The 461,373-nt window shown below is 41.4% G+C and carries 456 protein-coding genes, 2 tRNA genes, 1 other RNA gene, 3 pseudogenes, 5 riboswitches and 5 other annotated features (1 of these 472 only partly in view); of the genes and pseudogenes, 390 read left to right on the top strand and 72 right to left on the bottom strand.

The features are described 5' to 3' along the window. From ACFX4H_RS00005 to ACFX4H_RS00055, 11 genes are all read left to right on the top strand, one after another. Positions 1-500, top strand: a 500-nt coding sequence (locus ACFX4H_RS00005) for a Smr/MutS family protein (RefSeq protein ID WP_377433379.1), incomplete at its 5' end; no start/stop codon positions are given. A 65-nt stretch (positions 501-565) separates the two neighbouring features. Next, entirely contained in the window at positions 566-973 is a 408-nt protein-coding gene (locus ACFX4H_RS00010) for a DUF350 domain-containing protein (RefSeq protein ID WP_034309012.1), read from the top strand. A 210-nt stretch (positions 974-1,183) separates the two neighbouring features. Then, positions 1,184-1,942, top strand: a complete 759-nt coding sequence (locus ACFX4H_RS00015; protein ID WP_241634808.1) for a GNAT family N-acetyltransferase — start codon at positions 1,184-1,186, stop codon at positions 1,940-1,942. A gap of 400 nt (positions 1,943-2,342) precedes the next feature. Continuing rightward, on the top strand, positions 2,343-4,043 hold the full coding sequence (locus ACFX4H_RS00020; protein WP_063590480.1) for a long-chain-fatty-acid--CoA ligase: 1,701 nt from the start codon (positions 2,343-2,345) through the stop codon (positions 4,041-4,043). Positions 4,044-4,245: 202 nt separating this feature from the next. Beyond that, positions 4,246-4,833 carry a fatty acid metabolism transcriptional regulator FadR gene (locus tag ACFX4H_RS00025; RefSeq protein WP_053535880.1) on the top strand — a complete coding sequence of 196 codons (588 nt, stop codon included), beginning with the start codon at positions 4,246-4,248 and terminating at the stop codon, positions 4,831-4,833. Positions 4,834-4,958: 125 nt separating this feature from the next. After that, a complete protein-coding gene (locus tag ACFX4H_RS00030; RefSeq protein ID WP_034309002.1) occupies positions 4,959-5,732 on the top strand; it encodes an enoyl-CoA hydratase in 774 nt (257 codons plus the stop codon). 122 nt (positions 5,733-5,854) lie between these two features. Continuing rightward, positions 5,855-6,628: an electron transfer flavoprotein subunit beta/FixA family protein gene (locus tag ACFX4H_RS00035; protein WP_057276670.1), complete on the top strand. Its 774-nt coding sequence runs from the start codon at positions 5,855-5,857 to the stop codon at positions 6,626-6,628. A 69-nt stretch (positions 6,629-6,697) separates the two neighbouring features. Further along, entirely contained in the window at positions 6,698-7,675 is a 978-nt protein-coding gene (locus tag ACFX4H_RS00040; RefSeq protein WP_034308997.1) for an electron transfer flavoprotein subunit alpha/FixB family protein, read from the top strand. A 201-nt stretch (positions 7,676-7,876) separates the two neighbouring features. Further along, the gene (trxA, locus tag ACFX4H_RS00045) at positions 7,877-8,197 is read left to right on the top strand and encodes a thioredoxin (RefSeq protein WP_328113193.1); all 321 of its coding nucleotides are present in this window, start codon (positions 7,877-7,879) and stop codon (positions 8,195-8,197) included. A 103-nt stretch (positions 8,198-8,300) separates the two neighbouring features. Continuing rightward, complete coding sequence (gene uvrC, locus ACFX4H_RS00050; RefSeq protein WP_053535876.1) at positions 8,301-10,073, top strand: excinuclease ABC subunit UvrC; 1,773 nt, start codon at positions 8,301-8,303, stop codon at positions 10,071-10,073. A 61-nt stretch (positions 10,074-10,134) separates the two neighbouring features. Further along, positions 10,135-10,311, top strand: a riboswitch (Lysine riboswitch). A gap of 89 nt (positions 10,312-10,400) precedes the next feature. Then, positions 10,401-11,633: an aspartate kinase gene (locus ACFX4H_RS00055; RefSeq protein WP_241634805.1), complete on the top strand. Its 1,233-nt coding sequence runs from the start codon at positions 10,401-10,403 to the stop codon at positions 11,631-11,633. 63 nt (positions 11,634-11,696) lie between these two features. Here the strand turns inward: ACFX4H_RS00055 and ACFX4H_RS00060 are convergent, their stop codons facing one another. Continuing rightward, positions 11,697-12,167 carry a YslB family protein gene (locus tag ACFX4H_RS00060; RefSeq protein ID WP_052137307.1) on the bottom strand — a complete coding sequence of 157 codons (471 nt, stop codon included), beginning with the start codon at positions 12,165-12,167 and terminating at the stop codon, positions 11,697-11,699. Between the two features lie 384 nt (positions 12,168-12,551). Here ACFX4H_RS00060 and ACFX4H_RS00065 point away from each other — a divergent pair, with 384 nt between their 5' ends. From ACFX4H_RS00065 to yihA, 42 genes and pseudogenes are all read left to right on the top strand, one after another. Beyond that, a complete protein-coding gene (locus ACFX4H_RS00065; RefSeq protein WP_034308986.1) occupies positions 12,552-13,160 on the top strand; it encodes a succinate dehydrogenase cytochrome b558 subunit in 609 nt (202 codons plus the stop codon). A gap of 70 nt (positions 13,161-13,230) precedes the next feature. Beyond that, positions 13,231-14,982 (top strand): succinate dehydrogenase flavoprotein subunit, encoded by a 1,752-nt coding sequence (gene sdhA, locus ACFX4H_RS00070; RefSeq protein ID WP_034311432.1) that lies wholly within the window; start codon positions 13,231-13,233, stop codon positions 14,980-14,982. Between the two features lie 17 nt (positions 14,983-14,999). Continuing rightward, entirely contained in the window at positions 15,000-15,773 is a 774-nt protein-coding gene (gene sdhB, locus ACFX4H_RS00075) for a succinate dehydrogenase iron-sulfur subunit (RefSeq protein WP_034308984.1), read from the top strand. Between the two features lie 264 nt (positions 15,774-16,037). After that, positions 16,038-16,502, top strand: coding sequence for an acyl-CoA thioesterase (locus tag ACFX4H_RS00080; RefSeq protein ID WP_063590482.1), 465 nt, complete (start codon positions 16,038-16,040; stop codon positions 16,500-16,502). Between the two features lie 122 nt (positions 16,503-16,624). Further along, positions 16,625-16,849 carry a helix-turn-helix domain-containing protein gene (locus ACFX4H_RS00085; RefSeq protein ID WP_028392149.1) on the top strand — a complete coding sequence of 75 codons (225 nt, stop codon included), beginning with the start codon at positions 16,625-16,627 and terminating at the stop codon, positions 16,847-16,849. Positions 16,850-17,070: 221 nt separating this feature from the next. Next, a complete protein-coding gene (locus tag ACFX4H_RS00090) occupies positions 17,071-17,514 on the top strand; it encodes a MarR family winged helix-turn-helix transcriptional regulator (protein ID WP_034308979.1) in 444 nt (147 codons plus the stop codon). A gap of 10 nt (positions 17,515-17,524) precedes the next feature. After that, positions 17,525-18,328: a glutamate racemase gene (gene racE, locus ACFX4H_RS00095; protein ID WP_048689031.1), complete on the top strand. Its 804-nt coding sequence runs from the start codon at positions 17,525-17,527 to the stop codon at positions 18,326-18,328. 336 nt (positions 18,329-18,664) lie between these two features. Continuing rightward, positions 18,665-19,744: a GerMN domain-containing protein gene (locus tag ACFX4H_RS00100; protein WP_034308974.1), complete on the top strand. Its 1,080-nt coding sequence runs from the start codon at positions 18,665-18,667 to the stop codon at positions 19,742-19,744. A 178-nt stretch (positions 19,745-19,922) separates the two neighbouring features. Beyond that, complete coding sequence (locus ACFX4H_RS00105) at positions 19,923-21,005, top strand: GerAB/ArcD/ProY family transporter (RefSeq protein WP_249598618.1); 1,083 nt, start codon at positions 19,923-19,925, stop codon at positions 21,003-21,005. Beyond that, complete coding sequence (locus ACFX4H_RS00110; protein ID WP_377433384.1) at positions 21,002-22,477, top strand: spore germination protein; 1,476 nt, start codon at positions 21,002-21,004, stop codon at positions 22,475-22,477. The genes ACFX4H_RS00105 and ACFX4H_RS00110 overlap by 4 nt, the downstream gene beginning before the upstream one ends. After that, positions 22,474-23,595, top strand: a complete 1,122-nt coding sequence (locus tag ACFX4H_RS00115; protein ID WP_283866164.1) for a Ger(x)C family spore germination protein — start codon at positions 22,474-22,476, stop codon at positions 23,593-23,595. The genes ACFX4H_RS00110 and ACFX4H_RS00115 overlap by 4 nt, the downstream gene beginning before the upstream one ends. A 214-nt stretch (positions 23,596-23,809) precedes the next feature. After that, positions 23,810-24,421, top strand: a complete 612-nt coding sequence (locus ACFX4H_RS00120; RefSeq protein WP_323603335.1) for an XTP/dITP diphosphatase — start codon at positions 23,810-23,812, stop codon at positions 24,419-24,421. Positions 24,422-24,423: 2 nt separating this feature from the next. Beyond that, complete coding sequence (locus ACFX4H_RS00125) at positions 24,424-24,936, top strand: metallophosphoesterase family protein (RefSeq protein WP_377433388.1); 513 nt, start codon at positions 24,424-24,426, stop codon at positions 24,934-24,936. 173 nt (positions 24,937-25,109) lie between these two features. After that, positions 25,110-25,183 (top strand) — tRNA-Arg (locus ACFX4H_RS00130). A gap of 133 nt (positions 25,184-25,316) precedes the next feature. Further along, positions 25,317-25,583 (top strand): hypothetical protein, encoded by a 267-nt coding sequence (locus tag ACFX4H_RS00135; protein ID WP_377433391.1) that lies wholly within the window; start codon positions 25,317-25,319, stop codon positions 25,581-25,583. A 279-nt stretch (positions 25,584-25,862) separates the two neighbouring features. Further along, positions 25,863-26,354: a ferritin-like domain-containing protein gene (locus tag ACFX4H_RS00140; RefSeq protein ID WP_283866160.1), complete on the top strand. Its 492-nt coding sequence runs from the start codon at positions 25,863-25,865 to the stop codon at positions 26,352-26,354. A 433-nt stretch (positions 26,355-26,787) separates the two neighbouring features. Continuing rightward, positions 26,788-27,204 (top strand): annotated as a pseudogene (locus ACFX4H_RS00145) (cupin domain-containing protein); the annotation flags it as partial. Between the two features lie 539 nt (positions 27,205-27,743). Then, positions 27,744-28,454 (top strand): DUF421 domain-containing protein, encoded by a 711-nt coding sequence (locus ACFX4H_RS00150; RefSeq protein WP_377433394.1) that lies wholly within the window; start codon positions 27,744-27,746, stop codon positions 28,452-28,454. 354 nt (positions 28,455-28,808) lie between these two features. Next, on the top strand, positions 28,809-29,165 hold the full coding sequence (locus ACFX4H_RS00155; RefSeq protein ID WP_237752075.1) for a recombinase family protein: 357 nt from the start codon (positions 28,809-28,811) through the stop codon (positions 29,163-29,165). A 7-nt stretch (positions 29,166-29,172) separates the two neighbouring features. Further along, a complete protein-coding gene (locus ACFX4H_RS00160) occupies positions 29,173-29,394 on the top strand; it encodes a hypothetical protein (RefSeq protein ID WP_237752074.1) in 222 nt (73 codons plus the stop codon). Between the two features lie 228 nt (positions 29,395-29,622). Continuing rightward, positions 29,623-29,696: transfer RNA gene (locus ACFX4H_RS00165), tRNA-Arg, on the top strand. Positions 29,697-29,857: 161 nt separating this feature from the next. Continuing rightward, positions 29,858-30,058 carry a hypothetical protein gene (locus ACFX4H_RS00170; protein WP_034308956.1) on the top strand — a complete coding sequence of 67 codons (201 nt, stop codon included), beginning with the start codon at positions 29,858-29,860 and terminating at the stop codon, positions 30,056-30,058. Between the two features lie 1,067 nt (positions 30,059-31,125). Beyond that, on the top strand, positions 31,126-31,881 hold the full coding sequence (locus tag ACFX4H_RS00175) for a DUF2087 domain-containing protein (protein ID WP_063590486.1): 756 nt from the start codon (positions 31,126-31,128) through the stop codon (positions 31,879-31,881). A gap of 18 nt (positions 31,882-31,899) precedes the next feature. Further along, positions 31,900-32,262, top strand: coding sequence for a GIY-YIG nuclease family protein (locus tag ACFX4H_RS00180; protein WP_034308954.1), 363 nt, complete (start codon positions 31,900-31,902; stop codon positions 32,260-32,262). 139 nt (positions 32,263-32,401) lie between these two features. Beyond that, a complete protein-coding gene (locus tag ACFX4H_RS00185) occupies positions 32,402-32,680 on the top strand; it encodes a 2TM domain-containing protein (RefSeq protein ID WP_034308952.1) in 279 nt (92 codons plus the stop codon). 183 nt (positions 32,681-32,863) lie between these two features. Beyond that, entirely contained in the window at positions 32,864-33,037 is a 174-nt protein-coding gene (locus ACFX4H_RS00190) for a hypothetical protein (protein ID WP_164468799.1), read from the top strand. A 43-nt stretch (positions 33,038-33,080) separates the two neighbouring features. Then, on the top strand, positions 33,081-33,434 hold the full coding sequence (locus ACFX4H_RS00195; RefSeq protein ID WP_063590487.1) for a YidH family protein: 354 nt from the start codon (positions 33,081-33,083) through the stop codon (positions 33,432-33,434). 556 nt (positions 33,435-33,990) lie between these two features. Next, the gene (locus tag ACFX4H_RS00200; protein WP_053535861.1) at positions 33,991-34,266 is read left to right on the top strand and encodes a GNAT family N-acetyltransferase; all 276 of its coding nucleotides are present in this window, start codon (positions 33,991-33,993) and stop codon (positions 34,264-34,266) included. Between the two features lie 147 nt (positions 34,267-34,413). Beyond that, on the top strand, positions 34,414-34,926 hold the full coding sequence (locus tag ACFX4H_RS00205) for a M15 family metallopeptidase (protein WP_063575543.1): 513 nt from the start codon (positions 34,414-34,416) through the stop codon (positions 34,924-34,926). A gap of 280 nt (positions 34,927-35,206) precedes the next feature. After that, positions 35,207-35,465, top strand: a binding site (T-box leader). 117 nt (positions 35,466-35,582) lie between these two features. Further along, positions 35,583-37,298 (top strand): acetolactate synthase large subunit, encoded by a 1,716-nt coding sequence (ilvB, locus tag ACFX4H_RS00210; protein WP_034308944.1) that lies wholly within the window; start codon positions 35,583-35,585, stop codon positions 37,296-37,298. A gap of 3 nt (positions 37,299-37,301) precedes the next feature. Beyond that, complete coding sequence (ilvN, locus tag ACFX4H_RS00215) at positions 37,302-37,814, top strand: acetolactate synthase small subunit (RefSeq protein WP_034308941.1); 513 nt, start codon at positions 37,302-37,304, stop codon at positions 37,812-37,814. Between the two features lie 66 nt (positions 37,815-37,880). Continuing rightward, positions 37,881-38,909: a ketol-acid reductoisomerase gene (ilvC, locus tag ACFX4H_RS00220; RefSeq protein ID WP_063590489.1), complete on the top strand. Its 1,029-nt coding sequence runs from the start codon at positions 37,881-37,883 to the stop codon at positions 38,907-38,909. Next, positions 38,896-40,431 carry a 2-isopropylmalate synthase gene (locus ACFX4H_RS00225; RefSeq protein WP_034308937.1) on the top strand — a complete coding sequence of 512 codons (1,536 nt, stop codon included), beginning with the start codon at positions 38,896-38,898 and terminating at the stop codon, positions 40,429-40,431. Before ilvC ends, ACFX4H_RS00225 begins: the two co-directional genes overlap by 14 nt. Positions 40,432-40,446: 15 nt before the next feature. After that, positions 40,447-41,559 carry a 3-isopropylmalate dehydrogenase gene (gene leuB, locus ACFX4H_RS00230; protein ID WP_283866154.1) on the top strand — a complete coding sequence of 371 codons (1,113 nt, stop codon included), beginning with the start codon at positions 40,447-40,449 and terminating at the stop codon, positions 41,557-41,559. 71 nt (positions 41,560-41,630) lie between these two features. Next, on the top strand, positions 41,631-43,040 hold the full coding sequence (leuC, locus tag ACFX4H_RS00235; protein WP_095390711.1) for a 3-isopropylmalate dehydratase large subunit: 1,410 nt from the start codon (positions 41,631-41,633) through the stop codon (positions 43,038-43,040). Between the two features lie 28 nt (positions 43,041-43,068). Next, entirely contained in the window at positions 43,069-43,668 is a 600-nt protein-coding gene (leuD, locus tag ACFX4H_RS00240; RefSeq protein ID WP_241634785.1) for a 3-isopropylmalate dehydratase small subunit, read from the top strand. A 156-nt stretch (positions 43,669-43,824) separates the two neighbouring features. Then, positions 43,825-44,859 (top strand): tetratricopeptide repeat protein, encoded by a 1,035-nt coding sequence (locus ACFX4H_RS00245; protein WP_377433399.1) that lies wholly within the window; start codon positions 43,825-43,827, stop codon positions 44,857-44,859. A 184-nt stretch (positions 44,860-45,043) separates the two neighbouring features. Next, the gene (gene tig / locus ACFX4H_RS00250; protein WP_034308928.1) at positions 45,044-46,336 is read left to right on the top strand and encodes a trigger factor; all 1,293 of its coding nucleotides are present in this window, start codon (positions 45,044-45,046) and stop codon (positions 46,334-46,336) included. A 430-nt stretch (positions 46,337-46,766) separates the two neighbouring features. Continuing rightward, positions 46,767-48,035 carry an ATP-dependent protease ATP-binding subunit ClpX gene (gene clpX / locus ACFX4H_RS00255; protein WP_034308926.1) on the top strand — a complete coding sequence of 423 codons (1,269 nt, stop codon included), beginning with the start codon at positions 46,767-46,769 and terminating at the stop codon, positions 48,033-48,035. A 617-nt stretch (positions 48,036-48,652) separates the two neighbouring features. Then, positions 48,653-50,323, top strand: a complete 1,671-nt coding sequence (lonB, locus tag ACFX4H_RS00260; RefSeq protein ID WP_034308923.1) for an ATP-dependent protease LonB — start codon at positions 48,653-48,655, stop codon at positions 50,321-50,323. A 256-nt stretch (positions 50,324-50,579) separates the two neighbouring features. After that, entirely contained in the window at positions 50,580-52,901 is a 2,322-nt protein-coding gene (gene lon, locus ACFX4H_RS00265; RefSeq protein ID WP_063590492.1) for an endopeptidase La, read from the top strand. Then, complete coding sequence (yihA, locus tag ACFX4H_RS00270; RefSeq protein ID WP_034308918.1) at positions 52,898-53,479, top strand: ribosome biogenesis GTP-binding protein YihA/YsxC; 582 nt, start codon at positions 52,898-52,900, stop codon at positions 53,477-53,479. The genes lon and yihA overlap by 4 nt, the downstream gene beginning before the upstream one ends. Before the next feature lie 56 nt (positions 53,480-53,535). On the opposite strand, the gene ACFX4H_RS00275 is transcribed toward yihA, so the two are convergent. Continuing rightward, positions 53,536-54,018: a LiaI-LiaF-like domain-containing protein gene (locus ACFX4H_RS00275; protein WP_377433402.1), complete on the bottom strand. Its 483-nt coding sequence runs from the start codon at positions 54,016-54,018 to the stop codon at positions 53,536-53,538. A 252-nt stretch (positions 54,019-54,270) separates the two neighbouring features. Between ACFX4H_RS00275 and hemA the strand changes: the two genes are divergently transcribed. The 8 genes from hemA to ysxE all read left to right on the top strand — a co-directional run bounded on the left by hemA (position 54,271) and on the right by ysxE (position 63,493). Continuing rightward, positions 54,271-55,617 (top strand): glutamyl-tRNA reductase, encoded by a 1,347-nt coding sequence (hemA, locus tag ACFX4H_RS00280; RefSeq protein ID WP_034308915.1) that lies wholly within the window; start codon positions 54,271-54,273, stop codon positions 55,615-55,617. A gap of 10 nt (positions 55,618-55,627) precedes the next feature. Then, on the top strand, positions 55,628-56,458 hold the full coding sequence (locus tag ACFX4H_RS00285; RefSeq protein WP_034308913.1) for a cytochrome C assembly family protein: 831 nt from the start codon (positions 55,628-55,630) through the stop codon (positions 56,456-56,458). A 9-nt stretch (positions 56,459-56,467) separates the two neighbouring features. After that, positions 56,468-57,400 carry a hydroxymethylbilane synthase gene (gene hemC, locus ACFX4H_RS00290; protein WP_202311226.1) on the top strand — a complete coding sequence of 311 codons (933 nt, stop codon included), beginning with the start codon at positions 56,468-56,470 and terminating at the stop codon, positions 57,398-57,400. Beyond that, positions 57,400-58,197, top strand: a complete 798-nt coding sequence (locus tag ACFX4H_RS00295; RefSeq protein WP_377433406.1) for a uroporphyrinogen-III synthase — start codon at positions 57,400-57,402, stop codon at positions 58,195-58,197. The genes hemC and ACFX4H_RS00295 overlap by 1 nt, the downstream gene beginning before the upstream one ends. Then, positions 58,194-59,186 (top strand): porphobilinogen synthase, encoded by a 993-nt coding sequence (hemB, locus tag ACFX4H_RS00300; RefSeq protein ID WP_072273336.1) that lies wholly within the window; start codon positions 58,194-58,196, stop codon positions 59,184-59,186. Before ACFX4H_RS00295 ends, hemB begins: the two co-directional genes overlap by 4 nt. Positions 59,187-59,226: 40 nt before the next feature. Continuing rightward, positions 59,227-60,516: a glutamate-1-semialdehyde 2,1-aminomutase gene (gene hemL / locus ACFX4H_RS00305; protein WP_249598630.1), complete on the top strand. Its 1,290-nt coding sequence runs from the start codon at positions 59,227-59,229 to the stop codon at positions 60,514-60,516. A gap of 410 nt (positions 60,517-60,926) precedes the next feature. After that, positions 60,927-62,327, top strand: a complete 1,401-nt coding sequence (spoVID, locus tag ACFX4H_RS00310; RefSeq protein ID WP_377433410.1) for a stage VI sporulation protein D — start codon at positions 60,927-60,929, stop codon at positions 62,325-62,327. A 95-nt stretch (positions 62,328-62,422) separates the two neighbouring features. Continuing rightward, entirely contained in the window at positions 62,423-63,493 is a 1,071-nt protein-coding gene (gene ysxE, locus ACFX4H_RS00315) for a spore coat protein YsxE (RefSeq protein ID WP_328138581.1), read from the top strand. 56 nt (positions 63,494-63,549) lie between these two features. Here ysxE and ACFX4H_RS00320 read toward each other — a convergent pair whose 3' ends face one another. After that, a complete protein-coding gene (locus ACFX4H_RS00320; RefSeq protein WP_034308896.1) occupies positions 63,550-63,741 on the bottom strand; it encodes a hypothetical protein in 192 nt (63 codons plus the stop codon). Positions 63,742-63,967: 226 nt separating this feature from the next. Further along, positions 63,968-64,196 (top strand) — a binding site (T-box leader). Between the two features lie 42 nt (positions 64,197-64,238). Between ACFX4H_RS00320 and ACFX4H_RS00325 the strand changes: the two genes are divergently transcribed. Continuing rightward, a complete protein-coding gene (locus tag ACFX4H_RS00325) occupies positions 64,239-66,890 on the top strand; it encodes a valine--tRNA ligase (protein WP_377433413.1) in 2,652 nt (883 codons plus the stop codon). Positions 66,891-66,943: 53 nt separating this feature from the next. Here the strand turns inward: ACFX4H_RS00325 and ACFX4H_RS00330 are convergent, their stop codons facing one another. Together ACFX4H_RS00330 and ACFX4H_RS00335 are read right to left on the bottom strand one after the other, a co-directional pair. Then, positions 66,944-67,789, bottom strand: a complete 846-nt coding sequence (locus ACFX4H_RS00330; protein WP_377433416.1) for an ATP-grasp domain-containing protein — start codon at positions 67,787-67,789, stop codon at positions 66,944-66,946. Beyond that, positions 67,758-68,699, bottom strand: a complete 942-nt coding sequence (locus ACFX4H_RS00335) for an ATP-grasp domain-containing protein (RefSeq protein WP_377433419.1) — start codon at positions 68,697-68,699, stop codon at positions 67,758-67,760. The genes ACFX4H_RS00330 and ACFX4H_RS00335 overlap by 32 nt, the downstream gene beginning before the upstream one ends. 98 nt (positions 68,700-68,797) lie before the next feature. Between ACFX4H_RS00335 and ACFX4H_RS00340 the strand changes: the two genes are divergently transcribed. After that, positions 68,798-70,087 (top strand): bifunctional folylpolyglutamate synthase/dihydrofolate synthase, encoded by a 1,290-nt coding sequence (locus tag ACFX4H_RS00340; RefSeq protein WP_377433422.1) that lies wholly within the window; start codon positions 68,798-68,800, stop codon positions 70,085-70,087. Positions 70,088-70,102: 15 nt separating this feature from the next. On the opposite strand, the pseudogene ACFX4H_RS00345 reads toward ACFX4H_RS00340, so the two are convergent. After that, positions 70,103-70,414 (bottom strand): annotated as a pseudogene (locus ACFX4H_RS00345) (transposase); the annotation flags it as partial. Positions 70,415-70,926: 512 nt separating this feature from the next. Between ACFX4H_RS00345 and ACFX4H_RS00350 the strand changes: the two are divergent. From ACFX4H_RS00350 to minD, 9 genes are all read left to right on the top strand, one after another. Then, positions 70,927-71,676 (top strand): prepilin peptidase, encoded by a 750-nt coding sequence (locus ACFX4H_RS00350; RefSeq protein ID WP_377434684.1) that lies wholly within the window; start codon positions 70,927-70,929, stop codon positions 71,674-71,676. Positions 71,677-71,983: 307 nt separating this feature from the next. Then, on the top strand, positions 71,984-72,943 hold the full coding sequence (locus tag ACFX4H_RS00355) for a hypothetical protein (protein ID WP_328138576.1): 960 nt from the start codon (positions 71,984-71,986) through the stop codon (positions 72,941-72,943). A gap of 187 nt (positions 72,944-73,130) precedes the next feature. Beyond that, a complete protein-coding gene (locus ACFX4H_RS00360; RefSeq protein ID WP_098186765.1) occupies positions 73,131-73,700 on the top strand; it encodes a Maf family protein in 570 nt (189 codons plus the stop codon). A 59-nt stretch (positions 73,701-73,759) separates the two neighbouring features. Further along, positions 73,760-74,434: a RadC family protein gene (radC, locus tag ACFX4H_RS00365; RefSeq protein ID WP_053537324.1), complete on the top strand. Its 675-nt coding sequence runs from the start codon at positions 73,760-73,762 to the stop codon at positions 74,432-74,434. Between the two features lie 148 nt (positions 74,435-74,582). Then, positions 74,583-75,602: a rod shape-determining protein gene (locus ACFX4H_RS00370; protein WP_034308871.1), complete on the top strand. Its 1,020-nt coding sequence runs from the start codon at positions 74,583-74,585 to the stop codon at positions 75,600-75,602. 136 nt (positions 75,603-75,738) lie between these two features. Next, positions 75,739-76,611, top strand: a complete 873-nt coding sequence (mreC, locus tag ACFX4H_RS00375; protein WP_034308869.1) for a rod shape-determining protein MreC — start codon at positions 75,739-75,741, stop codon at positions 76,609-76,611. Beyond that, complete coding sequence (gene mreD, locus ACFX4H_RS00380) at positions 76,608-77,126, top strand: rod shape-determining protein MreD (RefSeq protein ID WP_034308867.1); 519 nt, start codon at positions 76,608-76,610, stop codon at positions 77,124-77,126. The genes mreC and mreD overlap by 4 nt, the downstream gene beginning before the upstream one ends. A gap of 117 nt (positions 77,127-77,243) precedes the next feature. After that, positions 77,244-77,927, top strand: a complete 684-nt coding sequence (gene minC / locus ACFX4H_RS00385; protein WP_034308864.1) for a septum site-determining protein MinC — start codon at positions 77,244-77,246, stop codon at positions 77,925-77,927. A 2-nt stretch (positions 77,928-77,929) separates the two neighbouring features. Beyond that, the gene (gene minD / locus ACFX4H_RS00390; RefSeq protein ID WP_034308862.1) at positions 77,930-78,733 is read left to right on the top strand and encodes a septum site-determining protein MinD; all 804 of its coding nucleotides are present in this window, start codon (positions 77,930-77,932) and stop codon (positions 78,731-78,733) included. Between the two features lie 130 nt (positions 78,734-78,863). On the opposite strand, the gene ACFX4H_RS00395 is transcribed toward minD, so the two are convergent. Next, positions 78,864-79,307 (bottom strand): S1 domain-containing RNA-binding protein, encoded by a 444-nt coding sequence (locus ACFX4H_RS00395; protein ID WP_283866142.1) that lies wholly within the window; start codon positions 79,305-79,307, stop codon positions 78,864-78,866. Positions 79,308-79,564: 257 nt separating this feature from the next. Here ACFX4H_RS00395 and ACFX4H_RS00400 point away from each other — a divergent pair, with 257 nt between their 5' ends. The 11 genes from ACFX4H_RS00400 to ACFX4H_RS00450 all read left to right on the top strand — a co-directional run bounded on the left by ACFX4H_RS00400 (position 79,565) and on the right by ACFX4H_RS00450 (position 89,047). Beyond that, positions 79,565-80,314 carry a M23 family metallopeptidase gene (locus ACFX4H_RS00400; RefSeq protein WP_063590508.1) on the top strand — a complete coding sequence of 250 codons (750 nt, stop codon included), beginning with the start codon at positions 79,565-79,567 and terminating at the stop codon, positions 80,312-80,314. Next, positions 80,307-81,173, top strand: a complete 867-nt coding sequence (locus tag ACFX4H_RS00405; RefSeq protein WP_283866141.1) for a M50 family metallopeptidase — start codon at positions 80,307-80,309, stop codon at positions 81,171-81,173. Before ACFX4H_RS00400 ends, ACFX4H_RS00405 begins: the two co-directional genes overlap by 8 nt. A 42-nt stretch (positions 81,174-81,215) precedes the next feature. Further along, positions 81,216-82,688 (top strand): Rne/Rng family ribonuclease, encoded by a 1,473-nt coding sequence (locus ACFX4H_RS00410; RefSeq protein WP_283867963.1) that lies wholly within the window; start codon positions 81,216-81,218, stop codon positions 82,686-82,688. A 75-nt stretch (positions 82,689-82,763) separates the two neighbouring features. Beyond that, positions 82,764-82,847: a sequence feature (ribosomal protein L21 leader region), on the top strand. 13 nt (positions 82,848-82,860) lie between these two features. Further along, positions 82,861-83,169 (top strand): 50S ribosomal protein L21, encoded by a 309-nt coding sequence (gene rplU / locus ACFX4H_RS00415; RefSeq protein ID WP_034308849.1) that lies wholly within the window; start codon positions 82,861-82,863, stop codon positions 83,167-83,169. A gap of 13 nt (positions 83,170-83,182) precedes the next feature. Continuing rightward, a complete protein-coding gene (locus ACFX4H_RS00420; RefSeq protein WP_063590509.1) occupies positions 83,183-83,515 on the top strand; it encodes a ribosomal-processing cysteine protease Prp in 333 nt (110 codons plus the stop codon). A gap of 12 nt (positions 83,516-83,527) precedes the next feature. Beyond that, on the top strand, positions 83,528-83,818 hold the full coding sequence (rpmA, locus tag ACFX4H_RS00425; protein WP_048688955.1) for a 50S ribosomal protein L27: 291 nt from the start codon (positions 83,528-83,530) through the stop codon (positions 83,816-83,818). Between the two features lie 537 nt (positions 83,819-84,355). Further along, positions 84,356-84,895: a Spo0B domain-containing protein gene (locus ACFX4H_RS00430; RefSeq protein ID WP_377433426.1), complete on the top strand. Its 540-nt coding sequence runs from the start codon at positions 84,356-84,358 to the stop codon at positions 84,893-84,895. Between the two features lie 48 nt (positions 84,896-84,943). After that, positions 84,944-86,233 carry a GTPase ObgE gene (obgE, locus tag ACFX4H_RS00435; RefSeq protein ID WP_048688961.1) on the top strand — a complete coding sequence of 430 codons (1,290 nt, stop codon included), beginning with the start codon at positions 84,944-84,946 and terminating at the stop codon, positions 86,231-86,233. Between the two features lie 40 nt (positions 86,234-86,273). After that, positions 86,274-86,723, top strand: a complete 450-nt coding sequence (locus tag ACFX4H_RS00440) for an ACT domain-containing protein (protein WP_034308837.1) — start codon at positions 86,274-86,276, stop codon at positions 86,721-86,723. 394 nt (positions 86,724-87,117) lie between these two features. Beyond that, positions 87,118-87,993 (top strand): prephenate dehydratase, encoded by an 876-nt coding sequence (gene pheA / locus ACFX4H_RS00445; RefSeq protein WP_191928849.1) that lies wholly within the window; start codon positions 87,118-87,120, stop codon positions 87,991-87,993. A 361-nt stretch (positions 87,994-88,354) separates the two neighbouring features. Then, positions 88,355-89,047, top strand: a complete 693-nt coding sequence (locus ACFX4H_RS00450) for a DUF6944 family repetitive protein (protein WP_328138574.1) — start codon at positions 88,355-88,357, stop codon at positions 89,045-89,047. 60 nt (positions 89,048-89,107) lie between these two features. Here ACFX4H_RS00450 and ACFX4H_RS00455 read toward each other — a convergent pair whose 3' ends face one another. Together ACFX4H_RS00455 and ACFX4H_RS00460 are read right to left on the bottom strand one after the other, a co-directional pair. After that, complete coding sequence (locus tag ACFX4H_RS00455) at positions 89,108-89,638, bottom strand: transcription repressor NadR (RefSeq protein WP_034308830.1); 531 nt, start codon at positions 89,636-89,638, stop codon at positions 89,108-89,110. A 49-nt stretch (positions 89,639-89,687) separates the two neighbouring features. Continuing rightward, a complete protein-coding gene (locus tag ACFX4H_RS00460; RefSeq protein WP_241634750.1) occupies positions 89,688-90,815 on the bottom strand; it encodes an IscS subfamily cysteine desulfurase in 1,128 nt (375 codons plus the stop codon). A 103-nt stretch (positions 90,816-90,918) separates the two neighbouring features. Between ACFX4H_RS00460 and nadB the strand changes: the two genes are divergently transcribed. Genes nadB through nadA form a run of 3 tightly spaced genes read left to right on the top strand, consistent with a single transcriptional unit; the run spans position 90,919 to position 94,437 of the window. Beyond that, positions 90,919-92,502, top strand: a complete 1,584-nt coding sequence (gene nadB, locus ACFX4H_RS00465; RefSeq protein WP_377433430.1) for an L-aspartate oxidase — start codon at positions 90,919-90,921, stop codon at positions 92,500-92,502. After that, positions 92,483-93,334, top strand: coding sequence for a carboxylating nicotinate-nucleotide diphosphorylase (nadC, locus tag ACFX4H_RS00470; RefSeq protein ID WP_377433433.1), 852 nt, complete (start codon positions 92,483-92,485; stop codon positions 93,332-93,334). The genes nadB and nadC overlap by 20 nt, the downstream gene beginning before the upstream one ends. After that, a complete protein-coding gene (gene nadA, locus ACFX4H_RS00475; protein ID WP_377433435.1) occupies positions 93,331-94,437 on the top strand; it encodes a quinolinate synthase NadA in 1,107 nt (368 codons plus the stop codon). The genes nadC and nadA overlap by 4 nt, the downstream gene beginning before the upstream one ends. A gap of 391 nt (positions 94,438-94,828) precedes the next feature. Here nadA and ypfJ read toward each other — a convergent pair whose 3' ends face one another. After that, a complete protein-coding gene (gene ypfJ / locus ACFX4H_RS00480) occupies positions 94,829-95,674 on the bottom strand; it encodes a KPN_02809 family neutral zinc metallopeptidase (protein ID WP_063590517.1) in 846 nt (281 codons plus the stop codon). 346 nt (positions 95,675-96,020) lie between these two features. Between ypfJ and safA the strand changes: the two genes are divergently transcribed. The 10 genes from safA to yajC all read left to right on the top strand — a co-directional run bounded on the left by safA (position 96,021) and on the right by yajC (position 105,622). Beyond that, positions 96,021-98,645 carry a SafA/ExsA family spore coat assembly protein gene (gene safA / locus ACFX4H_RS26800; RefSeq protein ID WP_483878262.1) on the top strand — a complete coding sequence of 875 codons (2,625 nt, stop codon included), beginning with the start codon at positions 96,021-96,023 and terminating at the stop codon, positions 98,643-98,645. Then, positions 98,635-99,582: a phosphotransferase gene (locus ACFX4H_RS00490; RefSeq protein ID WP_249599222.1), complete on the top strand. Its 948-nt coding sequence runs from the start codon at positions 98,635-98,637 to the stop codon at positions 99,580-99,582. The genes safA and ACFX4H_RS00490 overlap by 11 nt, the downstream gene beginning before the upstream one ends. 102 nt (positions 99,583-99,684) lie before the next feature. Beyond that, entirely contained in the window at positions 99,685-100,284 is a 600-nt protein-coding gene (locus ACFX4H_RS00495; RefSeq protein ID WP_249599223.1) for a YhcN/YlaJ family sporulation lipoprotein, read from the top strand. A gap of 100 nt (positions 100,285-100,384) precedes the next feature. Continuing rightward, positions 100,385-100,894: a BofC C-terminal domain-containing protein gene (locus ACFX4H_RS00500; RefSeq protein ID WP_373689759.1), complete on the top strand. Its 510-nt coding sequence runs from the start codon at positions 100,385-100,387 to the stop codon at positions 100,892-100,894. A gap of 332 nt (positions 100,895-101,226) precedes the next feature. Beyond that, the gene (ruvA, locus tag ACFX4H_RS00505) at positions 101,227-101,838 is read left to right on the top strand and encodes a Holliday junction branch migration protein RuvA (protein WP_377433440.1); all 612 of its coding nucleotides are present in this window, start codon (positions 101,227-101,229) and stop codon (positions 101,836-101,838) included. A gap of 11 nt (positions 101,839-101,849) precedes the next feature. Continuing rightward, positions 101,850-102,848, top strand: a complete 999-nt coding sequence (ruvB, locus tag ACFX4H_RS00510) for a Holliday junction branch migration DNA helicase RuvB (RefSeq protein ID WP_034308811.1) — start codon at positions 101,850-101,852, stop codon at positions 102,846-102,848. Then, complete coding sequence (locus ACFX4H_RS00515; RefSeq protein WP_034308809.1) at positions 102,845-103,051, top strand: DUF2905 domain-containing protein; 207 nt, start codon at positions 102,845-102,847, stop codon at positions 103,049-103,051. The genes ruvB and ACFX4H_RS00515 overlap by 4 nt, the downstream gene beginning before the upstream one ends. 38 nt (positions 103,052-103,089) lie before the next feature. Then, positions 103,090-104,118, top strand: a complete 1,029-nt coding sequence (gene queA, locus ACFX4H_RS00520; protein ID WP_249599224.1) for a tRNA preQ1(34) S-adenosylmethionine ribosyltransferase-isomerase QueA — start codon at positions 103,090-103,092, stop codon at positions 104,116-104,118. Between the two features lie 36 nt (positions 104,119-104,154). Continuing rightward, positions 104,155-105,294, top strand: a complete 1,140-nt coding sequence (gene tgt / locus ACFX4H_RS00525) for a tRNA guanosine(34) transglycosylase Tgt (protein ID WP_034308807.1) — start codon at positions 104,155-104,157, stop codon at positions 105,292-105,294. Positions 105,295-105,337: 43 nt separating this feature from the next. After that, positions 105,338-105,622, top strand: a complete 285-nt coding sequence (gene yajC / locus ACFX4H_RS00530; protein WP_034308805.1) for a preprotein translocase subunit YajC — start codon at positions 105,338-105,340, stop codon at positions 105,620-105,622. A 46-nt stretch (positions 105,623-105,668) separates the two neighbouring features. On the opposite strand, the gene ACFX4H_RS00535 is transcribed toward yajC, so the two are convergent. Continuing rightward, the gene (locus ACFX4H_RS00535; protein WP_377433443.1) at positions 105,669-106,040 is read right to left on the bottom strand and encodes a TIGR04086 family membrane protein; all 372 of its coding nucleotides are present in this window, start codon (positions 106,038-106,040) and stop codon (positions 105,669-105,671) included. Between the two features lie 193 nt (positions 106,041-106,233). Here ACFX4H_RS00535 and ACFX4H_RS00540 point away from each other — a divergent pair, with 193 nt between their 5' ends. After that, complete coding sequence (locus tag ACFX4H_RS00540; protein WP_034311402.1) at positions 106,234-106,890, top strand: DUF421 domain-containing protein; 657 nt, start codon at positions 106,234-106,236, stop codon at positions 106,888-106,890. A gap of 28 nt (positions 106,891-106,918) precedes the next feature. Here the strand turns inward: ACFX4H_RS00540 and spoVB are convergent, their stop codons facing one another. Next, complete coding sequence (spoVB, locus tag ACFX4H_RS00545) at positions 106,919-108,481, bottom strand: stage V sporulation protein B (protein ID WP_377433446.1); 1,563 nt, start codon at positions 108,479-108,481, stop codon at positions 106,919-106,921. 170 nt (positions 108,482-108,651) lie between these two features. On the opposite strand from spoVB, the gene ACFX4H_RS00550 reads away from it, so the two are divergent. From ACFX4H_RS00550 to dtd, 6 genes are all read left to right on the top strand, one after another. Then, complete coding sequence (locus ACFX4H_RS00550) at positions 108,652-108,957, top strand: post-transcriptional regulator (RefSeq protein WP_034308797.1); 306 nt, start codon at positions 108,652-108,654, stop codon at positions 108,955-108,957. Positions 108,958-109,153: 196 nt separating this feature from the next. Next, positions 109,154-111,415: a protein translocase subunit SecDF gene (gene secDF / locus ACFX4H_RS00555; protein ID WP_249599226.1), complete on the top strand. Its 2,262-nt coding sequence runs from the start codon at positions 109,154-109,156 to the stop codon at positions 111,413-111,415. A 145-nt stretch (positions 111,416-111,560) separates the two neighbouring features. Continuing rightward, entirely contained in the window at positions 111,561-113,936 is a 2,376-nt protein-coding gene (gene recJ, locus ACFX4H_RS00560) for a single-stranded-DNA-specific exonuclease RecJ (protein WP_034308791.1), read from the top strand. Further along, the gene (locus ACFX4H_RS00565) at positions 113,927-114,439 is read left to right on the top strand and encodes an adenine phosphoribosyltransferase (protein ID WP_034308789.1); all 513 of its coding nucleotides are present in this window, start codon (positions 113,927-113,929) and stop codon (positions 114,437-114,439) included. Before recJ ends, ACFX4H_RS00565 begins: the two co-directional genes overlap by 10 nt. Positions 114,440-114,757: 318 nt before the next feature. Beyond that, positions 114,758-116,956, top strand: a complete 2,199-nt coding sequence (locus ACFX4H_RS00570; protein ID WP_034308787.1) for a RelA/SpoT family protein — start codon at positions 114,758-114,760, stop codon at positions 116,954-116,956. 15 nt (positions 116,957-116,971) lie between these two features. After that, positions 116,972-117,415 (top strand): D-aminoacyl-tRNA deacylase, encoded by a 444-nt coding sequence (gene dtd / locus ACFX4H_RS00575; protein WP_053535817.1) that lies wholly within the window; start codon positions 116,972-116,974, stop codon positions 117,413-117,415. Positions 117,416-117,479: 64 nt separating this feature from the next. Here the strand turns inward: dtd and ACFX4H_RS00580 are convergent, their stop codons facing one another. Further along, positions 117,480-119,249 carry an N-acetylmuramoyl-L-alanine amidase family protein gene (locus ACFX4H_RS00580; protein ID WP_377433449.1) on the bottom strand — a complete coding sequence of 590 codons (1,770 nt, stop codon included), beginning with the start codon at positions 119,247-119,249 and terminating at the stop codon, positions 117,480-117,482. A gap of 129 nt (positions 119,250-119,378) precedes the next feature. Here ACFX4H_RS00580 and ACFX4H_RS00585 point away from each other — a divergent pair, with 129 nt between their 5' ends. The 4 genes from ACFX4H_RS00585 (at position 119,379) to ssrS (ending at position 123,293) form a co-directional block, all read left to right on the top strand. Continuing rightward, a complete protein-coding gene (locus ACFX4H_RS00585) occupies positions 119,379-119,552 on the top strand; it encodes a hypothetical protein (RefSeq protein WP_034308777.1) in 174 nt (57 codons plus the stop codon). A gap of 79 nt (positions 119,553-119,631) precedes the next feature. Then, positions 119,632-119,867, top strand: a binding site (T-box leader). 100 nt (positions 119,868-119,967) lie between these two features. After that, positions 119,968-121,239: a histidine--tRNA ligase gene (hisS, locus tag ACFX4H_RS00590; RefSeq protein WP_377433452.1), complete on the top strand. Its 1,272-nt coding sequence runs from the start codon at positions 119,968-119,970 to the stop codon at positions 121,237-121,239. Positions 121,240-121,251: 12 nt separating this feature from the next. Next, positions 121,252-123,021 carry an aspartate--tRNA ligase gene (gene aspS, locus ACFX4H_RS00595; RefSeq protein WP_048683760.1) on the top strand — a complete coding sequence of 590 codons (1,770 nt, stop codon included), beginning with the start codon at positions 121,252-121,254 and terminating at the stop codon, positions 123,019-123,021. 86 nt (positions 123,022-123,107) lie between these two features. Beyond that, a non-coding RNA gene (ssrS, locus tag ACFX4H_RS00600) (6S RNA) lies at positions 123,108-123,293 on the top strand. A gap of 85 nt (positions 123,294-123,378) precedes the next feature. Here ssrS and ACFX4H_RS00605 read toward each other — a convergent pair. Further along, complete coding sequence (locus tag ACFX4H_RS00605) at positions 123,379-123,819, bottom strand: hypothetical protein (RefSeq protein ID WP_377433454.1); 441 nt, start codon at positions 123,817-123,819, stop codon at positions 123,379-123,381. A gap of 173 nt (positions 123,820-123,992) precedes the next feature. Here ACFX4H_RS00605 and ACFX4H_RS00610 point away from each other — a divergent pair, with 173 nt between their 5' ends. Next, the gene (locus ACFX4H_RS00610) at positions 123,993-124,934 is read left to right on the top strand and encodes an NERD domain-containing protein (RefSeq protein WP_377433456.1); all 942 of its coding nucleotides are present in this window, start codon (positions 123,993-123,995) and stop codon (positions 124,932-124,934) included. Here ACFX4H_RS00610 and ACFX4H_RS00615 read toward each other — a convergent pair. Next, positions 124,912-125,172: a hypothetical protein gene (locus ACFX4H_RS00615; RefSeq protein WP_377433458.1), complete on the bottom strand. Its 261-nt coding sequence runs from the start codon at positions 125,170-125,172 to the stop codon at positions 124,912-124,914. The two genes, ACFX4H_RS00610 and ACFX4H_RS00615, sit on opposite strands and share 23 nt — an antisense overlap. Before the next feature lie 84 nt (positions 125,173-125,256). On the opposite strand from ACFX4H_RS00615, the gene ACFX4H_RS00620 reads away from it, so the two are divergent. From ACFX4H_RS00620 to ACFX4H_RS00675, 12 genes are all read left to right on the top strand, one after another. Then, entirely contained in the window at positions 125,257-126,405 is a 1,149-nt protein-coding gene (locus ACFX4H_RS00620) for a M20 family metallopeptidase (protein WP_377433461.1), read from the top strand. A 111-nt stretch (positions 126,406-126,516) separates the two neighbouring features. Further along, positions 126,517-127,278 carry a tRNA threonylcarbamoyladenosine dehydratase gene (locus ACFX4H_RS00625; protein WP_034308767.1) on the top strand — a complete coding sequence of 254 codons (762 nt, stop codon included), beginning with the start codon at positions 126,517-126,519 and terminating at the stop codon, positions 127,276-127,278. 190 nt (positions 127,279-127,468) lie between these two features. Then, positions 127,469-128,656, top strand: a complete 1,188-nt coding sequence (locus ACFX4H_RS00630; RefSeq protein WP_377433464.1) for an ABC transporter substrate-binding protein — start codon at positions 127,469-127,471, stop codon at positions 128,654-128,656. Between the two features lie 76 nt (positions 128,657-128,732). Further along, positions 128,733-129,611 (top strand): branched-chain amino acid ABC transporter permease, encoded by an 879-nt coding sequence (locus tag ACFX4H_RS00635; RefSeq protein ID WP_034308761.1) that lies wholly within the window; start codon positions 128,733-128,735, stop codon positions 129,609-129,611. A gap of 13 nt (positions 129,612-129,624) precedes the next feature. Next, positions 129,625-130,596 carry a branched-chain amino acid ABC transporter permease gene (locus ACFX4H_RS00640; protein ID WP_034308758.1) on the top strand — a complete coding sequence of 324 codons (972 nt, stop codon included), beginning with the start codon at positions 129,625-129,627 and terminating at the stop codon, positions 130,594-130,596. Then, on the top strand, positions 130,571-131,350 hold the full coding sequence (locus ACFX4H_RS00645) for an ABC transporter ATP-binding protein (RefSeq protein WP_063575577.1): 780 nt from the start codon (positions 130,571-130,573) through the stop codon (positions 131,348-131,350). The genes ACFX4H_RS00640 and ACFX4H_RS00645 overlap by 26 nt, the downstream gene beginning before the upstream one ends. Then, positions 131,350-132,057 carry an ABC transporter ATP-binding protein gene (locus tag ACFX4H_RS00650; RefSeq protein ID WP_034308755.1) on the top strand — a complete coding sequence of 236 codons (708 nt, stop codon included), beginning with the start codon at positions 131,350-131,352 and terminating at the stop codon, positions 132,055-132,057. The genes ACFX4H_RS00645 and ACFX4H_RS00650 overlap by 1 nt, the downstream gene beginning before the upstream one ends. A gap of 548 nt (positions 132,058-132,605) precedes the next feature. Further along, complete coding sequence (locus ACFX4H_RS00655) at positions 132,606-133,784, top strand: ABC transporter substrate-binding protein (protein ID WP_034308753.1); 1,179 nt, start codon at positions 132,606-132,608, stop codon at positions 133,782-133,784. 162 nt (positions 133,785-133,946) lie between these two features. Continuing rightward, complete coding sequence (locus ACFX4H_RS00660; RefSeq protein ID WP_034308751.1) at positions 133,947-134,825, top strand: branched-chain amino acid ABC transporter permease; 879 nt, start codon at positions 133,947-133,949, stop codon at positions 134,823-134,825. 13 nt (positions 134,826-134,838) lie between these two features. Continuing rightward, positions 134,839-135,804 (top strand): branched-chain amino acid ABC transporter permease, encoded by a 966-nt coding sequence (locus tag ACFX4H_RS00665; protein WP_377433467.1) that lies wholly within the window; start codon positions 134,839-134,841, stop codon positions 135,802-135,804. Beyond that, positions 135,776-136,558, top strand: a complete 783-nt coding sequence (locus tag ACFX4H_RS00670; protein WP_034308746.1) for an ABC transporter ATP-binding protein — start codon at positions 135,776-135,778, stop codon at positions 136,556-136,558. The genes ACFX4H_RS00665 and ACFX4H_RS00670 overlap by 29 nt, the downstream gene beginning before the upstream one ends. Then, positions 136,558-137,265, top strand: coding sequence for an ABC transporter ATP-binding protein (locus tag ACFX4H_RS00675; RefSeq protein ID WP_034308744.1), 708 nt, complete (start codon positions 136,558-136,560; stop codon positions 137,263-137,265). Before ACFX4H_RS00670 ends, ACFX4H_RS00675 begins: the two co-directional genes overlap by 1 nt. Positions 137,266-137,616: 351 nt before the next feature. Here ACFX4H_RS00675 and ACFX4H_RS00680 read toward each other — a convergent pair whose 3' ends face one another. Together ACFX4H_RS00680 and ACFX4H_RS00685 are read right to left on the bottom strand one after the other, a co-directional pair. Further along, positions 137,617-137,751 carry a hypothetical protein gene (locus ACFX4H_RS00680; RefSeq protein ID WP_377433469.1) on the bottom strand — a complete coding sequence of 45 codons (135 nt, stop codon included), beginning with the start codon at positions 137,749-137,751 and terminating at the stop codon, positions 137,617-137,619. A gap of 694 nt (positions 137,752-138,445) precedes the next feature. Further along, complete coding sequence (locus ACFX4H_RS00685; RefSeq protein ID WP_377433471.1) at positions 138,446-140,479, bottom strand: serine hydrolase domain-containing protein; 2,034 nt, start codon at positions 140,477-140,479, stop codon at positions 138,446-138,448. Positions 140,480-141,037: 558 nt separating this feature from the next. Here ACFX4H_RS00685 and ACFX4H_RS00690 point away from each other — a divergent pair. Further along, a complete protein-coding gene (locus tag ACFX4H_RS00690) occupies positions 141,038-142,207 on the top strand; it encodes a serine hydrolase domain-containing protein (protein WP_377433474.1) in 1,170 nt (389 codons plus the stop codon). A gap of 330 nt (positions 142,208-142,537) precedes the next feature. Then, the gene (locus tag ACFX4H_RS00695) at positions 142,538-144,421 is read left to right on the top strand and encodes a S8 family serine peptidase (protein ID WP_377433476.1); all 1,884 of its coding nucleotides are present in this window, start codon (positions 142,538-142,540) and stop codon (positions 144,419-144,421) included. A 292-nt stretch (positions 144,422-144,713) separates the two neighbouring features. Here the strand turns inward: ACFX4H_RS00695 and ACFX4H_RS00700 are convergent, their stop codons facing one another. Together ACFX4H_RS00700 and ACFX4H_RS00705 are read right to left on the bottom strand one after the other, a co-directional pair. After that, positions 144,714-144,932 (bottom strand): helix-turn-helix domain-containing protein, encoded by a 219-nt coding sequence (locus ACFX4H_RS00700; protein WP_377433478.1) that lies wholly within the window; start codon positions 144,930-144,932, stop codon positions 144,714-144,716. After that, positions 144,892-145,101 carry a hypothetical protein gene (locus ACFX4H_RS00705; RefSeq protein ID WP_377434769.1) on the bottom strand — a complete coding sequence of 70 codons (210 nt, stop codon included), beginning with the start codon at positions 145,099-145,101 and terminating at the stop codon, positions 144,892-144,894. Before ACFX4H_RS00705 ends, ACFX4H_RS00700 begins: the two co-directional genes overlap by 41 nt. 806 nt (positions 145,102-145,907) lie before the next feature. On the opposite strand from ACFX4H_RS00705, the gene galU (ACFX4H_RS00710) reads away from it, so the two are divergent. From galU (ACFX4H_RS00710) to ACFX4H_RS00720, 3 genes are all read left to right on the top strand, one after another. Continuing rightward, positions 145,908-146,792 (top strand): UTP--glucose-1-phosphate uridylyltransferase GalU, encoded by an 885-nt coding sequence (galU, locus tag ACFX4H_RS00710; RefSeq protein ID WP_241634714.1) that lies wholly within the window; start codon positions 145,908-145,910, stop codon positions 146,790-146,792. A 142-nt stretch (positions 146,793-146,934) separates the two neighbouring features. Next, on the top strand, positions 146,935-147,531 hold the full coding sequence (locus tag ACFX4H_RS00715; protein WP_323603116.1) for a serine O-acetyltransferase: 597 nt from the start codon (positions 146,935-146,937) through the stop codon (positions 147,529-147,531). 149 nt (positions 147,532-147,680) lie between these two features. Beyond that, positions 147,681-150,647 carry a CDP-glycerol glycerophosphotransferase family protein gene (locus tag ACFX4H_RS00720; protein WP_377433481.1) on the top strand — a complete coding sequence of 989 codons (2,967 nt, stop codon included), beginning with the start codon at positions 147,681-147,683 and terminating at the stop codon, positions 150,645-150,647. 93 nt (positions 150,648-150,740) lie between these two features. On the opposite strand, the gene ACFX4H_RS00725 is transcribed toward ACFX4H_RS00720, so the two are convergent. Further along, a complete protein-coding gene (locus ACFX4H_RS00725) occupies positions 150,741-151,943 on the bottom strand; it encodes a glycoside hydrolase family protein (protein ID WP_377433483.1) in 1,203 nt (400 codons plus the stop codon). Between the two features lie 608 nt (positions 151,944-152,551). Here ACFX4H_RS00725 and ACFX4H_RS00730 point away from each other — a divergent pair. The 3 genes from ACFX4H_RS00730 to ACFX4H_RS00740 are packed head-to-tail and all read left to right on the top strand — an operon-like array spanning position 152,552 to position 157,256. After that, complete coding sequence (locus ACFX4H_RS00730) at positions 152,552-154,417, top strand: BglG family transcription antiterminator (protein WP_377433485.1); 1,866 nt, start codon at positions 152,552-152,554, stop codon at positions 154,415-154,417. A gap of 17 nt (positions 154,418-154,434) precedes the next feature. Further along, positions 154,435-155,313 (top strand): ketose-bisphosphate aldolase, encoded by an 879-nt coding sequence (locus tag ACFX4H_RS00735; protein ID WP_377433487.1) that lies wholly within the window; start codon positions 154,435-154,437, stop codon positions 155,311-155,313. 14 nt (positions 155,314-155,327) lie between these two features. Then, positions 155,328-157,256, top strand: a complete 1,929-nt coding sequence (locus ACFX4H_RS00740; RefSeq protein ID WP_377433489.1) for a PTS fructose transporter subunit IIABC — start codon at positions 155,328-155,330, stop codon at positions 157,254-157,256. 336 nt (positions 157,257-157,592) lie between these two features. On the opposite strand, the gene ACFX4H_RS00745 is transcribed toward ACFX4H_RS00740, so the two are convergent. From ACFX4H_RS00745 to ACFX4H_RS00755, 3 genes are all read right to left on the bottom strand, one after another. Further along, positions 157,593-157,784: a hypothetical protein gene (locus ACFX4H_RS00745; RefSeq protein WP_095678497.1), complete on the bottom strand. Its 192-nt coding sequence runs from the start codon at positions 157,782-157,784 to the stop codon at positions 157,593-157,595. Between the two features lie 510 nt (positions 157,785-158,294). Then, positions 158,295-159,575, bottom strand: a complete 1,281-nt coding sequence (locus ACFX4H_RS00750; RefSeq protein ID WP_377433492.1) for a hypothetical protein — start codon at positions 159,573-159,575, stop codon at positions 158,295-158,297. A gap of 924 nt (positions 159,576-160,499) precedes the next feature. Next, on the bottom strand, positions 160,500-160,796 hold the full coding sequence (locus ACFX4H_RS00755; RefSeq protein WP_377433494.1) for a helix-turn-helix domain-containing protein: 297 nt from the start codon (positions 160,794-160,796) through the stop codon (positions 160,500-160,502). Between the two features lie 475 nt (positions 160,797-161,271). Here ACFX4H_RS00755 and ACFX4H_RS00760 point away from each other — a divergent pair, with 475 nt between their 5' ends. The 30 genes from ACFX4H_RS00760 to ACFX4H_RS00905 all read left to right on the top strand — a co-directional run bounded on the left by ACFX4H_RS00760 (position 161,272) and on the right by ACFX4H_RS00905 (position 193,116). Beyond that, positions 161,272-161,952: a YveK family protein gene (locus tag ACFX4H_RS00760; protein WP_377433497.1), complete on the top strand. Its 681-nt coding sequence runs from the start codon at positions 161,272-161,274 to the stop codon at positions 161,950-161,952. Positions 161,953-161,985: 33 nt separating this feature from the next. Further along, positions 161,986-162,663, top strand: a complete 678-nt coding sequence (locus ACFX4H_RS00765) for a CpsD/CapB family tyrosine-protein kinase (RefSeq protein WP_377433500.1) — start codon at positions 161,986-161,988, stop codon at positions 162,661-162,663. Between the two features lie 139 nt (positions 162,664-162,802). Further along, the gene (locus tag ACFX4H_RS00770) at positions 162,803-163,567 is read left to right on the top strand and encodes a tyrosine-protein phosphatase (protein WP_377433503.1); all 765 of its coding nucleotides are present in this window, start codon (positions 162,803-162,805) and stop codon (positions 163,565-163,567) included. 304 nt (positions 163,568-163,871) lie between these two features. Continuing rightward, on the top strand, positions 163,872-165,692 hold the full coding sequence (locus ACFX4H_RS00775) for a polysaccharide biosynthesis protein (protein WP_377433505.1): 1,821 nt from the start codon (positions 163,872-163,874) through the stop codon (positions 165,690-165,692). Between the two features lie 22 nt (positions 165,693-165,714). Further along, positions 165,715-166,608 carry a UTP--glucose-1-phosphate uridylyltransferase GalU gene (gene galU / locus ACFX4H_RS00780; RefSeq protein ID WP_377433508.1) on the top strand — a complete coding sequence of 298 codons (894 nt, stop codon included), beginning with the start codon at positions 165,715-165,717 and terminating at the stop codon, positions 166,606-166,608. Positions 166,609-166,827: 219 nt separating this feature from the next. Further along, a complete protein-coding gene (locus ACFX4H_RS00785) occupies positions 166,828-167,463 on the top strand; it encodes a sugar transferase (RefSeq protein WP_377433510.1) in 636 nt (211 codons plus the stop codon). Continuing rightward, positions 167,460-168,317 carry an NAD-dependent epimerase/dehydratase family protein gene (locus ACFX4H_RS00790; RefSeq protein WP_377433513.1) on the top strand — a complete coding sequence of 286 codons (858 nt, stop codon included), beginning with the start codon at positions 167,460-167,462 and terminating at the stop codon, positions 168,315-168,317. Before ACFX4H_RS00785 ends, ACFX4H_RS00790 begins: the two co-directional genes overlap by 4 nt. A 20-nt stretch (positions 168,318-168,337) precedes the next feature. Then, the gene (locus ACFX4H_RS00795) at positions 168,338-168,580 is read left to right on the top strand and encodes a hypothetical protein (RefSeq protein ID WP_377433515.1); all 243 of its coding nucleotides are present in this window, start codon (positions 168,338-168,340) and stop codon (positions 168,578-168,580) included. Beyond that, entirely contained in the window at positions 168,580-169,587 is a 1,008-nt protein-coding gene (locus ACFX4H_RS00800; RefSeq protein WP_377433518.1) for a glycosyltransferase family 4 protein, read from the top strand. Before ACFX4H_RS00795 ends, ACFX4H_RS00800 begins: the two co-directional genes overlap by 1 nt. After that, positions 169,580-170,611, top strand: a complete 1,032-nt coding sequence (locus tag ACFX4H_RS00805; protein WP_377433520.1) for a polysaccharide biosynthesis protein — start codon at positions 169,580-169,582, stop codon at positions 170,609-170,611. Before ACFX4H_RS00800 ends, ACFX4H_RS00805 begins: the two co-directional genes overlap by 8 nt. A gap of 87 nt (positions 170,612-170,698) precedes the next feature. Beyond that, the gene (locus ACFX4H_RS00810; protein WP_377433522.1) at positions 170,699-171,808 is read left to right on the top strand and encodes a capsular polysaccharide biosynthesis protein CapF; all 1,110 of its coding nucleotides are present in this window, start codon (positions 170,699-170,701) and stop codon (positions 171,806-171,808) included. A 3-nt stretch (positions 171,809-171,811) separates the two neighbouring features. After that, on the top strand, positions 171,812-172,939 hold the full coding sequence (gene wecB, locus ACFX4H_RS00815; RefSeq protein WP_377433525.1) for a non-hydrolyzing UDP-N-acetylglucosamine 2-epimerase: 1,128 nt from the start codon (positions 171,812-171,814) through the stop codon (positions 172,937-172,939). A gap of 5 nt (positions 172,940-172,944) precedes the next feature. Beyond that, the gene (locus ACFX4H_RS00820) at positions 172,945-174,021 is read left to right on the top strand and encodes a glycosyltransferase (protein WP_377433527.1); all 1,077 of its coding nucleotides are present in this window, start codon (positions 172,945-172,947) and stop codon (positions 174,019-174,021) included. An 84-nt stretch (positions 174,022-174,105) separates the two neighbouring features. Next, positions 174,106-175,326, top strand: coding sequence for a glycosyltransferase (locus tag ACFX4H_RS00825; protein ID WP_377433530.1), 1,221 nt, complete (start codon positions 174,106-174,108; stop codon positions 175,324-175,326). 177 nt (positions 175,327-175,503) lie between these two features. Next, on the top strand, positions 175,504-176,592 hold the full coding sequence (locus ACFX4H_RS00830) for an EpsG family protein (RefSeq protein WP_377433532.1): 1,089 nt from the start codon (positions 175,504-175,506) through the stop codon (positions 176,590-176,592). Between the two features lie 70 nt (positions 176,593-176,662). Continuing rightward, complete coding sequence (locus tag ACFX4H_RS00835; RefSeq protein WP_377434687.1) at positions 176,663-177,976, top strand: flippase; 1,314 nt, start codon at positions 176,663-176,665, stop codon at positions 177,974-177,976. Positions 177,977-178,271: 295 nt separating this feature from the next. Beyond that, a complete protein-coding gene (locus tag ACFX4H_RS00840) occupies positions 178,272-178,886 on the top strand; it encodes a CatB-related O-acetyltransferase (protein WP_377433534.1) in 615 nt (204 codons plus the stop codon). Further along, positions 178,883-180,049 (top strand): glycosyltransferase family 2 protein, encoded by a 1,167-nt coding sequence (locus tag ACFX4H_RS00845; protein WP_377433536.1) that lies wholly within the window; start codon positions 178,883-178,885, stop codon positions 180,047-180,049. Before ACFX4H_RS00840 ends, ACFX4H_RS00845 begins: the two co-directional genes overlap by 4 nt. 70 nt (positions 180,050-180,119) lie before the next feature. After that, positions 180,120-181,436 (top strand): UDP-glucose dehydrogenase family protein, encoded by a 1,317-nt coding sequence (locus ACFX4H_RS00850; protein WP_377433539.1) that lies wholly within the window; start codon positions 180,120-180,122, stop codon positions 181,434-181,436. Between the two features lie 589 nt (positions 181,437-182,025). Next, a complete protein-coding gene (locus ACFX4H_RS00855; RefSeq protein WP_377433542.1) occupies positions 182,026-183,489 on the top strand; it encodes a hypothetical protein in 1,464 nt (487 codons plus the stop codon). A gap of 176 nt (positions 183,490-183,665) precedes the next feature. Then, positions 183,666-184,799, top strand: coding sequence for a nucleotidyltransferase domain-containing protein (locus tag ACFX4H_RS00860; RefSeq protein WP_377433545.1), 1,134 nt, complete (start codon positions 183,666-183,668; stop codon positions 184,797-184,799). Between the two features lie 721 nt (positions 184,800-185,520). Further along, the gene (locus ACFX4H_RS00865; RefSeq protein WP_377433547.1) at positions 185,521-187,461 is read left to right on the top strand and encodes a lasso peptide isopeptide bond-forming cyclase; all 1,941 of its coding nucleotides are present in this window, start codon (positions 185,521-185,523) and stop codon (positions 187,459-187,461) included. 15 nt (positions 187,462-187,476) lie between these two features. Further along, complete coding sequence (locus ACFX4H_RS00870) at positions 187,477-187,608, top strand: paeninodin family lasso peptide (protein WP_141489635.1); 132 nt, start codon at positions 187,477-187,479, stop codon at positions 187,606-187,608. Between the two features lie 125 nt (positions 187,609-187,733). Beyond that, positions 187,734-188,669 (top strand): HPr kinase/phosphorylase, encoded by a 936-nt coding sequence (locus ACFX4H_RS00875; RefSeq protein WP_364277462.1) that lies wholly within the window; start codon positions 187,734-187,736, stop codon positions 188,667-188,669. Continuing rightward, positions 188,666-188,950: a lasso peptide biosynthesis PqqD family chaperone gene (locus tag ACFX4H_RS00880; protein ID WP_377433549.1), complete on the top strand. Its 285-nt coding sequence runs from the start codon at positions 188,666-188,668 to the stop codon at positions 188,948-188,950. Before ACFX4H_RS00875 ends, ACFX4H_RS00880 begins: the two co-directional genes overlap by 4 nt. 31 nt (positions 188,951-188,981) lie before the next feature. Continuing rightward, entirely contained in the window at positions 188,982-189,464 is a 483-nt protein-coding gene (locus tag ACFX4H_RS00885; protein WP_377433551.1) for a lasso peptide biosynthesis B2 protein, read from the top strand. 204 nt (positions 189,465-189,668) lie between these two features. After that, complete coding sequence (locus ACFX4H_RS00890) at positions 189,669-191,468, top strand: ABC transporter ATP-binding protein (protein ID WP_377433553.1); 1,800 nt, start codon at positions 189,669-189,671, stop codon at positions 191,466-191,468. A gap of 389 nt (positions 191,469-191,857) precedes the next feature. Beyond that, positions 191,858-191,941: riboswitch (cyclic di-GMP riboswitch) on the top strand. 18 nt (positions 191,942-191,959) lie between these two features. Beyond that, positions 191,960-192,085, top strand: a complete 126-nt coding sequence (locus ACFX4H_RS00895; RefSeq protein WP_373368751.1) for an anti-repressor SinI family protein — start codon at positions 191,960-191,962, stop codon at positions 192,083-192,085. A gap of 491 nt (positions 192,086-192,576) precedes the next feature. Beyond that, positions 192,577-192,714 (top strand): hypothetical protein, encoded by a 138-nt coding sequence (locus tag ACFX4H_RS00900; RefSeq protein ID WP_268565092.1) that lies wholly within the window; start codon positions 192,577-192,579, stop codon positions 192,712-192,714. Positions 192,715-192,984: 270 nt separating this feature from the next. Further along, positions 192,985-193,116 (top strand): YwzD family small protein, encoded by a 132-nt coding sequence (locus ACFX4H_RS00905; RefSeq protein ID WP_301291993.1) that lies wholly within the window; start codon positions 192,985-192,987, stop codon positions 193,114-193,116. Between the two features lie 1,072 nt (positions 193,117-194,188). Here ACFX4H_RS00905 and tagU read toward each other — a convergent pair. After that, positions 194,189-195,118 (bottom strand): polyisoprenyl-teichoic acid--peptidoglycan teichoic acid transferase TagU, encoded by a 930-nt coding sequence (gene tagU, locus ACFX4H_RS00910; protein WP_377433557.1) that lies wholly within the window; start codon positions 195,116-195,118, stop codon positions 194,189-194,191. Positions 195,119-195,273: 155 nt separating this feature from the next. Between tagU and ACFX4H_RS00915 the strand changes: the two genes are divergently transcribed. The 5 genes from ACFX4H_RS00915 to ACFX4H_RS00935 all read left to right on the top strand — a co-directional run bounded on the left by ACFX4H_RS00915 (position 195,274) and on the right by ACFX4H_RS00935 (position 198,281). Continuing rightward, complete coding sequence (locus ACFX4H_RS00915) at positions 195,274-196,065, top strand: hypothetical protein (RefSeq protein WP_377433559.1); 792 nt, start codon at positions 195,274-195,276, stop codon at positions 196,063-196,065. A gap of 3 nt (positions 196,066-196,068) precedes the next feature. Beyond that, positions 196,069-196,446, top strand: coding sequence for a GntR family transcriptional regulator (locus ACFX4H_RS00920; protein WP_034311366.1), 378 nt, complete (start codon positions 196,069-196,071; stop codon positions 196,444-196,446). Continuing rightward, positions 196,443-197,135, top strand: a complete 693-nt coding sequence (locus ACFX4H_RS00925) for an ABC transporter ATP-binding protein (protein WP_377433562.1) — start codon at positions 196,443-196,445, stop codon at positions 197,133-197,135. The genes ACFX4H_RS00920 and ACFX4H_RS00925 overlap by 4 nt, the downstream gene beginning before the upstream one ends. Positions 197,136-197,374: 239 nt before the next feature. Then, on the top strand, positions 197,375-197,584 hold the full coding sequence (locus ACFX4H_RS00930) for a hypothetical protein (protein WP_053535772.1): 210 nt from the start codon (positions 197,375-197,377) through the stop codon (positions 197,582-197,584). Between the two features lie 142 nt (positions 197,585-197,726). Beyond that, entirely contained in the window at positions 197,727-198,281 is a 555-nt protein-coding gene (locus tag ACFX4H_RS00935) for a hypothetical protein (RefSeq protein WP_377433564.1), read from the top strand. Positions 198,282-198,596: 315 nt separating this feature from the next. Here ACFX4H_RS00935 and ACFX4H_RS00940 read toward each other — a convergent pair whose 3' ends face one another. After that, the gene (locus tag ACFX4H_RS00940; protein WP_283780692.1) at positions 198,597-199,868 is read right to left on the bottom strand and encodes a replication-associated recombination protein A; all 1,272 of its coding nucleotides are present in this window, start codon (positions 199,866-199,868) and stop codon (positions 198,597-198,599) included. 324 nt (positions 199,869-200,192) lie between these two features. Between ACFX4H_RS00940 and cymR the strand changes: the two genes are divergently transcribed. From cymR to ACFX4H_RS01050, 22 genes are all read left to right on the top strand, one after another. After that, complete coding sequence (gene cymR, locus ACFX4H_RS00945) at positions 200,193-200,612, top strand: cysteine metabolism transcriptional regulator CymR (protein WP_034308657.1); 420 nt, start codon at positions 200,193-200,195, stop codon at positions 200,610-200,612. Between the two features lie 67 nt (positions 200,613-200,679). Then, entirely contained in the window at positions 200,680-201,825 is a 1,146-nt protein-coding gene (locus tag ACFX4H_RS00950; RefSeq protein WP_377433566.1) for a cysteine desulfurase family protein, read from the top strand. A gap of 29 nt (positions 201,826-201,854) precedes the next feature. Then, the gene (mnmA, locus tag ACFX4H_RS00955) at positions 201,855-202,970 is read left to right on the top strand and encodes a tRNA 2-thiouridine(34) synthase MnmA (RefSeq protein WP_377433568.1); all 1,116 of its coding nucleotides are present in this window, start codon (positions 201,855-201,857) and stop codon (positions 202,968-202,970) included. A gap of 121 nt (positions 202,971-203,091) precedes the next feature. Continuing rightward, positions 203,092-203,757: a tetratricopeptide repeat protein gene (locus tag ACFX4H_RS00960; RefSeq protein ID WP_377433569.1), complete on the top strand. Its 666-nt coding sequence runs from the start codon at positions 203,092-203,094 to the stop codon at positions 203,755-203,757. A gap of 36 nt (positions 203,758-203,793) precedes the next feature. Further along, complete coding sequence (recD2, locus tag ACFX4H_RS00965; protein ID WP_249598452.1) at positions 203,794-206,199, top strand: SF1B family DNA helicase RecD2; 2,406 nt, start codon at positions 203,794-203,796, stop codon at positions 206,197-206,199. 82 nt (positions 206,200-206,281) lie between these two features. Beyond that, complete coding sequence (locus ACFX4H_RS00970; protein WP_372464783.1) at positions 206,282-206,851, top strand: LemA family protein; 570 nt, start codon at positions 206,282-206,284, stop codon at positions 206,849-206,851. Then, positions 206,851-207,621 carry a TPM domain-containing protein gene (locus tag ACFX4H_RS00975; protein ID WP_377433571.1) on the top strand — a complete coding sequence of 257 codons (771 nt, stop codon included), beginning with the start codon at positions 206,851-206,853 and terminating at the stop codon, positions 207,619-207,621. The genes ACFX4H_RS00970 and ACFX4H_RS00975 overlap by 1 nt, the downstream gene beginning before the upstream one ends. A gap of 139 nt (positions 207,622-207,760) precedes the next feature. Then, a complete protein-coding gene (locus ACFX4H_RS00980; RefSeq protein ID WP_377433572.1) occupies positions 207,761-208,219 on the top strand; it encodes a PRC-barrel domain-containing protein in 459 nt (152 codons plus the stop codon). Beyond that, positions 208,209-208,424 (top strand): hypothetical protein, encoded by a 216-nt coding sequence (locus tag ACFX4H_RS00985; RefSeq protein ID WP_034311361.1) that lies wholly within the window; start codon positions 208,209-208,211, stop codon positions 208,422-208,424. The genes ACFX4H_RS00980 and ACFX4H_RS00985 overlap by 11 nt, the downstream gene beginning before the upstream one ends. Positions 208,425-208,650: 226 nt before the next feature. Further along, entirely contained in the window at positions 208,651-209,727 is a 1,077-nt protein-coding gene (locus ACFX4H_RS00990) for an AI-2E family transporter (protein WP_054400170.1), read from the top strand. Positions 209,728-210,037: 310 nt separating this feature from the next. Continuing rightward, positions 210,038-212,674 carry an alanine--tRNA ligase gene (gene alaS / locus ACFX4H_RS00995; protein WP_278089571.1) on the top strand — a complete coding sequence of 879 codons (2,637 nt, stop codon included), beginning with the start codon at positions 210,038-210,040 and terminating at the stop codon, positions 212,672-212,674. Positions 212,675-212,739: 65 nt separating this feature from the next. Then, the gene (locus ACFX4H_RS01000) at positions 212,740-213,009 is read left to right on the top strand and encodes an IreB family regulatory phosphoprotein (protein WP_034311358.1); all 270 of its coding nucleotides are present in this window, start codon (positions 212,740-212,742) and stop codon (positions 213,007-213,009) included. After that, complete coding sequence (ruvX, locus tag ACFX4H_RS01005) at positions 213,009-213,434, top strand: Holliday junction resolvase RuvX (protein ID WP_034308633.1); 426 nt, start codon at positions 213,009-213,011, stop codon at positions 213,432-213,434. Before ACFX4H_RS01000 ends, ruvX begins: the two co-directional genes overlap by 1 nt. Positions 213,435-213,445: 11 nt before the next feature. Beyond that, positions 213,446-213,736 (top strand): DUF1292 domain-containing protein, encoded by a 291-nt coding sequence (locus ACFX4H_RS01010; RefSeq protein WP_034308630.1) that lies wholly within the window; start codon positions 213,446-213,448, stop codon positions 213,734-213,736. Positions 213,737-215,215: 1,479 nt separating this feature from the next. Then, on the top strand, positions 215,216-216,352 hold the full coding sequence (gene mltG, locus ACFX4H_RS01015) for an endolytic transglycosylase MltG (RefSeq protein ID WP_370021597.1): 1,137 nt from the start codon (positions 215,216-215,218) through the stop codon (positions 216,350-216,352). Positions 216,353-216,609: 257 nt separating this feature from the next. Further along, positions 216,610-217,275, top strand: a complete 666-nt coding sequence (locus ACFX4H_RS01020; RefSeq protein WP_377433576.1) for an O-methyltransferase — start codon at positions 216,610-216,612, stop codon at positions 217,273-217,275. After that, a complete protein-coding gene (locus tag ACFX4H_RS01025) occupies positions 217,262-218,191 on the top strand; it encodes a peptidase U32 family protein (RefSeq protein WP_095389834.1) in 930 nt (309 codons plus the stop codon). Before ACFX4H_RS01020 ends, ACFX4H_RS01025 begins: the two co-directional genes overlap by 14 nt. Before the next feature lie 32 nt (positions 218,192-218,223). Beyond that, positions 218,224-219,495 (top strand): peptidase U32 family protein, encoded by a 1,272-nt coding sequence (locus tag ACFX4H_RS01030; protein ID WP_377433579.1) that lies wholly within the window; start codon positions 218,224-218,226, stop codon positions 219,493-219,495. 1 nt (position 219,496) lies between these two features. Then, a complete protein-coding gene (udk, locus tag ACFX4H_RS01035; RefSeq protein WP_034308619.1) occupies positions 219,497-220,135 on the top strand; it encodes a uridine kinase in 639 nt (212 codons plus the stop codon). A gap of 301 nt (positions 220,136-220,436) precedes the next feature. Beyond that, on the top strand, positions 220,437-220,913 hold the full coding sequence (gene greA / locus ACFX4H_RS01040) for a transcription elongation factor GreA (protein WP_034308617.1): 477 nt from the start codon (positions 220,437-220,439) through the stop codon (positions 220,911-220,913). A gap of 348 nt (positions 220,914-221,261) precedes the next feature. Continuing rightward, positions 221,262-223,013, top strand: coding sequence for a peptidoglycan D,D-transpeptidase FtsI family protein (locus ACFX4H_RS01045; protein ID WP_377433581.1), 1,752 nt, complete (start codon positions 221,262-221,264; stop codon positions 223,011-223,013). Positions 223,014-223,101: 88 nt separating this feature from the next. Continuing rightward, on the top strand, positions 223,102-223,809 hold the full coding sequence (locus tag ACFX4H_RS01050) for a YrrS family protein (protein WP_063590579.1): 708 nt from the start codon (positions 223,102-223,104) through the stop codon (positions 223,807-223,809). Between the two features lie 70 nt (positions 223,810-223,879). Here the strand turns inward: ACFX4H_RS01050 and ACFX4H_RS01055 are convergent, their stop codons facing one another. Beyond that, a complete protein-coding gene (locus ACFX4H_RS01055; protein ID WP_048682770.1) occupies positions 223,880-224,092 on the bottom strand; it encodes a DUF2536 family protein in 213 nt (70 codons plus the stop codon). A 154-nt stretch (positions 224,093-224,246) separates the two neighbouring features. On the opposite strand from ACFX4H_RS01055, the gene ACFX4H_RS01060 reads away from it, so the two are divergent. The 6 genes from ACFX4H_RS01060 (at position 224,247) to ACFX4H_RS01085 (ending at position 228,929) form a co-directional block, all read left to right on the top strand. Beyond that, a complete protein-coding gene (locus ACFX4H_RS01060; RefSeq protein WP_034308611.1) occupies positions 224,247-224,885 on the top strand; it encodes a class I SAM-dependent DNA methyltransferase in 639 nt (212 codons plus the stop codon). Between the two features lie 16 nt (positions 224,886-224,901). After that, positions 224,902-225,597: a 5'-methylthioadenosine/S-adenosylhomocysteine nucleosidase gene (mtnN, locus tag ACFX4H_RS01065; protein WP_328137296.1), complete on the top strand. Its 696-nt coding sequence runs from the start codon at positions 224,902-224,904 to the stop codon at positions 225,595-225,597. A gap of 94 nt (positions 225,598-225,691) precedes the next feature. Next, positions 225,692-226,615 (top strand): PLP-dependent cysteine synthase family protein, encoded by a 924-nt coding sequence (locus ACFX4H_RS01070; protein ID WP_249598443.1) that lies wholly within the window; start codon positions 225,692-225,694, stop codon positions 226,613-226,615. 1 nt (position 226,616) lies between these two features. After that, positions 226,617-227,753, top strand: coding sequence for a bifunctional cystathionine gamma-lyase/homocysteine desulfhydrase (locus ACFX4H_RS01075; protein WP_034308604.1), 1,137 nt, complete (start codon positions 226,617-226,619; stop codon positions 227,751-227,753). A 116-nt stretch (positions 227,754-227,869) separates the two neighbouring features. Beyond that, positions 227,870-228,136 (top strand): YrhC family protein, encoded by a 267-nt coding sequence (locus ACFX4H_RS01080; protein WP_034308601.1) that lies wholly within the window; start codon positions 227,870-227,872, stop codon positions 228,134-228,136. 652 nt (positions 228,137-228,788) lie between these two features. Further along, the gene (locus tag ACFX4H_RS01085) at positions 228,789-228,929 is read left to right on the top strand and encodes a YrzI family small protein (protein ID WP_377433585.1); all 141 of its coding nucleotides are present in this window, start codon (positions 228,789-228,791) and stop codon (positions 228,927-228,929) included. A 321-nt stretch (positions 228,930-229,250) separates the two neighbouring features. Here the strand turns inward: ACFX4H_RS01085 and ACFX4H_RS01090 are convergent, their stop codons facing one another. Next, positions 229,251-229,439: a hypothetical protein gene (locus tag ACFX4H_RS01090; RefSeq protein ID WP_057278866.1), complete on the bottom strand. Its 189-nt coding sequence runs from the start codon at positions 229,437-229,439 to the stop codon at positions 229,251-229,253. 189 nt (positions 229,440-229,628) lie between these two features. Here ACFX4H_RS01090 and sigK point away from each other — a divergent pair, with 189 nt between their 5' ends. After that, the gene (gene sigK / locus ACFX4H_RS01095) at positions 229,629-230,351 is read left to right on the top strand and encodes an RNA polymerase sporulation sigma factor SigK (RefSeq protein ID WP_048682796.1); all 723 of its coding nucleotides are present in this window, start codon (positions 229,629-229,631) and stop codon (positions 230,349-230,351) included. A gap of 653 nt (positions 230,352-231,004) precedes the next feature. Beyond that, positions 231,005-232,795, top strand: coding sequence for a M3 family oligoendopeptidase (locus ACFX4H_RS01100; protein ID WP_063590582.1), 1,791 nt, complete (start codon positions 231,005-231,007; stop codon positions 232,793-232,795). A gap of 66 nt (positions 232,796-232,861) precedes the next feature. Here ACFX4H_RS01100 and pssA read toward each other — a convergent pair whose 3' ends face one another. Continuing rightward, positions 232,862-233,401: a CDP-diacylglycerol--serine O-phosphatidyltransferase gene (gene pssA, locus ACFX4H_RS01105; RefSeq protein ID WP_034308587.1), complete on the bottom strand. Its 540-nt coding sequence runs from the start codon at positions 233,399-233,401 to the stop codon at positions 232,862-232,864. Between the two features lie 145 nt (positions 233,402-233,546). On the opposite strand from pssA, the gene ACFX4H_RS01110 reads away from it, so the two are divergent. Continuing rightward, positions 233,547-234,332 (top strand): phosphatidylserine decarboxylase, encoded by a 786-nt coding sequence (locus ACFX4H_RS01110; RefSeq protein ID WP_063590583.1) that lies wholly within the window; start codon positions 233,547-233,549, stop codon positions 234,330-234,332. Positions 234,333-234,384: 52 nt separating this feature from the next. Here the strand turns inward: ACFX4H_RS01110 and ACFX4H_RS01115 are convergent, their stop codons facing one another. Next, a complete protein-coding gene (locus ACFX4H_RS01115) occupies positions 234,385-234,525 on the bottom strand; it encodes a sporulation histidine kinase inhibitor Sda (RefSeq protein WP_063592506.1) in 141 nt (46 codons plus the stop codon). A 466-nt stretch (positions 234,526-234,991) separates the two neighbouring features. Between ACFX4H_RS01115 and ACFX4H_RS01120 the strand changes: the two genes are divergently transcribed. Genes ACFX4H_RS01120 through ACFX4H_RS01155 form a run of 8 tightly spaced genes read left to right on the top strand, consistent with a single transcriptional unit; the run spans position 234,992 to position 240,005 of the window. After that, entirely contained in the window at positions 234,992-235,513 is a 522-nt protein-coding gene (locus ACFX4H_RS01120) for a YqeG family HAD IIIA-type phosphatase (RefSeq protein ID WP_034308582.1), read from the top strand. Then, the gene (gene yqeH / locus ACFX4H_RS01125; protein ID WP_222619913.1) at positions 235,510-236,619 is read left to right on the top strand and encodes a ribosome biogenesis GTPase YqeH; all 1,110 of its coding nucleotides are present in this window, start codon (positions 235,510-235,512) and stop codon (positions 236,617-236,619) included. Before ACFX4H_RS01120 ends, yqeH begins: the two co-directional genes overlap by 4 nt. A gap of 20 nt (positions 236,620-236,639) precedes the next feature. Next, positions 236,640-237,482: a shikimate dehydrogenase gene (gene aroE / locus ACFX4H_RS01130; RefSeq protein WP_034308576.1), complete on the top strand. Its 843-nt coding sequence runs from the start codon at positions 236,640-236,642 to the stop codon at positions 237,480-237,482. Continuing rightward, positions 237,476-237,766 (top strand): ribosome assembly RNA-binding protein YhbY, encoded by a 291-nt coding sequence (gene yhbY / locus ACFX4H_RS01135; RefSeq protein WP_034308574.1) that lies wholly within the window; start codon positions 237,476-237,478, stop codon positions 237,764-237,766. Before aroE ends, yhbY begins: the two co-directional genes overlap by 7 nt. Positions 237,767-237,777: 11 nt before the next feature. Continuing rightward, on the top strand, positions 237,778-238,347 hold the full coding sequence (locus ACFX4H_RS01140) for a nicotinate-nucleotide adenylyltransferase (protein WP_034308571.1): 570 nt from the start codon (positions 237,778-237,780) through the stop codon (positions 238,345-238,347). After that, positions 238,337-238,909, top strand: a complete 573-nt coding sequence (gene yqeK, locus ACFX4H_RS01145) for a bis(5'-nucleosyl)-tetraphosphatase (symmetrical) YqeK (protein ID WP_054400178.1) — start codon at positions 238,337-238,339, stop codon at positions 238,907-238,909. Before ACFX4H_RS01140 ends, yqeK begins: the two co-directional genes overlap by 11 nt. Next, a complete protein-coding gene (rsfS, locus tag ACFX4H_RS01150) occupies positions 238,909-239,265 on the top strand; it encodes a ribosome silencing factor (RefSeq protein WP_034308569.1) in 357 nt (118 codons plus the stop codon). The genes yqeK and rsfS overlap by 1 nt, the downstream gene beginning before the upstream one ends. After that, positions 239,262-240,005, top strand: coding sequence for a class I SAM-dependent DNA methyltransferase (locus tag ACFX4H_RS01155; protein WP_057278859.1), 744 nt, complete (start codon positions 239,262-239,264; stop codon positions 240,003-240,005). The genes rsfS and ACFX4H_RS01155 overlap by 4 nt, the downstream gene beginning before the upstream one ends. A gap of 98 nt (positions 240,006-240,103) precedes the next feature. Here ACFX4H_RS01155 and comER read toward each other — a convergent pair whose 3' ends face one another. Beyond that, positions 240,104-240,934 carry a late competence protein ComER gene (gene comER / locus ACFX4H_RS01160; protein ID WP_377433589.1) on the bottom strand — a complete coding sequence of 277 codons (831 nt, stop codon included), beginning with the start codon at positions 240,932-240,934 and terminating at the stop codon, positions 240,104-240,106. A gap of 110 nt (positions 240,935-241,044) precedes the next feature. Between comER and ACFX4H_RS01165 the strand changes: the two genes are divergently transcribed. The 3 genes from ACFX4H_RS01165 (at position 241,045) to ACFX4H_RS01175 (ending at position 244,634) form a co-directional block, all read left to right on the top strand. Continuing rightward, on the top strand, positions 241,045-241,680 hold the full coding sequence (locus ACFX4H_RS01165) for a helix-hairpin-helix domain-containing protein (RefSeq protein WP_377433592.1): 636 nt from the start codon (positions 241,045-241,047) through the stop codon (positions 241,678-241,680). A 68-nt stretch (positions 241,681-241,748) separates the two neighbouring features. Then, positions 241,749-242,309 carry a ComE operon protein 2 gene (locus ACFX4H_RS01170; RefSeq protein WP_095678550.1) on the top strand — a complete coding sequence of 187 codons (561 nt, stop codon included), beginning with the start codon at positions 241,749-241,751 and terminating at the stop codon, positions 242,307-242,309. An 18-nt stretch (positions 242,310-242,327) separates the two neighbouring features. Then, positions 242,328-244,634, top strand: coding sequence for a DNA internalization-related competence protein ComEC/Rec2 (locus ACFX4H_RS01175; RefSeq protein WP_377433595.1), 2,307 nt, complete (start codon positions 242,328-242,330; stop codon positions 244,632-244,634). Between the two features lie 76 nt (positions 244,635-244,710). Here ACFX4H_RS01175 and ACFX4H_RS01180 read toward each other — a convergent pair whose 3' ends face one another. Next, a complete protein-coding gene (locus ACFX4H_RS01180) occupies positions 244,711-244,845 on the bottom strand; it encodes a YqzM family protein (RefSeq protein ID WP_034308559.1) in 135 nt (44 codons plus the stop codon). Positions 244,846-245,184: 339 nt separating this feature from the next. On the opposite strand from ACFX4H_RS01180, the gene holA reads away from it, so the two are divergent. Beyond that, positions 245,185-246,198 (top strand): DNA polymerase III subunit delta, encoded by a 1,014-nt coding sequence (gene holA, locus ACFX4H_RS01185; RefSeq protein ID WP_377433599.1) that lies wholly within the window; start codon positions 245,185-245,187, stop codon positions 246,196-246,198. An 89-nt stretch (positions 246,199-246,287) separates the two neighbouring features. On the opposite strand, the gene rpsT is transcribed toward holA, so the two are convergent. Next, positions 246,288-246,554, bottom strand: coding sequence for a 30S ribosomal protein S20 (gene rpsT, locus ACFX4H_RS01190; RefSeq protein ID WP_034308554.1), 267 nt, complete (start codon positions 246,552-246,554; stop codon positions 246,288-246,290). 274 nt (positions 246,555-246,828) lie between these two features. Here rpsT and gpr point away from each other — a divergent pair, with 274 nt between their 5' ends. The 13 genes from gpr to deoC all read left to right on the top strand — a co-directional run bounded on the left by gpr (position 246,829) and on the right by deoC (position 261,995). Continuing rightward, the gene (gene gpr / locus ACFX4H_RS01195; protein WP_063590593.1) at positions 246,829-247,947 is read left to right on the top strand and encodes a GPR endopeptidase; all 1,119 of its coding nucleotides are present in this window, start codon (positions 246,829-246,831) and stop codon (positions 247,945-247,947) included. A gap of 86 nt (positions 247,948-248,033) precedes the next feature. Then, positions 248,034-249,233, top strand: coding sequence for a stage II sporulation protein P (gene spoIIP, locus ACFX4H_RS01200; protein WP_328137306.1), 1,200 nt, complete (start codon positions 248,034-248,036; stop codon positions 249,231-249,233). Positions 249,234-249,254: 21 nt separating this feature from the next. Further along, a complete protein-coding gene (locus ACFX4H_RS01205) occupies positions 249,255-249,578 on the top strand; it encodes a YqxA family protein (RefSeq protein WP_063590594.1) in 324 nt (107 codons plus the stop codon). Positions 249,579-249,753: 175 nt separating this feature from the next. Next, complete coding sequence (gene lepA / locus ACFX4H_RS01210) at positions 249,754-251,589, top strand: translation elongation factor 4 (protein WP_034308543.1); 1,836 nt, start codon at positions 249,754-249,756, stop codon at positions 251,587-251,589. An 89-nt stretch (positions 251,590-251,678) separates the two neighbouring features. Next, positions 251,679-252,830, top strand: a complete 1,152-nt coding sequence (hemW, locus tag ACFX4H_RS01215; RefSeq protein ID WP_034308541.1) for a radical SAM family heme chaperone HemW — start codon at positions 251,679-251,681, stop codon at positions 252,828-252,830. A gap of 124 nt (positions 252,831-252,954) precedes the next feature. After that, the gene (gene hrcA / locus ACFX4H_RS01220; RefSeq protein ID WP_377433603.1) at positions 252,955-253,983 is read left to right on the top strand and encodes a heat-inducible transcriptional repressor HrcA; all 1,029 of its coding nucleotides are present in this window, start codon (positions 252,955-252,957) and stop codon (positions 253,981-253,983) included. A 99-nt stretch (positions 253,984-254,082) separates the two neighbouring features. After that, positions 254,083-254,676, top strand: a complete 594-nt coding sequence (gene grpE / locus ACFX4H_RS01225) for a nucleotide exchange factor GrpE (RefSeq protein ID WP_214773472.1) — start codon at positions 254,083-254,085, stop codon at positions 254,674-254,676. 37 nt (positions 254,677-254,713) lie between these two features. After that, complete coding sequence (dnaK, locus tag ACFX4H_RS01230) at positions 254,714-256,546, top strand: molecular chaperone DnaK (RefSeq protein ID WP_034308533.1); 1,833 nt, start codon at positions 254,714-254,716, stop codon at positions 256,544-256,546. A gap of 287 nt (positions 256,547-256,833) precedes the next feature. Continuing rightward, positions 256,834-257,949: a molecular chaperone DnaJ gene (gene dnaJ, locus ACFX4H_RS01235; protein WP_063590596.1), complete on the top strand. Its 1,116-nt coding sequence runs from the start codon at positions 256,834-256,836 to the stop codon at positions 257,947-257,949. Positions 257,950-257,987: 38 nt separating this feature from the next. Then, positions 257,988-258,929 carry a 50S ribosomal protein L11 methyltransferase gene (gene prmA / locus ACFX4H_RS01240; protein ID WP_034308530.1) on the top strand — a complete coding sequence of 314 codons (942 nt, stop codon included), beginning with the start codon at positions 257,988-257,990 and terminating at the stop codon, positions 258,927-258,929. 138 nt (positions 258,930-259,067) lie between these two features. Beyond that, the gene (locus ACFX4H_RS01245; RefSeq protein WP_034308528.1) at positions 259,068-259,820 is read left to right on the top strand and encodes a 16S rRNA (uracil(1498)-N(3))-methyltransferase; all 753 of its coding nucleotides are present in this window, start codon (positions 259,068-259,070) and stop codon (positions 259,818-259,820) included. A gap of 6 nt (positions 259,821-259,826) precedes the next feature. Beyond that, on the top strand, positions 259,827-261,164 hold the full coding sequence (gene mtaB, locus ACFX4H_RS01250; protein ID WP_034308527.1) for a tRNA (N(6)-L-threonylcarbamoyladenosine(37)-C(2))-methylthiotransferase MtaB: 1,338 nt from the start codon (positions 259,827-259,829) through the stop codon (positions 261,162-261,164). A 159-nt stretch (positions 261,165-261,323) separates the two neighbouring features. After that, entirely contained in the window at positions 261,324-261,995 is a 672-nt protein-coding gene (deoC, locus tag ACFX4H_RS01255) for a deoxyribose-phosphate aldolase (RefSeq protein WP_063590598.1), read from the top strand. A 197-nt stretch (positions 261,996-262,192) separates the two neighbouring features. Here the strand turns inward: deoC and ACFX4H_RS01260 are convergent, their stop codons facing one another. Continuing rightward, positions 262,193-263,125 carry a Na/Pi symporter gene (locus tag ACFX4H_RS01260; RefSeq protein ID WP_328137310.1) on the bottom strand — a complete coding sequence of 311 codons (933 nt, stop codon included), beginning with the start codon at positions 263,123-263,125 and terminating at the stop codon, positions 262,193-262,195. Positions 263,126-263,361: 236 nt separating this feature from the next. Between ACFX4H_RS01260 and rpsU the strand changes: the two genes are divergently transcribed. From rpsU to ACFX4H_RS01395, 27 genes are all read left to right on the top strand, one after another. Continuing rightward, a complete protein-coding gene (gene rpsU, locus ACFX4H_RS01265; RefSeq protein WP_028391853.1) occupies positions 263,362-263,535 on the top strand; it encodes a 30S ribosomal protein S21 in 174 nt (57 codons plus the stop codon). Between the two features lie 14 nt (positions 263,536-263,549). Then, positions 263,550-263,993, top strand: a complete 444-nt coding sequence (locus ACFX4H_RS01270; protein ID WP_034308521.1) for a GatB/YqeY domain-containing protein — start codon at positions 263,550-263,552, stop codon at positions 263,991-263,993. Between the two features lie 300 nt (positions 263,994-264,293). Continuing rightward, the gene (locus ACFX4H_RS01275; protein WP_377434690.1) at positions 264,294-265,613 is read left to right on the top strand and encodes an NfeD family protein; all 1,320 of its coding nucleotides are present in this window, start codon (positions 264,294-264,296) and stop codon (positions 265,611-265,613) included. A 56-nt stretch (positions 265,614-265,669) separates the two neighbouring features. Then, positions 265,670-266,653, top strand: a complete 984-nt coding sequence (gene floA / locus ACFX4H_RS01280; RefSeq protein WP_370023731.1) for a flotillin-like protein FloA — start codon at positions 265,670-265,672, stop codon at positions 266,651-266,653. Between the two features lie 22 nt (positions 266,654-266,675). Further along, positions 266,676-267,170, top strand: coding sequence for a hypothetical protein (locus tag ACFX4H_RS01285; RefSeq protein ID WP_034308513.1), 495 nt, complete (start codon positions 266,676-266,678; stop codon positions 267,168-267,170). 128 nt (positions 267,171-267,298) lie between these two features. Next, positions 267,299-267,583 (top strand): sporulation protein YqfC, encoded by a 285-nt coding sequence (gene yqfC, locus ACFX4H_RS01290; protein WP_034308511.1) that lies wholly within the window; start codon positions 267,299-267,301, stop codon positions 267,581-267,583. Positions 267,584-267,598: 15 nt separating this feature from the next. Then, positions 267,599-268,786 carry a sporulation protein YqfD gene (yqfD, locus tag ACFX4H_RS01295; RefSeq protein ID WP_377433608.1) on the top strand — a complete coding sequence of 396 codons (1,188 nt, stop codon included), beginning with the start codon at positions 267,599-267,601 and terminating at the stop codon, positions 268,784-268,786. Positions 268,787-268,789: 3 nt separating this feature from the next. Next, positions 268,790-269,752: a PhoH family protein gene (locus ACFX4H_RS01300; protein WP_377433611.1), complete on the top strand. Its 963-nt coding sequence runs from the start codon at positions 268,790-268,792 to the stop codon at positions 269,750-269,752. 189 nt (positions 269,753-269,941) lie between these two features. Continuing rightward, positions 269,942-272,107 (top strand): HD family phosphohydrolase, encoded by a 2,166-nt coding sequence (locus ACFX4H_RS01305; protein WP_377433613.1) that lies wholly within the window; start codon positions 269,942-269,944, stop codon positions 272,105-272,107. Beyond that, positions 272,104-272,580, top strand: a complete 477-nt coding sequence (gene ybeY / locus ACFX4H_RS01310; RefSeq protein ID WP_063590605.1) for an rRNA maturation RNase YbeY — start codon at positions 272,104-272,106, stop codon at positions 272,578-272,580. Before ACFX4H_RS01305 ends, ybeY begins: the two co-directional genes overlap by 4 nt. Next, positions 272,558-272,935: a diacylglycerol kinase family protein gene (locus tag ACFX4H_RS01315; protein WP_034308499.1), complete on the top strand. Its 378-nt coding sequence runs from the start codon at positions 272,558-272,560 to the stop codon at positions 272,933-272,935. The genes ybeY and ACFX4H_RS01315 overlap by 23 nt, the downstream gene beginning before the upstream one ends. A gap of 39 nt (positions 272,936-272,974) precedes the next feature. Further along, positions 272,975-273,373 (top strand): cytidine deaminase, encoded by a 399-nt coding sequence (locus ACFX4H_RS01320; protein WP_377433616.1) that lies wholly within the window; start codon positions 272,975-272,977, stop codon positions 273,371-273,373. Next, positions 273,366-274,295, top strand: a complete 930-nt coding sequence (gene era / locus ACFX4H_RS01325; RefSeq protein ID WP_034308493.1) for a GTPase Era — start codon at positions 273,366-273,368, stop codon at positions 274,293-274,295. The genes ACFX4H_RS01320 and era overlap by 8 nt, the downstream gene beginning before the upstream one ends. Before the next feature lie 99 nt (positions 274,296-274,394). Continuing rightward, positions 274,395-274,538, top strand: coding sequence for a YqzL family protein (locus tag ACFX4H_RS01330; protein WP_065310843.1), 144 nt, complete (start codon positions 274,395-274,397; stop codon positions 274,536-274,538). Between the two features lie 33 nt (positions 274,539-274,571). After that, positions 274,572-275,324 carry a DNA repair protein RecO gene (gene recO / locus ACFX4H_RS01335; protein ID WP_249598429.1) on the top strand — a complete coding sequence of 251 codons (753 nt, stop codon included), beginning with the start codon at positions 274,572-274,574 and terminating at the stop codon, positions 275,322-275,324. 58 nt (positions 275,325-275,382) lie between these two features. Beyond that, positions 275,383-275,559 (top strand) — a binding site (T-box leader). Between the two features lie 95 nt (positions 275,560-275,654). After that, entirely contained in the window at positions 275,655-276,551 is an 897-nt protein-coding gene (gene glyQ, locus ACFX4H_RS01340; protein WP_377433619.1) for a glycine--tRNA ligase subunit alpha, read from the top strand. Beyond that, entirely contained in the window at positions 276,538-278,607 is a 2,070-nt protein-coding gene (gene glyS / locus ACFX4H_RS01345) for a glycine--tRNA ligase subunit beta (protein WP_377433621.1), read from the top strand. Before glyQ ends, glyS begins: the two co-directional genes overlap by 14 nt. Positions 278,608-278,768: 161 nt before the next feature. Further along, positions 278,769-279,407, top strand: a complete 639-nt coding sequence (gene ccpN, locus ACFX4H_RS01350) for a transcriptional regulator CcpN (RefSeq protein WP_034308483.1) — start codon at positions 278,769-278,771, stop codon at positions 279,405-279,407. A gap of 28 nt (positions 279,408-279,435) precedes the next feature. Further along, a complete protein-coding gene (locus ACFX4H_RS01355; protein WP_034311346.1) occupies positions 279,436-280,245 on the top strand; it encodes a pyruvate, water dikinase regulatory protein in 810 nt (269 codons plus the stop codon). Between the two features lie 512 nt (positions 280,246-280,757). Beyond that, positions 280,758-281,213 carry a YaiI/YqxD family protein gene (locus ACFX4H_RS01360; protein ID WP_034311344.1) on the top strand — a complete coding sequence of 152 codons (456 nt, stop codon included), beginning with the start codon at positions 280,758-280,760 and terminating at the stop codon, positions 281,211-281,213. Between the two features lie 51 nt (positions 281,214-281,264). After that, the gene (gene dnaG / locus ACFX4H_RS01365; RefSeq protein ID WP_241635516.1) at positions 281,265-283,070 is read left to right on the top strand and encodes a DNA primase; all 1,806 of its coding nucleotides are present in this window, start codon (positions 281,265-281,267) and stop codon (positions 283,068-283,070) included. A 35-nt stretch (positions 283,071-283,105) separates the two neighbouring features. After that, positions 283,106-284,239: an RNA polymerase sigma factor RpoD gene (rpoD, locus tag ACFX4H_RS01370; protein WP_034308477.1), complete on the top strand. Its 1,134-nt coding sequence runs from the start codon at positions 283,106-283,108 to the stop codon at positions 284,237-284,239. 178 nt (positions 284,240-284,417) lie between these two features. Beyond that, positions 284,418-284,765, top strand: a complete 348-nt coding sequence (locus tag ACFX4H_RS01375; protein WP_377433623.1) for a hypothetical protein — start codon at positions 284,418-284,420, stop codon at positions 284,763-284,765. Beyond that, on the top strand, positions 284,766-284,948 hold the full coding sequence (locus ACFX4H_RS01380) for a hypothetical protein (RefSeq protein ID WP_377433625.1): 183 nt from the start codon (positions 284,766-284,768) through the stop codon (positions 284,946-284,948). It begins immediately after the preceding gene. Positions 284,949-285,183: 235 nt separating this feature from the next. After that, positions 285,184-285,552 carry a cytochrome c550 gene (gene cccA, locus ACFX4H_RS01385; protein ID WP_034308472.1) on the top strand — a complete coding sequence of 123 codons (369 nt, stop codon included), beginning with the start codon at positions 285,184-285,186 and terminating at the stop codon, positions 285,550-285,552. Between the two features lie 217 nt (positions 285,553-285,769). Continuing rightward, positions 285,770-286,477 (top strand): tRNA (adenine(22)-N(1))-methyltransferase, encoded by a 708-nt coding sequence (locus ACFX4H_RS01390; protein WP_098865778.1) that lies wholly within the window; start codon positions 285,770-285,772, stop codon positions 286,475-286,477. After that, positions 286,474-287,592: a Nif3-like dinuclear metal center hexameric protein gene (locus ACFX4H_RS01395; RefSeq protein ID WP_377433629.1), complete on the top strand. Its 1,119-nt coding sequence runs from the start codon at positions 286,474-286,476 to the stop codon at positions 287,590-287,592. Before ACFX4H_RS01390 ends, ACFX4H_RS01395 begins: the two co-directional genes overlap by 4 nt. 45 nt (positions 287,593-287,637) lie before the next feature. Here the strand turns inward: ACFX4H_RS01395 and ACFX4H_RS01400 are convergent, their stop codons facing one another. Continuing rightward, positions 287,638-288,582, bottom strand: a complete 945-nt coding sequence (locus ACFX4H_RS01400; protein WP_377433631.1) for a 4-hydroxy-3-methylbut-2-enyl diphosphate reductase — start codon at positions 288,580-288,582, stop codon at positions 287,638-287,640. Between the two features lie 127 nt (positions 288,583-288,709). Continuing rightward, positions 288,710-289,396 carry a VrrA/YqfQ family protein gene (gene vrrA, locus ACFX4H_RS01405; RefSeq protein ID WP_096337724.1) on the bottom strand — a complete coding sequence of 229 codons (687 nt, stop codon included), beginning with the start codon at positions 289,394-289,396 and terminating at the stop codon, positions 288,710-288,712. Between the two features lie 423 nt (positions 289,397-289,819). Between vrrA and ACFX4H_RS01410 the strand changes: the two genes are divergently transcribed. Together ACFX4H_RS01410 and ACFX4H_RS01415 are read left to right on the top strand one after the other, a co-directional pair. Further along, positions 289,820-291,133 (top strand): DEAD/DEAH box helicase, encoded by a 1,314-nt coding sequence (locus ACFX4H_RS01410; RefSeq protein ID WP_063590613.1) that lies wholly within the window; start codon positions 289,820-289,822, stop codon positions 291,131-291,133. 12 nt (positions 291,134-291,145) lie between these two features. Beyond that, positions 291,146-292,039 (top strand): deoxyribonuclease IV, encoded by an 894-nt coding sequence (locus ACFX4H_RS01415; RefSeq protein WP_241634581.1) that lies wholly within the window; start codon positions 291,146-291,148, stop codon positions 292,037-292,039. 100 nt (positions 292,040-292,139) lie between these two features. Here ACFX4H_RS01415 and ACFX4H_RS01420 read toward each other — a convergent pair whose 3' ends face one another. After that, positions 292,140-292,400, bottom strand: coding sequence for a DUF2624 family protein (locus tag ACFX4H_RS01420; protein WP_048677987.1), 261 nt, complete (start codon positions 292,398-292,400; stop codon positions 292,140-292,142). A 211-nt stretch (positions 292,401-292,611) separates the two neighbouring features. Between ACFX4H_RS01420 and ACFX4H_RS01425 the strand changes: the two genes are divergently transcribed. The 3 genes from ACFX4H_RS01425 to ACFX4H_RS01435 are packed head-to-tail and all read left to right on the top strand — an operon-like array spanning position 292,612 to position 294,672. After that, on the top strand, positions 292,612-293,376 hold the full coding sequence (locus tag ACFX4H_RS01425) for a metal ABC transporter ATP-binding protein (protein ID WP_053535720.1): 765 nt from the start codon (positions 292,612-292,614) through the stop codon (positions 293,374-293,376). 21 nt (positions 293,377-293,397) lie between these two features. Continuing rightward, the gene (locus ACFX4H_RS01430; protein ID WP_034308452.1) at positions 293,398-294,231 is read left to right on the top strand and encodes a metal ABC transporter permease; all 834 of its coding nucleotides are present in this window, start codon (positions 293,398-293,400) and stop codon (positions 294,229-294,231) included. A gap of 15 nt (positions 294,232-294,246) precedes the next feature. Beyond that, positions 294,247-294,672 (top strand): Fur family transcriptional regulator, encoded by a 426-nt coding sequence (locus tag ACFX4H_RS01435; RefSeq protein WP_034308449.1) that lies wholly within the window; start codon positions 294,247-294,249, stop codon positions 294,670-294,672. Between the two features lie 37 nt (positions 294,673-294,709). Here ACFX4H_RS01435 and ACFX4H_RS01440 read toward each other — a convergent pair whose 3' ends face one another. Next, complete coding sequence (locus tag ACFX4H_RS01440) at positions 294,710-295,294, bottom strand: 5' nucleotidase, NT5C type (protein ID WP_328137317.1); 585 nt, start codon at positions 295,292-295,294, stop codon at positions 294,710-294,712. 168 nt (positions 295,295-295,462) lie between these two features. Between ACFX4H_RS01440 and ACFX4H_RS01445 the strand changes: the two genes are divergently transcribed. Next, positions 295,463-295,933, top strand: a complete 471-nt coding sequence (locus ACFX4H_RS01445) for a DUF308 domain-containing protein (protein ID WP_241634579.1) — start codon at positions 295,463-295,465, stop codon at positions 295,931-295,933. Between the two features lie 94 nt (positions 295,934-296,027). On the opposite strand, the gene ispG is transcribed toward ACFX4H_RS01445, so the two are convergent. The 4 genes from ispG to ACFX4H_RS01465 all read right to left on the bottom strand — a co-directional run bounded on the left by ispG (position 296,028) and on the right by ACFX4H_RS01465 (position 298,883). Further along, positions 296,028-297,140 carry a flavodoxin-dependent (E)-4-hydroxy-3-methylbut-2-enyl-diphosphate synthase gene (gene ispG, locus ACFX4H_RS01450; RefSeq protein WP_187050875.1) on the bottom strand — a complete coding sequence of 371 codons (1,113 nt, stop codon included), beginning with the start codon at positions 297,138-297,140 and terminating at the stop codon, positions 296,028-296,030. A 212-nt stretch (positions 297,141-297,352) separates the two neighbouring features. Beyond that, positions 297,353-297,685: a type IV pilus assembly protein FimV gene (locus tag ACFX4H_RS01455; protein ID WP_057278832.1), complete on the bottom strand. Its 333-nt coding sequence runs from the start codon at positions 297,683-297,685 to the stop codon at positions 297,353-297,355. Positions 297,686-297,798: 113 nt separating this feature from the next. Beyond that, positions 297,799-297,942 (bottom strand): anti-repressor SinI family protein, encoded by a 144-nt coding sequence (locus tag ACFX4H_RS01460; protein ID WP_082162761.1) that lies wholly within the window; start codon positions 297,940-297,942, stop codon positions 297,799-297,801. Between the two features lie 173 nt (positions 297,943-298,115). Then, positions 298,116-298,883: a DUF1189 domain-containing protein gene (locus tag ACFX4H_RS01465; protein WP_063590616.1), complete on the bottom strand. Its 768-nt coding sequence runs from the start codon at positions 298,881-298,883 to the stop codon at positions 298,116-298,118. A gap of 162 nt (positions 298,884-299,045) precedes the next feature. Between ACFX4H_RS01465 and ACFX4H_RS01470 the strand changes: the two genes are divergently transcribed. The 9 genes from ACFX4H_RS01470 to phoU all read left to right on the top strand — a co-directional run bounded on the left by ACFX4H_RS01470 (position 299,046) and on the right by phoU (position 309,280). Then, positions 299,046-299,531, top strand: a complete 486-nt coding sequence (locus ACFX4H_RS01470) for a DUF456 domain-containing protein (protein ID WP_048677991.1) — start codon at positions 299,046-299,048, stop codon at positions 299,529-299,531. Positions 299,532-299,674: 143 nt separating this feature from the next. Then, positions 299,675-300,283: a superoxide dismutase SodA gene (gene sodA / locus ACFX4H_RS01475; RefSeq protein WP_034308436.1), complete on the top strand. Its 609-nt coding sequence runs from the start codon at positions 299,675-299,677 to the stop codon at positions 300,281-300,283. 799 nt (positions 300,284-301,082) lie between these two features. Beyond that, positions 301,083-302,303 (top strand): MFS transporter, encoded by a 1,221-nt coding sequence (locus tag ACFX4H_RS01480; protein ID WP_063594170.1) that lies wholly within the window; start codon positions 301,083-301,085, stop codon positions 302,301-302,303. 193 nt (positions 302,304-302,496) lie between these two features. Continuing rightward, positions 302,497-304,665 (top strand): peptidoglycan D,D-transpeptidase FtsI family protein, encoded by a 2,169-nt coding sequence (locus tag ACFX4H_RS01485; RefSeq protein WP_377433635.1) that lies wholly within the window; start codon positions 302,497-302,499, stop codon positions 304,663-304,665. Positions 304,666-304,875: 210 nt separating this feature from the next. Continuing rightward, a complete protein-coding gene (locus ACFX4H_RS01490) occupies positions 304,876-305,844 on the top strand; it encodes a PstS family phosphate ABC transporter substrate-binding protein (RefSeq protein WP_377433637.1) in 969 nt (322 codons plus the stop codon). Positions 305,845-305,982: 138 nt separating this feature from the next. Continuing rightward, positions 305,983-306,882 (top strand): phosphate ABC transporter permease subunit PstC, encoded by a 900-nt coding sequence (pstC, locus tag ACFX4H_RS01495; RefSeq protein WP_052137399.1) that lies wholly within the window; start codon positions 305,983-305,985, stop codon positions 306,880-306,882. A gap of 3 nt (positions 306,883-306,885) precedes the next feature. Continuing rightward, positions 306,886-307,764 (top strand): phosphate ABC transporter permease PstA, encoded by an 879-nt coding sequence (gene pstA, locus ACFX4H_RS01500; RefSeq protein WP_034308427.1) that lies wholly within the window; start codon positions 306,886-306,888, stop codon positions 307,762-307,764. A 15-nt stretch (positions 307,765-307,779) separates the two neighbouring features. Beyond that, complete coding sequence (gene pstB, locus ACFX4H_RS01505; protein ID WP_376708006.1) at positions 307,780-308,607, top strand: phosphate ABC transporter ATP-binding protein PstB; 828 nt, start codon at positions 307,780-307,782, stop codon at positions 308,605-308,607. A 19-nt stretch (positions 308,608-308,626) separates the two neighbouring features. Further along, positions 308,627-309,280, top strand: a complete 654-nt coding sequence (phoU, locus tag ACFX4H_RS01510) for a phosphate signaling complex protein PhoU (RefSeq protein WP_034308425.1) — start codon at positions 308,627-308,629, stop codon at positions 309,278-309,280. A gap of 68 nt (positions 309,281-309,348) precedes the next feature. Here phoU and ACFX4H_RS01515 read toward each other — a convergent pair whose 3' ends face one another. Then, entirely contained in the window at positions 309,349-309,654 is a 306-nt protein-coding gene (locus tag ACFX4H_RS01515; protein ID WP_377433640.1) for a hypothetical protein, read from the bottom strand. A gap of 129 nt (positions 309,655-309,783) precedes the next feature. Continuing rightward, complete coding sequence (locus ACFX4H_RS01520) at positions 309,784-310,164, bottom strand: hypothetical protein (RefSeq protein ID WP_377433643.1); 381 nt, start codon at positions 310,162-310,164, stop codon at positions 309,784-309,786. Positions 310,165-310,591: 427 nt separating this feature from the next. Between ACFX4H_RS01520 and ACFX4H_RS01525 the strand changes: the two genes are divergently transcribed. From ACFX4H_RS01525 to ACFX4H_RS01545, 5 genes are all read left to right on the top strand, one after another. Next, positions 310,592-311,200 (top strand): hypothetical protein, encoded by a 609-nt coding sequence (locus ACFX4H_RS01525; RefSeq protein WP_034308418.1) that lies wholly within the window; start codon positions 310,592-310,594, stop codon positions 311,198-311,200. A gap of 117 nt (positions 311,201-311,317) precedes the next feature. Next, positions 311,318-311,467 carry a 50S ribosomal protein L33 gene (rpmG, locus tag ACFX4H_RS01530; RefSeq protein WP_028391797.1) on the top strand — a complete coding sequence of 50 codons (150 nt, stop codon included), beginning with the start codon at positions 311,318-311,320 and terminating at the stop codon, positions 311,465-311,467. 181 nt (positions 311,468-311,648) lie between these two features. Then, positions 311,649-312,221, top strand: a complete 573-nt coding sequence (locus ACFX4H_RS01535; RefSeq protein ID WP_063590626.1) for a 5-formyltetrahydrofolate cyclo-ligase — start codon at positions 311,649-311,651, stop codon at positions 312,219-312,221. Positions 312,222-312,297: 76 nt separating this feature from the next. Further along, complete coding sequence (locus ACFX4H_RS01540) at positions 312,298-312,486, top strand: hypothetical protein (RefSeq protein ID WP_034308414.1); 189 nt, start codon at positions 312,298-312,300, stop codon at positions 312,484-312,486. A gap of 165 nt (positions 312,487-312,651) precedes the next feature. Continuing rightward, the gene (locus tag ACFX4H_RS01545) at positions 312,652-314,190 is read left to right on the top strand and encodes a rhomboid family intramembrane serine protease (protein WP_063590627.1); all 1,539 of its coding nucleotides are present in this window, start codon (positions 312,652-312,654) and stop codon (positions 314,188-314,190) included. Here the strand turns inward: ACFX4H_RS01545 and ACFX4H_RS01550 are convergent. Then, positions 314,185-315,042, bottom strand: a complete 858-nt coding sequence (locus ACFX4H_RS01550) for a hypothetical protein (protein WP_249597661.1) — start codon at positions 315,040-315,042, stop codon at positions 314,185-314,187. The two genes, ACFX4H_RS01545 and ACFX4H_RS01550, sit on opposite strands and share 6 nt — an antisense overlap. A gap of 213 nt (positions 315,043-315,255) precedes the next feature. On the opposite strand from ACFX4H_RS01550, the gene ACFX4H_RS01555 reads away from it, so the two are divergent. The 5 genes from ACFX4H_RS01555 to ACFX4H_RS01575 all read left to right on the top strand — a co-directional run bounded on the left by ACFX4H_RS01555 (position 315,256) and on the right by ACFX4H_RS01575 (position 321,107). Next, positions 315,256-315,465, top strand: a complete 210-nt coding sequence (locus ACFX4H_RS01555; protein WP_377433647.1) for a YqgQ family protein — start codon at positions 315,256-315,258, stop codon at positions 315,463-315,465. Positions 315,466-315,479: 14 nt separating this feature from the next. After that, entirely contained in the window at positions 315,480-316,451 is a 972-nt protein-coding gene (locus ACFX4H_RS01560; protein WP_063575677.1) for an ROK family glucokinase, read from the top strand. A gap of 148 nt (positions 316,452-316,599) precedes the next feature. Continuing rightward, entirely contained in the window at positions 316,600-318,453 is a 1,854-nt protein-coding gene (locus ACFX4H_RS01565; protein ID WP_249597660.1) for an LTA synthase family protein, read from the top strand. A 142-nt stretch (positions 318,454-318,595) separates the two neighbouring features. Next, the gene (locus tag ACFX4H_RS01570) at positions 318,596-319,762 is read left to right on the top strand and encodes a M14 family metallopeptidase (RefSeq protein WP_241634561.1); all 1,167 of its coding nucleotides are present in this window, start codon (positions 318,596-318,598) and stop codon (positions 319,760-319,762) included. A 172-nt stretch (positions 319,763-319,934) separates the two neighbouring features. Then, complete coding sequence (locus tag ACFX4H_RS01575) at positions 319,935-321,107, top strand: YqgU-like beta propeller domain-containing protein (protein WP_377433651.1); 1,173 nt, start codon at positions 319,935-319,937, stop codon at positions 321,105-321,107. Between the two features lie 41 nt (positions 321,108-321,148). Here the strand turns inward: ACFX4H_RS01575 and ACFX4H_RS01580 are convergent, their stop codons facing one another. Continuing rightward, a complete protein-coding gene (locus ACFX4H_RS01580) occupies positions 321,149-321,322 on the bottom strand; it encodes a DUF2759 domain-containing protein (RefSeq protein WP_034308396.1) in 174 nt (57 codons plus the stop codon). A gap of 233 nt (positions 321,323-321,555) precedes the next feature. Here ACFX4H_RS01580 and ACFX4H_RS01585 point away from each other — a divergent pair, with 233 nt between their 5' ends. Together ACFX4H_RS01585 and ACFX4H_RS01590 are read left to right on the top strand one after the other, a co-directional pair. After that, the gene (locus tag ACFX4H_RS01585; protein ID WP_057278817.1) at positions 321,556-322,182 is read left to right on the top strand and encodes an MBL fold metallo-hydrolase; all 627 of its coding nucleotides are present in this window, start codon (positions 321,556-321,558) and stop codon (positions 322,180-322,182) included. A 280-nt stretch (positions 322,183-322,462) separates the two neighbouring features. Further along, entirely contained in the window at positions 322,463-323,584 is a 1,122-nt protein-coding gene (locus ACFX4H_RS01590; RefSeq protein WP_377433653.1) for a class I SAM-dependent methyltransferase, read from the top strand. Positions 323,585-323,636: 52 nt separating this feature from the next. Here the strand turns inward: ACFX4H_RS01590 and ACFX4H_RS01595 are convergent, their stop codons facing one another. Both ACFX4H_RS01595 and ACFX4H_RS01600 read right to left on the bottom strand, forming a co-directional pair. Further along, positions 323,637-323,879: a DUF2626 domain-containing protein gene (locus tag ACFX4H_RS01595; protein ID WP_034308393.1), complete on the bottom strand. Its 243-nt coding sequence runs from the start codon at positions 323,877-323,879 to the stop codon at positions 323,637-323,639. An 85-nt stretch (positions 323,880-323,964) separates the two neighbouring features. After that, positions 323,965-324,666 carry a helix-turn-helix transcriptional regulator gene (locus tag ACFX4H_RS01600; RefSeq protein ID WP_034308391.1) on the bottom strand — a complete coding sequence of 234 codons (702 nt, stop codon included), beginning with the start codon at positions 324,664-324,666 and terminating at the stop codon, positions 323,965-323,967. 215 nt (positions 324,667-324,881) lie between these two features. On the opposite strand from ACFX4H_RS01600, the gene ACFX4H_RS01605 reads away from it, so the two are divergent. From ACFX4H_RS01605 to ACFX4H_RS01645, 9 genes are all read left to right on the top strand, one after another. Further along, positions 324,882-325,262 (top strand): Spx/MgsR family RNA polymerase-binding regulatory protein, encoded by a 381-nt coding sequence (locus ACFX4H_RS01605; RefSeq protein ID WP_034308388.1) that lies wholly within the window; start codon positions 324,882-324,884, stop codon positions 325,260-325,262. A 95-nt stretch (positions 325,263-325,357) separates the two neighbouring features. Further along, positions 325,358-326,443: a competence type IV pilus ATPase ComGA gene (gene comGA / locus ACFX4H_RS01610; RefSeq protein WP_371748447.1), complete on the top strand. Its 1,086-nt coding sequence runs from the start codon at positions 325,358-325,360 to the stop codon at positions 326,441-326,443. Next, entirely contained in the window at positions 326,427-327,461 is a 1,035-nt protein-coding gene (gene comGB, locus ACFX4H_RS01615) for a competence type IV pilus assembly protein ComGB (RefSeq protein WP_034308386.1), read from the top strand. The genes comGA and comGB overlap by 17 nt, the downstream gene beginning before the upstream one ends. Positions 327,462-327,537: 76 nt before the next feature. Continuing rightward, entirely contained in the window at positions 327,538-327,849 is a 312-nt protein-coding gene (gene comGC, locus ACFX4H_RS01620) for a competence type IV pilus major pilin ComGC (RefSeq protein WP_034308384.1), read from the top strand. 7 nt (positions 327,850-327,856) lie between these two features. Then, a complete protein-coding gene (gene comGD, locus ACFX4H_RS01625) occupies positions 327,857-328,300 on the top strand; it encodes a competence type IV pilus minor pilin ComGD (RefSeq protein WP_249597656.1) in 444 nt (147 codons plus the stop codon). Continuing rightward, complete coding sequence (locus ACFX4H_RS01630) at positions 328,287-328,625, top strand: hypothetical protein (protein ID WP_377433657.1); 339 nt, start codon at positions 328,287-328,289, stop codon at positions 328,623-328,625. The genes comGD and ACFX4H_RS01630 overlap by 14 nt, the downstream gene beginning before the upstream one ends. Continuing rightward, the gene (comGF, locus tag ACFX4H_RS01635; RefSeq protein ID WP_082201156.1) at positions 328,573-329,052 is read left to right on the top strand and encodes a competence type IV pilus minor pilin ComGF; all 480 of its coding nucleotides are present in this window, start codon (positions 328,573-328,575) and stop codon (positions 329,050-329,052) included. The genes ACFX4H_RS01630 and comGF overlap by 53 nt, the downstream gene beginning before the upstream one ends. After that, complete coding sequence (comGG, locus tag ACFX4H_RS01640) at positions 329,045-329,431, top strand: competence type IV pilus minor pilin ComGG (protein ID WP_053535692.1); 387 nt, start codon at positions 329,045-329,047, stop codon at positions 329,429-329,431. Before comGF ends, comGG begins: the two co-directional genes overlap by 8 nt. Positions 329,432-329,546: 115 nt before the next feature. Then, positions 329,547-329,732, top strand: coding sequence for a YqzE family protein (locus ACFX4H_RS01645; RefSeq protein ID WP_057278811.1), 186 nt, complete (start codon positions 329,547-329,549; stop codon positions 329,730-329,732). 43 nt (positions 329,733-329,775) lie between these two features. On the opposite strand, the gene ACFX4H_RS01650 is transcribed toward ACFX4H_RS01645, so the two are convergent. Further along, positions 329,776-330,573, bottom strand: coding sequence for a YqhG family protein (locus ACFX4H_RS01650; RefSeq protein WP_034308370.1), 798 nt, complete (start codon positions 330,571-330,573; stop codon positions 329,776-329,778). Continuing rightward, on the bottom strand, positions 330,551-332,239 hold the full coding sequence (locus ACFX4H_RS01655; protein ID WP_034308367.1) for a DEAD/DEAH box helicase: 1,689 nt from the start codon (positions 332,237-332,239) through the stop codon (positions 330,551-330,553). The genes ACFX4H_RS01650 and ACFX4H_RS01655 overlap by 23 nt, the downstream gene beginning before the upstream one ends. Positions 332,240-332,615: 376 nt before the next feature. Then, positions 332,616-332,703, top strand: a riboswitch (glycine riboswitch). A gap of 3 nt (positions 332,704-332,706) precedes the next feature. Continuing rightward, positions 332,707-332,790, top strand: a riboswitch (glycine riboswitch). A 141-nt stretch (positions 332,791-332,931) separates the two neighbouring features. Between ACFX4H_RS01655 and gcvT the strand changes: the two genes are divergently transcribed. The 3 genes from gcvT to gcvPB are packed head-to-tail and all read left to right on the top strand — an operon-like array spanning position 332,932 to position 336,852. Continuing rightward, positions 332,932-334,038 (top strand): glycine cleavage system aminomethyltransferase GcvT, encoded by a 1,107-nt coding sequence (gcvT, locus tag ACFX4H_RS01660; RefSeq protein WP_249597655.1) that lies wholly within the window; start codon positions 332,932-332,934, stop codon positions 334,036-334,038. Between the two features lie 17 nt (positions 334,039-334,055). Continuing rightward, positions 334,056-335,402 carry an aminomethyl-transferring glycine dehydrogenase subunit GcvPA gene (gene gcvPA / locus ACFX4H_RS01665; RefSeq protein ID WP_249597654.1) on the top strand — a complete coding sequence of 449 codons (1,347 nt, stop codon included), beginning with the start codon at positions 334,056-334,058 and terminating at the stop codon, positions 335,400-335,402. Then, positions 335,395-336,852 (top strand): aminomethyl-transferring glycine dehydrogenase subunit GcvPB, encoded by a 1,458-nt coding sequence (gene gcvPB / locus ACFX4H_RS01670; protein ID WP_057278806.1) that lies wholly within the window; start codon positions 335,395-335,397, stop codon positions 336,850-336,852. Before gcvPA ends, gcvPB begins: the two co-directional genes overlap by 8 nt. Positions 336,853-336,991: 139 nt before the next feature. On the opposite strand, the gene ACFX4H_RS01675 is transcribed toward gcvPB, so the two are convergent. Beyond that, complete coding sequence (locus ACFX4H_RS01675; protein WP_034308355.1) at positions 336,992-337,375, bottom strand: rhodanese-like domain-containing protein; 384 nt, start codon at positions 337,373-337,375, stop codon at positions 336,992-336,994. A 201-nt stretch (positions 337,376-337,576) separates the two neighbouring features. Between ACFX4H_RS01675 and ACFX4H_RS01680 the strand changes: the two genes are divergently transcribed. Next, a complete protein-coding gene (locus ACFX4H_RS01680; RefSeq protein ID WP_048688324.1) occupies positions 337,577-338,413 on the top strand; it encodes a lipoate--protein ligase family protein in 837 nt (278 codons plus the stop codon). Positions 338,414-338,800: 387 nt separating this feature from the next. Then, complete coding sequence (locus ACFX4H_RS01685) at positions 338,801-341,371, top strand: vitamin B12-dependent ribonucleotide reductase (RefSeq protein ID WP_048688328.1); 2,571 nt, start codon at positions 338,801-338,803, stop codon at positions 341,369-341,371. A 151-nt stretch (positions 341,372-341,522) separates the two neighbouring features. Here the strand turns inward: ACFX4H_RS01685 and ACFX4H_RS01690 are convergent, their stop codons facing one another. Then, positions 341,523-341,708 carry a hypothetical protein gene (locus ACFX4H_RS01690; RefSeq protein WP_063590638.1) on the bottom strand — a complete coding sequence of 62 codons (186 nt, stop codon included), beginning with the start codon at positions 341,706-341,708 and terminating at the stop codon, positions 341,523-341,525. A gap of 137 nt (positions 341,709-341,845) precedes the next feature. On the opposite strand from ACFX4H_RS01690, the gene splB reads away from it, so the two are divergent. Together splB and ACFX4H_RS01700 are read left to right on the top strand one after the other, a co-directional pair. Then, a complete protein-coding gene (splB, locus tag ACFX4H_RS01695; protein ID WP_034308346.1) occupies positions 341,846-342,871 on the top strand; it encodes a spore photoproduct lyase in 1,026 nt (341 codons plus the stop codon). Between the two features lie 85 nt (positions 342,872-342,956). Beyond that, positions 342,957-343,838 (top strand): patatin-like phospholipase family protein, encoded by an 882-nt coding sequence (locus ACFX4H_RS01700; RefSeq protein ID WP_377433660.1) that lies wholly within the window; start codon positions 342,957-342,959, stop codon positions 343,836-343,838. A gap of 22 nt (positions 343,839-343,860) precedes the next feature. Here the strand turns inward: ACFX4H_RS01700 and ACFX4H_RS01705 are convergent, their stop codons facing one another. Further along, complete coding sequence (locus ACFX4H_RS01705) at positions 343,861-344,235, bottom strand: SA1362 family protein (RefSeq protein WP_048677789.1); 375 nt, start codon at positions 344,233-344,235, stop codon at positions 343,861-343,863. 137 nt (positions 344,236-344,372) lie between these two features. Then, entirely contained in the window at positions 344,373-345,323 is a 951-nt protein-coding gene (locus ACFX4H_RS01710; protein ID WP_377433662.1) for a DUF1385 domain-containing protein, read from the bottom strand. A gap of 335 nt (positions 345,324-345,658) precedes the next feature. Here ACFX4H_RS01710 and ACFX4H_RS01715 point away from each other — a divergent pair, with 335 nt between their 5' ends. The 27 genes from ACFX4H_RS01715 (at position 345,659) to ACFX4H_RS01845 (ending at position 370,410) form a co-directional block, all read left to right on the top strand. Next, positions 345,659-346,171 (top strand): YqhR family membrane protein, encoded by a 513-nt coding sequence (locus ACFX4H_RS01715; protein ID WP_034308336.1) that lies wholly within the window; start codon positions 345,659-345,661, stop codon positions 346,169-346,171. Between the two features lie 94 nt (positions 346,172-346,265). Then, entirely contained in the window at positions 346,266-346,715 is a 450-nt protein-coding gene (gene aroQ / locus ACFX4H_RS01720; RefSeq protein WP_328137409.1) for a type II 3-dehydroquinate dehydratase, read from the top strand. Beyond that, complete coding sequence (locus ACFX4H_RS01725; protein ID WP_063590642.1) at positions 346,712-347,773, top strand: M24 family metallopeptidase; 1,062 nt, start codon at positions 346,712-346,714, stop codon at positions 347,771-347,773. The genes aroQ and ACFX4H_RS01725 overlap by 4 nt, the downstream gene beginning before the upstream one ends. A gap of 26 nt (positions 347,774-347,799) precedes the next feature. Next, positions 347,800-348,357, top strand: a complete 558-nt coding sequence (gene efp / locus ACFX4H_RS01730; RefSeq protein ID WP_034308328.1) for an elongation factor P — start codon at positions 347,800-347,802, stop codon at positions 348,355-348,357. Positions 348,358-349,078: 721 nt separating this feature from the next. After that, on the top strand, positions 349,079-350,011 hold the full coding sequence (spoIIIAA, locus tag ACFX4H_RS01735) for a stage III sporulation protein AA (RefSeq protein ID WP_328137327.1): 933 nt from the start codon (positions 349,079-349,081) through the stop codon (positions 350,009-350,011). Continuing rightward, complete coding sequence (spoIIIAB, locus tag ACFX4H_RS01740; RefSeq protein WP_034308322.1) at positions 350,004-350,519, top strand: stage III sporulation protein SpoIIIAB; 516 nt, start codon at positions 350,004-350,006, stop codon at positions 350,517-350,519. The genes spoIIIAA and spoIIIAB overlap by 8 nt, the downstream gene beginning before the upstream one ends. A 21-nt stretch (positions 350,520-350,540) precedes the next feature. Continuing rightward, positions 350,541-350,744, top strand: coding sequence for a stage III sporulation protein AC (gene spoIIIAC, locus ACFX4H_RS01745; RefSeq protein WP_034308319.1), 204 nt, complete (start codon positions 350,541-350,543; stop codon positions 350,742-350,744). Positions 350,745-350,767: 23 nt separating this feature from the next. Continuing rightward, positions 350,768-351,148: a stage III sporulation protein AD gene (gene spoIIIAD / locus ACFX4H_RS01750; protein WP_237752113.1), complete on the top strand. Its 381-nt coding sequence runs from the start codon at positions 350,768-350,770 to the stop codon at positions 351,146-351,148. 30 nt (positions 351,149-351,178) lie between these two features. Next, entirely contained in the window at positions 351,179-352,387 is a 1,209-nt protein-coding gene (gene spoIIIAE, locus ACFX4H_RS01755; RefSeq protein WP_034308314.1) for a stage III sporulation protein AE, read from the top strand. Between the two features lie 16 nt (positions 352,388-352,403). Further along, positions 352,404-353,012, top strand: a complete 609-nt coding sequence (gene spoIIIAF / locus ACFX4H_RS01760; RefSeq protein WP_034308312.1) for a stage III sporulation protein AF — start codon at positions 352,404-352,406, stop codon at positions 353,010-353,012. A gap of 7 nt (positions 353,013-353,019) precedes the next feature. Beyond that, positions 353,020-353,691 carry a stage III sporulation protein AG gene (gene spoIIIAG, locus ACFX4H_RS01765; protein ID WP_048681803.1) on the top strand — a complete coding sequence of 224 codons (672 nt, stop codon included), beginning with the start codon at positions 353,020-353,022 and terminating at the stop codon, positions 353,689-353,691. A gap of 14 nt (positions 353,692-353,705) precedes the next feature. Beyond that, the gene (locus ACFX4H_RS01770) at positions 353,706-354,299 is read left to right on the top strand and encodes a SpoIIIAH-like family protein (RefSeq protein WP_377433665.1); all 594 of its coding nucleotides are present in this window, start codon (positions 353,706-353,708) and stop codon (positions 354,297-354,299) included. A gap of 623 nt (positions 354,300-354,922) precedes the next feature. Then, positions 354,923-355,423, top strand: a complete 501-nt coding sequence (gene accB / locus ACFX4H_RS01775) for an acetyl-CoA carboxylase biotin carboxyl carrier protein (protein WP_034308306.1) — start codon at positions 354,923-354,925, stop codon at positions 355,421-355,423. Between the two features lie 14 nt (positions 355,424-355,437). Then, on the top strand, positions 355,438-356,790 hold the full coding sequence (gene accC, locus ACFX4H_RS01780) for an acetyl-CoA carboxylase biotin carboxylase subunit (protein ID WP_034308301.1): 1,353 nt from the start codon (positions 355,438-355,440) through the stop codon (positions 356,788-356,790). 37 nt (positions 356,791-356,827) lie between these two features. Beyond that, positions 356,828-357,232 carry an Asp23/Gls24 family envelope stress response protein gene (locus ACFX4H_RS01785; RefSeq protein ID WP_222620245.1) on the top strand — a complete coding sequence of 135 codons (405 nt, stop codon included), beginning with the start codon at positions 356,828-356,830 and terminating at the stop codon, positions 357,230-357,232. A gap of 449 nt (positions 357,233-357,681) precedes the next feature. Next, positions 357,682-358,074, top strand: a complete 393-nt coding sequence (gene nusB / locus ACFX4H_RS01790; RefSeq protein WP_063590645.1) for a transcription antitermination factor NusB — start codon at positions 357,682-357,684, stop codon at positions 358,072-358,074. Between the two features lie 69 nt (positions 358,075-358,143). Then, positions 358,144-359,019 (top strand): bifunctional methylenetetrahydrofolate dehydrogenase/methenyltetrahydrofolate cyclohydrolase FolD, encoded by an 876-nt coding sequence (folD, locus tag ACFX4H_RS01795; protein ID WP_377433668.1) that lies wholly within the window; start codon positions 358,144-358,146, stop codon positions 359,017-359,019. Positions 359,020-359,160: 141 nt separating this feature from the next. Continuing rightward, positions 359,161-360,513 (top strand): exodeoxyribonuclease VII large subunit, encoded by a 1,353-nt coding sequence (gene xseA, locus ACFX4H_RS01800; protein ID WP_377433671.1) that lies wholly within the window; start codon positions 359,161-359,163, stop codon positions 360,511-360,513. Continuing rightward, positions 360,510-360,743: an exodeoxyribonuclease VII small subunit gene (locus tag ACFX4H_RS01805; RefSeq protein ID WP_034308286.1), complete on the top strand. Its 234-nt coding sequence runs from the start codon at positions 360,510-360,512 to the stop codon at positions 360,741-360,743. The genes xseA and ACFX4H_RS01805 overlap by 4 nt, the downstream gene beginning before the upstream one ends. Before the next feature lies 1 nt (position 360,744). Beyond that, positions 360,745-361,638 carry a polyprenyl synthetase family protein gene (locus tag ACFX4H_RS01810; protein ID WP_057278792.1) on the top strand — a complete coding sequence of 298 codons (894 nt, stop codon included), beginning with the start codon at positions 360,745-360,747 and terminating at the stop codon, positions 361,636-361,638. A 249-nt stretch (positions 361,639-361,887) separates the two neighbouring features. Next, complete coding sequence (gene dxs, locus ACFX4H_RS01815) at positions 361,888-363,780, top strand: 1-deoxy-D-xylulose-5-phosphate synthase (RefSeq protein ID WP_377433674.1); 1,893 nt, start codon at positions 361,888-361,890, stop codon at positions 363,778-363,780. Between the two features lie 4 nt (positions 363,781-363,784). Next, a complete protein-coding gene (locus ACFX4H_RS01820) occupies positions 363,785-364,612 on the top strand; it encodes a TlyA family RNA methyltransferase (RefSeq protein ID WP_063590650.1) in 828 nt (275 codons plus the stop codon). Positions 364,613-364,931: 319 nt separating this feature from the next. Then, on the top strand, positions 364,932-365,381 hold the full coding sequence (gene ahrC / locus ACFX4H_RS01825) for a transcriptional regulator AhrC/ArgR (RefSeq protein WP_034308279.1): 450 nt from the start codon (positions 364,932-364,934) through the stop codon (positions 365,379-365,381). A 22-nt stretch (positions 365,382-365,403) separates the two neighbouring features. Further along, positions 365,404-367,119 (top strand): DNA repair protein RecN, encoded by a 1,716-nt coding sequence (recN, locus tag ACFX4H_RS01830; protein WP_377433677.1) that lies wholly within the window; start codon positions 365,404-365,406, stop codon positions 367,117-367,119. 161 nt (positions 367,120-367,280) lie between these two features. Beyond that, positions 367,281-368,573 (top strand): SpoIVB peptidase, encoded by a 1,293-nt coding sequence (gene spoIVB, locus ACFX4H_RS01835; protein WP_377433680.1) that lies wholly within the window; start codon positions 367,281-367,283, stop codon positions 368,571-368,573. Positions 368,574-368,902: 329 nt separating this feature from the next. Beyond that, the gene (locus tag ACFX4H_RS01840) at positions 368,903-369,259 is read left to right on the top strand and encodes a sporulation initiation factor Spo0A C-terminal domain-containing protein (protein ID WP_377433683.1); all 357 of its coding nucleotides are present in this window, start codon (positions 368,903-368,905) and stop codon (positions 369,257-369,259) included. Between the two features lie 416 nt (positions 369,260-369,675). Continuing rightward, complete coding sequence (locus ACFX4H_RS01845) at positions 369,676-370,410, top strand: glycerophosphodiester phosphodiesterase (protein ID WP_377433686.1); 735 nt, start codon at positions 369,676-369,678, stop codon at positions 370,408-370,410. A 39-nt stretch (positions 370,411-370,449) separates the two neighbouring features. Here ACFX4H_RS01845 and ACFX4H_RS01850 read toward each other — a convergent pair whose 3' ends face one another. Continuing rightward, complete coding sequence (locus ACFX4H_RS01850; RefSeq protein WP_034308264.1) at positions 370,450-370,686, bottom strand: DUF2627 domain-containing protein; 237 nt, start codon at positions 370,684-370,686, stop codon at positions 370,450-370,452. Positions 370,687-370,892: 206 nt separating this feature from the next. Between ACFX4H_RS01850 and ACFX4H_RS01855 the strand changes: the two genes are divergently transcribed. From ACFX4H_RS01855 to ACFX4H_RS01925, 15 genes are all read left to right on the top strand, one after another. Next, positions 370,893-372,950, top strand: coding sequence for a sigma-54 interaction domain-containing protein (locus ACFX4H_RS01855; protein ID WP_034308262.1), 2,058 nt, complete (start codon positions 370,893-370,895; stop codon positions 372,948-372,950). Between the two features lie 369 nt (positions 372,951-373,319). Beyond that, positions 373,320-374,417: a branched-chain amino acid dehydrogenase gene (bcd, locus tag ACFX4H_RS01860; protein ID WP_034308260.1), complete on the top strand. Its 1,098-nt coding sequence runs from the start codon at positions 373,320-373,322 to the stop codon at positions 374,415-374,417. 131 nt (positions 374,418-374,548) lie between these two features. Continuing rightward, on the top strand, positions 374,549-375,970 hold the full coding sequence (gene lpdA, locus ACFX4H_RS01865; protein WP_034308256.1) for a dihydrolipoyl dehydrogenase: 1,422 nt from the start codon (positions 374,549-374,551) through the stop codon (positions 375,968-375,970). Between the two features lie 24 nt (positions 375,971-375,994). Next, the gene (locus ACFX4H_RS01870; protein ID WP_034308253.1) at positions 375,995-376,990 is read left to right on the top strand and encodes a thiamine pyrophosphate-dependent dehydrogenase E1 component subunit alpha; all 996 of its coding nucleotides are present in this window, start codon (positions 375,995-375,997) and stop codon (positions 376,988-376,990) included. 12 nt (positions 376,991-377,002) lie between these two features. Beyond that, entirely contained in the window at positions 377,003-377,986 is a 984-nt protein-coding gene (locus ACFX4H_RS01875) for an alpha-ketoacid dehydrogenase subunit beta (RefSeq protein WP_101222514.1), read from the top strand. 26 nt (positions 377,987-378,012) lie between these two features. Next, a complete protein-coding gene (locus ACFX4H_RS01880; protein WP_377433689.1) occupies positions 378,013-379,296 on the top strand; it encodes a dihydrolipoamide acetyltransferase family protein in 1,284 nt (427 codons plus the stop codon). 319 nt (positions 379,297-379,615) lie between these two features. After that, entirely contained in the window at positions 379,616-381,517 is a 1,902-nt protein-coding gene (locus tag ACFX4H_RS01885) for a methylmalonyl-CoA mutase family protein (protein WP_377433691.1), read from the top strand. A gap of 1 nt (position 381,518) precedes the next feature. Continuing rightward, positions 381,519-383,711: a methylmalonyl-CoA mutase gene (gene scpA, locus ACFX4H_RS01890; RefSeq protein ID WP_377433693.1), complete on the top strand. Its 2,193-nt coding sequence runs from the start codon at positions 381,519-381,521 to the stop codon at positions 383,709-383,711. After that, positions 383,711-384,844, top strand: coding sequence for a methylmalonyl Co-A mutase-associated GTPase MeaB (meaB, locus tag ACFX4H_RS01895; protein ID WP_377433696.1), 1,134 nt, complete (start codon positions 383,711-383,713; stop codon positions 384,842-384,844). The genes scpA and meaB overlap by 1 nt, the downstream gene beginning before the upstream one ends. Positions 384,845-385,048: 204 nt before the next feature. Further along, a complete protein-coding gene (locus tag ACFX4H_RS01900) occupies positions 385,049-385,486 on the top strand; it encodes a BrxA/BrxB family bacilliredoxin (protein ID WP_034308239.1) in 438 nt (145 codons plus the stop codon). A gap of 832 nt (positions 385,487-386,318) precedes the next feature. Further along, on the top strand, positions 386,319-387,122 hold the full coding sequence (locus ACFX4H_RS01905; RefSeq protein ID WP_241635512.1) for a transporter substrate-binding domain-containing protein: 804 nt from the start codon (positions 386,319-386,321) through the stop codon (positions 387,120-387,122). 131 nt (positions 387,123-387,253) lie between these two features. Next, a complete protein-coding gene (locus ACFX4H_RS01910; RefSeq protein ID WP_034311315.1) occupies positions 387,254-387,913 on the top strand; it encodes an amino acid ABC transporter permease in 660 nt (219 codons plus the stop codon). Then, positions 387,906-388,628 carry an amino acid ABC transporter ATP-binding protein gene (locus ACFX4H_RS01915; protein WP_048678537.1) on the top strand — a complete coding sequence of 241 codons (723 nt, stop codon included), beginning with the start codon at positions 387,906-387,908 and terminating at the stop codon, positions 388,626-388,628. Before ACFX4H_RS01910 ends, ACFX4H_RS01915 begins: the two co-directional genes overlap by 8 nt. A gap of 190 nt (positions 388,629-388,818) precedes the next feature. Beyond that, positions 388,819-389,808: an aromatic acid exporter family protein gene (locus ACFX4H_RS01920; RefSeq protein ID WP_034308233.1), complete on the top strand. Its 990-nt coding sequence runs from the start codon at positions 388,819-388,821 to the stop codon at positions 389,806-389,808. Positions 389,809-389,838: 30 nt separating this feature from the next. Beyond that, entirely contained in the window at positions 389,839-390,354 is a 516-nt protein-coding gene (locus ACFX4H_RS01925) for a L,D-transpeptidase (RefSeq protein ID WP_241634520.1), read from the top strand. A 37-nt stretch (positions 390,355-390,391) separates the two neighbouring features. Here the strand turns inward: ACFX4H_RS01925 and prli42 are convergent, their stop codons facing one another. Next, the gene (gene prli42, locus ACFX4H_RS01930) at positions 390,392-390,487 is read right to left on the bottom strand and encodes a stressosome-associated protein Prli42 (RefSeq protein WP_149917150.1); all 96 of its coding nucleotides are present in this window, start codon (positions 390,485-390,487) and stop codon (positions 390,392-390,394) included. 167 nt (positions 390,488-390,654) lie between these two features. On the opposite strand from prli42, the gene mce reads away from it, so the two are divergent. From mce to gndA, 5 genes are all read left to right on the top strand, one after another. Continuing rightward, on the top strand, positions 390,655-391,080 hold the full coding sequence (mce, locus tag ACFX4H_RS01935) for a methylmalonyl-CoA epimerase (protein WP_034308227.1): 426 nt from the start codon (positions 390,655-390,657) through the stop codon (positions 391,078-391,080). Beyond that, entirely contained in the window at positions 391,077-392,627 is a 1,551-nt protein-coding gene (locus tag ACFX4H_RS01940) for an acyl-CoA carboxylase subunit beta (protein ID WP_063590658.1), read from the top strand. The genes mce and ACFX4H_RS01940 overlap by 4 nt, the downstream gene beginning before the upstream one ends. Positions 392,628-392,814: 187 nt before the next feature. Then, positions 392,815-393,936, top strand: a complete 1,122-nt coding sequence (locus tag ACFX4H_RS01945) for a tripeptidase T (RefSeq protein ID WP_034308225.1) — start codon at positions 392,815-392,817, stop codon at positions 393,934-393,936. A gap of 173 nt (positions 393,937-394,109) precedes the next feature. Next, positions 394,110-395,384, top strand: a complete 1,275-nt coding sequence (locus ACFX4H_RS01950; RefSeq protein WP_241634518.1) for a DNA polymerase IV — start codon at positions 394,110-394,112, stop codon at positions 395,382-395,384. Between the two features lie 41 nt (positions 395,385-395,425). Beyond that, positions 395,426-396,838, top strand: coding sequence for an NADP-dependent phosphogluconate dehydrogenase (gene gndA, locus ACFX4H_RS01955; RefSeq protein ID WP_034308220.1), 1,413 nt, complete (start codon positions 395,426-395,428; stop codon positions 396,836-396,838). An 89-nt stretch (positions 396,839-396,927) separates the two neighbouring features. Here the strand turns inward: gndA and ACFX4H_RS01960 are convergent, their stop codons facing one another. Both ACFX4H_RS01960 and zwf read right to left on the bottom strand, forming a co-directional pair. Beyond that, on the bottom strand, positions 396,928-397,101 hold the full coding sequence (locus ACFX4H_RS01960) for a hypothetical protein (RefSeq protein ID WP_034308217.1): 174 nt from the start codon (positions 397,099-397,101) through the stop codon (positions 396,928-396,930). Positions 397,102-397,603: 502 nt separating this feature from the next. Further along, entirely contained in the window at positions 397,604-399,100 is a 1,497-nt protein-coding gene (zwf, locus tag ACFX4H_RS01965) for a glucose-6-phosphate dehydrogenase (RefSeq protein WP_034308214.1), read from the bottom strand. 229 nt (positions 399,101-399,329) lie between these two features. On the opposite strand from zwf, the gene rnz reads away from it, so the two are divergent. The 5 genes from rnz to ACFX4H_RS01990 all read left to right on the top strand — a co-directional run bounded on the left by rnz (position 399,330) and on the right by ACFX4H_RS01990 (position 404,188). Further along, positions 399,330-400,256, top strand: a complete 927-nt coding sequence (gene rnz / locus ACFX4H_RS01970; protein ID WP_377433701.1) for a ribonuclease Z — start codon at positions 399,330-399,332, stop codon at positions 400,254-400,256. A gap of 78 nt (positions 400,257-400,334) precedes the next feature. Next, a complete protein-coding gene (locus tag ACFX4H_RS01975) occupies positions 400,335-401,153 on the top strand; it encodes a squalene/phytoene synthase family protein (RefSeq protein WP_057278773.1) in 819 nt (272 codons plus the stop codon). A 206-nt stretch (positions 401,154-401,359) separates the two neighbouring features. Further along, positions 401,360-402,355 carry an ABC transporter substrate-binding protein gene (locus tag ACFX4H_RS01980; RefSeq protein ID WP_377433704.1) on the top strand — a complete coding sequence of 332 codons (996 nt, stop codon included), beginning with the start codon at positions 401,360-401,362 and terminating at the stop codon, positions 402,353-402,355. A gap of 32 nt (positions 402,356-402,387) precedes the next feature. Next, positions 402,388-403,419 (top strand): ABC transporter permease, encoded by a 1,032-nt coding sequence (locus tag ACFX4H_RS01985; RefSeq protein WP_057278771.1) that lies wholly within the window; start codon positions 402,388-402,390, stop codon positions 403,417-403,419. Further along, positions 403,394-404,188, top strand: a complete 795-nt coding sequence (locus tag ACFX4H_RS01990; RefSeq protein WP_048678506.1) for an ABC transporter ATP-binding protein — start codon at positions 403,394-403,396, stop codon at positions 404,186-404,188. Before ACFX4H_RS01985 ends, ACFX4H_RS01990 begins: the two co-directional genes overlap by 26 nt. A 156-nt stretch (positions 404,189-404,344) precedes the next feature. Here the strand turns inward: ACFX4H_RS01990 and ACFX4H_RS01995 are convergent, their stop codons facing one another. Then, positions 404,345-404,896 (bottom strand): MerR family transcriptional regulator, encoded by a 552-nt coding sequence (locus tag ACFX4H_RS01995; RefSeq protein ID WP_052137288.1) that lies wholly within the window; start codon positions 404,894-404,896, stop codon positions 404,345-404,347. A gap of 281 nt (positions 404,897-405,177) precedes the next feature. Here ACFX4H_RS01995 and ACFX4H_RS02000 point away from each other — a divergent pair, with 281 nt between their 5' ends. Next, positions 405,178-405,609 carry a VOC family protein gene (locus ACFX4H_RS02000; RefSeq protein WP_241634509.1) on the top strand — a complete coding sequence of 144 codons (432 nt, stop codon included), beginning with the start codon at positions 405,178-405,180 and terminating at the stop codon, positions 405,607-405,609. Positions 405,610-405,726: 117 nt separating this feature from the next. Here the strand turns inward: ACFX4H_RS02000 and proC are convergent, their stop codons facing one another. Then, positions 405,727-406,572, bottom strand: a complete 846-nt coding sequence (proC, locus tag ACFX4H_RS02005; protein ID WP_249597639.1) for a pyrroline-5-carboxylate reductase — start codon at positions 406,570-406,572, stop codon at positions 405,727-405,729. A gap of 736 nt (positions 406,573-407,308) precedes the next feature. On the opposite strand from proC, the gene ACFX4H_RS02010 reads away from it, so the two are divergent. The 3 genes from ACFX4H_RS02010 (at position 407,309) to ACFX4H_RS02020 (ending at position 409,768) form a co-directional block, all read left to right on the top strand. Beyond that, positions 407,309-408,277, top strand: a complete 969-nt coding sequence (locus ACFX4H_RS02010) for an MBL fold metallo-hydrolase (RefSeq protein WP_377433708.1) — start codon at positions 407,309-407,311, stop codon at positions 408,275-408,277. A 22-nt stretch (positions 408,278-408,299) separates the two neighbouring features. Next, the gene (locus tag ACFX4H_RS02015) at positions 408,300-409,091 is read left to right on the top strand and encodes an SDR family NAD(P)-dependent oxidoreductase (RefSeq protein WP_034308192.1); all 792 of its coding nucleotides are present in this window, start codon (positions 408,300-408,302) and stop codon (positions 409,089-409,091) included. A 149-nt stretch (positions 409,092-409,240) separates the two neighbouring features. Further along, positions 409,241-409,768, top strand: a complete 528-nt coding sequence (locus ACFX4H_RS02020; protein WP_034308189.1) for a DUF3221 domain-containing protein — start codon at positions 409,241-409,243, stop codon at positions 409,766-409,768. Positions 409,769-409,819: 51 nt separating this feature from the next. Here the strand turns inward: ACFX4H_RS02020 and ACFX4H_RS02025 are convergent, their stop codons facing one another. Beyond that, a complete protein-coding gene (locus ACFX4H_RS02025) occupies positions 409,820-410,479 on the bottom strand; it encodes a C40 family peptidase (protein ID WP_377433709.1) in 660 nt (219 codons plus the stop codon). Between the two features lie 414 nt (positions 410,480-410,893). On the opposite strand from ACFX4H_RS02025, the gene ACFX4H_RS02030 reads away from it, so the two are divergent. The 3 genes from ACFX4H_RS02030 (at position 410,894) to ACFX4H_RS02040 (ending at position 413,055) form a co-directional block, all read left to right on the top strand. Next, complete coding sequence (locus tag ACFX4H_RS02030; RefSeq protein ID WP_377433712.1) at positions 410,894-412,153, top strand: Y-family DNA polymerase; 1,260 nt, start codon at positions 410,894-410,896, stop codon at positions 412,151-412,153. 26 nt (positions 412,154-412,179) lie between these two features. Beyond that, positions 412,180-412,512 carry a YolD-like family protein gene (locus ACFX4H_RS02035; protein WP_034308183.1) on the top strand — a complete coding sequence of 111 codons (333 nt, stop codon included), beginning with the start codon at positions 412,180-412,182 and terminating at the stop codon, positions 412,510-412,512. A gap of 219 nt (positions 412,513-412,731) precedes the next feature. Continuing rightward, the gene (locus ACFX4H_RS02040; protein WP_034308178.1) at positions 412,732-413,055 is read left to right on the top strand and encodes an iron-sulfur cluster biosynthesis family protein; all 324 of its coding nucleotides are present in this window, start codon (positions 412,732-412,734) and stop codon (positions 413,053-413,055) included. A gap of 43 nt (positions 413,056-413,098) precedes the next feature. Here the strand turns inward: ACFX4H_RS02040 and ACFX4H_RS02045 are convergent, their stop codons facing one another. Beyond that, positions 413,099-414,001 carry an alpha/beta hydrolase gene (locus tag ACFX4H_RS02045; RefSeq protein ID WP_377433714.1) on the bottom strand — a complete coding sequence of 301 codons (903 nt, stop codon included), beginning with the start codon at positions 413,999-414,001 and terminating at the stop codon, positions 413,099-413,101. 129 nt (positions 414,002-414,130) lie between these two features. Between ACFX4H_RS02045 and ACFX4H_RS02050 the strand changes: the two genes are divergently transcribed. Both ACFX4H_RS02050 and ACFX4H_RS02055 read left to right on the top strand, forming a co-directional pair. Beyond that, entirely contained in the window at positions 414,131-414,391 is a 261-nt protein-coding gene (locus ACFX4H_RS02050; RefSeq protein ID WP_034308173.1) for a YqkE family protein, read from the top strand. A gap of 162 nt (positions 414,392-414,553) precedes the next feature. Beyond that, positions 414,554-414,991 (top strand): MarR family winged helix-turn-helix transcriptional regulator, encoded by a 438-nt coding sequence (locus ACFX4H_RS02055; RefSeq protein WP_241634495.1) that lies wholly within the window; start codon positions 414,554-414,556, stop codon positions 414,989-414,991. A gap of 44 nt (positions 414,992-415,035) precedes the next feature. Here ACFX4H_RS02055 and ACFX4H_RS02060 read toward each other — a convergent pair whose 3' ends face one another. The 3 genes from ACFX4H_RS02060 to mciZ all read right to left on the bottom strand — a co-directional run bounded on the left by ACFX4H_RS02060 (position 415,036) and on the right by mciZ (position 416,827). Then, the gene (locus ACFX4H_RS02060) at positions 415,036-415,461 is read right to left on the bottom strand and encodes an Ohr family peroxiredoxin (RefSeq protein ID WP_053535641.1); all 426 of its coding nucleotides are present in this window, start codon (positions 415,459-415,461) and stop codon (positions 415,036-415,038) included. Positions 415,462-415,700: 239 nt separating this feature from the next. Then, a complete protein-coding gene (locus ACFX4H_RS02065) occupies positions 415,701-416,609 on the bottom strand; it encodes an aldo/keto reductase (RefSeq protein WP_241634493.1) in 909 nt (302 codons plus the stop codon). A 56-nt stretch (positions 416,610-416,665) separates the two neighbouring features. Next, a complete protein-coding gene (mciZ, locus tag ACFX4H_RS02070; protein WP_072273199.1) occupies positions 416,666-416,827 on the bottom strand; it encodes a Z-ring formation inhibitor MciZ in 162 nt (53 codons plus the stop codon). 75 nt (positions 416,828-416,902) lie between these two features. Here mciZ and ACFX4H_RS02075 point away from each other — a divergent pair, with 75 nt between their 5' ends. Further along, positions 416,903-417,454, top strand: coding sequence for an NUDIX hydrolase (locus tag ACFX4H_RS02075; RefSeq protein WP_034308163.1), 552 nt, complete (start codon positions 416,903-416,905; stop codon positions 417,452-417,454). Beyond that, a complete protein-coding gene (locus ACFX4H_RS02080; protein ID WP_241634491.1) occupies positions 417,455-418,636 on the top strand; it encodes an endonuclease Q family protein in 1,182 nt (393 codons plus the stop codon). Between the two features lie 35 nt (positions 418,637-418,671). Here the strand turns inward: ACFX4H_RS02080 and ACFX4H_RS02085 are convergent, their stop codons facing one another. Then, positions 418,672-419,235: a GNAT family N-acetyltransferase gene (locus ACFX4H_RS02085; RefSeq protein WP_054400247.1), complete on the bottom strand. Its 564-nt coding sequence runs from the start codon at positions 419,233-419,235 to the stop codon at positions 418,672-418,674. A gap of 139 nt (positions 419,236-419,374) precedes the next feature. Here ACFX4H_RS02085 and spoIIM point away from each other — a divergent pair, with 139 nt between their 5' ends. From spoIIM to ACFX4H_RS02145, 12 genes are all read left to right on the top strand, one after another. Then, complete coding sequence (gene spoIIM, locus ACFX4H_RS02090; RefSeq protein WP_034308157.1) at positions 419,375-420,022, top strand: stage II sporulation protein M; 648 nt, start codon at positions 419,375-419,377, stop codon at positions 420,020-420,022. A gap of 119 nt (positions 420,023-420,141) precedes the next feature. Further along, a complete protein-coding gene (fur, locus tag ACFX4H_RS02095) occupies positions 420,142-420,591 on the top strand; it encodes a ferric iron uptake transcriptional regulator (protein ID WP_034311309.1) in 450 nt (149 codons plus the stop codon). Positions 420,592-420,757: 166 nt separating this feature from the next. Then, the gene (locus ACFX4H_RS02100; RefSeq protein WP_034308153.1) at positions 420,758-420,985 is read left to right on the top strand and encodes a YqzK family protein; all 228 of its coding nucleotides are present in this window, start codon (positions 420,758-420,760) and stop codon (positions 420,983-420,985) included. A 5-nt stretch (positions 420,986-420,990) separates the two neighbouring features. After that, complete coding sequence (gene xerD, locus ACFX4H_RS02105) at positions 420,991-421,884, top strand: site-specific tyrosine recombinase XerD (RefSeq protein WP_034308151.1); 894 nt, start codon at positions 420,991-420,993, stop codon at positions 421,882-421,884. Positions 421,885-422,179: 295 nt separating this feature from the next. Then, positions 422,180-423,382, top strand: a complete 1,203-nt coding sequence (deoB, locus tag ACFX4H_RS02110) for a phosphopentomutase (protein ID WP_034308148.1) — start codon at positions 422,180-422,182, stop codon at positions 423,380-423,382. Continuing rightward, positions 423,383-424,195, top strand: a complete 813-nt coding sequence (locus tag ACFX4H_RS02115) for a purine-nucleoside phosphorylase (RefSeq protein ID WP_377433719.1) — start codon at positions 423,383-423,385, stop codon at positions 424,193-424,195. It abuts the gene before it with no gap. A gap of 66 nt (positions 424,196-424,261) precedes the next feature. Next, complete coding sequence (locus ACFX4H_RS02120; protein WP_377433721.1) at positions 424,262-425,566, top strand: pyrimidine-nucleoside phosphorylase; 1,305 nt, start codon at positions 424,262-424,264, stop codon at positions 425,564-425,566. Positions 425,567-425,771: 205 nt separating this feature from the next. After that, positions 425,772-426,938, top strand: a complete 1,167-nt coding sequence (locus ACFX4H_RS02125; protein WP_034308145.1) for a D-alanyl-D-alanine carboxypeptidase family protein — start codon at positions 425,772-425,774, stop codon at positions 426,936-426,938. Positions 426,939-427,069: 131 nt separating this feature from the next. Further along, positions 427,070-427,420: an anti-sigma F factor antagonist gene (spoIIAA, locus tag ACFX4H_RS02130; RefSeq protein ID WP_034308142.1), complete on the top strand. Its 351-nt coding sequence runs from the start codon at positions 427,070-427,072 to the stop codon at positions 427,418-427,420. A 1-nt stretch (position 427,421) separates the two neighbouring features. Next, positions 427,422-427,862, top strand: coding sequence for an anti-sigma F factor (spoIIAB, locus tag ACFX4H_RS02135; RefSeq protein WP_034308139.1), 441 nt, complete (start codon positions 427,422-427,424; stop codon positions 427,860-427,862). Between the two features lie 13 nt (positions 427,863-427,875). Beyond that, positions 427,876-428,643, top strand: coding sequence for an RNA polymerase sporulation sigma factor SigF (gene sigF, locus ACFX4H_RS02140; protein ID WP_034308137.1), 768 nt, complete (start codon positions 427,876-427,878; stop codon positions 428,641-428,643). Between the two features lie 281 nt (positions 428,644-428,924). Next, complete coding sequence (locus ACFX4H_RS02145; protein ID WP_034311306.1) at positions 428,925-430,214, top strand: NCS2 family permease; 1,290 nt, start codon at positions 428,925-428,927, stop codon at positions 430,212-430,214. Between the two features lie 151 nt (positions 430,215-430,365). Here the strand turns inward: ACFX4H_RS02145 and ACFX4H_RS02150 are convergent. After that, a pseudogene (locus ACFX4H_RS02150) lies at positions 430,366-430,554 on the bottom strand (transposase); the annotation flags it as partial. Then, positions 430,554-430,679: a hypothetical protein gene (locus tag ACFX4H_RS02155; RefSeq protein ID WP_255256748.1), complete on the bottom strand. Its 126-nt coding sequence runs from the start codon at positions 430,677-430,679 to the stop codon at positions 430,554-430,556. The gene ACFX4H_RS02155 and the pseudogene ACFX4H_RS02150, both read right to left, overlap by 1 nt. Before the next feature lie 410 nt (positions 430,680-431,089). Here ACFX4H_RS02155 and ACFX4H_RS02160 point away from each other — a divergent pair, with 410 nt between their 5' ends. From ACFX4H_RS02160 to lysA, 5 genes are all read left to right on the top strand, one after another. Next, positions 431,090-431,707: a stage V sporulation protein AA gene (locus ACFX4H_RS02160; protein ID WP_377433725.1), complete on the top strand. Its 618-nt coding sequence runs from the start codon at positions 431,090-431,092 to the stop codon at positions 431,705-431,707. After that, positions 431,697-432,119 carry a stage V sporulation protein AB gene (locus tag ACFX4H_RS02165; RefSeq protein ID WP_034308131.1) on the top strand — a complete coding sequence of 141 codons (423 nt, stop codon included), beginning with the start codon at positions 431,697-431,699 and terminating at the stop codon, positions 432,117-432,119. Before ACFX4H_RS02160 ends, ACFX4H_RS02165 begins: the two co-directional genes overlap by 11 nt. Before the next feature lie 43 nt (positions 432,120-432,162). Then, complete coding sequence (spoVAEA, locus tag ACFX4H_RS02170; protein WP_095389705.1) at positions 432,163-432,768, top strand: stage V sporulation protein SpoVABEA; 606 nt, start codon at positions 432,163-432,165, stop codon at positions 432,766-432,768. Further along, a complete protein-coding gene (locus ACFX4H_RS02175; RefSeq protein ID WP_377434695.1) occupies positions 432,749-434,215 on the top strand; it encodes a spore germination protein in 1,467 nt (488 codons plus the stop codon). Before spoVAEA ends, ACFX4H_RS02175 begins: the two co-directional genes overlap by 20 nt. A 271-nt stretch (positions 434,216-434,486) precedes the next feature. Continuing rightward, positions 434,487-435,815 carry a diaminopimelate decarboxylase gene (gene lysA, locus ACFX4H_RS02180; protein ID WP_241634480.1) on the top strand — a complete coding sequence of 443 codons (1,329 nt, stop codon included), beginning with the start codon at positions 434,487-434,489 and terminating at the stop codon, positions 435,813-435,815. A 335-nt stretch (positions 435,816-436,150) separates the two neighbouring features. Here lysA and ACFX4H_RS02185 read toward each other — a convergent pair whose 3' ends face one another. Further along, positions 436,151-437,011 carry a DUF1002 domain-containing protein gene (locus ACFX4H_RS02185; RefSeq protein ID WP_034311302.1) on the bottom strand — a complete coding sequence of 287 codons (861 nt, stop codon included), beginning with the start codon at positions 437,009-437,011 and terminating at the stop codon, positions 436,151-436,153. A 586-nt stretch (positions 437,012-437,597) separates the two neighbouring features. Between ACFX4H_RS02185 and ACFX4H_RS02190 the strand changes: the two genes are divergently transcribed. Next, positions 437,598-437,942, top strand: coding sequence for a GNAT family N-acetyltransferase (locus ACFX4H_RS02190; RefSeq protein ID WP_034308124.1), 345 nt, complete (start codon positions 437,598-437,600; stop codon positions 437,940-437,942). A gap of 28 nt (positions 437,943-437,970) precedes the next feature. On the opposite strand, the gene ACFX4H_RS02195 is transcribed toward ACFX4H_RS02190, so the two are convergent. Then, positions 437,971-438,507 carry a DUF309 domain-containing protein gene (locus ACFX4H_RS02195; protein ID WP_048680145.1) on the bottom strand — a complete coding sequence of 179 codons (537 nt, stop codon included), beginning with the start codon at positions 438,505-438,507 and terminating at the stop codon, positions 437,971-437,973. A gap of 165 nt (positions 438,508-438,672) precedes the next feature. Then, positions 438,673-438,765: a YjcZ family sporulation protein gene (locus ACFX4H_RS02200; RefSeq protein WP_072273196.1), complete on the bottom strand. Its 93-nt coding sequence runs from the start codon at positions 438,763-438,765 to the stop codon at positions 438,673-438,675. A gap of 214 nt (positions 438,766-438,979) precedes the next feature. Here ACFX4H_RS02200 and ACFX4H_RS02205 point away from each other — a divergent pair, with 214 nt between their 5' ends. The 18 genes from ACFX4H_RS02205 (at position 438,980) to ACFX4H_RS02290 (ending at position 456,966) form a co-directional block, all read left to right on the top strand. Next, positions 438,980-439,747, top strand: coding sequence for a segregation/condensation protein A (locus ACFX4H_RS02205; protein WP_063590677.1), 768 nt, complete (start codon positions 438,980-438,982; stop codon positions 439,745-439,747). After that, positions 439,734-440,315 (top strand): SMC-Scp complex subunit ScpB, encoded by a 582-nt coding sequence (gene scpB, locus ACFX4H_RS02210; protein ID WP_034308120.1) that lies wholly within the window; start codon positions 439,734-439,736, stop codon positions 440,313-440,315. Before ACFX4H_RS02205 ends, scpB begins: the two co-directional genes overlap by 14 nt. 55 nt (positions 440,316-440,370) lie before the next feature. After that, on the top strand, positions 440,371-440,787 hold the full coding sequence (locus ACFX4H_RS02215) for a hypothetical protein (RefSeq protein ID WP_034308118.1): 417 nt from the start codon (positions 440,371-440,373) through the stop codon (positions 440,785-440,787). Positions 440,788-440,809: 22 nt separating this feature from the next. Continuing rightward, positions 440,810-441,298, top strand: a complete 489-nt coding sequence (locus ACFX4H_RS02220) for a YpuI family protein (protein ID WP_034308117.1) — start codon at positions 440,810-440,812, stop codon at positions 441,296-441,298. Positions 441,299-441,419: 121 nt separating this feature from the next. Further along, positions 441,420-442,295, top strand: coding sequence for a superoxide dismutase (locus ACFX4H_RS02225; protein ID WP_377433730.1), 876 nt, complete (start codon positions 441,420-441,422; stop codon positions 442,293-442,295). 441 nt (positions 442,296-442,736) lie between these two features. Next, positions 442,737-443,300, top strand: a complete 564-nt coding sequence (ahpC, locus tag ACFX4H_RS02230) for an alkyl hydroperoxide reductase subunit C (RefSeq protein ID WP_034308115.1) — start codon at positions 442,737-442,739, stop codon at positions 443,298-443,300. Between the two features lie 178 nt (positions 443,301-443,478). Then, positions 443,479-445,125 (top strand): FAD-dependent oxidoreductase, encoded by a 1,647-nt coding sequence (locus ACFX4H_RS02235; protein WP_377433733.1) that lies wholly within the window; start codon positions 443,479-443,481, stop codon positions 445,123-445,125. 157 nt (positions 445,126-445,282) lie between these two features. Further along, positions 445,283-446,443 (top strand): D-alanyl-D-alanine carboxypeptidase family protein, encoded by a 1,161-nt coding sequence (locus tag ACFX4H_RS02240; protein WP_034308112.1) that lies wholly within the window; start codon positions 445,283-445,285, stop codon positions 446,441-446,443. Further along, on the top strand, positions 446,436-447,029 hold the full coding sequence (locus tag ACFX4H_RS02245; RefSeq protein ID WP_034308110.1) for a nucleoside recognition domain-containing protein: 594 nt from the start codon (positions 446,436-446,438) through the stop codon (positions 447,027-447,029). Before ACFX4H_RS02240 ends, ACFX4H_RS02245 begins: the two co-directional genes overlap by 8 nt. Before the next feature lie 13 nt (positions 447,030-447,042). After that, the gene (locus tag ACFX4H_RS02250; protein ID WP_376708005.1) at positions 447,043-447,570 is read left to right on the top strand and encodes a spore maturation protein; all 528 of its coding nucleotides are present in this window, start codon (positions 447,043-447,045) and stop codon (positions 447,568-447,570) included. Positions 447,571-447,873: 303 nt separating this feature from the next. After that, positions 447,874-448,614: a 23S rRNA pseudouridine(2605) synthase RluB gene (gene rluB / locus ACFX4H_RS02255; RefSeq protein WP_034308106.1), complete on the top strand. Its 741-nt coding sequence runs from the start codon at positions 447,874-447,876 to the stop codon at positions 448,612-448,614. Positions 448,615-448,823: 209 nt separating this feature from the next. Then, complete coding sequence (gene resA / locus ACFX4H_RS02260; protein WP_053535624.1) at positions 448,824-449,354, top strand: thiol-disulfide oxidoreductase ResA; 531 nt, start codon at positions 448,824-448,826, stop codon at positions 449,352-449,354. A gap of 18 nt (positions 449,355-449,372) precedes the next feature. Next, on the top strand, positions 449,373-451,022 hold the full coding sequence (gene resB / locus ACFX4H_RS02265; RefSeq protein ID WP_377433736.1) for a cytochrome c biogenesis protein ResB: 1,650 nt from the start codon (positions 449,373-449,375) through the stop codon (positions 451,020-451,022). After that, positions 451,015-452,193 carry a c-type cytochrome biogenesis protein CcsB gene (gene ccsB / locus ACFX4H_RS02270; RefSeq protein WP_377433739.1) on the top strand — a complete coding sequence of 393 codons (1,179 nt, stop codon included), beginning with the start codon at positions 451,015-451,017 and terminating at the stop codon, positions 452,191-452,193. The genes resB and ccsB overlap by 8 nt, the downstream gene beginning before the upstream one ends. Positions 452,194-452,487: 294 nt before the next feature. Further along, positions 452,488-453,204 (top strand): response regulator, encoded by a 717-nt coding sequence (locus ACFX4H_RS02275; RefSeq protein WP_034308096.1) that lies wholly within the window; start codon positions 452,488-452,490, stop codon positions 453,202-453,204. Further along, on the top strand, positions 453,201-454,994 hold the full coding sequence (locus tag ACFX4H_RS02280) for an ATP-binding protein (RefSeq protein WP_377434698.1): 1,794 nt from the start codon (positions 453,201-453,203) through the stop codon (positions 454,992-454,994). Before ACFX4H_RS02275 ends, ACFX4H_RS02280 begins: the two co-directional genes overlap by 4 nt. 216 nt (positions 454,995-455,210) lie before the next feature. Further along, a complete protein-coding gene (gene sigX, locus ACFX4H_RS02285) occupies positions 455,211-455,771 on the top strand; it encodes an RNA polymerase sigma factor SigX (protein ID WP_034311299.1) in 561 nt (186 codons plus the stop codon). Beyond that, the gene (locus ACFX4H_RS02290) at positions 455,737-456,966 is read left to right on the top strand and encodes a hypothetical protein (RefSeq protein ID WP_377433742.1); all 1,230 of its coding nucleotides are present in this window, start codon (positions 455,737-455,739) and stop codon (positions 456,964-456,966) included. The genes sigX and ACFX4H_RS02290 overlap by 35 nt, the downstream gene beginning before the upstream one ends. 47 nt (positions 456,967-457,013) lie before the next feature. Here the strand turns inward: ACFX4H_RS02290 and serA are convergent, their stop codons facing one another. Next, a complete protein-coding gene (gene serA, locus ACFX4H_RS02295; protein WP_057276271.1) occupies positions 457,014-458,588 on the bottom strand; it encodes a phosphoglycerate dehydrogenase in 1,575 nt (524 codons plus the stop codon). A 320-nt stretch (positions 458,589-458,908) separates the two neighbouring features. Further along, positions 458,909-459,045: riboswitch (FMN riboswitch) on the top strand. A 164-nt stretch (positions 459,046-459,209) separates the two neighbouring features. Here serA and ACFX4H_RS02300 point away from each other — a divergent pair. Next, positions 459,210-459,791 carry an ECF transporter S component gene (locus tag ACFX4H_RS02300; protein ID WP_034308089.1) on the top strand — a complete coding sequence of 194 codons (582 nt, stop codon included), beginning with the start codon at positions 459,210-459,212 and terminating at the stop codon, positions 459,789-459,791. A 139-nt stretch (positions 459,792-459,930) separates the two neighbouring features. Here ACFX4H_RS02300 and ACFX4H_RS02305 read toward each other — a convergent pair whose 3' ends face one another. Beyond that, positions 459,931-460,179, bottom strand: a complete 249-nt coding sequence (locus ACFX4H_RS02305) for a ferredoxin (protein ID WP_034308087.1) — start codon at positions 460,177-460,179, stop codon at positions 459,931-459,933. Between the two features lie 290 nt (positions 460,180-460,469). Here ACFX4H_RS02305 and ACFX4H_RS02310 point away from each other — a divergent pair, with 290 nt between their 5' ends. Further along, positions 460,470-461,373: the 5' portion of a YpbB family protein gene (locus ACFX4H_RS02310; protein WP_249597624.1), read on the top strand. Its footprint extends 161 nt past the window's final position; the window shows 904 of its 1,065 coding nt (coding positions 1-904); its start codon is at positions 460,470-460,472; its stop codon lies beyond the right edge, outside the window.

Raw genomic sequence — 461,373 nt, forward strand, 5'->3', positions numbered from 1 at the left:
AAGCAGCGCCTAAAGTGAAAAAAACAACAAATAAAGCTGCGAGGCCGCTGGATAAAAGCTTAAAACCTGGAGATGAAGTAAAGGTCGTAAGCTTTGGTCAAAAAGGTCACTTGATTGAGAAGGTCTCAAATAATGAATGGCAGGTTCAGATCGGCATCATGAAAATGAAAGTGAAGGAGTCTGACCTGGAATTCATCAAGAGCACAAAAGTAAAAGAAACAAAGCCGCTTACCACGATCAAAGGCCGCGATTATCACGTTAGCGTCGAACTTGACCTTCGTGGAGAACGCTTTGAAAATGCCATATCAAGAGTGGAAAAATACGTTGATGATGCTCTTTTGGCCGGTTATTCGAGTGTCTCCATCATTCATGGTAAAGGGACGGGTGCTCTTCGGTCCGGGGTACAGGAATACCTGAAAAATCACCGCTCTGTCAAAAGGATTCGCTTTGGCGAAGCCGGTGAAGGCGGAACAGGTGTTACGGTGGTGGAATTTAAATAAAGGAAAGCGGTCATTCCGGCAATTCAGCCAAGCCGGGTGGCTAGTTACCATTCGGGAGTTGGACCATGGAGAATATGTGGGAAAATGAATATGTATATATAGCTGCTCGTTACAGTGTCGTTATTCTGTGCATGATTGTTTTTTTAGCCATTTTTGAACTTGTCACAAAGTACAAGAACTGGGAGGAGATCAAACAGGGAAACCTTTCTGTCGCGTTGGCAACAGGTGGTAAAATTTTTGGGATCGCCTATGTATTCCAACAGTCCATTCTCCATCAGAATTCGCTTCTTACCATGATTGGCTGGGGCGTCTACGGTTTTGTCCTGCTGTTGATCGGTTATTTCATTTTTGAATTTATGACTCCTGGATTTAAAATAGATGAAGAAATACAAAAAGATAATCGGGCAGTTGGATTCCTATCGATGATCATATCAATCGCATTATCTTTTGTCATCGGCGCCGGAATTTCTTAATGCCCTTCATGAGAGGGAGTAAGCTGTGGAGAAACTTGCAAAAGTCTTAATTGTTTGTTGCGGAATCTTTTTTCTGTTTGGAATCATTTATATGACATTGTTCAACTGAAGCGGCCAGTGTGCCGCTTCTTTTATTTGGTTCTATTAAAAAAAATGGGGGGCCATGTATAATAATAATGGTCAAATAGACTTTTGAAGAGAAGGTGGAATATGGATCAGTCCAAATGGATACAGAAGATTGAAGAATTATCGCTGAATGCTTTACCCGCCATGCAAACGCAAATCTATGATGGATGGGTTATCCGATTTGCGGATGGATATACGAAAAGGGCGAATTCCATCACCCCCATCTATCCATCGAATGAAAATGTGAAAAAGAAAATTTCGAATTGTGAACAATTATATTTTGCAAGGAATGATAAGGCCGTGTACAAAGTGACTCCACAGGCAAACCCTATCAACTTGGATCGTGTGCTGGAAGAGTCTGGGTATGCCCTTGAAGGAACAACAAGTGTCCAGGTATTGAATTTGGCAGATACAGAGTCACCGAATGAAACCAATGTCATAAAGTATGATCATTTACATGATGAATGGTTTCACGATTTCTGCCTGCTAAGTAATATTGATGATCATGATCAAACCATCCTGAAAAAGATGTTAGGGAATATCATTCCAAAAACATGCTTTATGCTGTTGACTGATGAAGGTGGAACCGTTACAGCAAGTGGACTGGGTGTTTTGGAAGACGAATACATAGGCCTGTACAATATCATTACCCATGAAAACTTTCGAAACCAAGGCAATGGTGCAATTCTCGTTCGTAATCTATTGAATTGGGGTAAAGAAAATGGAGCAAAAAATGCTTATCTTCAGGTGATAGAAACGAACGCACCTGCTTTAAGCTTATACGGAAAATTGGGGTTTGAAGAAAAGTATAAGTATTGGTATAGAATTAAAACCAAGAAGTAGAACGCCTCTTTTCAGTGGACGACAAAAGGGATCGGAATGCTCTCCCCGATCTGTGATCTTAAAGGAAATTTGCATATCCTTTATGTTTTTTTCTTGAGGGGTTGTAAAATTTGAGCGTTGATTTCCACTCCAGGCACTCGCTTTCCGCGGGCGGTCGGCCCTCGGCACGCAGTCGGCAAAAGGGAGCGGATTTCTGACTGAAAGGAGTATAGCCAACTCCTTTTTTTGTTTCCCTTTATATATGTCCCATTCCGACATTCCCTGTAGTTGGAATGGGACATATATACTATTCAGCTTTTCATCGTAAGGCCTTTATACTCTGAAATTCGGCAATTGTAAGAAAATCCCGATTGTATTATAATGATTAAGAGTATTGAGAATATTCAGAAGGAGGGGGCAAATGAGCAATAAGCCATGGCAAGCTATTTATCCGGAACAGATACCCGCTGTTTTGTCGTACGAAGATAAACCTCTTTATTCTTTTTTGAAGGAATCAGCCGAAGAATTCCCTGATAAAGTATCGATTCATTTCCAGGGAAAAGAATTAACTTTCCGGGAAGTACATGAATCTGCTTTAAAGTTTGCAGCCTATTTAAAAAGTATCGGACTTCAAAAAGGCGAACGCGTTGCCGTCATGCTTCCTAACTGCCCTCAGGGTGTCATAAGCTTTTTTGGGATATTGATGGCCGGAGGAGTCGTGGTTCAAACGAACCCAACCTATACTGAACGTGAATTAGAATATCAAATGAAAGATTCCGGAGCGAAAATGATTTTAGTGATGGATATTTTATTTCCCCGTGTTTCTGCAGTGGCATCAAGAACGGATATAGAACATATAATTGTAACCGCTATCAAGGAATATTTACCTTTCCCGAAAAATCTTATCTATCCTTTTATTCAAAAAAAGCAATACGGCATTGTCATCAATGTGGAGCATGAAGGGAATCATCATTTATTTTCCGAAATCATGAAACGAAAGATCACTGAAGAAGTCGACACTGTGCCGATCGATGTCAATAATGACCTTGCCCTTTTGCAATATACAGGTGGGACAACTGGCTTTCCCAAAGGGGTCATGCTTACTCATAAGAACTTGCTGGCAAATACGAAAATGTGCAATGCATGGCTTTATAAAAATAAGCGCGGTGAGGAAAGGATCCTTGCGATTCTGCCTTTCTTCCATGTGTACGGTATGACTACGGTCTTGGTTCTTTCCGTCATGGAAGGGAACACCATGATCATCATGCCGAAGTTTGATGTCGAAGCGACGCTTAAAACCATCCAAAAACAGAAACCGACCATGTTTCCAGGAGCGCCAACGATGTATATCGGCCTCTTGAACCATCCGGATATCGCTAAATATGATCTTTCTTCCATCAATGCCTGTATTAGCGGTTCTGCATCATTGCCCTTAGAGGTTCAAGAGCAGTTTGAGAAAATTACCGGCGGGAAGCTTGTTGAAGGCTATGGACTTTCAGAAACCTCACCTGTGACACATGCTAACTTCATTTGGGATCAGCCGCGTGTAAAAGGAAGCGTTGGACTGCCGTGGCCGGACACTGACTCGGCGATTCTGTCCCTGGAATCCAATGAAGAGCTTCCTCCGAATGAAATAGGCGAGATTGCCATAAAAGGACCACAGGTAATGAAAGGTTATTGGAACCGTCCGGATGAAACGGAAAAAACCTTTAAAAATGGCTGGCTGCTTACTGGCGATCTGGGTTATATGGATGAGCAGGGGTTCTTTTATGTCGTCGAGAGGAAAAAGGATACAATCATTGCAGGCGGTTTCAATATATATCCACGTGAGGTGGAAGAGGTGCTATACGAGCATGAGGCCATACAGGAAGTAGTTGTGGCAGGCATCCCTGACCCTTATCGAGGAGAGACCGTCAAGGCCTATGTCGTCCTGAAAAAAAATGCCAGGGTCACTGAAGAGGAATTGAATGAATTTGCCAGAAAGAACCTGGCTTCGTATAAGGTGCCGCGAAGCTATGAATTCAGGGATGAACTTCCTAAAACGACGATAGGGAAGATCCTGAGAAGAGTCCTTATCGAGGAAGAAAAGAAAAAATTATCCGAGGAAAGAAAAGAAGCTTAAACAAGCACCCCCTTTAAACGGAGCAGCGGAAGAGGGCTCCGTTTTGCAGAACAGCTGGACAAGCTATGGATGGTGGCTGTACAATGAACAGAAGTGAAATGTCAGGAGCCTTATATAAGGTTTTGCTTGACAGTAAAGGGTCGTCATTTTATGATAGAAATATGAATGATGGTTCATTCATTTTTCTGAAAGGGGACATCCAGTGAAAAGCAACAGACCAAAGTATAATCAAATTATTGATGCGGCCGTTATTGTCATTGCCCAAAACGGTTACTATCAAGCCCAAGTATCCAAAATCGCCAAACAGGCAGGCGTAGCGGATGGCACCATTTATCTTTATTTTAAAAATAAAGAAGATATCCTAATATCATTATTCCATGAAAAGATGGGCTATTTTGTGGAACAGATCGAAGAAGAGATAAAAGGAAAGACCACTGCTTCGGAAAAACTGCATGTGCTCATCCAAAAACATTTTCAAAACCTTTCAGAAGACGTGAATTTAGCAATTGTCACTCAGTTGGAATTAAGACAGTCGAATAAAGAATTGCGCCTTAGGATTAATGATGTGTTAAGAGGGTATTTAAATTTAATCGATCAGATCATTATAGAAGGAAAAGAGAACGGCGAATTCCTGCCTGATTTAAATAATTTACTTGCCAGGCAGATGATTTTTGGAACGATTGATGAAACTGTGACGACTTGGGTCATGAATGAGCAAAAGTATTCGCTTCCTGACCTTGCACCAGACGTTCACCGCCTGCTGATTGGCGGCTGTGGCCTGAAAAGTTAACGATTTAAATAGAGGATGGCTAGCCATCCTCGAAAGAATCGGTTAATTCAACTTCCAGCTTTAACTGGAAGTGATACATAGAGAATTATCAAAAAAGTTTGACTATCATGCCTGGAGGGATTGATATGGAATATCTTAAGCTTTCTGTCGAAAATCATGTGGCTTTTATAACGATTGATCATGCACCAGCAAATGCACTTTCTTCGGCTATCATCGGAGAGCTTTCACAGGCATTCGATCAAATTGGGAAAGACGAGGCCGTACGGGTTGTCCTTCTTCATGGTGAAGGAAGATTCTTCTCTGCAGGAGCGGACATTAAAGAGTTTACGGAAGTGAAAAACGGGAAAGCTTTCGAGAAGCTGACCAAGAATGGTCAATCTGTATTTGAGAAAATCGAATCTTTTCCAAAACCGGTCATTGCAGCCATCCATGGAGCGGCGCTTGGCGGAGGATTGGAGCTGGCTATGGCCTGCCACATCCGCTTAGTCACCGAAAGGGCTAAACTTGGTTTGCCTGAGCTGCAGTTGGGCTTAATCCCCGGATTTGCTGGGACCCAACGTCTTCCTCGTTACGTAGGCATGGCAAAGGCAGCTGAAATGCTGTTTACAAGTGAACCGATTTCAGGCACAGAAGCTGTGCAATGCGGATTGGCGAATCATGCCTTCACGGATGAAGAACTGATTCCAAAAGCTAAGGATCTAGCCAATAAAATTGCCAAGAAGAGCCCACTGGCATTAAAGTCGGCCATTGAGTTATTGAATTATTCCAAGCATGATTCCTACCATAAAGGTGTGGAAAGGGAAGCTGCCCTCTTTGGCCAGGCTTTCGATACTGCCGATGCACAAGAAGGAATCGCCGCTTTTATTGAAAAAAGGGAAGCTGTATTCAAAGGGAAATGATGTTTCGGTTTAAATAACTATTTTTATATATCATGCAGGATTTTGGTGAAACCTGTAGAACATTACTATATATCAATAAAATTCATAATCTTCAAAACTCAAATTATTCGGGAGGTATTATCGTGAACATTTATGTACTGCTGAAAAGAACATTTGATACAGAAGAAAAAATTACACTATCCAACGGGAAAATCAATGAGGATGGGGCAGAATTCATCATTAATCCATACGATGAGTATGCAGTTGAAGAAGCAATCCAGGTGCGTGATGCACAAGGCGGCGAAGTAACGGTTATTTCTGTCGGAACAGAAGAGGCAGAAAAGCAATTACGCACAGCGCTGGCAATGGGTGCTGACAAAGCTGTATTGATAAATATAGAAGACGACATAGAAAATGGCGACCAATTCACGACTGCCAAAATTATTGGCGAATACTTAAAAGATAAAAATGCGGATCTAATCATTGCAGGGAACGTTGCAATCGATGGCGGCTCTGGTCAAGTGGGACCACGCGTTGCCGAAATTTTGGGAATTCCTTATATTACAACCATTACTAAATTGGACATAGAAAATGGAAATGTAAGCGTTATCCGTGATGTCGAAGGGGACTCTGAAACGATCGAAGCCTCTCTTCCATTATTGGTGACAGCGCAACAAGGGCTAAATGAGCCACGTTATCCTTCATTGCCAGGAATCATGAAGGCAAAGAAAAAACCGCTTGAAGAATTGGAATTGGATGACCTGGATTTGGAAGAGGACGATGTTGAGGCCAAAACAAAAACGATTGAAATTTACCTTCCTGCTAAAAAAGAAGCTGGAAAAGTTTTGGACGGGGAAATCAGTGCTCAAGTTACCGAGCTTGTTCAGTTATTACGCAGTGAAGCAAAAGTGATTTAATCGAAACGGTACATCTCAAAACAACAACACACGACAAAAAGAAAAATAGAGCACAGGAGGTTTTTATAAATGGCTAGAAAGTTTCTTGTATTGGGCGAAGTTCGTGATGGTTCACTAAGAAATGTATCATTTGAAGCTATCGGTGCGGCTAAGCTTGCAGCGGATGGCGGGGAAATCGTTGGTGTTTTAGTTGGTGACAGTGTTCAGAATTTCGGTGATGAATTGATCCAGTATGGTGCAGACCGGGTTATTGCAGTCGAAAATGATCAATTGAAACAATATACTTCAGATGGATATGCGCAAAGCTTGCTTGCCGTCATCGAGCAGGAAAAGCCGGAAGGAATTTTCTTTGGACATACAGCCTTAGGAAAAGACCTTGCACCTAAATTGGCTGGAAAACTTGAATCAGGATTGATTTCCGACGTTACATCCATTGAAGAAGAAGGTGGAAATATCGTTTTCACCCGCCCGATATATTCTGGTAAAGCATTTGAAAAGAAAATTGTTACAGCTGGCGTGATTTTCGCGACAATCCGTCCGAACAATATCGAACCATTAGCGAAAGATGAGTCCCGCTCTGGTGATGTTTCTACATTAAGTGTGGATATTAAGGACTTACGGACAATCATTAAGGATGTTGTTAGAAAAGCCAGTGAAGGGGTCGACCTTTCAGAAGCGAAAGTAATCATCGCGGGCGGCCGTGGCGTGAAAAGTGAAGATGGTTTTGAACCATTAAAGGAACTGGCACAGGTTCTTGGAGGAGCGGTAGGAGCTTCCCGGGGAGCATGTGATGCAGACTATTGCGATTACTCATTACAAATCGGACAAACGGGTAAAGTCGTAACACCTGACCTTTATATCGCCTGCGGAATTTCCGGTGCGATCCAGCATTTAGCGGGAATGTCCAACTCCAAGGTTATTGTTGCCATCAATAAAGACCCGGAAGCTAACATATTCAATGTAGCTGATTATGGAATTGTCGGAGATCTTTTCGAAGTCGTTCCATTACTTACGGAAGAATTCAAAAAACTTAAAGTTAACGCGTAATAGAAATAATACAGATGAGGGGCAAGACATTCGGCATAAGCCGATACATGTCTTGCCCCTTTGTTTGCGCTAATGGGGAGGTTTTTTTGCCTGCATAGTTACTTTTTTTTTGGACATCCTACCACTGAAGCAAAATATTAGCATCGTTTTGAGCAACAGTGGTATACTGTTTTTAGTTATTTGAGTAAATTTGAGGAGGAAATATATATGGCTATTGTAAATGCAACTGACCAAACTTTCACAACAGATACTAGCGAAGGTGTCGTTCTTGTAGACTTTTGGGCTCCATGGTGTGGACCTTGTAAAATGATCGCTCCTGTTCTTCAAGAGCTTGATACTGAAATTGGCGATACAGCAAAAATCGTAAAAGTGGATGTAGATGAAAACCAAGAAACAGCTGGAAAATTCGGTGTGATGAGCATCCCGACATTAATCGTCCTTAAAGACGGTGAAGTGGTCGATAAGGTTGTTGGTTTCCAACCTAAAGAAGCACTTGCTGAACTTATTGCAAAACACGCGTAATAGTAAGATAGCTAAAAAAAGCTTCAAGTCTGCGGACTTGAAGCTTTTTTCGCTATCTTGATATATAATGATTGTAAAAAAGGGAGAACAGGAGGCTGAATGCATGAATCAACAAATAAAGAATAAACTTGCCCTTCTTCCCGATCAACCAGGTTGTTATTTAATGAAAGATCGTCAGGGAACGATCATATATGTAGGCAAAGCGAAGGTGTTGAAAAATCGTGTCCGTTCTTATTTTACGGGATCTCACGATGGTAAAACATTTCGACTCGTGAACGAGATTGAGGATTTCGAATACATTGTCACCTCTTCCAATATCGAGGCTCTTATTTTAGAGTTGAACTTAATCAAAAAACATGACCCAAAATATAATGTCATGCTAAAGGATGATAAGACGTATCCTTTCATCAAGCTGACTGCGGAACGCCACCCGCGTCTAATCATTACGCGAAAAGTCAAAAAAGACAAAGGGAAATATTTCGGTCCTTATCCGAATGCATTTGCAGCTAACGAAACGAAAAAATTGCTCGACCGCATCTATCCCCTAAGAAAATGCAATACGTTACCGGATCGCGTTTGTCTCTACTATCACCTTGGTCAGTGCCTGGCCCCATGTGTATATGATGTAGAGGAACAGGAATATAAAAAAATGGTCGATGATATCAACCGGTTCTTGAACGGCGGGCATACTGAAATAAAAAAAGAACTGACTGAAAAAATGCTGGAGGCATCGGAAGAACTCGATTTCGAGAGGGCCAAGGAGTTTCGTGACAAGATTGCCCATATCGATATTACGATGGAGAAGCAGAAAATGATGACGACCGATTTCATCGACAGGGATGTATTTGGCTTTGCCTATGATAAAGGCTGGATGTGCGTTCAGGTATTTTTTGTCCGGCAGGGTAAATTGATAGAAAGGGATGTTTCGCTTTTTCCGGTCTACGATGAACCCGAACAGGAACTTCTTACATTCCTCGGTCAGTTTTACGAGATTACGAACCACTTTAAACCAAAGGAAATCTTGCTGCCTGAATCTGTGGATGCCGAAATGGCGGAAGGGCTGCTTGGTGTCAAAACGATTCACCCGAAACGGGGAGCGAAAAAAGACATGCTTAAATTGGCGAATAAAAATGCCTCCATCGCCCTTCAGGAAAAATTCTCTTTGATTGAGAGGGATGAAGAAAGAACGATCAATGCGGTGGAAAACCTTGGGAAACAATTGGGTATTTACACCCCGCATCGAATTGAAGCTTTCGATAACTCCAATATTCAGGGAAGTGACCCCGTTTCCGCTTTAGTCGTGTTCATTGATGGGAAGCCGGAAAAAAGAGAGTACCGAAAATATAAGATCAAGACGGTCCAGGGACCTGATGATTATGAATCGATGCGGGAAGTGGTCAGAAGAAGGTATTCACGAGTATTGAAAGAAGGGCTGCCGCTTCCGGACTTGATCATCATTGATGGCGGAAAGGGACATGTCGAAGCGGTACGGGATATTCTGGAAAATGAATTAGGCTTGGATATTCCACTTTCAGGCCTCATTAAGGATGAAAAGCATAGGACCTCGCAATTGATGATCGGAAATCCGCTTGAACTTGTACCTCTTGATTCAAGGAGCCAGGAATTTTACCTATTGCAAAGAATTCAGGATGAAGTGCATCGGTTCGCGATTACGTTTCATCGCCAGCTACGCGGGAAAAATGCGGTTCACTCCCAGCTTGATGATATTCCAGGAGTCGGGGAAAAGCGAAGGAAGCAATTATTAAGGCATTTTGGATCATTGAAGAAAATCAAAGAGGCGACGGCCGAGGAAATCATGGAAGCTGGCATGCCAAAAGGGGTAGCCGAGGGAATCGTTAGAAAATTACAAGAATAATCTTGCTACTGATAAATCTCTATGCTATGATTAAAAGGAATTTTTAACTAGACAACTTAAAAGTGCTGATAGAGGTGCGGAATTCAAGAGTAAAAACCTGGAGAAGTATGAGCTTCCATGAAAGGTTTTGAAAGGGGACGCCGCCGAAGGAAGACAAGACTCATACCTTGTCCTCCTGGTCCGACATTTAAGAAATGGCGGATTGTCAGGGTTTATACCCTGGAGAGCTATCTCACTGTGATTACAGTATTAAGATATGTGACCACAGCAATGAGATATTTCTCATTGCTTTTTTTATTGCCTAAAAAGTAGAGAGGGTGCATGAGGATGGCATTAATCGTTCAAAAATTCGGCGGAACATCCGTCGGTAGCGTAGAAAAAATCAAAAATGTTGCCAATCGGGTAATCGAGGAAGCGGAGAAAGGAAATGAGGTTGTCGTCGTTGTTTCAGCTATGGGGAAAACAACGGACCAATTGGTTTCCATGGCGTGTGATATTTCCGGATCCCCGAGCAAGAGGGAAATGGATATGCTATTGACGACTGGGGAACAGGTAACGATTTCCCTGTTAACGATGGCATTGATTGAAGAAGGACATGAAGCCATTTCGTATACCGGCTGGCAGGCTGGCATGCAAACGGAATCCGTTCATGGGAATGCCCGGATTTTAAACATCGATGCCACGAGGATCCAAGCCCAGCTTGAGGAGAAGAAAATAGTGGTCGTAGCCGGTTTCCAGGGTAACGATGCAAATGGGGAAATCACTACCTTAGGGCGAGGCGGTTCCGATACGACGGCAGTTGCCATCGCAGCAGCGCTTAATGCGGATAGATGCGATATTTATACAGATGTAACGGGTGTATTCACAACGGACCCACGCTACATAAAAGGCGCGCGAAAACTCCAATCCATTTCTTACGATGAAATGCTGGAACTTGCCAACCTGGGGGCGGGCGTCCTTCACCCAAGGGCTGTCGAATATGCAAAAAATTATCAAATTCCGCTTGAAGTCCGTTCAAGCATGGAGAGAGAATCAGGTACGATCATTGAGGAGGAAGCAACTATGGAAGAAAACTTAATTGTACGCGGCATTGCTTTTGAAGACAGTATTACGAGGGTCACAATATATGGTTTGCCCCAATCACTTGGTGCATTATCCACGATCTTCACGACGCTTGCGAAAAACCGGATCAATGTGGACATCATCATTCAAAGCATGACTGCCGAGGATACGACGAATCTATCTTTTTCCACAAAAAGTGAAGATACGGAAGCGGCCTTGATCGTGCTGGAAAATAATAAAGATCAATTGGGATTCGACCGGGTCGAAACGGAGAGCGGATTGGCCAAAGTGTCCATCGTCGGTTCTGGTATGGTATCCAATCCGGGAGTGGCTGCCGAAATGTTTGAAGTGATGGCCAATACAGGCATCCAGGTGAAAATGGTCAGCACATCGGAAATTAAAGTTTCGACCGTCGTCAATGAAAAGGAAATGGTGAAGGCGGTTGAATCCCTTCATGAAGCATTTAAACTTGGTCAGCATGCAAATGTGCTAGCTTAAGTGTCAGGAGTCCAATAAAAAACAGACTTCCGGTAAAAAGGGTAAGTCTGTTTTCAGGGCTCATTAGATTGGATCTCTGGGATCCCATTGGATGGTGAATATCACTTTTTTTGCGCGGCGTTTGATTTCTTCCGTTGATTCGCTGAGGAATTTTTTTTGCAGTGTAAACTGCTCGGCAAGGAAACCGGCTTCAAGTTGGAAGTGACAATCAGGGTGTAAATCCAAGCGGCGGCTGATTATTTTACCTGTCAGGGATAATTCCATCTGGTGTTTCGTATACTTCAAGATTTCCAGATTGCCCCATCCAGCGCTTTGGAAAAATTCAATCACTTCCTGATCGCCATTCAATGGGAATTTTCTTGCTAATTGTTTACCTGCCCAATAGAGGATTTGATTAGAGTCTTTTCCAAGAATATCGTTCAATAGAACTTCTCTGATTAATTCGTATCCGAAAGCTGGAACTAGGAATTCCTCAGTTTGAATTTCTTCCGTTTGAATCTCTTCTTCTATCGCAGCAGCAATATTTTTTTTCATAATTTATCGCCTCTTTCTGTAAATCTATTATAAACGTATTTCTTTTGCAAATTATACTGTTTTTTATTTATTTAAATCACATTTGGAAAAAAATGAGAAATTATACCGAGATATTAATAGTTAAATTAGAAATTTATTCAAAATATCATCTTGACAAACAAAAAATACCCAATATAATCCAATAAAATCTATTCTGAAAAAGAGATTTCTTGTATCCGTTTTCTTGACGCACATAGAAGTCAGGAGTAAAATGGACATGTCACATAATTGTAAAGGAAGTATAGAGGAGTTTTTTTGACTCTATACTGTATTTTCACGCGGAGATAAAAGGTAGCCACCAGTTTATCTTTGCATGATTTTTCACAAATTAAGGGGGGGCACTTAGTGGCAAAAAATCGTGAGTTTGGGAATCGCAGGCTTCATTCACTTCTAGGAGTAATTCCAATTGGTCTATTCCTAATTTTTCATTTATCTGTAAACTTTATGGCAACAAAAGGAGAAGAAACTTTTAATGGGGCAGTTCATTTAATTGAGTATACGCCCGTGAAGATTTTGGTAGAATGGGTCGTCATCTATCTACCGCTCATTTTCCATGCTGTGTACGGAATCTATATTGCCTTTACAGCAAAAAACAATTTAGGCAGATTTAGTTTCTTCCGTAACTGGATGTTCATGCTACAACGCCTAACTGGAATCATAACGTTGATTTTCCTTGTTTGGCATATATGGGCAACTAGAATCCAAGCAGCTATGGGTGCTGAAGTTAACTTTGACATGATGGCAGAGATTTTCTCTAGTCCATTCATGATTGTGTTCTATATTGTTGGTATTATCTCGGCAATCTTCCACTTTGCTAATGGATTATGGTCATTTGCTGTGAGCTGGGGTCTTACAGTTTCACCAAGATCGCAAAGAATCATGACTTACTTTACATTGATCGTTTTCGTTCTTCTTTCTTATATCGGAATCAGCGCAATTTTCGCATTCGTATAAGAAGATAGAGTTCATTTATAAGAATTAGGAAAAACATAGCTTGGCTAATGGAAATAAGGGAGTGACAGAATTGGGTAAAGGTAAAATAGTTATCGTTGGTGGAGGTCTAGCTGGATTAATGGCTACGATCAAAGCAGCAGAGCTGGGACAACAGGTTGATTTATTTTCTTTAGTGCCTGTTAAACGCTCTCACTCAGTTTGTGCCCAAGGCGGAATCAACGGGGCAGTAAATACAAAAGGTGAAGGGGATTCTCCATATATCCACTTCGACGATACAGTTTATGGCGGGGATTTCTTGGCTAACCAACCGCCGGTTAAAGCGATGTGCGAAGCAGCACCATCAATCATTCATATGTTTGACCGTATGGGTGTTATGTTCAACCGTACTCCGGAAGGTCTTCTTGATTTCCGTCGTTTCGGTGGTACTCAACATAGCCGTACAGCATTCGCTGGTGCAACAACTGGTCAGCAATTACTTTACGCATTGGACGAGCAGGTTCGCCGTTATGAAGTTGAAGGCCTTGTAACGAAATATGAAGGCTGGGAATTCCTTGGAGCTGTTATCGATGATGAGCAAACAGCACGCGGTATCGTAGCACAAAACCTGACTTCAATGGAAATCAAATCATTCCCTGGAGACGCAGTCATCATGGCGAGCGGCGGCCCTGGAATCATTTTCGGTAAATCAACGAACTCAATGATCAATACAGGTTCAGCAGCATCAATCGTTTATCAGCAAGGTGTTAATTATGCTAATGGTGAGTTCATTCAAATTCACCCGACAGCAATCCCTGGCGATGACAAACTTCGTCTAATGAGTGAATCCGCTCGTGGTGAAGGTGGACGTATCTGGACATATAAAGACGGGAAACCTTGGTATTTCCTTGAAGAAAAATACCCTGCTTATGGTAATCTAGTACCTCGTGATATCGCGACTCGTGAAATCTTCGACGTATGTATGAACATGAAGCTTGGCATTAATGGTGAAAACATGGTTTACCTGGATCTATCACATAAAGATCCTAAATTACTTGATATTAAACTTGGCGGAATCATTGAAATCTACGAGAAATTCATGGGTGAAGATCCTCGTAAAGTTCCAATGAAAATTTTCCCTGCCGTTCACTATTCCATGGGCGGACTTTGGGTGGATTATGACCAAATGACTAACATCAAAGGTTTATTCGCTGCAGGTGAGTGCGATTATTCACAACATGGCGGTAACCGTCTTGGTGCCAACTCACTTCTTTCTGCAATCTATGGTGGTTCAGTCGCTGGACCGAATGCCGTTAAATATATTGAAGGCCTTGCTAAAACTTCAGAATCCATTCCTTCTTCATTGTATGAAGGGTACGAAAAACAAGAACAAGAGAAATGGAATGAAGTCATGTCTCTTGATGGTAACGAAAATGCGTACATCCTTCACAAAGAACTTGGTGAGTGGATGACTCAGCATGTTACTGTAGTTCGTTACAATGACAAGCTTAAAGAAACGGATAACAAGATTCTTGAGCTGATGGAACGTTACAAGAAAATTAACATCAATGACACGGCAAAATGGAGTAACCAAGGAGCTGCATTCACTAGACAGCTGCAAAACATGATGCAATTGGCCCGTGTAATCACAATTGGTGCGTTAAACCGTGATGAAAGCCGCGGAGCGCATTACAAACCTGATTTCCCAGAACGTAATGATGAGGAATTCATGAAAACTACTATGGCAACATTCAAAGGCTTGGATCAAGCACCTGAATTCCATTATGAAGATATTGATGTATCACTGATCGCACCGCGTAAACGTGACTACACTACGAAACACTAAAGAGGGGGAGCAAAAAAATGGTTGAAACTAAATCTGAGACTAAAACAGTCCGTTTTATAATCACTCGTCAAGATACACCGGATTCAGCTCCTTATGATGAGGAATTCGAATTAGCGTACCGTCCGAATATGAACGTAATTTCCGCCCTAATGGAAATTCGTCGTAATCCAGTAACGGTACAAGGTAAGCACACTACAGCAATCGCATGGGACATGAACTGTCTTGAAGAGGTATGTGGTGCTTGTTCAATGGTTATCAATGGTAAACCAAGACAATCATGTACAGCTCTTATCGATCAATTGGAGCAGCCGGTTCGTCTAGCACCAATGCGTACATTCCCTGTTGTTCGTGACCTGCAAGTCGATCGCAGCCGTATGTTCGACTCATTGAAAAAGGTAAAAGCATGGATTCCAATCGATGGAACGTACAACCTTGGACCAGGACCGCGTATGCCAGAAAAGAAACGTCAATGGGCTTACGAGTTATCTAAATGTATGACTTGCGGTGTATGTTTGGAAGCTTGTCCGAACGTAAACAGCAATTCAGACTTCATTGGGCCACAACCATTATCGCAAGTTCGTTTATTCAATGCACATCCAACTGGTGCAATGAACAAAGCTGAACGTTTAAATACGATCATGGGTGATGGAGGACTTGCAAACTGCGGTAACTCACAAAACTGTGTGCAGTCTTGCCCTAAAGGCATTCCATTAACGACTTCGATTGCTGCGTTGAACCGTGATACTACGATCCAACAATTCCGTAACTTCTTCGGCAGTGATGAAGTTTAATCATGAACATGAAAGAACCTGTATCTTATGATATGGGTTCTTTTTTTCATTGTTTTACATACACAGACTTGGTTGGGAATCGAGAGAATCATAAACGATTGATAACTGGGGTTGTAGTGTAAATCTGGCACCAGGCCAACTGTGAAGGATTTGTGAAGTGAGCTTGATAATTTACCCTGCTTTCAATAGAAAATCCTTTTCATTATCGTTGTTTTCTTATAAAATGAGTGAATAGTCATTCAATTCAGAAAGGGTGTGCACAAGTTGGGCAAAATATCATATATCGATAATATAACGGAGTGGATCAATGATTTTTCTTTTAAACATGAGATTAAGATCCGCTTTTCGGAAACTGATATGTTTGGGCACTTGAATAACACGATTCCTTTTACTTATTTTGAGGAAGCTCGGATTGAGTATTTCAACAGTATGGGGTTCATGAAGGATTGGACCTCGGCTGAATGCGGTGAGATGCCGGTTGTTGCCAATTTACAGTGTGATTACCTTAAGCAGATGTTTTTCAATGATCAATTGACAATCCATGTGAAAGCTGACCATATCGGAAATTCTTCAGTGGAGCTACACTATATGGGGACTAAACAAGATGGTTCAATTTGTTTAACGGGCAGGGGGACGATTGTGCAAGTGTCCAAGGCCACCGGGAAGCCGGTACCATGGACGGAAGACATGAAGCGTTCGATGTTGTATACTGTGCTGGAACATTCCTGAAAATATTTCCATTTAGACAAGTAAAAGAGTCACTCCATTGCCCCAGCCGACATACTATATCTTGACTAAATAGACACCCACTCCGGGTTTTATGCTGGTGAAGGCAAGGAGGGTAACATTACTTGAAGGAGAACGAATTCACTCATAAGCCATTACTCACCAAAAGAGAAAAAGAAGTATTTGAGTTACTAGTACAAGACAAAACAACAAAAGAAATCGCAGGTGAATTGTTTATTAGCGAAAAAACAGTTCGAAACCATATTTCGAATGCGATGCAGAAGCTTGGAGTTAAAGGACGTTCGCAGGCAGTCATAGAACTCCTTCGTATGGGAGAACTTAAGCTTTAATGTGTTAACTCTTAATACGTAAGCCTTATAAATAATTTCTCTCCCGTTCATTGGCAGCATATAAGGAAGGGCAAAACAATTTGGTTGTTTTGACTTCTTTGGATGCTGCTTATTTTTATGGTGGGGTTTCATTATGATTCCAGTCAATCAATCTTGAAAATCATTTCACTTTCATCCAAAATGGTAGTATGATAAGTTTCATGAAGTGGGGAGCTGTGTTTATGGATGAAGAGAAGCAGGCGGCATATGTAGCCGATATCGAGAAGGAATTGCGCTATGTATCGTCATGGCTTAAGCAAAGGGGAAGAGAAATTCTCCATGATTATAAAATAACCATTCCTCAATTCGTGGCTTTGCAATGGCTTTTTGAATCAGGGGACATGACGATTGGCGAATTGTCCACGAAGATGTTTCTCGCTTTCAGTACAACGACGGACCTGATTGACCGCATGGAGAAACATCAGCTTGTCCAGCGTGTCAGGGATGAAAAGGATCGGCGTGTGGTTCGAATTCACCTTCTTGAAGAAGGCGAACGGATAATCGAAGAAGTGATTAATAAACGGAGGCAGTACTTGAGTGGCGTGTTAGTCAATTTTAACGAATCTGACATCATGTCCCTCAAAGGGATTCTAGTAAAACTACATCAAGAAATGAAAGAAAAATGAGGCGAGTTTTTTGAAACAACCGATAGGCATCATTGATTCAGGAGTAGGCGGCTTGACAGTAGCTAAAGAAGTCATGCGTCAGCTTCCAAATGAAAATATAATTTACTTAGGTGATACAGCAAGATGCCCATATGGGCCGAGGACAAAAAAAGATGTCCAAACCTTCACATGGCAAATGACGAGATTTTTGATGAAGAAGGATATAAAAATGCTGATCATCGCTTGCAATACAGCAACTGCAGCTGTATTGGATGAAATCAGGGCTATACTTCCGATTCCTGTGTTGGGTGTCATACACCCAGGGGCAAGGGCGGCATTGAAAGTTTCTGATTCCTTGCATATCGGAGTTATCGGTACGGAAGGCACGGTAAAAAGCAAAGCTTATGACGATGCACTTGCTTCCATCAATTCCGATGTGAAAGTAGATAGTTTAGCATGCCCGAAATTTGTCCCAATCGTAGAAAGCGGGGAGTTTCAAGGGGGGATCGTCAATCGGGTCGTGGCACAAACCTTGAACCCGTTGAAGAAAACGAAAATCGATACACTGATCCTTGGCTGTACCCATTATCCACTGCTGGGGCCTGTAATCTCTTCCTATATGGGGGATGAAGTACAAGTCATTTCCTCTGGAGAAGAGACGGCCCGGGAGGCAAGTGTCATTTTGGATTACTATAAATTAATCAATAAAAGCAAGCTCCGTCCAGTTCATCGCTTTTATACAACCGGTTCAAGAGATATGTTTGGTTCCATCGCGTCGAGCTGGCTCGGTATTCATGCCAATACCATCGAAACAATTAAAATCGATCACTTATAAGACTTCCATTTGGAAGTTTCAGACTGCAGACAAACTTAATGAAAATGGAGTTTGTCTGCAGTTTTTTTATGGTTTGTACATTTGCCTGTTGATTGGAACGTGAGGGACTCGCTTTCCCTGCAGGTGGATGAAAGGATCCTATCCAGCATTCAGATTATACTTGGGGGTGGGAGTCGATTGTTCCATTCAGGAAGTCTCCCAAATCCTAATGAAGCTGAAAAAGATGCATCAGTACGGGCAAATTGCCCAGCTCCATTATCGTAGGGAAAAATAATTGGTCTATTTTCCCCTAGGGCTCGTATAAATAGGAGTACAAACTGTCCTAGGAGTGATTTTATGTCCAATAAATCAAAAGTAACAATGGCTGTGACCATTCTGGCATCTTCTTTTTGGCTTTCAGGCTGCGGATTATTTGGCGGTGAAGAGAAAAAGGAAATTGATCCCCCGAAGGATGTTTCATTAGTCGAGGATGAATCTTCATTAAAAGAAACAGAAACGAATGGTGAGGAAAAGCCAGCGACTGAGGGAGAAGAAGGCGCTGTAGAATCGAAAACGGTGAAGACGGAGTTATATTTAATTGATAAAAGCGGGTATGTGGTTCCACAGACATTGGAACTTCCTAAATCGGAAGCTGTCGCTAAACAAGCCCTTGATTACCTTGTCAATAACGGACCAGTCACGGATAAACTTCCAAATGGGTTCAGGGCCGTCATTCCTGCCGATACCCAAATAAGCGTGAACATTAAAGACGGGGTGGCTGTGGCGGACTTTTCGCCGGAATTCAAAAACTATCAGAAAGAGGATGAACTTAAAATCCTTCAAGCCATCACATGGACCCTGACGCAATTCGACTCGGTCGATAAAATCCAAATGAGAATCAATGGGGAAGATATTTCCGAAATGCCGGTCAATGGCACACCGATAGATGAAAATATCTCAAGGTCTTCAGGAATCAATATCGATACGAGTGATGTAGTCGACATTTCCAATACCAAAGCACTCACCGTTTATTATGTAGGCGGTGATGAGGAGTACACTTATTATGTTCCCGTGACGCGCAGGATCAGCGAAACGGTGACTGATAATGTAACAGCAGTCATTCAGGAATTAACGAAGAGTCCTTCGGGTTCTAGCCTGCAAACAGGGTTCATGAGTGATGTAGCTTTACTTGACGAGCCAAAAGTGGCAGAAGGTAAGGTCAGCCTGAATTTTAACGAAAATATCCTTGGAAGCTTTAAAGAGAAAAAGGTATCACAAGAGGTCCTTGATGCCTTGGTCCTTTCCTTGACGGAACAGAAAGGAATTGAAAGCGTTGAAGTGCAAGTGCAGGGCAGCGCAGATGTTCTTAATGAAGAAGGTAAGAAATTATCCGAACCAGTCGTCCGTCCAGAGAAAGTCAACACAGGCAGTTTTTAAATATATGTAGAAATAAAACAATGAGGCAGCTTGCAGCTGCCTCTTATTTTTTTGCCTCCGCCTTTGAATGACCACGCTGTTAGAGAGTTGAAAGCTTACCGCCCCGAAAAAGTTTTTACATAAATAAATTTTTAAAAGGGGAAATTACTTTTAAACATGTAATTAATGGGGAGGTATTATGGATCAAAAGGTCATTCAGGCTTTACACATCTATGTTTTAATCATCATGAATACAGGGTTCATGGTACATGTCCTGCTCCTTCCCAATATCTTATCCGCATCTCAACGCGACGGATGGATAAGTGTCATAATAAGTGTTGTTCCATGTATCGTTTGGACACTATTTATTTTTTATATTTATAAAAAACTAGATAAAGAAGATATAATCTCTTTTCTGAAAAAATGGTCTACACCTTTTGTTACATATATTTTCACGATAGCATTTGGCTTGTACTTTATAATTAACGCCTTCATAACCGTCAAATTTACATTGATTTGGGCAAAAGCTAATTATACTCATGACATACCAAACATCGTAGTCGTCAGCCTATTCACTTTTATTTGTATTTTTGCAAGCTATAAAGGAATACGCACCATAAGTACTTTGGCTCTCCTATTTCTTCCGGTCGTCACTATTTTGGGGATATTTGTGGGGCTGGGGAACACGAGTAATAAGAATTACGAATTATTGTTCCCGATATTTGAAAGCGGGTATCGCCATACACTAAATGGAATGCTGTATACGAGTGCAGGATATTTAGAAATCATCGTTTTTTTATTTTTAACTCCTTACTTGAAAAACAAGCTAAAAGCCAAGTGGCTTTTACTGGTTGGTATTATCCTCATCATGCTGACGTTAGGCCCCCTCATGGGAGCAATGGCGGAATTTGGTTCTGTGGAAGCGGTGAAAATGAGGAATCCGGCATACGAACAGTGGAAGTTGCTAAGATTTGGCTATTATATTACCCGACTCGATTTCCTTTCCATTTTCCAATGGCTTTCAGGTGCCATGATCCGAATAAGTTTATGTTTATTTATAGGCTATAAGTTAATCTCGAATTCAAAACATCAGAAGTGGATACTGCTTTCACTATATTTGTTAATTGTTATAGGAACGCTAATCCATTGGGATGCTACTTCATTTTTTAATCTTATATACAAATATTTCTTTCCAATAAGCAGTCTGTTTCTTTTTAGTGCTGCAATTATACTGTTATTTATTATTTTTAAAAAGGGAAAAGGAAAAGGTGAAACATTATGAAGAAGGGAAATTTGAATGGTACTCCTTCTTACATTGACCAAATCCGAAAATGGTTCGAACATTCTTCCGATGTTGTTTTAAGAACAAAAACTTTTGATAATGAAGGTCGTTATTTGTTGGGGTTTTTATATGCGCCAAACTTAGTGGATATGCCATTCATCAATGAAGTGATTCTGCCTACAATATCTAAAGCGGTTCAAGAAAATGGCGAATTAACAATTGATCAATTAAGCAATATCATGGAGATCAGTACGCTTAAAAAGGGCTCCGATTTAAAAGACGGAGTAGAAAGCATTCTTTTTTCAGGAGACCTGATCATTATTAATGAATCTTCCAACGAAATTTACCATACCCCATTAGCTAATTCCCCTAAGCGCAGTCCGGAAGAATCCAATATAGAATCTTCCATTCGGGGACCAAGGGATGGATTCGTTGAGAATATAGCGGATAACATGTCTTTAATTCGCCAGAGGTTAAAAACGGCATCACTTAAATGTATAGAATATACAATCGGGAAAAGAAGTAAAACTAAAATATTGCTGCTATATATTGATGACATTATCAATCCCTCGATTCTTTTGGATGTTAAAAAACGATTAGATTCATTAAAGGCTGATATCATAGTCAGCAGTTACCAAGTTGAAGAACTCTTATATGATACTCAATTTTCCATTTTCCCCTTATTGGAGTATGTCGGTCGACCGGACTATGTTGTTGAATCCTTGAATCAAGGGCGCTTTGCCATCCTGGTAGACGGGAATCCCACAAGCTTGATCGGACCAACGAGTATTAATCAGTTACTTTATGCTGCCGATGACGCACATGCAAGCTTTTTTTACATTAGTTTTATGCGTATCATTCGTGTAGTCTCATTATTTGTAACGGTTACGTTACCGGGATTTTTTATAGCTTTGGTTACCTATCAATTCGATCAAATTCCCTTTTCGCTTCTTGCGACGATTTCAATCACGAGACAGGGATTACCCATACCTGCTTCTTTGGAGGCATTCGTAATGATCATATTGTTTGAACTATTTAAGGAAGCTGGTCTTCGCCTGCCAAAAGCAGTTGGTCCGACGGTTTCTGTATTGGGTGGATTGATTATAGGTGATGCAGCGATTCGGGCAGGGCTGACTTCACCCTCCATGCTCGTAATAATTGCTGTTACAGTTCTCTCAAGCTATACCCTAATCAATCAGAATATCGCTGGGAATATCGTTCTTATAAGGTTATTCATATTTGCATGTTCAGCATTTCTAGGCTTGTTCGGATTCTTCATGGGAATATTTCTTATCTTGATTGTTGTGGTTTCCTTGGAAAGTTTCGGACAGCCTTTTGTGAATCCATTTTCCAAACCAAATAAATCGGACATGTTAAAAGTCTTATTCAAGCTTCCGTATGGGATGTTAAGGCAGCGGAATCAAGCTCTACAATCCAGTGATAATGAATCGCAAAAGGAGTCGGACAAATGAGAAAGCTAATTGCAGTCATGGTAATTGGCTGTCAACTTTTATTGACGACAGGCTGCTGGGGAATGAAGGAAATTCAAGCTCAAACATATGGATCCGCTCTAGGGATCGATTATAAAGAGGGTGAATTCATCTTATACTTTCAAGCATTGAATTTTGCGGATATAGCAAAACAAGAGGGAGCCACAGCATTACAAGAAAAAACTGGTGTTGTCATTGGGAAAGGTAAAGGGGAAAGTATCGAAGAAGCATTTACTGAATTGGAACAAAATGCAGCATTGCCACTTTATATCGGGCATGTTAACTCCTTCATTTTAAGTGAGGATGTAATCAATAAGAAAATGAAGGATTTCATTGAATATGTAGGGAAAGAGCCCTTATTGCGATACAATTCATGGCTGTTTGTTACAAACGAGGATATTAAAAAGGTGTTTAACGGTGATAGTTTCTTTAATCTTCCTAACTTATTCACGATCATTCAAAGGCCAGAGACCGTTATTAATGAAAACTATTTCATTTCCCCGTTAAAATTCAGTGAACTGGTTTCGAAATTTTATCAACCGGTTGGTTCCATTTTAATTCCCTCTATGGTAATAAATGAGCATCATTACACAGACAGGGGGAAAGAAAAAAAGATACCAACGTTGAATGGCGGCTATGTTTTATCAAAACAACAGTATAAAGGGTTCGTAAGTAAACAAGATTTGACTGGTATGAAATGGGTTGAAAATAAGGCGACAGTCATGTTTTTTTCCCTGAATAAACAAAAGGTAAGTGTTGAAATCATGGACCCCAAAACAAACATCAAAGTATTGGAGCAACAAAAGAAACCCTTATATGATTTAGAAGTTAAAGCAAATGGGATATTGAAACAAAATTTAGACAACCTGGATATGGGAAAAATCGAAAAAAAGGTAGAAATAAAAATTAAGCAAGATATTTTGAAGACATTGGAGACGGGGGGAAAAATCAATACAGACCTTTTTAACATAAGTGAAAAGGCATACAGATACCATGTCAATAAGTGGGATAATAAAATTATTAATTCCTTCGATAAGACTTCAATAAATGATATAAAAGTTAATATCCATATTGAACATAGTGAAAATTACAAACGTTAGTTTATAAGTTTCAGGTTTTTGCAGGTGAGGGAGTTGTGTTAGACTTAACTTATCTGGAAAATTCAGCGGCTGTTGTTAATCATGATAGGCAGAGTTGAATCCGTCTGTTGGCACTGGAGAAGAAGCGGCTTTTACATATGACGAATGACAGCAAATTCTTTCTAAGCCCAAAAGAGCTCCCGTGCCGATAAAATGAAAAAGGGTGAAATGAAAAATGAAGACAGTAATCATTGCAACGAAAAATAAAGGGAAAGCCAAGGAGTTCGAAAGCTTATTTTCTGCTAAAGGTTATGAAGTCAAAACACTTCTCGATGTACCGGATGCCCCGGATGTGGAGGAAACAGGCACGACCTTTGAAGAAAATGCGATCCTGAAGGCAGAGGCCATTGCCCATCAGCTAGGCCACTTTGTCATTGCTGATGACTCCGGATTGATTGTAGATGCATTGGAGGGCCGTCCAGGCGTTTATTCTGCCCGTTATGCTGGAGAGGCCAAAAGTGATGAAGCAAACACGGAAAAAGTCCTCCGCGAACTGGAAGGCGTGCCAAAAGAGGCTAGGACGGCGAGATTTTATTGCGCCTTGGCACTAGCGTCACCCAACCAGGAAACGATTACGGTATCGGGAACGATGGAAGGCTTGATCACGGAACAGCCTTCAGGAACGAATGGATTTGGTTATGATCCCATCTTTTTTGTAGAGGAACAGGGCAAAACAAACGCTGAATTGACAAAAGAGGAAAAAAACCAAATCAGCCACCGTGCCAACGCGTTGAGGGCTCTAGATGAAAGACTTGATCATTTTCTAAAAAGGGAAGAAGGAATGTGACGATGAAAGTGCTAATAATGAGTGACAGTCATGGCTTAACTCATGAAATCAGCATGATTGCCGACCGTCATAAACAAGAGGTCGCCGCCATGATCCATTGCGGTGATTCAGAGTTGGAAAGAAATGATTCTCACATGGCGGAGTTTTTGGCCGTTGGCGGGAATTGCGACTATGATTCGGCATATCCGGATGATATTGTGGAGAATATCTCAGGCAAGCGTTTCTTCGTTACGCATGGACACCTCTATAACATAAATATGACCTTGATGAACCTATCTTATAAAAGTGAGGAGACAGGGGCGGATATTATTTGCTTTGGTCACTCCCATGCTCCAGGTTCAGAGTGGATTGACGGCAAGCTCTTCATCAACCCGGGAAGCATACGGCAGCCGCGGGGACGAAAAGAGAAAACCTATGCCATTTTGGAGATTAGAAATGACCAACTTGAAATCATCTATTATGACCTTGAAGGAAAAATCGTTGAGGATTTAAGAAATGCTTATCAAATGGAATGACTTCATGTATAATGAACAGGAAGCGTTTTTCCCCGCTTCCTGGTTCTTAAAAAAAGAAAAAAACTTTTTTTGAAAAACCGTTGACTTTCTTTTGATATCCTACTATAATAAGAAGTGTCCTAAGGGAACAGTTAAGGTAATACATAAGTTTTACCGCAACTTATATCATAAACGTCTCAGTAGCTCAGCTGGATAGAGCAACGCCCTTCTAAGGCGTCGGTCGGGAGTTCGAATCTCTCCTGGGACACTAATTAAGCGGCTTTAAAGCCCGATGCGTAAAACCTTCAATATCGTTTAGTGAAACGGTCAGTATAACGGTCATGTAAGAAATTACACCGATTATTGACTTGTATTACTTACGATATAGGAGGTTTTTTGTTGTGACCAAAAGAAAAGGAATCTTAGATGTTAAAGTTGATGTAAAGAAACTACTTGATGAACTACCTACACCCCGCTCTAACGCTCCCGAAATAGAAGATAAACAACTTATATTATCAAGTGACACTATGTTTATTACAAACGCTCTTGACGTTATTACAAGGCAAATGAAGGTAAGTGGTAAAAGAAGTCGGACAATTAGTGATTACATTCTTCATGTAAAACATTTTCAATCAATAACAAAGGTGCAATTTGTTTCGGAAATTTAACGCAAGCTAATAAACCTCGCCTTTTATATTGTCTGCTACAGATTGAGATATAACGTGTCTAATGCTTCGAGTTTGTGGCGTTAACTCTTCACGAGTGTTATTAGACTAAGACAGAATTAAACAATGTAGCTGAAGTCAATGGGGGTGCAAACTAATTATAATACCTTTTATGACCTCCTATATAACTAACTACCCTCTCTATGTCCTTGTCCTTGCACACCCACCTATTTACAAAGCATATGATAAGTTGACTATTTAAAATCGGGAGGACAATCAATAATGTATTCAAATGAAGATTTCTATAATTATAATCCATATTATAATGGATATTTTCGTCAAACGAATGACACCCAATTAGCAAGCGATATTCAGAAAGCAATTAATGCGGAGTTTAGTGCTATTGCTTGTTATGAAAAGTTAGCCAATATTGCACCTACACAGGATGAAAGGAACAAAATACTTGAGATTCAAAAAGATGAAAGACGTCATCTTGAAGAGTTCAGCGGAATTTACGCAAATTTAACAGGTAGGCAGCCCACTTATAAAATCACTGAAGATTGTCCAGAAAAGTATAGAGCAGGAATCGAATTTGCCTTTAAAGATGAACAAGAAGCCGTTGATTTTTATTTAGATATAGCAGATAAGGCGCAGGATACTTTTATTAAAGAAAGATTTCGACGTGCAGCAGCAGACGAACAAAATCACGCTGTATGGTTTTTGTTTTTTTTTTTCACAAAATCCAAAGTTAACGCACACCGATCGGCAAGTTGAAAATTACGGTGCTAAAGGGGCATTAAGTGCTTCAACATTGTCCTTACCTCAAATGCTGACTTATGCCCTTCAGGACGAATATTTGGCACAAGCAAGATATGATAATATTTTAGCAACCTTTGGATATATTCGTACATTTGCACAAATAAAAGAAGCGGAAATGAGACATATAAATGCATTATTGCCCCTTTTTGAACGTTATCAAGTGCCTTTACCTGAAAATATATCGCAGTCATTCGTTTCAACTCCAGAAAACATTAAGGCAGCATATGCTGCTGGCGTTCAAGGGGAAATAGACAATATCTCTATGTATGAAAGGTTCTTAACATTTGATATTCCTACTGATGTGAGAAATATCTTTACACAATTACGTAACGCATCACTTAATCATCTCGCAGCCTTTGAAAGAGGTCTTGAAAGAACTTTTCATGGCAGAAATAAAATTGAGTTAAAAGATTATGGACCGAAACCATTTGTAGTGAATATCAATGAGGCTACGAAGCAAAACACTACCTATCGTACCGCTTTATGGACAGGAAAACATTTGCAAGTTACATTGATGAGTCTTAACGTTGGTGAAGATATTGGTTTAGAAATTCACCCTAACCTTGACCAATTCTTACGTATTGAAGAAGGTCAAGGGATTGTTCAAATGGGCAAGAGAAAGGATGATTTAGACTTTGTAAGAAACGTTTATGATGATTCTGCCATTATGATACCTGCAGGAACATGGCACAATGTAACCAATACAGGTAATGCCCCTTTAAAACTTTACTCGATATATGCTCCTCCACAACATCCATTGGGTACGGTTCATGTAACTAAAGAAGATGCAATAACTGCGGAAGAAGGCTACGGTCATGGCAATGGAGATACAACAGTTATTTCTGGCAAGACTCCAGATGAATGGATACGGTACACTGAATTTTTGGTTAAAGAAGGATTAGAGGATGTTAAAAGAGGAATAAATGCCACACACATTCTTCAAGAATTTATTCTAATGGGAGTTCTTGTAGGGAAAGGGTATTCTCCTGAAAGAGCATATGAAACAGTAGAAGAATGGGAACGTACAGGAGAATCCAAACTTCTTCAGCAAAGCAAAAATATGTAGAAATAGAGTGAAAACTATCATGCTGCAAGCTGGGGACAGTTCCTTTAGCCATTTTAAAGACCACGGGTAGAATCAGAATTATCATGGTGAACCGATCACAAATAGAAATTGTTATTAATTATGAATATATCGAATTGTTAATATGAAATATACTAATGTTGAGGACAGGGAAACCTGTCTTTTTCTTATATATCGAGAAAGCGGTAAATACAATGTGAAATAAATAAAAAAATCAAGGATATAATATGACTAACAATAGATAAAATCGGGGTGGCAAAATGCCTGAACATATCGAAGTAATTTTGAGGTCAATTACTTCTTTCAGTTTATTACTAATTGGAACAAAAATATTAGGTAAACAAACGATATCTCAAATGACAATGTTTGATTTTGTTGCAACAATTTCGCTAGGAGCTATTTCAGCGAATTTAGCCTTCAATACTTCTATTAAGGTACATCATACAATTATTGCATTTACTATATATATAGCAATTATTTTTCTGATGGCACTTATTTCATTAAAAAATAGTAAAGGAAGAAAATTTCTGGCTGGAGATCCCACAATTGTGATGCAAAATGGAAAAATATTAGAAGGAAACATGAATAAAATGCGATATACATTGGATTATTTAAATCAACAACTAAGGGAAAGGGATATTTTTAACATTGAAGAGGTTCTATTTGCCACAGTTGAAACAAATGGAACGTTAACAGTACTAAAAAAGCCGCAATTTAGGAACGTTACAAAACAGGATTTGATGATTGCAGTAATGCCTGAACAGAAGTTACCTATTGAACTTATTATGGATGGAGAAATAATTAAAGAGAATTTAGAAAAAAATAATATAACGTTTTCATGGTTAGAATCAGAGTTAATAAAACGTAATTTATTAAAACATGATGTTGTTTATGCAGTACTGGCTGCCAATGGTAATTTGTATGTTGATACATTTAGGGATCATATTCATTCCCCTATTGATAAAGAATAATTATTTCTTTAAAAGTATTCACAAGTATATTATCGTTGGATTTTTGTTGTGTTTTTATTATCTGTTAAGAATTTCCATTATTACAGTTTATGACAACTCAGAGATAAGTCTTATAGGACTAACGGGTGCTTTACTTCAATAAGGAGTAAAGCCTTTTTGGTGTACTGGTTAGGTAACCGGTTGAAGGAGAATGCTTTTCCTATTACCGATAGACTACAATTTAACGGTAATTAACAGGTGCATAACAAAATCCAGTCATATCAATGGTTACAAGATGCTCATTTATTACCGTTTGACCATTACCGTAATTGTCGTTGAAATGTGATTATAAATAACGGTAATGGAGTGGTTTAAATGAAAACAGTTGGATACATACGAGTAAATAGTGAAGGGCAAAACATTGCACGTCAAAAGAAGTCCTTGAAAGAAGCGGGTTGTACAGACTTTTTTATTGAGAAGATAAGCGATGCTTCAATGGATCGTCCAGAACTTCAAAGAATGTTAGAGGAACTTGAAGAAGGAGATATAGTCATCATTCATGAAATTAGTCGCTTATCTCGTTCAACAAAAGACTTATTAACAATCGTTGAAATGATTCAAAGAAAAGGAGCGGGACTAAGGCCAATTACAGATAAGTGGCTAGACCTCTCTGACGATAATCCTATGAGTGAGCTTCTATTTACTATTTTTTTCAGGATTGGCACAGTTTGAACGGAAAATGATAAAGCAACGCCAAAAGGAAGGTATTGAGATTGCGAAAAGTGAAGGGAAGTTTAAAGGGCGAAAAACAAAGTTAGTTGAAGGTGGAAAAGAGGAACAAAGAATGAAGGCAATCATTGAAGCTTATAAACAAGGTAAGTCTATAAATGATATTCGTACTACCTTTAAGGTAGGAACAGGCACAATTTACAGATTGTTGGAGAGGGAAGGAATTAAGTAAGAAAGAAGGACTTTTGTGTCTTTTGTGCTATGGGGGTACATATCACCAAATGGAGAGAAGAATTGGTTGAATTAGTTGGTAACTCTATCATCCCCGCAATCATTAATATTTTTTAATTAATAAATATGTATTGAAATCTTTAATTCAATTGATTATAATAAAAAAATGAAATGACGGTCTAAGTTCGAAAAGTGACCGTTATACTGAACTGAAGAAAAACAGCGATACGTCTCAGTAGCTCAGCTGGATAGAGCAACGCCCTTCTAAGGCGTCGGTCGGGAGTTCGAATCTCTCCTGGGACACTAACTTAAAAAGCCAAAACCTTCTAAAGGTTTTGGCTTTTTTACTTTTTTTGGGTGTTTGCTAACGAGGGTCATTTTTAACCATGAAATTTTTTATTTCATATTTATCGCAGGTGGATGACCATTTGTGTCGAACTTGTAATAAATAAGGAGATGTTTAAATGAATAAAGATAGATTATTCAAGTTCATTCAAACTTCCACTCGGGGCAATTTCTTCTCAGTCGAAATAACCGAAGATGGAACAGAAGTGGTCCAATTAGCCAAAGAGTTAGAAAAAGAAGGAAGAATCAAGTTGAGGGAATGTAAACGAAAAGAAAAAGGTGTTTATCTGGAAGGAATACTTAAGTTTGTACCTAGCTAATACTTAATGAGCTCTGCGAAGGATTTTTATAAAGGATTTCATAAAACATCCTTCGCTACAAAATGGGAATCGGAGACCGAACAGTGAGGTAAAGGGTTAAAAAAATTCATGAACGGTCGAATATTGTGTGGTTTAGGTCGATAAACTGCTCAGGTCTTTATGGTCTTAACTGTAATCCTCACTGGATTTAAGAAATTTGCACAGCGCTACTGCCGAATAACTGGCAGCCGAGACACCAAAAGTGCTTGCTTTGATGCGATTTGGCAGACAGTCAGCGGAAAGGGAGCGGATTTCTGAAATCAACTCCAACTTTCTCAAATAAAAAACTGTAGGCAAAAAGATTTCTATCTGAATTTTTAAGGGTGTGCGAGACTCCTGCGGGAATAGCGAGTCCAAGGGAGACCCACAGGCGTAAGTGCGCCGAGGGCGGACCGCCCGCGGAAAGCGAGTGATTGGAGGCAACGTTCAATTTGTACAGGCTAAAAAAACTGTAGGTAAAATCGACTTAGATAGAATTTTGTCTACAGTTTGAGGCATCCATACTTGGATGTCTTTTTTTCGATATCAAATTCTATTTATGGTTCGGAGATTTTTTTAATGATTTCACGGTTTTTGATTATTGCCGTATTCAATTTTTCGACGGGTGAACTTTTTTCATCAGCTTCACTCAGCTGCATCGATTGTTTTTGTATAAGTGATTCAATCGTGAGACCTTGAATTTTTCGGATACATGTTGTGATGCCTTGTGCAAATCGGTGTTATGGATCGATGTAATCGCCTCGTTTTCCTCTTTCGATAAGATATCCTCCTCTAAAGCTTATTCACGTTTATAAAGCATATTATTGGGGAAATTCCGCTTATTACTCTTGATACTATATCGGCATAGTGCCATGGAAACCGTAAAATGGAAGGTGAAAACCCTTGTCAGCTTTATGTTATGAAGCCCCTCTGACTAACAAGGCCATAATTTGCTGGAGTTATAAAAAACAGAAAAAACATTGACATAATACAAACAAATCAATAATATGTTTATTATATTATAAACTTTATAGGGAAGTGTTTGTTTAATGAAGGACGCGGAAATGTTTTGGAGCGCATCTCAGGATGAGCTTAAACAAGGGTACATCGAAGGTGAGAATCAATATGTTTGTTTGCTGTGTGGAAATGCAGTTGAAAAGGGGATAGTATACCCGAAAGATGGAGTTCTTTATGAAGCGAAGAGGTATATGCGCATTCATATTGAACATGCACACAGCTCGGTTTTTGAATACTTGATTGATCTCGATAAAAAACTTACAGGTCTCACCGACCATCAAAACCGTCTCCTTCGCCTTTTTTACCAAGGGAAAAATGATGCTGAGGTTCAGGAGGAAATGGGAATTGGCAGTCCTTCCACGATTCGGAACCATCGTTTTGTGTTGAAAGAGAAAGAGCGTCAGGCAAAGTTGTTTTTAGCCCTGATGGAACTATTGAAAGATAAAGATGAACACGCGCCGGCATTTATCCCGCTTCATCAAAAAGCAAGGATGGTCGATGATCGTTATAACGTTACTGAGGATGAAAAGGTGACTGTACTGAAAAAATACTTCCCTAAAGGCAGTCAGGATGCATTAAAGTCTTTTCCGCCAAAGGAAAAACAAAGGCTGATCATTCTCCAAGAAATTATGAACCGTTTTGAAAATGAGCGGAAATACGAAGAAAAGGAAATCAATCAAATATTGGGTGCGATTTATCATGATCATGTTCTTTTGAGAAGATACTTAATAGAATATGGATTCTTGGATAGAAAGCCTGATGGGAGCCAATATTGGCTGAAGAAATGATGACTGGGGGCAAGAAAGATGGATCGTAAAAAAGAATTGAAGCAATTATATAAAGAAACGAAGGTTGAAGCAGGGGTATACCAAATCAGAAATACGGTAAATAATAAAGTCTTTATCGGAAGCACCAGGAATTTAAAGACGTTGAAGGGGAAACAATTTGAATTGGAAGTCGGGACAAACACCAATAAAGTCCTGCAAAGTGAGTGGAACCAATATGGGAAAGATGCTTTTTCTTTTGAGGTACTGGAGGTATTGAAGCCAAAAGAAACAGGATTTTTTGATGCTAAACGGGAATTGAAAAAACTTGAAGAAAAGTGGATGGAAAAAATACAGCCTTACGAAGAACGGGGATACAATGGAATGAAACCCGCTGACTTGTAATTGGCCTTTAGGGATTCTCCTTGATTCCCGGCTCCCGATTTACCTTTGATGCATTTCATTCTTATTTCTTTATGAAAAATAAGGTATTATGGAAGCAGATGGTAATATACTTTAGTGTTTATGATTAGGGGGTGCTGGGATGGAAAATGGAGATGGATATCTACGGGCGAAAAAAAGGGTTGAAAACCTTAAGGCATTCTACATTCATCTAATGGTGTATGTATTGGTGAATGTCATGTTGATTGCAATTAACCTTTTGACGGATCCTGGTTATTGGTGGTTCCTTTATCCCCTCGGTGGGTGGGGGATTGGTGTTCTGATACATGGAATTACCATTCTTGCACAAGGAAACTTCGGGTCAGAGTGGGAAGAAAGAAAAATAAAAGAATATATGGAAAAGGATAAAAAGAACGGCTGAATTTGGGCGTGTTCAAAACAGGGGGTCATTTATGGCTCTTTTTTTGTGGGAAAAAATAATCGGTGGATCTCACTTGTTGTAAGTTTTTAAATGGTTTAAGCTAGTAATGAGGGACCTGTCTATGAAAAAGGGGAAACCCGTGGAGGACCTTCACTAAATAATAATTAATCTTAGGAGTTGCGAATGAAAAAAATAGGATGGACCATAACGGGAATAGGGGCAATCATGGCGCTGGGGGCCTTGCTTTATCCTTTGAATGTTATTGATAAAACTCTATGTATATATTTATTGCTCGGCGGTGCAGGGCTAATGTTTGCCGGGTCGATGTTCAGGGCCTTTTCGCTCCTGAAAAGATGACTGATGTTACCATTTGATAAAAACCCTCGATTAAGGTGATGACATGGAGAAAAACCAATTGAAATACGCCCAGCAGCATCTGGCTAATGAACGCACCTTCTTGGCATGGATAAGAACGGTGATTGCAATAGTGGGAGTTGGCTTTCTTGCGACAAGCCTGCATTTTACGATTGGTGTGCATCGGGATGCCCGGATTGACTTGATCAGCATCGTGCTGGGGATGTTTGCGTGTGCATTGGGACTTGTGATTACCGTTCTGGCGACAATCGGTTATCTTCAGAAGAAACGGCAAATCAATGAAGGGACGTTCCGGTCTTCAAGTGCGCACGTAATTCTAATCGCTGTCTTTATGGTCATATTGTTATCGATGATCATTTTATATTTTGTTTTCATTTAAAACTGTCCTAACCTGATTAGGGCGGTTTTTTTAGTTTCTGCTATTATATACTTATTCTTACATCGATACGGAAAGATTTCTTCCATTAATTTAATGCCATCAAAAAACGAAAGCTTGAAAAACACTGTATTTCAGGTTATGAAAGAATCATTCAGAATTAGACTAATTCGAAGAAAACGAGTTTGTTGTAATGTTATGGCTGTTACAATTTGGGCGTGGATTTCCGATCCAGACACTCGCTTTCCACGGGCGGCCCAGGTGAGCCTGCGGAGTCTCGCACTTTCGTTATGAATGCATTTTTGTGCACGTTAAACATGGTGAAATTTGAAACCGGAAGGGTATATAAGCGTAGGGAAAAGAACGATCAAGTTTTGTCTTTTGCCTCCTTTTAAAATATAAACCATCATCGGTTTGTAAATAAACTTCACATGGGTAATTCCTAACTTTATAATCCTTGAAAGTACTTGCTTTATTCAATTTCAATCACGTTTTAAATATTTGTTTAATTTCCTTTTTGTGAGATATGATAAAGAGGAATTAAAAGGAGGTCATCGTGATGGTGGATATCAAAAAAGGTGAAAGTTCTTTTTTTGTCGAAGAATCTGGTGAGAAACTAGCGGAAATTACATTCTTTAAATCAGGTGATGATGAGATCACGGTCGATCATACCGTTGTTTCTGACAAGCTTCGCGGGCAAAAGGTAGGAAATGCCCTTGTTGAAAAGATCATAGGATTCGCAAGGGAGGAAAACCTGAAAATTGTTCCGGTATGTTCGTTCGTTCAAAAACAATTTGAAAAAAATGCAGAATACGAGGATGTATTGGCTAAATGAACCGGAGGGCTGACTTAGGGGATGATTAATATCACCTATGTTCAGCCCTTTTTCATTTTTCAGATAATCTTTACACCCCCAATAAAATAATGGTAAAGCCTTTCCTCCTGCAGTTATGTTCGCATTTAATATAGGGGAGGTGCTAGGATGGCCATCAAATTACAAACCCTATTGAATCATGCAAAGGAAAATATGGGAAGCGGTATGAACCCGGTCGTGAACGAAACGATACTCGAAGTGGTGAAATTAGCTTATGAAGCGGGGATATTTGTTCAAATAACGGCTGGTTATCGAAGTTTCCGAGAACAACATGAACTGTATGAACGAGGCAGAACCAATAAATCCAAGCCAATCGTGACTTATGCCAGAGGGGGGCAATCCTTGCATAACTATGGCCTTGCAGTCGATTTTGTCATCCTTAGTGATGACGGCAAGCGGGCACTGTGGACAGAGGGAGAGAAGTGGACAAGGGTGGCAGCCATAGCAAAATCCCTGGGATTTGTTTGGGGAGGGGATTTTGAATTGTTCCGTGATTTTCCGCACCTTGGAATGTCAGGCGGTTTATCAACGAGAGATCTTCAAAAGGGATGGCGGCCGAATCTTATATCACGAGTGGCGTCCGCAATCAGTGAAAATGAGGCTGAAAGGGAAAATGGATGATTCTTTTTTTAGGGATCCGATACTTGTGACTGACATCATGTGGATGATGCGTGACATTAATCATTTAATTGGGATATCCGATGTTTTTAAAAATTAAAAATTGAAAAAACTTTTTTTATAAAATGTGGCCATGATAGGTATGTAAGCGGATACAACAAATCTTTCAATTTAGAATTATCAAAAAATTTAAAAAAACCTGTTGACTACTACCTGAAATACACGTAAGATAATCACAAATACAAGACATCAAACATAAGCGTTTCGAAAAATATGAATAATGCGAAAAGCATTGAAGAGGATAAGTAGTCTTTTAAAAAGGCAGTCACAGAGAGCCGGGTAGCTGAGAGCCGGTATTGTCCCAAAAGATGAACTCACCTTGGAGTTTCAGCTTGAACGTCTGACTAGTAGAGCTGAACGGGTGCGTACCAGTACCCGTTACCAAAACAGAGAATAGTGTAGTCTATTCAAAGTGCGCATGGAGTTTCATGCGAAAAAGGGTGGTACCGTGGAGTGGCTCATCAAGCCTTTTCACCCCTTTAACTTGCCGAGTGCAAGTACATTTGGGGTGAAAAGGCTTTTTTGTATGCTTAAAAAGCTGAAAATTCTGAATTTTGAGAAATCATTCAATTAGGAAAGCGAAGGAGGTTTTTTACGAAATGACACAAAAGTCAGTTGTTGCTGATCGGAAAAGTGGAAAGACACATTATAGTGGTGCCGAATTTCTGTTGGAAGCGTTGAAAAAGGAAAATGTTGATGTAATCTTTGGTTATCCAGGAGGTTCTGTATTGCCGATTTATGACAAACTATACAGTTCAGAACTTTTTCATATTTTGACAAGGCACGAACAAGGTGCGATTCATGCAGCGGAAGGATACGCCAGGATTACCGGCAAGCCGGGGGTGGTCATCGTCACATCCGGTCCAGGGGCAACGAACATCGTCACTGGTTTGGCCGATGCAATGATCGACTCTTTACCGCTAGTTGTAATTTCAGGTCAGGTAGCTACCAGTGTAATCGGCTCGGATGCTTTCCAGGAAGCGGATGTACTGGGGATTACTACCCCGATCACAAAACATAACTATCAGGTAAGGAAGCCGGAAGACCTTCCGCGCATCATTAAAGAAGCGTTTTATATCGCTTCCAGCGGCCGGCCCGGTCCAGTATTGATCGATATACCTAAGGACATGGCCATTTTGGAAGGTGTATCGACGGATGAGGAGCCAGAAATGAATCTCCCTGGCTATCAGCCGACGACCAAGCCGAATTACTTACAGATCAGAAAGCTTGTTGAAGCCGTAAGCGGGGCGAAAAGACCGGTCATTCTTGCAGGGGCAGGTGTCCTGCATGCAAAGGCCTCCCATCTATTAAAGGAGTATGTCGAGCAGCAAGGCATCCCCGTCGTCCACACTTTATTGGGACTTGGGGGCTTTCCGGCGGATCATCCACTCTTTATCGGTATGGGTGGTATGCATGGCTGCTATGCAGCAAACATGGCGTTAGCGAAATGTGATCTATTAATCAATATCGGTGCAAGGTTCGATGATCGATTGACTGGGAATCTAGCGAAATTCGCACAGCACGCAACGGTTGCCCATATCGATATTGATCCAGCCGAAATCGGTAAAAATGTTCCGACAAAAATTCCAGTTGTCGGAAGTGCTAAAGAAGCACTCTCGGAATTGATTGCGCAAAATGGCAAGAAACCGGAAATTGATGAATGGACAACACAGCTTACTGCATGGAATGAAGAGTTCCCATTGCGCTATACCCATGAAGAAGGCGTATTGAAACCTCAGCGGGTCATCCAGATGCTTCATGAAAAAACGAATGGGGAGGCCATTGTTACGACCGATGTTGGACAGCATCAAATGTGGGCAGCACAATACTATCCATTTAACAAACCGAATTCATGGGTCACTTCCGGTGGATTGGGGACGATGGGCTTTGGCTTACCTTCGGCTCTCGGAGCGCAGCTGGCGAATCCGAAAGCGACGGTGCTTTCCATATCGGGGGATGGTGGATTCCAGATGTGCCTGCAGGAACTCTCGGTCATTGCCGAAATGAATCTGCCAATCAAAATCATCATCGTCAATAACGGTGCACTAGGGATGGTAAGACAGTGGCAGGAACTCTTTCATGATAACCGTTTTTCACACAGTATTTTTCAATCGCATCCGGATTTCGTGAAATTGGCCGATGCCTATGGAATTCCGGGATATAAGGTGACGACGGAGGAAGAAGCAAGCAACTGCCTGGATGTAGCGTTAAAGACTGATGGTCCAGTGTTGATTGATTTCCGGGTCAAACAAAACGAAAATGTCTTTCCGATGGTAGCACAAGGAAAAGGGCTAGATGAAATGGAAGGAGTTTAATCAATGAAGGGAATTCTTAGCCTCACCGTGAATAACCGGCCAGGCGTCCTTAATCGGATTACGAACCTGTTCACGAAAAGAAATTATAACATTGAAGGCATGACTGTCGGACCTTCCGAACAGGATGGCATTTCAAGGATGACCTTTGTGGTTGATGTCGATGACGAAACTGTCATTGAACAGATCACCAAGCAGCTGAATAAGCAGATCGATGTTTTGAAAGTATATGATATTACGAATCAATCGATTGTGGCGAGGGAACTTGCACTCATTAAAATATTGGTGACTACACAAACCCGAGCCGAGATTTATTCAGTCATCGAACCCTTCCGAGCTTCAGTTATTGATGTCAGTAAAGATAGCGTGACCGTCCAAATCACAGGAGAATCGGATAAAATCGAAGCTTTCATTGAACTGATCAAGCCATATGGCATCAAGGAATTGGCAAGGACAGGGACTGCCGCCATCCCGCGTGGAATGCAAATTGCACACGCTAAGAGTGCGACAATCGTATAAAACAAAAACAAAAACAAAAACAAAAACAAAAACAAAAACAATGATGAAAAGGGAGATGTAATTATTATGGCAAAAGTATATTATAACGCAGAGGCAAACGAGAATTTCTTCAACAATAAAAAGGTAGCGGTCATCGGATATGGTTCACAAGGACACGCACACGCTCAAAACCTACGTGACAGCGGTGTAGATGTAATCATCGGAATCAGGAAAGGTAAATCCTTCGATAAAGCGGTGGAAGACGGCTTTAATGTTTTCACAGTGAAGGAAGCAGCTGAACAGGCAGACGTGATCATGAACCTATTACCGGATGAAACTCAGCCGAAAGTATATCAAGAAGAAATCAAACCGGTATTGCGTGCAGGTCAAGCGTTAATGTTCGCACACGGATTCAACGTACATTTCAATCAAATCGTTCCTCCGGCAGACGTAGATGTTTTATTAGTCGCTCCAAAAGGTCCGGGACATCTTGTTCGCCGTACATATGAACAAGGGGCAGGGGTGCCGGCATTGTTCGCCATCTATCAAAATGTTACGGGTGAAGCAAGAGAATTGGCACTTGCGTACGCTCGGGGAATCGGTTCTTTAAGAGCTGGCGGTTTGGAAACCACTTTCCAGGAAGAAACGGAAACGGATCTATTTGGAGAGCAAGCTGTACTTTGCGGCGGATTGACTGCCCTTGTGAAAGCTGGATTCGAAACCTTGACAGAAGCTGGATATCAACCGGAAGTAGCATATTTCGAGTGTTTGCATGAACTTAAGTTAATCATCGACCTTATGTATGAAGGCGGTATGGAAAACATGCGCTATTCCATCTCTGACACAGCTCAATGGGGAGATTTCGTTTCTGGACCACGCGTTGTGACGGAAACTACGAAAGAGGCAATGAAAGCGATCTTGAAAGACATCCAAGACGGTGAGTTCGCTAAAGGATGGATCTTGGAAAACCAAGCGAATCGTCCAGTCTTCAATGCGATCAATAATCGTGAAAACCAACATCAAATCGAAGTGGTTGGCCGTGAATTAAGAAAAATGATGCCATTCGTAAAACCTCAACAAAAAGAGAAAGAAGTGGTAGCCGTTGCGAAAAATTAATATATTTGAAACCACACTTCGTGATGGGGAGCAATCCGCAGGTGTAAATTTGAATTTTACCGAAAAACTTGAAATTGCTTATCAGCTTGAAAGATTGGGTGTTGATATTATCGAAGCCGGTTTTCCGGCAGCATCCAAAGGGGATTTCAACTCCGTACAGGAAATCGCACGCAAAATCAAAAACAGCTCTGTCACAGGGCTGGCGCGTGCTGTAAAAGGAGATATCGATGCAGCTTGGGATTCATTAAGGGGCGGCGCAGAACCAAGATTGCATACGTTCATCGCCACTTCGCCCATTCATCGTGAATATAAGTTGAAAATGTCTAAGCAGCAAGTGATTGAAAGGTCGGTTGAAATGGTTAAGTACGGAGCAGCGCGTTTTCCGATCGTACAATGGTCTGCAGAAGATGCAAGCCGCACGGAACTTGACTATTTGGCTGAAATCGTTGAAGCGGTCATTCAGGCTGGTGCCAAGGTCATTAACATCCCGGATACAGTAGGGTATGCAGCTCCAATCGAATATGGCAACATTTTCAGATACCTTCGTGAACATGTTCCTTCTATTGAAAAAGTTAGTTTATCTGCACACTGTCATGACGATCTTGGAATGGCGACGGCCAATTCATTGGCGGCCATCGAAGGCGGGGCTACGCAAGTCGAAGGCACAATCAACGGAATTGGTGAACGTGCCGGAAACGTGGCACTTGAAGAAGTGGCCATGGCACTTTACATCCGTAAAGATTTCTATCAAGCGGAAACGGGTCTTGTATTGAATGAAATTAAAAGGACCAGTGATTTGGTCAGCCGCCTTACGGGAATGCAAGTTCCTGCTAATAAAGCCATTATTGGTGCCAATGCTTACGCACATGAATCAGGCATTCACCAGGATGGCGTGTTAAAAGAAAAAACGACATATGAAATCATATCACCTGAACTCGTCGGGGTTTCGTCCAATTCACTCGTTTTAGGAAAGCATTCAGGACGCCATGCTTTCAAAGAAAGATTACAAGAGTTGAATTTTACGGTAACGGATGAGGAAATGAACTCATTATTCGTCCAGTTCAAGGAATTGGCCGATAATAAAAAGACCATGACTGATGAAGATATCGTTGCGCTGGTACTTGAAGAGAAAGCGACGGATATCAGTTTCTATGACATGATTTCCTTACAGATTTCACATGGCACCCATCAGACGGCGACTGCAACGGTCACACTGAAAAAAGGCGATAATGAAGAGATTCAGGAAGCGGCTACAGGTGCAGGAAGTGTAGAAGCCCTATATAACACGCTAGAAAGATGTTTGGGCAAAGAGATCAATTTGCTGGACTATCGAATTCAATCGGTGGGCGGCGGAATGGATGCCCTCGCACAAGTTTTTGTGAAAATTGATTATAACGGTGTGGAAACAAGCGGCAGGGGTCTTGATCAGGACGTCTTGGAAGCATCCGCCAAAGCGTATTTGAACGCTGTTAACCGTGTGATCATCATGAAGGAACTGGAAGAAAAAGCAGTATTACAATAGGAAGGGGAGATTTCGATGAAAAGGAATATTGCGGTGCTTCAAGGAGATGGCATCGGGAAAGAAGTAACAAGAGGCGCTGTAGAAATCCTCGAAGCCGTTGCCCAAAGATATGGACACGATTTTGAATTTCAATATGGTGAGATTGGCGGAGGGGCCATCGATAGCACAGGTTCACCCCTGCCGGATGAAACAGTGGAGATTTGTAAAAACAGCGATGCGGTATTATTAGGGGCCGTTGGAGGACCTAAGTGGGATGACCAGCCTGCGCACCTAAGACCGGAACGAGGTTTGTTGAAAATCCGAAAAGATTTGAATCTTTATGCTAACATCCGTCCAATCAGCTATTATTCCAGCTTGTCGGAATCTTCTCCTCTTAAGAAGGAATTCATTGAAGATGTGGATTTCGTGATTGTCAGGGAACTAACTGGCGGCCTTTATTTCGGAAAGCCAAGTGAGCGCGTTGAAAAAGAAGGGAAAGAAGCGGTCGTCGATACACTTTTCTATCAGAAAAGCGAAATGAAGCGCATCATCGAACTTGCTTTTTCATTAGCATCGGAGCGCAAGAAAAAAGTAACTTCCGTGGATAAAGCGAATGTTCTTGAATCCAGCAGGATGTGGCGTGAGACGGCTGAAGAAATTGCCAAGGACTATCCGGATGTAATCCTTGAACATATGCTTGTTGATAATGCAGCCATGCAATTGATCAAAAACCCGAAACAATTTGATATTATCGTGACGGAGAATATGTTCGGTGATATTTTAAGCGATGAAGCGTCGGTATTGACTGGCTCGCTTGGAATGCTTCCTTCCGCCTCCATATCAACTAATGGTCCTAATCTATATGAACCGATTCATGGCTCTGCCCCGGATATCGCAGGCAAAAACCTGGCTAATCCGATTGGGACGATTTTATCGGCGGCTTCCATGCTGCGTCTATCCTTTGGTTTGGAAGATGAGGCGAAAGCAGTTGAACAGGCGGTGGAATCGGTCCTTGAATATGGCTTGAGAACAGGCGATATCGCAAATGGCCAACCGACAATTACGTCTACCTCAGAGATGATTGCAGAAATAAAAGCAAACCTTTTAGACCAGGAAGCCATTTCCAACATCATGGGAGCTTATGCATAAACTTCTTTCACGGCCTAACATTAGGCCGTGTTTTTTAAAAAAAATACAAGATTGATCGAGGTGGGATAGTGATGGGTAAGTCGATAATAGAGAAAATATGGGATCGCCATATTGTAAATGAAGAGGAGAATAAACCGGATTTAATTTATATAGACCTTCAATATATTCATGAAGTGACCTCTCCGCAAGCATTTGAAGGATTGAGATTAAAAGGACGGAAAGTCAGGAGACCCGATCGTACTTTCGCGACAATGGATCATAATGTGCCAACCGTTAATCGCTATTTCATCGAGGATGATATTGCGAGGAAACAACTAGAGGCGCTTGAGCAAAACTGTAAGGAGTTCGGTATCCGTCTTGCTGATTTAGACAGTCCGGATCAAGGTATCGTTCACGTTATCGGGCCTGAATTAGGGCTTACACAGCCAGGGATGACGATTGTCTGCGGAGACAGTCATACTTCCACGCATGGTGCGTTTGGCTCGATTGCATTTGGAATCGGTACGAGTGAGGTCGAGCATGTTTTGGCCACACAAACCCTATGGCAAACAAAACCCAAAACATTGAAGCTTGAGGTTAATGGCAAGCTTGGTCATGGCGTGATGGCGAAAGATGTCATTTTATATGTAATTTCCAAATTCGGCGTCGATTTCGGTACGGGACATATCATTGAGTATTGCGGGGAAGTTTTCCGGGATATGTCAATGGAAGAAAGGATGACGGTCTGCAATATGTCGATTGAAGGCGGGGCAAGAGCAGGGCTGGTAGCTCCTGATGAAACAACGTTCTCTTATTTGAAAGGCCGTAAATATTTGCCTAAAGGAGAAGAGTTCGAGCAATGTGTTCAGGACTGGAAGTCACTTTCCAGTGATGAGGATGCTGTTTATGACCAAGAAATCATTCTTGATGGCAGCCTGATTTCACCAATGGTCAGCTGGGGGACAAATCCTGGAATGGCTAGTGGCGTGGACGGAAAAGTACCTACCTTCGCAGAAGATATCATGGATCCTAAGGAACTGAATCGAGCCATTGAGTATATGGGCCTTGAGGAAGGGATGCCGATCACGGAAATTCCCGTACAACATGTATTCATAGGATCGTGTACCAATTCACGCATTGAGGACTTAAGGCAAGCCGCAGGAATGATCGATGGCCAAACTGTTCAAAAAGGGGTTCGGGCGATGGTCGTTCCCGGTTCACAAAGCGTCAAAAGGCAAGCGGAGGATGAAGGGTTGGATGAAATTTTCAAATCTGCAGGCTTCGAATGGCGCGAATCGGGCTGCAGCATGTGCCTGAGCATGAACCCTGACGTGGTTCCGGCCGGCGAGCATTGTGCCTCCACAAGCAATCGGAACTTCGAAGGCAGGCAAGGAGCTGGAGCAAGAACACACCTGGTTAGTCCGGCTATGGCTGCCGCGGCCGCCATTCATGGGAAATTTGTCGATATTAGGAATTTGAAAAGAACTGAACAAGTCCAATAAGGATACGAATTAACCGGAGGTGCAGAAAATGGAACCCATTACTATATATAAAGGAAGAGCGGCGGCACTTGACCGTAAAAACGTGGATACGGACCAAATCATTCCAAAGCAATTTTTAAAAAGGATTGAGCGCAGCGGATTTGGCGAATTTTTATTCTATAACTGGCGTTTTGATGAAAATGGGAAGAAACGTCCTGATTTTGAATTGAATCAGCCCCATAATCAAAACACGTCCATATTAATAGCAGGTGAAAATTTTGGCTGCGGTTCGTCCCGTGAGCATGCCCCTTGGTCTTTGAAAGACTACGGGTTCGATATCATCATCGCTCCGTCTTATGCTGATATCTTTAAAAGTAATTGCATGAAAAATGGCATGGTCCCCATCGCTTTGACCCAGACTGAAGTAAACTATTTAATGGAGAGAGTGTCGGCACCTGATTATGAGCTGACTATCGACCTTCCCAATCAGACATTGAAAGATGGTCAAGGGTTTGAAACGAGCTTTGAAATTCATCCATATTGGAAGGAAATGCTCGTCAAAGGCTGGGATGAAATTTCGATAACGCTTCAATATGATAAAGAGATTTCTGCCTATGAATCTCAAAAAAAGGCTGTATCGAGTATATAATAGAAAAAATCATTTCCCGTTATCCTTTCTTATTTGAAAGGATACGGGATTTTTTTTATCGGGGAAAGAAGGTATCCGCCCATATAAATTTTTGTGTTTCCAGCTATTACATGCTAAACTGTTTCTCAAAAAGCGAACGGTGAGGCGGAAAATAGGATGGATGATGAGAACAACCAAAAGAAGGTCGGAGAAACAAAGATTATCGCCTTTCCAAATCTCGGTGAGAGGCTGATTGTAAAAGGGCTGGATGAGCTTGGTAACAGAAACTTTAAAGCGGCTGCGCAGCTTTTCAGCCAAGCCAGGGAGTATGAGCCCGAAAATGATGAAGTTTGCATGGGACTGGTGGTCTCACTAGTTGAACTTGAGTATTATCAGGAGGCAAAAGAGTTGTGTATAGAGATGCTGAATAAAGGCATCGGCGACTATTTTCAACTGATCAATATTTATTTGATGGTACTGCTGCAATTAGGCGAGCATCAGGAAATGGTCACGACGATCGAACTGCTATTTGAAGAAAGCCAAATTCCCTTTGATAAAGAGGAACATTTCGAAAAGATGCTTCAGTTCAGTAAAAGGGCCCTTGAGGATAAAAAAGAAGAGAAAGAAAGGCAAAATCAACAGCTTTCAGAGGAAATGCAGGAGGATGAACTTTTTGAAGGGAAAACGGATAATGAAATGCTTATGGTCATTTCAAAACTCACGAATATCAATATTCGACCATTTATCCCTCAAATCGAAGAATTTCTACAAAAAGATGAGGGACATCCTTTCTTCAAAACGATGCTCCTTAACATCCTTATCGACCAGGAGTATAACGAGGAAATGACGGTGAGGAAATTCAATCAATCGAAGTCGGTCATCCCAAGGGAATTGAAAAGTTTGAAGGAGACGGACTTCTATAAGATGGTGACCGGACTGGCCGAAGAGGAAATCAGTCAGGATAATCCGAGCTTATATGAAATGGTCCATAGTTTGATTGAACGTCATTCCTTTTTATTGTTTCCTTTTGAACCAGGACCTGAAAGCTTGCCTGCATGGGCAGCTGCCTACCATGCCTTGGCGGAAGAGTACATGACCGGGGAAGTTTCCGTGAGGGACTTAGCGGATCTTTACGAGGCAGATGAGGAAAGCGTTGCGGATATTCTTTCCTATATAAAAGAAATTGAAGAAATTTCTTATCCTATTATTTAAGCTATTGCTGTTGTAACAGATTAATCCTGTGGTATAATGTAGTGGTTGTAATGTATAATTCGTCTAATTTTGACGATTTCCCCATTATTTTGGGGGTATATTTGAAGGATGACTTGTTAACACTTGCAAAGCATAATCATCCAATGCTTATTATTGAAGTATATAGATTTTTGGAGGGAAACACATGTCTGTAAAATGGGAAAAACAAGAAGGTAATCAAGGCGTACTAACAATTGAAGTTGACGCTGCAAAAGTAAACGAAGGTTTAGACGCAGCTTTCAAAAAAGTAGTGAAACAAGTAAATGTACCTGGCTTCCGTAAAGGTAAAATGCCACGTCAAATGTTCGAAAAAAAATTCGGCGTAGAATCACTTTACCAAGATGCGCTTGATATCATTCTTCCAGATGCTTACGCAAATGCTGTCGAAGAAGCTGGAATTCAGCCTGTAGATCGTCCAGAAATCGACATCGAGAAAATGGAAAAAGGCGAAAACCTGATCTTCACTGCAACTGTAACAGTTAAGCCTGAAGTTAAATTGGGAGATTACAAAGGTGTTGAAGTTGAAAAATTCAATACTGAAGTAACTGACGAAGATGTTGAAAACGAATTGAAAACTTTACAAGAACGTCAAGCTGAACTTGTCGTTAAAGAAGAAGGACAAGTCGCTGAAGGTGATACGGTTGTTCTTGACTTTGAAGGATTCGTTGACGGTGAAGCATTCGAAGGCGGAGCTTCAGAAAACCATTCATTGGAAATCGGTTCAAACTCTTTCATTCCAGGATTCGAAGAGCAACTTGTCGGTCTTGAAACTGGCGCTGAAAAAGATATCGAAGTTACATTCCCTGAAGAATACCACGCTGCTGAACTTGCAGGTAAACCAGCAGTATTCAAAGTGAAAATTCACGAAATCAAAACGAAACAACTTCCTGAGTTGGATGATGAGTTCGCGAAAGATGTCGACGACGAAGTGGAAACTTTGGCTGAACTTAAAGAAAAAACAAAACATAAATTAGAGCATGATAAAAAACATGAAGAAGAAAACTTCATCCAAAACACTGTAATTGGTAAAGCTGTTGAAGGTGCAGAAATCGACGTTCCTGAAGCAATGATTTCAAACGAAGTTGACCGCATGATGAATGAGTTCTCTCAACGCATCCAATCTCAAGGTCTTAATTTGGAACTTTACTACCAATTCTCAGGTCAAGACGAAGAAGCTTTAAAAGCGCAAATGAAAGAAGAAGCTGAAGGACAAGTTCGTACGAGCCTTACTCTTGAAGCAATCGCAGAAGTTGAAAAACTTGAAGCGACTGACGAAGATGTAGAAGCTGAACTTGCACAAATGGCTACTATGTACAATATGGAAGTTGACGCGATCAAACAAGCTCTTGGAAACTTAGAAGGAATCAAAGGCGATCTTAAAATTAAGAAAGCAATTGACTTCTTGGTAGAAAACAGCAAAACAGTTGACGCAAAATAATTTTTATAAATAAGTAGATTTAAATATTTCCTTTAAAAAAACAAGGCGCGAGTAATCGTGCCTTGTTTTATACATATTGAGAATTAGTGTAAATTTAAAATATCGGTTAATTCCTGATTGATTTTTTTTGGATTTCGGTGTAGATTAGTTCTAATACCGCATATACATATTTATACAGCAAATCCTGCTTTTAAAAATCCGAAGTTTTGGGCATGCTGGTAAAGGGCAAATACATATTGATTGATTATTGTACTTATTTAACAACTCGGACCGTGAGCATTTTTGTTACTAAACTTCCAAGAACATGATAAAATGCAAAACATACTAGGGATTTTGGAATGTTTAAGCAGATGTGTGCCTAGTTTTTTTCTTTACGATTAGGTACCGCTATGTAATAGAGTTGGAAGAGTATTTAAAGGGGTGAACGTACATGTTTAAATTTAATGATGAAAAAGGACAGTTAAAATGTTCTTTTTGCGGTAAAACACAAGAACAAGTCCGTAAACTGGTTGCTGGTCCAGGTGTCTATATTTGTGACGAGTGTATAGAACTTTGTACGGAGATCGTCGAGGAAGAGCTGGGAACTGATGAAGAAGTAGAATTCAGAGATGTTCCTAAACCTATGGAAATCCGCGAAATTCTTGACGAATATGTGATTGGACAAGAACAGGCAAAGAAATCTTTGGCTGTAGCTGTTTATAACCATTATAAACGTATCAATTCCAATAGCAAAGTCGACGATGTTGAGCTTTCTAAAAGTAACATCGCCCTAATCGGACCGACGGGAAGCGGGAAAACCCTTCTTGCGCAAACATTGGCACGTTTACTCAATGTTCCTTTTGCCATTGCTGATGCCACTTCCTTGACGGAAGCTGGATATGTTGGGGAAGATGTTGAAAACATCCTTCTCAAATTAATCCAAGCAGCGGATTATGATGTGGAAAAAGCGGAAAAAGGCATCATTTATATTGATGAAATCGATAAAGTTGCCCGTAAATCGGAAAATCCTTCCATTACACGTGACGTGTCTGGTGAAGGTGTGCAACAAGCTTTATTGAAAATTCTTGAAGGAACGGTTGCAAGCGTTCCGCCTCAAGGTGGACGTAAACATCCACATCAGGAATTCATCCAAATCGATACGACCAATATTTTGTTCATCTGCGGCGGTGCCTTTGACGGCATCGAACCGATCATCAAACGCCGTCTTGGGCAAAAAGTCATTGGTTTTGGCTCTGACGTGAAAAAGGATGATATTGCAGAAAAAGAATTGCTTTCCAAAGTCCTTCCTGAAGACTTGCTTCGTTTCGGATTAATTCCGGAATTCATCGGACGTCTTCCGGTAATTGCGACTCTTGAGCAATTGGATGAAGCGGCTTTGATTGAAATCCTTACACAGCCGAAAAATGCCCTTGTTAAACAATATCAAAAATTACTTGAGCTTGATGATGTTGAATTGGAATTCGAACAGGAAGCGCTAAGTGAAATTGCTAAAAAGGCAATTGAACGCAAAACTGGTGCACGTGGTCTGCGCTCCATCATCGAAGGCATCATCCTTGAAGTGATGTTCGATCTACCTTCACGTGATGATGTTGCAAAATGTGTAATCACAGGCAGCACGATTTCGAAAAATGAATCTCCGAAGCTCGTCCTTAAAGACGGTACAACCATAAAAGGACAAGAAAAGAAAACATCTGCTTGATTTATAAGGAAAAGAAAGACTGCCAGTTAATGCTGGCAGTCTTTTTGTTTTTGGCTCTTTTCGTAAAGATTGTTGTTTTTAAAACGAAACTATTTTAGGTTGATTGGAGCGGAAGTGCGAGACTCCTGCGGGAGCTGCGGGACAGGTGAGACCCCACAGGCGTTTACGCCGAGGAAGCTCACCGCCCGCCCCGCGGAAAGCGAGCACCTGGAGGGGAAATCAACCACACTGCACTACTTCGTAAATAGCAACAAAGTATGCGAAAACAGCCTTGTTTTTAGACCAAAGTTGATTGTAACGGAAGGTACGAGACTCCTGCGGGAATACGCGTCCGAGGGAGACCCCGCAGGCGCAGACCGCCCGCGGAAAGCGAGTGCCTGCAGTGGAAATCAACGTTAAAACCTCAAAACAGTAGGGTAAAACCAGATAATTTCGAGTTGTTTACAGTCTGAGACTGCCAGTTCATCCTGGCAGTCTTTTTCTTTTCCCTTTTTTCTAAATTGTTGTATTTAGGATAAAAACGCCAATTTTTCAACACGAATTTCTTGGATAATTTCGCCCTTCCAAAGGAGATACTAACAGAAATGACAAACTAGGAGAGTGCAGGAGGGAATAAGATGAATTGGACAGGATTGGCGTTGTTTATCCAGCTGTTTTTTGGGATTATTATTGGATTGTATTTTTTGAACTTATTGAAAGGCCAGCGGACACAAAAAGTTTCCATTGACCGTGATTCACGTAAGGAGATGGACCAATTACGGAAGATGAGATCGATTTCGTTAACAGAACCATTGGCAGAAAAAGTTAGACCAAGCACATTTAATGAAATCATCGGTCAAGAAGATGGGATTAAATCTTTAAAAGCTGCTTTATGTGGGCCGAATCCCCAGCATGTGATAATTTACGGTCCTCCTGGGGTAGGGAAAACGGCAGCTGCCAGACTTGTTTTGGAAGAGGCGAAGAAAAATGGCAAGTCCCCTTTTAAGAATTCGGCCGTTTTTGTTGAATTGGACGCCACCACAGCCAGGTTCGATGAACGAGGGATTGCCGATCCGCTCATCGGTTCTGTGCACGATCCAATCTACCAAGGAGCCGGGGCAATGGGACAGGCAGGAATTCCGCAGCCAAAGCAGGGTGCAGTCAGCAATGCACATGGAGGCGTACTGTTCATAGATGAAATAGGGGAGCTTCATCCGATACAGATGAATAAACTTTTAAAGGTATTGGAAGATCGTAAGGTTTTTCTGGAAAGTGCCTATTATCAAGAGGAAAATCAAAATATTCCCACTCACATCCATGATATTTTTAAAAATGGACTGCCGGCTGACTTTCGGTTGATTGGTGCTACAACAAGAACGCCAAATGAAATCGCGCCTGCGATACGTTCAAGATGCATAGAAGTGTTTTTCCGTGAACTGGACCGGGAAGAAATAATCGCCGTGGCTAAGAATGCCTCAGATAAAGTGGGGATCACCATCAGTGATAAAGGCTTGGAATCGATTTCGGATTATGCCCGAAATGGCAGGGAAGCTGTCAACATGATTCAGACTCTTGCAGGAATCTCAATTAATGAAAACAGGACTTTCATCAGGGAAGAAGATATAGATTGGATGGCCCATAGCAGCCAGCTGACCCAAAGAATGGACAGGAAAATAGAATCGAAATCCAAAATAGGCCTTGTCAACGGTCTTGCAGTCTATGGTCCAAACAGCGGGGCATTGCTGGAAATAGAGGTTACGGTAATGGCTGCCTCTGATGAAAAAGGTTCGATAAACATTACCGGTATCGTTGAGGAAGAAAGTATCGGCGGCGGGAGTGGCAAATCGGTTCGACGCAAGAGCATGGCGAAAGGTTCGATTGAAAATGTCATTACGGTATTACGTTCGATGGGAGTGCCTGCCAATCAATTCGATATCCATGTGAACTTTCCGGGCGGAAGTCCAGTGGATGGCCCTTCTGCAGGAATTGCAATGGCCACAGGCATATACTCGGCCATATATAAAATCCCTGTTGACCACACTGTGGCGATGACTGGGGAAATAAGCATTCATGCCGGCGTTAAACCGATCGGCGGTGTCATTCCGAAAATCAAGGCGGCTAAACTTGCCGGGGCAAAAAAGGTAATCATCCCAGCCGAAAACATGCAGCCGCTTCTATCTGAAATCAAGGATATAGAGATCATTCCTGTTTCGAATGTGAAAGAAGTGCTGGATCAGGCACTGAAGAAAGAATTGATGTCGGAACAAATCCTCACAACCTTGGACCTATCAAAAAAAGAAAGTGTATAAAGGACATGCCCCGGCTAAAAATAGAACCGGGGCATTTTAAGGACAAAATTGGCGTTCCCGGCCACCATGCCGTAAAAAAATAAACACGCATTCAGACGTGCTTTTTTATCTAATATTGGAGATAATAATAGCAGTCGAAACGTGTTAAGGTAAACGAATAGACACTTCTATATAAATAGGATAGAATTGTTAAAAGGTTGAGAACATGGGTAAATAGTTTACAACGACGATACTAATTAGATGGAGGTGTCAGGAAATGACTGATAAAGAAATCATCGTCCCCCTCCTGCCGCTTAGAGGACTGCTTGTATATCCAACGATGGTACTTCATTTAGATGTAGGCCGAGATAAATCGGTACAAGCCCTTGAGAAAGCAATGGTGGAAGACCATCTTATATTTTTAACGACACAACAAGATGTTTCGTTGGACGAACCAGGTGAAGAAGATTTATTTACAATGGGAACTTTAACAAAGGTAAAACAGATGTTGAAGCTTCCGAATGGTACAATCCGGGTGTTGGTGGAAGGGTTGAACCGCGCAGAAGTCATGGAATTTTACGATTATGAGACACATTATGGTGCCAAGATTAAAATATATGAAGACAGTGATGAAAAGGATGCTGAACATCAAGCATTAATGCGCACACTACTGGATTATTTTGAACAATACATAAAAATGTCCAAGAAAATAACCGGTGAAACGTTTTCGTCCACTTCGGATATTGAAGAGCCTGGGCGATTAGCGGATATAATCGCTTCCCATTTGCCTTTGAAATTGAAGGAGAAGCAAGAAGTGCTTGAGACCATTGATATGAAAGAGCGTCTTAGCCGTGTAATCGAGATCATCAATAACGAAAAAGAAGTTCTTTTTCTCGAGAAAAAGATCGGCCAGCGTGTTAAACGTTCGATGGAACGGACTCAAAAGGAATATTATTTACGAGAGCAAATGAAAGCGATCCAAAAGGAATTGGGCGATAAAGAAGGAAAAACAGGGGAAATTGAAGTCCTGAACGAAAAGATAGAAGAAGCGGAAATGCCTGAACATATCAAAGAAACGGCATTAAAGGAATTGGACCGTTATGAAAAAGTTCCTTCGAGCTCAGCAGAAAGCTCTGTGATCCGCAATTATATCGAATGGCTGATCTCTCTTCCTTGGACCAAAGCGACCAAAGATGACTTGAATATTCATAAAGCCGAAAAAATCCTGAACCGGGACCACCATGGTTTGGAAAAGGTGAAGGAGCGTGTGCTTGAGTATTTGGCCGTGCAGCAATTGACCAAATCATTGAAGGGACCGATCCTTTGCTTGGTGGGACCGCCAGGAGTCGGGAAAACGAGCTTGGCTAAATCGATCGCTTCATCCCTGAATAGGAATTTCGTCCGTATATCTTTAGGTGGGGTGCGCGATGAATCAGAAATCCGCGGACATCGCCGCACATATGTAGGGGCAATGCCGGGACGGATCATTCAAGGCATGAAAAAAGCTGGAACGATAAATCCGGTCTTTTTACTGGACGAAGTGGATAAGATGTCCAATGACTTTAGGGGAGATCCATCTGCAGCGATGCTTGAGGTGCTCGATCCAGAGCAAAATCATAATTTCAGTGATCATTATATTGAAGAAACCTACGATCTTTCCAAAGTCATGTTCGTCGCAACGGCAAATAATTTGGGATCGATTCCTGGTCCGCTTCGTGATCGTATGGAAATCATTTCGATTGCAGGTTATACTGAGATAGAGAAACTTCATATAGCCAAGGATCACTTGCTGCCTAGACAGCTTGAAAACCATGGTTTATTGAAGACACAATTGCAAGTCCGTGAGGAAGCACTTACAAAAATCATCCGTTACTATACTCGGGAAGCCGGTGTTCGGAGTCTGGAACGACAGCTTGCAGGCATCTGTCGGAAGACTGCAAAAATCATCGTGTCCGGAGATAAAAAGCGGGTCGTCATCGCTGAAAAGAATGTCGAGGAGTTTTTAGGGAAAACCATGTTCCATTATGGACAGGCGGAGGTCGAGAACCAAGTTGGTGTAGCTAATGGTTTAGCATACACGTCGGTAGGTGGCGATACGCTGCAAATCGAGGTTTCCTTATCACCAGGTAAAGGGAAGCTGATCCTGACAGGAAAGCTTGGCGATGTAATGAAAGAGTCAGCCCAGGCTGCTTTCAGTTATGTCCGTTCAAAAACCGAGAAACTTCAGATTGATGCGAACTTCCATGAAAAATATGATATTCATATTCATGTCCCCGAAGGTGCGGTTCCAAAAGATGGCCCTTCTGCAGGCATCACGATTGCAACAGCGTTAATATCGGCCCTTACAAATAGGCCGATCAGAAAAGAGGTAGGCATGACAGGCGAAATTACATTACGCGGACGGGTTCTTCCGATCGGCGGGCTTAAAGAAAAATCTTTAGCGGCCCATCGCGCAGGACTTACGAAAATCATCATCCCGCAAAATAACGAAAAGGATATTGATGATATCCCGGAAAGTGTCCGTAAAGCATTAACATTTGTTCCAGTTTCACACGTCGATGAAGTCCTTGAGCATGCATTGGTAGGTGTGAATGAATGAAAGTAACAAGTTCAGATATTGTCATCAGTGCTGTGAAGCCTGAACAATATCCCAATACTCCAATACCGGAATTTGCCTTGGCAGGCCGTTCCAATGTTGGGAAGTCCAGTTTCATCAACAAAATGATCAATCGAAAAAACTTGGCGCGCACTTCCTCTAAACCGGGTAAAACGCAGACCTTGAATTTTTATATCATAAATGAAGCACTCCATTTTGTGGATGTACCGGGTTATGGTTATGCAAAAGTATCCAAGACGGAGCGTGATGCTTGGGGGAAGATGATTGAAACGTACTTCACTTCCCGTGACCAGCTCCGCGCTGCGCTTCTGATCGTCGATTTGCGTCATCCGCCGACAAAGGATGATATCGCAATGTATGAATTCCTGAAGCATTATGACCTGCCCCGGATTGTCATTGCCACCAAAGCGGATAAAATTCCAAAAGGCAAATGGCAGAAACACTTGAAAATCACGCGCCAAACGTTAAATATGGAAAAAGAAGATGAATTGCTTCTATTCTCTGGTGAAACAGGCGAAGGTAAGGAACAAGCATGGGGCGTCCTTAAGAAATATATGTAAAAGAAAAGGGTATTCCGCATCTGGAATACCCTTTTTCATTATGTAATCGAAAATATTCACTTTTTTCGAACCAAAAAATAAATGCCGATCGCCATCAAGGCAAAGGGCCAAAACCTTTCGATGTTCGCGGTGGTTGTTTCGACAATCCCGAAAGACGTTGTGATTTTATCATAGAATAAGAATGTGACCGAGACGATGAATATGACCATCCCATGAAACATTCCAGAATTTGTTTTACGTGCCCGGAGAATAAATCCCAGTGAGATGATTAAAATAAAGATACCTATATCATCCGGCCACATCTCCAGATTCTCGGCGATGTGGAAGTGGGCCCCGAACCCAAGTAAGATGACGCCCGGCAGGATGGACTCATATTCATTACCGCTATATGCCTGAATCAGGAAGGCGGTACCGACAATACATAATAAAGTGGGCCAGCTGAAAAAGCCCGGAAAGATTTCGATTTGGGAATGTTCAAGAAAAAAATAGAGCCCGAAACCGATTAAAACGATTCCTGGGAAAATACGATGCGTTTTCATTTTATCCTCCTATGCAATTCGATTACTTGAAGTTTTTTGCCATTTTTGATATGGTACTTTTGTACACAATGTCGAAATATGTATGTAACTTTACAAATCCCGCTTAGACACCTTTTGTAGCATTGAGGCGTTTTCGCGTCTTTTCATGGTAGCATATGTTTTCATAAACTGTTCATATTATTTGCGTGAATCCATTTTAGTACATGGTATAATTAATTTACATGAAAAATTTTGGGGGTGCAAAACAAAAGGATGCATATTCTAGCGGTTGGTATAAATTACAAAACTGCCCCTGTAGAAATTCGGGAAAAACTATCGTTTAACGAAGCCGAACTTGCCGAGGCAATGAAAGCTCTTAAAAATAAAAAAAGCATCTTGGAAAATATTATTATTTCAACATGTAACAGGACGGAAATCTATGCGGTCGGGGACCAGCTCCATACAAGCAGGTATTATATCAAGGAATTTCTTTCGGAATGGTTTAACATCGATAAAGAAGAATTTTCTAAATATCTGTTCATTTATGAAGGCGATGGGGCTGTCGAGCATTTATTTTCAGTTACCTGCGGTTTGAATTCCATGATACTGGGAGAAACTCAGATTTTGGGACAAGTACGGTCAAGCTATTTGTTAGGGCAGAAGGAAGATACGATCGGTACCGTTTTTAACCATCTCTTCAAGCAAGCCCTTACATTAGCTAAAAAAGCTCATTCGGAAACCGAAATCAATACCAATGCCGTTTCTGTCAGCTATGCGGCAGTCGAGCTAGCAAAAAAAATCTTTGGAGGCCTGAACGGCAAGAATGTCTTGATTCTTGGGGCCGGTAAGATGGGTGAGCTGGCCATTCAAAATCTGCATAGCAATGGCGCCGACAGTATTACGGTCATTAACCGCACCTTTCAGAAAGCGGTCGACCTGGCTGAGAGATTCAATGGTACGGCCAAACAGCTGCAAGAGCTTCAATGCGCTTTAGTGGATACCGATATCCTGATTACTTCCACTGGTGCAAAAGATCTTCTTGTAACAAAAGAAATGATGTCATTCGTCAATAAGCTTCGTAAGGGCCGTCCTATTTTCATGGTCGATATCGCAGTGCCGCGTGACCTCGATCCAACATTGGCCGAGCTGGAAAATGTCTTCTTGTATGACATTGACGATCTCGAAGGGATTGTGCAAGCCAATATCGAAGAACGTAAAAAAGCTGCCGAGAAAATAGAAATGATGATCGAATCAGAAATCGTGGACTTCAACCAGTGGATTAATTTACTTGGTGTGGTTCCCGTCATTTCTTCTTTACGGGAAAAATCCCTATCGATACAAAAGGAAACGATGGAAAGCATCGAAAGAAAGCTTCCGCATTTGAGCGAACGTGACAAAAAAGTCCTGAACAAGCATACGAAAAGCATCATCAACCAAATGCTGAAAGATCCGATACTTTATGCAAAAGAGCTGGCAGATGAGCCGAATGCAAAAGAGCAATTAAATAATTTCGTAAAAATCTTCCATTTAGAGGAATTGATTGAAGACCAGCTGGTTGCGGATGAAAAAGAACGGAACAGCTCCAAGTCATCCCTATTGAATCCAGTTCCTGTCCAGTAATGAGGTAGATATGGAATTACTAATGACAAGATTGCATGAAGCCACTGTTTTGCTGTATGCCATCAGTATGCTTTTATACTTTATTGATTTCCTTAATAATAACCAGAAGGCGAACAGGGTCGCCTTCTGGTTGCTTTCTATTGTTTGGGTGCTGCAAACAATTTTTTTGTTTCTGTATGTGTTGAAAACGGGAAGGTTCCCGGTATTGACGATTTTTGAAGGCTTATATTTTTATGCATGGGTCCTCATATCGCTATCATTGATCATTAACCGATTGCTAAGAGTCGATTTTACGGTCTTTTTTACGAATGTATTAGGTTTCATGGTTATGGCCATCCATACCTTTGCACCTGTTCAGATAGAATCTCAAGTGCTTGCACAGCGCCTGGTTTCAGAGCTATTGCTCATACATATCACTTTTGCGATCCTATCATATGGGGCATTCACGCTTTCTTTCGTTTTTTCAGTTTTATACTTGATTCAATATGATTTATTGAAACGGAAGAAGTGGGGAAAACGCCTGCTTCGACTCGGCGATTTAACAAAGCTCGAGCATATGTCCTATGTCCTCGCAGTTATAGGTGTTCCTTTATTGGTGGTCTCCCTCATCCTGGGGATTCAATGGGCTTATATAAAAGTCCCTGGGGTATCCTGGCTGGACATGAAGATCATCGGCTCATTTATTTTGCTTATTGCTTACAGTGTGTTTTTATACTTGAAAATTCGGAAACAAATGTATGGAAGGACGCTAGCCTTTCTGAATATTGGATCTTTCATGATTGTGTTAATTAACTTTTTCCTTTTCGGAAGCCTTTCAACATTCCACTTTTGGAATACATAGGAGGAAACTATGAGAAAAATAATTGTCGGTTCAAGACGTAGTAAATTAGCGATCACCCAAACGAACTGGGTTATCGATCAACTTAAAGGACTTGGGGTCCCATACGAGTTCGAGGTGAAGGAAATTGTCACAAAGGGTGACCAAATCCTTGATGTAACACTTTCCAAGGTCGGCGGAAAGGGCTTATTCGTTAAAGAAATCGAACAAGCGATGCTGGATAAAGAAATTGATATGGCCGTACATAGTATGAAGGATATGCCGGCAGTGCTGCCTCCAGGTTTGACGATCGGCTGCATACCACCGAGGGAGGACCATCGGGATGCCTTGATTTCAAAGAACCATGAAACCCTTTCCGAACTGAAGCCCGGTTCCATCATAGGTACAAGCAGCTTGCGGCGTGGCGCGCAAATTTTGGCTAGAAGGCCGGACCTTGAAATTAAATGGATTCGCGGAAATATCGATACCCGTCTGAATAAGCTGAAAACGGAAGATTATGATGCTATCATTTTAGCGGCAGCCGGACTATCAAGAATGGGTTGGGAGCAGGACATCGTAACGGAATTTTTAGATGAAGATATTTGCATTCCGGCAGTTGGACAAGGAGCTCTTTCCATTGAATGCCGTGAAGACGACAAAGAACTGCTGGCGGAACTTGCGAAATTGACCTGTGAAACAACGAAAAGGACGGTTGAAGCGGAACGTGCCTTTTTGGATAAAATGGAAGGCGGATGCCAGGTGCCGATTGCTGGATTTGCGGTGGCAAAAGATAATGGATCCGTTTCCTTGACGGCTTTGGTCGCTGCCCCGGATGGAAAGGTGATATATAAAGAAATGGTTGAAGGTGCTGATCCCGAGGCGGTTGGGCATGCCGCTGCCAAACAGATTAGCGAAATGGGCGGTAAAGAACTGATCGATCGCGTTAAAGAAGAGCTTGATCAGTAATGAACCCAGTTCAACCTCTTAAGGATTATCAGGTATTGATCACCAGAGGGAAAGGACAGGCAGATGGTTTAAAAGAGTCGATCGAAAAAAATGGCGGAACGCCGCTTCTTGTGCCATTGCTTGAGTTCACTCTTCCAGATTATATGGAAGATGTGCAACAGCGGTTTGAAGAGCTGCTCACATATGACTGGATCATTCTGACCAGTCAAAATGGAGTGGATTTCTTCTTTAAGCTTCTAGGAAACCAGCCTTTGAAGCTTCCGAAAATAGCCGTAATCGGCTCCAAAACAGAAGCGGCCCTGAAACGGCATGGATATAAGGCGGATTTCGTTCCAGCTCAGTTTGTTGCCGAAGGGTTCGTGGCGGAGTTCAATACCCTGCTTGATCCGGGTACCCGCGTGTTGCTGGCAAAAGGAAATCTCGCAAGGGCGGTTATTGCGGAGGCGATCAATGAAGCTGGAGCAATCTGTGATGAAGTGATAATTTATCATACAGTTCTTCCCCGAAGCAGTGAAAAAAAACTGGTGCAGCTTATAAAGAACCATGAAATCGACATCATGACCTTTACGAGTTCATCGACGGTCAATCATTTTTTACAGATCATGAAAAGCCATGAATTGGATACATACATAGACCGGATCATCATCGCCTGCATCGGGCCGATTGCCGCTAAAACGGCTGAAAAACATGGGCTATCCGTCGATGTCTGTCCAGATGTTTATACGACGGATGCCATGGTTGCGGAGTTAATACGCTTCATCTTGAAAAGAAATAAAAAGGGAGGAACTTTCAAATGAAAAACATTCCATTCAATCGCCACCGCCGCTTGCGTGCAAGTGCTGGCATGAGGGCTTTAGTCCGTGAAACACAATTGCATAAAGAGGATTTGATTTATCCGATCTTCGTCATCGACGGGGAAAATGTGAAAAATGAAATCAACTCCATGCCAGGTATCTATCAGCTATCCATGGATAATCTGGGTGCCGAAATGGATGAAGTAGTGAGTCTGGGCATTAAATCAGTCATTTTATTCGGTGTCCCTTTTGATCATGATAAAGACGAACAGGGAACAGGGGCATTTCATCACAATGGACTTGTGCAAGAAGCAACGCGGTTTATTAAAAAACAATATCCTGAAGTTATTGTCATAGCGGATACCTGCCTTTGCGAGTATACAAGCCATGGCCATTGCGGGGTCGTTGAAGGGGAAAAAATCCTTAATGACGCTTCTCTTGACCTTCTTGCCAAAACGGCAATCAGCCAGGCTGAGGCCGGAGCAGACATCATTGCGCCTTCCAATATGATGGACGGTTTCGTTGCGGCCATCCGTGCAGGTCTGGATGAAGCGGGTTATGAAGATATTCCGATCATGTCCTATGCGGTGAAATATGCTTCGGCTTTTTACGGTCCATTCCGTGATGCTGCGAATGGTGCGCCGCAATTTGGCGACAGGAAAACTTACCAAATGGATCCCGCCAATCGCCTGGAAGCATTTCGTGAAGCTGAATCCGATGTTGCTGAAGGTGCGGACTTCCTAATCGTGAAACCAGCCCTTTCCTACATGGACATCATCAGGGACGTTAAGAATAACTTTAATCTTCCGATCGTTTCCTATAATGTCAGCGGTGAATATTCAATGGTCAAAGCTGCTGCCCAAAACGGCTGGATTGATGAAAAAGCGATAGTGATGGAAATGCTGACAGGCTTGAAACGCGCAGGTTCCGACTTGATCATCACGTATTTTTCAAAAGAGGTAGCACGCTGGATTAACGAAGATAATCAATGATAAAAAAATATAACCTGTAATGGAAAAAGGGGATTGAATCATGCGGTCATATGAAAAATCGAAAAAAGCTTTTGCCGAAGCAAAAAATTTGATGCCAGGCGGCGTGAACAGCCCGGTACGTGCCTTCAAATCTGTGGACATGGATCCCATTTTCATGGAGCGTGGAAAAGGCTCGAAAATGTATGATATCGATGGAAATGAATATATCGACTATGTTCTTTCATGGGGACCGCTCATCCTGGGTCACACGAATGACCGTGTCGTGGAATCATTGAAAAAAGTAGCGGAGTCAGGTACAAGCTTTGGAACCTCTACACTGATTGAGAATGAACTGGCCAAGCTGGTCATGGAACGGGTGCCTTCGATTGAAATGATCCGGATGGTATCATCAGGAACCGAAGCGACGATGAGTGCGCTAAGGCTGGCACGAGGCGTTACAGGCCGTGATAAAATCCTGAAATTCGAAGGTTCCTATCATGGCCATGGCGATTCATTGCTGATCAAAGCGGGTTCCGGCGTTGCAACATTAGGTTTACCGGATAGCCCTGGTGTACCGGAAGGCATTGCAAAAAATACGATTACCGTAGCATATAATGATCTTGCTGCAACCAAATATGCGTTTGAACAATTTGGCGAAGACATCGCCTGTATCATCGTAGAACCTGTTGCAGGGAATATGGGCGTGGTTCCGCCACAACCTGGTTTCCTCGAAGGCTTACGTGAAGTGACGACCCAATACGGGGCTCTATTGATCTTTGACGAAGTCATGACAGGGTTCCGTGTCGGCTATAATTGTGCACAAGGCTATTTTGGCATCGTACCTGACCTGACTTGCCTTGGGAAAGTAATTGGCGGCGGCTTGCCTGTCGGAGCATTCGGAGGCAAGCGCGAATTCATGGAACAAATTGCCCCGAGTGGGACAATCTATCAAGCGGGAACATTGTCCGGTAACCCTCTTGCCATGACGGCCGGCTTTGAGACGCTGAGCCAATTGACTCCAGAGTCTTATGATGAGTTCACCCGAAAAGGGGATATGCTCGAAAAAGGAATTGGAGCGGCAGCGGATAAGTACGGTGTTCCCCATACATTCAACCGTGCCGGCTCCATGATTGGACTTTTCTTTACTAATGAAGATGTCGTAAACTATGATACAGCAAAAACATCCGATTTAGAGTTCTTTGCTTCCTACTATAGGGAAATGGCGAATCAAGGCATCTACTTGCCGCCGTCACAGTTTGAAGGGTTATTCCTTTCCACTGCACATAGTGATGAAGATATCGAAAAAACCATTGCTGCGGCAGAACAGGCTTTTGCCAAATTAAAAAAATGATTCAAGGCTTCATGAGCTACCGCGATATTCGATAATGATAAATTTGAACTGGCTGCCATTTTTCCAAAAACTTTTGGAGAAAGGCAGCCAGTTTTTTTGAATTCAATCCGTATGTGTAAGAACCGAATTTAACGTTCACGGCCGAATTATTTGGAGGTAGATCTAAATAATTGGTAGAAAGCAGAATTAATAGGCTGTTGAGAATTAATATGGCGGTATAACCGAGCGGGTTTTTCAATCTGATTGTATTCCCGCTTGATTTAGCTTGAAAATTGAACCCCCTTCTATTAAAAGGTTCAGGGAATATCTAAGAAGCGCTGCAAATGAAATTAAGGAATAAACAGCTTCCTTCCTTCATAGATTGATATTGGTATAGGTACCGTTTCATGAAGCTGAAAGGAGGAGTTGTCTTGTCGCAAGAAAATGAATCGTATTTACGATTTTCTTTAGAGGAATCCGTTTGGTTTCAGAAGGGACAGGAAGTGGCTGAGCTATATTCGATTTCCCTTGATCCAAATGTGTCGATTCAAGAAAGTGATCAATATGTTTTTATACGAGGCTCGTTGGATTTAAGCGGTGAATACAAAGACTCGCAAAATGGTGAAGAAGAGGAGTTTTCGCAGACCTTTTTGCCAAAAGCGGTTCAAAAGGTTGAGAGGCATCCCAATGGACTTAATGAGTTCACACACCGTTTTCCGGTTGATATAACGATTCCGAATAATCGGATTGCCTCTTTGGATGAGGTTGATGTCTCGATTCAAAGCTTTGATTATGCCATGCCAGAGCATAACTGCTTGAAATTGCAGGCGGACCTTTTGATAACCGGAATCTATAATGATTCATATGTGGAAGAACGGTTTGATACTGAGCAGGAAGTTGGGGAAACGGAGGATCAGGAAGAAACGGATGGGGAAAATGAGTCATACATTCCTTATGCAGCCGCAGTGCCGCCAATCCCGGATTTTCAGCCCGTTTTCCGTGATGAGGAGGAAGAAGAGTTATACGCGCCTTTTTCTGCAGAGTCAAAACGGGTTTCTGAAGCAAACGAAGAAGAAGAAGAGGAACCGATTTATTTAAGCGATCAGCATAATGCTCCCGTTTTTGAAATCCCGGTTTCACCATATCCTGAAGAGGAGGAATGGGAAACGGAAGTGCATAGACAGGAAGAAGCTCAAGCTGTAGAGGAAGAAGTAATTGGTGATCCGCCTGAATCCCCGGAAAAGGTACCTTTCATGGGAGAGGCAAAATTGGAGGAAGAACCAAGCAGGCAGGATTCCTTGGAGATTCCTAGAGTGACATTTATAGAAGAAGTAGAAGAAGAGCCAAGTCAAGCAACCAATCATGAAAGTAGCCCAGTTTTAAATGTAGAAACCGAGGATGTCATCCGGCAGGAAGACGATGCCGTTACAGCGGGTCCTATCCTTAATGAGAATGTGAAGGTGGAGCAGGAAGAGGAATCCAATTCGTCCATAAGCGATCTATTCAAAAAGAGGGAAAGACCTGCGCCTCCGGCTAAGGAGGGTAAGAGTTTCAAAGGCAGGAAACAAGCAGCGGAACGTGATGAAAAAGAAACGGCCGATCATGATGAAAAGCAGCTTTCCATCATGGATTTATTCGGACGGAAACAAGAAGAAGAACTGGTAAGGATGAAGGTTTGCATTGTTCAGCAAGGGGAAACGCTTGATGACTTGGCTCAGCGATATGATGTTACGGTTCAATCGATCCTTTTCAGCAATGAATTGGAGTCAAATCAGAACGTCCATGAAGGGCAAGTCATTTATATACCGAAGGCGGTTGCGTATAAGAATTGACCGGGACAGAGAGCAGGGCATATGCTCTGCTCCTGTTCTTTAAATGCTAGAGGAAGCGGATTGTTTAGTTTTTTTAGAGAAAGTGAGTGAGTCTCGTGAGGGAAAACGAGAATCAGCAGCCTGCCAATCGGGATCGGGACACGGAGACCGTATTGAAGGAATATGCCCTGTATGTACAATATATTGAGGACTTTGGGCGTGTAAAAAAAGTATACAGTGATCGCGGTACATTTGCCTTGAAATCCATGTTACCGCATAACGGCATTGATTTTATCAAAAATGTTCAAAAACTGTACCATCGCGGCTATAATCGAATCGTTCCCATTTATCAAACGATGGATCAGCGTTACGCCGTTCTTCATAATGGACGTTTGTATTACTTGATGCCCTGGCTCAATGATGAAAGGGACGGGGAGCGCGATGAAAAGCATAAGCAATTGTTCAGGGAGCTTGCTCGGATGCATACACTTTCCGTTAAGGAAATACAAGTGGATATTGAGGAACGGGAAGCCCATTATGAGCGGACGCTTGATGCCTGGAATAACGAAAAGGAATTTATAGAAGAGTATATTGTCAGCTGTGAAAAGAAGTGGTATATGTCTCCATTCGAACTGACGGTTTGTTCTTTCTACACTGATATTTCACAGGCTCTGAAGTACTCGATCAAGAAGTTTGAAACCTGGTATGAAAAAACGAAGGATAGTGAAAAGGTTCGAACCGTGGTAACGCACGGAAAGGTTTCTTTGAAGCATTTCGTTTATGATGAACGGGGATATGGCTACTTCATCAATTTTGAGAATTCGAATACGGCTCCGCCGCATTTCGATTTACTGCCATTTCTCGTTAAATCGGCCAGGACCTATCCTGTCCAATGCGATGACTGTGTTGACTGGCTATATAACTATTTTCGTTATTTTCCGTTAAAAGAAGAAGAATTATTGCTCATGCAAAGTTATCTGGCATTCCCTGGATCAGCTTTGGAATTAGTGAAGGGTTATTCCGATGGCAGGGGCCATCGTTCAGAGCTTGATAATGTCACACAACTTCAGAGGCAATTTTGGCTTTTGAAAAATATTGAATATATGGTGATGAGAATCGAAGAAATTGAACAGAAGAAAAAGGCCGCTGCCGAGGCTGCCAACGAAGAACAATCACCCCCAAGCTAAATATACATGATTGGATCATCTCCAGTCATGTATATTTTTTTGCTGTAAGGGAATAATTAAATCCATTCGAAATACAAAGACATGGCAAGGAAAATAAACGCGATAAGCAGGAGCATATCGAAAAAAGTCGGGAAAATCAGCGTACGTAATCCTTGGAATACGATAAAGGGGACGATGAACTGCTGGCAGACACCGCGGAATTTTTTCACCCAAGGCGGTAAAGTATAGGGAGTATATCTTCGCTTCATATTATTACCTTCCTTTTTAGGACTTCTTATATTCTATGGGTGGGCAGTGAAAAAGGTGAAACAGCCGTCACATTCACTGTTCCTGGAGGATAAAATAAAGAAAATGAACTTGAATGCATCAAATGGGATGATTCCTGAGAAAGTAAGCGAAAAGATGATTGACTGGAGCCCCATGTTTTTTGTACTATATACTATATGCATTCAATGTTTTTACATATGAATATAAATCAATGCAAAGACCGGAAATAGTAAGATGAAATGCACTTTTCAGAGAGGAAACCAAATTGGTGCGAGGTTTCCAGGAAGCAGCATCCGAAGTCGTCCGCGAGCAGTCTTCGTGAACTTCTTAGTAGCGAAGGCCGGTGAAGAGCCGTTATCCGATTTGAGAGCCGAAAGGGATTTTTTTCTTTTTCGGAAAAAAGGTGGCACCGCGAACAACTTCCTTCGTCCTTTTGTGATGATGGAAGTTTTTTTTATGCCCAAAAGGAGGAAATGATATGGAAGAGAACCAAATTTCAATGCCGACTAAATATGATCCGCAGACGATAGAGAAAGGCCGCTACAAATGGTGGCTTGATGGAAAGTTTTTCGAAACGACGGGTGACGATAAAAAAGAACCATACACGATCGTCATCCCGCCGCCTAACGTTACAGGTAAGCTGCATCTTGGCCACGCTTGGGATACAACTCTTCAAGATATACTGACACGCATGAAAAGGATGCAAGGCTATGATGTTTTATGGTTACCAGGCATGGACCATGCGGGTATTGCCACTCAAGCGAAAGTAGAACAGAAACTTCGTGCTGATGGCGTGAGCCGTTATGACCTTGGGCGTGAAAAATTCGTGGAAGAGACATGGAAATGGAAAGAGGAATATGCGAGCCATATCCGTGAACAATGGTCAAAGCTAGGTCTTGGACTTGATTATACCCGTGAACGCTTCACCTTGGATGAAGGTCTTTCAAAAGCAGTGCGCGAAGTGTTCGTTTCGCTTTATAACAAGGGCTTGATTTATCGCGGCGAATACATCATCAACTGGGATCCATCAACGAAAACGGCGTTATCCGATATCGAGGTCATTTACAAAGATGTGCAGGGCGCATTTTACCATATGAAATATCCATTGGTTGACGGATCGGGTGAAATTGAAATTGCCACCACCCGTCCAGAAACGATGCTTGGCGATACTGCTGTTGCTGTACACCCTGAAGATGACCGTTATAAACACTTGATCGGCAAAAAGGTCCGCTTGCCAATTACTGGCAGGGAAATCCCGATTGTCGGTGATGATTATGTCGATATGGAATTCGGTTCAGGCGCTGTCAAAATTACTCCTGCTCATGATCCGAATGACTTCGAAATCGGGAACCGTCACGACTTGGAGCGCATCCTTGTCATGCATGAAGATGGCTCGATGAATGAAAAGGCCGGTAAATATGAAGGCATGGACCGTTTTGAATGCCGTAAGCAAATCGTCAAGGACCTTCAGGAAGAAGGAGTACTCTTCAAAATCGAAGATCACCTTCACTCAGTAGGCCATTCAGAGAGAAGCGGTGCTGTTGTTGAACCATATCTTTCGACGCAATGGTTCGTTAAGATGCAGCCGCTGGCTGATGCTTCCGTTGAGCTTCAAAAAGGAACCGATGAGGAAAAAGTTCATTTCGTACCGGACCGTTTCGAGAAAACGTACCTGCATTGGATGGAAAATATCCGCGACTGGTGCATTTCCCGTCAGCTTTGGTGGGGTCACCGCATTCCCGCCTGGTACCATAAAGAAACAGGTGAAGTGTATGTAGGTCATGAAGAGCCGGCGGACGCTGAAAACTGGGAACAAGATACAGATGTCCTTGATACATGGTTCAGCTCGGCATTATGGCCGTTCTCGACTATGGGCTGGCCAGACAAGGACAGTGTCGATTTCCAACGTTACTATCCAACCGGGGCACTTGTGACAGGCTATGATATCATTTTCTTCTGGGTATCGCGGATGATTTTCCAAGCTCTTGAGTTCACAGGTGAACGACCATTTGAAGATGTGCTGATCCACGGTCTGGTTCGTGACGAACAGGGGCGCAAGATGAGTAAATCGCTAGGCAATGGTGTCGATCCGATGGATGTCATCGATCAATACGGTGCCGATTCCCTGCGTTACTTCTTATCTACGGGCAGCTCTCCAGGCCAGGACCTTCGTTATAGTACGGAAAAAGTCGAAGCAGTTTGGAATTTCTCCAATAAGATTTGGAACGCATCCCGTTTTGCTTTGATGAACATGAATGGCATGACGTATGACGAAATCGATTTAAGAGGTGAGAAGTCTGTAGCCGATAAATGGATCTTGACGCGTTTGAATGAAACGATTTCCAACGTAACCAGACTTGCGGACCGTTATGAGTTTGGTGAAGTGGGCCGTGTGCTATACAACTTCATTTGGGATGACTTCTGTGACTGGTATATTGAAATGGCGAAGCTTCCGCTATATGGAGAAGACGAAGCGGCTAAGAAAACGACGCGCTCGATCTTGGCGTATGTACTGGATAACACAATGAGATTGTTACACCCGTTCATGCCATTCATTACCGAAGAAATCTGGCAGAACCTACCTCACCAAGGTGAGTCCATCACTGTTGCCGCTTGGCCGGAAGTGAATGAAGAGTTGACAGATACAGCTGCAGCCGAGGAAATGAAGCTGCTTGTTGAAATCATCCGCTCCGTCCGTAATATCCGTGCTGAGGTGAACACACCGTTAAGCAAAAAAATCAATTTGATTTTAAAAGCGAAAGATGAGGCCATCTTAGCGACATTACAGAAAAACAGCAGCTATATCGAGCGTTTCTGTAATCCTGAACAATTGACGATCGGAATCGAAGTCGAAGAGCCTGCTCAAGCCATGACAGCTGTCGTAACTGGCGTAGAACTAATCCTTCCGCTTACAGGACTGATCAATATTGACGAAGAAGTGAAACGTCTTGAAAAAGAACTCGACAAACTTAATAAAGAAGTTGAGCGTGTACAGAAAAAATTAGGCAACGAAGGCTTCGTTAAAAAGGCGCCGGCAAGCGTCATCGAAGAAGAACGTGCCAAGGAAAAAGACTATAGCGAAAAACGCGACTCTGTAATCCACAGGATCAGCGAACTGAAACAACTGTAAAACAAAAGGATGAACCAGCTTGAAGCCGGTTCATCCTTTTTCTGTTTACATATTTAAGAAGAGGATATGCTTTCTTTTATGAATGTAAGGTACTCCCATACGATATTCATATCACTTAGTGCACTTAATGTCCGGCTCCCGACGACATCCTCAATTTCGTTCAGCATGAGGCTGCCATCTTCGGCAAATATGAAATCGATACCGACCAGGCCGAAATCAAATGAACTCATCACTCTTTCAACAAGGGCTAATTCAGATGCAGTCAGCTCATATAGCGAAGCCGATCCCCCCAGCGTATAATTTGCCTTGAAACTGGAAGCGGATTCCCTGAGTACAGCAGCCTTCACTTTATTACCAACCACAAAAACGCGAATATCCCTACCGAATAAGCCAGGTTTTTGAACTATCCAATTCCCATCATTCAGCTGGGCAAGATCATCGGCATGCTCGATTAGAAATACTTGTTTCCCGCCGCGGCCGCTTGTTTCTTTAGCAATGAAAGGGAGCTCCATGTCATCGGCACTCGGCCTTCCGTTACAATATACGGTATCGGCCATTGGAATCCCCAGCGAGGACAAATATTGATGCGTCTTTGCTTTGTCATTCGCGATTTCCGATACGAAGGAGGAGTTAAAGCAAGCAATTCCCAATCGCTCTAGTTGCTTAGTGAAAAAAGGATCAATGGTCCGGACGATGGCAAAGTCTGGCAATGAAATTGGCAGCATCTCATGTTCCACATACAACTTGTTGAAACGATGTCCGATCCTAAGGTCTTCCCGAAAGTGAAAGTGTAAATCAAGATCAAGTTTACTGGCTTCGTCAAGCATCCAATCTATGTATCCTTTATTTTTCAAGGAATCCTCACGGTTATAAATCAACCAGCCTGCTTGTTTTTTCATCAGATGCACTTCCTTTTCCTAATTCTTTCAAGATATAATCGAACATGCTATCGGCGATGTTGATGCCTGTACATTCAAAAATATTCAGTAAATGCGAATTCGAATTCACTTCGCACAAAAGCGGACCTTCTTCACCAAAAAGCAAATCGACGCCAGCGAAGTCGGCACCGAGAATTTGCGCACATCGAATGGCAAGTTGTGCTTCTTCACTGGTGGGTATATATGGTGCAGCCTGACCCCCGGCAGTCATATTAGCTCGGAAGTCCTGTTCGGAATGACGTTGCATCGCTGCTATGACTTGATTGCCCACGACATTCACGCGAATATCCCGACCTTTACTGTGCTCGATGAATTCCTGGATGATGAATGGTTTGTGGCCAAGATCACGGACCGTCTTCAGTAACTCATCCTCTGATTGGATTAAATATACTTGTTCCCCAAAAGAACCGTATGCTTCCTTAACGATTAGAGGATAACCGAGTTCATTGCCGATTTGGATAAAAGCATCCATATTGACCCTTTCAATCCCTTCGTACGTAAAAGGGGGAAATATGGTTTTCGGCATCGGTATGCCATGCCCTGTTAAGGCTTGATGTGTTTTTGCTTTGCTGTCGCATATATCGATTGCTGCACTGCTGTTATATACGGGGATGCCGAGCAATTCCAAATGGCGCGCCAAATGAATGTCTTTATCCATGAACAGAACAAAATCCGGCAGCTTATCAAAGGTTCCTTTAAGCAGCGGCACTCCTTTTTCGATTATGGGCATGAGATCTGAATTGCGGATAAGGGTTGCCATGATATCTTTCCTTTCAGCCGCCTCTTTAATGAACAAAGCTAAACTGGAAAACTTATCATGCTGTAAATAGCCGTTGACGACAATCCAGCAGTGGAAATCTGTAGTTTTCATGGTAAAACACTACCTTTCATCTAGGTTAATCGTACATATATTGATAAAATAATCTTAACGCATAAGAGCGGTATAAAGAAAGAGGAGGCTCCACGATAATGGTTACAACCATGAAAGAAATCAATCAATTTTTTGAACGGCGCCAAGTTCGGTTGGGCATGAATTTTGGCCTGTCACGGATGGAAACATTGTTAACTGAATTAGGCGACCCGCACAAGGAGCTAAGATATATTCACATTGCGGGGTCCAACGGGAAAGGATCGACACTGCAATATATTAAAGAAATTCTGCTTGCCCAAGGGATTCGGGTCGCTTCCTTCACTTCTCCTTATTTAATCCGGATGAATGAACAGCTGAAGGTGAATGAGGATGAAATCAGTGATCAGGATTTCATCGATGTCTTCCGGAAGCTTTGGCCGATCATCCATGAGATGGACAGCAAGGGGATTGGTCCCACCCAGTTCGAAATTTTGACTGCAATGGCATTCTCTTATTTTAGCAAAAAGGAAGTCGATTTGGTTTTGATGGAAACCGGTTTGGGAGGCAGGCTTGATACAACCAATGTCATCCAGCCGTTTCTTTCGATCATTACCTCGATCTCTTTGGAACATACGAACATCCTGGGTAACACACTTGGGGAAATTGCTTTTGAGAAGGCAGGCATCATAAAAAGCGGGGCGCCGGTCATCAGCGGAGTCACAGCCGGGGAACCAGCAAAAGTAATTGAAGAAAAAGCGTCAGCTTTAGGCGTACCTTATTACCAATTAGGTAAAGACTTTCGTGTTAGCAATATGAAGCGAAGTGAACGTGGGCAAAGTTTCTCATTTTCGCTTGCCGACAGGTCGATCGAAAATGTGGAAATGCAGATGCTGGGCCGTCATCAAATGGAGAATGCGGCACTGGCCATTGCTGCTGTCACGGTGGGAATGGAAAATATCGATGAAAAAAGCATCCTTAAAGGAATAGGGGCAGCGAAATGGGATGGACGCTTTGAAAAAATATCGGATGAGCCATTGGTGATCATTGATGGTGCACATAATCCTGCCGGTATCGACGTACTGAAGGAAACGCTAAAAGTGCATTACCCTGACTATAAGTACCGATTCGTATTCAGCTCATTTAAAGATAAAAACTATTCCGAGATGCTTCATGGACTGGAAACGGGGGCAATGGAAATCATCATTACCGAATTCGGCCATGAACGGGCGGCGGATGCGAAAATGCTTTATGAAAAATGCATTCATCCAAATAAAAGTATAAATAAGGATTGGCAGGCGGCGATAACGGAAGGCAGAAGGAAAACGGGGGATAAAGAGATCCTTGTCATTACAGGATCCCTTCATTTCCTTTCACTTGTGAGGGAGTTCCTAATCAGAGAAGATGCCTAAAGAATGTGCATTACCGTAATGAGGCACTTTATCATGGAAACCAAAGCCTAAGAACCAACGGTAAGCCATATTTGTTTCAACTTCTTCAATTGCTTTATGCATTGAACGAATACCGAGGGTAAATCGAATGAAAGTCAGTTTGGCTAATATAACTGGATCAATACTTGGGCTTCCTATCTCTGAATATATATCTTTCACCAAATCATAAATAAAAGTGAAGTCAATGGCAGCCTCAATTTTACGAACCAAATGATTCGCCGGCACCAGTTGATCTAAAGTAATCATTTCAAGTTGGCCTCGCTGAATAGAATAATGTTTCGAAAGCATCATCTTCACCTGGCAAAAGGGGTTCTATCTATAAGTTAAAACAAAGTTGATTGGAGCGGGTGTTCGAGACTCCTGCGGGAAAAGCGAGTCCAGGGGAGACCCTGCAGGCGCAAAGGCGCCGAGGGCGGACCGCCCGCGGAAAGCGAGTGCCTGGAGTGGAAATTAACGTTCAAATTGCACAAACCCCTAAAAAACTGAAGAGAAACTCTATTTTCATCGAGTTTGTCTTCAGTCTGAGAAAAGGATCTTTTCAAAGGTCCTTTTCTCTTGTTAAAGAGCCTCTTGGAAAGAAAAAACTCCAATAGAGTGATTGATAACAAATCACCCAGTTTATTTGTTAAAATATGTTTATACATTGCATTCCATATGAATGTTGAATAGTAGGATCTGCTTAATTAAATGACGGGAGGAATGAGCATGAAGAACCCAATGGTTAATTACATAGCGGAAGGGACTTTTATATCAGGGTTTCAAAGAAAGGCAATCGAATCCTCATGCACTTTGTATAAATGATGGCTATCCATATCTATCTCTTCGTATTGGGCTTAATTTTAGGCTCATTCTTTAACGTTGTCGGTTTAAGTGTTCCAGCTGGTCATTCATTCGCGAATCGTCGCTCCGCCTGCCCTTCTTGCGGGCGTACATTGACATTCTTCGAGTTGATGCCGGTTATTTCTTATATGTTGCAAGTCGGTAAATGCCGGGGCTGTAAAGCAAGGATATCCCCCCTTTATCCGGCCGTGGAAATGCTGACCGGTGTTTTGTTTGCCTCTGCTCCGATATTCCTTGGCTGGTCGGGCGAACTGTTGGTTGGCTGGATATTGATTTCATTATTTATGATCATCTTCGTGACTGATGTCGCCTATATGCTCATACCCGATAAAATACTGCTTTTCTTTATAGTGATTTTTATTGTTTTAAGAGTCTCATTGCCACTGACGCCCTGGTGGGATTCAATTGTCGGGGCAGCGGTTGGTTTTAGCCTGCTGTTATCAATCGCGGTCGTGAGTAAGGGTGGCATGGGTGGCGGTGATATCAAGCTGTTTGCAGTGATTGGCTTCGTATTGGGAATGAAGATGGTGCTGTTATCTTTGCTTTTTGCGTGCTTTTATGGGGCATTGCTTGGCATCATCGGGTTGCTGACCGGAATCTTAAAAAAGAAAACCCTTATTCCTTTCGGACCGTATATCGTTTTTGGGACATTGACTGCTTATTTTTGGGGCGATTCGCTACTACATTGGTATGTAACATTTTTAAGATGAGCTTAAAGGGCCATCCTGATCCAAGAGGAATTTGTCAAAAATCACCTGGAAAATAGCTCAGTAGGGAACCATCCCCATTTGACGGCAAGAGATTATGAAATGATAGAGGGAGGTATGTAATTGGTGAGAGGTGATATGGAATGGTTCATGAAGCAATAGTACCAGTACCTGGAATTCCTTTTTGGTTACCCATATATGAATAGGGAAATTTGACGAAACCTATTAATGACAAGACGACAAAAGTCTTGTTATTTTTTTTTCCCTCTATGATAGGATGAAAAAAATGATCTGGAGGGGAGGAAAAAAATTGGGCAAGCCGGAAGAAAACAAGGGTGTAACGATTAAAATAAATGGGGAAGAAAAAGTATTTGCCGATAAAAAAATTGAAAGTCAAGAGGCGGCGAGTAAGGAGCAGGAACAAACTGATGAGAGTTTCGAATGGATACTCCCTGAGGATTCAAATGAAAGCAAGATCGTATTGGTACCCACACCGCCAAAGAAGAAAATGCCGAAGCTCATCGGTTTTGGTACCGGGTCACTGAAAAGCTCGGATAAAAGACCGATCAAGACATTCATGATTGCAGTCATTTGTGCTGTGTTTTTTGGGTCGATTCTTGGCTTGATCGCCGTTAAAACGATTACAAAGGAAAAAGCCGAAGTATCTTCGGTCGAGACCCCGATTCCAACTGAAGCCACAGTTGAAGATAAAAAAGCGGCAGTGACTGAACCGGGAAACCAGCTGAAGACATTCCTTGTACAGGGTGGAGTATTCAGCAGCGAGGATGCGGCAAGGCAAATTCAAAAGAAAATCATTGAAAAGCAGGTTCCTGCTGAAATCTTCAAATTGGAAGAAAGCTATTATCTATTTCTGGGATCGGCAGAGAGTCTAGCTGCAAGTAAAGAACTGGCCTTGTTCTTAAAGTCATATGATGTGGATGTATATTGGAAGGAAATCAATTTTGAAGCGGCCGGGACAAGCCAAGAAGATGAAAAAACCCTCGACAAGATGAAGGCAGTATATGCTTCGTTGGCAGAAACATCCGCAACAAAGCTTCGCGGAAAGGCAGGGACGGTAAACAGGGAAACCCTGAAAAAAAACATGGATGAACTGAAGGCGGGGAAATTATCGCCGGCGTTTTCAAAGATGAACGATGACCTGACTGCTGCGGCAAAGTCGATTGATGAATATGAGACTTCCAAAAATGAAGAAAAGCTATTCCAGGCTCAAGAAAGTCTTCTGAATTTTTTATTGAATTACCAAAAGTAAAGAAAAAAGGGGGGCTGCCTAATGAGACAAGCCTCCCAATATGAAACCATCTGTGACACCTTTTTTATTTTCCGGGAAATACTTACAGGGATTTGTCGATTCCTAGTAAACAATAATTGTGGATTGCACCATTATTTGATAGGATAGATATGTATCTCCCTATGTAAAGAAAGGTGACTTTTATATTATGCAGCCATTGATTTTAGCTTCCTCATCACCACGTCGTAAAGAACTTCTTCAATTTCTTCAAATCCCCTTTGAAAGCATGAATTCCAATGTTGATGAAAGTATTGATGAAAACATGTGTCCTGATGCAGCGGTGAAAGAACTGGCATCCCGTAAAGCGGAAGCCATCGCAGCAAAATTTCAGGAAAGCTGGGTAATCGGCTCGGATACCGTTGTTGTCCTTGATGGTAAGATTTTGGGTAAGCCAGTAAGCAGGGCGGATGGAAAAAGAATGCTGGAAATGTTATCAGGACGGACACATGAAGTATACACAGGTGTCGCCATCCTGTTCGGAAAGCATCGCAGAGTATTCGCAGAAAAAACGGAAGTGACATTTTGGGAGCTGCCAGAAGCTGAAATCGAACGATATCTGGATAGCGGGGAACCTTTTGATAAAGCTGGCGGCTATGGGATTCAAGGATACGGATCTCTTCTTGTCAAACAAATCAAAGGGGACTATTTCTCAGTCGTCGGGCTTCCGGTCTCAAGACTGGCCCGGGAACTTAAAGCGATGCAGGAAGAGTTAGGATAATCTGATTTCCCCTGGCATCTTCCCTTTTCTAAGGAAGGGTTGATCTTTTGAGCGAAAAAATGTTAATACGGGATTACCCAAAAGAAGAGAGGCCGCGCGAAAGGTTTCTCCAGGACGGGCCGCAAAGTCTTTCCAATCAGGAATTGCTTGCTTTGCTATTGAGGACAGGATCAAGGGAAGAATCAGTCCTGCAACTATCCGGCAGGCTCATCAATTCCTTCAAGGGCCTGCGCCTGCTAAAAGAAGCCTCAGTGGAAGAACTGACCGTGATTAAAGGGATTGGTGAAGCAAAAGCGATACAAATCCTGGCCTCTGTCGAACTTGGCAGGAGAATTAACAATTTGAATGACCAAGACCGTTATGTGATTCGATCTCCTGAAGATGGAGCTAATTATTGCATGGAGGAAATGCGGTTTTTATCACAGGAACATTTCGTCTGTCTCTATTTAAATACCAAAAATCAAGTGCTACAAAAAACTACGGTATTCATCGGGAGCCTCAATGCCTCGATCGTGCATCCGCGCGAGGTCTTTAAAGAGGCTTTCAAAAGGTCAGCTGCCTCTATCATTTGTCTTCATAACCACCCCTCCGGAGACCCCTCTCCCAGCAGAGAAGATATTGAAGTGACGAAAAGGTTAGTCGAATGTGGTAAAATAATCGGGATTGAAGTATTGGACCATATCATCATCGGGGAACATAAATATGTTAGCTTGAAGGAAAAAGGTTATTTATGACACTATCAAATTTTTTGACGATACGATATAATATTGTTTATGATTTTTAAAAGAGGAAACTTTTTCAAAACTCTTATTGTCAAAAAACGACAAATTATTATTTGAACTTATAAAAAGGCATTTTTGTTTACGAAAGGGAGATACCATAATGTTTGGAATTGGAGCAAGAGATATAGGGATTGATTTAGGAACGGCGAATACGCTTGTCTATGTGAAGGGAAAAGGCATCGCAGTACGTGAACCATCGGTTGTAGCGGTGCAAACAGATACAAAGCAAATCGTTGCAGTCGGAAACGATGCCAAAAACATGATCGGTCGTACGCCTGGTAACGTGGTTGCCCTGCGCCCGATGAAGGATGGAGTAATTGCCGATTATGAAACGACGGCTACCATGATGAAGTACTATATGAAGGAAGCTCAAAAGAAGGGCGTATTCGGCAACAAGCCATATGTCATGATTTGTGTGCCTTCTGGTATTACGGCAGTTGAGCAGCGTGCAGTCATCGATGCAGCAAGACAAGCTGGAGCCCGTGACGCATATCCTATCGAAGAACCTTTTGCAGCAGCGATCGGGGCGGACCTTCCCGTTTGGGAGCCTACAGGCAGCATGGTCGTCGATATCGGCGGAGGGACGACGGAAGTGGCCATCATTTCCCTTGGCGGAATCGTTACAAGCCAATCGATCCGTATTGCCGGTGACGAAATGGATGATGCCATAATCGTCTACATCCGTAAGAACTACAATTTGATGATCGGTGAGCGTACTGCTGAAGCGATCAAAATGGAAATTGGTTCTGCTGGAGACACGGAAGGCGTCGAAAACATGGAAATTCGCGGCCGTGACCTATTGACTGGATTACCAAAAACGATCGAAATTACAGCTGAGGAAATATCCAAAGCATTAAGCGACACCGTTTCTGCAATTGTGGATTCCGTGAAAAACACTTTAGAGAAAACACCACCTGAATTAGCCGCTGACATCATGGACAGAGGCATTGTACTGACAGGCGGGGGTGCTTTGCTGCGCAATTTGGATAAAGTCATCAGTGAAGAAACGCAAATGCCGGTGATCATCGCTGAAAATCCGCTGGATTGTGTTGCGATCGGAACGGGAAAAGCGCTGGACCACATTCATTTATTCAAGACTAAATCAAGAGATTCGCGATAAGCATCACTTCTCAAATAGGGCCGGCTCAACAAAAGGTGCAATTTTGAGCCGGTTTTCTTATGTTTTGCTGTTTCATTGAATCCATAGTGTAATTTTAAAAACCATAGAGTAAATTTTAGATAGAGGTGTAATCACCATGCCACAGTTTTTTAATAAAAAGCTCCTTCTCTTGCTCGTTAGTATTATCGTTCTCGTGGCATTGATCGGTTTTTCATTAAGGGAGAGAGAAGAGTTGACCTGGCCGGAGCAATTCCTGAAAGATACGACAGGCTGGGTCGGAAATGTGTTTAATAAGCCAGTATCGGGTATAACAGGTTTTGTAGGGGGCTTAAAAGACCTTCAACATACATACGATGAAAACAAAAAATTGAAAGCCCGCTTGGATGAATATGTATTATTGAAAACCCAAGTCCAAGATTTAAAGGAAGAAAATGAAGAACTTCGCGACAACCTCAAAAAAGAAGATGACCTGCGGAAGTATTCGCCCACACAGGCGACGGTCATCGGCCGTAATCCCGACCGCTGGCATGAAATGCTGACGATCAATAAAGGGAAGCGTAATGGGGTAGAAAAAAACATGGCTGTCATCACTTCCAATGGGTTAGTCGGTAAGGTGAAATCGGCGACGGATTTCACGGCCTCGGTTCAACTTTTAAGTTCGATCGATAAAGCCAACCGTGTCTCAGCCATCGTTCAGGGTGATGATAAAGCATATGGCTTGATTGAAGGGTTCGATGATAAGAAGAACCTTTTGCTGATGAAACGGATTCCTTACGATAAAAAGATCAAGAAGAATTCATTGGTCATCACATCCGGTTATGGAGGAATCTTTCCGAAAGGTCTGCTGATCGGGAAAGTTGTCGATGTCAAAGTAGATCAATATGGATTGAACCAGACTGCATATATCGAACCTTCGACGGATTTTTATGATATTAATAATGTCATGGTCGTTCAGCGTGAAGTGGACGGTGTACCGAAAGAAAGTGAAGGGGAGGATGAAGCTGAGTGAGATATTTCATCCTTTCTTTCATAGCCTTGGTTTTTTTTGTTTTTGAAAGCATCTTCGCCCAGATGTTCGCTGGAGATGCATTCGGGGCCGATAAAATCCTCGTGCCCCATTTCATGATGATATTCGTTTTTTTCCTGACCATGTATGGGTCCAGGAAAATGGGTATGCTTTATGGGGCGATTCTTGGGTTGACTTATGATGTCGTATATACGGAAATCCTTGGAATTTACATGTTCCTGCTGCCTTTTCTTGCCTATCTGATATCGAAAAGTATGAAAATCCTGCAAAATAATATTTTGGTTGCCTGCCTTACTGCGCTTTTATTCACGGCAGTTTTAGAGGTTGTCATCTTTCAGATGAATATCATCCTATCATTTGCAGATATGGGATTTGGTGAATTTGCGGAACGGAGATTGATTCCGACATTATTATTGAATCTCGCATTCATTATCATCAGCTGCTATCCTTTAAAAAGAATGATTGAAATGCTTGATTTGCAAGGAGAAACGGAATAACGTTCCTGTGTCTTTAAGAAGCAGGTGGGAAATGTATTTTCTCTTTTCCGTGTACGTAGAAAAAGGAAATTTGTTTTCCTATGTCGAATTATATTTCATTGAGGTGAAACAAACGTCATGAATAAAAGAATTCAGCAAAATGTCATGATTAAGGGAACAAAAGACGGGTTTATGCTTCATCTCGATGATTCTTGCTCATTTTCCGAATTATTGAAAGAGTTAGAAGTGAAGCTTTCGGCAAACTATCAGTTTCAAGAAAATGACCCGTCCATTTCCGTAAAAGTACATACAGGGAACCGCTATCTTGATGAACAACAAGAAGAAAAGATTAAAGAGGTCATCCATAAAAAGAAGAAGCTTTTCGTGGTTGAGATGATTTCGAATGTCCTGACGAAGGATGAAGCGAAACGATGGAAAGAAGAAAACCAAGTGACGACCGTGACAAAGGTGATAAGGTCGGGACAGGTTTTTGAAGTTCCCGGTGACTTACTGTTAATTGGGGATGTCAATCCCGACGGAACGGTTCGTGCGGGTGGCAACATATATATCATGGGACAGCTAAAGGGAATAGCCCATGCCGGATATAAAGGGAATAATGAGGCCATCATAGCTGCCTCTGTCATGAAGCCTGCCCAGCTGCGCATTGCCGGACAAGTGAACTTATCTCCTGATCAATATTCAAAATGGGGACATGACCTGGAATGTGCCTTCATGGATGAAGAAGAAAATATCATTATAGAAAAACTGCAAGTTTTAAAGAAATATAGACCTAATTTAAATAGATTAGAAGGGGGTCTCTAATCGTGGGAGAGGCAATAGTTATAACATCCGGTAAGGGTGGTGTCGGGAAAACGACCACCTCCGCCAATTTAGGAACATCTTTAGCTCTTCTAGGCAAGAAGGTTTGCTTGATTGATACGGATATTGGTCTTCGGAATTTGGATGTGATCATGGGATTGGAGAATCGCATCATCTATGATTTGGTCGATGTGGTCGAAGGGCGCTGCAAGATACACCAGGCGCTCATTAAGGATAAACATTTCGAGGATTTGCTTTATTTGCTTCCAGCTCCGCAAAATAGTGATAAAACAGTGGTGAATGAAGAGCAGATGAGGAAACTCATAAGCGATATGAAGCCTGACTATGATTATGTCATCATTGATTGCCCTGCAGGCATCGAACAGGGGTTCAGGAATGCCATAGCTGGGGCAGACAAGGCGATTATCGTAACGACGGCAGAGAGACCGGCTGTAAGGGATGCTGACCGTATTATTGGCCTGCTTGAAAAAGAAGAGCATATTGAACCGCCTCAATTGATCATCAACCGGATTCGCGGCCATTTGCTTCATGAGGATGAAGAAATGGATATCGATGGAGTTGCCGATTTTCTTAAGATTGATTTGATCGGCGTCATTCCTGATGATGACCAGGTCATCGTGGCAGCGAATAAAAAGGAACCCATTGCCTACAATCCGGACAATAGAGTCTCGCTTGCCTATCGGAACATTGCCAGAAGGATCCTTGGTGAATCTGTGCCCTTGACTCCAATTGGCAGCGAACCAAAGGGCTTCATGTCCAAGTTGAAAAAATTCTTTAGCGTGCGGTAAATCTATATTCTTTTTGTCAAGAAGCGGGGAGCATTTGATGCCCTCGCTTTTTTTTGCACGGAACTTCATGAAAATAAAAAAGGCAAGCCGTATCCCGGCTTGCCTGTTCTATATGCTAAAATGCAGCGGGTTATCCGCGTCTTCCGCCTCTGCCGCCGCGTTTTGATTCAGTGCTGCGTTTAAGAGTCGATAAATTTTCTTCGCTAGTCTTTAAAAAGCGCACCATTTTATCTTCGAAATTTTCCTTTGGTTGGAAATTACCTTTTGGACGAAAATCTTTAGAACGGCTATCCCCTTGGCGTGGTGGGCGTTTGGTATAAGAAGAGGTTTGCCCTTCGGGTCTATCTATAGCCTTTTTGATGGACAAGGCAGTTTTTCCGTCTTTCTCACTAATCACTTTTACTTCAATTTGGTCGCCTACTTTAAGATGGTCATTTACGTCTTTTACATAGCTATCTGCTACCTCACTGATATGCACAAGACCTGTTGAGCCTCCTGGTAATTCTACGAATGCTCCAAAATTAGTGATACCTGTTACTTTACCTTGTACTTTGCTGCCTATTTCGATTGACATAAAAAAATGTTCCCCCTCAATAATGTTAAAACCACTTTATTATAACAAATTTCAGGGAACAATATCAATCTCAATTATTAGATTTTCTGAATCGATACAGAAATCACCTTGGAAATTCATTAGTTTCCTGATGATTTTTCATTGGGAAAAATTTTTCAGGATGTGCAGAAAGAATATCTTTTCTCCGTCATAGTCTGGACAAGTTGCTCATACGTTGTAATATAGCGCTTTGACATGAGCAGGGAGGGGAATCTGGAATGGATGATCGCAGGAAAGATATCCGAAATCGTATTGCCAAGAGACGCAAGTTTAATGATAAGCCGGCAGGAAGCAGCAGTTGGACGGAAATCAACAATGAGGAACCATATGGGATTGATTCATATAACGGGTATTCCGAGAAAGATCATCCGCTCTTCAAGAAAGAATATTTTTTCTTTAAAATCCTTGCCAGTGTATGCCTGTTCCTGATAGTAGCGGTGATGTTCAAACACCCTTCAGTGCGGCTTGACCCTGCCAGGAGTTTTGTCATGGAGAACATGAACAAGGAATTTCAGTTCGCTTCAATTTCCAACTGGTATGAAAGTGCATTTGGTAAACCAATCGCTTTTTTACCGAATGATGCCGATACGGAAACTGTTGATTCGAATGAAGAATATGCAATGCCAGCTTCTGCGAAGATTACCCAAAACTTCGAGACGAACGGTGAGGGAATCATATTGGAAACGAGCAAAGGCTCAAAGGTCGAGGCCGTTAATGAAGGGGTCGTCATTTTTGCCGGTGAAAAGGAGGGGATCGGAAAGACGGTAGTCATTCAGCATGCCAATAAAACTGAATCTTGGTATGGGCAGCTGAAAGAAATTGATGTGAAATTGTATGAGTTCGTTAAAAAGGGCAATGAAGTCGGACAGGTTACACTAAGTGAAGATGGATCGAAGGGCAGATTTTATTTAGCGATAAAAGAAAATGATGCTTTCGTCGATCCTAAAAAGGTGATTTCCTTTGAGTGAATATGCGAAGTTACTGTTTAAAATCAGGGTGCACCCGACACTGTGGTTTGTCATTGGCATCGCCATCCTCACAGCCCATTTCGTTGAAATGATGATGCTGCTGCTCATCGTCTTCATTCATGAAATGGGGCATGCTGTCTGTGCCCAGCACTTCAAATGGCGGATAAAGTCAATCCAGCTGCTTCCTTTTGGCGGGGCTGTCGAGACTGAGGAGTATGGAAACAAGAGTTTGAAGGAGGATTTGGCGGTGGTGCTTGCCGGTCCGCTTCAACATGTTTGGCTCATTGGTGCAGCTTTTTTGCTCTATTTCTTTTCTATTATCCCATATGAGCTGTATCAGCCCTTTTTGTATATGAATCTCATGCTGCTGATTTTTAATCTGCTGCCAATTTGGCCCTTGGACGGGGGACGCTTGCTATTCATCGGCATTTCCCTATACTGCACCTTTTTGGAAGCGCAGAAACATACCCTTCACTTTTCTGCAGTATTCGCTGTCCTGGCTTTTTTGACTTGGATCATATTGGATCCGCTCAATTTGAACATCTGGCTCATCATCTTTTTCATAAGTCTCTCACTCGTCATGGAATGGCGGCAGAGGTATTACGCGTTCATCCGCTTTCTTTTGCAGCGCCATTACGGGCATACGAATGATTTGGCGAAACTGAAGCCGATATCGGTGGATTCACAAGAACCGATTTATAAAGTGCTGGAACTGTTTCAACGCGGCTGTAAACACCCCGTCATCATCATGAAAAACGGGAAAGAGAGCGGCTCGTTGGATGAAACGGAAATCCTTCACGCCTATTTTTCGGAGAAAATGACGAACGGGAAAATCGGCGACCTATTATATTCTTATTAAATATGTTATCCTTTCTTCAAATTGAGGAGAGGATTTTTTTTGATGAAAAAAATGATCGCGAACCTAGCTTCACGCGAAAAAAGAGTGGCCGTCCTTGAGAATGGTGTTTTACGTAAACTTGAAATCATGCCGCCTCAAAAGCGCAGTACGGTCGGTAATATTTATCTTGGGAAGGTGACAAAGGTGCTGCCGGGAATGGATGCCGCCTTCATTGATTATGGTGCAGAGAAGAATGGTTTTTTACACCGTGACGAGATTCCCTCCTTCCAGCTTACAAAAAAAAGTGATGGGAAAGCACCCATCGGTCAATTTATCCGTCAGGGAGAAAAGCTGCTAGTTCAGGTGACCCGGGATGAAACGGGAACAAAAGGAGCTAAATTGACGGGGCTGATCGAGTTTTCAACGGAGTCCCTCGTTTACATACATGGAATAGATTATGTTGGTGTTTCAAAGAAATTCAAAAACGACGATCTTCAGAAGCAATGGCGGGAAACGGCCATGCAGCATAAAAATCCTGATGAGGGACTGATTGTCCGCACCTCGATGGAGAACGAAAGTGAATCGGTCTTCCTTGACAGGTTAACTGGATTGCGGGAGCTCCATAAAGGGCTTGAAGTCAAGGCTGCGTCCCTAAAGGCCCCGTCCCTTCTCTATGAAAGGGACGCATACCTTGATATGATCATTTCCGAAATGTCGGGAACGGCGAACGGGGAACTTGCCATCGATGACTTCGAGGCCTATCGCGAGTTGAAAAAGTGGATACAGGAAAACCGTAAGGAGTGGGAAATATCCCATGTAGCGGGTACCAAGAATATTTTTTCCGAATGGAATGTGGAAGCGCAAGTTGAGAAAATGGCCAAGAAAATCGTTTGGCTTGATAATGGCGGATATTTAATTTTTGAAGAAACGGAAGCTTTCACCGTAATCGATGTCAATTCAGGTAAGTTCACCGGCAAGGTGGCGAAGGAAGCAACATTGTTTGCGGTCAATCAGGCTGCGGCGAAAGAGGTCGCCCGTCAACTGAGATTGAGGAATATCAGCGGAATCATCCTGATAGATTTCATCAATATGGACCAGTCCCGGCATAAGCAGGAAATCATCGAAATCGTCAAAAAGGAAGCGGTGAGAGATGAGAAGCGAATCCAGGTCATCGGTTTTACGGAACTGGGCATTTTACAAATGACGAGAAAGCGAACCTCCCCGTCTTTAAGTGAAATGACGACGGTGCCTTGCCCTGTGTGCAGTGGAAGCGGTAAAATCGAGAGCCCGGAAACGGTGGCCTTCCGGTTGGAACGTGAACTGCTGGAACACAGGAAGACGGATGATGAAGCGGTATGGGTGGAGGTCAGTAAAGCGGTGGCGGACGTGCTCCTTGGTGAAAAGGAATCATATCGGCCGGCATTGGAGGAATTGATCGCTAAAAAGATATTCCTGTCTTTTATCCCAGGTTTGACGAATGCCTATTCCATCAAGCGGTTCGGAAGCATTCAGGAAATCGGGCGGGCTTTCGAGTGAAGAGCGGGAATTGTTATAAATATATTGACAGCCTTTCCTGTTTCATGGTAGGATTTTAATGTTATGTTTGTAGCACCCGTGCTACAACCGCTCAACATCAGGTTTTAAGCTTTTGCCTTTTTGGTAAAACGCCTGTGATTGGCGAGTCTGAGACATTTAAGGAGGTGCAAGTATGTACGCAATTATCGAAACTGGCGGTAAACAAATTAAAGTAGCAGCTGGCGAAGCGGTTTACATTGAAAAATTAAACGCAGAAGCAGGCGAAACTGTTACATTTGACAAAGTTTTATTCGTAGGTGGCGAAGACGTGAAAGTCGGTGCTCCACTAGTTGAAGGCGCTACTGTAACAGGTACTGTCGAAAAACAAGGTAAGCAAAAGAAAATCACTGTTTTCAAATACAAAGCGAAGAAAAACAATCGTAAAAAACAAGGTCATCGTCAACCATACACTAAAGTTGTTATCGAAGCAATCAACGCGTAAGGGCTGATTCTAGATGATCAAAGTTGTATTTGATGCTCCGCAGGAACGGATTGCTTCGTTCACCTTAAGCGGACATGCTGATTTTGCTAAAAAAGGTTCTGATATCGTTTGTGCAGGTGTATCGGCTGTTTCCTTCGGGGCAGTCAATGCCATCATGTCCTTAACGGACGTAGAGCCTGAGATTGAGCAAGGGCGAGAAGGCGGCTATCTTCGCTGCGCTATTCCGGGGAATCTTTCGCCGGAATCGGAAGAGAAGGTTCAGCTGCTTTTGAACGGAATGCTCATATCGCTGCAAACCATCGAACGTGATTATGGTAAATACATGAAAATTATCCTCAACCAATAGGAGGTGGAACAAATGTTAAGATTAGATCTTCAGTTCTTCGCTTCGAAAAAAGGAGTAGGTTCTACAAAGAACGGACGTGACTCAATCTCCAAGCGTCTTGGCGCTAAACGTGCAGATGGTCAATTCGTATCTGGTGGTTCTATCCTTTACCGTCAACGCGGAACAAAAATCTATCCTGGTGAGAACGTAGGCCGTGGTGGAGACGATACTCTATACGCTAAAGTAGACGGTGTTGTTAAATTCGAACGTTTCGGACGTGACCGTAAAAAAGTAAGCGTATATCCAGTTGCACAAGAAGCATAATTGGCATCTTTGAACAGAGGCTGACTCAAAAGGGTCTGATTCCTTCTACAAGACACTATATACCGCGTCATTATTAATAATGGTATGCTATATAGTGATGAAGGGGTCCGGCCCTTTATTTATACTATAGGAACGAACCAGCATTTTGCAGGAGACTTTAGTCATTAGTATAAGGAAACAACCTCTGACTTACAAAAGGCTCGCCAATAGGCGGGCTTTCTTAAACTTTCAGGGGGGAAATCCAAGATTATTCATCCATCCGATTTGGTTAAACCAAATAGACACTCCAATTCAACTATAATATCTCCAATTGGTGCATAAATAAGGCCCATTCTCTTTTTTAGTTCAAATGGCTCTACCATCGTCCAAAGAACTCAGGGTGTGCGGCTGTATTTTTTGGACGGGGGCTTTCATGTGAAGGCATGTGAATCGAGCTTCATTTCCTGTTTGTTGTTTTTTTGATATACTGTACAAATGGAAGTATTCAACATGATAGAGCTGAAAAAAGTTTCTTTATCATAATTGAAGGTGTTAATAATGGATAAAAATTGGACGACTATTGAAACTCTGCGTCAAACCAGGCATGACTGGCTGAATAAAATTCAAATCATCAAAGGGAATCTGGAGTTGAACAGAATTGATCGTGTCAAGGGCATCATTGATGAAATCATTGTTGAAACCCAGAATGAAGCACGACTTTCCAGTTTGAATTTGCCCAAGTTCACCGAGATGCTGTTGACGTCGAATTGGAATAATGGATCATTTTATTGTGAATATGAAATCATTGATGTTTTTGAAGGCTCAACCGAGATGGATGGGCTGATGTATCGCTGGACAAACGATTTCTTCAAGATTCTGGATAAAAGCCTGGATCCGTTTTTTGAAAATATACTGGCTGTTTCTATGTGTAAAGAAGAAGTGAGCGATATGCACTGTACATTTCATATGCAAGGCAGGTTCATTGATCAATCCCCAGTGATCGAGTTTTTGGAAACTTCATTAACGGCCGAGCAATCAATTGAAATTCTTGAATGTAATGAGGATGAAATATTTTTTAAGATGGATATTAACTTTTAGAGAAGTATACAGCAAGAATTGACTTGCAGAAAACAAGGAAGTGATAGCATGTTTGTCGATCAAACGAAAGTCTATGTAAAAGGCGGAGACGGTGGTAACGGGATAGTTGCTTATCGTCGTGAGAAATTCATACCTAAAGGCGGACCAGCTGGCGGAGATGGCGGTAATGGGGCCAATGTCGTATTTGAAGTGGAAGAGGGCTTGCGTACATTAATGGATTTCCGTTACCAACGTCACTTTAAGGCACCTCGCGGAGAACATGGCATGTCCAAAAACATGCATGGTGCGGCTGCAAAAGATATGGTCATCAAGGTTCCACCTGGCACCGTTGTCATCGATGATAAAACGAAGGAAGTCATTGCTGATTTAGTTGAGCATGGACAACGCGCCGTTATCGCCAAAGGTGGCCGCGGAGGCCGGGGAAATTCCCGTTTTGCCACGCCTGCCAATCCTGCACCTGAAATCGCGGAGAATGGCGAACCCGGCCAAGAACGCGATATCGTCATGGAATTGAAACTGTTGGCTGATGTCGGTTTGGTTGGTTTCCCAAGTGTAGGGAAATCCACTTTGCTTTCTGTCGTATCCGCAGCAAGGCCTAAAATTGCCGAATATCATTTTACAACGATCGTACCGAACCTCGGAATGGTGGAAACGGAAGATCACCGCAGCTTCGTCATGGCCGATTTACCTGGTCTGATCGAAGGCGCTTCAGAAGGAGTGGGACTTGGACATCAATTCCTGCGCCATATTGAAAGAACGAGGGTAATCGTTCATGTAATCGATATGTCGGGTCTTGAAGGCCGGGATCCATATGAAGACTACCAAACAATCAATAAAGAATTGGAAGAGTATAACCTGCGCTTGACTGAACGTCCGCAAATCATTGTAGCAAGTAAAATGGATATGCCGGACTCAGAAGATAACTTAGCTGCTTTCAAAGAAAAGCTGGAAGAAGACTATCCTGTCTTCCCGATTTCTGCCGTGACGCGTGAAGGGATCCGTGAGCTTCTTTATGCAATCGCTGATAAAATCGAAGAGACCCCTGAGTTCCCTCTTGAACATGAAGAAGAGAATACTGGAATCCACCGGGTTCTATATAAACATACATCACAGTCGGATGAATTTAACATTGAACGCGAACCCGATGGCAGCTTTGCCGTATCAGGATTCAAGATCGAGCGTCTATTCAAAATGACTGACTTCACCCGTGAAGAGTCCATACGTCGTTTCGCCAGACAGCTTCGTTCATTCGGAGTCGACGAAGGCCTTCGCCAAAAAGGTGCGACAAATGGCGATATCGTCCGTATCCTTGAATATGAATTTGAATTTGTTGATTGATTGGAGACCATGATGGCAGGCAAAAGGAGGCGTGCGGAGTTTGAATAAGTCCGATCAGAAATTTTTCCTCGTTCGAGAGGATGTCCTTCCCGAAGCGATGAAAAAAACGCTGGATGCAAAAGAAATGATTGAACGGGGAAAAGCGGAATCAGTTTGGGAAGCGGTACAGCGAGTGGACCTAAGCAGGAGTGCTTTTTACAAATACCGTGACACGGTTTTTCCGTTTCATACAGTTGTTAAGGAAAAGCTGATTACACTGTTCTTCTATCTTGAAGATCGTTCTGGTACTCTATCGGAGCTTTTACGGCTCGTCGCCTCATCCGGTTGCAACATCATGACCATCCACCAAACGATTCCTTTACAGGGACGTGCAAATGTCACCCTATCCCTGAATACGGGTGGGATGACGATGGATATTAATGAACTGCTCACTAAACTGCGTAAAATGGAGTTCGTCGAAAAAGTCGAAATCATTGGTAACGGCGCATGAAAACAGCCTGTACATTACACATGTACAGGCTGTCAGTTTGTAGACAAAAGGTTCCCAAACCTTTTCCAACTGATACTGAACAAAAAAGTTTGCCTATTCGTTTCATGCGGTGCAGACCGTAATGGATTTCTGTTGGGGACGATAGTATCTCCGCGAAATAATCCGGAAGCTTTCATTAAAATGCAATAGTAAATCTGTTCAAACAGGTGACCGTCCGCGGAAAGCGAGGTCAACGTTTAAAAACATAAAATAGCCTGAAGACAAACTCATTTATTATCGGGTTTGTCTTCAGGCTGTTTTCATTTGTAAGAGGAAATTAACGATTAACTATTGTAAAAAATCAGAAAATGGCATAACATAAACAATAGATTTTCCGTGAAAAGGAGTTTATAATATGACAGCGAAAATTGCATTTCTTGGACCAAAAGCAACGTTCACGGATTTAGCTGTATCGCGACTATTTCCTAATGATATAAAAATACCGATGAACACGATTCCGGACTGCCTTGATGCTGTTCGGGACGGGGAAGTGAATCACGCGCTCGTGCCGATCGAGAATGCTTTAGAGGGTTCGGTAAATATAACGATGGATTACTTAGTCCATGAAGTCACATTGCCGATGAAAGGCGAAGTGACGATTCCAATCCAACAGCATTATATGGTGCACCCGGATCATGCATATCCTGGTTTCAAACCTGACATGGTTTATTCGCATTCCCATGCCATCGCTCAATGCCGCAAATTCCTACATAATGAGCTAAGGGGCATTCCGTATGAGTATGTCACATCCACAGCAGCCGCTGCGAAGATGGTGATGGAGAATCCCGATATCAATATTGCGGCGATTGCGAATGATATGGCTGCGGAGGAGTACGGTTTGACGATTGCCAAACAAAATATTCACGATTACGAACATAATCACACCAAGTTTATCGTCGTATCCAACAGTGAAGTCGACTATGAAGGGCATTTGACCGTTGAAGGGGACAAGAAAACGACCTTGATGATTCAGCTGCCTGCCGACCACTCAGGGCAGCTGCACCAAGTCCTTTCCGCTTTTTCCTGGAGGAAACTTAACCTTTCCAAGATTGAATCAAGACCAATGAAAACAGGATTGGGCAATTACTTCTTCATCATCGACATCGAAATGTCCCTTGACGATGTCCTCATTCCAGGAGCGATCTCTGAGCTCGAGGCCTTAGGATGTACGGTATCGATCATGGGAAGCTATTCATGCTTTAAAGTCCAAACTGGTGTACCGCAACGATGAATGTTAAAAGCTGAGTACGATGAATAAGAAGGGTGCCCCGGAATTATTTCCGGGGCATTTTTTGTGTTCGTTAATATTTGTATTTCCCTTGTGTACAAGTTCCTAAAATGGTGGGCTGTCATTTGATGAAATATATAGCAATAGGCAGGTTTATTGGATTTTGGGAAGATGGCGAAGTTTTTCATGATAAAAAGTGCCTATGATTCTGGATGGAAAACAAACACCGATTGTGCTGAAAGCAAATACAATAAGTAAATCTCGGTGGGCCACATGTGGAACTGACAATACATATTTTGAAAACTAATTCAGTGGATGCACCTTTTTTATCAAAAATGCAGAGAGAGGGTTGTGGTCAGCAGAGATGGATAATCAATTCAAAGAAACTTTCGGTTCTTGGATTCAAGCGATAGGAACTGTCATTTCTGCTATAGCGGGTACACCCTCCCATGTCTTGGACGAAGAATTTCGTAAGAACTTGGATTTGATTGGAAATGAACTTCAAGCAACAGGAAATGCCTTATTGGCCGACGCGGAAGAAACCTGGTCCCTGGATAAATTCGGGAATATAATACAGGCAATCGGGAATTCGACTGTTATCTTAGGCCTAGTCATTGACTTTGATGAAATAACGAAACAGGAATTAATCATCAAAGGCAATCTGATTCAAGCGTTGGGAGGAGGAACCGCTTTGGCGGGGGCATACGAAAATCCGGATGAACCGGAACAGGCCTTCAATGCTACGGGAAATTTGTTGCAGGCGATTGGGAATTCGATGCAAGCGATGGGTGGAATTGCCGAACTTAAAAATAGCATTCTAGAAAAAGACCAAGATAAGGATCAAGAACAAGAAGAACAAGATAAGGAGCAGGAACAGCAAAAATATCAATATCCTAATTTGGAAGAGAAGCCATCTGATGCAGAATTAATCCAAGTGATGGGGGGATGGGTACAGGCGGTCGGTTCCGTCATTAGCCTTATAGGGCAGTTGAGAAGTAACGAAGATGAAAACTCCGGGAATGGAAGCTCAAATGAAAGCAATTCCAATGATGAGTGAGCATGAGAGTCCATAAAAAAAATCCTCAAAAGCCCTATCTTTTGAGGATTTTTCGTTCATTCAATCGACTAAAATGCCAGCATCCCTCAAAGCGCACTCCGCTTCGTCGAGCAGTTCTTCAGATGATGCGCTCAGTGTATGGAGATGGATGCCGCTCGTTAGTTCCGATAAAAACGATGCATTCGTTGCCGTCACCCTTGAAAGGAATTGCTGGACCTCCTTACGGCTGCTGACCATGATGGAAGCGGTTAGGTCGCCGTATACGGGGTGCTCGATTTTGACATCTTTCACCGTGATGCCGATATCCACTAGTAAATATAGTTCTTCCTGGGTCCGGGAAGGATCGTGCTGGCAAGCAATGATCCTTTCCGGCTTCTGCGCGCTCCCCGTTTGCAGGTACAGATAGCCTTGGCTTGTGGCAATGATAGGTTCATTCCGCGCTTTCAGGAGGGTTATGTCACCAACGATAACCTGCCGGCTTACATTCGTTATTTGCGAAAGCTCGCTGCCCGTTACAGGCTCCGTGCTTGTTTGCAATAAATGTAAGAGTTTCGTCCGTCTTTCTTCCCCAAGTAATTTCTTTCTTTCCATAAACATTCACCTCTTTAATTACAAACATTCTAACACAGATTGGAGGGTTTTATCGAATGGAAGCAATTCCTTCGATGCAGTCCGCCAACTTGTGAATGTCGTCGGCCGTCGTGTTTTTGCCAAAGGAAAAGCGGACGAATTGATGTGCTTCATCTTCGCTTTTTCCAATGGCCATCATCGTTTTTGAAGGATCCTGTTTACCGATTTGGCAGGCGCTTCCCGTCGAAACGGCGAATCCTTTCTGGTTTAATTCCAGCATGATGTACTGTCCTTGCAATCCAGCGAAGGTCAGCGCCAGTATGTGAGGCAATTGCTCGTATTTTGCTTCGATGATTTGAAAATCGATTTTCCTTTCCGTCAGCCGTTGAATCAATTGCGTCCTAAGTGCGGAAATCCGTTTTCGTTCATCATCCATGATGTCGCCCAATTTCTTAGCAGCGGTCACGAAGGAAGCTATCGCGGGGACGTCCACTGTTCCTGGTCTGAAACCATATTCATGTGTGATATTCGGTACCGAAGCCTTCAACTGATGGATGGCCGGGAAAATGACGGCCCCAGTCCCTTTTGGACCATAAACTTTATGACTGGAAACGGATAGTCCATCACATGAGGCGGCTATCTTGCCAAGCGGTAATTTAGCAAATGATTGGACGCAATCCACATGAAAAAAAGCCTGGTGTTTTCGAACGATTTCACTTATTTGCTCAATGGGTTGAATGACCCCGATTTCCGAATTCACATGTTGGACAATGACTAAGCATGTTCTCTCCGACATGCATTCCTGCAGATGTTCAATATCAACACGGCCATCTTTCAAATGCCGTAAATAAGTAACCTCGAAGCCATCTTGTTCAAGCTTTTCGACGAAATTGGCAAGAGATGCATGTTCAGTCCGGCTTACAATCAAGTGGTTCTGCCAGGATGGTTTCGAAGCGATGAAAGTATCTATCGCAAGCATGTTGCTTTCTGATCCGCCGCTCGTAAAGATGATTCCTTCCTTTTTTATGTTCAGCATTTCTGCGAGTTGCTGCCGTGACATATCCAATAAACGTGCCGCTTCAGAGCCAATATCATGCAAACTGCTCGCATTCCCGAAAAACTTCCGGGATGCTTGGCTGAATACGTCAAGAGCCTCCTCATCAATCGGAGTTGTAGCGGCGTAATCCAAATAAATCAAGAAATCACTTCCATCCTTTAATCTTAAAAAACTCTTGATAATAGTTTAATAATATGTAAATATAGTTGTCAAGACACCTGTCATAAACAGGAGGAATGAAATAATGGTAAAAGCGGATATCATCGTGATAGGCAGTGGGATTGCTGCCTTGAAAACGGCATTGGAAGCAAGTGAACATAAGCATGTGATACTCATCACAAAATCAAATATCCGTCATGGTAATTCTTATTTAGCCCAGGGCGGGATTGCTGCTGCAATATCTGATCGTGATCGAGTATCCTTTCATAAAAAAGATACGCTGGCGGCTGGTCAGCGATATAACAAGGTGAAGGCAGTGGAAAAACTCGTTGAAGAGGCACCTTCGGTTATAGCTGAACTTATTGCTTCGGGTATGCGATTTGACCGAGATGATGACGGAACTTTATTGCTCGGCATGGAGGGGGCCCACAGTGAACGAAGAATCCTCCATAGTCACGGGGATGCTACCGGAAAGTACATGATGGAACATCTTATAGGCTGCTTGAAAAAATCATCGGTTACTGTGATGGAGAATGTTGCTGCAGTGGAGTTGATCATCGGGAAAGATGATTCTTGCATAGGCGTCAAAACACTTGATAAGGCAGGGGAACTTGTTGCCTATCACGCGGAACGGACGGTTTTGGCAACAGGCGGCTGTGGTTCCCTATACCATTTCACTTCAAATTCACAAACGGTTTCAGGTGATGGGATCGCACTTGCATTCAAGGCCGGTGCAAAAGTGCGTGACATGGAATTCATACAATTCCATCCGACCCTGCTTTTTGTGAATGGCAAAGTGAAAGGGCTGGTTTCAGAAGCGGTTCGCGGGGATGGTGCGAGATTAGTGACGGAAATGGGAAAGCCGATCATGGAGGATGTCCATAGCTTGAAGGATCTAGCACCAAGGCATATTGTTGCACAGACGATTTTTACTTATTTGCAGCGCGGTGAAAAGGTATTTTTGGATATTTCGATGATCAAGGATTTTAAAAATCGTTTTCCGACAGTGAGCTCATTATGCGAAAAAAGCGGGCTGGACCTTCAATTGGGGAAAATCCCGGTTGCACCTGGAAACCATTTTCTAATGGGAGGGATTGATGTGGATGAATCGGGGCAAACCTCTGTACCCTCTTTGTATGCAGTTGGTGAAGTGGCATGCACTGGTGTACATGGTGCAAACCGATTGGCAAGCAACTCCCTTCTCGAAGGATTGGTTTTTGGAAATACGCTTGGCCGTTTCCTTGCTAAAGTGCCGGCAAGGTCGATACCGCAAGAAAAAGAGCAGTCCAAGAGTTCCAGTCAAATTTCCTTTCTACCTGAACTCACGACATTGCAGGAAAAATTAATGAACGAAGCGGGAATCGTTCGAAATGAAGCGGGTTTAACTCGACTGAAGGATTATCTTGAGACATTTAATATCGAAAAATTGCTGCAAATGGAAGTGACGGCATTACCGATACAGGAAATAACGAAAATCAATGCCATCATCGTGGCGTGGCTGATTGCCGAATCCGCATTGACCAGAACCGAAAGCAGGGGCGGTCATTTCCGCAGTGACTATCCTAACGAAGATGACACCCAATGGCTTGAAAATTCGGTTATCCTTGCTTGCACGGATGTAAAAAACCGAGTGAAAGGGAGACGACTATATGAATATATTGAAGCTTAAGCAGATGCTGCAACAATTTTTAATGGAAGATATAGGGGAATGCGATGTAACGAGTGATACGATTTTTGATCAAGGTGAACAAGGTACTTTGACATTCATCGCAAAAGAAGGCGGGGTCTTCAGTGGAGGGGACGTCATCAAGACGGGATTTGCATTGCTGGATGAGCAAATCGAGGTTTTCCTTTTTGTTCAAGATGGCGAAGTTTTCGAAGAAGGACAGCAGCTTGCAAAAATGACCGGCGATATGGCCTCCCTTTTAAAAGGGGAACGGGTCGTTTTAAATTTGGTGCAGCGTATGTCCGGAATTGCGACACAGGCTCAAAAAGCTGCCATGATATTAGCGGGGACGAAGACGAGAGCTTGTGATACGAGAAAAACCACACCGGGCCTGCGGATGCTGGAAAAATATGCGGTCCGTTCCGGCGGGGCATTCAATCACCGATATGGTCTGTATGATGCAGTCATGATAAAGGACAACCATATTTCTTTCGCTGGGTCCATAACGAAAGCGGTTCAAACGGTAAAATCCAAACTGGGACATACCACTAAAGTGGAAGTGGAAACGGAATCACCACAGCAGGTGCTTGAAGCAGTGGAAGCCGGTGCGGATATCATCATGTTCGATAACCGGAGCCCCGAAGAAATCAAGAAACTGATCAAATTGGTTCCCGCCCACATCATTACTGAAGCTTCTGGAGGAATCCATTTAGACAATCTAGCCTCATATCGGGAAACAGGGGTAGATTATATTTCGTTGGGCAGCTTGACGCACAGTGTCAGGGCACTTGATATCAGCGCAAAGGTCAAAGAGCAGGAGGGGATATTGAAATGAACATATTGGAGATGGCTAAAACAGCAGGAAATACATTGCCTGAAAAGTATAAAACGATGACAAAGGAAGAGATGGAGAATCGGGTCCATGACATCAAGAAACGACTGGGGAACCGTCTTTATATCCCAGGTCATCATTATCAACGGGAGGAAGTCATTCAATTTTCGGATTCAACGGGGGATTCACTTCAATTGGCCCAGCTTTCCGCGCAAAATCGTGAAGCGGATTATATTGTGTTTTGCGGCGTGCATTTCATGGCTGAAACAGCGGATATTTTGACGGAAGAAGGGCAGACGGTTATCCTTCCTGATATGCGTGCAGGCTGCTCCATGGCGGATATGGCCGATATTGAACAAACGGAACGGGCGTGGACAAAGCTTCAGGATCTTTTTGGCGATACGATCCTTCCGCTAACTTATGTGAATTCAACTGCGGCCATCAAAGCTTTTGTAGGGAAAAATGGCGGGGCGACGGTGACGTCTTCCAATGCACAAGGGATGGTCTCGTGGGCCCTCTCGCAAAAAGAAAGAATCCTTTTTCTTCCCGATCAGCATCTTGGGAGGAATACCGCCTTTGACCTTGGAATCCCATTGAATGAAATGGCTGTCTGGGACCCGCATAAGGATGAATTGATCTATGAAGGGGAACTGGAAGATCTGAAGGTACTTCTTTGGAAAGGACATTGTTCAGTCCATGAAAATTTCACTACGGCGAATATTGAAACGCTTAGAGCGGAGCAACCTGAAATGAATATCATCGTTCATCCCGAATGCCGCCGTGAGGTAGTCGCCCTGTCAGATTACGCGGGTTCGACATCGTACATCATAAACATGATTGAAAAAGCCGAACCAGATAGTTCTTGGGCAATAGGCACGGAAATGAACCTTGTCAAGCGTCTTATCGCCAATAATCCTGACAAGAACATCATCTCATTAAATCCGAATATGTGTCCATGTCTTACAATGAACCGGATTGATCTGCCTCACCTGCTATGGGCGCTTGAATCCATTGAAGAAGGTATCATCATCAATCCGATAAAAGTGGAGAAGAACATTGCGGATAATGCCATCCTAGCATTAAACAGAATGCTGGAGCGCGTTTGAGTCAGTGCAAAAGACTTTGAATCATGAGAAATAGAGGGGTGGAACACCCGTTCAGTCGGTCAGCCTAATGAGGATTGAATGGTCTTATCCCGAATGCAATTTTATCATGGGATTATTGCCATGATTTTAAAACAAGACAGTAATCCACGTGTATTGTTACTGTTTTAACTGAAACTCACAGGTTTGCGACTCTCCTGCCGAATAACTGGCTAGCCGAGGCACTTGCGTCGAGGAGGCTTGGCAGACAGTCGGCGGAAAGGGAGCGGATTTCTGAAATCGAATATAATTTTCACCATGAAAAAGGAGACAAACTCGCTTTTCTTCGAATTTGTCTCAGTCTGAAAGGGGGTTAAACTCCCCCTTTTTTTATGTTTTGAAACAAGTAGAACTTTTAAAGGTTATTCGCTTTAAAAGTATTGCCTTCATTCATATCACCGGATTTAAATCCTTTATTGAACCACCGTTTTCTTTGTTCGGATGTACCGTGCGTGAAGCTGTCTGGAACCACGTACCCCTGTGCCTTTTTTTGGATACGGTCATCTCCCACACCACTTGCTGCATTCAAGGCTTCCTCAAGATCGCCTTCTTCAAGCAAATTCTCTCCTTGGACATGATGTGCCCAAACTCCAGCCAAATAATCGGCCTGTAATTCAAGACGGACAGAATACCTATTATATTCAGTCTCGCTGACCTTTGACCGATCGGGCATTTCCTTCTCCGTTGTCCCTAAAAGTGTCTGAACATGATGTCCGACCTCGTGGGCAATGACATAGGCCATGGCGAAATCCCCGGGTGCCTGGAATTCTCGCTTCAACTCTTGATAAAAGCTTAGATCAATATATAGTTTCATGTCACCAGGACAATAAAATGGCCCTACCGAAGAAGCTGCCATCCCGCATGCCGATTCGACACTGCCTGAATACATGACAAGTGTAGGTTCCCTATATTCCAGTCCATTTTTACGGAATTCTTTTGTCCAGACCTGTTCCGTTTCTGCAAGGACGACAGATACGAACTGCGCAAGCTCCTTCTCTTCATCCGTTTCGACATAAGAGCTGCCATTGTTCGGTTCAGTAGAATTCAAGCTGCCCAGCAAATCACTTGGATTACCGCCAAGGAGCGTCACGATCAAGACAATTACCAATCCGACCCCACCGCCGATTCCTGCCATGCCTTTTCCGGTCATCCCTCTTTTGTCCTCGACATTCGAGCTGCCCTGTCTACCTTTCCATTTCATTATTATTCCCCCTAGGAATGTAAGATAAGTACCTGAAGACAAAGCCTTAGGCCATTTACTTTCTTATACCCGTATTTCCCTAAGTTTAGACAGAAGCTTGAAAGAAGCATTTCAGAACATAACTAAAAAACCATTGCCTCCTCTCTAGGATGAATGCAATGGAATCTCCTTTTTTAAGATGTCATATCATTTATTTCTTCTCCAAAAAAGTAGCTTCCATGTCCCTAAATCATTGAACCAATCATAAAAGTCATTTTTCACGCATAAGTTTTCATGATAAAAATAATAGCATTTCACCCACTGCTTCATAGAATATATGGACATATGCACAGGAGGGGTTAACAGCGTGAAAATTCATATAGTCCAAAAAGGCGATACACTTTGGAAACTGGCCAAAAAATACGGCGTCAGTTTTGAAGAACTTAAAAAAGTTAACGCGCAATTGAGCAACCCGGACATGATGATGCCCGGAATGAAAATTAAAATTCCAGGGACATCCGGAGCTGTAATAAAAGAAACGGGTAAACCAAACGTGAATATTCAGCCGGGAATGAAAGAATCCCAAATTCAACCGTATCAGCCTCAGCAAGCACCAATGAAAGAGCAGCAAATCATGCAAAAGCCGGCTGTAAAAGAACAGCCGAAATTTCAACAGCCCGTAAAAGAGCAGCCAAAATTTCAACAACCGGTAAAAGAACAGCCGAAATTTCAACAACCGGTGAAAGAACAGCCAAAATTTCAACAGCCCGTTAAAGAGCAACCGAAATTTCAACAGCCTGTAAAAGAGCAACCAATCGTTCAAAAACCAAAAAAAGAGCAGCAAATCATTCAGCCAAAGCCTATCATTAAAGAAAAGCAAAAAGTCGTTCCAAAAGAAATGCCGGTGCCTATGCCGGTAATTCCGGAGATCGATGTCAATAATTATTATATGGTCAACATGACTAATATGAGTGTGCAAAAGCCTCCTGCACCACCGCCTTTACCAAAGAAAAAAGAAGAGCCTGCAGTCACTAAAAAGAAGAAGAAAAAGCCAGCTGTACAGTCAGCTCAGGATGAGCCGGTGGATGATTGTATTCCAGTAACGCCAATCTTGCCTGGAAGCGGCTATTGCATTCAACCGCCACCGTGGGCGCATATGCACATGCAAGGCATGCAAGCCCCATACCAAGGCGTTCAAGGGTATCAGGGGGCTCCGGAAATGCATGGTTATCAAATGATGGAAGAGAGCTCTGATATTTGGGGAGAATCTCCTGACATGGAAATGATGGATCATGGATTTGTCCAAGGGGCGAGCATGAATGCACCAAGCCAGCAATATTATCCATATCAAGCCTCCGCACCGGTTCCGCACCATTATTATGGAGGGATGAATCAACAACCTCAAGCAGGTTCATATATGCAACAAGATTATGAGTCACCAGGCGAATCACCTTCCTACAATCAAAACTTCCCTCAGTTTTCACAGACTGCCGGTGAGGAAGAGAAAGATTGCGGCTGTAATAAGGGGCTACTTGGAACTTATGGTCCGGAAGTGAAGGGACAGTATCAAGGGAACCAAGGGATGGATGCCAATGCACATAACCATCCGGATTATCACCAATATCAATCCGTTCAATCACATCAACAGGCCCCATACCCAGGGATGTCACCTAACGAGTCTCAGATGGGAATGGATATGCAATATCAATTTGATGATGAGTCAGAAGAATCAGATGGATTCATGATGATGAGCGGCCAAAACGGAGGCCAGCCAGGCATGATGATGGGCGGCCAAAACGGAGGCCAGCCAGGCATGATGATGGGCGGCCAAAACGGAGGTCAGCCACCAGGCATGATGATGGGCGGCCAAAACGGAGGTCAGCCACCAGGCATGATGATGGGCGGCCAAAACGGAGGCCAGCCAGGCATGATGATGGGCGGCCAAAACGGAGGTCAGCCAGGCATGATGATGGGCGGCCAAAACGGAGGCCAGCCACCAGGCATGATGATGGGCGACCAAAACGGAGGTCAGCCAGGCATGATGATGGGCGGCCAAAACGGAGGTCAGCCGGACATGATGATGGGCGGCCAAAACGGAGGCCAGCCAGGCATGATGATGGGCGGCCAAAACGGAGGCCAGCCAGGCATGATGATGGGCGGCCAAAACGGAGGTCAGCCGGACATGATGATGGGCGGCCAAAACGGAGGTCAGCCGGACATGATGATGGGCGGTCAAAACGGAGGCCAGCCGGACATGATGATGGGCGGTCAAAACGGAGGCCAGCCAGGCATAAAGGAGATGCAAATAGGAGGTCCTCCAGGGATGATGGGCAGCCAAAACGGAGGCCAGCCAGGCATGATGATGGGTGGCCAAAACGGAGGTCAGCCACCAGGCATGATGATGGGTGGCCAAAACGGAGGTCAGCCACCAGGCATGATGATGGGCGGCCAAAACGGAGGTCAGCCACCAGGCATGATGATGGGCGGCCAAAACGGAGGTCAGCCACCAGGCATGATGATGGGCGGCCAAAACGGAGGTCAGCCAGGCATGATGTTGGGTGGTCAAAACGGAGGTCAACCAGGAATGATGGGTAGCCAAAATGGAGGCCAGCCGTGGATGATGGGCGGTCAAAACGGAGGTCAGCCAGGCATGATGTTGGGTGGTCAAAACGGAGGTCAACCAGGAATGATGGGTAGCCAAAATGGAGGCCAGCCGTGGATGATGGGCGGTCAAAACGGAGGTCAGCCAGGCATGATGGGCGGCCAAAATGGAGGCCAGCCGTGGATGATGGACGGCCAGAACGGAGGTCAACCAGGGATGATGCCGGGACAATTTGGCGGTCAGCCGGACATGATGCGCGGACAGCTTGGGGGGCAACCTGAAGCTATGTTACCTGGACAAATGGGAGGCCAGCCAGGCCAATTCGGGGGCGTGCGTGCACCTGAAACATTTGGGATACCGACATATGTAGATGAAAGCGATGACTACTAATCATCAAGGAGACAGTGTTTTTAACACTCGTCTCCTCTCTTATTTAAATCGTAAGCCAAAGAATGTCCACCATATCCAAAGCAGTGTCTATTTAATAACTTTTGAAAAAGGTCATTCAATGATCCTTAAAGGGTTTGACAGTTTTGAAAAATGGGATCGACAAAGAGAACTGACTTCTTTATTAAAACAAAAGGGATTTCATCAAACGTATTATATTCATCAGAATTTAATGCCCTTTCAATTTAAAGGGAAGTGGTATGGCAGTATGGACTATTTTCCGCCGAACAAGAAAAAATTCAGGTTTTCCAATGATAAGGACCGCTTAGAAGGCATTCAGTTACTGGAAAGCTTCCATGATGTGTCGGAAAATCTCTCCATTAACGCGCCTGTGTTCAATCAATCAAAAAAGTGGAAAGAACGCTTATCACTTTTTAAAAAGAACTTTTCTTATGTTCGCCAATATGTTTCCGAAGATATTATCAAGGAATGGATTAGATGGGGGGAATGGTCGCTAGAGGGGTTTGATAAATATCAGTCTTTATGGGATAAGGAAAAGAAAGTCATCATTCATGGTGATTGTGCCCACCATAATTTCTTGCGGAGAGCGGACGGTATTTTGACTTTAATCGATTTTGATTTAATGGCAAATGCCCCGAGGTGCATTGATTATTTACAGTACGCAAATCGAATTTCGCCACATTTGGAAGATGCGGCCAACGAGCTGTGGGAAGTGCCGCAATTGCAAAGGTATCAGTCAGACCTAGCCTTTTTATATGCTTTAACTTACCCTACCGATATCTTCCGTGAATGGAATCGTCTTAATAAAAGTTCTTCCCAGCTTCATTCGGTCTGGAAAATGACAGTGGAAGGTTATTCGGAGCGGATGGAGATGAATGAAAAATTGGCGAAAAGGATTTCTTCCCTTATTAGGAATTAAAACGGGTTTTTGGCCGTATCTTACAGAGTACATTTCCCGTTCGACACCCATGCTAATTATGAGCGGAATATAGCTCATTCTATTGCAATGGGAGGGTTATTGGTGCAGAAAATAAAATGGGCACAGCCGCTTTGTACGGTATTGGCCGCCGTCAGTTTGGTTGGATGTGCTAATAATGATACAGCGGAAAATGAAAATATCACGAATGATACAGGGTACCATGAAAAAGATGCATTGGTGCGAAACATCAATTATGAGAATATGGTGCATGGTTTATACAATAAAGATGATGCGTACAGTAAGAGTGACCGTAACTACCATGGACATGAAAGTAAGCCGCTAAAGGCAAAATCATCTTATTATAATTCTTATGAAGGCACTTTAGCCGACAGAGTAAATGGTGTCGCCAATAAAGTGGAGCCGGTTAGCGATGCCAGGACAATCATCATGCAAGATGAAATGCTGGTAGCCTTGCTGCTTGATGACTACAGCCAAGCAAATGATGTTAAACAGAGAATCAAGAAGGAGATCGGACCGCTTACCAATGGCCGTACCCTATATGTAACCACCGATGAAGGTGTCTATTTCAGGACGATGACACTTGATAACAATCTTCGGGATGGAGATACGAGGGAAATGATCATTTTGGATGCCAATGACATGTTTGATAACCTAAACATCCACGAAAATCACTTAAAATAATTTGTGGGCTGACCCGACTTGGAGTCAGCTTTTTTTGATTTTTTTCTGGTTAATAATCCTTATTTAGGTCAAACTACATAAAAAGTAAACGCCTTAAGAGGTGAGTATATTGTTTAATCAACTTAGAATCCAATTTTTCATGGCACTTTTCATATTGCCATTTTGCTTAACCGTTTTTGCGGAAGAAACCGTTCAAAAGGAAAATGATCCAATTGAAAGGAAGGTCATTCTTCAGCGTATGTATTTGGATGGCGAGTTAAGTGAAGAGAAATTGACAGAAACAATTTGGTCGATGGAGGACTTTTGGGCAAAATATGAAGGATGGCAAGTAGTCGATCAAAATGAAGAGCAGATTGTCATGAAGAAAATTGAGAATGACATATCTCCGCTGTTAAAAGCGAATGGTTACCTTGGGATGAGGGAAGATGGTACATTATCCATTTTTATCGGCAGGCCTGAGCACGCCAAGATCATTCATACATTCTACCAAATAGACGTTGGTAAACTTGAAGCATACAAGCAGGAGGAACTGCAAAAAGGGATTCCAATCATGAATAAAGACCAATATAAACAGCTCATTAAAGAATATGAGCCATATTCGGTAAACTAGGGTGGGATGATATCCCACCCTTCAGACTGTAGATTGACTCGATAATGATGGAGAGTTGTCTACAGTTTTTTTGGTGTTTACCATTACCGTTGATTTCCATTGCGGGCACTCGCTTTCCGCGGGCGGTCCACCCTTTGTGTTTTTGCGCCTGTCGGGTCTCCCTTGGACGCTAGTCTTGCACGCCTGTTTCAATAAAATTTGTTTTAAGCAGTGAGGTGACACCCGGAATTCCTCGTGAATAGACTTTGCCGATTATGAAATAACTTTTAATGAACAACACCCCCTTTTTATGATAAAATGAGAGGTACAGCAAAATCAGGGAGAGAATTAATTTGTATGATTATATAAAAGGCAAGGTCGATTATATCGGACCTGAATACATAGTTGTGGAAAATGGGGGGATCGGATATCAAGTGATGACGCCGAATCCTTTTATTTTTTCCGCTCAATACCAGAAAGAAATCCAAGTTTTCCTGTATCATTATGTTCGTGAGGATATGGTGGCATTATACGGATTTCAGACTCGTCAAGAAAAGGCATTATTCACAAAATTATTGAATGTAACCGGAATCGGGCCGAAGGGTGCCCTAGCCATATTGGCATCAGGCCAGGTTGATCAGGTGGTACAGGCGATCGAAAATGAAGATGAATCATTTTTGGTGAAATTCCCGGGAGTCGGAAAGAAAACGGCACGGCAAATGATTCTCGACTTAAAAGGGAAACTGGAGAACATTATACCGGATGCGTTTCCAAGCTTGTTTAACGAAGGCGTCACGGCTGCAATCAGTCCAAATGGTTATGAGGAATTGGATGAAGCCATTCTTGCATTGAAGGCTCTTGGTTATTCTGAAAAGGAAGTCCAAAAGGTAGCCAAGAAATTGCAGGCTGAAGATATGACGACCGAGCAATATATTAAGAAAGCATTGCAAATGATGTTAAGATAAGGAGTGGCGCAATGGAGGAGAGAATATTCAATCAGGAAGCCGATCTGAACGAACTGTCCTTTGAACAAAGCCTGCGGCCGCAAAACTTAAAGCAATATATCGGACAGGATAAAGTGAAAGCGAATTTGAGTGTATACATCGAGGCGGCAAGGATGCGTGAAGAAACGCTCGATCATGTACTTTTATATGGACCGCCTGGTCTTGGCAAGACGACGCTTGCCGTCATCATCGCCAACGAAATGGGTGTGAATATCCGCACGACTTCCGGTCCCGCCATTGAGCGGCCGGGAGATCTGGCGGCCATTTTGAGTGCACTTGAACCAGGTGATGTATTGTTCATTGATGAGATTCACCGTCTCCCTCGTGTCGTTGAGGAAGTGTTATATCCGGCTATGGAGGACTTCTGTCTGGATATTGTGGTCGGTAAGGGGCCGGAAGCCCGTTCGATCCGGATCGACTTGCCGCCGTTCACCCTTGTAGGGGCCACGACACGGGCAGGCTCGCTGTCTGCACCGCTCAGGGACCGTTTTGGCGTATTGAGCCGTCTTGAATATTATACCGAAAACCATTTGACTGATATCATCATCCGTACAGCAAGAATCATGGATACGGAAATGGACGATCAAGCAGCGGCAGAGCTTGCAAGAAGGTCAAGGGGCACACCAAGAATAGCCAATCGGCTTTTACGGAGGGTCAGGGATTTCGCCCAGGTACGCGGTGATGGGACGATAACGGCGGAGCTTGCCGATTATGCGCTTGAATTAATGCAGGTCGACCGTTTAGGACTCGATCATATTGACCATAAATTACTTAAAGGGATCATTGAAAAATTCCGTGGCGGGCCCGTGGGCTTGGAAACAATTGCGGCAACGATTGGCGAAGAGGCACATACGATCGAAGATGTGTATGAACCATATCTGCTGCAAGTCGGTTTTCTTCAGCGCACCCCAAGAGGCCGGATGGCAACACAGCTTGTTTATGAGCATTTCGGCATGGAGATGCCTGAATGATGAATATACCAAAGATGGTCATGATTCTGGGTGTGATTATTTTCGTGATTGGTTTTGCGATGAAATATATCCATCTCGGCAGGCTGCCGGGAGATATTTTTCTGAAAAAGGGGAATACGACTTTTTACTTTCCTATCGTTACATCAATCATCGTCAGTGTTGTGTTGTCCGCGATTTTTTATTTGATCGGCCGTTTTAAATAATGATTACAGCTTGATAGACACGTAAGGAAGTGGAACAGATGAAATTGGATATGTTTGATTTTCATTTACCGGAGGAACTGATTGCCCAAGTTCCTTTGGAGGATAGGGAAGCAAGTAGATTGATGGTACTGGACAAAGAAACCGGTAAGCTCCAGCATGATGTATTCAGCCATATCACGGAATATATCAAACCGGGAGATTGCCTGGTGTTGAATGATACAAAAGTGCTTCCGGCCCGACTATACGGCAGTAAAGAAGGGACAGGTGCAAAGATCGAAGTATTGCTGCTTAAGCAAGAGCATGATGATGTCTGGGAAACGCTTGTGAAGCCGGCCAAGCGGATTAAGGAAGGCTCGACGATCGTTTTCGGCGATGGTAAGCTGAGTGCCGTCTGTACAGGTGTACTCGAGCATGGCGGCCGTATCCTTGAATTTAAATATGATGGCATATTTTATGAAATACTGGAGAAGCTGGGCGAAATGCCGTTACCTCCATACATCAAGGAACAACTTGATGATCAGGACCGCTATCAAACCGTTTATGCGCGGGAAAGGGGATCTGCAGCTGCACCTACCGCTGGCCTGCATTTTACGGAGGATTTGCTTGAGAAACTTAAAGGGATGGGTGTCCACATCGCCTTCATCACGCTGCATGTCGGGCTTGGTACATTCCGTCCGGTAAGCGTCGACGATATTGACAGCCATGAAATGCATTCGGAATTTTATCAAATGACGGAAGGCACTGCCAGATTACTGAATGAAGTGAAGGAAAAAGGCGGGAAAATCATTACGGTCGGCACTACTTCCACAAGGACATTGGAAACGATTGCGTCCCGCAATGATGGGGTTTTCAAGGAAGAGAATGGCTGGACGAGCATCTTCATTTATCCTGGTTATGAGTTCAAAGGGATCGATGCGATGATAACGAACTTCCATTTGCCTAAATCGACTTTAATCATGCTTATTTCTGCACTTGCAGGCAGGGAGCATGTCCTTCATGCCTATGAAACGGCTGTGGAAGAAAAATACAGGTTCTTTAGTTTTGGAGATGCAATGTTAATTAAGTAATATAAGAGTGAGAAGCTCTTGAAGGGAGTTATTGCGTTGACTGCAATACGATATGAGTTAATCAAAACATGTAAACAGACAGGTGCACGGCTAGGCCGGGTCCATACGCCGCATGGTTCTTTTGAAACGCCGGCATTTATGCCGGTTGGAACGATGGCTACTGTCAAAACGATGTCCCCGGAAGATTTGAAACAAATGGGGGCAGGAATCATCCTGAGCAATACGTACCACCTATGGCTGCGTCCGGGGCATGAAATCATCAAGGAAGCTGGCGGATTGCATAAGTTCATGAACTGGGATCGGGCGATTTTGACCGACTCAGGCGGCTTTCAAGTCTTCAGTTTAAGCGAGTTTCGCAAAATTGAAGAAGAGGGTGTGCATTTCAGGAACCATCTGAATGGCGATAAATTATTTTTATCTCCGGAAAAAGCGATGGAAATACAAAATGCGCTTGGCTCCGATATCATGATGGCCTTTGATGAATGTCCGCCATTTCCGGCGACTGAAGAATATATGAAGAAGTCGGTTGAACGGACATCGCGCTGGGCGGAACGCTGTTTGAATGCACATGAGCGTCCAAATGACCAAGGGCTGTTCGGAATCGTTCAAGGCGGGGAGTTTGAAAATCTTCGCAAACAAAGTGCAAAAGACCTTGTCTCCCTTGACTTCCCGGGTTATGCTATTGGAGGACTATCCGTAGGGGAACCGAAGGACATCATGAATCGCGTCCTTGAGTTTACAACTCCGCTGCTGCCATCTGACAAACCGCGTTATCTTATGGGGGTCGGTTCACCGGACTCATTGATCGATGGTGCACTCCGCGGTGTTGATATGTTTGACTGTGTACTGCCGACGCGAATCGCGCGTAATGGTACGCTAATGACGAGCAATGGGCGGCTGGTTGTGAAAAATGCGAAGTATGCACGCGATTTCGGTCCAATCGATGAAAATTGCGATTGCCATGTTTGCAAGAATTATAGCCGGGCATATATCCGCCACTTGATTAAATGTGAAGAAACCTTTGGAATTCGCCTTACGACTTACCATAATCTTCATTTTCTGTTAAACTTGATGGAACAGGTCAGACAAGCTATTCGAGAAGATCGTCTTGGAGACTTTAGGGAAGAGTTTTTTGAGCAGTATGGTTTCAATGAACCAAATGCGAGAAACTTCTAATTCCATAAATATTTTAATGAACGAAAGGAGTGAATATACTTAAATGGGTTCTTTAACACAAATACTTCCGTTGATTTTAATGTTCGTATTGTTCTATTTCTTATTGATCCGTCCGCAGCAAAAACGCCAAAAGGCTACGCAAAACATGCAAAGCAGTTTGAAAAAAGGTGATAAAGTTGCTACTATCGGCGGCATGCACGGAACAATCGATGCAATCGATGAACAGCAAATCGTCATTAAATCACCAGACGGTACAAAACTGACTTTTGACCGTGCAGCAATCCGTGAAATTACGGAAAGCGCACCGAATAAAGAAACATCCCTATAAGACAAACGAAAACCGGGCCATATGCCCGGTTTTTTGCTGTCTTTTTTTAATCGGAACGTGAGTCGGAACTCATGTTGACCCCAAGAACGCCACCCATCATGGCCGTAATCACAAAACAGCCATAGTATATCCATTGCTTGATGGTGAAAAGGGCATCGTGACCTAAATATTGAAAAAGGAACACGACCAACAGATAAAGCAGCCCAGTGCTTCCGCCCAAGAATAGTCCTTGCTTTTTCCCTTTGCCTCCTGATATGAATCCACCAATGAACAGCGAAAAAAAGGACACGATCATGACCACGTATGTCAGGGATGATTCCGTCAGTGAAGTAAAACGTAGAAGGATGGAAACGATTAAACTAGCAATCATCGCTATGGCAAAGATGGAGCCTACGCCATAAATTACGGCGACACTCATTTTTTTAGTTTCGATGGGTATTCCTCCTTTTTAAAAGGCTGATACGTATAGCCTGTTTATGTGTTTGTACAAGCATATTCCCGATATCGAACCTTTAGACCAGGTTTAAGAAGCTTCCCGTAAAATTAGAAAAGATTATGGAGTAATTTTTCAGTTCCCAAGCCATGCTATGGATGAAGGAAGTGTTGTTGAATTGGATATCTATCTAGGGATTATTTTTCGAACGACGGTAATCTATCTGGTCATCTGGTTCCTTTTTCGAATGATGGGTAAGCGGGAAGTTGGGGAACTGAGCGTTCTTGATTTAGTTGTATCCATCATGATAGGGGACATTGCTGTGCTATCCTTTGAAGATTTGGAAAAACCGTTTATCCGACAGACTATCCCGATGTTTGTTCTCGCGTTCCTCCAAATCACATTGGCATTTGCCTCATTGAAAAGTGTCAAATTACGCAATTTCATGGACGGTAAGCCACAGATCATCATTAATCAGGGGAAAATAGATGAAAAAGCGATGCGCAAACAACGATATAATTTTGATGACTTATTGACGCAACTTCGTGAACAAGGAATTATTGATATAAACGAAGTGCAATTTGCCATCCTTGAAACTTCAGGAAAGCTCTCAGTGATTAAAAAAAGCGACGAAGAAGGGGTGGAAAATCAGGTACCATTCCCGCTGATTGTCGATGGGGAGATACAGGAAAAAAATCTTGATAAAATTGGTAAAAACCATTTTTGGCTTCTGAATCAGTTAAAAGAACATGGAGAAACTAAGGTTAAAGAGATTTCGATTTGCGGGTACATAGATGGCCAAATTTACATCGATAAAAATGAAACGAAGAAATGAACCGAAGCCTTGAATGCTTCGGTTCATTTTATTTCCAAGCCAATTTTGACAAATAGCGGCCCACTACAGGAATCCTGATCAGATCGGCCTTTTTTATGCTGCCGGTCATGAGCAGGAAAAATGTGAACAGCAGGATAACGACGGTTACGGAAAGCAAAAGCCGTATGCCAATAGGCTGTGAGGAGAGCGGGAATTGATAAAGATAATAACCGCCCCATCCTGAAATTAAAGCAAGGACCAGAGCTGAGATATAGCTTCGGAAATGAAGCGTGAAAGGGACGACCTTCAGCACGGTTGAAAAATGCAGGAAAGTAACGAGCATCGTACCGACAGCTATCCCGATTGCGGCTCCCATGATCCCGAAACTTTCCTTTGAAGCAAGAAGCCAGATCACACCGATTTTAAGGATGTTCCCAGCCAGGCTGTTGAACATTGCAGCCTTTGCAAGGTCCAGTGCTTGCAGCATGGATTGCAGCGGATATTGAAAGTAATAAAGGATGAAAAAAGGCGCCAGGAATTTAATGAAAACGGCAGCATGCGAAGATCCATACATGACCTGTAAGATAGGTTCGGCAAAGATGAACAGAATGACGATAGCTAAACAGCCTGTGATGAAGGTGATTTTCAGGGCTTGTTGAAGCCTGTGTTCAACGAGTAAAAAGTTTCCGGTCGTACGGGCTTCGCTCACTGCCGGGACAAGTGCCGTCGCCAATGATGATGTAACGAAGGAAGGAAGCATGAGTAAAGGCAGAGCATATCCAGTCAACTCCCCGTATTGACTGGTGGCTGCGGCCGCGGTGACTCCGGCAAGTGCCAAACTCTGGGCGACCACTATCGGTTCGAAAAACCACGATACCGATCCAATCATCCTGCTTCCGGTGGTAGGAAGGGCAATCCCCATCAATTCGGTGAACGTTCCTTTTCCGGATTTGACATTATTGAAGAAACCCTTTCTGAACTTAAAATGTTTCTTTATTTTAAAGCTGGTCAATAAGTAAATGAGAGAGACGAGCTCACCGATAATCGATGCAAGCATTGCCCCGGCTGCCGCATATTCGATTCCATATGGCAAAAAGGCCTTGGTCAGGACGGCTATGAAAGTGATTCGGGCCACCTGTTCGATAACTTGTGAGAAAGCGAAGGGCTTCATATTTTGCTTGCCTTGGAAATAACCGCGCAGTACGGATGAAATGGCAATGATCGGGACGATTGGGGCAATCGCCATGAGCGGCCATAACGTCCGTCCGTCCGTGAATAGGTATTCTGATAGAACCGGTGCGAAAAGCAGCATCGCAGGAGTGAAAATCATCGATAGAGTAAAGGTGCATGCCAAAGAGACGACAAGGATTTTCTTGATTTTCCGTTCATCACCCCTGGCATTGGCTTCGGCCACGTATTTTGAAATGGCGATTGGCAGGCCCAACTGGGTTATGTTCACGACGAGAAAGAGTGTCGGTAAAGCCATCATATATAAACCAACGCCTTCTTCGCCGATGAAGCGGGCGATGACAATACGGTTAATGAAACCAAGAACCCTTGTAATCAGGCTTGCGATTAATAAAATCAGCGTCCCTTTTAAAAATTTGGACATTGAACTCCCTCCCTGCCTTCTCAAAAAAGCGGTTATGCTATACAATTATCTATATGCTTGTACTTGGACAAAGCATGACAAAAGTGTTTGTTTGCGTTCTAACAAATGATAAGAAACCCTTCTAAGAAACTGCGCATTCATTTGAGAATCATTTTACTGGAGGCAAAGTGATGGCAAAAAAGAATCATCCCTATCAAAGGTATTATCTAAAGGTGCGTCCATTTTTGAAGAGTAAGCGTGAGGAATTCCAAATGGTCGGATTGAATGCCGTAACAGAGGAAGACATATGGGGAACCTTAACCAAAAATAAATGGAAGCGCCCGCAGGAAAACATTCACCTTCATGAACTTGTCGCAGATATCGTGACATTTTCGAGCAACCAGTTCATGACCTTCCAAATGGTCGAAGCTTATAAATCACCAAACCTATTCGAGCCGCTTTCCGAAGAGGAACTGAAGGAGCTTTTGAAAGAATAACGCAAAGATATACTTAAATTGACAGCTGTTTGTATATGTCTCATAATAGATATGGTTATGCTTTTTTTGGAAAAAGTATGGAAAGCTGTGTCTTTTTTCTCAAGAAGCATAGGGTATGCAGTTATCATTTAAACAATAAATGACGGTTTTATTAACTTCAGGAACAGGCGTATTATAGAAAGGGGCCTACTACATAATGGTAAAAAGAAGCAGGATCGTTGCGTTTTTTCTAATCGCACTTTTGATTTTCGCAGCGATGGGTACGACTTCAAAAGGAATCCTAAAGGATATCAAGCTGGGTCTTGATCTTCAAGGCGGGTTTGAAGTGTTATATGAAGTAAAACCGCTGTCAGGGGAAAAGATCACCCCGGAAGTTTTACGGGCTACAGTAAGCTCACTTGAGCGGCGTGTCAATGTGTTGGGTGTTAGCGAACCAAACATTCAAATAGAAGGGAAAGACCGGATCCGCGTTCAATTGGCTGGTGTCAAAGACCAAAACAATGCTCGGGAAATCCTTTCGACACAAGCTAAATTATCCTTCCGTGATTACAACGATAAGGAAATGATGACCGGTGCCGACCTGAAAGAAGGCGGCGCGAAACAAACGTTCCAAGATAATAAACCGGTTGTCGAAGTCACGCTGAAAGACGTGAATAAGTTTAAAGAAATCACTCAAAAAATTTCCTCGATGGAAAGTCCGACCAATGTACTGGCAATCTGGCTGGATTTCGAGGAAGGAAAAGATTCCATTAAGGATACAGCTTCACAAGACAATATGATTTCAGCTCCAGCTGTAAGTGAAGTTTTCAATACGAAGAAGGTGTATATTACCGGTCAATTCACAGTGGATGAAGCGAAAGAGCTTGCAGACCTTCTGGATGCAGGTGCCCTGCCTGTAGATTTGAAAGAAAAGTACTCCACTTCAGTAGGTGCCCAATTCGGTGCGGGTGCACTGAATGATACCATTTTTGCAGGAATCATCGGAATTGCACTTGTTTTCATCTTTATGCTTGTGTATTACCGCTTCCCGGGATTCATTGCAGTCGTCACCTTAAGCATCTACCTTTTCTTGACGCTATTAGTGTTTGATTGGATGAATGCGGTTCTTACGCTGCCAGGTATTGCGGCATTGGTTCTCGGAGTCGGGATGGCTGTCGATGCCAATATCATAACTTATGAGCGAATCAGGGATGAATTGAAACTTGGCAGATCGGTTAAGGCAGCATATAAAGAAGGTACCAAGAATTCACTTGCTACAATCACGGATGCCAACTTAACGACCCTGCTGGCTGCGGCCGTACTGTTCTATTATGGTACAAGCTCGGTTAAAGGGTTTGCCACCACTTTGATCATTTCGATCTTAATGAGTTTCATTACAGCCGTTTATGGTACACGCCTCTTTATGAGCCTGTGGGTGAATAGCGGGTTCCTGGACAAACGTACAGGATGGTTTGGCGTGAAGAAGAAAAATATTCACGATTTATCCGAGAAAATGGATTTAATGTCATTGCCAACACGCTTTGATAAAATCGATTTCGTGAAACATCGGAAAGTTTTTTACGGCATTTCAATCGGTGTCACCATTATCGGGATCATCTTCCTGCTCGTCTTCAGATTGAATCTTGGGATTGATTTCACGAGCGGCACCCGAATCGAGATTGCGTCCAAAGATGTCTTGACGACTCAGCAAGTCAATGACGAAATGGAAAAGGTCGGTATCGACGAAGATGATATCAAGGATGTCAGGCTCGCTGGACAAGACAATAAAAATGCTGTCGTTCGGACAGTCGGTGTCCTTGATAAGCAAGAGATTGCTGAATTGAAGGACCATTTCAAGAAAAATCACGGAGCAGAACCGAATGTCAGCACCGTATCACCGACAGTAGGAAAAGAGCTTGCGAAAAATGCCATGTTTGCGTTAGCGATTGCCTCAATCGGAATCATATTGTATGTATCGATACGATTTGAATGGCGAATGGCTGTACCAGCCGTGGTTGCGCTTATACATGATGCATTCTTCATCATCACGATTTTCAGCTTGCTCCGGCTCGAAGTGGATATCACCTTCATTGCTGCGGTTCTGACGATCGTCGGTTATTCGATCAATGATACGATCGTAACCTTTGACCGTATTCGTGAAAACCTGCGCTTCAGCCGTAAAGTAAAAACCGTCGAAGAACTTGAGAACATTGTGAACGTCAGTATCAGGCAAACGCTGACGAGATCCATTAATACGGTTCTGACCGTTCTCATTACGGTCATCGCGTTGATGATCTTCGGCAGTGAAGCTATCCGTAACTTCTCCATTGCCCTGTTTATCGGATTAATATGCGGCGTGTATTCATCGCTATTGATCGCTTCCCAATTCTGGCTTGATTTGAAAATCAGGGAATTGAAGAAGAAAGGTCCGCTGAATACCGCAAAAGAAAAGAAACAAAGTCTTGAAGGACAAGTTTAATAGGTGAAAGGGGGCTGGCGTGATGCCAGCCTTCTTTTTGTTGAACTAGCTTATTGAATAGGGAATTACAGCCAATTATGAGTTTAAAATAAAATTGAAACTGGTATATTCGTTTTGTATAATGAGTAGGTTGAGGGGTGAATAAATGTTAAAGCCAAAAACCCGGTGGAACTTGCGAACTGCCGATGAAAACAAAGTTGCTGTACTAGCTGAAGAGCTTCATATCACACCTTTGGTTGCAGCCCTGCTTGTGAATCGAGGCCTGGATACGATTGAAAGTGCCCGATCGTTTTTATTTGTAAAAAATCAAACTTTTCATGACCCATTTTTATTGAAGGATATGGATAAAGCAGTATATAGAATAAAAGAAGCGATTCAAAATGGAGAAAAAATACGTATATTCGGTGATTATGATGCGGATGGCGTGACATCGACCACCGTGATGATGACCGCGCTGACGAGATTGGGGGCCGATGTTGATTTTTATATCCCGAATCGGTTTACAGAAGGATATGGTCCGAATCCGATGGCATTCCGCCTTGCAGCCGAGCAAGGTGTGAAGGTATTAATAACCGTAGATACCGGAATTTCCGCAGTCGCTGAAGCGAAACTTGCCGCCGAGCTGGGCATGGATTATATTTTGACCGATCACCATGAACCGGGACCGCAATTGCCTGAGGCATTGGCAATCATCCATCCTAAACTTGAGGACAGTACCTATCCATTTAAAGACCTGGCCGGAGTAGGGGTTGCATTTAAGCTTGCACACGCCTTGCTTGGGGAATTGCCTGAAGATTTGCTAGAAATTGCGGCAATCGGGACGATAGCGGATTTAGTGCCTTTACAAGGGGAAAACCGCGTCATTGCTGCGAAAGGCATCGAGCAGTTACGATTGACTCGCCGCCCGGGACTTGTTGCGTTAATGAAAGTGGCGAATGTTCAGCAGGAAGCATTGAATGAAGAATCGATCGGCTTTGCAATGGCACCGAGGATCAATGCTGTCGGCCGCCTTGGAGATGCCGATCCCGCTGTTGATTTATTGATGTCCGCAAGTCTCGAAGAAGCAATGGAACTTGCTAATGAAATCAATGATATCAATAAAGAGCGGCAGGAAATGGTTGCAGCAATGGCTGAGGAAGCGATTGCTGAAGTCGAGGAAAACTTCCCGCCGGAGTCCAATGGCGTGCTCATCATCGGCAGGGAAGGCTGGAATGCCGGAGTTGTGGGGATTGTGGCCTCTAAACTTGTTGAACGCTTTTACCGGCCGACGATTGTATTGAGCTATGATCGGGATAAGGGATTAGCTAAAGGTTCTGCTCGGAGCATCGTAGGTTTCGATCTTTTTCAAAGTCTTTCCCAATGCCGTGAAATGCTGCCTCATTTCGGTGGACATCCTATGGCAGCTGGAATGACGTTGAAAATAGAAGATGTTCAGGAGCTTAGGGACCGCATGAACTTGATTGCGAAGGAAGAACTGAATGAAGAGGACTTCACACCGATTACAAACTTGGACGGTGCTACGACTTTAGCTGAAGTTTCCATTCAAACGATTCAGGAAATGAGCTTGCTTGCACCATTTGGGGTTACGAATCCAAAGCCGAAGATTTTGATAGATTCCGTACAACTATCAAGTGTCCGTAAAATTGGTGCCAACCAAAATCACTTGAAGGTTCAGCTGGAAGATGGTGAAAAACACAAACTTGACGGTGTGGGCTTCGGTCTCGGTCATTTTGTCGATGAAATAGCTCCGCACGCTGAAGTTTCGGTGATTGGAGAGCTCTCCATCAATGAGTGGAATAATATGAAAAAGCCCCAGATCTTTGTCCAGGATGTCTCGGTGGACCATTGGCAGTTATTCGATTACCGCGGCAAGGGACAGGCAGAGAAGTGGCTTGCCGACATTCCTGCACAAAACCGGAAGATCGTCATTTTCTCGGAAGATATTTATAGCAGATATCCATTTTTGCAAAACCATCCAGATCTCGTTCATATCGAGAATGAACTGGATGCTGAGCAGCTCGACTGCTTCGAAGGGCATTTGGTGCTCATGGACATGCCGCCGTCCAGGGAATATTTGAAACGGGTGATTGCCAAAAAGAACCCTTCCCGTATCTACGCTCATTTTTCCCATGAACAGGACCATTTCTTAAGTACGATGCCGACAAGGGATCATTTTAAATGGTTTTATGCCTTCCTTGCCAAGAAGGGTCCGCTTGATGTGAAAAGATATGGTGATGACCTGGCCAAATATCGCGGCTGGTCAAGAGATACAGTGGATTTCATTTCTAAGGTGTTTTTTGAGCTTGATTTTGTTACAATAGAAAATGGGTTAATTATGCTCACAACCAATGCGAAAAAACGCGATCTCAGTGAATCTGAATCGTATACAAGAAAGAAAGAGCAATTTGAGCTTGAACAAGAGCTTGTTTATTCTTCCTATCAGCAATTATTCGATTGGTTCAATCATTATTTAGTTCATGAGGCAACAGACCTTGAGGAGGAAACAAAGCAATGGATTTAAAGCAATATGTAACAATTGTGCAAGACTGGCCAAAACCGGGTATCGTCTTCAAAGATATTACAACATTAATGGATAACGGCGCAGCTTATAAATACGCAACAGACCAAATCGTCGAGTATGCTCGCGATAAAAATATCGACTTGGTGGTCGGGCCGGAAGCACGCGGATTCATTATCGGATGTCCAGTCGCATACTCATTGGAAGTGGGCTTTGCACCAGTGAGAAAAGAAGGAAAACTTCCACGTGAAACGATAAAAGTCGAATATGGTTTAGAATACGGCAAGGATGTATTGACAATCCATAAAGATGCCATTAAACCGGGACAGCGTGTCCTGATTACGGACGATTTGCTTGCTACCGGGGGAACAATCGAAGCGACGATCAAGTTGGTTGAACAGCTTGGCGGAATTGTAGCAGGGATTGCCTTCCTTATTGAATTGACTGACTTGGATGGAAAAGATAAATTAGACGGCTATGATGTCTTGACATTAATGAGCTTTTAATAAAGGAGAGCACTCTGACCAGGGTGCTCTCTTTCTGTTTTTCCCATTTTAGCTGGATTTTGTCGAATTTCCAGTGAAAAAATGCACTATTCTTAATAAAATACACGTTTAACTCTTTACATCCTTGCCTTTTTTTTCGATAATAGTAATAATAAAGAGTTTTTCTGCTAATAAGTTTATTTGCACTTTTATCCGTTTAAGCGGATTTATTTTTTTTCGCAAAAATTGTCACGTTTTGCAGAATAAAGGGAAGTGCTACCAATCATACTCAATCCGGATCATATCCGGTGGCAGTTAAAGTGGGGTTAAGGTGATTAAATGGCTAATGATCAAATATTGACTGCCGAGCAGGTTGTAGAACGGGCCAGCTTATATCTTCAGCCGGAAGAAGCTGAATTTATTCATAGAGCGTTTAAGTATGCAGAGTATGCTCACCGAGAACAATTCCGTAAATCGGGAGAGCCGTATATTATTCATCCGATTCAAGTGGCGGGCATTCTGGCTGATCTTGAAATGGACCCTGCAACCATTGCGGCAGGTTTTTTACATGATGTTGTTGAAGACACGGAGATCACTTTGAAGGATATTGAAGAAAATTTCAGTCCTGAAGTCGCCATGCTTGTGGATGGCGTGACCAAGTTAGGGAAAATCAAATACAAATCACAGCAGGAGCAACAGGCGGAAAACCATCGGAAAATGTTCGTGGCGATGGCCCAGGATATACGGGTCATCTTGATCAAGCTTGCGGACAGACTGCATAATATGCGGACATTGAAGCATCTGCCGCAGGAAAAGCAGAGAAGGATATCGAACGAGACGTTGGAAATCTTCGCACCGCTTGCCCATCGTCTTGGTATCAGCACGATTAAATGGGAACTGGAAGATACTGCACTAAGGTATTTGAATCCTCAGCAGTATTACCGAATCGTCAACCTGATGAAGAAAAAGCGTGCAGAACGTGAAAACTATCTGGAAGAAGTCATTGATGAAGTGCGTAAAAATGTTGAGGAAGTCAACATTAAGGCTGACCTATCCGGCAGGCCGAAACATATATACAGCATTTATCGCAAAATGGCTTTGCAGAATAAACAGTTCAGCGAAATTTATGACTTGCTTGCCGTTCGGATCGTCGTCAATAGCATAAAAGATTGCTATGCCGTTTTAGGGATCATCCATACATGCTGGAAACCGATGCCTGGCCGATTCAAAGACTATATCGCGATGCCGAAGCCGAATATGTATCAATCGCTCCATACGACGGTGATAGGACCGAAAGGCGATCCGCTGGAAGTGCAGATCCGTACTTCCGATATGCATCGCATTGCCGAGTTCGGGGTTGCTGCGCACTGGGCTTATAAAGAGGGAAAAGATGTCGGTGAACAGCCTTCACTGGAAGAAAAATTGACATGGTTCCGGGAAATTCTTGAATTCCAGGATGATGCGACTAATGCCGAGGAATTCATGGAATCCCTTAAAATAGATCTTTTTTCTGATATGGTATTCATTTTCACTCCAAAAGGCGATGTCATCGAACTGCCATCAGGATCCAACCCGATTGATTTCGCTTACCGGATTCATTCGGAAATCGGGAACAAAACGATTGGTGCCAAAGTGAACGGGAAAATGGTACCGCTGGATTATAAACTGAAAACTGGCGATATCATAGAAATCTTAACATCGAAGCATTCATATGGCCCAAGTCAGGATTGGCTTAAACTAACGCAAACATCTCAAGCGAAAAATAAGATCCGCCAATTTTTCAAGAAGCAGCGCCGGGAAGAAAATATCGAAAAAGGCAAAGAGCTTGTTGAAAAGGAAATCAAGGATATGGAGTTCGACCTGAAGGAAATCCTGGCTGCCGAAAATATCAGGCGTGTTGCGGATAAATTCAACTTCCTGAATGAAGAGGATATGTATGCAGCAGTCGGATATAACGGAATAACAGCCCTTCAGGTAGCTAACCGCCTTACCGAAAAATGGCGCAAGCAGAAAATGGTCGAGCAAGAAGCGGATATTTCTGAAGCGGTAGCCGATCTGAAAACCTTCTCGAATACATCTAAAAAACGTGACTCGGGCGTACAGGTACCAGGGATTGATAACTTGCTTATCCGCTTATCACGCTGTTGCAACCCAGTACCAGGGGACGAAATCGTTGGTTATATAACCAAAGGCCGTGGAGTTTCAGTTCATAGGCAAGATTGCCCGAACCTGGATAGCGGGGATGCCGATCATCGCCTTGTACCGGTTGAATGGGAAAGTACGATTAACGAACGCAAGGAATACATCGTGGAAATTGAAATCAGCGGCTATGACCGTCGCGGCTTATTGAATGAAGTCCTTCAAGCCGTCAATGAAACCAAGACCAACATTTCAGCGGTCTCGGGTAAATCCGACAGGAATAAGGTGGCGACCATTCACATGTCGATTTATATTCATAACATTGCCCATTTGCAAAAGGTTGTCGACCGTATTAAACAAATTTCAGATGTTTATTCCGTTAGAAGGATCATGAACTAAGGAGTTTTTATTGCCATGCGTGTTGTTTTACAACGTTCCAAAGCGGCAAAAGTAGTTGTCGCAGACCAAATAATCGGACAAATCGACAGCGGTCTCGTCCTATTGGTTGGTGTCACCCATGGAGATACGATCGATGACGCCGCCTATTTGGCCGAAAAGATTGTCAATCTAAGAATATTTGAAGATGAAAATGAAAAGATGAACCACTCACTATTGGATGTGGGAGGTTCGATTTTATCCGTTTCACAATTCACCTTATACGGCGATTGCCGTAAAGGCCGTCGACCGAACTTCATGGACGCCGCCCGTCCTGAAGAGGCGAATGAATTATATGAAGCATTTAACGAGGAACTCCGCAAAAAAGGCGTCCATACGGAAACAGGTCAATTTGGTGCCATGATGGATGTTCAGCTTACTAATGACGGTCCCGTCACATTAATACTCGAAAGCAAAAAATGACCTGCTGCGGCAGGTTTTTTTTGTAGAAAAGCCAGCTTCGATACGAAGCTGGCTTTTCTGGTCCTTATTTAAAATACCGTGCCAAGCCATTATAGATGGCCGATGTGATTTTTTCTTGATACTCATTCGATGTTAATGTCAATTCTTCCACTGGATTACTTAAATAACCTAGTTCAATGAGTGTAGCTACCCGTTTATTTTCACGGGTCACATGATAATTCCCGTATCGTGATCCGCGATTGGGCACCTGCATGGTTGAACCGAGTGAATTGGCAAGAGTAGCCGCCAATGCACGCTGGTAGTCATGATAGTAGTATGTGGTTATCCCGCTGGTGATCTGGTCCTTGGTGCTATCATAATGGAGGCTGATGAAAGCATCCGCGTTATGTATATGAGAAGTGCTGACCCGGGAAGGAAGTGAAACATAGGTATTTCCGCTTCTGGTCAGGATCACTTTAGCTCCTGCCGCCTGAAGTTTGTCCCGAAGCAACTCTGCCGTACGAGTCGTCAGGTTTTTCTCAAGTGTTCCACCGACACCGATTGTACCGCTATCCCTGCCGCCATGGCCGGGATCGATCACAATCGTTCTATCCTTTAAGTATTTCTCAACGCCAGGTCGTTGGATCTGCTCGGCATTCCCTTCGATCGTCACGATCCATCCGGCCACATAAGCTGTTTTTCCGCCCTTTAGTTTAATGGAATACCAATCGCCTTCCATACCTGATGCCGTGAACGTTTCACCTGCATTAACCTGCTCTACAATCCCCGAGTTGCCATCCGGCTCATTTCTAAGGATCGTACCATCATGAATGATGGTAATCTTGTTTCCTTTTACATCAACCTTTTTTTCCTTCGCCGTTTGCTCAACATTCTCTTTTTCCAGATACCAACTCACGACCCAGCCCTTTTTCGAACCGGAGAGCTTGATCTGTGTCATATTTCCCTTTGTTTGGAGCACAGCGTAAGTCTCATCCTTGTTCACCGAACCGATGACCTTGCTTGAGAGCGAGGCTTCATTCCTGACAGTTAAACCTGTGGCGGTCACCCTTGCAGTAGCGCCTGCCGTGTCCTTTTTCATATCAACATGATCTTCGCTTACTTGTATGTAAAGTTCAGCTACCCAACCGCGGGTTCCTTGGAAATCAATTTCGGCCCATTCATTTTCAACCCTGTAGACGGTCACTGACGTATTTTTATTCAGTTTTCCGAGAGCGGCACTGCTTGTAGACGGTTCCGAACGGACATTGAGCCGGTCCACCAAAGTTACTCCGGTTTTTACGGATTGATTCGTTCCTTTTTCCTTAGTTGAATCTTTCTTCGCTGCTTTTTCTGATGCGGAGGGAAGCGTAATGTAGTCAGCAGAGACCCAGCCTTCGATATCCGCCGTTTTGACCTTTATCCAATTCTCATTCTTTTCAATGATGTCAACAAAAGTTCCTTTACTCAAGGACTCAACCGTTTGAAATGTAGTGCCGGGACCTGTTCGGACACGGACGGAGCTGCCTGATATCATCCCTTGTCCGGATTTCTTTTTGACCTGATTGGTATCAGACCCTGTTTGTCTCTCCACTAACCAATTGGCAACCCAGCCCGTTTTGCCGGTGCCAATCCGGATTTCAATCCAGTCGCCATCTTCATTCAGAATGGGATACGATTCCCCTTTTGACAGTTTTTTTACGATAGGGAAACTGAGACCTGCACCTTCACGGACATTGACCACTTGGGTCGTCACGATATTTTCCCCATCATCTTTTCCAAAAGCGTGATGGACGGGGAAAATCGCTGAGAATATCAGCATCAGTGTCAGGCCGAATAAACCCGATTTCTTCTTCATAAGTTGTCTCTCCCTTTTAATGTCTATATGTATGTATTCTCGTTCAATGAAAATTTCCCTCTTTCCCTGTGCAAAAAACATTTTTTTTAGGAAAGAATAGAGTTTATATAACTGTAGGAGGGAAACCACATGAAATTCAGCGAAAAAGATCAAACGAGCTTAAGCGGAGGCAACCAAGTACTGGGTGTCGATTTTCACGATTTCATCCAAAAGGAACAAAGCGCAAACCTTGTTGAATTGGCATCCGAATTCGGGGTCAATGTCCGGACGATCAAAAATTTGAAAAAACGATTGAACCAGTAAAATGCGACAAAAATCCTCAGTCTGCCTTGACATTTGATGTTAACGTCCGTATGATTATAAAATATCAGACTTATTACTGCAATAACCAATGATGGAGAAGAGTAATTAAGAAACACATGAAAAGAGAGGAAATGCCGAGGCTGAAAGCATTCCACATGATGACTTAATGAAAGAACCCTCCGTAGGCTTCACTCCGAACGGATTTACTTAATAGGAGATGGACGTAAAACAGGCGTTAACTGTTTTGAGCGGGGGCACTTTTTTTGTGCTTCAACTAGGGTGGCACCACGGGATATCCAAACTCTCGTCCCTTGTAACATTTACGTTACAAGGGGCGGGAGTTTTTTGTTTGGAAAAAAATCAGTATAGCGTGCCGGATAAGAAAGGCCGCTTTGCTTTAAAGGAGGAAACACATATGTCTATTCAGATTCCTAGAGGTACCCAGGATTTATTGCCTGGCCAAACGGAAATTTGGCAGTATATCGAGAACACAGCGCGTGATATTTGTCACCGTTACCAATATAAAGAGATCCGCACACCGATTTTTGAGCACACGGAATTATTTTTACGTGGTGTAGGGGATACAACCGATATCGTTCAAAAAGAGATGTATTCATTTCAAGATCGCGGTGAAAGGAACTTAACCCTTCGTCCGGAAGGCACCGCATCGGTTGTAAGATCATATATCGAGAACAAAATGTTCGGGTGGGCCAATCAACCGGTCAAGCTTTATTATATAGGGCCGATGTTCCGTTACGAACGTCCGCAAGCAGGTCGATTCCGCCAGTTCGTTCAATTCGGCATCGAAGCTTTAGGAAGTAAGGATCCCGGAATCGATGCAGAGGTTCTGTCACTTGCGATGAACCTGTACAAGGAACTTGGTTTGAAAAAGCTGAAGCTAGTCATCAACAGCCTTGGTGATAAGGAAAGCCGCACAGCGCATCGCAATGCGTTAATCAAACATTTCGAACCAAGCATCGGCGAGTTTTGCGGCGATTGTCAAAACCGCCTCGAAAAAAATCCTTTGCGTATCCTGGATTGCAAAAAGGATCACGATCATGAATTGATGAACACGGCTCCTTCCATCATTGAATATTTAAATGATGAATCCCGTACTTATTTCGAAAAGGTGAAACAGCACTTAACCGATTTGGAAATCGATTTCGTCGAAGATCCGACTCTAGTGAGGGGCTTGGATTACTATAATCATACCGCATTTGAAATCATGAGTGATGCAGAAGGCTTTGGCGCCATCACTACACTTTGCGGCGGCGGCCGTTATAACGGGCTGGCTGAAGAACTTGGCGGACCGGAAACACCGGGAATCGGCTTTGCACTTAGCATTGAACGCCTGATTGCTGCCCTCCAAGCAGAAAACATCGAGCTTCCGATCAAAAAGGGAATTGACTGCTATCTTGTCTCACTAGGCGAAACAGCCAAGGATTATACCGTCAAACTTGCCCATCAATTGCGGAATGCCGGTTTTACCGTCGAAAAAGACTATCAAGACCGTAAAGTGAAAGCACAATTCAAATCAGCCGACCGCCTCGAAGCAAGATATGTGGCGACACTTGGGGATGATGAATTGGCAAATAATAAAATCAATGTAAAGTTCATGGAAACCGGTGAACAAGTCCAAATGGATCTTGCAACATTCGTTGAACAATTCAAAAAGCTACAGGCTTAAGGGGGAAATACCATGTTTGGCAGAACATACTTCAATGGTGAAGTGACAGAAGCAGCTATTGGTGAAAAAGTAACATTAAAAGGATGGGTACAAAAACGCCGGGATTTGGGCGGGGTCATCTTTATCGACCTACGTGACAGAAGCGGAGTCGTCCAAGTCGTTTTCAATCCGGACATTTCGGCAGACGCGCTTGCCACAGCCGAAAAAATCCGTAATGAATACGTCCTTGATATCCAAGGGACCGTCATCAAACGTGACGAGGCCAACTTCAATCCGAACGTAACAACAGGTACCGTCGAAGTTCAAGCCGAAAACGTTACAATTTTAAACGAAGCAAAGACCCCTCCATTCATCATTGATGAAAGAACGGATGTATCAGAAGACATCCGCTTGAAATATCGTTATCTGGACCTGCGTCGTCCGGCAATGTTCGAAACATTGAAAATGCGCAACAAAACAACAAAAGCGATCCGTGATTACTTGGACGGTGAAGGCTTCCTTGATATCGAAACACCTATCTTAACAAAAAGTACACCTGAAGGAGCACGTGATTATTTAGTGCCTAGCCGCGTACACGAAGGGGAGTTCTATGCACTTCCGCAATCACCGCAAATCTTCAAGCAGCTATTGATGGTATCCGGTTTCGAACGTTATTATCAAATTGCCCGCTGTTTCCGTGATGAAGACTTACGTGCTGACAGACAGCCTGAATTCACGCAAATCGATATTGAAACAAGCTTCATGAGCCAAGAAGATATCATTAACACGGCAGAAAACATGATGGCTAAAGTGATGAAAGACGTAAAAGGATTGGATGTAACACTGCCATTCCCTCGAATGACTTACAACGAAGCGATGAGCCGTTACGGTTCCGACAAACCGGATACACGTTTCGGAATGGAACTTAAAGATGTTTCCGAAATCGTCAAAGACAGTGATTTCAAAGTGTTCACCGGTGCTGTTGCAAGCGGCGGTCAAGTTAAGGCGATCGTCGTTAAGGACGGAAATGCGGATTATTCCCGTAAAGACATTGATGGCTTGGCTGAATTTGCAGCGATCTACGGTGCTAAAGGCCTTGCATGGCTAAAAGTTGAAGAAGACGGTGTAAAAGGGCCAATCGCCAAATTCTTCGCAGAAGATCAAGAGCAATTAGTATCTGAATTGGAAGCTGAAGTGGGCGATTTAATCCTATTCGTGGCGGATAAGAAAGGCATAGTCGCAGATGCACTTGGAGCACTTCGCATCAAGCTTGGTAAAGAAAGAGGCTTGATCGATCAAAGCAAATTCAACTTCCTATGGGTGACGGACTGGCCATTACTTGAATATGACGAAGAAGAAGGACGCTACTATGCAGCACACCATCCATTCACAATGCCATTCCGTGAAGACATGGACAAACTGGAATCAGACCCAGCAAGCGTCCGTGCACAAGCATATGACCTTGTCTTGAACGGCTACGAACTTGGCGGTGGATCACTGCGGATATTCGAACGCGACGTTCAGGAAAAAATGTTCAAAGTTCTTGGATTCTCCGAAGAAGAAGCAAACGCACAATTCGGCTTCCTAATGGATGCATTCGAATACGGAACGCCACCACATGGCGGAATCGCCCTTGGACTGGACCGCATGGTCATGCTGCTTGCAGGCCGCACGAACCTTCGCGACACCATCGCGTTCCCGAAAACAGCAAGCGCAAGCGACCTGCTCGTTGACGCACCGAGTACCGTAAGTGACAAGCAATTGGCCGAACTTAACCTAAGGCTTGCTGCACTTAAAAAATAATTCATTTGGGAAAAATATGAAAAAATACCTATGTGTTTTTCCTTGAAATAGAGTTAAGCATTATGCTATGATGTTTTCAATAAGTAAGAGTCCTGATGTGTTCGTTCTTTAACCTATAAGTTTTGACCGAACACTTATAGTTACCGGGAGCACTAGTTTCCTGGCCGCGTAAAAGCCTCCCTCGAAGAGGACTTACAAACGCGAGGAACCGAGCACCCACCTGCGGAGAGCGGGTTCAAAACAAAGGCGTAAACGGCACAATTGGGACTCTTACACCTTACAAAGCAACTCATGTTAAATAACATGGGTTTTTTTGTGCATTAAAATAGTTAACTTACGAGTAAACTTTGCACAAACTCACGAGTAAATGGCGAACTCACGAGTAAATAGCGTAAATTCACGAGTAAACAGCGCAAACTCACGAGTAAATAGCGTAAATTCACGAGTAAATGGTGCAAACTCACGAGTAAACAGCGGAAATTCACGAGTAAATGGTGCAAACTCACGAGTAAATAGCGTAAATTCACGAGTAAATGGTGCAAACTCACGAGTAAATGGCGGAAATTCACGAGTAAAAGAGCCAAATTCACGAGTAAACGGTGCAAACTCACGAGTAAACGGCGCAAACTCACGAGTAAATGGCAAACTCACGAGTAAACAGCGGAAACTCACGAGTAAATGGTGCAAACTCACGAGTAAATAGCGGAAACTCACGAGTAAATGGTGCAAACTCACGAGTAAATAGCGTAAAATCACGAGTAAATGGCGCAAACTCACGAGTAAATAGCATAAATTCAAGAGTAAATACCGCGAACTCACGAGTAAGCTACAAATCTCATGAATTAAATAGAGTAAACTTACGGTAAAACGTCTGATTTCAGATCCTAGCAGGAAAATAGGACATTAATAAAGAAGCTTAAGGAGAAGGAGTTGATGTATGGATGTTAAAACCGTGTGAGAGGCCTATGAAAATGCTCAAACTGGAGGCATTAAGCAGGAGGCTATCATCAAATCATCCAAAACAGGAAAGAATAAAGAACGATTTCCGGAAAATCCGTACAGGATTTAACGGGGAGCAGAGTATCGGAAAGGAGTTGAAGAATCTCCCGAAAGAATATCGAGTATTTCATGATTTGAGGTTAGACCACGATGGAAGCCGTTATTTTCAAATGGATTTCCTAATAATCACCAGGAATTACTGTATCATCATTGAAGTGAAAAACTTTGCGGGAACGCTCTATTTTGACCGCACCTATCCCCAATTGATTCGTTCAAAAGATGGACAGGAACAGGCATATCTCGATCCGCTAATCCAGGTCGACGTGCAAAAATCCCGATTAAATGATTGGCTTACTTTTCACAAATTCCCCTCGCTGCCGATTGAAACGTTAATTGCCAACGCAAACTCGAATACGATCATCAGGACTACCCCAGGTTTTACCCCCATTTTCAAAAAAATCACGGGAAAAGAAACCCTCATCACCAAAATCAATACCCTTGAAAAAAAGTATCCTTCTGAGCAATTAACCCAAAGGCAGAGCACTAGACTTTCGAACACGATTCTGCAAAAAAACACTCCACTTAATCCTGATATACTCAATTTATATCAAATCGATGAGCAAGATCTGCTAAAAAGCGTTCAATGTCCTGAATGCGCTGCTCTCCATATGCACTATCACTGGGGCAAATGGTCATGCAGTCAATGTTCTTACGCCTCCAAAGATGCCCACATTCAAACTCTTCGCGATTTTGCTCTCCTCATAAAACCCAATATAACAAATAAACAAGCACGGCTCTTTTTACAAATAGATTCAATTGATATTATGCAGCGGATGCTGTCTTCACTGGAATTGCCTTATTCGGGGCAATTTAAAAATAGAGCTTATAAACTTAATGGATTAATTCACGAGTAAACGGCGCAAACTCACGATTAAAAGAGCCAAACTCACGAGTAAATGCCGCAAACTCACGAGTAAACAGCGCAAACTCACGAGTAAAAGAGCCAAATTCACGAGTAAATGGCGGAAATTCACGAGTAAAAGAGCCAAACTCACGAGTAAATGCCGCAAACTCGCGAGTAAATGGCTTAAACTCACGAATAAAGACCCCATACTCAAAGAAAACAACTAAAAACCAGCGAATTAACTTCAAATCTTCCCATTTAAGTAACACTCCGCAATATAAATTCGTAATTTATAGTAAGGTTGAGCAATAATCAGCCAAGGATAGAAAGTAGTGAGGGCTTTGAAAGATTTATTGTATGCAAAGAGGATGGAAATGCTTCAATTAGTGGAGCGGCTAGTGAATATAGATAGTGGTTCTCATACAAAAAAGGGTATTGATGAAATTGGTTCGATTTTGAAAACGAAATTTGAAAGCCTGGATTTTATTGTGGATACCGTTGAGCAGCAGAATTATGGCAACCAGCTGCTCATCCAGCATCGTGATGCGCATCAACCGCATATTCTGGTCGTTGCCCATATGGATACGGTTTTTCCGGAGGGGACAGCGCAAAAACGTCCTTTTAAAGTGAAGGGAAATCGGGCATACGGTCCTGGTGTGGCGGATATGAAGTCTAGTTTGGTTGAGCTTTTTTATGCGATCCTTTGCCTGAAACAGACGGGGCAGACAGGCTATAAGCATGTCCAGATCATTCTTAATAGTGATGAGGAGATCGGGTCTCCGTCCTCCGCTTCACTCATATCGGAAAAAGCGGCCAATAAGAAGTTTGCGCTAATTCTTGAACCGGCAAGGACGGACGGTTCGCTTGTAACGGCAAGAAGGGGCTGCGGTCAGTTTAAAGTGGATATTGCGGGGGTGGCCGCCCATTCAGGGATCGAGCCGGAAAAGGGACGAAGTGCAATTGAAGAATTGGCCCATAAGATCATCGCCTTACATCGAATGAATGATCAGCAGAAAGGAATCAGCGTGAATGTCGGTAAAATTGAAGGGGGCTCCGCTGTCAATATGATTGCTTCCCATGCGGCTGCCTTTGTGGATGTGCGGATTTCGGAAAAAAGGCAGGAAGCCATCATCCTCGAGCAACTGAAAAAAATATGTGCGGAAACCTATATTCCAGGAACGAAAACGACATTAAGCGGGAAAATGGACCGCTCTCCCATGGAAAAGAATGAGAAAACGAACGTGCTTTTAGAGACGATCCGCCAGGCTGGGAAGGAAATCGGCATCGAAATCAAGGATACGGCCACGGGTGGAGGTTCGGATGCTTCCATCACTTCTGATTTGGGAATCGCGACAGTGGATGGACTCGGGCCCATTGGAGGGAATGCACATAGTGAAGAGGAGTATTTGGAAATTCCCAGCCTTACGGAAAGGACACTCCTATTGGCAACAGTCATTCAAAAATTATCAAAAATGACCTAGCACACTAATTCCGATTAGACTGCTCATATTTCGCTTGTCATTAATGATGTTTATGATATATTGTTAATTGGAAAGCTAAATAAGAACAGAATTTATTGGAGTTGAATATATATGCTGCATCAGTTTTCACGTAATGAATTGGCAATTGGCAAGGAAGGAATCGATATTCTGAAAAACACGACCGTTGCTGTCCTGGGTGTTGGAGGAGTTGGTTCATTTTCAGCCGAAGCATTGGCACGTTCCGGGGTAGGCCGTATTATTCTTGTGGATAAAGACGATGTCGACATTACAAATGTAAATAGGCAGATCCATGCTCTATTATCAACAGTCGGTCAACCGAAAGCGGAATTGATGAAAAATCGCATTCAAGATATTAATCCCGACTGCGAAGTGATCGCTCTTAAAATGTTCTATACAGAAGAGACGTTTGAAGAATTCTTCAGTTATGGCTTGGACTATGTCATTGATGCATCGGATACGGTCATTTACAAGATACATGTGATGAAGGAGTGCCTCAAACGGAATATCAAGGTGATTTCAAGCATGGGGGCCGCTAATAAGATGGACCCGACGCGGTTTCAAATTGCCGATATCTCCAAAACGCATACCGATCCGCTTGCCAAGGTCATTCGTACTAGATTGCGTAAAGAGGGCATAACAAAGGGAATTCCCGTTGTCTTTTCCGACGAGAGCCCTATTGTCATTCGGGAGGATGTGCGGAAAGAAGTCGGCAATGATGAGGCAAAAATCCGTAAAGCCCAAATGCCTCCGTCTTCGAATGCTTTCGTACCATCCGTTGCGGGCTTAATTGCAGCAAGCTGGGTGATCAATGATATATTGAAAGACATTGAAGTTCGCCGTGTAAATGATTAATAAAAATCAACTGACTCTATAAAGGGTCAGTTTTTTTTGTGGTGAATAGAAGATATTCCTTTAAATAACTTTTTTATCCATATCATATAGACGGGGTCGAAAGAATGAGATACACTATATTTTCAGAATATTATTTTTATTCAGATATTCTATTTGTTTAAAAGAACATATTAAAACAAGGGGGTTTCAAATGAAGAAGAAAAAGCTAGCAGGAGTGTTTCTATCACTTTCTTTGGTTGCAGGGACGCTGGCAGGTTGCAGCGGCGACTCGAAAACCAGCAGTTCAGGCGGGGGTTCATCAAAATCGGGTGACACCATTAAAATTGGGGCCAACCTTGAATTGTCCGGAGGTACGGCATCATTCGGCCAATCGGCTGCCGATGGTTTGAAACTGGCCATCGATGAGATTAATAAAGAGGGCATCGACGGTAAAAAATTGGAAATCGTGAAGGTTGATAATAAATCAGATGCAGCAGAAGCTACAAGCGGTTCGATCAAGTTAGTCAGCCAGGACAAGGTAGTGGCTGTAGTCGGATCTGCGACAAGCACGAATACATTGGCACAGGTTCAAGTCGCACAGGATAATAAAGTTCCTCTACTCACACCAACTGCAACAAATCCCGACATTACCAATAAAGCTGGAAAATTAAATGATTATGTGTTCAGAACTTGCTTTATCGATCCATTCCAAGGTACGGTGGCAGCCAATTTCGCATCTGACGAAATAGGGGCAAAGACGGCTGCGATCTATGTGGATAGCGCAAGCGATTATTCTAAAGGATTGGCCGCAGCTTTTAAAGAAGCATTCACTGCCAAGGGCGGTAAGATCGTGGCGGAAGAAGCTTATGTAACGAAAGATACTGATTTCCGTTCTACATTGACACGTATCAAATCGGCAAAACCTGAGTTCGTTTTCCTTCCTGGTTATTATGAGGAAGTCGGATTGATCCTAAAACAGGCACGTGAAGACGGCATAGACCTTCCATTCATGGGCGGGGACGGCTGGGATTCCCCGAAGGTCGTTGAAATTGCCGGAGCGGAAGCTTTAAAAAATACTTATATCACGAATCACTATTCCCCAGAAGATGAAGATGCAAAAATCCAGGATTTCGTTGCAGCCTTCAAAAAGGAATACAATAAAACACCGGATGCCTTTGCTGCACTTGGCTATGACACTGGGTACTACCTGGCAGACGCCATCAAGAGATCTGGAGATGCTTCCCCTGAAAAAATCAGACAAGCGTTGGAAGATGTAAAAGATCTTCAATTAGTTTCCGGAACGCTGAACCTTGATGAAAATCATGATCCGATCAAATCGGCGACCATCTTGGAATATGTGGATGGCAAACAAACATTCAAGACAAAAATCAATCCATAATACCTTACGTGGATAGGGGGCAAGTCCCCCCTATTCTATATTCACTTAAAAAACACCTTAACGGGGAGAGTGCAATATGGAACTGATTCAGCAATTGGTAAATGGCATTTCACTCGGAAGCATTTATGCTTTGATCGCGCTTGGTTATACGATGGTGTATGGAATCGTCAAACTCATAAACTTCGCTCATGGAGACGTATTCATGGTCGGTTCATTTGTGGGCTTTTACGCCATTACCGTAATGGACTTATCCTTCATACCGGCTTTATTGATTTCAATGGCCACATGTGCCATCTTTGGCGTTTTAATTGAACGCATTGCTTATAAACCCCTTCGTAATGCAACACGGATTGCGGCCTTGATAACGGCCATCGGTGTTTCCCTTCTGATAGAAAATGGGCTGATTTACATCCGGGGCGCCCAGCCGGAAGCCTATCCAAATAATGTCCTTCCGATGGATAAACTCGATATATTCGGAGTTTCCATCAGCAGTCAATCGATATTGATCTTATCCGTATCCATCATATTAATGATCATCCTGCAATTCGTTGTCCATAAAACCAAAATCGGCAAAGCGATGCGTGCCGTTTCTTTCGATTCCGAGGCGGCCAAGCTGATGGGAATCAATGTGAACAATACGATTTCCGCTACGTTCGCCATAGGTTCGGCCCTGGCAGGGGCGGCTGGTGTCATTTTTGGCATCTACTATATTAAAATCGAACCGTTGATGGGTGTCCTTCCTGGCCTTAAAGCATTTGTTGCAGCCGTCTTGGGCGGCATCGGCATCATTCCGGGAGCGATGGTCGGCGGTCTTCTGCTTGGAGTGATCGAGGCTTTGGTCAGTGCCGCCGGTTACTCATTATGGCGCGATGGTGTGGCTTTCGTCGTACTTATCTTGATTTTGATTTTCTTGCCGCAGGGACTATTCGGTAAAAATAAAAGAGAAAAAGTATAGGGGAGACATGGCGATGACTACTTTAAAGAATTCAAAGGGTTTTTGGCTCTCGATCGTGCTCGCACTTATTTTTTTCGGAATCATGCAGTACACCATTTCAAACGGTATCCTCAATCCATTTTATATCAACACGCTCATGTTCATCGGCATCAATATCATGCTGGCGACGAGCCTTCATTTAATCATTGGAATAACCGGGCAGTTCTCGATCGGGCATGCAGGTTTCTTAGCGGTTGGGGCCTATGCTTCGGCAGTCATGACAATGAAGCTGGAACTTCCTTTCATCATAGCTGTATTGACTGGGGGCGTCATCGCCGCTGTTGCGGGTATGGTGATCGGGATACCCAGCTTGCGCCTGAAGGGGGATTACCTGGCGATAGCCACCCTTGGTTTTGGGGAAATTGTCCGGATCGTCCTTTTGAATATTGAATATGTAGGCGGTGCAAGCGGGATGCAGGTATCCCACCTGACTACTTGGCCATGGGTTTTTGCCTGTGTCATGATCACCGTCTTAGTCATCAGGAATTTCACCAATTCGACTCACGGGCGTGCATGCATATCCGTAAGGGAAGATGAAACGGCGGCTGATGCGATGGGAATCAATACGACCTATTATAAAGTGGCTGCCTTCGTCATCGGAGCTTTTTTTGCCGGAATTGCCGGATCGCTCTATGCCCATAATTTTTATATTATCCAGCCATCGAATTTCGGTTTCCTGAAATCCTTCGATATACTGATTTTCGTCGTACTTGGCGGTCTTGGAAGTCTTTCAGGTTCGGTTTTGGCCGCCATTTTACTGACGATCGTGACGACATTCCTTCAGGATTATCCGGAAACGCGGATGATCATCTACAGTCTTGTCCTGATCCTGATGATGATTTTCCGCCCGCAGGGGTTAATGGGAACAAAAGAAATCACATCATTGTTCACACATAAAAAAACGAAAGGGGGCCCAAAGGATGGAAGCCACAATACCGTTGCTTAAGGTAGATTCGGTGGGTATCCGCTTTGGCGGATTGAAAGCGGTGTCCGATGTGAACGTGGAATTATTTCCAGGGGAACTTGTAGGCCTGATCGGGCCGAATGGAGCTGGGAAAACGACCTTCTTCAATTTATTGACGGGTGTGTATGTCCCTACAGAAGGAACGATCGCCTTGAACGGGGAAAATCTAAATAAGCAGCAGCCTTATAAAATTACCCGAAAAGGGATCTCGAGGACCTTTCAAAACATTCGTCTCTTCAGTGAGTTATCCGTGATCGATAATGTGAAGGTTGCTTACCACTCGCTTGCCAAGCATGGAATTCCAAGCTCCATATTCCGGTTGCCCGGACATTTTTCAGGGGAAAAGGAAATGGATGAAAAGGCGCTCGAATTTTTGCGGATTTTCAATCTTGACCATTTTAAGGACGAAAAAGCGAAGAATCTTCCATACGGACAGCAAAGGCGGCTGGAAATCGCCCGTGCCCTTGCCGCCAATCCGAAACTTCTTTTACTGGATGAACCGGCAGCCGGGATGAATCCCCATGAAACGAAAGAATTAATGAACCTCATTGCTTTTATCCGGAAGGAGTTCAACCTTACCGTTTTGCTCATCGAACATGATATGTCACTGGTCATGGGTGTATGCGAACGGATTTATGTCCTTGATCATGGACAGCTCATCGCTCACGGAAAGCCGGAAGAAATCCGCAACGATCCAAAGGTTATCGAGGCATATCTAGGGGAGGAGGTTTCCTGATGCTGAAAATAGAGGACATCAATGTTTATTACGGCAATATTCAAGCGCTAAAAGGGGTTTCCATGGAGATAAATGAAGGGGAAATCGTGACTTTGATCGGGGCGAACGGAGCGGGAAAAAGCACGCTGCTCAAAACGATTTCCGGTCTGTTAAAACCAAAGCAAGGAAAAGTTCTGTTCGAAGGCGATTCGATTGGGGGAAAAGCGGCACAGGCCATCGTGAAACTGGGCATATCCCATGTGCCTGAAGGACGACGTGTCTTCGCCAACATGACGGTGGCCGAAAACCTGGAGCTTGGAGCTTATTTGCGGAAAGACAAGGATGGCATCCATAAGGATATGGAAAAGGTATACGAGCTATTTCCGAGGCTGCTGGAAAGAATCAAACAGCAGGCTGGCACGCTTTCAGGCGGCGAACAGCAGATGCTTGCAATGGGCAGGGCCTTAATGGCGAAACCGCGATTATTACTGCTCGATGAACCTTCGATGGGCCTTGCACCGCTTCTGGTGAAGCAAATATTCAACATCATCCAGGAAATCAGTGAGTCCGGCACAACGATCCTTTTGGTCGAGCAAAACGCCAACCTCGCCTTATCCATTGCAGATCGGGCGTATGTCGTTGAAACGGGCCGAATCGTCCTGTCGGGCAATGCCGAGGAACTAACATCAAGTGAAGAAATTAAAATGGCCTATTTAGGAGGCCACTGAACCGCCATTTGGCGGTTTTTTTGTTTGTTGATCGGGTTATGCAAAATATGCAAAAAGATAAAAAAGCACAGGGTTTCATGCATGATTTTATACATCCAATATAGTATTATTCAATTTTGATATAGGAATTAAGACTAAAAAAACACGAAAAAACTGGGTTTAATTCCCTATCAATATACTTGTATTTTGGTAAAAATGTAATTAATAGGATGAGTAAAATTAGAGAATGAATAAAATTTTTTGATCTGTAAATAAGGAATTTATAATATCAATATAATTTAATTATCCGTTTTTTCTGATTATATCGCCTATTGTCGCAATATTTAAAATATATAAAGATAAAAATGATAAGGCACTACCTGTGAAGAATATCCTAATTACCGAAATCTTCTCGCAATTATTGTATAGACGGAATGAAAATTATGCGGTAAACTATTTTTCGAAATATTAATTTAATTTGAAACATTTCATCTAATCAATTTTTTTCTGAAGGATCATGAATAAATATTCATGCATCAGAGCTTGATTACAAAATGGGGGGATTATTTATGAAAAAGAAAAAATTAGCAAGTGCATTCCTTTCTCTATCACTTGCTGCAGGAGTGCTAGCGGGTTGTTCCGGCTCTGGTTCATCTGAAAAATCAAGCGGGGATGGAGATACGATCAAAATCGGTGTCAACCTTGAATTATCAGGCGGTGTAGCTTCATATGGACAATCGATTGCAGAAGGTCTGGAGCTTGCAACTGCAGAAATCAATAAAGAAGGTATTGACGGTAAAAAAATCAAACTAATTAAAGTCGATAATAAATCTGAAGCGTCCGAAGCGACAAGCGGGGCGATCAAGCTGACATCGCAAGATCAGGTAGCAGCGATCGTGGGCGCAGCAACAAGCACGAACTCGATTGCACAAGTACAGATTGCCCAAGATAATAAAGTGCCGGTCATTTCACCTTCTGGTACAAGCCCTGAAATCACTTTCAGCAAGGATAAATTGAATGATTTCGTTTTCAGGACAAGCTTCATCGATCCGTTCCAAGGGACGGTAGCTGCAAACTTTGCCGCTAAAGAAATCAAAGCGAAAAGTGCAGCCATCTATATTGACAGCTCAAGTGATTATTCAAAAGGGTTAGCCGCAGCCTTTAAAGAACAATTCGAAAAGAATGGCGGAAAAGTTGTTGCTGAGGAAGCTTACATTGCGAAGGATACTGATTTCCGTTCCACATTGACTCGTTTGAAATCGGCAAAACCTGATTTCATTTTCCTTCCTGGTTACTATGAGGAAGCTGGTCTGATCGTGAAGCAGGCACGGGAAACTGGACTTGACGTTCCATTCATGGGCGGCGACGGCTGGGATTCTCCTAAGCTAGTTGAAATTGCCGGTGCAAAAGCTCTAAATAATACGTTCATCACGAACCACTATTCTTCAGGTGATCCTGATGAGAAAATTCAGAATTTTGTGTCAGCATTTAAAGCGAAATACAAAGATAAGTCCCCGGATGCATTCAATGCCCTAGGATATGACACAGGATACTTCCTTGCAGACGCGATTAAACGTGCTGGTTCAGCGGATTCGGAAAAAATCAAAGAAGCGCTGGAAAAAACGGCTGACCTTGAGCTTGTTACGGGTACATTCACATTGGATGAAAAACATAATCCAATCAAATCTGCCACCATCCTTGAATTTAAAGAAGGAAAACAAGTATTCAACACAAAAATCAATCCTTAATTTCGGAGAACAACTCCAACCCTTTCGCCGGCCCTTCCTTAATAAGAAGGTGCTGGCGAATTCTCATTTTTCAAGCATGCCAGGGTGCTGAGCATCCCCTTAGCGGAATGAAAGAGTCTGGACTAATCACTCATAAAATTAGATTTTCAAGGAGAGTCGAACATGGAATTGATACAACAGTTAATTAACGGGGTTTCATTAGGAAGTATTTATGCCCTTATCGCTCTCGGATATACGATGGTTTACGGGATTGTTAAATTGATAAACTTCGCACATGGCGATGTATTCATGGTCGGCTCATTCGTTGGGTTTTACTCAATAACGGTCCTGGATCTGTCATTCGTGCCCGCCCTATTAATCTCGATGACGGTCTGTGCTCTGTTTGGAGTATTGATCGAACGTATCGCGTACAAGCCATTGCGTAACGCAACACGTATCGCGGCACTTATCACTGCCATCGGTGTTTCCCTTTTGATCGAATACGGATTCATCTACGTCCGCGGTGCACAGCCGGAAGCTTATCCGAATGATGTATTGCCGACAGACAAGTTCAATATTTTTGGAGTTTCCATCAATAGTCAATCGATTTTGATTTTTGGAGTGGCTGTAGTCTTGATGATCATCCTTCAAATCATCGTTCATAAATCGAAAATTGGAAAAGCGATGCGTGCCGTTTCCTACGATGCGGATGCAGCTAAGCTGATGGGTATAAATGTCGATAACACGATTTCTGCCACCTTTGCAATCGGTTCCGCATTGGCTGGGGCAGCGGGCGTCATTTTCGGTATTTACTATATTAAGATCGAGCCGCTCATGGGTGTGCTTCCGGGATTGAAGGCATTCGTTGCCGCCGTACTTGGAGGGATCGGGATTATACCGGGCGCGATGGTCGGTGGCCTATTGCTAGGAGTCATCGAAGCTTTGGTCAGTGCCGCCGGTTACTCATTATGGCGTGATGCTGTAGCCTTCGTCGTACTGATTCTTATCTTGATTTTCATGCCACAAGGCTTATTCGGTAAAAACAAAAAAGAAAAAGTATAGGGGAGACAAAGCAATGACTACAATTAAGCGAGCAAAAGGTTTTTGGCTCTCGATTTCACTATCATTGATCTTTTTCGCCGTAGTTCAAGTGTTAATCGGCGGCGGATCGCTAAATCCTTTTTATCAAAATACGCTCATGTTCATCGGGATCAACATCATTCTGGCGGCGAGCCTGCACTTGATCATTGGGATAACCGGGCAGTTCTCCATCGGGCATGCCGGATTCCTGGCAGTCGGTGCCTATGCTTCAGCCGTCATGACGATGAAGCTGGAAATGCCATTTTATACGGCATTGATAGTCGGCGGTTTGGCGTCAGCGCTGGCAGGATTGATCATCGGAATTCCTAGCTTACGCTTAAAAGGTGACTATCTGGCGATTGCGACCCTTGGTTTTGGGGAAATCGTCCGGATCATGCTTTTGAATATCGATTATGTCGGCGGGGCGAGCGGCATGCAGGTTTCCCATTTGACCACTTGGCCGTGGGTATTCGCATCCGTCATCGTAACGATCATCGTCATCCGAAACTTTACTAGCTCGACCCATGGAAGAGCCTGCATATCGATCCGCGAGGACGAAACGGCTGCCGATTCGATGGGAATCAACACGACCTATTATAAAGTTGTCGCCTTTGCGATCGGTGCTTTTTTTGCCGGTATCGCTGGGGGGCTTTACGCTCATAACTTCTATATCATCCAGCCGTCGAACTTTGGATTTCTGAAATCATTTGATATTTTGATCCTTGTCGTACTTGGTGGTCTTGGAAGTCTTTCCGGTGCCGTATTGGCCGCGATATTACTGACGGTAGTCACGACTTTCCTGCAGGATTATCCGGAAACACGAATGATCATCTACAGTCTTGTGCTTATCGTGATGATGCTCTATCGCCCGCAAGGTTTAATGGGTACCAAAGAAATAACATCCATGTTCAAACGTAAAGGAGGAAGCAGCCATGAAAAAAATAAAAACACCGCTGCTTAAAGTCGATTCGGTCGGCATCCAGTTCGGAGGGCTTAAAGCCGTTTCTGATGTTAACGTCGAATTATATCCAGGAGAACTAATTGGCTTGATCGGGCCGAACGGCGCTGGAAAAACCACTTTCTTTAACTTGCTGACAGGAGTTTACGTCCCGACGGAGGGCACCATTTCTTTGGAAGGTGAGAACTTAAGAAAACTGCCTCCATATAAAATCACGCAAAAAGGGATCAGCCGGACATTCCAGAACATTCGCTTATTCAGCGAACTATCGGTGATCGACAATGTAAAAGTGGCCTATCATTCGCTTTCGAAGCATGGCATCTTAAGTTCGATCTTCCGCATGCCGATCCATTTTAAAGGCGAAAAGGAAATGGATGAAAAAGCGATTGAGTTCCTGAAGATCTTCAACCTTGATCAATATAAGGATGAAAAGGCAAAGAACCTGCCATATGGTAAACAAAGACGTTTGGAGATCGCCCGTGCCCTTGCCGCCAACCCGAAACTGCTTTTGCTCGATGAACCGGCAGCGGGGATGAACCCCCAGGAAACGCACGAACTCATGAACCTGATTGCCCTCATCCGTGAGAAATTCGATTTGACCGTATTATTGATAGAACATGATATGCCGCTCGTCATGGGTGTTTGCGAACGCATATATGTACTAGATCACGGACAACTGATCGCTCAAGGAAAGCCAGAGGAAATCCGTAACAATCCAAAAGTCATCGAGGCCTATCTGGGCGAGGAGGTTTCATAATGTTAAAAATCGAGGACATCAACGTCTATTACGGAAACATTCAAGCCTTGAAAGGAATCTCGCTTTCTATTAACGAAGGCGAAATCGTAACCCTGATCGGGGCGAACGGAGCCGGGAAAAGCACGTTGCTGAAGAGCATTTCCGGCCTATTAAAACCAAAACAAGGGAAGATCATATACGAAGGGGATTCCATCGGAGGGAAGGCAGCACAATCCATCGTGAAAATGGGCATTTCCCATGTCCCTGAAGGCAGGCGGGTCTTTGCTAACATGACCGTCGAAGAAAACCTTCAGCTAGGTGCTTATCTGCGCAAGGATAAGGCAGGCATCAAGCAGGACATGGAGAAAGTCTATGAATTATTCCCGCGTTTGCTGGAGCGTCTGAAACAGCAATCCGGAACCCTTTCCGGCGGGGAACAGCAAATGCTCGCGATGGGCAGGGCACTCATGGCCAAGCCCCGGCTTCTGTTACTGGACGAGCCATCGATGGGACTTGCTCCATTATTGGTGAAGCAAATCTTTCATATCATCGAAGAAATCAACAAAACAGGTACGACGATTCTGCTGGTCGAACAAAATGCCAACTTAGCACTATCCATCGCGGACAGAGCCTATGTTGTCGAAACCGGCCGAATCGTCCTATCAGGCAAATCAGAGGAACTGACCGCAAGCGAAGAAATCAAGAATGCCTATTTAGGCGGACATTAAACCTGTTATAGACTGCAGACGAACTCGAGGGAAAAGCGAGTTTGGCTGCAGTTTTTTTAAAAAAAAAAGGTTCCAGTTGATTTCAGAAATCCGCTCCCTTTCCGCCGACTGTCTGCCAAGCCTCCTCGCCTAGCGGCTGCGGTGTCTCGGCTAGCCAGTAATTCGGCAGGAGTGTCGCAAATTTCTTCCATCCAATAAGGAATACAGTAAAAAAACATGAAGAATAATCTAGTCTTGTTTTAAAATCATGGTTTAGGATTAGACCAATCGGAACTCCCAGACTGACTGGAGATATATTCGAGGAAAAGCGAGTTTGCTTGCAAGTTTTTTTAAAAAAAGTTCCAGTTGATTTCAGAAATCCGCTCCCTTTCCGCCGACTGTCTGCCAAGCCTCCTCGCCTAGCGGCTGCGGTGTCTCGGCTAGCCAGTAATTCGGCAGGAGTGTCGCAAATTTCTTCCATCCAATAAGGATTACAGTAAAAAACATGAAGAATAATCTAGTCTTGGTTTTAACAGTAAGATAGAACTCCTTTAGTCTACACCTTTTTTGAGGAGTTGTAGAACGCGGCCGTTGATTTCCACTCCAGGCACTCGCTTTCCGCGGGCGGTCCGTGAGCCTCCTCGACGCTTCGCGCCTGCGGGGTCTCCCCTGGACTCGCATTTCCCGCAGGAGTCTCGTACCTTCCGTTTCAATCAACTTTGTTTTAACAGTAAAATAGACCTCCTTTTGTCTACACTTTTTTTGAGGGTGTGTAAAACTTGAACCGTTGATTTCCACTCCAGGCACTCGCTTTCCGCGGGCGGCCCGCCCTCGACCTTCGAGCCTGCGGGGTCTGGAGTCTCGCATCTCGTAGATAGAACCCCATGACCATCAAGCTAAGGTTTTTAATAACGAAAAGTTTACCCCTCCACAGTTATTTATGAGATTTTGGCTCATTTTTTCGTTTTTGGGAACCATTAATTTCTTAAGTTGATGGTAAGCATGATTCCCCCTATATAACAAAGAAGGAACCTATCATATTTCATGATAGGTTCCTTCTTTAAATGCAATAACATTATCTATAGAATCGTTTCCGTTTTCATAAAGGTCTTACAAAGTCGAATCTTTTATATTATTTTAGCTGGAGTTGGTTTTTCATCAGCATTCAATTTTTTCATGATTCAATCTATGAATAAAATATCTACTGCTGTTTGTTAGGTAGTGCATGATAGCCAAAGGCTAAATCCAGCAAAGCACTTGCTTCTTGACGCAGTAATAAATCCTTCGGACGGAAGGTTAAGGAACCGTCAGCATTAATGGAAGTATCAGGGTCTAGAATTCCTTGGGAGGCAAGTGCCTGAATCGATTGAATTGCCCAGTCATCCGCAGCATCAAGTAATGTAACTTTAATAGCTTTGTCAGGTTGAATCGGTTTCATGTCATGAATTTGCTTTAAGTTTTGAATCATGGTTGCTGCGACCTGTCGGGTAATCGGAGTTCCACGGTCATACCCTGGAACTCCTTTCATAACTTTTTCCCTTGCCTCCTTGGAGTCGTCTGGAAAACCGTTCCATCCATAAGCAAGTAACAACGTATCCGCAAACTCTCCTTGTGTCATGATGTCCATCGGTTTGAATAGATTACCTGTTTTAGCACCCATAATATTTAGAGCATGAAGATTATCAATGTGACTTCTATAGTTACTCTTTTGTGGAACGTCATCAAAAGGTGGTTTGTTGTTAAATCTCTGGGCATCTGCTACAAAATCAAGGCTTTTAGGAGAGTTGTAGTGAAAATATGCGATTTCTCCAGCTGAATTCTTTTTGAAAGCAACTTTGCTGCCTTCCGAATCTTCAAATAACAACGGATGAATCATTTTGAGAACTTGTTTTCCAAATCCACTCTCCATGACCAAGTTCCCATTTTCATAAGTGAAATGAGTGCGAAGTGCAGCGAAACGCGTATTTTGGAATAAGCCGAAGTATTTATGAGCTTCTTTTTCCTCTAACGGGAGATAACTTGTTTTTCCTTCATTCTTCTTAGCAGGGAAATAGTGATCCATGAGAGTTTCATATATGTCTACACTCATCATTGAATCATTATTGTAAGACATGAAGAATGCTGTTTTTTGTTCAGGCACTAAAATCAGCAGTGATTGATGTCCAGGCATGCTTCCCCCTTTTATTACAACGTGTTGTCCGTTAGCAAATTCATTAAAAGGCGTTTCAAATCCAATTGTCGCAACAGGAATCGTCTTATCATCAAAAACTTGATAGGCATGCATCATATCCAAGCTTTTTTTACTTACAATTTCCTTGTCTTTAAACTTTCCTTTCTGTAGTTGCATAATCATGTATTTTGACATGTCTTCTGCAGTAGATAAAATGCCTCCTTGTGGTGTATCCCTTAAACCGCTCCCGCTTGCTGGAATCGGATCGCCAGTGGGACCATAAGGTGTGGCCATTTTTTCGAGAAGATCAGGCGTAAAGCTCATGCTTGTAGATTTCATATCTAATGGTTTGAAAATATTCTTTTCCATATATTTCGAGAAAGGGGTGTTGGTAGCATTCTCCACTGCAAACCCTGCGAGCGCAAATCCGACGTTGTCATACGTATAAACCTCTCCTGGTGGCCGTACCACAGTTGGCATATGTTTAGCGAAAAATTCTTTCATCGGTATACTATTATTATTATTAATATATTCAGGTCCAGTTATGTTTGTAAGATCGGGAAAATCCACCCCGCTGGTATAAGTGAGCATATCAAACAGGGTAAGAGGTTTCCCAGTTTGATTAGGCATTTTTAATCCACCAAAATATTTTTGTACGTCTTGATCTAGTTTAAGCCTTCCTTTATCGACTTGCTGCATCACAGCCAAAGCAGTAAAAGTTTTCGTGACTGAACCGATTTGAAAGACCGTGTCCTTAGTGACTGGGATTTTCTTTTCTTTATCGGCATATCCATACCCTTTATTGGCAACGACCTTTCCATCATGAACGACGACAAAACTAGAACCGTTCACATTGAACTTCTTCATTTTTTCTTCAAATAACGGATCAGCAAAAGATTCTATTTCTTTTTTATTATTAGGTCCTTTCGTCATTTGGATATTAGCCGTGGATTCCGATGGTTTTGATTTTCCTGCTTCTAACGATTGTTGGGAACATGCAGAAATCATGGTTGAAGAAGTAAGAAGAATTGCAACGATCCCCAGTTTGTTAATTGCTTTTTTCATTTTTGTTAGCTCCTTTATTTGATTGGAATTTTTGTTAGCACAACGAGTTAGGGGCTCGTTAGCGTATGAACAAAGTGTAGCAAGCGGCGAGTCATAGTCGATAGTGAACCTTTGTCATATTCATAAAGAACAACAAAAATTGAGTGGGAAACGGCTGTATTAATAGCTATGTCATAGAAACCATGACATTTTGACACTACCGTATGTGACAGAAAAACACCTAGAATCAAAGAGCAGTTTTTAACGCACTAACAATAAAGGAGGAGGGGGATTTTCATTGTGCATGATAAAAATATAAAGAGGCGTGAAGGGGGAAACAGGTATGACCTATTCATGAAAAACAAACCAGTAACAAGAGTGTTAAGGAAAAGAAGTAATTTCCAGGGTTAACATGCATATGGGAAAAGAGGCATTTACTTAGGACAGAATGGCGTTGGTAAAAATAATAATTACGAATTCAATTTTGACATTTGTCATTGGCGGAGATAATAGCTGTGTGGTTAATACGAAACAGCAAACAACTAACCATACAAGATAAATAGAGATGAGGAATACCTTATGAAAACACGTAGTAAAATTACATTTGCAAGTCTTGCCCTTTTAATAGCTGGAAGTTCCCTGCTATACACATCGCCAACCTCAATTGCAAAAGTAGAGCCCACTCAAAATGTATCCAGTACGTTACAAACAAGCACTCAACGAGATCATAATTCCGTCAAGCAAGCAATGCGGGATACATTGCAACTTGGATACCCTGGGATACTTGCTAAAACTTCTGAGGGAGGAAAAACGTGGGGGTATGCCACTGGGGTAGCGGATCTTAGCACCAAGAAACCAATGAAAACAGATTTTCGCTTTCGCATTGGCAGTGTGACGAAGACGTTCACCGGAACGGTTGTACTTCAATTAGCTGGAGAGAACCGCCTGAACCTAGACGACTCCATCGAAAAATGGTTGCCTGGTGTCATTCAAGGAAATGGATATGATGCTAAACAGATAACTATCCGTCAGATGTTGAACCATACAAGTGGTATCGCTGAATACACAAGGTCAAAAGACGCTGATTTTATGGATACAAAAAAATCGTATACGGCTGAAGAACTAGTGAAGATGGGGATTTCTCTGCCCCCAGACTTTGTCCCAGGAAAGGGCTGGTCTTATTCAAACACAGGATACGTATTACTGGGTATTCTTATTGAAAAAGTAACCGGAAACAGCTACGCGGAAGAGATTGAAAATCGGATTATTGAACCGCTTGAATTGTCGGATACATTCCTGCCTGGCAATTCAAGCGTTATTCCAGGCACCAAGCATGCTCGGGGATATTCCCAACCAGACGAAGCAAGTGAGATAAAAGACGTTACCTATTATAACCCAAGTATGGGTAGCTCGGCTGGAGATATGATTTCTACTGCTGACGACTTAAATAAATTCTTCTCTTCCTTGCTCCGTGGCAAATTACTGAAGGAACAGCAACTAAAACAAATGCTTACTACAGTTCCTACAGGAATAGCAGGAATTGATGGATATGGTCTTGGAATCTTTGAAACTAAGCTTCCAAACGGTGCCTCGATATGGGGACATGGAGGTAACATTCTAGGGTTTTCTACTCTTGCTGGAGGTACACTTGGAGGCAAGCATACGTTGGTCATCAGTTTGAACAGTTTGGGTAGAGATAACGGTCCTGATCCTTTTAAAAATATTTTACTTGCTGAATTTAGCAAGTAGGCAAAAAGGAAAGTCATGCAAATTTTGTCATAGTTAATATACCTTTCTGGTTAAGAAAACAACTTACTTTTAAAAAGAATTAAGGTGGTAAATGGTATTAAGCTAATAAAACAAAATCCTCCGTAACATGAAAAAAACGTTATTCTTTCTCTAGAATCATAGGAAAGGATAGCGTTTTTTTGTTGTGCAAATAAGTTAATTTAACTAGATAAAAAGGGTTAGTAAAACTGAATCGGACGGTATACAATCTAGTTAGGAATAATAGTAGAATTGGTTCATGATATAACCTCATCGATAGCTATTCTTAATCATATTTTTTGGAGTGATTGTATGCACAAACTTATTCAGGCCATATTGCCGGTATTATTACTATTTATGATTCTGCCAATCTACCAGCCAGATGCTGCATCTGCGGAAGAGACGCCGCAATCTGATGGTGTCATCGTCAAGTACAAAGAGACGAGCGATGAGCCGATCAACGAGTTGATAGAAAAGGTGGAGGTTCCTAAAGGGGAATCAACCGATAACCTGATCGAGGAACTTGAAGAACAGAAGGATGTGGAATATGCAGAACCAAACTATCTGTTCAAGAAGATGGAAAGTCCGAACGATCCAGCCTACATAGACCAGTGGCACCATAAAAAGCTTGGTACGAGTGCAGCGTGGACAAAATCAACGGGATCGAAGGAATTGATCGTGGCGATCATTGACGACGGCATCGATCGCAACCACGAAGATTTAAAAGGGAGGATCGTCAATGCCTATGATACGATACGCAATCGGAAGCATATCATCCCAAAAGGGGAGCATGGAACGCATATCGCTGGCATCATTGCCGGTTCTGCGAACAACGGCATAGGCGGAACGGGTGTTGCCCCGAACGTAAAACTAATGCCGATCAACGTCTTTGATGGGGAGTATGCCGATACGGCCGATATCATTGACGCGATACATTATGCCGTTCAGCAAAAGGCAAACATCATCAATATGAGTTTAGGCGACACCAGTTATTCGGAGTCCTTGAACAAGGCCGTCCAGGAAGCCTATAAAAAAGGCGTATTGATCGTCGCGGCTGCCGGGAATGAAGGGGATATGGGCAAAAATGTACAGCGTGTGTACCCAGCTGCATTCAGCCACGTCATTTCCGTTGCTGCCACGAACTCAAGTGACAAGCGTCTCAGTTATTCCAACTACCATTCAACAGTCGATATTGCGGCCCCTGGGGATGATATCCTTTCAACCTTGCCAAATGGTAAATACGGCTGGATGAGCGGAACATCGATGGCGACGCCAATGGTGGCGGGTGTAGCGGCATTGATTTGGTCCCACGAGCCCAAGCTCAACAAAACGGAGGTTGAATACCGTCTCTATGATTCAGCCGTGGACCTAGGTACAAAAGGGAAAGACATTTACTATGGAAACGGGCGGGTCAATGCCAAAAAAGCACTGGAAATGAAGACGCTGACCAAACCGTCCGTGACTGCGATATCCGATAAGGACACCAAGATCAATGGGAAAATCCCGGCTGATTTCAAAACGGGGACCGTCTCCATTTATACCGATAAAAAACAACTCGCCACAGTGAAAATCAACGGCGAAAAAACGTTTACAGCGACCATCGCAAAACAAACAGCCGGCACGACCATCTTTACTAGGCTCATCGATAAATCGGGAAATAAAAGTATACCCGTTTCATTTAAAGTGGCAGATAAAACGGCTCCTGCAAGACCGTCCGTAAATACGGTAGGTGACAATACCGTAAAAGTAACCGGCAAAGCGGAAGCTAGCTCTTCCGTCACCGTTAAAACCGGCAGAACGGTTCTAGGCAAAGCAAATTCCAACAGCGCAGGGAATTTCACCGTAACGATGTCAAAAAAACAAAAAGCCGGAAAAGTCCTATCCGTTACAGCAACCGATAAAGCAGGCAATACAAGCTCGATCAAAACCGTGACCGTCGCAGACAAAACGGCACCAAGTAAACCGACGGTCAACACAGTCACGACAAAAACGACAATAGTAACCGGAAAGGCAGAGGCTAACTCCACAGTGTACATCAGAGCATCAAAAAAAGTGATCGGCTCTGCAACAGCAACGACCAAAGGTACATTCTCGGTTAGAATCCCCAAGCAAAAAGCCGGAAAGAAACTATATATTCATGCCAAAGACAAAGCGAAAAACGTAAGCGAATCAAGAAAAGTAACAGTTAAAAAGTGATGGAAAAACAGGAGCAGCCCCCAATCATCTAATTGGGGGCTGTTCTTGTATCAATTGAAGGGGGGAACGATACCGTTTTGGGCAAAAAAATAAGCAATAGCCAAAACAAAGATAAGCGGTCGAGGAAAATGAATGTAATGAAGGTGCCGCTTCAGCTTTGCAGAAATTCAATAAATCAGATCTCATCTAAATTGCCATCATCGTTTAAAAAGAAAAATACAAATAAGGTGATGCCATTACGTAGCACCTCTGCTTTTAAAAAATTATAGTAGCCATACAAAATCCAAACCATTCATTCTTTCTTTGATTGTAACCAGTCTAAAAAGTCATCCCTGAAAACCCTCTTGGACCTTTTTAAACGAATTAAAGGAAAATCGGGATTTCCCATGTATTCATCAGCAGTTCTTTCACTAACATTTAAATAAGCTGCCAAATGCTCTACAGTTAATAATTCTGGCAGTTGTGAAATCTCATCCGTTTCGTTCGTTATTATTTCTTCCCTTTTTTTCAAAATTTGCGTAATTTATATGCCCTTCTCCCATGCAAACTGCTACTTTCTTAGAACACTTGGGACACGTCAGTGTATCAATTCTATCTTCCATTACAGAAAAACGAGAAACTACGCCAAACAGTGTGGAACAACTTTCACATAAATAAGTATATACACCTTCCACTTTCAAATGTATCACTCCTTAGACTTATCATTTGTTAAACTAACAAATTTTATAAGGAGCTAATCTGATATTTGGTAGGCTTAAACGCTTGGTCTATATTCCCTATATAATATCACGGAGAAATGCTTGAATCATTGGAAGATAAACGGGCTAATCCTTGCTTCAATGTAAAGTGCACACATGCAATTAATAATAATCATATATTCACTCATATTCCAAGGGAATTAAAATCACATTTAGGTCAATTATTAAAACAATGTTACTAATTGTAAAAAGTGTGTTAAAATAAATTTTATGTTTAAAAAGACACTTGTTTTTTTATAAAGTTGTAACAATAAGTACATCGTACTAGAGGCTGATGATGCTTAATAAGGGACGGTAAAAAATCGCATTATCATATAGTTAAAGACTCTAAAAATTTTGCAGATTATATTATCTACTCAAGTTTCTCACCTTGAAAACTTAAACTCTACAGAACTTTATCAAGGCTCTAGCTATAGGGTAACATTTGTGACGAAGTCAACGAACTCGATTTTGCTGTTCATTGGAGCAGTTGTTCGAGCTACTTTAAGATGCCTTGAAGTACGAATAAATAAACACTGAAACTAATGAAAAGTTGAGTTACCTATCTCAAATTCGAGATATTTTTCCATTTCTTAGAAATACTGGGGATATTTTCGGGAACTAAAACAAGATTCATATACAACCATATTCGAGCTTATATAACGGTTGAACAACATATGGTTCTTTTCCAAGCAAAAGATAAAAAACATTACGATTTTACTTATAGACAAGAGAGGGAGAACCAAAAGATGAGAGTTAAAAAAGCTATTATTCCAGCTGCAGGTCTCGGAACAAGATTTTTACCTGCAACCAAAGCCATTCCAAAAGAGATGTTGCCAATTGTAGATAAGCCTACCATTCAATATGTAGTGGAAGAGGCAATAGCATCTGGAATTGAAGATATCATTATTGTAACTGGAAAAGGAAAGCGGTCTATTGAAGATCATTTTGATTACGCTGTGGAATTGGAACAGAATCTTTTAGAAAAAGGGAAAAATGACTTGCTTGAAAAGGTACAAGCGTCTTCCAAGGTAAATATTCATTATATAAGACAAAAAGAACCACGTGGTCTTGGGCATGCAGTATGGTGTGCTCGTAAATTTATTGGAAATGAACCATTTGCAGTCCTATTAGGAGATGACATTGTCCAGGCTGAAACACCTTGTTTGGAACAACTTATAAATGAGTATGAAAGAACTTCTTCATCTGTAATTGGTGTACAAACAGTACCTGAAAATCAGACACATCGTTATGGAATTGTTGATCCTCTAATGAAAGAAGGTAATTGTTACCAAGTTCTGAACTTTGTAGAAAAGCCTTCACCAGGTACAGCACCATCTAACCTAGCAATCATGGGACGATATATATTAACACCTGAAATCTTCATGTTATTAGAACAACAAGAGGTTGGAGCTGGTGGAGAAATCCAGTTAACCGATGCAATACAACAATTAAACCAAATCCAAAGAGTTTTCGCTTACGATTTCGAAGGTACAAGATATGATGTTGGAGAGAAATTAGGATTTATTCAAACTACCATAGAATTTGCATTGCAAAATGAAGAGTTAAAGAAAGAACTTCTTGGATATATAAAAGGCATTTTAGAAAAAGAAGAGCTGTTACAGGTTAACTAATTTAATTTATATTTCTCTGTCCGCACGGAGACTTTCTAGAGGTATCAGGCTAGTTACTACTGGCTTTTTCTTCGTGTGGGAATTAGAGAAAAAACGTAAAGAGTAAAGTGAAAAAGTAACCTATCATCAAGGAGAGAGCAATTTGGCAATTAAGAATCGTGACGATTATTACATTTATCTAGAATCTGATTTAGTAGCAAGAAAGTTGAAAAAGTGGAAGTACAGCTATAAAGTAATGCATCCTGAACTTTATTTCCAACGTCTGCTTAGAAAATCAGAGTATTTAAAGACTAAGAAATTAAACAGTTCATTTTCCATGTGGAGATATAACAGGTCATTGAGAAAACTTAAAAAGGTAGGATCTATGCTAGGAATATCAATACATCCAGTGTCCTTCGGTCCAGGGTTAAAGATACCTCACAGTGGTTCTGTAATTGTTAATAAGAAGGCTCGAATCGGTAAGAATTGTGAAATTCATTCTGGAGTTAATATTGGAGTTCATAAAGGTCAGGTTCCTAAAATCGGAAATAATGTGTACATAGGACCTGGCGCAAAGATATTTGGGGGTATCAGAATCGGCAACAATGTTGCAATTGGTGCTAATTCAGTAGTAACCAAAGACGTACCTGATAATGTCACAGTTGTAGGTATTCCAGCTAAAATTATTTCTAGAAATACAGAAACTCAAGTTGTAAGAGCATATGACAAAGTGAAAAAGAAATACATGAATAAAAAATAAAATTTTAGCTATCTCTTCATATGAGCCAATGTTAATCAAATCAGAAAATTCAATCAACATCAGTGCTTCCCTTTACAATTAGAGCTAATCATACAAAAGATAATAAGTGTATGGCTATGGGGAAAATAAGGAGGAGTAGGAGTATCAAAATGCGTGAGAGAAAAGAAAATGAACTGGCATTTAATAATGTCACCTGGGATGGGGTAAATCTACAAATTACTTTTGCTAAAGAAATTTTAGATAATATGGATACATTTCAACTTCAAATTCAAAGTCGGTATAGTAATAAGAAAAGAATTGTATCTTACAAGCGTAAAGTATTATTAAAGGAGCACATAATTATAATTCCTTTAAAGGAACTTGAAGGGTTAGACAAGGGACGTTGGGACTTCTTTATTGAAGTTGAAAGCAATAAAGATGTTCGTAAGAAGAGAATAGGCCTATATGCTGCACGTGCAGCATCTGAATTAATGCGCTATTTAAAGCCCATTATTAATAATGGAACACAGGCTTTTATTCCTTATCTAACAGAAAAAAATGGTTTATCTATCCACAGCGCTAATATGCTGCAACTGGAAGACATTGGTTATAATGTTATACGTCTTTCTAAACAAGTATTGAGTGTAAAAGAAACAGATACAAAAGTATTCCTCAACTTTTCTGAGACTTTAAATAATAACATAAAAGATATGAGACTTGTTATGAAAAGTGGGGACAATGTTTTTGTTCTTCCCATGAATATAGATACTGATGGAAAAACTCTTATAGTCAGTAAAAAAGACCTTCATTCGGTTTCACTAAAAGGAAAATGGAACTTATATTTACAAATGACCAAAGGCCATATACTAGAACGCTATGGTATAAATGTTCAAGTGAAATACCAAGATGATGAAATGAAGTTTCTTGTAAGAAAACAAGTAAAACAAATGCCCACGATTATTCAACATATTAAAGGGCAAGTGGATGCAGAAAATCTAAGGATTGAGGATGGATATATAACATTTGATATATCGTCAAAAGAATTGAAGCATGCAAATAAGGTTGAATTTTATCTAAAGAAAAGACAAGAGCCTGAAATAATAACACTTGATGTAAAAAGGACCGTATCCGGGGGGAAAGAACAGATCATCATTCCGGCTTCACAGTTGAAAGAAAAGATTGCTGTTATAAGCCGTTGGGATTTGTATATGGAACTCTCCCATGATCACGTGAAAGTGAACAGACGGATAGGAAACTACAACGTTATGCCTTTGTCAGAGAAAGATAAGCGTGCAGGTTATTTAATGCTAAATGAAGCCGTAGGTATATCACCATATCTGACAAAAGATAACGAGTTCTCATTATATTTTTGTACTGAAGAACAGTATATGAATTCAAAGTATCCTGCAAAAACAAAACTTCATGAAGTATCTATGAATAAGGAAGGATTACTACAACTTACTGCCTCTATTCATGTAAAAGAAACAAATGATTTTGTAGTAGACCATGTAACACTAAGGTTACGACAGGATAAGAGCCAGGTAATTGAGGTCCCTTGTGCTAAAGAGGTGTCACAGGACAAGAATAGTAGAAAGGTCAAAGCAGAATTAAATATTAGTCAGTTAGAATTAGAGCAATTTTATTGGGATTTTTTCATTACAATTACTCTAGGTAATGGTGATAAACGCCATGTACGTCTTAACAATGATAATTATTTAATTAGTAAAAAATTGAAACATGGTATGTTTCGATATACGATAAATACCCCGGATGAATATATGATTTATCCCTATATTACTATGAATGATTGTCTGAGTTTAACCTATCGACAAATAGGTGAATTTGAGTCTTTCAAGCATAAGATTAACGAGTATACGGCCTTTTTCCTATACATTCTTTTGGGTTGGTACTTTGCATGGAAGCCAATTTGGCTTATTCATGAAAAATATTCCGAAACGGCTCAAGATAATAGTTTCTATTTCTTCAAATATTGTTATGAAAATCATTATAATAAAAAGATATACTATGTGATTAAAAAGGGATCTGCTGATGAAAAAAATTTAGCCCCCTATAAAAAGCGCATCGTTTATTTTATGAGTGTCAAACACCTCCTCCTATTACTTGGATCAAAGCTAATTGTATCTTCGGAGACAAAAGGTCACGGGTATGCATGGAGGGTTTCCCAAGGAGCTATCCGGGAATTTTTAAATGAGAAGAAATATGTGTTTTTACAACATGGAGTACTAGGTTTGAAAAGAGTCGATAATACATTTAAAGCAAATTCATCGAACGGTGCAGACCTATTTGTAGTATCCTCTGATTTTGAAAAAGAAATCGTAAAAAGCTATTTTGGATACAATGAAGAAAACGTCATTGTTACAGGCCTGTCAAGATGGGATGCATTAGAGGATAAATCGCTTCAAAATACAAAAAAAGAGATTTTCTTAATGCCTACATGGAGAAATTGGCTTGAAGAGGTAGAGGATGATAAATTTGTTTTATCAGATTATTATCATGAATATAACAGTTTAATACAATCAGAAAAGCTCTCTCAATTGTTAAAGGAAAATGATATCACATTAAACTTCTATGTCCATCCAAAATTTATGCCATACGTTGCAAATTTCACTAGTTCTCATGAGCATATTAATGTTATACAATTTGGCGAGGCAAAAATTAATGATTTAATTATGCGTTCAAGTTTATTGATTACAGATTACTCTAGTGTAGCTTGGGAGACATATTATCAAAAGAAACCCGTTCTCTTCTTTCATTTTGATTTGGATAAGTATATAGAGAATCAGGGTAGCTACATGGATTTAAGAAATGATGTTTTTGGAGAGGTTGCTTACAACTCTTCAGAGTTAGTTGATAAATTAAGAGTTTATATAAACAATGGGTTTAAAGAAAAAGAAGAATTCAGTTCAATTAGAAACAATTATTTTAAACATGTTGATCACGATAACAGCTCAAGGATTTATAAGTATATCAGTGAACGTGAAAAATCACTTGTTAAATCGGATGGAATTCTAAAAGTCTTGAAAAGAAGTTACCTTCTTAAATATGTTTGGAGAAAGTACAAGCAAAATCCAATTGTTGGCCGGATTGGCATGAGCATGTTAAATATATTAAGGTAAAAACTTGAAATGCCGTTAGTTTAAATATTAACGGTAAAAGTAAAAGCCCCTAGGATTTAAACTAGGGGCTTTTATCTATGGATTAGGTACCGGCTAATCAGCTGCAGTATTTGTTTCTAATGATTTTGAGGGTGAATTAATAAAGGAATTTGAAGAAGCATTCACGCTCTTTCTGAATTCTATAGTTTTCCCATATAGAACTATTGGGGAACCTAATGTATCTACGAAGTCATTATTGTGTATTTCAAACTTAGCAATCACTAATGCCCCTTTTGAGCTTTTATCCTTACCATTCTTCGTATAGTAATAGTTACCTAGACTATCAATCTGAATTCCTTGTGCACATTCTATGAATTGATTTTCTTTTATAAGAATGTCTTTCCAATTATGTCCTCGTACAGCTGCATATGTCATTTTTTCAAAGGTATTGTCTATAATTTGAATGTTTGTGTATGGTCTATTATGGGACGCTGAATGACTGCCTACGCCAACCCCCCACGGATTCATATTTCTTACGTGCGAATTCCCAAAATAGTTATGTTCTATCCTAACGTTTTTAGTTACAGTAAAGTCAACACTCCCAAATCGTCGAAATGCTTTATCAGATATCATCCCATCAATCTGAATGGCTTCTGTGTAATCATCATTACTCGAACGAGATCCTAAAAACTTACTATTTCGTATGAGAACATTTTTATTGCCTGCTAAATCTATTGCATGGCCACCTACTATATTCTTTAACACGGTATCCCGGATAAGGATATTATGACCATGGGCAAAACCAAACACAGAAGGAGTTCGTAGTTTTATATCCGCTCCCCCAGCGTCCCAAATCCCGCCATCTATAATAATGTTGGAATTTCCATTATAACCATGGTAAGCAGCTTTAAAATCTCCATTCAACAACATAATGTCATTATTTGAGTCAGTTTTTTGCAAAATTGTTTTAGATGGAATTTTAAGCCATGTATTACTATAAATGTGTAATGATTTTTTCAGTGTGTATTTTCCTTTAGGCAATAATACTTTAATAGGTGTATCCGAATCTCTTGCAGTGTTCAATGCTTTTTGAATCTGTTTACTCGCATCACTTCCGTGTGGGATTGATACTGGGATTGTTTTATAGTCTTTTTGCAAAAGGTGCAATATCTCTTCCGTAAAAGGTTTCTGAATTGTAGATTGCTCGATTGTCTTTTCTGAAGACCTATCCGGGGTGGGAGGTGCAAAAGGATTCCATAATTTGAACAGCACTACGGAGCCTACAATAATAACTAAGATGACTGATATTTTCTTCAATTTTTTCAACCTTCATTCTTTGGGTATGCTACCGATAATTCCTTGCATCATGCAGTCTTGGAGAGGTATGGTTTATTGGCTTTCACTAATGGAATAAAATTTATTGAGCAATTTGCTTACACCAGCCTTACGATCCTTACGAAAATCTTCTTATGACGCTGAAGCTAGGCGTAATTCATCTCTTTCTATATGTAAACCACGTGAATTCATTTTTCCTCATTAGACGAATTCTTCTTGTGTGTATTGAGTTGCCTTGGCTGAAAGCGATCAGGATATAGTAAATTGAATATCATTGGAATCCAATAGGTGTTTTACGGTCCAACCAACTTTTTTATGTAAAATCTTTTCTACATCTATATTAGAAGGAGATATGACAGACACGCCATGCTAATCTACAGAAATATATAAAGTTTTGAGACGTTGGTTTCACGTCAGTGTATACGGTATCGTTTTATTTCCAAATTGCATAGAGTTCTTCGACCATCTTTCCTTCGTTGGTCTATTATAACATCATCCTAGTATTAAACACTTCCTAACTATTAGGAAAATGTATAGGCTTGGTAAAAGTGAAACGCTTACATTAATATAATTGTGAGGAGGAAATACTAATGAAAAAACGTTACACTAAGTTATTGGAATATTTAGAACAATCTAACGATGACTTTGTAAGTGGAAGCGAACTTGCTAATCTATTTAATGTAACGACAAGAACAATTAGAAATGACATTAGGGAAATAAATGAAACATTTTTAGATAAAGTAATAATTACTGGTAGTACTCAAAAAGGATATAAATTAGTTGGGGATTTATCAAATATTCAGCAAAATGAAGATGATTACGAAGAGCGAGCTTTTCATATTATAAAAACACTTTTATCTGAAACTGGTTTTATAACTTATGATGAACTGGCAAAAAAACTTTATTTTTCTACTCAAACAATTAGGAAAGACGTACAAAGATTATTTCAAATAATCCAAGCCGAAAAATGGAACATTGAGGTTGAAGCAATTATCTTCCAAGGAGTAAGGCTTAAGGGAAGTGAAGTAGAAAAACGACTATTACTAAAAAAATTAGTAACAACAAATTGTTTAAAGAGAATGTCGCTTGATGAAGCGCTGCAATACTATTTTGGTGATTGGTTTAGTCAGTCCGCAATTCAATTAGTATATTCTTGTATTGAAGAAGAAGTCACTAAGTATAATTTGTTACTAAGCTCTGAAGAACTATTCGCAATATGTGTGAACATAATGATTAGTTTAAAACGAGTAGGCCTTCATCAAAAAATTGCTGAAAAAGACATGAGGTTAGATAATACGTGCTTTGAAGAATTAAAAATAGCAAAGTTAATCCTTAGTCGTTTAGCTAAGGAAATGGATGTACCGTTTGACGAATATGAATATCAGTATTTATGCTACTTGTTAATTTCTTTGCAAATATTACCAAAGAAAAATGAAGTAACTTTGCATGAACACTCAGATGAAATAGAGGAAAAAGTAAAAGCGGTTATAAAAAATGTTGGAGATCGATATGGCTTTTCAAGTCGAAAGAATGAAAAGTTATTTAATCGCCTATTGGTACATATTACAAAGTCATTATATCCATTAAAATATTACTTTCCTTTAGAGAATCCATTTATTTCTCAAATTAAGATGGAATATATGAGTGCTTATAATATTGCAGTGGTTTTAGCGAAAGAATTACAAATTTGCTTAAATATAAAGATACCAGAAAATGAAATCGGTTACTTGACACTTCATATTATGAATATTATTGAAAATTCCCAAGAAACAAGGAAAAGAATTGCAATTATTTATGGGAAAAACCCGTTAGTAGGTAAGCTAATAGAAAGAAAAATAAATTTATACTTCCCAAATATTAAAATTGATGGTTTATTTGCAAATCATGAAATCCATTTAATTCCTGAAGAGATAGAAACCATAGTAACTACTAGTGTAATCCTTGAGGCGCAACACCTAAATGTAAAAAATTGTATTCTCGTTAGTGAAATGATTACAAATGAAGATATGAAGACTATTTCTAGTCAATTAAATCGTGGCTTACTAAAGTACTATTTATCTCCGAATGATATTTATTTCTTAGATGAAGAGAATCAAATAGATTTATTAAAAACCCTTACGCAGTTTGGAGATATTCAACATCTGTATACAAGCATTAATGAGAGAGAAAAGATGTCGAGTACTAATATTGGTAACTTAGTGGCCATGCCGCATCCATTTGATTGTGGAAATAACAAAAAATTACGAGTGTTAGTAGCAATAAATAAACAAAAAATTTTGTGGGGAGACAAAATGGCTCAAATTATCTTTCTATTTATCCCTCCAAAAAATCAAAAGGTAAATAATACAAAGTTTTTTGAAGAGATTCATGATGTGTTTAAGCAAACAAACATGACAGAAAAATTATTAAATGTAAACAATTATGATGAGTTTTTGGAAGTTTGGTCTTCCAAATAATATTAGGAGGAATAGAAATGTTAATGAATATGAAAGATTTACTTTTAGTAGCTTATGAGAATAAATTTGCAGTTGGGTCATTTAATGTAGCAAATAGCGAATTTGTCAAAGTTGTAGTAAGTGCTGCAGAGAAGCAAAAATCTCCTGCCATACTTCAAATTCACCCGAATGAAATAAATTTAGTGACTGATGAATTTGTGGCCTATGTACGAGAAGCTGCGTCAAAGTCTAAAGTTCCTTTTGTTATTCATTTAGACCACGGGGCAACAATCGAAGATATTACTCGATCTATTAGAAATGGCTATACGTCAGTAATGATGGATGCGTCACATTTACCATTTGAAGAAAATATGGCATTAACAAAAAAAGCAGTAGAACTTGCTCATATGGTAGGTGTGTCTGTAGAGGGGGAACTAGGTACTATTGGAAGTAATGAGGGCAGTTCAGAAGGCGGAGCAGATGAGATTTTATATACGAATCCCGATGAAGCAGCCATTTTTGTTGAAACAACAGGAATTGATACGCTTGCTGTTGCTGTAGGAACTTCACATGGCTTATACCCAGAAACGAAAGATCACTCTATTAAAATTGATCGATTAAAGAAGATTCATGAAAAAGTAAACATACCTTTAGTTCTACACGGTGGATCAGACAATCCAGATGAAGAAATAAGACAAGCTGTGAAACATGGTATTGCCAAAATCAATTTATCAACAGATATGAAGAGAGCGTTTTATAACCAATTAAGAGCTACGCTTGATGAAAATCCAAATGCTTACGAACCAGATATATTAATGCCTGAAGCAACCAAGGCAGCTATCGAATTAGTAAAGAAGAAAATGGATCTATTTGGTTCAACTGGAAAAGCATCACTCTATAAATTAGGAGAAATTTAAGAGGAGGGATAAATATGATGACTTCTAGTGTCCTAAGGCCAGAAAACATAATATTAGATTTAGTTGCTGAAACGAAAGAGGACTTAATTAATGAGCTTGCAGAAAAATTAAATACAAACGGCCACTTACATGATCTTGAACAATTTAAACAGGATATTTGGGCACGAGAAGATCAGGTTCCAACAGAAGTGGGGTTTGGTATTGCTATTCCACATGCAAAATCTGCTGGAGTTAAATCGCCCGCTATTATTATGGGAAGATCTTTAAGTGGAATTAAGTATAGTTCTGAGAAATGCAATTTATTTTTCATGATAGCAGCCGGCAAGGATTCTTCAACTGAGCACTTAAAGACTTTATCTAAAATCTCCACTTTTCTAATGGATGAAACCTTTAGAGCTAAGCTTATTCTTGCCAAAGATAGTCATGAAGTTGTCCAGCTATTTGCAAATGCTGAAGAAAAAATGGTACAAGTAGATGCGAATGATAAGAAGTATTTTGGTAAGAAATTGGTCGGAGTAACTGGATGCCCTACTGGAATAGCACATACATTTATGGCTGCAGAAGCATTAAAAAATGCTGCTGAGGAGCTTGGCGTTCAAATAAAAGTTCAAACCAATGGATCGACGGGAATACAGAACAGATTAACTCAAGAAGATATTGATGAAGCAGATGGCATAATCGTTGCTGCGGATGTTAAAGTGGACATGGATGTCTTCGGTGATCGTAAGGTCATTAAAACGTCTGTTAAAAATGGGATACATCATGCTAAGGATTTGATTGAAGATGCTATTTCTGGAAAAGGAACGGTTTTAAATCAGGGGAACAATAAGTTAAAGGAAGCAAAAGAAAAAACAAGATTAAAACAACCTAAAATATACAGCCATATAATGAATGGGGTATCTTTTATGATTCCATTTGTTGTTGCTGGCGGTATATTAATCGCAATCTCCTTTATGTTTGGCATTCATGCTTCAGACCCGACTAGTTCAGAATATAATGCATTCGCCGCTTTTCTAGGTACAGCAGGTGGCAGCGCAGCCTTTGCACTAATGGTTCCAGTACTAGCAGGATATATTGCGTATAGTATTGCAGATCGTCCAGGTTTAGCACCAGGTATGATTGGTGGTATGATGGCAACCCTAGGTGGTTCAGGATTTTTAGGTGGTATGATTGCTGGTTTTATTGCTGGTTATACAATCTTAGGATTGAAAAAATTATTAAAAGGCATTCCAGATTCATTACAAAGTCTTTCACCGGTACTTATACTTCCTTTAGTAGCTACGTTTGTAACAGCCTTTATTATGCACTTTGTAATAAATAATCCGATGGCGTGGATTAATGAGTCGTTACAAGGTTGGTTAAATGGTTTAACTGGTTCGAATGCAATTTTATTAGGAGCACTTTTGGCAGGAATGATGGCATCTGATATGGGCGGCCCTATCAATAAAACAGCATCAGCATTTGGCTTAGCGATGTTTGCAAATCATATTTACGAACCATCTGCTGCACTAATGGTTGGAGGGATGGTACCTCCATTAGGGATTGCATTAGCAACAACACTATTTAAAAATAAATTTTCACTTGAAGAACGCAACGCAGGAAAAGCCGCTTATATCATGGGGGCATCTTTTATTACTGAGGCAGCCATTCCGTTTGCAGCAAGTGATCCATTAAGAATAATTCCAGCAAATATTGTTGGTTCAGCAATTGGTGGAGGGATTTGTATGGCATTAGGAATTTCTTTACAGGCACCTCATGGCGGAATCTTTGTAATTCCTATCGCTGCAAACAGTCCATTGTTATACATTGTATGTATTTTAATTGGTTCGATTATTACAGCTTGTATAATTGGAGTATTAAAAAAACCTCTTAACAGAACACAAGATAATACTAGTGAGAAGTCAGGAAATAAAACAGTAGCAATTGAAATTAAAGCAGTGTAATTTATACGAGTGAAAATTACATTGGTACTGTACGAAGCTACGGAAGAGTCTTTGCACAAAACTAATGAAGGAATCCCTTGAAAATTCCCAAGGGATTCTTTCATTAGATAAGAATATTGTTTATGTAATTTAAATAAGCTAATGCTGCCTCTGAATCACGAGTTTCACCCGAGTGCAATCCTGAATTCTGACCAAGGCTTCCCATGTACTAATTTAACGGATGTGATAATAAAATAGCCTATTAATGTTGCGGGCAAACGGTATTTTTTTGGACAAAAAAAGAAGCAATAGCCAATATTGCTTCTTTGATTACATATATCGACTTCACGAAATACTTTAAATTTCACCCTCTTCAAGCCTCCTATTATACTCAACTTTACTGATCAATCCCTTTGCATTACAGGTAAGGCAATCTGTATAAATATCGTAGGCACCTGTACCTGCACAAACATGACATTTAATATGAGTTTCCGGTATATCCTTATGCATGAATGAAAAAACTTTTCCAATATACTGCAGAATAATCATTCCCAAAACTCCTTTTTTTTCTATCATACAACGAAAAAGAGAGATGGAAACAGGAAATACAATAACATTACTTAAAACAAATAAAATCATAACATAGTTTACATGGGGTTAAAAAAGTGCTTGATGGGGAAACGTGGTGTGTTGACAACATTTATTAACCTTGTGGTCTCTGGCGCTCTAAATCCTTCGGAAAATGCTCTATCTGTTCTACAAGGTTATTTCTGTGTTTACATTAAAAAGAACACCCATAAAGATGTCTCATTTGAAACTATTATTCAGTATTCCTTGAATATTTTAGTGGACATGAATCTATATTTTAACAAAAAGAATGGGCCAAACGGAATACTGGGAGGATTTTTATGATGGTAAAGTTATTAGTGTGTAGGGGGATTTTTTCATTAAGTATTAAATAAGTAAAGGAAAAAATTTATCACCTTTAGCAATGTGAATATTTTATATAATTAATAAAAGGTATTATTAACCGTACCATCATACTGAAATATTAGTTCTTTATCCAGAAATACTGAAAAATGGTTGTAATATTGTCACATATATTTGGATGTTTGCCATAGATGTCGAATTGTTTTTTATCCACACTTCCAAAATATTAGCACTTTTCTTTTGGTAGCTACATAACACAATCTCTAATTCATTGGGTTTAATTAATTGTATAGAGACACTATCATCGAAATTTATTCGTTGTCGCATATCTATACTATATTTTTCATAAGAATTTCCGGAAATATTTACATTAATACTTGAGGCTAACCTTCTATAAATGCCAAAATCACTTAAAGACACATTTTCGTTTTTAGTAATAAGTGTACTCGAAGCTTGTTTGATTAATCGGTTTGAAGGATCAATATTTCTAACAACGCCATTATTTTGGTGTCGTTCATTCTCAGTTGTGATATATCCCATGATCACATCAGAAGTATCATTAACTGGCATTCCGATGCTAACCACGTTAAATGTCTTCGCTGATTGAATAGTCCCCCCCCATCTAATTACACTTAACTTATTAGGATTTTCATCAATCGCTTGAGATCTTATATTTGATATAGAAACCGCGGTATATACTCCTGTATTGTCAAACCAAATATCTCCACCAATGTTTTTTTCATAATACCCGCCGTCAATTGTTAATAAATTAGCACTACAAAAATGATAAGCAAAGCCAGTTAAACCTTCGATACATACGTCTCTAAAAGTTACATTGTATAGTGATGGATAGGGTGAAGGAGTATTTTTAAATTGCTTAAAAAAATTTTCTCTCTGTTCCACTAGAACCGAACTAAATACAGTATCGAAAGCGCCTGCACATTCAATTGCATTCCCTTTTCCACCCACTATGCTATCACCATTAAATCTATAGGACTGTAAATAACTATCCACAGATGAAGCAATTGTATCAACCCCTCTGTAAATGCATCCTAAAGAAAATACCCGAATGATTTTTTTGCTATTGAATATCTTCAGCCCAGCTCCAGATACACCTTCGAATTTAACCATGTTAAAATTAAGATCACCAATGACATCTTTATTTGAAGAGAAGAGGAATCCATTGTTTGTTTTCGTAAAACCACCACCACTCCCAAAGAATTGGAGGGACCAACGGTCATTCGACTTATCTATAAACAATGGGTTTTGATTTGTAACATCGAACATTCTTGACAAGGCGACAGATTTTTTGTTAGCGATAGCATGAATTATAGCTGATTGCACCTTTTCATAATCATTACCTTTGAACTCATCAGGACTAATAGTACCCTTCTCAATTAAATTATCCATATTATTAAGCCTCCCAAAAATTTCAGCAATATATATTCTCTACTGAGTATACCCAGTGTTGTCTTAGGTGCCGTCGCCTGTCCTTATTTGTCAGTCACCAATAAAAAAAGAATAATTGAAATGTTGCTTAAAATATTTTCATTTTTCTCGATTATGTTAGAACTAACGGCGGGTTGGTATTTAATACATTGGGTATTTAAGATGTCGATATGCATTTTATGAATTCATTTAAAATGCAACTGGAAATTCCCAAATAGCTTATAAAAAGTCTGAATTTTCAATTTTTTTAATTATATTTATTATATTTACAAGTAGCTGGAATGGTGAAAAAAGTTGTTAATTAGATATTAAGGTTTTTAAGTATTTGCTAATACAAGATAATAGTTCGGGTTTTCTATAGAATTTAAGTAATCGGAATTTGGTAATTGTCAGAGAGAAAAGAAAAGAAAAGAATGGGAAATAGAGGAAAGAGAAGAAATAATAATAGGTTATAACATTAAATTTACAAAAAACAAATGTGTTTTTCGCTAATAATAGCTAAATTAAAAATCTTTCATTACTTTACTGTTTTTAAGTATACGAAAAGTCACTCAAAATGTGTCTTTTAGCTATAAAAATAAGTTTAAGTCTCTGAGAGAAGCTTCTGACTTATAATACCTTGTTGATTCAAAAAAATGACTTAATAGTGTCAATGTTCTAATGTATATATAAATGGAGAATAGTTAAAGATGTATTTTATTGGAGGGATGAAACTAAAGAATCCTAGAAAGTCGAGCGGATTGAAAAGAAGATAAAGAAAGAGAATATGAGATTGGCCCGACATATTTACTAATAATAAAATCATCATCATGAAGTAAGTGAGATCCTTATCAATAGTTATAGAGCCAAGAAAAAGTTTTTATATTCTCCAAGTAATAAGGGCAGTTATTTTCTATCTTCGATAAATTGGCGCATTTCCTCTTTTGATATACCTAAACCCACAATATCCTGCATGATTTTTTTCCATTCAGCATCTAAACTATCTGCCTGTTCATTCAACAGAGCATCCACTTTAATACTAAGGATTTTAGCGATTTTTCCCAAAACTAATATAGTAGGGTTTGTTTGAAGGTTTCTTTCCAGTGAGCTTATATAGGATTTGGCAACGCCGGATTTTGCAGAGAGTTCACTAATTGACATTTTCCTTTCTTCCCTAAGCAACTTAACTCGGTAACCTATCATTTTGACCACACCCTAACCATTAATATAAAATTATATACTGATTTAAACTATCACTTTCAGTTTACACATTTTCCTTTCATTTTTAATGATAACTAGGCACTAAAATACTTGACACAATTATATGTATAAACGGATTTTTCTGTTGTGGTAGGCATTTAGTTAGGTGCGTTTCTAGAAAATATTGTTAAATTACAAATAAAGAAACAAATTATGGGAATGAGTGTATAATTAGGTTTAATAAAATTTCAGGTGAAAATATTCTGGAAAATGAGTTGTTTAGGCGTGATAAATGCAATATTTCAAAAATGACAATTATTTCATTTGTATTACCGTTTTCTTTTTTATAAAATTAATTTGGTATTTGAAAAGTATTCATTCATTGTAAGTTTTATGAAAAATTCCTTGAAAATACATAATAATAGGTAATATTATGGTATAATGCAATAGGTCATTTTTAACATATCAGGAGGATGAAATGGAAGAAACTATTAGTATTAATGATATTTTTAAAACATTAAAGAAACGTTGGAAGCTAATCATACTGCTGACATTAATTGCCGCTTTGATTAGTGGATCAATTTCTTATTTCTTATTAACACCCATTTACCAATCTTCAACACAGATACTCGTTAATCAGAAACAATCGGAAAACCAATTGGACTCTATACAAATCCAATCCAATATCGATATGATTAATACATACAGTGTGATCATAAAAAGTCCAGCCATTTTGGAGAAGGTTATTGAAGAGCTAGAACTAGACCAAAGCGTAGATCAACTTAGTGAAAAAATTACGATTAACAGTCAAGAAAATTCGCAAGTATTTTCATTAACGGTTAAAGATAGTAATCCGGCCAAGGCAGTAGAGATTGCCAATACGGTTTCTTCAATTTTTCAAAAGGAAATCAAAAATATTATGAAAGTCGACAACGTTAGCATACTTGCTAAGGCAGAAGTTAAGGAAAATCCTAATCCTATAAAACCTTCTCCATTATTGAATATCGCTATTGCGGTCGTCGTAGGATTGATGGCTGGAGTAGGCTTGGCATTCCTACTAGAGTATATGGATAATACGATTAGAGACGAGAAGGATATTGAGACACTCCTTGACTTGCCATTACTTGGATCTATTCAAAAAATATCGCAACATAAATAACCATTCAGTGACATTAAGAAAGGAAGTGGGATTTTGAGAAGTAAAGATGAAAAGCAAGTGAATTTAATTGCACAGACTAATCCTAAATCGCCTATTACTGAACAATATCGATTAATTAGGACAAACATCCAATTCTCTTCCGTTGATAAAGAAATCAAAACGATTGTGGTTACTTCATCGGAGCCTAATGATGGGAAATCGACAACAGCTGCCAACCTAGCGATTGTGCTTGCTCAAGAAGAAAAAAAAGTATTACTTGTGGATGCGGACTTAAGAAAACCATCGGTTCATTATGCTTTTAACCTTAGTAATATACATGGACTTACAAGCGTATTGACTAAGAAAATGGACTTAAGAAAAACTATCTTGAATTCAAATGTTTCAAATTTAGACATTTTAACAAGTGGGCCAATACCACCTAATCCTTCAGAGATATTAAATTCTAAAGCGATAGAAACAGAGATTGATGAACTTAAAGGAATGTATGATTATATCATTTTTGATACACCTCCGGTTCTGGTAGTGCCTGATTCCCAGATTGTAGCCAATAAATGTGATGGCGTGATTATGGTAGTGGCGAGCGGCAAGACAAACAAACAAAGTGCAGTGAAAGCAAAGGAGCTTTTAGTGAAAGCTAATACATCCTTGCTTGGAGTCGTTTTGAATGGCGTTGAAACGGATAACAGCAATTATTATTATTATCAATCTTAATGAAATAAAACATTTTTCGACAAAATAACACCCTGTTTGATGGCAGTTTTATATGCTACTATTAATCAGGGTAATAGTTCCTATTTTTAAATAGTTAGGTCTTTTCACCTATTTGTTTTATAAAGGAAGTGTATGAAATTTGATCGACATACATTGTCACATTCTCCCAGGAGTGGATGATGGATCTGCGAATATAAAGGAAAGCTTGAATATGGCAAGAAAAGCGGCAGAAGCAGGAATCACCCATATTTTTGCCACGCCACATCACTTAAATGAGAAATATGTAAATATTAAAAGTGACATCATTGACCGTGCAGTTAGGTTAAATAAGAGTTTTCAACTAGAAAATATTCCACTTACCATTCATCTCGGGCAAGAAGTAAGAATACACCGTGATTTATTTTCTTCACTTGAAAAGGAAGAAATTCTAACACTGGACGATAACGGTACGTATTTACTGTTAGAGCTTCCATCGGGAAGGGTTCCTACATACACACAAGAAGTAATATATGAGCTGCTGCTTAAAGGAATCACACCGATTATCGTACATCCGGAGAGAAATAAGGAATTGATTGAAAATCATAAACTATTATTTGAATTGGTCCAGGAAGGCGCGTTAACTCAACTTACCTCTGGCAGTATCATCGGGAACTTCGGTAAAAGTATTCAATCATTTTCAAAAAAGATAATCGAACATAATCTGGCCCATTTTATTGCAACAGATGCTCATAATATAGGCTCTAGAGGGTTCACGTTACAACAAGCCTATGAAACGATCACAAAGGGATTTGGAATACAACGTACATTTTATTTCAAAGAAAACGCTGAACAGTTATTAAAGGACCAATGCCCTGCAATTGAAAAACCATTGCCATTCAAAAAGAGAATTTTGGGAATCTTTTAAAAGGATAAATTATTAGGAAGATTTACATATTATAAAAAATTTTGCCTTCATATAAAATTTCCTACGTTATATATCTACTGGATGTAAATTATAGATTTATAAATTACCTTCGTACAGATTAGTAACCCGTTCAACGACAAATAACCCTAAGGTCATAAGGACATAAAAAAAAGGCAAACAAAAAGAAACTTTCACATGATTTTCATTTTTATATAAAAATGAAAATCATGTGAAATAAAATACAATTCGTAAAAACTGTAATTAATAGAGAGTAAATCACACAATATTAAAGGGGGAAATGTGGTTGGCCTACCGAAAACGATTAACACTTCTGGCCCTATTAGACTCATTAATAGTATTATCGGCCATTTATGTAAGTTATTTATTCTTGTATCCCTATTTGGAAATATTTAAATTACCAACACTCTTAGTCACATCGGTTTCTCTATTAATCAGCCATCATTTTTTTGCTTCTATTTATAAACTGTATAAGAAGGCCTGGGAGTATGCAAGTATTGGAGAGTTACTGTCCATTGTTAAAGCCGTAAGCCTATCGGTTATCACTGTTATCGCCATCCAGTTAATGGTTTTTCAAGATGTTTATGTAAGGGCTATGGCATTGACGTGGATGATGCATGTCATTCTTATTGGCGGTTCCCGTTTTTCGTGGAGAATGTTGCGTGACCGTTTGATAAATAATCAAAAGGAAACCAGAAACACCATGGTAATCGGGGCGGGATCTGCCGGAACCATGGTTGTACGTCAACTTCTTAATAATCATGATACGGAACTTAAACCAGTAGCATTCATTGATGATGATCCGAAAAAGGATAAACTAGACATATTAGGAATACCCGTTGTGGGTAACTCCAGCCATATCCCCGAAATGGTGGAAAAATATCATATAGATAATATTGTCATTGCGATTCCTTCATTAAGTAAGAAAGAATTGAAGGTCATCTTTGATGAATGTGTGAAAACGAATGCAAAAACACAAATCATGCCGATGATTGAAGATATTATGCTAGGGAAAGTAGCTGTTAATCAGTTTAAAGAAGTGGAAGTGGAAGATCTTTTAGGAAGAGAACCTGTTGAATTGGATATAACCAGTATATCAGAATATGTAACGGGCAAGACAATCCTGGTTACTGGGGCTGGGGGCTCAATTGGTTCAGAGATTTGCCGTCAAATATGCAGATTCTCACCTGGTAAACTTATTCTCCTAGGCCATGGAGAAAATAGTATTTATCAGATTGATATGGAACTGAAAAAGCTATATGCAGATCAAATTGAGATCATACCTGTAATTGCAGATATTCAAGATCGAGACAGAGTTTTTGAAGTGATGGAAACCTACCGACCAGATGTTGTTTACCATGCGGCTGCACACAAACATGTTCCACTAATGGAATACAACCCTCGTGAAGCAATTAAGAATAATGTTTTTGGTACAAAGAATGTTGCAGAAGCGTCAGATACTTTTGGTGTAGGCGCGTTTGTAATGATTTCTTCTGATAAAGCCGTTAACCCAACAAACGTAATGGGATCAACCAAGCGCATTGCTGAAATGATCATCCAGCAGTTAGCAAAAAATAGCACAACAAAATTTGTTGCCGTTCGCTTCGGAAATGTTTTAGGCAGCAGAGGAAGTGTCATTCCTTTATTTAAAAAGCAAATCCAGGCAGGTGGACCAGTAACGGTCACACATCCCGATATGACAAGGTATTTTATGACTATACCTGAAGCCTCCAGATTAGTCATTCAAGCAAGTTCCTTGGCTAGAGGTGGAGAAATCTTTGTTCTTGATATGGGTGAGCCAGTTAAGATTGTAGAATTAGCCACAAATCTTATACAGTTATCAGGTTATTCTATAGACGAAATTGGAATCGAATTTTCAGGAATCCGTCCTGGTGAAAAAATGTATGAGGAACTATTAGGGGAAAAAGAGGTTCATAGTGAAGCTGTGTTTCCTAAAATTTTTATAGGGAAAGCGGTACTGGAACAGGAAGAGGAAATACAATATCTTTTAAACTCCTATGATGATTTTTCCATAACAGAACTTAAAGATTTCGTTATAAATTTAGCAAATCGAAGAAAGAACAAAGCTTTATCGGCAGTGAAATAGCCATAAGTAGGAGGACTAATAAGTGAAGAAAATCACAAAAGCAATCATTCCTGCAGCGGGTTTGGGTACACGGTTTTTGCCTGCTACTAAAGCGATGCCTAAGGAGATGCTGCCAATCGTTGATAAACCAACGATTCAGTACATAGTAGAGGAAGCTGTTGCTTCAGGAATAGAAGATATAATAATTGTTACTGGAAAAGGTAAACGTGCGATTGAAGATCATTTTGATTACGCTCCTGAACTTGAACAGAATCTTATGGAAAAAGGAAAAGGAGAGTTGCTCAATAAGGTACAATATTCCACTAACCTTGCTAATATCCATTACATTAGACAGAAAGAACCAAAAGGATTAGGTCACGCTGTATGGTGTGCACGTAAATTCATTGGGGACGAGCCATTTGCCGTACTTTTAGGTGATGATATTGTACAGAGCGAAACTCCTTGCTTAAAGCAGTTGATAAATCAGTTTGAGGAAACAAACAACTCAATTATCGGAGTTCAAACTGTATCTAAGGAAGAAACCAATCGCTATGGGATAATAGACCCAGCTTTTCAAGATGGACGACTATATCAAGTTGAAAACTTTGTAGAAAAACCAGCACTAGGAACAGCTCCTTCCAATTTGGCAATAATGGGAAGATATGTCCTTACTCCTGAAATCTTCAATATGCTTGATCAGCAGGAAGCTGGTGCAGGTGGAGAAATTCAATTAACTGATGCAATTCAACAGTTAAACAAAATACAGCAAGTTTTTGCTTATGATTTTGAAGGAAAACGATATGATGTTGGAGAAAAGTTCGGGTTTGTGAAAACAACGATAGAGTTTGCACTACAGAACGAAGAAATAAAAGATGAGTTAGTAGAGTATTTAGAACAAATGATTAAGGATATTTCTTCGGAAAAGATTCATGCATAGGTATTATTATCGTTTTTTATAACTAAAGATCACAGATTATAACCAAGGAACGGGTAGTTAGGCACGTCAATTGTTTAGCTACCATCTTCTTTGAATATTTTGATGTTGAGTATGAGGGTAAGATGAAATTATATTTAGTTGATTAGTAGTTAATTGTATCAAGTTTAAAAGGACACTTGAGTGCTAATTTAATAAATCTCAATCAAGGAGTGTTACTGCATGTATTTAAAGATAAAAAGACTGATTGACATCATTCTTTCTATAATGGGGCTTATTATTTTATCACCAATATTCTTGATTCTTATTATAGCTATTAAACTTGACTCCAAAGGACCGGTGTTATTTAAACAAAAGCGTGTCGGCATTTATAAGACTCATTTTAATATTTTGAAATTCCGTACAATGAGAATTGATACACCCAAAGATACTCCAACGCATTTATTACAAAATCCTGAGCAATACATTACGAAGGTGGGGAGGTTCATGAGAAAAACTTCTTTGGATGAACTACCGCAGATTTGGAATATTTTTGTTGGACAGATGAGTATTATTGGGCCAAGACCTGCGCTTTGGAATCAATATAGCCTTATAGAAGAAAGAGATAAATACGGTGCTAATGATGTACCACCTGGATTGACTGGTTGGGCGCAGATTAATGGTAGGGATGAGCTACCTATTCAAATAAAGGCGAAGCTGGATGGGACATACGTTAAAAAGTTAAGTTTTTGGATGGATGTTAAGTGCTTCTTTGGTACCATCGTGAGTGTTGTTAAGAGTGATGGTGTTATCGAAGGTGGAACAGGAAGAATAGGAAAAAAGGAAGTAGAGAGTACTAAGGAGACTACATCAAAATGAAAAAAATATTGATAACAGGATCAAATAGCTATATAGGAACAAGTCTTGAGAAATGGCTTAGAAACTATCCTGATAAATATTCAATAGAATTCATTAGTTTAAGAAACGATTTATGGAAGAAGCACGATTTTTCGGAATATGATGCTGTACTGCATATGGCTGGAATAGCACATGTCTCGTCGGATCCAAAGATGGAAGAGATGTATTATAAAGTGAATCGTGATCTCACAATTGAAACTGCCGAAAAGTCTAAAGTTGAAGGAGTAAAGCAGTTCATATTTATGAGCAGTATTATTGTGTATGGCAATAGCAGCAGTAATAAACGGATAATTAATAAAAACACAGTTCCTACGCCAAGTAACTTCTATGGTAATAGCAAACTGCAAGCAGAAGAAGGTATTAAACCTTTAGAAAATAAAAAATTCAAAGTAGCTATCCTGAGGCCACCCATGATTTACGGAAGAGGTTCTAAAGGCAATTACCCCAAATTGGCAAAAGTAGCTCAAAAGTTACCCGTTTTTCCAGACATCGATAATCAGCGAAGTATGCTTCATATAGATAATCTTTGTGAATTTATCAGATTTGTAGTTGATAATGAAGAAAGTGGATTGTTCTTCCCGCAAAATAATGCGTATGTTAAAACGAGTGAGATGGTAAAAATGATAGCTGATGTGCACGGTAAGAAAATCATACTTACAAAGTTGTTCAATCCAATACTGCAGGTTTTAGGTCATAAGTCAGAACTTTTTAATAAAGTATTTGGTAACTTAGTTTATGACCAAAGTATGAGTGACTATAAAGAGAATTACCAAATAGGGGATTTTCGGAAAACCATTGAGTTGACGGAAAAATAAAGTTGATGGGTGGTAAGAACGTGAAAAAACACATTTTAGTTATCTCGCAATATTTCTACCCTGAGCAATTTCGTATTAATGATATTTGTACTGAATGGGTTAAAAAGGGTTATAAAGTAACAGTTATAACAGGAATTCCAAACTACCCTCACGGTAATTATTATGATGGGTATGGGCTGTATAAGAAAAGAAAAGAAAAGAAATATATAACGGAATTGAGATTATTAGACTTCCGCTTATACCTAGGGGAAATACTTCGATAATGCTTGCTTTGAATTATTTATCTTTTGTATTTTCTGGCTTCTTGTGGAATTTTTTTACAAAAATTAAAGCTGATTATGTCTTCATATTTGAAGTATCACCGATGACACAAGCCTTGCCTGGTGTATGGTATGCGAAAAAGGAAAATATACCATGTTATCTTTATGTCCAAGATCTTTGGCCTGATAATGTTGAAATAATAACCGGGACAACTAATAAATATTTTATTGGTGCTATTGGAAAAATGGTTGATTATATCTATGCACGGTGTACTAAGATTTTTACAACTTCAAATAGTTTTGTAGATTCAATAGAAAAACGTAATGTCCCGAGAGAACTAATAGAATATTGGCCACAATATGCTGAAGACTTTTATAGGCCATTAAAGAAAAAGCGTATCGAAGAAATTCCAAATGATGATGCTTTTAATTTAATATTTGCTGGTAATATTGGTAACGCACAAGGTTTAGATATTTTACCAAAAGTAGCTGTTTTGATAAAAGCGAAACAGTTAAATAGAAAAATTCGTTTTAACATTGTCGGAGATGGTAGGTATAAAGAAACCTTAGTTAAAATTGTGGAATCTAATAATGTCGGTGAAATGTTTAATTTTATTCCTAAACAACCGGCAAATAGGATTCCAGAATTTATGGCAGCTTGCAATTCTGCTTTTTTGTGCTTAACAAATAATCCTTTATTTGAAATGACAATCCCAGCAAAACTTCAATCCTATATGGCATGTGGAATTCCAATTATAGCTTCTGCTGATGGTGAAACAAGTCAAATAATCAAAGAATCAAATGCAGGTTTATCTAGTCCTGCTGGTGATATACAAAAGCTTTCTGAGATTATTATTGAAATTTCTTCTAAATCTAGCAAAGAATTAAACGAAATTGGCCTTAACGCTAAAAGCTACTATGATAAAAACTTTAATAAAGAAGAATTGTTGAACAAAATGGATAAATACTTTAGAGAAAACTTGAAATTGGAGGGAAAGCAAATTGTTTAAGAATAAGACATTGCTAATTACAGGTGGTACAGGATCGTTTGGAAATGCTGTTATGGAAAGATTTTTAGATAGTGATATTAAAGAAATTCGAATATTTTCACGAGATGAAAAAAAGCAAGATGATATGCGTAAGCTATATAAAAATGAAAAACTGAAATTTTATATTGGAGACGTTAGAGATCTTGCAAGTGTTAAAAATGCAATGCACGGAGTAGATTATGTTTTTCATGCCGCTGCTCTTAAACAAGTTCCATCTTGCGAATTTTTCCCATTAGAAGCTGTAAAAACTAATATTTTAGGGACAGATAATGTTTTAACAGCAGCTATAGATTATGGAGTCAAAAAGGTAATTTGCCTTTCGACTGATAAAGCAGCCTATCCAATTAATGCAATGGGTATTTCAAAAGCCATGATGGAAAAAGTTTTCGTTGCTAAAGCAAAAACTGTCGATCCAGAAAGAACACTTATTTGTGGAACTAGGTATGGAAATGTAATGGCCTCTCGTGGATCTGTCATACCATTATTTATTGAACAAATCAAAAGTGGTCAGCCTCTGACCATTACCGACCCTAATATGACTAGGTATCTCATGAGTCTTGAAGAAGCAGTCGAGCTAGTTATTTTTGCGTTCCAAAATGCAGTTGCTGGTGACATTATGGTACAAAAAGCACCTGCAAGTTATATTGGAGATTTAGCACAAGCTATTAAAGAATTATTTAAGGCAGATAATGAGATTAAGGTTATAGGTACAAGGCATGGAGAAAAATTATATGAAACCCTTCTTACGAGAGAAGAATATGTAGTTGCAGAGGATTTAGGTGGTTTCTTCCGGGTTTCAGCAGATAAAAGAGATTTAAATTATGATAAATATTTTGCTGAAGGAGATAAAAAGTTATCTACTGAAGAAGAATATAACTCTCATAATACACAAATCTTAAGTATAGAACAGATTAAAGAAAAACTTCTTGAATTAGAGTATGTTCAAAATGAACTAAAGGATATGAAGGTACTTTCTTCAAAATAATAAAAATACATGAAGCAATTGCCTTATCCGTATGCAGGCATGAGCTTCATCTATTATATTTAGGTACTTAGAAAGGTTGGTTTTATAGTGAAAATACTCGTTACAGGAGCAAATGGATTTGTAGGGCAAAATTTAATTGCGGAATTAAAAAATAAAGGCTATGAAGATATTTTTAAGGTTACGAGAGAAACTGAACCGTCTTTATTGGATACTTATACAAAAGAATGCGATTTTGTTTTTCATTTGGCGGGAGTAAACCGTCCTGACGATGAAAAAGAATTTATGCTAGGTAATTTCCATTTTACGCTTGAATTACTAGAGCTATTAAAAAAACATAATAATAAATCTCCTGTGCTCATTACTTCGTCGATACAGGCTGAAAAAGATAATCCATATGGCAGAAGCAAAAAAGCCGGTGAGGATGTCCTGTTTGAATATAGTCATCAAACAGGAGCGGAGGTATTTGTATACAGACTCCCTAATTTATTTGGAAAGTGGAGTAAACCTAACTACAATACGGTTGTAGCAACATATTGTTATAATATCGCTAGAAATATAGATATTCAAATTAACAATCGAGATGCAGAATTAACGCTCTGTTATATTGATGATTTACTAGAAGAGTTTATTAACGCTTTAGAAGGAAATCCGACTAAAAAGGATCAATATTGCTTTGTGAAAACAACACATACTATTAAATTATGGGATTTAGCTGAACGTATAAAAAGCTTTAAAGAAAGTAGAGCAGCGTTAAGTATTCCTAATATGGAAGATGCCTTAACCAAGAAGCTTTACAGTACATATTTAAGCTTTTTACCGGAAGACAATTTTTCTTATGATTTAAAAATGAATTGTGATAACAGAGGTTCTTTTACAGAGTTTATTAGAACTCCTGAAAGAGGGCAAGTGTCGGTAAATGTATCAAAACCTGGCATTACCAAAGGAAACCACTGGCATCATACTAAAAATGAAAAATTTTTAGTTGTAAGTGGAGAAGGCCTTATTAGATTTAGAAAGATAGATTCAGAAGAAATTATTGAATATAGAGTAAGCGGCGAAAAGTTACAAGTTGTAGATATTCCTACTGGTTATACACATTCCATTGTAAATGTAGGAGAAAGCGATCTAGTAACCGTAATGTGGGTTAATGAATGTTTTGATCAAGAGAAACCAGATACATATTTCGTGGAGGTATAATTAATGAAGAAATTAAAAGTCATGACAGTCGTTGGCACAAGGCCTGAGATTATAAGATTATCTGCTGTTATTAATAAATTGGAAGAGTCAGATGCTGTAGAACATATACTTGTTCATACGGGTCAAAATTATGATTATGAATTAAATGAAGTATTTTTTAATGATTTTAAACTTAAAAAACCTAATTATTTCCTTGATGCGGCAAACGGAACAGCAGTAGAAACTATAGGGAATATTTTGATTAGAATTGATCCTATTATGGAAGAAGTAAAACCAGATGCCATATTGGTACTAGGGGATACTAATAGCTGCTTATGTGCTATTGCAGCTAAGAGACGACATATTCCTATTTTCCATATGGAAGCAGGAAACAGATGTTTTGATCAAAGAGTACCAGAAGAAACTAATAGAAAAATTGTCGATCATACAGCTGATATTAATTTAACTTATAGTGACATTGCTAGAGAATATTTGTTAAGAGAGGGACTACCTGCCGATAGAATAATAAAAACTGGAAGTCCAATGTTTGAAGTCCTCAATTCAAGAAAAGGTGACATTGAAGAATCAGATGTTTTAGAGAGATTAAACCTTGATGAGGGAAATTATTTTGTAGTGTCAGCTCATAGGGAAGAAAATATTAATTCGGAAACTAATTTCATGAATTTAGTAGATAGTTTAAATGCCGTTGCAGAAAAATACAAAATGCCTGTAATTGTAAGTACCCATCCTAGGACTAGAAATATGATTAATGCTAAAGGGATTGAATTTAACTCTTTAGTGAAAACGATGAAACCATTAGGTTTTAATGATTATGTGAAGCTTCAAACAAAAGCTAAGGCAGTTCTTAGTGATAGTGGTACAATTAGTGAGGAATCTTCTATTCTTGGATTTAAAGCACTGAATATAAGACAAGCTCATGAGAGACCTGAAGCAATGGAAGAAGCATCTGTAATGATGGTTGGATTACAGAAGGAAAGAATAATACAAGGTTTAGAAATATTAGATACACAAGAAAAACATACACTAAGGCCTGTTGGAGATTATAGTATGCCTAATGTATCAGAAAAGGTTCTTAGAATAATTTTGTCCTATACGGATTATGTGAATAGGGTTGTTTGGGGGAAGGTTTAAAATAAATGAATATTATGGTTTTTGATGTCCCTGCTATAAATGGAGGAGCACTCTCTGTTTTAAATGATTTTTATCAAGAAGTCGCTGAGTATGAGGATACAAATATTAATTGGATTTTTGTGGTTAGTACACCAAGATTAAGAGAAACAGAGAATATTAAAGTAATAAGGTTTCCCTGGATAAAAAAAAGCTGGGGACACCGGCTTTTTTTTGATCAATTTATTGCTCCGAAATTAGTGAAGCAATACAAAGTAGATAAGATCTTTTCTCTTCAAAACGTTATAATACCCCATGTGAATTGTGAACAGAATCTTTATGTACATCAATCTTTACCTTTTGTTGATTATAAATATTCTTTCAGAGATAATAAACTATTTTGGGTATATCAAAATATAATTGGTAGAAATATTATTAATTCTATTAAAAAAGCTAAGAGAGTTATTGTTCAAACTAAATGGATGAAACAAGCATGTATGGAAAAAGCTCAAGTTGATAGTGGGAAAATTAATGTTGTTCCTCCTACAATTAATTTAGAAATCAAGGAGCGGTTTAATCCAAATGATGAGTCACTTTCAACCTTTTTTTATCCCGCCAATGGTTCAGAATATAAAAACCATCAAGTAATTCTTGAAGCGTGTAAAGAATTAAGTAAAATAGGTGAGTTAAAATATAAAGTTATTTTCACACTTAATGGAAATGAAAATCCTTACGTAGCTGATTTATATTCCCAAGTTCAAAAGGAACAACTCCCAATTTATTTTGAAGGTTCTAAAACTAGGGAAGAGGTTTTTGATTTATTTACAAAGTCAATATTAATATTCCCATCATTTATAGAGACTTATGGATTGCCATTAAAAGAAGCTAGAATGCATGAAGGAATCATTCTAGCTTCGGACACACCTTTTGCTCGGGAAGTATTAAAAGGGTATGCAAATGTGAAATTTTTTGAAACATTTGATTCAAAAAAGCTTAGTCTTTTAATGTATCAGTATTTTAGTATGAAAGAACTATATAAATTTCAAACTGAAGATAATCATCATGAAATTGAACATAATAGAAAATTAATTACATTTCTAACTTAATATAATAAATTTATTTATCAGGATAAGTATGTATAGGTATAAGAATTAATTCAAATGCTAAAAGACGGATTTTGTAGGTGAACTATGAAAATTTTATACTTCGGAAGTGTTTCGGATGATGAATGGTTTGATGAAGTTTCAAGCAAAAAAAACATACCATCACAAGTTGCACAATATATGTTTGAAAAAGCTCTAATAAGTGGCTTTTCAGAAAACGAAAATATTGATTTGCAATTATATTATTTATATCAAGAACAATATTACCCCAAAGGAGGATATTTAAGATTTAAAAAGAGAATAAAAAAATTTAACAACAAATATCTGGTGAGGTATTTATCTAATTTTAATCTCCCATTAATTAAAGAGATTTATTGTTTTTTTCAAGGGTTATTTTTGACTATGAAGTGGGGATTTGAAAATTTAAACAATGATCAAAAAATAATTTTAACTCCTTTTAACTATACACCTTTATCCTTAGGGGTTTACATCGCCTCGAAAATATTACGAATAAAGCGTATTAATATTTTCACAGATCTCTCAAGCGATATCATGAATACAAAAAGGCAAAAGGACATGCCGAGGTTTAAAAAATACCTTTTACCTTTGTACATTAAATTAGTTGAATTTGTCGAACATAATTATGATGGATATGTATTATTCACTGAACCAATGAATGACAAAGTAAATCCGTCAAGTAAACCTTATTTAGTAATGGAAGGAATTTTCAATAATGATTTAGATTTATCAAAGGTAACTAAGAGTAGGTCTATAATGTATGCTGGAACCCTTGCTTTTGAATATGGAGTAAAAAATATTCTAGATGCATTTGAAGAAATTAAAGATAACGAATTAGAGTTATGGCTTTTTGGTGATGGGGATATGAGAGAATATATAGAAAAGTTAGTCCTTAGAGACAAAAGAGTTAAATATTTTGGCTTTAAGCCCCGAGCAGTAGTTTTTGAATATGAAAAAAAAGCTTCTTTGTTAATAAATGCAAGAAACCCTGAAGATGAATATACCATGTACTCCTTTCCATCAAAAACCTTCGAATATATGGTATCGGGTACTCCATTTTTAACAACTAATATAAAATGTATTCCTAAAAAGTATTTAAAATATCTATATATAATAGATAAAAGTGATTTTCATTCTATTAAAAAAGGTATAGAAGAAATTTTAGCAAAACCAGATTGCGAATTAAATGAAATGGGTAAGTGTGCTAGAAATTTTGTTTTAGAAAACAAGAATAGTTCAGTTCAATCAAAAAAAATAGTTGACTTCCTAATTGGAATAATAAATAGATAGTTTAGTCAATAAATAATAGGTGAGTTAAGAATATTTAGACATCTATCAAACGAGATATAGTCACATATGTTTAGATTCTTAAAAGCAGGTATTTATATAAAGACTATTTAATATTCGTTAACTAGTATGTAGATTTTTTTAAGTAATCTTATAGAAATAATTTAAAGGGTGGGAGTCTTGGGGTTTTATATTTGGTTAACTATAATTTGTTTTATTCTAGCTTATGTATCGACTCTACTATATAAAAATAAAAGGGTTGATAAAAAACTAATAAACATTATTGACTTTGCACCTTATCTTATATTAATCATTATCACAGGGTTTCGATATAACGTTGGGACTGATTACATTGGATATGCACAAAATTTTCTTATTCTACACACACATGATATTCCAAGAGTTGAATTTACCTTTAAGTTAATTGTTAAAGCAGCATATTTATTAGGACTAAATCAACAATTTGTATTCTTAGTATATGCGACAATAACTTATATTTTTATTTTTCTTAGTATTAAGTATTTTGATCAAAAAGGTGAATATAGACATTTTATTATACTACTTATTCTGCAGTATGTTTTATTTAATGGTTTCAATACAATTCGGCAGATGGTAGCAGTGTCTATATTTTTTTATTCATTAAGGTTTATAGTAAATAGACAATTTTTGAAATATCTTATATTCATTCTTATCGCATTTTTGTTCCATAAAGCTTCCATTATATGCTTAGTTTTTTACTTTCTCTTGAAAATTGAAATTAGAAAAATATTTCTGATTTTAATCTTTTCACCAGCATTCTTATTAACAGATGTAGCTAATAAATTAATTTCTTACTTTATTAGTTTAAGTGGAAATAGCTGGTATGAAATATACTTAACTCAGTTTAATAACCATACAGAGATTGCAGGGGGGAAAGTGCTATTTTTATTTTACATTTTAGCGATCTTTTTTACTTTTACTTCAAAAAGGGTGCTGTATAAATCTGAGGAATTAATTATTATAAAACTTTTTATTTGGTATTTAATATTAATGTTTATTTGTTTAACATCAGTTATAGCTACTAGAATTTTATACTTCCCTATGGTATCGATAATATTAGTTATACCATTTCTTACCAAGTATTTTAAAGGCAAACAGGGTTTGTTATTTATAAGATATTCACTATTACTATTCATATGTTTATTATGGATCACTTCTTTAACAGGATATAAAGATTTATTTGAAGAAAATAATATACTAGATTATTCATTTAAAATTTTTATGAATTAAAATTGTTATAAAATTAATCGTGCTAAAAGCATTATATCTAAACAGATAAGAGGTCATAAAATTGGCTTTAATGAACTGGTACAAAAAGTGTAAAAATAACATTGTAACTAATGAAACTTCTTCTAGAATCATTAAAAATTCCGGATGGTTAGTAAGCGATAAAGTGTTAACTATGGCAATCGGGGTTTTTGTAACAGCTGTAGTTGCTAGATATTTTGGACCTGAGCAATATGGTCAATTTAACTATGCCTTGGCTTTTGTATCTTTATTTACTGCTATTTCTACTTTGGGACTTGAGACATTAACAGTTAAATCGATTGTAGATAAAAAAGTTAATGAGGGAGTCATCTTATGTACTAGTTTGTTACTTCGAGTTGTAGGTGGCATAGTGTTAACAATAATGGCTGTCATAATAATTAATATTATTGAACCTGGAAACACAAACCTCCAAATGTTAGTACTTATTATGTCATTTACAATGATTGTTAAGTCGTTTGAAGTAATTGAATACTGGATTCAGGCCTCACAAAAGTCGAAAATTTCATCCTTAATACGCATGTCAGTGTATGTTGTAATGTCTGTTCTGAAAGTTATTCTAGTGGTTAAGGGAGGTAATTTAGCACATTACGCATTGATTTATACTTTAGATGCAGTAATAGTTAGCATTGCACTCATAATAGCGTACTTTCAGTTTAGAGAGGAAAAGTCTGCGTGGAAGTATAGTTTCAGCTATACAAAAGATATTTTATCACAGAGTTGGTATCTTATTCTTTCTGGTCTGATGATTACTATTTATATGAGAATCGATCAGGTGATGCTGGGTAGTATGATGTCTTCAAAATTAGAGGTTGGTATCTATTCTGCAGCAGTACGAATAGCTGAAATGTGGTATTTTATTCCAATAGCTATTATTACTTCTTTTAGACCAGTTATTATGAAAAATAGAAATATTAACGAAGAAAAGTACTTGAAATCTTTACAGCTTTTATACACTATTATTGCATGGACTGGAATTGGATTTGGTATAGTAACTCTTATCTTATCAAAGACATTAGTAAGTGTTCTCTATGGAGTAGATTATTTAGAAGCGGCAAGTATTTTATCTATTAGTGTTTGGGCTGGAACATTTGCATTGCTTGGATCTGTTCGAAGTATTTGGTTAATTTCTGAAGGGCTTCAGAAATATACTCTTATATTCATGGGAGGGGGGGCAATTGTTAACATAATACTTAACTATTTATTTATTCCCTATATGGGTGGAAAAGGTGCTGCAGTTGCTACTTTAATCGCACAGGCAATGGTAGCATTTTTTATACCATTATTATTTAAAGAAACTAGAAATGCTTCATTTATGATTTTAAAAGCATTTAAATTAAAATTATAAAAAGCTTTCTTTTTCAAAAAGTTCAAATGGGAACCGCCTTTAAATATATTATAATAAAAATAACACATATTAAAACTAACAGTTTTTATTAGATGTATAGTTTTAAAGATAATAGTTAAAACTAGATTTTATTAAAAAATCCCTTTCATAGAGAAATAAGTTAAAGTTTTTAAAGAAATTATAAAAAAATAGAGTGGTGAGTATAACGGGTATTATAGGAAAGAAAATAATTAAATTTATATTAGCAAAGTATATAGCAAATAGAACTGAATCTATCATAAATAAGGGGTGTGGCTTGAATTTTAAGACTATCCTTGAAGGAAAGAATGTAATTAATAATAACGCACAAATTTCTAATAGTAAAATAGGATATGGTTCTTATATTGGAAGTGAATCAAATTTAAATAACACCTTAATTGGTAGGTATTGTTCAATAGGAGAAACTGTTAAAGTTATTGCAGGGCGTCATCCAACTAAAACATTTGTATCTACACATCCAGCTTTTTTTTCTACTAGTAAGCAAGCAGGGTTTACCTACGTTGAAAAAACTTCATTTGAAGAACATAAATATCCCGACCAGGATAAAACTTTCTCTGTAATAATTGGAAATGATGTTTGGATAGGCGCCGATGTAAAAATTCTTGAAGGTGTGAATATTGGTGATGGAGTGGTGATTGCAACTGGGGCAGTTGTAATTAATGATTTGGAACCTTATTCAATTTATGGTGGAGTTCCTGCAAAAAAAATTGGAGAAAGATTTTCTGAATTTGAAAAAAGGTTTCTATTAAAATATAAATGGTGGGATAAAGATAAAGAGTGGATTGAAAAAAATGCTCTATCTTTTTCTGATATAGATACATTTATAAACATACATGCTAAAGAATATGAGAATAGTGAAGGTATGAAATGAAAAATATAGCAATAGTTGTAGTGGCGTATAATAGAGTAAAATCATTAAAAAGATTATTAATATCACTTAAAAGTGCTAGTTATAATGGTGTAAATGTTCCATTAATAATAAGTATTGACAAGAGTGAAAGCAATGAAGTAGCTGAATTTGCACACGCCTTTGAGTGGCCATTTGGTGAAAAAGAGGTTATCGAACACCCTGAAAATTTAGGTTTACGAAAACATGTTTTATTTTGTGGCAATTTAACTAAAAATTATGATGCAGTTATAGTTTTAGAGGATGACATTTATGTATCAAAATACTTTTATAATTATGTTTACCAAACCATTGAAAAATATGATTCGTGTGATTTTATAGCAGGAATTTCATTATATACTCATTTATGGAATGTAGGTGCAAACAGACCTTTTACTCCCTTGAATAATGGATTTGATGCATACTTTTTACAATATGCTCAGTCGTGGGGCCAGGCTTGGACTAAAAGAATGTGGTCGCAGTTCTATGAGTGGTATTTAAAAAGCGAAAGTAGTTGGAATGAAAAAGTAAATTTACCTAATAATGTTCTGAAGTGGCCGGATTCTTCATGGTTAAAATATTATATAAGTTATACAACTAAAACAAATCGTTATTTTGTTTATCCATATATTTCATTAACAACTAATTTCACGGATGCAGGAACTCATAATAAGGTATCAAATACTAGTTTTCAAGTACCGTTACTATCATATGAAATAGAACAATATAAACTTCCTGATTTTACTGCTAATTCTTTGAAATATGACGTTTATTTTGAACAAGAAAGCATGGTGGTAGATTTTGGAATCCCAAAGGGAGATATTTGTATTGATTTGTATGGATATAAAAATAATGAAAATAATCAAAGATATTGGCTTACCACTAAGCTATTAGATTATAAGATAATAAAAGAATATGCTCTTCAACTAAAACCACATGAACTTAATGTTATTAATAACTTGGTTGGAAAGGGAATTTACCTTTATGATACTTCGTATAGTAGTAAAAAACAAAACAGTAAAAAGATAAATTTGCAAAATGTTTCCCTAATTAGATATGATGTACGTGCATTAGATACTAGAAGTCTCATAAGTTTATTAAAGTACGAATTAAAAGCTGCTATTCAGAAGAGACTAAGGATAAAGTAATAAAAATGAGTGTACTACGATTTGCCAGAGGATTGTATATGAATTACTAAAAATATTGGGAGTGTATATTATGAGAGTTTCTGTTGCTGGTATTGGATATGTTGGTCTAGTTACAGCCATATGCCTAGCTGAAAAAGGTAATCTAGTAACCTGTGTAGATATAGATAAAGAAAAAATAGAATTATTGAATAGAGGTGTATCTCCTATTTATGAACCACAACTTGAAGAATTGATGTGGAAAAATAGAGAGAAGATTAGGTATGTAAGTGACTATAAAGAAGCATATAGCGATGCTGACGTAATAATTATAGCCGTTGGTACACCAGAAAAAAAAGATGGGTCTGTTGATCTTCAATATATTTATGGTGTAGCAAAAGAAGTGGCAAGTGCAGTGATTAAAGATTGTGTTGTGGCTATAAAATCAACAGTACCAGTCGGAACAAATGATAAAGTTGAAAGAATAATAAAAGAAAACCTTAAATATAAGGTTAATATTGATGTTGTTGCAAATCCTGAGTTCTTATCACAAGGAACAGCCGTTAAGGATACTATAAATGCTACAAGAATCGTTTTGGGTTCAGATTCCAAAAATGCAGAGAACATCATGCGTGAGGTTTATAGAGATTTTGAAATTCCTTTCGTAATTACTGATCGAAAAAGTGCAGAAATGATTAAGTATGCATCTAACGACTTTTTAGCCTTAAAAATTTCCTATATAAATGAAATTGCTAATTTATGTGAAATTGTCGGTGCAAATATAGAAGACGTAACCAAAGGTATGGGAATGGATCCGAGAATTGGTAACCACTTTTTAAGTGCAGGTATCGGTTATGGCGGTTCATGCTTCCCAAAAGATACTCAAGCACTACATTGGCTAGCGAGATATAACGACTATGAGATTAAAACAGTTAAGGCTACAATTGAAGTAAATGAAAATCAGAAAATAAAATTGGTTAAGAAAGCTAGAAAGTATGTTAATAGTTTCAATGGGCTAAATGTTGCAGTGCTTGGGCTTACTTTTAAACCTGGAACAGATGATTTAAGAGAAGCACCATCTCTTGATAATATTCCTATACTCCTCAATGAAGGTGCAAAAATTAATGTTTGGGATCCTGTCGGTATGGATAACTTCAAGAAAATTTACCCAAATGAAGTTACCTATAGTACTTCAATAGAAGAGACTATAACAAATGCTGATATATGTTTGATTTTTACCGAATGGAAAGATATCAAAGAGTTTGATTTAGAAAAATATAAAAAGTTTATGAGAAGACCTTTGGTTATTGATGGTAGAAATTGTTATAGCATTGTAGATGCACAAAATTCGGGGATAATATATGATTCTATTGGTAGAAAATCAACAGAGAAAGCAATATCTAGAGTATAAAGTTACTTTTTCTAAAAATAATTAAAGTTATCAAAACGGTCATTCGTATGGATGGCCCATTTTGTTCTTATGGAAAGGTATTGCAGAGAGAGGAAGCCCACTGATTTTTTTTCAATAAATACATTTTATATGAATCCTTTTATCTAATAAGTGAATAATTTAATAGTAATCAAAAATCACAAACAACTTCTGTCTAACTAAAGAATGTTTATCTGTTATTTTGGTTGTCTCAGCACCATAAAAAATGCAGTCTGTTTACATTTATCCCTTAAATAAGAACCGTCGAAACAGATTGTACAGTTTATACAATCTGTTGAGTATACGCAGAATCCATTATCCTATAGGAACTCAACCTAGAAGAGAAAGTTAGGGGAGGGGTTATTCAAGTTACACCTATAAACTGGTGAAATTTACTTTTTTGGTATTTTAAGAAAATAGGTCAGAGTTAATAGCAAAAAAACGTGATTAAAAACAAATTATTGTTATTTATTGCCTATGTACTTGGGTAGTAGTATAAAAAAATCATAATCTTATGTATTTAATACTAAGAATAAGAAATAAATCTTACTATTCAAGGGAGGGATTCACAGTGAAACGGAGAAACTTAATACGAAATATTCTCCTCTTTATTTTTTCTTTCATTTTTGGTTATACGTTTAAAAAAGAAGGAGAAAGTATCTTATTACAAAGAATAAATTCATCCATGGATGAAGATATGAATGGAAAGGTGAGTGATGATCTTAAGAGTATAAAGGGAAAGTTGGAGGAAACATTTGCAAAAGTTACAGACAATGCTATAAGTCCAGACGATTTTCAGGGAAGTGATTATCAAAAGGTTCAAGCGGCTATTATATATGCAATTAAAAACAAGAAGTCTATAAGATTATCTAGAATGTACGATATAACAAATATTAATCCATTATTTATAGATAAACAAGATGATCGCTGGTCTTTATATTTTTATGGTGTAGGAGGTGGTTTTAAAAAAACAAACACAGGATTCTTTTTTTCTACTAACTGTAATTATATAGGTGATTTAAATTATAATTGTGTGAAATTTGAAAGTATTTCAGGATCTGGTGCAAAAATTTTTAATGGCAATAAGATTATCAGAGTATTTTCTTTAGCTTGTGTCTATAGAAATATTGATACAGTAGCATCAGCTAAAGAAAGTTATCTTCAGTCTTACCGTTTCAATGGAGATAGTATAGTAGGCGGAAAAGGGAATGCAATTGAATGTGCTGGAGCATTTGATATGGTATTCACTTCTATCATGGTAGAACATAGAGAAAATTTTTTTAGACAATTTAAAGATACATCATCCGACTATCCATCATTATATAATGTTACATTTAGAGATGTAAGTGTAGAAGGTTTGAGTGGAATTGCTTACTTTTTCTGTAATGTAAATCTATTAACAATAGATGGTGGTTATTATGAAAAAAATGGTCTTGGTGATATTTACTTTGACCCAAAAGGTATTTATACGCTTGTCTCTATTTCTAATATTCGCTCCCAGACCGAAATAGGGAATCCAAACAAATTGAGCCTTATTAGATGGGGAGGTACGGTTCAAGAGGCAAAAGTATTTAATGTTATAGGTGTCTCATTGCCTGTAAATGATACTACTGCCATAAAATCTGGTTTTATAACTACCGAGAATGAACGTCAGCAAGGTGAAGGTACTGTAAGAAATATAGACCCAAACAAGAGACTAATAAGATATAGAAGTTCAAAAGATTATACAAATGAGGAAGGGGTGGCTACAACAAACCTGGGTATGTTTAAAAGGATAAAAAGGGACTATAAAAGTGATGTAAATCCAAATTCATATATCATGCTTACCGTTAAATTTCCTGAGTTAATTTACACTGATGACACTGTTACTGTTCAGATGAATAAACCGGATGGACAGGAAATAATACTATGTAGTTATAATAAAAACAAAAATAATAGTAGTATTGAAGTATGGGTGAAGAATAATTCAAATTCTGTAGGGTCAATAACCCTACATGTTAATGTTCTTAAACCTTACTTTAGTGTGAGCGGGTAGGACAATTGGAGATATAGTTATACACTCTTAAAGAAGATAAATTATATGTTTTTGAAACCTAAATGAAAGACAATTGAAATGAGGAATTTTAATCTAACTTTTTTATCAAACTATTATTTTGTAGTAATTTTTGTGTGAACCGGTAATAACAATAAACAATTTGAGGGAGAAAAATAGTGAATAATAATTTCAGTCTGGATCTAACTGAGATCCCTAGGGAATTAAAGCTGATTTTAGATATAATAAAAGGTAGTAATGATGAAAGTATAAATAGTATTACAGATATTAACTGGGGGGAATTTCTTGAATTAGCAAAACATCATAGAGTGTATCCTCTAGTTTTCTCACAAATAAAAAAAAAATATCAAGATTTAGTTCCTTTAAGCATTTTTCAGTCCTTACAACAAGAATACAAAAAAAATACATTTCAAATGCTGCAATTAAGTGGAGAAATGGAACTAGTGAGTACATTGTTTAATAAAAATAAGATTCGACTTCTCTTTTTAAAAGGACCAGTTATTGCTCAAGAACTCTTTGGGGATATTTCTCTTCGAACATCAAAGGACTTAGATATTTTAATCTCAATATCTGATCTTAAAAAAGCTGAAAGACTTCTTTTGAATTGCGGTTACCAGAAAGAGGAGAAAAATTATCTTCTAAACGAATGGAAATGGCGTACCCACCATATTTCATATTACAATCCTAAAAAGCAAATACAAATCGAAATTCATTGGAGACTAAACCCATTTCCATCCAATGAACCATCCTTTAATAATTTATGGAGAAGTAGAAGGGTTAGTGGACTTACTACCGCTCCAATTTATTATTTGGGTAAAGAAGATTTATTTTTATATCTTATTACTCATGGAGCGCGTCACGGATGGTTTCGGCTGCGATGGTTGATTGATATTAATCAAATGGTGTTAAAAGGTCTTAATACTAAAAAGATAAACTCATCTTTGAAAAAATACAAATATCATTTTCAGGTAGGACAAGCACTCTTATTATCTTCTCAACTATTAGGCACTCCAATTACAGAAGAATTTGAAAAATTAACAAAAGTCAATAACTCAAAAAAATTAGCACAAGAATCAATATATTTTATTAGTGAAAAGAGTCAGTTCAAATATCCACAAGATTATATGAATTCATTTAAGACAGAATGGCAAAAATTTATCTCTATTGTTATGTTAATTTATCCTAGATATATAGATGCATTGACATTGAAATTACCCAGGCCATTACATTTTTTATATTTCCCTTTAAGGCCGTTTATATGGATTTGGAGAAAAAGGAGGAAATTCAACTAAAACTAGAGGTGAAAATTATAGAGTTAGTTTATTATTGCTTTTACTAATAACATTACAAATTATTTTGTAGGATCTACTTGCTCAGTGGCCTGGGTTCAATTAGATTCTACTATCCGTCATTCTCATATTCCAGAATAATTTAAGAAGTAATTAACACTATTATACTAGTAATTGTAATACTTACAATTAAGATAGTAATTAAGCAGGGGAATTTTAATTATTTTTTACATCGGAATGATGAAAGACTGGGAATTCTTTTTTAGATTAGAGGTTGGTATAAAGATATTGACACAGCCACCAAGAGGTGGTAATTTTAGGTTAAGTTATTCGTTATAAAGAACATAAAGTTCTTTTTTAAGTTCGTACAGCTATAGCTTTTCTTTTAATACTATAGAACTATTAATTAATACTAATTTTTAGCAATCGAAATTATAAGCATATCATTTCAATAATGACAATAAAAAATAATTCTAATTATAGAGAAAGAAATATAAAATCTACCAATGAACTAAGTCGTTGGCCATGCTTATATATGTTTGATGAATTGAAAGGATGAAGATAATGCCTCTATTTCTAATGAAAGAAATATGGACACCCTTAAAACTAGTTGGGGTGAAATTTTATAAATCAGATGATAGAAGTGTTTTCATCAAAGTTTTTAACCATCATCGAAGGAAGCTAATGTAATTTTCATTACATAACAAAACAACAGGGGGAAAACATGAGTGCTATAGCCGGTATTTATCATTTTAATGAAGAGCCTATGAATCTTCAACATTGCCATAATTTGATGACGGCTTTACAAAAGTACCCTGCTGATTCAATCCAAATGTGGCATTCAGAAAGGATCTTTCTTGGTTGTCATGCTCAATGGATCACGCCTGAATCTGTTGGTGAGCAGCTCCCGCTTTATGATTTTGAAAGGCAATGTACCATTACTGCCGATGCTATTATTGATAATCGTGATGAGTTATTCCAGAGGTTACAGGTTAAGCCACGCAATCAAAAGGGCATGACGGATAGTGAACTGATTCTTCTTTCCTATTATAAGTGGGGGGAAGATGCCCCAAAGTTCTTGGTAGGGGACTTTGCTTTTGTCATTTGGGATGAAAAGAAACATAAGCTGTTTGGTGCAAGGGATTTTTCAGGAAGCAGAACTCTTTATTATCATCAAAACTCTCAGAAATTTGCCTTTTGCACGACTATGGAACCACTTCTGTCATTACCTTTTATTGGAAAAAAGTTGAATGAACAGTGGCTTGCTGAGTATTTGGCTGTATCAGGAATGATTGATGCAGTAGATTCATCATTAACGCCGTATACAACGATAAATCAAATACCACCATCACATAGCTTAACGATAGAGAATAATAGGGTTACTTTAAAGAGATATTCCTATTTGACTCAGAGTGATAAGTTAAAACTTAAATCTAATGAAGATTACATCGAAGCATTCCAAAGTGTCTTCCAGGAAGCTGTAACATCCAGATTAAGGACACATCGGAAGGTTGGCGCCCAGTTGAGTGGTGGGTTGGATTCTGGGGCTGTTGTTGGCTTTGCTGTGAATCAATTGAAGCGGAAAAGCACTGCATTACATACATATAGTTATATTCCTCCCGAAGATTTTAAAGATTTTACTCCTAAATACTTATTGGCTGACGAACGCCCTTTCATCAAATCGACGGTGGGACATGTTGGCGGCATTATAGATCATTATTGTGACTTTAAGGGCAAAGACTCCTATTCTGAAATGGAAGACTTCCTTGACATCATGGAGATGCCATATAAGTTTTTTGAAAATTCTTTCTGGTTGAAAGGAATGTTTGAAAAAGCTCATGAGGATGACATAGGTGTTTTGCTGAATGGAGATCGAGGGAACTTTTCTATTTCCTGGGGATTCCCCTTGGAGTATTACTCCCTCCTATTAAAAAGATTAAAGTGGGTTCGCCTTTATCAAGAGTTGGAACAATACAGGAGAAAGGTTGGCGGATCTAGATTGCGAAGGGCTAAAACTATTGCAAGAATCGGCTTTCCAATCATTGATCGTCTCTTTCCGGAAGGTGCTCCATATAAAATCCCTTCCTTAATCAATCCAAGATTTGCAGAAGAAATAGGCGTTTATGACAAATTTAAAGAATTTGGCATGGATGAAACAGGCTGGTATTCGAATTCTGATATTTTTAATGAAAGAAAAAAGCACTTTGAAGATATCTTTCAGTGGAATGCAGGCAATACGCTTTCCACAAAGCTCTCCTTACGATACAAGTTGTGGAAACGAGATCCGACGAATGATATCCGTGTCATTCGCTTTTGTTTATCACTCCCGGAAGATCAATATGTACAGAATGGGATGGATCGTGCCCTGATTAGAAATGCAACAGTGAATGTCTTACCCGATAAAGTACGGCTAAACCAACGGTACAGAGGTGTCCAAGGAGCGGATTGGGTACACCGTATGCTGCCTAAATGGGGTGAATTCATAGAGGAGATTGAGCAGCTGAGCACAGATGATAAAGCTCTAGAATTCCTGGATGGTCAAGCAATCAAGAATGCTTTAGGAACGATTAGAAAAGGAACTAGTCCCGAACTTGCTACAAATCCTGACCATAAATTCCTAATGCGGAGTTTAATCGTGTTTCGATTTTTAAGACGATTCAATTAAAAGGAGGTGAATACTATGAAAAAGGAATGGAAAAAACCTGAATTGGAAGTTCTTGATGTTAATCAAACAATGCTTGGAACAGATGGTGATTACACAGATGCTGCTTTTCCAGCAGGCACACCTAAAGGTGATATAACTTTTAGTTAAGCTTTTTACGCTACCAAGTCTGTTAGGATTCCCCTAAGCCCCTATTTGTCCAGATAATAGGGGTATGACTTATACATTAGAACTAGTCTAATTAAGAGACGTTATTTATGTGCGGGGGTATTTATATGATCGGTATCAAAACAAGAACTGTATATGAAGCGTATGGTTTAACCGTTACAAGTGATATAGCTTTGCCCGAATTGCTTCCTATTTATATAGAGGATGATAAAGCAGATATTTTTATCAAAAAAGCTGATCTCCATGCATTATGGTCTGAGCATTCAGTTCCTGATGATGATTTTGTCATTAAGAAAGACTGGATCATGTTTCATGTTTCCAAGACGGCCATTTTCTTGATTCAAAGCGGAAATAGAATAGAATTTTGTCCAATTGATTCAGCACAAGAGGATGAGATTCGTCTTTATATCCTGGGAACATGCATGGGAGCCATTTTGATGCAAAGAAAGATCCTTCCTATACACGGGAGTGCGGTAGCCATAGATGGAAAGGCATATGCAATCGTTGGTGATTCAGGTGCTGGCAAATCCACTCTTGCTTCAGCTTTTTTAAAAAGGGGCTATAAGCTCATGAGTGATGATGTTATACCAGTAACGCTTAATAATGAACATATTCCGATTGTTACACCTTCATATCCACAACAAAAGTTATGGCTGGAAAGCTTAAATCATTTTGAAATGGATTCAAATAACTATCAGCCACTCATTGTTAGAGAAGATAAATTCGCTGTTCCTGTCCAAGATCAGTTTATTACCGAGCAACTCCCGCTCGCTGGTGTTTTTGAATTGATAAAGGGAGAAAATGACGAGATAGATATTAAGCCTATACCATCTCTTCAAAGATTTTATAAATTGTATCACCATACATACCGTAATTTTTTTATCCAAAAATCTGGATTGATGGATTGGCATTTTAATACTTCAGCCAAAATGATTAAGAAAATCGAGTTTTTCCAATTACGTAGACCAACGAATCGCTTCACGGCGCCAGACTTATCGGAAATTATTTTACATGTATTAAAAAATGGGGGAAAGAGTTCATGATTACTAATCAACTTGATACGAAATATAGCCAAAGTCCAGGAAACATAGTAAGTGATATGGATGGGGAAAAGGTCATGTTAAGCGTTGCTAACGGTAAATATTATAATTTAGGTGAACTAGGCGGGGAAATATGGGAGTTAATGAAGGAGCCTATCACGATTCAAGAGTTAGTTACAACATTACAGTCACAATACAATGTCGACCATACCGATTGTCAGTCACATGTCACTGACTTTTTAAGTCAATTGTTAGAACAAGGCTTAGTTAGCATCCATTCCTAGTATCATGAATCTTAGTCTAGGAGGCTAAACAATGAATATCGCAAAGAAAGCTCAGACTTTTCTTCGATTAAATTTCAAGACAAAGCTGCTGTATATCGAGGCCTTTTTACATTTAGGCAGGGCCCGTTATCTTAAAAGCATTTCCTTTTCAAAAGTTGCCCCAACACTTGGTGAACAGATGAATGAGTCATCATATGAATTGATTGCAGCGGATAAAGAGATTTTAGCAAATGTTTCACGGGCTATAAATATTATGAGCCGCTACACCATATGGGAAAGCCAGTGTCTTGTAAAGGCAATGGCGGCTATGAAGATGCTGGAAAAACGAAAGATTGATAGCACTCTTTATTTAGGTACAGCCAAAGATGAGAATGGAGGGCTCATTGCACATGCTTGGCTTCGCAGTGGACCTTTTTATATAACGGGAGCTGAAGTGATGGATAGGTTCACTGTTGTTTCTAAGTTCTCTAAAAAGAATGAGGACGGAGCCCTGAAAGAACAAGAGTCTGGTTAATCTGATAACATTCTATTTCAACCAAATAAACCCTCCAAGGTTTATCAAGGAGCCCACGCGTCACCACCCCACCCATACTATCTTCAATGTGAATAATAGTCTTAGAAAAGTGGATACCTAGTACCTTTCCTTCCATTTTCGCGCTTTATTATCAGTATCATGGAGGAAACGATCAAATATGGCCTGCAAATGGAGGATATGGTAATGAAGCATCTTTTACTTTTTACGAAACAAATACATGATTATTCGGGGAAAATATTATATATCAATCTTATTTGTATGATTTTAGTAGGCTTTTTAGAAGGGGTAGGAATTTTCTTATTGATCCCATTGATTGGGTTGACCGGTGTAATGGATATAAAAACGGATGACGTTCCTTTCTTAAGCTGGGTTAATGGATTATTCACAGGAATTCCGGAAACGCTGAGTCTTTTATTAATACTTGGTGTTTATGTGGTATTAATGGTTGGACAAAGTGTATTTAAGCGGAATCAAACAATCTTGGGAGTCAAAATCCAACAAGGTTTTGTTAGAAAGTTAAGAGATGATGCGTATGGCAGTCTGCTGCAGGTCAATTGGGGATTTTACTTAAAAAAGAGGAAATCCGATATTATCAACATCATGACAAACGAAACCTTCAATGTAAGTGCAGGGATTAATTTATTTTTACAGTTTATATCTTCTCTTATTTTTACTTTGATTCAAATCGGAATAGCTTTCTATTTATCTGTTCCAATGACGAGTTTTATCATAGCCTTTGGGGGCATTCTTATTTTTTCGTCACGGAAATTTGTGAAAAAGTCTCGGTCTATTGGAAAGGAAACCTTCCAGTTAACACAAACATATTTAGCAGGTATGACTGATCATCTTAACGGAATGAAAGATATCAAAAGTAATTCACTAGAGGACTCTCATTTGAGTTGGTTTCTTTCTTTGAGTGAGAGAATGGAAAAAAACAGAATCAAGTTAACGACCTTAAATACTACGTCCCAAATGATCTTCAAAATTGTATCCTCAGTCTTAATTGCCATTTTTGTGTTTTTTTCGATAAAGATGTTCATGGCCCAGCCAGCCCAATTAATGCTGATCATGGTTATTTTTTCAAGGTTGTGGCCAAGGTTTACTAGCATTCAATCAAATTTAGAGCAAATAGGATCTACGCTTCCATCTTTTAAAGCATTGTCGGATTTACAAAACGAATGTAAAACGGCAAGAGAGTTATATGAAACTGATTATAAAAATATCATGCCTATTGAAATTAAAAGAGGATTGGAATGCCGTAATATTTATTTTAGTTATGATCAAAATGAGAGCACTTATGCTCTAAAAAATATAAGCATACACATCCCCTCTAACCGTATGACGGCTATTGTCGGCCGATCGGGTGCCGGAAAAAGTACCTTAATAGATATATTAATGGGATTGAATCATCCTAATAGCGGCGAAGTCAGAATAGATGATGTTCCCCTTACTAATGACCGATTATTATCACTGCGGAGGTCCATTAGTTATATCCCGCAAGATCCATTTCTCTTTAATGCAACAATAAGGGAAAATCTGCTGATCATTGACCCTGAGGCAAGTGATGAATCCATATGGGAGTCTTTGGAGTTCGCTGCAGCTGCTGACTTTGTCAGTAAGCTTCCTCAAGGTCTAGATACCCTCATCGGTGATCGAGGTGTCCGACTATCAGGAGGAGAAAGGCAGCGTCTAGTGTTAGCCAGAGCGATTTTACGTAAACCGGCCATCCTGGTATTGGATGAAGCGACGAGTGCTTTAGATACAGAGAACGAAGCGAAGATTCAATCCGCTATTGAAAGATTAAAAGGAAAAATGACCATCATCGTCATTGCTCACCGATTATCGACGATTCGCAATGCCGATCAAGTGCTGGTCATGGATCAGGGGGAAATCATTCAGGTCGGTGAATATAACCAGTTAGCGAATGAAAAAAGAGGGATGTTTAGCAATTTATTAGGTATCCAAATGGAATCAAGTGTGTAAATATTTTACTGGAGTTAAAGTCAGGTTACTGCCAATTATGGTTTGTAATGCTGGCTTTTTTCTTGGAGAAAATAAATTAAAACTGAATCACTTAGCCCTCGTATTTCGAAAAAATATTTTTGTGGAATAGTAAATTTGAGCTTATTTATGCTATTATAATTCTATTATTAATAAAAGAGTTGTAAAGAAAGCGCATTATAACAGTGTTTTCCAGTTATGATGTCATTTTTTGATGAAAGATGTTGAAAAATGACATAAAAAAACGAATAGTATTAAGAGCTATTATTACGTTTTTAAGTATAATTAACATTAATATAGTTTTAATTAGCACCATGGAAACAGGGATTCAAGAGATTTATTAATCTTGGTTAATAATAAATGTGAAATATTCTTGAGAAAGGCAAACCTATTGAAAAGTAGGGACGCAAAATTACAGGTCTAAGGCTACATGCTAAGACGGCTGTGTTACCACAAGATGGGTGGGATTTGTCTTGGAAGCTAACAATGAAATGAAAGAATGGGTTTATCTAATTTTGGAGGCCAAAAATTTAGGATTATCTATTGAAGAAGTGCGAGAGTTCATAAAAGGAAAGAACAAAGCAGACATCAGGGGATAATAAAAATACTTAGGGAAGGCTGTTAATCAGTCTTCTTTTTTTGTTTTCATTAACGTAAAAGGTATCCAGAATAAAGAACATGGCGATAATAATAAAAACGCAATCTAATTGAAGGGAATTTTTTTTATGGATGTACCTATTGCCTTTTTGAAGGGATTAATGTGGGGAATTTTATTCAGTGTTCCTTTATGGTTGGCATTTTGCGGTTGGATAAAAATAATCATGAATTTTATAAAGTAAGCGCTTAAAATTTAGATTATTAAAATGAAATCTAGGCAGGATTTAACAGGATGATCATAGAAATTAGTTAGTATACATAATGCTTTAGTCTTAGTGTGATATAATTTTGAGAAAAATAGCCTATAAAAAATAGTTAATAATACTTAAGGATTTTTGGTTATGTGCCGATACTAGATTATAGAGATTAAGCAAAGGGACTTCGCAAAAGGCGATGTCAGATAGCTGCCATCAAAATATAAGGAGACTATTTGATGACAAAAAACAAATTCATTACGTTTGAGGAAGTTTATGAAAAGAAACAAAGAAGCAAGAAAATTTTTATTGGGACTTATATTACAATTACTTTAGTTTTGATTTCATTAATGACTTATTTCATGGGACAAGTATAGTGCGGGGTGTCGAAGGGCTGAGCAATCGGTCCTTTTTTGTTTTCCTTTAAACCACATAAATCATTTAGTTTTACTAGTAATCCTTTCTACTAAAGTTTAGTAATTGTTAATTTTCTGTGAATTATCTAATGATAAACGAGTTTCCGCTTGCCAATTCCTACTATATATGTGATTATCAAATAAATGAGCTATATTCCTTATTTTTGAAAATGGGATTAGGACAACAGTATGAAATGGTGGCTCAATTATATATTGGAGTGGAAATTTCTAATGGATTTTTTTGATATTTTAAAAGACACTTTTGCTAAGGGTGAGTCTGGACAAGAGGTTACTGTGAATGAACTTGTGGAAGAGATTAAGGAGAAATTAAGCGGGATCATTGAACAACCTGATAGTATATGATTTGTAGATAATTCGTCTTGGGCTTATTGGTGTTGGGTGTTGAAAACTAACCGGTGGTCGTCCCCTTTATGGCAGGATATCATCCTGGTCACGATTGGCGGTTTACTAGGAATCTTCTTTTCTTGTTTCAATGAAGAAGCCGCTAATAAATCTGAAGAACTCATAGGGCTACATATTATGAAGGAGCATGTCCATAACATGCTTCTTTTTTGTCGTTTATGTAAGTAAACCTATGAAGGCGATGAATAAATGTAAGATTCTTAACGAGTATTCTTCTGGTGAGGAGCTTGTATCATTTTTCATTGGCCACGCATTTGAAAAGCGTTTCGAAGCTACGATATAATCGCGCAGAATATGTGCAACATCGTTGTCTTGTACTTTTACAATATGGAAGTAGAGACCTTTCAGTATGATAATGTTGGTCGATATTTAAGAAAGTGAAAAACTAGTGTCTGGATTAGGTTGGGAGGCAGCATAAATCGGCCTATGAAATACCAGAGCTACACAGGTCTTCAAATCTCGCTATAGGGTGTTTATTTTGGAACAAAATTGCTATGTCGTAAAGGAAAAAGGCGAATGGTGTTTGTTATGGATTATCAGTTAGAATAGATTCCTCTCCTTTTTCAGGCTCAAGTTCGTTTTATTGAAAAGGGAGAGGCGCTGCTCTCATGTAATGGCGAAAAGATTTACTTCTCATGAAACATATTTCATTCTTGAACGGTCACTGATGGCTTTCAGAATAAACATTTTGTCCTGTTTACTTAGCATAGCCCAGCTGCCTGCTTTGATTTTCATTTAAATCCACTCCTTTTATTTAGGGTCATTTATTATAGTTGATGAATGACGGTTGATGGAATTCCGGGTCCAAAGAATAATTGTGTCAAGTGATGAAAGGGGCAAGGGGAAGATGGAATTGTCAGCTCATATTAGATTATACCGTCTATTCATGCCTAATAAACAACAAAAATTCCAACAAATCTCTACATTTGGTGTTCGTTTTTTGTCAGAATATTGGACGGGGAAAATGAAAAAGCTGTCAGGATGCGGGTCTGGACAGCTCTTTCATTTTTTCTTATTTTATGGATAATTGTTCTTTTAATTCGGATTGAACCTTTTCTTTTTCCTCATCCGACACAATATTATAGTAGACTCCGTCGATTTTCGTTCCATTTCCTGGAATGGTTGCTTGGGTTATGCTTTTGCTTGCGTCCCTGTAGTTCTTCTGGATGTCCATCATGTCATCAAACGTCAAATTCGTCTGGATATTTTTACTTAAAGCATCGAATACATCATCGTATTTCGTCAATGATGAAAGGCTAGCGCCTTCCTTGATGACAGCCTCGATGATGGAACGTTGTCTGGATTGACGGCCATAATCACCATTCGGATCATCATATCTCATTCGTGAATATTTAAGCGCATCTTCTCCATTAAGATTAATGCTTCCCTTTGCAAAATGGACGCCTTCATAAGTGAAGTCCAAATCGTTTTGAACGGTCACGCCGCCGACTGCGTCAACGATATCCTTAAAGCCTTCCATATTGATCTTCATATAATAGTCGATTGGGATATCCAGGAATTTTTCAACGGTATCCATGGACATTTTCGCGCCGCCGAAGGCAAATGCATGGTTGATTTTATCCTGTGTCCCATGACCGACGATCTCGGTCCGTGTATCACGCGGAATGCTTAGCATTTTGACCGATTTCTTTTGTGGATTGACTGTTAAGACGATCATAGTATCTGAACGGCCTTTGTCGCCATCACGTTCATCGACACCAAGCATGAGCATCGAGAATGGCTCCTGATCTGACAGTGCAAGGTCTTTCTTTCGTTTATCGGTGGTACGGTCTATTGGTGTATGCATCGTGTCAACGGTTTTAGTCAGTGAATTCCATACGGAGTAGGCAAAGGCTCCCCCGGCTAGTATAAAAAGTAGGACAATTATCCCAACTACCTTCAGCCATGTCCGTTTCTTTTTCTTTTTTTTTTCATGTCTCATAGTTTACTTCCTTCCTCTTTTGGTAACCACTTCATCTATTATATTTAATTTCATAGTAAAAGAATAGTATATTTTACTATTTTATAATACCTTTGACATATTTTGGTGTGACTGTGTACTATGTAACTAGAACAATTTTTAAGGGGTTGGAAAAATTGAAATCATTTAAGGGTTTAGTGCTAAAGGAGTGGTTGATTGGGAAATCCACACTTTTGTGGTTGTTGGTTGCGCAAGTTGGATTTGTGTTTATTTCTTTTTTAGTATCCAGGTATTGGGAAGTTGCAGGTATTTTTTATATGTCTACATGGGTAATCATGATCTTGCAGCCATTTATTATGTTCTCTTTGATTTTTGGATGTTTGAATTATGATGGGAAGACGCAATTGTGGATTTACAATCCCCAGTCTGCAGCAATGTTGCTTGGAAGTAAATTATTGTCAAGTGTGCTGTTTCAAGTGGTTTCCATTTTATTTGCCAGCTGTTTAGTTTTTGTGGCTTTTAAGGTTCCGACTAGTTATTTTCAGCAAGACTTTCAGGTGGAAAATATAACGGAATTAGGTGGATTGTTTCAGATAGGCGGGGTTATGACGGCGGTCAGTATTGTCATTGCAGTGCTTATGATGTTTTTATGGGTAGTGTATCATGCACTCGCAAGGATTCAACTTATTAAAAATATTCGTTGGCTGTTTGTGTTTTTTTTGTTTATAGGAATGATTTTGTTGAAAAATTGGGTTGGAAATACAAAGGTATATCAGAAACTGGATGAAATATGGGCTGTACCGGCATTTAGCGGTTCGTCATCGTTTAGCTTATCTAAAACCAATTTGGAGTTTTATTTGGAAGGCGGAGGGAATATTTCGCTTTTGACAAGCGGATTGGATGTTATTGGATTATTGATATTGTTCCTAGCTTCATGTTGGCTCTTGGACCGAAAGATTGAGGTGTAAATGATGTCTGAGGAATTCCATGCATCAAAGCCGATTTATTTACAGGTTGCAGATCGAATTTGTTATTCAATATTACGCGGTGAGATAAAGAGTGGGAATAGGCTGCCATCGGTTCGCGAAATGGCTGTCCAGATGGGTGTCAATCCGAATACAATCCAACGCACTTATACCGAGATTGAGAGGGATGGAATCGTGGAGACGAGAAGGGGGCAGGGTACATTCGTTAAAAGTGATCCTGCGCTGATTGCTTCATTGCGTACTAGGATTCAAACGGAAGTTATTGAGACATTCGTTGAGAACATGAAAGAAATCGGCTTGTCGAAAGAAGAAATGCTTACAGCAGTACAGCAATTTCTGAAGAAGCAGGGGGATGCGGAATGACGGTTGAGCTGTATGATGTATCTAAAAAGTATGGCAGCATTGCTGCCCTTGATGGTGTAACACTCACGTTTGAAGTGGGGAAGATTTATGGGGTGTTAGGGACCAATGGAAGCGGTAAGTCAACATTGCTCAAACTGATTGCCGGTCTCATCAAACCGGATCAAGGAGAGGTTACGGTCGATGGGGTGCCGGTAAGCAGAAGGTCGGCTTCACATGTTTCTTATCTGACAGAGCTTGATTTTTTTTATCCTCATTTTACGGCAGGTCAGTATATTGATTTTCATGCCTCGCAGTTTGCTGATTTTAATCGGGATAAGGCAATTGAAATGCTGGAATTCGTGAAATTGGATGTACGGAAGAAGGTCCGTACGATGTCGAAAGGTAATCGCGGAAGGCTTAAATTAGTGCTAGCTTTGTCTCGGGAGGCACCTGTCGTTTTATTGGATGAACCATTCTCAGGGTTGGACGTTATGGTCCGGGATTCGATCGTACGGAGCTTGCTGTCTTATATCGATTTTGGAAGGCAAATGGTTATCATGGCGACTCATGAAATCGAGGAAATCGATAAAATCCTTGATGAAGTCATTCTGATTAAGAATGGCGAGATCATCTCTAAGGAAAGTGTCGAGGGTCTTCGAGAATCTAGTGGGAAATCAGTGATCGGTTGGCTAAAAGGACATCATAGCTAATATGAAGGAATAATAAAGTAGCTTCGGAAAAGAGTCCGAGGTTACTTTTTTGTTTGGAATGAGAAAAACTATGACTCTAATGAATTTGATCAGGTGAAATGGAATAACTAAATATATCCAGGTGTATGAAGTTTTGCTTCAAAATGGGTGATAAGCAAAGTCCCTCCATGAAAGAAGGCGCATATATATGCAATACGGATATCTTTAAAGAATAAATAAATCTTGGAGGCTACTCACAAATGGAATATTTAACGGAAAGTTCATCATACGAAGAAAGTAATTCAACGGAAAGTTCATCATACGAGAGCGATTCAGCGGAAAGCTCATCGTATGAGGGTGATTCAACGGAAAGCTCATCGGACGAGGGTGATTCAACGGAAAGCTCATCAGACGAGGGTGATTCAACGGAAAGCTTATCAGATGATGAAAGTAGTTCAACTGAAAGCTAAACAGATTTAACAACTAGTTAAATTAGAACGAAGATTTACTTTAAAATGGGTGATAAGCAAAGTCCCTATTAGAAAGTAGGAACATATATATGCAGTACGGATATCCCTAGAGGATAAATAAATTTTGGAGGTTAAAGAATAAATGGAATATACACCGGAAAGCTCATCGTACGAAAGTGATTCAACGGAAAGCTCATCGTACGAAAGTGATTCAACGGAAAGTTCCTCGTACGAAAGTGATTCAACGGAAAGCTCCTCGTACGAGAGTGATTCAACGGAAAGCTCCTCGTATGAGAGTGATTCAACGGAAAACTCATCGTACGAAAGTGATTCAACGGAAAGCTCCTCGTATGAGAGTGATTCAACGGAAAACTCATCGTACGAAAGTGATTCAACGGAGAGTTCATCAGATGAAAGCAGCTCAACGGAGAGTTCATCAGATGAAAGCAGCTCAACGGAGAGTTCATCAGATGAAAGCAGCTCAACGGAAAGTTCATCAGATGAAAGCAGTTCAACTGAAAGTTCATCAGATGAAGGCAATTCAAATGAAATCCTTTCCGAGGCTGCAGAAGAAGAAACTGAAAATTCAGCTGAGGGTGAGGAAAATGGCACTCCTCGTCGTGTGAATGTATTTAAGAAAATGTGGCTGGATAATATGATTAAAGCATCGAAGGGTATCTATAAAGACGAAGATTGACCATACAGGTACAGCAACCAAAGAGTTGTTGTGCCTTCTTTTGTAAAAGGACATGCCGCTAGACTCATAATTGACGCTAGGATTGTAATCCATTTACTAGATACGAGAAAAATTGCCCAAGCAAGGCAATTCAAAGGGAATTTAGCTTATGCGGTTTCTTAAGAAAGGACCCTAGCCGGATTGTTTGGCTGACAATTGTACATATTACCTGGAACACAATTGGTTTACTGGTGGTTTTTTAAAGAATAATAGTCTATATATTGAACGCATGTTGCAAGTTCAATAAAAAAACTCCGGATTTGAAGTGATCCGGAGTTATTTCTTTTTCTCGATATTTTCATAGACCGAGGCAAGTGCTTGTTCAAATTTCCCGCTCTTTTTCGGTTTGTAATATTTTTTGCTGCGCAGTTTGTCCGGTAAGTATTGCTGCTTCACCCAGCCATTTTCGTAGTCATGCGGATAAAGGTAGTCGATGCCGCGGCCGAGTTCTGTGGCCCCTTTGTAATGGGCATCCTTAAGATGATCTGGTACATCGCCGCTATGGCCGCTACGAATGTCTGATAGGGCTGCATCGATTGCGACAATGGCCGTGTTCGATTTAGGTGATAGGCATAATTCGATCACTGAGTTGGCAAGTGGAATCCGGGCTTCAGGGAAACCGAGTCGTTCAGCGGCTTCGACTGCAGCGAGAGCCCTGGGGCCAGCCTGGGGATTGGCAAGAGCTATGTCTTCGTATGCGATGACTACCAAGCGGCGGGCGATGCTTACAAGATCTCCGGCTTCGACTAAGCGACCCAAATAATGAAGGGCTGCATTCACATCACTGCCGCGAATTGATTTTTGGAAAGCGGACAGGACATCATAATGGGCATCTCCATCCTTGTCATGCGAGAAGCTTTTTTTCTGCATGCATTCCTCGGCAATTTGCAGATCTATATGAATGGTTCCGGACTCATCGGGTTCGGTGGAAATGACGGCGAGCTCAAGTGCGTTAAGGGCACTGCGGACATCTCCATTCGAAGCAGTCGCGAAATGGGTAAGGGCATCTAAGCTGACCTCGGTTTCATATGCACCAAGTCCCCGCTCTTCATCATGAAGTGCCCGTTCCAGCGCTTTGGTTATATCATCGGTTACCAATGATTTGAGCTCGAAAATCTGGCACCGGCTTCTGATGGCCGGATTGATGGCGTGATAGGGATTGCTGGTCGTTGCACCGATCAGGGTGATCATCCCGTTTTCAAGATAAGGCAATAGGAAATCCTGCTTCGCCTTATCGAGCCGATGAACCTCATCAAGCAGCAAAATCACTTTACCGGACATTTTAGCTTCGGCTGCCACGATTTCCATATCCTTTTTATTATTGGTCACTGCGTTCAGCGTCCGGAACGCAAACTTCGTGCTTCCGGCAATCGCACTTGCGATCGATGTCTTGCCAATTCCCGGGGGACCATACAGGATCATGGAAGAAAGCTGCTTGGCTTTTACCATCCTTGCGATAATTTTTCCTTCACCGACCAGATGCTCCTGCCCGATGATCTCATCAATCGATCGAGGCCGCATCCGGAAAGCAAGCGGTTTAATATTCATTGCGCACCTCTCCTTTTTATATAAGGTATCACAACTGATGGGGGAAATGCGCTGATTATGCTATAAAAAGAGGGTGATTTCCTATTATGGCAGTCTCTATGGGGATTTAATATGCTGTAGGGTTATCAATCGATCTAGCCTCACGAGCGAATAATTCGATCATGCCACTCGAGCGGTTTACATTTCATTCTTTATTTTCACTTTTCCTATCTCTCCAATTAGGATAATTTGACAAAGGAAGGGCGGGTGAATGCATTTCCGGCGGGAATATGCTATAATTTCAAAAGAATTTAGAAACGGATAAATAATTTGAGGTGTATATGTATGAAGATATCTACTAAAGGCCGTTATGGTTTGACGATTATGATCGAGCTTGCTAAACATTATGGAGAAGGCCCGAAGAGTTTGAAATCGATTGCCCAGACGCATAATTTGTCGGAGCATTATTTGGAGCAGTTGATTGCGCCGCTTCGTAATGCGGGGTTGGTGAAGAGTGTCCGCGGTGCGTATGGCGGGTATGTCCTGTCCAAAGATCCTCAGGAGATTACTTCAGGTGATGTCATTCGTGTATTGGAAGGGCCGATTACGCCTGTTGAGGGAATCGAGGATGAGGAGCCGGTGAAGCGTCAGCTTTGGATCAGGATTCGCGATGCCGTGAAGGATGTATTGGATAATACGACGCTTATGGATTTGGCGAGCTACAAGGATACGGGTGAAATCGATTCTTATATGTACTATATTTAATTGATAATTGATTAGCAATGCGCCTATTATGTAGGCGCTTGCGTTTTTTAATGGAGGCGACAAAAAAGTGGACAGAATATATTTAGATCATGCTGCGACTTCACCGATGCATCCGGATGTGATCGATACGATGATGAGGGTCATGAGCAATGATTTCGGAAATCCGTCGAGCATTCATGCTTTCGGGCGGGAGGCGCGCCATGTTTTGGATGAAGCGCGTTCGAGTATTGCAGCGAGCATCGGGGCTGGGCGGAATGAAATCATTTTCACGAGCGGCGGAACCGAGGCTGATAATACGGCGATCATTGGTGTTGCGAATGCTTATAAAGAACAAGGGAAGCACATCATTACGACGGAGATTGAGCATCATGCGGTCTTGCATACTTGCCAATACCTTGAGAAGTCTGGCTTTGAGGTCACATATTTACCTGTGAATGAAGCGGGGCTTATTTCAATTGCCGATTTAGAGGCGGCATTGAGGGACGACACGATTTTGGTTTCGGTCATGTTCGGCAATAATGAGGTGGGTACGATCCAGCCGATTGCTGAGATAGGGCAGGTGCTTAAGGGTCATCAAGCCATTTTCCATACGGATGCGGTTCAGGCATATGGTTTGATCTCTATCGACGTTCGTGAGCTGGGTGTGGATTTGCTGAGTGTAACCGCGCATAAAATCAACGGTCCCAAGGGAATCGGCTTTCTTTATATTCGTGAAGGATTGAAGCTGAATCCGCATTTATATGGCGGGGAACAAGAACGCAAGCGCCGTGCTGGTACGGAGAGTGTGCCGGCAATTGCCGGTTTTTCAGAAGCTGTTTTAGTTGCACAAAGCACGATGGAAAAGAAAAAGGAGCAATACAAGCGATTCAAAGACGTATTGCTTGCCGTCTTTGATGAGGCGGATGTACAATATGAAATTAACGGATCCATGGAACAGTCGCTGCCGCATTTGCTGAATGTTAGTTTTCCGGGTACGAATGTGGAATCGATGCTCGTAAATATGGACTTGGCAGGTGTTGCTGTATCGAGCGGATCCGCTTGTACTGCCGGGTCAATCGATCCGTCGCATGTGCTTGTGGCGATGTTCGGGAAAGATTCGGAGCGGACGAAGAATTCGATTCGTTTCAGCTTCGGTCTGAACAACACGGAAGAGGAAGTAAGGCAGGCGGCTGAAACCACCGTTAAAATCGTTAATAGATTAGTGAGAAGATAATTCTTACTTTAAATAAATGAGGTGACAGAATGAGAAAAGCACCACAGGACACCCGCGTCGTCGTGGGTATGTCAGGAGGCGTGGATTCTTCTGTGTCAGCCCTGCTATTGAAGAATCAAGGCTATGATGTGGTCGGGATTTTCATGAAGAACTGGGATGATACAGATGAAAACGGAGTCTGTACGGCAACGGAAGATTACAATGATGTAATTGCCGTTTGTAATCAAATCGGCATCCCTTATTATGCGGTCAATTTCGAGAAGCAGTATTGGGATAAAGTTTTCACTTATTTCCTGGATGAGTATAAAGCGGGCCGTACCCCGAATCCGGATGTAATGTGCAATAAGGAAATCAAGTTCAAGGCTTTTCTTGAACATGCGGTAAGCCTTGGTGCCGACTATGTGGCTACAGGTCATTACGCACAGGTTGAATACCGGGATGGCGAATACAAAATGCTGCGCGGTGTCGATAATAATAAAGATCAAACGTACTTCTTGAACCAGCTTACTCAAGAACAGTTGGAAAAAGTCATGTTTCCGCTTGGACATATTGATAAGAAGGAAGTCCGTGAAATTGCGAAAGAAGCGGGTCTTGCCACGGCAACGAAAAAAGATTCTACAGGGATCTGTTTTATCGGTGAACGCAATTTCAAAGAGTTTTTAAGCAATTACCTCCCAGCTCAGCCTGGTGATATGGTCACGATGGATGGCAAGGTTATGGGCAAGCATGACGGATTGATGTATTACACGATCGGTCAGCGTCACGGTCTGGGGATTGGCGGCAGCGGCGATCCTTGGTTTGTTGCGGGAAAAGACTTGAAGCGCAATGTACTGTATGTGTGTCAAGGCTTTGATAATGATGTGCTGTACTCCAATTCCCTTCGTGCAGTCAATGTCAGCTGGGTAGCGGAACATGCGCCTGCCGATGAATTCACATGCACGGCAAAATTCAGGTACCGTCAGGACGATAGCGGTGTTAAGGTGAACGTCTTGGACAATGGTGATGTCGAAGTCATCTTTGACGAGCCAGTCCGCGCGATCACACCTGGACAAGCAGTCGTCTTCTATGATGGTGAAGTGTGCCTTGGCGGCGGTACGATTGATGAAGTATTTAAAAAAGGTGAAAAACTGACTTACGTAGGGTAAAATAATCATGTCCCCAGCTGTGTTTGCGGTTGGGGACTTCTTTTGGATTGCGGGTGACCGCCTGAATTCGACCACTGGCTTATGCTATACTTTTTAATATAAAAATGGAGTGTGAATGGATATGGATAAGAATCAACAAGGTATTGAATTTATGCAGCAAAGGAAATACGAAGAAGCGGCGAAAGTTTTTAATGAGGCGATAGAGGAAAATCCGAATGAGCCTGTTGCTTACATAAACTTTGGGAATGTATTGACTGCCGTGGGTGAAACGGATAAAGCGGTCAAGTTTTACAAAAAGGCGATCGAGCTGGATGAAAATGCAGCAGCGGCGTACTATTCATTAGGAAATTTATATTATGAATCCGATTCTAAACTGGTCGAAGCGAAGGATATGTTTGAAAAGGCCATCCGTCTGGGACTGGATAACAGCGATGCTTACTTCATGCTTGGATTGACATTGATGGCATTGGATCAACCGAAATTGGCGATGCCTTATCTGCAGAGAACGGTGGAGCTGAGCCCTGAGGATGTTGATGCAAGATTCCAATATGCATTATGTCTTGCTAATGCGGAATTGTATGATGAATTGATCGATCAACTGAATAAAGTTGTGGAACAGGATCCGGGCCATGCGGATGCTTATTATAATTTAGGCGTTGCGTTTGCAGGGTATCGTGAGGATGCGAAAGCCGCGATGGTTTATTTTGATAAGGCTTTGGAAGCACAGCCTGACCATATGCTTGCTGCGCACGGTAAGAAACTGTTGGAAGAAATGAATGCTGAGTAAATAAAAAGCATATGCATGGAAAGGTGGGGAGAAGCGTTGAGCCAGCAAGATTCGTTGGATTTGTTTTCAGAGGAGAAAAAGTTCATGAAAGGCAGTCATTTAGTGACGATCTTTCATAATGAAGAAAATATGTACTCGGTTGTGAGAATTCGTGTGCATGAAACGAATTTGGATTATGAAGAGAAGGAAGCCGTCGTAACAGGTTATTTTCCAAGGATGCATGAGGATGAGATCTATATTTTTTATGGGGCCATGAAGGAACATCCGCGTTTTGGCCTTCAATTCCATGTAGAGCATTTTCGCAAGGATCTGCCTCAATCCAAGGAAGGCATTGTCAGTTATTTGTCAGGTGACCTTTTCAAGGGCATTGGGAAAAAAACAGCCGAAAGCATTGTTGAGACACTGGGTGATAAGGCCATTTCAAAAATTCTGGCTCAGCCTTCGCTGCTTGATGATATCCCGAAGCTATCAGGGGAAAAGGCAAAGGGCCTCTATGATACATTAGTCGAGCATCAAGGTCTGGAGCAGGTGATGATCGCCTTGAATCAATATGGCTTCGGTCCGCAGCTGTCGATGAAAATCTATCAAATGTATAAGCAGGATACGATCACGATGGTTCAGGGTAATCCGTATAAGCTCGTAGAGGATATAGAAGGGATTGGGTTTGGACGGGCGGATGAGCTTGGGCATCAGCTGGGCATTTCCGGGAGCCACCCCGACCGAATCAAGGCTGCGTGCTTGTATACGCTTGAATCCCAATGCCTCCAGGACGGAAATATATACATAGAAGCCGAGCAGCTTTTGGAAGCGGTCAAACGGCTGCTGGAGGAAAATAAACGGGATCGCATTGAGTTCACCAACATTTCCTCGGAAATAATCGAATTGACGCAAGAGGGGAAAATCGTTGTCGAGGATCAACGAATTTATCCGCCTTCGCTATTCTATTCGGAAAAGGGAATCGTGATGAACATCAAGCGGCTGCTTGCTCAAACCGAGTATGAGGACCAGTTCCCCGAATCGGAATTCTTGCTGGCACTTGGGGAGCTGGAAGAGCGGCTTGATGTTTCCTATGCCCCGGCCCAAAAGGAAGCGATCCAGACAGCCCTGCAATCGCCGATGTTGATCTTGACGGGGGGACCGGGTACCGGTAAGACGACAGTCATCAAAGGCATCGTTGAGCTATATGCAGAGCTGCATGGTGTATCCATGGACATTAACGATTATAAAAAAGAAGGAAGCGATCCCTTTCCATTCGTACTTGCGGCTCCTACTGGCCGAGCAGCGAAACGAATGGCCGAGTCGACGGGGCTACCCGCAGTCACGATCCACCGTTTGCTGGGGTGGAACGGGAGTGAAGGCTTTTCCCATGATGAGGATAATCAGCTGGATGGCCGTATCGTGATCATCGATGAAGTTTCGATGGTGGATACGTGGCTGGCCCATCAATTGTTTAAAGCTCTGCCAGAAAATGTCCAAGTGATATTGGTTGGAGATGAAGATCAGCTGCCATCTGTTGGCCCTGGGCAGGTTTTAAAGGATTTGCTTGCATCGAATTGTGTACCGACAGTCAGTCTCGAACATATATATCGTCAAGCTGATGGCTCATCGATCATTGAATTGGCCCATGAAATCAAAAAAGGAAGGCTTCCGGATGATGTCACGAAACAGCAGGAAGATCGATCGTTCATTCGCTGCCAAACCAATCAAATCCCCCAAGTAATCGAGAAAGTGGTTGCCAATGCCAGGACGAAAGGCTTCACGTCCAAAGATATACAGGTGCTGGCTCCCATGTATAGAGGGCCTGCCGGGATTGATGCACTGAATAAAATGCTTCAGGAAGTGTTCAATAGCAATGCGAATGAAAAGCGGCGGGAAATAAAATTCGGCGACGTGATATATAGAACCGGAGATAAGGTGCTTCAACTGGTGAACCAGCCAGAAGAGGGTGTCTTTAATGGCGATATGGGGGAAATCGTGTCCATATTGTTCGCTAAAGAAAATACCGATTCTGTCGATAAAGTGATCATATCGTTCGAAGGCATCGAAGTGACTTACACGAAGCAGGATTTGAACCAGATTACACATGCCTATTGCTGCTCCATCCATAAGTCGCAGGGAAGCGAATTCCCCATCGTCATTTTACCAGTAGTAAAAAGTTATTACCGGATGCTCCGCCGTAATTTATTGTATACGGCGATTACCCGCAGTAAAAATTTCTTGATCCTATGTGGTGAAGAAGATGCATTCCGTTTAGGGATCGAGCGTAATGATGAGATGCGCCGGAAAACGACTTTGCGTGAAAAGCTGCGGGAGATCTTGAGTGAAGAAGAAATGCCGGTTGAAAAGGGAGAGGTACATCAAGAGGCAAGTTATCTTGATATTCTTATGCATGCTGACCCGATGATCGGGATGGAAAATGTCACGCCATATGATTTTATGTAGGTTCTTTTTGACTGATTTTGTTTAAAATTCATGGTTTTGGTGGAACTAATAAGGATATAACTTATATGTGAGCAGGGGGGATTTGATGAAAAAAGGTTGGATAATCGGAATAGTCGTTGTCGTTCTATTGGTCATTTATGGCGCATCTTCGTACAACGGACTTGTTAGTGCCAGTGAAGATGTCGATAATAAATGGTCACAGGTGGATAACCAATTAAAACGAAGAGCGGATTTGATTCCGAATCTTGTTGAAACGGTGAAGGGTTATGCCTCGCATGAAACGGAAGCCATTAAAGCGGTGAGTGATGCACGCTCGAAGCTGGCAGGTGCCAATTCGACCGAAGATGCGATTGAAGCCGATCAAGAATTGAGCGGGGCCTTGAGCCGTCTTTTGGTTGTTGTCGAGAACTATCCGGACTTAAAGGCCAATGAGAACTTTAAGGGCCTCATGGATAGCTTGGAAGGCACGGAAAATCGGCTGACGGTAGCACGAAAAGACTATAATGATGAAGTTACCAACTATAATAAGATGATTAAACGCTTTCCGAAGAATATGATGGCAGGAGCGTTCGGGTTCGATGCCAAACCATATTTTGAAGTGACCGATCAAGAAAAAGAAACGCCAAAGGTTGATTTCGGGAGCGATAAATAATGAAAAAACTCGCTGTGTTTGCGCTATTCTTCATTCTCACGTTCAGTTTAGCAAACGTGGCCGCAGCACAACCTAACATTCCTGAACCAGTTGGGGATATATATGTTCAGGACTTCGCCGGAGTCCTGGATGATCAGGAAAAATCGGAACTCATCGAACTTGGGAAACGATTGGATGATGCCACAAAAGCACAAATTTCCATTTTGACGGTTGATTCGCTGGAAGGATCCGAGATCGAGGAGTACTCGGTCGAGGCATTAAGGTCATTCAAGCTTGGTGATGCCGAGCTGAACAATGGAGTCCTCATCGTGCTGGCCATGGAAGAACAGAAAATCCGTATTGAAGTGGGGTACGGTTTGGAAGGGGCCATAACCGATATAAAATCTGGACAGATTTTGGATGATGTGGCTATCCCCGCGCTGAAAGAGGGTAAATATGATGTTGCCCTGACGGAGACCTATAAGGCTATATATAATGACGTCACGAAAGAATACAACCTAGGTGACGAGTTTTATCAAGATCTCTCCGTTCAGCCCGAGTCAGAAACCTTTCAGCCATCAGGTTTACAGATTTTCCTCATTATCATCGTCGTCATCATCGTATTCATCCTCGATGCCAAGTTCTTTAAAGGGTTTTTCCTTCAAACGCTAATCAATATCCTTTTGATATTCATAAGTCGCGGCGGCGGCGGCCGTGGAGGCGGAAGCGGCGGTCCACGGGGCGGCGGCGGAGGAAGTTCCGGCGGCGGAGGTGCCAGCAGGGGCTGGTAAAAAGCACGTGTATCTGACCGGGAAACCGGTCTTTTTTTTATGTATGGCCCCTGTGTTGGACCAACAATGGAAAACCTTTCAGCACATCTATTTTCAGTAGTAAAGAGATAATAAAAATGTTCGGAAAGGCGGGATGACCTTGCGGACGTTTTCTTTATTGAAAGGAATGCCGGTTTTCACAATCAAAGGAGAAAGAATCGGCACGGTCCACGATTTATCAATTTCTGAGATGGGACAGGTAACGGGCTTGGTCGTTCATCAGCAAGCATTGTTCAAAAGAGCTTTTCATTTGAAACTTGACGATATTTCTTCATTCGGTCCAGATGGGATCGTCATCAGCCAACAAAATTCAACCTTAAGGAAAGTGCCTGCGGATTCCATTTGCCTATCGAAGGACGAGGTATTGGGACGCATGCTGTTTTCAGAAATGGGCGAAGAACTTGGTTTACTGCAGGATGTATATTTCAAGGAAGAAATGGGCACGATTATAGCGTATGAAACAACGGATGGGTTTTTCTCGGAGTCGACAGTGATAGAATCAAAACAGCCGCCTGCATTAGGGAAGGATACCATCATTGTTTCAGTTTATGAACAGTGAGGTGTCCATTTTGGAAATTAAATGTCCGAATTGCCGCAGTAAAGATGTTGGGAAGATTGGCGTAAATCAATATTATTGTTGGAATTGCTTTATTGAAATGACTCTGTCCGAAGGGCTCATCAATACGCACCAAGTCGAGGAAGATGGAAGTTTAAGCTCATTGGACGATTTGTTTGAGGAAAATGACCGCCGCTTCGGTATGTAAATAACGGAAGAGGTGTTTGCAATGGCTAGACGTTCACGCAATACTCTAATGAATATGGGTTCGGACTTGATGAACTCGAAGATGATCAAACGGAACATGAAGAAAATACGCAAAAGATTAAAGTCATTATTATAGCAGGAATGGGTGTCCTGATAATGAGGGCACTCTTTTTTATGTATGAAAACCTTCCGCCTTTCGAAGAATAAATGAGCGGGGGGTGTTAATTGTGAGTATTCGGCTAAAGTGGTTTTATCGCCTGGGTTTTTTATTGCTCTTATTTTTCGTCATCTATATTTTTATGAAACTTAAGCCCATGTGGGGACCTGCCGTTACTGTATGTGTGACGGTACTGCTGCCCTTTTTGGTCGGTGCGTTCATCAGTTACTTGCTGCACCCTGTAGTGGAATATTTAAATGAGAAAGGGATGCGTCGCTGGCTTTCGATCACGATCATCTATTTGTTGTTTTTCGGGGGGATCGGTTTTGCCGTTTATAAAGGGATTCCAGTGATCGTCAGCCAGGTTCGCGAGCTGTCGGAAAGCGTGCCGGAACTGGTTGAACAGTACCGGGGCAGGATTGATAAGCTCAATCATCAAACGGCGGCCTGGCCGTTCGGAATTCATGAAAGATTTGAAGAGGGTGTCACCCTTTTCGAAGGCTGGCTGAAGCGTATACCGGAAAAGGCGATGGAGTATGCAATGAAGATGATTGATTTCATCGTCCTGATTGCGTTGATTCCATTCATTGCTTTTTATATCCTGAAAGATTTCACCGTTTTAAAAAAAATGGCATGGTATATGACCCCGAAAAAATGGCGCAATCAGGGACGGGCATTCGTTCGTGATGTCGATGCATCGCTTGGCGGCTATATCCGCGGACAAATCATCGTCTGTGTCGTGATCGGCTTGATTTCCTCGCTGCTCTTCTGGATAGCCGGAATGAAATATCCGCTTCTTTTGGGGGCGATAATCGGAATAACGAATGTCATTCCGTATTTCGGACCGATTATTGGGGCCATTCCTGCTGTGGTCATCGCCGCGACAATGTCAGTGAAAATGGTGTTGATCATCGCGGTCATCGTGCTTGTCCTTCAATTTCTTGAAGGAAATATCCTGTCTCCGCTAATAGTCGGTAAAAGCCTTCATATGCATCCGCTGTTCATCATGCTTGCATTATTGGCCGGAGGCGAAATAGGCGGTATCGTCGGCATGGTCCTTTCGATTCCAATCTTGGCTGTGTTGAAAGTTTTTGTACTTCATGCCCGCGTTCACTTTAGAAAGAAGCCGCCCCTTATTGACAAATAAAAGTCTTGTGAATATAATCCATAACATAAGATAATTCGTTGAAGGATGAAGTATGCTGAAGTCCATCTAAAGAGAGGGGTCCCCCAGGCTGAAAGGGACTGCCAGGTGAAGAGCAGCAGAAAGCTAGTCCTGAGAGCAGCTAATACCTGCCGTCACGCCGCGTTAAGGCTTTTATGAAGGTGATGGGCCTGGGATGAATTCCTGCGTCCATAATCAGGGTGGTACCGCGAGTCAACTCTCGTCCCTGTTTTTGGGATGGGGGTTTTTTGTGTGCTCAAAATTACATAATTTTTAAAAGGAGGATATATATATGAAGTATTTAACTGGTGCTCAAATCCGCCAAATGTATTTAGACTTTTTTAGTGAAAAAGGACATAACATCGAACCAAGTGCGTCATTGGTTCCTCATGAAGATCCATCATTGCTTTGGATCAATTCCGGGGTGGCGACTTTAAAGAAATATTTTGATGGACGGGTGATTCCTGAAAATCCAAGGATTACGAATGCTCAAAAGGCGATTCGTACAAACGATATCGAAAACGTGGGGAAAACGGCACGTCATCATACGTTTTTCGAAATGCTCGGAAACTTCTCCATTGGTGAATATTTCAAAGAAGAAGCCATTACATGGGCATGGGAGTTTTTGACCGATGAAAAATGGATTGGGTTCGACAAAGATAAATTGGCTGTGACGATCCATCCTGAAGATGATGAAGCATTCGAACTTTGGAATAAGAAAATCGGTGTTCCTGCTGAAAGAATCATTCGCCTGGAAGAAAACTTCTGGGATATCGGGGAAGGCCCAAGCGGTCCGAATACGGAGATTTTCTATGACCGCGGACCAGCATATGGCGATGATCCGAATGATCCGGAACTATATCCAGGCGGGGAAAATGAACGTCATCTGGAAGTATGGAATCTTGTATTTTCTCAATTCAACCATAATCCGGACGGTTCTTATACACCGCTTCCAAAGAAAAATATCGATACAGGGATGGGCCTTGAACGTATGGCTTCCGTCGTTCAAGATGTGGCGACGAACTATGATACAGATTTATTCATGCCAATCATCCGCGCAGTCGAAGAGATATCCGATGTGAAGTATGGTGTTGATTCAGAAAAAGATGTTGCATTCAAAGTCATTGCCGACCATATTCGTACGGTAGCCTTTGCAGTAGGTGACGGGGCTCTTCCATCCAACGAAGGCCGCGGTTATGTATTGCGCCGTTTACTTCGCAGGGCGGTTCGATATGCTAAGCAAATCAACATCAACCGACCATTCATGTTCGAGCTTGTGACGGTCGTCGGTGAAATCATGAAAGACTTCTATCCTGAAGTCCTCAAGAATAAAGAGTTCATTGCAAAAGTAATCAAAAATGAAGAGGAACGTTTCCATGAAACCCTGAATGATGGACTGTCCATCCTTTCTGAGGTCATTAAAAAGGAAAAGGAAAAAGGCAATACGACCATTCCGGGCAGCGATGCATTCCGTTTATATGACACATATGGCTTCCCGATTGAGTTAACGGAAGAATATGCTGAAGAAGAAGGCATGGCGGTCGATCAAGCTGGATTTGAAAAAGAGATGGATGCACAGCGTGAACGTGCCCGTTCAGCGCGTCAAGATGTTGATTCCATGCAAATCCAAGGCGGGGTATTGGGCGATATTAAAGTTGAAAGTGAATTTGTCGGATATGATCAAGTTGCTGTCGAAGCCAAAGTTGCTGCCATCATTAAAAATGGCGAGCTTGTAACGGAGGCACAAGAAGGAGAAGAAGTTCAAGTGATATTGGACAAGACTCCTTTCTACGCGGAAAGCGGCGGACAAATAGCCGATATAGGAACGATGGCCAGTGAATCGGTGAAGGTTGATGTCCTTGATGTCCAAAAAGCTCCTAATGGCCAAAATCTGCACCGTGTAGCAGTTACTGCCGGCACATTAACAGCAGATTCCCATATCGTTGCTGCGGTAAATCAAGAAAATCGCATCCATATCACGAAAAACCATACAGCGACGCACCTTTTGCATCAGGCGTTGAAAGATGTGCTTGGTACACATGTCAACCAAGCGGGTTCACTCGTACAGGCTGAGCGCCTTCGCTTCGATTTCTCTCATTTCGGCCAGATAACGGCGGATGAGATTGAACAAATCGAAACGATTGTAAATGAAAAGATTTGGCAAAGCTTACAAGTGAATACGGACTATAAAAACATCGAAGAAGCCAAGGCTATGGGCGCAATGGCCTTGTTCGGCGAAAAATACGGCAAGATTGTACGTGTCGTTCAAATAGGCGATTACAGCTTGGAACTTTGCGGCGGTGTCCACGTTCCGAATACAGCGGTGATCGGCTTGTTCAAAATCGTTTCCGAAAGCGGCATCGGTGCAGGAACTCGCCGTATAGAAGCGGTAACGGGTGCCGGGGCGTACAAATTGATGACCGATCAAATCGGTGTCCTGAAGGACGCGGCTGCTAAATTGAAAACGAACTTGAAAGACGTACCGTCAAGAATTGAAACGGTACTGGCTGAAGTGAAGGATCTTCATCGCGAGAATGAAAGCCTTACTGCAAAATTAAGTAATATTGAAGCAAGCAGCCTTGTTTCTAACGTAAAAGAAGTAAATGGTGTTCAAGTATTGGTGGCGAAGGTTCAAGCTACCGACATGAATAATCTGCGTGCCATGGCGGATGATTTGAAACAAAAGCTCGATTCTGTCATTATCGTATTAGGCTCGGCCCAAGGTGATAAAGTCAATTTGATTGCCGGGGTGACCAAGGATTACATCGACCGCGGTTTCCATGCTGGTAAATTGGTGAAAGAAGTTGCTTCCCGTTGCGGCGGTGGCGGTGGCGGACGTCCAGATATGGCCCAAGCCGGCGGAAAAGACCCTGAAAAATTGGATGCAGCACTTAATTTTGTTGAAGAATGGGTCTTATCGATTTCATAATCAATGGAAAGTGTTGTACAATGTAGGTAATAGTGGATTTGGACGCTGAGGAGAGGTGCATGTTAATGAGTTCCTTTGATAAAACGATGAAATTTAATTTTCCCGAAGAACCATTCGAAAGAGATGTACAAGAAGTATTGTCTCAAGTGTATGTTGCACTTCAGGAAAAAGGTTATAACCCGATAAACCAGATTGTCGGTTATCTATTATCTGGTGACCCGGCCTACATCCCGCGCCATATGGATGCTCGAAACATTATTCGTAAGCTTGAACGCGATGAAATCATCGAAGAATTGGTTAAGTCGTATCTTAAGAACCATCGAGAGGAATACTAATGCGCACAATGGGACTTGATTTAGGTTCAAAAACCATCGGCGTCGCCCTGAGCGACGCGATGGGTTGGACTGCACAAGGATTGGAAACGATCAAAATTAACGAAGCTGGAAATGACTTCGGCTTTAAACGCCTCAATGAAATTATAAAAGAGCATGATGTTTCTAAAATTGTCCTCGGTTTACCTAAGAACATGAATGGGACTGTTGGACCGCGAGGCGAGATCAGCCAAGATTTCGCTAAACGATTAGAAAACAAATTCAAGCTGCCGGTGTTTCTCTGGGATGAACGGTTGACAACTATGGCGGCTGAACGTGTCCTTCTTGAGGCGGACGTGAGCCGAAGCAAACGCAAGAAAGTCATTGATAAAATGGCAGCTGTCATGATTCTGCAAGGATTCTTGGACAGACAAACAAATTCAATATGAGGTGAATACAAATGGAACACGGCGAAAACAACATTACAGTAGTAGATGAAAACGGAAACGAGCAGCTTTGCGAAATCCTTTTCACATTCGACTCAGATAAATTCAACAAATCTTATGTACTTTACTATCCGATGTCTGCAGAAGATGAAGAGGAAGAAATTGAAATCCACGCTTCATCATTCGTACCGAGCGAAGATAATAAAGATGGTGAACTTACACCGATCGAAACAGAAGAAGAGTGGGATCTTGTCGAAGAAATGTTAAATACATTCCTTGACCAAGAAGAAGCGGAAGAAGAATAAAAGAAAAAAACCGGCCCCTAAAGGCCGGTTTTTTTTTGGGCTCTTTTCGTAAAGATTGTTGTTTTTAAAACGAAACTATTTTAGGTTGATTGGAGCGGAAGTGCGAGACTCCTGCGGGAGCTGCGGGACAGGTAAGACCCCACAGGCGTTTACGCCGAGGAGGCTCACCGCCCGCACCAAGGAAAGCGAGCACCTGGAGGGGAAATCAACCACACTGCACTACTTCGTAAATAGCAACAAAGTATGAAAATAGCCTTTTTTTTGAAAAGGGACTTCATCTAAAATTTAATAACAAAATTGATGGGAGTGGGTGTGTGAGACTCCTGCGGGAAAAGCGCGTCTAAGGAGACCCCGCAAGCGGAAGCCGAGGGCGGACCGCCCGCGCAAAGCGAGTACCTGGAGTGGAAAGCAATGTTTGAATTGTAAAAACCTGTATAAAATTGCAGGCATATAGATCGTTTTTTCATTTTTGTACCAGTTACCCTTATCTTTTCTTTGCGAATAAAAGCATAAAAGTAGCGAACGGACCCAAAAATAATGATAGCAAGAACCAGTTCAGCGCCGTTCTATTTTTTCCTTGAGCAAGTCCGGCGTTTATGAGTGCCAATGTCCCCCAACCTACAAAATAAGACTGATCCAACTCCTTCACACCTTTCCTTTTCCTCAAATCATTATGGCATTCCTATATGAATATTCCTGCTATTTCTTGAAATGCCTAATACATGCAGGGAACAAATTTTTAAGCTGAGTAAATAATTAAAACAAAGTTGATTGGTCCCCGAGACAGTCCGCGGAAAGCGAGAACCTGAAGTGGAAAGTAAGTCCACCACCAAATAACATTTCATTGTTCGGCTGTGACATTCCAAGCCACTTTTTTAGAAAAAAGGGTTACAAACTGAATTTTTTTAAACAAAGTTGATTGGAACGGAAGGGGCGAGACTCCTGCGGAAATACGTGTCCAAGGGAGTCCCCACAGGCGCAAAAGCGCCGAGGGCGGACCGCCCGCGAAAAGCGAGTCCCTGGAGCGTAAATCAACGTCTAGATTGTACAAGCCATAAAAAGACCGTGGGCAAAAGGAGTTCGGAAACATATCTTTCATCAAATGATGTTCCCGAACCAACTGACCCCAAGCAGCACCATCAACTCCTCGAGTATAGTTTCTAAGTTAATAAATAGTTGAGGTAGGGGGGCTCTGTGGGAAAAACGCATCAAAGTGAGTGCCTGAACTGGAGAGGAAATCAATATGCCCTCAAAAAAACTTTAGACAAAGATATCACTATTTTCCTATTAAATAATACCTGTATATTGACAAAACTAGTGCATTTTTGCCATAAATAGAGTATTGATGAATGTAGTTTTGCAAAAAACATGTAATTATTTGTTGATTTTAGTATAATGTTCGAAGCAAAGATTAATTAGAGAAAAAGCATCATCTAGAAACCATTCTGTAGTTGGTGTGAGTTTGCAGGGGGAATGAACATGGATGAAAAAGATAAAAATCTATCTAAAAAGGAACATATCCGAATGAAATTGTTAGAACAGCAAGGAGAAGCCAAGCTGGTTCGTAAAATCATCATGATTACGATCGCTTCGCTTATTTTACTAATTGGGATAGTTGGTCTTGTGGGCTTTTTATATATCAACTCAGCCATGAAACCAGTCGATCCGGATGATGACACCATCAAGAAAGTGAAAATCCCGATCGGTTCATCCGTTAACGGAATTTCAACTCTGCTTGAAGAGCAGGGAATAATCAAGGACGCACGCGTATTCAAATATTATATTAAATTCCGCAATGAATCCGGTTTTCAGGCAGGGGAGTATAAATTATCACCTTCCATGCCGATTGAAGATATTGTCACAAGCATCAAAACCGGAAAACTCATGAAGGAAGCGGCAATGAAGATAACGATTCCTGAAGGGAAGCAGCTAATCCAAATTGCCGATATCATCGCGGGGAAGACGGGGGAAGATCCGAAAAAGGTCTTCAAGAAATTGAATGATAAGAAGTTCGTTAATTCCATGCAAGAGCAATTTCCGCAGCTATTGACCTCGGAAATTGAAAATGAAAAGGTTTTATATCCGCTGGAAGGGTACCTTTTCCCAGCAACTTATGACTTTTATGAAGAAAAGCCGACCCTGGAGTCGATCGTCATCGAGATGCTGAAGAAAACCGAAGAGACATTGCAGGCATACGAGGGCCAAATGGACAAGAACGATTATTCCGTACACGAGATGCTGACCTTCGCTTCGCTTGTCGAAGAAGAGGCGACGGCACAAGTCGATCGCGGAAAGATAGCTTCCGTCTTTTACAACCGTATTGAGGAAGATATGCCGCTTCAAACGGATCCGACCGTTTTGTATGCGAAGGGTTCACATAAGAGCAGGGTGTATTATAAAGACCTTGAGGTGAAATCCCCTTATAATACGTATAAGAACAAGGGGCTTCCGCCAGGGCCGATTGCAAATGCCGGAACGACATCGATCGATGCGGTATTGAAACCTGAGAAAACGGATTACCTGTACTTTTTGGCAACACCTGAAGGGGAAGTCCTTTACTCCAAGACCTTGGATGACCACAATAACAAAAAGGCAGAGCATATTTCCAATAAATAAATAAAAAAATGCAAGGAAACCGAGGGGGGAGAGATATTACTTTCCCCTTGTTTTTATGATAGAATAGTACAAGTGAATTTTTGATCCGATTCTTATCGGTGACGTAACTCGGCGAATGCCGGGTTTTATTTTGAAAGATAAGGAAATGTAGATCGTCAAGCATACTTGTTTCAGCTCCTTGTGAAGAAATTGTACAATCAATTTTTTCATGTTACTGACCAAGCGCTTTTGTTTTCCTTATAAATGGAGGAAACGTTTTGAACGGAAAAATAGAACAATATCTTCATTCCTTAATTCCGGAGCGTACGGGTTTGCTTAAGGAGTTGGAAGATTTTGCGATGGAAAATAATGTGCCGATCATGGAGCCCGAAGGAATTGAAGTGCTGCTTCAGATTTTAAGGCTTCATCAGCCAAAAACGATATTGGAAGTAGGTTCGGCAATTGGCTATTCGGCCATAAGGATGGCTGAGACCCTTCCGGAAGCAGAAATCGTCACGCTTGAACGGAATGAAGCCCGCATTGAGCAGGCAAGGGCTAATTTCAAGAAGGCAGGACTGTCGGAAAGGATCACCCTCATTGAAGGGGATGCCCTTGAAGCGGGACCGAAAGTGATAGAGCATGGCCCGTTCGATATCATCTTCGTTGATGCAGCTAAAGGGCAGTACAAGCGATTCTTTGAACTGTTTGAACCATTCCTTGCTGATGCTGGCATCATCATTACTGACAATGTATTATTCAAAGGCTTGGTTGCCGAAAACATTGAAGAAATGGAAATGACGAGAAGAAAGCGAGCTCTTATCAAAAAAATCAGAGACTTTAACATCTGGTTACATGACCATCCCCATTTCGATACTGTAATTTTGCCAATTGGTGATGGTGTGGCCATTAGTAAACATAGAGGTGACAAAAATGAAAAAGCCTGAATTACTCGTGACTCCGACAAGTGTCGATCATATAACAGAACTCATCGATGCTGGCGCTGACGCCTTCGTCATTGGCGAACAACGTTATGCGTTAAGGCTGGCAGGGGAGTTCAATCGTGAAGATGTAGAGAAGGCAATTGAACTTGCACATGCTGCGGGCAAGAAAGTGTACGTATCCATGAACGCCATTTTTCATAATGAAAAAGTGGACGAGCTTGAAGGGTATGTTACATTCCTTAAAGAGGCTGGTGCCGACCGGATCATTTTCGGTGATCCCGCAGTCTTGATGGCAGTCCGTGCGGTGGCACCTGATATGCCCCTGCACTGGAATACAGAGATGACGGTAACGAACTGGTACACATGTAATTACTGGGGGAAACGCGGTGCTGTCCGTGCCGTTGCTGCCCGTGAGATAAGTCTGGACGAGATCGTGGAAATGAAGGAAAATGCCGAAGTGGAGATTGAAGTGCAAGTGCATGGCATGACATGCATGTTCCAATCGAAGCGTACGCTCCTAGGTAATTACTTTGAATACCAAGGCAAGGCATTGGAAGTTGAAAATCGGAAGGAGCATAGAAATATGTTCTTGCATGATAAGGAACGCGAAAATAAATACCCGATTTATGAAGATGAAAATGGTACACATATCATGAGTCCGAATGATATGTGCATGATTGATGAACTTCAGGAATTGATTGAAGCGGAAATTGACTCCCTGAAAATCGAAGGGTTACTACAAACTCCGGAATATGTCATTGAAATGACAAGGTTATATCGGGAAGCGATTGACGTATGTGCTGAAGACCCTGACCGCTATGATGATATCAAATCGGAACTTTTTGAAAAAGTCAAAGCGGTTCAGCCGGATAACCGTGAGTTGGATACTGGGTTCTTCTTTAAAGAATCGGTTTATTAAAGAAAAGGGTAAGAGAAAGAGGAGGAATAGCCTTGAATGCTATTGCTGATAAAATTTCCAAGATCGTTGATGGAAAGAGAGTCATTGTAAAAAAACCGGAATTGCTGGCTCCGGCCGGCAACCTGGAAAAATTAAAAATTGCCGTCCATTACGGCGCGGATGCCGTGTTCATTGGCGGTCAGGAATATGGCCTTCGTTCCAATGCCGGTAACTTCACGTTTGACGAAATGAAGGAAGGCGTCGAATTCGCTAATAAGTATGGTGCCAAAGTATATGTAACTACAAATATCTTCGCACATAATGAAAATATCGATGGTCTTGATGAATATCTGGAAGGTCTTCAGGAGGCAGGGGTCCATGGTATCATCGTCGCCGACCCATTAATCATCGAAACCTGTAAAAGGGTCGCTCCGAAAGTCGAGATCCATTTAAGCACACAGCAATCGCTATCGAACTGGAAGGCTGTTCAGTATTGGAAAGAGGAAGGCTTGGAGCGTGTTGTTTTGGCACGTGAGACGAGTGCTGATGAAATCCGTGAAATGAAGGAGAAGGTCGATATCGAAATCGAGGCTTTCGTTCATGGGGCCATGTGCATCGCCTATTCTGGACGCTGCACCCTTTCGAACCATATGACGGCGCGTGATTCGAACCGCGGCGGCTGCTGTCAGTCTTGCCGTTGGGATTATGATTTATATGAGTTGGATCAAGATGGGGAAAAGGCTTTATTCGATAAAGAAGATGCTCCATTCGCAATGAGTCCAAAAGACTTGAAGCTGATTGAATCACTGCCTGGCATGATTGAAATTGGCATAGACAGCTTAAAAGTCGAAGGAAGAATGAAATCGATTCATTATATTGCAACGGTTGTCAGCGTGTACCGTAAAGTGATTGATGCGTATTGTGCCGATCCCGACAATTTCAAGATTAAACAAGAATGGCTGGAAGAGCTTGATAAGTGTGCGAACCGTGAGACGGCATCATCGTTCATGGAAGGGGAAATTCCTGGGTATAAACAGCAAATGTTCGGGAATCATACCGTAAAGACTCGCTTCGACTTCGCAGGATTGGTGCTTGATTACAACGAGGAAACTAAAATCGTAACCATGCAGCAACGTAACTTCTTCAAGCCTGGGGATGAAGTGGAGTTTTTTGGACCGGAAATCGAAAACTTCACTCAAAAAATCGGTACGATCTGGGATGAGTCAGGTAAGGAGCTGGAGGCAGCCCGCCATCCGCTTCAAATTGTCCGCATTCAAGTAGATAATAGAGTTTATGTGAACAATATGATGCGGAAGGAGAATTGATATGACAAGAAAGAAACCAGTGGTCATTGGAGTTACCGGAGGGTCGGGATCAGGTAAAACAAGTGTTACCCGTTCCATTTTTGAATTCTTCCAAGGACATTCCATCTTGATGATCGAACAAGATTATTATTATAAAGATCAAAGTCATCTGCCTTTTGAAGAGCGCCTGAAAACGAACTATGATCATCCACTTGCATTTGATAATGATTTGCTAATCGATCACATTAACGCTTTGCTGCGCTATGAAACGATAGAAAAACCCGTTTATGATTATTCGATCCATACGCGCTCGGAAGAAGTCATCACAGTTGAGCCACAGGATGTCATCATCCTTGAAGGGATTCTAGTACTGGAGGATGAACGCCTGCGAGACCTGATGGATATGAAGCTATATGTCGATACGGACGCAGACCTGCGGATCCTTCGCCGGATGACCCGTGATATTAAAGAACGCGGCCGTTCCATAGATTCCGTCATCGAACAATACATCAGTGTCGTCCGTCCGATGCATAATCAGTTCATAGAACCGACGAAGCGTTATGCCGACATCATCATACCAGAAGGCGGCCAAAACCATGTGGCGATTGACCTTATGGTGACAAAAATTCAAACAATCCTTGAACAAAAGTCTTTTTTGTAATAACATAGCATAAATAATGATAGGTGCCATTTTCCTCCGTTTATTTAAAAATCCCATTTATTTAATGGGAAAGACTGGACAAATGTTGGAAAACGCAATACTCTATTCTTGATACAGAACGAACCGGCTGCTCACCGCAGTCGGTTTATATACTAAGGAACGGATTGTTTCTTAGTATCGAAGCGCGACTTTTTAAGTCGCGCAATTATATATTTTGACTCGATTTGGGTTAAGCACTATATAGTACATAAACTTGTCACAGCGAATGCTTGCTGTAAAGAATTTGAAGGAGTGAAGGGTTTTGGCAATTGAAAAAGAATATCCAATGACTAAAGAAGGTAAGTTAAAGCTTGAACAGGAACTGGAACAGTTAAAAACGGTTAAACGTAAAGAAGTGGTGGAAAGAATCAAAATCGCCCGCAGTTTTGGGGACCTTTCCGAGAACTCAGAATACGATTCCGCAAAAGAAGAGCAGGCTTTCGTTGAAGGACGTATTACAACGATCGAAAACATGATCCGCAATGCAAAAATCATTGAAGGCAATGATTCGAATACAGATACAGTTTCACTTGGAAAATCGGTAACCTTCGTGGAACTTCCAAATGGTGACGAAGAAACATATTCCATCGTAGGAAGCGTTGAAGCGGACCCATTCGAAGGAAAAATCTCCAATGATTCCCCAATCGCGAAAAGCCTGATAGGGAAAAGGGTCGGCGACAAGGTATCGATCATGACACCTGGCGGCGAAATGAGCGTCAAGATTGTATCCATCGACTAAATAAAATGCAAAAGGGGATGTCCATCGGGGCATCCTCTTTTTATGTAAGGCTGTTTTCACATACTTTGTTGCTATTTACCAGTAGTGAGTTGTGGTTGATTTCCCCTCAAGATGCTCGCTTTCCGCGGGGCGGGCGCTGAGCCTCCTCGGCGTAAACGCCCGTGGGGTCTCACCTGTCCCGCTGCTCCCGCAGGAGTCTCGCACTTCCGCTCCAATCAACCTTAAATAGTTTCGTTTAAAAACAACAATCTTTACGAAAAGAGCCTTATGGAAAAGTGCCGCGTTAAATTTGTTCATAATTGTTTAAAAATTCGCACCTCGTCAACAATGGTTACCGAGGTGTATTTTATGAAAAAGAAACGAATGAGGTTGCTGGCACTTTTTTTGACCACTTTCATGCTGATGCTCATAGGCAGGCTTGCCTACATCCAACTTGTATCGACAGAATCTTTTTCAAAGCATGATGTGAACCTGTTGGAAGCAAGCGTGAATCAGCGTTCACAAATATTAAAGATTGATGATGGACGCGGAAAGTTCTATGACAGAAACGGAGAACCTCTGGCACATGAAGAGATCCCGACGCTGGTCCTTTTTCCCTTTTTAAAAAAAATGACATGGCCCATAGATGAAGTGGCCTCGATAATAGGGAAATCGGAAGCGGAGTTAAAACGGGCTATAGAAGAAGCGGATGAACCATTCGTATTTGGCGGGGATGAACCGATAGAGTTGACGTCCAGCCAGTCGAAGGCAATCAATGAATTGAAGATTCCCGGGGTCTTTGCCGTGAATGAGAAATTATATCATGATCAAACGCCTGCAGCACAATTGATCGGAACGACGAATATATCTGATGCGGAAAAGAAAAAACGTTACCCGGACATGAATTTATCTCCTGAAACGAAAATAGGCAATACGGGACTGCAAAGGACCTTCGATGAGTTCTTGCTTTCCTCTGGGGAATCGAAGCTCGTTTTTCACGTGGACGCCAGCGGAGGACCGATGTTCGGTGTCGATGTTAAATATGTGGAACCAGCAAATCCGCTTTACCCGGTGAAGGTCATGACGACGATCGATAAAGAAATTCAGGAGAAAGCGGAGAAGCTCGTCGATGAACGCGGGATAAAAAAAGGCGGTCTCGTCCTGATCGATATCGAAAAAAGTGAAATCGTCGCCATGGTATCACGTCCGGCGCTTAATATAAAAGATCCAAATGGCGAAGGGGCCGTCAATATGATGCTGACTCAAAAAACGCCGGGTTCTGTCTTTAAAACGGTCACGGCAGCAGCGGCCATCGATTATGAAGCGGCCAGTCCCACCCGGACATTTAACTGTAATTTGACGATAGACGGCAAAACGGATAAACAGAGGGAACTGGGCGTACTTAATTTTGAAAATAGCTTTGCCCAAAGCTGTAATAGGACGTTTGCCGAATTGTCACAGGAAATAGCGGAGAAGGATCCGGACTTTTTGGACAAATATGCAAAAAAGTTAGGGCTGGTTGGTGAAACGGGCTGGCAAGGGGACGTATATCACACGGAAGTCACTCAGCTGCATCATGAGCAAACAGGAAAGGTCTGGCATGATGACGATTTAAAAAAAGATCCCAAAATGGTTGCCAAAACGGCAATTGGCCAGCAAGATGTCCAAACGACGCCGCTCGCGATCGCGAATATGATGGCAACGATTGCCCGCGGCGGCAAGAAGGAACAGGTCAAAGCCGTTTCCAAGGTCGAATTTAACAATAGTACGACCGTAGTCGATTTTCCCAATCAAAGCATTGGCGGCGAGACACTGTCTCCATATACAACGATGAAGATGCAGCATCTTCTTAGGAAGGTCGTGACGGAAGAGAAAGGGACGGGCGCCTCCTTGAGAGATTTGCCTGTGGAGGTCGCAGGCAAGTCCGGGACAGCTCAGACCAATATTGAAAAAGGGGAGCTCAATAAATGGTTTGCAGGCTACTTTCCCTATAAAGATCCCAAATATGCTCTTGTTACCGTAAGTTTTGAAACGAAGGAAAACAGTTCCAGCATGACGCCTCTTTTTTCAGATATTGTAAAAGTCCTGTACTCGAAGGACCAGGACAATAGCGAGAATTGACGAAAAGTGTAGGAAACCCTTCCCTTCTATCTCTGGCTAAATCATGTTAAAATGAGGCAGTAAGAAATGGTAAGGGGAGGAATGGACCTTGGGCTCACGTTTCAATCAGAGAGATCAAAAAAGAAAAGTAAATAAAATATATAATATTGCAATCACCATCGTTTCCATTTTAATCGTCATTGTCGCAGTCTCGATTTTCTTAAGTGATGATGGCACCGAAACAAAAAAAGCCACGACTGAACCAAAGCAAGTCGCCGAGACTGAAAAAGGGAAAGTAGTGGACAAACCTTCTGGCAAAGAGGAAGAAACGGATTCAGAGAAGGAAGACGCAGTAGGTGATAGTGAAGCAACAGAAGAGGATGCCGAAAAAGAAGATAGTAAAGCAACAGAGGAAGATGCAGAAGAGAAGGCTGAAGATGATGCAGATCCAGAAAAAGCAGGAGATGCCGAACTTGTGGAAGTGGAAGGCAGCGGCGATGGCAATGTTGCGTCTACATATACAAGTGAGAGTTGGAAACCAGTAGGAACGGAGCAATCCGGGGAGCACACTACCAGCTTCGAAAAGGGCTCGGTCGATTGGAATGAAATGAGTAAAGCGATAGCAAGCGGAGCTGGAATCGATGAAGGCAGCATGAAGCTATGGTGGCTGCAAAACGGCGGTTCGCCGACCACGGCAATCGGTACGGTTTCTGAAGGAGACAACCCTAAAACCTTCCGGGTTTATATTGAATGGGTGGACGGATCAGGTTGGAAACCTGTAAAAGTCGAAGAGCTGAAGACAAACGATAAAAGATAATGTTCAGAAAAAATGTATAAACGAAAAACCCCCGAAAGGAATTCCGCTTTTCGGGGGTTTTTCATGGTGCTCATTTTTTAGCTTTAAAGTGGACGACTGCACTATAAAAACGTCTGCCTTCTTCACTTACATACATTTGGTGTGACACGGATTCCACCTGAAGCATGATCGCTTTATTGATTTCAATTTGTGATTGGATTTTTTCTTCAAGATTCTTGATGCTTTCTGCCTCGAAAAATTCTATTTTATCTTCGAATAAGTTTAAGTCGAGTTGAAAACTCATGACTGTTCCCCTCCAACATTCAGATACTGTTAGTTTACCACCATTTTGTCCGAATCTGAACCTAATGAATTTGCCTAAAAACAAGAACTGTTTCTCTGTTTATATCATATTATGCTTATAGGTTTTATTATCTTATTATAAAAGGTGATTAAAAATGGGCAGAGAATTTATCGATTTATTTGAAGAATGGTCGAAATCGTATGATGATACGGTTGGTGGACACGATATTGAGTATCAAGAGGTTTTTAAACATTATGATGGCATATTGGACAGCGTCACCAATCGGGCTTTTGGTCATGTGCTGGAGTTCGGGGTGGGTACCGGGAATTTGACGGAAAGACTTTTGAAGAAGGGCCTAAAGGTATCGGGAATAGAACCTTCTCCTGCGATGAGGGAAATAGCGGTAAGCAAGCTGAGCGGAAAAACGGAAATTGTAGATGGTGATTTTATCGATTTTCCGAAGCCGGAACAGGTTGATTCGATTGTGAGTACGTACGCGTTTCATCATTTAACCGATGAAGAAAAAGAAAAAGCGATAGCCAACTATGGAAAGTTACTGAATACTGGTGGTAAAATAGTGTTTGCTGATACAATGTATCAATCAAAGGAAGCTCATGAACGAGCGATTCAAGATGCAAGGCAGGCAGGCTTTCATAATTTGGCGAACGATTTGCAAACGGAATATTATACTACGATTCCTTTTTTGGAAAAAGTGCTTGAAGCAAATGGATATAAAGTGAACTTCGAGCGCTGCAATCAATTCGTCTGGATCATGGAGGCGGAAAAATTATAGGAAGAGGTTTTTACTAATGAAGGTAGCCATAATCGGAGCAATGGAAGAAGAAGTTACGATTTTACGTGATAAATTGGAAGGGTTGGAGCAGGTGACCATTGCCGGTTCCGAGTTCAATACAGGCACACTGAATGGTATCGAGGTCATTTTACTTAAATCTGGTATCGGTAAAGTGAATGCGGCAATGTCCACTGCAATCCTGTTAGAAAAATTCAAACCGGATGCGGTCATCAATACTGGCTCTGCCGGCGGTTATCATCCAGATCTGAATGTAGGGGATGTGGTCATATCCACGGAAGTGCGGCACCATGATGTCGATGTGACGATTTTTGGATATGAATACGGTCAAGTCCCTCAGATGCCTGCAGCTTTCACACCGGATGAAAAGCTTTTTGCAATCGCAGAAGAAGCAGCAAAAGAAATCGAGGATATACAAGTGGCGAAAGGGTTGATCGTGACGGGGGATTCTTTCATGAATGATCCTGACAGGGTTGAATTCGTCAGAGGGAAATTCTCTGATTTATACGCGGTGGAAATGGAAGCGGCAGCCATTGCACAGGTAGCCTTCCAATTCAAAACACCGTTTGTCATCATTCGTTCCCTTTCGGATATCGCGGGTAAGGAGTCCAATATTTCCTTTGATAAATTCCTGGAAACTGCGGCTCTTCATTCAGCGGCACTGATTTTGAAAATGGTTGAAAAAATGAAATGAATGGTAAGTGATCAGCGGAAGCTTTTCTGCTGATCATTCTTTATTGCATAATCCTCATTAAATTGGTAGGATAACTATGAAAGGATGTCCGAATATGAAAGTCTTTAAAAATATTCATGAGCTGGTAGGGGAAACGCCGATGATGGAAATCACCCATTTCCCGCTTCCGGATGAAGTCCGTATCTTTGCCAAACTGGAATACTTCAATCCGGGAGGCAGTGTGAAGGATCGGCTTGGTCAAGAACTGTTAGCCAAAGCGCTGCAGACAGGGAAGGTGAAAAAGGGCGGGACGATCATCGAACCGACTGCCGGGAATACCGGGATTGGCTTGGCGTTGGCTGCGATAAACAGTGGGGTGGACGTGATATTTTGCGTTCCGGAGAAATTCAGTATCGAGAAACAGGAATTGATGCGTGCCCTTGGAGCGAATGTGATCCAAACCCCGACAGAGGAAGGGATGACAGGAGCAATCGCCAAGGCTAAGGCGCTGCTGGCTGAAATTCCGGGATCATATTGTCCCCAGCAGTTCGCCAACCCTTCCAATCCTGATGCCTATTATAAAACGCTGGGACCTGAAATATGGGAACAGATGGAAGGCGATGTGGATGTGTTTGTTGCCGGTGCCGGGACGGGCGGAACATTCATGGGAACATCGCGATATTTGAAAGAAAAGAACGCTGCTGTCAAAACGGTCATTGTCGAACCAGAAGGATCGATTTTAAACGGCGGAAAAGCCGGATCCCATAAAACAGAGGGGATCGGGATGGAATTCTTACCTGCCTATATGGATGAAACGTATTTTGACCAAATCCATACGATAAGCGATCGTGACGCTTTCCATATGGTAAAGGAATTGGCGATTAAAGAAGGCCTTCTTGTCGGGAGTTCTTCCGGTGCGGCATTTGCAGCGGCCATGAAAGAAGCGGCCAAGGCTTCCCGGGGGGCGAATATCGTCGTCATATTTCCGGATTCAAGTGAACGATACTTAAGCAAAAAAATTTATCAGGGAGGAATGTAAAATGAGAAAAAAAACACAATTGATCCATGGCGGCATTTTCGGTGATGAACAAACAGGAGCGGTTTCGGTGCCGATTTATCAAGTGAGCACCTATAAACAGGATGGTCCGGGGAATCATCGGGGCTATGAATATTCCCGTACAGGCAACCCGACCCGCCATGCCCTCGAAGAATTGATCAAGGATCTCGAGGAAGGAAAAAGAGGTTTCGCCTTCGGATCAGGAATGGCAGCAATGACTGCGGTTATGATGCTGTTCAGTCATGGTGATCATGTATTGATGACAGATGATGTTTATGGAGGTTCTTTCCGGGTCATCACTAAAGTGCTTAACCGCTTTGGGGTGGAAGCTACGTTCATCAATACGAGTGACATACACTCGATCGAAAAAGAGATAAAGGACAATACGAAAGCACTGTTCATTGAAACTCCGACGAATCCATTATTGAAAATCACCGATTTGGAAGAAGTATCAAAAATAGCAAAAGAAAACGGCATCCTCACCATTGTGGACAATACCTTCAGTACGCCATACTGGCAAAATCCGCTTTCACTTGGAGCCGATATCGTGCTTCATAGCGCAACGAAGTATCTGGGGGGACACAGCGATGTTGTAGCGGGTCTTGTCGTGGTGAATGATGAAAAGATTGGCAATGACCTTCATTTCATCCAAAACTCCACAGGAGGCGTGCTAGGGCCCCAGGATTCATGGTTGCTGATGCGAGGCATTAAAACGCTGGGAATCAGGATGGAAGAACATGAAAAAAACACATCTCAAATCGTTCGTTTCCTATCCGGGCATGAAGGCGTTTCGAAAATCTATTACCCAGGTCTTGAAAACCACCCAAATCATGATATTGCCAAAAAACAATCGCGTGGATTCGGCGGTATGGTTTCATTTGATGTCGGCAGTGCGGAAAAGGCCGAGTCCGTTTTGAACAAAGTGAGATACTTTACACTTGCGGAAAGTCTGGGGGCAGTGGAGAGCTTGATTTCCATTCCGGCTTTGATGACACATGCTTCCATTCCGGCTGAGCGTCGTGCAGAACTTGGGATAACTGATGGGTTGATTCGCATTTCAGTAGGTCTGGAAGATGTTGAAGACTTATTGGAAGACTTGGAACAAGCGCTGCAAGGATAGTCGTTTAGGGACCAGAAATTCATAGCTGACTGCCATTATTTACACCCTGTCATTTGGAATAAATATGGTAGAATGAGATATCGATATCTTATTAGCTTGAAAGAAGGTGGAATGGCATGAAAAACCGCAAAAAACAAACGGCGGCAATGCTGCGTTCGAAAATGGTCGATTTTAAACAATTTGCGATCACTTTGTTATGTGTGGGTTCGTTCTTCTATATAGGAACCATCCTTCCCACTGGCGACAAAGCGATGATTGACACATATGTCTATATGGGAGCGACAATCATGTTCCTGGGCATATCCATAGTATTTTTCTCATTATCAAAAAAATATAAGAAGATCTTGGCCGAAATGGATGACCAGGACACTTTACAACAATAGAAGCAAACCTTACTTCTGCGGGAAAAGCGCGTCGAGGGGAGACCCCGCAGGCGCAAAAGCGCCGAGGGCGGACCGCCCGCGGAAAGCGAGTGCCTGAAGAGGAAATCGACGTTCGAGATTTTACAAACCCTCATTAAATCTGTAGACAAACTCGAGTTTGTCTACAGTCTGTCCTGATTCTTTTAAAGAATCAGGTTTTTTTATTTTTCATTTGTTGCAACCCATTAAGGGGCAGATTTATCATACGACTTACCTCCTTTAGGTAATAATAGCTCATGAAAATGGGTAGAAAGATTGAAATTTTCAAATAAATAGGCAAAAGCCGTTTACAAATATCGAATTTGTGGATATACTTACCAAGTAATAAAAAATATTCCAAAGGAGGTCGAAGAAAATGACATTGTATCTATATGGAGTCGTCGCAATCAGCCGGTCCGTTTCAAATGACAATCACATAACATTCGACCTGTGCCAAGCGGAATATTTCTAAAGCAATTTGGCTTTATTAATCATTCAGACATAGCGGCCGCAGGGAGAAGTGTTTTATCCTGCGGTCTTTTTATATTCTCTAAAAAAGCCCGCAGGAGGACGTAACTTTCTGCGGCCTTTTTATGCCTTTTTGTTGGGCCGCTCCCTTAAAGGAGGTGATATTATGACACTGAATATGCTTTTTTTCACAATCGCGATTAAAATGAAAAAAATGACTGCCGAGGAATGTTTGCAACAGGAGAGAATCCACAAGATTCGAGAAGAACATCTAGATAAAGCGATGAAGCATCGTCCTTTTTTCTAAAAACATATGAGGTAGGTATTCCGTTCATAAAAAAATTAAAGAAAGGTGGAGGTTAATATGTTGAACTTGTTTTATGTAAAAGGAGAGAAGCGTTGCTATTGGCAGGAGAAGGATACCGGCTAACGTATTTGCCGGTGCGTGGCCAGCATTGTCATGGTTTGTATGTATAGAACAGCGGAAAATGCCATTGGAAACGTGATGAATTGAAGCGATGTTGATCAAGATGGTCATGACGCTGATCAACTCGGAACGCAACGTTAGATATGAATAGGTAAAATAGGAAAACTCGGCCCTATGGCCGAGTTTTTTTATTTGCCTGAATCAGCAGCACGGACCTGACCCTCCATAACCAAATCCACATCCCGGCAACCACCAAAACCCGAAAATGAGCAATAAAATCAGGAGGACAATAAACAGGCCATAACCAAAGCCGTAACCGGACCCTGAATAACAAGGCGCAGGAGCCGGATAACCATAGCTGCATCCGTATGGTCCATAGTTATATCCCATCGAAAAACCCCCTTTCCCTAAAAAATTCCCTATCATTATATGAACATTTGCCTTCGTTCGTTTGTGAATTCATCCAGGCTGGTTTGAACATTTAACACTTTCGTGATTTCTTTTGGTGGGACAGACACGAACAAGCCCACCGTTGCATAGGTATGAATAGGGAAACCAAAGAAACGGGGGATGAAGCCAATGCCCGGAATACTTACAGTTGTCGGTTATATTATCAAAGAATTTTACTTATTTGTTTCCTATGTGAAAAACAATGCTTTTCCCCAGCCCTTGTCATCTCAGGATGAAAAGAGATACCTGAAGCTTATGAGTGAAGGGGACGGTGATGCTCGCAACATCCTGATTGAACATAATCTCAGGCTTGTTGCCCATATCGTCAAGAAATTCGAGAATACTGGCGAAGATACAGAGGATTTGATTTCAATTGGGACTATTGGTTTGATAAAGGCCATTGAGAGTTATTCGGATGGTAAAGGTACGAAGCTTGCCACATATGCGGCGCGATGCATTGAGAATGAGATCTTGATGCATTTACGTGCGACAAAGAAAACGAAGAAAGACATTTCCCTGCATGATCCGATCGGTCAGGATAAAGAAGGTAATGAGATCAGTTTAATCGATGTACTGAAATCGGAATCGGAAGATGTCATCGATACGATTCAGCTCAATATGGAAATTGAAAAAGTGAAAAAGTATATTGATATTTTGGATGAACGCGAAAAGGAAGTCATTGTAGGCAGGTTTGGGCTGGATTTGAAAAAGGAGAAAACCCAGAGGGAAATCGCTAAAGAGCTTGGCATTTCCCGCAGTTATGTATCAAGGATCGAAAAACGTGCTTTGATGAAGATGTTCCATGAATTTTACAGGGCAGAAAAAGAGAAGGAAAAGAAAGCTAAAGGATAGGAATGGTAACCAAAGAGAGTGCGGGGAAATTCCCCGCACTCTTTTTTTTAATATTTATTTCTGATCAAATCTGTAAATGCATGATAAATCTCGATTCCCTGAAAAAGGAACAGACGTGAAGCGGTTAAAGAAAAGACCCCTACCATAATTAGTCGAAACCACATATGAATCACTCCTCCATTTTATTTTTTATAAAATGTCAGAGCGTGAGGCTACGTAATTCGCCTGATAAAAAACGGGACTGAGATATCGCCGTCGAAGATTCGAGTGAAAATAAAGAAAGCTCAAAATGGCAAATTCGAAAATGAGTATTACGATAAGTGACTGCCATGAACTAAAGGACGGCACGAAAGGCTGTTTCTTGTCGGCCTTATCCCAATGGTGAACATCGGTATGTTCTTCAATGGTTAGCTGCTGTGCATGATTGTGGAACTGTATGGGCAATGTCCAAAGGAGCAGGATGATGGCAGACATGTGAATAAAGAATTTCATATGAATCAACCACCCCTTTCCCAAGATTATATTCATCATAACATGCTTTTAATCTGGGATATAGAAAAATGTTCTGAAAAATACTGAAAATTCCTTTTAATTAGAAAAATATTGAATGAACCTCTATAATGGGGTTAGTGATAAAAAGGGGGCAATTTAGTATGGGATATTCTATGACATGGGATTTGGATATCTTTTTTAAAGGGGGAAGCTCTTCTAAGGAGTTCCTGATTTTTTTAGATGAATTCAACGAAGAGGTAAAAGAATTAGACAGGCTTGTAAGCAATATCAATCCGGTAGGAAATGATGAATTCAGTTTAATCCAGGCATTTGATCTATTTAAAAATACAAATATGAAATCTTCGCAGTCAGGTGCTTTCATTGGATGCCTGGAAGCTCAAAATGCGCAGGATAAGAAGGCTGGTCAGCTGCGGATCAAACAAATGAAGATAGTCGCTTCACTAAAAATGGTGTTAAGCAAGCTGGATGAAAAGTTGATACAGCTTGATGATGCATTTTTCATGAAAATCCTCGAAAAAGAACCATTGAATGAATTGAAATTCGTATTGAATGAACGTCGGGAAAAGGCAAAGGAAAAGCTTTCCGTGAAGGAAGAATCATTAATCACGCAATTGGCCATGGACGGTTTCGAAGGTTGGAGCCAAATGTATGATACGATCGTCGGTTCAATGACCATCCCTTATAAGGGTGAAAAGCTTTCTGTAGGCCAAGCGGCGAATAAATTTTCTGATCCTGATGAAAGGACCCGGAAAGAATTATTTACTGCTTGGGAACAGGCTTGGGAGGAAAAAAGTGACCTGTTTGCCCGGACTTTGAACCACTTGGCTGGCTTCCGTCTCAGTGTGAATGAAAAAAGGGGCTGGGATGATATTTTGAAAGAGCCTCTAGAAATAGGAAGGATGAAAAAAGAAACCCTCGAAAGCATGTGGAATGTAATTGCCGATCATAAAGAGCCGCTTGTGAGATTTTTAAAAAGGAAAGCGGAGTTACTGGATTTGGATAAATTAAGTTGGGCGGATTTGGATGCACCGCTCGCTGTTACGGCAGAATCCAAAGTAATGGATTATCAAGAAGGTGCAGACTTCATCATCCAGCAATTCGCTAAATTCGGCTCTCAATTAGCGAACTTCACCCAAAAAGCTTTTGAAGACAGCTGGATTGAAGCTGAGGACAGACCAGGTAAGAGACCAGGCGGTTTTTGCACCGGCTTTCCATTAAATAAGCAGTCAAGAATTTTCATGACGTATTCGGGCACACCGTCCAATGTATCGACATTGGCTCATGAATTGGGACATGCATTCCATTCTTATGCGATGAGGGATATCCATCCATTGAATCGGTCATATGCAATGAATGTGGCGGAAACCGCTTCCACTTTTGCTGAAATGGTCGTAGCGGATGCAGCTGTTAAGGAAGCAGCCAGTGAGGAAGAAAAGCTGGTGCTTTTAGAAGATAAAATTCAGCGTTCCGTGGCATTATTGATGAATATCCATGCCCGCTACTTATTCGAAACTAGGTTTTATGACGAGAGGAAGCAAGGATATGTCAGTGCCGAACGGTTGAATGAACTGATGGTCGATGCACAAAAAGAAGCTTATGGCGATGCTTTAAGTGATTATAATCCAACTTTCTGGGCTTCAAAGCTTCATTTTTATATTACAGGTGTACCATTTTATAATTTTCCGTACACATTCGGTTACTTATTCTCATTAGGCATATACGCGAATGCCCTGAAAGAACCTGAAGGATTCGAAGAAAAATATATCGCTCTATTAAAGGATACCGGTTCCATGAAGGTCGAGGATTTGGCGGAGAAACATTTAGGCGTCGATTTAAAGACCCGGGATTTTTGGGAGGAAGCGGTCAATGCCTGTATGGAGGATGTAGAAGAATTCATGCGTTTGACCGACCCATTAGTCCGAAAAGCATAAGATGGGTTTAGGCTGGAATAGGAACAAAAGAAAGCGGATGTCCGGTTTAGGACATCCGCTTTCTTATTAAACTTTCTTCAGTTTAAATGGACTGACCATAAGTAATGATAATATAATCATGAGGGATAAGAAAAAGACTGGATGGAAATACGGAATGGCTAAATAACTTAAAGTGGCGATGCAGCCAGCAACCGTAATGGGCACTCCTGTAAAATATCCATTGCTTTCACTTATATTGAAGCGGGCGAGACGAAACGCGCCACAGCCAATATAGAAAACGGTGAAGAGTGTGCCAGGTGCTCCGAATTCTATCAATATTCCTTGGTATAATAATAGAGCCGGTGCGACGCCAAAGGATATGATGTCACACATGGAATCAAGTTGCTTACCCAATTCCGATTCAATGTTGAATTTCCGTGCAACCATACCGTCAAAGCGATCTGCTAGGGCAGCCAGGAAGATTAAAAGCAAGCTTAAATTCAATTGACCGTGCATCACGGCAATTATCGCAAATCCACCAAGGGATAAATTAATTAAGGTAAGTATATTTGCTGTTTGTGCTTTCACTTTTTTAATGGTTTGATCTAGGGCGTGTAATAAAAACATCTTTTCACTCCTTTCAAATGAAACAAATTAAAACAAAATATAGTAAACATAAGTATTTATTATATAATAATATTTTATTTAACACAATTTATGCAAGGGGATTTTAGAATAATTTTACAATTTTACAATTTGGAGTGGTTATATTTTGTTTCAGTCTTTGTATCGCGTTCTTATTGAACTGACGAATGGTCAGTATTCATCAGGTTTATTAAAACACTTTAGCCAATCTCGTTGGAGCAGGCCCTTAATTTTACTTTATGTAAAAACATTCAACCTTAATACACAGGAATTTGGTAAGGAGTTAAAAGCATATACCAATTTGCACGAGCTATTTACAAGGCAGTTAAAGGCTGACGCGAGGCCAATTACGGCAGCTCCGTCTGCGGTAGCTTGTCCCGTGGACGGTGTACTTGAGGACTCAGGGGAGATACACGCTGATAAAAAGATCGTCGTTAAGGGAAAGGTATATTCAATGGAGGAAATGCTCGGGGATGAGCTTTTATTGGAAAAGTACTTAGGCGGCAAATATCTCGTGCTATACTTAAGCCCGAGTCATTACCATAGGATCCATGCGCCCATCAAGGGTTCCGTGGTCAAACGATGGACGCTTGGAAGGAAATCATACCCCGTTAATAAATGGGGGATGAAATATGGAAAAGAGCCTTTATCAAAAAATTACCGGACAATAACTGAACTTCAAAATGAGGCGGGAAATCTGGCAATGGTGAAAGTCGGGGCCATGTTCATAAATTCGATCGTCATTACTGATGATTCGGATGAATTGGAAAAAGGGCAGGAGTTTTCTTATTTCAGCTTTGGGTCCACAGTTGTGCTTCTTTTTGAAAAAGGAAGTTTTGAACTTGAAGGAAACATATCCATTCCCGCAGATGTCCGTGTAGGTGAAACAATCGGATTCATGAGAGCGGTCTAACTTCAAATGAAAATAAGAGGCTGACATTTGATGTCAGCCTATGTATTTCATATTAAATTATGGATCGGATTTTATGTGTTAGGGACCTTCGATGAATTTCCGTTTCTATGAGGCGGATGAAATCGGTACTCAACTTTAAATTCTGTGCTTTAAAATAGGATTCAAGCAACAGGTCATCAGATAGTTTTTGCATCAGAACGCCACTTAAGGGCTGCTCACCTCCAGTAGGGATTGCGAGGAATAATTTGGTGTTTACTTGCATATATTGATAAGTCTTCCTTGATGTACCCCTACTGTATCAGAAATAAACGTGGAGAACAATCGTTCTGTTATCCACAGATGAAAGTGGATAACCTGTGGTTAAGTTGTTTGCAAAGTGAACGAAATGGTGCCTATCAGTATGGAAAATGTTAGTAAAGTTATCCACAGGTTGAATAAATGAAATTTTTGTCGAAATCTTTTATGAATAATTAGTTCTTTGGTTCTGGTCTGCCTGCAAATTTCCCATTATTTAATGAAAAATGCCTTTCCATATCAGAAAACATACATTATGATGTTTCTTTACCGTCAGCCATTCTTTCCTAATTTTTTTTGAAAGTGGGCTGAAAATTCGATATGATGGAAACGGTAAATTTTAATGAAAATATAGAGGTGCCAATATGCTTAAATTATTTTTGCCGAGTGAACATGTTAAAAGCATTTTTAATATAGATCCTCAAGAATTGAAAAAAAGAGGGATTAAGGGCGTCATTACCGATTTGGATAATACTCTCGTTGAATGGGACAGGCCGACTGCCACCCCCGATTTAATCAAATGGTTCGACAATATGCGGGATCATGGGATTTTAGTGACGATTGTGTCCAATAATAATGAAAATCGGGTTCGGGCTTTTTCCGATCCGCTTCACATTCCGTTTATCTTCCAGGCCAGAAAACCGATGGCAAGGGCTTTCCATAAAGCCCGTAAGACAATGGGGTTGAAATTAGAAGAAACGGTGGTAATCGGCGATCAGTTATTGACGGATGTATTGGGAGGGAACAGAGGCGGGTTTCATACGATCTTAGTGGTCCCTGTCGCACAAACCGACGAATTCAGAACAAGGATCAATCGTTATTTTGAAAGAAAGATCATGGCGTTTTTTAAACGAAAAGGAATGATAGAATGGGAGGATCACAATTGAACAATCATCAAGAATTAGTGTGCATCGGCTGCGGTGTGAAGGTCCAGACTGAAGATCCGAAGGAGTTGGGCTTTGCCCCTAAATCGGCTCTGGAAAAAGAAAGCATCGTTTGTCAACGCTGCTTTAAATTGAAACATTATAACGAAGTTCAGGATGTATCCTTAACAGACGATGACTTCTTGAAAATCTTGAATAAAGTAGGCGAAACCGACTCTTTGATCGTCAAAATCGTCGATATTTTTGATTTCAATGGAAGCTGGCTGCCTGGCCTTCATCGATTTGTAGGAAGAAATGATGTTCTTCTGATCGGAAATAAGGTCGATTTATTGCCTAAATCGGTAAAACCGAACAAGTTGATCAATTGGATGAAGCAATCGTCCAAGGAATTGGGTCTTAACCCAATCGATGTCCTGCTTGTCAGTGCAGAAAAGGGAAAGCACATACTTGAAGCGGCGGATGCGATCGAGCGGTATCGCAGAGGAAAAGATGTCTATGTGGTGGGCTGTACGAATGTAGGAAAATCAACTTTCATCAACCGTCTTATAAAAGAAGTGAGCGGTGAAAGTGATATCATCACGACTTCCCACTTCCCTGGGACTACCTTGGATATGATTGAAATTCCTTTGGATGATGAACAGGCATTGATCGATACACCTGGAATCATCAATCATCATCAAATGGCTCACTATGTGGACAAACGGGACTTCAAGGTGATTATGCCGAAAAAGGAAATCAAGCCGAGAGTGTACCAACTGAATGAAGGGCAGACGCTATTTTTCGGAGGGTTGGCCAGGTTGGACTATGTCTCAGGCGGAAGGCGTTCATTGACTTGCTACCTTTCGAACGAATTGAATATTCACCGTACGAAACTGGAAAATGCCGATGAATTGTATAAAAACCATGCCGGGGAATTACTGACTCCCCCACGGCCGGAACAAATCGAGGAGTTTCCGAAGCTGATTCCACATGAATTTTCCTTGAAAGATGGTAAAATGGATATTGTGTTTTCTGGTCTTGGCTGGGTGACGGTCAATGAGCCAGGGGCGAAAATCGTTGCACATGTTCCAAAGGGCGTCAATGTGATCGTTCGCAAATCATTAATCTAAATATAGGGGTCGTCTAGTCTATGAAAAAGATATATGGGGTAATGGGAGATCCAATTGCACATTCTATGTCACCGGACATTCATAATGATGCATTTGAAAAAGAAAATATAGAAGCGGTTTATCACCATTTTCATGTGACGAAAGAAGGTTTGAACGATGCCGTGAAAGGCATGAAAGCCCTTGGTATAGAAGGGTTTAACATCACGATCCCTCATAAGACTTCAATCATCCCTTTCCTTGATGAAGTGGATGAACTGGCCCTGGCAATCGGGGCTGTAAATACGGTTGTTAACAAAAATGGTCGGTTTATAGGGTATAATACAGACGGAAAAGGATTTTTTAAATCTTTATGCGATGAAATATCAGGTGACATCAAGGCTAAAAAAACGTTAGTGATCGGAGCGGGCGGTGCTGCGCGTGCGATTTATTTTACCCTCGTGAAAGAAGGGGTAAAGCAAGTTGATATTGCAAACCGGACAAAGGAAAGAGCGGCCCAGCTTGTTTCTGATTGCCCTTATGATAAAGTATCGAAGGCACTCTCGATTATCGAAGCGGAAGAAAGCTTATCACAATATGATTTAATCATCCAAACGACTTCTTCTGGAATGAGTCCTGAACTGGATCATTCGCCGTTAAAGGTCGACCAGCTTAAAACCGGTGCAATTGTCAGTGATATCATCTATAACCCTCTGCAAACCAAGCTGCTGCGTGAAGCTGGGGAAAAAGGGGCGGAAACGCAAAATGGTCTGGGAATGTTCATCAACCAGGCCGCACTTGCCTTTGAGATATGGACAGGCGTTATGCCGGATACAGCAAGAATGACAGATATTGTCTTGAACAAACTAGGAGGTAACACATGTTAACAGGAAAACAAAAAAGATTTTTACGATCAAAGGCCCATCACCTCAATCCAATTTTTCAAGTTGGTAAAGGCGGAGTCAATGATAATCTCATCAAGCAAATTGGTGAGGCGCTTGAAGTACGTGAATTGATCAAGGTCAGCATCCTGCAAAACTGTGAAGAGGACCGCAATGATGTGGGGCTTACTTTATCAAAAGGTGCACGTGCTGAATTGGTTCAGATTATCGGCAACACAATTGTGCTATATAAAGAATCAAAAGAAAACAAACAACTTAAATTACCTTAAGGAACCTATCTATGAAAAAAATTGGAATTCTTGGCGGTACATTCAATCCTCCGCACATCGGGCATTTAATTATAGCCAATGAAGTGCTGGATGCCCTTGAGCTAGATGAAATCAGGTTCATGCCAAATCACGTTCCTCCACATAAGGAAAAATCGGAGGAAGTAACCGATATGGACAGGCTGGCCATGTTGGAAAACGCGATAGCCGGAAACCCATCTTTTTATATTGAGGGTATTGAAATAGAAAGAAAAGGCACATCTTATACGTATGACACGATAAAATTGCTTAAAGAACTTGAGCCAGCCAATGAGTTCTATTTCATAATTGGCGCAGATATGATTGAGTACTTACCGAATTGGCATCGTATCGACGAGCTGGTGCATATGGTCAATTTCGTCGGGGTGAAGCGCCCTGGATATAATGAGAATACCTTATACCCGATCACGATGGTGAAAGTCCCGCAGATGTTCATTTCGTCTTCCATGATACGAAGGAAGTTAAGAACAGGGAAAACCGTGAAATATTTAATAGCAGATCCAGTGGTGAAGTATATTAAAGGGAATGGTTTATATGAATCGTGAGAAAGCATTGGCGCTGGTCAAAGAACAAATCACCGAGCGCAGGTACATTCATACCTTGGGTGTGGTCGAGTCAGCGATTGAACTTGCTGAACGGTATGGTGCCGACGTCAAAAAAGCGGAACTTGCAGCCATTTTCCATGATTATGCAAAATTTCGTCCTAAAGAAGAAATGGAGCAAATAATAATCGCTGAAAAAATGGACCCGGCGTTACTTGAATACAATATGGAGCTGTGGCACGCTCCTGTCGGGGCTTATCTGGTGAATAAGGAAGCAGGCATTCAGGACGCTGAAATCTTGGATGCGATTGCCTATCACACGTCTGGCAGGGTTGGCATGAGCCTTTTGGATAAAGTCGTATACCTTGCTGATTATATCGAGCCGGGACGTTCTTTTCCCGGTGTCGACGAAGTCAGGCAGACAGCAAAGCAAAATTTGGATCATGCTGTCATCCAGGCTTTAAGGAATACAGTTGTTTTTTTAATGAAAAGAAATCAGGCAATTTACCCTGACACATTTAAGACATATAATGATTTGATCATGAATTTGAAGGAGAAGATGTAATGACTGAACGTGAACTTCTTGTAATTGCAGCAAAAGCGGCGGATGATAAAAGAGCGGAGGATATCGTGGCATTGAACATGCAAGGTATTTCCCTTGTAGCGGATTACTTTTTGATCTGTCACGGTAATTCTGAAAAACAAGTACAAGCAATAGCTCGTGAAATGAAGAGCAAAGCTGATGAATCAGGAATCAATGTAAAACGTCTTGAAGGTTTTGACGAGGCGAAATGGGTGCTTGTGGATCTTGGCGATGTAGTGGCCCACATTTTCCATAAAGATGAAAGAAACTACTATAACCTTGAACGTCTATGGGGAGATGCACCTTTTGAAGATCTAGAGAGTGAACTGACTTCATGACTTACGAACGCTTTGCCTATGTATACGATGAATTGATGAAGGACGCACCTTATGAAAAATGGCTGATGATCCTTACGGCGAAGCTGGAACAGTATGGAATTGGTGGAAGGAAAGTCCTGGATTTGGCGTGTGGAACCGGGGAAATGACCGTTGAATTGGCGCAGCACGGATTCGAAGTCACCGGCGTGGATTTATCTGATGAAATGCTTCTTGTTGCTAATGAAAAAGCGGTTAAGCTTGGATTATCGATTCCGCTTTTCCAGCAGAATATGGCAGAACTCGAAGGACTTGGCCAATTTGATTGTGTCACGATTTTTTGTGATTCGCTGAACTACCTTCGCGACGAAGAGGATATCGTCAAGACGTTCAGCCGGGTTCATGAGCATTTGAAGGATGGCGGATTATTCATGTTTGATATCCATTCCCTTTATAAAATGGAAGAAATCTTTAGTGATCATACGTTTGCTGTCAATGGTGAAGAAGTATCCTATATATGGGATTGCTTCCCGGGTGAAGAACCTTACAGTGTGGAACATGATTTAAGTTTTTTCGTAAGGGATGATGAAAGCGGTCTTTATGACCGTTTTGATGAGTTGCATTATCAACGGACCTATCCGGTTGAACAATATAAAAAGTGGCTGGAGCAAGCAGGTTTCACGGTTTCTGAAATTCTGGCGGATCTTGAAGAAGCACCGCTTGTAACGGAAACCGAAAGAATCTTGTTTGTAGCCAGTAAATGATAAAGAGGTCAAGATCCCCGTTCGTACAATGACGAGTGGAGGTCTGACCTCTTCTTTTTTTTTACTTTTAGAAGGAATTGAGATCTTGATTACGAATATTAATAAGGATGGCCGAACTGTTTTTCAACTTCGTGAAGATCCTCTGCAAACTTTTCATGTGTCGCTTGAAAAAGATGATGGAACATTTCCCCGGTTTCAGCTTCTAAAACCTTGATCCCCTCACCTGTTATTCCACCTTTTACACAAACCTTTTCCTGTAAGGTCGGCAATGTATAAACCCCTTTACCGAGCAATTCCCCTAAGCCGACCAGCATATTCTCAGTCAAAGTCGTAGCCGTTTCTTTATCTATCTTCGTCGTTTGGCAAGCCGCGTCAATGAAAGCTTGAGCTAAATAGCTGAAGAAGGCAGGGCCGCAGCTGACAATATCGGAAGCTACCCGGGTGATATCATTTTCAATGATGACCGGTGCCGATATGGCGGAGGCCAAATCAAATAAAGCTGACACTTTCTCCTTACTGCAGCTCTCGCTGAAACTCAGTAACGATACGCCTGAACCCACACGGTTCGTTATACTCGGGATAAAACGGGCACAGGGTGCATTCACTGCCGATTCGAGCTGGGAGACGGAAAGCGGGCTTGTGATGGAAATAACCAGCTGATCCCTTTTTATATGCTGTTTGATGCCTTGTAATAGGCTGTCAATTTGCAATGGTTTTACACAGAGAAAGATAAAGTCCGCTTGTTCGGCGATTTCGGCTGCGCTTTCCGCAACCTTGATACCCGGATGTTTCTCTTTTAGCAACAATGCTTTGGAAAGTGTGCGATTTGTAATGATTAGGTCTGCCGGATTCAATATTTTTGCCTCCAGCCATGCCTCGATTAAAATGGTACCCATATTTCCGGTTCCGATAACACCGATTTTCTTCAATTCCGATCAACTCCTCTCACTTAAAGCGATTGATTCTCCTAAAAACACTATGTATTTTTAATCTGTCCTATGACAATGTATCGTGCGAAATCCAATAAGGAGGTAAAGAAATGGAAGGGATTTTAAAAAGGAAAATGACGATGATTACCGTTGCCGTGGCATTTGTGGCAGGGGGCATTTACTTTTTTTCTCAACAAGTGGAGGATCCGGCTGATACGGAAGATATATTTTCCGTTACTGCAAAAGAAGCTGAAATGGAACAAAGTGTAAATGAATCGGCTGCCGAACCTGAGATCATTAAAGTGGACGTTAAAGGAGCGGTCAAGTCCCCAGGCATATTTACAGCACAGGCAGGTGACCGGGTGATTGATTTGATTTCGTCTGCGGGCAGTTTTACGGAAAAGGCTGACAAGGATAGAATTAATTTTGCCCAAATCATCGAAGATCAAATGGTCATTTATGTTCCGGAAATAGGTGAAGAAGACAAAGGGAACTTGGAGAATATACAAGCCGGTACGTCTGGTGATGGCGTCACTAAGGGTACGTCAGGAGGACTGGTGAACTTGAATGCTGCTACACAGGAAGATTTGCAAACCTTGACGGGAATTGGACCTTCCAAAGCGGATGCGATCCTGGAATACAGGGAGACGGTAGGGAAATTCAAGGAGGTCGATGAATTGAAGCAGGTTACGGGAATCGGCGATAAAACGTTTGAAAGGTTACGGGATTCCATTTCGGTGAAATGAATGCTACACAAATGGACAGGAAGAGGGTAAAATTGAAGAAAATCATTCTAGGGGTAAGGGGATACAACATGAACAGAATTAGTTGGGATCAATATTTCATGGCACAAAGCCATTTATTAGCTTTAAGAAGCACATGTACACGCCTCACTGTAGGGGCGACCATCGTCAGGGACAACCGAATCATTGCCGGGGGATATAATGGGTCCATTGCGGGAGGGACGCATTGTATTGATGACGGCTGTTATGTAATCGATAATCATTGTGTCAGAACGATACATGCAGAAATGAATGCACTTTTACAATGTGCGAAATTTGGGGTGCCGACTGATCAGGCGGAAATATATGTGACGCATTTTCCGTGTCTTCAGTGCTGTAAATCACTCATACAAGCTGGCATAAAGGCCGTTTATTATGCCGAGGATTATAAAAATCATCCATATGCCCTCGAATTATTCAAACAGGCGGGTGTCAAGACCGAGAAGGTTGAAGCAAAAGGGGCCATCGATGTTAATGGAAAACAAAAAAAGGACTTTGTATTCTCATTGCTAGCTCAACTTGAACAAAACGGTCTGGGAAAAGAAGATTTATTGGCACTGGAAAAGCAGGCCAATCAGATATTCGAAAATTAAATAGACGGGGGGGCAGGCATGGCCAGACATCTTATCTTACTGGCCGTTTCAGCCACATTTGGTGTTACGGCCTATTCTCTTTTACATGTAAGGCTGCTGATCATTATCCTAATTTTTCTCTGTTTCCTTTATTTTTCGGTGGGCTTAAGTGTGAAGGCCCTTAGTATTCATTTGGTGATCATGGGGATATTTTTAGGGGCCGCCTCCTTCTCCGATCACCGAAACAAAACTGCCTATCATGGAACGGAAAGCCAATTCATCATCACATTTACCGACCAACCGAATATAGATGGAAATTCATTAAAAGGATTCATTGGCAGTGAGAAAGGCGAACGGCTAGTGCTTCGTTATAAAATCACGACCGAATTGGAACAGGAAAAGCTGAGTCAGTTTCTTCGAATCGGTTTATCTTGTCCGGCTGAAGGGACATTGCAAGTTCCCGAGAAAAACAGGAATGAAAACAGTTTCGATTACCAGCGTTATCTTTTCCGCCAAGGCATCCATTGGATATTCAAAGCGGATTCCATTTCATTTCAAGAATGCAAAGAAGGTGGAAACTCGATTCTGGTTTCGATTCGTAATTTGCGCCTGAAGGGGATTGCATATATTAGAGAACACTTTCCTGAAGAGTCGAGCGGTTTTGTCACAGCGCTCATATTCGGTGACCAGAGATATATAGATGAAGGGGACCTTACTAATTATCAGCGGTTGGGGTTGGTTCATTTACTGGCGATTTCCGGCCTTCATGTCATTTTTTTAACGGGGGTGTTATTTTACATCGGCATCAGGGTTGGGATTACACGGGAAAGAATGATGATGGCCATCTTACTCTTCCTTCCGGTTTACATGTTACTTTCAGGTGCCAGTCCATCAGTGGTGAGGTCCTGTTCAATGGCTATGCTTTTCTTTCTACTCCTGCTATTCAAGAAGCGGATTTCGGCGGGTGCCGCAATTGGATCGACTTATTTGGCGCTATTGTTTTTTCGGCCTAATATGCTCTATGATATAGGTTTTCAGCTTTCATTCGCGGTCACATTCTCCATTATCATGTCTTCAAGCATCTTCTTGCAATACCCGAAGAAATCGATGCAGCTATTCATCCTCAGTTCCATCTGCCAACTGGCAGCCCTTCCGATTTTGCTTTTTCACTTTTTTGAAGTATCTTTACTTGGCGTGTTTCTGAACGTATTGTATGTTCCGCTTTATTCCATCATATTACTGCCATTTTCACTGATTTCCCTCCTCATTCATTTATTACTGCCTTCCTTTGGTCAACCTCTCATATCATTATTGAATTTCACCTTTGTACTCTGCAATAAAGCCGCAGATGCAGCATCTGATTTACCACTCGCATCCATACCGTTTGGAAAGCCGACTTTCCTCATGATGTTACTACTTGTTATTTCCCTTATAGGGTTATGCCTGACTTGGGAAGTATCCTTTGGAAAAAGTAAAATCTGGTGCGGAATGATAATCGTCCTTTTACTTTTGCAATATAACTTACAAAGGTTCTCGCCCTTTGGTGAAGTGCAAATAATCGACGTAGGACAAGGTGACTCCATTTTAATTTCCCTGCCTTTCAATCGCGGGAATTATTTGATTGATACGGGCGGGCAAATTACATTTCCAATCGAAACGTGGGCGATAAAGCGAAAGAAGTTCAACACGGCGGATGATATCATTATTCCTTTATTGAAAAGTAAAGGAATTCACCAATTGGACAAACTGATTTTAACCCATCCTGATGCAGATCATATGGGAAGTGCAAAAGAATTAATAGATAATTTTAAAGTTGCGGAGATCAGCATTGGAGGCTGGAGTGAAGAGCAATACAGGGATATGGATCTTGTAACCGTGGCGAGAGAGAAAAAAATGAAAATGACCGTCCTGAAAAGGGGGGACCAATGGGTGGCGGGCGGAGCGCGGTTTGCTGTGCTAAGTCCATTTAAGCAAGAAGAAGATAAGAACGATTCATCCATCGTTCTATTCACTGAGCTTGGGGGAGTGTCATGGTTATTGACCGGCGATATGGGAGAAGAAGGGGAGAGGGAACTTTTGAGAACATTTCCGCAGTTGCAGGCGGATATCTTGAAGGTCGGTCACCATGGCAGTAAAACGTCTTCTTCCGCGCCCTTCCTTGAACAGCTGCAGCCGAAAGCGGCGCTTATTTCAGTTGGAAAAGATAACCGCTACGGGCACCCTCATGAAGACGTAATTGGGAATCTGGAGGGGAATCGCATAAAAGTGTTCAGGACGGATGAGGATGGTTCTATTATTTACAAGTATTACAAAAGCAGTGGAACCTTTCGGAAGACTCTCCCATAGTATATAGAAAATCAAAAAGAAAGAGACTGCAGCAGCAGCCTCCATCAGGAAAAATAAGTGCATGTAATGAATGAAATCAGGATCCGACAGCTTTAATGACGACAGCTATGGTGAACATGGCAGCGAAAAATACAAAAGAACCGATGAATCCTATAGCGGAATCAGCGACGTCATCTGTCTTTGATTGAACATTCTTTTCGAATTCGTTCATTATTTACCCCTCCTATTTCTGCTAATAGTATAAAACATTACCAAAAAAAAATCTACAGGCTTCATTCCTTCATTTCCTTTACTGACAAGAGTTGTCACAAATAGTTTGGGAATTTGAGGTCAAAATAAAAGTACAAACAAAGCAAGCGAAAACGAAAAGCTCATTTGTTCTACATGAATACTCTACCCGCTTTCAAGGGAGATTACCCGGGCCTTTCTTGAAAGTGTTCATATAGATCCGGAATTAGCCCTTTTAAGGGCTAGTTCCCTTTATAGCTTGTCAAATGGTCCATCCACCTATACCATTAGAGAAGAATACATAGTAAAGAGGCGGATTCTATTGGTATTAGACGTTTGGAAAAGTATAAAAAAAGGGCAATTCGCGCCAGTATACTTGTTATATGGGACGGAAGCCTATCTAATTAATGAAACGAAGCAGCTATTGATCGAGAATGTCCTTCACGAAGATGAGATGGATTTTAACTTTTCTCAATTTGATTTAGAAGAGACGCCTGTTGAAACTGCGCTTGAAGATGTCGAAACCCTCCCGTTTATCGGGGAAAGGCGCCTTGTCTTCATGCAAAACCCATTTTTTTTGACAGCTGAAAAAACGAAGTCAAGAGTTGAGCATAATGTGAAAAGACTGGAAGCGTATTTGGCTGACCCGGTTCCATATTCTATTGTCGTATTGACCGCACCTTATGAGAAACTGGATGAACGGAAAAAAATCACCAAGGAACTGAAGCGTAAGGCGGTTCTCGTTGAAGCGAAGAAGCTTGGTGATCATGAGTTAAAGGGGTGGGTGAAGGAGAGGGTCGAAGCTTCTTCAGTCCGAATAGATGAGCAGGCTACAGAGCTTTTACTTGAACTTGCAGGAACGAATCTGATGATGCTGACGAATGAACTGGATAAAATGGTGCTTTATACGGAAGCTGAGAAGCACATTACAGTCGAGGTAGTGGAAAAGCTGGTCGCAAAATCCCTTGAACAGAATATCTTCACACTTGTTGATCATGTGTTACAGAGAAAAATGGAGAGTGCCATGACGATACTGCACGATCTTCTCAGGCAGAATGAAGAGCCGATCAAGATCTTGAGTGTCATGGCAGGTCAGGTCAGGCTCATGTATCAAGTGAAGGAGCTTTCCCGTCAGGGCTATAGCCAGCAAAAAATTGCGGGGCAACTGAAGGTGCACCCTTACAGGGTAAAGCTGGCACTTGAAAAGACGGGGAAATTCCAGGAACGCGAGTTGTTGAGCATCATGAACGACTTAGCGGAAGCGGATTATAAAATGAAGACCGGCAAAGCAGATAAGGAAATCACGCTTGAGCTGCTGCTTTTAAAAATTAGATGATAAAAAAGGTGGCAGATATCCTGTCACCTTTTTTATGCAAAAAACGGCACAAAAAAAACGATCCGATTGGATCGTTTAATTTTTTGTCATTATGCGTTAAGAGCGTTAAGTCTTTTCGCTAAACGAGATTTTTTACGGGCTGCCGCATTTTTATGGATTAATCCTTTAGATGCAGCTTTGTCTAATTTCACAGCAGCTGTTAAAAGAGCTTCTTTAGCAGCTTCGACGTTTTCACCAGCTAATGCAACTTCAGCGTTTTTCACTGTAGTACGCATAGTTGATCTAACAGTAATGTTATGAACGCGTTTTTTGTCGTTGATTTTTACACGTTTAATAGCAGATTTAATGTTTGGCATTCCGTTCACCTCCTACAAAGAAATCGAGATTATATGAACTCGACTTTTCAAATCCATATCAAATAGCACAAGTGATATTCTATCAGACTGCTCATAAATATGCAATACTTCAGATTGAGAATCGAAAAGGAATTATAATTTCGGGAAAAAATTCATCTCGTCATCATTCATTGTACCAAAAAAATGAATAATAAAAAAGCAAAAACGACAGAATGTTTAAGAGAGACTATTGAAAATACTAGATTAGATACAATTCAAACATCAGGAGGCCGTTATGGAAAATAATTTGGACCTTAGTGAATACGGAATTCGAACAGATTTGGCGATTGAAGCAAAGGAGATTGCCCTTGAACATAAAGGTGTAGTAGAGGAAGTGGATGTTTCCCGCATCGAAGGGGTCATTATTAAGGAAAAAGATGTGGATGATTTGAAGGTATCCTTAGTCGAGGTCACGGCTGAGGGGGAAAAAGAAATCGGAAAAAAACAGGGCAGCTATTTGACCATCGAGGTCCAGGGAATCCGCCAGCAGGACACGGAAACGCAGCAACGGGTGGAAAAGGTGTTCGCCAACGAACTGGCTTACTTCTTGAAACGGAATAAAATCACAAAAGAAAGCAGTTGTTTGGTTGTCGGTCTTGGTAATTGGAATGTTACCCCCGATGCCTTGGGGCCTGCAGTCGTTGAGAACCTTGTGGTCACAAGACATTTGTTCGAATTGCAGCCAGAGTCCGTCAAGGAAGGCTATCGGCCGGTCAGTGCGATTTCCCCCGGTGTTATGGGGATTACGGGAATCGAGACGAGTGACATCATAAAAGGCGTCATCGAAAAAAGTAATCCTGATTTCCTGATCGTCGTTGATGCATTGGCTGCCCGTTCGATCGATCGTGTGAATGCAACGATTCAAATTACGGATACAGGTATCCATCCAGGGTCTGGTGTAGGAAATAAACGTAAAGAATTGAGTCAGGCTACACTGGGAGTTCCAGTTATAGCAATTGGAATACCTACCGTCGTGGATGCCGTATCGATTGCTAGCGATACGATTGATTATATTTTAAAGCATTTTGGCAAGGAAATGAATGAAGGGGACAGACCATCACGTTCATTGGCACCTGCTGGATTCAGTTTTGGAAAGCGGACAAAGCTGACCGAAGAGGATATGCCAGGTGAAAAGGAACGCCAAACCTTTTTGGGAATGATAGGTGTCCTCCCTGATGAAGAGAAGCGGAAATTGATTTATGAGGTGCTTTCGCCACTTGGTCATAATTTAATGGTTACACCAAAAGAAGTCGATGTTTTCATCGAGGATATGGCCAATTTGATAGCCAATGGTTTAAATGCAGCCTTGCATCATTCAATAAATCAAGATAATGCCGGCTATTACACCCGTTAAATCACTTTCAGTGCCCAAAAATGGTGTTCTACCCTTTCTAGCAAAGTCATAGGTATTAATAGACAAGCTATAGAGAGGGTGGAAGGATGAAAAGAAGAAATTCCCCAGGAATCATAACAGCCATTCACGGATCAACAATAATAAAAACTTTTCTAGGTATTCTCGCCTTGCTTCTTTTTGTTTTTTCAGTCAGTGGGGTCATGACTTCCCTAAGACCGGAGTATCGGATATCTTCGAACTCCGTACATACTGTAGCCAATCAATTCTCGGGAAAAATGCTGTTTTCGATGCTGGCCAACGAAAATCATTATCTTTTTAATGCCCTGCCGGAAGGTAAGCAGGAATCGATCATCACGAATCAATTGATAAAAGTCTCGACCAACATTTCACTTGAGGACCCGCGAAGTTTACTGGGAAGGGAGCTTCCTGGCTTTTCGATTTTTGATAATGAGATCCTCGTTGCTGGGGAAGGAACGAATTATACGAATATGCCGTATGAATCTTCACCGCCAGTGGATGTCCTGAATGAAGAAAGGGATGCATCCCTTCAAAACCTGGATGAGATTAAAGAACCGGATAAAGGAGTGTCCAATCAGCCGAATCAAACGACCAATGGCCGGAAAGTGGTCGAGATATACCATAGCCATAACCGGGAGTCATATCTTCCATATTTAAAAGGGGTGACCGACCCCGACCTAGCCTACCATTCTAAAATCAATATTACGAAACTCGGGGAACGGATGGTTGAAGATTTGGCTGATAAGGGGATCGGCTCCTCGCTAGATAAAACGGATATTATGGGAAATCTGAATAATAAAGGATTGAATTATGCCAAATCGTATCAAGAATCACGGAAATCCGTCCAGACGGCATTGGCCAATAACAAAGATTTAGAATATCTGATTGATATCCACCGCGATTCAAAGCGGAAGAAACATACGACAATTACAATCAGAGGTAAAGAGTATGCCAAGATTGCCTTCGTGATCGGGGGGAATAACCCGAACTATGAAAAAAATGCGGCGCTTGCCAATAAAATTCATAAAGCTCTGGAAAAAAAATATCCCGGAATTTCCCGAGGGGTTATGAAACAGGGCGGAGCGGGTCAAAATGGAGTATATAATCAGGATTTATCAGGCAATTCCATGCTAATTGAAGTTGGCGGTGTTGATAATACTTTCGAGGAAATGTACTTGACTGTTGATGCCTTTACCGAGGTTTTCAGTGAATTTTACTGGGATGCCAAAGCAGTGGATAACCCGACCGGGGATTCGGAAGCGAGGTAATTTGAAAGGAGTTCTCTTATCATGGTTCGATTTTGGTTGAAATGTACAGGGATTGTGCTCGTATTATTTTTAGGTGTTCTAATCGGGATGCAGCAAGCGAACGACGGGATGAAAAAAATGAAGGGGTATGAAGATCCCTCTTTGAATAGTGCATTCATCATTAACCAAACGGACCAAGGGAAGATGGAAGCGGATATCCTTGGCGAAAAAGTGACGAGTCATGATTTGGAGACGAAAAAAGAAAAGCTTGAAGAAATGAAAGCTTTCAACTTTTTCTCATCGATCGGAAAAACGCTTGGAGAGACCATATCAGGTGCCTTTCAAGCCCTTATTGATATGATTTGAGTAGGAAATAAGTTGATTGTGCCCTGCAAAAGGCTGTATCCGAATCCGGGATGCAGCCTTTTTTTATGCTTTGTCCTGCAATGATGCTTCTTTTGTAACTATTCTGTTGAATCTTGCATTTTCTATTGATATAATAAAAAATAGTGTATTGTGTCGACTAGTGGGAGTGAACGTCATGAATAGAGAAGAAAAATTAAAAAGACAATCAAAAATTCGTAACTTTTCCATCATCGCTCATATCGATCATGGTAAATCTACATTGGCGGATCGTATCATTGAAAAAACGAACGCCATGACTCAGCGTGAAATGAAGAGTCAGCTGTTGGATTCCATGGATTTAGAGCGTGAGCGTGGAATTACGATTAAATTGAATGCGATTCAATTGAAATATAACGCGAAAGATGGAGAAGAATACATCTTCCATCTTATTGATACACCGGGACATGTCGATTTTACGTATGAAGTGTCACGAAGCCTTGCAGCTTGTGAAGGCGCTGTCCTTGTTGTCGATGCGGCACAGGGAATTGAGGCCCAAACGCTTGCAAATGTGTATTTAGCTTTGGACAACAACCTTGAAATCATTCCGGTCATCAATAAAATTGATTTGCCGAGTGCAGATCCGGAACGGGTGCGCGGAGAAATCGAGGAAGTGATCGGATTGGATGCTTCCGATGCAGTTTTGGCTTCGGCTAAAGCGGGAATCGGAATCGAGGAGATTTTGGAACAGGTAGTTGAATTGGTTCCAGCTCCGCAAGGTGATCCGGATGCTCCTTTCAAGGCGCTTATTTTCGATTCACTGTTTGATGCGTACCGCGGTGTAGTTGCCTATATCCGTGTTGTTGAGGGTTCCATTAAAGTGGGCGACAAAATCAAAATGATGTCCACTGGCAAGGAATTCGATGTTACCGAATTGGGTGTTTTCAACCCTAAAACACAGCTTTTGGATGAACTGAACGTCGGTGATGTAGGTTTCCTTACAGCATCCATTAAAAACGTTGGTGATACGACTGTCGGTGATACGATCACGAGTGCCGTGAATAGTGCGACAGAACCATTGCCGGGTTACAGGAAGATGAATCCGATGGTATATTGCGGTTTATACCCAATTGACGCATCGAAATTCAATGATTTACGGGATGCATTGGAGAAATTGGAATTGAACGATTCAGCGCTGCAGTTCGAAGCGGAATCATCGCAAGCATTGGGCTTCGGTTTCCGTTGCGGATTCCTTGGACTCCTTCATATGGAAATCATCCAGGAACGGATTGAACGTGAATTCAAAATCGATCTGATCACCACTGCACCGAGTGTTATTTATGATGTGGTGCAAACGGACGGAACGGTCCTGAAAGTGGATAACCCGTCCAATATGCCTGATGCTCAAAAGATCGAACGTGTCGAGGAGCCATATGTCAAAGCGACAATGATGGCACCGACGGAGTTTGTCGGGGCGATCATGGAAATCTGTCAAAATAAACGCGGTAACTTCATTGATATGGAATATATCGATGAGACTCGTGTGAGCATTCATTATGAAATTCCATTATCGGAAATCGTGTATGATTTCTTCGATCAATTGAAATCCAATACAAGAGGCTATGCTTCATTCGATTATGAGCTGATCGGCTACCAACCGTCCAAGCTTGTGAAGATGGATATTTTACTGAATGCTGAAACTGTCGATGCTTTAAGTTTCATCGTTCATAAGGACTTTGCTTATGAACGCGGTAAAGTCATTGTTGAAAAATTGAAGAAATTGATTCCAAGGCAACAATTCGAAGTGCCGATCCAAGCGGCGATCGGGCAAAAAATCATCGCCCGCTCTTCGATTAGTGCAATGCGCAAAAACGTATTGGCTAAATGTTACGGCGGCGATATTTCCCGTAAACGTAAGTTGCTCGAAAAACAGAAAGAAGGTAAAAAGCGGATGAAACAAGTAGGTTCCGTTGAAGTTCCGCAAGAAGCTTTCATGGCTGTTTTGAAAATGGATGATACGACACCCAAAAAATAAATAAAATAAACGATAGTTAGAAAAAAGAGGGTAGAGGAGATCTAGCCTCTTTTTCTATCGACTCATTCGATTAAAAGGTTGTGAACACAATGATCAAAAGCGCCTACCTCCATATACCATTTTGTGAACATATTTGTCACTATTGTGATTTCAATAAAGTATTTTTGCAGGGACAGCCGGTCGACGAATATTTACAGATGATGAAAAGGGAAATGGTGATGCAGCTTTCCAAATACCCGACTGCAGGTTTGGATACGGTTTTCGTCGGTGGAGGGACACCGACCTCACTGGATGAAAAGCAGCTTGCATTCTTATGTGAAGCAATCAATGAAACCCTGCCCTTTGATCCTAAGAAGGCTGAATATACATTTGAAGCCAATCCCGGGGATCTTTCAAGGGAAAAACTCAAGATACTTTATGATTCAGGGGTCAATAGACTTAGCTTTGGAGTGCAAAGCTTCAATGATGAATTATTAAAACGGATTGGCCGGACTCACCGGGCTTCAGAAGTATATGAAACGATCCATTTGGCTCAAGAAGTTGGCTTTACGAATATAAGCATCGACTTGATTTATGGATTGCCGGGCCAAACGATGGAAGATTTCAAGGATACGCTGGATAAAGCGATCGCCCTTCAATTGCCGCACTACTCAAGCTACTCATTGATCGTTGAGCCGAAGACGGTTTTTTATAATCAGATGCGAAGAGGTAAATTGAACCTGCCGCCGCAGGAGCTCGAGGCTTCGATGTATGAGAGGCTGATGGAAGAGATGGAGAAGCATGGTCTGCATCAATATGAAATCAGTAATTTTGCCCGGGCTGGATTTGAAAGCAGGCACAACCTGACATATTGGGATAATGTGGAGTATTATGGGATTGGTGCTGGTGCACATGGCTATACTGGAGGTAAAAGGGTGGCCAATCATGGGCCTGTGAAGAAATATATCACTCCATTGCTTTCGAACGAGCTGCCTGTGTTGGAAGAACATCCAGTACCGCTTCATGAACGGATGGAAGAGGAGATGTTTTTGGGTCTCCGGAAAACGCAAGGGGTTTCATTGGAAATCTTCAAGAATAAATTTTTTGTAGAAATGACGGAGATTTTCAGGAAACCGCTCGAAGAAGGATCGGCAAAGGGTTTGCTTAAGGTGGAAGGCGGGTTCGTCCGCTTGACTGAGCGGGGCAAACTGCTAGGAAATGAAGTGTTCCAAACATTTTTAGGCGTTATTGATTCCGACTGAAGGAAATCCATGTTATTTTAACGATGAATTAGCGGTTTTCATTGTTGACATCATAAGCTGCATTTGATAATTTATTAGTATATTAGCACTCGATGAGACAGAGTGCTAACAGAGGTGATCATACATGCTAACTGATCGTCAATTATTGATTCTACAAGTGATAATCGAGGATTTCATCCATTCGGCCCAGCCAGTCGGGTCACGAAGTTTGTCGAAGAAAGATGAAATCACGTTCAGCTCTGCCACAATTCGCAACGAAATGTCTGACCTTGAAGAAATGGGATTTTTAGAAAAAACCCATACTTCTTCCAGCAGGATCCCTTCTGAAAAAGGGTATAGATATTATGTGGATCATTTACTTTCTCCTCAAGCTCCGAAAAAGAATGAAGTGAAGATATTAAAATCCGTTTTTGTAGAACGAATTTATGAATTGGAAAAAATCGTTCAGAAGTCAGCGAAAATACTTTCGGAACTGACGAATTATACGGCGATTGTACTCGGACCAAAAGTGAATGAGCATAAGCTGAAAAAAATCCAGATCATTCCCTTAAGTCCTGAAACGGCAATAGCCATCATTATTACGGATACAGGTCATGTGGAAAATCGAATGATTTCCTTACCGCCTTCTTTTGATATAAACGAAATTGAAAAGATGGTGAACATATTGAATTCCCGTTTGGTCGATGTTCCGCTAGTTGATCTAAAGGATAAGATCTATAAGGAAGTTGCCGTTCTATTGAGCCGCCACATTCATAACTATGGATCGATGGTCTCGGTCCTTGCGGAGACCCTGACGGACACAAAGCCCGAAAAAATATTTTTCGGCGGGAAAACGAATATGCTGAGGCAGCCGGAGTTCCATGATATTGCGAAAGTAAGCACGCTTTTATCGATGATTGAGCAGGAACAGGGATTTTATGAACTAATTACTCAAAATCCATCGGGCATCCACGTCAAGATCGGCCGTGAAAATCAAAACACAGTGCTCGATGACTGCAGTTTGATTACGGCAACCTACTCAATCGGGCAGGAGCAAGTTGGCACATTGGCCATATTGGGTCCAACAAGAATGGAATATTCGAGAGTGATCAGTTTGCTTTCGTTTTTCTCGAAAGATTTAACGGCCCTGATGACAAAACTGTATCAAAAATAGTAGCAAAGGTAATATTGTTAAGGTGGCGGAGGAGTGTATTCCGCGGCCTGGCATATTACTTTAGCATAAATTGTATAACCCTTTTAGGGAGGTGAGATTGTGACAGAAAATAAAAACGAAGAACAAACATTGGAAAATGAAACAATCGAGGAAAGCGCTGCAGAAGCAGTTTTCGCTGAAGAAGAAATTCCAGCAGCGGAAGAAAACGATAGTCCTGTTGAAAAAGATGAACTTCAATTGGCTCAAGAAAAAATTGCCGAACTTGAGGCGAAAATCGAAGAAATGGATAACCGTTATCTTCGTCTGCAGGCCGATTTTGATAATTCAAGACGCCGTGCCAAGCTTGATATGGAGGCGGCTCAAAAATATAGAGTTCAAAGTATTGCTAGTGATTTAGTGGAGGCTCTTGATAATTTTGAAAGAGCAACAAAAATCGAAGCGGAAAATGAACAGACGAAATCCTTGCTATCCGGCATGGAAATGGTCTATAAAGCGATTACTGGTGCATTGGCTAAAGAAGGCATCGAACCGATCAGTTCGGTTGGCGAAGAGTTCGATCCGCGTTTGCATCAAGCGGTCATGCAAGTTCAAGATGAAAACTTCGGTTCGAACATCGTCGTCGAGGAATTCCAAAAAGGATACCTTCTTAAAGACCGTGTGATTCGACCTGCAATGGTAAAAGTGAACGAATAGGATTTTTACATATAAATAATTGGGAGGTAGTGAAACTATGAGCAAGATTATTGGTATTGACTTAGGTACAACAAACTCTTGTGTATCTGTACTTGAAGGCGGGGAACCAAAAGTAATCCCGAATCCGGAAGGAAACCGTACAACACCATCCGTAGTGGCATTCAAAAATGGAGAAAGGCAAGTTGGGGAAGTGGCAAAACGCCAAGCGATTACAAACCCTAACACGATCATTTCCATTAAACGCCATATGGGTACCAACCATAAAGAAGTAATTGAAGGAAAAGAATACTCACCTCAAGAAGTTTCTGCAATCATCCTTCAATACTTGAAATCATACGCTGAAGAGTATCTTGGCGAAAAAGTCACTAAAGCGGTTATCACTGTACCTGCTTACTTCAATGATGCAGAACGTCAAGCAACTAAGGATGCTGGTCAAATTGCCGGCCTTGAAGTGGAACGTATCATCAACGAACCGACAGCTGCAGCACTTGCATACGGTTTGGATAAAACGGAAGAAGATCAAACGATCCTTGTATTCGACCTTGGCGGCGGTACATTTGACGTATCGATCATGGAACTTGGAGACGGCGTTTTCGAAGTTAAGTCCACAGCCGGCGACAACCGTCTAGGTGGGGATGATTTCGACCAAGTCATCATCGATTACCTGGTTGAAGCATTCAAGAAAGAAAACGGAATCGACCTTTCAAAAGATAAAATGGCGGTTCAACGTTTGAAAGATGCAGCTGAAAAAGCGAAGAAAGATCTTTCCGGCGTAACGTCAACTCAAATTTCTTTACCGTTCATCACTGCTGGAGAAGCTGGCCCGCTTCACTTGGATGTAACGATGACTAGAGCTAAATTCGATGAGCTTTCCACAGGTCTTGTGGAACGTACGATGGGACCTACTCGTCAAGCATTGAAAGATGCCGGTCTTTCAGCATCTGAAATCGACAAAGTAATCCTTGTAGGTGGATCTACACGTATTCCTGCTGTCGTTGAAGCAATCAAAAAGGAAATCGGTCAAGAACCAAGCAAAGGTGTAAACCCTGATGAAGTGGTGGCTATGGGTGCTGCAATTCAAGGTGGCGTATTGACAGGTGATGTTAAAGACGTTGTCCTTCTTGATGTAACTCCACTTTCACTTGGAATTGAAACGATGGGCGGAGTATTCACGAAACTGATTGACCGTAATACTACGATTCCGACAAGTAAATCACAAGTATTCTCGACAGCGGCTGATAATCAAACGGCAGTTGATATCCATGTCCTTCAAGGTGAGCGTCCAATGTCAGCGGATAACAAAACTCTTGGTCGTTTCCAATTGAGTGACATTCCACCGGCACCGCGTGGAGTTCCGCAAGTTGAAGTGACATTCGATATCGATAAAAACGGTATCGTGAACGTTCGTGCGAAAGATCTTGGTACGAACAAAGAACAAGCAATCACCATCAAATCATCTTCAGGCCTTTCTGATGAAGAGATCGAACGCATGGTACGTGAAGCGGAAGAAAATGCCGATAGCGATAAACAACGTAAAGAAGAAGTTGAACTTCGTAACGAAGCAGATCAATTAGTTTTCCAAACGGAAAAAACGCTTAAAGATCTAGAGGGTAAAGTGGACGAAGCGGAAGTGACAAAAGCGAATGAAGCGAAGGATGAACTGAAAGCTGCAATCGAGAAAAATGAGCTTGAAGAAATCCGCGTGAAAAAAGATGCACTTAACGAAATCGTTCAAGCTTTGACAATGAAGCTTTATGAAGAAGCGGCAAAAGCTCAGCAAGCTGGCGAAGCGGGTGCTGGCGAGTCTGCTCAAGACGATAATGTCGTTGATGCTGAATACACTGAAGTAAACGAAGAAGAGAAAAAATAAAAAGTGCCCCAATCGGGACACTGATATATCGGGCAGTACTCTGCCCTATTGTAAAAAAGTCAAAGTCAGGTTATCTTGACTTTGGCTTTTTTTACAGTGAATGGAAACATTGTTGCAATCACTGATGGGGAATCGTGGGATTTTAGAGAAAAATGTGTGCAAATTGGGGCTGGCAATGCCATTTGCAAAAATGTGTTAAAGCCGTTTGTACTTTTCTAGTTGATTATTATCTTCGTTCAGTGATAATATTACCTTTATGTGAATCGAATCGGGAGTGGATTTTAGATATGAGTAAACGCGATTATTATGAGGTGTTAGGCCTTTCGAAAAGTGCTTCGAAGGATGAAATCAAAAAAGCGTATCGAAAGCTCTCCAAACAATATCACCCTGATATTAATAAAGCGGACGATGCTGCGGATAAATTCAAGGAAATCAAGGAAGCTTACGAAGTATTGAGTGACGAACAGAAAAAAGCCCATTATGACCAATTCGGACATACAGATCCCAATCAAGGCTTTGGCGGTCAGGACTTTGGCGGTTTCGGCGGTTTTGAAGATATTTTCAGTAGCTTCTTTGGTGGCGGCGGACGCAGGAGAGATCCTAATGCACCGCGTCAAGGAGCGGATTTACAGTATACGATGACGCTTTCGTTTGAAGAGGCTGCATTCGGAAAAGATACTGAGATCGAAATTCCGCGTGAAGAGGATTGCGGTACATGTAAAGGATCCGGTGCCAAACCAGGTACAAAGGTGGAAAACTGTTCACATTGTCATGGAACCGGTCAATTGAATGTTGAACAAAACACAGCTTTCGGAAGGATTGTGAACCGGAGAGCATGTCACCATTGTCAAGGAACAGGGAAAATCATTCCTAATAAATGTTCAACATGCGGCGGCGACGGAAAAGTCCAAAAACGTAAAAAAATCCAAGTCAAGGTGCCAGCAGGAATTGATGATGGCCAGCAGTTGCGCGTAACAGGCCAAGGCGAGCCTGGAATCAATGGCGGCCCCGCAGGAGACCTGTATGTAGTCTTCCATGTGCGCAGCCATGAATTCTTTGAACGGGATGGCGATGATATTTATTGTGAAATGCCGGTTACTTTTGCCCAGGCAGCATTGGGCGATGAAATAGAAGTTCCGACGCTGCATGGAAAAGTGAAGCTGAAGATTCCAGCAGGTACACAAACTAGCACTCGCTTCCGTTTAAAGGGCAAAGGAGTTCCGAATGTCAGAGGATATGGCCAAGGAGATCAGCATGTGGTCGTATTGGTTGTCACGCCTAAGAAATTAACGGAAAAACAAAAGGACTTGCTTCGTGAGTTCAGTGATATCAGCGGACAAGGTGTAGATGAACAAGAAGATGGCTTTTTCTCAAAAGTGAAGCGTGCTTTTAAAGATAGGTGAATAAAAGTAAAAAAGAACAAATTGGGAGTTGGTAGATTATGAAGTGGTCTGAATTTGCAATCCAAACAACGAATGAAGCGGTTGAACCTGTTTCGAATATTCTTCATGAGGCAGGTGCGAGCGGTGTTGTCATTGAGGATCCTCTAGAATTAGTCAAGGAACGTGAAAATGTTTTTGGCGAAATCTACCACTTAAACCCCGATGATTATCCGGATGAAGGTGTAGTCATTAAGGCTTATCTGCCCGTTAACAGCTTCCTTGGCGATACCATTGATGCTATTAAGGAATCAATCAATAATCTCCTTCTTTTTGATATTGACCTTGGGAAAAATGTTGTTTCAATTAGTGAAGTGAATGAAGAAGAGTGGGCGACGGCTTGGAAAAAATATTATAACCCCGTCAAGATATCCGAACGTTTTACCATCGTGCCAACGTGGGAAGACTATACTCCGGTAAGCAGTGACGAATTGATCATTGAACTTGATCCAGGCATGGCCTTCGGAACGGGAACACACCCGACGACGGTCATGTGCATCCAAGCGCTGGAACGAACAGTAACGCCTGGGGATTTAGTCGTTGATGTAGGAACTGGTTCTGGTGTTCTAAGCATTGCAGCTGCATTATTGGATGCAAAACGAATCCAGTCACTTGATTTGGATGAAGTGGCAGTACAGTCAGCCAAGCAAAACGTTGAAATAAATAACGTGCAGGATAAAGTGTCCGTGTCACAAGGCAACTTACTGGATGGTGTAAATGAACAAGCGGATATCGTCGTGGCTAATATTCTTGCCGAAGTGATCATGCGTTTTACGGATGATGTAGCGAAAGTCGTTAAACCTGGCGGATATTTCATCGCTTCCGGAATCATTCAAACTAAGAAACAAGATGTGAAGGAAGCGATTATAGCATCTGGTTTCACCGTTGAGGAAACGATCTTGATGGAAGATTGGGTGGCAATAATCGCAAAAAGAAATGCTTAATTGGAAAAGTTACTCTGATTATCGGTTTTTTTGATAGTCAGAGTACCTTTTTTTAGCTTGAATCTTTGCACGGCTTGCATTCTGGATTCCCGACTGTTAGCCTGTGAGTTATTTAGACTAGACGAAGTAGGTGGCAGTGTGCAACGGTATTTTCTTAACGAAGCAGATATCAATGGAAACATGGTGACGATATCAGGTGATGATTTTCACCATATCGCCAGAGTGATGAGAATGGGACCAGGTGAGCGGATCATCACGGTGAAAGGTAATGGCATGACAGCTATCGCGGAAATTTCGGAAATTACTGATGATGCTGTAATAGGTACGGTAACTGAATGGAAGAATGAAGAAAAGGAACTTCCTGTAAGGGTAGTGATTGCGAGCGGTCTGCCTAAAGGGGATAAATTGGAATATATCGTTCAAAAGGGCACTGAACTGGGTGCCGTTGAATTTATCCCTTTTATTGCTGCTCGTTCGGTGGTAAAATGGGACCACAAAAAGGTAGGCAAGAAATTGGAGAGGCTCCAGAAGATTTCAAAAGAGGCGGCTGAGCAATCTCACCGCACGGTTATCCCTGCCATCAAGGAACCGATGACGGCAGATCAGCTAGCTGGGTATGCTTCCGGTTTCGATCATAAATTAATCGCTTTTGAAGAAGAGGCAAAACGGGGGGAAACTTCTGTACTCGCTTCTGTCTTGAAAGATATTACTGCTGGGCAATCCATCCTATTCGTTTTTGGGCCTGAAGGTGGTTTGGCAGATAAGGAAATTGAAAAACTGACTGATGCCGGTTTTATGGCTTGCGGTCTTGGACCAAGAATATTAAGAACTGAAACAGCACCTTTATATGCACTTTCCGCTGTTTCTTATCATGTAGAACTTTTGAGGTGATGAAAAATGGCAACGGTCGCTTTCCATACATTAGGCTGTAAAGTGAATCATTATGAAACAGAGGCTATATGGCAATTATTCAAAACTGGGGGATATGATCGTGTTGAGTTTGAAAATACATCAGATGTATATGTCATCAACACATGCACGGTGACAAACACTGGCGATAAGAAAAGCCGTCAGGTCATCCGTCGTGCCATTCGTAAGAATCCGAATGCCGTCATAGCGGTAACGGGATGTTACGCACAGACATCGCCGGCAGAAATCATGGCCATACCAGGTGTGGATATTGTTGTAGGAACACAAGACAGGGTTAAACTGCTTGATTACATTGAGCAATTCAAGGTTGAGCGTGAACCAATCAATGCCGTAGGTAATATCATGAAAAACCGTGTCTACGAAGAGTTGGATGTACCTGCTTTCACAGACCGTACACGCGCTTCACTAAAGATTCAGGAAGGCTGCAATAATTTCTGCACTTTCTGCATCATTCCTTGGGCACGTGGCTTGATGCGTTCCCGCGATCCAAAAGAAGTCGTTCACCAGGCTGAACAGCTTGTTGAGGCAGGCTATAAAGAGCTAGTCCTTACCGGAATTCATACGGGCGGCTACGGAGACGATTTGAAAGACTATAATTTGGCGATGCTGCTGCGTGACTTGGAAAAAGTCGATGGGCTGAAGCGCATCCGTATTTCATCCATTGAAGCGAGCCAAATTACAGATGAGATCATTGAAGTGTTGACGAATTCGAAAAAAGTGGTACGTCATTTGCATATACCAATCCAATCGGGTTCCGATACCGTTCTAAAACGGATGAGACGTAAATATACGATGGATTTCTTCGGTGATCGAATCGAAAAGCTGAAAATTGCACTTCCGGGCCTTGCTGTTACCTCTGATGTCATCGTAGGTTTCCCGGGTGAAACTGAAGAAGAATTCATGGAGACATATAACTTTATAGAAAAATATAAATTCTCCGAACTTCATGTTTTCCCTTATTCAAAACGGACAGGGACTCCGGCTGCCCGTATGGGAGATCAAGTGGATGAAGATATCAAAAATGAACGAGTCCACCGCCTAATTACGTTGTCGGATCAGTTGGCAAAAGAGTATGCCTCCCGATTCGAGGGGGAAGTTCTGGAAGTCATTCCTGAAACGAAGTTGGAAAATGGCCTTTATGAGGGCTACTCAGATAATTACATGAAAGTCGTCTTCCCGGCATCGGAAGAAATGGTCGGTGAAATCGTCAAAGTTAAAATCACAAAATCTGGCTATCCATTTAGTGAAGGTCAGTTCGTGACGGTCGTGAAGGATTTTCCGTTGCAACAAGCATCCAATATCTAAGACAGCGGTTAACCGCTGTCTTTTTTTATTATCCTTTTTTAGATGTGTTTTCTTGGCGCTTTCGGGTAAAGACTATATATATCGTCAAATTGGATAAACTATGGTATCATGAGAGGTACGTACAACTAGGTATAGATTGTTTTTGAGGAGGATTTATTAATGTCACAAAATGTAGCAGGTTTAATTGACCACACGTTATTAAAAGCAGATGCAACCAAAGAGCAAATAAAGGTATTATGCGAAGAAGCGAGAGAGTATAACTTTGCTTCCGTATGCGTAAACCCAACTTGGGTGAAATATGCAAGTGAACTTTTGGAAGGTTCAGAGGTGAAAGTTTGTACGGTAATCGGCTTCCCTCTAGGTGCAAACACACCGGAAACCAAAGCTTTTGAAACGAAAGATGCCATCGCCAATGGTGCTCACGAAGTCGATATGGTGATCAATATCGGCGCATTGAAGGACAAGGATGATGAGTTGGTAGAGCGGGATATTCGTGCTGTGGTAGCGGCATCCACTGGTAAGGCTCTTTCAAAAGTGATCATTGAAACTTCTTTATTGACCGATGAAGAAAAAGTCCGTGCATGTGAATTGGCCGTAAAAGCCGGAACGGATTATGTGAAAACATCAACTGGTTTTTCGACCGGCGGAGCGACAGTTGAAGATATCGCGCTTATGAGAAAAACGGTTGGACCGGATATCGGTGTCAAAGCTTCAGGCGGGGTCCGCAACACGAGCGATGCCCAGAATGTGATTGAAGCTGGTGCAACAAGAATTGGAGCGAGTGCAGGTGTCTCCATCGTGAAGGGCTTAACGGCTGATTCCGATTATTGATTTTGTAAAGACCGTATAATTCCCTAAAATAAAGCAGGCGGAGAAAAATGAATTATTTTTTCTTCGCCTGTTTTTTATTGATTCAAAAAATAATTCAACTGGCAATTTCCCTTGCCCCTGGTGAAGTTTTAAACTTCAATAACCGTTTATAAGGCTGTCCCATAGTCAGTTGCCAATGACTTTATTTTGGATAGCCCTTATTTTTTTAAGTGTGGCCGATGCACCAAAAGAATGAGGTTGGAGAATCGCCGTGCGAATGGCAAGACGGCCAAAGAAGTCAAGATATTGAAAATGACACTGGCATGGGCGAGCTGTGTCCCTTTGTTTTCGGTGAAATAGGCAGCCGCACTTTCCAGGATGTCCACAAAAGGCAGGAATGCGGCAACCCCGATGATGTTCAGCCAAATATGTGCATAAGCTGTGAAGGCAGCTTGTCTGCCAGAACCGATGCTGGCCATGTATCCGGTGATGCAAGTGCCGATATTCGATCCGAGCATGATGATGATTGCCGAGGACACGGATAACTCCCCATTCATCAAAAAACTCATGGCTATCCCGATGGTTGCAGAACTGGAGTGAATGAGTGCCGTCAATAATAACCCGGCAATCAGCGCATAACTCATATGGCTCTCTATGTACTGGATAAGCGTTTGTATGGATGGATAGGCTGCAATCGGTGTCGAAAGCGTTTTAAAACCACTCATCGCCGCGAAGATGGCCGAGATTCCAATCAGGGACATTCCTAGGCTTCTCGGTAATGCTTTTGGCATGAAGCAAAGGAAAGCGCCGCTTACGACACCGGGAATGATCCAGCGATCCAAAGAAAATGTCATGAACTCTGCTGTAAAGGTAGATCCGATATTCGTTCCAAGAATGATCCCGATTGTTTGCGGGAATGTTAAGCTTCCTGCGGAAACGAGTCCGACCGTCATGACCATGACCGCCGAGCTGCTCTGCAGGATCCCGGTAAAGATGGTTCCGGCCAATAAGCCTTTCCATGGCTTATCCGTAACCTTTGAGAGAAATGTTTTTAATGCTGCACCGGACATATTGAACAGTCCGATTCGTAAAACTGACATACCTGCCAGAAATATCGCTATGAATAAAATGAATAAAAATAGCTCATGCATGACTGTCACCTCATAGTAAGCTTATGGCCCATTAACGGGGGACATGCTATAAATTGGAATTTCATGCAAGGTGAATCATCGCTTAGTGAAAAATTATGATAATAACACGATTATATTCAAAATAAGTTTGATTTTATTGGTTGACCTGCTAAAGATGATATATTATAATTGTTTAGTACATGTATAACATGTTGACAACTTGAGTTAGTGTGTTGTTTTCGGAGGGAGGGAAAGAGATGTCTAAAACCGTCGTTCGTAAAAACGAATCGCTTGAAGATGCTCTTCGTCGTTTCAAACGTACTGTATCTAAAGCAGGATCGCTTCAGGAAGCTAGGAAGCGTGAATTTTATGAAAAACCAAGCGTAAAACGTAAGAAAAAGTCTGAAGCTGCAAGAAAACGTAAATTCTAAGAGAGGGTGGAAAGATGAGTCTTCTCGAGCGTTTAAATAATGATATGAAACAAGCGATGAAGAACAAGGAAAAGGACAAACTATCTGTTATTCGGATGCTGAAAGCTTCTATTCAAAACGAAGCCTTGAAGCAGAGACAAGATTTAACAGATGATGAAGAATTGACAGTGCTCTCTCGCGAATTAAAACAACGCAAAGACTCCCTCCAGGAGTTTGAAAACGCAGGTCGTTCAGATCTCGTGGATAAAGTCCGCACCGAACTAGTATACGTAGAGGCATATATGCCTCAGCAACTTTCAGAAGAAGACATTTCTAAAATCGTTAACGAAACGATTTTAGAAGTCAATGCAACATCCAAAGCAGATATGGGCCGAGTTATGGGAGCTTTAATGCCTAAAGTTAAAGGTAAAGCGGATGGTTCTCTAGTTAACAAATTAGTACAACAACATCTATCTTAAACTCTAAACTTAAAACTCGAAACCTAACCGCAGGCAAATTGCCTGTGGTTTTTGTGTATTTCATGAATTTTATGCGTATATTATTGAAACGAAGCCCAAGATAATTGTGGCACTTTTAATTTTATTTGCTTTTTTTTGAAACTTTTTTCATATACATACGTAATAACTAAAGAACAGGGTAAAGGGTTGCTTCAATTGCTCCTTATTCGAATTTTAGTTGCGGGCTGAATTTACTGGTGAGTTCCTGGATAATGGGACACTTACCGCGTTTAATACGGGAAAGGGGGCGTTCCGTTGAAAATTTGGCGTTATTTATCTGTTCTCCTATTTGGATTGCTGTTCACCATGTCTTCCTTTGGTGGAGCGGCGGTATCTGCAAACGAGAAGATCGTTTACCATGTACCCATTGAAGAAACGGTGGAAAAGGGACTCTCGGCCTTTTTGGAACGAGCACTGACCACTGCTGAAGCAGCAGATGCAGATCTTGTCGTTTTCGAGGTGAATACCCCTGGAGGTGCTGTGGATGCAGCGGGGGAAATTGCAAAGTTACTGGCGGATTCACCAATAAAGACAGTTGCCTATGTCAATAACAGGGCTTTATCTGCAGGGGCATACATTTCCTTAAGTGCGGATGAGATCTATATGGTTCCGAGTGCCACCATGGGATCTGCAGCTGTGATTGATTCAACAGGGAACGCTGCAAGTAAGAAAGCGCAATCTTATTGGTTGGCTGCCATGAAGACCGCTGCTGAACAAAATGGACGTGATCCCATATACGCCCAGGCGATGGCGGATGTTGACATCGATCTACCCGAATATGGAGCGGAAAAAGGGAAGCTGCTGACATTTACAGCCGAACAGGCAAAAAAGGCTGGGTATAGCGAAGGCACCGTCTCTGGAAAAGCGGAGCTGTATAGTATACTTGGAGTTGAAGATGCTGATATTCGGTCAATCGAAGAAAGCTTTCCTGAGAAACTAGCCCGATTTTTGACCAACCCGATCGTCGTTCCCATTTTATTAACGATAGCGGGAATCGGGATTGTGATGGAATTGTTTTCACCCGGCTTTGGAATTCCGGGCGTAATTGGAATCACCAGTCTTGTCTTATTCTTCTATGGTCATCTTGTCGCCGGTATCACCGGATACGAATCGTTAGCGATGTTCATCATTGGGGTCATTCTCGTACTAATTGAATTTTTTATCCCAGGGGGGATTATCGGGCTGCTCGGGTTTACAGCGGTAGTGGGGAGTCTATTCCTTGCGACAGGTGATCCGGTCCATATGACGATCTCCTTGCTAATTGCGGTCACCGTATCCATTTTGGTATTCATCCTACTTGTAAAGGTGTTTGGAAAACAGATGAAATTTTTCAGGAAAATGATATTAACCGATGCAACAAAAACGGAACAAGGATATGTCAGCAATCCGAATCGTTTGGATTTATTAGGTGCAGAAGGGAAGGCCCTAACAGATTTGAGGCCTTCAGGAACAGCCTTGGTCAAAGAAGAAAGAGTGGATGTCGTGACCGAAGGAAGCTTTATTTCCAAAGGTTCGACAATCATTATCGTTAAAGTTGAAGGATCAAGGGTAGTCGTCCGGGAAATTCCGGATTCAAATTAAAATTAAAGGATACAGGAAGGATGAATCATTAAGTGATAACTTCAGGAACGGTATTTATTGTACTGGCAGTGATTGCTGCTATCATCGTATTGGCAGTGTTTTTCACATTCGTACCAGTCATGCTTTGGATTTCCGCTTTAGCGGCAGGAGTCAAAATCAGTATATTTACATTAGTTGGGATGAGGCTTCGCCGTGTTATACCAAGCAGGGTCGTCAATCCCCTTATCAAGGCCCATAAGGCTGGAATCAATGTTTCGACGAATCAATTGGAGAGCCATTACCTTGCAGGCGGTAATGTCGATCGAGTGGTGAATGCATTAATTGCTGCAGAACGCGCCAATATCACGTTACCTTTCGAACGGGGTGCAGCCATTGACCTTGCCGGTCGTGATGTACTGCAAGCCGTTCAAATGAGCGTTAACCCGAAAGTGATCGAAACTCCTTTCATCTCAGGTGTGGCGATGAATGGTATTGAAGTGAAAGCGAAGGCAAGGATCACGGTCCGGGCCAATATTGAACGCCTGGTCGGTGGTGCCGGTGAAGAGACGATCATTGCCCGTGTAGGGGAAGGGATCGTATCGACGATCGGTGCTTCGCAAATGCATACGGATGTACTGGAACATCCCGATTTGATTTCAAGAACGGTTTTATCGAAAGGGTTGGATTCAGGGACGGCATTCGAAATTCTTTCCATTGATATTGCTGAAGTGGATATCGGTAAAAATATCGGGGCCATATTACAGACGGACCAAGCCGAAGCCGATAAGAAAATAGCCCAGGCAAAGGCCGAAGAACGACGTGCGATGGCTGTTGCACTTGAACAGGAAATGGTTGCCCGTGTTCAGGAAATGAGAGCGAAGGTTGTTCAATCCGAAGCGGAAGTTCCGTTGGCCATGGCCGATGCACTGAAAAGCGGAAACCTTGGAGTGATGGATTATATGAATATCCAAAATATCACGGCCGATACGGATATGCGCGGTTCCATCAGTAAAATATCCGAAAATCCAAAAGATAACAACAATAACCATAATAATAATTAGGTCAGGGAAGGAAGGTCTTTAAATGGGAGATTTTATTGATTTCTTTCTCAAGAACCCATTCCTTATCATTGTCTTGATCGGTATTTTAACGTCCATGTTAGGAAAGAAAAAACAGCCTCAAGATCCTAACACCCCTCCGAAAAAGAAATGGCAGGAGGTCATGCAGGAGCTTCAAGGTGAAATGCAGCAAGGGAAACAGCAGCAAACGCCTGCACCTGCTCCCGTAAGGAAAGTCGAACAGCAGGCAGCACAGGCTGCAGAAGTGATCGATGAGACGACGAACGAAGCGAACAAAAGGATTGCGGAGCTTAGACGGCTACAGCAGAAGTACGATCAAGAGCGTTTGTATCAAAAAGCGAAGGCAGATCAACTTACATCTACGATTTCTGATAATAACAGTCCGGTCTATCGCAAAGGACCGTCTTTTGGCAAAAAGCAGCTGATTGATGGCATCATCATGTCAGAAGTGCTGGGGCCGCCAAGGGCGAAGAGAAGTCTTCAGAGGTCCAGAAGGTGATTCGGAGCCCCGGGCTTTTTTTAGACCGTCATTAAATGAGCATGAAAAAATAGACTTTCATTCACTTATAATTTTGTGCTAGAACCCTCTTTCATTTCATACATTGAGATGAAAGGGGGTTCTTTTTTATGGCACGCAATTGGGGAAAAAAAGTGAAACAGCTTATGACCAAAACAATGGACCTTCCGCAAGATGTCATGATGGACCTGCCGCGAATTACAATGATCGGACAATTACATATTTATATTGAAAACCATCGTGGCTTATTGGCTTTTACAGACAGCGAAGTACGATTGATGCTGAAAAATGGGCAGCTGCTGATAAAGGGAAATGCCTTTGTCATAAAGACGATTTTGCCGGAAGAAATCATGCTCGAAGGCAAAATTGACAAGGTTTATTTTATCAATGAATGATCCCGGGAGGTCTCCATGAAAAACCAATGGACAAACTATTATACAGGCTATGTAAAGGTGAAGGCTTATGGAAAAGGTGCAGAACGGTTAATTAATATGCTGACGAGAAGGGGGCTTCATATCTGGGATGTGAAGCGTGTCGGAAGTGAAGCCCTGATTTTCCATATGGATATCAGGGATCTCCCCAAACTCCGTCAGGTCATGCGGAAGAGTGATTGTAAAGTAAAGTTCATGCAGGGAAAGGGTTTCCCTTTCCTGATGAAGAGAGTCATGAAAAACAGCGGGTTTTTAGCGGGGATGATCGCTTTCCTGCTATGTATATTTGTACTTTCCAATATGGTATGGGGCATCGAGGTTCAAGATGCCAAACCGGCAACCGAGCATGCCATCCGGAAAGAATTGGACAAGATGGGCGTGAAGATCGGTAAAGTGCAATTCTTTGTTGATGATGTGGATACGATTCAGCGTAAGCTGTCGGACCGGATCGGTGCATTGACATGGGTGGGGGTCGAGCTAAAGGGAACGACATATCATTTTCGGGTTGTGGAAAAACGGCAGCCTAAAGAGGTCGAGAAAACATCCCCACAGAATTTGGTAGCATCAAAAAAAGCGATCATCACTGATATGTTCGTTGAAAAAGGACAATCTATTGTTAATGTGAATGATTATGTAGGAAAAGGACAACTTCTTGTTTCAGGATTGATTGGAAAAGAGGATAAACAGGAAATTGTATCCGCAAAGGGAGTAATAAAAGGGAAAACGTGGTATAAAGCGAAAGTGGAAGTTCCGTTAAAAACCAAGTTTTCCGTTTTTAACGGAGATGAAACGAGCAAGCACTTTTTGAAAATGGGGGACTTTTCCCTCCCGGTATGGGGCTTCAAGGATCCGGGATATGAAAAACAGGAAAAGGAAACGACAGTGAGGCCTTTTCACTTTCTTCAATGGGAGCTGCCGATTTCTTATAAACAAGTGACCTTAAGGAGCAAGGAAGATATTGTACGAAGCTATACGGAGAAAGAAGCGGTGGAGGAAGGCCGAAAAATGGCTAAAGCGGAATTAAAAAAACATTTAGACGAGGAAGATGAAATCGTCGAAGAAAAAATTTTGCACGAAAGCATGGAGAATGGTAAAGTTAAATTGTCTATACATTACCAAGTTATTGAAGATATAGCGATTGGACAGCCAATCATTCAAGGAGACTAACGAATGGCAGATGATGTGAAAGTAATTAAGCTCGAAATCGAATCACCCAATGAAGCGATCGCGTTATTGGGCAATGGAGATTCAAATGTAAAAGTGCTCGAAGAGGAAATTGGCATTTCCGTCATAACCCGAGGTGAAGCGGTGAGTGTTGCCGGGGATATCGAGCGGGTAACGATGGGGGAGGAAATCCTCAAGGCATTATTGACTGTAGTCAGAAAAGGAATTGCAATCAGTTCCAGAGATGTGCTTTATGCAATTGAATTGGCAAGAAAAGGCACATTGGAGTATTTCGGTGAATTATATGATGAGGAAATCGCTAAAACGGCTAAGGGGAAATCCATTAAAGTCAAAACAATCGGGCAGAGATACTATATCCAGGCAATAAAGAAACAGGATCTTGTGTTTGGAATTGGGCCTGCCGGAACCGGGAAGACCTATCTTGCTGTAGTGATGGCCATCAATGCTTTGAAAAATGGACATGTTAAACGGATCATCCTGACACGGCCTGCCGTCGAAGCGGGGGAGAGCCTAGGTTTTCTGCCTGGTGATCTGAAGGAAAAGGTAGATCCTTATCTAAGGCCGCTGTATGACGCTCTCCATGACCTCCTGGGGATGGAACAGACGCAAAGGATGATAGAGCGCGGAACGATCGAAATAGCTCCCCTGGCTTATATGAGGGGGCGTACGCTTGAAGATGCCTTTGTCATATTGGATGAAGCCCAGAATACGACGGAAGCCCAAATGAAGATGTTCTTGACCAGGCTTGGTTTCGGATCGAAAATGGTCATTACGGGAGACCGGACCCAGATTGACCTTCCTAAAGGCATGAAGTCAGGTCTTGTCCGGGTAGAAGAGATATTGAAGAATGTTAAGGGCCTTTCCTTTGTTTATTTTGAACAAAGTGATGTAGTAAGGCATCCGCTTGTCGCTAAAATCATTACTGCTTACGAGCAGGCGAAGTCATAAGAAAAAATCCGCCATTTCAATCGGCGGATTTTTCGTGATGTGTCTAAATGACGAACTTTATGGTGAAAAAGTGGATATGAAATGACAGAACCTTTACATTTATCAATACGAAGGTGAAAATTCAAATGAAAACTGTTATGATTTTACATATCTAGAATAATAAACATCATTTTTTTAGGAGGACCTTCCTTGAATCGTATCCAGAAATTTTTCACTCAAATAAAAGGGCTGTTGGTCCATCGTTTTTTTCAAGTGCTTTTGTTCATCATACTTGGTTTGTTTGCGTATGGTTTAATGTTCTCCAATGTGAAGCCGGAAAGGGTTCAGGTAGAGCTTTTTAAGCCTGCCGAACAAACGATCCGATCAACCAAGACTGTGGAAGATACCTATAAGACGGAACAGGAAAAAGAAGAGATTTCAAAACAGGTGGCGGATGTTTATTCTTTAAAAAAAGAATATGCCAAAAATAAAGTCGATCTGATTTCATCCATTTTCGATTCAGCGATTGAGGTGAATAAAGAAACGGACCCCGATGAAGATCATAAAGAAGATGAGGATAAAAAAGAGACCGTAAAGACGGATGCTCAAAAAGTTTCGATATTAAAAGAAAAATTGACTGATGAAGTGAATAAAAATATCGAGGAATCCGTTTTCCTTGCATTAGTGCAGGCGGATGAAGATGAGTTGAAAATAGCGAAGGATTCGACCATTACGGCAGTGAATAATGTGATGAGCTCCCGAATCGCTGCAAGTGACGTCGAAAATGCCAAGAAAAAGGTTGTAGAGGAATTGGGTTATATGAGCATTAGCGGCGATATGAAAAAAGCCTCCACTTCCCTTGCGCGTACGGCAATCATTCAGAATGTATTTTTCGATAAGGACAAAACCGAGGAACAGCGAAGGAAAGCGGTTGAAAGCGTGGAGCCGATCAGGATCCTTCAAGGTCAGATCATCGTTGAAGAAAATCAGTTAGTGGACAGGGATGTATATAGGCAGCTTGAACTGGCAGGCTTCTTAAGTACAGAGTCCACCATTTACCCGTATATCGGCCTGCTGTTATTCATATTCCTGACTTTTGCCGCTTTTTATTACTATTTCTACTATTCCATTTCCAAAAAGGATAACAAGTACAATCAGTTATTGATCTTCAGTCTTGTCTTTATCCTTTCAATGGCTACCATGAAAACGGTCAGCATTCTGGCAGACCTGAAAAACTCGAACTTGGAATACATTTTTCCGGGTGCCATGGCGGCGATGCTCATCAAGATATTATTGAATGATAGGTTAGCGGTAGCAATGATCATATTGTTAGGTTCGTATGGTACGATTATATTTAATGGTGATACACCTGGAAATCTGGATTTCTCGATGGGGCTTTATATCATTTTCGGGGGATTGACGGCAATCATCATCCTATCCAGGCCCAATTTCAAATCAAAGGTGCTGGTAGCGGGGCTGCTGTTGTCTTTAATCAATATGGCATTTGTTTTTTCGCTCATCTTTATTATGGACAGCCATTATACTAGAATGGAGTACTTGTATTATGCTTCTGCTGCCATAGGTTCTGGAGTGGGTGCAGCCGTTTTGACAATGGGCCTGTTACCGTTTTTCGAGGCTGGTTTCGGGATTTTATCATCGATTAAGCTTATCGAGCTCGCGAATCCCAATCATCCGTTATTGCGGAAGATCTTGATTGAGGCTCCGGGGACATATCATCATAGTGTAATGGTCGCCAATTTGGCGGAATCGGCTTGTGAAGCCATCGGCTCGAATGGCTTGCTGGCAAGGGTCGGCAGTTATTATCATGATATCGGTAAAACGAAGCGGCCGCACTTCTTCATCGAAAATCAGATGAGTGAAGAGAACCCGCATGATCGGCTGCAGCCGGAAACGAGCAGGGATATCATCATTGCCCATGCCGTAGATGGCGGGGAGATGCTGCGCAGTCACAAATTCCCGAAAGAGATTGTGGATATTGCAGAGCAGCATCATGGGACCACATTATTGAAATTTTTCTACCATAAGGCAAAAAAACAGGATGAGGCCACACTCGAGGCGGCCTATCGATATCCCGGGCCGAGGGCGTTAATGAAGGAAGTGGCCGTCATCGGCATAGCCGATAGTGTGGAGGCTGCAGTGAGATCGATGAAGCACCCAACTCCGGAGAAGATTGAAGAGCTGGTAGGTTTCATCATTCAGGACAGGATTTCTGATGGACAATTTGATGAATGTGACATTACTATGAGAGAATTAAGTATCGTGAAGCATTCCTTATGTGAATCGCTGAATGGTATCTTCCACTCCAGGATTGAATATCCGGAGCCGGATAAATTAGGACAGAAGGTGAAAGAATGATTTTAGCTATCGATTTAATGGATGAAACGAATGAAGTAACGGAGGAAGCTCAGCAGCTTGTTGAAAGCATTCTTCAATTTGCGGCAAGAAAAGAAAACATTGAAAAAGACACCGAGCTGTCTGTTACATTTGTAGACAATGATAGGATTCGGGAAATCAATAAAGAATATCGTCATAAAGATTCAGCTACAGATGTCATTTCTTTTGCGCTTGAAGAAATGGGAGAAGATGAAGTGGAAATTGTCGGAGCGGAAATGCCCCGCATGTTAGGAGATATCATCATTTCCATTGAACGCACGAAAGAACAAGCTAAAGAATATGGTCATTCATTTGACCGGGAACTTGGATTTTTAGCACTGCATGGTTTTCTTCATTTATTGGGATTCGACCACATGAATGAAGAAGATGAAAAAGTGATGTTCACAAAACAAAAGGAGATCTTGGAAGAATATGGACTTTCAAGAGAAGGATAAAAAAAAGTATCCTTTATTAAAAAGTTTCTCTTTCGCCTGTCAGGGAATTTTGGAGGCTGTTCGGACTGAACGCAATATCAAGATTCATTTCGCGTTAACGGCAATCGTCGTATTCTTTGGTTGGCACTTCTCATTGAATGGGATGGAGTGGCTTTTCATTTTGGCGGCCATAGCCGGTACGATTACGTTGGAGCTCGTCAATTCCGCGATTGAAAGGGTAGTGGACCTGGTAACGGACCAAATCCATCCGCTTGCCAAGCAGGCAAAAGATATTGCAGCCGGAGCTGTATTCATATATGCTATATTTTCTATAATAGTTGGATTGATTATCTTTTTGCCTAAGGTTGGCCTGTAGGTTGCCGAAATGGTACTCAATTTGAAAGGAAGATGTGAATTGAATACAAAAGAATTGATTGAGGAAGCTAAAAAAGCAAGGGATAAAGCTTATGTGCCTTACTCCAAGTTTAAGGTGGGGGCAGCCCTTTTAACCGCTGATGGAAAGGTCTATCATGGTTGTAATATAGAAAATGCTGCATACAGCATGTGTAATTGCGCCGAAAGGACAGCTTTATTCAGCGCTTATGCCCATGACGAAAAAAAATTCACCAAACTTGCAGTCGTGGCGGATACCGATGGTCCCGTCGCTCCATGCGGGGCATGCAGGCAGGTTATTTCAGAACTGTGCGAAAAGGATATGCCGGTCGTTTTGACCAATTTACATGGGGATATAAAAGAACTAACAGTACAGGAATTGCTTCCAGGAGCTTTTTCACCGGAGGATTTAAATGGATAAACTATTTGACGATACACAAGTAAAAGGTTACAAATCAGGTTTCATTTCAATAATTGGACGACCTAATGTAGGAAAAAGTACATTTCTGAATCGGGTCATCGGTCAAAAGATCGCCATTATGAGTGATAAACCGCAAACTACAAGAAATAAGGTCCAGGGTGTACTTACGCAAAACGATTCACAAATGATTTTCATCGATACACCCGGCATTCATAAACCAAAGCATAAGCTTGGCGACTTCATGATGAAAGTGGCAACGAATACATTGAAGGAAGTCGATTTGATTCTCTTCATGATCAATGCGACTGAAGGGTACGGACGCGGGGACGAGTTCATCATCGAAAAACTTCAATCCGTAAAAACGCCTGTTTTCCTGGTCGTAAATAAAATCGATGCGATGCATCCAGATGATTTACTTCCGATCATTGAAAAATACCAACAGCTTTACCCTTTTGCGGCAGTCGTTCCGATTTCTGCGCTTGAAGGAAATAATGTGGATACACTGCTTGAACAAATCAAAGAGCATCTGCCTGAAGGTCCCCAGTTCTATCCAGCTGACCAAGTGACCGACCATCCGGAACGTTTTATCATTTCGGAATTGGTCCGTGAGAAGGTGCTGCACCTGACACGGGAAGAAATTCCACATTCAGTGGCTGTTGTCATCGATTCAATTAAAAAGATGGACAATAGCGACACCATTAATGTCATGGCGACTATCGTTGTCGAACGGGATTCACAAAAAGGCATTGTCATCGGAAAGCAAGGGAAAATGCTTAAAGAAGTCGGCAGCCGTGCCAGGGTGGATATCGAAAACCTATTGGGCTCTAAAGTTTTCTTGGAACTGTGGGTGAAGGTACAGAAGGATTGGCGTAACAAAGCAAGCCAGCTTCGCGATTACGGCTTCAATGAAAGCGAGTATTAATTAACAAAATTTACGCATCATGAAAGTTAGGAAAACGGTCAAGCTAATCATATGGTCGGATATTCATAATGCTAGTTAAAAATGAAAGGTGGGCTTTATATGTTGGATTTTACCTGGGAATTATTCACTGAAACAGGTAATGTGGACACCTATTTGCTGTTTAAGGAGATAGAAGTCGAAAGACAGGAAAGACACTTGGGATTGAATGATGAGCTAGCAGAAATTGATTTTCCTGTTTCATAGGTTAGCCTTGGCGAGCATGGGTGGTGTCTTGGTATGCTCCAAAAATGTGAGGGCATTGTCATAAGGCGAACTGCATATGGAGAAAATAACAAAATCATTACTATATATACCCGTGAGCTAGGGAAAATTGGCGTCATGGCGAGAGGGGCCAGTAAACCTAACAGCAGGCTTTCTGCCGTCACACAGCTTTTTTGCTCCGGGTATTTTCTTGTAACCACTTCAACCGGACTCGGCAGTCTTCAGCAAGGCGAAATGGTCGATTCACTCCGTTTCATAAGGGAGGATCTTTTTGCCACCGCTTATGCTTCATATATTGTTGAATTGCTTGATAAAAGCGTCGAGGATAAGAAACCGAATCCATATTTGTATGAATTGCTTTTGCAAACCTTGCATTACATAAACGAGGAATATGACGCGGAGGTTTTGACATTCATTTTTGAAATGAAGATGCTGCCCGTCAATGGGATTAACCCAGTGTTGAATCAGTGTGCCGTATGTGGTGAAACGGAAGGGGAATTCTCCTTCTCGCTTCGGGAAGCGGGCTTTATTTGTCACCGCTGTCTGGGGAAAGACCCTTATCATTTTAAAATTTCACCTGCAGCCGTCAAATTGCTTCGGATTTTTTATTATTTAGATTTATCAAGGCTCGGAAACATTTCCGTCAAGCCTGAAACGAAAAAAGAACTGCGGAAGATCATCGATGCATATTATGAGGAATATTCCGGTCTGCTTTTGAAATCAAAAAAGTTCCTGAAACAGATTGATACGATGAAAGATATGTTTTAGGTTCTGACCTATTGACATTCCATGCTAGTTTGTATAAAATTCTAATCATCAAAATAAGAAGATTGCGTTGATGGAAAAGAGTATCTGTCATTCTCCATAAAAAGCGAACCCGGGACGGTGGAAGCCGGGATATGGATTTACAGGGAAGGGCGTTTCCGGAGCATGTTGCTTTGAAAAGAGGCCGTTTTGTAAACGGCAATTAGGGTGGAACCGCGGGTAAACTCTCGTCCCTATGCATTTCGCATAGGGACGGGAGTTTTTTGTTTGCCAAAATGTAATGGGTTTCCGACCTATAATCTAAAAGCCGTTTAAATAACCTGGAGGTGTACGATGAATATTCAAAATATGATTTTAACGTTACAAAAGCATTGGTCTGAGCAAGGCTGCATATTGATGAATGCTTATGATGTCGAGAAAGGGGCAGGTACGATGAGCCCATACACGTTCCTGAGAGCCATTGGACCGGAGCCTTGGAGCGTGGCTTACGTAGAGCCTTCCCGCCGTCCTGCTGACGGTCGTTATGGTGAGAACCCTAATCGACTGTATCAGCATCATCAGTTCCAAGTGATCATGAAGCCGTCGCCTGACAATATCCAAGAGTTATATTTGGATTCATTACGTGCTCTAGGGATAAATCCGCTCGAGCATGATGTTCGCTTTGTGGAGGACAATTGGGAAAATCCATCTCTAGGGTGTGCCGGACTCGGTTGGGAAGTGTGGCTTGATGGAATGGAAATCACGCAATTTACATATTTCCAACAGGTGGGCGGCCTTGAGTGTAAACCGGTTTCCGTGGAAATTACATACGGGATCGAACGTCTCGCCTCTTACATTCAAGATAAGGAAAACGTATTTGACCTAGAATGGACAGATGGATTCACTGTTCGCGATATATTTGGTCAGCCGGAATACGAACATTCGAAATATACGTTCGAAACCTCCGACCTTGACATGCTGTTTCAGCTTTTCACGATGTATGAAAAGGAAGCGCATCGACAAATGGAAGAAGGACTTGTACATCCTGCATATGATTATGTTTTGAAATGTTCCCATACATTTAACCTTTTGGATGCCAAAGGTGCCATCTCGGTGACGGAAAGAACGGGTTATATTGCCCGGTGCCGTAACTTAGCGCGTAAGGTTGCCAAAACCTTCTATGAAGAGCGGGAAAAATTAGGCTTCCCGATCCTGAAAGTGAAAGGGGAGAATACAAATGAGCAAGCGTGATTTGTTATTGGAGATTGGATTGGAAGAGCTGCCTGCCCGTTTTGTGACAGCATCAATGAAACAGTTGTCAGATAAAGTGCAGAAATGGCTAACGGAAAAAGCGATAGAATTCGGGACGGTTGAAGCTTTTTCCACACCAAGACGTTTGGCCGTATTGGTGAAGGACGTGGAAGAATCCCAAAAGGATATCGAAGAAGAGGCAAAAGGTCCGGCAAAAAAAATCGCGTTGGACAGCGAAGGCAACTGGTCTAAAGCAGCATTGGGATTCGTCAGGGGTCAAGGCATGACTTCAGAGGACATTTATTTTAAAGAACTCAAGGGTGTGGAATATGTCCATGTGAATAAATTCATAAAAGGACAGCAGACCGTTCAGCTTTTATCTGAGCTTGGTGAAATCATCAGCGGCATGACGTTCCCGAAAAATATGCGCTGGGCCAATCAGGAGCTCCGCTTCGTCCGTCCGATTAAATGGCTGATTGCCTTATTTGGCAATGAAATAGTGCCATTCAGCATTGCTGATGTGGAAACGGGCCGTGAAACAAAAGGACATCGTTTCTTAGGCAATAGCGCCATCATCGAGCAGCCGGAACGGTACGAAGATACGCTGACAGAACAATTTGTAATGGCAGATCCAGATAAACGCCGGCAAGTTATATTGGATCAGATTAAAGAGCTTGAGCAGGAGAAAGGCTGGATCATCCCTGTCGATGAAGATCTGCTTGAAGAGGTAAATAATTTGGTAGAGTATCCAACGGTGTTATTTGGACATTTTGAAGAAGAATTCCTTGAGCTTCCTGCTGAGGTACTTATCACATCAATGAAGGAACACCAACGTTATTTCCCTGTTAAAGATCAGGAAGGGAACCTGCTTGCTTACTTTGTAACCGTGCGTAACGGCGATGACCGCCATTTGGATAAGGTTTCTAAAGGTAATGAAAAAGTATTGCGTGCCCGCTTATCGGATGCAGCATTTTTCTATAAAGAAGATCAGAAAAAAGAGATTTCGGATGCTTTGAAAAAGCTTGACAGCATCGTTTATCATGAAGAAATCGGTACATTGGCCGAGAAAACTGCCCGGGTAACTGAAGTGACCGGTGCTCTTACGGATGCTTTGAATTTAAAGGCGGAAAAAGAAATGGCGCTTCGTACAGCGGCAATTGCCAAGTTCGATTTGGTAAGTAATATGGTTTATGAATTCCCTGAATTGCAAGGGTATATGGGTGAAAAATATGCTCTCTTAAAAGGGGAAGCCAAAGAAGTGGCCGCGGCTATCAATGAACATTATATGCCAAGGCATGCGGATGATGATGTACCGCCTTCAGTCATTGGCGCGGTTGTGAGTTTGGCTGAAAAAATTGATACTTTGTCTTCGTTCTTCGCTATTGGCGTCATTCCGACAGGTTCCCAGGATCCTTACGCATTAAGAAGGCAGGCGAGCGGTGTCGTCCAAATTCTAGCTGAGAAGAAATGGAATATTTCATTAGAGGAGCTTATTGTTTTAGGTCTTAAAGGACCGGAATCAAAAGGTATCTTAAAACGTGATCTTGAAGAAGTTAAAGCGGATATGTTCACATTCTTTAAAGCACGTGTCAAACACATGCTTCAAGAACAGCAAATCCGTTACGATTTGATTGACGCAGTTTTGTTCAATGAAATCGGTTATATCCACTCAATCGTGGAACGTGCACATGTATTGGATGCGAAAAAAGAAGAAGCAGGCTTTAAGGAAAGCCTGGAAGCTTTAAGCCGGGTCATGAACATTGCCGTAAAATGTGACAATCAGGTGACAGTCGACCCTGCTGCCTTTGAAAATGATCAAGAAAATGCGTTATATGTAAAATATCAAAAAGTGGCAATGCGTTATATGGAATCTAAAGATGAGAATGAGCGGTTTGAAGACCTTGTTTCGCTTCAATCGGAAATAGAGTCATATTTCGAGAATACAATGGTCATGGCAGAGGATGAAGCAATCCGTAACAACCGTTTATCCTTAATGAAGGAAATCAGTGATTTGGTTGCAGGTTTTGCTGCCATGAATAAAATCATCCTTACATGATCGAAAGGATGTATGGAATCGGAAACCCTTTGAATATGGGTTTCCGATTTCTTAAAAAGATAAATGGTCAATAAATAGGACAAAAATGCCCTAATTAAATTATTTAGTATATAATTATTAAATGAATAACTTTTGTTACTTTACTCTGCGAAAGCAGTGGGGTGGTGATTATAATCCAATTGAATAAGCGTCAGGAACAAATTTTACAAATTGTAAAAGAAAACGGACCGATTACTGGAGAACATATTGCGGATAGATTGAACCTTACCAGGGCGACACTTCGCCCGGATTTAGCGATTTTAACGATGGCAGGTTTTCTTGATGCCCGGCCCAGAGTGGGGTATTTCTATACAGGCAGGTCAGGGACACAGCTTTTGACAGATAGCCTTAACCATCTTTATGTACGGGACTACCAATCGATACCTGTCGTCGTTGACGAGGGCATTTCCGTATACGATGCAATCGTCATGATGTTTTTAGAAGATGTCGGAACAATGTTCGTCGTCGATAAGCATGCATTGCTTGTTGGTGTCTTATCAAGGAAAGATTTATTGCGTGCGAGTATTGGGAAACAAGAGCTTAACTCCATTCCAGTCAATATCATCATGACTAGGATGCCCAATATTACAATGTGTTCAAAAGAAGACCTTTTGATTGATGTTGCCAAAAAACTGATTGATAAACAAATCGACTCATTACCGGTCGTCAAAGACACAGAAAAGGGCTATGAAGTAATTGGAAGGATTACAAAAACCAATATTACGAAAGCATTCGTAGCTTTGGCTGATGAAGGCTATTAGGGGGCTTGCAAAAGGAATGACGGAGAATATGAACGGTTCTATTATATATGTTGTATCGGATTCAGTAGGGGAAACAGCGGAATTGGTCACTAAAGCCGCTGCAAGCCAGTTCTCGGGATCTGCTTTTTCCATAAAGAGAATTCCGTATATTGAAGATGAACAAAACGTGGATGAAGTGATATCACTGGCTAAGTTGGATGGGGCGATCATTGCTTATACTCTGGTGAAGCCAGCAATTAGAGCGTATATGAAAGCACAGGTCGAGAAAGAAAACCTGGCTGCTTATGACATTTTAGGGCCGCTCATGGACATCCTTCAGGAAAGGGCTCCAAAAGGTCCGCTTAATGAACCTGGTCTGGTAAGAAAGCTGGATGATGACTATTTCAAGCGTGTGGAAGCCATTGAATTTGCTGTAAAATATGATGATGGACGTGACCCACGCGGCATTTTACGTGCAGATATCGTCCTTGTGGGTGTTTCACGCACTTCCAAAACGCCATTATCACAATATTTAGCCCACAAACGCTATAAAGTGGCGAACGTACCTTTAGTGCCTGAAGTGGAACCGCCAGAAGAGCTGTTCCTGGTACCTCCTGAAAAATGCATTGGTTTAAAGATCAGCCCGGAAAAGCTGAACCATATTCGTAAAGAACGATTAAAGTCACTTGGGCTCAATGATCATGCCATTTACGCAAATGTGGAGCGCATAAAAGAAGAATTGACATACTTTGATAAAATCATATCAAGGCTGAATTGTCCTATCATTGATGTAACCAATAAAGCTGTTGAAGAAACAGCCAATTTAATCATCAATATCCTTCAAAACAAAAACCGTTGATCCTTAAATTAAGGCAAATTAAAATGTGAGCTAGACACTCTATGTGTCAGCTCACATTTTAATGCCAAGGTCAAATAAGGGATTAATAAGAATAAATTCAAAATAATTACATAGAATTCCTCTTAGTTTCCACGTGCAAATCCATTGATTTGCATGAAAACACATTCGGAATTTAAATGTTGGCATCTTCTAAACAAATAGACTATAATAAAAAATTGTGAGAAAAAAGTAATCTTAAGGTTTAGACTTAATTAATAAGGAATAAACTAAAGGTTAATGAGATGTCAAGGTTTTTATCATAAAAATAATTCGACATGTTCCGTATAATTCAGGAGAGGCTGGTCTTTTTCAAGGCAAATGAGGTGCTTTCACTTGAATAAACAGGTATTCTTTGAAGGATAATGTTTGCTCTACTAGAGGGAACGCTCTGAATCAATGCTGGAAATTCACCATATCTTCATAAAGTTTAGGGGAGAAAAAGGATTATGCAGAAAGATGTAGAATTAGAAGGTATGAATAATAAACCTACGATACACGTCGATGCCGATGCATGCCCGGTGAAAGACGAAATCCTTCATTGTGCAAGTTTGCACGAAATTGAAGTCTGTTTTGTTGCATCATATAAAAATATGATGAATAACCCTGAAGGTAAATGGGTATATGTCGATGCAGACAAAGAAGCGGCAGATCTTTATATAGTAAACTCAGTAAAAAAGGGTGATATTGTCGTTACTGCAGATATTGGTTTGGCTGGGACACTGCTTCCTAAAAACGTTTATGTCCTTTCGCCAAGGGGAAAAGAATACACGGAAGAGAATATTTTCATGCTTTTGGATATGCGTTATCAGTCGGCGAAACTCCGCAGGCAAGGCAAGCATACGAAAGGGCCGAAAGCATTCACAAAGGAAGATCGTGCATGTTTTACAAATAAACTCATGAAAACATTGTCGAACTTTGCAGGGAATTAGGAAACAGTATCGAATAAGAAACTATCACCAATATTGCAAGGTGGAAAAATGATAAATGGCCGTATAGAAGATGAGAAAATTAATCAAATTCGTGAAGCTGTTGACATTGTTGATTTAATTGGGGAGTATGTCCAGCTGAAGAAGCAGGGGCGCAATTACTTTGGCCTATGTCCTTTTCATGGTGAAAACTCGCCCTCGTTTTCCGTTTCAACGGAAAAACAAATCTTTCACTGTTTCGGTTGCGGGGCAGGCGGAAATATTTTTACCTTCTTAATGGATATAGAAGGCTACAGCTTTGTGGAATCTGCAAAAGTTTTAGCTGAAAAAGGAAATGTTCCTTTGGAAGTTGAAATCAATAAGGATTCCAAGCGTTCCAACATGCCGGCAGGCGCTCAGCAAATGGTTGAAGCCCATGACCTGCTGAGAAAGTTTTATCATCATCTCCTCGTTAATACGAAAGAGGGGCAGGATGCTCTCGAATATTTACTTAACCGAGGGTTTACTGAAGAGACGATAGAAAAGTTCCAAATTGGCTACTCTTTGGATTCATGGGACTTCGTTTCCAAGTTTCTTTTAAAACGCGGGTTTCCAGCGGAATACATGGAGCAGGCAGGGCTTATTATTTTCAGGGAAAAAGACGAGTCATATTTTGACCGTTTCAGAAATAGAGTCATGTTTCCAATTATGGATCATCAAGGAAATACGATTGCGTTTTCAGGAAGAGCAATGGGGGACGATGAGCCCAAATATTTGAATAGTCCTGAAACGCCAATCTTTAATAAAAGTAAAACTTTATATAATTTCCATCATGCAAGACCACACATACGAAAGAAAGAACAAGCAGTCATTTTTGAAGGCTTTGCCGATTGCATTTCAGCAGTTGGCGCAGGTGTGGAGAATGCGGTCGCTACAATGGGCACTGCCCTGACGGACCAGCATATCCAGCTTTTAAAAAGAAATACTGACCAGATACTTATTTGCTACGATTCGGACTCAGCGGGACTGAACGCTGCCAATCGTGCAGTCAATATGTTACAGGACCATGAGTTTTCCGTGAAAGTCGCTCTCATGCCTGATAACCTGGACCCCGATGACTACATAAAGGAATTCGGTGAAAAAAGCTTTGTTTCTGAAGTAATAGGGGCCAGTTTAACCTACATGGCATTCAAAATGCATTATTTGCGTCGAGGGAAAAATGTAAATAATGAAGGAGATCGAATTCAATATATCGAAGAAGTCCTTAAAGAAATTTCGCGATTGCCCAATGCAGTGGAGAGGGATCATTATCTCCGGCAGCTATCCTCTGAATTTTCCCTTTCATTGGATGCGCTGGAACAGCAGCAGCGTCAGGTGTTCTTTACGGAACGCAAGAAGGGGACATTGCCGCAGCCAGCAGCCCAAAAGAAAATGGCCCTGCAATATGAGCATAAGTTAAAACCTGCTCACCATAATGCTGAAACGAAGTTGATTGCCCATATGCTGAAAAGCAGGGATATGACTTTCAAAATTCAGCAGTTGCTTGGGCAAACGGTCTTTCATGTAGATGAACATCAGGCAATCATCACCTATTTATATGCGTTCTATGAAGATGGACACGAACCGGATACAAGCTTTTTCCTTACTTATTTACCGGATCCAAACTTGAGAAGGATCGTTTCGGAAATAGAAATGATGTCAGTGAATGAGGAAGTTACCGATAAAGAACTGACCGATTGTATAAATCAAGTGTTGAAATATGAAAAGTTGTTAAAGATAAAAGAAAAACAAGTTGAAGAAAAAGATGCAGTTAGACGAAGTGATTATGTCACTGCTGCACAAATTGCCATGGAAATCATTAAATTGCGTAAAATGTTGTAGTCGTTTAGGTGTAAGTCCTGGAAGGAGGGGAACTAATGGCTGAAAAACCAGCACGTTCCAAACAAGTTGATAATGAATTTAGCCTTGAACAGGTGAAAGAAAAACTACTAGAGCTAGGTAAAAAACGAGGCTCTTTGACTTTAGAAAAAATCGCTGAAATGATTGGCGGTTTTGAGTTGGATTCCGATCAAATGGATGAGTTCTATGAGGTGTTAGCAGAAAACGGCGTCGAAATACTCACTGATGGTGAGGAAGACGAAGATGAAGATGATCCAGATGAGAAGAAACTTGCAAAAGAAGAAGAGTTTGACTTAAATGATTTAAGTGTTCCTCCTGGCGTGAAAATTAATGACCCAGTACGCATGTATTTAAAGGAAATTGGCCGGGTCGACCTTTTATCGGCAGAAGAGGAAATCTCTTTGGCGACGAGAATTGAAGATGGAGATGAAGAAGCGAAACGCCGTTTGGCAGAAGCTAACCTACGTCTTGTTGTCAGTATCGCCAAGCGTTATGTCGGACGCGGAATGCTTTTCCTTGATTTGATTCAGGAAGGTAATATGGGACTTATCAAAGCTGTGGAAAAATTTGATTACCGCAAGGGATTCAAATTCAGTACGTATGCAACATGGTGGATTCGCCAAGCGATAACCCGTGCCATTGCCGACCAAGCAAGAACGATCCGGATACCGGTGCATATGGTGGAAACCATCAATAAATTGATTCGTGTCCAAAGACAGCTTCTTCAGGATTTAGGACGTGAACCTTCACCGGAAGAAATTGCGGAGGACATGGACCTGACTCCCGAAAAAGTTCGTGAAATCTTGAAAATAGCTCAGGAGCCTGTTTCACTGGAAACGCCAATAGGTGAAGAAGACGATTCACATTTAGGTGATTTCATTGAAGATCAGGATGCGACTTCCCCATCGGAGCATGCAGCATATGAACTATTGAAAGAACAGCTTGAAGACGTATTGGATACTCTTACTGACCGTGAAGAGAACGTCTTGAGACTCCGCTTTGGACTTGATGATGGCCGTACCCGTACACTTGAAGAGGTAGGTAAAGTGTTTGGGGTCACCCGCGAGCGTATCCGTCAAATCGAAGCGAAGGCGCTGCGTAAACTGAGACATCCAAGCCGAAGCAAACGATTGAAAGATTTCCTTGAATAGAATATATGCCCTTAACAGAGCCCTCTTTGAATGCCCAGCGTTCGGGAGCGGCTCTTTTTTTCAATTCCGATGTAAAAATATCCTAATCAGGACAATAGTTATCCATTTTTCCGTATAACGGAAAAAGATTTAAAAGCTAAGCCGTTAAAAAGAAGTTCATCATGAGGATGTGAGATTCATGGATGAAATGAGAAAGAAAATCATCATTCAAGAAATAAACTCCTGGAAGGAAAGTCGTATGCTTCCGGAGCAATATTGTAATTACCTGCTTGTATTATACGGTCAAGGCGAACTTCCGCCATCAAAATCGAATGAAACCGCGAGCAAAAAAAACGACATCTTTTTCGGGGTGTTGATTGGAACTTTTTTTGCATTTATTGTATTTTTGAATTATTTTACTGAAATAACCATAAGAATGCAAATGCTTATGACAACAATTTCAATACTTGTCTTTGGGCTGGCAGTCCGCCGCTTAAAAGACAGGAAAATCATTTTTCAGATGTCGTTGATGGGGATGGTACTATAATTGCTTTTATTAACTGTAAGTTTGGCGGAATTCATGGCACCCGGCAAAGCGGGTATCCTTTATATTTTCTTATTCATTAATTGCGGATTCTGGATTTTATTGGGCTATAAGCTGAAGCTGCTCCATTTTTCCATAGCGGGAAGCCTTGGGGCACTGGTCACTCTTTACTTTTTAATATTATAATTCAAGGAAACTCCAGCGGTTTTAAATAATGATTTTTGGGTATTATGAAACATATGTAAGAAAAAGTAAAATTGTTTGGAAATATACATAAGTTTTTGACAATTTTAAGAAATTATATAATATCTTCTATTTTTGGGCTTTTACTTGAAACTCTTTTCAAGTAAAATAATATATAGCTGTTTGTATATAATATTAAATATGGTAAGTTTAGGTTCTACATAGGGGAGGAAATACTATGAATCGCAATCCAGTAATGCCTTTTATTATTATCATGGTTTTTGGTATTGGACTTATGTTTTTACTTTCGTTTAAAGGTTTGGGTGATGCCAAAGATCTTGCCAAGGAAAAAGAGGGCGGCGAAAAGACAGAAGAAACAGAAAGTGCCTCAGCATCACCTGAGGACATTTATAAGCAAAACTGTATCTCTTGTCATGGTGACGCCTATCAAGGCGGTGTCGGGCCTGCTCTAAAAGGAGTTGGCGATCGCCTGTCAGTGGACGAGGTTAAAGACGTGATCACTAATGGACGAGGTGCAATGCCACCAGGTTTAGTCGAAGAACAGAACATTGACGCCATGGCCGAATATATTCATGGACTGAAATAATTCATGAAACTGACTCAAGAAATCGTTGGAAAGCGAACTTTTTGAGTCAGTTTTTCATTTATTCAGAAAAGGGAGAATCCAGATTGCAGTTTTTCTTTTGCCCATGTATAGAAAGAACCCTATTTCTCCTTTCTGTAATTTTTCGATTGAACTTGGTATAATCGAATGGGAAAGTAATTATAGCAAGACATTATTTGAATTAAGAGAGTTGATAAATATGAATCATGAAAAACTATCGATGAGATTAGAACGTGTTGCCATACATATACCAAAAGGAAGCATCCTAGCAGACATAGGATCAGACCATGCTTACTTGCCGTGCTATGCGGTGACTAACGGCTTGTGTGCCAGCGCCATAGCAGGTGAGGTTGTAGAAGGACCCTATCAGTCAGCACGCAAGCAAGTGGCAATGACGGGTCTTGGAGACAAGATAGAGGTCCGTAAAGGAGATGGGCTTGAAGTATTGAATCCCGATGAAGCGACATGCATTACGATTGCAGGCATGGGAGGGACTTTAATATCAAGTATATTGGAAAGCGGAAAAGCGAAACTCGGCAAGGCAGAAAGGCTAATCCTTCAGCCTAATGTCGGTGCAGTGAATGTTCGCAGCTGGCTGATCGAAAACGGCTGGGAACTTTGTGGAGAGGAGATCCTTGAGGAAGATGGGAAGATCTATGAGATCTTAATTGCCAAAAAAGGAGACCCGCTCCGCCCTTATGGTGTAAACAAGCAAACGGGCCTCACTTTTGGTCCATTCTTAAGAGAGCAATTCAGTGAAATTTTCATAAAAAAATGGCAGCTTGAGAAAAAACATTTGGAGAGAATCATCGAACAATTGGATGAAAGCGGAAGAAGCGGACTGGAAACGAAGCGCAATGAATTGAAGTCCCAAATTTCGGTAATCGAGGAGGTGCTTAAAGGTTGAAGACAGTGAATGGTCACAAAATCATTGAGATGTTTGAACAATTCTCCCCAAAGCATTATGCAATGGAGGGTGATCCAATCGGGCTGCATGTCGGGCAGTTAAATAAGCCGGTTACTAAAGTGCTGATTGCCCTTGATGTGCTGGAAGAGGTTGTAGACGAAGCGATCGAACATGGCGTGGAATTGATCATTGCCCACCATCCGTTAATTTACCGACCATTGAAAAAGATCGATACAAACACAGCTGGAGGCCGCATTATCGAAAAGCTGATCAAACATGATATCGCTGTTTATGCTGCACATACCAATTTGGATGTTGCTAAGGGCGGAGTGAATGATTTACTTGCCGAAGCGCTTCAATTGCAGGACACAGAGGTATTGATTCCAACCTATGAGACAGCTCTTAAGAAATTGGTCGTATATGTTCCAAAGACCGACGAACAAAAGGTGAGGGAAGCCTTGGGCAAGGCGGGGGCCGGAGCGATCGGGAACTACAGCAATTGTTCGTTTTCGGGGGAAGGTACCGGACGCTTCTTGCCAGGTGAAGGCAGTGAACCGGTTATCGGCTCTGAAGGAAGGCTTGAAGAAGTAGCTGAAATGCGGATTGAAACGATATTCCCGGAAAATATCGAGAAGAAAGTACTAGCTGCGATGATTAAAGCTCATCCATATGAAGAGGTTGCTTACGATATATATAAACTGGAGAATAAAGGGGAGTCACTTGGCTTAGGAAAGATTGGTGTACTTGCCGAAGAAATGACGCTTGAACAATTTTCCGAACATGTGAAGCGGACACTCGATGTTGAAAAGGTCCGTGTCGTGGGAGATCTGCAAAGTCCGATAAAAAAAGTGGCCGTTTTGGGCGGAGACGGCAATAAATACTTTACGACAGCAAAATTCAAGGGTGCCGATGTTTACGTTACTGGTGATATGTATTACCATACAGCCCATGACGCGTTGATGATTGGACTGAATATCGTCGATCCCGGCCACAATGTTGAAAAGGTGATGAAAAAAGGGGTGGCACGATTCCTTGAAAAAACGTGCCGCGAAAAGAACTGCGATGTGGAATTCATTCCATCCAGGCTGAATACAGACCCATTCCGCTTCATTTGATAACACGAAAAAGGCAGCCTAGTGGCTGCCTTTGAATTTGTGCAATCATTTCTTCACTTTAATTTTAGGTAAAATTTTATGCAATGGCGTTTTCTTTTCGGTATTCCAAGTTGCTTCATCATTTGCTTCATATTGTTCTAGAAATGCGATAACTTCCTTCGTGATCGGAGTTGGTGTAGAAGCCCCCGAAGTGACGGCAACCGTTTCTGCACCTTTTAGCCATTCAAGGTTCAGCTCGGAAATGTCAGCGATTCGATAAGCTCTCGTCCCGGCAATTTCTTGGGACACTTGTGCAAGACGGTTTGAATTATTACTCTTAGGATCTCCGACAACGATTAAAACATCAGCTTCGCCAGCTTGCTCGGCAACGGCTTCTTGGCGAACCTGTGTCGCTAAGCAAATTTCCTTATGGACTTCGGCATGTGGAAACTTTTCCTTGACTTTATCCATGATATCCAAAACATCCCATTGGCTCATCGTTGTTTGATTGGTGACGATGATCTTATCACTATTCAAAGTCAAGGCTTCCACATCTTCATCCTTTTGAACCAGGTGAACGACATCGGGAGCAACTCCGACAGCACCCTCAGGTTCCGGATGGCCTTTTTTGCCAATATAAATGATTTGATAGCCTTCCGCTTGTTTTTCCCGAATTAAGTCATGTGTTGCGGTAACATCGGGACATGTTGCATCAAGCGTCACAAGCCCTTTTTTCTCAGCGATCTTCCTGATCTCAGGCGAAACGCCGTGAGCAGTAAAGATGACGGTTCCGCTGTCCACCTGTTCGATGATATCGTTGCGGTTGCTGCCGTCCAACGTGATGATGCCTTCTTCTTCAAACGCATCCGTCACATGTTTGTTATGCACGATCATTCCTAAAATGTAAATGGGACGTGGCAAGGTTTTATCTAAAGCCGCATTTCGGGCGATGACCATGGCATCGACAACGCCATAACAATAGCCGCGCGGGGAAATTTTAATCACTTTCATCTATGTGTCCTCCTTCAAGGCAAGAAACTCTCACTTTTTATACCTTTCTATTATATAAGACCATAGATGATATTACAAAACATCCTATTTACATAAAATCAGTTATTGGTAATTTTTTTTGTAGCCTTTAAATATAAAGCTTGGGACCTGAAGATCTCTTCCTTTTGGTTTCGGGACGAACTGGCGCAGTGGGGTTAGCTTCTATAGCTTTTTCTTTTTTCTTCGAAACCGTTTTTACCTCACTGTTTTCTTGTGCCCCAACCGCGGGGCCGCTTTCAACGGAAGCTCCGTCGTCCTTGGTCTCATCGGCTGATGATATGCTTCGGAAAACTTTCCACATGGAAGGCAGGTTTTTAATCACTGGACCGTATTGTTCCACCATAGGCGTGAATTGTTCAGCCGCTTGCAACACCTTTTGCGTGTTGGAAAGCATATTATTAAGGGAATCGGGGTTTTTTAATGTTTCTAAGATACCGCCTCCGCTGCTTCTTGAAGAACTTTGGTTAGTGGAACCCGCTGGCGCAAACAAATTCGGAGAAGCTGCTTTTTGTTTCGACTTACCGAGTATTTTTGACAATAACCCTTCTTTCTTTGCTGGCGGCATTTCCTGCCGCTGCTGTTGGTTGAATGGGCCGCGGAAACCTTGAGGTCCCTGTGGCACCTGCGGTCTGTTTGGAATCATCGGACGCTGCATCTGCTGATAAGGATGGGGAATTTGCGGTGACTGCCTGAATGGAGCAGGGGGCTGCTGCCTCCTTCGGCCATTGGGTGGCGGAAAACCGGGTCCGGGTTGACGATTTCTATTTGGGAACATAGGTTTCACCTCCTAAGAATATTATATGCTGGTGTAATCTTCTATATAAATTATGCAACTCGACAAAAAAGGTTTGAGGAAAGAGTGACTGGGCAGTTGTGAAGTAACCGGAAAGAAGGTAAGATGGTAACGGTAGTCTTTTAGCTCCATGTCTGCGGGGGATACGCTATGACCAGGACAGGGGCTTTTCGTTTGCAAGAGTCCATTTTAAGAGAACTAACCTCAGCGCTTGCGCTTTTTGTGTAATCCAGCTTCAGCGCCTAGCTCGATGTGAAAAAGAGGATTGCCCTCACAAGGCAAAAAGCGCCTTATGGGACAATCCCTATTTTCTTCACGAGCAACCCAGGCGCTTGCGCTTTTTGTGTAAAATTTATTATAATAACAGGACATGTCTTATGACTGACAGGATAAAGGGGTTTTTTGATGAAACAAAATCAATTTGAACGATTTAATTTGAAAAGCTACATTCTAGATGCGGTTCGTACTTTAGGGTTCGATAAGCCGACGGAAATTCAAGAGCGCGTGCTTCCGTCGCTTTTAAAGGGAAGTAGCTTAATTGGACAGTCGCAGACAGGTACAGGAAAGACACATTCCTATTTGCTGCCGATCATGAACAGGCTTGATGCTGGTAAAAATGAGGTTCAAGCGATTATTTCCGCACCAACCCGTGAGTTAGCGAACCAAATCTACAAAGAAGCTTTGAAAATTGCTGACCATTTCCCTGAGGATGAGCAGATTCAAGTCCGTTGTTTCATCGGTGGTACTGATAAACAGCGAATGATCGATAAATTGAAGACACAGCCGCAATTGGTAATTGGTACGCCGGGCCGGATCAAGGACTTGGTTGAAGCCCAGGCATTACAGGTGTACACAGCAAAAATGCTTGTGGTCGATGAAGCGGATCTTATGCTAGATATGGGATTCATAGAAGATGTCGATTTATTTGCATCACGCATGGCTGAAAAAATTCAAATGCTTGTCTTTTCGGCAACCATCCCAGAAAAATTGAAGCCGTTTTTGAATAAATATATGGAGAATCCAAAGTATGTTCAGGTGAATCCCAAGCAGGCGACCGCTTCGAAAATCGAACATGTTCTCGTACCGCTTCGCCACCGGAACAAAGAGCAGTTGCTTCATGACATCATCGTTCGTTATAATCCATATTTGGCGATTATTTTCACGAACACAAAGAAAATGGCGGACCATGTGGCTAATTCCTTGATCGATAAAGGGTTGAATGTCGGCCGTATTCATGGGGATTTAACGCCTCGTGAGCGTAAAAAAATGATGAAGCAAATCAATGATTTGGAGTATCAATTCATCGTTGCGACTGATCTGGCTTCCCGTGGAATCGATATTGAAGGTGTAAGTCATATCATTAACTATGAATTGCCTTCAGATTTGGATTTTTATATCCATAGGACGGGAAGGACGGCTCGTGCAGGATATTCAGGCATTGCCACTACCATTTACGATACTTCCGATGAAGATGCATTGAACCGCCTTGAAAAAATGGGCATCGAGTTCCGTGATGCCGATATCCAAAACGGTGATTGGGTTGATATCGACGAGCGTAATAAACGGAAAAACCGTAAAAAACAAAAATCTGATATCGATGTTAAGGCGAGCAGGCACATTAAGAAGCCAACTAAAGTCAAGCCAGGATACAAGAAGAAAATTCAACGAGATGTGGAAAACTTTAAAAAACGCGAACGTCGTATACAGAGAAAGAAATAGGGGAGAAATCAGATGCTGAAGATTGGATCGCATGTTTCAATGAGCGGGAAAGGCATGCTTCTTGCTGCGAGTCAGGAAGCGGCTTCGTATGGCTCCAATACATTCATGATCTATACAGGGGCCCCTCAAAACACAAGACGTAAAAAAATCGAGGATTTAAATATCGAAGCCGGAAGATTGCATATGGAGGAAAATGGAATCAGTGATATCGTCGTCCATGCTCCGTATATCATTAATATAGGAAATACCACGAATCCAGCCACATACGAACTTGGAGTCAACTTCTTACGCAGCGAAATCGATCGGACCGAAGCGATTGGCGCAAGGCAGATCGTACTTCATCCAGGTGCGCATGTCGGTGCTGGAAGCGAACTGGGAATCAAGAGAATCATCGAAGGTTTGAATGAAGTGCTGACTGCCGATGATAAAGTTCAGATTGCCCTTGAAACGATGGCGGGTAAAGGTTCCGAATGTGGCAGGTCTTTCGAAGAGCTGGCGATGATCATTGATGGTGTGACCCATAATGAAAAATTATCGGTTTGCTTCGATACTTGCCATACTCACGATGCCGGATATAATATCATCGAGGATTTCGATGGAGTACTGAATGAATTTGATAAAGTGGTCGGCATTGACCGAATCAAGGTACTTCACATAAACGATAGCAAAAACGAACGCGGCACGCGTAAGGACCGCCATGAAAACATTGGTTTCGGTCATATTGGTTTTAAGGCTTTGAATGATATTGTCCACCATCCGCAATTAAGCTCTGTTCCTAAAATCCTGGAAACACCTTATGTAGGGGAAGACAAAAAAGACAAAAAGGCCCCATATAAATTCGAAATTGATATGTTCAAGAATAAACAATTTGAAGAAGATTTATTGGAAAAGATCAGATTCCAATAATCACAAATAGAAAGGGACGATTCATCGATATGAAGATGAATCGTCCTTTCATTTTGACTTTGGATTAAGTATGCTCAAATCGTCAGCAGGCTTGGAATCTTTAAAAATTGGATGTAAGGTTGTTGAAGAGGGATTCTATTTCCCTGGCCGTGCTTGCTCCGGCAACTTTTGTAATTTGACCAAGTACGTTCTGTCTTTGACGTATATCAAAAATGTTAATATTTTTACCGGCTAGAAGTGCAGTAATATCCTGTGCTTGTTTTTGAGTGAGTGCAACCTTATGCTGTTTAGCAAGGGAAAGCAGTTCATCTGGGCGTATACTGTTGATTTTATGATTGACCATCATTTCAAATAATTTCAAACGATCTCCTCCTTTGTTAAAACATATGAAGGAAGTGGATGTATGTGAACATGAAACTTTGTTTGATTACGAAATTGGTTCAGATAACATTTTTTTGTGATTCAAGGCATATCGTCACTTGTTCGGAGGACCGGATTCTTTACATCTGGACTTCTTTGATTTATACTAACGATTGTTAATCGTAATGATTCTTAAAAAATAGGTGATCTCTTTGGATAATGTAGTAAACCCCATAGTTAAATTTGAAGATATATCTTACAAATATACAAAAGATCTGGTGCTGGAACATGTTTCGCTTGAAATTCCCAGAGGGGCATTCCTAGCTATCGTCGGGCCGAATGGATCCGGTAAATCAACGCTTTTGAAATTGCTGCTTGGTCTGTTCAAGCTCCAAAAGGGGAAAATTGAAATATTCGGGGAAGACATTCGGCGCTTTAAAGATTGGCAAAAGGTCGGGTTCGTTTCCCAAAAGGCAAATTCCTTCAACTCAGGATTCCCTGCCACTGTATTTGAGGTGGTTCAGAGCGGTTTGACCAAAAAAATAGGCTTATTTAAGTTCGCTGGCAAAGAGGATAAGCAAAAGGTTAAGAAGGCTCTGGAATCAGTGGACATGCTGGAATATCAAAACCGCAATATCGGGGAATTGTCCGGAGGCCAGCAGCAGAGGGTATTCATTGCCCGTTCACTGGTCAGCGAGCCGGAATTGATGATATTGGATGAGCCCACTGTTGGCGTTGATTCAAAAAACGTCCACCAATTTTATGAAATGCTTGAGATGTTGAATAAAAAATTAGGAATAACCCTGATTTTAGTAACCCATGATGTTGGTACTGTGACCGATAAAGTCACACATGTCGCCTGCTTGAATAAAAAGCTTCATTTTCATGGGGATGCCTGTGAATATAATGAGTTGGATGAAGGTGAACTCTCGTCCATTTATGGACATGGAGTCCAATTTTTAAATCATGATCATTAATATGTTTTGGAGGATAGCCCAATGATATCGGGGATATTGCAATTTGAATTTTTGCAGAACGCATTCTTGACCGGAATCATCATCGGAGCGATTGCGCCATTAGTGGGCGTTTTTGTCGTGGTAAGGCGGATGTCGATGATTTCCGATGCGCTCAGTCATGTAGCGCTTGCTGGTATAGCGTTCAGTTTATTGCTGCAGAAGAGCTTTCTATCTTTAGCAGGATTGAATCCACTTTATATTGGAATGGCGTTTTCTGTAGGTGGTTCATTATTCATCGAAAAATTAAGAGGGGTGTACAAGCATTACCAAGAGCTTGCAATCCCGATCATTATGTCCGGCGGCATGGGTCTTAGTGTCATCTTCATATCCATTGCTGATGGTTTCAATACGGATTTATATGGTTATTTATTCGGCAGTGTCAGTGCCGTCAGCCGTGCGGACTTGTACGTCATTTTGGCAGTGGGGCTAGTCGTAGCCTTGATGCTCACTTTATTGTATAAAGAATTATTTCTGTTATCATTTGATGAAGAGCATGCCAAAGCGTCTGGAATCCCTTATAAAGCGATTCATTTTATTTTTATCGTCATGGTCGCATTGGTTATTGCCGCTTCCATGAAAATCATTGGCATATTACTTGTTTCTTCGCTCATGACGCTCCCGGTAGCAGCCAGTCTCCGCTTTGCCAAGGGCTTTAAGCAGATGATTGGTTATTCGGTATTATTCGGTGAAGTTTCCGTCATAGGCGGATTATTCTTATCATACAACCTTGACCTCGCTCCCGGCGGGACCATTGTAATAATAGCTGTACTAATTCTCATCTTGTCAATTTTGTTTGATAAGTGGAAAAATCGATAGATGGGGTGATGTATTTTGAACGTAACTACTGCCATGCAACTTTTAAAAGATAAAGGTTTTAAGCATACAGGAAAGAGGGAAGAAATGCTTCAGCTCTTCTCTTCCAGCGATAAATATTTAACGGCCAAAGATGTATTGGAGAATATGAAACAGGATTATCCAGGTTTAAGCTTCGATACGATTTACAGAAATCTTTCATTATTTGTCGAGCTGGGCATCTTTGAAGCGACCGAGTTGGAAGGGGAAAAGCGTTTTCGTTTTACATGCGGTCATTCTTCCCACCATCACCACTTCATCTGTTTGAACTGTGGAAAAACGAAAGAAATTGAATTGTGCCCGATGCAGGAACTTCAGGAAAGCTTGAAGGACTACGATGTTTCGGGGCATAAATTTGAAATTTACGGACGCTGTCCTGCATGTAGCGTATCTTTGGAAGCATAAAAAACCATTGACCTCAAGTCAATGGTTTTTTCTTGTCTCATTTTATAGTTGCCGGTTTCCCTGACATCCATTGATTCACCCAGGCAGAGGCTTCTTGCCAATTGTTGACCCGAATCACCCTTTCAGGCACGGGATCTTGGTTGTAAGGGGTATTAAATAAAATCACGGGTATTTTACACTCTTCTGAAATCGCCACTGCATTATCGTGCTTGTCCTCCAAAAAGAGATCGACTTCGAATTTTTTGGCTGCAGCAATCTTATCGTGTGAACCTACAAGCTCTATATGATCATATAGGACTTGATTACTCGTGAACCAATTCTTCGTTACATCCAATAAACGGGAGCTCCTGGCACTGATGAAATAAAGGTTGGCTTGTTCTGTCCAATTTTCCAATACATCTTTCGCACCTTCAGCCAATAATGATTCGGAATAGATGAGCGGCTCGGTCTCGATGAACCATTTAGTGAAATCCTCTTTTGGAACATTCACGAAAGGCAATAAGTCATATTCGGTTATGTCTTCATATGCTAAATTCAGTTGAAATGCTTTATTTAAAAAGGGAACCATAGAATCAGGTCTTGTGACAGTTCCGTCTATATCGATGCCAAAACGTTTTTTCATGATGAATCTCTCCTCATTTTCAATACTTGTAATAGTGTAACATATCCCATCATAGCTTTGGTAAAAACCCATATTTATTTCCAAGACATGAAACCATTTTCACGATGGGTTCCTGCGATTTTTACATACACTATAAATGCTTCACAAACGAAAGTGAGGGATGCACGAATGGAAAAAGATCAATACTCCAGTATTGACGATGAAATGCAATTGACGAAAGAGGGCAGTGAACCATCCGTTGTGGATGATCAGCATCATGAGCGGTATTATAATGAAGATAAACCTGAAGATGACAGACGATATGAGAGCGGTGAGACCATAACCAATATGGATAACCGTTATCAGGAAGAAACGTCTGCCGAGATTTCAACACCGCCTCAGCGAATCAGGTCATATAAAAATGATGAGACCGAAGAGGGTAATGGTTTGGGGAATGTGGCATCAAGAGGAAAAGCGATTGGTGTCATAGCATTGATCATCTCCATTTTATCGTTATTCATGATGCCTTTCATTTTAGGGATTGTGGGTATCATTGTAGGTTTAGTTGCAAGAAGCCGGGGATCGAACCTGGGTACTTGGGCCATCGGCATAGGTGTTGTCTCCATCATCGTTGGCATATTTATCGCCCCGTTCTTTTAGCATCGTCAAACCCTTTGATGTCATTTACATCAAAGGGTTTTTCAAATGATAAAAAACAAAAAATCCCGATAATGAAAATTCGGGATTCTTTGTTTTATTTATTTAGTAATGCTGCTGCAGCAGCTTCGGCTCTTTGTTTTTCATAGTACTCTTCAGCGATTTTGTCAATTTCCTTTTTCAGTTCCTCGACCATCGTCTCTTCAGGCACTTTACGTACGATTTGTCCTTTTCTAAACAGTAAACCTTCACCGCGGGCGCCGGCTATGCCGATATCAGCCTCACGGGCTTCTCCAGGGCCGTTTACCGCACAACCAAGCACTGATACCTTGATTGGTGCTTTAACCGTCTGGATGTACTCTTCAACTTCATTGGCGATGGAAATCAAATCAATCTCGATTCGACCGCAAGTTGGGCAGGAAATTAAAGTGGCCATGTTGGAAGCAAGGCCGAATACTTTTAGGAGCTCCCTTGCCACCTTCACCTCTTCGACGGGATCGGCACTTAAGGAAACACGAATCGTGCTTCCGATACCCTGACTTAGGATGGCACCTAGTCCGGCAGCGCTTTTTACGGTTCCGGAGAACAGTGTACCTGATTCCGTGATCCCAAGGTGTAAAGGATAATCGAATGCTTTTGAAGCTTTTTCATATGCCTCGATTGCTAAATTCACATCGGAAGCTTTCATCGAAACGATAATATCATGAAAATCCAGATCTTCTAGAATCTTGATATGGTGTAAAGCACTTTCCACCATTCCATCAGCAGTCGGGTAGCCATATTTCTCGAGGATTTTCTTCTCTAGAGAACCAGCATTGACGCCGATGCGGATTGGTATTCCTTTAGCCTTCGCAGCTTTCACGACTGCTTCAACCTTTTCACGGCGTCCGATATTACCAGGGTTTATCCTGATTTTATCCGCTCCGCCTTCGATTGCCTTCAGTGCAAGTTTGTAATCGAAATGAATATCGACTACAAGAGGGATGTTTATCCGTTTTTTTATCTCAGAGATTGCGTCAGCTGCCCTTTCATCCGGACAGGCGACGCGTACGATTTGACATCCCGCCTCTTCAAGACGAAGGATTTCTGCAACCGTTGCTTCAACATCATGTGTTTTTGTCGTTGTCATGCTTTGTACTATAACTTCATTATTGCCGCCAATCGTTAAGTTTCCGACTTTAATTGGCCGCGTTTTGGTGCGATGTATGATTTCACTCAAGTGGAATTCTCTCCTTTAGGAAAAAATCAGTTTTGATTTTTAATTTGTTTCTCTGAAATATTGTATCAATGTACTTACCGCTTGACAAGGAAATAGGACGCATAATCTTTTTTCAATAAGTGACATCTCCTATTTAAGGGAGTTTTTGGTATTCAGAAATCCCCTTAAGTGTGTTTGTGAAGGCACTGATCCCCATATGAAAGTTATTTATAAACGGGAATTTTATAAGTTTTGCCAATCTGCATATTTTCTGGCTTCAATCCCTCATTCAAACTTTGAAAGTCAGAGATGATCGTTTCGATTGGGTGATTGGATTTGCCTTTTTCCTTTTCAACGATGGAGAGTAAGGTATCCCCGGGTTGCATGGTGATTTCTTTATAAGCGGCAGACGGCGCGGATGCAGGCTGGCTGGCCGGCACGGCCGGTTCGCCTGTAGAGGCAGGTGGATGGGAAGCCGGCAGGGTACCCGTAGTCAAATCAAAATAAATAATAAATAAAGTGAAACAGAATGAGATAAAAAGCAGTAGCCGTTTCAATTTTCCATCCTCCCAAGCTTGTCTTTAATTCATCTATACTTGGAGGGGGCAAAAAATATGCCTAAAAATGGGCGATTTTTCAAATGGAATGTGAGAGTGGCCGTTCAAATTGTCTATTTCAGTTGAGTAACATCCTTATTATTTGAATGATTGCTGAGAAAGGAGCGAATTTCCTTTTGGGTCAGCCCACTCTTTTTTGCCTCCAATATGAGTAACAACCACTGTACATCAATATGACTCTCTTTCACGTCTATCACCTCTGAAAGACTATTTCAATCATAAGTATAGTAATAACTGGGTGAGTATTTTGTCGAATTAAGTAGATATAAAAAATGATGACTGTAGTCATACGAGGGTATGGCAAGGATAGCCCGGTTTTGTGCAAAAGCAAAAAAATCCGGACCGAGGTGGGTCCGGATCTTATTTAACCTCAATTTCCCATCTTATTGGCTGATGTTTCTTTAATGGATAAATATAACATCATTAATGTAACAAACCAGCTAATGATGGAAGCGAATGGTACAATTGCTTGAAAAGCATCCATGATGGTGAAGAATATGGTGGCAAGAGTTATGCTGTATGCACTAATTCTCCAAAGATGCCTGTAGGAAAGTGGACGGCCAAGAGCGTTCTTGAAAAAAAGACCAAAAGCAGCAATGATTGTCACTTTAATGAAGATTCCGCTAGCAGTAAACAGGTATAATATGAGTAGAAGCAATGGAATGATGATCGGCAGCACAGATTCAACTGAATCAAGCCAAGTGGATATTTCCTGATTATCTCCCTCCAGAACTGAATAAGGAGAGGATTGCACATTGCCTCCGGATACGAAAACCAGGTCAGACTTCAAAAGTGCGACAGCCTCATCAGCTTCTGCAGCTACCTTTTCCGGGGTCAAGGCTCCCGTGCCATCCACAAAAATTTGATATCCGTTTTTATTCAGGCTAAATGGCTCATCTTCTTCAGTCGTCAACGTGCCATTTTTGATTTCAAATGCCGGTAAGTCTTCGGATACTGTTTCGTGCATGGCATCTATCCCGTCAACTATCATTGTACCGAAATAAAAAGCTGAAGGGAGAAAGGCGATGAGACTTATAAAGAAAACGTATAAAATCGTTTTCCCGATACCTTGGTTTTGAAAGGAAGCGATATCTTTAGGGGAAAATATGCTAACCCATAGTTGTTTGAATATGTTCAATGTTTTCAGCACCTATCTATATAAGATTCCTAACCAATTTTAACTATATGGGAAAAATAAAACAACCTGTATTCAGCTTCATTGGTTTCAAACAACAGTAATGAGGTAATTATGGAGAGTTAAATCAAATTATAAATTAAATGAGAAAGGGGCTTTTGAGATATGGACACACTATTTTGGATAATAATCACCCTCATGTTCATAATGGGATTTGTCGGTCTGATTTTTCCAATCATCCCAAGTGTTTTGTTCATTTTTGGCGGAATATTGTTATATGGACTTTTTTATTCTTTTGAACCATTTGGCTGGTTTTTCTGGACGGTCCAAATTTTATTCGTCATCCTTTTATTCGCAGCCGATTATATTGCCAACATGGTCGGGGTCAAAAAGTATGGCGGCACGAAAGCGGGTATTTGGGGCAGTACGATTGGGCTTCTGGTCGGGCCATTCGTGATTCCATTCGTCGGAATTCTGATAGGTCCATTCATCGGGGCATTCCTGGCAGAGATCCTGGTACATAAACAAGACCCTGTTACTGCTTCCAAAATCGGCCTTGGTTCCGTTGTAGGTTTTATAAGCAGCGTAATCACAAAAGGCATCATACAGCTTCTGATGATAGGATATTTTATATTCGTGGTATTCTCATAGGAAAAATAATAGAAAAATGAAAAATTGAGGCATATGGTTTGAAACGGTTACAAAAATTTGATACTCTATTGCTAGCGAGCTTTAGGTATCTTTCGAGAACTGAAGCCCTCAAAAAAACAGCTTACATAGGGAGGAATTTTATTATGGCTTTTGAACTTCCACAATTACCGTATGCATATGATGCATTAGAACCACACATCGACAAAGAAACAATGAACATTCACCACACTAAACATCACAACACATATGTGACAAACCTGAACAATGCGCTTGAAGGCAACCAAGAACTTCTAAGCAAAAGCGTAGAAGAAATCGTCGCTAACCTTGACGCAGTACCTGAAGCTGTTCGTACAGCTGTACGCAACAATGGTGGCGGACACGCTAACCACACTTTATTCTGGGAAATCCTTTCACCTAACGGCGGCGGACAACCAACTGGTGAATTAGCGGATGCCATCACTTCAAAATTCGGAAGCTTTGACAGCTTTAAAGAAGAGTTCGCTAAAGCGGCTACTACTCGTTTCGGATCTGGCTGGGCTTGGCTTGCAGTCAACAATGGCGAGTTGGAAGTAACAAGTACACCAAACCAAGACAATCCATTATCAGAAGGTAAAACACCGCTACTTGGATTGGACGTTTGGGAGCATGCTTACTACTTAAACTACCAAAACCGCCGTCCTGAATACATCAATTCTTTCTGGAATGTTGTAAACTGGGATGAAGTTGCAAAACGTTACAGCGCTGCAAAATAATTTGTAATTAAAAAAGACGGGATTCCTTTTACAAAAGGAATCCCGTCTTTTTTTGGTTTCAACCGAACCGGAATATTAAAGAAAAACAAATAAAGGCAACTCGTATTGCTTGTTTCGCCCAAAAGAAATGAAAGAAATTCACAAGTAAAAGCTCCGAATTTACGAGAATGCATAAATTCACGAGTAAAATCTTCAAATTCACGAATAAAAGCTCAAAACTCACGAGTAAATGCCCAAAACTTACGAGTAAAAGCCCGAAATTCACGAGTAACACTCCAATTCCTGAGTAAAAGCTCAAAATTCACGAATAAAAGCATCGATTCACGAGTAAACCCCCCAATTCATGAGTGAAAACTCGAAATACACGAGTAAAAGTCCGAATTCACGAGTGAACACCCTAAATTCATGAACATCCCCTTCGTCTCCCAATCGAAGAGTTTTCTTTATACTGTTTTTGATTTAAAGGGAAAAGATTTTAAGGGAAACAGTATAAGGGCAACTACTTCTCTGTCGTCGCCATCCTGGCTCGCCAATCGAAGAGTTTTCTTTATACTGTTCTTGATTTTATTTGAGAGAGCTTTTAAGGGAAACAGTATAAGGGCAACTACTTCTCTGTCGTCGCCAATCGAAGAGTTTTCTTTAAACTGTTCTTGATTTAAAGGGAAAAGCTTTAAGGAAAACAGTATAAGGGCAACTACTTCTCTGTCATCGCCAGTCGAAGAGTTTTCTTTACCTTTTTTTACATAAATTCTTTTGTTTTTTCAAACACTAGAGTGGAATTTAAAGGAGAGTTAAAACAATGGGTATTTTAGAGAGATGGTTGGGTGAAGCGGGCGGGAAGAAGGATTTGCACCTCCTTTTGTTTATTGGCGGGCTGTACAGCCTAAGTATTGCTTTATCCAATACATTCGTTAATGTGTACTTGTGGAAACAATCCGGTCAAATTGTTGATATTGCCGTATATAATCTAACCGTGGTGCTTTTTCAACCGCTTACTTTTGTCTTTGCCGGCAGGCTCGCGAAAAAGGTTGACCGAATCATTGTTTTGCGTCTGGGTGTTATCTTTTTGGCCCTGTTTTATTTATCGGTCCTATTGGTCGGCACACGGGCAACGGATTTCCTTTGGTTGCTTGGTGGGCTGTTAGGAATCGGTTATGGGTTTTATTGGCTTGCCTATAATGTCTTGACTTTTGAAATAACTGAACCGGAAACCAGGGATTTCTTCAATGGATTTTTAGGGATTTTATCATCCATTGGGGGAATGGTCGGTCCGATTCTTTCAGGGTTCATCATTTCGAGGCTTGAGAAATTCACGGGATATTCCATTGTATTCGGATTGTCTTTGCTATTGTTTTCCGTTGCGGTTTTTCTTAGCTTTTCGTTAAAAAGACGTCCGGCTCATGGCAGGTATTGCTTCTTTAGGATTTTGCAGGAACGGAAAAATAATCGGAATTGGCTCTTGATCACTCGTGCTCACTTTTTTCAAGGGATACGAGAGGGCACATTCATGTTCATCATTTCGATTACCGTTTTCATTCAGACGGATAGTGAACTTGCCTTAGGGAGCTATGGTCTGTTAAATTCGGCCATATCATTCGTTGCGTATTTTTTTGCTTCACGATATATAAAACAGCCGATGCGCAAAAAGGCAATACTTATTGGAGGAATCCTGTTGTATGCAGGGGTCTTATTGATTGCATTTGATATCACATTCGGGAAGCTTCTCATTTATGGGGCAATTGTCGCAACCGCTTATCCTATTCTTTTGGTCCCTTATATATCACTGACCTATGATATTATAGGCCGGGCTTGGAAAGCAGCGGAAATGAGGATTGAATATATCGTTGTCCGGGAATTGTTCGTCCATATTGGAAGGATTGTATCCATATCAGGATTCATACTTTCCGTCATGTTATTCGACCTAAAGCAATTACTGCCGATTTATCTGTTGATCGTCGGGGCAGGGCATACCGTGATATATTGGTTTGTACGGAAAATCGATATCATCGACCAAGATTGAAAAGAGGCCATATAGGCCTCTTTTCAATATACATGACTTACGGTTGGAGGATTTATGAGCCGTAAGTCACTTTTTATGTAAAGTTCGTTAGATGTTTAATATTTCTAGAACACTAAGGTAGAAAAAAAGACAAATGTTCTATAGAATAGTATAGGATCTATTATGACTATGTAAAAAGGATGTGTGGCTTAGTGTGAATAAAAAGAAAAAGAAAAAGACGCATGTGCCTTTCAGATTGAATATTCTTTTCTTTTTAGTGTTTGTTTTGTTTTCCGCTTTAATTTTACGCTTGGGTGTTGTACAGATCGTTTATGGTGATGATTACCGGCGTGAGATTGAAAGAACAGAGGAAGTGACCGTGAATAATTCGGTGCCCCGTGGGAAAATGTATGACCGTAATTTAAAACTTATGGTCGATAACCAACCACTGGATGCAATTACATATACACGAAAGCAAGGTACGAAACAAACAGAAATGGTGGAAACGGCTGAGAAACTCGCGAAGTTGATCGAAAAGGAAACAGACAAAGTGACTGAACGCGATAAAAAGGATTTTTGGATTTTGAAGAATCCAAAGCTGGCCGAGAAAAAGATTACCGATAAAGAGCGGAAAAAAGTGGAAGAGGGCGAGATGGAAGAAAGTGATTTGTATAAGCTTCAGCTTGATCGGATTACTGAAGAAGAAACAAAGCTTTCGGAAAAGGATCTTGAAGTTCTTGCCATCTATAGGGAATTTGCAAGTGGATATGCCCTTACCCCGCAAATTGTGAAAAACAAGAAAGTAACAAAAGAAGAATTCGCCAAGGTGAGTGAAAACCTTGATTCGCTCCCAGGGGTCGATATATCTACAGATTGGGATCGTTTTTATACATATAATAAAACACTTAAATCTGTATTGGGTAAAGTCTCCTCATCTGAAGAAGGGTTGCCTAGTGAAAGCCTGAACTATTACCTCGCACGTGATTACAGCCGGAATGACCGTGTAGGTAAGAGTTATATCGAGATGCAATATGAAGATATCCTCCAAGGGCAGAAAGCGAAAGTAAGGAATGTGACCGATAAATCAGGAAATGTCGTCGATTCCGAAGTGATTACTGAAGGTTCACGGGGAAAAGATCTTATATTGACAATTGATATGGATTTACAGCTTGCTACTGAGGAAATCATTGAAAAGCAATTGATTGCCAAGAAAAAAATGGGTAACACCAAATTCTTGGACAGGGCCTTTGTCGTCATGATGGATCCCGATACAGGAGAAGTATTGACGATGGCTGGCAAGAAATATGAGAAGGACCCAGAAACGGGGAAATCCACCATTGAGGACTTCGCATTAGGAAATATCACAACTTCCTATACGATGGGGTCTGCGGTTAAAGGCGCTACCGTTTTAACCGGTTATCAGCAAGGTGCGATCCAGCCGGGTACGTACTTTTATGATACAAAGCTTAAGATCAAGGGAACTAAAGCCAAAGGTTCATATAGTGACTTCGGGAACATTAATGATTTGACCGCATTGAAGGTATCTTCGAACGTTTATATGTTCAGAACGGCCATTAATATTGCGGGTGCGCATTATGTGCCGAATGAACCGTTGAACATTAGTTCAGGCGCGTTTTCAACCATGAGGAATTCATTTGCCCAGTTTGGCTTGGGTGTCCGCACGGGAATTGATCTTCCTAATGAAATGAGCGGATTCAAAGGTTCCGAAACATCTCCAGGTAAGCTGCTTGACCTTGCTATCGGACAATATGATACGTACACACCAATGCAGCTCGTGCAATATGTTTCAGCGATTGCGAATGGCGGTAACCGCATGAAGCCGCATATGGTTAAGGAAATCCGCGATCCGGTTGATAATAATGAGGAATTGGGACCTGTTGCCGAAGACATTTCACCGACTGTCCTTAATCGTCTTGATATGAAGGACGCATGGATTGAACGTGTTCAGAGCGGTTTCGAGAAAGTTGCGATGGAACAAGGCGGAACGGCCTATACCTATTTTGGGAAAAAATCGTATACAGTGGCAGCTAAAACTGGGACGGCGGAAGCATTCTATGACGGCCCGAACCGGATGAATTATAGCGAGCCCCAAGAAACGATGAACATCACGCTTGTTGGCTATGCCCCAGCCAAAAATCCTGAGGTCGCTTTTGCGGTCGTTGTGCCGTGGGCATACCAAGGACATTCAGGCCATAGCATGAGTAAAGAGATAGGTGAAGAAATCATGGATACCTATTTCAAACTGAAAAAAGAACGGGCTAAGAAGGAAAATACCGAAACCTCGACCGATTTGAAGGTGGAGAATGGTAAAGACGTTCAAAAGGACCAGGCTGAAGTTAGAAAAAGCCAGGAAAATGAATAATAAAAGGTTAAAAACACGTTTTTGGGTAAAACCGGAAACGTGTTTTTTTTGCATTTTAAGAAAGGGATCAGCACTGTTCTTACATCTTTACAATAAGTACACAATTATTTACTGAATATTTACAAATGCTTTAAACGGAATTTACAGTCTGAAAGTATGATATGAGAGTAGGACAAAATATTCATATAAAATTCTTAGGGGGATTTACAAATGAGACGTTTCAAATTTATGGCTATGACCGCAGTAATGGGTGGAGTAATCGCAGTGGCAGCTGGATGTGGATCTAATGATACTTCAAACAGCGGTAAAGGAAATGAAGCGGCTTCAGATCAACTCAAGGGAGAAGTTATTACGGATGGTTCTTCAACGGTCTTTCCGATCATGGAGGCAGTTGCGGAAGAATATATGGCTACACAGCCTGATGTGAAGGTTTCAGTGGGAGCGTCAGGAACAGGTGGGGGATTCAAGAAATTCATCGCTGGTGATACGGACCTAGCCAATGCATCGCGCCCGGTGAAAGAAGAAGAAAGTGCCTTACTTGATGAAAAGGGTGTTGAATATACAGAATTGAAACTGGCATTTGACGGTATTTCAATCGTTGCCAATAAAGATAATGATTTCATCGATTCACTAACAGTTGAAGAACTTCAAAAATTGTGGATTGATAATAATGGAAAGGTGAAGAAATGGTCTGATATACGTCCTGAATGGCCGAACGAAGAAATTAAATTCTACTCTCCGGGAACAGATTCAGGAACATATGATTATTTCAATGAAGTGATCCTTGAAGAAAAACCAATGGTGGAAAATGCTACGCTTTCAGAAGACGATAACGTTCTTGTACAAGGTGTAGAAGGTGATAAAAATGCGATTGGATTCTTCGGTTATGCCTACTACTCTGAAAATAAAGATAAGTTAAAGATCATTTCCATCGACAACGGCAAAGGTGCTGTAGAGCCAACGCATGAAACGATTAAAAGTGGGGAGTATGCACCATTGTCACGTCCACTTTACACATATGTAGCTAATAAGTCGGTAGCTGAAAAAGAACAAGTTGCAGATTATACTCAATTCGTCATTGAAAATGCAGGAGAGCTTGCAGAAGAAGTGGGTTATATCAGCCTGCCGGAAGAAGAGTACCAGAAAGATCTTGATAAATTAAAAGAATTGGAAAAATAAACGATATTACAGGCTATTGAAATCCCGCCTTGACTCGATTAAGGCGGGGGTAACAGCTTGTAAATCCAAATATTGCGTGTCTGAAATGGAGGATGCAAGTTGGAACTTAGAAAAACAGAAACCTATTCTGTACAGCAAATGATTCTGGAAAAGAAAAGTAAGAAAAAAATCAATATGGAAAAAGTCATGCCTAAACTTTTGTTCCTTACGGCGGCAATTTCCGTTTTTACTACAATCGGGATCATCTTGACCCTTATATTTGAAACATTCATCTTTTTTGACAGAGTATCCATCGTCGAATTTTTTACGGAAGCTAAATGGCTGCCATTTGCATCTGCACCTTCCTATGGGATTATGCCCCTTATTGTTGGAACGTTGAAGATAACAGTCATAGCAGCGGTGGTTGCAGTTCCAGTAGGACTTGCAACAGCCATTTTCTTGAGTGAATATGCATCAGAGAAAACACGGAGAATCATCAAGCCGATTTTAGAAGTTTTAGCTGGGATTCCTACTATCGTTTATGGCTTTTTTGCCTTAACTTTTGTAACACCGGTTTTGCGGGATTTATTTCCTTCCCTTGACATGTTCAATGCCCTGAGTCCTGGAATCGTCGTAGGTATCATGATCATGCCGATGATAGCTTCTTTGTCGGAAGATGCCCTGGTATCAGTGCCGAAGTCGATTCGCGAAGGTGCGTATGCTTTAGGAGCAACGAAACTTGAAACGACCATTAAAGTGGTATTGCCAGCAGCCATTTCTGGAATTGTGGCATCCATCGTTCTTGCTTTATCCAGAGCGATCGGGGAAACCATGATTGTGAGTGTTGCCGGTGGCTCGACCCCAAATATGAGCATGGATGTCACTTCATCGATTCAAACGATGACCGCTTATATCGTTCAGGTCAGTTCGGGGGATGCAGGGTATGGGACAACGATTTACTACAGCATATATGCGGTTGGAATGACACTGTTCGTCTTTACGCTTGTCATGAATTTACTGGCGCAGTTCATCTCTCGCAAGTTCAGGGAGGAATATTAAGTCATGAAACTGATAAACAAAAGTCATGTTGCAAAAAAAATGCCTGCTAGGCTTGCTGTTAACACGATTTGTAAAGGATTATTCTTCTTGGCAACATTGGTTGGCCTCCTCGTATTGGCCATCTTATTTTATCGGATATTCACTCAAGGAATTGGTAGTCTGAATGGGGATTTCCTTCAGAATTTCGCTTCCAGGAAACCTGAAGAGGCTGGTATAAAGGCAGCGCTGATCGGTTCAATATGGTTGATGGTAGTGGTGGCCCCGGTTTCCCTGCTGCTTGGTGTTGGAACGGCCATTTATTTAGAGGAATATGCGAGGAAGAATTGGATCACCACTTTTATCAAAGTGAATATTTCCAATCTGGCAGGTGTCCCGTCAATTGTATTTGGACTACTGGGCTTAACGGTTTTCGTTCGTGCTCTTGCCTTGGACCGGTCCATATTGGCAGCGGGCCTGACCATGAGCCTACTCGTTCTCCCGGTCATCATAGTCGCTGCACAGGAGGCCATACGTGCCGTACCTCGTGATTTAAGGGAAGCTTCGTTTGGAATGGGTGCAACAAAGTGGCAAACCATTTTGAAAGTGGTCCTGCCTGCTGCGATACCTGGCATTTTAACTGGAGGAATACTTGCTTTGTCACGGGCAATCGGTGAAACGGCGCCATTGGTGGTGGTTGGCATTCCAATGTTCATCGCCTTTTTACCTCAAACGGTCATGGATACATTTACAGTGCTGCCAATGCAAATCTATAATTGGACATCTCGTCCGCAGGAGGAATTCCAGCAAGTTGCTGCCGCGGGAATCATCGTTTTACTCATCCTGTTAATAATCATGAATTCAATAGCGGTTATAATTCGAAATAAATTCCAGAAAAGATACTGATAGGAGGAAGGAAGCATGAATATGACCTTAACGAGAGAAAAAGAGTCACCGGCTATCGAAATCGATAATGTCGGATCAGCTGCCTTGTCGGAAAAGGTGTATGAAACATCCAATCTTAATTTATGGTATGGAGAAAACCATGCTTTGAAAAATATTAATCTGGATATGCACCAAAATGAAGTGACGGCCATCATAGGGCCTTCAGGATGTGGGAAATCCACCTACATTAAAACATTGAACCGAATGATAGAACTAGTCCCGGATGTGAAAACGACCGGACAGATTAAATATAGGAACAGGAATATCCTTGATCAGTCCTATAAGGTGGAAGATTTAAGGACACAGGTGGGGATGGTCTTCCAAAAGCCTAATCCCTTTCCTAAATCCATTTATGAAAATGTTGTATATGGACCAAGGATCCATGGAATTAAAAATAAAAAAATTCTTGATGAGATAGTCGAAAAGAGTTTAAAAGGGGCAGCCATTTGGGATGAGGTGAAAGACCGTCTGCATGAAAATGCATATGGACTTTCAGGTGGACAGCAACAGCGTCTTTGTATTGCCAGATGTTTGGCAATCGAACCAGATGTCATTCTAATGGATGAACCCACTTCTGCCCTTGATCCGATATCCACGTTGAAAATAGAAGAATTGGTCCAGGAACTGAAAAAGGATTTCAGCATCATCATCGTTACCCATAACATGCAGCAGGCAGCACGTATCTCTGATAGAACAGCTTTCTTCTTAAATGGGGAAGTCATCGAATATTCTGATACAAATACCATCTTCTCTAATCCGAATGATAAAAGAACAGAAGATTACATTACCGGACGTTTCGGTTAAGAGAAAAGGAGATGCGATAATGATCGTTCGTGAAAATTTCGAGCTTCAATTGAAAGAGCTGCAAGAGAAAATCGTGAAGTTGGCTAATTTAGCTTCAGGTGCCATATCAAAATCATATGCCGCACTGGAAAATAATAATGTAGATGAGGCTCTTGAAGTTATTGATGATGATACAATAGCTGATTTACTGGAAGAGGAAATAAATGACTTTGCGATTTTACTGATTGCTAAGCAACAGCCGGTTGCGATTGATTTGAGGCGTATCATTGCTGCCATAAAAATCGCCTCGGATATTGAAAGGATGGCAGACTTTGGTGTGAATATCGCCAAATCGGCGATCCGAATCGGTGACCAGCCATTTATTCTGCCTTTAACACCATTAAAGCAGATGCATGATATTACATTAAAGATGATTCGACTTTCAATAGAAGCATTTGAGAAGGAAGATGTTGTTCTTTCAAGAGAAATCATTGAAATGGATGATGAGGTTGATCGCTTTTATGGAGAAATGATTCGAAGTCTCCTACGCCTTTCAGATGAAAAAAACCTTCAGCAGGTTACGCAGCTTTCCCTAATTGCTCGATATTTGGAAAGGACAGCGGACCATACAACGAATATCGCAGAGAATATTTACTTCCTTGTAAGAGGAAGATATATCAGCAGGAATGAATGACCCCATTCTAATTGAAAAAAGAGAGGCTTTTTCTCGGACATAGTCCATTTAAAAGTCTCTCTTATTCATTAATGTGTCAATGTATTGGCCAATTGTCTATATGTCATATTATTCGTAACGACAAACTCGCCGATTTGTATTTTTTTCGAGAAATCCCGGTCATTCATGTAAGCTTCAAATTCAGCAGCATCATCGATGATTTTTTCCTTGGAAAGGAGATCGGCAATCTCGGCAGTGGTCATATTCGTTTTCACTTTAATTGTATAGGTTGAAGCTTCCTTCTCCATTAAAACCTTATCCGGATCCTTCGGTTGGACGGTCTTTTTAGCTTCCTCGGTAGGAAGTGTAACGACGAATCCCTTCTTTACGAGCAATTCCTTAGTTTCCTCCGCAGTGGGAGTGGTGCCTTCGAACTTTCCGGTGCCATAATATAGGGCAGCAAAGATTGTTGTTGAAAAAATGATGCCGGCGGAAAGACCTTGCAGTCTTGCTTTATTTCATGTTCATTCACCCCGCAATCTTTGCTGCTCGATCACTGAAATGGTTTGTTCCCGCGTTAACGAGGATTGTCTAGCGATCTGGTCCAAAGTGAGACCTTGACTATATAAAGATAGAACCTGGCTTTTTAGAATCTCATGTATGGGTTCGATATCATTGGAAGTGACAGTTGATTGATCCTTTACAGAGGGAACAGGGTCGTCCTGGATAACGAATTCCTCTTCAAGAATCTTCACCTTCTTCTTTAATTGGTAGATATCCTGCATATACGTTAGTGTCATCTGTTCTAAATCTTCTTCTAATTTGGGAACTTTATCTTTACCGAAAAAGGAAATGATGAGAAGGACGGTCGCTAATGAAAAAAGAAGGACGATAAGTGTTTCCATGTTTTCACCTCAGAAGTTAATTTTCGACAATATGCTTATAGTTTACACATATTCGAAAAAAATTGGGGATTTTCATATTTTTATATTTTCGGAAGTAGGCAGTAAACTTCATTTATTGTCTGTTTTTTTTCAAATATTGTCGAAAAGCGATGTGACCGTCGTTGATGGAAAAAAATTAGGCATGAAAATGGGAAAAAAACCTTTGAAAGATAACGTACATAAAATTCGACAAAATGTGTTTATTGTCCATCAGCCAATTCAGTGCTAACATAAGGATAGAATAAATCGAAAAAAACGAAATATTTTGAATTATTAAAAATCAATGATCCTATAAGAAAACGGTGTGCAGAATTTAAAGTGGATAGTTTCACTGTCAGCGCCTAACGATAAGTAATATAAAGATAAAAGAAGGGGAAGGGATGATTATATGAATTCGCTATTCGCGTATATGCCACAGGATAACCAGGAATTATTTCGCAAGGGATTAAAGGCTGGATTATGGATGGATGAGAGTTTTGATTGGTATCCTGAGGAGGATATGATGAGTCATCCTAATGGAGAGATCCGGACACTTTCACAGACGTATACCCAAGGGCAGGTGACCTTTTCGAAGTTCACGATCAGGAATACCTCATTCGAGACCAAGCGCCCAAAAGTGTTTTTTCACTATGAAAACGCTTTCGAAAGGCAGGCGGTGGCTTTTTACAGCCCGAATGAACGGGCCATTTTACATGTAGCCCCTCAATCGATTGCCTTATTGGGTGGATTGGTGAAAGGAAAAAGCATCTCTCAATATTGCATCCAAGGTAAGGGAAGCCTTTATCAAGAAGGATGCTTCAAATCTTTGAAAGAAGGTCTCCTGGCTTATTCACCGCTCGCTAAAGGGGAAGTTACCAGTGTGTTTACGCTAGAAACGGAAATCTTACCGAAAGAATGTGTGGAAGCTGTGGCTTGGGTCATTCATGCCGAAACGAAAGAAGAAGCGAAAGTTATAAATAATCAACTCCTCCTGACGATGCAAAACGTAAACAATTAAGAATACGAAAAAGTTATGTTGGATTTTCCGAAAAACATACTAGCAATTCGCATTGAATAATGATATTATAGAAAAGTCCTATGTGAAAATGTCAATATGTTTGGAGGGAAATACACAATGCGCGTAAATATTACATTAGCTTGCACTGAATGTGGAGACCGTAACTATATTTCTAAAAAAAATAAACGTAACAATCCAGACCGTCTTGAGCTTAAAAAATACTGCTCAAGAGAAAAACGCAGCACGACTCACCGTGAAACAAAGTAAGCAACAGGATTTTTCCTGTTGTTTTTTTATGCATTTTTTTAAGTCCTTTTTTTCTCTCTTTCCTTTAGTAAATATTTTCACCAGAATGCACCAATGATTCGGCGATTTCCGACACCGTATTTTCGTAAATGGACAAATATTATGAGATAATGATAGAAGTAGAATAAAGGAGTCGGAAGAGATGAGAGAAAACAAGAATAAGCTCCGTCAAGAAGTTAGGTCCCGTTTAATGGAGCTGACTAAAGAGGAACATGAAGAACTATCCAACAGAATCGCTGAAAACTTATTTGCATTGGAAGAATGGAAAAATGCTGATACCATTGGCATCACCATCTCCATTCCGCCTGAAGTCCCAACGGTACGGATCATCGAACAAGCATGGAGCGAAGGAAAAGTAGTGGCTGTACCAAAATGTGATCCCGAAAAAAAGACAATGGAATTCAAAAAAATTTCGTCCTTCAATCAGCTCGAGTCTGTTTATTACGGATTGCTGGAACCAGTGGCTGAAACAGCCAAGGCCAGCAAAGAGGAATTGGACGCATTGATCGTACCCGGCCTTGCTTTTACCAAGGAAGGGTATCGCCTAGGCTTTGGAGGGGGTTATTATGACCGTTTCCTATCTAATTACCGAGGAGATACATTGGCCCTTACATACGAGCTTCAATTAATGGATGAACTCCCGATAGAGGTACATGATCTAGCGGTGGGCAAACTCATTACCCCATCCAAGGTTATACGCACGTACGCCCATTAAGAAGAAGTTCATTAATTATCACTTTTAGCTCATAAAAATCCTATCCTGTATCACACTATTGATAGGAGGGATTGTTATGCTTCGATTAATTATTCAGATCTTCTTGGTTGGTTTAGCTGTTTATGCAGGTTACAAAAACCGGTACCGCCTGATAAATGTTGCGCTGTCCAACGGCATACTGAGAAGATTTCTAGTGACTAAATCCTTGGATATGCCAATGTTCAGGGATAAAATGATGCAAAGCATGTTCACTCAGACCAAATGAGGATGCCGGCATCTTGAAAAGGGAACCTGAACAGGGGTTCCTTTTTTATTTTTTAGGAGCGGGAAAACAGTCTCCTTTTTTACTTTTTACATGATTTCGTCTATAGTTTTAATTAAAGAACAGGAATTTTAGAAGCTTAAGTTTTATTGGAAAGTGGGGAAGGCATTGGGATTTAAAGAGGATTATTTTTTTTGGGAAACCATAAGGGAGTTGTCTGCCCATTACGATTATCGAATGATCACAGTCACGGAAAACCATCAGGAGATTTGGCTTGAGAGCGATAAGAATAAGGAGTTTCCAGTCATAAGACTCATCCGGCATGATTTGGATTGGGCTAATTGGCTGAAACGCGATATCGAGCGAACATTGCAGAATGGGGAAAGAATCAGAAGGAAATTATACAAAAAGCCCATAAACATATTAAGTATCTATGTTAGTAAATTCGCCCCGGTTGATGATCATGACTTTAGTTCACGGGTGGCCTCCTTTAAAAAAACGAATGTCAACACGTTCCTTCTAACTTGTGAGAACTTTCATGATTCGTTGCAAAACCTTGAACATGTTTTGAAAAAACCACTTTCAATTCAAGTTCTTGAGGAAAATGAAATAGATGAGGAAAAGGTTCTTGAAGTAAAGAAGAATGCCATCTCGGAGTCAGTCAAAAAGGCTAAGGCCGAACAGAAGGTATTTCAAAATGCCAATAAGCCATTCTTTACATATATATTCATGGCGGTACAAATAGCAGTGTTCATCTTGATGGAGTTTAATGGGGGCAGCACCAATTCCAAGACTTTGATTGAGTTTGGCGCTAAATTTTCCCCTTATATCATCCAAGGGGAATGGTGGCGGTTCTTTACACCGATGATCGTCCATATTGGGTTCATTCATTTACTGATGAATACATTTTCGCTGTATTTGATTGGTGCTGAAGTTGAAAGGATTTACGGTAATGCCAGGTTCCTTTTCATCTATATATTCGCTGGTTTCGCTGGAACCCTTGGCAGCTTCATCATGACCCCGAACCTTTCCGCAGGAGCGAGCGGGGCCATTTTTGGCTGTTTTGGGGCACTTCTGTACTTTGGCATCGTCTATCCGAAATTATTCATGCGCTCGATGGGCTCATCGGTGATCGTGTTGATCATCATTAACTTAATATATGGTTTCACCGTTTCGGGAATTGACAATGCAGGGCATATCGGAGGTTTGATCGGAGGGTTCTTGGCTGCTGGAGTGGTCCATCTGCCAAAATCCAAGAATATCTTTCGGCAGCTGGCTTTTCTGGTCGGGACGGTAATACTGACCTATTCCCTGCTGCAATTTGGATTCAATCATCAGGAAAGTGCAGCTATCGATGATAATACCATGGCAATGCTGGCCCAAAAGTATATTGATGATGATGAAGAGGATAAGGCGGAAGAGATGTTATTCAAATATGTGGAGTCAAATCCTGATGCACCGCTATCGCTCTTTATGCTCGGAAATTTATCTTTTGATAAAAAGGACATATACAAAGCAAAGGGTTATTATGAAAAGGCGATTGAAAGTAATCCGGATTTGCATGAAGCCCATTACAATCTTGCCTTGGTCTACATGAATCTCGAATCATTCGATCAAGCTAAAGAGCAAGCTGATAAGGCTATTGAGCTTGCCCCGGATAATAAGTCATACACTAAACTACTGGAAGAAATCGAAAAGCAACTATAACTCTTGACGCAGCATGATTGGAGTACCGTCTTTCAGGGTAAACAAGACAAGTATTTCCCTTTGATTCTTCGCCATAAGCAATTGGGGGATGGTGCTACCTTGTGGACTCACAGTGGAGCCATCCTCCTTTTTTACTCCCAACACATAATTTTTGTATAGTCCTTCCCATAGTTTTCCCACAATTTCTTCCCGTTTGAATTGGGGGAAGGCAGCAAGCCATTGGTTTTTCTTAGAAGGCAGATCTGTTAAAGAAATGATATTGTACTGATCAAGATTAACCTGAAAGGATTGCCCGGCTTTCTCCAAACCATTTCGAACCGTTTGATCTGTCAAGCCGTCCAGCGTTTTTTTCCACTGAATCTGTTCTTCTGACAGGGGGCGGTGGAAAAATTGAAAAACCGGTGTCGTTACTGTATAGAGTTTATCTTTACTGAGCTGCTGGGCACTGGTGAAAATGGTGTCACTTGGATGAACCTCGGCATAATGAAACGTTACAGCTTCATAACGCCCACTCTCGGATTCTTTATATTTCGCTTTTTGAGAGAGTTCTTGTTTATTTTGGCGCCAATTTTTTAAAGCTCCTGCCAATTTTCCATTTTTGTATAAAAGCGATACGTCCTGACGTAAGTAAGCAGGCTGGTCCAACGTAGAATCCACCCTCCAAGTGATGGTATAGGTGGAATCCCCGGTACCTTTAGGTGTCAGGTTGGTGGAAGCATGTTCAAAATGGAGCGAGGAATCGATGGGAAAAAAAATGATGGTTTCCTCTGTCCGTTTATGATTTGATAAATAAAGGATGACAAAAATGGTGGTTAAAACCAAAAAGACGGTATACTTCAATTGTACTTTCATTTTTCCCCTCCGTTTTCACGCGTGATGAATGGTTTAAAAACATTAAGCTGTTAAATCAAATCAAAGGAGTCCACATTCTTGATATTTCATCATATGAATACAGTTGGACATGTATGAGGGGGATGGGGAAATTATCAAAAGAGGAAATGGGTGCTTGTTACAGAGGTGCTGATTCGATATACTTTCCTAAAGAAAAGAGTAAAGAGGTTTACTATGAAAACATATTATGATCTTCAACAATACTTGAAAAGATTTGGTACATTTATCTATATTGGCGATCGCTTAGCCGAGCTTGAACTGATGGAGACCGAAATAAGGGAACTCCACCGTATGCAGATGATGGATACGGAAGATTATCAAATGGCGATTCTTTTAATCAGGCAGCAATTGTCTCTTGAAAGGGAAAAACAGAAAAAAAATTGATAAAAAAGGTGAGAATGATGGAAAAGTGGCTGATGGGTGTGGATTTAGGCGGTACAACTACCAAACTGGCTTTAATCAATTTATACGGCGAGATCATTCATAAGTGGGAAATCAGCACGGACATCTCCGAAAAGGGAAAATACATCACGATTAACATAGCCAAAGCAATTGATGCGAAGCTCGTGGAACTTAATGAACCGAAGAGTAAGATAGTAGGGATAGGGATGGGTGCTCCCGGTCCTGTGAAATTTGTTAACGGTTCCATATATGAAGCCGTCAATCTTGGCTGGAAGGACTATCCTTTAAAAGATTTATTGGAGGTGGAGACAGCTCTTCCAGCTGTGATCGATAATGATGCCAATATGGCAGCTTTGGGAGAAATGTGGAAAGGTGCCGGTAATGGAGCCAAAGACCTCGTTTGTGTCACTTTGGGAACGGGTGTAGGAGGCGGAATCATCCATAATGGCCAAATCGTCCATGGTACCAGTGGAGCTGCTGGGGAAGTAGGCCATATAACGGTCGTAACGGACGGAGGGGCACCATGCAATTGCGGCAAGACTGGTTGTTTGGAAACGGTTGCTTCGGCAACGGGAATCGTCCGTATGGCTTTAGAAGCCTTGAATGCCGCCGATGAAAAGTCATTGCTTCAGCAGAAAGTAGAAGAGGGGAATACGGTTACTTCCAAACTGTTATTCCAATGCGCCGCAGCAGGTGATCCCTTGTCCAAAGCTGTGGTGGATAAGGTAGGCAATTACTTGGGGCTGGCACTATCACATGTTGGGAATGTCATGAATCCAGATAAAATCGTCATTGGCGGCGGCGTTTCACAAGCGGGAGACATTTTGCTTGATACTGTCCGTTCTGCATTCGGAAAGTATGCATTCAAACGGGTTAGTAAATCAACGAAAATCAGCCTGGCCACTCTAGGCAATGATGCAGGGGTAATAGGTGCAGCCTGGCTCATTAAAAGCCAAATGAATACGTGATCCCATACTGTCCTCTGGCAATCTGGGTTTTAAGAAAAAAAGATGGAATCTTCAAAGATAGTTCCCCCTTTTTGAGGGGGAGAAACATGACCCATTATTGAGGCTCTGGATCGCAGATCCAGCGCTTTTTCGATGAGGAGGGACCAGATTGAAAAGGGTCTTCAAAAAACAGGGATATTCATTGTTTTGGGTCGTATTGATTTCACTTTGGCTTAAAACATATATCGCCTATAAAACAAGTTTTGAGATAGATATTGATAATTGGATCCAGGAGTTCATACTATTCATCAATCCTGTCAGTTTCCTTTTACTTACACTTGGCGTGAATCTATTTTTAAAAGAAAATAGACGGACTGCATACTTATTGATCATGAGTTTTTTCATCACCTTCGTCCTCTTTGCCAATCTTGTTTTTTTTCGCTTTTTCAATGATTTTTTAACCATTCCCGTTCTTTTTCAAACGAGCAATATGAACGACCTTGGAAGCAGTGTACATGAATTGATCAATCCGAGTGATCTATTGTATTTTGCCGATATTCTGTTCTTGATGCTTCTGCTGAAATACAAACCAAAAACATTCCATGAAAGTCGATACAATCCCCAGGACCGTAAATTCTTTTTGTTAATGGCTTTAGGAGTGACATTTTTTAACTTAGCTTTAGCGGAAGCGGCGCGTCCTGAACTCCTGACAAGAACGTTTGACCGCGAAATCCTCGTTAAGAATATCGGTACGTACCATTATCACCTCTATGATGCAATATTACAGACGAAATCATCAGCTCAACGTGCACTTGCTGATGGCAGTGAATTGTCGGAAATTGAAAATTATGTCCGTGCCAATCAAAAAGAAGTTAATGATGAACTTTATGGTCTGGCAAAAGGCAAAAATGTGATTCTTATATCATTGGAATCCACTCAAAGCTTTGTCATCAATAAAACTGTCAACGGGGAAGAAATCACTCCTTTTCTGAACCAATTCATTAAAGATAGCTATTATTTCAATAACTTTTATCACCAAACCGGCCAGGGGAAAACATCCGATTCAGAATTCATTATTGAGAATTCCCTCTATCCTTTAGGTAGAGGTGCAGTATTTTTCACTCATGCCCAAAATGAATACAAAGCCACACCTGAAATCTTAACGGAAAAAGGTTACTATACGGCTTCCTTGCATGCCAATAATAAAAGCTTTTGGAATCGTGACATAATGTACGATTCTCTTGGGTACCAACGGTTTTATGATAGTGATGAATACAAAGTGTCTGAAGGGAATTCCATCAATTGGGGTTTGAATGATAAATCGTTCTTCAAACAATCAATTTCTCACTTGAAGAGGATGCCTGAACCTTTTTATGCCAAGTTCATAACGTTAACCAACCATTTTCCATTCACTTTGAATGAAGAAGACCGGACATTGGAACCTTACGATTCTAATTCCAAAACATTGAATCAGTATTTTCCGACCGTACGTTATACCGACGAATCCTTGGAGCAGTTTATCGGCGATTTGAAACGTAATGGATTATATGAGGATTCCATCATTGTTCTATACGGAGACCATTATGGAATTTCTGAAAATCACAACGCTGCCATGAGCCAGTTCCTTGGGAAGGAAATTACGCCTTTCGAATCGATCCAGCTTCAGCGTGTCCCGCTCATCATACATGTCCCCGGGCAGAAGGGAAAAACGATTTCCACCGTTTCCGGCCAAATTGATGTAAGGCCGACTCTCCTTCATTTATTGGGAATTGAAAATGATGATTATATTGAATTCGGCAAAGATCTATTTTCAGAAGAGAAATTAGAATTCACCGTTTTGCGCGATAGCAGTTTCATCACGAAGGATTACCTCTATACGATGGATACCTGCTATGAAAAAAACACCGGGGCGGCGACTGCAAAGGATCCATGCGAGAAGTATTTGGAAAAGGCAAAGCAGGAGCTTGATTACTCCGACAAAATCATTTACGGGGATTTGCTCCGATTTTATGAGCAGCCTTGAAAAAGGAAACCTGGCGCAATCCAGGTTTTTTCGCTTTTTCAGGGAAATCAGTATTCCTTACAATTATGAAACAAGAGACTTCCTGAACATCTTTCTGTTTTTCCCTTCATAAAGATAAAACGATGAAAGGGGCGGATGCTGAATGAAAGTTGTGAGCAGAAGCGGGGATGATTTGGCATATTACAGTCAATTGTTCCAAATTCCCCGGGTTTTGATTGAGGATGCCAATCCGGCCATTACTGGCGGAGTTTTGCCAAATGGCATCGAAGTACAGATACCTGGATACATTGTTCAGCAAGAATCCCGGTTAGATATCGATTTTGCCGAAATCGCTTTACAATATCACCTGCCAATCGATGGGATAGTATTATTGAATCAAGATGGACAAAAGCCTTTTTCCGTACCCGTCCGGGTGATGAATCCCGTGATTGTCACCGACAAGCCCTACGAATATCAATCACTTCTTGACGATCTTGATGTTCTATCTTGTCATTACCCCTTTATTAAGGTTGAGTCGGTCGGAAAGAGTGTGTTGGGAAAAGAACTCCTTGAGGTAAGAATCGGTCAAGGTGAAAAGATCATACATTATAACGGTTCATTCCACGCTAATGAATGGATCACTACGTCGGTTCTGATGAAATGGCTGAATGATTTTCTGCTGGCAGTAACGAATGATCGTACACTTTGCGGAATGGATTGTATGCCGTACTACCGGGATATGTCCATATCGATCGTTCCAATGGTGAATCCGGATGGAGTCGACCTTGTCCTAAAGGGGGAGGAGGCGGCAGAGGGGAAGGTTGATGTTTTAAAAATAAATAATGGCAATCCTGCTTTTTATGCTTGGAAAGCCAATATCCGCGGTGTAGACCTGAATAACCAATATCCTGCTAACTGGGAGGTTGAAAAGCGCAGAAAGATTCCAAAAGCCCCTGCACCGAGGGATTTTCCAGGAGAAACCGCGTTATCAGAACCAGAAGCATTGGCCATGAAGGAGCTGGCAGTAAGACGGAATTTTGAACGAGTGCTTGCACTTCACACCCAGGGAAAAGAATTCTATTGGGGATATGAGGGACATGAACCTGAACAGGCAGCGAATGTTGCGAGGGAGTTTGAGGAGCGCAGCGGATATCGGGCCGTAAAATACGTTGACAGCCATGCTGGGTATAAAGATTGGTTCATTCAGGAATTCAAACGCGGGGGATTCACAATCGAACTGGGAAAGGGCATCAATCCGCTTCCGCTATCCCATTTGCCTGGTATATATGAAGATTCCGTCAAGATTTTGATGGCAGGCCTATATATGTGATGCATCCCCCTAATGAATATACTTCCAAAAAAATATAAGATCATTATCCGCCACATTTTCTCTTTTTTACTTTATAATGAAAGAGAGTAAGGATTCGATTGGTTAATCCTTACTCTCTTTCTAATGTCTCGCTCACATATGCCAGGCGTTTTAGTTTTGAAGTGGGAGGTGTGTGGAGATTAAAGTATCCAAAGCAGCACTTTGTATGCGGCTTTCCATTTGTAAGATGTTGTGTTTCGTCCCATTATTTATCTCCACTATCCTTCTTATCTCGGCTTGTGAGCCTTCCAAGGACCTTAGTAAACCCGTAAATGATACGGAAAAAGAACACTCCCAATCTAACCAGGAAACTTCAGTAAGCAATTTAAAGGTCCCGACCGCAGAAACGGAAAAAATCGAAGCCATTTTTGGATGGCTGGATTCGAAAACCATTTTATATTCTGTGAAGCGGGATGGTAATGAATTATCCCAGTTGATGGAATGGAATTTGGAAACGAATGAAACTTCCGTTTTCTATCAGCCGGCTTTAGCGTTTTCTGAAGTATCGATCAGTCCGTCTGGTACGCATATTTTGTTGTCGTCTTTTACCTCTTCGGATAAAGCATCAATCACAATACTCGATAAAACGGGGAATCCACTGTATTCCGTGGCAATCCCAGCCTATGAATTAGCTTATGAGTGGAATTCATTTAAAGATGGCCGGTTGTTTGTATCGAGTTTTTATGAAGATTGGACATACAGCAGTTATGTATTGAATCCAGATGAACAAACTATGGAAACCCTGGACTTTCCACAGCCCTTTGCTCAATGGGCAAGTGAAAATGACTTGATGTTTTTGGATTGGGACAAAGAAGAACCTTCTTTGACGGCTCCCCTAGAAAGAAAAGCGCTGCATGGGGATGGGGCAGACAGCCTTATGCTCGATGTCATTCACTTTAAAAAAATGAAGCAAGCGCTGATGACGATTCAAGTGGAGACAGAAAAACAAGATCGGGGTACATATGCATTTTATGATCCAACAAACAAGCCGATCCACTCTTTTTCCGTGCCACTATTGAAAAGCTTTTCAGATTGGGTCATTCCATCCTATGATTTCATTGAAAAAAACAAGGAATTCATAACGTTTATTCCTAATGAATCAAAAGATGCGGACCAATATGAGGGAAGGTTTACCTTAACTAAATTAAATTGGGAAAAAGGCACACAAGAAGAATTGATGAAGGACATGGAAAATGAACCATTAAGCTGTTCGCTTGATGGCAACTTCTGCTTATATGGATATCAATTTGAGAAAATCATTGATATGAAAACCCATCAAATAAAAAGATTGTTCAAACAAACATGATAACCTAAAACAAAAGCTCGCCGGATGGCGAGCTTTTTTCTTCAATGGGCAACAGGAAAACCGCTGTTGATGACAGTCATGACAGTGAACCAGCCAAACACGACCGCACTGCCGGCTGCAAAAATGAATCCTAAGAAGTTTCTCTTTTTTAATGAGGTAAACACAGCTGCTACTCCTAATATAGCCACAAGTCCGAAAACAACCATTAATATCATGTCAAAACCCCCTTTTTTCATAATGAATACCTAATCCCTAATAATATACCCAGAGAATAAGGCAACTACCAAAAATATGTAGAAAAGATTGCATTTGTTAATATCTTAATATTTTTTCAATTATTTGTCGAGGCTTAATAGGTGACACTTCTATGACATGAGAAAACTGAATTAACATTAGCAGCTTAATTAGTGTAAGATAAGGATAGAAAATCATAATGGAGTTGATGGAAATGAAATGGACACAAATTCCTCTAGGCCCGCTGCAAACGAATTGTTATGTAGTTTCCGATGGACAGGATTGCATCATTTTCGATCCGGGTGAAGAGCCACAGAAAATTATACAGTACATACAAACAAAAAATTTAAAGCCTTTAGCGATTTTATTGACACATGCACATTTTGACCATATCGGTGCTCTGGATGCTATTCGGGATCATTATGGAATCCCTGCATATATTCATGAAAAAGAGGCCAAGTGGCTACTTGATCCAGCATTGAATGGTTCTCAAAACTGGTTCCCTGAAAATCCAATGCGAATGAAGCCTGCCGATCACATCTTGGCAAATGAGCAAGAGCTTACGATTGGAGGATTCACTTTCGAAGTATTCGAAACCCCTGGACACTCACCAGGGAGCGTTTCGTATTATGTGAAGGACGAACGTCTCCTCTTTTCTGGGGACGTCTTGTTCCAAGGAAGCGTTGGCAGAACCGATTTAATAGGCGGAAGCGAGTCAGTGCTCTTAAATAGCATTGAAACGAAGCTGCTGACACTTTCTGATGATGCTATCGTTTTTCCAGGTCATGGCCCTGTCACGACGATTCTGGATGAAAAGAATACTAATCCCTTTTTGAGATAATTACTTATACAGGTGCCGCAATGGCACCTGTTTTTTAAGTTCTTAATTATGTAAAAATATTGAAATGGTTCAAATCCGGAACTATACTGAATATAAAAAAACAGGGTCTACCCCAATGTTTTTGAACCTCCTCTGAAGTAAGATGCCTATTATTAAATTCATTTAGTGGATGCACTGTTATAACTGCGAGATAAAAATTTGAACATTTTGTGAACTTTAAATTTGTTTTCATGTATGAATGTCGTTAAAAAAACTTATTTACTATGTTAGGTGGAAAATCATGGAGACGGAGGCTATTGTGTTGAAAAATCATTTAAAGGAATTGATTGCAGGAAGCCCGCAAAAAAGAATCTCCTATAATGACTATATGGATGCTGTTTTATATACTCCAAATATAGGCTACTATGCACGCGCAAAAGAGAAGATTGGCCCAAGAGGGGATTTTTATACGTCCGGCAATGTTGGGGATGCATTTGGGAGATCACTGGCGAGATGGTTCGTATATTTGATAAAAAGATGCGGAGTTTCACCAAGAATCATCGAGGTTGGCGCAGGGGACGGTAAACTGGCGTATGACATCCTCGTTTACATAAAAGAAACGGAACCGCAGATATGGGACTCTTTGACTTATATTCTTGTGGATGGCAGTCCATTTCATAGAAAGGTTCAGCACGAACGTTTAGGGATATTCAAACAGGCAGTTTCTGCTGCCAGTTTAGAAAAATGGACGAATGTAAAAGGAATCGTCTTTTCAAACGAACTTTTCGACGCGTTGCCTGTGTATGTCATTGAAAAGTATAAGGGAGCCTTGGTAGAGGTATTCGTCACTGAAAAGGAAGGCGATTTGATAGAAGAGAGAGAACCTTTGGACAACCCTGACATTCTTTTTTACCTTACTGAACGAAAAATCACCTTAAATGAAAAACAACGATACGAAGTTCCGCTAAACATGATCCGTGAATATGAGAAGATCGTTTCCTGTATTGAATCGGGTATTCTCCTTACAATTGATTATGGCTATACCGATAGGGAATGGAAGGAGCCAGCTCATCTTCAAGGGAGCTTGAGGGGCTATCATAGGCATCAAATGATTAAAGATGCACTTATGTATCCTGGTGAGATGGATCTGACGACACATATCCATTTTGACACATTAATCGAGATTGGAAAAAGAAAGGATCTTTCCAATCGAGGGCTTTTTCTTCAAAATGAATTCTTGCTTAAAGCAGGGATACTAGAGGAATTGAAGGACCATCAAGGAACTGATCCATTCTCGAAAACGGCAAAGCGTAATCGGGCAATCCGGGGGCTAATCGTTCCTGGGGGATTTAGTGAACATTTCAAAGTGTTGCTTCAATCTAAGAATTTAGCAGATGATGTAAGGATCTTTCCTGAATGGTGACAAGTAAAAACCCATGAATCCAAATTCATGGGTTATGTAATATTGCTTGTTCTTAATGCGCAGCACCCGGAGTCATCATAAATACGCTCCAGTAGGAAAATCCTGCAAAGAAAACGGTAAGATAGGCGCCGAAAACATAGATATACATGCGCTCGGATAATTTCAAATAACTTAAAAGTACAAAAAAGATCGTTTGTGCAAAGAAAAGCAAAGACGTTTGATGCATATGGCCAAGATAAAAGAAAATGGCCATAATTCCTGTCCAAAATCCACATACTCTGAACATGCGTTCCATCCGAATCCCTCCTTATGTCTAGTCGTGTACATTCTAAATAATTATAAATGAAATTGTAAGGTAATGTAAAGGATGCCTTTTGTTTCTATGTGAGAACCGAAGCCTGGTATGAGCATGCTGCACAATTGGACATCATATTTTCTATTTCCACAATAGTGACATTCTCAAACAAGGCTTCGAACATACCTTTTAGAAATGAATTATGCATGGAGCAGATTGTTCCTGGCTCGACTTCAGTAACTTCCTTAAACGGGCAATTGAAGATACGGAAGGATATTTTATTTTCTTCTTCGCTTGCTTGTATTTCAGGAGATAACCCTGCAATGGTAGCCGCATTTTTAAGCATGTTGACTTTTTCCGCAAAAGCAAGCCGATCGATCGATGTCGAGTTCAGGGCTAGTTGCTGATTGATCAATTCCTCCCCGAATACTTTTCCCGTTTCATAAAGAGCCTGTTTTCCTTGTTCCCCTAATGTCATCATCGACTGGACGGCAATCTTTGCAAGCAGCTGATAGTTCCTATATGGAAAATGAAGCTGTATGACTTTGTCAGATAATCGATAAAGTCTGCTTGGGCGGCCGCCTTTCCCGGTCTTTCGGGAAATCGAGGTCAACATATCGATATCCTCAAGTTTTGACAAATGTAGACGGGCAACATTTGGATGGATGTTGAATGAATCGGCGATTTCCTGTACCGATACATCACCATGGTTGTTCACTATATGCTGATATATATAATATCTGGTGGGATCAGCTAACACGTTTGTTATTTTTAACGTTTGTTCCATTACACCCTCCTGCTATTCCATAGTTTACCTATGTCCATTATAAAGCAGGCAGAAAAAAATGGAATAAGGGAAAGGGCAAACACTCTTTAGTTTAAAAAACGTTCACATTTAAAACGGTTTTATAAAGCAAATATATATACATTAATTATACAAACATTGTACAATGGTTATATAAACTATAAATGTATACAAAATGTGAACGGGGAGTGATTAGTATGGCACAGTTAACTTTCTTTTCGTATCCAAGCTGTACATCTTGCCGCAAAACCAAAAAATGGTTAAGCGCCAATCAAGTATCCTTCGATGAGCGACATTTATTCAGAGAGACTCCAACTGTAGCAGAGTTAAAAAGAATTCTTGAATTGACATCGGAGGGACTTGATGAAGTCTTGGCGACAAGAAGTGAAGCTTACAAAGACTTACAAGTTAATATTGACGAAATGATGCTTTCTGATGTCATCCAATTATTAACAAAAGAACCGAAGTTATTAAGAAGGCCCATTCTCATAGACGGGGAAAAACTGGTGATTGGCCATAATGTAGATGCATTAAGAAATTTGGTTTCCCGGAGACTTGATTTGAAAATGAGCATGTGAGATGATTCTCGAATTTTTTTCGGGAATTTTTTTTATTCTGAAGCAGGAATTTGTCGTGGATTGTCGAATCAATACAACAAGAAACATAGGAGGTGATGAATGAATTGATATCGATTGAAAAGACCGCAGAAAAAATACTAACCCGTGCCATCGTGGAATCGGCATCGGATATCCACATTTTTTTTCGCGGAGAGGGGCCTCACATCCAATTCAGGATAGACAATAAGCTTGTTCCCCAGGAAACATTATCATTCTTTGAAGCTGAAAGGCTGATCGCTCATTTGAAGTTCCTTGCCTCGATGGATATAGGGGAGAAAAGGAGGCCCCAGAGTGGTGCCATCACCATCAATTTGGCTAACCAGGTGGTCGGACTCCGCCTTTCCACTTTACCCACTGCCCATCTCGAAAGTTTGGTCATCCGCTTAATACCCCAACAGAATATCCTTCCTCTAGAACAGTTATCCTTATTTCCAAACACCGTTCAAAAATTGATTGCACTCCTGAAGCATTCCCATGGCATGCTCATATTTACCGGCCCGACCGGAAGTGGGAAAACCACGACACTATATTCCCTGCTTCACCACGCCCATGAGATGATCAATCGAAATATCATTACACTTGAAGATCCCATTGAAAATGTATCCGAAAAGGTATTGCAAGTCCAAATCAATGAAAAGGCGGGCATTACGTATTCAGTCGGCCTAAAAGCTGTTCTGAGGCATGACCCGGACGTGATCATGGTTGGGGAAGTCAGGGATGCAGAAACTGCCAAAATCGCAGTCCGTGCCGCATTAACCGGTCATTTGATACTAACGACCATGCATACGAGGGACGCCCAGGGCGCCATCTCGAGATTACTGGAATTTGGTGTCAGCTTACTTGAGGTTGAACAGACTTTGATTGGCGTGACAGCGCAGCGGCTGGTTGAATTGCGATGTCTTCCGTGTAAAGGGGACTGTGCTTTAGCTTGCAAAATGACTGCAAGGAATAAAAGGGCAAGTGTATATGAATTGCTATATGGAAAAAGTCTGGCTGAAGTTCTCCGGATAATGGGAGATGAAAAAGGTAAGGCAACGGTCAGCTACCGCCAATTAAAGGATGAAATCGGAAAAGCGGTTGCGATGGGCTATGTGGGATCTCAGGAATATGAACGGCTGGTCTACCATGAAACCAAAAAGTAAATGGAAGGTAAAAGAGCAGGCGGTCTTTATTTCGAAGCTAGGTGAATTATTGAATCATGGTTATCCTTTGGCGGAAGCTTTACATTTTCTTGAGTTTCAGGAATCAAAGAAGAAAGCGGAAGACTTCACTCAGGCTATAGCCGATTTAAGGAACGGCTACCCGTTGCACATGGTGCTGACCCATCTTAATTTTCATCCGCAGCTTGTAAGTTATATATTTTATGGAGAACAATATGGCGACCTGGAACGGGCGTTGAAAGAAGGGGGGCGATATTGGAAGAAAAGAATCGAGGATATGGATAAAGTAAAAAAGTTAATGGTGTATCCCGTATTCTTAGTCTTTTTTGTAAGCATCGTTTTTTATATTCTTCAGAGTGTTCTCCTTCCCCAATTCCAGACCATCTATTTCACGATGGATGTCGATCAGCATATTCTCTTAAGATTAATGTCAGCCTCCACGTTCATTCTTCCAGCACTACCCTTCTTACTACTCGGATTGCTCCTATTCTTGTATGCACTCAAACGATTTTGGTTCAATGGATTATGCCCATTAAGGCAGCGAAGGATTTTGATGGGAATTCCGATATTCGGGACGTTCATCAAATTATACGAAACTTATTTTTTTGCAAGCCAATTCAGTGGCTTGCTTTCCGGAGGACTATCGATTAACGATAGCATCAAATTATTCTCGATAAATCAACAGCAGCCTTTTTACCAAAAACTTTGCAATATCATCAAGGATGATCTGATCGAGGGCAGATCACTTGAAATGATATTTCGGGAGCTCCCATATTTTGATGGGAATTTACCGGTGGTCGCTGCAAATGGTCAAAAATACGGCAGACTTGATGCCGAGTTACTTCATTACAGTCGTTTTATACTGGAGAAAATTGAAGAGAGAATGAATGCAATCTTGAAAATCATTCAGCCTCTAATGTTTTCACTGATAGGTCTTTTGATCGTGTCCATTTATTTGGCGGTTTTGCTGCCGATGTTCTCACTGCTCGAAGGTTTATAGGATTTCATTTTTGTATTCCGGAGGTGAAAATGCCCGAAGGTCATCTGTATTCAGATGCTTTTAGGAGCATGATGATATGTTGAAGAAAGTGATGAATGAACGTGGTTTTACCCTAATAGAAATGCTTATTGTTTTACTGGTGATATCCATCCTTTTGATTATAACAATCCCCAATATCACGAAAAACCAATCCACAATCCAGTCTAAAGGATGTGAAGCTTTCGTTAAGATGGCCCAAGCACAGGTGCAGGCCTATGAAATCGATAATGCTAAACTGCCCGAAAGTATCGGTGAATTGGAAAGTCAAGGCTATCTCAAACAGACATCATGCCCTAATGGGGATGAAATTAGTTTGGATAGTAAAGGAAAGATAACGGTCGTTGAGTAGGAGAGAAGTGAATATACGGCATTCCGATGGTGGGTATACACTATCTGAAACCCTTATTGTCCTCGCTATTTTTGTACTCCTAATTTCCATCGGTCCTAATCTATATCCCAGCTTCACTAAAGGAATGGAAAATAGGCTTTTTCTTTCACAATTTCATGAGGATCTTTTCTATGCTCAACAGTATGCCATCAGTCATAAGAGCTTGATTTACCTCCATATTGATAATACCGAAAAGATTTATACCGTTTCGTCTTATAAGGAGGGAATCGTTTTAGAGAGAAGCATACCAGAGGATATCCAGTTTTTAAGCGGCACTTTGGGGTTCAGATTTCATTTTAATCAATATGGAAATGCATCCAAAGCCGGAACGATTATGATTGATACCTCAAAGGGAAAGTACAAGCTGGTCCTCAATATCGGTAAAGGGAGGTTCCGGATTGAGAAATTGTAAAGGGTACGTCTATCTTGAGCTGATGGCGGCATTTTCTATTTGTATATTACTGGCCCTTGCCATTTTACCAATTCTTGAAGAGATATTGACGCAGCGGAAAGATATTCCCGTAAGGACCGAAGCCCACCATATATTATATGAAAGATTGACGGCGTTCATGGATGGGGAGATTCAAGCAGTTGGTCAGGAGATCATTTACAAAAAAAGAAGCTTTGAATTATTTTGGAAGGACCATGGGGATTTCCCGGGAATGATTGAAGGGTGTGTACGCTATGAACATGAAACGGGTAATTGGGAATCCATTTGTGATGCTGCGAAAAAATGATGGCTTTACGATGATCGAATTGCTTTTTTCTTTATTGATTTTAATGACGACGTCGCTTTTTGTTCTGCAGCTCTTCTCGATCATTCACACCCAGATGAGGTCCGTTGATAAATTGCATCCTAAGGAGTGGGAGGTCTTTACCATGCAAATGAAGCAGGAGGTCCGGAGTTCCAAAGCACAAGATGTAATGGGAAATAAATTATATTTGCTTTCAGGTGAACAATTAGCATCGCTGGAACAATATGAAGATAAGGTCCGAAGACGAGTGGATGGTATGGGGCATGAGGTCATCTTGCAGAACATTTCGGAATTCCAGGTCAATAAGGATGGCAGTGTCATTGTTATAAATATAACGGATAAAGCAGGGACTACTTTCAGTCGAAGATTTCATCCTTTCTTTAGGAATGGTACGAAAATTGATGAATAATCAAAAAGGAGTCGTTTTCCCGATGGTCATGATTGTGGCGAGTGTTTTCATTATGTTCACGATACTAATGATCGACCAGTTTATCATTGATAAAAAGTTTTATAAAGAAGTGGAAGAGTCGCTTGTGGCCGACCATCTTGTCCATCTAGCCATCAAGGATGTGACGGCAGAGTGGGGCGAAGAGATTCCGAAAATCATCCAGGGGGAAATATCATATCCCAATGGTGTGGTGCGATATTCCTTAATGAAGCAAGAAGGTCCTTACGTCTATATCGAGTTTTCTTCCAAAACTAAAAATGATCGAGAGGGCAGGGTCATCATTCAATACGATAAAGAAGCGGGAGAAGTGAAAGAATGGTTGGAGAAGCAAGCTGTGTAATAGCAAAATCAACACCATTTTATTAGGGAACGCGACAGGTTTACGGTGAAGGGAGCAAGGAAAGGAATAAAAAAAGCGTAAACCGGACATACTTTGCGTAGGGTGATGATTTTATATGTCTACAAACGCTTATATTAAATATCTGACGCAGCAGCTTGTCGAGTATTTCAATCTGACGAAAAAAGAACGAAAAGAAAAACGCCTTCACAGAAAAGAGGATAAAAACCAGGGTATGTCACATTGGTTTGGCATTGTCCCTTTTGCTTTGTCGATGTTTATAAGGAAAACGATCAAAAAGTAAAACAGATGTCCTGAACTTGGACATCTGTTTTTTTGTTCTTTCCTTATCCCAACGCCCTATCTGAAAGGTAAAATAATCCTCCGTTGATGATGGATATTCTGATGTTGGGTTCATATTGTGCTTTTAGTGCTTCTTTTTCGGTATAATAGCTCTCACTTTTTTCGTCCATATCCTTGTAAAAATGCTCCAATAAATTCAAGTCATTCTGCCAGCGCAGCATTGCTTCCTCCGCCCAGGAATGGTCATCATCCTCGAAACTGGTTCTGATGTATGTATCAAGTCTTGCCAATCCACTCTTGGGCATGATCAGAGGTGAAAGCGTAAAGGAGTAATCCGGTATTTTCGGAGTGACATTAATCGGTAAAACCCGATGGTGAAACCCTTCCATTATTTCACCAGAGATTAAATTCAGTCCGATTGACATGAAAGTATCTTTTTTACGGTCGCATTGATAGGATATTTTCACATTCAGGGTCAGCCAAGGAAACAAAGGATTATTTCTGCCTTTTGATGGAGGCGTATTCTCAAAAAGTCTAGTATACCCTGCCAGCTTTTTTGTTGATTGAATAATCTGGTGAAGGCGAGGGGAGCCAAAATGAATCATTTCTCCCTTTAAATCGGATGGAGCTTGTTCTGGATCGGTAATGAAAGTGATTTGTGCCGGGTTCGGAACACCTCCTGTTTTTTCTAGATAATGCCAATAAAAGGGTCTGTTCATTAATTCTTTATCCATCTCAATCGTCAATTGCACTGTAAGGTGGGTTGGTGCATTATCCAGTATTTCACAATCATTGGCTTTAAAGAAAGTGACTAAAAAATCATGAATTTCCCGTTGCTGCATGAACCTCACCTTCCTTCATTGATTGAGCGAATTGGATCAAAGATGAAAAATTATCCATCTTGATTTTCATTTCGCCTTCTGTTTTGGACTCGCCGACCACATCAATTAAATATTCTTCAATGTTGTTAATATCCAGTTTGGTTAAGATATCATCCAATTCACCGATTACTTTTTCAAATAAATTTATTTTTTCGTATAGCAACTTCAGTATATGTTCTTCAACTGTATTTTTCGTGGCAAAGTTATAAATCATCACATCTTCTTCCTGACCAAGGCGGTGAATCCGTCCAATTCTCTGTTCAAGCCTCATTGGGTTCCAGGGCAGGTCAAAATTAATCAAGTGATGGCAAAACTGAAGGTTTATCCCTTCCCCGCCAGCTTCTGTTGCGATTAATACCTGAATATTCTTTTGGAATAATTCACGCATCCAGTCTTTCTTTCCACGCTTAAAACCGCCTCGGAAAGGAACGGAAGAAATTCCATTCTGCTGTAGGTACCATTGGAGATATAATTGAGTCGCCCTATATTCCGTAAAGATAATCACTTTGTCATCAATTTTCTTGATCAGTTCCAAAGCTTTTTCAGCCTTTGAGTTCTGGACCGTTTCATTCACTTTAGTAAATAAATCATCAAGCTTTGCCAAAAAATCAGGGGAAGGCTGATCATATTTATCTCTCATATTCTTTAATGTATAAAAGACAGCCTCTCTGCTGCTGCATGCTTCCCTTTGGAGAGTGAGAGCCGAAAAGGCGCTTCCTTTTGATCCATCCGAAATTGGCTTAAATTTGGAAACGGCATCATACAATGCTTGTTCCGTTGGAGAAAATTCAATGGTGATGGTTTCTACATGCCGTTTTGTCCATTCAATGCCAGTATCGGCCCTCCGGTTTCGAATCATGACAGTGTTGACCAGTTCCTTTAGGTGTTCATCTTCAATGATGTTCCGACCTTTCCCTTTATACTTTTCCGAAAAGAGCGAAGCATTTCCCAAGTGGCCCGGTTTCAATAACGAAACGAGGTGGAATATCTCCTCGACTTTATTTTGAATCGGAGTGGCTGTCAGGAGTAAACAAAATTTCTTTTTCAGATTTTGGACGAATTCATAGTTCTTCGTCTTATTATTTTTAAGTTTATGAGCTTCATCAATAATGATGAAGTCATATTCCTGAGTAAAGATGATATCCCGATGTGGAGCGCGTTTCGCTGTATCAATGGATGAAATGACCACATCACAGGAGTCCCAAACATAACTTTTTCTCTGAACGACTGCCGGAATATGAAACTTGGTATTCAATTCAAATGCCCATTGTGTGACAAGGGAAGCCGGAACAAGGATCAATACTTTTTTTACAAGGCCCCTAATCATATACTCTTTTAGGATCAAGCCTGCTTCAATTGTTTTTCCCAGCCCTACCTCATCAGCCAAAATGGCTTTTCCATTCATTTTTTCCACTACTTGCTTCGCCGCTTCCAATTGATGGGGAAGCGGGGTTAACTGAGGAAGGTGCTTGGGCGCCTGTAAACCTTCAAAATCAGGGATGATAAGGTTTTCCTCCATTTGAACCGCCAACTTATAAAGCTCCCAATTTCCCCATGGACCGTCATTTTCCATCTTTTGCAGAAACTCGTCATTCCATTCAGAATTGAAGGATATATTGATTTTCATAGAAATAACTCCCTCTTAAATCATAAATTCCTTAATATAAGGTCAAAACCCGAACATTTCATATGTGAAGTAAGAAAAATATTTCTCTTCAAAAGATATTGCAGAGATAAGTTTCTTAGGGTAGGATATAAGTATATTTAGAAAATTCCAATTTCCAAACGCTACAAAGAATGTTTGTACATCGATTTTGCAGTTCGCGTTTTCTTAGTATGGGCTATAGGCTCCTAATTTATCCAAGATTACTGAAGGAGATCAGTCAAACGGTTTCTGAAGTTTTAGGAGAATTGGCAGAGAATGCATTCCATTTATGCTCAAAGGTTTTACCGATGCTTGGGGCTTATTCGCTTCCTTTCAATGGTAGACCATTTATATGCGGGTGAAGATAAGGGGAGAGACTACGGATGTAGCGCCGAAGGAGCAAACTTAGCAGTGAATCTCTCAGGCAAAAGAACTCTTATTGGACGCAACTCTGGAGAGCGCCGCCCGTTATGGGACGGCCACCAAAGGGGAAAACCTATTACATAGGTAAACTTTCAGGTTTCAGGACAGAGAAAAAGCTCAAACGGGCTTTCTCTGTCCTTTTTTTGTGCTTTTTTCACATCATGAATCAGGATGTATCTGATGCGTAATGACAAGAAGCTTTTGATAATGAAGCCAATTAATTTTTAAAAAAATCTGAAGGGGGTCATTTTTTGACCAATTTAAAAAGAACACCACTATTTGAGGTTTATCGTGAATACGGAGGTAAAACGATTGATTTTGGCGGCTGGGAACTTCCTGTCCAATTTTCGGGTATAAAGGATGAACATGAAGCCGTACGGACAAAAGCGGGGTTATTCGATGTTTCCCATATGGGGGAAGTCGATGTTAAGGGGCCTGGGAGCCTTTCCTTTTTACAGAAGATGCTGACCAATGATATATCAAAGCTGCAACAGGGCGGTGCCCAATATACCGCCATGTGTTATGAAAACGGAGGCACGGTTGATGATCTTATCGTGTATAAAAGGGCTGAGGACGACTATCTGCTCGTGGTAAATGCAGCGAATACAGAAAAAGATTTCAATTGGCTGCAAGCTAATTTAACGGAAGATGCCCAAATTACGAATGTATCAAGTGACTATACACAGCTGGCACTTCAAGGACCAGCTGCAGAGAAGATATTACAAAAACTATCCGGAAGTACTGACTTAAGTGAAATTGGATTTTTCAGGTTCAAGGATGATGTCATGATTAACGGTATCTCCACGCTGGTATCCCGTACTGGATACACTGGTGAAGATGGTTTTGAAATATATAGCGACAGTAAAAATGGCCCTGCACTTTGGAAGGCGATTATGGATGCCGGTAAGGAAGAGGGGGTTCAGCCGATTGGTTTAGGTGCTCGTGATACCCTGCGTTTTGAAGCGAAACTGCCGCTGTATGGGCAGGAGCTTTCGGCGGACATCACCCCGATAGAAGCTGGGATTGGTTTTGCAGTAAAAGTGGATAAGGAAGTTGATTTTTTCGGGAAAGCCGTTCTTGCTGAGCAAAAGGAGAAAGGGGCTCCCCGGAAGCTTGTGGGAATTGAAATGATTGACCGTGGCATTCCACGTCATGGATATAAGGTCTACAGCGGTGATGAAGTCATTGGCGAGGTCACGACTGGTACCCAATCGCCAACATTGAAGAAAAACGTTGGATTGGTACTTATCGATAAGGAATTTTCGGTGCTGGATGCGGAAGTCGAAGTGGAAATCCGTTCCAAACGTTTGAAAGCCGTTATAATACAAACACCTTTTTATAAAAAACCACGTAAATAGAGGGGAATGGTCATTAGATGAAACATCGTTATTTACCCATGACAGAGCAAGATAAACAAGAAATGCTGGGAGCGATAGGGGTATCCTCTGCTGAAGAACTTTTCAATGATATCCCTGAAAGCGTTCGTTTTCAAGGAGAATACGATATCAAGCCTGCTAAATCGGAACCTGCATTAATGAAAGAATTATCAAGGCTTGCTGCAAAGAATGCGGACCTTAAAAATTATGCTTCCTTCCTTGGTGCGGGTGTCTATGACCATTACGCGCCGGTCATCGTCGATCATGTTCTTTCCCGTTCTGAGTTTTATACGGCGTATACACCGTATCAGCCTGAAATTTCACAGGGCGAGCTTCAAGCAATCTTTGAATATCAAACGATGATATGTGAATTGACGGGCATGGACGTGGCTAACTCCTCCATGTATGACGGCGGGACGGCGCTGGCTGAAGCAGCGATGCTTGCTTCAGGACAGACAAGGCGGAAGAAGATTCTCATTTCAGGAACCGTTCATCCTGAATCAAGAGAAGTTGTGAAGACATATGCAAAAGGGCAACGCGTGGAAGTGATCGAAATTCCTCATAAAGACGGTGTGACGGACTTAGCTGCTTTAAGGGAATTGGCGAATGATGACATTGCAGGAGTGATCGTGCAATACCCGAACTTTTTTGGCCGGATCGAGCCATTGAAAGAAATGGAAGAAATCATTCATGGCATCAAGTCCATGTTTATCGTTTCCAGTAATCCGCTTGCATTGGGAGCTTTGACATCCCCTGGTGCACTCGGTGCAGATATCGTAACGGGGGATGCTCAGCCATTCGGGATTCCAGCGGCATTCGGTGGCCCTCATTGTGGATATTTTGCGGTTACTAATAAACTTGTACGGAAAGTTCCGGGCAGACTCGTCGGTCAAACGGTTGATGAGAATGGAAAAAGAGGGTTTGTCCTGACGCTTCAAGCTCGTGAACAGCACATTCGCCGTGACAAAGCCACATCCAACATTTGTTCCAATCAAGCTTTGAATGCCTTGGCAGCTTCTGTTGCAATGACCGCGCTTGGGAAAAAGGGTGTCAAAGAAATGGCCGTGCAAAATATTCAAAAAGCACATTATGCGAAAAAAGCAATTATGGCAAAAGGGGTGGAAGTGATTTTCGACGGTCCTTCGTTTAATGAATTTGTCATTAAACTGCCTGCTCCGTTTTCGGAAATCAATAAAAACCTTTTTGAAAAAGGGATGATCGGCGGCTTCGATTTAGGGACGGTTTATCCTGAATTGAAAGATCACATGCTGGTTGCGGTAACTGAACTAAGAACAAAAGAAGAAATTGATGCACTTGCGCAGGAATTGGGGGATCAACATGAATAATCAAGATCAATCACTCATTTTTGAAATCAGTACTTCCGGCCGAATCGGGTACAGTCTGCCAGAAATGGATGTTGCAACTATTCCGCTCGAAGAAATTCTTCCTGCCGACTACATCCGTGAAGAAGAGGCAAAGCTTCCTGAGGTTTCCGAACTGGATATCATGCGTCACTATACTGCACTTTCCAAACGGAATCATGGGGTGGATTCGGGTTTTTATCCGCTGGGTTCTTGCACGATGAAATATAATCCGAAAATAAATGAAAATGTGGCACGCTTCAACGGTTTTGCCCATATCCATCCATATCAAGATCCCGCTACTGTACAAGGAGCATTGGGACTATTATTTGATTTGCAGGAACACTTAACGGAAATCACCGGGATGGACCAAGTGACATTACAGCCTGCAGCAGGTGCCCACGGTGAATGGACAGGATTGATGATGATTCGCGCTTTTCACGAAGCGAATGGCGATACAGAACGGACGAAAGTGATTGTACCTGATTCGGCCCATGGTACGAATCCTGCCTCTGCCACTGTTGCCGGACTAGAAACGATTACAGTTAAGTCCGATGAAAATGGGTTAGTCGACCTTGAAGATTTAAAACGTGTTGTCGGACCTGATACGGCGGCCTTGATGCTGACGAACCCCAATACATTGGGATTGTTTGAAGAAAATATTTTGGAAATGGCACAACTTGTCCATGACGCAGGTGGGAAGCTTTATTATGATGGAGCGAATCTGAATGCAGTCCTATCAAAAGCACGACCGGGTGACATGGGCTTTGATGTGGTGCATTTAAATCTCCATAAAACATTCACAGGCCCGCATGGCGGCGGCGGCCCGGGTTCTGGTCCTGTAGGTGTGAAGTCCGACTTGATTCCTTACTTGCCTAAACCTCTTATAGTCAAGCAAGGTGAGCAATTCGTCCTTGATTATGATCGTCCGCAATCCATTGGTAGGGTAAAACCTTATTATGGTAATTTCGGAATAAACGTGAGGGCATATACGTACATCCGTTCAATGGGTCCTGACGGCCTTAAAGCCGTCACAGAGAACGCGGTCATCAATGCCAATTATATGATGCGCAAGTTGGAACCTTATTTTGACTTACCATATAATCGTCATTGTAAGCATGAATTCGTATTAAGCGGACGCCGGCAAAAGAAATTGGGGGTAAGGACTCTCGATATAGCTAAAAGATTGCTGGATTTCGGGTATCATCCTCCAACCATTTACTTCCCGTTGAACGTGGAAGAAGGAATGATGATAGAACCGACTGAAACCGAGTCAAAAGAAACGCTGGATGCGTTCATCGATGCGATGATCCAGATTGCCAAGGAAGCGGAAGAAACCCCGGAAATCGTTCAGGAAGCTCCGCATACAACCGTTATAAAGCGGCTTGATGAAACACTTGCTGCAAGAAAACCCATTTTGCGTTATCAAGCCTAGATTAGTAGCTTAAACGAAAAAAATCCCTGCCTTCCGGCGGGGATTTTTCATGTTTATGTAAGATTCCATTAAAGTCCAACTGTTGACTTTCTTTTACTTGAGCTATGGAATTAAAAAGAGCCCATGCCGAGATGGGGTCTTATTTCTTTGCTTTGATTTTCCCGGTCCACATCTTGAAACCGCCCTTTAAGTGAAAAAGTTCCCTGTAGCCCTTTTTGTAGAGCATGGCTGCAGCTCTGCCGCTGATGATTTCGCTTTGAGCGTACAAATATACAGGCTTGTCCGGCCTAATTTCGACCAAGCGGGTTTTCATTTGAGTCATAGGGATGTTTCTTGCGCCTAAGATATGACCATTTTCGAAATCATTTGGTTCCCGCACATCAATTAGCTGCACTTTTCTGTAGTTGGCGATAAATTCGTCCTGTGTTAGTGTTTTAACGATTTTACGCTGGCGGTACCAATTAAAAAGTGAATACGCAATAACCACTCCTAGGATGATGAGCAGTGTATATAATATTTCCAAACATAAAAACTCCCTTCTACCTTAACGAATACAGACAATCTTTATTATATAATTGCTTTACCCAATAATCAAAAAGAATTTTCATCAAATTCTTCATGACTTGATAGCACTTTCTTTTTTAGAGTGTTAAAGTCTGTTAAACTACTACATGTGAGTTTTTTGTGGGGGATTGAAAAACGTCTATCGAAACGAGGGGTAAGGATGACTAAAGAAAAATGGGGTTTTATAGATTCGGGGTATTGTTCACCGGCTTTTAATATGGCGCTGGACGAAGCCCTGTTAAACTGGCAAAGCAAAGGGGAAATTCCGCCGATCATACGCTTTTACGGCTGGGATCCAGCGACATTGTCGATCGGTTATTTTCAAAAGGCAGAAGCGGAGATTGATCTGGAAGAGGTCAAAAGGCAGGGCCTTGGTTTTGTTCGCAGGCCGACAGGAGGACGGGCGGTACTGCACGAACATGAATTGACTTATAGTGTAATCGTTCCAGAATCCTATCCGGGAATGCCAACCACCGTTACTGAAGCTTATCGTGTCATTTCTGAAGGAATATTGATGGGGTTCAGGAATCTGGGATTGGATGCTTATTTTGCCGTGCCTCGAAGCGAACAGGAAAAAGCGGCTTTAAAATCGCCCAGGTCTTCCGTCTGCTTTGATGCACCTAGCTGGTATGAACTGGTCGTTGAGGGCAGGAAGGTCGCTGGCAGCGCTCAAACCAGGCAAAAAGGCGTCATCCTTCAGCATGGGTCCATTTTGCTTGAGCTTGATGATGATAAGCTCTTTAGCGTATTTAAATTCTCAAATGACAGGGTTAAAGAGAGAATGCAAAAAAACTTAAAAAACAAAGCTGTGGCCATGAATGACATTGCCGGGAGAAAGATAACCATCCCTGAAGCGAAAGAAGCTTTCGAAAAAGGTTTTGCCGAAGGACTTTCGGTCGATTTAGAGCCATATGTCCTCACCGAAAAGCAATTGCTGGAAGTGAAGGCCATTGCAGAAAGCAAATATGAAAGCGATGAATGGAATTTCATGAGATAGAGGAAGCATAATTAGAGTGGATAATAAAAAGTTTTTTCAGATTTGTTTGACCGAATAACACATCCCTTGCAGGGATAAGCCCTAAAAGGGATGGGGAAAAAGCAAGGTCCAAATTAATTGAAATCTGATGAAAAATTATTATAAATCGACATTTTCCTCCCTTTTGCTAACTATATTAATTGATTTAACGTTTGACAAAATTAAAAGTTATTCAAAACAAACACAATATATAGTAGTTGAAATATTTAATGCGACACTATATGTTGATTTTTGAGTTTCGCTATGATAAATTTAGGGTACTTGTTAAGCGAAACGGACATGTAAGGCTACATAAAGATTTTTGCGGCAGCAAGAACGGATCATGAAACATATAAAGGAGAGGGAATTATGTCGGTTGTAATAAAAGAAGCTTTAAAGGTTGATCTAGAAAGGTTGAATAAGGATATTTCTTTATTTCCCCAGGTTCACCCTGTAACTGCTGATATGAAAATGGCGCATAAGGGAGTGTCCCGTCTAGTCATGCTTGACCGCTATTCTTTTAAGGATACTGAAAAAATCACACTCTCGGCAGGCGATTTCGTCGTGTTGACGATTAAGGAAGATCCGAAATTCCCGGCAAGGGGTCTCGGTTACATCGTTGAAATTGATTGGGAAACCAAAAAAGCCAAGGTATTGGTGGATGAAGAATTCCGTGGCGTATTGGATAATCCGGAAGAAGTTGAGACGGGAATTGTAAACCGTCCGTTGGATATAATCGAAAAGCCTCTTGAAATATACTATGAACAAATTGCGAAACGTAATGCAACGGGATTGGCATCAGTGGAAACGACGGAAGAAAAAAGAACGGAATGGTTCAATAAATTCTATGAAGAATTAAAGAACCTTAATTTCGTCCCGGCAGGCCGAGTATTATACGGTGCAGGTTCCAATACGGATGTTACTTATTTCAACTGCTATGTAATGCCATTCGTACCGGATTCACGTGAAGGTATTTCAGAACATAGGAAACAAGTGATGGAAATCATGAGCCGCGGCGGCGGAGTGGGTACGAACGGTTCGACACTGCGTCCAAGAAACACTCTGGCAAAAGGGGTAAATGGAAAATCCTCGGGTTCAGTGTCATGGCTTGACGATATTGCAAAACTGACGCATCTTGTTGAACAGGGCGGCAGCAGACGAGGCGCGCAAATGATCATGCTTGCTGATTGGCATCCCGATATTGCAGAGTTCATCATTTCCAAAATGCAAAATCCAAGGATTTTGCGTTACCTAGTGGAAAACACTAAAGATGAAGCCATCAAGAAATATGCCACGGATAAATTGAAATTCACGCCGCACACGGAACAGGAAACCGCTATGTATCAAGGGATCATCAATTATAAGGAGATTCCTGGCCAAGGCGGGTTCAGCGAGAAAATCATTAGGGATGCAGAGGAAAAGATCCGTACAGGCGGAACATACAGTGTCCATAATTCGGATTTCTTGACTGGAGCCAATATCTCTATTTGCCTGACCAAGGAATTTATGGAAGCGGCTGAACAAGATGCGGAATATGAATTGCGTTTTCCTGATGTTGAAAGCTATAATGCCGAAGAAATGGCCATTTACAATGAAGAATGGCATAATGTCGGCGATGTTCGCGAATGGGAGAAAATGGGTCATAAAGTCCGTGTTTACCGTAAAATCCGGGCTAAAGAGCTTTGGAACTTAATAAACATTTGTGCAACATATTCTGCTGAACCAGGTATTTTCTTTATCGATAATGCTAATGAAATGACGAATGCCAAAGCATACGGTCAACAGGTTGTAGCCACGAACCCTTGTGGAGAACAGCCATTGGCTCCATATTCAGTATGTAACCTTGCTGCTGTCAATCTGGCTGAAATGGCTGATAAAGAAAGCAAAACGGTTAATTTCGAGAAACTTAAGCAGACGGTTGAAGTCGGTGTGCGCATGCAGGACAATGTCATTGACGCAACTCCTTATTTCTTGGATGAAAACAAAAAACAGGCACTGGGCGAGCGACGGGTTGGACTAGGTGTAATGGGTCTGCATGACCTGTTGATCTACTGTGAAACGGAATATGGCTCTGAAGAAGGAAATATCCTGGTTGACAAGGTGTTTGAAACGATTGCGACCACAGCTTACAGGGCTTCGGTGGAACTTGCTAAAGAAAAAGGCAGTTTCCCGTTCCTGATCGGGTCAACGGACAAAGAAACCAATGAGCTTAGAACACGTTTCACACAAACCGGATTTATGGAAAAAATGCCGGAAGATATCAGGGAAAGTGTTGCTGCACATGGTATCCGTAACTCTCATTTATTGACAGTGGCTCCTACGGGAAGTACAGGAACGATGGTTGGGGTATCAACAGGTCTTGAACCGTATTTCTCCTTCACGTATTTCCGCAGCGGCCGTCTTGGTAAATTCATTGAAGTTAAGGCTGACATTGTACAGGAATACTTGGATCGCCATCCGGAAGCAGATACAGAAGAGCTTCCAAAATGGTTCATTTCCGCTATGGAATTAGCTCCAGAAGCACATGCTGATGTTCAATGCATCATTCAACGCTGGATTGACAGCTCGATCAGCAAGACGGTCAATGCTCCAAAAGGATATACTGTCGAACAAGTTGAAAAGGTATATGAACGTCTATACAAAGGCGGAGCAAAAGGCGGAACGGTATATGTGGACGGCAGCCGTGACAGTCAGGTCCTTACGCTCAAAGCGGAAGAAAACCAAATGGACGAGCAGCTTGAAATGGATGAATTGACAGATGTGGAAGAAAAGAAAAAAGTTGTATTGGTCGATACGATAAATGAGCTGCGTTCGACGAATGTTACAATTGGTTCGGAAGTGGGTAACACATGCCCAGTATGCCGTAAGGGTGAAGTTCAGGAAATGGGCGGATGCAATACGTGCACGAATTGCGGAGCGCAATTGAAATGCGGGCTATAAGCTGATGAAAAGGAAGTCGTTAAGTATGCTGCAAAGCTATCTTAACGGCTTTTTTTTAGAGTCATTAATCCAGGGCAGTGACAGTCTGTTCAATTAAATACCAATAAAGAAGACCGAATCATCGTAAATTCGGTCTTCTTTTCACGTTTAATCAACCATTTTCATTTTGCTGCCCTATTTCCTTTTCGGCTAGATATTGGTTGCCATCTTTCAATACAGAAAATTCATCGACAGAGTCTCCCGGTATATTCCTTGGATTTGGAAATTTATTATCTGTTTGAACGGTGATCGTTTGTTTTCCCATTCCATTTGTCAAGTAGTCTCGTTTATTAGCCATATCGCATCTCCTTCATTTTGAATTTCCAAGTAAAAACAATCATGAGGATAAAAGAATAAAGAAAAACTATCCTTATGAATTAGATTGTGTAGTTCGATTGAAAGTATGAATAAATCGAAAAAAGAATGGAGATCGAAATGAAACCATTTATGCCACAGTTAGTATATATCGAGCCAAGGGCATTGGAATACCCGCTTGGCCGGGAATTGAAGAAGAAATTCGAAGATTTGAACATTGAAATCCGTGAGACCACATCGCATAACCAAATTAGGGATCTTCCTGGAGAAAATGATCTGCAAAAATATCGTGTCGCCAAATCGACACTCGTGGTAGGAATCAGAAAAACATTGAAATTCGATTCTTCAAAGCCATCTGCTGAATATGCCATCCCTCTTGCCACAGGGTGCATGGGGCATTGTCACTATTGTTATTTACAGACGACACTCGGATCAAAGCCATATATTCGGACATATGTGAATCTTGACGAGATTTTCGAGGCAGCCGAAAAATATATAAATGAGAGAAAGCCTGAAATTACCCGTTTTGAGGCAGCCTGTACATCGGATATCGTCGGAATTGATCATTTGACACATTCGTTAAAAAGGGCCATAGAGTATTTTGGGAAAAGTGAATATGGGGTTCTTAGGTTCGTCACTAAATTCCATCATGTCGATCATCTGTTGGATGCTGAACATAATGGAAAAACGAGATTTCGCTTCAGTATAAATTCACGTTATGTGATAAAAAATTTCGAACCCGGGACTTCGAGCTTCGAAGAACGGATGGAAGCGGCACGTAAAGTGGCAGGTGCCGGATATCCCCTAGGTTTTATCGTAGCTCCAATATACCGTCATGAAGCATGGAAGGAGGGCTACCATGAATTATTCGAACGGTTGAGTGAGGCCTTAAAAGGGGTGGATATCCCTGACTTGACTTTCGAATTAATCCAGCATCGGTTCACTGGTCCAGCAAAAAAAGTGATTCAAAAAAACTATCCGAAAACAAAATTGGAACTGGACGAAACGAAGCGTAAATATAAATGGGGCCGATATGGAATTGGTAAATATGTTTATCAAAATGAGGAAGCGGCAGAACTGGAAACGACCATTCGTGGGTATATAGCGGAATTCTTCCCGAAAGCGGAAATTCAGTATTTTACCTGAATCAAGGAAATTTTCTTTTTAAAACTGTCATAAATCGCTCTAATCCTGCTTAGAAATGTAAAGACCGGATTAGGGGAGGGCAGCTATGATTATTGACGGCGTTTTTTCCGGAGGCGGGATTAAAGGCTATGGTTTAGTGGGAGCCCTGCAGGAATTGGAAGAAAAGGGATTTGTATTCCATCGAACAGCAGGTACGAGTGCAGGATCCATAATTGCAGCATTCGTAGCGGCTGGGTACACGGGAAAAGAAATGGAAAAGTTTTTTCTTGATATAGATTTAAGCGGCCTGCTGGATAAGAGGCGTGGTCTTTTGCCTATCCCATTTGCTAAATGGCTTCTTTTATACTGGAAACTGGGCCTTTATAAAGGCAACGCCTTGGAAGCATGGGTCGCCGGTAAACTTGCCGAAAGGAATGTAGTCACCTTTAAGGATGTTCGACCGAAATCACTCCGTATCATAACCTCTGACATTTCAAATGGGAAATTGGTCGTACTGCCTGATGATTTGCCTAATTATGGAATAGACCCGAGCGCTTTTCCAGTGGCAAAGGCAGTAAGAATGAGTTGCAGCATTCCGTATTTCTATGAGCCAGTCAAACTTAATGTCGGAAAAAGCAAGTTCCTTTTTGTTGATGGAGGTGTGTTAAGCAATTTTCCAATGTGGTTATTCAATTCAGATCATGTTAGAAAGGAAAGACCGGTCATTGGCTTGCGGTTAAGCGCCGATGAGATATGGAAACCGCATGAGGTGGATAATGCCGTTGAATTGTTCTCCGCACTATTCAAAACGATGAAAGATGCCCATGATGCACGGTATATTTCCAAGAAACACGTCCATAATATTGTATTCATCCCGATGAAGGGAATTTCTGCAATGGATTTTAATCTGAATGATGAAAAAAAGGGTGAATTGATCAATAAAGGCAGGCAATGTACGAAAGAATTCCTTAAAAAATGGACTTATTGATAATAAATAAAAAATCGGGCTCTTAAAAAGAAGCCCGATTTTTCTTTTTATTCTTTTTCCCTTCGATGACGGTTAAGTGACTATCCGTTTTCTTTCTCCATTTTATTTTCTTTGATGATTTTGCTGCAGAGAAGCTAGCCACATTATCTTTTTTCGAAGTTCGGTTTTTTAGCCTTTTTTTCGATTGGCGGGCAGCCTTTCGGAATGCTTGCTGCTCTTTCTTAACTGGTTTTCCCTTTGTTAATCCGGTATAAATCATATAAATAATCCCTGCGACAATGGCTATTATGAGAATGTTTCTAAAAAAGCCAATCGGGTCATTAAATAGTCGGCTCAATAGTCCGAGGACTCCGAGGGCGATGATTCCGTATATCATGAAAGATATGAAACGTTTCAACAAAGACACCTCCTTAAGAGCATCATAAGCATTTTTAGCTTATTTTAAACATTCTAATTGTGAAATATTTGAAAAAAATGAAGATCATTCATTTAGTTAGTATATGATTTTTCATCATCAAAATGTGTATAGATGTTTTACACAATTACATCCGATTCTAAACCTTTTTCGGTCTCTTTTTCCATCCTCAACAGTTCTTGGAAGGATGCCAATGCGACTTCGACTTGATCATCGGTAGGGGCTTTGGTTGTCAATAACTGAAGCCAAAGGCCGGGATAGCCAAGGTAACGCAGGATGGGAGTGTCCCTTACTTTGTTAGTCAACTGCAAGACTTCGAATGCTATGCCGAGCACGACGGGGATAAGCAAAATGCGATTGACGACACGAACCCATAGCGGATCTATTGGTACAAGAAGATAGACAAACATCCCTACAATGACAGTAAATAAAATAAAACTGCTGCCACATCGATAATGAAGGCGGGAACTTGCCTGCACATTCGCAACCGTCAATTCTTTTCCGCTTTCAAAGCAATTGATCACCTTATGCTCTGCTCCGTGATACTGAAAGACCCGCTTGATCAATGGCGTCAAGGAAACTACATAAATATATACGAGCAGTAAGATCAGCTTGAACAAGCTTTCCACTAATACCTGAGCCGTATGGCCACTGAAAATGGGTTCTGTCAATTTTGCGAGGAAGACAGGGATCAAGGTGAAAAGCAATTTCCCAAATAGGAAGGAGATCACACCGATCACGGCAACACCTAACCAAAGACTTAATTTAGAGGGGTCTTTCGTTTCTTTTTTCGTTTCGACCTGTTTTTCCCCGTCTTCTTCATACTGTTCAGTTGAAAAGTTAAGATGTTTCGAACCGCTGGCACTTGACTGAATCAGTGATACGATACCCCGTAGAAACGGTATTTTTTTCAAGCGGTTTACAACAGGTTTCGATTCACGCGGCAGATGATAATATACAATCGTCGAATCTTTGCGGCGTACCGCAGTGACTGTGTGATGTTTGCCACCGAACATGACGCCTTCCACTACAGCCTGCCCTCCATAAACGGGTTTTTGAACCTCAGACATTTCTACACCAACCTAATAGTTATTCACGTAGCTCTCTCATGGGTGCTAACATGTGTATTATCAAGCATCACAAGGGTTTAAGGCGGTCCTCCAAAAATGGAATGGAAGCTTTATCCCCTGCAATTGCTTTTTGAATGTTGAATCACAGGAAGGTATTATCCTGTGTACATTATAAATTTCAACAGAGGAAGGGGATTTTCCTCTGAAAAAAGCAGATTATTTATGATTTAATCATACAGAATTAATCACAAAACCTCTAGTGATTCTCCTCCCCAATAATAAAAAAAAATAGTTCTATTTAACAAAGGGCATACTACGTAGCGGAGGTGTTTGATATGTCTTCTAATGAAAATGGACAAATTCAACCGGAATATCAAAGCATGTTAATCTACAATGTACTTGCTGTCGGTTTTGTAGGGGGGGCTTTAGCCAGTTTTATCGGGATTCTAGCCCATTATGTTAACTTTATGGATTTTAGCCCAAAATTCATACTGACTTCGTGGTCAAATATGACCTGGATCGATCATTGGCTCGGTACGGTAATGACCATGATTTTATTCGGAATTCTATCCGTGGGAATCGCTTTTATATACTATAGCCTCTTTAAAAGGATGAAGAGTATTTTTCCGGGTATTATTTTGGGGGTGGTCTGCTGGGCTTTGCTTGTATTTGTCCTGAAACCGATGTTCATCGATTTGCCAACCTTTTATAAAATGTCAGCAAATACGGTTATAACAAGTGTATGCATTTTTATTATATACGGTCTTTTTGTAGGGTTTTCTATATCATACGATCATCAGGAATATTTACGCTATAAAAACAAGGCCGAGAAGCAATCGGAAAGCTGATTGCTTCTTGGTTGTAAAAAAGTAGTAAGACAATTTGTAATTATGATAGAATGTTCATGGAAAGCATTCTTTTAACATGAGCAGGTGTTTGATGATGACAAAAATCTTACTAATCAATGGTCCGAATTTAAATCGCTTGGGGAAGCGGGAACCTGCACATTATGGATCCTCGACGCTTGCGGATGTGGAAGCGCAATTAATGCTGCAAGCACAAGGGTTAAATGTGGGATTAACCACTTTTCAAACTAACCATGAAGGAGCGATTATCGACAAGCTCCATTGGTCAGAGGATCATGGGATCGACGGGATTATCATTAATCCTGGGGCTTTTACTCATTATAGTTATGCGATTCGTGATGCAATAGCCGGAATTGATGTTCCAGTGGTGGAAGTGCATATTTCGAACATACATGCCCGTGAAAGCTTTCGACATGAATCAGTGACCGCTGCGGTATCGGCGGGACAGATTGTCGGCTTGGGGATACACGGTTATGAATTGGCGTTGCAGGCGATCACAAAGATTGCAAAGGGGGAAATTAAATGAATAAACTAATGCGCTTAAGAGCCTCGATGGAAAAGGTGGGCATTGATGGTTTTTTGATCACCAGTACATATAACCGCCGATACATGACCAACTTCACGGGAAGTGCAGGCGTTGTCCTCATTTCCCAAAAAGAAGCTAAATTCATCACTGATTTCAGATACGTGGAACAAGCGGGCAAGCAGGCACCGGACTATGAAGTCGTTCAACACAAAGGAACTATCATGGAAGAAGTCGGCAAGCAGGCTAAAGCGATGAATATCGGCAAGCTGGGTTTTGAGCAAGAGCACCTGACTTATGCTACATATAAAGCTTATGAAGCGGCCATTGATGGCCAACTTTTGCCGGTGTCTGGGGTTATTGAGAATTTACGCTTGATAAAGGCTTCATCAGAGATTAAGATATTAAAGGAAGCGGCTGCTATTGCTGATGCTGCGTTTACGCATATTCTGGATTTCCTGCGTCCAGGGATTTCGGAACTGGATGTATCCAATGAACTTGAATTCTTTATGAGGAAACAAGGGGCAACTTCTTCTTCCTTCGATATTATAGTAGCATCCGGCATAAGGTCCGCACTTCCGCATGGAGTGGCTACTGATAAAATCATCGAAAAAGGCGATTTTGTCACATTGGATTACGGGGCATATTATAACGGGTATGTGTCTGACATCACTCGGACATTAGCGGTTGGCAAGCCAAGTGAAGAACTTATTAATATTTATGACATTGTTTTAGAAGCTCAACTGAGAGGAATGGCTGGGATCAAACCCGGTATGACTGGCAGGGAAGCGGATGCACTAACTCGAAATCTAATTGAAGAAAAGGGATATGGGCAGTATTTTGGACATTCGACCGGACATGGAATCGGCCTTGAAGTTCATGAAGGTCCAGCATTATCCTTTAGGTCTGATATCATTTTAGAACCAGGTATGGCTGTAACCGTTGAACCGGGCATTTATTTACCGGGCGTAGGCGGAGTGCGGATTGAAGATGATACAATCGTTACAATTGACGGTAACGAAGCACTTACTCATTCAACTAAAGAGTTAATCATTCTGTAAACATGTACATGTAGGAGGACAAATTTATGATTTCTGTAAACGATTTTCGCACGGGTGTTACGATTGAAGTAGATAATGGAATTTGGCAGGTTATCGAGTTCCAACACGTTAAACCTGGTAAAGGTGCAGCTTTTGTACGTTCTAAACTTCGGAACCTTCGTACGGGTTCAATCCAGGAGAAAACATTCCGTGCTGGTGAAAAAGTTGCTAAAGCACATATCGAAAACCGCAAGATGCAGTACCTTTATGCAAGTGGAGACAGCCATGTATTCATGGATAACGAAACGTATGACCAAATCGAGCTGCCGGCTTCAAGCATTGAACGTGAACTTAAGTTCCTAAAGGAAAATATGGAAGTACATATCATGACTTTCCAAGCGGAAACTCTTGGTGTCGAACTTCCAAACACAGTGGAACTAGAAGTGGCGGAGACTGAGCCTGGAATTAAAGGCGATACATCTTCAGGCGGCACGAAATCAGCCGTACTTGAGACGGGCCTTTCGGTTCAAGTGCCATTCTTCATCAACCAAGGTGACAAACTATTGATCAATACAAATGAAGGTTCTTACGTATCACGTGCATAAATGAAAGAAGGCCGAGATTAATTACTCGGCCTCAAATTGCAGACAAAAAGGTTTCGGAATGGTCTCATTCCGAAACCTTTTTGATTTTTTATGGGATTGGACCGCAGATGATCTGCTTCTTCCATTTATTCCTGCCAATATGGAGTGCCACCACTTTCTGAAGGTCCTTACTTCTGTACACTGTGATAAAAATGACGAGTCGCACAATTGGATTTGGATGATTTGTACACACGATAGTCCTCTTTAATCTCCATTTTACAAGCTGGCACCAGTTGGTCTAAAGTAATCATTCATGCTGATCGAATCATGTTCATGTTTAAAAAGCATCCTCATCTCCTGAATTTCCCAGTCTGGAAGGTCCGTATGGTCTCATCCCAAACCATGATTTTATAAGAAGACTTTGTTACCCTTCATGTTTTACTTTTTTATGGAGTGGAAGAAATCTACGACACTCCTGCCGAATAACTGGCAGCCGAGACCCAAGGCGCTTGCGCCGAGGAGGCTTGGAAGACAGTCGGCGGAAAGGGAGCGGATTACTGAAATCAACTGCAACATTTTTTAAATAAAAAGACGTAGACCGAGATTAATTTCTCGGTCTTTTTTAGATTCAGGAGGTTATAAAAAAATCAATAAATGGTCGGTTTCTTTAATAGCCTGTCATCATTATGGGCTTGTCGGCATATATTTTATTGAAAGTGGTGTATACAGGAGGATTGTCAAAATGGAAACGATTCTTTCTTTTTTACCGAAAAGTTTATACGAGCAACTCCGCGGTATGACACCGATGATGATCGATAGGATGGAAGAACTGCGAATTCGGGTTGGCAGGCCGCTTGAGGTCATTGTAGGGGGGGAACCATACTTTTTTTCCTATGAAGTGACCCATTCGGATGCAGATCAATTACTGAATAATATAGGTCAATTTTCGTTATATACGCTTGAGGAAGAATTAAAGCGAGGATATATAACCATAGCGGGCGGACATCGGGTGGGGCTTGCTGGCAAGGTGATCCTGGAAAATGGTTCGGTCAAAGCGATCAGGGATATTTCCTCATTCAATATTCGGGTTGCACGTGAAAAAATAGGTGCAGCTGAACCTCTCACTTCATATTTATATGACGGGGAATGGCAGCATACCATGTTGATCGGTGCTCCGCAAACGGGAAAAACGACCATATTACGTGATATTGCAAGAATGATATCCAGTGGTAATGAAAAACTCGGCATTGCCCCTCAAAAGGTGGGGATAGTGGACGAGCGCTCAGAAATTGCCGGATGTGTGCATGGAGTGCCGCAGCTCGAATTCGGAACAAGAGTTGATGTTCTCGATGGATGTCCCAAAGCGGAAGGGATGATGATGATGATCCGTTCGATGTCCCCGGATGTATTGATCGTGGATGAAATAGGCCGCGAAGCGGATACGCAGGCTGTGCTGGAAGCCGTTAATGCAGGTATTAAACTCATGATAACCACGCATGGCCATACACTGGATGAAATCAAGAAGCGACCCATTATCGCTGAAATATTAAAGCAAAACATCTTTGAACGCTTTATTGAATTAAAAAGAAGTAAATCCGGTAGGAGGGGCTACAAAGTCCTTGATGCAGCAGGGGTTCCCATTTACTTGGGAGAAAGTGTGAACCCGGATGTTTAAGTTAATAGGAGCAGCGATAATTATTATAGCGACGACTTGGGCAGGTTTTGAAGCGGCGAAAAAATTAAGTATGAGGCCTCGTCAACTGAGACAGCTGAAAGTTGCCATGCAATCGCTTGAAGCTGAAATCATGTTCGGTCATACACCTTTGAAAGAAGCGGCAAGGAAACTTTCTAAACAGATGGCCAAACCTTTGTCCAGCTTTTTCGATACATTTGCAAATCGGCTCGAGTCAGGTGAAACCACCGTCAAAGAAGCATGGGATGATAGTTTGAAGAAAATATGGCAATCCCTTGCTTTAAAACAGGGAGAATTCGAGATTCTTTCACAGTTTGGGGAGACGCTTGGGAAAAGCGATAAATATCATCAGCAAAAGCAAATCATGCTAACGATGGCACATCTGGAACGGGAAGAAACCGATGCACTCGACCGCCAGGGGAAATATGAAAAAATGATGAAAAGTCTTGGTTTTTTATCAGGGCTATTATTGATCATCTTGCTGATGTAGGAATATGTGGGGGGAATGAAAATGGGCATTGACGTGGACATCATATTTAAAATAGCGGGTGTGGGGCTTGTAGTGGCATTTCTTCACACGATACTCGATCAGGTTGGGAAGAAGGAATATGCCCAGTGGGTGACACTTTTCGGATTTATCTATATTTTATTCATGGTTGCTTCTGTAGTAGAGGATTTATTTCAAAAAATTAAATCTGTATTTCTATTTCAGTAAGGGAGGGATTCGCGATTGAAATCATAAAAATCGTGGCCATTGCCCTAGTTGCCACCTTTTTGGCACTGATCGTCAAAGAGCAAAAACCAAATTTAGCATTCCTTCTTGTTGTTTTTGTAGGATGCTCCATTTTTCTTTTTTTAGCTGACAAGATATACGAAATCATTCTAATGTTAGAAAAAATTGCAGTTAATGCGAATGTAAATACCGTGTATCTAGAGACCATTTTAAAAATAATCGGAATTGCCTATATTGCAGAATTCGCTTCACAAATTACAAAAGATGCAGGGCAAGGTTCGCTCGCTTCCAAAATAGAATTGAGCGGAAAAATCTTGATTCTTGCCATGGCGATTCCGATTTTGACCGTCATTATCGAAACGATTCTAAAGATGCTCCCAAGTTAATGGATTACTCCTAGTCAATGAGGTGAATGTATGAAGCAGCGGATGCCTTACTTATCCATACTATTCGTTTTACTCTTTTTTTTGCATGCATCTATTGGACAAGCTGCCGAAAATCCAGAAAATGGTGAAGTTGATCAAGAGCCGATTATGCAGTCCGAACTGGTACAAGCCCAAATAGAAAGGCTGGGCGTCGATGAGCTCAAACAATATTGGGATGACATCGTTACGGAATATGGAGGATTCTTACCGGAAAGCCAGAAAGGGAGCTTCATGGATTTTGTAAGCGGCGATAAGAAATTTTCATTTGATGAATGGATAAAGGGAATCACAAAATTCATTTTTCATGAACTGCTCGTGAATGGAAAGCTGCTGGGGTCACTCATTTTATTAACCGTTTTCAGCATGTTCCTCCAGTCTTTGCAGAATGCGTTCGAGCAAAGCTCCGTAAGTAAGGTCGCTTATGCAATCGTTTATATGGTGCTGATCATTTTGGCACTTAACAGTTTTCATGTGGCGATTGAATATACAAAAGATACGATAGATTTGATGATTTCCTTTTTAATGGCGCTCATCCCTTTACTCTTGGCATTGATAGCTGCTTCAGGAGGACTTGTATCGGCAGCCTTCTTTCATCCGGTATTGATGTTTTTGATGAATACAAGCGGCATCTTGATTCAGTTCGTCGTCCTTCCGTTATTATTCTTTGCAGCGATTTTAAGCATAGTCAGCACGTTGACCGAACATTACAAAGTGACACAGCTGGCACAACTTCTCCGTAATTTTGCCATCGGGATCCTTGGAGCATTCATGACCATATTCCTTGGTGTGATATCCGTTCAGGGAGCATCCTCAGCTGTAGCTGACGGAGTGACGATCAGGACAGCCAAATTCGTGACAGGTAACTTTATACCGGTCATAGGGCGCATGTTTACCGATGCAACGGATACGGTCATTAGTGCCTCCGTCCTTTTGAAAAATACAGTGGGATTGTCAGGTGTCATCATTCTCTTGCTCATTACCACATTTCCTGCCATAAAAATCCTGATGATTTCTTTTGTCTATAAATTGGCAGCGAGTCTTTTGCAGCCGCTGGGCGGAGGACCTGTAATAAAATGCCTTGACATTATAAGTAAAAGCATGATTTATATTTTTGCTGCATTGGCCATTGTCTCACTCATGTTTTTTTTAAGTATCACGGTAATCATCGCCTCTGGAAACATTACCCTGATGGTTCGTTAGAAAGGAGGAGGACTTGGTGAGTTTTTTAGCTGGCTGGGTATCCAACATCATCATATTTGTACTGCTGGCTACTGTGATCGATATGCTTCTGCCGAATTCAGCTTTACAGAAGTATGCCAAAATGGTTATCGGGCTTTTACTGATTGCAATCATCATCACTCCTATATTGGGATTATTCAATAAGGATTTCGATGATATTCTCACTGCGGCCACTAGTGAATTTGAGGATCAGAAAAAAAAAGATTTAGGAAATTTGACAGAAATGAAGAAAAAAGAAATACAAGCTACCCAGGGTGCATATATTTTAAAACAAATGGCTGTTGACTTACAGGCAGAAGTGGAAGAGGAGCTGATGGCGGATTATAACATGAGGATTAGTTCAATTGATGTAGGGGTCAAGAATGAGGAAGAGCCGGGTGTTGATGATCTGCAGAACATAACCATCTCATTGGAAAAGGCAGAAGGGAAAGAAAACTCGGAGATAGAGGCAGTAGCGAAGGTTGATATCAATACAGATAGCCCATCCACTTCGAATGATGCCAATCTGGATGCTGTAAAAAGGTTTCTGGCAACAAGTTGGTCTGTTGATGAAGAGATCATTGAAATCGCCGGGGAAAGGAAGTGACTGAGTATTGAACAAAGACAAAGGTCCATTATCCTGGCTGCAAAAACTATTAAATAAAGACCCTGACCAAAAAGAGCCTAAGGAAAAAAAACCTTCCCTGTATGTCTATGCTCTAATAGTTGTCCTTTTGGGATCGGGAATCATGATGGCCGGGAATTTGTTAACCACCAACAAGACGGGACAAACATCTGAAGTGACGACTGTATTCAATAATGATAAACAGCAGGAAGAAGATGGGGATGTTGAAACATTCGGCCAGAAGAAATCAGAGTTCAAGACTACAAAAGACTATGAAATATATCTACAGAATGAAATGAAGGAAGCGCTAGAATCCATCGCAGGCGTCCAGGATGTGAAAGTCGTAATCTACGTCGATGCATCCGAGAAAAAAGTATATGAAAGAAATAAAGTCACCCAAAAACAAGTCACTGAAGAAACCGACCAGGAAGGCGGCAAAAGGACGGTCGAAGACACATCCGTTGATGAACAGCTAGTTTTGGTCAAGAGCGGTGAAAAAGAAGGACCGATCATTTCGGAAACGAAAAAACCTAGTGTACGAGGAGTCCTGGTAGTCGCTAAAGGGGCCGAAAACATTCAAATAAAGAAGTGGATCATCGAGGCTGTCACACGCTCACTTGATGTACCGAGTCACAGGGTTTCTGTCATGCCTAAAAAATAAGGGGGAAAATCTACATGTTATTAAAAAAACAAACCGTTTGGTTATTGACTATGCTAAGTCTGGTCGTTGTGCTTTCAGTCTATTATTTAACCGCTCCTGAAGAAAATGCCGCCGATATGACGGCAACAGAGCAAATGGAACAGGAAGAAAATAAAACAGAAAGTAAAACAGAGAACAAAGCAGAGACAAAAGGGGAAATTAAAAGTGAAAAAGAAACTTCCAAAAATACAGAAGGTTCCTCTGTAACCATTGCATCTGGAGATGAGTTCGAATCGTTAAGGATGCAGATTGAAGATGAACGGGCGAAGCTGAATGAAGAATTGACTGCTAAGATGGGCAACACAGAACTATCAGCTGAAGAAAGAGACGAGGCTTATGCAAAAATCGAACAATTAAGTGAAACGAAAGTGAAAGAAAATATCATCGAAAACTTAATTGTTGCCATGGATTACAATGCCGCACTGGTCCGGGTTGACGGAACGGATGTTAAGGTAAGTGTCAAGGCGGATAAACAAACGAAAACAGAGGCCAATAACATTATCCGCCTCGTAAGGAAAGAAGTGAGCGATGCACAAAATGTAGTGGTCGATTTCCAACCGGAAAAGTAAACACACATACAGAAAAAAGTGACTGATACAGAACAGTTCGACATCATAAAAATTTGAAAGCCCCCTTAATAAAAAAATGGGAGGCTTTTTATTATGATTTTATTAACTATCTCACAAACCTGGAAACTTTTGAGGAAAAGTTTTTTTATGTCGATTGGAATCAGGAACTCAAATAGAAATGGTGATAATGATCATCCGTAATATTCTAGAAAAGTAATTACAATGGATATTATGGCTGGTTTCCCAGGAATGAAATGCAAAATTAAAGAGCAAGCGTAAAGGCGCCCAAGTTGATAAATATTCACAATATTATAATAAAGGTGTAAGATGGAAGTATGGATATTCAGTAACAATTAATCTATCATTGAATTTGTATAAGCTAATATTGTATGATGTTAGAAGCTGGTCATAAACTTTTCAATTTTCTTAGGGAAACAATATTTTGAGAAAGTGAAATATCTGTTATAATACAGATGAGGTTTGTAGTCAGTTTATTCGCATTCGCGTAAAGAAAGCGGCTACTTTGTGCAGTATTGGACAAAGTAGGATAAGCTAAGGGTAGGGTTACATAAAATATTATTGCCTCACAAACTCATATTAAATTAGACAAGGGGTGCCACAAAATGAAAGTGCAAGAAATTCGTGAAATTATTAAGTTAGTCGATCAATCAAATATCGGTGAATTCGTTTTCGAAAATGAAGGAACGAAAATTAAATTGAAAAAAACCGAAACGGGTACAGTATTACACCAAGCAGCAGTTGCTCCAGATGTTGTTCAAGCCAATGCAGCTGTAGAGGTCAAGCCCGCAGCGGCCCCTGCCCCTGAAGTACCGAAAGCTGTTGAACCTGCAAAACCGGCTGCTGCCGTCACTGAACAGGAAAATTTACATAAAATCACTTCCCCGATGGTAGGGACATTCTACCAATCTCCTGCACCGGATTCACCTGCATACGTAAAAGCAGGCGATAAAGTGACGGGGGATTCCATCGTCTGCATCGTGGAAGCCATGAAACTTTTCAATGAAATCGAAGCTGAAGTAAGCGGTGAAATCGTGGAAGTCCTTGTAAAAGAAGGTCAGCTTGTAGAATATGGTCAACCATTATTTTTAGTAAAGCCGGAATGAGGAGCTGTTTCTAAATGATTAAAAAGGTATTAATTGCCAATCGTGGGGAAATTGCTGTCCGAATCATCCGGGCATGCAAGGAATTAGGAATCGAGACTGTTGCTGTCTATTCAGAAGCAGATAAAGAAGCATTACATGTTCAAATTGCTGATGAAGCATATTGCATCGGTCCTAAATTATCAAAAGACAGTTATTTAAATACAACCAACATTATCAGCACAGCCAAGAAAACGGGATCCGATGCAATTCATCCGGGATATGGTTTCCTAGCTGAAAATGCCGACTTTGCCGAGCTATGCCGTGAATGCAATATCATTTTCATCGGTCCTAGCCCCGAAGCGATCAATAAAATGGGAACAAAGGACGTAGCAAGGGAAACCATGCGCAAAGCTGGTGTACCGATCGTGCCAGGTTCTAAAGGCATAATCAAAGATACGGATGAGGGTGTAGCACTAGCTAATGAAATGGGCTATCCAGTCATCATCAAAGCTACTGCAGGCGGAGGCGGTAAAGGTATCCGCGTCGCAAGGACGGAAGAAGATCTCATTAAGGGCATTAACATCACGCAACAGGAAGCCGCGACGGCATTCGGGAATCCTGGCGTGTATATTGAAAAGTTCATTGAGGACTTCCGTCACGTTGAAATACAGGTCATGGCAGATAATCATGGCAACGCCATCCATTTAGGTGAGCGTGATTGTACGGTCCAACGACGTTTGCAAAAACTTGTTGAAGAAACCCCGTCACCGGCGTTGGATGGTGAAATACGTGCGGAAATGGGGCAGGCCGCTGTTACGGCTGCACTTGCCGTAAACTATTCAGGTGCCGGAACAGTAGAATTTATTTATGACTATGTGAATAGAAAATACTACTTTATGGAAATGAATACACGTATCCAGGTTGAGCACCCAGTTACAGAAATGGTAACGGGCGTGGATTTGATTAAAGAACAGATCAAAGTTGCTTCAGGCAACAAACTATCGCTTTCGCAAGAGGATGTCACTTATAACGGATGGTCTATCGAATGCCGGATCAATGCCGAAAATCCAGAAAAGAATTTCATGCCTTCCGCAGGTAAGATTCAAATGTATTTACCTCCAGGCGGCTACGGGGTTCGTGTTGATTCTGCGGCATACCCTGGGTACTCGATACCGCCGTATTACGATTCCATGATCGCTAAATTGATTGTCCATGCACCGACTAGAGAAGAGGCGATCGAGAAGATGAAACGCGCCTTGGGTGAGTTTGTCATTGAAGGGATCAGTACCACAATTCCTTTCCATATTAAGTTACTTCAGCATGAACAATTTGTTTCCGGGGAATTTAATACCAAATTCCTTGAAATATATGATGTAATGAACTCATAATGTAAAGGAAGACAGGAGGTGCTTTTGAATGAGTGAAATGGAAGGCCAATTACTCGAAATGAATGATTATAATAGTGGGCTGGGCAAAGTGGAGATTGCGCCTGAGGTGATAGAGGTGATTGCGGGTATCGCTGCATCGGAAGTTGAAGGTGTTGCACATATGCGCGGGAATTTCGCTACGGGTGTTGTTGAAAAGCTTGGTAAAAAGAACCACGGTAAAGGTGTTAAAGTGGACTTAACGGGAGAATCCATCAAAGTCGAACTTTATTGTGTCATGAAGTTTGGTGTTTCAATTCCGAAAGTTGCTCAGGAAGTGCAAGATAACATTCGTGAAGCTTTATTGAATATGACCGCTATCGACGCTGGCGAAGTGAACATTCATGTAGTGGGCATTGCGTTTGAAAACGCTAAACAAGAAGCGGATTACGAACAAGAAGTGTAAGTGGGCTTCATTCGATTCACACCTGCAAAAACCCGGCAAAAAGCCGGGTTTTTGTTTTTTGAATGTAAACTCAAAGATACCCGTTTTTGGGGCCTGCTTATAATATTAAATTTAAATGAACATAATAAGGCGGTGTCTGGAAATTTCCCTTTAATTCAAGGGTGATTTCTGTTAGAGTGTAAAAGGTGAAATATGAGCATGAAAGCTAGGCAAGAGCTTTTTGACACTTTCAAAAAGTATGGGACTGTGTTGGCCGTTTAATTGGAAAGTAATCTTGAAATGTAATCTTGAATCAAGATATTGAATCTTTTGGCCTTTAATTTAGTGGGATTTAGCTTGTTTTTATAAATAATATAGCGAGAATCTTAATATTTTTGAAAAAATGTTATTTAATGTTCGTTTGTTCTAGCATTTTCATATATAATAGTAGATGTAAAAGGAGTAAGATTATGAAAAGAAGAGAAGCCCGTGAAAAATCCCTTCAAGCACTATATCAGATAGATATTGCCAACTCGAATGCAGAAGAAGCAATGGAAAGCGTACTGGATGGTGCTCCCACTGATAATTATTTCAAGAAATTAGTAATGGGGATAACGGAAAATCGTGAACAAATTGATGGAATGATCAGGGACAATTTAGAGAATTGGACGTTGGAAAGACTGGCGAACATTGATCGGAATTTACTGCGGATCGCGGTTTATGAAATGATTCACAGTGAAGATGTTCCTGTAAGTGTTGCAATGAATGAAGCTATTGAAATTGCTAAGAAATTCGGTGATGATCAATCAAGCAGCTTTGTAAATGCCGTTTTATCCAAAGTGAAGGTGAAAAGCGGCAGCTAAAGCTGCAGCCTTGAACAAGGATTCTCTCAGCAATTTCTTTAGCAAAATTAACTTGGGAGGAATAAACACATGTCAGCTCAACTCATTAATGGTAAAGAAATTGCAGAGTCAGTTAGGCAGGAAATCAGTAAGGAAGTTCAACAGTTACGTGAAAAAAATGTCATTCCGGGTTTAGCTGTAATCCTGGTGGGTGACAATCAAGCATCTCAAACTTATGTGCGCCATAAGCAAAAGGCCTGTGAGGACTTGGGTATGCATTCCGTACTAATTAAAAAGCCTGCGGATCTCTCTCAGGAGGAATTAATTCAGAGCATTGCTGAATTAAACCAGGATGACAGCATTCATGGTATATTGGTGCAGCTGCCCTTGCCTGGACATATTCAGGAAAAGGCGATCATTGAAGCGATTTCCCCTGAAAAGGATGTAGATGGATTCCACCCGATTAATATTGGGCGGATGATGACGGGACAAGATGCATTTTTACCTTGTACTCCATACGGCGTCATGGTGATGCTTGAGTATATCGACTATGACCTTGAAGGTAAGCATGTTGTCATCGTAGGGAGAAGTAATATCGTCGGAAAACCAGCCGGACAATTGTTTTTAAATGCAAATGCAACCGTTACATACTGTCATTCACGGACAAAGGATCTTGCTTATTATACCAAGCAAGCCGATGTCGTTGTGGCAGCGGTCGGAAAGAGGGACACGATCACGAGTGACCATATTAAAGAAGGCGCAATCGTCATTGACGTCGGAATGAACAGGAATGATGAAGGGAAGCTTTGCGGTGATGTGGCGTTTGATGAAGTGAAAAATAAGGCTTCATACATTACACCTGTTCCTAAAGGCGTTGGTCCCATGACGATTACGATGCTTATGAAGAATACGGTCAAATCTGCTCAAAAAGCACTTGAATCAAACAAGCAAGCATTAAAAAGCTGAAAAAAACGTTAAATTATTTTAAAGAAGCGGACCTCTTGTTTTATAATAACGGGAGACCGCTTTTTTTCCATTCATGGATTTATGATAATCTATAGGTGAGTTTTCTGTATATATCCGATTTCCATCGGAAGGAGACATTATATGAGCAACCAACAATATTTGAGTGTGTCGGCTTTAACGAAGTACATCAAAAGGAAGTTCGATGCCGACCCCCATTTGCAAAATGTATACATAAAAGGTGAAATTTCGAATTTCAAACAACATACAAGCGGACATATGTATTTTACTTTAAAGGATGAGAAGGCACGACTTCTCTCCGTCATGTTTGCCGCCAATAATAAAGGGATGAAATTCCTGCCTGAAAATGGCATGAAGGTACTTGTTAAGGGTGATATATCATTATACGAAGCTGGAGGACAGTATCAGCTTTATGTGAAAAGCATGGCCCCTGATGGTGTGGGGGATTTATATCTTGCTTATGAACAGCTGAAGAAAAAGCTGGAGGGGGCAGGCTTGTTTTTGGCCGAACACAAGAAGCCGATCCCGCAGTACCCTAAGTCTGTAGGGGTCATAACTTCGCCGACCGGAGCTGCATTAAGAGATATCCTGACAACCATCAAGCGGAGATATCCGATCGCCAGGATAATCGTTTATCCAGCACTTGTACAAGGGAATAATGCCGCTAAATCGATTGCCAAGGCAATTTCCATGGCGAACGCAAGGGCGGAAAGCGATGTTCTCATTGTCGGAAGGGGCGGCGGGTCGATCGAGGAACTATGGGCCTTTAATGAGGAGATAGTGGCTGAATCTATATATGATTCCGATATACCTGTAATTTCTGCTGTCGGTCACGAAACCGACTTTACGATTGCTGATTTTGTCGCCGATATGCGTGCTCCTACACCGACTGGTGCAGCAGAGTTAGCGGTTCCTCACTTGAATGAAATACTCGAACGCCTGTTGAACCGCAAGAATCGATTGACCCGCTCCATTCAAGAAGCAGTGAATTTTGAACGAACCCGTTTGACCAGGATGGAGAGGTCTTATGCCTTCCGTTACCCACATAAAATGTACGAACAAAAGCTGGAACAACTAGACAAGACGATGGACAGGCTAGGGAGGACCAGCACGCGATATTTCATGAAAAAGAGAGATGAGCTGAATCAGCTGAACGATATTTTGAAAAAGCAGCATCCTGAACAAGCGGTGAAAAATGCGAAAGATGAACTGCAGCAGCATGCAAAGGTTTTACGGAGGGCCATGGAAGCCATCTATCGGCATAAATCTCAGCAGTTCGTCCATATTACAGCCACTTTATCTGCTCTCAGTCCACTAAAAATCATGGAACGGGGCTATGGATTGGTTTTTGCTGAGGATGAGACATTAGTGAAAAGTACACAGCAAGTATCAAAAGGGGATAAGATAGCGGTTTCGATAAAAGATGGAACTCTTGAATGTGAAATTAAAGAAATTAAGGAGCGGATTGAATCATGACAAAAAAACAGGAAGCTACATTTGAAGAAGCGATGGAGAATCTCGAAAAAATTGTAGAGCAGTTGGAAGAAGGCGATGTGCCCTTGGAAGAAGCCATTTCGATATATAAACAAGGAATGGATTTATCAAGGCTTTGCCATTCAAAGCTTAAGGCTGTTGAAGATCAGTTGACTCAAATTTTACGCGAAGATGGGGAACTTGAAAACTTTGCTGTACAGGAGGAAGAATGACATGGGTACGGCGTCCTTTGAAATGTTTTCTAATGAATATAAGGCAATTATAGAACGGGAAATCGTCGAATATGTCAATAAACTTAAAGCTCCGGCAGTAGTCAAAGAAGCCATGATCTATTCACTTCAGGCAGGGGGTAAACGGATTCGCCCATTATTGGTCTTTGCGGTTTTGGAGGCCTTTGGAAAAAGCTTGAGGATAGGGATTCCTGCAGCGGCTGCCATTGAAATGATTCATACATATTCTTTGATTCATGATGACCTACCGGCAATGGATGATGATGATCTCCGCCGCGGAAAACCGACGAATCATAAAGTGTTCGGTGAAGCGGTGGCCATACTGGCAGGTGATGCACTTCTTACTTATAGCTTTCAATTGGTGACGGATATGACCAATCCCGAGGTCACGGCTGAAATGAAGCTGAACCTTGTAAGTGAAATTGCGAAGTCTGCCGGAGCCGAGGGAATGGTTGGGGGGCAAGTTGCCGATATGGAAGGTGAGAATAAACAGCTGACCCTTCAGGAATTGGAGTATATACATGAACATAAAACAGGGAAGTTATTGACTGCAAGCATCCTTTCCGGTGCTATATTAGCAGGGGCGAGTGAAGAACAGCAACTGCATTTACGTGACTTTGCATACCACCTGGGGCTTGCTTTTCAAATTCGCGATGATATTCTGGATATTGAAGGGTCAGTCGAGTTGATCGGCAAGCCGGTTGGCAGTGATGTGGGGAATCATAAAAGCACATATCCTTCTTTACTAACCCTTCAAGGGGCAAAGCAAAAGTTGGAACATCATATAGAACTTGCCCATGCCGCTTTAGGAAAAACAACCTTACAAACGGGTTTGTTGAATGAACTAACTGATTTAATTGCGAACCGTAATCATTGATTGTGGCTAAATTTGTTATCAATTGAGGTTTTGTGGTATACTCATTGTGCAAAAATATGTGAAAATCAAAATGAATTTTTAAATTGAGATACGTGATAAAATAGGTATAATAAGCCGCCGAAATCACCTGGGTGTTGGCGGCTATTTTTTAACTTAAAACCAATTTTTCGGTCAAGTCTTCCATAGCCCTCTTTCATGAGGCTTTGTTTATGCTAACCACCGAAAATGACAGAAAGTGAGTGGTCCTGTTTGGATCTTCTATCTATAAAAGACCCTTCTTTTTTGAAGAAGATGAATAATGAAGAACTTGTCGAGTTAAGTGTGGAAGTACGGAAATTCCTTGTGGAAAAATTATCGGTGACCGGTGGGCACATTGGTCCCAATTTAGGTGTCGTCGAGTTGACTATAGCCTTGCATAAAGAATTCGACAGTCCGAATGATAAAATTTTATGGGATGTCGGACATCAATCCTATGTCCATAAAATCCTGACTGGCAGAGCAGGAGAGTTCGACACCTTAAAGAAATATAAAGGTCTTTGCGGTTTTCCTAAAATGATTGAAAGCCCCCATGATGTTTGGGAAACCGGTCACAGTTCGACTTCCCTTTCAGCTGCAATGGGGATGGCGGCTGCCCGTGATATCAAAGGGGAAAACAGCTTTATTTTGCCTGTAATCGGAGACGGTGCCCTAACAGGGGGGATGGCGCTTGAAGCGTTGAATCATATCGGTGATGAAAAAAAGGACATGATCGTTATCCTGAATGATAATGAAATGTCCATAGCCCCCAATGTAGGTGCCTTACACACGATATTGGGAAGATTGCGGACAGCAGGTAAATATAACTGGGCAAAAGATGAATTGGAGCTGCTTTTGAAAAAAATTCCTGCAGTCGGTGGTAAACTTGCGGCTACAGCTGAACGTTTGAAGGATAGCATGAAATATTTATTGGTATCAGGAATCTTTTTCGAAGAACTCGGATTCACTTACCTTGGACCAGTAGATGGACATAATTATGAAGAATTGCTTGAGAATTTAAGATATGCCAAGAAAACGAAGGGACCGGTCCTGCTGCATGTCATCACGAAAAAAGGCAAGGGATATTCACCTGCCGAGTTGGACACAACCGGGAACTGGCATGGGACAGGCCCATATAAGATCGAGACAGGTGATTTTGTGAAATCCCCTAGTAAGGGTCCTGCTTGGAGCGCTCTCGTAAGCGATACTGTCAGCAGGCTAGCCCGTGACGATGAGCGGATTGTCGCGATTACACCTGCAATGCCCGTAGGTTCGAAATTGGTGGGCTTCTCTAAAGAGTTCCCAGAGCGTTTCTATGATGTAGGGATTGCCGAGCAGCATGCTGCAACTTTTGCAGCCGGATTGGCAACGCAAAAAATGAAACCATTCCTGGCTATATATTCAACCTTCCTGCAAAGGGCTTATGACCAGGTGGTGCATGATATTTGCCGTCAGAATTTGAACGTATTCATAGGAATCGATCGTGCCGGATTGGTTGGTTCCGATGGTGAAACGCATCAAGGCGTTTTCGACATTGCTTTCTTGCGCCACGTACCGAATATGGTGCTGATGATGCCGAAAGATGAAAACGAAGGCCAGCATATGGTCAATACGGCATTAAAATATAATGATGGTCCGATTGCCATGCGTTTCCCTCGTGGGAATGGTTGGGGAGTTGAGATGGATGCTGAATTACAGCAGATTCCGATCGGTTCTTGGGAAGTTCTTAAAGAAGGAACGGATGCTGCCATCTTAACTTTCGGCACAACGATTCCCATGGCACTTGAAGCGGCAGAACTGCTCGAGAAAGAGGATTATTCAGTAAAGGTGGTCAATGCCCGGTTCATTAAGCCTTTGGATGAGAACATGCTAAGCAGTCTCCTTGGTGAAAAAATGCCAATCCTGACAATAGAAGAAGCGGTTCTTCAAGGTGGTTTTGGTAGTTCTGTTCTTGAATATGCTCATGATCAAGGATTTTATGGGGCAATTATAGATCGAATGGGGATACCTGATTATTTCATTGAACATGGAAGCGTCGATGAACTTCTTGAAGAAATCGGTCTGACGACTGAGACAGCCATCAAAAAGATTAAAATGATAACACCCAAAAAAGAAAAAAGGGCCTGAAAATATGAAAGTGATGAAAGAAAGAGTGGATGTATTACTTGTAGAACAAGGCTTGGCCGACACACGTGAAAAAGCGAAGCGTATGGTTATGGCAGGCCTTGTCTACGCGAATGAAGAGAGATACGAAAAACCGGGGGAAAAAGTGCCGGTCGATCTCGAATTCACGATCAAAGGAAAAGTCATGCCTTACGTTTCAAGAGGCGGTCTTAAACTTGAGAAGGCATTAAGGGAATTCGATTTACAAGTGAATGGAAAAATACTGCTTGATATCGGATCATCAACTGGCGGGTTTACGGATTGTGCTTTGCAAAATGGCGCCATAATGTCTTATGCGCTTGATGTCGGCTATAATCAACTTGCCTGGAAGCTTAGGCAGGATGAGCGGGTAAAAGTAATGGAAAGAACCAATTTCCGTTATGTTACACCCGCCGATCTCGACGGGGAGATGCCAAACTTCGCAAGCATTGATGTTTCCTTCATCTCGCTTACGTTAATTTTGCCGGTACTAAAGACCTTGCTCGTCCCGAATAGTGATGTCGTTGCCTTGGTTAAACCGCAATTCGAAGCCGGGAAGGATCAAGTGGGTAAAAAGGGGATTGTTCGTGATCCCAAAATCCATAAACAAGTGTTGGATAAGATCATTTCTTTTTCTTTAAAGGAAGGCTATGATATTAAGGATGCCTCCTTCTCACCGATTACCGGCGGTGATGGAAATATTGAATTCTTACTTCACTTACACTGGCAAGGGCCGAAGGAAGATGGAGCATCATTGCTTTCGAAAACGGTTGATGACATCGTTGGAGAGGCACATGCCCAATTTAAAAAAGAATAGCTAGAACTTTGTATGGCTCCTTTGGCTGAATGGTTGGCTAAAGGAGCTTTTTGACTATACATTGTCGTCATGAACTTGAATCGTTTAAAGGTGGATACATAAAATAGGTAAGTGCAAAAATTAGACTTGTATTCATTTTAGAGAAAAAGTTGTACAATTGCATAAAAATCCGATAACATTAATATTAGCCACTTAGTAAAGCGGCCTATTTGCACGTACGGATGATACCGAGGCAAATTGGGCAGCTTGCTTAAGTAAGAAATGAAAGTGATACCATTACCATTAAATGAGCAACAGTTGAGAAGAGGTGCTTCTACTTATGAATAAAGGACAACGACATATAAAAATAAGGGACATTATAACGAATAATGATATCGAAACACAGGATGAGTTAGTTGAAGAATTGAAATTAGCTGGATACAATGTAACTCAAGCCACCGTTTCAAGGGATATTAAAGAGCTTCACCTTGTAAAAGTTCCTTTAACGGATGGAAGGTATAAATACAGTCTGCCGGCCGACCAACGTTTCAATCCACTTCAAAAATTAAAGAGAATCCTTGTCGATGCCTTTGTACGCATTGACTCAGCCAACAATTTGCTGGTTATGAAAATGCTCCCGGGTAATGCCCAGGCCATCTGTGCATTGATTGATAATTTAAATTGGCAAGAAATACTCGGGACGATCGGCGGCGACGATACATGTTTAATTATCTGCCGTTCCGAGGAAGATGCAAAGATCATTTCCGGCAAATTCTTGGACATGCTCTAATAATGTTGTGAGGTGATCTAGTTTGTTAACAGAACTATCGATTAGGAATTTTGCGATCATAGACAGCCTGTCCGTTTCATTTGAGAAAGGCTTGACGGTCTTGACAGGAGAAACAGGGGCAGGGAAGTCAATCATAATAGATGCCGTTCATCTCTTGGTTGGGGGACGTGGTTCTGCAGAGTTCATTCGGCATGGTGAATCGAAGGCTGAAATAGAAGGATTATTCCAAATTGAAGATGAAAAACACCCGGTCTTTGCCAAAGCGGAAGAGTTTGGCCTGGATATGAATGATGGGATGGCGATACTTCGAAGGGATATCTCACAAAGCGGTAAAAGCGTTTGCAGGGTAAATGGGAAGCTGGTGACGATTTCCACTTTACGTGAGATAGGGCGAACATTGATAGACATCCATGGTCAGCATGAACATCAGGAATTAATGGATGAACGACTTCATCTTCCTCTGCTCGATCAATTCGGCGGTGAAAAAATCGCAGCTGCACTCACTGAATACCAAAAGTTATATAAACGATATGAAACCGCTTCTAAACAATTGAATGGTTTGAGCCAAAATGAACAGCAAATGGTCCACCGCCTTGATTTGATCCAGTTTCAATTCGATGAAATCCAAAAAGCTGATTTGAAATTACGCGAAGATGAAGAATTGATGGAAGAACGGAAGAAAATTAATAATTTCGAAAAAATCCATGAAGCGCTGCAAACCAGTTATATTGCTTTAAATGGTGAGCAGCATGCAATTGATTGGCTTTCCGTAGCCATGAATAATTTGGAGGAAGCGGCAGGGCTTGATGAAGGTTTAAAGCACAGCTCTGAAACCGTTTCAAATAGCTACTTCCTGCTCGAAGAGGCTGTGTCAAACATCCGGGACCAATTGGACTCTTTGGATTATGATACAGAACGTGTGGAATTCATTGAAAGTCGACTTAATGAAATAAATCAATTAAAGCGTAAATACGGACGGACCATCGAGGAAATCCTGGAATATGGGGCCGCAATTGAAGAAGAAGTCGAAAAGCTGCAAAATAGGGAAACCCATATCGCGAAGCTTGAAAAGGAAATGAAATCCATCAAGGCAGACCTTATCGTCGAAGCAAAGAATCTGTCTGAACTTCGCCAGAAATTCGCTCAGCAGCTAACCAAAAAGATTCATCAGGAATTAAAGGATCTATATATGGAAAAAACAATTTTTGAACCTCATTTCCTTCAGACAGCCTATACTTTCGATGAATTGTCAGATAGGGGCATTAATCAGTCAGGGCTGGATTCAATGGAATTTTATATTTCCACCAATCCAGGTGAACCGTTAAAACCTCTTTCTAAAATCGCATCTGGTGGAGAATTGTCGAGGATCATGCTGGCTTTGAAAAGCATTTTCTCTAAGCATCAAGGGATAACGTCCATTATATTTGATGAAGTGGATACAGGTGTGAGCGGACGGGTTGCACAATCCATTGCCGAAAAGATCTATAAAGTGGCAACTGGATCACAAGTATTGTGCATATCCCATTTGCCACAGGTGGCAGCCATGGCGGATACTCACCTTTTCATAGCGAAAAATGTAAGGGCCGGACGCACGAATACATCGGTCAAGCCGCTAATTGAAACTGAAAAAATAAAAGAAATTGGCAGGATGATTTCGGGAGTAGAGATTACGGACTTGACGAAACAACATGCCAATGAATTAATCCAGCTGGCCAAAAGGCTGAAGATTACATCTTGATGGGCCTGTAAGAAGATTATTTAAACTTATCATAAGCATTCATTGTAAAGCTATCCAAAAACGGATAGCTTTTATTTTTTGCATCTGTTATAAATGACTGTCATGAGGGCTAAATTAAAGGTGTAGCCATAAAGTTTCAGAGAGCGAGGAGAGTGAATGGATTGAAATTTATATGGATAAACAGGATCATCGGTGGAATTCTCCTTGTTTCGCTATTAACATTAGGGTTATACCAGCCATCTCGTGAATATTTTTTAATTCCAAATCATCTTGTACTATTTGAAGGAAGTCAATATAGTATTTCCAAATCATTGCCTGTTTCTGCAAAAACTTCGGGATCCAGTGATGGAATTTCACTTCATGATGAACAAGCTTCGATTACGCTTGGTGCCGAGAAACCAGGTACGAATGAAGTGTTACTCGATGTAGCAGGCTTGCCTGCCAAAAAGGTCGACATCAGGGTGTTAAAAGACTTTAGGGTCATGCCTGGAGGCCAATCCATTGGAGTGAAGCTTAATACTCTTGGGGTGCTCGTAGTAGGTCATCATCTTATTGATACGGCGCAGGGGAAGAAATCACCGGGAGAAAAAGCGAAAATTGAAATCGGTGATATTATTACAGAAATCAATGGTCAGACGATAAAGAAGATGGGGGATGTAACCCCTTTTGTTCAGCAGGCAGGTGAAAAGGGTGAGGCGTTGAAAATTGTCATTAACCGTGATAATGAAGTGCTTAATAGTACCTTATTACCGCTAAAAGATAAGAATGAAGGAACTTACAAATTGGGTTTGTATATCCGTGATTCGGCAGCTGGCATCGGAACGATGACGTTTTATCACCCGGATTCAAAAAAATATGGGGCGTTGGGACATGTCATATCCGATATGGATACAAAAAAGCCGATTGTTGTTAAGGACGGACAGATCGTTCAATCGACGGTCACATCCATCGAAAAAGGAAGCAATGGTGATCCAGGAGAAAAATTGGCACGCTTTTCTTCCAATAAAGAAAAAATAGGAAATATCAATCGCAATAGTCCCTTTGGCATTTTTGGGAAATTAAATCAAGATTTTAAAAATGGAATTAACGACAAACCACTCCCCATCACCCTTTCCCATGAGGTAAAGGAAGGGCCAGCAAAAATCCTTACAGTGGTGAATGGTTCTGAAGTGGAGGAATTCGATGTCGAAATCGTCAGTTCCATCCCACAGAAGTTTCCTGCAATCAAAGGAATGGTCTTAAAAGTGACGGATAAAGAATTGCTTCAAAAAACGGGTGGGATCGTTCAAGGTATGAGCGGCAGTCCTATCATTCAAAATGGGAAATTAATCGGTGCAGTCACCCATGTATTCGTTAATGATCCTACAAGTGGGTATGGAGTCCATATCGAATGGATGTTAAACGAAGCCGGTATAAATATATACGACAAAGATAATTATGAAAAGGCAAGCTAAGAATCCGGGTATCCTTTTGGATGCCCCTTTTTAATGGAAAATTATGATTAGCATAGGTTTGGGTCGGAATTAATTTTGATTTCTTCAAAAAATAGAGGTTTTTTTGGAACGATGTGATAAAATGAAAACGATATGAAGATTTTTCGACAAACGGTTTATTCCAATAGCAAACGAAGTCGAAAACAAGAGATATCCGGAGAATAATATTGAATTCCTTATATTTTTTCAAAAATAAAAGGAATTTAGTTTCCATTGTCGAAAAGTTCAATTACAATAGAATTTAGTCATATAGAAAAAAAGACCAATTGTAGTTGAGGAGGAAATCAAGCGTGAAAAAAATTAAGGTGTGCGTTGTAGATGATAATAGAGAACTTGTTGGCCTTCTGGAAGAATACATTTCTGCACAGGAAGACATGGAAGTGATTGGGGTGGCACATAACGGTCAAGATTGCCTGGGTATGCTGGAAAGCGTTGATCCGGATATCGCAAAAAAATACAATACTACGGCCAGCCGAGTTGAACGTGCTATCCGGCATGCGATTGAAGTGGCCTGGAGCCGTGGAAATATAGAATCCATATCATCTCTTTTCGGCTATACCGTAAGCATGACCAAGGCAAAACCTACAAATTCCGAATTCATCGCCATGGTTGCCGATAAGCTGCGCCTCGAACATAAAGCTTCTTGACAGGGGTAGGGTAATACCGGTTGTTAAGACTCAGGGTAACTATTGACCTTATAAAGGCTAGAGCCGCTAAATATAAATAGGAACTCTCCGTCTGGAGGTAAAGGACAGGAAGAAGTTGCTTCGTGATTTTTTCTAATCGGCAACTTCAAATCTTTTTACGCCGGTTAAAAAAATTAAACGCCTTTTATTTATTGGATTTTGCAGCAAATCCCATAAATAAAAGGCGTTTTTGTTTGGGTGAAAAAGCGGCACAAATCAGCTTGTAAAAGAAGTGGGGTGATTTGAGGAAAGGAACCTTCTATGCAGAAAATAATCACCTGCGTTTTGATTGCAGAATTGATCTAGATGAAAATAATTTGCTGTTTCTGTTCATAAAATCGGTGTATAACAATTTTTGAGAGAGGCGGCGTTTCATCATGACCTTAATCTTTGCACATCGAGGCTCTGCAGGAACTCATCCGGAAAATACGATGTCGGCGTTCAAGGAAGCTGCCCGTGTCGGAGCGGACGGAATTGAAACGGATGTCCAGCTCTCGAAAGATGGAGAAGTGGTCATCATCCACGATGAAAAGCTCGATCGGACCACGAATGCCTCGGGGTATGTAAAAGACCGGACCTTAAAGGAGTTGAAAACCCTTAATGCGTCCGCAACCCATAAGGGTAATTTTGGTGAAGAAAAGATTCCCACGCTTGAAGAACTGTTTATTTGGCTTAATGATAATCAGCTTTTTTGCAATATTGAATTGAAAAATACGGTTTTTCTGTATCCAGGCTTGGAAGAGAAAGTCATCCGGCTCATCCGTACCTACGAAATGGAGGAAAGGATAATCCTTTCTTCTTTCAATCATTACAGTTTGGTCAATTGCCATCGATTGGCACCAGAATTGGAAACGGCACCGCTATATAGGGATGGCCTATACATGCCGTGGATATATGCCAAGGCAATAGGCGGAAGTGCAATTCACCCAAATATCCGGGCTGCCCCTGATGCACTCATTCAATCATCGGTTAGTATGGGTGTTCCTGTAAGGCCCTATACCATTAATGAAGAAACCGAGATGAAGCGGTTATTCATATTGGGGTGCAGCGGCATCATAACCGATTTCCCCAAAGCAGCGGTACGGATAAGAGAAGAATTGAAGTCAAGATAAAGAAAGAAGGTGCCATACAAATGCACCTTCTTTTTGCGTTTAAAATTTATTGAACCTGCTCTGGACCTTATTTTGTTTTCGATCTCGATGTAGGACGAAGCCGGCGATAAAGGCTATTCCGCCTATCGTAATGAGCAGTCCTATTAAAAATTGCAGCCAAAGGAATGGATAGGGGGGCTGTAAAATACCGAATACCATGTCCCTCATTATTTTTATGCCATAGGCAGCAAAGGCACCGGGTATAAAAAGAATCAAAAAAGCGATTAAACGTTTCATGCAGTCAAATCCCTTCCGAAAATTCCATCTTTAAAAAATGATAAAGGATATAAATTATTTGTCAAGTAACGGGAATCTAGATAATGACTGGGAGTTGGTGGCTGTTTTTAATGGGGGCCGATATGGTAAAATGGTGTGGAGTATGAAAAAAATTGCAGGGAATGATCTATTTAAAGGGGCAATTATTTTCTTAAGGGGGATGGCTGATGCAAAAGGTCATGATAGTAGGGGGAGGAGTGGGAGGGACGACCGTGTTGAAACTCCTATCGGAAAGTGAAGTATTCTCCATTGTTTGTATGGCTGATACGAATGAATCCGCTGAAGGGATGCTTGCTGCGAAGGAACGAAGGATTCCTACCGTGACTAATTGGAGCATGGGATTGAAGTGGGATTTGGACATCATATTTGATACGACCGGTGACCCGTCTGTCTATAAAAAGATAAAAAGGGACATGGGCGAACAAACGATTCTCATTCCTGGAAGTGTCGCCCTCATTATGACTAAGTTGTTTGAAGAGAAAAATCGTTTAATAAGTAAATTGGAGAATACCTCCGCAAAAATGGATTTGATCCTTAATACGACCAGTGAAGGGATGGTGGTGATTGATCATGAAGGATTCATCATCATGTTCAATGATAGTGCGGAACGTGCATCAGACACAAAGCGCGAGGATGTAATTGGGAGACATATCAAAGATTTCATCCCATCAACAGGATTGCTGCGAGTGATGCAAACGAACCAAAAAGAAGTGAATCAGGAAATCACCCTTGGCAATGGGATGGAACTCATAACGACAAGGATACCTCTGGTGAATGCCGATAAGGAAATCATAGGGGCTTTTGCCGTGTTTAGGAATAAGATGGAAGCTGTGCAATTGGCGGAGCAGATCACTGATTTAAAAGAGATACAGACGATGCTCCAGGCAATCATTCAATCCAGTGATGAAGCCATATCTGTTGTGGATGATCAAGGAAGGGGGCTTTTGATCAACCCGGCATATACAAGAATCACTGGCTTAACAAAGACCCAAGTGATCGGTAAACCGGCTTCCATCGATATTTACGAAGGCGAAAGTATGCATATGAAAGTGCTTCAGACAAAAAAACCTGTTCGTGGTGTCAATATGCGTGTCGGCCCAAAACACAAGGAAGTGATCGTGAATGTTGCTCCAATCATCGTGGATGGGTGCCTGAAAGGAAGTGTTGGCGTCATTCATGATGTATCGGAAATTCAAGCCTTGACCCACGAACTTAATCGGGCAAGACAGATCATCCGGACATTGCAGGCTAAATATTCCTTTGATGATATAATTGGGGCTTCCGAAGAAATGAAGCTTCCCATTGAACAGGCGAAATTATCGGCTAGAACACCTGCTACTGTTTTATTAAGAGGGGAATCAGGGACGGGAAAAGAGTTATTTGCACATGCCATCCATAATGCGAGCGATAGGAAGTTCAATAAATTCGTTCGGGTAAATTGTGCGGCCATCTCGGAATCATTACTTGAAAGTGAACTATTCGGTTATGATGAAGGAGCCTTTACCGGGGCAAGCAGGGGCGGAAAGGTCGGTTTTTTTGAAGAGGCAAATCAAGGGAGTATCTTTTTGGACGAAATTGGTGAATTGCCAGCCAACATCCAAGCTAAATTACTTCGGGTTTTACAAGAAAAGGAAATCGTCAGGGTGGGGGGGACGAAGCCGATCCCCATCAATGTCCGGGTCATAGCCGCTACGAACATCAATCTTGAACAGGCCATCGCAAACGGGTCATTCAGGGAAGACTTATATTTCAGGCTGAACCGCATGCCTATTTTCATTGCTCCATTAAGAAAGAGAAAAGAAGATTTGAGAGAATTGGCGGAGCATTTGATTAATAAAATCAATCAGGAGTATGGACGGAGCATAGAGGGAATTACAGCAGCAGCTATACATAAGATGCAAATCTACAACTGGCCGGGAAATGTGAGGGAACTGGAAAATATCTTAGGACGGGCAATCATTTTCATGAAATTGAACGAGACAATCATTGATATCCATCATATTCCGGATTTTATCGAAGGGATTCCATTAAATCAAGAGAAATTATTAATGAAGCCTTCCGGCTACGTATCGGGGAAACCGCTCTCGGAGATAATAGACCAGTATGAAGCCGAAATCATTGAGCAAGCGTTCCATACCCACAAGGGAAATAAAACACTTACGGCAAAAGCGCTGGGGATTTCAGTTAGAAATCTATATTATAAAATGGAAAAACTAAAATTGTGAAAATTTTTGCATGCAATTATTTGCACACTATGAAAAATAATGCATGGAATTTTCTGATTTATTTTAATTTAAGCGAGACTCCACTTCTGACATGAAATTTTTTTGAATTTGTTATAGGCTATAGTTGCCCAACTTATTAACCAGCATGTCCTTTTTTTGGATAAATAGGTGCTGATTATGTATTTTATTGGCATGTTATTTGCATATTTAAAAGTGCATGGGTTTTTCAAGGGAACCATTCCCCATGGGGAAAATATCATGTGAGTAGCGGATTTTTATTTAAAATGAACGTAGGAACAAGTTAGTCTGAGGAGAAAATCAGTAGTCTCATATCTGACATGTATTAAAACATCTAGGGAGGATTCCTTTATGGAAATTTTTAAATATCTTGAGAAGTATGATTACGAGCAACTGCTATTCTGTCAGGATAAACAATCGGGTTTGAAAGCGATTATTGCCATTCATGATACAACATTAGGGCCTGCGCTTGGGGGCACAAGGATGTGGACGTATGCATCTGAAGAAGATGCCATTGAAGATGCCTTAAGGCTTTCGAGAGGAATGACATATAAGAACGCCGCTGCCGGCTTGAATTTAGGCGGGGGGAAAACAGTCATCATCGGAGATCCGCGTAAGGATAAAAATGAAGAAATGTTCCGTGCATTCGGAAGGTATATCCAAGGGTTGAATGGCCGTTATATAACAGCTGAAGATGTAGGTACAACGGTCGAGGATATGGATCTCATTCATGAGGAGACGGATTTTGTCACGGGGATTTCCCCTGCATTCGGTTCTTCGGGTAACCCTTCCCCAGTAACGGCATACGGGGTATACCGCGGTATGAAGGCGGCTGCAAAAGAGGCATTCGGAACTGATTCCTTAGAAGGCAAAGTGGTTGCAGTCCAAGGCGTCGGGAATGTTTCTTATAACTTATGCCGTCATCTTCATGAGGAGGGCGCCAAGCTCATCGTTACTGATATCAATAAAGAAAGCGTGGCCCGTGCGGTTGAATCCTTTGGGGCGACTGCAGTGAATCCAGATGAAATTTATGGAGTCGACTGTGATATCTATGCACCATGTGCATTAGGGGCTGTCATAAATGATCAAACAATCAATCAAATCAGGGCGAAGGTCATTGCAGGTGCTGCGAATAATCAATTAAAGGAAACTGTTCATGGCGATCAAATTCATGAAAAAGGGATTATATATGCTCCTGATTATGTAATTAATGCAGGGGGAGTCATAAACGTGGCCGATGAGCTTTTAGGGTATAATCGGGAAAGAGCTCTTAAGAAAGTGGAAACGGTTTATGATACAATTGAAAGAGTCATCGAGATTGCAAAACGTGATCAAATCCCAACTTATAAAGCGGCGGATAGGATGGCAGAGGAGCGGATTGCTCGCATGAGGAATTCAAGGAGCCAATTCCTGCAAAATGAAAAACATATCCTGAATGGAAGAAAATGAATGTAATTTTACAAGATTAGATTCCTGTGTTTTTTTAAATAAACACAGGAATTTTCAACATGGATAACGTAATAAACATAGGGCAAGTAAAACTGGTGACAAATTGTATGTATTTGTGAGGAGGAGTGGTTTTGGCTGAAGAATTTGACCTCGTTATCCTCGGAGGAGGAACTGGCGGGTATGTGGCGGCAATAAGGGCTGCTCAATTAGGATTGAAAACGGCTGTCGTGGAGAAAGGCAAGCTCGGCGGAACGTGTCTACATAAAGGCTGTATCCCTTCGAAAGCACTTTTAAGGAGTGCGGAAGTTTATCAGACTGCAGTGAAAAGTGAGGAATTCGGTATTGTTACCGGGGATGTAAAGGTAGATTTCCTTAAAGTGCAGGAAAGAAAGACTAAAGTGGTCGATCAACTCTATAAAGGAGTTCAGCACTTGATGAAACAAGGAAAGATAACGGTTTATGAAGGGTTAGGGCGTATACTTGGTCCTTCTATATTTTCACCGATGCCTGGGACAATTTCCGTGGAAATGAATGATGGCAGTGAAAATGAAATGCTCATTCCCCAGAATGTCATCATCGCAACCGGTTCGCGTCCGAAGACACTGCCCGGTTTAACGGTTGATGGGGAATTGGTGCTTACATCGGATGAAGCTCTAAAGCTTGAGAGCCTGCCAAAATCGATGATTATTGTAGGCGGTGGAGTTATCGGCATTGAATGGGCTTCGATGCTCAATGATTTTGGTGTGGAAGTGACAGTACTGGAATATGCAGATAGAATCATCCCGACAGAAGACCATGATATTTCCAGTGAAATGCTTCGCCTCCTAACGAAAAAAGGCGTCAAATTCGTTACAGGTGCCAAGGTATTGCCTGAAACCCTGAAAACGGGTGAGTCAGTATCCATTTCTGCTGAAGTCAAAGGTTCGGTAGAGGAATTCACAGCTGGAAAAATGCTGGTTTCCGTAGGAAGATCAGCAAATGTTGAAGGGATCGGCCTTGAAAATACGGAGATTGTGAAAGAAAAAGGTTTTATTGAAACCAATGACTTCTTCCAAACGAAGGAATCACATATCTATGCGATCGGTGACTGTATCGGCGGTCTGCAATTGGCACACGTTGCCTCCCATGAAGGTATTACGGCCGTTGAACATATTGCAGGCAAAAAACCGGAACCGCTGGATTATTCGCTCATATCTAAATGTGTGTATTCAAGCCCTGAGGCTGCAAGTGTCGGTTTGACGGAAGATCAGGCAAACAAGGAAGGCTATGACCTTAAAATAGGGAAATTCCCATTCCGTGCAGTTGGTAAGGCCCTTGTTTTCGGGGAAGCGGATGGTTTTGTCAAAATCATCGCCGATAAGAAAACGGATGATATACTGGGCGTTCATATGATCGGGCCACATGTTACGGATATGATTTCAGAAGCTGGACTTGCAAAAGTGCTTGATGCGACACCTTGGGAGATAGGCAAGACAATTCATCCGCACCCAAGTCTTTCCGAAGCAATCGGGGAGGCGGCCCTTGCTGTCGATGGACGTGCCATACATTCTTAAAGAATAAGGTCAGGAGGTTTTATGATGGTAGAAAAACGTCATGAACAATTAGGCTTAAATGAGGAAACGGTTTTAGATATGTACCGGACAATGCTTTTGTCCCGCAGAATTGATGAGCGCATGTGGCTTCTAAACCGATCCGGGAAAATTCCCTTCGTGATTTCCTGCCAGGGGCAAGAAGCTGCACAGGTTGGAGCAGCGTTTGCGCTTGATCGGCAAAAGGATTATGTACTGCCTTATTACCGGGATGTAGGTGTGGTGCTAACCTTCGGAATGACCGCAAAAGATTTGATGCTTTCAGGTTTCGCGAAAGAGGAAGATCCCAATTCCGGCGGGCGCCAAATGCCAGGTCATTTTGGTCAAAAGAAAAATAGGATCGTCACTGGTTCATCGCCTGTAACGACACAGGTCCCGCATGCAGTCGGAATTGCCCTTGCAGGGAAGATGGAAGGTAAGGATTTGGTGACTTTCGTAACGTTTGGTGAAGGTTCATCAAATCAGGGCGATTTTCATGAAGGGGCCAACTTTGCAGGTGTACATAAGCTACCGGTCATTTTCATGTGTGAAAATAATAAATATGCGATTTCCGTTCCTATTGAGAAACAGCTATCGTGTGAAAATGTTTCCGACAGGGCGATTGGATATGGGATGCCTGGAATAACGGTGGATGGCAATGATCCATTGGCCGTGTATGCTGCAGTGAAAGAAGCGGCTGACCGTGCACGGAGGGGAGAAGGCCCTACACTAGTGGAAACCGTCTCATACAGGCTCACACCACATTCAAGTGATGATGATGACCGAAGCTACCGGACGGCGGACGAAGTGGCCGAAGCCAAAACGAAGGATTCCATAATGACATTTGGAGCCTATTTAAAAGAAGTGGGAATCATGGATGATGACCTTGAGAAACAAATGAATGATGAAGTCATGAAGATAGTCAACGAAGCAACCGATTATGCTGAAAATGCTCCATATCCGAAGGCTGAAAGTGCTATGAATCATGTGTATGCACAAAAGTAAGGGGGTAATAGAATGCCAGTGATTTCATATATAGATGCCGTGACAATGGCAATGAGGGAAGAGATGGAACGTGATTCCCGTGTATTCGTATTGGGTGAGGATGTAGGAAAAAAAGGCGGGGTCTTTAAAGCCACTAATGGTTTATACGACCAATTCGGTGAAGCCAGGGTCATCGATACCCCGCTCGCTGAATCTGCAATCGCAGGAGTGGGCATTGGAGCCGCCATGTATGGGCTTCGGCCGATAGCTGAGATGCAATTCGCTGATTTCATCATGCCTGCCATTAACCAAATCGTTTCAGAGGCAGCCAAAATCAGATACCGTTCCAATAATGACTGGAGCTGTCCTATGGTAATCCGTGCTCCATATGGAGGGGGAATTCATGGAGCTCTTTATCATTCGCAATCGGTTGAAGCGATCTTTGCCAATCAGCCGGGCTTGAAAATTGTGATGCCTTCCACTCCGTATGATGTAAAGGGTTTGCTTAAAGCAGCCATTCGCGATGAAGACCCAGTGCTTTTCTTTGAACATAAACGCGCATACCGCTTGATCAAGGGTGAGGTGCCTACTGAAGATTATGTACTTCCAATCGGTAAGGCGGATGTGAAAAGGGAAGGGGAAGACATTACTGTCATCTCCTATGGCCTTTGTGTGCATTTTGCCCTTCAGGCAGCAGAAAAATTAGCTGCAGATGGAATTTCTGCACATGTTCTTGACTTGCGTACCGTGTATCCTTTGGATAAGGATGCCATCATAGAAGCAGCTTCTAAAACCGGGAAAGTATTACTGGTTACGGAAGATAATAAAGAAGGAAGCATCATGAGTGAGGTCGCAGCCATAATTGCCGAGCATTGCCTTTTTGATTTGGATGCCCCTGTAAAACGGTTGGCCGGCCCGGATGTACCTGCCATGCCTTATGCACCTACGATGGAAAAACAATTCATGGTGAATCCTGATAAAGTGGAAAAAGCAATGAGGGAATTGGCCGAGTATTAATGACTGTTAAGAAGGAGGAACGGATTATGGCTATGGAATTAATGAAGATGCCCCAACTAGGCGAAAGTGTCACGGAGGGAACCATCAGTAAATGGCTTGTGAAGCCTGGTGATCATGTCACGAAATATGACCCGCTAGCTGAAGTGATGACGGATAAAGTAAATGCTGAGGTTCCTTCTTCCTTCACCGGCATCATCAAGGAATTGAAAGCGGATGAGAATCAAACATTGGCAGTCGGGGAAGTCATCTGCTCGATTGAAGTTGAAACGGCAAAGACGGATAACGAAAATGCTGCGCAAGTATCTCAAAATGAGGAAAAAGTTGATGCACCTGTTACAAGAGATGTGCAGCAAGCGGCAGAACCATCAAGGAAAGCTCGCTATTCGCCAGCTGTGTTAAAACTTTCCCAGGAGCATGGAATCGATCTATCAAAAGTTAAAGGAACGGGGAATGAGGGACGGATCACCCGTAAAGATTTACTGAAACTTGTTGAATCAGGGAATCTTCCTAAGGCGGATGAGCCTTCCGTTATTTCCGATGCGGCTCCTGAAGAGATCGCCCCTCAAGTCAATCGTCAAACAAGTCCAGTAACAAACGTGCCGACTGCGGCTGGTGACAAGGAAATACCGGTAACCGGTATCCGTAAGGCAATTGCGTCCAATATGTTGAAAAGTAAGCACGAAATTCCGCATGCTTGGACGATGGTGGAAGTTGACGCCAGCAATATGGTGAAGTTGCGTGATAATCTAAAATCCGATTTTAAACAAAAAGAAGGCTATAATTTAACGTACTTTGCCTTTTTCGTAAAAGCGGTTGCTCAAGCCCTTACGGAATTTCCAGAACTGAATTCGATGTGGGCCGGCGAAAAAATCGTACAAAAGAAAGAAATCAATATATCGATAGCCGTTGCAACTGAAGATGCCCTATTTGTTCCGGTCATTAAAAATGCAGATGAAAAATCAATCAAAGGTATAGCAAGGGAAATACAGGAACTTGCATCCAAAGTGAAGTCAGGTAAGTTAAAAGCAGAGGATATGCAAGGTGGTACGTTCACTGTTAATAACACTGGCTCATTTGGTTCTGTCCAGTCCATGGGAATCATCAATTACCCACAGGCAGCCATTTTACAGGTTGAAACGATTGTAAAACGTCCTGTGGTCATTAATGACATGATTGCAGTACGAGATATGGTGAATCTCTGTTTATCACTTGATCATCGTGTTTTGGATGGACTGGTATGCGGACGATTCCTCGCGAGGGTTAAAGAAATCATTGAAAAGATTTCCAAAGACAACACTCCCATATACTAAAATGAAGAAAAGGAAGGCCGGAAGGTCCTTCCTTTTTTTTTTGCACTTCGCTTTTCCGTAGAAAAACATCGACAAAAATTTTATTTTTGCTATTATTTTATTATGAGCTGTTCTAATACAGGTCAGGGGCTGTACTTGATGTGAAGAGGCAAAATTGGCTAGTGGTTTCCCTAATAACAGGTTTGCTAATTTCTATTGTCTTAAATTTCAAGAAAATTATGGTAGAATGTTAGTATAATCCAGATCAAATTGACGGGAGGGTGGTTTTCTTATCCAAAACTGACTGAGCGTTCGTTCTCCCAATGAAGGAAGAGGGCGTATGAGGATAAGAAAGCGATTACAGATGGAACTGAAAGATGTAAAAAACATAACCTTTCCTAAGCCTTCTTATGAAGAGTGGAAAGAAGCTGCGGAAGCAAGTTTAAAAGGGAAAAGTGTAGAAAAGCTTAAAACGAATACATATGAGGGCATCGCTTTATATCCACTCTATATAGAAAAGGCGGAATCGACAGAAAAAGTAGCTGAATTGCCAGGATTTTTCCCTTTCACCCGAGGAACGTCCCCAACGGGATATCATGACAAACCTTGGCTTGTCGTTCAACCTGTAAGCGGTATCACTGCTGAAGAAGCAAATGAAAAGATGAGGGCTGCATTCAAGCGCGGTCAAAATGTCGTGGCATACCCTGCACGATTGCTTTCCGGGGGAGCCAGGGCTGAAACATTGTTTAAGGAAATACCATTAAAAGAAATACCGGTTTTCATTGACCTTAAGGGGAAACAAAAAGAATTATTCCCTCAATTCAAAGCTGTTGCCGAAGCACAAAATACCCAATTGACAGGCGTCATTGCTGAAGATCCAATTGCAGAATGGCTCATTTGCGGTCAGCTGCCAGAAGATACGGATAACTATTTTGCAGACTGGCTGAAGACGATCCAGGATTATCAGAAGGTAGGCAGTGATTTAAGAACAGTTTTGATTAATACGGCAGTCTACCATAATGGAGGAGCCAATGCCGTACAAGAAATAGCTTACGGATTATCGGCAGCCGTCCAATATCTATTGGAAGGGCAAAAGCAAGGGCTTTCTATTGCTGCGGTTTCCGAAAAAATAGTATTCTCGTTTGCAGTGGATTCTAATTACTTCATGTCCATCGCTAAACTGAGGGCTGCCAGAAGGCTTTGGGCAGGTCTTGCAGAAGCTTTCGATACAGCATCGGACCATTTTAAAATGACGATACATGCCGTAACTTCCGAGTTGACGGAAACGCTATATGATCAGCACGTCAATATTCTTCGGACCACGAACCAAGCTTTTTCAGCAGCTATTGGAGGCATTCAATATCTTCAAATCCATCCATTTACACACGCAACCGGTGAAACCGATGAGTTTTCAGAAAGAATTGCCCGTAATACTCACTTGATTCTAAAAGAAGAAACAAATATTACAACAGTTGTCGATCCTGCTGGCGGTTCATGGTATGTTGAGCAACTAACGGATGAATTGGCTGAAAAGGCTTGGGCAAAATTCCTTGAAATCGATGCAGCTGGAGGGATTCTGGAGCTAATTAAACAAGGTACCCTTCAGAAAGAAATAGCTGAAGTTTACCAAGGAAGAGTTCAAAATGCGGCTTTCAGAAAAGAAAGTATCATCGGAACGAATGTATATCCGAATCCCGCTGATAAGATTAAAACCACCACAAAGGATAAACATGTGTCATATATGAAAGTTGCGAAGCCGGTTGGCATTACCCCACTTGAATCGGAACGGGTATCCAGTCAGTTCGAACAGATAAGACTACGCAGTGAAAAGTTTAAAGGAATAAGCGGAACGGCTCCAACTATCGGTTTAATTAATTTGATAAATCTCAAATCCTATAAACCTCGTGCAGATTTCGTTCAAAGTCTTGCGGCAGCAGGTGGTATTGAAACAATCGGCAGTAGGGGATGTCAAACCGTTGAGGAAGCAATCGAATATGTAGCTGCGACCAAGCTCCCAATCTATTGTCTTTGCGGCAGTGATGGTGACTATTCGGAATTAGCGCCAGTCATCATTAAAGAAATTAAAAAGCAATTCCCTGAAATCACTATTTATAGTGCCGGCAAGCAGCAAGAAGAATTGGAGATTACACTAAGAGAAGCCGGGGTCAAAGATTTTATCCATGTTAAAATGAATGCAATATCCATTTTACTTGAATTATTGCAGAAGCTAGGGGTGAACTGAAGTGAAAAAACCGAATTTTTCTGCTATAAATCCCGCTAAGTCCGAGAAGAAAGGTACAGTGGAAGCATGGAAAAAGGAAGTCGAAAAGGCCGTTGGGAAAAACATTGAGGATCTTCTGTTTGAAACCAATGAACAAATAAAAATCAAACCGCTTTATGTTGAGGAAGATATTCGCGGCCTGGAGCATATGGAAAGTATGCCAGGCATCGCTCCTTTTACAAGGGGCCCCTATCCTTCGATGTATGTCAATCGTCCTTGGACGGTACGGCAGTATGCAGGTTTTTCGACTGCCGAGGAATCCAATGCGTTTTACAGACGTAATCTGGCGATGGGGCAAAAAGGGCTCTCGGTTGCTTTTGATTTAGCTACACACCGCGGTTATGACTCCGATCATCCGCGCGTTGTCGGTGATGTGGGGAAGGCGGGAGTTGCCATTGATTCCATTCTTGACATGAAGATCCTGTTCGACGGCATTCCGCTTGATCAAATGTCCGTGTCAATGACAATGAACGGTGCAGTATTACCGATCCTTGCGTTTTATATCGTGACAGCTGAAGAACAAGGCGTAACACAGGAAAAGCTTTCAGGCACGATTCAAAATGACATCTTAAAGGAATACATGGTTAGGAATACGTATATCTACCCGCCTGAAATGTCCATGAAAATCATAGCTGATATCTTTGAGTATACTTCCAAATATATGCCCAAGTTCAATTCCATTTCCATCTCCGGTTATCATCTGCAAGAAGCGGGGGCGCCGGCTGATATCGAACTTGCCTATACGTTGGCGGATGGGCTTGAGTATGCACGTACCGGAATGAAAGCAGGCATTGATATCGATAAATTTGCACCACGCCTGTCATTCTTCTGGGCTGTAGGAATGAACTATTTCATGGAAGTGGCGAAAATGCGGGCGGCTCGTTTCATTTGGTCAAAACTGATGAAACAATTCGAACCGAAAAATAATAAAGCGATGGCATTGAGGACTCATTCCCAAACCTCCGGCTGGAGCCTTTCCGAGCAGGATCCGTTTAACAATGTCGCAAGGACCCTTATTGAAGCGCATGCGGCTGCACTTGGACATACACAGTCGCTCCATACGAACGCATTGGATGAGGCCATTGCCCTGCCAACGGATTTCTCGGCACGTATTGCACGTAATACACAGCTCTATCTGCAGGAGGAAACAGGGATCACAAAAGTAATCGATCCATGGGCGGGTTCTTACTATGTAGAATCGCTCACTAATGAATTGATCGAACGGGCTTGGGCTCACATAGAGGAAATCGAAGGTCTGGGAGGAATGGCGAAGGCAATTGAAACCGGCCTTCCAAAAATGAGGATCGAGGAAGCCGCTGCAAAGCGACAGGCTAAAATCGATTCTCAAGATGAAACGATCGTAGGCGTCAATAAGTATCGGTTGAAAAAAGAAGATCCGATTGAAATACTGGAGATTGACAATACAGCAGTTCGCGAAAGTCAGCTTAAGCGATTGAGCGAATTGAAGGCGAAACGTGATCAGGCAAAGGTGGATGAAGCTCTTAAAGCGCTTTCAATGGCGGCCAGAATTGGAGAGGGTAACCTTCTTGAACTTGCTGTGCAAGCAGCAAGAGTACGGGCTTCATTAGGTGAAATCTCCGATGCGATCGAAGAGGTGGCTGGACGTCACAAAGCAACGATCCGTTCTATCAGCGGCGTATACAGCTCGGCATACTCAAAAGAAGCGGAAATTGAGGAAGTCGTCCGCATGACGGAAGAATTCCTTGAAAATGAAGGAAGAAGACCGCGTTTGTTAATGGCTAAAATGGGCCAGGACGGTCATGATCGCGGAGCTAAGGTAGTCGGAACGGGGTTTGCGGATTTAGGCTATGATGTCGATATCGGTCCATTATTCCAAACACCGAAAGAAACCGCCATCCAGGCCGTGGAAAATGATGTGCATGTAGTCGGAATGAGTTCGCTTGCTGCCGGCCATAAAACATTGTTGCCGCAGCTTATGACGGAACTGAAGAACTTGGGACGAGAGGACATCATAGTGATCGTAGGCGGCGTCATCCCTGCACAGGATTATGATTATCTTATGGAAAATGGCGCTACAGCCATTTTTGGACCTGGGACGGTCATTCCGCAGGCAGCAAAGAAAGTGCTTCAGGAAATATACAATCGCCTCGGATATGAGGAAGTGGCCCAATAATGAGTGAAGACAAGAAGCCGGAATGGGTCGATCATAACAATCAGGAAGGTTTTGCTTCTTCATTAAAGCCAGGTGTGGAATTAGCAGCCAGCCAAAACAAACCTTCAAAAAGCAAATTCGTCAAAAAACATAATGTAAACATACCGGTCCATGAACTTAAAGAGGGAATCATAAAAGGGGACAGGGCCAAGCTAGCCAAAGGGATTACATTGGTTGAAAGCAATGCATCCCACCATTTGGATCATGCACAGGAATTATTGCATAGCATCCTTCCTCATACAGGGAACTCAATGCGCATCGGGATTTCCGGAGTGCCCGGTGCCGGGAAAAGTACCTTCATCGAGACGTTCGGAACCTACTTATGTGACAGGGGCCATAAGGTTGCCGTTCTTGCCGTCGATCCAAGCTCTTCGGTCAATGGCGGAAGTATACTGGGCGATAAGACAAGGATGGAGGAACTGGCTAGAAACCCCCATGCCTTCATAAGACCCTCACCATCCGAAGGAACTCTGGGCGGGGTTCACCGCAAAACGAGGGAAACGATGTTGCTTTGTGAAGCGGCCGGATTTGATGTGATACTGATAGAAACTGTCGGGGTCGGTCAGAGTGAAGCTATAGTTCGAAGTATGGTCGACTTCTTCATGCTCCTTGTCCTAACGGGAGCCGGAGATGAATTGCAAGGAATGAAAAAAGGGATTCTGGAACTTGTGGACGGAATTGTTGTCAATAAGGCCGACGGCGAGAACCTCCCCCTGGCGATTAGGACGAAATCCGAATATAGCAGAATCTTGCACTTCCTTCAGCCAGCCACAAAGGGTTGGGCAGGAAAGGCATATACTTGTTCCGCCATAACCGGTAAAGGAATTCCTGAACTTTGGGATGTATTGAATGAATTTTCCCAAATGACCAAGGAATCGGGTGTTTTTCAAGAACGGAGAAGAATGCAATCTAGGGAATGGCTTTATTCATTGATCGATCACCAGCTTAAAACGATGTTTTATAAAAATGAAACCGTCAAGAGTCTTCTCCCTATACTCGAGAATCAAGTGATGTCAGGGAATAAAACGGTCACTGCTGCTGTTAAGCAGGCCTTTCAATCTTTTGCAGAAACATTTAAGTCTAATGAAAAATAAATGGGATGGGGCAGGCATGGATCCTACTCCCACGCCTGCCCCATCCTTTTGTGAGTCTTGTTGTTACACACATGATTCCCGCTCCCCTTTCGTTTTAAACATGTTCGGAACGGATTATGCGGTTTTAACAGGTAAATTTATTGAATCACGAAGAGGCAATTGTTATGATAGGATTGAAGAGAAAACTTGGAAGGGGCAAATGCCATGAATATGGATTTTAATTTTTTAATGAACGACGTAGTCAAACAGGCTCGCGATGAGATTAAGACTGCTGGATATACAGAACTGACCACTCCCGAAGAAGTAGAGGAAGTATTTGCACAAAAAGGAACGACACTTGTTATGGTAAACTCCGTTTGTGGCTGCGCTGGGGGAATAGCTAGACCTGCAGCTGCCCATGCAATCCATAATGATAAACGCCCAGATCAGCTTGTAACCGTTTTTGCTGGGCAAGATAAAGAGGCGACGGAAAAAGCCCGTGATTATTTCGAAGGATATCCGCCGTCATCCCCATCATTTGCATTGCTGAAGGATGGAAAAATCATCACCATGATAGAACGCCATGAAATTGAAGGGCACCACCCGATGTCTGTAGTAGAAAAATTACAAGACTACTTCGATCAATATTGCGAAGAAGTTTAATCCATATCGATAAGCTAAAAACCCGCCCAATCGGCGGGTTTTTAGTTTGTCGACAAAAAGAGATTCGGAATGATCTCATCCTGAACAGGATCTTCAAACAAGGCTAGATCATCATAGGTGGTTATTACTTAAATCATAATTGGATTGCAGCGATTACGACAGCCCTCCCGGATATTTGGCTTTTATGCCCCTTTAGGTGCTTGCTTTAATGAGGCTTTGGCAGACAGCCGGCGGAAAGGGAGCGGATTTCTGGAATCAATAGAAATGTAATTTTTAGAAAACCTGTAGGCTGGACACATCCCGAACCAAGTTTTAGAACAGGTGACCTTGGTTTGTTTTACATTGATCCTAACTGGATGGAAGAAATGAGCGACACTCCTGCCGAGTAACTGGCTAGTCGAGACCCCACAGGCGTTTGCGCTGAGGAGGCTTTGCAGACAGCCGGCGGAAAGAGAGCGGATTTCTGGAATCAATAGAAATACTTTTTTAAGAAAAAAACTATATGAAAACTGGCTTTTGTTCGAATTTTGTCTACAGTCTGAACCCGCCCAATCGGTGGGTTCTTTTATTCATGAAATTGCATAAGTCAGGAACTTTTGGGAAAGAAGATAGATATGGAGGCGGATATATTACCTTTGATGAGAAAGCACGAAGCCAGATGTGGAGTTATGGTAATATTCTGAAAAATGAATCTATTATTTACGTTATTGAATAATTATTAGAGTGTGTTAAAATACACATTAGTGTATGAATATTAGTTATTCGAAATTTAACTAACCTAATTTAATAACAAGAGAATTGAAAATATCATTTTGGAGGAATAATAATGAAGTTGAAAAAGCAGTTAGCATTGTTGCTTACTTCTATTTTATTAGTAGGTATTTTAGCGGCATGCGGAACATCAGAGAAAGAAGATAAGAACACAGCTGACAATGAAGACAAGAAGGTCCTGGTAATGGGAACATCTGCGGATTATCCGCCATTTGAATTTGTTGAAACATCTAAAAGTGATGAAATCCAAGGATTTGACATTGATATCGCTAAAGCAATCGGAAAAAAATTAGGTTATGAGGTCGAAGTGAAGGACATTGACTTTAATAGTCTTGTGCCTGCCCTGGAAAATAAATCGGTCGATTTCGTCATCTCCGGAATGACTCCAACAGAAAAACGTGAACAATCAGTCGATTTCAGTGATATTTACTATACAGCTAAAAACATGATCATCACGACAAAGGACAGTAAAATCAAAACTGTTGAAGATTTAAAAGGGAAAACGGTAGGCGTACAGCTTGCATCCATTCAGGAGACATTGGCAAATGACTTGAATAAATCCCAAGATATCGGGATGAAAGTTGAAAAACGGAATCGTATTCCTGAGGTTGTTCAAGAAATGTCAACAGGACGTTTTGACGCCGTGATCATGGAAGATACTGTGGCAAAAGGCTACTTGAAAGATAATAAAGAATTGGTGGGGCATTTGATCGAGTCCGGTGAACAAGATGCCGGTTCGGCAATCGCTTTCCAAAAAGGAAGCAAGTTAACTGAAGAATTCAATGCCGAGTTGAAAAAAATGATGGAAAATGGTGAAATGGAAAAATTAATATTAAAATGGTTCGGTGGCACTGAAACTGAATAATGCAGAGAGACGAAAAGCGTTCAGAAGAGATTTGGTATGCCTTCTGAACGTTTTTCCGCGCTTTATTGTCAATAAAATGAAGCAGGAGGAAGGCCCAAAGATAACGGCCTTCATAAGAGAGGATGAATGGAGTGAATCTGGAATTTGAAAGGATTATGCCTTCCCTTCCATATATCCTGGAGGGAATACCGACTACATTAAAGGTTGTAGCGGTAGCGGCAGTAATCGGATTTGTTTTGGGAATATTATTATCTATACTTAAAATCAGCAGAATCAAGCCATTGAATTGGATTGCTGACTTTTATACATCCATTTTTCGCGGTACTCCTTTGGTGCTGCAATTAATGCTGATTTATTTTGGTTCACCACAAATATTAGGGATTCAAATCGAAGCGTTCCAAGCAGCATTTTTAGCATTCGGGCTAAATTCAGCTGCATATATCTCTGAAATTATCAGGGGAGGCATTTTAGCGGTCGATAAAGGCCAACGAGAGGCTGCACTTGCACTTGGGGTTCCCTATTCAGGGATGATGCTTAATATTATCCTTCCGCAGGCCATCAAGAACATCCTGCCATCCCTTGTTAACGAATTGATTTCCTTAACGAAGGAATCAGCCGTTGTCACAATTATTGGATTAGGGGATATCATGCGCCGTGCTTATATTGTCGGCGGTGAGACATATAAATTCTTCGAGCCGATTTTATTTGCCGGTCTCATTTATTATGTGATGGTCATGATTCTCACCATCTTAGGCAAAGTGATTGAAAGGAGAATGAGACGCAGTGATTAAAATTGATGGACTCAAAAAAAATTATGGTAAGCTCGAGGTTTTAAAAGGAATCAGCACCGAGATAGGACAGGGTGAAGTGGTAGCGATCATCGGTCCATCCGGCTCGGGAAAATCAACTTTCTTGCGCTGCATCAATATGCTTGAAACTCCAACTGATGGTCAAATCAGGTTTAAAGATCAAATCATCACTGAAAAAAAGACCAATATCATGAAAGTGCGTGAAAATGTCGGAATGGTATTTCAGCATTTTCATTTATTTCCACATAAAACCGTACTGGAGAATCTGATATATGCACCTATGAAGGTGAAAAAATTATCAAAGGCCGAGGCTGTAAAACAAGCTCGTGAGCTCTTGACTAAAGTCGGTTTGGCCGATAAAGAATCGACTTATCCGAATCGTCTGTCAGGCGGACAAAAACAAAGGGTCGCGATTGCACGGGCATTGGCAATGAACCCGGAAGTAATGCTTTTCGATGAGCCGACTTCAGCGCTTGATCCCGAGATGGTAAAAGAAGTGCTCGAGGTTATGAAGTCACTGGCACATACGGGGATGACCATGCTGATTGTAACGCATGAAATGGGCTTCGCCAAAGAAGTGGCCGATCGAGTACTATTCCTGGACGGGGGTCTGCTCGTTGAGGAAAGTGCTCCGGAAGATTTCTTTTCTAATCCGAAAAGCCAGCGTGCAAAAGACTTCTTGGAAAAAGTTTTATAAGCTAAAGCAAATAGTATATAATTGTGAAAAAAGGTAACGTTTAGTTACCTTTTTTATTTTTTTCCTATAATGTATTTTTGCGTGCATGTATTTAGAAAAATTGGAAATTTAACTCGCAAAGGACTGTAAAAATTTCTGATTTCCTGCTAGTATTATAATAGATGGAGAAAGAGCCAGGTGATACATAACAATGTTTAAAATCGGATACAGGACGATTAAAACTGCTTTGGGGGCCACCCTGGCAATTATTATTGCACAAATGCTTAATCTCGAATATTTCTCTGCCGCGGGAATCATTGCGATCTTATGCATCCAAGTTACAAAAAAGAAGTCGGTGTATGTCTCCTGGCACCGGTTTTTAGCTTGTTTGATCGCAATGGCCTATGCATCCCTATTATTTCAGTTCATCGCATTCCATCCGCTGATAATAGGTTTGATTCTCTTGATTTTCATTCCAACGGCAGTTGCCTTGAAGATTAATGAGGGGATCGTGACGAGCAGCGTCATCATCATGCACCTATATGGGTCCGGTAACATCACTTTTTCCCTGCTGATTAATGAAACGATATTAATTGCAGTTGGAGTTGGAGTGGCACTTGTCATGAATCTGTACATGCCCAGTGTCGATGACAAACTGCTGGCCTATCAGGAAAGTATCGAAACGAACTTCAGTGCGATCTTGATGGGAATTGTCCGCTATTTGAGGGATAATGATCACACATGGGATGGTAAAGAAATCACCGAAACAGCCAACCTTCTTAATCAAGCCAAGAGCCTTGCCTTCAGGGACGTGGAAAATCATTTCTTAAGGGAAGAAGACCTGTATTACCATTATTTCAAAATGCGTGAAAAGCAATTTGAAATAATTGAACGAATTCTTCCCCTGGTCACGAATATTCCGTTGGTCGTCAAGCAAAGCGGGATAGTGGCTGATTTTATAGAAGATTTGGCAGAAAACGTCCACCCACAAAATACGGCCATCCTTTATCTGAAGAAGCTTGAAGAAATGGAGATCCATTTTAGGGGAATGGCACTGCCGCATACACGTGAAGAATTCGAATCCAGGGCTGCATTACTGCAGCTCATGAAGGAAATGGAGCGCTATTTATTGTTGAAGCATTCCTTCAAGGGATTACCCAAGCTGACCGGCAACCGAATGAAAAAGAGGCACTTGGCTTAAACTAAGCAAAAAAGTAAAGGAATGATACAAATGAAATGGATCCTTTCTTTGTTGCTTATGCTATCTTTGTGGCCGTTACAGGTACAGGCCCAGCCTCAATCGGTTAAGCCTGGCGATCCTTTTATCATCATCAATAAAGCCAACAATAAATTGGCGTTCATTGATGATAACGAGGTCAAGGAGGTTCTGCCGGTCGGTACGGGAAAGAGTCAGGAACTGACACCTGAAGGGATCTTCACGGTCAAAGTAAAAGCGGTCAATCCATATTACCGGAAAAAGAATATTCCTGGCGGTGATCCCAGGAACCCTTTGGGGTCGCGGTGGATTGGATTCGATGCGCGAAATACCGATGGGAGGATATACGGCATACATGGTACGAATCAGCCATCATCGATTGGTGAATATATTTCAAATGGCTGTGTACGGATGCATAAATCCGATGTGGAGCGTTTGTACGAAAAAGTCCCCATCGGCACTAAGGTGTTGATCACCCTATCGAACGAGGATTTCAAAACGCTGGCTAAGAAAAACGGAGCGATAAAATAAAGAGAGGGAAGCTTTTTGCTCCCCTCCCCGGTGTCTATTACAAAAGAAATGCGATACCTGATAATAAGCTCGTTAATAACATTGAGATAAGCATTAAATACACGACGATCTTTCTGATTTTCCTGTTTCCCATATGCTCTCTCCCTTAATACAGTTTGATTGATTTTATTTTAACTTGAACATTTAGTAGAAACAAGTAAAAGTATAATGTTCATATTATTCCGAATCTTAAAAGGCTTTAATGCAAGATTAGTAGTATTTTAATGGAGTCATCCAATAATACATAGCATGGGGGTTTTTATGATGATTAAAAATATCGATCATATCGGTATTGCCGTCAAGTCACTAGATGAAGCCTTGCCGCTTTACACGGAAACGTTGAAATTGAAACTTGAAGGAATCGAGACAGTGGAGAGCCAAGGAGTGAAAGTGGCCTTCATCCTGGCAGGCAATACCCGTTTGGAATTGTTGGAAGCGTTGTCACCTGCAAGCCCAATCGCCAAATTCATCGAAAAACGCGGTGAAGGGATTCATCATGTGGCACTAGGCGTCGATGACATCGAAGATAGAATAAAAGAAATCAAAGAAGCTGGATTGCGCATGATTGATGATTCATCAAGAAAGGGAGCGCACAATGCGGATGTTGCTTTCGTTCATCCAAAGTCTACCGCGGGAGTATTATATGAGCTTTGTGAACAAGCATTATCAAAGGAGGAGCAGAAATGACAGACATTTATGATACAATCAATGACCTATATGACAGACGCCGAAAAGTGGAAATGGGCGGCGGTGAAGAAAGAATCGATAAGCAGCATGAAAAGGGCAAACTTACGGCAAGGGAAAGAATTGAACTTCTAGTTGATCCAGGTACTTTCATCGAGCTTAATCCTTTTATCAAACATCGTAATACCAATTTCGGCATGGAAAAGGAAGAAGGGCCGGGAGAAGGGGTTGTCACCGGTTACGGAAAGGTCAACGGCCGCGACATTTATCTGTTTTCACAGGATTTTACTGTTTTTGGCGGTGCACTCGGTGAAATGCATGCTCTGAAAATTGCCAATGTTATGGATTTGGCAGCGGAAAATGGAGCCCCTTTCATAGGTTTAAACGATTCTGGTGGGGCGCGAATTCAAGAAGGCGTAGTTTCGCTTGACGGATATGGCCAAATATTTTACCGGAATTCCATATATTCAGGGGTCATTCCACAGATTTCGGTTATTATGGGACCTTGTGCAGGCGGAGCCGTATATTCCCCAGCCATTACCGACTTTGTCTTCATGGTTGAAAAAACGAGCCAAATGTTCATAACAGGTCCTAAAGTCATTGAAACGGTTACAGGTGAAAAGATTTCATCCGAAGGATTGGGCGGAGCGGCTGTACATAATACCATAAGCGGTAATGCCCATTTCAAAGGAGCATCTGAGGAGCAAGTTTTGGCAGACGTTAGACGGCTCCTGAGCTATCTTCCACAAAATAATGAAGAGAAGCCGCCGGTTTTGGAAGCGGATGAGGGAGATGACTACCGGCCGGACTTAACGGATGTAGTCCCTTATGAAGGGATCCGGCCATATGATGTTCGGAAAGTATTGGAGCAGGTTGTCGATGAGGATTCCTTTATGGAAGTGCAAGAGGGCTTTGCGAAAAACATAGTGGTCGGCTTGGCGCGGATCAAAGGGAAATCAGTGGGGCTTGTCTGTAACCAGCCAAAGGTATTGGCAGGGGGACTTGATATAGATTCATCAGATAAAGCTGCCCGTTTTATTCGTTTTTGTGACTCGTTTAACATTCCGCTTATTACGTTTGAAGACGTTTCAGGGTTTTTCCCTGGCGTTAAACAAGAACATGGCGGTATCATTCGCCACGGTGCAAAGCTGCTATATGCTTATTCGGAAGCAACTGTACCTAAATTGACGATCATTCTGCGAAAAGCATACGGAGGAGCTTATGTGGCTCTTAACAGTAAATCCATCGGTGCGGATCTTACGTTTGCATGGCCGAATGCTGAAATCGCTGTAATGGGTTCTGCTGGAGCGGCAAATATCATTTTTGCCCGTGAAATTCAAAATAGCCAAGATCCGGAAGCGACACGAGCAGCTAAAATTGAAGAATACCGTGAGAAGTTCGCCAATCCATATGTCGCCGCAAGTCTTGGGATGGTGGATGATGTTATCGATCCCCGTGAAACCAGGATTAAGATCATTCAATCTCTTGATATGCTACGCAACAAAAAAGAAACTCGACCATGGAAAAAACACGGTAATATCCCGTTGTGATCAATCTTTGCAAGGAGCCCTAACGATCTGTTTTGGGCTCTTTTCCATACGGGGGAAGATATCATTTTGAAATAAGTCATCATTCACTTTTTAAAACGGTCTTAGGACCAGCATGCCACATTATTTGCCGGGGCGCCGCTTTTAGAAGTATAATTGAAGAGGAAAACTTTTTTGGAGGTTTTATTTTATGATTAATGAAGAACGTTTAGTTAATGAATTTATGGAATTGGTGCAGATCGATTCCGAAACGAAAAATGAAGCAGCCATCGCCAAAGTGCTGAAAGAAAAATTCGGGGCACTAGGTGTAGAAGTTTTTGAAGATGATACAACAGCAGTCACCGGTCATGGTGCAGGGAATTTAGTATGTACTTTAAAAGGAACGAAAGAAGGCGTAGATACCATTTATTTCACCTCCCATATGGATACGGTTGTACCGGGTAATGGAATCAAGCCTTCCATCAAAGATGGATACATAGTGTCAGACGGAACGACCATTTTAGGGGCGGATGACAAAGCTGGATTAGCGGTCATGTTAGAATCGCTTAAAGTGCTGAAAGAACAGAATATCGAACATGGTACAATTGAATTCATCATTACAGTCGGTGAAGAATCTGGCTTGGTAGGGGCAAAGGCATTGGATCGCTCCCTTGTAACGGCTAAATTCGGTTTTGCACTTGATAGTGATGGAAAAGTGGGCAATGTGGTTGTTGCTGCACCTACTCAGGCGAAAGTGTCCGCAACCATTTTAGGCAAGACTGCTCACGCTGGTGTCGCTCCAGAGAAAGGCGTTTCGGCCATTACGATCGCTGCCAAAGCAATCTCCAGAATGCCATTAGGCAGAATCGACGAAGAAACGACAGCCAATATCGGACGTTTCCAGGGGGGACAGCAAACCAATATTGTTTGTGACCATGTTGAAATCCTTGCAGAAGCAAGATCCTTGATCCCTGAAAAAATGGAAATACAGGTAGCGAAAATGAAAGAGGCGTTCGAGACTGCAGCCATTGAAATGGGCGGACGTGCTGAAGTTGAAGTTACCGTCATGTATCCTGGTTTTAAATATGGTGCTGGTGACCATGTTGTCGAAATCGCAAGAAAGGCAGCAGAGAAAATCGGCCGTCCATGCGAGCTGGTTAAAAGCGGCGGTGGAAGCGATGCAAATGTCATTGCAGGCTTTGGCATCCCTACTGTCAATCTCGCAGTGGGCTATGAAGATATCCATACTACGAATGAAAGAATTCCAGTTGAGGAATTAACGAAGCTAGCTGAAATGGTCATCACTATCATCAAAGAAGTTTCAGGGGAATAATCACCCATAATAGGTCAAGATGTTCAAAGTATTGAAGGATATATGTACAGTCATCAATGATATGATGGCTGTTTTTCTTGGAGTGGAAGCATCTTTCAGCGTGGTTACCAAAGATAAATAGGGATACTTTAATAGAAATGTTTTTTATTTTTACAAGGATGTGACGGTCAAACATGAAGGACATGTATCCCAAAAATGGCAGGGTCATTCTCCATGTAGACATGAATAGTTTCTATGCTTCAGTGGAAATGTCATATGATGTTTCATTGAAAGGCAAACCGCTTGCCATTGCAGGTAATGTTGAAGAGAGAAGGGGCATAATCGTCACCTGCAGCTATGAGGCGAGGAAGTTCGGGGTTAAAACGACCATGCCGATTTGGCAGGCGAAAAAATTATGTCCTCAATTAGTCATTCAGAAACCGAATTTCGAGCGCTATCGAAAGGCATCACTGGCTATTTTCGATGTTTTGAGGCAATATACAGAGATGGTTGAACCGGTTTCGATTGATGAGGGGTATCTGGATATCAGTGAATGCGCCGAATTGGGTTCGCCTTTAGATATAGCCAATAGCATTCAGGAAAGAATTTTTAATACGATGGATCTCCCTTGCAGTATCGGGATTGCCCCTAATAAATTTTTGGCCAAAACCGCTTCTGATATGAAGAAACCTATGGGGATCACCGTGTTAAGGAAACGGGACATTCCGGAAAAGCTCTGGCCTTTACAAGTGGGCGAAATGCATGGCATCGGGGATAAGACATCGGAAAAGCTTCAAACTATCGGGATCATGACGATCAGGGACCTTGCACACGCCAATGATAGTCAACTTAAACAGCTTCTTGGGATCAATGGCATCCGTTTGAAAGATAGGGCTAATGGAACTGACCCAAGGGTAGTGGATCCCGAAGCGATTTTTGAGCATAAGAGCATCGGGAACTCGACAACTCTTCCGCATGACTCCGCCAATCAAAAAGAATTGATCGGTGTATTGGAAAAGCTTTCCGGGAAAGTTGCCGTCCGCTTGAGAAATAAACGCCTCCTTGGTCAAAAAATAGGTGTGACGATCCGTTACAAAGACCGCCGGACAATTACGAGAAGCAGGACGGTTCCTAATCCAGTTTTTGAAAAAAAGGATATTTTGGATGAAGCTATCGATCTCTTCATGAAAAATTGGAATGGGGAAGGAATCAGGCTTCTTGGTGTCACAGCCTATGATGTCATCGAAAAAGATTCGGCCTTCAAGCAACTGGATATTTTCTCCTTTCAAGAGGATGCAGAAAAAGAACCTCTGTATGATGCGATGGAACACTTGCAAAATAAGTACGGAGAAAATATTATTAAAAAGGGATTACCCTTGAAAAAACGTTCAATAGGAACAGACACTAGCTTCAGCAAAGATTTCTTTGAGCAATCCAGGAGGAATGATCCTTCTTTTGACAAAGAATAGCGTACAAGCTGTGTAAAGATAGAGAGAAGGGAAGATGAATCATGACAAAACAGCAGATTGGCGTTATCGGACTAGCCGTAATGGGCAAGAACCTTGCATTTAATATTGAAAGCAGGGGATATTCAATTTCCGTATTTAATCGCTCAGGATCAAAAACGGACGAGATGATGAAGGAAGCGGAAGGCAAAAACGTAACAGCCGCTTATACGCTTGAAGAATTCGTCAATTCTTTGGAAACACCACGGAAAATTTTATTGATGGTTAAAGCCGGAGCGGCAACGGATGCAACAATCGAGCAATTAAAACCGTTGCTTGAAAAAGGTGATATCGTTATTGATGGAGGGAATACCTTCTTCAAGGACACTCAGCGCCGCAATGAGGAGTTAAGCAAGCTTGGCATCCATTTCATCGGTACAGGCGTGTCAGGTGGGGAAGAAGGAGCTCTAACAGGTCCTTCCATCATGCCTGGAGGTCAAAAAGAAGCATATGAACTTGTTGCACCGATTTTGAAGGATATTTCAGCTAAGGTCGATGGTGATGCTTGCTGCACGTATATCGGACCGGATGGGGCAGGTCATTATGTTAAAATGGTACATAATGGTATTGAATACGGGGACATGCAATTGATTTCCGAATCTTATTTCCTTCTGAAAAATCTCCTTGGACTATCTGCTGAAGAATTCCATGAAGTCTTTACTGAATGGAATGAAGGGGAACTTGATAGCTATTTAATTGAAATTACTGCTGATATTTTCAAAAAATATGATGAGGAAACCGGCAAGCCGATGGTCGATGTCATTTTAGATAAAGCTGGCCAAAAAGGTACAGGTAAATGGACAAGTCAAAGTGCGCTTGATCTTGGTGTTCCGCTTCCAATCATTACGGAATCCGTGTTTGCCCGGTTTATTTCAGCAATCAAGGACGAGCGTGTCGAAGCGAGTAAGATCCTTCGTGGTCCAAAAACCGATTCATTTACAGGCGACAAAAAGGCTTTGATTGAAAGTATCCGAAAAGCACTTTATATGAGCAAAATCTGTTCATATGCACAAGGATTTGCACAAATGAAAGCAGCATCAGAAGAAAATGGCTGGAACTTGCAATATGGGGAAATCGCGATGATTTTCCGTGGCGGCTGTATCATTCGTGCACAATTCCTCCAAAAAATCAAGGAAGCGTACGATCGTGAAGCGAACTTGAACAATCTTCTTCTAGATCCTTACTTCCAAGGGATTGTCGAAAGCTATCAAGGAGCTTTACGTGAAGTAGTATCAACGGCTGTGATGAACGGAATCCCGGTTCCTTGCTTGTCATCGGCACTTGCCTATTTCGACAGCTATCGTACAGAAACGCTGCCAGCCAACCTGATTCAAGCTCAGCGTGACTATTTTGGAGCTCATACTTACCAACGCATTGATAAAGAAGGAACGTTCCATACCGAATGGATGGAAAAATAAAGAGTTCAAGCCGGCTTGGAAGGGGAACCCCTTTAAGCCGGCTTTTTTGTATCATGTAAAAAGGGGGCGCTTGGCGCCCCCTTTTATTACTATCTCCGATGCTCTACAAGGTCAATGACCCCTAATACAACATGTGCCAAACCGAAACCAAAAACCGTATTAGCTACCATTTTGTTTGAACCCCGGGTCTGCTTCATTGCATAACCCGCAGCTGTCACGGCTGTGCCCAACGCTGTTGGAATTAATCCTTCACGAATGTCCATCGTTTAATCCCTCCACATCGAAGTTAGCGGTACTGTCACTAAGCACCTTTTTTAGTGTATCCTCAGCAAAGGCTTACCATTCTTTATAGATAAGGGTAAAAATGGTAAAAACGATCTAGTTGTAAATAGTTCCAATTGATTTACCTTTTTTAGGGAAAACGTAGTATGATGTATGACATTCATCCTTGCTTTTTTTTAGGTTTAAACACTTGTGGAAAAAGGAATATAAACATTGAAAGAGATGGGCGGGCCGTAGAATACAGTAGGCAGAAAGAGAGAGAAGGAGCGGAGGATTTTATGTTCATCATCTGGTGGGCTGTAGCCATTTTTTTGTTTTTCATTGCCTTAGAATCCGTTGTTTCATTTTGGCTTAATTCAGAAAAAGAGGAAGAAATGTCCAAGTTCAAGGAAATGTTTCATATTATCCGGAATAAATTGCTGAGGAAGAGTGTTTCATGAAGAAAAAGGGAATGCAGATTCAATTCTGCATCCCTTTTTCATTTCAATCATTATTTTCGTTTTTCTTGACTTGCCACCAAATATGTCCATCTTCCGCCAGGAGTTCATCGGATGCAAGTGGACCTGTTGATCCCGCTTCATAGTTAGGGAAAGACTCGTCTTTAGTATTTTCCCATGCATTGGAAATGGTATCGACGAACTTCCATGAGAGGGCAACCTCGTCCCAGTGCGTAAAGTTCGTAGCATCCCCGCGCATGCTGTCAAACAATAGCTTTTCATATGCCTCGGGAGAATTGATGTGTTCGATCCCTTTGTTCGAGACGGTCAGCTTCATTGGCTTTGTATTGGATGTCGTCCCGGATTTTTTGACATTTAAGTACAATGTGATACCCTCGTCAGGCTGGATATTGATGACGAGAAGATTCGGATTCAGCGTTTCTTCCGTTTTATAATACAGATTCATTGGAATATCTTTGAATTGAACAACGATATTCGTTGATTTGACATCCATTCTCTTACCGGTACGGATATAAAAAGGAACACCGGCCCAACGGAAGTTATCAATCATCAATTTACCCGCAACATAGGTCTCTGTGTTGGATTCGGGATTTACATTATGTTCATTTCGGTAGGCCGGAAGCATTTGACCGTCTATCGTTCCTTCACCATACTGGCCACGAACGAAGTATTGGTTGACTTCGTCGACCTTCATTGGTCGAAGTGAACGCAATGCCCGTACTTTTTCGCTTCGAATCTCTTCAGTCGTCAGAGCGATCGGGGGTTCCATTGCAAGCAAGGCCACCATTTGCAGCAGGTGGTTTTGGACCATATCCCTTAGGGCACCGCTGGTTTCATAATAACGCCCGCGTTCTTCAACGCCGAGTGTTTCGCTTGAAGTGACCTGGATATTGGATATATATCTGTTATTCCATAGCGGCTCGAAAAGAGCATTGGAAAAACGGATGACCTCGATATTTTGTACCATTTCTTTACCTAAATAATGATCGATGCGGTAAATTTCATCTTCAGCGAATGCAGTCCGAATCTGCTCATTCAATTGTTGTGCTGTTTCAAAACTGTGTCCAAATGGCTTCTCGATGACCAGGCGTTTATATCCATCCGTGTCACTCAGGCCTTGAGCTTTAATCTGTTCGGCAATCGTTCCGAAAAACTCAGGTGCCATCGCCAAATAGAAGATCCTGTTTCCTTCTAATTGATATTGTCCGTCTAATTGTTCGGCAATGTCTTTTAATTGCAAGTATGATTCCGAACTTGAGACGTCATGGGAGTGATAATGGAAATGGGAAATGAATTCATCCACCTTTTCTTCCGCATGTCCGAACGTAAGAATCGAGTCCTTGACACTTGTTTGGAACTCCTCGTTCGTCAATGGCCTCCTTGCCACACCGACGACCGCGAACTTATTGATTTTCTCTTTTTGAAATAGTCGATATATGGAAGGAAACAATTTCCTTTTCGCTAAATCTCCGGTAGCACCAAAAATCATGATCAATGCTGTGGGTTTATTGTTTTCTGTCATGTTAAAACCTCAACTTTCCGTTAAATCTGTCTATAAAGTTGGAATTCCCGTATGTGTACCAATTTCTAATTTTACGTTTAGCTTTCCCTCAAAGCAATCAATTTGCGCATTTTTTCTCAGATTTCATTAAAAGTTTAATTTGGTTTCGGTTTTAATGGGTCATAAATGAAAGAGCACCTTGGTTATGCTATAGTTAAGGTATAAAGTATTTGCAACGGAGGTAGTATGAGTGGATTTCGTTTTATTGGGTACAGGCGCTGGCGTTCCGGCCAAAGCGCGGAATGTGACATCAATCGCCCTTCAATTATTGGAAGAACGAGGGACTATTTGGTTATTCGATTGTGGGGAAGCAACACAGCATCAAATATTAAAAACGGCGGTCAAACCGCGAAAGGTTGAAAAGATCTTCATCACCCATTTACATGGTGACCACATCTTCGGACTGCCTGGTTTTTTAAGCAGCAGATCTTTTCAGGGCGGAGTGGATAAATTGACCGTATATGGTCCACAAGGCATAGATTCATTCATTAAGACGAGCTTACAGGTGAGTGGGACTCATTTAAAATATCCCTTGGAAATCATCGAAATAGAAGAAGGCACAGTGTTTGAGGACGAACAATTCACAGTGACGGCCAAGTCGCTTGATCATGGCATTTACAGCATCGGTTATCGGATTGTGGAAAAAGATCGTCCGGGTAGCCTGCTGGTCGACCGCCTGCGTTCCGAAGGTGTGAAGCCGGGGCCTCTTTTTAAAGCATTGAAAAATGGACAAACGGTCTGTCTCGATGATGGCCGTGTCATAAATGGGAAGGACTATATCAGTACTCCGAAAAAAGGCCGGATCATCACGATTCTTGGTGATACAAGAATGTGCAGCAATGCGCTCATTCTTGCTGAATCGGCGGATTACCTTGTTCATGAAGCTACATTTTCAGCGGAAGAATCTGAAATGGCATCAGCCTATTATCATTCGACCACCGTTCAGGCTGCAGAAACGGCCTTGAAAGCGGGAGCTAAGCATCTAATCCTTACGCATATCAGCTCACGGTATACTCCAGAGGATGCTGAGAGGCTGAAAGAGGAAAGCAAAGCAATCTTTGCAAATACGATCATGGGTGAAGATCTGATGGCGATTAAAGTTCCTTTGTATTCATAGGAATCGGACAGCTGAAATCAAAGCCAATGTTTGATATAATTAATCAATTGTTCATTGGATATTTAAAGGAGTGTAAATATGACTGACAAAAGTGACCTACATACTAAAGCAATGGATTTTCTCCTAAAAACAAGCCGGACTTTTTTCATTCCAATCAGTTATCTTCCAAAGGGGTTGCAAGAGGGTATTGGAGCTGCATACCTTTGCATGCGCGCCATCGATGAGATCGAGGACCATCCAAGTCTTCCTGCAGATAGTAAGGTTTCTTTGTTACAGGCCCTTAGTGAGCTGCCGGATGCGGATTTCAAGGAAGAGAATCTTCAAAAGTTATTTGAACCATATAAGGATGAACTGCCAGAGGTGACCCTGTTTCTTTCGGACTGGGTTGAATTTTGTCCACCCGGTGCAAAAGATAAAGTCTTGGAGTCAACAAAGGAAATGGCCGAAGGCATGGCAAAATGGGTTATTAAGGACTGGCAAATCCATAATGAAGAGGAACTCGATGATTACACTTATTATGTTGCAGGTTTAGTCGGGGTCATGCTGTCTGATATGTGGAACTGGTACGATGGAACCGAAACGGACCGTGAACTTGCCATCGCATTTGGCCGTGGACTCCAAACGGTCAATATCCTGCGTAACCGCGAGGAAGATGCAGAACGTGGTGTGAACTTTTATCCGGATGGCTGGGGTTTCGACGAGATGCTTGCCCATACGGAGCGTAATCTTGCATTAGCCGATGCGTACATTGAAGAGATTGAAACGAAGGACATCATCCAATTCTGTAAAATACCTTTGGAATTGGCAAAAGCTACATTGAAAGCCCTAAAAGAAGGTAAAGAAAAAATTGATCGGGCTACCGTTACCGAAATTGTCAGCCAGGTTGTCGAACATTGATTTTCAAAAAGCTGCTGTGAAAGTTACCATACCTTTCACAGCAGCTTTTTTCATGTTTTACACACAGAACTCAAAAAATTCTAAAAAGTTAAAAAATATATTGGAATAATTGGGACTAAACGATTATAATTTAGGAAATAAAAGCGAAAAAAGCTGGCGTCGTTAGAAAAACATTATTTTAAATAAGGAAAAAGCGGGGGGAAAATATGAAAAAGAAATTATATTCAACTGCAGCCATGACATTGGTCGCAGGTTTATTATTGGCTGGGTGTGGAAATGAAAAGGAAAAAGATGCGGCAAAGGATGAAAGCGGAAAGGATACCATCAACATTGGGGTAACACAAATCGTTCAGCATGATTCCCTGGATCAAGCATATGAAGGCTTCCAGGCGGCATTGAAGGATAGTGACATCAATGCAAAATATGATCTTCAAATTGCTCAGGGTGACCAAAACAACAGCCAAACGATTGCCAATAACTTCGTTGGGGATAAAGTGGATCTGATATTTGCGAATTCGACTCCTAGTGCTCTAAGTGCTTTAAATGCGACCAAGGATATTCCGATCGTCTTTACATCGGTTACCGATCCTGTAGCGGGGGAGCTTGTCACCTCTTTGGAAAAACCAGGCGGAAATGTGACGGGTACGACGGATTCCCATCCTGAAGCCATTGCAAAGTCAATGAAATTTCTAGCGGAAGAGCTTGGCGCCAAAACGATTGGAACGGTTTATAACACAGGGGAGCAAAATTCAGTCGTCCAAATAAAAAATGTGAAGGCGGAAGCGAAAAAAGCTGGATTGAAAGTCGTGGAAGCGTCCGTCTCGACTTCAGCGGATGTTAAACAGGCAACGGAATCATTAATCGGAAAAGCGGATGCTTTCTATATCATTACTGATAATACAGTTGTCTCTGCACTGGAATCGGTCATTTCCGTGGCAAATGATCAAGATACCCCCTTGTTTGTCGGCGAGCTTGATTCCGTGAATGCTGGCGGTTTTGCAGCATATGGCTTCAGTTACTATGATATTGGTTATGAAGCGGGGCAAAAAGCGGTTGAAATCCTGAAGGATGGTAAAAAACCTGGAGATATCCCGGTTCAATATCCACAAAAACTGAAATTGGTCATCAATGAAAAAGCAGCAAAAGATATGGGTGTTGAAATAAAAGAAGAATGGAAAGCAGATGCTGAGTTTGTAAAATAAACTCTGCTTTTGTTCGGGGAAGGAAGAAAAAAATGTTCTCAGCCTTATTCAACTCTTTTGAGTCGGGAATGATTTATGCAATCATGGCACTTGGTGTCTATTTAACATTCAGGATTCTCGATTTCCCGGATATGACTGTGGAAGGCAGTTTTGTGACAGGGGCCTCTGTTGCCGCGATTATGATCGTTAACGGTTACTCGCCGATCGTAGCCACGTTGTGTGCCATGGTGGCAGGGTTCATCGCTGGGACGATAACGGGATTCCTTCATACAAAAGGGAAAATCAATCCTCTCTTGGCAGGTATCTTAATGATGATTGCGCTCTACTCGATCAATTTGCGGATCATGGGTGCATCCAACATTCCGTTGCTTTCCCAAACAACCATTATCACGAATATCCAGGATGCCTGGGCTGGCACTGGGCTGGACAATTTGTTGAATGGTCTTTTATCATTCGTGGGTCTTGGTGACAGCCTGCCAAAAACGTGGGCCATATTAATCGTTATGCTGGTTGTGGCTGTAGTCATCCAAGCGGGAATGTCAGCGTTTTTAAAAACGGAAATTGGTCTTGCCTTACGGGCGACTGGTGACAATGAAGCAATGGTCAAGAGTTTTTCCGCCCATACCGGCAACATGAAAATCTTAGGACTTGCAATCGGAAATGCACTTGTGGCTTTTTCGGGATCCCTGGTTGCCCAATATAACGGTTTTAGCGATATAGGCATGGGGATTGGAATCATTGTCATCGGATTGGCATCCGTCATAATCGGTGAAGCTCTATTCGGGGCAAAAACGATTGCACGTGCTACGCTGGCGGTCATTGGAGGGGCGATCATTTACCGAATCGTCGTAACCTTGGCACTTCGCGTTGAATTCCTTGAAACGGGAGATGTTAAATTAATTACGGCTCTTATTGTGGTCGGGGCACTTGTCATTCCAAAAATTTCCGATAAACAAAAGGAAAAAACCCGGAAGAAAAGGCGGCTTAAAGAAATACAGATGCGTCATGATGGCACTTTACCGAAAGGGAGGGAAGAATATGCTTCGGTTAAATCAGATTTATAAAGTGTTCAATGAGGGAACACCAGATGAAAAGCTAGCCCTTGGAAATCTGGAACTGCAGATGACAAAAGGTGAATTTGTAACAGTCATCGGTAGTAATGGAGCAGGTAAATCGACTTTGATGAATATGATTTCCGGTAAGATTCTCCCTGATGCCGGTGAAGTCATCATCGATGGTGAAAACGTATCGGCCATTGAAGAACATGCCCGTGCAAAAATGATTGGACGCGTTTTTCAGGATCCCATGCTGGGTACGGCACCGCATATGACGATTGAAGAAAATATGGCAATTGCTTATGGCAGAACCAATAGAAGAGGTTTAGGCTTTGGGGTGACAAAAAAACGGAAAGAACTTTTTAAAGAATGTTTGGGCACCCTTCATTTAGGCTTGGAAAACCGGATGACTGCAAAAGTGGGATTATTGTCAGGAGGGGAGCGTCAGGCACTATCACTGCTGATGGCGACCTTCACCGATCCTAAAATCCTGCTTCTTGATGAACATACTGCAGCGCTTGATCCGTCGCGGGCAGAACTTGTTACAAACCTGACAAAGGAAATCGTCGAAAAGAACCAATTAACGACGTTGATGGTGACTCATAATATGCAGCAGGCAATCGATCTTGGAAATTCCCTGATCATGATGGATAAGGGACAGATCATTTTTGAAGCCAGAGGCGCTGCAAAGCAGAAGTTAACCGTCGAAAAACTGCTTAACGAATTCCAACGCATAAAAGGCGAAAAAATGATCAATGACCGTGCAGTGTTGATTTAAAATGATGAAAAGGCCCGACCCAGGTGAGTTAATCTTGGGTCAGGGCCTTTTTATTTTGGGGTAATTAATAAGATCATGTCCTATTTTTGAAGAGATGCTTTGCTTAGCAAAAATGGTTATTCTTGGGGTGCTCATGAAAGATCTTGTTAATAGATGTCAATCGCTGTCGGCTGTGCTCCATGATGAACTATCGTTCTTTCTGTTTCCGAAAATCATTTTTATGAATGGCCTTTTCTTCGTCTTTTTAGTGGCAGCAGCTTCTTCAGCCGCGAGGAAATAATCAAAGTGCTGGCCCGTTGGTGTTTCTAACGCTTCGATACGGGCTTCAAGCTTTTTAACGAGTTTGTGCATTTCTTCCATTTCACTTCTGTGCTGTAAAAGCTGATAGGATACAACATCGTCCGCTTTTGTTTTCAGGCCATTTTCCAGCCTGATGACCCGTTCAAGCAGTTGATCATGTTCTTTATTCGGTTCGGAGTGTTTCTGGAGGGTTGCTTTTCTAATCTTTTTCTCTGAGATGCTGACCTTTTGGAGAATGATGCCCTCGTTCAGCTGATCTTGGATTTTTCTCAATAATGCAATGTCTTCATCCGAAAACTGGTAGTGGCCAAGCTGATTCCGTTCTACTTCCATGTTCAATTGGGTGACCCAGCGTTGAATCGTACTATGGGAAACATTCAGTAACCGGGCAACTGCGCTTGTATTCATCGAGATTCCCCCTTCTGTTTGTTGAATTCGATAAGTATGGGGGAATTCCTTTACAGATGACAAAACATGTATTCATTCGGCAAAGAAAGTGGAATTCCTACGTAATTTTTGCATGAGGGGCAATCCAAGGTGGAATTACCCGTGGTTTTGCAAAGTGGTGAGCAGTGTTAGGAACTTTAAGAAGCATTTGCTATGGTGTGGGTGATGGTCAATCAAGCTAAAAAGGGAAAAGTGATCCAGATGTCGAATTTACCCTTAAAACATGGAAAAGGAGGACTAGCATGAACAGGATCAACATTATAACTTTAGGTGTCAGGGATATTACTCAATCATTAAGGTTTTACCGGGACGGGTTGGGGTTCCGTACATTGATTAAAGAGGACGATCCCGCAATCGTTTTTTTTAATAATGCCGGTACGAAACTTGCTTTGTATCCTTTAGAGGAGCTAGCAAAAGACATTAATGAAATGGAACCGCCTAAGAAAAATGGTTTCCCGGGTCTTACGCTCGCTTATAATGCTAAATCAATTGAAGAAGTGGATGAAGTGATCAACAAGGTTGAAAAGGCTGGGGGAACAATCGAGAAATCACCTCAGCATGTTTTTTGGGGAGGATACAGCGGATATTTTTCAGACCCCGATGGTTACTATTGGGAGGTTGCGTATTCGAAGGACTGGAGTTTCGATGAAAATGATATGCTGATTATAAAGTAACGCTCACTTCAGAAGATTTACCCTTTATAAGGCGTATGGATCATAAAAAGGGCTGTTGCCTGGCCACTCCTGCCACTGCTGCAGGAGTGGCCAGGCAACAGCCGATCATCATGAGGCTTACTGCGAAACTACATATTTGGCCAGTTCTTTACTTATTTGATTGCCCATTCGCTTCGATTGCTCTGTCGCTTCTTGTACACAGGCAATGAATGCATCTTCCACTTGGTGTGCTTGTAGTGCTTTCAGACCTGCTTCAGTCGTTCCGCCTGGTGAAGTTACTTCCTTTCTTAGTACGGCAGGCGTTTTAGGTGATTTCTGTAACATGTCGGCTGCGCCCATCAATGTCTGGAGAATCAATTGCTTAGCGGTTTCGGAATCGAGCCCTATTTTTTCCGCTGATTTTTCCAATGCCTCGACCAAGTAATAAATATAAGCAGGACCGCTGCCTGATAAGCCTGTTACCGCATCTAGCTGGGCTTCTTCGACCACTGCCACCGTACCCACCGTTTCAAAAAGGGTAATCGCCGTTTGTAATTGCGAGTCTTTCGTATGACAGTTAGCCGCAAGGGCCGTTGCTGATTTTCCTACAGCTGCCGATGTATTAGGCATGGCACGGACGATCGAAAACCGCTTGTTGGCGATTCCTTCCAAGCTTGTTGTATGAACCCCGGCAACAACGGAAATGAACAGCATTTCTTCACGAATGTATTCTTTTATTGATTGCATCGTTTCTAAAATATCTTTCGGCTTCACCGCCAGTACGACAAGGTCCGCATCCTGTACTAATAACTGCAGTGATCGTGTTGCCGTTACACCATATTGGTCCTTTAAATAAACGAACCTATCATCATTTGATTTATTTGTTACAAAAATATTTTCTGGTTCAATTACCTGTTGGGTCACCAGCCCCGAAATGATTGCTTCTGCCATCGATCCAGCTCCGATAAACGCGATTTTTTTCATATTTCCCGCTCCTTTTTCTTTTGAATTTTCGGCCATTTAATGAAGGCTGTTTTCACATACTTTGTTGCTATTTACCAGGTAGTGAGTTGTGGTTGATTTCCCTTCCAGATGCTCGCTTTCCGCGGGGCGGGCGGGTGAGCCTCCTCGGCGTAAACGCCTGTGGGGTCTCGCCTGTCCCGCTGCTCCCGCAGGAGTCTACACTTCCGCTCCAATCAACCTTAAATAGTTTCGTTTAAAAACAACAATCTTTACGAAAAGAGCCTTTATGAAAAACAAAAAGACCCCTCATCCAATAAAGGACGAAAGGTCTAGCTTCCGTGGTACCACCTTTGTTCAACTTTTCCATAATAAAAAACAGAAAAGCTGCACTTGATTCCTCTAACGCGGGAATTACGTCAGGTTTTCCTGAAGGCTCATAAGGTAGGTTCAATAATGAGGGGGCGATGAAGCCTTTCAGCACATTCCAGCTTCACTCTCTTTACGCCATCAATAATTTACTTGGCCTTAATCAAAGCCATGCCGTCTTTAATTACTTGTGATTATGAGGGATATATCAGTACTCTGTCAATGATAATATATGCATGCACGATAAAAAATAGACATGAATTATGTGAAAATAATGACAGTATTTAAAAATACATGTAAAATGTTAATTATACATGATAACTATACTTAGAATCCTGGTTAGCGTATAAAAAGATTTATATAAATATAATTTTCTAAGGTGGAAAAGAATATGGCTAATTGGAATGGAGATATTGCGAAAATTGCTTTGCCCACGCCGTTTGCAGTGGGTGATGTGAATGTTTATGTCGTTAAAGGGGATGCTTTAACATTAATCGATACTGGTGTGAAAACAAAACGTTCAAAGGAAGCCTTGACTGACGGTCTTGGAGATTTAGGTCTGAAACTGACTGATATCGAACAAATCATTTTAACCCATCATCATCCCGATCATGCTGGTGCACTCGATTTCTTTGAAAAGGATATCCCGGTTTATGGACACAAAAATAATCAGCGCTGGCTTACTATCAGTGATGAGTTTCTTGAAACACATAATCGTTTTTTCCTTGATTATGCCAAAAAGTTCGGAGTGGCAGAAGAGCTGAAAAATAAACTGATCCATAACCGCGACGAAATCCGTTTCCTTAGTGAACGGAAGCTGCATGGATATTTAGCTGAGGGGGATGAGCTCCCTGGTCTTCCAGGCTGGAAAGTGATCGAGACTCTAGGGCATGCGCAAAGCCATTTATCTTTTTACCGGGAAAGTGACGGGGTCATGATCGCTGGCGATCACTTGCTTGCCAAGATTTCACCTAACCCATTAATGGAACCACCTTTACTCCCTGGAGGCATGAGGCCTCGTCCGTTACTGCAATATAATGCATCACTTCAAAAATTATTGGATTTCCCCATATCCACTGTTTACTCAGGACATGGATCTGAAGTGGCAGGAGATGCAGTTGCAGACTTGATTCAATATAGATTCGATCGGCAGCATAACCGTGCCATGCAGGTGAAAAGCATGCTCCAAGATAAGCCTTTATCTGTCTTTGAAGTGTGTCAGCAGTTGTTTCCGAAAGTATACCTTCAGGAAGTGGGCCTGACACTTTCGGAAACGGTCGGTCAGCTGGACTATTTAGAAGACTTGGGTGAAGTCCAAACAGAAATCCAATCAGGGGTCATTCTGTATTCAATCGCTTAATGTTCGAAGGAGGCCGCTTTTTTTGAATAAGTTACAAGGTAAAGTTATTGTTATTACCGGTGCTTCCGGAGGGATTGGCAAGGAAGTTGCCATTCAAAGTGCAAAACAGGGAGGCCGTCTCGTCCTCTTGGCCAGAAGCATGGATAAATTACTGCTGCTGAAGAATGAACTGATCGCCCAATATGGGATTGATGCATATGCCTATAAGCTTGATGTTGCAGACACTGATCAGGTGACAAATGTTTTTAATGACATCCATGAGCAAATAGGTGAAGTGGATGTGTTGGTCAACAATGCTGGTTTCGGCACGTTTAAAGAAGCGCAGGATACGGAATTGAATGAAACGAAAGCAATGTTTGCTGTCAACGTCATTGGCTTAATGGCCTGCACAAAGCTGGTTCTGCCGTATATGAAGCAGAGAAAATCGGGGCATATCATCAATATCGCTTCACAGGCCGGTAAAATCGCCACTCCTAAATCAACATTGTACTCTTCTACCAAGTTCGCAGTTCTTGGCTATTCAAACGCACTTCGGCTCGAATTGATGGAAGATCATGTTTTTGTGACCACAGTCAATCCTGGCCCTATAGAAACGAATTTCTTTAACATTGCGGATGAATCAGGTACATACTTAAAGAACGTTGAAAAATTCATGCTTAAGCCTGGAGATGTCGCTGCTAAAATCGTAGCGGCGATGCTGACCAACAAGAGGGAAATCAATCTCCCTGGCTGGATGAATTTAGCTGGGAAATGGTATAACATGTTTCCGAAGATCACCGAAACATTAGGAAAAAAAGCATTTTTCAAAAAGTAGGCTAGTCTTTCGATACCAGACGAAAAATGGTCCAATAATAGGTAAAGGGGAATGTCGATGACATTCCCCTTTTGATTTAACCGAAGTTATCATTTGAATGGGTAACTATTTCATGGGGAATCCGTCTATTTCTATTAGGAGGGATTTTCATGAAGATGATTGTAAACCTTTATATATATTTATTCGTCGCCTTTATTCTGGGTAGCTGTCAATCCCCCGATTGGAACATGGATGAATCCATTGATAAAGGGGAAGAAGGTTTCATTACGGATCTTGATGATAAGAGGATTTTGATTAAAGGGACGTACTATAAGGTGACCAATGATACATATATTCAAGATCAACATGGTAATGACCTCGATTATTCCGAACTGGAAATCGGGATGAAAGTGAAACCATGGCACCGGGGCGGGGTGAAGAAATCATTTCCTGGGAAAGCGGAAGCTGAATTGATTCTTGTTTTGACGGATGAAAACAGCTTAGCCGAACAAAGGGCGGTCATTGCTGCTCTCGATCATGTCAGCAAAGCGGAAAGTCAGCGATTCATGGTTCTCGAAGTCGTCCATTTACCCTCAGAGCATGTTTATAATATCGAAATGATGAATCGTTCAAACTTGGACTCTTCATTCATGGTGACAGTAGAGGATGTAACGGATGAAATATTATATATAAAATAAAACAACCGGACTGAATCACTTTGAATTCTGTCCGGCTGTTTGTCTTGGATTTTATAAAGTTTTCGCACCTAAATATTTTGGTTTCCAATAAGAATTATCCATATCCGTAATGGTTATTCCTTTAGAAGACGTAGCACTAATGAATTGGCCATTTCCGATATAGATCCCAACATGGGATACTCCTGTTCTTCCAGAAGAAGTATCAAAGAATACAAGATCGCCTTTAGATGGTGAAGTTACTTTTAACCCTGTATTGGAATAGAGCAAGGATGTTGTACGCGGTAAGGTAATTCCTTGTGATTTCTGGAATACGTAATAGACGAAGCCTGAACAGTCGAATCCAGTTGGTGTTGTCCCGCCCCATTTGTAGGGTGTGCCGATTAAGGTTTTCGCATAGCTGATCAAGCTAGTATTGTTGACATTATAAACACCAAGTGCATTGAACGTGTTCCGGCCGGCAATTCCGTCGGCAGTCAACCCTTTAGATGTTTGGAATTTTTTTACTGCAGATGTAGAATAGGTGCCGTAATATGTAGTCAGTGAACCTGAATATGTGAAATAACCTTTGGTTTTTAATAGTTGTTGTAGTTGTTTGACATCACTATGTGTCATTCCGGGTCTGAGGGTTTGGTCTCCAATATTGGCAAAGGCTTGCAGTGGGGTTAGCATCATGGCAGATGCAACAGCAGCTGAAGCGATCCATTTCTTCATAATTTTCATTTCCTCTCTATCTATCTCTCTATTATTTCTTAACAATATTATCCTACAATACCATTATGACAAATAGACATAATTTTGGTTACAGTTTCATTACAAAAAATGGGCATTAAGACTGGATTGCAAGTAGACGAAAGTCCGTTGAAAAGGGTGGGGGGATTTTAAAAAACCAAGCATATGGACCTACTTGAAATTATTCAAGCTACCAATTAATCTTTTTCAAAAAAACAAAATGGATACTCAGTTTAAATTTGGTATTTTATCCATTTTTAGTATCTATTATATTTTTCAAGGAAATTACAATAAAAAGTAGAAATTTGTATGAAAACTTCCATTGAATAAGAACGTATATTCGGTTAAAGTTATGAATATAATAAAGCGAACGTATATTCTTGTTAGGGTGAAGAAATGATGGATTATGGGACGATGCCGAAACAATCAATTATGTGTATCGATATGAAAAGTTTTTATGCAAGCTGTTCAGCGGTCATGCTTGGTCTGGACCCGCTTGATTGTTATCTGGCGGTGGTTGGTGATTTGAAGAGGACAGGGAGCATTGTGCTTGCGGCTTCTCCAAAGATGAAGAAGGAATTTGGCATCAAGACAGGTTCGCGGATGTTTGAGATCCCGAATGACCCGAGGATTGTCGTCGTTGAACCTAAAATGGCGACCTATTTAAGGGTTTCGACGGAAATCACCCGCTTGTTCAACCGTTATGTGCCAAAAGAAGCGATTCACGTATATAGTGTGGACGAAAGTTTTGTGAAAGTCGATGGTGCTGCTTCTTTATGGGGAGATGCCCGCATGATAGCTGAAAAGATAAAAGATGAAATTGAACGGGAATTACAGCTCCCCTGTGCCATTGGAATTGGACCGAATATGCTCATGGCAAAACTTTGCCTTGATTTGGAAGCCAAACATAAAGGGATTGCGGAATGGAAGTATGAGGATGTGCCAAGCAAACTTTGGCCGATTTCCCCGCTTCGTGAAATGTGGGGGATCGGCAGTCGCGTAGAAAAAACCCTTCATGGAATGGGGATATTTACGGTTGGGCAGCTTGCCAATTATGATCTTGAATTACTTGAAGCGAAGTTTGGAATTATGGGCAATCAGCTTTACCACCATGCCTGGGGAATAGATTTATCCGATATGGGGGCAGCGATCATCGAAGGGCAGGTCAGCTTCGGCAAAAGTCAAATCCTGTTGCGGGATTATAAGGATGAGCATGAGGTAAAGCAGGTCATGCTGGAAATTTGCGAAGAAGTTGGAAGAAGGGCACGCACCCATCGTAAGGCAGGAAGAACGGTGAGCCTAGGCATTGGTTACAGCAAGGATGAGTTTGGCGGAGGTTTCCATCGTTCGCGTTCGATTAACGAACCGACCAACATCACGATGGAGTTATATAAAGTTTGCCTGGAGCTTTTCCATGAGAACTATAAGCAAAAAACGGTTCGAAGCATAGAGGTCAGACTCTCGAATATTGTGGATGATAATGAAATGCAGCTGACTTTATTTGATGCTTCGCGCTGGAAGAAGCGGGAATTGAGTTACACGGTTGATCGAATCCGCCACAAATATGGAGCCAAATCGTTATTGCGTGCAGTTTCGTATACAGAAGCAGGTACAGCCGTATACCGAAGCAAGCTGCTTGGTGGGCATAAGGCGTAAGGCTGACTTTGAAAGGAGGGAAAAGAATGATTCGTGATCGCGGCCGTATCAAATGGACATCGATGATGTTGCCGGAACATGTGAAGATGCTCCGTGATTGGGCGGTGGAGGATGGCTATGAAACGAAGCGCATCCTGGATGAGCAGCAACTGGAAGAAATGAATGCGGTAATGGGGGAAGCGATGGAGGAAAGAAAGGATGTCACGATTGCTCATTATGAAGGAAACCGGTATCAGCTGTTAATCGGCAGGATCCATTATTATAATGAGCTCACCCAAAAGCTTCATATCGTTGACCGGTTTGAGCAGGCTCACTATATCAGGCTTTCCGATATAGCGGATGTAAGGATAATGGAATGATGAGCGGAAGGGCTGTTCCCCAAGGGACAGCCTTTCAAAACGGCATCGTGATGAAAGGTATCACGGAGGAGTATGAGAATCGGCATTTGTTAGAACGGTCCATGAGGAAAGTGATTTCCGTGAGGGCAGATCTTGTATATGGAAGTAGGCAGTTTCGTTAACAGAAACGTTTTTATCGTTTATAATGGGGGAATGCAAAGACATCGGGAGGCAGCAATCATGTATATTGAATGGACGGAAACAGCGGCTGGGAAAATAGCCGGTAAGGTACAGGGACAAGAAGGATATTTACAGTTGAAATATGATACTGATGGCTGCGGCTGCGTGGTAAGTGGTGTGACGGCGCTATGGTGGGTCAACGAACCTGAAGAAGGTACCGAAAAAGTGGAAACGAACGGAATTCCGCTATATGTTGAGAAATCAAAAATGATTTTTCTTGATGAAGTCATGAAAATAGACTTTGTTCCGGAAGCGAACAGCTTTCAATTAAAAAGTCCGAATCAAATCTTAAATCCGAGGATGAGCTTTTTTAATAAAATCTAACTAAAAGCAAAAGAGGGGATCGTGGATACCCTCTCATTTCTTCTCAGACAAGTTTTTTTAGAAACTGATCGATTTGATCTTCGTATTCTTTTGGATTTTCATTATAAGATTGAGCGTGGGCCCCTTTTTTAGCGATGTACAGCTGTTTTGGGCCCTTTTTTGCTGCATATAATTCCGCTGTCATGGAAGCGGGAATGAAACTGTCATTTTCACTATGGATGAAGAGCACGGGTTTTCGGATATTTTTCATATAATCGATTGGGGACACTTCATTGGTCCAATATCCGTCACGGAGTTTGATGAACGTACGCCCGAGCGGAAATACGGTCCAAGAAGGAAATGGGACTTCATGCTTAAGCTGGTGTTTGATCTGATCCTCGAAGTTCGAAAATGGACAGTCGGCAATGTAAAAATCAGCACCATCTTCAAGCATTCCGGCATATAAAAGCAGGGTTACGGCCCCCATGGATTCTCCATGAATGCCAATATGAAGGTCGGGCCCTTTACGTCTTTTCAATTCATCGATTACGGCCTTCAGGTCGAATTTTTCATAATGTCCATAACTGCTCGTCTTGCCACCGGAATCCCCATGCCGGCGGTGGTCATAAATGATCGCATTGAAGCCCCGCTTAAGAAAAATGTTCATGTACTTAATCGAATTGACTTTGTTCTCCGTCACACCGTGAGAAATGACCACCCACTTTTTAGTGTCATGCGGTTCGATAAACAAGCATTTCAAGGAATATCCGGATGGTGACGATACCCAAATTTCCGATTTAGGCAGATTATCAAAATCCTCCGTGATCAGGCGTTTAGCCATGATTTCACGATTCTGGATAAAATCATCTTCCTTCTTTTTCATGTACATGATCCGATTGGAAAAATAAAGGCCGACGCCGATGATATACGCTAGGATTCCAGCCAGTGTAAACCACCATTTCTTCATAAAGGACCTCCTCGAATGATTTTCTTTATTTTACCATGAGGGAAATGGGAAAACACTGTTTGAAAACCATGATGAGGAAAACGGCAGTCGTGATATAATAATTTAATAAATGGCCAGGAGGTTTTAAGGATGAAAAAGAAACAGCCGCGAAAACAAAGTCAAAGCAAAAATCAAGATAAAGATTCATCTTCATTGAAACTAGGTGATATGATCAATCAAGATATCATGTCCCAGCTTCGTCAAAAGCAAAAAGAACTTAATGAGGCTGAACAAGAGAAAAGGGAAGCGGAAGAAGAAAAAAAACGTGAAGAAAGAAAGCGGCGGGAGAAGAATAAATCATTCGAAGAACTATTGGGTGAAAGCAATCTGAACTGGAAGAACTATAAATAGATCAGGGAGCAATTAAAATTTTAAAAGGGCTGGCACCCTTTTTCTGTTCAGGAAGATTTATTGCTTGCTGATATTCCTTTATTTTAGAAAGTATAACGATTATATTAAAGATAAGTTCGATATGCTTTCATATCGGATGGACTACTATTAGCTGGTGATAGGATGCAAAATAAAATAGAAAAAGTACTGGAAGACCAATTATGTTTCCTGCTTTATGCAAGTTCGCGGGAAATGACGAAGAAATATAAACCGCTGCTTGATAAACTTGAAGTGACATATCCTCAATATCTTGTTCTGCTTCTATTATGGGAACAGGATACACTTACAGTAAAAAAACTTGGGGAGCTCCTTGCCCTCGACTCAGGAACGCTTACCCCCATGTTGAAACGAATGGAGCAGAATGGCTTGATTGTCCGTGAACGTTCGACTGAAGATGAACGGTCTGTCATGATTAAGTTGACGGAAAAGGGACTTGGTTTACAGGAAGATGCCTGTTTCATTCCCGATCGCATTTCGGCAATGTCGGGTGACGATAAGAAGGTGGTCGAGGATTTAAAAGCTTCGCTGCTCCAACTATTGAAAACATTACAGGAATTTTAGCGAAGAAAAGACGCTTGGGAACCCCAAGCGTCTTTTTATTGGATTTAGTCTACATCTATTTCAAAGGCGACGTCCACATTGCCGTTGATTGCTTTTGAATAAGGACACATTTGATGCGCTTTATGAACAAGGGTTTCGAATGTCTCCTTGTCGACCCCGGATCCCTTCACAGCCAAAGTTACAGCCAAGCTGTACTGATGCATCTCACCCATCAATAGACTGACGCTTGCGGTGACTTTTGAATCGAAAGAAACGCGTTCAATTTTACCAACTGATTGCAAAGCACTATCAAAACATGCAGCATATCCAGCTGCAAAAAGCTGTTCCGGATTAGATGCTTCAGGCATCTGTTTAGCCCTTGGTGTTCCAGGCATCGCAATATCAACCGTGAAGTTGCCGTCAGCAGAAATTGCCGTTCCTTCTCTTCCGCCATCGACTGTTACAGACGTTGTAAATAATGTTTTTGTCATCATTTTTTCTCCCTTATCTTTTTTATTTTTGATTGTGCACAACTGAATTGTACAATATTGATTTTAGGATGTCCAATGAAAAGTTTAAAACCGTTAAATGGGTTTTGGAAGGAATTAGAATGATCGGAAACTTGAAGTTGGTAAAGAAGGCGAAAAAAAGATGGAACGGAAAAAGGCTGACTATCCCGTTGGTTAAACGGAGATAGAGCAGCCTAAAGGTTTGTCCTGACATTTCTTTTTTAATTCCGGTGACTTTCATATTTGTTCACTTTGGTCAACCGCTTCAGGATATCCAACTCGGTTGTGGACAGTGAAGGGCTGTTGGCAGCTTGGCAGTTATCACGTAGCTGCTGTACTGAGCTTGCTCCTGGAACAACGGTAGCTACGCTTTGATGGGACAATACATATTGAAGTGCCGTTTCATTCAACTTCCTATCGGAAAGTTTGTCCTTTATTTGCGGAAGCAAATCTTTAAGTTCGTGATAGCTATAGTCAAGGTATCCATCCTCATTTGCCTTTTCAAGCATTTTTTCACTGAGCAGCCCTTTGGCAAGGGGGCCACGGGCGATCATGCTGATCTGTTTGTTGGCGAAAAGGGACAGCCACTCTTCTGGGCGGCGGTCGAGCAGATTAAACTGCATCATCACGGAATCAAGCTCAGACTTTTCAGTGAATTCCTTGATGACATTCGGACGAATCGAGGAAATTCCATAATATCGGATATAGCCTTCTTTTTTCAAATCTTCAAATGCTTCTACCGTTTCTTCGATATTGTCTGAAATGGTGCCGCCATGTAACTGGTAAAGATCAATATAATCAGTCCCCAATCGCTTTAAGCTATCTTTTACTGCCGTTTTAATATGAGCGCCGGATGGATCCCAGCTCCAGGAATCTTTATTTTCATTCCAGCGGTTTCCGACCTTGGTGGCTATGTATACCTTATCGCGGACCGATTTTAAATTCTTTCCGACGATTTCTTCATTCATACCGAAATCATATAAATCGGCCGTATCAAAATAATTGATTCCTTCATCTAAAGCGGCCTGTATGATTTCGGATGCCTCATTTTCAACAGTCCCCAGTGACATGCATCCAAGCCCGATTTCAGAAACTAGCAAGTCAGAATTTCCCAGTCTGCGTTTTTTCATGTTATCCACTCCCTTTACATTCATTGTAAAGGAGAAATCCATTTCACTCAAAGAATTCACTTGATCCGTTTTAAAGGAGTGGGTGGCACCTGATCGTGAATGTCGGCAATCCAATCATTGACATAAACATATTGATTTTGTAATTGCTTTAGTTTTTGAAGGATTTCCCAGCTCTTTCCGGATAAAGTAACGCTTTTTTCCAATACGTAAACTTTCATTAAATCGCCCTCCATCTCTATTATGGTAAAATGTATGAGGAATCATGCTGCAATTAGAACAGAGGAGTGGTCACGATGAAAAAATTTGAAGAAAAAACGCTGTCTTCGGAAAAAATCTTCACAGGAAAAGTAATCAGCCTGCAAGTGGATGATGTAGAGCTTCCTGATGGGAAAACGGGTAAACGTGAAATAATCAAGCATCCGGGAGCGGTTGCCGTCATAGCTCTCACGTCAGAAAATAAAATCATCATGGTTGAACAGTACCGTAAAGCGCTGGAGAGGAGCTTGGTGGAAATTCCTGCAGGGAAGCTTGAAAAAGGCGAAGAACCGGTTCTGTCGGCTAAACGGGAGCTGGAAGAGGAGACAGGTTATGAATGTGAAAAAATGGAGCACATCATATCCTTCTATACATCCCCAGGTTTTGCTGATGAATTGGTCCACCTGTATGTGGCCCACAATTTGAAAAAGAAAGAAAATGCGGCACCGCTGGATGAAGATGAATTTGTCGAGATGCTTGAACTCACGCTGGAGGAAGCTCAAACTTATATGGATGAAGGGAAGATCCAGGATGCCAAAACGGCATATGCAGTTCAGTATCTGCAGTTGAAAAAGGCGATGACATCATAAATGAAAGAGTATTACGCTGACCTGCATATCCATATAGGCAGAACGAGAAGCGGAAGGGCCGTGAAAATAACAGGTGCTAAAACGTTAACCTTCAGCAATGTGCTGCAAGTGGCAAGTGAAAGGAAGGGCCTTGATCTAATCGGGATAATCGATTGTCATTCTCCTGAAATTATCGAAGAGATCGAAGCGGGGATTCTTGATGGCGAAATCACGGAAAAGACTGAAGGCGGGCTTCAATACAAGAATACAACCATCATTCCGGGCTCGGAGATTGAAATTTATGATCATAATTGTAATGGACCGATCCATGTCCTCGCCTATTTTCCCACTTTAAAAGCGATGAAGGAATTCTCCTCATGGATGAGCGGACATGTTAAAAATATCACCTTGAGCTCCCAAAGGATTTATTGTGATGGAAGAACGCTGCAAAAAATCGTGAAGTCACTGGGTGGCCTGTTTATCCCGGCACATGTTTTCACCCCATTTAAAAGCTTATATGGAAAAGGGGTGCGATCAAGTCTGACTGAAGTATTCGATCCGGAGCTAATTGATGCCATCGAGCTTGGTTTAAGTTCAGATACAGAAATGGTCAAGGATATCGAGGAGTTGGACTCATATGTATTCGTAACAAATTCCGATGCGCATTCGCTTGGGAAAATCGCTCGTGAATATCAAAAAGTCCTGCTTGAAGAACCAAGTTTCAATGAGCTGGCAAAAGCCCTAAAAGAAACAGGGAATCGCAAGGTGACCGTTAATTATGGATTGAACCCCTTATTGGGAAAGTATCATCAAACCGTATGTTCAGGGTGTTTACATCAGGTATTGAGGGATAGTGAACAATGTCCTGAGTGTGGTAATAACTCCATTATTAAAGGGGTATCGGCCAGGATTGAAGAACTCTCCGTTTCCGGGATGGACAGAAGGGACGGAAAGGAAAGGCCGCCGTATATCCATCAAGTGCCACTCGACTTCATCCCGGGACTCGGACCTAAATCCATGGAAAAACTGCTGGTGGCATTTGGAACAGAGATGAATATCCTTCATGAAGTTACGCTTGAACAGCTAATGGAAATCGTTCCTGAAAAATTGGCGGTCTACATCGATTCTGCCAGAAAAGGGACGCTTTCTTTTGAAGTGGGGGGCGGAGGAAAGTACGGAAAGGTCAAAAAGGAATTAACCTGAAAAAGTCCTGACAGATGAGATCTGTCAGGACTTTTTTAATTTGTTGTTTTTGCATAAATGGAGGTGTCCCGCACTTCCATGCCGTCTGCACTAAGGCAGTCATTACGCAAAATTCCTTCAAGGGTGAATCCCAGCTTCTCGGGAATCCGTTTGCTGGCAATATTATTAGGGTCACAGCGGATTTCGACCCGTTTTGCACCGTAATGGTAAAAGGCGAATTTAGTTAACTTTTCCACTGTCTCCGTTATGTAGCCCAGTTTACTGAATCTCGTATCAATCCAATAGCCAATTTCGAATTTAGGAATATCCCAGTTGATTCGGTGCAGACCAGTGGAGCCGATGAATTGATCGTCTTCTTTTCTATAAATATGGAGTCTGATATCCTCTTTTAAAATAAAGTCCGCAAAGGCCTTAAGGACGTTCTGTTCAGAAGTTTCCAAAGAAACATCTTGATGGGCAAACGGCAGCCACTGTTTCAATTCAGGTTTAGAATGGACAATGGCTTCGTAAAGGTCCAGGCCATCGCCAGGCTGACAAGGTCTTAGATATAATCGAGGGGTTTCAATTTTTTCGGGAAAATCCATTAATATAGCTTTCATATCCTGCCTCCATCTCATTGATGTGGAAAATTATAACATAAATTAGGTTCAATGTATTCGGCTGAAGGGGAAAGTTTTCTTAGCATAAATGAAAGAGTGAAAACATAGATTCTAGTAAGCGGAGTTGGGAGGATGAAAGATGAAAAAAAAATCTGTCGTACAAAATGCCGTAATGAAACATATTAACGAACATTCCTCATTATATGTCTTTATCACTGTGCTTTTTTTGATGGGTGTCATTTTTGGGGCAATATTGGTGAATAGTTTGAGCTTTACCCAAAAGGAAGACTTGTTCTATTATTTATCGCAATTTTTCGGACAAGTATCCAAAGGTGAATTTGCATCTTCGCATGATATGTTCAGCCAAAGTATTATGCATAATATAAAATATATCGGGGTCATCTGGATTCTCGGAATATCGGTCATCGGTTTGCCTGTCATCCTGGTTTTGTTATTTATAAAAGGGATGGTCGTTGGATTCACGGTAGGCTTTTTAGTCAATCAAATGGGATGGAGCGGGTTCTTATTATCGTTTGTCGCTATTCTGCCCCAAAATATATTCATCGTCCCGATATTCATCGTAATAACCGTCCTTGCCGTTTCACTATCCATGAAAATGATCAGCCGGATTTTTCTTAAGCAGGTTCGTGAACCGCTGAAGCCGATAATTTCACGGTATATTTTCTCATTGGTTTTGTCAGGGTTATTCTTGATTACGGCTGCTGCATTTGAAGCGTACCTATCCCCTTCTTTAATGAAAAATGTCGTAAGTTTATTGGGTCATTGATGGAAATATACCGTTCCCGCAAATTTTTTTATCATTAACAAGAAATCTATTTTGACAGTTTTCCCTCTTTTGATATAATGGATAAGATAGCGGCGCGGGAGGGAATATTAGGTATGGAAATAGAAAACAGAATTGATAGGATAAAAAAGCAGTTACACTCGTCCAGCTACAAATTAACGCCTCAGCGAGAAGCGACCGTCCGCGTTTTACTTGAGCATGAAGAGGATCATTTAAGCGCAGAAGACGTTTACCTCCTTGTCAAAGAAAAGTCGCCGGAAATTGGATTGGCAACAGTTTACCGTACGCTAGAGTTGCTGACTGAATTGAAAATAGTAGATAAAATTAACTTTGGAGACGGGGTTTCCCGTTATGATTTAAGACAAGAAGGAGCTGCGCATTTCCATCATCATCTTGTTTGTGTGGAATGTGGTGCGGTAGATGAAATCCAGGAAGACCTACTTGAAGACGTAGAAGACATTGTGGAACGCGACTGGAACTTCAAGATAAAAGACCATAGATTAACCTTTCATGGCATTTGTCATCGATGTCATGACAAAGAAGAAAATTAAGGTGAATGAAGTCGGACCTTTTCCATTTAATGGAGAAGGTTTTCTGCATTTTAATAGCTGGTTTTCTCAAGTAAGAGCTGTTTTTGTTTTCTCCTTTCCGAAATACGTATAAAACTTGTCCTGTTGGGCATAGATTGATACAAAGGGTCGAATGGGAGGGGAAAGGATGAAAACATCATTATCGCTTATTTTGCACACGGCTAAAGTGATGATTCTCTTTGTTAGCTTCACTGTTCTTTTTTATATAGGAATGGTATGGTTAAATCAGGAATATCAAAGTTATCATCGTTATGATGAACCGAAAGGCATGGCTGTAAAAGTATCGAAGGCTGTTGATACGGGTGATGATGCATGGCTTGAACGCCTAATGTTGTTTTATTTAAACGGGGAGTAATGAATATGGAGAATCAAATTAGGGATTTCATTCATTTTTTAACCATTGAAAAAGGACTTGCCAAGAATACGCTCGTCTCGTATGAGCGTGACTTAAGATCATATTGGAGCTTTCTGAAAGATGTTGAAACCATTGAAGATTGGAATGATTCGCGGCGGGTGAACATCCTGCATTTTCTCGTGCAGTTAAAGGATCAAGGGAAATCATCGAAGACGGTGGCGCGTCATATAGCTTCCATTCGGTCTTTTCATCAATTTCTTCTAAGGGAAAGAGTAACAAATCAGGATCCGTCCATACATATAGAAACGCCAAAACCGGAACGAAGCCTTCCAAAGGTATTAAGCATGGAAGAGGTTGAAGCACTATTGGAAGCCCCGAAGAAAATGGATGAATTCGGATTACGCGATAAGGCAATGCTCGAACTGATGTATGCGACGGGTATGCGTGTCAGTGAGTTGATATCCATGGATGTGAGTGATGTCCATGCATCGATGGGTTTTGTCCGTTGTGTAGGGAAAGGAAATAAAGAGAGGATCATTCCGATTGGACAAACTGCATTGGGTGCGATTGAACATTATTTGGAAAGTTCCCGGGGGAAAATGGCCAGCCCCAAGCACAGGACAGATTCACTTTTTTTGAATCATCATGGAAACAGGCTGACAAGGCAGGGATTTTGGAAGATTCTAAAAAAACTTGTAAAATCGGCACAAATTGAAAAAGAAATTACACCACATACACTGAGACATTCTTTCGCGACACATCTGTTGATGAATGGGGCTGATTTACGTGCCGTCCAAGAAATGCTTGGTCATGCGGATATTTCGACAACTCAAATTTATACACATATTACGAACGTACGGATTAAGGATGTCTATTCAAAATTCCATCCGCGAGCTTAAAGGGTTAATAGAATGATAGAAAGGTTGTGAATTTAACTGCAAGGCAGTTGAAGGAGCAGCCTTTTCTGTGTCGGCGAGACGGCTATACGGATGCTGATGATTCTAACGGACATCTTATGGCACTTTGTTTCATTCCGAAATATATTATTTGTCTCCATCATGGTAATCGTTTACAATGTAGAGAGGTCAGACTTCTGACGTTCTTGCGATTTCATTTAAATGAAGAGTAACTGAGCAGAATAAGGGTATTATAGAGAGTATAAAAAGTGATTTACTATTTTAGGAGGAATGACTCATGAAAGGGAATTCAGCATTTAAACGAATATTTGTAATAGTTATGGATTCAGTTGGGATTGGCGAAGCACCTGATGCAGATTTATTCGGCGATAAAGGTGCGGATACACTCGGCCATATCGCAGAAAAAATGAACGGATTGAACATGCCGACTCTCGCAAAATTGGGTTTAGGCAATATCCGTGACATCAAGGGAATTGAAAAAGCTCAGCAACCTCTCGCATACTATACGAAAATGAAGGAAGCCTCTACAGGAAAAGATACGATGACTGGACATTGGGAAATCATGGGGTTGAATATATCGACTCCATTCCGTGTATTTCCGGATGGTTTCCCGGAATTATTAGTCAATGAACTCGAGGCGAAAATGGGTCGGGGAATTATTGGGAATGTCCCGGCAAGCGGCACGGAAATCATTGAGAGGCTTGGCGAGGAACATATGAAAACGGGTGCGCTGATTGTATATACATCAGCTGATTCCGTATTACAGATTGCTGCACATGAAGATATCGTCCCGATAGACGAATTATACAAGATTTGTGAAATTGCCCGTGAAGTGACAATGGCTGATGAGTTCAAGGTTGGACGCGTTATTGCCAGACCGTTCACTGGTGAACCAGGCAACTTCAAAAGAACGCCTAACCGTCATGATTATGCATTGAAACCGTTTGACCGGACAGTAATGGATGAATTGAAAGATTCTGGATATGATGTCCTTGCAATCGGGAAGATCTCGGATATCTTTGATGGGGAAGGTGTCACTGAATCATTAAGGACCGTATCCAATATGGATGGAATGGATAAATTAATCCAAACGGTAGAACAGGATTTCAAAGGGTTAAGTTTCCTTAATCTAGTCGACTTTGATGCTTTATACGGTCACCGCCGCGACCCAGAGGGATACGGAAAGGCATTGGAAGAATTCGATGCCCGGATGCCTGAAGTCCTTGATAAATTGAAAGAGGATGATTTATTGATCATCACTGCCGATCACGGGAATGATCCGGTCCATGAAGGAACCGATCACACACGTGAATATGTACCATTGTTAGTCTATTCCAAACGATTTACAGAAGGTGCCGAACTCCCGATAAGAGATACATTTGCTGATATAGGGGCGACGGTCGCTGCTAATTTTGATGTGAAAATGCCTGCCTTCGGAAAAAATATATTGGGCGATCTAAATTTAGGGGAGAATAAATAGATGTTTAATAAAATAGAGACTGCTGCGTCATTCATAAAAAGTAAAATTGAAGGCTCTCCGGAGATAGGACTGATTCTTGGTTCCGGACTTGGAGTATTGGCGGATGAAATTGAAAATCCGATAACGATTCCTTACCACGAAATCCCGGAATTCCCGGTATCGACTGTTGAAGGACACGCTGGACAGCTTGTCATTGGACAATTAAGTGGCAAAAATGTTGTCGCGATGCAAGGACGTTTCCACTTTTATGAGGGTTACTCCATGGAAAAGGTCACTTTCCCTGTCCGTGTAATGAAACTTCTTGGTGTTGAACAGTTAATCGTAACGAATGCTGCCGGAAGCGTTAATGAAAGCTATCAACCAGGTGACTTGATGCTCATTACGGATCATATTAATTTAATGGGGGCAAACCCATTGATTGGTCCTAATGAAGAGCGTTTTGGCCCTAGATTCCCTGATATGTCGGAAGCTTATAATAAAGACCTTCGGACGCAAGCAAAAAAAATAGCAGCTTCACTAGGATTGGATATTAAAGAAGGTGTCTATATCGGTAATACAGGACCGACCTATGAGACACCGGCAGAAGTGAAAATGGCAAGGATCCTTGGCGGGGATGCAGTTGGTATGTCGACAGTCCCGGAAGTTATCGTAGCAAGGCATAGCGAAATGAAGGTGCTCGGAATCTCATGCCTTACCAATATGGCCGCGGGCATTCTGGATCAGCCTTTGTCACATGAAGAGGTAATTGAAACGACTGAAAAAGTGAAAAGCAGTTTTCTTGAATTTGTTAAGCAAATCGTTAAAGACATATAAAACGAACCAAAAAAATATAAGTACACCTAAAGAAATTCGGTGTCTTTAAAAAGTGGGGATTCTAATATGAGAATGGTAGATTTAATCGAGAAAAAGCGTGATGGAAAGGCTCTTACTACAGAAGAAATACAGTTCATCATCAATGGGTTTACCGATGGATCGATTCCGGATTACCAAATGAGCGCTTGGTCAATGGCTGTTTATTTTAAAGGCATGAATGAGCAGGAACGTGCTGATCTAACCATGGCAATGGTCGAATCGGGAGATCAAATTGATTTATCGATGATTGAAGGAATTAAGGTCGATAAACATTCAACAGGCGGTGTGGGTGATACCACAACTCTAGTGCTTGGACCATTGGTTGCTGCTGTTGGTGTTCCAGTGGCAAAGATGTCAGGACGCGGTCTTGGCCATACAGGCGGGACGATCGATAAGTTGGAGTCTGTAAAAGGATTTCATGTCGAAATAGAAAATGACGAGTTCATCAAACTTGTCAATAAAAATAAGATAGCTGTCATTGGGCAAAGTGGTAACCTTACTCCGGCCGACAAAAAGTTATATGCATTGCGCGATGTTACGGGTACCGTTAACAGTATCGGTTTGATTGCTGGCTCGATCATGAGTAAGAAAATCGCCGCTGGTGCTGATGCAATCGTACTTGATGTTAAAACGGGAGCGGGCGCTTTCATGAAAACTCTCGAAGATTCCGAAGAATTGGCGCATGCAATGGTTAGCATCGGAAACAATGTGGGACGAAACACGATGGCTGTCATTTCCGATATGAGCCAACCGTTGGGTTACGCTATCGGAAATGCTTTAGAAGTGAAGGAAGCCATCGATACACTTAAAGGAGAGGGACCGGAAGATTTAACGGAACTTTCTTTAACACTGGGTAGCCATATGGTATACCTTGCCAAAAAGGCAAGCTCGCTGGAAGAAGCAAGAACCTTGCTGGAAAATGCGATCAAGGATGGTTCTGCACTTAACTCATTCAAGATTTTCCTGGAAGCACAGGGAGGCGATGGTTCGGTTGTAGATCAGCCGGAAAAACTACCGCAGGCTGCTCATACTTTTGAGCTGGAAGCGAAAGAGGACGGATATGTATCGGAAATCATCGCTGATGAAGTAGGAACGGCAGCCATGCTGTTAGGCGCCGGGCGGGCGACAAAAGAATCAGAGATTGATTTGGCCGTCGGACTGGTACTTCGTAAAAAAATCGGGGAAACCGTGGCAAAAGGTGAATCACTTGTGACGATTTACAGCAATTTCGAAGATGTTTCAAAGGTTAAAGAAAAATTGTATGAAAGCATTGCGATTTCCAAAGAGAAAATAGAAAAACCTACATTGATCTATAAAGAGATCATGGAATAAACATTTCCCAAAAAAGGCCGCGCTTTTGAGCGGCCTTTTTACGTTTATCCATTGAATAATTAAAAGAGGATGCCCATGCGCATCCTCTTTTAATTTGGTTCACATTGTTACCCTATATCCAGTATATGTTCAAAATTCATCTTTATTTGTATAAAAATGGGTTTAATGGAAAAAATAAAAAATATAAAGATTGGAGGGTATGGAGATGAAGCGGATTCTTTCTGTATTTTTAACCGTTTTGGTAGCATTGGGTTTTAACATCCCGCATACAAAAGCAGCTGAAGAAAAAGGAGTCGAATTGGCGGCAAATGCTAAATCCGCTATTTTGATTGAACGGGATACAGGTACTGTTCTCTATGATAAAAATGCAGACGATCGCCTTTCACCGGCAAGCATGACGAAAATCATGACGATGCTGCTGATCATGGAAGCGATCGATAAAGGCGAACTCAGCATGAAGGAGAAAATCAGGACTAGTGAGTATGCAGCGTCGATGGGCGGTTCCCAAATCTTCCTCGAGCCAGGTGAAGAAATGACCACGGAACAAATGCTTAAAGGCATCTCGATTGGTTCGGCGAATGATGCATCGGTGGCTATGGCTGAACGTCTAGCTGGATCGGAAGAAGAGTTTGTCAGGGAAATGAACAAAAAGGCGAAAGACCTCGGGTTGAAAAATACAAAGTTCCAAAACGCAACAGGACTTCCTGTTAAAGATCATTACAGTTCAGCACATGATATGTCGATCATGGCGAAGGAATTATTGAAATACGATACGATTACAAGGTTCACGGGTACATATGAAGATTATCTCCGTGAAAATACCGAAAAGAAATTTTGGCTTGTCAACACAAATAGGTTAGTGAAATTTTATCCTGGGGTCGATGGACTGAAAACAGGATTCACAAATGAAGCGAAATATTGTTTGACAGCGACTGCCAAAAAAGGGAATATGCGTGTCATTGCCGTCGTTTTCGGAGCCGTTTCTCCAAAGGAACGAAACGCTCAGGTTACCAAGATGTTAGATTATGCATTTTCACAATACATCACATACCCTATTTATAAACGCGGTGAGGTGTTAGGTGAAGCCAAGGTAAGTAAAGGGCAAAAGAAAACCGTGGTGGGCGTCACAAGTGAACCTATTTCAGTTTTGACAGCCAAAAACGGAACGGCAAAGGACTTTACAAAAAAAATCACGCTTGATAAAGATTTGGATGCCCCGATTAAAAAAGGTGATGAAATTGGTACGCTTGAATTGAAGAAAAACGGTAAGGTATATGTCGAATCTCCAATTGTTGCGAAGGAAACTGTTGATAATGCCAGCTGGTGGCAATTGTATAAACGGGCTTTCGGCATGTTTACCCAGGCGAAATAGAATAAATTGTCGCATTGCCTGTTAATCGTACTAATTTAGGCGAAACTCCACTAGTTTTGCTAGTAAGGAGGAATCGGCAGGTGAAAAAGAGAATTTGACTCTTTATAAGACAGTGAAGGAGGCTGTATATAATGAGTCTTACGATTAATATGGAGGCGAAAAATCGCGTATTGTGCATTCGTCTCAAAGGTGATTTAGATCATCATACAGCAGAAAAACTGAAAAATCAGGCAGAGGCAGCCATTCAAAAGCATAATATCAAGCATATCATCCTCAACATGGAAGAATTGGATTTTATGGACAGTTCAGGGCTCGGAGTTATTTTGGGCCGTTATAAGCAGGTAAACAAAAAGCAAGGTGAAATGGTGGTCTGTGCAATTTCTCCAGCAGTAAAGCGGTTATTTGAGATGTCAGGGTTGTTTAAAATTGTTAAAATGGAACTATCCGAAAAAAACGCTTTGCAAAGACTGGGGGTTGCCTAATATGAAAAATAAAATGGAAACGAAATTTTCTGCACTTAGCCAAAATGAATCTTTTGCCAGGGTAACTGTTGCGGCATTCATTGCCCAATTGGACCCGACGATGGATGAATTGACAGAGATCAAGACTGTCGTGTCAGAAGCCGTTACGAATTCGATCATCCATGGATATGAGAGTGACCCGGAAGGTTGGGTCTACATTTCAGTGGTCATCGAAGGCGATACTGTGGAATTGACCATCCGGGATGAAGGACTGGGCATTGAAGACGTCGAGGAGGCTAAACAGCCGTTATTTACGACAAAACCCGAACTTGAACGTTCCGGTATGGGATTCACCATCATGGAAAACTTCATGGATGAAATCAATATAATTTCCCATAAGGGCGAAGGCACGATCATTCGATTAAAAAAGCACTTAACTACAAGCAGAGCTTTGTGCAATTAAGGGAGACTTGCATATGGATGTGGAGGTTAAAAACGAGAAGAGCAAGAAAGGCCAGCCCCATTTAAAAGATGAGGAATTGCGGAATTTAATCCAACGCAGCCAGAGCGGTGACCAAGATGCGAGGAATCTGATTGTCAATAGCAATCTGAGGCTTGTATGGTCAGTAGTGCAAAGATTCCTCAATCGAGGTTACGAACCGGATGACCTTTATCAAATAGGCTGTATAGGTCTGTTGAAGTCCGTGGATAAATTTGACTTATCGTTTGAAGTGAAATTCTCAACGTATGCTGTGCCTATGATCATTGGTGAAATCCAACGTTTTATCCGTGATGACGGAACGGTTAAAGTAAGCCGGTCATTAAAGGAAATGGCGAATAAAATTCGCAGGGCCAAAGAGGAACTTTCAAAGACGTATGGCCGCGTTCCGACTGTCAATGAATTGGCGGAACATCTAGAGCTTTCGCCAGAGGAAATCATCATGGCCCAAGAAGCTAGCAGGAGCCCTTCATCGATCCATGAAACGGTTTACGAAAATGATGGAGATCCGATTACTCTTCTTGACCAGATTGCCGACCATAATGAAACATCCTGGTTCGATCAAATCGCTTTGAAAGAAGCCATACATGAATTGAATGAACGTGAAAGGCTGATTGTTTTCCTGAGGTATTATAAAGATCAGACGCAATCGGAAGTGGCGGCAAGGCTTGGTATTTCCCAAGTTCAGGTATCAAGGCTGGAGAAGAAGATTCTTCAGCAAATGAAAAACCACATGAATCAGTGATTCATGTGGTTTTTTTTATTGAGCTGAAAATAAATACTGATTTTAGGAAAAAGTAAAAGTGATTTAAGATGAAACTAGGGATGGGGTCGAATTTTTAGTTGAATTTAGGGATAAAAACGAATATTATAGTAAAGGTCGCGTTTCTCATTCGTTTTTTTATCTTTCTTTCAATGAATAATGAACAGGAAAAACGTCGATGCATTACAATATTAGGACACCTTGTCTTTTCGTGCAAACGGTTGTCGGTGATTCCTTTAGATCTGGAGGTCTAAAATATGTTTATGGAAAAGTTTTTCTCCCTGAAAGAAAATGGGACGGATGTCCGTACAGAAGTCATGGCGGGTGTTACGACATTTTTAACTATGGTTTATATCCTTATTGTGAATCCGGCATTATTGTCTTCAATCGGAATTCCATTTGAACAAGTTTTCATGGCAACGGTCATATCAGCGGTGATTGGTACCCTAATCATGGGGCTCGTTGCAAAATACCCGATTGCGATAGCACCAGGGATGGGCTTGAATGCTTATTTTGCCAGCGTGGTGGGGGCACAGGGCCTTTCATACCAGACCGTATTCGGTACGGTTTTCATTGCCGGTTTGCTATTTCTATTAATTAGCGTGACTAGCTTGCGTAAAATGATAATTGATGCGATTCCTGACTCATTAAAATACGGCATTACATCCGGAATTGGTTTATTCATTGCGTTTATCGGATTGAAAAATGCTGGAATCGTAGTGCCAAATGAATCAACGATGGTGACGCTTGGCGATTTACATCAGCCAGGAACCGTCTTAGCGTTAGCAGGCTTATTCATTACCTTGATTTTTATGGCCCGTAATATAAAAGGGGCCATTTTCATTGGCATGATCGTTACGGCAATCATTGGCTACTTTATCGGTTTGCTCAACTTCGATGGGGTCTTATCTGTACCTCCAACACCGGTATTTTTCGATATCGATATCGCTGGGGTCTTCACGAATTCTTTATATTCAATTGTCTTCGCCTTTTTACTTGTGACGATCTTCGATACGACAGGCACCTTGATTGGCGTGACAGAACAGGCAGGACTAACGAAGGATGGGAAAATCCCTCGTGCCAAGAAAGCCTTTTTAGGTGATGCGATTGCGACTACAGTCGGCTCGATGTTTGGTACAAGCCCATCGACTGCCTATGTGGAATCAAGTACTGGAGTGGCTGCAGGCGGACGTACGGGATTAACCGCAACTGTCGTGGCCATCTTGTTTGCTGTATCGATTTTCTTTTCTCCATTGATATCGGCAATTTCTTCCGTTCAGGCAATCACAGCACCCGTTTTGATCATCGTGGGATGTTTCATGATGGAAGGACTGGCTAAAGTCAATTGGAAAATTTTTGATGAGGCATTTCCGGCATTTGCGATCATTTTAACGATGCCGCTTACTTCAAGTATATCTACAGGGATTGCAATTGGGTTCATCACATATCCCCTAATGAAGGTATTCAGCGGAAAAGGAAAATCGGTACATCCGCTCATTTATATTTTTGGATTGATATTTTTGGTTCAGCTGATTTTCTTCCCCACTCATTAATAGTTGAATGTAAACCAAAAAGACATCTCTGACATTGCAGGTGTTTCAGTGGCAAAAGGGGTTCGGAATTAAAAAATTCCGAACCCCTTTTAAAATTCCCTTTGAAATTTTGACCAAAGGTTAAGAGATTTGGGCTCTTCGAGTCACTATGTTACAGGATTTTAGGACCTTGCCATGTCCACGTGGCCATCTTTTTTAAATTAATGGCAGCGAAAGTAAGCATCGCTTGCATCAACAATTTTTTAAGTCCCCTTAAAGTTATCCAACGCATACAATGCTTTTCTTTTGCATCTGCGAATACATGCTCAATCGTTTCTTTACGTTTCGCATATAAAGGTTTTACATCTTGATGATGACTGGATCAATGGAAGCCTCCATTTTACGAACCAAATGGTTCGCCGGCACCAGTTGATCTAAAGTAATCATTTCAAGTTGATCTCGTTGAAGATGATGTTTCGAAAGCATCCTCATCACCTCAAATTTTAATAGATCTATTTTAAAACAAAAAAGACTGTAGGCAAAAGGAGTACTATCCAAATTTTTAAACATGTTGATTGGAGCGGGTGTGCGAGACTCCTGCGGGAATAGCGAGTCCAAGGGAGACCCCACCGGCGCGAATGCGCCGATGGCGGACCGCCCGCGGAAAGCGAGTGCCCTACGTTCCAATCAACGTCCAAGTTTGTACAAGCAAAAAAACTGTAGTCAAACTCGTTTTTAATCGAATTTGTTTACAGTTTGAGACATGCTGTCTTGCAGCGTGTCTTTTTTTGGTTTCAAATTAGTAATATTTGGACATGGTTCACTTCCTGCATTTTCAAACTGCTTCCAATCCATACTACTAGCATAAGGAAATAAAAGGTCGGGATGTGATGATAATGGCAGTTGTATATATCAGGATGAGGAACCGTGTACAAGCAAAGGGAAATCAAACGGTGAGGATAAAAGATATTGCAAGGATAATCGGACCTGAAGAAGTGATTACCAAAATTGAAGAAATCATATTATTAACGGTCAAGAAGGAAGATAAGAATATTATTGTCATTGATTTAGCTCAAGTTATCATGGCCATCCGCAAGGTGGATCCGACTATTGAAGTGGAAACATTCGGCCCTTCCCAAACGATCATCGAAGTCATCCTCTCGAAAAGGAAAATGTCATACCTGACATTCGCTTTAGTTTGGTTTTTGTTATTTGTCGGCGGCGGGATGACGATCATGAATTTTCATGTGGATGTCAGCATGGGGGAAGTGCATCAAAAAATCTTTACTATAATAACGGGAAAAGTGGAAGATAAGCCGTTATTGATCCAAATCCCATATAGCTTCGGCCTTGGTATGGGCATGATTCTATTTTTTAATCATTTCTTTAAAAAACGCTTCAATGAGGAACCTAGTCCGCTCGAGGTTGAAATGTTCAACTATCAGCAGGATTTGGACCGTTATGTAATCATGAATGAAAATAAGGAAAACGTGCGCCACCTTGATGACCGGTAAAATCATCTTCGGAATCTTTGTCGGTTTAGCCGGGGGGTTTGCAACAGGTGCCGGTTTTGTAGCGTTTTTAACTGTACTTGGGGTGATTCCAAGACTGACTCAGCTGACAAAAACAATGAAAATGATACATTACTATGAAGGAGCCATCATTGCCGGAGTTGTCGCAGGAACATGGTTAGGATTACAGGAAACGGAACTTTCACTTCCGCATTTTCTTTTAATTCCGATCGGGTTGGCTGACGGGATATTTAATGGAATGCTTGCGGCTGCCTTAACTGAAGTCCTGAATGTATTTCCAGTTCTTTCAAAACGAATCGGAATTCAAGAGAAGATCATTTATCTGTTAATGGCACTCGTATTGGGGAAAATAGCCGGATCATTATTCCAATGGATTTATTTTGTCGACTTATAAGTGTAAGAGGTAACTATTCCTGATGATGAAAGGTAGGCCCAAGATGGTGACCAAACGAAAAGTGATATTGATTACGGATGGTGATGAGTATGCGAAACGGGCTGTCGAGCATGTAGCCAAGGAAATAGGGGGAAGATGTATCTCCATGTCCCAAGGTAATCCATCACGATATACGGGCTTGGAGTTAGTTGAATTAATAAAAAAGGCGAAGTATGACCCTGTATTGGTCATGTTTGATGATAGCGGTTTTATAGGAGAAGGATCAGGCGAACAGGCAATGAAGGTAGTTGCCGGACACCCTGATATTGATGTCCTTGGCGTGATAGCGGTCGCTTCAAAGACTAGAAGGGAAGAGTGGACCAAGGTGGATATCTGTATTGACCGTGATGGTAATTTGACACCGAACGGGGTTGATAAATACGGCGCCGAGGAATTTGAACTGGGCAAGATAACAGGAGATACGGTGTATTGCATCGATCAATTACATGTTCCCATAGTAGTTGGGATAGGGGATATCGGAAAAATGTCCCATCAGGACGATTTTAAAAGAGGAGCACCGATAACGAAGCTAGCGGTGGAAATCATATTGGAAAGGAGTGGTCATGATGACTTCAGAAAAACCTCAAAACATGATGCCGATTCCGAGTAGGGTAGCGGAAGTTGACGCATACATGGAAGAGAAAGTAGGTCTAGGCGTCAGCTTTGACTTAGGGGTAAGAAAGATAAAGGTATTAAGAAAAGATGTACATATTTACTATATAAACGGGCTGACGGATACGGAGTACATCATTGATATCCTCGATTCTCTTATTCATAACAAAAATGCCGATATCGTGTCTACTAAAGTTTTTGATGTAGTCAAAGACTTGCTCGTACACCAATCCGTTCAGGAAATAAAGACGATGGATGAGCTTGTTGATCAGGTATTATCCGGTTTAATCGTCGTTGTTGTTGATGGTAAACCAATAGGGCTGGTCGTGGATGTCAGGAGTTATCCCGGGAGACAGCCAGTAGAACCCGATACCGAAAAAGTCGTCCGTGGATCAAGGGATGGTTTTGTCGAGAATATCATCATTAACACAGCGATAACCAGACGAAGAATCCGGGATGAAAGATTACGTTTCGAAATGCTGCATGTAGGGGAACGATCGAAATCGGATATATCCATCGGCTACATTAAAGATATTGCCGATCCCGATTTAATAGAAATCGTTCGTAAGGAATTGAATAATATTGAGGTTGATGGCATAACGATGTCTGATAAAACGATCGAAGAATTCATCGTAAAGCAAAGGTATAACCCATACCCGCTTGTCAGATATACGGAACGGGCTGATGTGGCGGCAACGCATTTGCTTGAGGGCCATGTCCTTATTTATGTGGATACTTCACCGAGTGTCATCATTACCCCGTCCACCCTTTTTCATCACATGCAACACGCTGAGGAGTATCGTCAGGCACCTGCCGTTGGGACCTTGGTGCGCTGGGTCCGGTTTCTAGGGATTTTCGTTTCGTTATTCTTGCTGCCGATTTGGTTATTGTTTTGTTTAGATCCTTCCCTCCTGCCGGAAAAGTTCGAGTTTATCGGGCCGAATGAAAAAACGCATATACCCATTGTTTTCCAAATCTTCATTTCCGATATAGGGATAGAATTTTTAAGGATGGCAGCCGTTCATACCCCGACCCCGCTTTCCACGGCAATGGGCTTGGTTGCGGCGGTTTTGATAGGGCAAATAGCGATAGATGTTGGCCTCTTTGTTCCTGAGGTGGTTCTCTACGCTTCCGTAGCGACAATAGGTACATTTGTCACTCCGAGTTTAGAGCTAGGGGTTGCAAATAAAATTACCCGTTTAGCACTGATAGTCTTGGTCGCATTATTTAAAGTGCCTGGCTTAGTCATAGGCATCACACTCTATTTGATCATGCTCACTAGTATAAAAACATTAAATACACCCTATTTATGGCCGCTTCTCCCGTTTCAGCCGAAGGCCTTGTCACATATAATATTTAGAAGACCTTATCCAGGTTCTATAGAACGTCCGAGCATTGTACATCCCCAGGATCTATATAGGCAGCCAAGAAAATCTAAAGGTTGATGTTGTCGAAAAGTTGTGGTAATTTATTTTTATTCGGATAAAGCGATAAAGTTGGGCTTAACAAAGAGATAAAGCTACTATGACTCTTTGGAGTTTAAACCAATCTGTCTTTCCCTTCGAACTACTAAGCAGTCATAGATAACAATATTTACATGGGATAATTGATTCGGATGAGGCTGGATTATATAGAAGACCCTTTACAGCAGGTTTTCTTTATTTGAGGCTGCCTCATTTCTTATTAATAGTTTTAAGTCAGGAAGGTGAGGCTATCATGCATTTGTACGGAACCGGCGGTGTCAATGAACGTGGACATCTGGAGATTGGCGGAGTGGACACGATCGAATTGATCGAACAATTTGGTACACCATTATATGTTTATGATGTAGAGCTAATTCGCGAACGGGCGAGGGGGTTCAAGAGAACTTTTGAGGAATTGGGGGTTTCAGCACAAGTTGCTTACGCAAGTAAGGCCTTTTCTTCGATTGCCATGATCCAATTGGCTGAGCAAGAGGGACTGTCTCTCGATGTTGTCTCAGCGGGGGAATTATATACGGCAATTAAGGCAAATTTCCCAACAGAACGGATTCACTTCCATGGAAATAACAAAAGTGAAGAAGAGCTACATATGGCTTTGGATCATGACATTGGCTGTATAGTAGTCGATAATTTTTCGGAGTTGACACTGTTGGAAGAAATTTGTACAAACCGTGAACAAAAGGTGAAAATCCTTCTTCGTGTAACACCGGGTATTGAAGCCCATACGCATGATTATATTTTGACAGGGCAAGAAGATTCGAAATTTGGTTTTGATCTTATTAACGGCCAGGCAGAAGCTGCCCTTCGACAAGCGCTTCATAGTGACTTTCTGGAAGTTCTTGGATTACACTGCCATATCGGCTCCCAAATCTTTCAAACGACCGGTTTCCTTCTGGCAGCCCAAAAAATTATCGGCAAGCTGAGTGATTGGCACGATTCGGTAGGGTTTCAACCAAAGGTATTGAATCTCGGAGGGGGATTCGGGATTCGGTATACACAAGAGGACGACCCGCTACCGGCGTCTCAATATGTTGAGGAGATCGTTAGGGAAGTGCAGAACCTGATTGCTGATTCTGATTTAGTGATGCCTGAAATCTGGATCGAACCTGGCCGTTCATTGGTAGGAGACGCCGGTGTGACACTGTACAAGGTGGGTTCTGAAAAGGAAGTTCCTAATGTCCGTAAATATATTGCCGTGGATGGGGGCATGAGTGATAATATACGTCCCGCTCTTTACGAAGCTAAATATGATGCCATTCTTGCAAACCGGCCGCTCGACCCTGTGGAAGAGACAGTGTCCATTGCCGGCAAATGCTGTGAAAGCGGAGATATGTTGATTTGGGATTTACCATTGCCGAAAGCCGGACGCGGTGATGTCTTGGCGGTATTTTGTACAGGGGCATATGGATATTCCATGTCGAATAATTACAATCGCATTCCGAGACCGGCTGTCGTCTTTGCCGAAAAGGGAGAAGCCCGGTTGGTCATCAAACGCGAAACTTACGAAGATCTTATTCATTTGGACTTGGCCCTTCATGAAGCGGCAGTCGTCAATAAAGAATAGAAAAAAGGATGGCATTTGCCATCCTTTCAGTTTATAAATAAAGGGCTTTGGAAAACGTAACTTTGCTCAAATGATGTTCCCGAACCAAATAACCAATAGCAATACTTTCAAGACCTCAGGAATTAATTAGAACGGAAGGGACGAGACTCCTGCGGGAAAAGCGCGTAAAAGGGAGACCCCGCAGGCGAGTGCCGAGGGCGGACCGCCCGCGGAAAGCGAGTGCCTGCAGTGGAACTCAACGGTCAAATTGTACAGGCAATAAAAATAGACAAACTCGATTTTCGAGTTTGTCTACGTCTGAAAGGATGGCATTGGCCATCCTTTTTTTATTTGAATCAGCTGAAAAGTGATTTGATTGCGTCTATTAAACTACTGAACACTTCTTTTAATTTATCCAGAAATGATTGACCCTCTTCGGATTCAAGAAAATTGGAAAGTTTATCTTTAGCTGCAGTCAGCTGATCACCGACAGCGTTCCAATCAATATTCAATTCTTTTAGCTTATTGAATAAATCAATTAAACTTTGTACTTGATCTTCATTTAAGGCGATTCCAAGGTCTTTTGCTGAAGACTCGACAACCTCGCGGACCTCTTCAGTATTGGCTGGTGGATTTGCAGCCATTTCCTCTTTGATTTTCGTAACAAGTGCAGAGGCTTCTTCCGTACCGATTTCGTCACCCAATTTTGCTGTTTTCACCATTTCTTCATTCGCTGCCTGTTTTACATCTTCAGGAATCTTCTTGTCGGCAGATATTTCATAGGCTTTAATGACTCCTGTCAAAGCCGCTGTACCGGAAACGGGTATAGGTGCGGTGACATAAACGGTAGCATCTTTTACTCCTGCAGTAGCCAGTGCATTGATATACATTTCATCGGAAACCCAGTTAATGTTTTTCGACTCAAGTTTAAGACCGGTACCTTTTTCCTCCAAAGTAATCGCAGAGGATGAAATCGCTTTTGTACCGATTAGACGGCTAGCGATATAGTCTCCTAAGTATTCATGTTCCTCCGCATTTGTAACGGTTAAAACCTCAACATCATTTGGTGCTTTCATTTCTGATAAAATCATATTTTTTTGTTCATTTGTCAAATTCTCACCAAGTGTGACGATCATTTCACCAACAGCTGCATCTGCAAAAGCCTTATATGGCAATAATAGACATAATAAAATGGTTACAATGACCCATTTATTCATTTTTTTCATGATAATCCTCCTTAACTTTCCTGCTGAATTGGGAACCTTTCAATAAAAGGGCGGCACTTTAAATCAGATTCATAGTATTTGACGAAACAAAGGCTAAAAAAGATACATATATTCCTGAAAAAAATTTATAGCCAAATAGCTACGTTCATTTTAAAGAAGAAGTTGGGTGTATCTTCGTCTTTTATACCAAAGATGGCACTCTATGAACCTAGATCACTTTACCAATGTAGTAAAATTGAAGCAAGATTGCAAGGATATTTGTCAGATTGTGTTAAGTTATAGTAGAATGAATTCGTTATTTAAATATTTGGACCATTCATAAAGGGAGTATGGGATGAGGAAAAGTAATAAGACTCTTTTACTTATGATGCTTATTATCGCTTTGATATGGGGAATCGTATACTGGCTGTTTATCGCTTAGCACATAGCCCATTGATAAATCAAGTGCTGAAAGTGATGTTGAAACGAACGGGATTTTTATGTATGATGTAAATGTTATATGTGAGGATTATTATTCAAAGCAAATTAATTGGAAACAGGAAGATAATAAAAACGTTATTTAGTAACGAGGGATATTATGTTGATTAAGTATAAGAAAAGTTATGAGAAGTTTGCCATGGGATTATTATCTTTCATGCCAAATGAAAAAGAGATAAAAACGCTTCGGAATACGATGAAGAATTATGAAACGGATGAAAACCTACAGCTGTTCTTATGGAAAGATGAAGAGATTACGGGCCTGATCGGTATAGAAGTCTCTCCAACCCACATTGAGATACAACATATATCTGTAAATCCATCCTTCCGGAAGCAAGGTATCGGTAAAACGATGGTCAGGGCCATCAAGGAGCAATATCCTGACAAAGAATTAAAAGCAAATGAGTTTACGGAAAGCTTTCTTGACAGGTGTGAAGATTTCTGAATATGAAAGTTTGAATGGAGGATCGCCTTTAAGGGCGGTCCTCCATTCTTGTTTTTCGAAGGGATAGCTGTCGAGCCCTTTCTGAAATGACATCCGAACGGTCACGCATTAGGTGCTTATCAACTATCGATGTATTGGTCATGTCGCTATCCGCACCCCATATGGATCCTTCTTGCGAACACATGGATTGGCATTTTTCGATCAGTCTTTGATCCGATATTGGCAGATTGATGCTTTTATATGGCTTTTGTGATAACATTCGCTCATGGGTATCCTCGAGCAATTTGAACAGTCGTTCTGGATCGAGTCCCAACTTCAGGAGCTCGGCCTTTTTTAGGTGGAGATTTGCCAAGGCTTTAGACAGGGTCCTTGCAGCCCCTTTTTTGTTTCCCCTGCGATCATGATACAGGGCAACCGCAATCTGAATGAGCCCGACCCAATGAGAGTCACGCTCTTTTGGTGCGGTTTCCTTCCAATATTCTTCAAGGATTTCATGACATTCGAAGTAATCCCTCGTTCCATGGAAATGGACAAGGAAAGAAAGGTAGTCTTCCGCGTAAGTCAATAGGAGCACCCCTTTTGTTTGATGGAATCAACTAAGTATGGCAAAAAGCCATTTTCTTATAGCTTAACATCCGCTATGTATACTCACTAAGTTTAGCATAGAATTTTTTTCTGGAAAATAAAGAAAGCTGATTGCAAGGCAATCAGCTGATTCATCAGTCTCCCATTAACACCAAGAAGCACCGACGATAACTAATAAAATGAACAATACTACAATAAACGCGAATCCGCCGCCGTTTCCAAAACCACCTGCACCCATAATGAGTACCTCCTTTGTTCTGCTATTCTTACATTTCTAGGTTATGTTGGATTTCAGAATGTGATTGGGCACCGACCCATTTGACGGTAATCCCAAATAAAAACTTTTCTATGGACAGTAAATTATTATTTGGATAAAGGGCGGCAATCCACTATACTTGATTAGTAAAAAAAAAAGGTCATATCGGCCAATTAGATTTAAATGAGGTAATTTAATGGGTTATAACATAAAAATTGACGCTTTCGAAGGTCCGATGGATTTACTCCTGCATTTGATCAATCGCCTGGAAATAGACATCTACGATATTCCGATGGCTGATATTACAGATCAATACCTAGGTTACATCCATACGATGCAGCATCTGGAATTGGATGTGGCCAGCGAATATCTGGTGATGGCTGCAACACTGCTTGCCATCAAGAGTAAAATGCTGCTTCCAAAGCATGAAGATGAGCAAATGATTGATGAAGATGGTGAAATATTTGAGGAAGATCCACGGGATGAGCTTGTGGAAAAACTATTAGAATATAAAAAGTATAAAAATGCAGCCGAAGAATTTAAAGGGATGGAAGAAGAAAGAAGCTTGATGTTCACCAAACCCCCAAGTGATCTATCTGTTTATGTTAAAGAAGCGGAAAGTGATAAACAAGAGTTGAATATAAGTCTATATGATATGTTGGGGGCTCTGCAAAAATTGCTGAGAAGGCAAAAAATTCAAAAGCCGCTTTACACGAAAGTAACGAAACAAGAGATATCGATAGAGAAACGAATGGATGAAATCAAGATTGAGTTACAGTCCATTAAAGGGAAGAAAAGTTTTTTTGAACTGTTTTCGATCCCGGTCAAGGAGCATATCGTCATCACTTTCATGGCGGTATTGGAACTGATGAAACTTAATGAAATCATCGTTGAACAAGAAGGTAATTTTTCTGAAATCATGATTGCTGCTAAGGAAGGTGTAGAACCAGTTGGAAGTTATTAATTGGAAAGGGATTCTTGAGGCATTATTGTTTGCTGCCGGAGATGAAGGGCTCTCTGTCAAACAAATTGCCTCGGTCCTGGAAATTACGGAATATCAAGCAACGGACATCGTTGAAAGTTTAAAGGAAGAATATGTATCGGATGTACGCGGGATTCAAGTGATCGAAATAGCGGGCGTTTATCAAATGACGACAAAAAAAGAGCACTCGGATTACTTGAAAAGACTAGTCGAAACATCAAGCACTCAAGGCTTATCCCAGGCGGCATTGGAAACACTCGCAATCATTGCTTATAAGCAGCCGATTACTAGAGCTGAAATTGATGAAATACGCGGAGTGAAAACGGAACGCCCCATTCATACACTTGTCACCAAAGTCTTAATTAAAGAGGTCGGACGTGCTGAAGGCTCGGGCCGGGCTTATTTATATGGGACAACAAAAGAGTTTTTGGATTACTTCGGCCTGAATTCCATAGATGAATTACCGCCTCTCGCCGATAATTCGGATGATAGCTTTGAAAGTGGTGAAGCCGATTTGTTTTTTGAAAAATTTCAGCAAACAATCGAATAACATTTTTCTTTGAATTGTGATAATATAGAAAAAAATGAATGCGGGGGGATTGCGGGTGCGAATTGTAGCATGCAATGGATTTGGGCTTGAAAAGGAAAAGTCAAATTCACCTGAGGACTTCTTTAATCGATCCGTTATACAATACATAAAGGATGGAGAAGAAAAGACGCTGAATGTACTGTATCTTCGCTATTTTGATGAGATGGTCACTCTTTGGACCCCATATCCCGCCAACCCCCTATTCAAAAGCCCTAACAGAGATATTTATATGGCTGACATCATCGCCATGGTCTGTCTACTCAAAGACCCGGGCCTGGTTAACCGAAAACGAATATATATAAATGCAGAAAAAGAGCTGGCTGGTTATTTCGAAAATATAGATTTTGAAAAATTGGAGAAAGTGTTTATATCTATTGACCAAGCTAAACCATATGATATAGAATCACATGTTGACTATTATATTCAATCTTAATCAATTTGAGGAGGGTTCACGGTTGGGGAATACATTGGTAAAATCTCAGCTTGAGGATGTAAAGGGCTTTTTGGAAACGACAGTGGCTCAACTGGAAGAATTTATAAATGAGACGACCTATTCTAAGCTGCAAGAAGAAAAAAGCGGGGATGAAACCTATTATAAAGGAATCCTATCAAGTTTAAGAAGAATGCTTGTAAGTTGTGAAGAAGGCTTGGAGGCTTGCCAAATCGTTCTGAAAAATGATGTTTTCAATAAAGCTGCAGCTGAAAAGACGCTTTATAGAGTTTATCATCAATGTATCGAAGAATACTTTTCCCCAAAATCAGATCGGTGGTTTGAGGACAGCAGATCTGCCTATACAGGAAAAAACTCGATTAAATTTCACCAAAGTGTACCTGACAGCATAATATCCATCCTGAAGGCCGTGGAAAGTGGATTCCAGACCATGCGTGAAGAATTGGAGTTTTATGAAACGGATTACCGGACGAAAATGTTGCAGTCAAGATAATGAAACAGCAAGGCTTAATAAGCCTTGCTGTTTTTTTTTAGCTATAAATGGAATCTCCGCTTAATCGATACATAAAATACTTTGATGATTTATGTGCATGGGAATAGGGGGAGGTTGCAAGATGTCTGAGGTAAGAGATTATGCTAAAGAGGTAAGTGATTGGGTTGATGGGGTGATGGAATATCTTGAGAAGATCGATATCACCGATTCGCCGTTGCTGTCAAATATTGAACGGCTTTCCGGGTTGGCAAAGAATATGGATGAGGAAGAAATGGATTATGAGGATATGGTCATGATTGAAGAAGAGATGGCTCGGGTCTACGAGGAAATTGAAGAACTCGCTAGAGAATTCAATATACAGGAAAGGCAATCAGTGCCGATTGGGAAGCATACGCTACCGCCGTTACCTTATGCCTATGAAGCGTTGGAACCGACAATCTCAAGGGAAATCATGTATCTGCACCATGATAAGCATCATCAAGCATATGTCGATGGTCTGAATAAAGCGGAAATGATGATGAAAAAAGCGAGAGAATCGAATGATTTTTCCTTGTTGAAACATTGGGAAAAGGAAGCAGCCTTTCATGGATCGGGCCATTATCTCCATACGCTGTTCTGGGAAGTGATGATTCCGGGAGGGGGCGGACAGCCAAGGGGGGATTTACTTAAACAGATTGAGAAGGATTTTGGAAGCTTTGCAGCTTTTAAAAGTCATTTTAGTGAGGCTGCCAAACAAGTAGAAGGTGTTGGCTGGGCGATATTAGTCTGGTCTCCGCGTGCGCGGCGGCTAGAAATACTTCAATCGGAATTGCACATGGTTTTGACCCAGTGGGATACGATCCCAATCCTTGTTCTTGATGTATGGGAACATGCTTATTACCTGCAATATAAAAATAATCGGGCAGGCTATGTGGACAAATGGTGGGACGTTGTAAACTGGCCGAAAATAGCCGTAAGGTTCACCGAAGCGAAAAAGCTTATTTGGAAAAAGCAATAACTGATAAAATATAGAAATGTCTTTGGAGAACCAATTACAACTAAACGGGCCGTCAAGGTTCGTTTTTTTTGATTGAAATTTCGAAACAAGAATTTTTTAGGGGAAATATGGGAAAGATATGAAGGAGACCTGAAAATTTTATTAGAAAGCGACTTATGATTCTCATTTGGATATTATAATTAGATTGAAAAGGAGAGGAAATAATCTCACGAAATAATGAGCATGTGTCTTATTTGTATCCTAGAAATAATATTGGAAATGTGTTGAAAATGCTAATTTAAAGTACTATGGGATTTTAAAAATAATTAATTTATATTAATATAAAAACTGTGACCAATTTGTGAACTTAAAAATTATTAAGGTATATTTATTGACTAGTTTCTATTTAATAATTATTATAAACAGGAGCAGATAAAAAAATAGCTATTGGAGGAATTTATTATGTCATTGATCAATAAACAAGTTGAAGATTTTAAAGTACAAGCTTACCATGCAGGAGAATTCAAAGAAGTTACACTTGAAGATGTTAAAGGGAAATGGGCAGTATTCTTTTTCTACCCAGCTGACTTCTCTTTCGTATGTCCAACTGAATTAGCCGATCTTCAAGATAACTATGAAACATTCAAGGAAATTGGTTGTGAAGTTTACTCAGTTTCAACAGATACTCATTTCAGCCACAAAGGATGGGCTGATGCTACAGATACAATCGGTAAAATCCAATATCCAATGTTAGCTGACCCAGCAAACGTTTTATCCCGTCAATTCGGTGTATTGATCGAAGAAGATGGATTGGCTCTACGTGGAACTTTCATTGTAAATCCAGAAGGACAAATTAAAGCATACGAAGTCAATGATTTAGGAATTGGCCGTAATGCCGAAGAACTTGTAAGAAAAGTTCAAGCTGCACAATTCGTAGCGGAACATGGAGATAAAGTTTGCCCTGCAAAATGGACTCCAGGTGAAGATACTCTTGAACCAAGCCTAGACCTTGTAGGTAAACTTTAATTTTTAATGGGAGGGTCCATTTCTACAGGTAATGGACATACCCAGCATTGATTACGATTACTGGACAAATCGTCCGACATGATACAATGACAAAAGGCACTTACCTAAAATAAGTGCCTTTTGTTTTTCAAAATAATCAGTTTAGCACGTTATAATCATTCAGCAAGGAGCACAAAAGATGAAAAAAAAATATGATTTATTAATTATTGGCGGCGGTCCTGCAGGCCTCTCAGCCGGTGTTTATGCAGGAAGAGCGAAGCTAAAGACGATAATTCTTGAAAAAGGCACTGGCGGCGGTCAAGCTGCAACTACGTCGGAAATAGCCAATTATCCTGGTATCCGTCATATATCGGGTCCTAGGTTAGTTGAAGAAATGAAGCTTCAAAACGAAGATTTTGGCGTTGAGTTCGCTAAAGCTGATGTAACGGGTGTGGATTTCTCCGGTGAGGTGAAAGTGGTTAAAACCCTTGGCGGGGACTACCATGCACGCGCCGTCATCATTGCAACGGGTGCTTCACCAAGAACGCTAGGATTTCCAGGTGAAGAGGAATTCACTGGCCGCGGTGTAGCTTATTGTTCAACATGTGATGGTGAATTCTTTGAAGGGTTGGAAGTTTTCGTTATCGGCGCAGGATATGCAGCCGCTGAAGAAGCGATATTCCTGACACGTTTTGCTACAAAAGTCACAATCATCGCCCGTGAATCAAGCTTCTCGTGTGCCCCGTCCATTGTTGATAAAGTAATGGCAAATGATAAGATTGAAGTGAAATTCAATACGGAAATCCTTGGGGTTCATGGAGACGGGATGATTCAAAGTGCACGTTTCATCAATAACGTTACCAAAGAAGAATTTGAATATAAGGCGAAGGAAGAAGACAATACATTTGGCGTATTCGTTTTCATAGGTTACGAACCGAAAACAGAGATATTCAAGGGCCATATTGAAATGGATGATGCTGGTTACATTTTAACCGATGATGATATGAAGACTAATGTGAATGGTGTCTATGCGGCGGGCGACCTAAGGCCAAAATCCTTGCGCCAGATTATCACAGCTGTATCCGATGGAGCGATTGCAGCAACGGATGCCGGCAAATATATTGAGGAAGAAAAAGATCGCCTGGGAATCAAGGATGAACCTGAAGTTGAAAAACCGGCGAAAAAAGAACAGGCAGCTGTCCCAGCAGGCAAGAGCGCTTTATTAAGTGATGCGTTACGTGGCCAATTAAAGGGAATCTTCGGCAAGATGGAGAGCGACGTTACTATGGTGTCCATTGTCGATGAAAGTTTGCCAAAATCAGTCGAATTGCGAGACTTCCTATTGGATGTTGCGGAATTAGGAGATAAGCTTCATCTTGAGTTATACAACAAAGGGGAAAATGCGGAAATCGAAGAAAAAATCAATGCGGATAAGTTCCCTGTCGTTGCCCTCATAAATTCAAATGGTGAATACAGTGGCGTCAAATTCCACGGTGTACCAGGCGGCCATGAGTTGAATTCCTTCATTTTGGCCATCTATAACCTGGCTGGACCTGGTCAAGCATTGGATTCAGCGGTATTGAATTCAATTAAGGGAATCAGTAAAAAAGCGAACATTAAGGTCATGGTTTCATTGGCATGTCACTACTGTCCAGACGTTGTTGTGGGTGCACAGCGCATAGCGATTGAAAACCCTAACGTTGAAGCTGAAATGGTCGATATAAGCAATTTCCAGGAAATCAAGAAGAAATATAAAGTCATGAGTGTGCCGGCCATGATCATCAATGATGAACAAGTGGTATTCGGAGCTAAGAAAATTGATGAAATCGCTGCACTATTAGTATAATAGAACACTAAATCGATAGGAGTCCCTATCGATTTTTTTTATGGGAATTCTCCCTTGAAAACAGTGGATATCATGAAGGTTTAGATTCTTTTATTCATAACCCTTGTCCCTTTGCATAAACTTGTACAAAAACAAGTAAAGAGACGAGGGGGCACTCATGCGTTTTCTATATAAAGGGTTATCGAGTATGTGTATCGTCATTCTCCTGTTGTCTTTCATGGCACCTGTACAAAGCGCCAATGCAAATGTATCCGTAAGTGCCCATAGCGCGATTTTAATGGATGAGGATAGCGGAAGGGTCATTTATGAAGTGAATGCTCATGAAAAGAATCGCATAGCAAGCATTACGAAAATAATGACGGCCATCTTGGCTATTGAATCGGGACAGATGGATGAGACAGTGAAGGTGAGCAGCAATGCCTTCGGGACGGAGGGATCTTCCCTTTACTTAAAAGTAGGAGAAAAAATTAAGCTCGAAGATTTGGTATATGGCTTGATGCTTCGTTCAGGTAATGATGCAGCAGTGGCAATCAGCGAAAAGGTTGGCGGAAGCCTGGATGGATTCGTCTGGATGATGAATCAAAAGGCTGAAGAAATAGGGATGAAAAATACCCACTTTTCAAATCCACATGGTTTGGATAATACGAAGAACCATTATTCAACCGCCTATGATATGGCCATTCTCACTCGTTATGCCATGCAAAATGAAACGTATGCGAAGATTGCCGGCACAAAGGAACACAGGGCACCTAATTCCACAGAACAATGGGATTATGTATGGAAGAACAAAAATCGCCTACTTACACAATTATATGAGTATTGCACAGGGGGGAAAACAGGGTATACGAAACTAGCAAAACGTACCTTGGTCACGACGGCAACAAAAAACGAGCATGACCTGATTGCTGTGACATTGAATGGTCCGGATGATTGGAATGATCATATTCACATGTACGAATCCGCCTTTAAGGATTATAAGCCAACAGAAATTTTACCCGCAGGCATGGTAGAAAACATGGAAAATAAAATATATAAAGGACATGTCTATATTAAAAATGATTTTTCATACCCACTGACAAACGAAGAGAGAGAATTGGTCAAAGTGAAAATGAAATTGTTGAAGCCCCAGAAGGCTTGGGATGATAAAAGGAAAATCCCGGAGGTTGTCGGCAGAGCATCCATCTATCTTGATGGGAAGAAAATAGGAACTCGGTCAATTTTTTATGGGGAAGCAAAAGAAAGCTTCAAGCAACAATCATTCCAATCTTCATGGGCTGAAGTATTTGAAGCGGTATTGGGAATCGGACGCAATGGTTAATTACATTTGGGTCGGGATGTTCGTGATCGGTATCGTCTTTGGCATGGTTAATGGAACGATGGATCAGGTGAATGAAGCTCTATTTGTCAGCGCAAAGGAAGCGGTCACCCTTTGCCTGGGACTGATGAGCATACTTGTCTTTTGGCTGGGTTTGATGAAAATAGCGGAGGAATCGGGGCTGTTAGATAAACTATCCAACTTGTTCAAGCCGTTCATGAGATGGCTATTCCCTGAAGTGCCTCCTAATCATCCCGCTATGGGGTATATACTTTCCAATATGATGGCAAACACATTCGGGTTGGGGAATGCAGCTACGCCTCTTGGTATAAAAGCCATGGAACAGCTTAAGAAACTAAATGGAGGAAAAGCAACGGTCAGCCGTTCGATGGTCACTTTTTTAGCAATCAATACCTCAAGCGTAACGTTGATTCCAACCACTGTCATTGCGATCCGCATGAACTACGATGCCCACTCCCCGACGGACATCGTATTTCCGACCATAATAGCAACGGCCATTTCTGCCGTTGGAGGAATCGCGATAGATCGATATTTTTATTACAGGAGAAAGAGGAGCGGGAGGGAATAGGATGTTGCACTGGATGACTACCATTTCAATTTGGATGATACCTGTTTTGATCCTCGGAATATTACTGTATGGCACATTGAAAAGAGTTCCCACCTATGAGACCTTCGTTGAGGGGGGGAAAGAAGGAATCAACATGTCCTTTTCCCTCATCCCTTTCCTGGTGGGGATGCTTGTGGCAATTTCGGTATTTAGGGCATCAGGGGCCTTGGATTTCATTGTACAATCACTAAATCCCTTGCTTTCCCTTCTTCATTTTCCGTCTGAGGTTTTACCCCTTGCGATTATTAGACCAATATCCGGAACAGCAGCTTTAGGAATCACCAGCGACCTGATATCGGTTTATGGACCGGATTCCTTTGTTGGCCGCTTGGCTGCCACGATTCAGGGAAGTACGGATACCACCTTCTATGTATTGACCGTTTATTTTGGAGCCGTCGGAATCAAAAAAATGGGTGATGCCCTTAAGGTCGGCCTTTTGGCAGACTTGATCGGAATCATAGCTGCCGTTATTGTCGTCACACTGGTTTTCGGTATGAATTAAAAGGTAGGGAAATGGACGATTCCATTTCTTTTTTTTTGTCTTTTTTCTTAAAAGCAGCCCTCCATTATTAAGGTGTATTCAAACTTTCATCAAAAGAAACATTTTTTTGTATGGAAAAATAAGCTATGTTACACTCATTATGGAAACCAACCCATTTAACCGTCCCATTATTGGTGTAATAATAAAAGAAAAGCTCTTAATCGCGAAAAACCTTTTGTTTTTGCCTCTCAATATGTAATAATTGTATGATTGTGTATGTATAGACAATAACAAACGAATGATTATACTATGGGGTGAAGATAGATGGAACGATTACAAAAGGTGATAGCACATGCTGGACTGGCTTCCCGCCGTAAAGCAGAAGAGTTGATTTTAGAAGGTAAGGTAAAAGTGAACGGAAAAGTAGTGAAGGAATTAGGTGTGAAAGTGGGGCCTAATGATAAGGTTGAGGTTAATGAAGTCCCGCTTGAAAAAGAAGCTCCGGTTTATTTCCTATTCTATAAACCGCGCGGCGTCATTTCGGCCGTTTCTGATGATAAGAACAGAAAAGTCGTAACGGACTTTTTCCCTTACATCAATGAACGGATTTATCCAGTTGGCCGCTTGGATTACGATACTTCGGGCTTGTTGATTTTAACCAATGACGGGGAATTTGCAAACACATTAATGCATCCGAAGCATGAAGTGGATAAAGTGTATGTGGCAAAAGTGAAAGGGATGCCTTTACGTGAAAGCTTGAAAAAGCTGGATAAGGGAATCAAGTTGGAGGATGGCAAGACTGCCCCGGCCAAGACAAGGGTATTGTCTACCGACAAGAAAAAGGAAACGGCCATAGTTGAAATCACAATACATGAAGGCAGGAATAGGCAAGTCCGCCGGATGTTCGAAGCAATTGGCCATCCCGTCATTAAATTGAAGAGGGAGCAATATGGTTTCTTGACCTTGGATGGTTTAACTGCAGGGGATTCCCGGGAGCTGACTCCACATGAAGTTAAATTAATGCGGACTTTAGCAACGACCGAGCCTAAACAGCGGAGAATGTAAGCTAGTATTTTTCCTGTATTGATAGGTTGAAACCACTACCCCATTCTTCCCCTGGAAGAAATGGGTGGTGGAAAACAACCTGTAAATACCTTTTCCTTCATGAATCGGGAAAGAATGTCACAAAACCTTCAGAAATGTAAATATAAAGGACATGGCGTTAAATGGTATAATGGTATGGTTAAATTTAGTGTGGCCTTAGGAGGATCTCTATGGATAAAAAGAAGCGACGCCTCATTAGCAGAACCATCATTCTCCTGCTTTTAGGTGCAGCTTTAGTGTTTGCCCTTTATACGAACTTCACTAAAGATAAGAATGAAAGCCTGAGAAAAGGATCCGAAGCACCCAATTTCGTCTTGACTGATATGGAAGGTAAAGAGCATAAACTTTCAGATTACAAGGGAAAAGGCGTCTTCCTGAACTTTTGGGGTACATATTGCAAGCCGTGTGAATATGAAATGCCTTATATGGAAAATCAATATAAAAACTTTAAAGACCAGGGCGTTGAGATATTGGCCGTTAACGTCGGGGAATCTGACTATGCTGTCAATAATTTCATTACAAAGCATGACCTTACATTTCCTGTCATGATCGATAAAGGTAGGGAAGTGGAAAATGCTTACCGCGTGGATATATTGCCTGTCTCCTTTTTGGTTGATAAAGAGGGGAAAGTGATAGATATCATCACCGGAGCTTTGACAGAAGAGAGCATCCAAAAGCATATGGAGAGAATTAAACCATAATATTGGGGAGTTTTTGACATGAAAGAAGTAAAATGCGATTGTGGTCATGTAAATCCGTTTGGCACAAAGATATGCGGGAAATGCGGAATGGTGCTTGGTAACGAAAAAGAGAACCAGCTTATTGATATGAGATATGAAGGAAGTGCCAGGCGTTCACAAACATATAAAAAAACGATCATCGATAAAATATGGAATTTCTTTTCTTCCGTTAAGGTCGGGGTGACGCTCATTGTCATTGCTTTGATCGCTTCAGCTATCGGGACGATTTTACCCCAGGAAATGTACATCCCTTCAACCGCGACGCCTGCAGAGCATTATGAACTGGAATATGGCTGGTTCGGAAGGGTGTATTATGAACTCGGGTTTCATAACTTGTATAGTTCATGGTGGTATTTGATTATCATAGGCATGCTGGGCATATCACTATTGATTGCCAGTATCGACCGGTTCTTTCCGTTATATCGATCGTTAAAAAAGCAAGGGGTCACACGTCATGACGGTTTCATGAAACGTCAGCGGATTTATGGGGTGACAAAGCTTGAAGAACAAGATATAAACCTTGAAGAAGTAAAGGATAGACTAAAAAGGCAGCGTTATCATATACGAGAGGAAAACGGTCATATACTTGCCGAAAAAGGTCGTTTTTCACGTTGGGGACCCTATGTCAATCATATTGGACTTATCATTTTCTTAATTGGAGCATTATTGCGTTCCGTCCCTGGGATGTATATCGACAAAGTACTTTGGCTGCGTGAAGGCGAGAGAAAAGAAATCCCGGGTACAAATGGTCAATACTATCTTCAGAATAATGAATTTACCTTAGAGGTGTATGACAAAGAGAGTGAAGAAGATAAGCAGTACAGTGCTGCAATTGATAAAACCGGTACGATCGCAAAAACATATCAATCCGATGTTACGCTCTATGAGCGCAAGGGAGAAACCTTACCAGGGGAAAAAGTGGACCTTGATAAGCTTAAAGATTATAAAATCAAAGTCAATGAACCTCTGAAACATGATCATTATGCCCTCTACCAAGTAGACTATAAATTGGATGAGCTCAGTACGATGGCTTTTAATTTGATAAATAAAAAAACCGAAGAGAAATATGGAAGCTTAAAGGTTGATTTGAACAACCCTCAAAAGGAATACGAGTTGAAAGAAGGATATTCCGTTGACTTGATCAGTTACTTCCCTGATTTCGAGTTCGATGAAAAAGGCGAACCTAGAACGATATCGAAGATTCCGAATAATCCAGCATTTATCTTTAAGATGCATACTCCGGATAAGCCAGAGGGTGAAGTCAGTTTCGTAGCGATTAAGGAGACTGTGGAGCCTTTAGGGGAAAACACTTATAAAATGGCTTTTAATGGTGTGGAAACCCAAGATGTCACGGCTTTGACCGTCAGGAAGGATTTAACGCTTTGGATCTTATTCACGGGTGGAATCATCTTCATGATCGGCGTTGTCCAAGGGTCTTATTGGAATCACCGGCGTATATGGATCAAGAGGAAAGATGATGAGATACTTTTGGCCGGCCATACAAACAAAAACTGGCACGGCATTAAAAGAGATATAAAACAAGCGATAGAATCAACATCACTTTCCGAACCATTGGATCAACTTGAAGAGGAGAAATCTTCTAGTAAGGGGGAAGTTTTAAATGGCTGAATTAAGCAGTAACCTTTTATATGCAGCTTTCATTTTATATCTGATCGCTACCTTTTTATTCGGGGGATCGATCAAGGATAAACGCGGTGCGGAGGAAAAGAAACAAAACAAATGGGCAAAACTGGGCATTTTCGTCACCATTATCGGGTTTGCGGCGCAAATTGGGTATTTCATCACTAGATGGATTGCTGCCGGCCATGCCCCAGTAAGTAACCTGTTTGAATTTACGACCTTTTTCGGAATGATGCTGGTCGGTGCTTTCATATTAATTTATTTTCTTTATAAAACACCTGCACTTGGGCTATTCGCTTTACCGATAGCATTATTGATAATCGCTTATGCAAGTATGTTCCCTACAGAAATTTCGCCACTCATCCCTGCTTTGCAGAGTGATTGGCTCCATATTCATGTAACGACTGCAGCGGCAGGACAGTCAATCCTTGCCATAAGTTTCGTTACTGCCATCATTTATTTAATCAAGTTCGTTGATCAGACACAATCAAGCAAAAGAACGTTCTGGCTTGAAGTCATCATGTTCACATTAGTCTGCACCATCGGTTTCGTCATCATCACTTCTTCTTTTGCTGCCATGGATTATAAGGCGAATTTTGATTGGGTCGATAAAAAAGGTGCCGAAGTCAAACAGGAATTCAACCTGCCGGCATTGGTAGGTCCCAATGAAGGGAAACTCATCGAGACGGATCGATTTGAACCGCTGGTGGACATGCCTGCACTGATCAATGCCAAGAAACTGAATACTGTTCTTTGGTCATTCGGCATGGGAATCGTCCTGTATGGTTTAATAAGGTTGATTGCTCGCAAAAGAGTGGCAGCTTTGATTAAACCGATCGTTAAAAATGTGAATTTGAATTTATTGGACGAGATTAGTTATCGTTCGGTCCTTATCGGTTTTCCGATCTTTACACTCGGTGCCCTCATTTTTGCAATGATCTGGGCCCAAGTGGCCTGGACACGATTCTGGGGCTGGGATCCGAAAGAGGTCTGGGCATTGGTTACTTGGTTGTTTTATGCGGCTTTCTTGCATCTGCGGATGTCAAAGGGGTGGCAAGGGGAAAAATCGGCTTGGCTTGCCGTCATCGGTTTTGCCATCATCATGTTTAACCTGATTTTCGTCAATCTTGTTATTGCTGGTTTGCATTCATATGCTTGATTCTGTATTGTAATGTTTAGATGAAGGGGGTCTTTTGATAGAAACGTCGAGAGTTGGCTTATCGATTTTTCTAGAGAATGATCCCTTTTTCTGTCAATCCCATTCAATGGGAATATTTCGATAAAATAGCAATTATCCATTCTTGATGGGCGGTCGGAGTCTTTTTTGTGACAAAATGGTGAAAGGTTCATGGAAGCCTTGTGAAATCGGCTCTTTATCGTACGATGTAAGGAAAAAGTATTAGTCATGGAAGTATTCATTTTGTAGAATATATCATAGGAGGCTGATTACATAATGTATAACGCTATTAAAATTCTCGTGGTGGATGATGAGGAAAGAATCCGCCGGCTGCTGAAGATGTATTTGGAAAGGGAAGAATACATAATCGATGAAGCTGAAAATGGAGATATGGCTTTAACAAAAGCCCTTGAAAATGATTATGATTTAATTTTATTGGATATTATGATGCCTGGGAAAGATGGAATCGAAGTTTGCCGTGAATTAAGGGAAAAGAAAACGACTCCAATTATCATGCTGACGGCTAAAGGGGAAGAAGTGAACCGTGTTCAAGGATTCGAAGTGGGGACCGATGATTATATCGTAAAGCCGTTCAGTCCCCGTGAAGTCGTGTTAAGGGTTAAAGCTTTATTGCGTCGCTCTTCAAGCACAGGTTACATGCAGACGGAAACGACGGCAAAAGATGTGATCGTCTTCTCGCATCTAACAATAGATAATGATGCCCACCGTGTACTTGCTGATAACAAAGAGGTTTCATTAACACCGAAAGAATATGAATTGTTATATTTCTTGGCGAAATCCCCAGATAAGGTTTTTGACCGGGAGCAATTGTTAAAAGAAGTATGGCACTATGAATTCTTTGGAGATCTTCGAACTGTAGACACGCATGTTAAACGCTTGCGTGAAAAATTAAACCGCATATCCGAAAACGCAGCCAAGATGATTGTGACCGTTTGGGGTGTAGGTTACAAGTTCGAAGTCATTAATGACTGATGCTATGGGGCAGTGTTGTAGGGAAGCTATGGGCAACGATTTTATTGCTCGTGTCGTTTGTATTAATTGTTTTAACCGTTCTGCTAGTCGAATTCTTTGAGAATTTCCAAATTGAAAATATTGAAAATGATTTAACCAAAACGGCTGAACAAATCATTAAGGTGACCAATGAACATCAGGGATCCAGCAATGAGGTATTACAAATAGCTTCGGAATTAATAGGCAATGAAACGAAAATGATCATTCTTAATGATGACAAAATGGTATTCTCATCCATCGGTGGAGATAATGAGTTTGAAATCACGCCGGAACTCATTAAAAATGACCCCGAATTGCTCAAGGTTTTTACGGAAAGAAAGACTGTAAAAAAGGAAATGGCGCTATCCGATGATGCGGGAAACGAGGGCTTATCCGCAATCGTGGTAGGCATTCCGCTTGAATTGAATGGGGAACAGGATGAAGTGTTCCTATTTCAATCGTTGGAGTCCATGGAAGAAACCACAAAATCCACTACACAGTTCATTTTATTGGCAGCAGGCATCGCCATTATTTTGACAACGATTTTTGCTTTCTTTTTATCTACAAGAATCAATGCTCCATTGGTGAAGATGAGGGAAGCAGCCCTAGCGATTGCCCGGGGGAAATTTGATACAAAGGTTCCAATACTGACTCAAGATGAAATCGGTGAGCTGGCCATAGCGTTTAATCAGATGAGAAAGCAGCTGAAATTCAATATGAATGCACTTAGTCAGGAAAAGGAACATCTCTCCAGCATTCTTAGCAGTATGGCAGATGGGGTCATCACCTTCAATAAAGACGGCACAATTCTTGAAACGAATCCGCCAGCGGAAAGGTTTCTCCAATCCTGGTATTTTGAAAAGGGCTATAACCGGGAAGATAATGTGAATGTCCCTTTGGTTTTGATGAATCTTTTTGATGAATCTGAGTCCTTCGATAAGGAACAAGTCGGTGAAATTACCTTGCAGGGCCGTAATTGGGGATTGATTGTCAGTCCGCTATATACAAATGGCGACAATATTCGGGGAGCGGTGGCCATCATAAGGGATATGAGTGATGAAAGACGTATGGACAAACTCAGGACTGATTTCATAGCGAATGTCTCCCATGAGTTAAGGACCCCGATTTCAATGTTGCAAGGATATAGTGAAGCGATTGTAGATGACATTGCGGGCAGTGAAGAGGAAAAGGTGGAAATGGCCCGCATCATCTATGATGAATCTTTGAGAATGGGACGTTTGGTCAATGATCTACTCGATCTAGCTAAATTGGAATCGGGTAAAATGAATCTTAGCTATGAATGTGTACCCGTTTCTCCATATTTAAAGAGGATTACAAGTAAGTTTTCTGGGCTGGCTAAAGAAAAAGGGATTACTATATCAGCCAGCATGCAAGACAATCAGATTCAATGGCATTTCGATCCGGACCGTATTGAACAGGTTTTGACCAATTTAATTGATAATGCGATTCGTCATACTCCCCCAGGCGGTAACATTGATGTCATTCAGAGGACAAGTGATCGAAGGGGACTGATCATTGATGTGAAGGACTCTGGATCTGGAATTCCCGAAGAAGATCTGCCTTTTGTATTCGAGAGGTTTTATAAAGCGGATAAAGCAAGGACCCGCGGCCGTTCGGGTACCGGATTGGGTTTGGCAATCGTAAAAAATATAATCAATGCCCATGATGGCTACATTTCGGTAAACAGTTTACCTAATAAAGGGACGACATTCAGTATCATTTTGCCTCGAATTATGGAAAACGCTGAATGAATGACAGGTAAATCGCCAGATAATCTTGTTTCATAAAGAACTGCGAAGACAAAGGCAATTGGATTTCTTTCCAACTTGTCTTTGTTTTTTTAGGAAACAAAATAAGAAGTACCTGATATGTGGAAATTAACGGAATTTTATAATAAGATTAAAGCCGAAGTATGTAACTTTTGTTTAGGATTGACGACTATATTTATGAACGGATGTGGGGAAATGATGGATTCCGTTTTCCACGATCTTTATGAAAAATATCATCAGGAAATATATCAATTCATTTTCTATATGACTAAAAATCGAGAAACCGCCGAAGATCTTGTTCAGGAGGTCTATATCCGGGTGATGAAGGCCTATGAACGCTTCGAAGGAAAAAGCAGTGAAAAAACGTGGATGTATTCGATTGCCAGAAATGTGACGATTGATCACTTTCGGAAACAAAAAGGTTGGAAAGACAAAATCTTTCCTAATTTTGATTGGGATAGGCAATTGCTAAAAGATGAAGAGCCCATTCCCGAGGAAGTGGCTATCAAGAACGATGAAATCCAAGATATTTACCTATGTTTAAACCGGTGTACCACGAATCAAAGATCCGTGATCATTTTACGATATATTCAGGGGTTGTCCATTACGGAAACTTCTGAAGTATTGAATTGGAGTGAAAGTAAGGTAAAAACGACCCAGCACCGAGCTTTGAAGGCCATTAAAAAGTTGATGGAAGATTTATCAGGAAAGGAGGGCCACCGCATTGAGGAGATCCCGTTGGAAAGAAAGCGAAATTGAAGACATGCTGCGCGAGCTTCCCACATTAAAAGATGACCGGACCAAGGCAGAGGTGTATGCGAGAATACATGATAAAAAGAAAAAGAAGAAGAAACACTGGATACCTCTATTCGCGGGTGTTGCCTCCTTATTCTTAATGGTTGTTTTGGCATCATCGTTCATTATTGAAAAAAAAGGAACGACAAGTCGAGAAGACAGCGGCAGCAGTGGGAAATTATCTCTATCTGAAAGTAAGGAAATGGAAGATCTTGAACGGAAGGATTCAAGTAACCAAGAAAAGCCCTCAGAAGATAACCAGGAAGCTCAAGAGTTTTCGAGTAACCAAGCGAAAATCGAATCCAAAGACAAGTTTTCAGAAATGGAACCGCGAAAAGGGGAAAAGGAAAAGACATTTGAACAAGCGATTTACCAGGATGACCTTAAAAATGCCTCGATCATTACGATGGGTGTCCCGGATGATCAAATGAATTTCATCGTTCCCATTTCAATTAAACTTAAACATCATGATGAAAGTGATACACTGAATCAGTTAGTTTATCAAATGTCCGATATTGATGAAGCGCAATATGGGCTATCTGACTATTTTCCGCTTGATATAAAGATTAGCCAAGGAAACGATATAAACACAGCACATATCGATTTTCCAGAAAAAAGCCAACTGTTGGCTGAAGATACACTTTTTCTCCATTCGATGGAAGAAACGCTTTCCTATAACAATATAGAGAAAATGACATTTTCCACAGAAGGTAAGCAAGGTGCCAGGTTTGCGCATGCGGGATATTTAAAGGAGGTGGATATACCTCATCAAAAAAAACGCACATACCTTCTCTATCAAAGGGATGAGTCCTCTCCAAGTTTCCTTGTTCCAAGCAATTTGGGTTATCGGGACTTTGAGGAGGCGCTTCAAGCCGGAAAAGGGGAGGCGGACATCGAGGGAATTTCACCTGCAATCCCCCATGGCCTGAAATGGGAAAGGATAAGCTCTAATGGAGATCTTGTGACCATTCACCTATCAGATCAAGCAGTTATTGAAAATAGTGAGGAAACACTTCAAGCTTTAGAAGCCATACTTTTCATAGCTAAGGATTTTGGTTTTGAAAAAGTGAAGTTTGAAAATGCTCCTATTGAAGAGGTGGGAAAGCTGAATTTAACGGAAGACATAATGGTGCCCGAAGCTCCGAACCAAGTGAATTGAATGCATTAACAGAAAAAAGTGCCCACGCTGCGGGCACTTTTTTCTTCTTATAATGAAATACGGGCCAAGAACGTAATTTCTTCTGTTTCCATTAAAAACTGTTTCATGTTGTCTTCTAATGGTAAATCGAAGCTCAAAACCATGATGGCTTCACCGCCAGCTTCTTTTCGGCCAACCTGCATGGTGGCGATATTCACTCCGTGATCACCCAGGACCTTACCTACGTTACCGATTACACCGGGTTTATCGGTATGCTGGATATAAAGTAAATTCGATTCTGGGTGAAAGTCGATTTTGAAACCATTCAAACTTACAATTCGAGAACCGTAATTTTCGATATAGGTCCCACTTATTGTTAATTCTCGGTTGTCACCTTTTACTTTAAGGCTGATCAAATTCGAGTAACCTAAAGAGTCCGTAGAGATTTTTTCACCAATGGTTATGCCACGCTCTTTTGCGATCAACAAGGCATTCACTTCATTGACTGATGCATCGACTCTTGATCTTAAAAAGCCGGAGATTAAACTTTTTGTAAGAATCGCGGTATCGAAATCCAAAGATTCTCCTGCATATGTAACGGAGATTTCCTGAATTCCTTCATTCATGCACTGGGAAGCAATCGATCCCATTTGCTGAACAAGTTGATGGAATGGCTGTACCTTTTCAAACACTTCTTTAGATATGGCTGGAAGGTTGATTGAACTTGAGACTGGATTTCCTTCGAAATAGGTCAAAACTTCTTGGGCAACCTGTACGGCGACATTCAATTGGGCTTCTTTCGTGGAAGCGCCTAGATGCGGTGTAGCAATGACGCTGTCCAGTTCCAGCAGTTTATGGCCAAGTGGAGGTTCTTCGACGAAAACGTCCAGTGCCGCCCCTGCAACATGCCCTTGAACTAACATTTCATATAAATCATCTTCGTCTAGAATTCCACCACGGGCGCAGTTCAGTACATAAACCCCTTTTTTACAGGTAAGCAGTTTTTCTTTATTAATTAATCCTCTAGTTTCATTCGTTAGTGGTGTATGAACAGTAATGATGTCTGCTTTAGGAAGCAATTCATCCAATGGCAGGGCCGTTACGGACATTTTCTTTGCACGATCTACAGTCAGGAACGGGTCATAGACAATGACATCCATGCCAAACACTTTAGCACGTTTGGCAATTTCCCCTCCGATGCGTCCAAAGCCAACTATGCCTAATGTTTTTCCACGAAGTTCAGTTCCCGTATATGAAGAACGTTTCCATTCCCCATTTTTCAATGAAGCATAAGCTTGCGGGATGTGGCGCATTAATGAAGCCATCATCGCGAATGTATGTTCAGCTGTTGAAATGGTGTTGCCGTCAGGTGCATTAACCACGACAATCCCGCGTTTTGTCGCTGCGGGGATGTCTATGTTATCAACACCGACACCAGCGCGTGCTATAATTTTCAACTGCGGCATACGGTTCATTAAATCTTCCGAAACCTTAGTTGCACTTCTCACAAGAATTGCATCGATCTGATCAAGTTCGTTTGAAGCTTCCTCTACGGTCTTCTGAATGAGCTGAATATTGGATGCCTCTGAAAGCGGTCCGAGTCCTTCTGGTTTAATGGCGTCTGCTACTAAAATCCGATACACGTCTAAACACCTTCCTAAGGGAAAAATTATCTTAAATTTCAGTTAATTTTACAATTGAAATGCTGATAATGTCAATTTGGCATATCTGAATGAAAGCGCTTAAACAAATGATTTTCATCTGATCATCCGTTTAATGTGGCGATATAAATGGCTTCGTCTCCTTTTGCGAAAAATTTTCGAATTGTCATATTGTAAAACCGCCATTTGTTTTAAGCGTTCACTGCGACAATCGATATTCATCCTACATGCATCAAATGAGAAAAAATGCTATCAAAAAAAAGGCATTTCAGATATAATGGGAAGTATAAAAAATTTTATAGGTCTATCTTCGGGGCGGGGCGCAATTCCCCACCGGCGGTGATGAAGGAAATTTTACTTCTAAGCCCGCGAGCCTTACAAGGCAGGATTTGGTGTGATTCCAAAGCCGACAGTATAGTCTGGATGGGAGAAGATGGAGGTTCCTTAGTGCGTTTCAACAGTTATTTGCTGAACGTTTGTTTGATGTAACCTTTAATTTATCCCTTTAATTCCATTGGAATTAAAGGTTTTTTATTGAACATCAACATATTTTGGAATCCTAACCTCTTTTTCAGGTAGATCGGAAAAGAAGGAGAGAGAACTATGAAAAAGAACAAAGTGAAAAAAATGGTCTCACTTGCCATGATGGGAAGCATTTCGTATTTATTGATGCTTTTAAATTTCCCGTTTCCGGGATTCCCGCCTTTTCTCAATGTTGATTTTAGCGACATACCAGCACTGATGGCGGCATTGATTTTCGGTCCGATGGCTGGAATTCTAGTCGAGTTCATTAAAAACCTATTGGATTTAGTCATGACAGGGACCTTGACTGCTGTGCCTGTGGGGCATATCGCTAACTTTATAGCCGGAATACTTTTTGTCTTGCCAACTTATTATGTATTTCAGAAAATCAATTCAAAAAAAGGAATGACGTTCGCCTTACTTGCGGGAACAGTTTCCATGGCAGTATTCATGAGCGTATTGAACTATTTTGTCTTTTTACCGGCTTATACCTTCTTTATGGGATGGGATGCCATGTCGGCGCCCGAGTCTAGAAAGTTCGTTACGACGGCAATCCTGCCTTTCAACGTTATTAAAGGCGTGCTCATCACATCTGTATTCATGTTGCTGTTCATTAAATTACAGACCTGGATCAATAAGCAAACATTATATAAAAATGCTTAAGGGCATTGACGATAGATATGAAAAAACAACCGGATATCCATATCCGGTTGTTTTTTCATGCCTGTTTTTTGATAGGGAAGATGTAATGCGACATTGGCCAAAAGAAAAAGCCATTCTCGATTGAAAATGGCTTGTACCTTTATTCGAATTTTAGTGCATCTCCGTCAAATGCCTCGTCAGCAACTTTGATGGAATCCGTTGGGCATCCTTCAAATGCATCCATCATGTCGTCTATAAGTACATCTGGAATTTCAACGATACCCTCGTTATCGTCAAGGGTAACAAATGCAATCCCTTCGTCATCATAATCATATATATCTGGTGCCGCTGCTCCGCAAGCTCCACAAGCTATGCATGTTTCTTTATCCACAATAGTAAATTTTGCCATGAATATAACCCCTCCTAAGTTGATTAACAACTGATAATCTTTTTATTTCAGATTATTATCTCTTTCTTATTGTAAGACCGAATGCCAAACTTTTCAATAGAAATTGTATTGATAATAACTATCATGTAGCTGAATGTCAACGAAAAACATCGAAATAATTGACTTGGACCTTTCCATGTTTCGTCATTTAGTCACATAATTTCCGTTGTATTCATCAATAATAACGGCGGTTTTTGCAGATTTTTGTTACAATGGGTTTATTGGTTAAATGAAACAAGGATGTGAGTCCCATGAATAATTATCTACAGGCCATCATTCTATATGCGATAAAAAAATTTCAAGGTGAGCGCTCCATTTATGCTATATACCATATGCTGCAGGGTAAGAAATCGTCACAAACCATCCAAGATGCCCACTTATTCGGGTTAACGGATATTTTTGGGACAATACCTCGATTTACCCGTCAGCAATTAAATAAAAACATTGAACATTCACTTAAGCATGGCTTAATTAATTTAACGGATAAATCGGATGCATATGAAATTAGTTTGCAAGGTGAACGAATGTTGGACGATTACTTTAAAAATAATCCTTTTCCGGAGTATTTAAATGGTTGGAAGTATCACAATATCACCCCTGTTTTCTGGGGAAGGTTAAACTTACTCATTCAAACCATATCCCATATTGTCCACAATGAAAGACGTTTTTATCCGATACAACGAAATCCCAAAATCCAATTCTTCGTAAAGGAATTTTTACATGCCAACCGTCAGGATCGAGCGTTGATTGCCCAACATCTATATGATGAACTGGTATCCCTTTTAGAAAATCAAAGTGATATGAAACGAGACATTTTCATTTTGAAATTGACCGGGATAAACAGGATTGGTCTTACGTTTGAACAGATTGCAAAAAGGAAAAATGCGGAAGAAGAGTATGTTCGCTATACATTCCTTGACTCATTGCATCAAATGCTTGCAGAAATGGAAACGGGTGGTGATTACCCTCTCTTATCCTCATTAACCAATGATTGGAAAAGAAGTGGTAATCCTCATTTGACACAATCTACAAAGACTACTTTACGATACATCCAGGAAGGGAAAAACCTCGGTGAAATAGCTGAAATCCGCAGATTGAAAGTCAACACCATCGAAGATCACCTCGTAGAAATTGTTTTATCGGAAAAAGATTTTC

This window comes from Peribacillus sp. YIM B13477 (genome assembly GCF_042787955.1).
In the GTDB taxonomy this organism is placed as follows: Bacteria; Bacillota; Bacilli; order Bacillales; family DSM-1321; genus Peribacillus; species Peribacillus frigoritolerans.

Excerpts from the sequence above, each read along its gene's own strand:
- ACFX4H_RS01975 (WP_057278773.1), top strand. The coding sequence starts at position 400,335 with ATGACTGACAAAAGTGACCTACATACTAAAGCAATGGATTTTCTCCTA.
- ACFX4H_RS01260 (WP_328137310.1), bottom strand. The coding sequence starts at position 263,125 with ATGCATGAGCTATTTTTATTCATTTTATTCATAGCGATATTTCTGGCA.
- ACFX4H_RS00170 (WP_034308956.1), top strand. The coding sequence starts at position 29,858 with ATGAATAAAGATAGATTATTCAAGTTCATTCAAACTTCCACTCGGGGC.
- ACFX4H_RS00665 (WP_377433467.1), top strand. The coding sequence starts at position 134,839 with ATGACTACAATTAAGCGAGCAAAAGGTTTTTGGCTCTCGATTTCACTA.
- ACFX4H_RS01900 (WP_034308239.1), top strand. The coding sequence starts at position 385,049 with ATGAATATGGATTTTAATTTTTTAATGAACGACGTAGTCAAACAGGCT.
- ACFX4H_RS01555 (WP_377433647.1), top strand. The coding sequence starts at position 315,256 with ATGAAAACATATTATGATCTTCAACAATACTTGAAAAGATTTGGTACA.
- ACFX4H_RS02065 (WP_241634493.1), bottom strand. The coding sequence starts at position 416,609 with ATGAAAAAACGCAGACTGGGAAATTCTGACTTGCTAGTTTCTGAAATC.
- ACFX4H_RS01155 (WP_057278859.1), top strand. The coding sequence starts at position 239,262 with ATGACTTACGAACGCTTTGCCTATGTATACGATGAATTGATGAAGGAC.
- ACFX4H_RS00675 (WP_034308744.1), top strand. The coding sequence starts at position 136,558 with ATGTTAAAAATCGAGGACATCAACGTCTATTACGGAAACATTCAAGCC.
- sigX (WP_034311299.1), top strand. The coding sequence starts at position 455,211 with ATGGATTCCGTTTTCCACGATCTTTATGAAAAATATCATCAGGAAATA.
- ACFX4H_RS00110 (WP_377433384.1), top strand. The coding sequence starts at position 21,002 with ATGAAGAAGGGAAATTTGAATGGTACTCCTTCTTACATTGACCAAATC.
- yihA (WP_034308918.1), top strand. The coding sequence starts at position 52,898 with ATGAAAGTAACAAGTTCAGATATTGTCATCAGTGCTGTGAAGCCTGAA.
- deoB (WP_034308148.1), top strand. The coding sequence starts at position 422,180 with ATGAAAGGGAATTCAGCATTTAAACGAATATTTGTAATAGTTATGGAT.
- gcvPB (WP_057278806.1), top strand. The coding sequence starts at position 335,395 with ATGAATAATCAAGATCAATCACTCATTTTTGAAATCAGTACTTCCGGC.
- ACFX4H_RS01920 (WP_034308233.1), top strand. The coding sequence starts at position 388,819 with ATGTTTAAAATCGGATACAGGACGATTAAAACTGCTTTGGGGGCCACC.
- mltG (WP_370021597.1), top strand. The coding sequence starts at position 215,216 with ATGGATGAAAAAGATAAAAATCTATCTAAAAAGGAACATATCCGAATG.
- ACFX4H_RS00140 (WP_283866160.1), top strand. The coding sequence starts at position 25,863 with ATGTATTCAAATGAAGATTTCTATAATTATAATCCATATTATAATGGA.
- ACFX4H_RS02305 (WP_034308087.1), bottom strand. The coding sequence starts at position 460,179 with ATGGCAAAATTTACTATTGTGGATAAAGAAACATGCATAGCTTGTGGA.
- ACFX4H_RS01600 (WP_034308391.1), bottom strand. The coding sequence starts at position 324,666 with ATGGAACAAACGTTAAAAATAACAAACGTGTTAGCTGATCCCACCAGA.
- wecB (WP_377433525.1), top strand. The coding sequence starts at position 171,812 with ATGAAGAAATTAAAAGTCATGACAGTCGTTGGCACAAGGCCTGAGATT.
- ACFX4H_RS01055 (WP_048682770.1), bottom strand. The coding sequence starts at position 224,092 with ATGAGTTTTCAACTCGACTTAAACTTATTCGAAGATAAAATAGAATTT.
- ACFX4H_RS00055 (WP_241634805.1), top strand. The coding sequence starts at position 10,401 with ATGGCATTAATCGTTCAAAAATTCGGCGGAACATCCGTCGGTAGCGTA.
- ACFX4H_RS02120 (WP_377433721.1), top strand. The coding sequence starts at position 424,262 with ATGAGAATGGTAGATTTAATCGAGAAAAAGCGTGATGGAAAGGCTCTT.
- pstA (WP_034308427.1), top strand. The coding sequence starts at position 306,886 with ATGAAACTGATAAACAAAAGTCATGTTGCAAAAAAAATGCCTGCTAGG.
- tagU (WP_377433557.1), bottom strand. The coding sequence starts at position 195,118 with ATGAGACATGAAAAAAAAAAGAAAAAGAAACGGACATGGCTGAAGGTA.
- ACFX4H_RS00925 (WP_377433562.1), top strand. The coding sequence starts at position 196,443 with ATGACGGTTGAGCTGTATGATGTATCTAAAAAGTATGGCAGCATTGCT.
- ahrC (WP_034308279.1), top strand. The coding sequence starts at position 364,932 with ATGAATAAAGGACAACGACATATAAAAATAAGGGACATTATAACGAAT.
- ACFX4H_RS01820 (WP_063590650.1), top strand. The coding sequence starts at position 363,785 with ATGAAAGTGATGAAAGAAAGAGTGGATGTATTACTTGTAGAACAAGGC.
- ACFX4H_RS00195 (WP_063590487.1), top strand. The coding sequence starts at position 33,081 with ATGGAGAAAAACCAATTGAAATACGCCCAGCAGCATCTGGCTAATGAA.
- ACFX4H_RS00640 (WP_034308758.1), top strand. The coding sequence starts at position 129,625 with ATGACTACTTTAAAGAATTCAAAGGGTTTTTGGCTCTCGATCGTGCTC.
- sigF (WP_034308137.1), top strand. The coding sequence starts at position 427,876 with ATGGATGTGGAGGTTAAAAACGAGAAGAGCAAGAAAGGCCAGCCCCAT.
- rpsU (WP_028391853.1), top strand. The coding sequence starts at position 263,362 with ATGTCTAAAACCGTCGTTCGTAAAAACGAATCGCTTGAAGATGCTCTT.
- ACFX4H_RS01645 (WP_057278811.1), top strand. The coding sequence starts at position 329,547 with ATGTCTACAAACGCTTATATTAAATATCTGACGCAGCAGCTTGTCGAG.
- phoU (WP_034308425.1), top strand. The coding sequence starts at position 308,627 with ATGATCGTTCGTGAAAATTTCGAGCTTCAATTGAAAGAGCTGCAAGAG.
- ACFX4H_RS00570 (WP_034308787.1), top strand. The coding sequence starts at position 114,758 with ATGGCTAATGATCAAATATTGACTGCCGAGCAGGTTGTAGAACGGGCC.
- ACFX4H_RS01415 (WP_241634581.1), top strand. The coding sequence starts at position 291,146 with ATGCTGAAGATTGGATCGCATGTTTCAATGAGCGGGAAAGGCATGCTT.
- ACFX4H_RS01430 (WP_034308452.1), top strand. The coding sequence starts at position 293,398 with ATGATATCGGGGATATTGCAATTTGAATTTTTGCAGAACGCATTCTTG.
- ACFX4H_RS01880 (WP_377433689.1), top strand. The coding sequence starts at position 378,013 with ATGGCTATGGAATTAATGAAGATGCCCCAACTAGGCGAAAGTGTCACG.
- ACFX4H_RS01595 (WP_034308393.1), bottom strand. The coding sequence starts at position 323,879 with ATGGAACGCATGTTCAGAGTATGTGGATTTTGGACAGGAATTATGGCC.
- ACFX4H_RS02115 (WP_377433719.1), top strand. The coding sequence starts at position 423,383 with ATGTTTAATAAAATAGAGACTGCTGCGTCATTCATAAAAAGTAAAATT.
- ACFX4H_RS00730 (WP_377433485.1), top strand. The coding sequence starts at position 152,552 with ATGAAAAAACGTTACACTAAGTTATTGGAATATTTAGAACAATCTAAC.
- comGB (WP_034308386.1), top strand. The coding sequence starts at position 326,427 with ATGAAACCAAAAAGTAAATGGAAGGTAAAAGAGCAGGCGGTCTTTATT.
- ACFX4H_RS02235 (WP_377433733.1), top strand. The coding sequence starts at position 443,479 with ATGAAAAAAAAATATGATTTATTAATTATTGGCGGCGGTCCTGCAGGC.
- ACFX4H_RS02200 (WP_072273196.1), bottom strand. The coding sequence starts at position 438,765 with ATGGGTGCAGGTGGTTTTGGAAACGGCGGCGGATTCGCGTTTATTGTA.
- ACFX4H_RS02175 (WP_377434695.1), top strand. The coding sequence starts at position 432,749 with ATGATGCCGATTCCGAGTAGGGTAGCGGAAGTTGACGCATACATGGAA.
- nusB (WP_063590645.1), top strand. The coding sequence starts at position 357,682 with ATGAAAAGAAGAGAAGCCCGTGAAAAATCCCTTCAAGCACTATATCAG.
- ACFX4H_RS00875 (WP_364277462.1), top strand. The coding sequence starts at position 187,734 with ATGATCGGTATCAAAACAAGAACTGTATATGAAGCGTATGGTTTAACC.
- xseA (WP_377433671.1), top strand. The coding sequence starts at position 359,161 with ATGAGCAACCAACAATATTTGAGTGTGTCGGCTTTAACGAAGTACATC.
- ACFX4H_RS01165 (WP_377433592.1), top strand. The coding sequence starts at position 241,045 with ATGGAAGGGATTTTAAAAAGGAAAATGACGATGATTACCGTTGCCGTG.
- ACFX4H_RS01690 (WP_063590638.1), bottom strand. The coding sequence starts at position 341,708 with ATGGCTAATAAACGAGACTACTTGACAAATGGAATGGGAAAACAAACG.
- ACFX4H_RS01585 (WP_057278817.1), top strand. The coding sequence starts at position 321,556 with ATGAAATGGACACAAATTCCTCTAGGCCCGCTGCAAACGAATTGTTAT.
- udk (WP_034308619.1), top strand. The coding sequence starts at position 219,497 with ATGACAAGAAAGAAACCAGTGGTCATTGGAGTTACCGGAGGGTCGGGA.
- ACFX4H_RS01870 (WP_034308253.1), top strand. The coding sequence starts at position 375,995 with ATGGTAGAAAAACGTCATGAACAATTAGGCTTAAATGAGGAAACGGTT.
- ACFX4H_RS00930 (WP_053535772.1), top strand. The coding sequence starts at position 197,375 with ATGGAATATTTAACGGAAAGTTCATCATACGAAGAAAGTAATTCAACG.
- gndA (WP_034308220.1), top strand. The coding sequence starts at position 395,426 with ATGACAAAACAGCAGATTGGCGTTATCGGACTAGCCGTAATGGGCAAG.
- ACFX4H_RS01550 (WP_249597661.1), bottom strand. The coding sequence starts at position 315,042 with ATGAAAGTACAATTGAAGTATACCGTCTTTTTGGTTTTAACCACCATT.
- ACFX4H_RS01330 (WP_065310843.1), top strand. The coding sequence starts at position 274,395 with ATGTTGGATTTTACCTGGGAATTATTCACTGAAACAGGTAATGTGGAC.
- ACFX4H_RS01680 (WP_048688324.1), top strand. The coding sequence starts at position 337,577 with ATGACTAAAGAAAAATGGGGTTTTATAGATTCGGGGTATTGTTCACCG.
- ACFX4H_RS01140 (WP_034308571.1), top strand. The coding sequence starts at position 237,778 with ATGAAAAAAATTGGAATTCTTGGCGGTACATTCAATCCTCCGCACATC.
- ACFX4H_RS00755 (WP_377433494.1), bottom strand. The coding sequence starts at position 160,796 with ATGATAGGTTACCGAGTTAAGTTGCTTAGGGAAGAAAGGAAAATGTCA.
- accB (WP_034308306.1), top strand. The coding sequence starts at position 354,923 with ATGAAAGTGCAAGAAATTCGTGAAATTATTAAGTTAGTCGATCAATCA.
- ACFX4H_RS01170 (WP_095678550.1), top strand. The coding sequence starts at position 241,749 with ATGAACAGAATTAGTTGGGATCAATATTTCATGGCACAAAGCCATTTA.
- ACFX4H_RS01960 (WP_034308217.1), bottom strand. The coding sequence starts at position 397,101 with ATGGACATTCGTGAAGGATTAATTCCAACAGCGTTGGGCACAGCCGTG.
- glyQ (WP_377433619.1), top strand. The coding sequence starts at position 275,655 with ATGAATATTCAAAATATGATTTTAACGTTACAAAAGCATTGGTCTGAG.
- ACFX4H_RS01045 (WP_377433581.1), top strand. The coding sequence starts at position 221,262 with ATGAAAAAGAAACGAATGAGGTTGCTGGCACTTTTTTTGACCACTTTC.
- ACFX4H_RS01980 (WP_377433704.1), top strand. The coding sequence starts at position 401,360 with ATGAAAAAGAAATTATATTCAACTGCAGCCATGACATTGGTCGCAGGT.
- ACFX4H_RS00935 (WP_377433564.1), top strand. The coding sequence starts at position 197,727 with ATGGAATATACACCGGAAAGCTCATCGTACGAAAGTGATTCAACGGAA.
- comGF (WP_082201156.1), top strand. The coding sequence starts at position 328,573 with ATGAACATGAAACGGGTAATTGGGAATCCATTTGTGATGCTGCGAAAA.
- ACFX4H_RS00820 (WP_377433527.1), top strand. The coding sequence starts at position 172,945 with ATGAATATTATGGTTTTTGATGTCCCTGCTATAAATGGAGGAGCACTC.
- ACFX4H_RS00740 (WP_377433489.1), top strand. The coding sequence starts at position 155,328 with ATGATGACTTCTAGTGTCCTAAGGCCAGAAAACATAATATTAGATTTA.
- ACFX4H_RS01375 (WP_377433623.1), top strand. The coding sequence starts at position 284,418 with ATGGATGAAATGAGAAAGAAAATCATCATTCAAGAAATAAACTCCTGG.
- ACFX4H_RS00625 (WP_034308767.1), top strand. The coding sequence starts at position 126,517 with ATGCTGCATCAGTTTTCACGTAATGAATTGGCAATTGGCAAGGAAGGA.
- ACFX4H_RS00825 (WP_377433530.1), top strand. The coding sequence starts at position 174,106 with ATGAAAATTTTATACTTCGGAAGTGTTTCGGATGATGAATGGTTTGAT.
- ACFX4H_RS02075 (WP_034308163.1), top strand. The coding sequence starts at position 416,903 with ATGAAAAAATTTGAAGAAAAAACGCTGTCTTCGGAAAAAATCTTCACA.
- nadB (WP_377433430.1), top strand. The coding sequence starts at position 90,919 with ATGGTAAAAGCGGATATCATCGTGATAGGCAGTGGGATTGCTGCCTTG.
- ACFX4H_RS00650 (WP_034308755.1), top strand. The coding sequence starts at position 131,350 with ATGCTGAAAATAGAGGACATCAATGTTTATTACGGCAATATTCAAGCG.
- comGC (WP_034308384.1), top strand. The coding sequence starts at position 327,538 with ATGTTGAAGAAAGTGATGAATGAACGTGGTTTTACCCTAATAGAAATG.
- prmA (WP_034308530.1), top strand. The coding sequence starts at position 257,988 with ATGAAGTGGTCTGAATTTGCAATCCAAACAACGAATGAAGCGGTTGAA.
- ACFX4H_RS01080 (WP_034308601.1), top strand. The coding sequence starts at position 227,870 with ATGAAAAACCGCAAAAAACAAACGGCGGCAATGCTGCGTTCGAAAATG.
- bcd (WP_034308260.1), top strand. The coding sequence starts at position 373,320 with ATGGAAATTTTTAAATATCTTGAGAAGTATGATTACGAGCAACTGCTA.
- ACFX4H_RS01875 (WP_101222514.1), top strand. The coding sequence starts at position 377,003 with ATGCCAGTGATTTCATATATAGATGCCGTGACAATGGCAATGAGGGAA.
- ACFX4H_RS01390 (WP_098865778.1), top strand. The coding sequence starts at position 285,770 with ATGAATCATGAAAAACTATCGATGAGATTAGAACGTGTTGCCATACAT.
- ACFX4H_RS00890 (WP_377433553.1), top strand. The coding sequence starts at position 189,669 with ATGAAGCATCTTTTACTTTTTACGAAACAAATACATGATTATTCGGGG.
- recO (WP_249598429.1), top strand. The coding sequence starts at position 274,572 with ATGCTCCAAAAATGTGAGGGCATTGTCATAAGGCGAACTGCATATGGA.
- ACFX4H_RS02160 (WP_377433725.1), top strand. The coding sequence starts at position 431,090 with ATGGCAGTTGTATATATCAGGATGAGGAACCGTGTACAAGCAAAGGGA.
- uvrC (WP_053535876.1), top strand. The coding sequence starts at position 8,301 with ATGAATCAACAAATAAAGAATAAACTTGCCCTTCTTCCCGATCAACCA.
- yqfC (WP_034308511.1), top strand. The coding sequence starts at position 267,299 with ATGGCACGCAATTGGGGAAAAAAAGTGAAACAGCTTATGACCAAAACA.
- tig (WP_034308928.1), top strand. The coding sequence starts at position 45,044 with ATGTCTGTAAAATGGGAAAAACAAGAAGGTAATCAAGGCGTACTAACA.
- hemW (WP_034308541.1), top strand. The coding sequence starts at position 251,679 with ATGATCAAAAGCGCCTACCTCCATATACCATTTTGTGAACATATTTGT.
- ACFX4H_RS01855 (WP_034308262.1), top strand. The coding sequence starts at position 370,893 with ATGCAAAAGGTCATGATAGTAGGGGGAGGAGTGGGAGGGACGACCGTG.
- ACFX4H_RS00160 (WP_237752074.1), top strand. The coding sequence starts at position 29,173 with ATGATAAAGCAACGCCAAAAGGAAGGTATTGAGATTGCGAAAAGTGAA.
- gpr (WP_063590593.1), top strand. The coding sequence starts at position 246,829 with ATGGAAAATAATTTGGACCTTAGTGAATACGGAATTCGAACAGATTTG.
- mtaB (WP_034308527.1), top strand. The coding sequence starts at position 259,827 with ATGGCAACGGTCGCTTTCCATACATTAGGCTGTAAAGTGAATCATTAT.
- ACFX4H_RS01715 (WP_034308336.1), top strand. The coding sequence starts at position 345,659 with ATGTCTTCTAATGAAAATGGACAAATTCAACCGGAATATCAAAGCATG.
- ACFX4H_RS00120 (WP_323603335.1), top strand. The coding sequence starts at position 23,810 with ATGAAGACAGTAATCATTGCAACGAAAAATAAAGGGAAAGCCAAGGAG.
- hrcA (WP_377433603.1), top strand. The coding sequence starts at position 252,955 with ATGCTAACTGATCGTCAATTATTGATTCTACAAGTGATAATCGAGGAT.
- ACFX4H_RS01285 (WP_034308513.1), top strand. The coding sequence starts at position 266,676 with ATGGGAGATTTTATTGATTTCTTTCTCAAGAACCCATTCCTTATCATT.
- alaS (WP_278089571.1), top strand. The coding sequence starts at position 210,038 with ATGAAGTATTTAACTGGTGCTCAAATCCGCCAAATGTATTTAGACTTT.
- ACFX4H_RS01650 (WP_034308370.1), bottom strand. The coding sequence starts at position 330,573 with ATGCAGCAACGGGAAATTCATGATTTTTTAGTCACTTTCTTTAAAGCC.
- ACFX4H_RS01120 (WP_034308582.1), top strand. The coding sequence starts at position 234,992 with ATGCTTAAATTATTTTTGCCGAGTGAACATGTTAAAAGCATTTTTAAT.
- sigK (WP_048682796.1), top strand. The coding sequence starts at position 229,629 with ATGCCCGGAATACTTACAGTTGTCGGTTATATTATCAAAGAATTTTAC.
- ACFX4H_RS00200 (WP_053535861.1), top strand. The coding sequence starts at position 33,991 with ATGGTGGATATCAAAAAAGGTGAAAGTTCTTTTTTTGTCGAAGAATCT.
- mreC (WP_034308869.1), top strand. The coding sequence starts at position 75,739 with ATGCCACAGTTTTTTAATAAAAAGCTCCTTCTCTTGCTCGTTAGTATT.
- ACFX4H_RS01025 (WP_095389834.1), top strand. The coding sequence starts at position 217,262 with ATGAAAAAGCCTGAATTACTCGTGACTCCGACAAGTGTCGATCATATA.
- spoIIAB (WP_034308139.1), top strand. The coding sequence starts at position 427,422 with ATGAAAAATAAAATGGAAACGAAATTTTCTGCACTTAGCCAAAATGAA.
- ACFX4H_RS01990 (WP_048678506.1), top strand. The coding sequence starts at position 403,394 with ATGCTTCGGTTAAATCAGATTTATAAAGTGTTCAATGAGGGAACACCA.
- ACFX4H_RS00695 (WP_377433476.1), top strand. The coding sequence starts at position 142,538 with ATGCACAAACTTATTCAGGCCATATTGCCGGTATTATTACTATTTATG.
- ACFX4H_RS00175 (WP_063590486.1), top strand. The coding sequence starts at position 31,126 with ATGAAGGACGCGGAAATGTTTTGGAGCGCATCTCAGGATGAGCTTAAA.
- ACFX4H_RS01655 (WP_034308367.1), bottom strand. The coding sequence starts at position 332,239 with ATGAAAATCAATATATCCTTCAATTCTGAATGGAATGACGAGTTTCTG.
- proC (WP_249597639.1), bottom strand. The coding sequence starts at position 406,572 with ATGAAAAAAATCGCGTTTATCGGAGCTGGATCGATGGCAGAAGCAATC.
- ACFX4H_RS01885 (WP_377433691.1), top strand. The coding sequence starts at position 379,616 with ATGAGGATAAGAAAGCGATTACAGATGGAACTGAAAGATGTAAAAAAC.
- ACFX4H_RS01700 (WP_377433660.1), top strand. The coding sequence starts at position 342,957 with ATGATTATTGACGGCGTTTTTTCCGGAGGCGGGATTAAAGGCTATGGT.
- ACFX4H_RS01470 (WP_048677991.1), top strand. The coding sequence starts at position 299,046 with ATGGACACACTATTTTGGATAATAATCACCCTCATGTTCATAATGGGA.
- ACFX4H_RS00680 (WP_377433469.1), bottom strand. The coding sequence starts at position 137,751 with ATGTTTTTTACTGTAATCCTTATTGGATGGAAGAAATTTGCGACACTC.
- ACFX4H_RS00750 (WP_377433492.1), bottom strand. The coding sequence starts at position 159,575 with ATGGATAATTTAATTGAGAAGGGTACTATTAGTCCTGATGAGTTCAAA.
- ACFX4H_RS01590 (WP_377433653.1), top strand. The coding sequence starts at position 322,463 with ATGGAGACGGAGGCTATTGTGTTGAAAAATCATTTAAAGGAATTGATT.
- yhbY (WP_034308574.1), top strand. The coding sequence starts at position 237,476 with ATGTTAACAGGAAAACAAAAAAGATTTTTACGATCAAAGGCCCATCAC.
- ACFX4H_RS01400 (WP_377433631.1), bottom strand. The coding sequence starts at position 288,582 with ATGAAAGTGATTAAAATTTCCCCGCGCGGCTATTGTTATGGCGTTGTC.
- ACFX4H_RS00880 (WP_377433549.1), top strand. The coding sequence starts at position 188,666 with ATGATTACTAATCAACTTGATACGAAATATAGCCAAAGTCCAGGAAAC.
- ACFX4H_RS00285 (WP_034308913.1), top strand. The coding sequence starts at position 55,628 with ATGGAATTACTAATGACAAGATTGCATGAAGCCACTGTTTTGCTGTAT.
- ACFX4H_RS01605 (WP_034308388.1), top strand. The coding sequence starts at position 324,882 with ATGGCACAGTTAACTTTCTTTTCGTATCCAAGCTGTACATCTTGCCGC.
- efp (WP_034308328.1), top strand. The coding sequence starts at position 347,800 with ATGATTTCTGTAAACGATTTTCGCACGGGTGTTACGATTGAAGTAGAT.
- ACFX4H_RS01535 (WP_063590626.1), top strand. The coding sequence starts at position 311,649 with ATGAGAGAAAACAAGAATAAGCTCCGTCAAGAAGTTAGGTCCCGTTTA.
- xerD (WP_034308151.1), top strand. The coding sequence starts at position 420,991 with ATGGAGAATCAAATTAGGGATTTCATTCATTTTTTAACCATTGAAAAA.
- ACFX4H_RS01685 (WP_048688328.1), top strand. The coding sequence starts at position 338,801 with ATGTCGGTTGTAATAAAAGAAGCTTTAAAGGTTGATCTAGAAAGGTTG.
- ACFX4H_RS02080 (WP_241634491.1), top strand. The coding sequence starts at position 417,455 with ATGAAAGAGTATTACGCTGACCTGCATATCCATATAGGCAGAACGAGA.
- hemL (WP_249598630.1), top strand. The coding sequence starts at position 59,227 with ATGCGGTCATATGAAAAATCGAAAAAAGCTTTTGCCGAAGCAAAAAAT.
- ACFX4H_RS02145 (WP_034311306.1), top strand. The coding sequence starts at position 428,925 with ATGGAAAAGTTTTTCTCCCTGAAAGAAAATGGGACGGATGTCCGTACA.
- ACFX4H_RS00455 (WP_034308830.1), bottom strand. The coding sequence starts at position 89,638 with ATGGAAAGAAAGAAATTACTTGGGGAAGAAAGACGGACGAAACTCTTA.
- ACFX4H_RS02225 (WP_377433730.1), top strand. The coding sequence starts at position 441,420 with ATGTCTGAGGTAAGAGATTATGCTAAAGAGGTAAGTGATTGGGTTGAT.
- rpoD (WP_034308477.1), top strand. The coding sequence starts at position 283,106 with ATGGCTGAAAAACCAGCACGTTCCAAACAAGTTGATAATGAATTTAGC.
- ACFX4H_RS02055 (WP_241634495.1), top strand. The coding sequence starts at position 414,554 with ATGCAAAATAAAATAGAAAAAGTACTGGAAGACCAATTATGTTTCCTG.
- ruvB (WP_034308811.1), top strand. The coding sequence starts at position 101,850 with ATGGAGGAGAGAATATTCAATCAGGAAGCCGATCTGAACGAACTGTCC.
- comGA (WP_371748447.1), top strand. The coding sequence starts at position 325,358 with ATGAATGAATTGATATCGATTGAAAAGACCGCAGAAAAAATACTAACC.
- mce (WP_034308227.1), top strand. The coding sequence starts at position 390,655 with ATGATGATTAAAAATATCGATCATATCGGTATTGCCGTCAAGTCACTA.
- ACFX4H_RS02085 (WP_054400247.1), bottom strand. The coding sequence starts at position 419,235 with ATGAAAGCTATATTAATGGATTTTCCCGAAAAAATTGAAACCCCTCGA.
- spoVAEA (WP_095389705.1), top strand. The coding sequence starts at position 432,163 with ATGGTGACCAAACGAAAAGTGATATTGATTACGGATGGTGATGAGTAT.
- ACFX4H_RS01580 (WP_034308396.1), bottom strand. The coding sequence starts at position 321,322 with ATGATATTAATGGTTGTTTTCGGACTTGTGGCTATATTAGGAGTAGCA.
- rpmA (WP_048688955.1), top strand. The coding sequence starts at position 83,528 with ATGTTAAGATTAGATCTTCAGTTCTTCGCTTCGAAAAAAGGAGTAGGT.
- accC (WP_034308301.1), top strand. The coding sequence starts at position 355,438 with ATGATTAAAAAGGTATTAATTGCCAATCGTGGGGAAATTGCTGTCCGA.
- hemC (WP_202311226.1), top strand. The coding sequence starts at position 56,468 with ATGAGAAAAATAATTGTCGGTTCAAGACGTAGTAAATTAGCGATCACC.
- ACFX4H_RS00535 (WP_377433443.1), bottom strand. The coding sequence starts at position 106,040 with ATGAGTGTCGCCGTAATTTATGGCGTAGGCTCCATCTTTGCCATAGCG.
- ACFX4H_RS01540 (WP_034308414.1), top strand. The coding sequence starts at position 312,298 with ATGCTTCGATTAATTATTCAGATCTTCTTGGTTGGTTTAGCTGTTTAT.
- ACFX4H_RS00010 (WP_034309012.1), top strand. The coding sequence starts at position 566 with ATGGAGAATATGTGGGAAAATGAATATGTATATATAGCTGCTCGTTAC.
- ACFX4H_RS01810 (WP_057278792.1), top strand. The coding sequence starts at position 360,745 with ATGGGTACGGCGTCCTTTGAAATGTTTTCTAATGAATATAAGGCAATT.
- ACFX4H_RS00900 (WP_268565092.1), top strand. The coding sequence starts at position 192,577 with ATGACAAAAAACAAATTCATTACGTTTGAGGAAGTTTATGAAAAGAAA.
- ACFX4H_RS00185 (WP_034308952.1), top strand. The coding sequence starts at position 32,402 with ATGGAAAATGGAGATGGATATCTACGGGCGAAAAAAAGGGTTGAAAAC.
- ACFX4H_RS01940 (WP_063590658.1), top strand. The coding sequence starts at position 391,077 with ATGACAGACATTTATGATACAATCAATGACCTATATGACAGACGCCGA.
- mtnN (WP_328137296.1), top strand. The coding sequence starts at position 224,902 with ATGAAGGTAGCCATAATCGGAGCAATGGAAGAAGAAGTTACGATTTTA.
- ACFX4H_RS00920 (WP_034311366.1), top strand. The coding sequence starts at position 196,069 with ATGTCTGAGGAATTCCATGCATCAAAGCCGATTTATTTACAGGTTGCA.
- ACFX4H_RS02300 (WP_034308089.1), top strand. The coding sequence starts at position 459,210 with ATGAAAAAGAACAAAGTGAAAAAAATGGTCTCACTTGCCATGATGGGA.
- ACFX4H_RS00330 (WP_377433416.1), bottom strand. The coding sequence starts at position 67,789 with ATGAAAAAACAAGCAGGCTGGTTGATTTATAACCGTGAGGATTCCTTG.
- ACFX4H_RS01440 (WP_328137317.1), bottom strand. The coding sequence starts at position 295,294 with ATGAAAAAACGTTTTGGCATCGATATAGACGGAACTGTCACAAGACCT.
- ACFX4H_RS00040 (WP_034308997.1), top strand. The coding sequence starts at position 6,698 with ATGGCTAGAAAGTTTCTTGTATTGGGCGAAGTTCGTGATGGTTCACTA.
- queA (WP_249599224.1), top strand. The coding sequence starts at position 103,090 with ATGAAATTGGATATGTTTGATTTTCATTTACCGGAGGAACTGATTGCC.
- ACFX4H_RS01710 (WP_377433662.1), bottom strand. The coding sequence starts at position 345,323 with ATGTCTGAGGTTCAAAAACCCGTTTATGGAGGGCAGGCTGTAGTGGAA.
- dnaJ (WP_063590596.1), top strand. The coding sequence starts at position 256,834 with ATGAGTAAACGCGATTATTATGAGGTGTTAGGCCTTTCGAAAAGTGCT.
- ACFX4H_RS00245 (WP_377433399.1), top strand. The coding sequence starts at position 43,825 with ATGGATGATGAGAACAACCAAAAGAAGGTCGGAGAAACAAAGATTATC.
- ACFX4H_RS01805 (WP_034308286.1), top strand. The coding sequence starts at position 360,510 with ATGACAAAAAAACAGGAAGCTACATTTGAAGAAGCGATGGAGAATCTC.
- ACFX4H_RS00580 (WP_377433449.1), bottom strand. The coding sequence starts at position 119,249 with ATGAAGAAGAAATCGGGTTTATTCGGCCTGACACTGATGCTGATATTC.
- ACFX4H_RS02020 (WP_034308189.1), top strand. The coding sequence starts at position 409,241 with ATGAAGATGATTGTAAACCTTTATATATATTTATTCGTCGCCTTTATT.
- ACFX4H_RS01490 (WP_377433637.1), top strand. The coding sequence starts at position 304,876 with ATGAGACGTTTCAAATTTATGGCTATGACCGCAGTAATGGGTGGAGTA.
- ACFX4H_RS02165 (WP_034308131.1), top strand. The coding sequence starts at position 431,697 with ATGACCGGTAAAATCATCTTCGGAATCTTTGTCGGTTTAGCCGGGGGG.
- ACFX4H_RS02010 (WP_377433708.1), top strand. The coding sequence starts at position 407,309 with ATGGCTAATTGGAATGGAGATATTGCGAAAATTGCTTTGCCCACGCCG.
- aroQ (WP_328137409.1), top strand. The coding sequence starts at position 346,266 with ATGACAAAAATCTTACTAATCAATGGTCCGAATTTAAATCGCTTGGGG.
- ACFX4H_RS01000 (WP_034311358.1), top strand. The coding sequence starts at position 212,740 with ATGAGTTCCTTTGATAAAACGATGAAATTTAATTTTCCCGAAGAACCA.
- spoIIIAE (WP_034308314.1), top strand. The coding sequence starts at position 351,179 with ATGAAGCAGCGGATGCCTTACTTATCCATACTATTCGTTTTACTCTTT.
- ACFX4H_RS01355 (WP_034311346.1), top strand. The coding sequence starts at position 279,436 with ATGAACGGTTCTATTATATATGTTGTATCGGATTCAGTAGGGGAAACA.
- sodA (WP_034308436.1), top strand. The coding sequence starts at position 299,675 with ATGGCTTTTGAACTTCCACAATTACCGTATGCATATGATGCATTAGAA.
- ACFX4H_RS01850 (WP_034308264.1), bottom strand. The coding sequence starts at position 370,686 with ATGAAACGTTTAATCGCTTTTTTGATTCTTTTTATACCCGGTGCCTTT.
- ACFX4H_RS00020 (WP_063590480.1), top strand. The coding sequence starts at position 2,343 with ATGAGCAATAAGCCATGGCAAGCTATTTATCCGGAACAGATACCCGCT.
- ACFX4H_RS00180 (WP_034308954.1), top strand. The coding sequence starts at position 31,900 with ATGGATCGTAAAAAAGAATTGAAGCAATTATATAAAGAAACGAAGGTT.
- yqeK (WP_054400178.1), top strand. The coding sequence starts at position 238,337 with ATGAATCGTGAGAAAGCATTGGCGCTGGTCAAAGAACAAATCACCGAG.
- ACFX4H_RS00205 (WP_063575543.1), top strand. The coding sequence starts at position 34,414 with ATGGCCATCAAATTACAAACCCTATTGAATCATGCAAAGGAAAATATG.
- ACFX4H_RS01725 (WP_063590642.1), top strand. The coding sequence starts at position 346,712 with ATGAATAAACTAATGCGCTTAAGAGCCTCGATGGAAAAGGTGGGCATT.
- ACFX4H_RS02125 (WP_034308145.1), top strand. The coding sequence starts at position 425,772 with ATGAAGCGGATTCTTTCTGTATTTTTAACCGTTTTGGTAGCATTGGGT.
- ACFX4H_RS00350 (WP_377434684.1), top strand. The coding sequence starts at position 70,927 with ATGGCTATCCATATCTATCTCTTCGTATTGGGCTTAATTTTAGGCTCA.
- ACFX4H_RS02185 (WP_034311302.1), bottom strand. The coding sequence starts at position 437,011 with ATGAATAAATGGGTCATTGTAACCATTTTATTATGTCTATTATTGCCA.
- ACFX4H_RS01360 (WP_034311344.1), top strand. The coding sequence starts at position 280,758 with ATGAATAATAAACCTACGATACACGTCGATGCCGATGCATGCCCGGTG.
- lysA (WP_241634480.1), top strand. The coding sequence starts at position 434,487 with ATGCATTTGTACGGAACCGGCGGTGTCAATGAACGTGGACATCTGGAG.
- ACFX4H_RS00150 (WP_377433394.1), top strand. The coding sequence starts at position 27,744 with ATGCCTGAACATATCGAAGTAATTTTGAGGTCAATTACTTCTTTCAGT.
- rpsT (WP_034308554.1), bottom strand. The coding sequence starts at position 246,554 with ATGCCAAACATTAAATCTGCTATTAAACGTGTAAAAATCAACGACAAA.
- ACFX4H_RS01090 (WP_057278866.1), bottom strand. The coding sequence starts at position 229,439 with ATGGGATATAACTATGGACCATACGGATGCAGCTATGGTTATCCGGCT.
- mnmA (WP_377433568.1), top strand. The coding sequence starts at position 201,855 with ATGAGAAAAGCACCACAGGACACCCGCGTCGTCGTGGGTATGTCAGGA.
- ACFX4H_RS02245 (WP_034308110.1), top strand. The coding sequence starts at position 446,436 with ATGGTTAATTACATTTGGGTCGGGATGTTCGTGATCGGTATCGTCTTT.
- ACFX4H_RS02045 (WP_377433714.1), bottom strand. The coding sequence starts at position 414,001 with ATGAAGAAATGGTGGTTTACACTGGCTGGAATCCTAGCGTATATCATC.
- ACFX4H_RS00585 (WP_034308777.1), top strand. The coding sequence starts at position 119,379 with ATGAAATTCAGCGAAAAAGATCAAACGAGCTTAAGCGGAGGCAACCAA.
- pssA (WP_034308587.1), bottom strand. The coding sequence starts at position 233,401 with ATGTTTTTATTACACGCCCTAGATCAAACCATTAAAAAAGTGAAAGCA.
- ACFX4H_RS00960 (WP_377433569.1), top strand. The coding sequence starts at position 203,092 with ATGGATAAGAATCAACAAGGTATTGAATTTATGCAGCAAAGGAAATAC.
- ACFX4H_RS01945 (WP_034308225.1), top strand. The coding sequence starts at position 392,815 with ATGATTAATGAAGAACGTTTAGTTAATGAATTTATGGAATTGGTGCAG.
- ACFX4H_RS02275 (WP_034308096.1), top strand. The coding sequence starts at position 452,488 with ATGTATAACGCTATTAAAATTCTCGTGGTGGATGATGAGGAAAGAATC.
- ACFX4H_RS01070 (WP_249598443.1), top strand. The coding sequence starts at position 225,692 with ATGAAAGTCTTTAAAAATATTCATGAGCTGGTAGGGGAAACGCCGATG.
- ACFX4H_RS00670 (WP_034308746.1), top strand. The coding sequence starts at position 135,776 with ATGAAAAAAATAAAAACACCGCTGCTTAAAGTCGATTCGGTCGGCATC.
- ACFX4H_RS02060 (WP_053535641.1), bottom strand. The coding sequence starts at position 415,461 with ATGACAAAAACATTATTTACAACGTCTGTAACAGTCGATGGCGGAAGA.
- rpmG (WP_028391797.1), top strand. The coding sequence starts at position 311,318 with ATGCGCGTAAATATTACATTAGCTTGCACTGAATGTGGAGACCGTAAC.
- ACFX4H_RS00090 (WP_034308979.1), top strand. The coding sequence starts at position 17,071 with ATGGATGAAGAGAAGCAGGCGGCATATGTAGCCGATATCGAGAAGGAA.
- prli42 (WP_149917150.1), bottom strand. The coding sequence starts at position 390,487 with ATGGGAAACAGGAAAATCAGAAAGATCGTCGTGTATTTAATGCTTATC.
- resB (WP_377433736.1), top strand. The coding sequence starts at position 449,373 with ATGAAAGAAGTAAAATGCGATTGTGGTCATGTAAATCCGTTTGGCACA.
- ACFX4H_RS00395 (WP_283866142.1), bottom strand. The coding sequence starts at position 79,307 with ATGTCAATCGAAATAGGCAGCAAAGTACAAGGTAAAGTAACAGGTATC.
- ACFX4H_RS00865 (WP_377433547.1), top strand. The coding sequence starts at position 185,521 with ATGAGTGCTATAGCCGGTATTTATCATTTTAATGAAGAGCCTATGAAT.
- yqfD (WP_377433608.1), top strand. The coding sequence starts at position 267,599 with ATGAAAAACCAATGGACAAACTATTATACAGGCTATGTAAAGGTGAAG.
- ACFX4H_RS01205 (WP_063590594.1), top strand. The coding sequence starts at position 249,255 with ATGGTTCGATTTTGGTTGAAATGTACAGGGATTGTGCTCGTATTATTT.
- ilvN (WP_034308941.1), top strand. The coding sequence starts at position 37,302 with ATGAAGGGAATTCTTAGCCTCACCGTGAATAACCGGCCAGGCGTCCTT.
- meaB (WP_377433696.1), top strand. The coding sequence starts at position 383,711 with ATGAGTGAAGACAAGAAGCCGGAATGGGTCGATCATAACAATCAGGAA.
- spoIIM (WP_034308157.1), top strand. The coding sequence starts at position 419,375 with ATGAAAAAAAAATCTGTCGTACAAAATGCCGTAATGAAACATATTAAC.
- ahpC (WP_034308115.1), top strand. The coding sequence starts at position 442,737 with ATGTCATTGATCAATAAACAAGTTGAAGATTTTAAAGTACAAGCTTAC.
- aroE (WP_034308576.1), top strand. The coding sequence starts at position 236,640 with ATGAAAAAGATATATGGGGTAATGGGAGATCCAATTGCACATTCTATG.
- ACFX4H_RS00635 (WP_034308761.1), top strand. The coding sequence starts at position 128,733 with ATGGAACTGATTCAGCAATTGGTAAATGGCATTTCACTCGGAAGCATT.
- leuD (WP_241634785.1), top strand. The coding sequence starts at position 43,069 with ATGGAACCCATTACTATATATAAAGGAAGAGCGGCGGCACTTGACCGT.
- ACFX4H_RS02030 (WP_377433712.1), top strand. The coding sequence starts at position 410,894 with ATGATGGATTATGGGACGATGCCGAAACAATCAATTATGTGTATCGAT.
- ACFX4H_RS00985 (WP_034311361.1), top strand. The coding sequence starts at position 208,209 with ATGAACAGTGAGGTGTCCATTTTGGAAATTAAATGTCCGAATTGCCGC.
- pstC (WP_052137399.1), top strand. The coding sequence starts at position 305,983 with ATGATTCTGGAAAAGAAAAGTAAGAAAAAAATCAATATGGAAAAAGTC.
- ACFX4H_RS01985 (WP_057278771.1), top strand. The coding sequence starts at position 402,388 with ATGTTCTCAGCCTTATTCAACTCTTTTGAGTCGGGAATGATTTATGCA.
- ACFX4H_RS00885 (WP_377433551.1), top strand. The coding sequence starts at position 188,982 with ATGAATATCGCAAAGAAAGCTCAGACTTTTCTTCGATTAAATTTCAAG.
- ACFX4H_RS00400 (WP_063590508.1), top strand. The coding sequence starts at position 79,565 with ATGGATGATCGCAGGAAAGATATCCGAAATCGTATTGCCAAGAGACGC.
- ACFX4H_RS00720 (WP_377433481.1), top strand. The coding sequence starts at position 147,681 with ATGCGTGAGAGAAAAGAAAATGAACTGGCATTTAATAATGTCACCTGG.
- ACFX4H_RS00690 (WP_377433474.1), top strand. The coding sequence starts at position 141,038 with ATGAAAACACGTAGTAAAATTACATTTGCAAGTCTTGCCCTTTTAATA.
- splB (WP_034308346.1), top strand. The coding sequence starts at position 341,846 with ATGAAACCATTTATGCCACAGTTAGTATATATCGAGCCAAGGGCATTG.
- ACFX4H_RS00610 (WP_377433456.1), top strand. The coding sequence starts at position 123,993 with ATGCTCAAACTGGAGGCATTAAGCAGGAGGCTATCATCAAATCATCCA.
- ccsB (WP_377433739.1), top strand. The coding sequence starts at position 451,015 with ATGGCTGAATTAAGCAGTAACCTTTTATATGCAGCTTTCATTTTATAT.
- glyS (WP_377433621.1), top strand. The coding sequence starts at position 276,538 with ATGAGCAAGCGTGATTTGTTATTGGAGATTGGATTGGAAGAGCTGCCT.
- ACFX4H_RS02040 (WP_034308178.1), top strand. The coding sequence starts at position 412,732 with ATGTATATTGAATGGACGGAAACAGCGGCTGGGAAAATAGCCGGTAAG.
- ACFX4H_RS01995 (WP_052137288.1), bottom strand. The coding sequence starts at position 404,896 with ATGAATACAAGCGCAGTTGCCCGGTTACTGAATGTTTCCCATAGTACG.
- ACFX4H_RS02000 (WP_241634509.1), top strand. The coding sequence starts at position 405,178 with ATGAACAGGATCAACATTATAACTTTAGGTGTCAGGGATATTACTCAA.
- ACFX4H_RS01100 (WP_063590582.1), top strand. The coding sequence starts at position 231,005 with ATGGGATATTCTATGACATGGGATTTGGATATCTTTTTTAAAGGGGGA.
- ACFX4H_RS02050 (WP_034308173.1), top strand. The coding sequence starts at position 414,131 with ATGAAAAAGAAACAGCCGCGAAAACAAAGTCAAAGCAAAAATCAAGAT.
- spoIIP (WP_328137306.1), top strand. The coding sequence starts at position 248,034 with ATGAAAAGAAGAAATTCCCCAGGAATCATAACAGCCATTCACGGATCA.
- ACFX4H_RS00190 (WP_164468799.1), top strand. The coding sequence starts at position 32,864 with ATGAAAAAAATAGGATGGACCATAACGGGAATAGGGGCAATCATGGCG.
- ACFX4H_RS02190 (WP_034308124.1), top strand. The coding sequence starts at position 437,598 with ATGTTGATTAAGTATAAGAAAAGTTATGAGAAGTTTGCCATGGGATTA.
- ACFX4H_RS01785 (WP_222620245.1), top strand. The coding sequence starts at position 356,828 with ATGGAAGGCCAATTACTCGAAATGAATGATTATAATAGTGGGCTGGGC.
- mciZ (WP_072273199.1), bottom strand. The coding sequence starts at position 416,827 with ATGAAAGTTTACGTATTGGAAAAAAGCGTTACTTTATCCGGAAAGAGC.
- ACFX4H_RS00550 (WP_034308797.1), top strand. The coding sequence starts at position 108,652 with ATGGCAAAAAAGAATCATCCCTATCAAAGGTATTATCTAAAGGTGCGT.
- pstB (WP_376708006.1), top strand. The coding sequence starts at position 307,780 with ATGAATATGACCTTAACGAGAGAAAAAGAGTCACCGGCTATCGAAATC.
- obgE (WP_048688961.1), top strand. The coding sequence starts at position 84,944 with ATGTTTGTCGATCAAACGAAAGTCTATGTAAAAGGCGGAGACGGTGGT.
- ACFX4H_RS01175 (WP_377433595.1), top strand. The coding sequence starts at position 242,328 with ATGGCCAGACATCTTATCTTACTGGCCGTTTCAGCCACATTTGGTGTT.
- ACFX4H_RS01770 (WP_377433665.1), top strand. The coding sequence starts at position 353,706 with ATGTTATTAAAAAAACAAACCGTTTGGTTATTGACTATGCTAAGTCTG.
- ACFX4H_RS02155 (WP_255256748.1), bottom strand. The coding sequence starts at position 430,679 with ATGCTTTCGAAACATCATCTTCAACGAGATCAACTTGAAATGATTACT.
- ACFX4H_RS00295 (WP_377433406.1), top strand. The coding sequence starts at position 57,400 with ATGAACCCAGTTCAACCTCTTAAGGATTATCAGGTATTGATCACCAGA.
- galU (WP_241634714.1), top strand. The coding sequence starts at position 145,908 with ATGAGAGTTAAAAAAGCTATTATTCCAGCTGCAGGTCTCGGAACAAGA.
- ACFX4H_RS00785 (WP_377433510.1), top strand. The coding sequence starts at position 166,828 with ATGTATTTAAAGATAAAAAGACTGATTGACATCATTCTTTCTATAATG.
- rplU (WP_034308849.1), top strand. The coding sequence starts at position 82,861 with ATGTACGCAATTATCGAAACTGGCGGTAAACAAATTAAAGTAGCAGCT.
- ACFX4H_RS02100 (WP_034308153.1), top strand. The coding sequence starts at position 420,758 with ATGAAAACATCATTATCGCTTATTTTGCACACGGCTAAAGTGATGATT.
- lepA (WP_034308543.1), top strand. The coding sequence starts at position 249,754 with ATGAATAGAGAAGAAAAATTAAAAAGACAATCAAAAATTCGTAACTTT.
- ACFX4H_RS01560 (WP_063575677.1), top strand. The coding sequence starts at position 315,480 with ATGATGGAAAAGTGGCTGATGGGTGTGGATTTAGGCGGTACAACTACC.
- ACFX4H_RS00835 (WP_377434687.1), top strand. The coding sequence starts at position 176,663 with ATGAACTGGTACAAAAAGTGTAAAAATAACATTGTAACTAATGAAACT.
- ACFX4H_RS00800 (WP_377433518.1), top strand. The coding sequence starts at position 168,580 with ATGCTTGCTTTGAATTATTTATCTTTTGTATTTTCTGGCTTCTTGTGG.
- cymR (WP_034308657.1), top strand. The coding sequence starts at position 200,193 with ATGAAGATATCTACTAAAGGCCGTTATGGTTTGACGATTATGATCGAG.
- comGG (WP_053535692.1), top strand. The coding sequence starts at position 329,045 with ATGAATAATCAAAAAGGAGTCGTTTTCCCGATGGTCATGATTGTGGCG.
- ACFX4H_RS00030 (WP_034309002.1), top strand. The coding sequence starts at position 4,959 with ATGGAATATCTTAAGCTTTCTGTCGAAAATCATGTGGCTTTTATAACG.
- ACFX4H_RS00870 (WP_141489635.1), top strand. The coding sequence starts at position 187,477 with ATGAAAAAGGAATGGAAAAAACCTGAATTGGAAGTTCTTGATGTTAAT.
- ACFX4H_RS01480 (WP_063594170.1), top strand. The coding sequence starts at position 301,083 with ATGGGTATTTTAGAGAGATGGTTGGGTGAAGCGGGCGGGAAGAAGGAT.
- pheA (WP_191928849.1), top strand. The coding sequence starts at position 87,118 with ATGACAGCGAAAATTGCATTTCTTGGACCAAAAGCAACGTTCACGGAT.
- hemA (WP_034308915.1), top strand. The coding sequence starts at position 54,271 with ATGCATATTCTAGCGGTTGGTATAAATTACAAAACTGCCCCTGTAGAA.
- hemB (WP_072273336.1), top strand. The coding sequence starts at position 58,194 with ATGAAAAACATTCCATTCAATCGCCACCGCCGCTTGCGTGCAAGTGCT.
- lonB (WP_034308923.1), top strand. The coding sequence starts at position 48,653 with ATGAATTGGACAGGATTGGCGTTGTTTATCCAGCTGTTTTTTGGGATT.
- spoIIIAC (WP_034308319.1), top strand. The coding sequence starts at position 350,541 with ATGGGCATTGACGTGGACATCATATTTAAAATAGCGGGTGTGGGGCTT.
- ACFX4H_RS00845 (WP_377433536.1), top strand. The coding sequence starts at position 178,883 with ATGAAAAATATAGCAATAGTTGTAGTGGCGTATAATAGAGTAAAATCA.
- recJ (WP_034308791.1), top strand. The coding sequence starts at position 111,561 with ATGTTAAAGCCAAAAACCCGGTGGAACTTGCGAACTGCCGATGAAAAC.
- lon (WP_063590492.1), top strand. The coding sequence starts at position 50,580 with ATGACTGATAAAGAAATCATCGTCCCCCTCCTGCCGCTTAGAGGACTG.
- ACFX4H_RS00325 (WP_377433413.1), top strand. The coding sequence starts at position 64,239 with ATGGAAGAGAACCAAATTTCAATGCCGACTAAATATGATCCGCAGACG.
- hisS (WP_377433452.1), top strand. The coding sequence starts at position 119,968 with ATGTCTATTCAGATTCCTAGAGGTACCCAGGATTTATTGCCTGGCCAA.
- nadC (WP_377433433.1), top strand. The coding sequence starts at position 92,483 with ATGAATATATTGAAGCTTAAGCAGATGCTGCAACAATTTTTAATGGAA.
- ACFX4H_RS00790 (WP_377433513.1), top strand. The coding sequence starts at position 167,460 with ATGAAAAAAATATTGATAACAGGATCAAATAGCTATATAGGAACAAGT.
- ACFX4H_RS00850 (WP_377433539.1), top strand. The coding sequence starts at position 180,120 with ATGAGAGTTTCTGTTGCTGGTATTGGATATGTTGGTCTAGTTACAGCC.
- ACFX4H_RS00745 (WP_095678497.1), bottom strand. The coding sequence starts at position 157,784 with ATGATTATTCTGCAGTATATTGGAAAAGTTTTTTCATTCATGCATAAG.
- ACFX4H_RS00905 (WP_301291993.1), top strand. The coding sequence starts at position 192,985 with ATGGATTTTTTTGATATTTTAAAAGACACTTTTGCTAAGGGTGAGTCT.
- dnaK (WP_034308533.1), top strand. The coding sequence starts at position 254,714 with ATGAGCAAGATTATTGGTATTGACTTAGGTACAACAAACTCTTGTGTA.
- ACFX4H_RS00125 (WP_377433388.1), top strand. The coding sequence starts at position 24,424 with ATGAAAGTGCTAATAATGAGTGACAGTCATGGCTTAACTCATGAAATC.
- ACFX4H_RS00370 (WP_034308871.1), top strand. The coding sequence starts at position 74,583 with ATGTTTGGAATTGGAGCAAGAGATATAGGGATTGATTTAGGAACGGCG.
- ACFX4H_RS02025 (WP_377433709.1), bottom strand. The coding sequence starts at position 410,479 with ATGAAGAAATGGATCGCTTCAGCTGCTGTTGCATCTGCCATGATGCTA.
- ACFX4H_RS01300 (WP_377433611.1), top strand. The coding sequence starts at position 268,790 with ATGGCAGATGATGTGAAAGTAATTAAGCTCGAAATCGAATCACCCAAT.
- ACFX4H_RS00630 (WP_377433464.1), top strand. The coding sequence starts at position 127,469 with ATGAAGAAGAAAAAGCTAGCAGGAGTGTTTCTATCACTTTCTTTGGTT.
- ruvX (WP_034308633.1), top strand. The coding sequence starts at position 213,009 with ATGCGCACAATGGGACTTGATTTAGGTTCAAAAACCATCGGCGTCGCC.
- sdhB (WP_034308984.1), top strand. The coding sequence starts at position 15,000 with ATGGTTGAAACTAAATCTGAGACTAAAACAGTCCGTTTTATAATCACT.
- ACFX4H_RS01925 (WP_241634520.1), top strand. The coding sequence starts at position 389,839 with ATGAAATGGATCCTTTCTTTGTTGCTTATGCTATCTTTGTGGCCGTTA.
- resA (WP_053535624.1), top strand. The coding sequence starts at position 448,824 with ATGGATAAAAAGAAGCGACGCCTCATTAGCAGAACCATCATTCTCCTG.
- ilvB (WP_034308944.1), top strand. The coding sequence starts at position 35,583 with ATGACACAAAAGTCAGTTGTTGCTGATCGGAAAAGTGGAAAGACACAT.
- clpX (WP_034308926.1), top strand. The coding sequence starts at position 46,767 with ATGTTTAAATTTAATGATGAAAAAGGACAGTTAAAATGTTCTTTTTGC.
- ACFX4H_RS01010 (WP_034308630.1), top strand. The coding sequence starts at position 213,446 with ATGGAACACGGCGAAAACAACATTACAGTAGTAGATGAAAACGGAAAC.
- ACFX4H_RS01115 (WP_063592506.1), bottom strand. The coding sequence starts at position 234,525 with ATGCAAAAACTATCTGATGACCTGTTGCTTGAATCCTATTTTAAAGCA.
- ACFX4H_RS00735 (WP_377433487.1), top strand. The coding sequence starts at position 154,435 with ATGTTAATGAATATGAAAGATTTACTTTTAGTAGCTTATGAGAATAAA.
- ACFX4H_RS01570 (WP_241634561.1), top strand. The coding sequence starts at position 318,596 with ATGAAAGTTGTGAGCAGAAGCGGGGATGATTTGGCATATTACAGTCAA.
- spoIIAA (WP_034308142.1), top strand. The coding sequence starts at position 427,070 with ATGAGTCTTACGATTAATATGGAGGCGAAAAATCGCGTATTGTGCATT.
- ACFX4H_RS00655 (WP_034308753.1), top strand. The coding sequence starts at position 132,606 with ATGAAAAAGAAAAAATTAGCAAGTGCATTCCTTTCTCTATCACTTGCT.
- folD (WP_377433668.1), top strand. The coding sequence starts at position 358,144 with ATGTCAGCTCAACTCATTAATGGTAAAGAAATTGCAGAGTCAGTTAGG.
- ACFX4H_RS00645 (WP_063575577.1), top strand. The coding sequence starts at position 130,571 with ATGGAAGCCACAATACCGTTGCTTAAGGTAGATTCGGTGGGTATCCGC.
- gcvPA (WP_249597654.1), top strand. The coding sequence starts at position 334,056 with ATGAAACATCGTTATTTACCCATGACAGAGCAAGATAAACAAGAAATG.
- leuB (WP_283866154.1), top strand. The coding sequence starts at position 40,447 with ATGAAAAGGAATATTGCGGTGCTTCAAGGAGATGGCATCGGGAAAGAA.
- ACFX4H_RS00760 (WP_377433497.1), top strand. The coding sequence starts at position 161,272 with ATGGAAGAAACTATTAGTATTAATGATATTTTTAAAACATTAAAGAAA.
- ypfJ (WP_063590517.1), bottom strand. The coding sequence starts at position 95,674 with ATGAAATGGAAAGGTAGACAGGGCAGCTCGAATGTCGAGGACAAAAGA.
- ACFX4H_RS01060 (WP_034308611.1), top strand. The coding sequence starts at position 224,247 with ATGGGCAGAGAATTTATCGATTTATTTGAAGAATGGTCGAAATCGTAT.
- ACFX4H_RS00515 (WP_034308809.1), top strand. The coding sequence starts at position 102,845 with ATGATGAATATACCAAAGATGGTCATGATTCTGGGTGTGATTATTTTC.
- minC (WP_034308864.1), top strand. The coding sequence starts at position 77,244 with ATGAATAAAAGAATTCAGCAAAATGTCATGATTAAGGGAACAAAAGAC.
- deoC (WP_063590598.1), top strand. The coding sequence starts at position 261,324 with ATGTCACAAAATGTAGCAGGTTTAATTGACCACACGTTATTAAAAGCA.
- ilvC (WP_063590489.1), top strand. The coding sequence starts at position 37,881 with ATGGCAAAAGTATATTATAACGCAGAGGCAAACGAGAATTTCTTCAAC.
- ACFX4H_RS00105 (WP_249598618.1), top strand. The coding sequence starts at position 19,923 with ATGGATCAAAAGGTCATTCAGGCTTTACACATCTATGTTTTAATCATC.
- ACFX4H_RS01085 (WP_377433585.1), top strand. The coding sequence starts at position 228,789 with ATGACACTGAATATGCTTTTTTTCACAATCGCGATTAAAATGAAAAAA.
- ACFX4H_RS00015 (WP_241634808.1), top strand. The coding sequence starts at position 1,184 with ATGGATCAGTCCAAATGGATACAGAAGATTGAAGAATTATCGCTGAAT.
- ACFX4H_RS02035 (WP_034308183.1), top strand. The coding sequence starts at position 412,180 with ATGATTCGTGATCGCGGCCGTATCAAATGGACATCGATGATGTTGCCG.
- ybeY (WP_063590605.1), top strand. The coding sequence starts at position 272,104 with ATGATTTTAGCTATCGATTTAATGGATGAAACGAATGAAGTAACGGAG.
- ACFX4H_RS00975 (WP_377433571.1), top strand. The coding sequence starts at position 206,851 with ATGAAAAAACTCGCTGTGTTTGCGCTATTCTTCATTCTCACGTTCAGT.
- ACFX4H_RS00490 (WP_249599222.1), top strand. The coding sequence starts at position 98,635 with ATGACTACTAATCATCAAGGAGACAGTGTTTTTAACACTCGTCTCCTC.
- ACFX4H_RS00450 (WP_328138574.1), top strand. The coding sequence starts at position 88,355 with ATGGATAATCAATTCAAAGAAACTTTCGGTTCTTGGATTCAAGCGATA.
- ACFX4H_RS00430 (WP_377433426.1), top strand. The coding sequence starts at position 84,356 with ATGGATAAAAATTGGACGACTATTGAAACTCTGCGTCAAACCAGGCAT.
- yajC (WP_034308805.1), top strand. The coding sequence starts at position 105,338 with ATGGGTTCTTTAACACAAATACTTCCGTTGATTTTAATGTTCGTATTG.
- cccA (WP_034308472.1), top strand. The coding sequence starts at position 285,184 with ATGAATCGCAATCCAGTAATGCCTTTTATTATTATCATGGTTTTTGGT.
- ACFX4H_RS00100 (WP_034308974.1), top strand. The coding sequence starts at position 18,665 with ATGTCCAATAAATCAAAAGTAACAATGGCTGTGACCATTCTGGCATCT.
- ACFX4H_RS00335 (WP_377433419.1), bottom strand. The coding sequence starts at position 68,699 with ATGAAAACTACAGATTTCCACTGCTGGATTGTCGTCAACGGCTATTTA.
- ACFX4H_RS02250 (WP_376708005.1), top strand. The coding sequence starts at position 447,043 with ATGACTACCATTTCAATTTGGATGATACCTGTTTTGATCCTCGGAATA.
- dtd (WP_053535817.1), top strand. The coding sequence starts at position 116,972 with ATGCGTGTTGTTTTACAACGTTCCAAAGCGGCAAAAGTAGTTGTCGCA.
- ACFX4H_RS00360 (WP_098186765.1), top strand. The coding sequence starts at position 73,131 with ATGCAGCCATTGATTTTAGCTTCCTCATCACCACGTCGTAAAGAACTT.
- ACFX4H_RS00685 (WP_377433471.1), bottom strand. The coding sequence starts at position 140,479 with ATGAAAAAAGCAATTAACAAACTGGGGATCGTTGCAATTCTTCTTACT.
- ACFX4H_RS00410 (WP_283867963.1), top strand. The coding sequence starts at position 81,216 with ATGAAAAAAATGATCGCGAACCTAGCTTCACGCGAAAAAAGAGTGGCC.
- ACFX4H_RS00940 (WP_283780692.1), bottom strand. The coding sequence starts at position 199,868 with ATGAATATTAAACCGCTTGCTTTCCGGATGCGGCCTCGATCGATTGAT.
- spoIIIAA (WP_328137327.1), top strand. The coding sequence starts at position 349,079 with ATGGAAACGATTCTTTCTTTTTTACCGAAAAGTTTATACGAGCAACTC.
- era (WP_034308493.1), top strand. The coding sequence starts at position 273,366 with ATGGATAAACTATTTGACGATACACAAGTAAAAGGTTACAAATCAGGT.
- ACFX4H_RS01410 (WP_063590613.1), top strand. The coding sequence starts at position 289,820 with ATGAAACAAAATCAATTTGAACGATTTAATTTGAAAAGCTACATTCTA.
- ACFX4H_RS01180 (WP_034308559.1), bottom strand. The coding sequence starts at position 244,845 with ATGAACGAATTCGAAAAGAATGTTCAATCAAAGACAGATGACGTCGCT.
- ACFX4H_RS01520 (WP_377433643.1), bottom strand. The coding sequence starts at position 310,164 with ATGGAAACACTTATCGTCCTTCTTTTTTCATTAGCGACCGTCCTTCTC.
- ACFX4H_RS00155 (WP_237752075.1), top strand. The coding sequence starts at position 28,809 with ATGAAAACAGTTGGATACATACGAGTAAATAGTGAAGGGCAAAACATT.
- ACFX4H_RS01075 (WP_034308604.1), top strand. The coding sequence starts at position 226,617 with ATGAGAAAAAAAACACAATTGATCCATGGCGGCATTTTCGGTGATGAA.
- ACFX4H_RS00060 (WP_052137307.1), bottom strand. The coding sequence starts at position 12,167 with ATGAAAAAAAATATTGCTGCTGCGATAGAAGAAGAGATTCAAACGGAA.
- ACFX4H_RS00320 (WP_034308896.1), bottom strand. The coding sequence starts at position 63,741 with ATGAAGCGAAGATATACTCCCTATACTTTACCGCCTTGGGTGAAAAAA.
- spoIIIAB (WP_034308322.1), top strand. The coding sequence starts at position 350,004 with ATGTTTAAGTTAATAGGAGCAGCGATAATTATTATAGCGACGACTTGG.
- nadA (WP_377433435.1), top strand. The coding sequence starts at position 93,331 with ATGAACATATTGGAGATGGCTAAAACAGCAGGAAATACATTGCCTGAA.
- ACFX4H_RS00565 (WP_034308789.1), top strand. The coding sequence starts at position 113,927 with ATGGATTTAAAGCAATATGTAACAATTGTGCAAGACTGGCCAAAACCG.
- leuC (WP_095390711.1), top strand. The coding sequence starts at position 41,631 with ATGGGTAAGTCGATAATAGAGAAAATATGGGATCGCCATATTGTAAAT.
- ACFX4H_RS01445 (WP_241634579.1), top strand. The coding sequence starts at position 295,463 with ATGGAAAAAGATCAATACTCCAGTATTGACGATGAAATGCAATTGACG.
- ACFX4H_RS01845 (WP_377433686.1), top strand. The coding sequence starts at position 369,676 with ATGACCTTAATCTTTGCACATCGAGGCTCTGCAGGAACTCATCCGGAA.
- spoVB (WP_377433446.1), bottom strand. The coding sequence starts at position 108,481 with ATGTCCAAATTTTTAAAAGGGACGCTGATTTTATTAATCGCAAGCCTG.
- ACFX4H_RS00660 (WP_034308751.1), top strand. The coding sequence starts at position 133,947 with ATGGAATTGATACAACAGTTAATTAACGGGGTTTCATTAGGAAGTATT.
- aspS (WP_048683760.1), top strand. The coding sequence starts at position 121,252 with ATGTTTGGCAGAACATACTTCAATGGTGAAGTGACAGAAGCAGCTATT.
- secDF (WP_249599226.1), top strand. The coding sequence starts at position 109,154 with ATGGTAAAAAGAAGCAGGATCGTTGCGTTTTTTCTAATCGCACTTTTG.
- rluB (WP_034308106.1), top strand. The coding sequence starts at position 447,874 with ATGGAACGATTACAAAAGGTGATAGCACATGCTGGACTGGCTTCCCGC.
- radC (WP_053537324.1), top strand. The coding sequence starts at position 73,760 with ATGTTAATACGGGATTACCCAAAAGAAGAGAGGCCGCGCGAAAGGTTT.
- ACFX4H_RS00340 (WP_377433422.1), top strand. The coding sequence starts at position 68,798 with ATGGTTACAACCATGAAAGAAATCAATCAATTTTTTGAACGGCGCCAA.
- ACFX4H_RS01950 (WP_241634518.1), top strand. The coding sequence starts at position 394,110 with ATGAAGGACATGTATCCCAAAAATGGCAGGGTCATTCTCCATGTAGAC.
- ACFX4H_RS01315 (WP_034308499.1), top strand. The coding sequence starts at position 272,558 with ATGGACTTTCAAGAGAAGGATAAAAAAAAGTATCCTTTATTAAAAAGT.
- ACFX4H_RS00420 (WP_063590509.1), top strand. The coding sequence starts at position 83,183 with ATGATCAAAGTTGTATTTGATGCTCCGCAGGAACGGATTGCTTCGTTC.
- ACFX4H_RS01270 (WP_034308521.1), top strand. The coding sequence starts at position 263,550 with ATGAGTCTTCTCGAGCGTTTAAATAATGATATGAAACAAGCGATGAAG.
- zwf (WP_034308214.1), bottom strand. The coding sequence starts at position 399,100 with ATGACAGAAAACAATAAACCCACAGCATTGATCATGATTTTTGGTGCT.
- ACFX4H_RS00275 (WP_377433402.1), bottom strand. The coding sequence starts at position 54,018 with ATGAAAACGCATCGTATTTTCCCAGGAATCGTTTTAATCGGTTTCGGG.
- ACFX4H_RS02205 (WP_063590677.1), top strand. The coding sequence starts at position 438,980 with ATGGGTTATAACATAAAAATTGACGCTTTCGAAGGTCCGATGGATTTA.
- ACFX4H_RS01525 (WP_034308418.1), top strand. The coding sequence starts at position 310,592 with ATGAATTCGCTATTCGCGTATATGCCACAGGATAACCAGGAATTATTT.
- ACFX4H_RS02240 (WP_034308112.1), top strand. The coding sequence starts at position 445,283 with ATGCGTTTTCTATATAAAGGGTTATCGAGTATGTGTATCGTCATTCTC.
- vrrA (WP_096337724.1), bottom strand. The coding sequence starts at position 289,396 with ATGTTCCCAAATAGAAATCGTCAACCCGGACCCGGTTTTCCGCCACCC.
- rsfS (WP_034308569.1), top strand. The coding sequence starts at position 238,909 with ATGACTGAACGTGAACTTCTTGTAATTGCAGCAAAAGCGGCGGATGAT.
- ACFX4H_RS00115 (WP_283866164.1), top strand. The coding sequence starts at position 22,474 with ATGAGAAAGCTAATTGCAGTCATGGTAATTGGCTGTCAACTTTTATTG.